Here is a 461373-nt window from a genome sequence, read left to right on the forward strand (position 1 = left end):
CTCTTCTTTCTCAACGGTCGGGTCGAGGTCGAACAGGTCGGTGTAAGCTGCTGCCACGTTTTCTGCCTGTGAAGCCAGAATGCCTGATAATCCTAAATGTCCTCCCGCCTTGGGCAGTGTGCTAATCAGCGGTGACAGCTCGCGCAGTGGGCCTGCAAGGATATTGGCGACCACGACGTCGGCAGAGAGGTCATTGGGCTGGTCTTTCGGCAGATAGAGCGCCAAACGCTCTGAGACGCCGTTACGCTGTGCGTTATCACGGCTGGCTTGAATGGCCTGAGGATCGATATCGATGCCAATCGCCTGTGCGGCACCCAGTTTCAATGCCGCGATCGCCAAAATACCAGACCCGCAGCCAAAATCGATAACCGTCTTGCCCGCCAAATCCAGACTGTCGAGCCATTGCAGGCACAGGGAGGTGGTGGGGTGCGTGCCGGTACCAAAGGCCAGACCGGGATCCAGCATCACGTTAACGACATTCGGATCGGGGATGTCACGCCAGCTCGGACATATCCACAGGCGTTTGCCAAACTGCATCGGGTGGAAGTTGTCCATCCACTCCTGTTCCCAGTCCTTATCTTCCAACTGCTCGATTTTATGGCGAAAACCTGCACCCAGTAGCGGTTCCTGCTCCAGTTGGGCAATCACGTCCGGCATCTCTGTTTCGGCGTCGTACAGCCCAATCACATCGGTATCGCCCCATAAACGGGTTTCACCCGGCAGCGGCTCAAATACTGGCGTATCGTGGGTGTCCTGAAAGGTGACGGACACCGCACCGCTCTCGATAAGCGCATCACCCAGTTGTTCAGCCTGCGCGCCCGTCGTATTGATTTTGAGTTGAATCCACGGCATAGCAGCCTCTGTTCCCGTTAATGTGAAAGTGTTGCGGCAGCGTTTGGCGTAGGGTTGCTGCCAAAACGGTTACCAATAAGAAATGCCAGCAGGCTGAACGAAAGGGCGGGGACAATCGGGTGAAAGCCCGCCAGATTCAGCTTAAAGGTGGCAAGTAGGGTATAGCATAAGGCACCAACCATCATGGCGCTGAGCGCGCCGGTCGCATTGGCGCGTTCCCAATAAAGTCCGAGCACCAGTGGCCACAGGAATACCGCTTCCAGGCCGCCAAACGCCAGCAGATTGAGCCAGATAATCATTTCAGGCGGTCGCCAGGAGGCCAGCAGCGTCAGTACGCCGAGCAGCAGCGTGGTGGCGCTGGAGAGCCATTTGATATGGCGTTCATTCTGTGCTTGGTGCGGTTTTACGCTCAGATACAGATCTTTGATAATGGTGGCAGACGCTTGCAGCAGGTGTGCATTGATGTTGGCCATAATGGCGGACATGGGCGCGGCGAGGAAGATGCCCGCTGCCAGCGGCGGCAGCACTTTCACCATCAGTTCCGGCAGCACCTGATCGGGAATGGTCAGGTTAGGCATAATAGCGCGTCCCAGCGCGCCGGCCAGATGCATACCCAGCATCAGCACGGTGATGACGATGGTGCCGATAATGATGCCGCGATGCAGCGCTTTGCTATCTTTGTAAGAGATGCAGCGTACGGCGGTGTTAGGCAGGCCGATGACGCCGAAGCACACCAATACCCAGAATGAGGCCATAAACGGGAAGGTGAGCGTCTGGCCGCTGCCGTGCGGGTCTACCAAGGCCGGATCGATCTGACGCAGCGTTTCTACCGCGCTGCCCAGTCCGCCAGCGGCAGAGATAATCGCCACCAGTAGCAATACTGTGCCGATCAGCATCACCACACCCTGCATCGCATCATTGAGCACGCTGGCGCGAAAACCGCCGAAGGTGGTGTAAAGCGCTATCGTGACGCCGAAAATCAGCAGGCCAACGTCGTAGGGCACGTTAGCGGCAGTTTCCAGCAGGCGAGCGCCCCCGATAAACTGCACTGCCATTGCCCCGATAAAGGCCACCAGCAGGCTCAGGCTGGCAAACCATACCAGCAGGCGACTGCCGTAACGTGCATACAGCATATCGTTCAGCGTAATGGCGTTGTAGCGTCGTGCCAGAATGGCGAATTTTTTCCCTAGAATGCCGAGAGAAAGCAGCATGGTTGGCACCTGGATCACCGCCAATAGTACCCAGCCCAGACCGTATTTATAGGCAGCACCTGGCCCACCGATAAACGAACTGGCGCTAACATAGGTGCCAATCAGCGTCATGGCGAGCACAAACCCACCCATTGAGCGGCTACCAAGGAAGTACTCGTTGAGGAAATTGCCCTCGCGGCGGTGCAGATAGGCGTAAATCGACAACCCAAACACCAGCATCAGGTAGACGACCAGCGGCAGAATCACATCATTGTGCATCGTCGTCTCCTAACGGAATATCGCGAAATACCAGGTGCGTCATCAGCCAGCACAGCATGATAAACACCAGCGGCAGCAGCAGGCAGGAGAACTCAAACCAGCGCGGCAGCCCGGTCAACCCGGCTGTGTTGTCAGGCACGTAGGCGGTGACTACCCAGCCTACGAGGTAAAATAGCGTCAAGAACAGTGCCCATCGCGCCTCTTTGTGCGCTTGGGGGAAACGTTTGTCCATGGTTTTTCCCTGTAAAGCGGTACCAACATGCAAAAAGGCCAGCATGGCTTGCCTTTATACGCTTGTACGATGCAGATTATTGCAGACCGAGCTTTTTCTCCAGATAGTGGATATTGGTTCCACCGTGCTGGAAGTTCTCGTCGTTCATAATCTTCAACTGCAACTCAATGTTGGTTTTAATACCATCAATGATCAGTTCCGCCAAAGCGTTTTTCATTCGGGAAATCGCGATATCGCGACTTTCACCGTAAGTGATCAACTTGCCGATCATGGAATCGTAGTACGGCGGCACGGTATAGCCTGCGTAAATGTGCGATTCCCAGCGTACGCCAAAACCGCCCGGTGCGTGGAAACGGGTGATCTTGCCCGGACTTGGCAGGAAGGTGTTGGGATCTTCGGCGTTGATACGGCATTCCACCGCATGACCGCGCACGTTGACCTCTTCCTGTTTGATCGACAACGGTTGACCAGCAGCGATGCGCAGCTGCTCTTTAATCAGATCGACGCCAGTGATCATCTCCGTTACCGGATGCTCAACCTGAATACGGGTGTTCATCTCGATAAAGTAGAACTCACCGTTTTCAAACAGGAATTCAAACGTACCGGCACCGCGATAGCCGATATCCACACAGGCTTTAGCGCAGCGATCGCCGATGTAGCGACGCAAATCTGCCGTGATGCCCGGTGCAGGCGCTTCCTCCACCACTTTCTGGTGACGACGCTGCATGGAGCAGTCGCGTTCCGCCAGATAGATAGCGTTGCCCTGACCGTCAGCCAATACCTGAATTTCCACGTGACGCGGGTTTTCCAGGTATTTTTCCATATACACCATGTCGTTATTGAAAGCGGCTTTCGCTTCCGCACGGGTCATGAGGATGGATTGTTCCAGATCTTTCTCGCTGCGCACCACGCGCATGCCGCGACCGCCGCCGCCGCCAGAGGCTTTGATAATCACCGGGTAGCCGATGCGTTTGCCAAAGGCGCGGTTCTTGTCCATGTCGTCGCACAGAGGGCCGTCAGAACCTGGTACGCACGGTACGCCCGCTTTCTTCATGGCAGAAATGGCAGAGACTTTGTCACCCATCAGGCGGATGGTGTCTGCGCGTGGGCCAATGAAGATAAAGCCAGAACGCTCGACCTGCTCGGCAAAATCCGCATTTTCGGACAAAAAGCCGTAGCCGGGGTGAATGGCCACGGCACCGGTGATTTCCGCGGCGGAAATGATCGCCGGGATATTCAGGTAGCTTTTGGTCGACGGAGCCGGGCCGATACACACGGTCTCATCGGCCAGCAGCACATGTTTCAGATCGCGGTCGGCGCTGGAGTGAACGGCAACGGTTTTGATGCCCAGTTCTTTACAGGCGCGCAAAATACGCAGCGCAATCTCTCCGCGGTTCGCGATAACGATTTTATCTAGCATGGTAAGCCTCGTTATTCGATGACAACCGGTTATTCAATGACAACCGGTTATTCAATGACAACCAAAGGCTCATCAAACTCAACCGGTTGGCCGTTTTCAACCAGCACGGCTTTCACCACGCCTGCTTTATCGGCTTCGATTTGGTTCATCATTTTCATGGCTTCAACGATGCACAAGGTATCGCCGACGTTAACATGTTGCCCCACTTCAACGAATGCCTTGGCATCCGGGCTTGGGGTACGGTAGAACGTACCAACCATGGGAGAGCGCACGGTGTGACCGCTAAGGGCCGCAGGCGCAGCGGCAACAGCTGCTTCCGGGGCCGGGGCCACGGCGGTTGCCAGCGCAGGGGCCGGTTGCTGCATCATGGGCGCATAGGCTTGCTGCATCATCGGGTAGCTCGGTGCAGCAGGGGCACGACTGATACGTACTGATTCTTCACCTTCTGAAATTTCCAGTTCGGCGATGCCGGATTCTTCAACCAGTTCGATCAGTTTCTTGATTTTACGAATATCCATGGATGTGGTTCCGTACTCATTTGTTGAAATGGGTTTATTTAGTTTGACGTGGACAGGCGTTTTACCGCCGTCTGTAACGCATAGCCATATCCATCCGCGCCCAGGCCGCAAATCACACCCACCGCCACATCGGACAAGTAAGAGTGATGACGGAACGGCTCGCGAGCGTGCACGTTGCTCAGATGGATCTCAATAAACGAAATTTCCACGGCCAGTAGCGCATCACGTAATGCAACGCTGGTGTGGGTAAATGCCGCCGGGTTAATTAAAATAAAATCCGTATTGCCGCGTGCCTGATGAATAGTATCAATCAGCACATGTTCAGCATTGGATTGGACATGGGAGAAGTGTACATTGAGCGCCTGCGCTTGATGTTCCAGACCGCTGACGATCTCTGCAAGCGTAGTGCTGCCGTACTTCTCTGGCTCACGGGTTCCCAGCAGATTCAGGTTGGGACCGTTCAAAAGCAAAATGTGAAATCTCTCTGCCATTGTGCCGCTATCTCCCGCGATACACCCAGTTTGTAGAAAAACGTGTCGCACAACATAGCGCGAAGCACATCGTTTGTCACCTTTTGGCAACGTAAATTGTTCACCGGGCGATAAGGTCGGGCATTATAACCATATCGTGGCAATTAGCAGCTAAATACTGGTCTTATCTCCGCAAATAGCTTTGACACCCCCGCCGCGTGAGGCATTGCGCTACAGTCGCTTTCCCGGCATTAACGCCACCATTGGCGAAACTTTTTGTAACGCAGCGCCAACAAGATCAGCGCACTTAGCCCGTAGATCATCGGTTGTGGCGATAAGATTTTTACCGACCACAAATAATGAATGGGCGCGAGCACCGCGATAACATAGATAAGGTTGTGTAAGCGCTGCCAGTTACTGCAAAGCGCACGTTGTGCCGCCTGAAATGAGGTTACCGCCAAGGCTAGCAGGAGCAGCCAACTGAGTGCGCCCAGCGTAAGATAAGGGCGGTTAATCAACTCCTGGCCCAACAAGGCGAGGTTGGCGAGCCCGAGCTCCAACAACGCATAGCTGGTCAGATGCAGCGTAGCCCAGGCAAGACACCACAGGCCGAGCATGCGGCGGCAGCGGATCAACAACGGCTGTTTGCCGTAGCGCGCCAGCGGTGTCACCATCAGCGTTGCCAGCAGCAGTTTTAGCGCCATTCGTCCGGTAAAATGCTGGATATCTTTAGCCGGATCGGCGCTCAACGCCCCTTGTTGAATGGCATAAAGCAGCCACAGCAGCGGTAACCCTGCGGCAGCATGCAAGACGATTTTCAGCCAGAACATCTGGCGGAGTGTCAGACGCATTTAGAAATTATCCCGCAGATTCAGGCCGCGATACAGGTGTGCTACCTTTTCGGCATAGCCATTAAACAGTAGTGTCGGTTGGCGCTGAACGTTAAGCAATCCTCCTGCGCCAATCACTCGTTCGCTGGCCTGCGACCAGCGCGGGTGGTCAACATCCGGGTTCACATTGGCATAAAAACCATATTCATCCGGTGCAGCCAGATTCCAGGTTGAGGGCGGTCTTTCGCGCGTAAAGTGGATTTTCACGATGGACTTGATGTTCTTGAACCCGTACTTCCACGGTGTCACCAGACGGATGGGGGCGCCGTTCTGTGGTGGCAAGGTTTTGCCGTAAACCCCCAGCTCCAGCAGAGTCAAAGGATGTAGCGCCTCTTCCATGGTTAAGCCTTCTACATAAGGATAGTCAAGCCCGCCACCGAGAAAGCGATCTTTCTGCCCTGGCATCTGTTCGGGCTCGTGCAGGGTTTGAAAGGCAACATAGCGCGCGGCGCTGGTCGGCTCTAAGAACTGAATCAGTTTCGCCAAGGGAAATCCCACCCAGGGAATCACCATTGACCATGCCTCGACACAGCGAAAGCGATAGATGCGCTCTTCCAGCGGAAAGCGCTTGATAATGTCATCGATATCCAGCGTGACGGGTCTGGCGATTTCCCCTTCTATTTGTATCTTCCAACCTTCCGTGCGCAACCCGCCAGCATTGGCAGCCGGGTCGGCTTTATCCAGTCCGAATTCATAGAAGTTGTTATAGCCGGTAACCTTGTCCTCGGGCGTCAGCGTGAGTGACGCTGGCGCATTGGATTCCGGTGTGAAGCTGAGCGGCGTGGGTGGCGGTGCTGTCGGTTTTTTTTTTGCCGCCGCCGGTGAGCCAGTCCAGCACATCCGCCTGTGCGCTAAGCGGCAGGCTCAGTGAGGCGGCGGCGATACCCAGCGCTTTCATCACGGCGCGGCGCTGGTGAAAAATCCCCTCAGGGGTAACGTCGGCGGCGCTCGGTTGGCGTTGACGATGAGAGTCAGACATGATGATGTCTCCATGGGTTACGACGACTGCGTACAGTAAGTATGGAAGATAGGACGGCACGAGCAAAAAAGAGTTCATTGCAGAGCGTTGCACCACTCGCCTGAAGGGGAAACTGTCGGTGGTTATCGGTTGCGCTCACGTCACGATCGCGATGTGATTGTGACCAGAGAGGAAAAGTCAGGGAAAATCCTTTAGTGTCTATATTTGTAACAGGTAGTATTAACAACAGTGGTGAATACGGTACGGGGGTGTGACCTCGTGCGGCGAGAGGATGCAGGGATGGGCGAATGACGAAATTTTCTTCATTGATGACGATGGTGCTGATAGTCGTCATATCCCTGCTGTTTATCATAGGGTTAGTCACCATTGTTGATGATAATCTACAGCAGGTTGATAACCAGCTTCATGCTATCGCGACCAGCATCGATCAGGCGCTGTTGGTACAACCTCCTGAACGGTTACGCTTTTGGCTGCCCTCAATGATGAAGGCGGCGGGGGTTGTGCTCCTGGAGATCCGAGACCTCGATCACAACCTGCAATTTTCGCTGCGACTGCCGGAACTGATGAGCGCAGAAGGCGATTATGTGCACCATGTGATGCAACTGCCGCTGATGCAAAACGCCGATTTTCGCGTCAACCTTACCTATCTTGATCCCTTTTTCGGTTCGCCGCGCTGGATTTTCTCCACTATCGCCATGGTGGTGGCGATGGCGTGCATGCCTGCGCTACTGGTGTTTGCCGTGCGGCGTTTTCGCCGCAAGGTGGCAGGGTACGAACAGTTGGAGACGCGCGCAAACCGCATTCTGCGCGGTGAACGCGAATCGGTGGTACGCGGTTCGGTGCACGAATGGCCCGATAGCGCTAGCGGTGCGTTCGATCAGTTGCTGTCGGACCTTGCCGACGCACGCGAGGAACGCAGCCGACTGGATACGCTGATCCGCGCATTCGCCGCCCAGGATGCGGAAACCGGATTTAGTAATCGCCTGTTTTTCGATAACCAACTCACCACGCAGTTGGAAGACGCGGAAAATGTCGGCACCCACGGCGTGGTAATGATGATTCGCCTGCCGGATTTCGATACCTTGCAGGAAACGCATCGCTATGCCAATGAACTGCGTGAGTACCGCAATACGCTGGTCAATATGCTATCGACCTTTGTAATGCGTTATCCCTCCGCGCTGCTGGCGCGCTATTTCAACAGTGATTTTGCCGTGTTGCTGCCACACCGTTCGCTGAAAGAAGCGGATATTATTGTGGCGCAGTTAGTCAAAGCACTGGATATTCTGCCGATCACGCCGCTTATCGATCGTGAGGATGTACTGCATATCGGCATCTGTGCCTATGCCAGCGGACAGAGTTCTGAGCAGGTGATGGAGAGTGTGGAGGATGCGACGCGCAATGCGGTATTGCGGGGAGGAAACGGCTGGTGCGTATTTGACCGGCAGGTGCCAGACAAGGGGCGCGGCAGTGTGAAATGGCGCACATTGCTGGAACAGACGCTGGCAAAAGGTGGCCCACATCTGTATCAAAAACCGGCGGTGACGCGCGATGGCGTGGTGCATCATCGGGAAATCATGCCGCGTATCACCGATGGCGATCAGGTTCTGCTGGCCGCCGAATATATGCCGCTGGTACAGCAATTGGGGCTGACGCCCAATTATGATCGGCTGCTGGTGACACAAATCATCGCGTTGTCTGCTTCCTGGCCGCAGGAGACGCTGGCGATGCCCGTCAATGTGGATTCGCTGTTGCAGCGTCCTTTCTGGCGTTGGTTACAAGAAGTGCTATTGTAATGCCCGAAACAGCAGCGTCAACGCATATTGTTTGAACTTGCTGAGTCAGATGTGTGTCAGTATATCGAGCGCTTGCGTCCTATTCTGAATACGCTGGTGGGATTGGGATGTCGGCTGGCGGTGACGCAAGCCGGGCTGACCTTGGTCAGCACGACCTATATTAGAACGTTGCAGATGGAAATCATCAAGTTGCATCCAGGTCTGGTGCGCCGTTTTGAACGCAGGACGGAAAATCAACTTTTTGTACAAAGCCTTATAGAAGCCTGCAAGGGAACCTCCGCCAACGTGTTTGCCGCAGGCGTCAGAACTCAGGAAGAGTGGAATACGCTATCGAGTCGCGGTGTTTATGGTGGCTAGGGCGATTTTTTCGCGGCGTCTATCCCTGTCAGCGATGAGTTGAAAAAATATTCACCTCGGCATCGTGTTTAGGGTGAATGTCGCAGGTAAATTGACGTAGAATGCGTGGTTTATAAATCGGTTAGTGTGCGCTTATTACATGGACTGGCCGATAAAATGTTAGATTTTGTGTCCTGTGTTGATGCCATCCGACTGCGTGAAAAAGCGGTAACTCGCTTTACCGCACAAAGAAATATCGCCCCGACGGTTTTTCAGGGGAACGTGATGTGTATGACACAGGGGAATTTTTCACCGATGCAGAGCGCTGTCGTGCCTTGTCGCTGCACCGTGTGGTTGGTAAAGTAGGCGGATTTCTTTTCGCCCCCAGCTTGCAGGATTATCCTTTCGTTATGTTTAAAAAATTTCGTGGCATGTTTTCCAACGACTTGTCCATCGACCTGGGTACCGCCAATACCCTGATTTATGTTAAAGGGCAGGGCATTGTACTGAATGAGCCGTCTGTGGTCGCTATACGTCAGGATCGTGCCGGTTCGCCTAAGAGCGTCGCTGCCGTAGGCCATGAAGCCAAACAGATGCTTGGTCGTACTCCGGGTAATATCGCAGCTATCCGCCCGATGAAAGACGGTGTTATCGCCGACTTTTTCGTGACCGAGAAAATGTTGCAGCACTTTATCAAACAAGTGCACAGCAACAGCTTTATGCGTCCGAGCCCACGCGTACTGGTGTGTGTGCCAGTCGGTGCTACTCAGGTTGAACGTCGTGCCATTCGCGAATCTGCGCAAGGGGCCGGGGCGCGCGAAGTGTTCCTGATTGAAGAACCGATGGCGGCGGCTATCGGTGCTGGATTGCCGGTTTCTGAAGCAACGGGCTCCATGGTGGTGGATATCGGTGGCGGTACCACAGAGGTGGCGGTTATCTCCCTGAACGGTGTGGTCTACTCTTCTTCCGTGCGTATTGGTGGTGACCGCTTCGATGAAGCTATCATCAATTATGTGCGCCGTAACTACGGCTCACTGATCGGTGAAGCAACGGCGGAACGCATCAAGCACGAAATTGGTTCTGCGTATCCGGGCGATGAAGTACGCGAAATCGAAGTGCGTGGTCGTAACCTGGCTGAGGGCGTACCGCGCGGCTTTACCCTTAACTCGAACGAGATTCTGGAAGCGTTGCAGGAGCCGTTGACCGGCATCGTGAGCGCGGTGATGGTTGCGCTGGAACAGTGCCCGCCAGAGCTGGCTTCCGATATTTCTGAACGCGGCATGGTGTTGACCGGTGGTGGCGCACTGCTGCGTAACCTGGATCGCCTGCTGATGGAAGAGACCGGCATCCCCGTCGTGGTTGCCGAAGATCCGCTGACCTGCGTGGCTCGCGGTGGCGGTAAAGCGCTGGAAATGATCGACATGCACGGCGGTGATCTGTTCAGCGAAGAGTAAGAGTGCCGAATAAAAGGAAGGGGAACCGTATGGGGAAACAGCGTTGTTTTTCATCCCGTAGGGTAGCCCCTTTTTTTTATTATGTGGCGAGTCGTTTTCTCGGGTATCGCCATTAGCGTAATTCCCTGCGCCCGACGCCCCTCTGCCCCTGCGTTTCTGCGGGCATGACGGCGGTGAATAACACGAATGTTAGCTTTCGTTTCGAGCGTGTCGGGCGTTCTTTATTCGCGTTGAGGAATACGCAACCTTTATGAAGCCGATTTTTAGCAGGGGACCTTCCCTGCAATTGCGACTTTTTCTTGCCGTCTTCACGGCGATGGCGATCATTATCGCCGATAGCCGCTTGGGGACGTTTCTCAAGATCCGTACCTATATGGATACGGCGGTCAGCCCGTTCTATTTTCTCGCCAACGGGCCGCGTGAAGTATTGGATAATGTCTCTGAATCGCTGGCGACCAAAAATCAGCTGGCGCTGGAAAACCGTGCGTTACGCCAGGAACTGCAACTGCGTAACAGCGATCTGCTGCTGCTCGGCCAACTGAAACAGGAAAACGCGCGTCTGCGCGAACTGTTGGGGTCACCGCTGCGTCAGGACGAGCAGAAAATGGTGACCCAGGTGATTTCCGCAGGCACAGACCCCTATAGAGATCAGGTGTTGATTGATAAAGGGGCAGCGCATGGGGTCTACGAAGGGCAACCGGTTATCAGTGATAAAGGGGTGGTCGGACAGGTTGTCGCGGTCGGTCAGTTGACCAGCCGTGTGTTGCTGATCTGCGATGTTTCCCATGCGTTGCCGATTCAGGTGCTGCGCAATGATATCCGCGTGATTGCTGCCGGTAATGGCTGCACTGACGATTTGCAACTGGAGCATTTGCCCAACAACACCGATATTCGCGTCGGTGATGTGCTGGTGACATCCGGACTGGGTGGTCGTTTCCCTGAAGGGTATCCGGTGGGCGTCGTCTCCGAAGTGAAGGTGGATACGCAACGCGCCTACACCGTTATCAAGGCGCATCCTACTGCCGGTCTGCAACGTTTACGCTATCTGCTGTTGCTGTGGGGCGTTGACGACGCGTCGGGCAAAGGGTTGCCGCCGCAAGAAGTGCATCGTGTCGCCAACGAACGCTTGATGCAGATGATGCCGCAGGTTCTGCCCTCTCCCAATGAAATGGGCCCGCCGGCACCGCCTGCTGCCGCAGCACCCGCCGCGCCGCCGCAGGGCAACGCACAACCGAAAAACCCCCCTGCGCGCAGTGCGTCTCAAGGTCAACAACCTCAACGTAATACGCCGCCTGCTGCTACGCCAGCACAGGGAGGACGCCAATGAACCGCTATCGCCGTCACGGCAACTGGATCATCTGGTTATCGTTCCTGATCGCCATGGTGCTGCAAATCATGCCGTGGCCGGATCAGTTCTATCATTTCCGGCCATCGTGGCTCTCGCTGTTTCTGATTTATTGGGTAATGGCGTTGCCGCATCGGGTTAACGTTGGTACCGGCTTTGTGCTGGGAATGGTGATGGATCTTATTTTAGGGTCCACGCTCGGCGTGCGTGCGCTAGCACTCAGCATTGTCGCCTATCTGGTGGCCTTCAAGTTTCAACTGTTCCGCAATATGGCGCTCTGGCAACAAGCCCTGATCGTTATGGTGCTTTCGCTGGTGATGGATCTGATTGTTTTCTGGGCAGAGTTCCTGGTAAGCAATGTGTCATTCAGGCCGGAAAATTTGTGGAACTGTGTGGTCGATGGCGTGTTGTGGCCCTGGCTATTCCTGTTGATGCGCAAAATTCGCCGTCAGTTCACAGTACAATAATCAATAAGGGCGTAGTCCTTAACCGGAGCGCCTACAGTAGAATACGTAGAGTGACTACGTAGCGAGGATATATGACTGCGCTCTATCTGGCCTCGGGTTCACCGCGCCGCCGCGAACTGCTTACGTTGCTGGATATCCCTTTTGAACTGTTGCGTGTTGATGTTATCGAGCAGCGGGCAACACATGAAACGGCAGAGGTCTATGTACACCGTCTAGCGCAGGATAAAGCGCAGGCGGGGGTTGCTGCCGCACCGCAAGATTTGCCAGTGTTGGGGGCCGATACCATCGTAGTGCTGGAAGGGCAGGTACTGGAAAAACCGCGCGACGAAGCCCATGCTGCGCACATCTTATCGATGCTTTCAGGGCGACAGCATCAGGTGATGACTGCGGTCACGTTGGCCGATCGTCGCACCCAGTGCAGCGCGCTGGTGGTGACCGACGTGACGTTTCGCGCGCTGACGCCGCAGGACATTACCCACTACGTTGCCAGCGGCGAGCCGATGGATAAAGCGGGAGCCTACGGCATTCAAGGTAAAGGCGGCTGTTTCGTCAAAGCGATCGCTGGCAGTTACCACGCGGTTGTCGGTTTGCCGCTGGTGGAAACCCATGAATTGTATAATCAGATTATAGCGTTACGAACGGCAGGAGCAGAAAATGACAGCTGAGTTACTGGTCAACGTGACGCCGTCGGAAACGCGCGTTGCCTACATTGACGGCGGAATACTGCAAGAGATCCATATTGAGCGCGAAGCGAAACGCGGCATCGTGGGCAATATCTATAAAGGCCGTGTCAGCCGGGTATTGCCGGGCATGCAGGCCGCGTTCGTGGATATCGGGTTGGATAAAGCGGCGTTTTTGCACGCGTCAGATATCATGCCCCACACTGAATGCGTGGCCGGGGAAGAACAGAAAAACTTCCACGTGCGCGATATTGCTGAACTGGTGCGCCAGGGGCAGGACTTGATGGTGCAGGTGGTGAAAGACACGCTCGGTACCAAAGGTGCCCGGCTGACCACCGATATTACGCTGCCATCGCGCTATCTGGTTTTCATGCCCTGCGCGGCCCACGTTGGGGTTTCACAGCGTATTGAAAGTGAAGTGGAACGTGAACGCCTGAAGAAAATCGTCAGTGAATATTGCGACGAGCAGGGCGGGTTTATTATCCGCACAGCGGCAGAGGGGATTGGGGAAGATGAACTTTCTTCAGACGCCGCGTTCCTCAAACGCCTGTGGACCAAAGTCAGCGAGCGAAAAAAACGTAACCAGGCCAAATGTAAGCTGTACGGTGAAGTGGCGCTGGTACAGCGTATCCTGCGTGATTTTGCCGGTGCGGCGTTGGATCGCATCCGCATCGACTCCCGTCTGACTTATGACGCGCTGCTGGAGTTCACCACGGACTATATTCCGGAAACCACCAATAAGCTGGAGCATTACGCCGGATGCCAGCCGATTTTCGATCTCTATGACGTGGAGAATGAAATTCAGCGTTCGCTGGACAGAAAGGTTGAGCTGAAATCCGGTGGTTATCTAATCATCGATCAAACCGAGGCGATGACGACGATAGACATCAATACCGGGGCCTTCGTCGGTCATCGCAATCTGGATGAGACCATCTTTAACACCAATATCGAAGCGACGCAGGCCATTGCCCGCCAACTGCGGCTGCGCAACCTGGGTGGTATTATCATTATCGATTTCATCGACATGAGTAATGAGGATCACCGTCGTCGGGTGCTGCACTCTCTGGAGCAGGCACTCGCCAAAGATCGGGTTAAAACCAGTATTAACGGCTTCTCTCAACTAGGATTAGTGGAGATGACGCGTAAGCGCACTCGTGAGAGCATTGAACATGTGCTGTGTCATCAGTGCCCGACTTGCCATGGTCGCGGCAGGGTGAAAAGCGTCGAGACAGTTTGCTATGAAATCATGCGTGAAATTGTGCGGGTGCACCATGCCTATGACACCGATCGCTTCCTGGTGTACGCATCGCCTGCGGTGGCTGAGGTATTGAAAAGCGAAGAGTCCCACGCCCTGGCAGAAGTGGAAATTTTTGTCGGTAAACAGGTCAAGGTGCAGATTGAGCCGTTGTACAGCCAGGAACAGTTTGATGTGGTGATGATGTAATCCCCATGTCGATGATAAACTGAACAGAATAACTTCCCCGCGTCGCCTGCGACGAAGATCAAGGAGAATAGTGTGAGGCAACTGCCCGGCCTATTGCTGATGACGGGTGCTACGATTGTTGTTGTCGTGGCGCTGATCGTCAGTGGTTTACGATTAGCGATGCCGCAGCTCGATCGTTTTCGGCCGCAAATCATGGCGTGGGTTACGTCGACGACGGGCGTATCGGTTGACGCGCAACGCCTTACTGGCAGTTGGGCTTCTTTTGGGCCGACGCTTTCGATCGATGGCCTGACGAGCGAGTCGCCTGCTGCGCGCTGGCGGGCAGAGCGCATCACGCTCGCGCTGGATGTGTGGCAGTCATTGCTGCATGCGCGCTGGCAGTTTCGCGATCTGACGTTCCACCGCATGCACTTGACGCTGGATGCCACATTGACCGGGCAGCGCGCCGACGGTAGCCTGATCGAAACCGATCGTCTCAGTACACTGTTCCTCCAGCAGTTCGATCACTTCGATCTGCGCGACAGCCGCCTCTCTTTCCTCACGCCTTCTGGCGATCGTGCGGAGCTCGCCATCCCACAATTGACCTGGTTGAACCGCAACAACCGACATCGTGCCGAAGGGCAAATCAGCCTGTCGAGTTTCAATGGGCAGCACGGCGTGGTGCAGGTACGCATGGATTTGCAGGCTATTCAGGGTCATCTGAATGACGGCACGGTGTACCTACAGGCTGACAATATTGATATGAAGCCCTGGATCAGCCGATGGCTAAAAAATAATACCGGGCTGGATAGCGCCAATTTCAATCTTGCAGCCTGGTTGCAGGTGCGCAGCGGAGCGCTGGTTGCCAACGATGTCTTTTTGGCCCAGGGCTCGGCAGCCTGGAAAGAAGGAGACAACATCCATCGTCTGAGCGTAGACGAACTGGCACTGCATGCCACGCGGGAAGGTGAAGGCTGGCAGGTTGCCGTGCCTGTCTTGAATCTGGCTACGGACGGCGTTGCTTGGCCGAAAGGGAGTCTGGCGGCGAGCTGGATACCCGCGTCGTCGGCAGAACAACAAGATATGCTGCGGGTGCGTGCCAGTGAACTGAGCCTGGCACGTTTGCGTGATTTGTTGCCGCTGCTGTCCACGGTGACGCCCGAGCTTAAAACGCGCTGGGAGGCGCTGCAACCGGAAGGGCTTCTGACACAACTGGCCCTTGATATTCCCTTAAAACAACCGGAAAAAAGTCGTTTTCAAGCGGCATGGCGCGATCTGCGCTGGAAAGCGTGGGAATGGTTGCCGGGCGGCGAAAAGCTGGCTGGCACGCTGAGTGGCAGCGTCGAACGCGGGCGCGTCACCTTTGCATTGCCGCAAAGTGTACTGCCCAGCGGTAATCAGTTCCGGGCACCGTTCGAGATTCAGCAGGCAAACGGTGCTATAGATTGGATCAATGCCGCCGACGGCTGGGAAGTGTGGAGTAAAGGGCTGAATGTACAGGCACGTGCGCTACAGGCTCAGGGCGATTTTCAATACCGTCATCCGGTGAATGGGCAGCCACGTCTGGATATCGATCTCAATTTTGCCAACAACGGCTTGTGGATGTCCGCGCCATCAACGCAGTTAGGGAATGTTGCCGGCAGAAATATTCTTGCCGCCATCCCTGATTACAGCAAAGAAAAGTTGCTGATCGATGGCGAACTTCAAGGGGAAGGGACCGATGTCGGACACTATTTTGAACAAACGCCGCTCAAGGACAGCGTGGGGAGTGCGTTAAAGCAATTGCAAATTGGCGGTAACGTCAATGGTACGCTTCACCTCGATATTCCCCTGGCACACGGCGCAGTGGAAGCCAGTGGAGATATTCAACTCAGTAACAATAGCCTGTATATCAAACCGCTGAATAGCACGCTGAAACAGCTCAAAGGGCGCTTCCATTATCGCAATGGCACCCTGAACAGCGATGATATTGCGGCTAACTGGTTAGGGCAGCCCGTCACGTTCAGTTTCAACACCGAAGAGCAGGAAAAAGCCTTTCTGGTAAAGGTGGGTCTGAATGGTGAATGGGCACCCGCGCTGTTCCCCGGTCTGCCAAAAACATTGCAAACCGCACTGTCGGGAACCGCCACCTGGCGTAGCGATGTAACGGTGCATCTGCCCTATAAAGGTGTTGAGACCTATGAGGTCAGCGTCGATGCCGACCTGAAAAATGTAAGCACTCGCTTACCTGAACCGCTCAATAAAGCACAGGGGACGACGGCGCCGCTCAAGATTGCCGCTAAAGGGGATCTCAAAGGGTTCACGCTTTCAGGCAGTCTGGGAAAAACGGCACAGTTTAACAGCCAGTGGTTATTGCGTGGCGATGTGCTGACGTTAGCGCGCGCAATCTGGCAGCAGGGGGAGCAAACGCCTCCCACGCTGCCGGAACAGTCTGAACTGGTGTTGGCTCTGCCCGCGCTGGATGCGGAGCGTTGGTTGGGATTACTGCCTGCCCTGCGTGGCGATACCGCCTTGCGCAAAGGGGCGCAAAGCAACCTCCATGTGCCGGAAAGCGTGACGCTGCGTACGCCCGCGCTGCAACTGCTCGGTCAGCAGTGGCATGACGTGGTACTCAATAGCCGCAATACGCCGCAGGGCAATGAAATTCACATTACCGGGCGTGAGATTGATGCTAACTTGACAGTTCCACAGAACGGCATGTGGCGCGCGGATATTCGCTATCTCTACTACAACCCGCAGTGGAAAGGGGATGAAGCAACCAACCCCGTGGCGCTGGCGGAGAAGAAATCACCGCTCAATGACCCCAGCATCCGCTTTGAAGACTGGCCCGCGTTGCAGCTTGCCTGCGGGGAATGCTGGATTGCCGGGCAGAACCTGGGCCGAATCACGGCGACGCTGCAACCAGAAAAAGATAAGCTGACGCTCAGTGAGGGGGTGATCGATACCGGCAAAGCCAAGCTGACTGCCAGCGGCAGTTGGCAGGAAAATGCCGAAGGCGTTCGCACCGTACTCAAAGGGCGTTTGACGGGCGGTACGCTGGAACAAAATGCCGACTGGTTTGGTATTGATACGCCGCTGCGCGCAGCAACCTTTGATGTTGACTATGATCTCTATTGGCACGGTTCGCCGTGGGCACCACATCTGGCGAGCCTGAGCGGTATTTTGCACACGCGTATTGGCAAGGGCGATATTGTCAATGCGGGTACTGGTCAAGCGGGACGCTTGCTGCGTCTGGTGAGCTTTGATGCGTTACTGCGCAAATTGCAGTTTGATTTTAGCGATACCTTTGGCAAGGGCTTCTATTTTGATTCCATCAGTAGCACGGCCTGGATTAAAGACGGCGTGTTGCATACCGACGATCTGCTGGTAGACGGATTTGAAGCCGATATCGCCATGAAGGGCAGTGTCGATCTGGCTAACCGCCAAATTGCCATGGAAGCGGTGATTGCTCCGGAAATATCAGCCACGGTGGGTGTGGCTACCGCCTTTGTGGTCAACCCGGTGATTGGTGCTGCCGTGTTTGCGGCCAGCAAGGTGCTGGCACCGCTCTGGAACAAAATCTCGCTGATTCGCTACCAGATTCATGGCAGCCTGGATCAGCCTACGATTAAGGAAGTCCTGCGCGAGCCGCAAAAAAATGCGGTGCAGGAGCGGTGTTAATACGCCAGCATAGTGATGGCCCCGTGCCGTTTATTCATTGGTTTCATGTGAACTAAAGTGGAAAAAATATGAGTCTTTCGTTTGTCAGTGAACAGTTACTCACTGCTAACAACTTGAGCCAGCAAGACCTGTTCTCGGTGTTAGAGGTATTGAATGAACGTCGCCTGGATTATGCCGATCTCTATTTTCAATCCAGTTACCATGAATCCTGGGTGTTGGAAGACCGCATCATTAAAGATGGCTCTTACAATATCGATCAAGGGGTCGGTATTCGCGCGGTAAGCGGGGAAAAAACCGGGTTTGCCTATGCAGACCAAATCACGCTCAATGCGCTGCACCAAAGCGCCCAGGCAGCGCGTAGCATCGTGCGCGAGCAGGGCACTGGCCGCGTTCGCACGCTGAGGGAAAACGCTCATCGTGCGCTGTATCCGCAGCTCAATCCGCTGGACAGCCTGAGCCGTGAAGAGAAACTGTCACTGCTGCAACGCGCAGACAGTGTGGCGCGCACGGCCGATGCCCGCGTGCAGGAAGTGAGCGTCAGCCTGACCGGTGTCTATGAACACGTGTTGGTGGCGGCAACCGACGGCACGCTGGCAGCTGATGTACGTCCGTTGGTGCGCCTGTCGATCAGCGTGCTGGTTGAGCAGGATGGTAAACGTGAACGCGGCGCCAGCGGCGGTGGCGCGCGCGTAGGTTACGACTACTTCTGGCAAGTGGTGGACGGAGAAGCGCGGGTGGAGGCCTGGGCGAAAGAAGCGGTGCGTATGGCGCTGGTCAACCTTTCCGCTGTTGCTGCGCCTGCGGGCACGATGCCGGTGGTACTGGGCGCGGGCTGGCCGGGTGTGCTGCTGCATGAAGCTGTCGGACACGGACTGGAAGGGGATTTTAACCGCCGTGGCACGTCGGTGTTCAGCGGGCAGATGGGCAATCTGGTTGCCTCTGAACTGTGTACTGTGGTGGATGATGGTACGCTGGAAGGACGCCGCGGTTCGCTGGCGATGGATGACGAAGGCGTGGCCGGGCAATACAACGTGCTGATTGAGAACGGTGTGCTGAAAGGTTACATTCAAGACAAGCTCAACGCGCGTTTGATGGGGGTGGCGCCGACCGGTAATGGTCGCCGCGAATCTTATGCCCATTTGCCGATGCCACGCATGACCAATACTTACATGTTGGCGGGTAAATCGACGCCGGAAGAGATTATTTCCAGCGTGGAATACGGTTTATATGCGCCTAACTTTGGCGGTGGCCAAGTGGATATCACCTCCGGCAAGTTCGTGTTCTCAACCTCCGAAGCCTATCTGATTGAAAATGGTAAAGTCACAACGCCGGTTAAAGGGGCAACCCTGATTGGCTCGGGTATCGAAGCCATGCAGCAGATATCCATGGTGGGTAACGATTTGGCATTGGATAAAGGCGTTGGCGTGTGTGGCAAAGAGGGCCAAAGCCTACCCGTTGGCGTTGAGCAGTCGACGCTGAAACTGGACAGCATGACGGTGGGCGGTACGGCGTAATTCTGCGCAATTGTCACCGCCATGTTATTGTAAAAACGCGTGGCGGTGGTTACTCAATTCCAGGGTGTGATAGGGTTGCTTCGACGGGTAATGACTCCAATTAGTAGAACATGTGTTTTTCGATGAAGGCTCCGATGACTTTTTCGTGGATCTCGACGGAGCGCGAGAAGCAAATCGTTTTACGCGCCAGTCGTTTAATTGTAGTGGTCAACTAATATTGGCCACCGCATTAGACTGTATGTAGAACAGTCGCTCAGATTCGTTTGGAGTTAAGCCCATATCGTTATACACATCTTTCTAACGCACTGTTTAATCAATGAGTTACGGGTTTATCTCAGAGTGGCATTTTGAACCTCAAAAAGCCAATGGGATGGCTTGAATGCCTTAATTCACGGGGTTCTGAGCATCCTGTTCAAAAAATGGCCAAAAGATGTGTATAACGATATGAGTTAAGCCGCCGTTATACCAGTGAGGCCGGATAGCGCTGTAATACCCCGTGATGTAGCGGATAATCGCGTCCTGGGCTTCGCTGAAGCTGTTGTAACCCTTTGTCGGCACCCATTCTGTCTTCAGGCTGCGGAAGAACCGCTCCATTGGCGCATTATCCCAGCAGTTACCCCGCCGACTCATACTCTGCTTTATCCGGCAGCGCCACAGGGCTTGCCGGTATTGACGGCTGGTATAGTGGCTGCCCTGGTCGCTGTGGAACATGACTCCTGTTGGTTGTCCCCGGAGTTCCCAGGCCATCTGCAACGCTTTAACTGTCAGCGCCGAGTCCGGCGACGTCGACATGGCCCAGCCCACCGGTTTGCGGGCGAACAGGTCTAGCACCACCGCAAGGTAAGCCCAGCATTTGCCCGTCCAGATGTAGGTCACATCGCCGCACCAGACCTGATCCGGCGCGGTAACCGCGAACTGGCGGTTGAGATAGTTCGGTATTTCAACGAGTTCATTGCCGCCGCGTTTGTATTTGTGAGCCGGTCGCTGGCAGCTGGCGATACCCAGCTCCTTCATCAGCTTGCCAGCCAGCCAGCGCCCCATTTTGACACCGGAGCTGCCGGTGACGATGGTCGCGATACTTCGAGCGCCGGCAGAGCCGCCGCTGGCGTTCCAGGCTTCCATGACGCGGCTACACTTAACCACGCGCTCACCGTCGGGTTCATTAGCGGAAGCCTGCCAGTGCCTGTAGCTGCTGCGATGTACCTCAAAAGTTTGGCACAACGCCGTGACCGGGTATCGCGCCCTCAGCCTGTCGACTACCGTGAACCGTTGAGTGAGTCCGACATTAAGAGCGCCGTAGCCTTTTTTAGGATTTCGTTCTCCATTTCAAGGCATTGGACTTTTTTCTTCATCTCACGCAGCTCGAGCTGTTCAGGGGTAAGAGGAAGTCCCGTTGGCGTTTTTCCCTGTCGTTCAAGGCGAAGCTTATTGACCCAGCGACTAATGGCAGAATGGCTGACATTAACCGCCTCTGCGGCCTTAACGTATGTGTAGCCGTGGTCGACAACCAGCTTTGCGGCTTCGAGCTTAAATTCCGCCGTAAAATGTTTACCCATGAGGTCACCTGTCGTGTTGATGAGGTGAGCATATCACCTCCGATCAGGTGGCCAGTATCAGTGTGCCACTACATCCAGATCACTTAAGGAAAAGCTTCTTCTCTGGCTGGCCTACCTTCCCCGTCATCTGTGATTGGCGCGTCCATTTTGCCGAAAAAGTTGTCTCTAGTTGCTCTAATGCTTGCACGGTTTTATCACGGGTTTTGAGTGACAAAATATATAACAGAATGTCATTTTCTGCCCATAAATTAACATTAAGATTATGTTTTTATTTATTATTTATTTTTAAATTTCTTTCTGTAAAAGCCACCAATGAAAAACTGGTAGATCGGGCCTGTCGAATCGTGATGGAAGCCACAGGGGCCGCACGTGACGAGGCGCAACGAGCGTTAGAAGAAACCGGCTATGCGGCCAAACCCGCTATACTGATGATCCTCAGCGGTATCAGTGCCGCAGAGGCCGAGCAGCGGTTGGAAAGACACCACGGTTATCTACGCGATGCGCTGTTACCCTGATATACCTGTAGGGTATAACGAGGTAATAGAGGCAGAGCGTGTCTTAACTCCTTACACAAAAGCAGTTAATACATTGGCAAGGGGAAAGCGGTTTGGGTGAACAATCACCGACACGTATCGTGTTTTTTGATTTGGACGGCACGCTACATCGTCAGGACATGTTTGGCTGTTTTTTGCGTTACTTGCTAAAACGCCTGCCGTTAAATTTACTGCTGGTCATTCCGGTGCTGCCGGTGGTCGGGCTGGTATTGCTGGCGCGTGGCAGGGCTGCGCGCTGGCCAATGAGCGCTCTGCTTTGGGCCATCACCTTTGGTCGCCGTGAGGCACATTTACAGGCGCTAGAGCAGGGGTTTGTTGCCCGCTTTCGTCGCTGGGTGACGCCATTTCCATTGGTGCAGCAGCGCTTGACCGAATATCTCGCCGCTTCGGATGCGCAAGTGTGGTTAGTAACCGGTTCGCCGCAGCGTCTGGTTGAGCAGGTTTACCATGATTCCACATTTCTGCCCGGCGTCAAACTGATGGGTAGCCAGATGGTTCGTGGTTATGGCGGCTGGGTGTTGCCGTTGCGCTGTCTGGGGCGGGAGAAGGTGGTGCAGATGGAAAAACAGCTTGGTGCGCCACTTCAATTGCACAGCGGGTATAGCGATAGCAAGCAAGATAATCCGCTGCTGTTTTTTTGCGAACACCGTTGGCGCGTGACGCGTGCAGGCACGTTGCAACAGTTGGAGTAACGGTGTCGGCGAGGCAATAAGCACTCTGCTTTTTCTTCACACCCTGTATAATGCGCGCGACCAAAAAAGCGCGATGAATACCCGGGAGACATCATGAATGACACCCTTGATGGCCATGACACGCCTGATGAATATTGGATGCGTCATGCCCTGACTCTGGCCCAACGGGCGCAGGAGGAGGGGGAGGTGCCCGTCGGTGCCGTTCTGGTTCTGGATAATCAGGTGATTGGTGAGGGCTGGAATCGCCCCATCGGCCATCATGATCCGACGGCGCACGCCGAAATTATGACGCTGCGTCAGGGGGGAAAAGTCTTGCAGAACTATCGCTTAATCAATGCGACGCTGTATGTGACGCTTGAGCCTTGCGTGATGTGCGCCGGGGCGATGGTACACAGCCGTATTGGTCGACTGGTGTATGGTGCCAACGATGAAAAAACCGGGGCAGCAGGATCATTGGTCGACATCCTGCGCCATCCTGGTATGAATCATCAGATAGCGATCACGTCTGGCGTGCTGGCTGCCGAATGCGCTCATACCCTCAGCGATTTTTTCCGTATACGTCGCGCGCAGCATAAAGCACGACGTGCTCAGGAAAAGGCTGACGGGGCAGCCTAATACCTTATTTGCCGAGTTTTTCTGGCGGTACGGCAGGGTAAGCGCTTGCTAACAGTTCCTGCTGCTGGATTTTATTGGCTTTCTCGGTCAGATATCCTTCCAGACTCAGCATATAGCGGCGGATATTTTCAACGTAGTTATAGGCTTCGTGGCCGCGTGCATAGCCGTAGGTGGTCTGGGTATAGTAGCGTTTCTGGCTGAGCATCGGCAGGCGAACCTTCACATCCGCCCAACTATCGGGATTACCCTTCTGTTTTTCCGTCAGTTTGCGCGCATCCAGCAGATGGGCATAGCCCATATTGTAGGAGGCCAGTGCAAACCAAATCTTCTCATCTTCGGGAATGCTTTCCGGCATTTTTTCCATCATGTGCGCCAGATAGCGCGCACCACCGCGAATGCTCTGTTCTGGATCGAGTCTGTCGGTCACATCCAGGCTTTCTGCGGTATTGCGCGTCAGCATCATCAACCCGCGTACGCCGGTTGGTGAGGTCGCCAATGGGTTCCAGTGTGATTCCTGATAAGAAATAGCCGCCAGCAATTTCCAGTCAATGTCGCTGGCATATTTGGCAAACAACGGTTGCAGATCGGGCAAGGTGTTATAGATGGCGCTCAGGAAGGTGCGGGTATCGACATAATCAAATTCACCCACATGGCCGAGGTATTTCTCTTCCAGGCGCGCCAGCGTGCCGTCTTCCACAGTTTGGCTGAAAAAGTCCAACAGGGCGGCGTACAGGCTGTCGTCCTGCGTACGGCGCATATACCAGGTGACCGGTTCTTCGTCGCTCAGATCGAACGCTACGGAAAGCTGCGGGTGAATGCGCTGCATCAAACCGATGGTGACGGAATCTGCCAGCGTGTAATCCAACGCGCCTTGCGCCACCTGTTTAAGCAAATCCTGCGTGCTCAGGTCTGAAGCGGCTTCCCAGCTTAAGGCTGGATATTTATTGTTTTTCAAATCGCGTAACGTGGCGATATGGGCTGAGCCTGATGTGACCGCTAACCGACCATTCAGTTTCTCCAGATTTTTAGGGCGCGTGGCACCCATGCGGTAAACCAGTTGCTGCGAGACGGAATAGTAGGTTGGCCCAGCGCGAAAGCGATCCAATCGTTCATGGTTGTAGATCAGCCCGGCGGTAAGCAGATCGGCATTATCGCTGTCCAGATCATCGAACAAGGTGTCAAGATTTGGGCGTGCCGATACCACCAGCTTCACGCCAAGGTAATCGGCGAATCGTTTAGCCAGTTCATAATCGAGCCCTGAGGGGGTTCCGTTACTGAGGGTATAGGTCAGCAGCGAATTGAGCGTGCTGATACGCAGCTCGCCCCGAGAAAGGATCTGATTGAGCTGTGTATCCTGGCCGCTGCGCCAGGGGATGTTGGGCCAGAGCGCCAACATCAGCAGTAACGCAATAACCCCGATGAAAAAATAATTTAATGTTAAACGCTTCAAATAGTTATCTCTCGGTGGCCGTGTGGCCTTTCTGTCTGTAACGGCAGTTTTTTTGTCTACACTCTCCCAGAGTGGGGGCATTTTGCTTAACAAACCGCCAGTGTGAAACAGTTATCCATCAGGTTAAAGTTTGACCATGACGAAAACAAGATGTGCAACAAACTCTGCGCAAACGGTTTCGTCGGGCGTCACAATTCTCTATAATGACGCGCGTTTCCCCCCCCCCCCCGCTTGGCTGCGCGACAAAGTAGCGCCCACTGACGTACTGAAACTCAGTACATCGAAGACGAGAGATTTTTTAGATGATGGAAATACTGCGTGGTTCACCTGCCCTATCGGCCTTCCGTGTAAATAAGTTGCTGACGCGTTGCAAAGAGCACTTTTTGCCAATTAGTGACATCTATGCGGAGTACGTTCACTTCGCTGCCGTGCGTGCACCACTGAACAGCGATGAGCAGGTCAAACTGACACGACTGTTAAAATATGGCCCCTCTCTCGCGGAGCATGAGCCAAGTGGGCGCTTACTGTTGGTCACACCGCGTCCCGGCACCATTTCTCCCTGGTCTTCCAAAGCTACCGATATTGCGCGCAACTGCGGCCTGGACAAGGTGATTCGTCTGGAGCGCGGATTAGCCTTCTATATTCATGCGCCGACGCTGAGCGATGAACAGTGGCTGGAACTGGGCGCGTTGCTGCATGACCGCATGATGGAAACGGTATTCACCGAGATGGCGCAGGCGGAACAGCTGTTTGCTCAGCATCAGCCAGCCCCGTTGAAACGGGTAGACGCTCTGCTGGAAGGGCGTAAGGCGTTGGAACAGGCTAACGTGCGTCTGGGACTGGCGCTGGCGGAAGATGAAATCGACTACCTGTTGGATGCCTTTACCCGTTTGGGCCGCAATCCGACCGACATTGAACTCTATATGTTTGCTCAGGCCAACTCTGAGCACTGCCGCCACAAAATTTTTAACGCCAACTGGGTGATTGACGGTGAAGCACAGCCCAAGTCGCTGTTCAAAATGATCAAGAACACCTTCGAGCACACGCCAGAACACGTGTTGTCTGCTTATAAAGATAACGCGGCGGTGATGGAAGGCTCCGAAGCGGGGCGTTTCTTTGCCGATCCGCAAGGGCACTATGCCTACCATCAGGAACCGACACACATTCTGATGAAAGTGGAAACCCATAACCATCCGACGGCCATTTCTCCCTGGCCGGGTGCGGCGACCGGTTCCGGTGGCGAAATTCGCGACGAAGGGGCGACGGGGCGCGGTGCCAAACCTAAAGCGGGTCTGGTCGGGTTCTCGGTCTCTAACCTGCGTATTCCTAACTTTGAACAGCCGTGGGAAGAAGATTTCGGTAAGCCGGATCGCATCGTCAGCGCGTTGGACATTATGATTGATGGCCCGCTGGGCGGCGCGGCCTTTAATAACGAGTTTGGTCGCCCTGCGCTGACCGGTTACTTCCGTACCTATGAGGAGCAGGTTGACAGCCATAACGGCAGCGAGTTGCGCGGTTATCACAAGCCGGTGATGCTGGCGGGCGGTATTGGTAACATCCGTGCCAATCACGTGAAAAAAGGCGAGATCACGGTAGGCGCCAAGCTGATTGTGTTGGGTGGCCCCTCCATGAATATCGGTCTGGGCGGCGGTGCAGCCTCCTCTATGGCCTCCGGCCAATCAGACGCCGATCTGGATTTCGCCTCCGTACAGCGCGATAACCCGGAAATGGAACGCCGTTGTCAGGAAGTGATCGACCGCTGCTGGCAACTGGGTGAAGAGAACCCGATCCTGTTTATCCACGACGTGGGGGCGGGCGGTCTGTCCAACGCCATGCCGGAGCTGGTAAGTGATGGCGGGCGCGGCGGACGCTTTGAACTGCGCGACATTCTCAACGATGAGCCAGGCATGAGCCCGCTGGAAGTGTGGTGTAACGAATCGCAAGAGCGCTATGTACTGGCGGTTGCACCGGAAAAACTGGCGCTGTTTGATGAACTGTGCCGCCGTGAGCGCGCCCCTTACGCCGTGATTGGTGAAGCGACGGAAGAGCAGCATTTAACCCTGAACGATCGCCACTTCAATAATCAGCCGATCGATCTGCCGCTCGACGTGCTGTTGGGCAAAACACCGAAAATGCTGCGCGACGTCAAACGCCTGGCTAGCGAGGGCACATTGCTGAACCGCGAAGGCATCTTCCTGGCCGAAGCGGTAGAGCGTGTGATGCACCTGCCGGTGGTGGCAGAGAAAACTTTCCTGATCACCATTGGTGATCGTTCCGTGACCGGTATGGTGGCACGCGATCAAATGGTCGGACCGTGGCAGATCCCGGTGGCAAACTGTGCCGTCACTACCGCAAGCCTCGACAGCTACCACGGTGAAGCAATGTCGATTGGCGAACGTGCACCTGTGGCGTTGCGTAACTTTGGTGCCTCCGCGCGTCTGGCGGTAGGGGAAGCATTAACCAACATTGCTGCGACCCAGATTGGCGCGTTAACGCGCGTGAAGCTCTCCGCAAATTGGATGTCGGCAGCAGGACACCCCGGTGAAGACGCCGGACTTTACGAAGCGGTAAAAGCCATCGGCGAAGAACTCTGCCCGGCATTGGGGTTGACCATTCCGGTGGGTAAAGACTCCATGTCGATGAAAACCCGCTGGCAAGATGGCGATCAAGAGCGCAGCGTCACCTCTCCGCTTTCACTGGTGATCACGGCATTTGCCCGCGTGGAAGATGTGCGTAAAACCGTCACGCCGCAGCTGCGCACCGATCGTGATAACGTGTTGCTGCTTATCGACCTGGGTGCCGGGCACCATACGCTTGGTGCGACAGCGTTAGCACAGGTCTACCGTCAGTTGGGCCGCCATACTGCGGATGTGCGTAATCCGCAACAGTTGGCTGGCTTCTTTAATGCTATCCAAACGCTGGTGGCGGATGATGCGCTGCTGGCCTATCACGACCGTTCTGATGGTGGCCTGTTGGTGACGCTGGCCGAAATGGCGTTTACCGGTCACTGCGGCATCGAGGTTGATATCGCGGCATTGGGTAACGATCCGCTGGCCTCGTTGTTTACTGAAGAACTGGGTGCTGTGATTCAAGTGTCCGCCGATCGTCTGGCGTACGTTGAGCAGGTGATGGCCGATCACGGTTTGGGTGATATTGTTCACCGTTTGGGACATACCGCTCAGGGCAACCGCTTTGTGATTACACATGGCAACGATGAGGTGTATCAGGAGAGCCGCACCACGCTACGCATCTGGTGGGCGGAAACCACCTGGCAGATGCAGCGCCTGCGTGACAACCCGCACTGTGCCGATCAGGAACATGCTGCTAAACAGGATGAGACCGATCCGGGCCTGAATGTCTCACTGACGTTCGATCCAGCACAGGATATTGCAGCGCCCTTTATCGCCAAAGGTGTGCGTCCTAAAGTGGCGGTGTTGCGTGAGCAGGGTGTTAACTCTCACGTTGAAATGGCGGCCGCGTTCCATCGCGCCGGTTTTGACGCCATCGATGTGCACATGAGTGATTTGCTGGCAGGTCGTCGCAACCTGCAAGACATCCAGGCGCTGGTCGCTTGCGGTGGCTTCTCTTACGGCGATGTGTTGGGTGCCGGTGAGGGCTGGGCGAAATCCATTCTGTTTAACCCGCGGGTGCGCGATGAGTTTGCCGCTTTCTTCCAACGTCCGCAAACGCTGGCACTAGGCGTGTGCAACGGTTGCCAGATGATGTCCAATCTGCGCGAACTGATCCCGGGTGCAGACCACTGGCCGCGCTTTGTGCGCAACCTGTCTGACCGCTTTGAAGCGCGCTTCAGCCTGGTTGAAGTCACCAAAAGCCCGTCATTGTTTATGAATGACATGGTGGGATCGCGTATGCCAATCGCTGTTTCTCACGGTGAAGGGCACGTTGAAGTGCGCGATGCTGCCCACTTGGCGGCGTTGGAGCATGAGCATCTGGTCGCACTGCGCTTCGTGAACAACTTTGGACAGGTAACCGAGAACTATCCGGCGAACCCGAACGGTTCTCCGAACGGTATCACGGCAGTCACCAGCGCCAGTGGTCGCGCTACAGTGATGATGCCGCACCCGGAACGCGTTTTCCGTACCGTGAGCAATTCCTGGCATCCGGAAACCTGGGGTGAAGACAGTCCGTGGATGCGCATGTTCCGCAACGCGCGTCGTCAGCTTGGCTAAGGGTTAGCTTGACATTGACTATAAAAGGGGCGAATAGCCCCTTTTTAATCTGATGACAACGCCACGTTACCTGCTAAGCATCCTCGGCGAAAGCTGGGATCTCTGTAAGAAGAAACGCGTCTCTTCTGCAAGAGGTTCCCGCCTTCTTAGGAATGACGGAGGGAGGAATGACGGCTTTAGGTAGGATGTCGCAATACAGCGACAATCCGCTCTATAGATGTCTCTTTTTGGAGACATCTAATTAATTGATTTTATTGAGTCGATACATCAAGTGATATAAATCGTCTTTTTTTGACGACAGGTTTAAGCAATTGGCGGCGTAGTATGACGTGAATAAAGGCACCTTACCGTCATTTAACCCACCTCGTTATACACAAGTCCGCAACGCCTTATATGCCAAGGGTTAGCGGGCTGAAATAGGCAGCCGGTGGGGTTGTAAATGAAGTGAAACCGACGTGTACTATCGCCATTTACGGCGCTGAAAAATGATACGGGATTCAGATGGCTGGGCACACCAAGAACTGGAAGGGGTAAATCTTGGTGACACGAGGCTCAATAAGCGTGCCAAAGGGCTTTTGATACGGCTGGCTGAGAATCCGCAAGCCAGCATTCCGCATGCGTGCCTCGGATGGTCTGAGACGCTGGGTGCTTACCGCTTCATGGAGAACCAAGCATTCGAATGGCGAGACATTCTGCAACCTCACTGGCAGCGTACGCAGGAAAGGATCCGAGAACACGAGGTTGTGCTGTGTATCCAAGACACTACCGAGCTTGACTTCAACGGGCAGCAAATCCAAGGCTTGGGTCCCTTGAACTACGAAGCCAGGCGTGGTCTGTACCTGCATCCGACCTACGCGGTCAGTCCGGATCGCGTGGGGTTGGGCGTACTGGATGCGTGGATGTGGGCAAGAGAGCCGAAGGATGCAGACGGAAAACGCGATGGGCTCAAGGAGAGTACGCGCTGGCTCGAGGGATACGAGCGAGTTGCTGAACTCGCCTCGGAGTTGCCAAACACACGTCTGGTGTACTTAGCCGATCGCGAAGCGGATATCAAGGCGTTGATGCAGCTCGCTGATGACCTTGGCACTCCGGCTGACTGGTTGATCCGCTCGACTCATAATCGCAGTCTGGACTGTAATGAGAAGCTGTAGTGGCACACTGATACTGGCCACCTGATCGGAGGTGATATGCTCACCTCATCAACACGACAGGTGACCTCATGGGTAAACATTTTACGGCGGAATTTAAGCTCGAAGCCGCAAAGCTGGTTGTCGACCACGGCTACACATACGTTAAGGCCGCAGAGGCGGTTAATGTCAGCCATTCTGCCATTAGTCGCTGGGTCAATAAGCTTCGCCTTGAACGACAGGGAAAAACGCCAACGGGACTTCCTCTTACCCCTGAACAGCTCGAGCTGCGTGAGATGAAGAAAAAAGTCCAATGCCTTGAAATGGAGAACGAAATCCTAAAAAAGGCTACGGCGCTCTTAATGTCGGACTCACTCAACGGTTCACGGTAGTCGACAGGCTGAGGGCGCGATACCCGGTCACGGCGTTGTGCCAAACTTTTGAGGTACATCGCAGCAGCTACAGGCACTGGCAGGCTTCCGCTAATGAACCCGACGGTGAGCGCGTGGTTAAGTGTAGTCGCGTCATGGAAGCCTGGAACGCCAGCGGCGGCTCTGCCGGCGCTCGAAGTATCGCGACCATCGTCACCGGCAGCTCTGGTGTCAAAATGGGGCGCTGGCTGGCTGGCAAGCTGATGAAGGAGCTGGGTATCGCCAGCTGCCAGCGACCGGCTCACAAATACAAACGCGGCGGCAATGAACACGTTGAAATACCGAACTATCTCAACCGCCAGTTCGCGGTTACCGCTCCGGATCAGGTCTGGTGCGGCGATGTGACCTACATCTGGACGGGCAAATGCTGGGCTTACCTTGCGGTGGTGCTAGACCTGTTCGCCCGCAAACCGGTGGGCTGGGCCATGTCGACGTCGCCGGACTCGGCGCTGACAGTTAAAGCGTTGCAGATGGCCTGGGAACTCCGGGGACAACTAACAGGAGTCATGTTCCACAGCGACCAGGGCAGCCACTATACCAGCCGTCAATACCGGCAAGCCCTGTGGCGCTGCCGGATAAAGCAGAGTATGAGTCGGCGGGGTAACTGCTGGGATAATGCGCCAATGGAGCGGTTCTTCCGCAGCCTGAAGACAGAATGGGTGCCGACAAAGGGTTACAACAGCTTCAGCGAAGCCCAGGACGCGATTATCCGCTACATCACGGGGTATTACAGCGCTATCCGGCCTCACTGGTATAACGGCGGCTTAACTCCAAACGAATCTGAGCGACTGTTCTACATACAGTCTAATGCGGTGGCCAATATTAGTTGACCACTACAGTTCCTAATACCGCTACACTTTTGCCTGTCCATGTTTTCCACTGGGAAACGGGCTGACGGTTTCCATGAAGCGGCGAACCTTGTTCAGTCACTGCCACATTGAACAGCATTGATGATTGCGGGTAATGGTTTCATGCAACGCCTGCCATAACCGCTCTACATGATTTACCCATGGTGAGTACACCGGCTGATAAATAACCCTGAATTTCGGGTTTTCTTCCAGCCAGCGCTGCGTCTCCCGGCTTTTGTGAATAATGTAGTTATCAACTATCAGCGTGAGCGTTTTTGCCCGTCTGTACGTTGCTCTCAGATGCTCTAACATACTGATAAACAAACACGAACTTTTACTGTTTCCTCCAACATCGCTGACTTTTCCCGTCCCGCTGTGTAATGCACCCGCCAGATAATATTTCTCGTTCTGGCCCGGCGTCACGATGCGTTTCTGCTTCCCGCGAACCTGCCAGTCCGCGCCAATTTTGGGATTCAGATGAATATCCACTTCGTCTTCGTAAAAGACGGGATGTTCCGCGCTGCATTGTTCCAGCGCCATCGCGATGGCCTCCATTTTTTCTTCCTTATGCGGGTCGCGGATACGCAGCGTAGGAGCTGCGCGTCGCCACACCAGACCGGCAGAAGGCCGCCAACGGCGCACCGTGGAAGCATGCAACTGGCAACCGGTTATCTCATTGATTTTTATCGCTAGCAGTTCCGTGCTCCAGCGCGAACGCTGATAGCCAAAATCATGAGGGGAACGCTTTACGAGCTGGATTAACAGTGCGCAGATCTGTTCAAACGGCCAGCGACGGCCACGACCGGGCCGCAGAGATTTGAGGCCTTCAATGCCGTACAGGGTGAGCCAGTTAATCCATCTGCCGATTGACGAACGGGCGCAGCAAAGCATTCTGGCGACATCGCTCACGCGCTCGCCCCGGTGCAACATCAGGATGGCGGTCAGCCTGCGGGCGTGATTCTTGTCACGCGTTTTATGGAGAGTTTTCTTCATCAGGCGTCGTTCGTTACGGGGTATCGGTGCTATGCTCGACATCGCTCAGTCCGGTTGATGATTTGGGATCTTTATCGATTGATCAGATCGCTCAACTCGGACTGAGTTCCCTTCAGGTGATCTACTATTCGGAACAGTTATTTAGATGAAACTGGCCAGCATTTAATGACCATCCCTGGTGTTGGACCGATAACAGCCAGCGTTTTGTCATCACAGTTAGGCGATGGCAAGCAATATGAAAACAGTCGTAATTTTGCCGCTTCCACCGGTCTTGTACCCCGCCAATACAGTACTGGAGGGAAGAATACTCTGCTGGGTATTAGCAAGCGTGGAGATAAAAACCTTCGCCGATTGCTTGTTCAATGTGCGCGGGTATTTATCCTAAGAATTGACCATCAATCAGGGAGATTAGCTGATTGGGTAAGGTCTCAGTTGGGCAGGAAACATTCTTGCGTTGTGTGCTGTGCATTAGCAAATAAATTAGCTCGAATAGCTTGGGCAATAACGACACGAAATACCGTGTTTGAACAGTAATGCTGGTCTAACAGTCAGCAATTTAACGAAGTTACCCATCTGGTTTTGCGAAGACTGATTATTGATGACATGAACGGCCTGACGACCTGATATAAAACCAAAAAATGAAAATGGCTCAATGAAGCCGATGGCCTTTTTAGGAATATCAGGTGCGAAACTCATCGTGGCGCGGGCATCCTTGGCCATAAAGACGCCGGATAGATTTAAGCAAGCCCACCATTAATCAAAGATCAGTGTTGCAAAAATGGGGGTGACCATAGATTTCATCTTTTCGATCATCAACTCCATGTTGCCATGCCGTCTGACTACCGAGCGGATAACCTCTTTCTCGAAGTCGTAGACTACAGAGTTAAATCTTGAGGTAACTTTCAACAGTCTGCGGCATTCTTCACCAAGAGCTGGCAAATCATTTACTGAGAAAGGTTCCGGTGATGGTCTACCGGTTACAGAACGCAGGCAGTGCCATACACCAGCGTTTCACCCCCTCTCGAACTTCATGCCATTGGTCATTAGCCAGACAAGGCGAGTCAGGTTGCTCATATCGTTAGGTGACAACGGTTCTACTGCTGAGTTTCTCTCGTAGCTACCAGCCTTACGGATCGTTGGCAGGACTTCATTTGTTACCCATTTACGGAAACGCCACGGTAAGGTTCCCTGCTTTACCGCATCCCGGCAGCGAAGAATAAGGGTGTATAGACCAGATTCTGATATTACTGATGGCTTTGTTGAATAAACAGATTTTATGCTACCAGCCCAGTAAAACGATTGTTTCCAGCAACGTAAAATCATGCAGTTAAGCATCATGAGAAAACGGAATGCCTGAGGTGATAAGCATTTTCTACCAAAATGGGCATAGTAAAACAGCACGATTCCCTATTATTCAACAAAGCCATTACTGATATGTCCTGCATTCCTCCCGGGGTCTGCATTGAATGCAGATCCTTTTCATCATCGTCTAACTTGCGAATAGACGTGTTATCTAGGCTGTGTCCCTTAATTACATAACCTTTGGTAAAACAGGCTGATGCAGCCCAGTTTCAACATTGCCAGATAATTCCTCGCCGTTTTGTCGTAACGTGTCGCAATGCGACGGTATTCTTTCAGACGGCCAAAGCACCGCTCAACAACGTTCCGATTGCGGTAGGCGTCACGATCGGGCTTTGAACGACCATCCACCGCCATTTTTTCAGTGGATTTTCGGGGGATGACAGTTTTTATACCTCTGTTTTTCAGCTCGTTACGTAATACATGCCCGGAGTACGCCTTGTCAGCGAGTACCGCATGACCACGGCGTTTCATACTGCCGTTCTGGCGTTGAACACCAATACCGTCCAAAAGACGTAGTGCAAACTGACTTTCATGAGCCTGACCGGGGCTCAACACGATGTTTAACGGAAGACCACTTCCGTCTGTAGCCATATGGATTTTGGTGCCAAAACCACCTCGAGAGCGACCCAGCCCATTATCTCCGGTGATATCGGGATGTTTTTTTGAGCACCGGCAGCACATTTCAGCGTCCTGATATTGCTACCATCCAGCGCAGTCGCTGACCAGTTCACGAGGCCATGGGCATCAAGTGATGAAAGTAACTTATTAAAAATAATGTTAATGACTCCCGATTTTGACCATCGGTTAAAGCGGTTATAAACGGTTTTCCATGGGCCGTATCGCTCAGGTAAATCACGCCATGGGGCACCAGAGCACAGCCCCCAGAACATGCCATTGATAATCATGCGATGCTCAGCCCATGGGCGTCCGGCCTGTGGTGTTGCTGGTTCAGCAGGGAGTAAGGGCTGGATGATAGCCCATGCTTCATCGGGAAGGTCGTAGCGAGCCATAGTTTAAAATGATTTAGAAACAAACAGTTAGTATAACTCATGGGATTAAGGGCATATCGTTATACACATCTTTTGGCCATTTTTTGAACAGGATGCTCAGAACCCCGTGAATTAAGGCATTCAAGCCATCCCATTGGCTTTTTGAGGTTCAAAATGCCACTCTGAGATAAACCCGTAACTCATTGATTAAACAGTGCGTTAGAAAGATGTGTATAACGATATGGGTTAAACTGGGCTGCATCCGCCTCTTTTACAAGAAGTTATGCAATTAAGGGACACAGCCTACTATTCGGAACAGTTATTTAAGCGCTGTATACTATTTACGATTCCCAAAATAAGCAATACACTCTGTTCCAATTTTAGAATGTGGATTTATATTAATATGACCATTTAGGTGTTTTTTTATTGCTTCACCTGGATTTTCCTGAAAATCACTTAATGCTTTTCTTAATGAATTTTCAAGGTTAGAGTTTTGACTCTTAAAGAGAGTACTATCTTTTACACTGTCAGTGTTTTGCCTCTTAAAGAGAGGACTATCTTTTAAACTAAGAGAAGTAAGTTGAGAGAATAACTTATGGTTTTTATTTAATTTTGAATTATACAAATTAAAATCATTTTTTCTTAGTTTTTGTATTGATTCGTTTTTAACTTTAAGTATAGCTATAGCGAAATTAATATCCTTATCTTTTTTTGTTAAGCTAGCCAACTTAACAGCTGATGAACAACTATTAAATACATGCGATTTTGTGTAATGATACGCTAATTGTAATGCTTTCATATCTGTCACTCCTATTTTTATACCAATAAACTTCGCTGTCTGAGCGCGTTGTTGTAGGTGGTTCAGTTGGTGATTTTAAACTTTTGCTTTGCCATGGAAACCCGATACTGAAACGACTATAGCGATCAGATCCGACAATCACCTGAAAGTTCGATTTATTCAACAAAGTCCCATTTTCACTCTCCTCAGTAGGGTCACCGCTCACTGCTGATGACCGTTATTAAACTATGCGTTTATTTGATATTCACATAAATAACGCTCATTCACCGTGTGTTAACGGGGGGCTTTGTTGAATAAATCAGAATTAGCCGACAGGATGGCTCCCTCTACTACACCTGTTATCCGATCCTGACGCTGTGTGGCATACCCAACAACGTCATACGGTTCAGCGCTTTGACCATCGCCATGGCTTCACCTACCTGAGCCCATATCGTTATACACATCTTTTGGCCATTTTTTGAACAGGATGCTCAGAACCCCGTGAATTAAGGCATTCAAGCCATCCCATTGGCTTTTTGAGGTTCAAAATGCCACTCTGAGATAAACCCGTAACTCATTGATTAAACAGTGCGTTAGAAAGATGTGTATAACGATATGACCTGAGCCCACCTCGTTATACACAAGTCCGCAACGCCTTATATGCCAAGGGTTAGCGGGCTGAAATAGGCAGCCGGTGGGGTTGTAAATGAAGTGAAACCGACGTGTACTATCGCCATTTACGGCGCTGAAAAATGACACGGGATTCAGATGGCTGGGCACACCAAGAACTGGAAGGGGTAAATCTTGGTGACACGAGGCTCAATAAGCGCGCCAAAGGGCTTTTGATACGGCTGGCTGAGAATCCGCAAGCCAGCATTCCGCATGCGTGCCTCGGATGGTCTGAGACGCTGGGTGCTTACCGCTTCATGGAGAACCAAGCATTCGAATGGCGAGACATTCTGCAACCTCACTGGCAGCGTACGCAGGAAAGGATCCGAGAACACGAGGTTGTGCTGTGTATCCAAGACACTACCGAGCTTGACTTCAACGGGCAGCAAATCCAAGGCTTGGGTCCCTTGAACTACGAAGCCAGGCGTGGTCTGTACCTGCATCCGACCTACGCGGTCAGTCCGGATCGCGTGGGGTTGGGCGTACTGGATGCGTGGATGTGGGCAAGAGAGCCGAAGGATGCAGACGGAAAACGCGATGGGATCAAGGAGAGTACGCGCTGGCTCGAGGGATACGAGCGAGTTGCTGAATTCGCCTCGGAGTTGCCAAACACACGTCTGGTGTACTTAGCCGATCGCGAAGCGGATATCAAGGCGTTGATGCAGCTCGCTGATGACCTTGGCACTCCGGCTGACTGGTTGATCCGCTCGACTCATAATCGCAGTCTGGACTGTAATGAGAAGCTTTGGCAGAAGGTTGGAAAGACCGTGCCGGTGGGAGAAATCCAATTCGTTATGGCGACTCGCGCGGGGCAGAAGGCGCGTACGGTGAAACAGGCGCTGCGCGTGAAGCGAGTGTCGCTGCGTTGCGGATTGGCAGTGACTTGTGTGATAGCCAAGGAAATTGAGCCGCCAGCAGGCGTGAAGCCGGTCGAGTGGCGGTTGCTGAGCAATCGCGTACCTGAAGGACGAGAAGATATCGTGGAGCTGATCGACTGGTATCGGGCTAGATGGGAAATCGAGATGTTCTTCAATGTGCTGAAGAACGGCTGCTGTGTCGAAGCGTTACAGTTATCGACCGTGGATCGCATTGAGCGGGCATTGGCGCTGTTCATGATCGTGGCATGGCGCATCGCCTATTTAATGCGTATGGGACGAACCTGTCCAGAGCTGGACGCAATGTTGTTCTTTGATTCCGACGAGACTCATGGCTGATGAACAAGCGTAGCCCCCTGTAACACCAGACAGTAGCTGTATCTCCAGATAAGAGATAGGCTTAGATATATGTCTAACAATCATGCTAATTTTGAAATGACCGGGATCCTGTTAGGGCAAGAAGTCCGTAAGCGTAAAACTCCGCAAGAGAAAATCGCCATCATTCAGCAGACAATGGAGCCGGGGATGAACGTCTCCCATGTAGCCCGCCTGCATGGCATCCAGCCCAGCCTTTTGTTTAAGTGGAAGAAGCAATACCAGGAAGGAAGCCTCACCGCCGTTGCGGCCGGAGAAAAAGTGGTTCCAGCTTCGGCGCTGGCGACTGCCCTCAAGCAGGTCCGGGAGCTACAGCGCCTTCTGGGTAAGAAGACGATGGAAGTTGAGATCCTCAAAGAAGCAGTGGAGTACCGCCAGTCGCGAAAATGGATAGCGCACGCGCCCTTGTTGCCAAAGGACGGGGAATAGCTCTGGTCAGCCGCGCCATGAGCGTGTCGCGTGCGCAGCTGTCACTGCGGGTTAACCGTTCTGCCGACTGGCTGGACAGGCGCAGCAACCGGCGTAATGACGAAGCTGATGCTGAGATATTATCGGACATCCTCCGTATCATCAGCGACATGCCCAGTTACGGTTACCGCCGAGTGTGGGGTATCCTGGGTAAGCAACGTCGTGCAGAGGGACTTCCACCGGTGAACGCCAAACGGCTTTACAGGATAATGAGCGAGCATAACCTGCTGTTGTTGAATGATAAAACTGAACGTCCGAAGCGGGAGCATAAAGGCAAAATCGCGGTAGCAGAGAGCGATATGCGCTGGTGCTCAGATGGCTTCGAGTTCGGTTGTGACAACGGCGAGAAGCTGCGGGTGACGTTCGCACTGGACTGCTGCGACCGGGAGGTCATAGACTGGGCAGCGAGCACCAGGGGTTATGACCGTTCAACCGTGCAGGATGTGATGCTGAGGTCGGTGGAAAAACGCTTCGGTAGCGCGCTGCCGGATAAACCAGTGCAATGGCTGACGGATAATGGTTCAGCGTACACAGCGCATGAAACGCGGAAGTTCGCCAGAGAACGGAATCTGGAGCCTTGCACAACAGCAGTGAGCAGTCCACAGAGTAACGGCATGGCAGAACGGTTCGTGAAGACGATGAAGGAAGATTACATCGCCTTCATGCCAAAACCCGATGTGCGAACAGCGCTGAAGAACCTTGCAGCGGCGTTCAATCATTACAATGAAAACCATCCGCACAGTGCGCTGGGATACAACTCCCCAAGGCTTTGTTGAATAAATAGAAAGTTTGGGTAATCATCGGATCAGATCACCATAGTTGTTTCAACATCAGGTCTCCATGGCAAAACAAAATTTTAAAATCACTAACTGGCCCTCCTATAACAAGGCCCTCAAGCAGCGCGGTTCTCTAACCGTATGGCTAGATGAATCAGCCATTGCTGCATGGACGGAAAAAACGACTACTGAACGGCGTGGACGACCGCTCCACTACTCAGATATGGCCATCACCACAGTCCTGATGATGAAACGCGTGTTTGGCCTTTCATTGAGGGCTTTACAGGGTTTTGTTGACTCGATTTTTAAACTGATTAAATTGTCGCTGCATTGTCCAGACTATTCGCTGCTCAGCAAGCGAGCAAAGACAGTGAACATCAGCATAAAAACGCCAACCCGTGGTGAAATCTCACATCTGGTCATTGATGGAACCGGCCTGAAGGTCTTTGGCGAAGGCGAATGGAAAGTCCGGCAGCATGGTGCCGACAGACGCAGGGTGTGGCGTAAGCTGCATCTGGCAGTAGACAGTGCGACGCATGAGATTATCTGTGCGGATTTGTCGCTCAGTGGTACGACTGATGCCCAGGCTCTACCGGCACTGATAAACCAGACCCACCGGAAAATCAGAGAGGCATCGGCTGACGGCGCTTACGATACAGGTTACTGCCATGATGCTCTGCTGAGGAAGAAAATAAGGCCGCTTATCCCGCCGCGAAGGGGGGCGCAATATTGGCCGGACCACTACCACGAGCGTAACCACGCTGTTGCAAATCAGCGCCTGAGCGGCAGCAACGATACCTGGAAAAAGAAAGTGGGCTATCACCGACGCTCAGTGGCTGAAACGGCCATGTTCCGGTTCAAAACGCTTCTGGGTGGTCATCTAAGTCTGCGTGACTACGATGCTCAGGTGGGTGAAGCCATGGCGATGGTCAAAGCGCTTAACCGGATCACGCTATTAGGAATGCCGAACAGTATTCGCATCACGTAACAATCGACCTGGGGGCACAGTCGTTACAAGTTCTGATTTATTCAACAAAGCCACTCCCCAAGAGAATATCGGCGCCAGCGGGCATCGTTAACTTAAGATAAAAAAACTGTCCGGAGATGGTGGGTCAAGATCAGGCCGCCCTAAGCTAAACGAAGTATTGCGCTTAGTTGCGCAACTGGGAGGCTTTCTTGCTCGAAAAGGCGACGGTGAACCAGGCGCAAAACTATCTGGAAAGGCTTGCAGAAAGTCATGACGGCCGCCGAAACGCTACGCGCGCTCAGGCACGAACAGAGATGTGTATAACGAGGTGAGTTTAACCATCGACAGATAATTCCTCGCCGTTTTGTCATAACGTGTGGCAATACGGCGGTATTCTTTTAATCGGCCAAAACATCTTTCCACTACATTGCGATGACGGTAAGCGTCACTGGCGAACCATGAGCGCCCGTCCGAAGCCATTTTTTCATTCGTTTTTCGGGGGATGACTGCCTTTATCCCCTTTCGTTTCAGCTCGTTGCGTAGTGCATGCCCTGAATAAGCTTTGTCAGCCAGCACCGCATAACCACGACGCTTCATGCTGCCATTCTGGCGCTGAACACCAATACTATCCAGAAGACGTAATGCGAACTGGCTTTCGTGAGCCTGTCCGGGGCTCAGCAGGATGTTTAACGGGAGACCACTTCCGTCTGTTGCCAGATGGATTTTGGTGCCAAAACCACCGCGAGAGCGACCCAGACCGTTATCTCCGGCGATATCGGGATGTTTTTTTGAGCACCGGCAGCACATTTCAGCGCCCGGATATTACTGCCATCCAGCGCCGTGGCAGACCAGTCAACGAGACCATGCGCATCAAGAGCAGAAAGTAACCTGTTGAAAATAATGTTAATCACACCCGATTTTGACCACCGATTAAAGCGGTTATATACGGTTTTCGGTAATGCCTTCAAATAGTTGGCTTTTGTGATATTCTGCCGCTATTTGAGGTTTCCACGTGGTTACTGTTTTTGTTCATTGCCCTCGCTGCCATTCAGATAAAGTTTATCGACATGGCCTTAGTCCAACTAAGCGCGAACGCTTCCGGTGTCAGTGCTGTCGCCGTGTATTCCAGCTTACCTACCGCTATGAAGCGCGAAAGCCGGGAGTCAAAGAGCAGATCGTTGATATGGCCTTCAACGGTGCCGGTGTTCGCGATACCGCCAGAACGTTGAAAATCGGCATCAATACGGTCATCCGGGCTTTAAAAAGCTCTCGCCCCGCAGGATAACGTCTTCTCCCGTTGCTCACGCCGACGTCGCCCTTATCTGTGAACTTGATGAGCAATGGAGCTTCGTTGGCAGTCAGGCGCTACAGCACTGGCTCTGATAGGCTTACAATACCAAAACGGGCGGTGTTCTGGCCTACACTTTTGGCCCCCGAACCGATGAGACCTGCCGTGAATTGCTGGCTCTGTTGACACCGTTCAACATCGGCATGATTACCAGTGACAACTGGGGCAGCTATGCAAGAGAGGTTCCGAAGCAGAAACATCTGACTGGCAAGATCTTCACGCAACGCATAGAGCGCAATAACCTGACGCTCCGTACCCGCATTAAACGACTGGCGCGTAAAACGATTTGCTTCTCGCGCTCCGTCGAGATCCACGAAAAAGTCATCGGAGCCTTCATCGAAAAACACATGTTCTACTAATTGGAGTCATTACCCAATATAAAAACAGGAGCACCCCATGAATTATGCATTCGCGGGTCATGCTGCCCTCATGGGGAGCTATCACCCGGAAGAAACCCACTTGGATAAATGGGTTCAATGGCTGAGAAACGGATACAGAAGGCTTATCGATATCCTCGAACAGCAAGGCAAACCTCTACGACCTGCATCAGTACTTTAACCAAGGCTGTTACAGCCTGAAATCATCTTCATCACTGCACACCCTGTCTGCAAACTTCACGGTACCGTTTCTGAGATCCACAAATCCCCCCCCTGCCACCATGACAAATGGCGCAGCGGAATGATTTTAGCAGAAGTCATTATGGCTACAGCATTTCTTGATGATGACGAAGATATGCGTAATAGTGATTAAAGCAATGTGAGGTAAAAATGAAAGATAATCAAAGCTGGATGAGTACTCGCCAAGTATGTGAATTTCTCGACATGTCGTCTCGAACATTGGAGCGGAGAAGGAAACGGTCTTTTAATCCCTTCCCCGAACCAGATATTACTTGCGCAGGATCACAAAACAAATGGTTGCGTCACCGGGTTCTGGCCATATCGTTATACACATCTTTCTAACGCACTGTTTAATCAATGAATTACGGGTTTATCTCAGAGTGGCATTTTGAACCTCAAAAAGCCAATGGGATGGCTTGAATGCCTTAATTCACGGGGTTCTGAGCATCCTGTTCAAAAAATGGCCAAAAGATGTGTATAACGATATGGGTTCTGGCCTGGCAACAAGCTGAAATGAAAGTAGATCACCCAAAACCATTGTCGGCAATCCATCACGCTAACCAGCTGAGCGCGGCTTGAGCTCAATCACGTCCGGCTCTGTGATACTCATCAGTCGCGCCCACCACTTCCCGTACGCTACCCTCATTTCTTCTAAATACGGCTTTGTTGAATAATAGGGAATCGTGCTGTTTTACTATGCCCATGTTGGTAGAAAATGCTTATCACCTCAGGCATTCCGTTTTCTCATGATGCTTAACTGCATGATTTTACGTTGCTGGAAACAATCGTTTTACTGGGCTGGTAGCATAAAATCTGTTTATTCAACAAAGCCTCTAAATACGTGTGCTTGTCATAAACGGCCCAAACTCCGGGTAACGAGTGTCCGAGCATTATTTCGGCAACATGCGGATCGGTGATATCGGAAAAGTTTGTTCTGGCTGTGCGCCGCAGATCATGAACGGAGAAATGAGGGACACTCTCATCGTAGGCTTTTATCATGAAGAGGCGGAGATGTAGTGGTCAACTAATATTGGCCACCGCATTAGACTGTATGTAGAACAGTCGCTCAGATTCGTTTGGAGTTAAGCCGCCGTTATACCAGTGAGGCCGGATAGCGCTGTAATACCCCGTGATGTAGCGGATAATCGCGTCCTGGGCTTCGCTGAAGCTGTTGTAACCCTTTGTCGGCACCCATTCTGTCTTCAGGCTGCGGAAGAACCGCTCCATTGGCGCATTATCCCAGCAGTTACCCCGCCGACTCATACTCTGCTTTATCCGGCAGCGCCACAGGGCTTGCCGGTATTGACGGCTGGTATAGTGGCTGCCCTGGTCGCTGTGGAACATGACTCCTGTTGGTTGTCCCCGGAGTTCCCAGGCCATCTGCAACGCTTTAACTGTCAGCGCCGAGTCCGGCGACGTCGACATGGCCCAGCCCACCGGTTTGCGGGCGAACAGGTCTAGCACCACCGCAAGGTAAGCCCAGCATTTGCCCGTCCAGATGTAGGTCACATCGCCGCACCAGACCTGATCCGGCGCGGTAACCGCGAACTGGCGGTTGAGATAGTTCGGTATTTCAACGTGTTCATTGCCGCCGCGTTTGTATTTGTGAGCCGGTCGCTGGCAGCTGGCGATACCCAGCTCCTTCATCAGCTTGCCAGCCAGCCAGCGCCCCATTTTGACACCGGAGCTGCCGGTGACGATGGTCGCGATACTTCGAGCGCCGGCAGAGCCGCCGCTGGCGTTCCAGGCTTCCATGACGCGACTACACTTAACCACGCGCTCACCGTCGGGTTCATTAGCGGAAGCCTGCCAGTGCCTGTAGCTGCTGCGATGTACCTCAAAAGTTTGGCACAACGCCGTGACCGGGTATCGCGCCCTCAGCCTGTCGACTACCGTGAACCGTTGAGTGAGTCCGACATTAAGAGCGCCGTAGCCTTTTTTAGGATTTCGTTCTCCATTTCAAGGCATTGGACTTTTTTCTTCATCTCACGCAGCTCGAGCTGTTCAGGGGTAAGAGGAAGTCCCGTTGGCGTTTTTCCCTGTCGTTCAAGGCGAAGCTTATTGACCCAGCGACTAATGGCAGAATGGCTGACATTAACCGCCTCTGCGGCCTTAACGTATGTGTAGCCGTGGTCGACAACCAGCTTTGCGGCTTCGAGCTTAAATTCCGCCGTAAAATGTTTACCCATGAGGTCACCTGTCGTGTTGATGAGGTGAGCATATCACCTCCGCTCAGGTGGCCAGTATCAGTGTGCCACTACAGTCTGAATGGGTTCGGGGGCAACTCGATAACAAACATTCAAATATTGTCGCCTGTGCTCTGGCAAACAAACTGGCGCGAATAGCCTGGTCAATCACAACTAATCACAATGAATATCAGGCCTGATGTTATGTAGAACTAAATCAACAGACTGATTATTAAGTAATTAAACAGTAGTTACCTATCTGGTTTTGCGAAGACTGATTATTGATGACATGAACGGCATATCGGCCTGCTGAAAAACCTGACGACAAAAATGGCTCAATGAAGCCGAGGGCCTTTTCAGGTTCACCAGGCGCGGAACTCATCGAGGCGCGGGCATCTCGCCCACAGAGACGCCGGATAGATTGAAGCAAGCCCACCATTAGTCAAAAATCAGTGTTGCAAAAATGGGGGTGACCATAGATTTGATTGTTGCCGTTATTTTGTACATTAAGTATCTCCGGGGCTGTTTATGCCGCTATACCGTTCATCATGACGCCTAAGAGCCGTGGAAACAGGCTGTCGTAGAAATGGGGCTGCGTCTGGCGCGGATTGGCTGGGTCAGTGAGATTTTTGCCAAACTGCAAGCCTTTCTCTGTTAGCGACAAGAATAGTTTCTCTTTGTCGGGATGCTTGCTGCTGGGGCGTGACTTGCGCTCAGCGAGTCCGAGCAATTGCAGGAGCTTGAGAAACCAGACTGTCAATGAACCGCGCTGCCTGAGAGCATCGTTGTAGACGGACCAGTTGGTGATTTTAAACGTTTGTTTTGCCATGGGAACCCGATGCTGAAACGACTGTAGTGATCAGATCCGCCAATCTCCTAAAAGTTTGATTTATTCAACAAAGCCGATTTAACATACTGATTTTACGTTAAGGGAATTCGTAGCCTTTATGGCTGCGCAGCATAATATCTATTTATTCAACAAAGCCCACGCGAGGGAGTAAATCACTGGGCTATCGCTCCCCAAATTAGGTATTTTTAACGCACTTACAGGCGGCATAATTTCCTACCGTTTTGTTGCATTTCAACTGGGAATGGGGCTTACGAAAGATTACAATCTGTAAGGTGCTTTTTTTATAGTCGAAATTAACCGCTACTTTATGCTGGCGAGCATAAATCATCCATAATTAATGAGGTTCTCTATGTTAGCGCCAGTAGCCAAAAAATGTTCCCCCATCATATTGACAAGACAGGAGCCAAAAACTCAACAAGCGGCACCGATAACATCACAAAGGCCCTCTCGGTTAAACGCCTTGAACGGGCTTGGAAATAGAGCACAACTCGCCAGCGTGCCGAGCGGCAGACCTGCCACAGTCGCGTCTCAAACTCCTGGTACAGGGCAACAGGCCAGCGCTGCAAAACCAGCCGATGCCCATTCGGATCGACAAAAAATCATCGCTACCATCGCACGTGAAGCTGAGCAGAATATCAATAAAAGTCATTTACGGAAACCGGACACAGAAAAACTATTGACCCGACAGGCCATCTCGGGAACGATTCTAGGTCGGCCGCCCACTCAGCATACGGCAACCGCATTGGCAGCCAACAACCAAGCCAAAACCCTTATCGATAACGCCGTAAAGGGGTTTGGGATTGTCGAAAAGGGCATGGCGGATCCCCACTATGCCAGCCAGGCTATCGACTCAGCCCTCTGCGCTATCTATAGCAACCATAAAGACACTTTCTTAAAGCGTCTGGAGCACAGCGCCAAACCTGTTCAGAACGAACTGCTCAGCACCCTTCCCGCTGACACGCAGCAAACCACTAGACAGGCGCTCTCTGGTGCCCACACTTCGCCGCAGCAACACGCCAATACGAAAGTCACAGGCGCATTGGACAGGTTGGAACAATTAAAAAACAAACCGTTAGTGAAAGCGTTTGGCATGCACCACATCGTCAATTTGCTGCAAAAAGGGATAGTCAATATTGCGGGTCGCAGCTTGCTTAAGCACAGTCTGCAAGACGCTGTTGCCACGGCCTATCAGAAAGGACGCAATGTCAGTTTGGCCACGGGATCGCTAAAAGCGCTTAACGACGTGACACAAGAAATTACACAGCATCAGCAGGGTTCCGCTGACGCACGCGCAAGCCATCTGCCGTATCCACACACGGCGCTGGAAATCGTTAGCCACGAAGCCGTACTGAATCATCTCTTAAAAACCAAAGGCCACGCACGCCATGATGGAAACGTTCTCTCAGCCGCTGCGCAAATTGCCTACCATAAAGGACTTTGTGATGGCATTCGCAATGCCTACCTGCATACCATAGGCAGCGCCGCACAGGACGCAGGCCTTTCCGGCAACACCCCACACCGTGATAAAGCCTTCACACCGACGGGAGCTGGCGCGAATCCCTATATCAGACCAACGTTAGACGCGGTAGCTCAGCACTACCCCGACGCGTTGATGAACCAGGAAATTAAAGACCAACTGTCAAAACATGCTCATCACCAGCTAATGGCAGAAATAGATACGTTATCAAAGCATTTAAAACCCAAGCTTGAGAGCTTACCATCCTCTGATAGTGATAACGATCCGACATTAAAAGCTAAACTACAAAATTTAATGAAATATTCTCCCGATGGTTTCAACGACAGCCTGACGAAGATTTCTAGGCGTTTTGAAGGGTTCGTCTCTTAATTGATTGACCCTGTAAACACATTCTGTGTAAATGCCTTTTCTCAGTAGTGACCGTCCAGGCGGTCACCGAACTCGATAATAAAGCGGCTCATTGGGCTTTGTTGAATAAATCAGAGTTAGCGGACAGGATGCTTCCAGCCGGTGCTGCCGTTATGTGTATTAGTCGCGACTTGCTCTGACACTGGACCTTGAAAGGTTGAGAGTTACCGGTTTTGATATGGGTGTCGAATCCTTATACAAAACACGAGGTAACTCTCATGCTTCATACTAACAATCCCATCATCAAACACAAAGCCGGCCTGCTCAATCTCGCCGAAGAACTCGGTAACGTATCAAAAGCCTGTAAAATCATGGGTGTGTCACGCGACACGTTTTATCGCTATCAGGAACTGGCGGCAGAAGGCGGCATTGACGCTCTGGTTAACCAAAACCGCCGGGTTCCCAACCTGAAAAACCGTGCTGATGAAGCCACTGAACGTGCTGTTATTGATTACGCCATTGAGTTCCCGGCTCATGGCCAGCACCGGACCAGTAATGAGCTGCGTAAAAAAGGCGTCTTCATTTCTGGCAGCGGTGTGCGCTCCATCTGGCAACGACACGATCTGGAAAACTTTCGTAAGCGCCTGAAGGCACTTGAGGAAAAAGTTGCCAGAGAAGGCATTGTACTTACTGATGCTCAAATCGCTGCACTGGAGAAGAAGGCGCACGACGACGAAGCCTGTGGTGAAATAGAGACTGCTCACCCGGGTTATCTGGGGTCGCAGGACACCTTCTACGTGGGTAATCTGAAAGGTGTTGGCCGTATCTACCAGCAGACGTTCGTGGATACGTACTCGAAAGTGGCGCACTGCAAGCTTTACACGAGTAAAGCACCGATCTCTGCCGCCGACCTGCTCAATGATCGCGTGCTGCCGTTCTACAAAGCTCAGGGGCTGCCAATGCTAAGAATACTGACGGACAGGGGGACGGAGTACTGCGGTAAAGTGGAACAACATGACTATCAGCTGTACTTGGCTATCAACGATATAGACCATACGAAAACGATGTCTCCGCAGACAAACGGTATCTGCGAGCGCTTCCATAAAACTATTTTGCAGGATTTTTATCAGGTTGCGTTCCGTAAGACGTTATACGAGGACCTAGAAAGTCTACAAAAGGATCTGGACAACTGGTTGTGGCATTACAATAATGAGCGAACTCATCAGGGTAAAATGTGCTGCGGGCGTACGCCAATGGCCACGTTACTTGATGGTAAACGAGTCTGGGCAGAAAAAAATCTGAACTAGATTTAATCTGACAGACACCTGTATAAATAACCGGTAACTGTCAGATCAGGTCTGAGCTAATACATACCGTCGCATTGCGACACGTTACGACAAAACGGCGAGGAATTATCTGGCAATGTTGAAACGGGGCTGCATCAGCCTGTTTTACCAGAGGTTATGTAATTAAGGGACACAGCCTAGACATTTAGCCAAGGTAGCCGCATGAGTACATGCATATCGTCAGGCGGCTACACAATAAGGTTCCGACTGACCCAAAGGGTATAGTGCACCATCACATTTTGAGAATGGCAGCAATGATGCTCACGGCAGCGGCGACCATTAGCCCAAGCCGGATGGTCATCTGCATGCCAAGTTTATCAAAACCGGCGACCCTGTACATAAATTTGTGTAATTGCCTGATTTTGATATGTTCAATCCAACATCAAAAACAGGTTAATTTATGGACGAAAAACAGTTGCAGGCTCTGGCTAACGAACTGGCCAAAAATCTCAAAACCCATGACGATCTCAGCCAATTCGATCGCCTGCTGAAGAAAATCAGCGTTGAGGCTGCTCTCAACGCCGAAATGTCCCACCATCTGGGCTACGATAAAAATCAGCCCAAACCGGGGCCAACTCCCGCAACGGCTATTCCACAAACACCGTGACCACCGGCGATGGCCCTCTGGAACTACGTACTCCGCGCGATCGTGATGGCTCCTTCGAACCACAACTGGTGAAGAAAAACCAGACCCGGATCACCGGGATGGATAACCAAATCCTGTCCCTGTACGCCAGAGGGATGACCACCCGCGAGATAGCGTCTGCGTTCAACGAGCTGTATGACGCGGATGTCTCACCGGCGCTGGTCTCGAAGGTCACCGACGCCGTGATGTAACAGGTTACTGAATGGCAAAATCGTCCACTGGATGCAGTCTATCCCATTGTTTACCTTGACTGTATCATCCTGAAGGTCCGGCAGGACAGTCGCGTCATCAATAAATCCGTGTTCCTGGCACTGGGTATCAACATCGAGGGCCAGAAAGAACTGCTGGGTATGTGGCTGGCCGAAAACGAGGGCGCGAAGTTCTGGCTCAATGTGCTGACAGAACTAAAAAACCGCGGCCTGAACGATATCCTCATCGCCTGTGTCGACGGTCTGAAAGGCTTCCCGGACGCCATCAACGCGGTGTATCCGGAAGCCCGCATCCAGCGGTGCATCGTGCACATGGTACGCAACAGCCTGAGGTTCGTCTCTTGGAAGGACTACAAAGCCGTCACACGCGACCTGAAAGCCATCTATCAGGCCGCTACGGAAGAAGCAAGCCAGCAGGGGCTGGAAGCATTCGCCAGCGCATGGGACAGCCGCTATCCACAGATAAGCCGGAGCTGGCAGACGAACTGGAGCAATCTGGCAACGTTCTTCGCTTACCCGGCAGATATCCGCAAAGTCATCGACACAACCAACGCCATCGAGTAGCTGAACAGTGTGATCCGGCATGCGATTAAAAAACGCAAGGTGTTCCCGACTGACGACGCAGTGAAAAAGGTGGTGTGGCTGGCAATCCAGTCGGCCTAACAGAAATGGACGATGCCACTGCGGGACTGGCGTATGGCAATGAGCTGTTTTATTATCGAGTTCGGTGACCGCCTGGACGGTCACTACTGAGAAAGGCATTTACACAGAATCATGTACAGGGTCTGGTGTAGTCCAACCAAGGGAAGAAACCTTGCTGGTATCCTTCATGGTGATATCCAGCGTGGCTGGTGTCACTTTTGCACCCAGACTGGTGATACTTATCGCCTGTCCAGCGGCGTTCGTGGCACTCAGTCCATCGGTGCTTAACGTGTAGCTCCCCACATTATCAGTGCGCTGTAAACCATTGTTGAGAGTACCACTGATGGTGTTCCAAAAACCGACGCCATAGTAGGTAGTCGTCGGTGTTGCACCGTAGACGGCATTTTGTGCAACGCCAACGACGCCTGAGACACCAAACAGTGCGGGGGTCGCAGAGCCGCTAGCGGGTGCCCAGATGCTACTGTCCAAACCGCTGTAGTTCGCTGCGTTTTTCATTTGAGCGGTTGTGAGCCCAACAACAGTGCTGTTGCTGCTGCCGGATCCTACTCCTGCCGAGGAGGACGTCTGAGTATTCCAATAGAGATTTTGCAGCGTGCCGAAGCCATTATATCCGATCACACCGCCATAGAAGGAGCGCTGCGTCAAGTAGTTAAAGACAGCGGCGGCATAACTATTGGTGACAGTACCATTTGCGTTATAGCCGGCCACCCCACCGATAAAAGATGCTGCGCCTCCCATGCCCGATGCAGTTATATTGCCAGCAGAGTAGCTCTGGTTAACTTTCGCCCCGAACGCGTTGTTTCCGACCAGCCCCCCGACATTCTGTGAGCCATTGCCGGCTGTTCCTGAGAGATTGATGGTGACATCGGCATAGCTTTGCAGAATATCTTTATTATTTTGTCCCACCAGTCCGCCCCAATAGGAACCGTTTGAACTGTTGGTCGCCGTGATGTTGGCTCCAGAATGGGTGTATTTCACTGTTCCGGTATTTTGCCCAACCAGCCCACCCATGTAAGTGGTTGCAGTGGGTGTGCGAGTCAGACTGCCGTCTACTGATACATAGGCGATCGTCCCGGAGTTATAGGCCGCTAACAAACCGGCATAGAAGGTGGAGGTGGATGAGCCCGCTAATTGCGCAGCGGTTAGTGCGATATTCCTGATGGTACCGGTGTTGTAGCCAAACAGCCCCACATAGGTGTTTGCACTGTTGATGTTCAAATTCGAGATAGTATTGCCAAGGCCGGTGAAGATACCGCTAAACGCCGCATCTTGTGATGTTCCGACCAGCGCATTGCTGTAAGTGGTGCCGTTGGCATTCACATTCTGCGCCAGCGCATAACGACCCGATAATCCGGTGGTGTCGATGGCATCCAATTGCGCCATCGAGTGTATCAATGTGTAATTCTCACCACCGATAGAGAGTGAGGAATTAGCGCCAGACAGGGTGATGGATTTTCCCGATAGCAACGTATAGTCTTTTCCACTACCGTAATTCAGTGCCAAACCTGCATTGGTTCCGGTGGCAACTGATGTAGCCCCCTGTAACACCAGACAGTAGCTGTATCTCCAGATAAGAGATAGGCTTAGATATATGTCTAACAATCATGCTAATTTTGAAATGACCGGGATCCTGTTAGGGCAAGAAGTCCGTAAGCGTAAAACTCCGCAAGAGAAAATCGCCATCATTCAGCAGACAATGGAGCCGGGGATGAACGTCTCCCATGTAGCTCGCCTGCATGGCATCCAGCCCAGCCTTTTGTTTAAGTGGAAGAAGCAATACCAGGAAGGAAGCCTCACCGCCGTTGCGGCCGGAGAAGAAGTGGTTCCAGCTTCGGCGCTGGCGACTGCCCTCAAGCAGGTCCGGGAGCTACAGCGCCTTCTGGGTAAGAAGACGATGGAAGTTGAGATCCTCAAAGAAGCAGTGGAGTACCGCCAGTCGCGAAAATGGATATCGCACGCGCCCTTGTTGCCAAAGGACGGGGAATAGCTCTGGTCAGCCGCGCCATGAGCGTGTCGCGTGCGCAGCTGTCACTGCGGGTTAACCGTTCTGCCGACTGGCTGGACAGGCGCAGCAACCGGCGTAATGACGAAGCTGATGCTGAGATATTATCGGACATCCTCCGTATCATCAGCGACATGCCCAGTTACGGTTACCGCCGAGTGTGGGGTATCCTGCGTAAGCAACGTCGTGCAGAGGGACTTCCACCGGTGAACGCCAAACGGCTTTACAGGATAATGAGCGAGCATAACCTGCTGTTGTTGCATGATAAAACTGAACGTCCGAAGCGGGAGCATAAAGGCAAAATCGCGGTAGCAGAGAGCGATATGCGCTGGTGCTCAGATGGCTTCGAGTTCGGTTGTGACAACGGCGAGAAGCTGCGGGTGACGTTCGCACTGGACTGCTGCGACCGGGAGGCCATAGACTGGGCAGCGAGCACCAGGGGTTATGACAGTTCAACCGTGCAGGATGTGATGCTGAGGTCGGTGGAAAAACGCTTCGGTAGCGCGCTGCCGGATAAACCAGTGCAATGGCTGACGGATAATGGTTCAGCGTACACAGCGCATGAAACGCGGAAGTTCGCCAGAGAACGGAATCTGGAGCCCTGCACAACAGCAGTGAGCAGTCCACAGAGTAACGGCATGGCAGAACGGTTCGTGAAGACGATGAAGGAAGATTACATCGCCTTCATGCCAAAACCCGATGTGCGAACAGCGCTGAAGAACCTTGCAGCGGCGTTCAATCATTACAATGAAAACCATCCGCACAGTGCGCTGGGATACAACTCCCCAAGAGAATATCGGCGTCAGCGGGCATCGTTAACTTAAGAGACAAAAGCTGTCCGGAGATGGTGGGTCAAGATCAGGTTCCGGTGGCAACAATATTGCCGTTAAGGGCAATGTTTCCTGCTGCTGCCAGCGTTAAGGTGGTATCGGCGGACCAGCCAATATTGCTGGCAACGGTAATATCGCCGTTTTGAGTTCCTGTTGAACCGGTAGAAACGGTCACATTTGCTGACGCCAGGGCATTTTGCAGCGTATTGACATTGATGACGCTATAATCGGTGCTGGCACTGAACCCAGTGCCGTTGTCGGCAGCTGAGGAGATAACCACATTGTGGGGATCGAGCAACAGGTTACCGTATTTGTATTAGCTCAGACCTGATCTGACAGTTACCGGTTATTTATACAGGTGTCTGTCAGATTAAATCTGGTTCAGATTTTTTTCTGCCCAGACTCGTTTACCATCAAGTAACGTGGCCATTGGCGTACGCCCGCAGCACATTTTACCCTGATGAGTTCGCTCATTATTGTAATGCCACAACCAGTTGTCCAGATCCTTTTGTAGACTTTCTAGGTCCTCGTATAACGTCTTACGGAACGCAACCTGATAAAAATCCTGCAAAATAGTTTTATGGAAGCGCTCGCAGATACCGTTTGTCTGCGGAGACATCGCTTTCGTTTTCGTATGGTCTATATCGTTGATAGCCAAGTACAGCTGATAGTCATGTTGTTCCACTTTACCGCAGTACTCCGTCCCCCTGCCCGTCAGTATTCTTAGCATTGGCAGCCCCTGAGCTTCGTAGAACGGCAGCACGCGATCATTGAGCAGGTCGGCGGCAGAGATCGGTGCTTTACTCGTGTAAAGCTTGCAGTGCGCCACTTTCGAGTACGTATCCACGAACGTCTGCTGGTAGATACGGCCAACACCTTTCAGATTACCCACGTAGAAGGTGTCCTGCGACCCCAGATAACCCCACCTCGTTATACACAAGTCCGCAACGCCTTATATGCCAAGGGTTAGCGGGCTGAAATAGGCAGCCAGTGGGGTTGTAAATGAAGTGAAACCGACGTGTACTATCGCCATTTACGGCGCTGAAAAATGACACGGGATTCAGATGGCTGGGCACACCAAGAACTGGAAGGGGTAAATCTTGGTGACACGAGGCTCAATAAGCGTGCCAAAGGGCTTTTGATACGGCTGGCTGAGAATCCGCAAGCCAGCATTCCGCATGCGTGCCTCGGATGGTCTGAGACGCTGGGTGCTTACCGCTTCATGGAGAACCAAGCATTCGAATGGCGAGACATTCTGCAACCTCACTGGCAGCGTACGCAGGAAAGGATCCGAGAACACGAGGTTGTGCTGTGTATCCAAGACACTACCGAGCTTGACTTCAACGGGCAGCAAATCCAAGGCTTGGGTCCTTTGAACTACGAAGCCAGGCGTGGTCTGTACCTGCATCCGACCTACGCGGTCAGTCCGGATCGCGTGGGGTTGGGCGTACTGGATGCGTGGATGTGGGCAAGAGAGCCGAAGGATGCAGACGGAAAACGCGATGGGCTCAAGGAGAGTACGCGCTGGCTCGAGGGATACGAGCGAGTTGCTGAACTCGCCTCGGAGTTGCCAAACACACGTCTGGTGTACTTAGCCGATCGCGAAGCGGATATCAAGGCGTTGATGCAGCTCGCTGATGACCTTGGCACTCCGGCTGACTGGTTGATCCGCTCGACTCATAATCGCAGTCTGGACTGTAATGAGAAGCTTTGGCAGAAGGTTGGAAAGACCGTGCCGGTGGGAGAAATCCAATTCGTTATGGCGGCTCGCGCGGGGCAGAAGGCGCGTACGGTGAAACAGGCGCTGCGCGTGAAGCGAGTGTCGCTGCGTTGCGGGTTGGCAGTGACTTGTGTGATAGCCAAGGAAATTGAGCCGCCAGCAGGCGTGAAGCCGGTCGAGTGGCGGTTGCTGAGCAATCGCGTACCTGAAGGACGAGAAGATATCGTGGAGCTGATCGACTGGTATCGGGCTAGATGGGAAATCGAGATGTTCTTCAATGTGCTGAAGAACGGCTGCTGTGTCGAAGCGTTACAGTTATCGACCGTGGATCGCATTGAGCGGGCATTGGCGCTGTTCATGATCGTGGCATGGCGCATCGCCTATTTAATGCGTATGGGACGAACCTGTCCAGAGCTGGACGCAATGTTGTTCTTTGATTCCGACGAGACTCATGGAGCTTACCTACTGATGAACAAGCGTATGCCCAAGGGCCGCCCTAAGCTAAACGAAGTATTGCGCTTAGTTGCGCAACTGGGAGGCTTTCTTGCTCGAAAAGGCGACGGTGAACCAGGCGCAAAAACTATCAGGAAAGGCTTGCAGAAAGTCATGACGGCCGCCGAAACGCTACGCGCGCTCAGGCACGAACAGAGATGTGTATAACGAGGTGAGATAACCCGGGTTAGCAGTCTCTATTTTACCACAGGCTTCGTCGTCGTGCGCCTTCTTCTCCAGTGCAGCGATTTGAGCATCAGTAAGTACTGTAGTGGCACACTGATACTGGCCACCTGATCGGAGGTGATATGCTCACCTCATCAACACGACAGGTGACCTCATGGGTAAACATTTTACGGCGGAATTTAAGCTCGAAGCCGCAAAGCTGGTTGTCGACCACGGCTACACATACGTTAAGGCCGCAGAGGCGGTTAATGTCAGCCATTCTGCCATTAGTCGCTGGGTCAATAAGCTTCGCCTTGAACGACAGGGAAAAACGCCAACGGGACTTCCTCTTACCCCTGAACAGCTCGAGCTGCGTGAGATGAAGAAAAAAGTCCAATGCCTTGAAATGGAGAACGAAATCCTAAAAAAGGCTACGGCGCTCTTAATGTTGGACTCACTCAACGGTTCACGGTAGTCGACAGGCTGAGGGCGCGATACCCGGTCACGGCGTTGTGCCAAACTTTTGAGGTACATCGCAGCAGCTACAGGCACTGGCAGGCTTCCGCTAATGAACCCGACGGTGAGCGCGTGGTTAAGTGTAGTCGCGTCATGGAAGCCTGGAACGCCAGCGGCGGCTCTGCCGGCGCTCGAAGTATCGCGACCATCGTCACCGGCAGCTCCGGTGTCAAAATGGGGCGCTGGCTGGCTGGCAAGCTGATGAAGGAGCTGGGTATCGCCAGCTGCCAGCGACCGGCTCACAAATACAAACGCGGCGGCAATGAACACGTTGAAATACCGAACTATCTCAACCGCCAGTTCGCGGTTACCGCGCCGGATCAGGTCTGGTGCGGCGATGTGACCTACATCTGGACGGGCAAATGCTGGGCTTACCTTGCGGTGGTGCTAGACCTGTTCGCCCGCAAACCGGTGGGCTGGGCCATGTCGACGTCGCCGGACTCGGCGCTGACAGTTAAAGCGTTGCAGATGGCCTGGGAACTCCGGGGACAACCAACAGGAGTCATGTTCCACAGCGACCAGGGCAGCCACTATACCAGCCGTCAATACCGGCAAGCCCTGTGGCGCTGCCGGATAAAGCAGAGTATGAGTCGGCGGGGTAACTGCTGGGATAATGCGCCAATGGAGCGGTTCTTCCGCAGCCTGAAGACAGAATGGGTGCCGACAAAGGGTTACAACAGCTTCAGCGAAGCCCAGGACGCGATTATCCGCTACATCACGGGGTATTACAGCGCTATCCGGCCTCACTGGTATAACGGCGGCTTAACTCCAAACGAATCTGAGCGACTGTTCTACATACAGTCTAATGCGGTGGCCAATATTAGTTGACCACTACAGGCTTCAAATTCGAACAATTCGCTGAAAAATTGACATAGGTAAATTTTCTGAGAGGTCATAATGCTGACTGGCATTTTTGCTACGCAATCCGTATAACTGTCCCCGATTAGTTAACTCACCCCTTGATGATGATTGAATTCCGATTATGAATGATGCATTGAGCCAGATTATCGCCAGCGAATTGCAGGCGCGAAAGGAGCAGGTTGACGCCGCTGTCCGCCTGCTGGACGAAGGGAACACCGTACCGTTCATCGCTCGTTACCGTAAGGAAGTGACTGGCGGGTTGGATGATACCCAACTGCGCCAGTTGGAAACCCGCCTCGGTTACTTGCGCGAACTGGAAGAACGGCGTCAGACCATTCTGAAATCGATCGAAGAGCAAGGAAAATTAACACCGCAGTTGGCTCTGGCGATTAACGGCACTCTGAGTAAGACTGAGCTGGAAGATCTCTATCTGCCATACAAGCCCAAACGCCGTACTCGTGGGCAAATTGCCATCGAAGCCGGGCTGGAACCGCTGGCAGACAGCCTGTGGCAAGACCCAAGCCAGGTACCTGAAGAGGCGGCGTTGGCCTATGTCGCCGAAGACAAAGGCGTTGCCGATGTCAAAGCCGCTCTGGACGGTGCGCGCTACATTCTGATGGAGCGTTTCGCAGAAGATGCCATCTTGCTGGCCAAGGTGCGTGACTATTTGTGGAAAAATGCCCATCTGGTCGCACGCGTTGTCGAAGGCAAAGAGGATGAAGGCGCGAAGTTTCGCGACTACTTTGCCCATCAAGAACCGATCGCCAGCGTGCCATCACACCGTGCACTGGCGATGTTTCGCGGCCGCAACGAAGGGGTACTGCAACTCGCCCTGAACGCCGACCCACAGTTTGACGAGCCGCCGCGCGAAAGCCAGGGTGAGCAGATCATCCTTTCACATCTGAATTTGCAGCTCAACAATGCTCCTGCCGATAGCTGGCGTCGTGCGGTGATCAACTGGACCTGGCGTATCAAGGTGCTGTTGCATCTGGAAACTGAGCTGATGGGCACCGTGCGTGAAAAGTCCGAAGAAGAAGCCATCAATGTGTTTGCACGCAACCTACACGACCTGCTGATGGCCGCGCCTGCCGGAATGCGCGCCACCATGGGGCTCGATCCGGGTCTCCGCACAGGTGTGAAAGTCGCGGTAGTAGATGCAACTGGCAAACTGGTTGCCACGGATACGATTTACCCACATACCGGACAGGCTGCCAAGGCGGCCCCTATCATCGCGGCACTGTGCGTTAAGCATCAGGTAGAACTCGTGGCGATCGGTAACGGTACCGCATCACGTGAAACCGAACGTTTCTTCCTCGATACACAAAAACAGTTCCCGGCAATCAATGCCCAGAAGGTGATTGTCAGTGAGGCAGGTGCTTCGGTGTATTCTGCATCAGAGCTGGCGGCGCTGGAATTCCCCGATCTGGATGTTTCCCTGCGCGGTGCGGTTTCTATTGCGCGTCGCTTGCAGGACCCTCTGGCAGAGCTGGTGAAGATCGATCCAAAATCCATCGGTGTCGGCCAATACCAGCACGATGTGAGCCAGGTGCAACTGGCGAAAAAGCTCGATGCGGTGGTGGAAGACTGCGTTAACGCCGTGGGCGTCGATCTGAATACCGCATCGGTGGCGCTGCTGACGCGTGTTGCTGGGCTTAGCAAAATGATGGCGCAGAATATTGTCAACTGGCGTGACGAAAACGGACGCTTTGACAACCGTCAACAGTTGCTCAAGGTCAGTCGCCTGGGGCCAAAAGCCTTCGAACAGTGTGCCGGATTCTTGCGTATCAATCACGGCGATAACCCGCTGGATGCCTCGACGGTTCACCCGGAAGCCTACCCGGTGGTCGAACGCATTCTGGAAGCCACTCGCCAGACACTGCGCGATTTGATGGGTGACACCGCCGCGCTGCGCAAACTCAAGGCGGTGGATTTCACTGACACTCGCTTCGGCTTACCCACGGTGACAGACATCGTGAAAGAGTTGGAAAAACCGGGGCGCGATCCACGACCGGAGTTTAAAACAGCTGCGTTCGCCGAAGGGGTGGAAACGCTCAACGATCTGCTGCCGGGTATGGTGCTCGAAGGGGCGGTCACCAACGTCACCAACTTTGGCACTTTCGTGGATATTGGCGTACATCAGGATGGCTTGGTGCACATTTCGTCGCTGTCCGATCGCTATGTCGACGATCCGCACAAGGTGGTGAAAGCCGGTGATATTGTGAAGGTCAAGGTGCTGGAAGTCGATCTGCAACGTAAACGTATCGCGCTGACCATGCGTCTCGATGAACAGCCGGGTGACACTCCGTCACGCCGTAGCGCCAGCGGAGCCCAACGCAACACCGGATCTCGCCCAGCTCATCATGCACCGCGTGCAAAACAGCCGCAGAGCGCAGCAGGCAATAGCGCCATGAGCGATGCACTGGCCGCCGCATTTAAAAAACGTTAGCTTTTTGTATACCCTAAATAATTCGAGCTACAGGAAGGCTGCAAGCGCTGGCCCGAAGGGTGAATCTGAGGGATGAGATTCATTCACTCCGATGAGCTTACTCAAGTAAGTGATTCGGGTGAATGAGTGTAGCCAACGCACATGTAACTTGAAGTATGACGGGTATAAGCAAGGGGAGCCATTGGCTCCCCTTGTAACATTTGCTCGGCTTCACTTATTTATACAGAACTGCCGTGCCGCGCAGTTGGTTATCACCGGTAGCAGAAACGATACGGAAAGAAGATGCACCTGCTGCCTGTGCTTTAGCGGCAACTTGCGATTCAAAACCGCTCAGCGTTTTAGCGCTACTCACGGAAACGGTACCCATCTGCTCTGCGGCGAAGGTGCCGAAAGAGAGAGAAGTCAGGGCCAATACTGCTGCAAAATTTTTGATGATTTTCATGATGCTAATCCTTATCTCTGTGGTTAGGTAGAAAGCGAAGTGCTTTCGATGAAGAGAAGAATAGCGCTATTGCTCGGTAATGAATAGCTAAGTGATTTGCTGTGATAAGTCAATTTTTTTTGAACAAAAATCATTACCGGTTTCGTTCTGTTATTCTGACGTCATGACCCTGTACATAAATTTGTGTAATTGCCTGATTTTGATATGTTCAATCCAACATCAAAAACAGGTTAATTTATGGACGAAAAACAGTTGCAGGCTCTGGCTAACGAACTGGCCAAAAATCTCAAAACCCCTGACGATCTCAGCCAATTCGATCGCCTGCTGAAGAAAATCAGCGTTGAGGCTGCTCTCAACGCCGAAATGTCCCACCATCTGGGCTACGATAAAAATCAGCCCAAACCGGGGGCCAACTCCCGCAACGGCTATTCCACAAACACCGTGACCACCGGCGATGGCCTTCTGGCACTATGTACTCCGCGCGATCGTGATGGCTCCTTCGAACCACAACTGGTGAAGAAAAACCAGACCCGGATCACCGGGATGGATAACCAAATCTTGTCCCTGTACGCCAGAGGGATGACCACCCGCAAGATAGCGTCTGCGTTCAAAGAGCTGTATGACGCGGATGTTTCACCGGCGCTGGTCTCGAAGGTCACCGACGCCGTCATGGAACAGGTTACTGAATGGCAAAATCGTCCACTGGATGCAGTCTATCCCGTTGTTTACCTTGACTGTATCATCCTGAAGGTCCGGCACGACAGTCGCGTCATCAATAAATCCGTGTTCCTGGCACTGGGTATCAACATCGAGGGCCAGAAAGAACTGCTGGGTATGTGGCTGGCCGAAAACGAGGGCGCGAAGTTCTGGCTCAATGTGCTGACAGAACTAAAAAACCGCGGCCTGAACGATATCCTCATCGCCTGTGTCGACGGTCTGAAAGGCTTCCCGGACGCCATCAACGTGGTGTATCCGGAAGCCCGCATCCAGCTGTGCATCGTGCACATGGTACGCAACAGCCTGAGGTTCGTCTCTTGGAAGGACTACAAAGCCGTCACACGCGACCTGAAAGCCATCTATCAGGCTGCTACGGAAGAAGCAGGCCAGCAGGCGCTGGAAGCATTCGCCAGCGCATGGGACAGCCGCTATCCACAGATAAGCCGGAGCTGGCAGACGAACTGGAGCAATCTGGCAACGTTCTTCGCTTACCCGGCAGATATCCGCAAAGTCATCGACACAACCAACGCCATCGAGTCGCTGAACAGTGTGATCAGGCATGCGATTAAAAAACGCAAGGTGTTCCCGACTGACGACGCAGTGAAAAAGGTGGTGTGGCTGGCAATCCAGTCGGCCTAACAGAAATGGACGATGCCACTGCGGGACTGGCGTATGGCAATGAGCCGTTTTATTATCGAGTTCGGTGACCGCCTGGACGGTCACTACTGAGAAAGGCATTTACACAGAATCATGTACAGGGTCGACGTCATCGGTTGATGGGGCCAGCTCCCCCACTACAGCACAAACCACGCTGGCACCCCGTGGTGATGATTAAAAACGGTATGTCAGGCCTGCTGTCACCATGTAATACTCATTGGCGATACCCGCCGCGTGGCCGCCAATATATCCCTGCTCCCCGGAAACCTGATCGATAATTTGCATCCCTCCCCGACTCTCATCATATTTATTCCAACTCAGCGCGGTAAATACCTTGGCACAGGATGTCAAATAATAACCAATGTCCACCAACACGGAATGGCTTTGTTGAATAATAGTGAGTCATGCTGTTTTGCCAAGCCACTTTTGGTAGAAAATGCTTGTCCCCTCAGGTGTACAGTTTTCTCATGAAGCCTAACTGCATGATTTTGCGTTGCGAGGATCCGTCGTTTCACTGGGCTGCCAGCATAAAATCTATTTATTCAACAAAGCCACACGGAATAATAACGCCCATAATTGCCTTCATCGCGAAAGGTTAATTGGCGAAAATAGTGCTCATCATTATCACGCGCTTTGACCCAAGGGCTATATTTTGCAAGTGCACTCAGCTCAAAATTCTGATAGCGCACCATCCCGGTCACCCCCAGGTACGGGACATCGAATTGTTGCCTGTAACCACCACGCTTACTGTCCCGTTCAAGTGCCCCCACCGTTTCACCATTATCGTACTGATAAAACCCACCTAAATAGCTGTTCCTAATACCGCTACACTTTTGCCTGTCCATGTTTTCCACTGGGAAACGGGCTGACGGTTTCCATGAAGCGGCGAACCTTGTTCAGTCACTGCCACATTGAACAGCATTGATGATTGCGGGTAATGGTTTCATGCAACGCCTGCCATAACCGCTCTACATGATTTACCCATGGTGAGTACACCGGCTGATAAATAACCCTGAATTTCGGGTTTTCTTCCAGCCAGCGCTGCGTCTCCCGGCTTTTGTGAATAATGTAGTTATCAACTATCAGCGTGAGCGTTTTTGCCCGTCTGTACGTTGCTCTCAGATGCTCTAACATACTGATAAAAAACACGAACTTTTACTGCTTCCTCCAACATCGCTGACTTTTCCCGTCCCGCTGTGTAATGCACCCGCCAGATAATATTTCTCGTTCTGGCCCGGCGTCACGATGCGTTTCTGCTTCCCGCGAACCTGCCAGTCCGCGCCAATTTTGGGATTCAGATGAATATCCACTTCGTCTTCGTAAAAGACGGGATGTTCCGCGCTGCATTGTTCCAGCGCCATCGCGATGGCCTCCATTTTTTCTTCCTTATGCGGGTCGCGGATACGCAGCGTAGGAGCTGCGCGTCGCCACACCAGACCGGCAGAAGGCCGCCAACGGCGCACCGTGGAAGCATGCAACTGGCAACCGGTTATCTCATTGATTTTTATCGCTAGCAGTTCCGTGCTCCAGCGCGAACGCTGATAGCCAAAATCATGAGGGGAACGCTTTACGAGCTGGATTAACAGTGCGCAGATCTGTTCAAACGGCCAGCGACGGCCACGACCGGGCCGCAGAGATTTGAGGCCTTCAATGCCGTACAGGGTGAGCCAGTTAATCCATCTGCCGATTGACAAACGGGCGCAGCAAAGCATTCTGGCGACATCGCTCACGCGCTCGCCCCGGTGCAACATCAGGATGGCGGTCAGCCTGCGGGCGTGATTCTTGTCACGCGTTTTATGGAGAGTTTTCTTCATCAGGCGTCGTTCGTTACGGGGTATCGGTGCTATGCTCGACATCGCTCAGTCCGGTTGATGATTTGGGATCTTTATCGATTGATCAGATCGCTCAACTCGGACTGAGTTCCCTTCAGGTGATCTACTATTCGGAACAGTTATTTAGTCTACTTCACGCAGGCGATGCTGGAGCGTCACGGCCTTGGGTTTGAGGGCATGCGTGTTGCAGTCTCCGGGTCCGGTAACGTGGCGCAGTATGCCATTGAAAAAGCGTTGTCTCTGGGCGCTCGTGTGATTACCGCTTCCGACTCCAACGGCACGGTCGTGGATGAGGCGGGCTTTACGCCGGAGAAACTGGCGCTGCTGGCGGATATCAAAAACCAACGTTATGGCCGTGTGGAAGATTACGCGCGCGAAGCCGGTCTTACGTACCTGCCAGGCCAAATGCCGTGGAACGTGCCCGTGGACATCGCACTACCGTGCGCCACGCAGAATGAGCTGGACCTGACCAGTGCCAAGACGCTGATTGCTAACGGCGTGAAAGCCGTGGCGGAAGGGGCCAATATGCCGACCACGATCGAAGCGACGGATGCCTTCCTGGAAGCCAACGTACTGTTTGCGCCGGGCAAAGCGGCAAACGCCGGTGGTGTCGCAACCTCTGGGCTGGAAAGCGGAGAAAGTGGATGCGCGTTTGCACCACATCATGCTGGATATCCACCATGCGTGCGTAGATTTCGGCGGCGAAGGTCAGTACACCAACTACGTGCGCGGCGCGAACATCGCGGGCTTTGTGAAAGTGGCAGATGCGATGCTGGCGCAAGGCGTAGTGTGACGATATCGCCTCGTGAGGCTATCCCCGTTTAGAGTTGAGCGGGGATTTTTCTGTCCATTCCGTGAAGGGTTTCGTGCGTGTGCGATGTGCGGTGCTATTATCCGCGCGGGTTAACGTGCACGAAACGTCAACGGTCTTGCAGAGCGCTGCTTCTTTTTTCCCGGCGTTCTCCGTCATAACGGAGAAAATAGCCTCAGCCCAAGTACTCAATAATCGATAGCCCACCGTTGTAATCCGTGCTGTAAATAATGCCCTGTGCATCTACAAACACATCACAGGACTGAATTACGCGTGGGCGGCCCGGACGGGTATCCATCATTTTCTCTGGCGCAGTAGGCACCAGTGCGCCGGTTTCCACGGGGCGATACGGGTTGCTGATATCGTAAGCGCGTACGCCTGCGTTCTGGTAGGTGGCAAAAATCAGCGTTGAACTGATAAAGCTGCCCGGCCGGTTCTCATGCAGGTTATGCGGTCCGAAGTGCGCGCCCTTGGCCACGTAATCCACTTCATCCGGCTGCGGAAAGGTGGAAATGCTGACCGGGTTGCTCGGTTCGCGAATATTGAACAGCCAGATCAGCTTCTCGCCATCGTCCTGATTGTCCAGTACCGCCTCATCCAGTACCACCAGAAGATCGCGATCCGGCAACGGCAGTGCGGTGTGGGTACCGCCGCTGAACGGTGGACTCCAGTTGCGGTGGCTGATGGCGATCGCTCACATCCAGCAGCGTCAGGCCACCGTCACGCCAACTGGCGTACGCGGTATCGCCGCTGATAATCGCGTGGTGCAGCGCATAGCGTTTTCCTTCCGGCCAGTTGGGCGTTTCCCCTGCCGCACTGTGCATGCCCGGCAACCTCAGGTTTACGCGGATCGGCAAGATCGATAGTCAGGAAGATATAATCACTAAAACCGTCCAACAGGGCAGATACGTAGGCCCAACGCCCGCCGACGTACCAAATACGGTGAATACCAATGCCGTTCAGCGGCAGAAAGCCGATTTCACGCGGCTTGTCCGGCGTTGAGATATCAAACACCCGCAGTCCGGCGCTCCAGCCTCTGTCTTGCACGTCACTCACCGTATCGGCAACGGAGCGCGTGTAATAGACCTTTTCATCGGCAAAGCGGGTGTCAGCAAACAGATCGCGTGCGTTAATCACCAGCAGCAGATCGTCATGTGCCTGCAAATGCACATTCCAGGTGCCAGGCGGGGCGGGCACGTAACCCGCCGCCTTGGGGTTTTTCGCATCTCGCACATCGACGATGGAGAACCCCTGCGACACCATGTGTCCGATATAGGCGTAGCCACGATGGATCATCACCTGCACGCCGTCTGGCCGACCCCCCTGATCGCTATGCCCGATCAACCGCATGTTGCGGCTGTAATCGGGATGCGGCAGTTCCTGCTTTGCCATACTGTGGTTCCTTATTTTTTCTGTTTGGCTTCCAGCGTAGCGAACCACGGCGCAATGAAATCATCGCTCTGGCCCCAGCCGGGAATAATGTTGCCGAGTGAAGAGACGTTAACCTGTCCCGGCTGGCTCACCAGCAGCGCCTGTGGAATGGTGGCGGCCTTGAAATCATAGGTTGCCGGGGTTGGCTCGCCTGCAATCTTGTTGGCAATCAGACGCACGTTAGTCGCACCGATGAGTTTCGGGTCAACCGCCACGCTCACTTTCCACGGGCTGTTGGCTTCGCGCATCAGTCGCACATCCTGATTGGAAATATCGATGCTGTAGAGTTTGATTTCGGTGCGGCCATTCTCTTTAAGCGCCTTGTAAGCGCCCTGGCTGAAGGCATCCCAGGTGCCCCAGATGGCGTCGATCTTACCTTTCGGGTATTTCGCCAGCACTGCACCCACTTTGTTGGCGGTGTAACCTTGTACATCGGAAGAGACCGCGCCAATGGATTCCAGCTCTTTAATGCCAGGATGGTCTTTCAGGATGTATTGGTAGGCCGCCTGACGGCGCTCCATCGGCGGGAACCCGGCTACCCACAGTTTGATGATATTGGCCTGACCGTTGAAATCTTTCACCAGTTGGCCGAAGGAGAGCTCGGTCAGCGACGCGTCATCCTGCTGAGTCACGGTCACGCCGTTAATGGTGCCATTGACGGCGGTATCGAAGGTGGGCACCGCAATGCCGCTGTCAACGATGCGCTGAACCAGCGCAGTCGAGTACGGATCGCGGCCCTGAGACAGGATAATCCCGTCATACTTCTGGCTGATGGCCTGATTGACGAAATCCTGAAAGCGGGCGTCATCGCCGTTGCTCAGGAAGGTATTGACGGTGAACCCCAGTTTCTTCCCTTGCTGGATGGCTCCCGCAATAAACTGGGTGGTGTTATCGTCAGAGCCAAGGTTACGGATGACGGCGATGCGAATCGGCCCGTCGTGTTTGGCGATCGCGTCCGGCACGGGGGCAGGGGTGGCCGCAAAGGTGGGGGCGATGGTCAGCAGGCTCAGCGCCAGCAGTGAAAACGTCAATTTCTTCATTATAGTTTCCTGTCTTTCGGGATTAACGGCGTTGAACGTAAGTGATTGCCAGAGCGGCGGCCAGCACCAGCCCTTTGATAATGTCCATGGCTTAATAGGGAACGGAAAGCATTACCAGCCCGTTCTGCAATACGCCGAGGATCACCGCGCCGACCAGCGTACCTAATGCGTTGGGTTTGCCCGAGCCAGCGAGTGAAAAACCGATCCAGGCCGCTGCCACGGCATCCATCAGGTAACCGCCACCCGCGTTGACCTGCGATGAGCCGATGCGAGATGCCAGCAAAATACCGTCCAATCCCGCCAGCAAGGAGGCGAGAATATAGGCCGCCACGCGGTAACGGGTGGTACGGATGCCGGAAAGCCGTGCGGCTTCGGCGTTGCCGCCGATGGCATACATGCGGCGGCCGTGTTTGGTCAATGACAGGCCCAATTGAGCCACCACTGTGACAGCCAGCATGATAATCACGATGGTCGGCACCTGACCGAGCAGTGAAAAGGCATCAGGGATAACGCCCTCTGCCATCTCCCCGCTGGGTAGCACCATATTTTGGGTGATGGAGCCACCATAGCTGTAGGTCATCGCGACGCCCTGAATCACGAACAGGCTGGCAAGTGTTGCTAACATGTCGGGAATTTTCAGTACCACGATGAGAAAAGCATTAAACAGGCCGACCAGTGTACACAGCAGCAGTGTCACCAGAATAGCTTCTGTGGTGCCAAAGCCGTGCCAGACAAACAGTGAAATTACCAGTGCGTTAGCCAGCGAGGCGGTTGACCCCACCGAGAGATCGAACCCTCCCACCGTGAGTGAGATGGAGACGCCGATGGCGATCACCGTGACGATGGCAATCGAGCGTAGAATATTGATGATGTTATACGGATCGAGAAAGTTGTCGGAGGCGATACCAAATAGCGCGATCAGCGCGACAACCGTCAGCAGCATTCCCCACTTGTAGAGAAAATCAAACAGCTGTTGGCGGCCCGAAACTGTCGCCTTAAGTGTATTAGTCGCGACTTGATCTGACACTGGACCTTGAAAGGTTGAGAGTTACCGGTTTTGATATGGGTGTCGAATCCTTATACAAAACACGAGGTAACTCTCATGCTTCATACTAACAATCCCATCATCAAACACAAAGCCGGCCTGCTCAATCTCGCCGAAGAACTCGGTAACGTATCAAAAGCCTGTAAAATCATGGGGGTGTCACGCGACACGTTTTATCGCTATCAGGAACTGGCGGCAGAAGGCGGCATTGACGCTCTGGTTAACCAAAACCGCCGGGTTCCCAACCTGAAAAACCGTGCTGATGAAGCCACTGAACGTGCGGTTGTTGATTACGCCATTGAGTTCCCGGCTCATGGCCAGCACCGGACCAGTAATGAGCTGCGTAAAAAAGGCGTCTTCATTTCTGGCAGCGGTGTGCGCTCCATCTGGCAACGACACGATCTGGAAAACTTTCGTAAGCGCCTGAAGGCACTTGAGGAAAAAGTTGCCAGAGAAGGCATCGTACTTACTGATGCTCAAATCGCTGCACTGGAGAAGAAGGCGCACGACGACGAAGCCTGTGGTGAAATAGAGACTGCTCACCCGGGTTATCTGGGGTCGCAGGACACCTTCTACGTGGGTAATCTGAAAGGTGTTGGCCGTATCTACCAGCAGACGTTCGTGGATACGTACTCGAAAGTGGCGCACTGCAAGCTTTACACGAGTAAAGCACCGATCTCTGCCGCCGACCTGCTCAATGATCGCGTGCTGCCGTTCTACGAAGCTCAGGGGCTGCCAATGCTAAGAATACTGACGGACAGGGGGACGGAGTACTGCGGTAAAGTGGAACAACATGACTATCAGCTGTACTTGGCTATCAACGATATAGACCATACGAAAACGAAAGCGATGTCTCCGCAGACAAACGGTATCTGCGAGCGCTTCCATAAAACTATTTTGCAGGATTTTTATCAGGTTGCGTTCCGTAAGACGTTATACGAGGACCTAGAAAGTCTACAAAAGGATCTGGACAACTGGTTGTGGCATTACAATAATGAGCGAACTCATCAGGGTAAAATGTGCTGCGGGCGTACGCCAATGGCCACGTTACTTGATGGTAAACGAGTCTGGGCAGAAAAAAATCTGAACCAGATTTAATCTGACAGACACCTGTATAAATAACCGGTAACTGTCAGATCAGGTCTGAGCTAATACACCTTAAGGGAAAGTGCTTTGCTCACGCAGGGGTTCCTCCGGTGGAGTAAATTAAAAGGGTTTCTTCGCTGGCTTTGCGGCCATCCAGTTCTGCCACAATGCGGCCATCCCACAGCACGCAAATGCGATCGCACAGCCCGACCAGCTCAGCGAATTCGCCGGAGGCGTAAATCACTCCTTTGCCTTCGCGAGCCAACTGATCGATCAAGAGAAAGAGATCGGTTTTGGCTTTGACATCAACGCCTTTGGTTGGCTCATCAAAGATCAGTACGTCTGCATCGTTGCGCAGCCATTTGCCAATCGCGACCTTCTGTTGATTGCCGCCTGACAGGCGACGCAGCGTCTGTGCTGGCCCGGTGGTTCGCACGCCGAGACGTGAAATAATCTCCTGTGCCCAGCGCCACGCGCGTCGATGATTGAAAAGGCTCCAGCGAGAAAAGCTGTCGTCGGCGCTGATGCTCAGGTTCATCGCCACCGGCTCGTCAATAAAAATGCCTTCTTTGCGGCGCTCTTCCGGCACCAAAGCAATGCCTGCGGCGACAGCATCCGCCGGTGTGGTCGGCTGCCAGGGCTTGCCGCGCAGTTCACCGGATCGCACGCGGCTGGCATTGGCTCCAAACAGCGCTTTGCACAATTCGGTTTTCCCTGCGCCTGCCAGCCCGGCAATGCCAAGAATTTCGCCTCCGCGCAACTGCAACGAGATATCGTGCAGCAGCGTATTGTCATGCAGACCTTCAATCGCCAACAGTGCTTTACCGGTTATCGCCGGGCGACGCGGCGGATAGATATCATTCAACGCATGGCCGAGCATCTTTTCGACGATCGCTTCGCCGCTTAACCCCGCCATTGGACTGCTTTCAATCAGGCGACCATCGCGCAATACCGTCATGCGATCGCAAATCGCTTTTAGCTCATGGATACGGTGCGAGATAAACACCACGCCGATACCGCTATGCTGCAAGCGGCGCACCACGCTGAACAGGCGCTCGATTTCGTGCTGATCGAGCGGTGCCGTGGGTTCATCAAGGATCAGGAAGCGACAGTGGTGGGAGAGGGCGCGCGCCAAGAGAATCTGCTGCTTTTCGGCCAGTGGGCATTGCTCGATGCGGCGACGCACGTCCAGCTCCACGCCCAACAGTGCTAGCGCGTTGCGCGCACTGTGGCGGATTTGTCGCCAGCGATAGCTATGACCTGGCTCCGCCAACTGATCGAGCATAATGTTTTCCGCCACGATCAGGCCTGGCACTAACGCGACGTCAACTTCCTGCTGTACCACATGGATGCCGAGCTGCTTGGCCTGACGCGGTGAGCGAATCTCAACAGGTTTTCCATCAATGACAATGGTCCCCTGATAGTGCTCATGCGCACCGGAAAGTACCGCCATCAGCGTTGATTTGCCTGCGCCATTGGCACCGGTCAGCGCGTGGATAGAGCCGCCATCCAGGGTGAAATCGACCTGCGTCAGCGCAGCAAAGCCGGAAAAGGCAATGGAAATCCCACGCATTTCCAGTTTATGTGGCGTTGGCCGATGTGTGTGTCATGGCGGTAATCCCAGGAAAAAAATCATCTGATCGACCAGATCTTTCACGGGGTGATAACGCCTGGCAATGAACGAAAACGCATAAGATAAAGCAAATTGTTATTAGCCGTCCAGATGTCCAGACATAACATGAATATAATTCATAAAACAGACGCTTACAGATCAACATGAAAAAAATGCATCATGATGTCCTCAATATTTATAGCCATCCAGAAGTCTGTTTATGATAAGGTAGTGATTATTCACCGATGACAGTCAACACACGACAGGATGTAGCATCATGACCAGCACGGCAATTCGCGTGGTAACCGGCCCCGCCAACTATTACTCCTACCCCGGCGCGTTGCAGGAGTTGGAGAACCTTTATGCTCCGGCGCAGCTGGAAAACGCGGTCTGGATTTATGGTGAACGGGCGATTGCGGCGGCTACCTCATTTTTGCCCGCGGCGTTCAACGTAGCTGGTGCGAAGCACATTGCTTTTGGCGGCCATTGCAGCGAAAGCGCGGTGGTGAAACTCTGTGCACAAGCGGGTGACGATCGTCAGGTGGTGATTGTTGTTGGCGGCGGTGCGCTGTTGGATACGGCTAAAGTGGTGGCGCGTCGCCTCGGTGTACCGCTGGTGGCTATCCCTACTATCGCCGCCACCTGCGCCGCCTGGACGCCGCTTTCCGTTTGGTATAACGATGAAGGCCAGGCGCTGCGTTTTGAGATTTTCAACGATGCCAACCATCTGGTGCTGGTGGCGCCAACTATCATTCTGCGCGCGCCGCAGGAATATTTGCTGGCAGGGATCGGCGATACGCTGGCGAAATGGTATGAGGCGGTGGTGTTGAGCCCACAACCGGAAAATCTGCCGCTGACGGTGCGTTTGGGGATTGAAGCGGCGCTCTCTATTCGTAATGTGCTGCTCAACAGCAGTTAACAGGCGTTGGCCGATCAACGGCGTGGCGAACTGACTCAGGCTTCCCTTGATGTGGTCGATGCGATTATCGCTGGTGGTGGTATGGTCGGCGACTTGGGCGAGCGCTACACCCGTGTAGCTGCGGCGCACGCGGTGCATAATGGGTTGACCACCTTACCGCAAACCGAGCGTTTCCTGCACGGCACCAAAGTGGCTTATGGCATTCTGGTGCAGATCGAACTGCTCGGACAGCGCGATGTGACCGAGCAGCTGATTACGGCGTTTGCGCGTTTCAACCTGCCCACCAGCCTGAAGGCGCTGGACGTGGATATCCAAAATCACGCTGATGTGGAGAAGGTCATTGCGCGCACGCTGGCACCATTCGAATCGATCCATGCGCTGCCTGTGCCGCTGAATGCAGAAAGCCTGCGTGGTGCCATCGAGCGGGTTGAGGCGTTATCGGCGTAAGTCCATCGAATGGCCTGTCAGTTATATTTCATCATAAGAAGCAGTTTACGCGCTCACGAGTGAGCGCTTAAATGTATGGGAGGCAAAAATGAATACGGCGAACTACAGCGGCAAGTAAAAATCAAAGCGGTAGCTTTTGGTGGTCAGCATCGATTGAGTGGCAATGCCCGCCAGCGGTGGGGCGTAGTCGGGACGCTTTACCACCACGCGTTTTTTCGCCAACGCTCGCGCGGGGGCCAGTAGGGCATCCGCATCGTCGTCCGCGCCCACCAGCGATTGAAACACCCGCATCTCTTTCTTTACCAGCGCACTTTTTTGCCGATGAGGAAACATGGGATCGAGATAGACCACATCCGGTGGCGGTGTAATATCGCTCAGGGCTGTGTGGCTTGAGGCGTGAATCAGCGTCAATCTTTCGCGCAGCCACGCGCCTATCTCGGCATCTTCATAACCACGTCGTAAACCATCGTCGAGCAGCGCGGCGACTACCGGGTTACGTTCCAGCATACGTACACGACAGCCTAACGATGCCAGTACAAAGGCATCACGGCCTAATCCGGCGGTGGCATCTACGACGTCCGGCAGATAATCCTTTTTGATACCGACCGCTTTAGCAACTGCTTCGCCGCGCCCGCCGCCAAAGCGACGGCGGTGGGCCATTGCACCAGAGACGAAATCGACATAAATAGCGCCGAGCTTCTCTTCATCCTGCTTGCGCAACTCCAGACGTTCTGGTGTCAGCACCAGCGCCAGCGTCGCGCTGGGATCGTCCTGCAATCCCCAACGTGTCGCTAATGCATCAAGGGCGCCTCTATCGGCACCCTTTTCTATCAGCAGGCTGATATTCACCCTTTAATACCATAATGGTGCAGCATGGCATCAAGTTGCGGCTCACGGCCACGGAAGCGCTTGAACAGATCCATCGGCGCTTCGGAACCGCCGCGCGACAGGATATTATCCAGGAAAGACTGGCCGGTGGTGCGGTTGAAAATGCCTTCTTCTTCAAAGCGCGAGTAGGCGTCCGCAGCCAGAACATCCGCCCAGAGGTAGCTGTAGTAGCCTGCGGCATAGCCACCTGCGAAGATGTGGCTGAAGGTGTGCGGGAAGCGATTCCAGCTTGGGCTTGGCACGACGGCGACCTTGGCTTTGACATCGGCCAGTGTCGACAGAATTTGTGCCCCTTTTGCCGGATCGTATTCCGCATGCAGACGGAAATCGAACAGGCCGAACTCAAGCTGGCGCAGGATAAACAACGCCGCCTGATAGTTTTTGGCCGCCAGCATCTTGTCCAGCATGGCTTGTGGCAGCGGTTCGCCGGTTTCGTAGTGACCGGAGATAAACGCCAACGCTTCCGGCTCCCAACACCAGTTTTCCATAAACTGGCTCGGGAGTTCGACGGCATCCCATGGCACACCGCTAATGCCAGCTACCCCTGCGGTATCGATCTGCGTCAGCATATGATGCAGGCCGTGACCAAATTCATGGAACAACGTGGTGACTTCATCGTGGGTGAACAGCGCGGGTTTACCGTTGACTGGACGGTTAAAATTACATACCAGATAGGCCACCGGTTTTTGCAGTTCACCGTTGCTTTTGCGCAGGCGTCCCGCACAGTCATCCATCCAGGCACCGCCACGCTTGTGTTCGCGCGCATAGAGATCGAGATAGAAACTGCCGCGCAGTTCGCCGTTTTCATCAAACAGGTCAAAGAAACGTACTTCGGGGTGCCATACGTCTACGTTGTGGCGCTCTTTGGCTGCGATGCCGTAAATGCGCTTCACCACTTCAAACAGCCCTTCAACCACGCGTTGTTCTGGGAAATAAGGGCGCAGTTGCTCATCACTGATGGTGTAGAGGTGTTGTTTTTGCAATTCGCTGTAGTAAGTGATGTTCCACGGTTGCAGTTCGCCAGTGTCATAATGCGCTTTGGCGAAGGCGCGCAGTTGTGCCAGTTCCGCTTCCCCTTGCGGGCGGGCACGCGTTGCCAGATCGTTGAGGAAATCCAGCACTTGTTGTGGGTTTTCTGCCATTTTGGTGGCAAGGGACTTATCAGCGAAGCTGTCAAAGCCTAACAGTTGCGCCAGTTCATGGCGCAGCGCCAGCTCCTCGGCCATCACGTCGCTGTTATCCCATTTGCCCGCATTCGGCCCCTGATCGGAGGCGCGGGTTGCGTAGGCACGATACATCTCTTCACGCAGCGCCTGATTGGCGCAGTAGGTCATGACAGGCAGATAGCTGGGGATATCCAGCGTCAGCAGCCAACCTTCCAGTCCTTTAGCCTCGGCTTGTGCGGCGGCGGCGGCCAGTGCGCTTTCCGGCATCCCTTCAAGCTGCGCAACGTCAGTGATGTGTTTATTCCAACCCATGGTGGCGTCGAGCACGTTGTTGCTGTACTGCGAGCCCAGTTCAGACAGACGCGCGGCAATTTCGCCATAGCGTTTCTGTTTTTCCGGCGGCAAACCGATACCGGACAGTTCGAAGTCACGCAGCGCATTATCCACCGCTTTTTTCTCCGCGACGCTCAATGTGGCGTAGTGGGATCCTTCTTTCAGGTCGCGATACGCCTGATACAACCCGGTGTGTTGTCCAACCCAGGTGCTGTATTCAGAGAGTAGCGGCAAGCATTGCTCATAGGCAGCACGCAGCTCAGGGCTATTTTTCACGGCATTGAGATGGCCGATCGGAGAGAACAGACGGCCCAGACGATCGTCGCTCTCTGCCAGCGGTTGACACAGATTTTCCCAGGTGAACGGTGCACCCTGCGCGACCACGCGCTCAACCGCACTGCGACAGTCTGCCAGCGCAGACTGAACGGCGGGGACGATGTCATCAACAGTGATGGCGGAAAAGGGGGGCAGGGTAAACGGGGTCAATAATGGATTCGTCATATCACGGTCCTATCGTTATGTGTCAGCCAGCGATAAGGGCAGTCGCGCGAGCGGCAGCGCTGGCAAAAAAAGCGAATTATTGATTAACATGAGGCCAGAAAGGGCAAAAATCAATGAACGGGGGAAAATTCCCTGAGCATGTGAAAACCGCGCGTATTGCACACGTCAGCATGGGGTACTGCGCAGATGTTTCACTGCGATGTAGCGTGCAGTGTGAAGAGAGCTGTATTGTGTTTAACGTGCCATATGATGTAGCCCCCTGTAACACCAGACAGTCGCTGTATCTCCAGATAAGAGATAGGCTTAGATCTATGTCTAACAATCATGCTAATTTTGAAATGACCGGGATCCTGTTAGGGCAAGAAGTCCGTAAGCGTAAAACTCCGCAAGAGAAAATCGCCATCATTCAGCAGACAATGGAGCCGGGGATGAACGTCTCCCATGTAGCCCGCCTGCATGGCATCCAGCCCAGCCTTTTGTTTAAGTGGAAGAAGCAATACCAGGAAGGAAGCCTCACCGCCGTTGCGGCCGGAGAAAAAGTGGTTCCAGCTTCGGCGCTGGCGACTGCCCTCAAGCAGGTCCGGGAGCTACAGCGCCTTCTGGGTAAGAAGACGATGGAAGTTGAGATCCTCAAAGAAGCAGTGGAGTACCGCCAGTCGCGAAAATGGATAGCGCACGCGCCCTTGTTGCCAAAGGACGGGGAATAGCTCTGGTCAGCCGCGCCATGAGCGTGTCGCGTGCGCAGCTGTCACTGCGGGTTAACCGTTCTGCCGACTGGCTGGACAGGCGCAGCAACCGGCGTAATGACGAAGCTGATGCTGAGATATTATCGAACATCCTCTGTATCATCAGCGACATGCCCAGTTACGGTTACCGCCGAGTGTGGGGTATCCTGGGTAAGCAACGTCGTGCAGAGGGACTTCCACCGGTGAACGCCAAACGGCTTTACAGGATAATGAGCGAGCATAACCTGCTGTTGTTGCATGATAAAACTGAACGTCCGAAGCGGGAGCATAAAGGCAAAATCGCGGTAGCAGAGAGCGATATGCGCTGGTGCTCAGATGGCTTCGAGTTCGGTTGTGACAACGGCGAGAAGCTGCGGGTGACGTTCGCACTGGACTGCTGCGACCGGGAGGCCATAGACTGGGCAGCGAGCACCAGGGGTTATGACAGTTCAACCGTGCAGGATGTGATGCTGAGGTCGGTGGAAAAACGCTTCGGTAGCGCGCTGCCGGATAAACCAGTGCAATGGCTGACGGATAATGGTTCAGCGTACACAGCGCATGAAACGCGGAAGTTCGCCAGAGAACTGAATCTGGAGCCCTGCACAACAGCAGTGAGCAGTCCACAGAGTAACGGCATGGCAGAACGGTTCGTGAAGACGATGAAGGAAGATTACATCGCCTTCATGCCAAAACCCGATGTGCGAACAGCGCTGAAGAACCTTGCAGCGGCGTTCAATCATTACAATGAAAACCATCCGCACAGTGCGCTGGGATACAACTCCCCAAGAGAATATCGGCGCCAGCGGGCATCGTTAACTTAAGAGACAAAAGCTGTCCGGAGATGGTGGGTCAAGATCAGTTTAACGTGCCATACGTCACCTCGTTATACACAAGTCCGCAACGCCTTATATGCCAAGGGTTAGCGGGCTGAAATAGGCAGCCGGTGGGGTTGTAAATGAAGTGAAACCGACGTGTACTATCGCCATTTACGGCGCTGAAAAATGACACGGGATTCAGATGGCAGGGCACACCAAGAACTGGAAGGGGTAAATCTTGGTGACACGAGGCTCAATAAGCGCGCCAAAGGGCTTTTGATACGGCTAGCTGAGAATCCGCAAGCCAGCATTCCGCATGCGTGCCTCGGATGGTCTGAGACGCTGGGTGCTTACCGCTTCATGGAGAACCAAGCATTCGAATGGCGAGACATTCTGCAACCTCACTGGCAGCGTACGCAGGAAAGGATCCGAGAACACGAGGTTGTGCTGTGTATCCAAGACACTACCGAGCTTGACTTCAACGGGCAGCAAATCCAAGGCTTGGGTCCCTTGAACTACGAAGCCAGGCGTGGTCTGTACCTGCATCCGATCTACGCGGTCAGTCCGGATCGCGTGGGGTTGGGCGTACTGGATGCGTGGATGTGGGCAAGAGAGCCGAAGGATGCAGACGGGAAACGCGATGGGATCAAGGAGAGTACGCGCTGGCTCGAGGGATACGAGCGAGTTGCTGAACTCGCCTCGGAGTTGCCAAACACACGTCTGGTGTACTTAGCCGATCGCGAAGCGGATATCAAGGCGTTGATGCAGCTCGCTGATGACCTTGGCACTCCGGCTGACTGGTTGATCCGCTCGACTCATAATCGCAGTCTGGACTGTAATGAGAAGCTTTGGCAGAAGGTTGGAAAGACCGTGCCGGTGGGAGAAATCCAATTCGTTATGGCGGCTCGCGCGGGGCAGAAGGCGCGTACGGTGAAACAGGCGCTGCGCGTGAAGCGAGTGTCGCTGCGTTGCGGGTTGGCAGTGACTTGTGTGATAGCCAAGGAAATTGAGCCGCCAGCAGGCGTGAAGCCGGTCGAGTGGCGGTTGCTGAGCAATCGCGTACCTGAAGGACGAGAAGATATCGTGGAGCTGATCGACTGGTATCGGGCTAGATGGGAAATCGAGATGTTCTTCAATGTGCTGAAGAACGGCTGCTGTATCGAAGCGTTACAGTTATCGACCGTGGATCGCATTGAGCGGGCATTGGCGCTGTTCATGATCGTGGCATGGCGCATCGCCTATTTAATGCGTATGGGACGAACCTGTCCAGAGCTGGACGCAATGTTGTTCTTTGATTCCGACGAGACTCATGGCGCTTACCTACTGATGAACAAGCGTATGCCCAAGGGCCGCCCTAAGCTAAACGAAGTATTGCGCTTAGTTGCGCAACTGGGAGGCTTTCTTGCTCGAAAAGGCGACGGTGAACCAGGCGCAAAAACTATCAGGAAAGGCTTGCAGAAAGTCATGACGGCCGCCGAAACGCTACGCGCGCTCAGGCACGAACAGAGATGTGTATAACGAGGTGGCCATACGTACTGCCTCATTTGTATTAGTCGTGTAGTGGTCAACTAATATTGGCCACCGCATTAGACTGTATGTAGAACAGTCGCTCAGATTCGTTTGGAGTTAAGCCGCCGTTATACCAGTGAGGCCGGATAGCGCTGTAATACCCCGTGATGTAGCGGATAATCGCGTCCTGGGCTTCGCTGAAGCTGTTGTAACCCTTTGTCGGCACCCATTCTGTCTTCAGGCTGCGGAAGAACCGCTCCATTGGCGCATTATCCCAGCAGTTACCCCGCCGACTCATACTCTGCTTTATCCGGCAGCGCCACAGGGCTTGCCGGTATTGACGGCTGGTATAGTGGCTGCCCTGGTCGCTGTGGAACATGACTCCTGTTGGTTGTCCCCGGAGTTCCCAGGCCATCTGCAACGCTTTAACTGTCAGCGCCGAGTCCGGCGACGTCGACATGGCCCAGCCCACCGGTTTGCGGGCGAACAGATCTAGCACCACCGCAAGGTAAGCCCAGCATTTGCCCGTCCAGATGTAGGTCACATCGCCGCACCAGACCTGATCCGGCGCGGTAACCGCGAACTGGCGGTTGAGATAGTTCGGTATTTCAACGTGTTCATTGCCGCCGCGTTTGTATTTGTGAGCCGGTCGCTGGCAGCTGGCGATACCCAGCTCCTTCATCAGCTTGCCAGCCAGCCAGCGCCCCATTTTGACACCGGAGCTGCCGGTGACGATGGTCGCGATACTTCGAGCGCCGGCAGAGCCGCCGCTGGCGTTCCAGGCTTCCATGACGCGGCTACACTTAACCACGCGCTCACCGTCGGGTTCATTAGCGGAAGCCTGCCAGTGCCTGTAGCTGCTGCGATGTACCTCAAAAGTTTGGCACAACGCCGTGACCGGGTATCGCGCCCTCAGCCTGTCGACTACCGTGAACCGTTGAGTGAGTCCGACATTAAGAGCGCCGTAGCCTTTTTTAGGATTTCGTTCTCCATTTCAAGGCATTGGACTTTTTTCTTCATCTCACGCAGCTCGAGCTGTTCAGGGGTAAGAGGAAGTCCCGTTGGCGTTTTTCCCTGTCGTTCAAGGCGAAGCTTATTGACCCAGCGACTAATGGCAGAATGGCTGACATTAACCGCCTCTGCGGCCTTAACGTATGTGTAGCCGTGGTCGACAACCAGCTTTGCGGCTTCGAGCTTAAATTCCGCCGTAAAATGTTTACCCATGAGGTCACCTGTCGTGTTGATGAGGTGAGCATATCACCTCCGCTCAGGTGGCCAGTATCAGTGTGCCACTACAATATTCGAGACCGTGGTGCTGAATTTCGCTCAAGGGTTGTGGCGTCTGGGCCTTAAGCCACCTCGTTATACACATCTCTGTTCGTGCCTGAGCGCGCGTAGCGTTTCGGCGGCCGTCATGACTTTCTGCAAGCCTTTCCTGATAGTTTTTGCGCCTGGTTCACCGTCGCCTTTTCGAGCAAGAAAGCCTCCCAGTTGCGCAACTAAGCGCAATACTTCGTTTAGCTTAGGGCGGCCCTTGGGCATACGCTTGTTCATCAGTAGGTAAGCGCCATGAGTCTCGTCGGAATCAAAGAACAACATTGCGTCCAGCTCTGGACAGGTTCGTCCCATACGCATTAAATAGGCGATGCGCCATGCCACGATCATGAACAGCGCCAATGCCCGCTCAATGCGATCCACGGTCGATAACTGTAACGCTTCGACACAGCAGCCGTTCTTCAGCACATTGAAGAACATCTCGATTTCCCATCTAGCCCGATACCAGTCGATCAGCTCCACGATATCTTCTCGTCCTTCAGGTACGCGATTGCTCAGCAACCGCCACTCGACCGGCTTCACGCCTGCTGGCGGCTCAATTTCCTTGGCTATCACACAAGTCACTGCCAACCTGCAACGCAGCGACACTCGCTTCACGCGCAGCGCCTGTTTCACCGTACGCGCCTTCTGCCCCGCGCGAGCCGCCATAACGAATTGGATTTCTCCCACCGGCACGGTCTTTCCAACCTTCTGCCAAAGCTTCTCATTACAGTCCAGACTGCGATTATGAGTCGAGCGGATCAACCAGTCAGCCGGAGTGCCAAGGTCATCAGCGAGCTGCATCAACGCCTTGATATCCGCTTCGCGATCGGCTAAGTACACCAGACGTGTGTTTGGCAACTCCGAGGCGAGTTCAGCAACTCGCTCGTATCCCTCGAGCCAGCGCGTACTCTCCTTGATCCCATCGCGTTTCCCGTCTGCATCCTTCGGCTCTCTTGCCCACATCCACGCATCCAGTACGCCCAACCCCACGCGATCCGGACTGACCGCGTAGATCGGATGCAGGTACAGACCACGCCTGGCTTCGTAGTTCAAGGGACCCAAGCCTTGGATTTGCTGCCCGTTGAAGTCAAGCTCGGTAGTGTCTTGGATACACAGCACAACCTCGTGTTCTCGGATCCTTTCCTGCGTACGCTGCCAGTGAGGTTGCAGAATGTCTCGCCATTCGAATGCTTGGTTCTCCATGAAGCGGTAAGCACCCAGCGTCTCAGACCATCCGAGGCACGCATGCGGAATGCTGGCTTGCGGATTCTCAGCCAGCCGTATCAAAAGCCCTTTGGCACGCTTATTGAGCCTCGTGTCACCAAGATTTACCCCTTCCAGTTCTTGGTGTGCCCAGCCATCTGAATCCCGTGTCATTTTTCAGCGCCGTAAATGGCGATAGTACACGTCGGTTTCACTTCATTTACAACCCCACCGGCTGCCTATTTCAGCCCGCTAACCCTTGGCATATAAGGCGTTGCGGACTTGTGTATAACGAGGTGGCCTTAAGCCCGTCCATAACGCCGTCGCCAAAGGGGTTTGCCATGATGTTCTCCACTCACTACCGTTATGTATTTAATAATATAATGATCGTTCAACCCTTTTCGGCAAGGGGGATTGCAAGAGGATTGCGTTATGGTTTTCCGGTGATATTTTCTGCGGCAGAACGTTTATACTGTGCGGGACATGATCTTGCCTTCGGGCGCCCCGCTTATTTCACCGGAACAAAAACCGTTATGTTGAGTTATCGCCACAGTTTCCATGCCGGCAACCATGCCGACGTACTGAAGCACACCGTTCAGAGCCTGATCATTACTGCGCTCAAAGAAAAAGAGAAACCGTTTCTGTATCTGGATACCCATGCAGGGGCCGGGCGTTATCAGCTCAGCGGTGAACATGCTGAGCGCACCGGGGAGTATCTGGAGGGTATTGCTAAACTGTGGCAGCGGGACGATATTCCCGAAGCGCTCACCCCTTACCTGAATGCGGTTAAAGCCTACAACAGTAACGGTACGCTACGTTTCTACCCCGGTTCGCCGCTGATTGCCCGCCAACTGCTGCGCGAGCAGGACAGTATTCACCTGACGGAATTGCACCCTAGCGACTTCCCGTTGCTGCGCGGTGAGTTTCAACGTGATGCGCGGGCGAAAGTGGTGCGTGAAGACGGCTATCAGCAGTTGAAATCTCAGTTGCCGCCCGCCTCTCGCCGTGGATTTATCCTGATAGATCCCCCCTATGAGTTGAAAACGGATTATCAGGCGGTGGTCAAAGGGATTCAGGAAGGTTACAAACGTTTTGCCACCGGCGTCTACGCGCTGTGGTATCCGGTAGTATTACGTCAGCAAATCAAGCGCATGCTCAAAGACTTGGAAGCCACCGGTATCCTTAATATTCTGCAAATTGAATTGGCGGTTCTGCCGGACAGCGATCGCTATGGCATGACGGCTTCAGGCATGATCGTGATTAACCCGCCGTGGAAACTGCAAGTGCAAATGCAGGCGCTGCTGCCGTGGCTGCACGGTGTTCTTGCGCCTAATGGCACTGGGCATACGTTGATTGAGCAGGTGGTGCCGGAATAACCTGAAAGGTTTTGCCGCAGACCGAGTTCAAGGGTTACACTGCGTTTTATTCTCTTCACTTAACCATGGATCTTCTCATGACAAAGCATTATGACTATCTCGCTATCGGTGGCGGCAGTGGCGGTATTGCGTCCATTAACCGTGCGGCAATGTATGGGCAAAAATGTGCGTTGATTGAAGCAAAGTATCTGGGCGGCACCTGCGTTAATGTCGGCTGCGTACCGAAAAAGGTCATGTGGCATGCGGCGCAGATTGCCGAAGCGATCCACCAGTATGGGCCGGACTATGGTTTTGATACCACCGTTAACGCCTTCAACTGGGATGTCCTGGTGAAGAACCGCAGTGCCTACATCGATCGCATTCATCATTCCTACAACAATGTGCTGGGCAAAAACAAGGTAGACGTTATCCACGGTTTTGCGCGTTTTGTCGATGCGCACACCGTTGAAGTGAATGGCGAAACCATTACTGCCGACCATATTGTTATCGCGACGGGCGGCCGGCCAACGCGTCCTTCGATTCCCGGGGCTGAGTACGGTATCGATTCCGACGGTTTTTTTGCGCTTGACGGCTTGCCAAAGCGCACGGCAATTGTCGGTGCGGGCTATATCGCCGTTGAAATTGCTGGCGTTGTGAACGCGCTCGGTTCCGAAACCCATCTGTTTGTGCGCAAGCACGCGCCGTTACGCAGCTTCGATCCGCTGATCTTCACTACGCTGGTGGAAGTGATGAAGGCAGAAGGGCCGATGCTGCATACCGAACCTACGCCTCAGGCGGTTGAGAAAAACGCTGATGGTAGTCTGACTCTGCATCTGACCAACGGTGAATCCTATACCGTGGATTGCCTGATTTGGGCGATTGGCCGTGAACCGGCAACCGATAACCTCAACCTAGAAGCGGCGGGCGTCATCAAAGACGAGCGCGGTTTTATCAAGGTAGATAAATACCAGAACACCAACGTGCCGGGTGTTTATGCGGTGGGTGACAACACAGGCGCTGTCAAACTGACGCCTGTGGCTGTTGCGGCGGGGCGTCGCCTCTCAGAACGGCTGTTTAACAACAAGCCGGAAGAGCATCTGGATTACACTAATATTCCGACCGTGGTGTTCAGCCATCCGCCGATTGGCACTGTCGGGTTGACCGAACCGCAAGCGCGGGAAAAATTCGGTGATGACCAGGTTAAGGTCTACACCTCTTCTTTCACCGCGATGTACACCGCAGTAACCCAGCACCGTCAACCGTGCCGCATGAAGCTGGTGTGTGTTGGGCCGGAAGAGAAAATCGTGGGCATACATGGTATCGGCTTTGGCATGGATGAAATGCTGCAAGGCTTTGCCGTAGCGGTGAAAATGGGCGCGACCAAACGCGACTTCGACAATACCGTGGCGATTCATCCGACCGCATCGGAAGAGTTTGTGACGATGCGCTAAGGTCGCTGCCTGACGACCTGTTCAATGCCTTAAAAGAAGCTCAATCCTGAGCTTCTTTTTTATTGGCGGCACTCTACGGTTTACTGATTCGACGTTTCAGCCCGATAAGCGAGCAGAAATACTGTGATGGCACGAGAAACCGCGTCTTCAATGCGTTTGGCGTCAGGCGCGGTGTCGACGCCCAATGCCGCGACAAGAAACAACTCCGCTTCAATCAGCCCTTTCAAATGCATCGCGCATACCCAACTGTCTGAGTGACGCAGAATGCCTTCGTCGCTTTTTTTACTCAGGTAATGGCTTAACCGCTTCCAGCCCTTTTGTGGCCCTTCGGCATAAAACAAGCGGCCAATATCGCTACGTTCTGATTCGCTAATCGCCATGCGCCAGATTGCCATCAGGCCACTGCTCAGCACTGAGGAGAGGTAATTGCGGCCAAATTGATTAAGCGTCGTTTCGATATCTTTCTTTGGGTCTACTGATTCGAACGCTTCCGCGATGTTGGTTTTGGCTGACGATGCCATGACAGCAGAGAAGATCTCTTCTTTGGAACTGAAATAGTTATAGAGCGTTGATTTGGAGCCCCCGACGCGACTGGCGATCTCCGACATCGACGTGTTGTTGAATCCCTGCTCTATAAATGCGCGCGTCGCGATATCCAGAATGGCTTGACGCTTGGTTTCACTTTTAACTCGCATACGCTTCTCTTCTCTTTCCGTCCAATGGGCAAGCTTCTCTTGACTATCGTTTTATGTCAAGCTAAAACAATATCGTACTGTACGGTATCAAATGGTGTGTCTTGAAAATCAATAAGTTAATAAATCGCAGCCTGTTACCTCCTGATTTGCGGTTTTCAATGCTTGCCGCAGTGCTCATCCTGGCGGGCTGTTCAACCGCTCCAGACAACACACTGAGCCACATAAAACGTGCCGATGAGTTGGCCTCTTCACAGTCGCTGACCACCGCAAAAGAGGGCCGCTGGCCAGACGCGCAGTGGTGGCTACGCTACCACGACAGACAGTTGGACAGCCTGATGGAAATGGCGCTGGCTTCTGAGCCAACCTTAAAAATAGCCGAGTCTCGATTAAAGAACGCGGCTGGGATCGCCGAGCAAATTGGCGCGATTCGTTCTGTGCAAGTTGGCGCGTCAGCGTCTGCGTCAAAGAGTAAGGTGAGCTATGCCTATCAGGCTTATATGCCACCGCACGGCTGGAATGACTACGGCTCTGCGACTGCTAATCTGAGTTTTAATCTCGATTTTTGGGGCAAAAATCGTGCTGAAGTCGCCGCTGCAACGTCAGATTATGCGGCGGCCGGTGCGGAAATGCAGTCGGCAAAATTACTGCTCCAAGCCGCTTTGGTGCAGTCCTATGCGGAGCTGGCACGTTTGTACCTCAACCGTGACACGACGCAGAATGCGTTGGAAATTCGTAGCAAAACCGTTGAGTTGATGACAGAGCGCAATCTCAATGGGCTAGAAACTGACGGCGTGCTCAAACAGGTGCAGGCGCTGAAAGCGAGCGCTGAGGCCGAATTGATTGCCTCCGATGAGGCCATTCAGCTACAGAAAAATGCCATTGCCGCACTGTTGGGCGACGGGCCTGACCGGGGACTTTCTATTCAGCGTCCGGCGATCCATTTGGATGAGTCCTTCAATTTGCCTGCTAACACTGGCATCAACATACTGGGCCACCGTCCGGACATCAGCGCCGCGCGTTGGCGCGTTGAAGCCGCGGCAAAACGCATTCACGTCGCTAAAGCCGCCTACTACCCCGATGTCAGCATTGCCGGTTTTATTGGTTATCAGTCGTTCGGCTTGAATAATCTGACGCGCTCGGGCAACGATGCCGGAAGCATTGGACCTGCGCTGTATCTGCCCATTTTCACCGGTGGCCGTTTATCCGGGCAATTAACCTCCGCCGAAGCCAATTACGAAGAGTCCGTAGCGACGTACAACAACACGCTGACGCTGGCATTGCACGATGTGGCCAATGTGGTTACCCGAGCTAATGCGCTGAAAGCGCGTCTGTCAAAAAGTGAAAATGCGTTTGAAAACGCCAAAGCGGCGTATCTCATTGCAGATAAACGCTATCGCGGTGGCCTGGCGACCTATCTCGATGTCCTGACAACAGAGGACGCCATGCTGGATACCCAGCGCGTATTAGTGAATTTGCAATCACAGGCGTTCTCACTCGATGTTTCATTAATCCACGCGCTAGGCGGAGGATTTGATGCTTCTTAATCCTCTCTCGACTTGCAGGAAGTTTTTCTATGTCACAGCGAAATAATGACTCTACCACGCCTGCGGCGGACACACATTTTCATGCATCGCGCGCGGCCTCATCGTGTAAAAAAGGGTTTATGGGATTGGCGGCTGCGGTGGTTATCGCCGCGGGCGGCTACGGCGTGTGGTATGCGGTGGTGGGTTCGCGCTATGTCACCATCGATAACGCCTACAGTGCGGCGGAGGTGGCGGAAGTGACGCTTTCGGTTACCGGCATTGTGCAGGCGGTGAATGTGGTGGATACGCAGTGGGTGAAGCAGGGAGACGTGCTGGTACAACTGGATGACACTGATGCTCGCTTGGCACTGGAGCAGGCCGAGGCGATGCTGGGGCAATCGCGGCGGCGTGTGAGCAGCTACATGGCGACCGACGAGGGATTGGCCGCGCAAGTCAAGGCGCGGGAAGCGGATGAAACGCAGGCGCAAGCGCGGCTGGCAGCCTCACAGGCTGACTTCACCAAAGCGCAGATGGATTTAACGCGGCGCGAGGCGCTGGCAAAGTCCGGTGCGGTATCCGGTGAGGAATTAACAAACGCACGTAATGCGATGGCCCAGGCTGAATCTAACCTCAATGTCGCCAAAGCGGCGGCGGCGCAGTCGGTGGCCAATCGCTTATCGACCATCGGTGCGAAAAAAGCCAATGCGGCGTTGACCATTGATGCCACGGTGGAAACCAACCCAGAGGCGATTCTGGCGAAAGCCAAGGTGGAACAGGCACAGGTGGATTTGGCCCGCACCATTATCAAAGCGCCGGTCGATGGGGTTATTGCCAGACGTCAGGTACAGATTGGTAAACGGGTACAGAACGGCGAGCGCTTGATGACGGTGGTGCTGTTGCACGACGTGCATATCGACGCCAACTTTAAAGAGGTTGAACTGCGTCACGTGAAAATTGGTCAACCTGTTGAAGTTACAGCTGATATTTATGGCGACAAGGTGGTGTATCACGGTGTGGTGAGCGGTGTCTCTGGCGGCACGGGCTCAGCGTTCTCCATGATCCCAGCGCAAAATGCAACGGGCAACTGGATCAAGGTGGTTCAACGTCTGCCGCTGCGTATTACGCTGGACAAGCAGGAACTGGCGAAACACCCGCTACAGGTTGGCTTGTCAATGATTGCTACCATCGATACGCATAACACCTTGGATCTGGCAGCATCGGGTCATGAAGGCCTGACAACGGCTCGTCAGGATTAAGGCGCATAACCATGAGCCACAACACTACGCAGAATACCTTTCAGCAGCCGTTGACCGTCGCTGCGCTTGTCATCGGGACCCTGTGTCTGGTGATGGCCAATTTTTTGGCCATTCTCGATACCACCATCGCCAACGTCTCTGTGTCGAATCTTGCCGGGAGTCTGGGGACGTCAACCAGTCAGGGAACTTACGTCATCACATCCTACGCGGTGGCGGAGGCTATTTCTGTTCCTCTGACTGGTTGGTTGGCTTCCCGTTTTGGTGCCCTGCGGGTTTTCGTGATTTGTCTGCTGATGTTCGGCGTATTTTCAACGCTGTGCGGGATGGCGACCAGTATGAATATGCTGGTGCTGTTTCGCGTCTTTCTGGGTTTTTCCGGCGGGCCGTTAATGCCGCTGTCTCAGACGTTGATGATGCGTATTTTCCCGAAAGATAAAAGCCACGTTGCCATCGGCATTTGGAGTATGACCACCCTGGTTGCCCCGATTATGGGACCGATTCTCGGTGGCGTTATCTGCGATCAGTTTAGCTGGCACTACATCTTTATCTGTAAGACGCCCTTTGCTATTGCGGCGGGTTTTATGTGCTGGAAGATGCTGCAACGTTATGAAACGCAGACGGCAAAATCGCGCATTGACGTTGTGGGACTGGTGTTGCTGGTGGTCTGGGTGTCCGCCTTGCAGATCATGCTCGATGAAGGTAAGGATCATGACTGGTTCGCTTCAACGCGCATTGTCATTCTGGCAATTATTGCGTTGATTGGCTTTATCTCCTTCCTGATTTGGGAACTGACCGAGCGCAATCCGGTGGTGGATCTCAGAGTGTTTCCGTCATCGCGGTTTTACGACCAGTATGGTGACGCTCTCACTGGCGTTTGGCGCGTTCTTTGGCATTACCGTGCTGACCCCCTTGTGGCTGCAAATCTACATGGGCTATACCGCGACCATAGCCGGTTACTCAACGGCAACGATGGGTGTACTGGCGGTATTTCTGGCACCGCTGATTGCCACGCTGGCGACGAAAATCGATCCGCGTCCTCTGGTGTTCACGGGGGTGCTGTGGCTCGGCCTGTGGACGCTGTTTCGCAGCGAGGCCGACATGAACATGACATTTTCCCAGATAAGTCTGCCCATGTTGTTCCAGGGCATCGGTATGCCACTGTTTTTTGTTCCCTTGACCGGAATTGCGCTTGGGTGCGTGCTTGAGCGAGATATGGATTCTGCCGCAGGGTTGATGAATTTTATTCGTACTTTGTCAGGGGCTTTCGCTCACCTCGTTATACACAAGTCTGCAACGCCTTATATGCCAAGGGTTAGCGGGCTGAAATAGGCAGCCGGTGGGGTTGTAAATGAAGTGAAACCGACGTGTACTATCGCCATTTACGGCGCTGAAAAATGACACGGGATTCAGATGGCTGGGCACACCAAGAACTGGAAGGGGTAAATCTTGGTAACACGAGGCTCAATAAGCGTGCCAAAGGGCTTTTGATACGGCTGGCTGAGAATCCGCAAGCCAGCATTCCGCATGCGTGCCTCGGATGGTCTGAGACGCTGGGTGCTTACCGCTTCATGGAGAACCAAGCATTCGAATGGCGAGACATTCTGCAACCTCACTGGCAGCGTACGCAGGAAAGGATCCGAGAACACGAGGTTGTGCTGTGTATCCAAGACACTACCGAGCTTGACTTCAACGGGCAGCAAATCCAAGGCTTGGGTCCCTTGAACTACGAAGCCAGGCGTGGTCTGTACCTGCATCCGACCTACGCGGTCAGTCCGGATCGCGTGGGGTTGGGCGTACTGGATGCGTGGATGTGGGCAAGAGAGCCGAAGGATGCAGACGGAAAACGCGATGGGATCAAGGAGAGTACGCGCTGGCTCGAGGGATACGAGCGAGTTGCTGAACTCGCCTCGGAGTTGCCAAACACACGTCTGGTGTACTTAGCCGATCGCGAAGCGGATATCAAGGCGTTGATGCAGCTCGCTGATGACCTTGGCACTCCGGCTGACTGGTTGATCCGCTCGACTCATAATCGCAGTCTGGACTGTAATGAGAAGCTTTGGCAGAAGGTTGGAAAGACCGTGCCGGTGGGAGAAATCCAATTCGTTATGGCGGCTCGCGCGGGGCAGAAGGCGCGTACGGTGAAACAGGCGCTGCGCGTGAAGCGAGTGTCGCTGCGTTGCAGGTTGGCAGTGACTTGTGTGATAGCCAAGGAAATTGAGCCGCCAGCAGGCGTGAAGCCGGTCGAGTGGCGGTTGCTGAGCAATCGCGTACCTGAAGGACGAGAAGATATCGTGGAGCTGATCGACTGGTATCGGGCTAGATGGGAAATCGAGATGTTCTTCAATGTGCTGAAGAACGGCTGCTGTGTCGAAGCGTTACAGTTATCGACCGTGGATCGCATTGAGCGGGCATTGGCGCTGTTCATGATCGTGGCATGGCGCATCGCCTATTTAATGCGTATGGGACGAACTTGTCCAGAGCTGGACGCAATGTTGTTCTTTGATTCCGACGAGACTCATGGCGCTTACCTACTGATGAACAAGCGTATGCCCAAGGGCCGCCCTAAGCTAAACGAAGTATTGCGCTTAGTTGCGCAACTCGGAGGCTTTCTTGCTCGAAAAGGCGACGGTGAACCAGGCGCAAAAACTATCTGGAAAGGCTTGCAGAAAGTCATGACGGCCGCCAAAACGCTACGCGCGCTCAGGCACGAACAGAGATGTGTATAACGAGGTGGCTTTCGCTACCTCCATGGTCAACACGTCCTGGGAGAACCAAACCCGCTATGTGCATGCGGAGCTGGCCGGTCTGACGGACAGGGAGGCGGTAGCCACCCATAATATGCTGAATGATGGCATGATCATGGACACTGTTCGCGGTTCGATAGAGTGGATGCTACAAGGGCAGAGCGTCATGGTTGCCACCAATCATATCTTTATGGTGATTGCTGCTATTTTTGCTGTCGCTGCACTGGTGATTTGGTTTGCGCCGAAACCGAATAGAGTGAGTATCTCGTCCGTACATTAATATGTATTAGTCGCGACTTGATCTGACACTGGACCTTGAAAGGTTGAGAGTTACCGGTTTTGATATGGGTGTCGAATCCTTATACAAAACACGAGGTAACTCTCATGCTTCATACTAACAATCCCATCATCAAACACAAAGCCGGCCTGCTCAATCTCGCCGAAGAACTCGGTAACGTATCAAAAGCCTGTAAAATCATGGGGGTGTCACGCGACACGTTTTATCGCTATCAGGAACTGGCGGCAGAAGGCGGCATTGACGCTCTGGTTAACCAAAACCGCCGGGTTCCCAACCTGAAAAACCGTGCTGATGAAGCCACTGAACGTGCGGTTGTTGATTACGCCATTGAGTTCCCGGCTCATGGCCAGCACCGGACCAGTAATGAGCTGCGTAAAAAAGGCGTCTTCATTTCTGGCAGCGGTGTGCGCTCCATCTGGCAACGACACGATCTGGAAAACTTTCGTAAGCGCCTGAAGGCACTTGAGGAAAAAGTTGCCAGAGAAGGCATCGTACTTACTGATGCTCAAATCGCTGCACTGGAGAAGAAGGCGCACGACGACGAAGCCTGTGGTGAAATAGAGACTGCTCACCCGGGTTATCTGGGGTCGCAGGACACCTTCTACGTGGGTAATCTGAAAGGTGTTGGCCGTATCTACCAGCAGACGTTCGTGGATACGTACTCGAAAGTGGCGCACTGCAAGCTTTACACGAGTAAAGCACCGATCTCTGCCGCCGACCTGCTCAATGATCGCGTGCTGCCGTTCTACGAAGCTCAGGGGCTGCCAATGCTAAGAATACTGACGGACAGGGGGACGGAATACTGCGGTAAAGTGGAACAACATGACTATCAGCTGTACTTGGCTATCAACGATATAGACCATACGAAAACGAAAGCGATGTCTCCGCAGACAAACGGTATCTGCGAGCGCTTCCATAAAACTATTTTGCAGGATTTTTATCAGGTTGCGTTCCGTAAGACGTTATACGAGGACCTAGAAAGTCTACAAAAGGATCTGGACAACTGGTTGTGGCATTACAATAATGAGCGAACTCATCAGGGTAAAATGTGCTGCGGGCGTACGCCAATGGCCACGTTACTTGATGGTAAACGAGTCTGGGCAGAAAAAAATCTGAACCAGATTTAATCTGACAGACAACTGTATAAATAACCGGTAACTGTCAGATCAGGTCTGAGCTAATACAAATTAAGGGACACAGCCTAGATATCCTTTATCGCATTTTCCTCTCAATAGCGCGATTATTGGTAGCATTAATCGCCATCACATGCCTTTTTTTCGCTCAAAGACGCTCTCGAACAGGCTGCTTTTTAATGCTATTTATTGCATTTTCCTCCTTCCCCCTATTGATATTCAACCCTCACCAGGCGTAGATTTAGCGCCGATTCCATCATAACGGGCATGCCCTGTTTATGACAGACGGAAAGCCCTCGCTCTGCGTCGGTTCGCAGGGGTAAATGCTTTCCAAAAAGACGCACAATCGGAATCGTTGCAGGCGTATGTTTGCTGGAGATGACAATCAGTGAAGTATTTTTTTATGGGTATCTCATTCATGCTGATGGTGTGGGCGGGTACTTTTATGCTGATGATTTAGTGACAGGTGATGTAGCCCCCTGTAACACCAGACAGTAGCTGTATCTCCAGATAAGAGATAGGCTTAGATATATGTCTAACAATCATGCTAATTTTGAAATGACCGGGATCCTGTTAAGGCAAGAAGTCCGTAAGCGTAAAACTCCGCAAGAGAAAATCGCCATCATTCAGCAGACAATGGAGTGTAGTGGCACACTGATACTGGCCACCTGAGCGGAGGTGATATGCTCACCTCATCAACACGACAGGTGACCTCATGGGTAAACATTTTACGGCGGAATTTAAGCTCGAAGCCGCAAAGCTGGTTGTCGACCACGGCTACACATACGTTAAGGCCGCAGAGGCGGTTAATGTCAGCCATTCTGCCATTAGTCGCTGGGTCAATAAGCTTCGCCTTGAACGACAGGGAAAAACGCCAACGGGACTTCCTCTTACCCCTGAACAGCTCGAGCTGCGTGAGATGAAGAAAAAAGTCCAATGCCTTGAAATGGAGAACGAAATCCTAAAAAAGGCTACGGCGCTCTTAATGTCGGACTCACTCAACGGTTCACGGTAGTCGACAGGCTGAGGGCGCGATACCCGGTCACGGCGTTGTGCCAAACTTTTGAGGTACATCGCAGCAGCTACAGGCACTGGCAGGCTTCCGCTAATGAACCCGACGGTGAGCGCGTGGTTAAGTGTAGCCGCGTCATGGAAGCCTGGAACGCCAGCGGCGGCTCTGCCGGCGCTCGAAGTATCGCGACCATCGTCACCGGCAGCTCTGGTGTCAAAATGGGGCGCTGGCTGGCTGGCAAGCTGATGAAGGAGCTGGGTATCGCCAGCTGCCAGCGACCGGCTCACAAATACAAACGCGGCGGCAATGAACACGTTGAAATACCGAACTATCTCAACCGCCAGTTCGCGGTTACCGCGCCGGATCAGGTCTGGTGCGGCGATGTGACCTACATCTGGACGGGCAAATGCTGGGCTTACCTTGCGGTGGTGCTAGATCTGTTCGCCCGCAAACCGGTGGGCTGGGCCATGTCGACGTCGCCGGACTCGGCGCTGACAGTTAAAGCGTTGCAGATGGCCTGGGAACTCCGGGGACAACCAACAGGAGTCATGTTCCACAGCGACCAGGGCAGCCACTATACCAGCCGTCAATACCGGCAAGCCCTGTGGCGCTGCCGGATAAAGCAGAGTATGAGTCGGCGGGGTAACTGCTGGGATAATGCGCCAATGGAGCGGTTCTTCCGCAGCCTGAAGACAGAATGGGTGCCGACAAAGGGTTACAACAGCTTCAGCGAAGCCCAGGACGCGATTATCCGCTACATCACGGGGTATTACAGCGCTATCCGGCCTCACTGGTATAACGGCGGCTTAACTCCAAACGAATCTGAGCGACTGTTCTACATACAGTCTAATGCGGTGGCCAATATTAGTTGACCACTACAGACAGGCAAAAGTGTAGCGGTATTAGGAACAGCTATTTAGATGAAACTGGCCAGCATTTAATGACCATCCCAGGTGTTGGACCGATAACAGCCAGCGTTTTGTCATCACAGTTAGGCGATGGCAAGCAATATGAAAACAGTCGTAATTTTGCCGCTTCCACCGGTCTTGTACCCCGCCAATACAGTACTGGAGGGAAGAATACTCTGCTGGGTATTAGCAAGCGTGGAGATAAAAACCTTCGCCGATTGCTTGTTCAATGTGCGCGGGTATTTATCCTAAGAATTGACCATCAATCAGGGAGATTAGCTGATTGGGTAAGGTCTCAGTTGGGCAGGAAACATTCTTGCGTTGTGTGCTGTGCATTAGCAAATAAATTAGCTCGAATAGCTTGGGCAATAACGACACGAAATACCGTGTTTGAACAGTAATGCTGGTCTAACAGTCAGCAATTTAACGAAGTTACCCATCTGGTTTTGCGAAGACTGATTATTGATGACATGAACGGCCTGACGGCCTGATATAAAACCAAAAAATGAAAATGGCTCAATGAAGCCGATGGCCTTTTTAGGAATATCAGGTGCGAAACTCATCGTGGCGCGGGCATCCTTGGCCATAAAGACGCCGGATAGATTTAAGCAAGCCCACCATTAATCAAAGATCAGTGTTGCAAAAATGGGGGTGACCATAGATTCATTGAGGGCTTTACAGGGTTTTGTTGACTCGATTTTTAAACTGATTAAATTGTCGCTGCATTGTCCAGACTATTCGCTGCTCAGCAAGCGAGCAAAGACAGTGAACATCAGCATAAAAACGCCAACCCGTGGTGAAATCTCACATCTGGTCATTGATGGAACCGGCCTGAAGGTCTTTGGCGAAGGCGAATGGAAAGTCCGGCAGCATGGTGCCGACAGACGCAGGGTGTGGCGTAAGCTGCATCTGGCAGTAGACAGTGCGACGCATGAGATTATCTGTGCGGATTTGTCGCTCAGTGGTACGACTGATGCCCAGGCTCTACCGGCACTGATAAACCAGACCCACCGGAAAATCAGAGAGGCATCGGCTGACGGCGCTTACGATACAGGTTACTGCCATGATGCTCTGCTGAGGAAGAAAATAAGGCCGCTTATCCCGCCGCGAAGGGGGGCGCAATATTGGCCGGACCACTACCACGAGCGTAACCACGCTGTTGCAAATCAGCGCCTGAGCGGCAGCAACGATACCTGGAAAAAGAAAGTGGGCTATCACCGACGCTCAGTGGCTGAAACGACCATGTTCCGGTTCAAAACGCTTCTGGGTGGTCATCTAAGTCTGCGTGACTACGATGCTCAGGTGGGTGAAGCCATGGCGATGGTCAAAGCGCTTAACCGGATCACGCTATTAGGAATGCCGAACAGTATTCGCATCACGTAACAATCGACCTGGGGCACAGTCGTTACAAGTTCTGATTTATTCAACAAAGCCGGCAGGATGCTGAACTGGCGATAAAAATATGCCGTCACGTTGTGGCCAAGCAGGAGAGTAGCCTGGAGGCGGTAATCACCAACACCAGTTGTGAACCTGCACAACGCCTTAAAATTTTACTTAAAAGCATGTTACTGGAAGGTGGAGTTGAGCCTAAAACAGGCTGGTATACTGTGCCGCTGACGTTGACCCATGAGGAATATGGCCAGATCATCAACGTGACTCGCGTCACCATTTCAGCTGTTTGATGATGTGTATGACTGGCTTAGTTATTTTTCTGAAAAATAACCTTTCATTACCGCGTAAAAAACACCGTGTTGCCTATACGGGCAGATAGTTGTAAGCCAGCCACACCGAATCTTCTCACCAATAATGCTCACTGGTAATATGCCCCGGGCGGCGACGCAGGTGCTTGGTCATCTCCCGTTGTTCTTTCAGGCATTGCTGGGTATCGCGCACCATTTGCGGGTTACCGCACAGCATCACATGGCTGGTTTGCGCATTGAGTGGCAACCCGACCGCCTTCTCCAACGCTCCGCTGCTGATAAGCGCCGGAACGCGTCCTGTCAGTGAGCCTACCTGTGTTTCCCGGCTGATGACCGTTTGTATCCGCAGTTTATCGCCGTAACGCTGCTGTAGCTGCTGCATCTTGGGTAAGTAGCTAAGGTCATTGGCAAAACGCGCCGCGTGCACTAATACGATGTGCTTGAAACGCTCCAGATCTTTCCCTTCCTCTAAAATCGACAGATAAGGGCCGATAGCGGTGCCGGTCGCAAGCATCCACAGCGTGTCACAGTCAGGGATTTCTTCCAGTACAAAGAAACCTGCCGCCTCTTTGGTGATTTCCAGTGGCATTCCGGGTTGCAGAGCATGCAAATGCGGGCTGAGCTTGCCGTCCGGCACCGTGACCAGATAAAACTCAAGAATGGGATTACTGGGGGCATTCACGTAGGAATAGGCGCGTTGAATGCGTTCGCCGCCAATTTCCAATCCCAGTTTGGTGTACTGGCCCGCAGTGAACGCGGCAATCGGCGCCTGAACCTGAATGCTGAAAAGGCTGTCCGTCCAATTTGTTACCTGAATAACGTTACCGGTTACCCACTCTGCCATAGTGCTGTGCTCCTGATGTTTTTCGGCCACTCAGGCCATCCCCTTACAAAACTGTGCGTCAGGGGAGAGGGCCTTTACGATACGCGATTTTTTAACAACAGTGAAACAATCAATACAATAGACGTTGTGCATTCATGCTATTACAGCAGGAAGTCATGCAACGCGGGATCTTTGCGATCGAGATAATGTGTTGAACGAATACGCCGGATGGTGCGTGATTTGCCGCGAATCAGCAGGGTTTCGGTGGTGGCGATGTTACCCTGACGGGCAATCCCTTCCAACAGGTCGCCTGTGGTGATGCCGGTAGCCGAGAAGATCACGTTGTCATTACGCGCCATATCGCTCAGAGTGAGTACACGTCCGGCTTCGATCCCCATTTCCGCACAACGTTCCAGCTCGCGCTCGCCCAAACGGCGGTTTTCCTCACTGTCCCCTTTAACCTGGTGACGAGCCAGCAGGTGACCTTGCATATCGCCATCCAGCGCACGGATCACCGCAGCGGAAATCACCCCTTCCGGCGCGCCGCCGATGCCATACATCACATCGACTTCGCTGTCAGGCATCCAGGTCAGAATTGAGGCCGCGACATCACCGTCGGGAATAGCAAACACTTTCACGCCCAGTTGTTGCATCTCGGCAATCACCCCATCGTGGCGAGGTTTCGCCAGTGTGATCACCGTAAGCTGCTGTAACGGTTTGCCAATTTTGATGGCGATGTTGCGCAGATTATCCGCTAGTGGCAGTGCCAGATTGATAGCAGCTTTGGCCTGAGGGCCGACGATCAGCTTTTCCATGTACATGTCGGGCGCGTGCAGAAAGGTATCTTTTTCACCGACGGCCAGTACGGCAAGCGCATTGGCTTGCCCCATCGCCGTCATTCGTGTGCCTTCAATGGGATCGACGGCGATATCCACCGCATCGCCCACGCCGGTGCCGACTTGCTCACCGATGTAAAGCATGGGGGCTTCGTCGATCTCGCCTTCACCGATCACGATCTGCCCGTTGATATCAACCTGAATGAGCATGATGCGCATGGCCTGCACCGCCGCACCATCGGCGGCATTTTTATCGCCACGGCCAAGCCATTTGTAGCATGCCCGCGCGGCAGCTTCTGTCACGCGGGAAAACTCAATCGCCAATTCACGTTTCATGGATACCTGTCTGTTGTGTAATAGGAAAAGAAGGAATGGAGCGCGATTTTACCACACTCGCTGCGGGCGGGAGCTGGATGATATCAAGGGAGTGGCGAATGCGTTAGGCGTAATAAGTAAGGGCCGTGCAGACAAAGCCTCTTTATGCTGCGTCATCCTCGGCGCAAGCCGGGGATCTCTGCCAGAAGAAACGTGTGTAATCTGCAAGAGATTCCCACCTGTGTGGGAATGACAGAGGTAGGTGGGAATGACTGTTTTAGGTAAATGGATCAGCCGCGTTGACGCCGCTCAGCAGAGCGGCGTCATGAGTATTAACGGTGTGAAGCGGCGAGTTGCGCTTTTTTTTCACTGCCCGGCGCTTTAACCGTAATGGTTAATACCACAGAGAGCAGCAAAGCAACGGCCATAAAGCTATAGGACATGCTTGGGTTGCCGGTAATGCCGTTGAGGTAGCCGACCAGCCAGGCCCCGAGGAATGCGCCCAGTGCACCAAAGCTGTTGATCAAACCAATCGATACCACAGAAACGTTTTTAGGCAACAGTTCAGGAATCAGCGCGAAGAACGGACCATAGGGGCCGTACATGCAGGCAGCCGCAACCACTAGCAGCGCATAAGACACCCAGAAGTGCTGCGCGCCAATGGCGTAAGAGGTGAAGAAGGCTAACGATGCGATCAACAGCAGGGGCCAGATAAAGAGCTTACGGTTTTGCATTTTGTCCGACAGCCAGGAGACCGTCAGCATCAGCACGATGGCAGCAAAGTAAGGCAGTGCCGAGAGCCAGCCGACGGAAACGATATCCAGAGAGGCCGCCGATTTGAGGATTGACGGCATCCACATCATAAAGCCGTAAACCCCGATGCTCCACAAAGCATGAACGGCACACAGAATAATCACATTGCGTGAACGCAAAGCTTCACCATAGTTGCGTACCGGCTTGATGTTCTTCTGCTCCGCATCCATCACCGCCTGGAAATCCGCCTTTTCCTGAGCACTCATCCAGGTGACTTCAGAGGGCTTATCACGTACCAGGAACCACCAGATAAATGCCCAGATAATCGCCGGCGCGCCTTCGATAATGAACATTTCACGCCAGCCGAACGCATTGATCAGGTAGCCGGAGACGATGGACATCCACAGCACGGTGACCGGATTGCCCAATACCAGAAAGGTGTTGGCGCGCGAACGTTCCTCTTTGGTGAACCAGGTGCTGATGTAAATCAGCATGGAGGGCATCACCGCCGCTTCTACCCATATCGTTATACACATCTTTCTAACGCACTGTTTAATCAATGAGTTACGGGTTTATCTCAGAGTGGCATTTTGAACCTCAAAAAGCCAATGGGATGGCTTGAATGCCTTAATTCACGGGGTTCTGAGCATCCTGTTCAAAAAATGGCCAAAAGATGTGTATAACGATATGGCTTCTACCACGCCGAGGATGAAACGGATCACCATCAGCATCGGGATATTATTGACCAACCCCGTGGTGGCGGCACACAACCCCCACAAGATCAGGCTGACAAAAATCAGTTTGCGCACGCTGCGTTTAACGGCGTAAATGGAGCCCGGAACCTGAAAGAAGAAATAGCCGAGAAAGAACAGCGCGCCAATCAGTGAAGACGTTCCCTTGCTGATGCCCAAATCCACCTCAATACCGGATGCGGCCGCGAAACCATAATTGGCGCGATCGAGATAGGCGAGGCTATAGGTAATAAAAATGATGGGCATTAAATACCACCAACGCTGAACAGCTAATTTTTTAGTAGTCATCATGGTTACCTGTTTATTTTGCATTGTTATCATCTGCATCTTATCGTGCAGCAGGATAATGTTGAAAAACATTCCTGGATGCCAAATTAAATGATAAGGCAGGCTTTGTTGAATAATAGGGAATCGTGCTGTTTTACTATGCCCATTTTGGTAGAAAATGCTTATCACCTCAGGCATTCCGTTTTCTCATGATGCTTAACTGCATGATTTTACGTTGCTGGAAACAATCGTTTTACTGGGCTGGTAGCATAAAATCTGTTTATTCAACAAAGCCCCCCACACGATCACTTATTGAGCCTTCTTTTCTGCGGGCTTTGAGTTTCTTATCGCTATCAATAGGACAAGCCGTTCTATTATTTATCGGGAAAGCATAATGAAAGATCTTTTTTCGTTAACAAATAAAAAAGTCCTTATTACGGGTTCAGCGCAGGGTATTGGTTTTCTGTTGGCGCAAGGTTTAGCCGAGCAAGGTGCTGATATTATTATCAACGATATTACTGACGATCGTGCCCAACATGCTGCCAGCCAATTACGTGATGCTGGGTTTGTGGCTGATGCCTGCGCCTTTGATGTGACCAACGGTCAGGCGGTTAATAACGCCATTGCTGATATTGAAGAAAATATTGGCGCAATTGACGTGCTAATAAATAATGCCGGCATCCAACGCCGTCACCCTTTCACTGAGTTTCCTGAAAATGAATGGGATGCGGTGATCGACGTCAATCAGAAATCCGTGTTTCTGGTTTTTCAGGCGGTATCTCGCTTTATGGTGAAACGGCAACGCGGCAAGATTATTAATATCTGCTCAATGCAGAGTGAGCTTGGGCGGGACACCATTACCCACCTCGTTATACACAAGTCCGCAACGCCTTATATGCCAAGGGTTAGCGGGCTGAAATAGGCAGCCGGTGGGGTTGTAAATGAAGTGAAACCGACGTGTACTATCGCCATTTACGGCGCTGAAAAATGACACGAGATTCAGATGGCTGGGCACACCAAGAACTGGAAGGGGTAAATCTTGGTGACACGAGGCTCAATAAGCGCGCCAAAGGGCTTTTGATACGGCTGGCTGAGAATCCGCAAGCCAGCATTCCGCATGCGTGCCTCGGATGGTCTGAGACGCTGGGTGCTTACCGCTTCATGGAGAACCAAGCATTCGAATGGCGAGACATTCTGCAACCTCACTGGCAGCGTACGCAGGAAAGGATCCGAGAACACGAGGTTGTGCTGTGTATCCAAGACACTACCGAGCTTGACTTCAACGGGCAGCAAATCCAAGGCTTGGGTCCCTTGAACTACGAAGCCAGGCGTGGTCTGTACCTGCATCCGACCTACGCGGTCAGTCCGGATCGCGTGGGGTTGGGCGTACTGGATGCGTGGATGTGGGCAAGAGAGCCGAAGGATGCAGACGGAAAACGCGATGGGCTCAAGGAGAGTACGCGCTGGCTCGAGGGATACGAGCGAGTTGCTGAACTCGCCTCGGAGTTGCCAAACACACGTCTGGTGTACTTAGCCGATCGCGAAGCGGATATCAAGGCGTTGATGCAGCTCGCTGATGACCTTGGCACTCCGGCTGACTGGTTGATCCGCTCGACTCATAATCGCAGTCTGGACTGTAATGAGAAGCTTTGGCAGAAGGTTGGAAAGACCGTGCCGGTGGGAGAAATCCAATTCGTTATGGCGGCTCGCGCGGGGCAGAAGGTGCGTACGGTGAAACAGGCGCTGCGCGTGAAGCGAGTGTCGCTGCGTTGCGGGTTGGCAGTGACTTGTGTGATAGCCAAGGAAATTGAGCCGCCAGCAGGCGTGAAGCCATATCGTTATACACATCGTTCTAACGCACTGTTTAATCAATGAGTTACGGGTTTATCTCAGAGTGGCATTTTGAACCTCAAAAAGCCAATGGGATGGCTTGAATGCCTTAATTCACGGGGTTCTGAGCATCCTGTTCAAAAAATGGCCAAAAGATGTGTATAACGATATGGCGTGAAGCCGGTCGAGTGGCGGTTGCTGAGCAATCGCGTACCTGAAGGACGAGAAGATATCGTGGAGCTGATCGACTGGTATCGGGCTAGATGGGAAATCGAGATGTTCTTCAATGTGCTGAAGAACGGCTGCTGTGTCGAAGCGTTACAGTTATCGACCGTGGATCGCATTGAGCGGGCATTGGCGCTGTTCATGATCGTGGCATGGCGCATCGCCTATTTAATGCGTATGGGACGAACCTGTCCAGAGCTGGACGCAATGTTGTTCTTTGATTCCGACGAGACTCATGGAGCTTACCTACTGATGAACAAGCGTATGCCCAAGGGCCGCCCTAAGCTAAACGAAGTATTGCGCTTAGTTGCGCAACTGGGAGGCTTTCTTGCTCGAAAAGGCGACGGTGAACCAGGCGCAAAAACTATCAGGAAAGGCTTGCAGAAAGTCATGACGGCCGCCGAAACGCTACGCGCGCTCAGGCACGAACAGAGATGTGTATAACGAGGTGACCATTACCCCCTATGCCGCCTCTAAAGGGGCGGTGAAAATGCTGACGCGTGGTATGTGCGTTGAACTTGCGCGTTATAACATTCAGGTCAATGGCATTGCGCCGGGTTATTTCAAAACCGACATGACCAAAGCGCTGGTCGAGGATGAAGCCTTTACCCAATGGCTGCGTAAACGTAAGCCCGCGGCGCGCTGGGGTAACCCGGAAGAGCTGATCGGCGCGGCGGTTTATCTCTCCTCACGGGCATCTGATTTTGTTAACGGACATCTGTTTTTTGTTGATGGCGGCATGCTGGTTGCCGTTTAAGCACGCGGTGTAACAAGGAGCCGTTATGGCAGGACAATGCGTGGTGATCATGGGCGTATCCAGCACGGGAAAATCGAGCGTGGGTGCGCAGTTGGCACAGCGGTTAGGGGCCAAGTTCATTGATGGTGACGATCTGCACCCGCGTCACAATATTCTCAAGATGTCACAAGGGCTGGCGCTGAATTATGATGACCGTGAACCTTGGCTTGAGCGGTTGAACGATGTGATCTTCAGCCTGCAACAAAAGAATGAGACAGGCGTTCTGGTCTGTTCATCGCTGAAAAAACGCTACCGCGATCGGCTGAGGAAGGAAAATCACGGTATTACCTTTCTCTGGCTGACGGGAGATTACGCGCTGGTGCTAGCGCGTATGCAGCAGCGTAAAGGCCATTTCATGCCGGAAAGTTTGCTGAAAAGTCAGTTTATGGCGTTGGAAACGCCACAGGCGGACGAACCGGATGTGGTGGCGATAGATATCGCTGTACCCGTCGACGGTGTGGTACAGCGCTGCATCAATGCGCTGACGCCTGAGCGATTACCCGTTGCCGGTTAATAAAAAAGGGCGCAGCTATCTCTGCGCCCTTGCGGTTTTCCCTACGGGAATTATTCGTGATCTTCCCACGCTTGAGCTCGTGCCACGGCTTTCTTCCAGCCGCTGTAACGATAGTTACGCTCCACGGTTTCAATGCTGGGGCGGAATTCACGTTCAATCGTTGCCTTGCTCTTCACTTCATCCAAATCATTCCAGAACCCGGTAGCCAGACCTGCCAGGAACGCAGCACCCAGTGCGCTAGATTCGCGCACTTCAGGGCGTTCTACGCGGGTGCCGAGGATATCTGACTGGAACTGCATCAGGAAGTTGTTGGCAACCGCACCGCCGTCAACGCGCAGTGATTGCAGACGTGTGCCTGAATCCGCCTGCATGGCATCCAGTACGTCACGCGTTTGATACGCAATGGATTCCAGCGTAGCGCGGATGATGTGGTTGGAGTTCACGCCGCGCGTCAGGCCGAAGATGGCACCACGGGCATACTGGTCCCAATACGGTGCGCCCAGCCCGGTAAAGGCAGGAACCACGTAGACGCCGTTGGAATCTTTCACCTTGGTGGCGAAGTATTCGGAGTCCATGGATTCACCGATCAGTTTCAGCTCATCACGCAGCCATTGAATAGAGGCTCCACCCATGAACACGGAACCTTCCAGCGCGTAGTTCACTTCGCCACGCGGGCCACAGGCGATGGTGGTCAGCAGGCCATGCTGGGATTTTACCGGCTCTTTACCGGTGTTCATCAGCAGGAAGCAACCAGTACCGTAGGTGTTTTTCGCCATACCCGGCTGAACGCAAAGTTGGCCGTAAAGCGCTGCTTGCTGGTCGCCTGCGATACAGGCGATAGGAATACGCGTGCCGCCTTTACCGCTGATGTTGGTTTGACCGTAGACTTCGGAAGAAGGACGCACTTGCGGCAGCATAACGCGTGGAATATCCAGCGCTTCCAGCATGCGGTCGTCCCAGTCCAGCGTCTTGATGTTGAACAGCATGGTACGCGAGGCGTTGGTGTAATCGGTGACGTGTACGCGGCCTTGTGTCATTTTCCAAATCAGCCAGGTATCAATCGTGCCGAACAGCAGTTCGCCACGTTTGGCGCGCTCGCGAGCCCCTTCCACGTTGTCCAGAATCCACTTCACCTTTGTGCCGGAGAAGTAAGGGTCAACCACCAGACCGGTGTTGGTACGGATATAATCTTCCAGGCCTTGTTTTTTCAGGGTTTCACAAATATCAGCGGTACGGCGGCACTGCCATACGATAGCGTTGTAAACCGGTTTGCCCGTCTCTTTTTCCCACACCACCGTGGTTTCACGCTGGTTGGTGATACCGATACCGGCGACTTCATCAGAGCTGATATCGGCTTTGGCCAGCACTTCAACCAGCGTGGCGCTTTGCGTTGCCCAGATTTCCATTGGGTCGTGTTCAACCCAGCCTGCTTTGGGGTAAATCTGGGTGAATTCGCGCTGGGAGATGGCGATGATGTTGGCATCATGATCGAGTATGACGGCGCGGGAGCTGGTAGTACCCTGATCCAGCGCGACAATGTATTTTTTTTCCGATGTCATAGGTTCTAATCCTGTTGTGTAGCGGGTAAAAAAGCGTATGCCGTGGGAGTCGCTTAGCGTGCTTCAGTGCGCTGCGTTTCTTTGTCTTCTACTTCGCAGACATCGCAAGGCAAATTACGGCCAATCAGGGCGCGGTAGCCGAAAGCGCCCAGGGATGCCCCAATGATTGGTCCGAAAATCGGCACGAGGAAATACGGAATATCACGCGCGCCGGTGAAGGCCACTTGTCCCCAGCCTGCCAGATAGGCAAACAGCTTAGGACCGAAGTCACGTGCGGGGTTTAACGCAAACCCAGTCAACGGACCCATGGAGGCACCAATTACTGCGATCAAGATACCGATTCAGCAGCGGCGCTAACGGACCGCGTGGCACGCCGTTGCCATCGTCGGTGAGCGCCAGAATCAAACACATCAGTACGGCGGTGATGACCATTTCCACCACAAAGGCCTGGAATACGGAAATCTGCGGGTGCGGATATGTCGAGAACGTGCCCGCCAGATTTAAACTTTCCACACTACCGCGCACGATGTTGTGAGTCTGTTCAAAATCTGCGAACAAATTGTGATAAAGACCGTATACCAACGCGGCGGCGCAGAAGGCACCTGCTACCTGCGCAATGATGTAAGGAATCACCTTGCGCGCGTCGAAGCAGGCAAACAGCCACAGGGCGATGGTAACTGCCGGGTTAAGGTCACCTCGTTATACACAAGTCCGCAACGCCTTATATGCCAAGGGTTAGCGGGCTGAAATAGGCAGCCGGTGGGGTTGTAAATGAAGTGAAACCGACGTGTACTATCGCCATTTACGGCGCTGAAAAATGACACGGGATTCAGATGGCTGGGCACACCAAGAACTGGAAGGGGTAAATCTTGGTGACACGAGGCTCAATAAGCGTGCCAAAGGGCTTTTGATACGGCTGGCTGAGAATCCGCAAGCCAGCATTCCGCATGCGTGCCTCGGATGGTCTGAGACGCTGGGTGCTTACCGCTTCATGGAGAACCAAGCATTCGAATGGCGAGACATTCTGCAACCTCACTGGCAGCGTACGCAGGAAAGGATCCGAGAACACGAGGTTGTGCTGTGTATCCAAGACACTACCGAGCTTGACTTCAACGGGCAGCAAATCCAAGGCTTGGGTCCTTTGAACTACGAAGCCAGGCGTGGTCTGTACCTGCATCCGACCTACGCGGTCAGTCCGGATCGCGTGGGGTTGGGCGTACTGGATGCGTGGATGTGGGCAAGAGAGCCGAAGGATGCAGACGGAAAACGCGATGGGCTCAAGGAGAGTACGCGCTGGCTCGAGGGATACGAGCGAGTTGCTGAACTCGCCTCGGAGTTGCCAAACACACGTCTGGTGTACTTAGCCGATCGCGAAGCGGATATCAAGGCGTTGATGCAGCTCGCTGATGACCTTGGCACTCCGGCTGACTGGTTGATCCGCTCGACTCATAATCGCAGTCTGGACTGTAATGAGAAGCTTTGGCAGAAGGTTGGAAAGACCGTGCCGGTGGGAGAAATCCAATTCGTTATGGCGGCTCGCGCGGGGCAGAAGGCGCGTACGGTGAAACAGGCGCTGCGCGTGAAGCGAGTGTCGCTGCGTTGCGGGTTGGCAGTGACTTGTGTGATAGCCAAGGAAATTGAGCCGCCAGCAGGCGTGAAGCCGGTCGAGTGGCGGTTGCTGAGCAATCGCGTACCTGAAGGACGAGAAGATATCGTGGAGCTGATCGACTGGTATCGGGCTAGATGGGAAATCGAGATGTTCTTCAATGTGCTGAAGAACGGCTGCTGTGTCGAAGCGTTACAGTTATCGACCGTGGATCGCATTGAGCGGGCATTGGCGCTGTTCATGATCGTGGCATGGCGCATCGCCTATTTAATGCGTATGGGACGAACCTGTCCAGAGCTGGACGCAATGTTGTTCTTTGATTCCGACGATACTCATGGAGCTTACCTACTGATGAACAAGCGTATGCCCAAGGGCCGCCCTAAGCTAAACGAAGTATTGCGCTTAGTTGCGCAACTGGGAGGCTTTCTTGCTCGAAAAGGCGACGGTGAACCAGGCGCAAAAACTATCAGGAAAGGCTTGCAGAAAGTCATGACGGCCGCCGAAACGCTACGCGCGCTCAGGCACGAACAGAGATGTGTATAACGATATGGGTTAAGGTGGGCACCGGAAATAGCAGCAGTCAGGTAGACCGCCATGGCGACGCCTAAACCCCAGACGGCGCTGATTTCCCATTGACCGAAGCTGGCACCGGCAAGTTTTAATGCTGCCACGCAACCCACTCCAAAGATGATTAGCAGACCGGTGCCGAGAAACTCGGCGATATATTGGCCTTTTAAGGTTGGCACTCTCGATTGACTCATAATGGTTTCCTGTTTACGGGGCTACAGAGTAATGTTCAGGCCGCTGACATAGAGCGACCCTGTATAAATGTGTGGACGATGTGAATTTATCGTTAATGTTCGAAAACGAGAAATATCGAAATCAAAATGTGTGTTGTTAGTCATAAAAATGAGCGTATTCGCCTATCAAAGCGCTGCTGTACGGTTACTTACGCCCGTTTCATGTTAATGACGGCGTTAACGTTGTTAACATGAGCGCGAGTGGGCAGAAGGGTAGCGTGCAAATTATTACGCAAGCAAGCACGTAATTTCAGTTTGCACTGATTGTTGCGCTTAAAAAAACGATCAAGACTCCCATCAGAGTGGATGGCTGCTAGACAGCGCCCTGACAGCCCCATACAATTTACCTATACACTGAACGAAAGAGACGTGCTGGTGGAGTGCCATCCTCAACGCAAGCGTGATAGCGAGCGTATGTGAAGCGGGATTGGCATGGGAAGGGGAGATAGTACGCCTCATTGGTGCCTTGCGATTAAAGGGGTTGAAGAATGTCATTTGAAGTGTTTGAGAAACTGGAAGCCAAAGTTCAGCAAGCGATTGATACCATTACATTATTGAAAATGGAAATCGAAGAGTTGAAGGAAAAGAACGGTCAGTTGAGCCAGGAAGTGCAGCAGGCCGCTGAGTCCCGTGAAACGCTGGTGCGTGAAAACGAACACTTGAAAGAAGAACAGGTTGTCTGGCAGGAACGCCTACGCGCGCTGTTGGGCAAGATGGAAGAAGTCTAAGCGAGAAATGCAAAAGTCAAAAAAGGGCACAGTGCGCCCTTTTTTATCAATATATTACTGCCGAACTATTCGATATCCAGTGGATCTTCCGACAGGATAATGCCGGTATTGTCGGCATACAGATGATCGCCGGAGAAAAAGGTCACACCGCCGAAATTGACACGAATATCGCTTTCGCCAACTCCTTCGCTGGCGGCACCCACCGGAATAGCGGCCATGGCCTGAATGCCGATATCCAACTCTTCCAGATCGTCCACCTGGCGCACCGCACCGTAAACCACGATGCCTTCCCAGGCGTTTTGTGTCGCCAGACGGGCCAGTTCAGCATCGATTAACGCACGACGCACAGAACCGCCGCCATCCACCAGAAGTACACGACCTACGCCGCTCTCTTCCAGCACATCGTAGAGGATGCCGTTATCCTCAAAGCATTTCACCGTGGTGATTTTGCCACCAAAGGAAGTGCGTCCTCCAAAGTTGGAAAACAGAGGTTCAACAACGTTCACCTCTTCGTGATAGATATCGCACAGCTCGGAAGTATCGTATTTCATCGGATTTACGTCAGTTTGCCGCCGGGATCCTGAGTATATCCCTTAAAGGCAAGTGTTGGCAAAATCATCAAATGTTAACTTGATGCGTATCAGTAAATATTCGCCGCTTAGCTGAGCGTCACACCCACAGCAAACAGCAAATTGGTCAACAGCGCGCCCTTGACGGTTTTTTCCAACATGGGGCGCATGCTGAACGGACTGATTTCACGGCGCACATAGGCTGCCTGCTTGAGCAGTAGCGGCAGGGTCAGGATAAACAGCCAGCCAGCGTGTGCAGATAAAACATGGCAAACAGGGCCAGGCACAGCGGCGCGGTCAGCAACAGCAGGGAATGGTAGCACCGGGCACGCTGCGCTCCGAGGCGAACGGCCAGCGTGTTTTTACCGCTGAGACGATCGTTGTCGATATCGCGTAAATTGTTGATGTTCAGCACCGCAGTAGCGAGCAGACCACAGGCGGTGGCGGGCAGCATAACGATGCTGTCAAAATGGCCGGTTTGCAGGTAATAGGAGCCTGCGACGCTGAGCCAGCCAAAGAAAATCATGACGGATATGTCCCCCAGTCCCATATAACCGTAGGGTTTGTTGCCCACGGTATAGGTAATGGCGGCGACCATCGCCAGCACCCCGAGGATCAGAAAGCCGATGATATCCGACGGTTTTTCGCACGCCATGATGACCAGCGACAGCCCGGACACGATGGTTAGCACCACGGTGACGATCAGCGCCATGCGCAACTGCGACAGCGAGATAACGCCAGTTTGGATGCCGCGCAAAGGCCCGATACGGGTTTCGGTATCACTGCCTTTTACCGCATCACCGTAATCGTTCGCCAGATTGGAGAGGATTTGCAGCAGTCCGGCGGTCAGTAGCGCCAGCAGAGCGATACCCGGTTTAAAACATATCGTTATACACATCTTTTGGCCATTTTTTGAACAGGATGCTCAGAACCCCGTGAATTAAGGCATTCAAGCCATCCCATTGGCTTTTTGAGGTTCAAAATGCCACTCTGAGATAAACCCGTAACTCATTGATTAAACAGTGCGTTAGAACGATGTGTATAACGATATGGGTTTAAAATTGTTGTGACAACTAGCGATGGCGGAGCCCGTCACAATAGACGCAAACGCCAATGGAAGCGTTTTCGGACGCAAGCTGTCCAGCCAAGCTTTGGTTTTGCTGCTTTGCGTTGATAAGATCATGATACGTTTCGTTTTTTCAATGCAATGTCTGTCGCATGCATGTGTTAATGAGAAGTCCAGTCCATGAGCGCTGGCCATAAACGCAAATGGGGTGCATCAGCCTCCCATCACTTGCCAAACAGAGCGTTTGCGCAACAGGACAATCCGAATTGTAGTGATTATAAGATAAAACGGCTCAGATCTTCATCTGCTACGAGCTCGTCAAGATGACTACGCACGTATTCTGCGTCCACGGTAACAGTTTGGCCGCTCATTTCGCTGGCATCGTAAGAGATTTCTTCGATCAAACGCTCCAAAACAGTGTGCAGACGACGTGCGCCGATGTTTTCGGTGCGCTCGTTGACCTGCCAGGCTGCTTCGGCAATCCGGCGAATGCCGTCCGTCGTGAAGACGATATCCACGCCTTCCGTCGCCAGCAACGCTTTGTACTGTTCCGTCAGTGATGCGCTTGGCTCCGTCAGGATGCGTTCGAAATCTTCCGTGGTCAGCGCTTGCAGCTCAACGCGGATAGGTAAACGCCCTTGCAGCTCGGGGATCAGATCCGACGGGCTGGAGACCTTGAACGCACCGGAGGCGATAAACAGGATGTGATCGGTTTTCACCATGCCGTGTTTGGTGGAGACCGTACAGCCTTCCACCAGCGGCAGCAGATCGCGCTGTACCCCTTCACGAGAGACCTCCGGGCCGGAGGTTTCCCCGAGTTTGCAGATTTTATCGATCTCATCGATAAACACGATACCGTGTTGCTCAACGGACTCGATAGCCTGCTGTTTCAGCTCTTCTGGGTTTACCAGTTTGGCGGCTTCTTCTTCAACCAGCAGCTTGAAGGCATCTTTGATTTTCATCTTGTGCGCTTTCTGCTTTTGACCCGCCAGATTCTGGAACATGGACTGCAACTGATTGGTCATCTCTTCCATGCCGGGAGGGGCCATGATTTCAACGCCCATCGGGGTAGCTGCCAGATTGATTTCAATTTCTTTGTCATCTAACTGTCCTTCACGCAATTTTTTGCGGAAGGCCTGACGCGCCGCAGATGGTTCTTGCGGCTCTTCCGGCTGACCCCAGTTATTTTTTGCCGGGGGAATCAGCGCATCCAGAATGCGTTCTTCGGCCATCTCTTCAGCGCGGAAGCGGTTTTTTTCCAGCGATTGCTGGCGCATCATTTTGATGGCCGCATCCGTCAGATCGCGAATGATGGAGTCCACTTCTTTACCAACATAGCCAACTTCAGTGAATTTAGTGGCTTCCACTTTGATAAACGGGGCGTTGGCCAGTTTGGCCAGACGACGGGCAATCTCAGTTTTACCGACGCCGGTCGGCCCGATCATCAGAATGTTCTTGGGGGTCACTTCATGGCGTAACGCGTCGGAAAGCTGCATACGGCGCCAGCGGTTACGCAATGCGATTGCCACCGCACGTTTGGCCTTGTGCTGACCGATGATGTAGCTGTCGAGCTCGCTAACGATTTCGCGCGGGGTCATTTCAGACATGATGTCATTCCTTACGCCTTGGAGGCTAATTCTTCAATCGTGTGGAACTGATTGGTGTAGATGCAGATATCGCCTGCGATACCCAGCGACTTTTCAACAATCTCGCGCGCGCTGAGCTCGGTGTTCTCCAGCAGCGCTCTGGCTGCGGCTTGCGCATACGGGCCGCCAGAACCGATAGCAATCAAATCGTTTTCCGGTTGAATTACATCGCCGTTACCGGTGATGATAAGCGACGCGTTTTCGTCTGCGACGGCCAGCAGTGCCTCCAGACGGCGTAGCATACGGTCGGTGCGCCAGTCTTTTGCCAATTCCACGGCGGCCTTGACCAGGTGGCCTTGATGCAGTTCCAGCTTGCGTTCAAACAGCTCGAACAGCGTAAAGGCGTCAGCGGTGCCGCCCGCAAAGCCCGCGATCACGTTGTCGTTGTACAGGCGACGTACTTTGCGCACGTTGCCCTTCATGACCGTGTTTCCTAATGTGGCTTGGCCGTCGCCGCCAATCACCACGTGGCCGTTGCGACGAACACTTACTATAGTTGTCACGCGTCGATCCCCCGCTAGATAAGGAAAAAGAACCCCACAGTGCTGTGGGGCATATTAATGTTGTAGATGGGGGAGCGCTTAGGAGTTTTCAACCCCCGGCAGCGAGAGGAATGCAGTTTGCTACGCCAGCGTCTTTCAGGCGCGATAACATTTTGTCGGCGGTGGCGCGATCTTTATACGGCCCTAAAGTGATGCGATTCCAGCCGCCACTGCTGGCGATACGGCTTTCGATACCGGCAAAAGCCAACTGTGCGCGCACTGATTCTGCCGGTTCCAGCGTTTTAAACGAACCACACTGTAACATCCAGCGCTGTGCTTTTTCTGGTTTGGGCGTTTCCGGCTGCTTCGCAGTTTCCACCTGTTTTGGCGTTTCCTGCTTAGGTGTAGCGTGCTGTGTCGCGGGAGCTGTGACGGGCGCACGTGTATTCACGGGCGGCTGCGTCACCGTCGGCGTGGTTGCTACCGGCGGTACCACCACGGCTTTAGGTGCTGTGATGGTGACCTGGGAGCGAGGCACCGGCGTTTGATCGTTGTAAGGCACTTCTGACAGCTGTGTCGGCGCACGGCGCATATCCGCCTGCATCTGTTCTAGCAGTTGGCGTTGTTCTTGCGTGAGTTGGACCGGTGATTTGATTTCTCCACCGGAATTGGGTGCCGTTGGCTCAGGAACACCCAACTGACGATTCTCCAGTTCTTTAATATAACGCCAGCGCTCTTCCGGCTTCGGTGGCAGACCATTGCCGTTGTTGGTGGCGCTGCGCGGTAGCACGGGCGACTCAGCAGGCTTGTTGTTGGCGATAAAATAGAGTCCGCCCGCAAAGGTCACCAGAACGGCAACAGACAGCATTATCATGAGCTTAGAGACGCCCGACGAAGAGCCACCTCTTCGACTGGTTGTCTTTTTTCGTTGTGCGCCTGAGCGCCCACGGCTGACGTAATCTCGTTGTGCCACTGTCGTTTCGCTACAAATGAAATGAAAGATTTAGGGAGCATGTTACTGAACCCTAAAAACTTTGACCAGCACCGGAATTCTTAAACCCGATAACGAGCGTAATTTGGTGTAGCCGTGCTGTCACGAATAACCAGTTTGCTGTTGAGTAACCGTGAACCGCTGGGCACCGGATGGCCCTGCAATTGTTCCAATAGCAGATGCATGGATTCACACCCCAATTCATAGCGGGGTTGGGCGACGGTAGTGAGCGCTGGGAAACAGTATTGTGCCTGTTCGATATCATCAAAACCCACCAGCGACAGGTCTTTGGGAACATCCAGCTTCATTTTTTTCGCTTGAGAGAGTACCCCCATCGCCATCATGTCGCTGTGGCAAAATATGGCGCTGGGCGGTGCCGGGTGCTTCATCAGCATCATCAGCCCGTTCACGCCGGTTTTATAACTGAAGCTGCCGCGATAGATATACTGATTATCCACTTGAATGCCGCTGCGGCGCAGCGCCTGAATATACCCTTGCAAGCGGTATTCGCTCAAATGCATGTTTTCGGGACCCGCGATACAGGCAATACGGCGATGTCCGAGCCGGTGCAGATAATAAACGGCATCAAAGGCGGCGGTGAGATTATCGATGTGCACCGTCGGCAATTCCAGATCGGGTGAGAACTCGTTGACCATCACCATCGGCGGCATGTTGCGCCGCTCCTCTTTGCTGGCATTAAACGGCAGATTGGCCCCGAGCAGCAACATGCCATCAATCTGCTTGGTGATAATCAAATCCACGAAGGACTTTTCTTTGTGATGCTGGTGAGCGCAATCGCCAATCAGTACCAGATAGCCTTGTTTTGCGGCGGTTTCTTCGATACCACGCAGGACATCGGTAAAAAAGGGATCGCAAATATCTGGCACAATCGCGAGCAGCGTGCGTGACTCGCTGCGTTTTACGTGACGGGCAAGAGCATGCGGCGCGTAACCCACGGTGAGCACGGCTTGTTCAACCCGCTTACGCGTTTGGCTCGAGACCTTCTCCGGGTTCATTAACGTTCGGGAGACCGTGGCCGTCGATACACCCGCGACCTCTGCCACGTCTTTCATCGTCGCCGGCGTGGTGTCATTTTTATAGTCCAACGCGGTTCTCCTTGCATCGTATGCGATTGGCGAACAGGACGGCGGCACGCTCGCCGCCCGATTTTTTTGCCCGAGAGGCTTATACCCATATCGTTATACACATCTTTTGGCCATTTTTTGAACAGGATGCTCAGAACCCCGTGAATTAAGGCATTCAAGCCATCCCATTGGCTTTTTGAGGTTCAAAATGCCACTCTGAGATAAACCCGTAACTCATTGATTAAACAGTGCGTTAGAAAGATGTGTATAACGATATGGCTTATACCGGGTTTGTTTATGCCCATAACCAGAACAGAATCCGTAACAGGAGCAGCAGAATTGGAAAGCATAAAGACAGAAAAAAACCAGAAAACAGAACAACGTGATGCCGTGAACATGAACGCGATATCTGGTCTGTGATTCAGTCAGAACAAAATGCCTGGCGTTGAAGCCGGGCATAAACGCAATAGATAAGCTCAAGGCGTTATCGCACGACCCGTGCGGCGATCCAGGCAGCGGTCACTATTGGCTTCCCAATAGGCATTAACGTTGCTGCTGGTATTACATTTCTCTTGCAAATCAATGAATTTTTCGAACTTGTCGAATTCTTTCTCTCTGCGGTTATTCACTTTGTTACGCAGTGAACGGGTGCTATCCCATTGCTCTTTGCTTTGACGCGCCGCTTCTTTGGAGAGCGCACTATCGCCTGATTCCACAATGATGTGGCGGGTATCTGCGAGAGCATTAGCCTGCCATGCACCGGCAAAAACGACCAGCGACAGGGGGAACAGTGCACGTCGCAGTAATTTGAGGGTTTGATGGTTCATGTTTCATCCTGACGAACTAAAGGGTGATGACCCGCGATGTTTCCACAAACGCGCTGATTACGCGGGTGTTAGCATCGCAACAAAACATTATAGCATTCTTGTCTGCAATAACTCTATAACACCACGCGCATCCTATTACATCGACAAGGGAAATAAGTTTTATGCGTCTCGATGTACGCTCAACCCCGCATAGGATGGGCTCACCGGCATCATCTCCAAAGTATTGATATTGAAGTGTGCAGGCAGCGTTGCCACCCAGAACACGGCTTCAGCAACGTCCTCTGCGGTTAACGGCTGAGTGTTGTCGTAGGTTTTGGAAACCTTGTCCTCATTGCCTTTGAATCTGACCGATGATAATTCGGTGCCGCCAACCAGCCCCGGCTCGATATTGGTAACACGTACCTGAGTGCCGAACAAATCAGCACGCAGGCCCAGGCTAAACTCATATCGTTATACACATCTTTCTAACGCACTGTTTAATCAATGAGTTACGGGTTTATCTCAGAGTGGCATTTTGAACCTCAAAAAGCCAATGGGATGGCTTGAATGCCTTAATTCACGGGGTTCTGAGCATCCTGTTCAAAAAATGGCCAAAAGATGTGTATAACGATATGACTCGAAGCCATCTGAGCACCAGCGCATATCGCTCTCTGCTACCGCGATTTTGCCTTTATGCTCCCGCTTCGGACGTTCAGTTTTATCATGCAACAACAGCAGGTTATGCTCGCTCATTATCCTGTAAAGCCGTTTGGCGTTCACCGGTGGAAGTCCCTCTGCACGACGTTGCTTACGCAGGATACCCCACACTCGGCGGTAACCGTAACTGGGCATGTCGCTGATGATACGGAGGATGTCCGATAATATCTCAGCATCAGCTTCGTCATTACGCCGGTTGCTGCGCCTGTCCAGCCAGTCGGCAGAACGGTTAACCCGCAGTGACAGCTGCGCACGCGACACGCTCATGGCGCGGCTGACCAGAGCTATTCCCCGTCCTTTGGCAACAAGGGCGCGTGCGCTATCCATTTTCGCGACTGGCGGTACTCCACTGCTTCTTTGAGGATCTCAACTTCCATCGTCTTCTTACCCAGAAGGCGCTGTAGCTCCCGGACCTGCTTGAGGGCACCTCGTTATACACAAGTCCGCAACGCCTTATATGCCAAGGGTTAGCGGGCTGAAATAGGCAGCCGGTGGGGTTGTAAATGAAGTGAAACCGACGTGTACTATCGCCATTTACGGCGCTGAAAAATGACACGGGATTCAGATGGCTGGGCACACCAAGAACTGGAAGGGGTAAATCTTGGTGACACGAGGCTCAATAAGCGTGCCAAAGGGCTTTTGATACGGCTGGCTGAGAATCCGCAAGCCAGCATTCCGCATGCGTGCCTCGGATGGTCTGAGACGCTGGGTGCTTACCGCTTCATGGAGAACTGTAGTGGTCAACTAATATTGGCCACCGCATTAGACTGTATGTAGAACAGTCGCTCAGATTCGTTTGGAGTTAAGCCCATATCGTTATACACATCTTTCTAACGCACTGTTTAATCAATGAATTACGGGTTTATCTCAGAGTGGCATTTTGAACCTCAAAAAGCCAATGGGATGGCTTGAATGCCTTAATTCACGGGGTTCTGAGCATCCTGTTCAAAAAATGGCCAAAAGATGTGTATAACGATATGAGTTAAGCCGCCGTTATACCAGTGAGGCCGGATAGCGCTGTAATACCCCGTGATGTAGCGGATAATCGCGTCCTGGGCTTCGCTGAAGCTGTTGTAACCCTTTGTCGGCACCCATTCTGTCTTCAGGCTGCGGAAGAACCGCTCCATTGGCGCATTATCCCAGCAGTTACCCCGCCGACTCATACTCTGCTTTATCCGGCAGCGCCACAGGGCTTGCCGGTATTGACGGCTGGTATAGTGGCTGCCCTGGTCGCTGTGGAACATGACTCCTGTTGGTTGTCCCCGGAGTTCCCAGGCCATCTGCAACGCTTTAACTGTCAGCGCCGAGTCCGGCGACGTCGAAATGGCCCAGCCCACCGGTTTGCGGGCGAACAGATCTAGCACCACCGCAAGGTAAGCCCAGCATTTGCCCGTCCAGATGTAGGTCACATCGCCGCACCAGACCTGATCCGGCGCGGTAACCGCGAACTGGCGGTTGAGATAGTTCGGTATTTCAACGAGTTCATTGCCGCCGCGTTTGTATTTGTGAGCCGGTCGCTGGCAGCTGGCGATACCCAGCTCCTTCATCAGCTTGCCAGCCAGCCAGCGCCCCATTTTGACACCGGAGCTGCCGGTGACGATGGTCGCGATACTTCGAGCGCCGGCAGAGCCGCCGCTGGCGTTCCAGGCTTCCATGACGCGGCTACACTTAACCACGCGCTCACCGTCGGGTTCATTAGCGGAAGCCTGCCAGTGCCTGTAGCTGCTGCGATGTACCTCAAAAGTTTGGCACAACGCCGTGACCGGGTATCGCGCCCTCAGCCTGTCGACTACCGTGAACCGTTGAGTGAGTCCGACATTAAGAGCGCCGTAGCCTTTTTTAGGATTTCGTTCTCCATTTCAAGGCATTGGACTTTTTTCTTCATCTCACGCAGCTCGAGCTGTTCAGGGGTAAGAGGAAGTCCCGTTGGCGTTTTTCCCTGTCGTTCAAGGCGAAGCTTATTGACCCAGCGACTAATGGCAGAATGGCTGACATTAACCGCCTCTGCGGCCTTAACGTATGTGTAGCCGTGGTCGACAACCAGCTTTGCGGCTTCGAGCTTAAATTCCGCCGTAAAATGTTTACCCATGAGGTCACCTGTCGTGTTGATGAGGTGAGCATATCACCTCCGCTCAGGTGGCCAGTATCAGTGTGCCACTACAAACCAAGCATTCGAATGGCGAGACATTCTGCAACCTCACTGGCAGCGTACGCAGGAAAGGATCCGAGAACACGAGGTTGTGCTGTGTATCCAAGACACTACCGAGCTTGACTTCAACGGGCAGCAAATCCAAGGCTTGGGTCCCTTGAACTACGAAGCCAGGCGTGGTCTGTACCTGCATCCGACCTACGCGGTCAGTCCGGATCGCGTGGGGTTGGGCGTACTGGATGCGTGGATGTGGGCAAGAGAGCCGAAGGATGCAGACGGAAAACGCGATGGGCTCAAGGAGAGTACGCGCTGGCTCGAGGGATACGAGCGAGTTGCTGAACTCGCCTCGGAGTTGCCAAACACACGTCTGGTGTACTTAGCCGATCGCGAAGCGGATATCAAGGCGTTGATGCAGCTCGCTGATGACCTTGGCACTCCGGCTGACTGGTTGATCCGCTCGACTCATAATCGCAGTCTGGACTGTAATGAGAAGCTTTGGCAGAAGGTTGGAAAGACCGTGCCGGTGGGAGAAATCCAATTCGTTATGGCGGCTCGCGCGGGGTAGAAGGCGCGTACGGTGAAACAGGCGCTGCGCGTGAAGCGAGTGTCGCTGCGTTGCGGGTTGGCAGTGACTTGTGTGATAGCCAAGGAAATTGAGCCGCCAGCAGGCGTGAAGCCGGTCGAGTGGCGGTTGCTGAGCAATCGCGTACCTGAAGGACGAGAAGATATCGTGGAGCTGATCGACTGGTATCGGGCTAGATGGGAAATCGAGATGTTCTTCAATGTGCTGAAGAACGGCTGCTGTGTCGAAGCGTTACAATTATCGACCGTGGATCGCATTGAGCGGGCATTGGCGCTGTTCATGATCGTGGCATGGCGCATCGCCTATTTAATGCGTATGGGACGAACCTGTCCAGAGCTGGACGCAATGTTGTTCTTTGATTCCGACGAGACTCATGGCGCTTACCTACTGATGAACAAGCGTATGCCCAAGGGCCGCCCTAAGCTAAACGAAGTATTGCGCTTAGTTGCGCAACTGGGAGGCTTTCTTGCTCGAAAAGGCGACGGTGAACCAGGCGCAAAAACTATCAGGAAAGGCTTGCAGAAAGTCATGACGGCCGCCGAAACGCTACGCGCGCTCAGGCATGAACAGAGATGTGTATAACGAGGTGGCTTATACCCATATCGTTATACACATCTTTTGGCCATTTTTTGAACAGGATGCTCAGAACCCCGTGAATTAAGGCATTCAAGCCATCCCATTGGCTTTTTGAGGTTCAAAATGCCACTCTGAGATAAACCCGTAACTCATTGATTAAACAGTGCGTTAGAAAGATGTGTATAACGATATGGCTTATACCACCCATTTTGCTAAGGATACTGTTTCTCTGCCTACGCTTAACAGATGGCGCGCAAGTTTTGCTGCTCAGATTGCATAAAAGATGTGACGGATGTCGTTTTTTCGGCACCGTTCGCATTTTTTCGTGGTGCGTTAACGACGGCGATCAGTTATCAGTGGGGTCGACATCCAACACCCATTTCACTTTTCGCGCTTCGGGCAGTAGCGGGATAAGCGGCAGTGAGGCTTTAACGACACGCTGAAGCGTGGCGCGGGAAGGGTGCTGCAACAGCAATTGCCAGCGAAAGCGCCCGGCGCGTTTGGGCTGCAATGCGGGAACCGGGCCGAGCAGCCAGAGCGCGTCATCCTTGAGCGGGCTGCTTTCCAACAGGTTGCGCAGTTGCTGGAGGAAAAGCGGCGCATGCTGATTATCGTGATCGCCGGCGCGGAACAGAATGTGGCTGGTGTAGGGGGGCAGAAACACGCTCTGGCGTTCTTTCAGCGTCTGACTGGCGAAGGCATCGTAGCCCTTTTGTAGCAGCAATTGCAGTAACGGATGGTCAGGGTGATGGGTTTGCAGCACCACTTCGCCGCTCTTTCCGGCGCGTCCGGCACGTCCGGAAACCTGCGTATAGAGCTGGGCAAAACGTTCTGTTGCACGAAAATCGGCAGAAAACAGCGAGCTATCGACATCCAGCAGCGCCACCAGCGTGACATCCGGGAAATGGTGTCCTTTTGCCAGCATCTGCGTTCCGATAAGAATGCGCGCATCTCCTTGACGCACCTGCGCCAGTTGCTGTTCCAGCATGCCTTTGCGGCTGGTGGTGTCGCGATCGATACGGGTAATTGGCACATCGGTGAACAGGGAGGTCAGCGATTCCTCTAACTGTTCGGTGCCCAAACCAACTGGCATCAGATGCGTTGAACCGCAGTGCGGACACTGCTGCGGCACCGGACGCTGGCTGTCACAATGGTGGCAACGGAGCTGACGCTGCTGCTGGTGATAGGTGTAATAGTGCTCGCAGCGCTGGCATTCCGCGATCCAACCGCATTCGTGGCACATCACCACCGGCGAAAAACCCCGGCGATTAAGAAACAGGATGACCTGATTGTTGTGTTCCAAATGGTGGCGAATGCGGGTAATCAGCGGCTGTGACAGGCCGCTGGTGAGCGGTAATCCTTTGACATCGAGGATATGCTGGCGCGCAGGTTGTGCATTGCCCGCACGCTTGTGTAGCGTGAGCTGACGGTATTTGCCGTTCTGCACGTTGTAGAGCGTTTCCAGCGCCGGCGTGGCGGAGCCGAGCACGATGGGAATATTTTCCTCTCTGGCGCGGAACACCGCCAAATCACGCGCGTGATAGCGCCATCCTTCGTGCTGTTTATATGAGCCGTCGTGCTCTTCATCGATGATGATCATTCCCAGGCGAGCAAACGGGGTAAACAGCGCAGAGCGGGTGCCGATAACAATCGCGGATTCTCCGCTGCGTGCGCGCAGCCAAACCGCCAGACGTTCGCTGTCGTTCAGACCCGAGTGCAGCACATCCACTGGCGCGATGAAGCGTGCGCGGAAACGGGCAATGGTCTGCGGCGTCAAGCCGATCTCGGGCACCAGCACCAGTGCCTGCTTGCTTTGTGATAACACGTTTTCCAGCGCGCTCAGGTACACCTCGGTTTTTCCGGAGCCAGTGATCCCGGCCAGTAGCCAGGCGGTAAAATGGCTGTCTTCGCTGCGAATAGCGCCCACTGCGGTCGCCTGCTCGGTATTGAGGCGCAGTCGTTCATCATGGGTGATGGGCTGATGACGCCAGTCTTGCACCTCCGCGTCGATGGCCTTGAGATCGCACAACCCTTTGGTGCGCAGTGCCTGCAATGCGGTCTCCGTTAGACCGGATTCATTCACCTGATGGCGGTACAGCGCACCTTGTATCAGGGCTGCCAGCGCCTGCTGCTGTTTGCGGGCTCGCGCCAGCGTGGCGAGCGGTGTGGCTTTACCTTGTTCGGTGGCGAACCATTGCCAGAGCGGAGCGCGATGGGCAGGTTTGCCCTGTCGCAGCAAAATCGGCAAAGCGTGGAACAGCACCTCACCTATAGGATAGTGATAGTAGCCCCCGGCCCAGAGAAGAATGCGCCACAGGCTGTCAGGGAAAAGAGGCTGCGCATCGAGCACGTCGTGAATGGATTTGAGCTGTTCTACCGGAAGTTCGCTGCGATCGCTGCACGCAACGACAATACCAATTGCCTTGCGGTTGCCAAAAGGCACGCTGACGCGCACGCCCGGCAATGGCGTCATGCCTGCGGGCAGCAGGTAATCGAATGTGCGTGCCAGCGGCACGGGCAATGCGACCTGAACGATGGACATGCTTTCTCCGGCTGATAACTCTGGCGCTCTGCTGTTTTCCCTGCACAGCGCAGCCCGACGGTACGATGTGTTACCGCTCCGCGGACGTCATGGGGGCTTGCGCCGCCAGTGTACAGGTTGCAGACTAAAATGTGTTACCTGATTGCATCGGCTGGCTAATTTCTGTATGATTCGCCGCCTTTATACGACTTTGCTATGCGTGGTGTAATGACCGGCGCGATGGCGAAGCGTATACTGATCGTAGAGAGTCAATGTACAGTACTGTGCTTACAGTGCTTAACTTCGTGTGGTGTCTGGCGAAACAGGGCTGGATAGCGACACGGCCTTAACAGAGGTTTGCCATGAAAAAAGGTATTCACCCGAATTATGTAGCGATTACTGCAACGTGTTCTTGCGGTAACGTTATCAAAACCCATTCTACCGTGGGTCACGATCTGAACCTGGACGTTTGTGGCGAATGCCACCCGTTCTATACCGGTAAACAACGTGTTGTTGACACCTGTGGTCGTGTTGAGCGCTTCAACAAGCGTTTCAGCGTGCCGGGCAGCAAAAAATAAGCGTCCGCGCATAAACAATAAAGGCACCCGAGGGTGCCTTTATTGTTTCTATCGCCAGAGCGGTATACCACCCGATCAACAGATCAATATTCCCTCGTATCCGGGTCAATCCCCATCTCACGCATGATTGCCTTGGCCACCTCAGGGATTTCATCGCTGCGCTCTTTACGCAAATCCTGGTCATCCGGTAGTGGCTGGCCGGTAAATGCGTGCAGAAACGCTTCGCACAATAATTCACTGTTGGTTGCATGGCGCAGGTTATTGACCTGACGTCGGGTGCGCTCATCAGTCAGGATTTTCAGCACTTTAAGCGGAATCGAGACCGTGATCTTTTTAACTTGCTCGCTCTTTTTACCGTGTTCAGCGTAAGGGCTGACATACTCGCCGTTCCACTCAGCCATGGGATACCTTAAAAATATAGTCGTCAGGAAGATAAAACCGTCATGATATGAGGGTAATTCTAACGGGATTTCCGTCAATGCTCAATCTATACGCAAAGAAGTTTAGAAGTCTAGATGTATTGACGTCCGTTGAGCTTGGGATTACTCTTGAGAGCCTATACCCATATCGTTATACACATCTTTTGGCCATTTTTTGAACAGGATGCTCAGAACCCCGTGAATTAAGGCATTCAAGCCATCCCATTGGCTTTTTGAGGTTCAAAATGCCACTCTGAGATAAACCCGTAACTCATTGATTAAACAGTGCGTTAGAAAGATGTGTATAACGATATGGCCTATACCCTGCCGCCAGTTAGGAAAATGACCATGACGCGTAAACAAGCAACGATCGCTGTTCGTAGCGGACTTAATGATGATGAACAATAAGGCTGTGTAGTTCCGCCGATTCATCTCTCCAGCACCTACAACTTCACCTGTTTCAACCAGCCCAGAGCCACCTCGTTATACACATCTCTGTTCGTGCCTGAGCGCGCGTAGCGTTTCGGCGGCCGTCATGACTTTCTGCAAGCCTTTCCTGATAGTTTTTGCGCCTGGTTCACCGTCGCCTTTTCGAGCAAGAAAGCCTCCGAGTTGCGCAACTAAGCGCAATACTTCGTTTAGCTTAGGGCGGCCCTTGGGCATACGCTTGTTCATCAGTAGGTAAGCGCCATGAGTATCGTCGGAATCAAAGAACAACATTGCGTCCAGCTCTGGACAGGTTCGTCCCATACGCATTAAATAGGCGATGCGCCATGCCACGATCATGAACAGCGCCAATGCCCGCTCAATGCGATCCACGGTCGATAACTGTAACGCTTCGACACAGCAGCCGTTCTTCAGCACATTGAAGAACATCTCGATTTCCCATCTAGCCCGATACCAGTCGATCAGCTCCACGATATCTTCTCGTCCTTCAGGTACGCGATTGCTCAGCAACCGCCACTCGACCGGCTTCACGCCTGCTGGCGGCTCAATTTCCTTGGCTATCACACAAGTCACTGCCAACCCGCAACGCAGCGACACTCGCTTCACGCGCAGCGCCTGTTTCACCGTACGCGCCTTCTGCCCCGCGCGAGCCGCCATAACGAATTGGATTTCTCCCACCGGCACGGTCTTTCCAACCTTCTGCCAAAGCTTCTCATTACAGTCCAGACTGCGATTATGAGTCGAGCGGATCAACCAGTCAGCCGGAGTGCCAAGGTCATCAGCGAGCTGCATCAACGCCTTGATATCCGCTTCGCGATCGGCTAAGTACACCAGACGTGTGTTTGGCAACTCCGAGGCGAGTTCAGCAACTCGCTCGTATCCCTCGAGCCAGCGCGTACTCTCCTTGAGCCCATCGCGTTTTCCGTCTGCATCCTTCGGCTCTCTTGCCCACATCCACGCATCCAGTACGCCCAACCCCACGCGATCCGGACTGACCGCGTAGGTCGGATGCAGGTACAGACCACGCCTGGCTTCGTAGTTCAAAGGACCCAAGCCTTGGATTTGCTGCCCGTTGAAGTCAAGCTCGGTAGTGTCTTGGATACACAGCACAACCTCGTGTTCTCGGATCCTTTCCTGCGTACGCTGCCAGTGAGGTTGCAGAATGTCTCGCCATTCGAATGCTTGGTTCTCCATGAAGCGGTAAGCACCCAGCGTCTCAGACCATCCGAGGCACGCATGCGGAATGCTGGCTTGCGGATTCTCAGCCAGCCGTATCAAAAGCCCTTTGGCACGCTTATTGAGCCTCGTGTCACCAAGATTTACCCCTTCCAGTTCTTGGTGTGCCCAGCCATCTGAATCCCGTGTCATTTTTCAGCGCCGTAAATGGCGATAGTACACGTCGGTTTCACTTCATTTACAACCCCACCGGCTGCCTATTTCAGCCCGCTAACCCTTGGCATATAAGGCGTTGCGGACTTGTGTATAACGAGGTGGCCCAGAGCCCATGATTACTCGCGTCGCGGTAACCCGACGCGTGATGTGGTGCAGCGTGCGTTGGCGGAATTGGAAGGCGGGGCTGGATCGGTAATGACATGCAGCGGCATGTCAGCCATTTTGCTGGTGTGCACTGTGTTTCTGCGCCCGGGTGATTTGTTGATTGCGCCTCATGATTGCTATGGCGGTAGCTACCGTTTGTTTGACAGCCTCAGTAAGCGCGGTGCATTTCGCGTAAAATTTGTCGATCAGGGGGATTCGACCGCGCTGGCAGCGGCACTGGAAGAGAAACCCAAACTGGTGCTGGTGGAAAGCCCCAGCAACCCGTTGCTGCGTGTGGTGGATATCGCCGCCATTTGTCAGGCAGCGCGTGATGCGGGTGCGGTCAGCGTGGTAGATAACACCTTCCTGAGCCCGGCGTTGCAACGTCCGTTGGCATTGGGGGCGGATTTGGTGGTTCACTCCTGCACCAAGTATCTCAATGGCCACTCCGATGTGGTGGCTGGCACGGTGATTGCCAAAGATCCGGCGGTGGTGACGGAACTGGCTTGGTGGGCGAACAATATTGGTGTGACGGGAGCGGCGTTTGACAGTTATCTGCTGCTGCGCGGATTGCGTACCCTTGGCCCGCGTATGGCCGCTGCGCAGAAAAATGCGCTGCAACTGATTGATTACCTGAAAACGCAGCCGCTGGTGAAAAAGTTTTATCACCCTTCGCTGCCGAACAATCCCGGTCATGAGATTGCACGTCGTCAGCAGTCCGGTTTCGGTGCCATGTTGAGCTTTGAACTGAACGGTGATGAAGACACCCTGCGCCGTTTCCTGGGGGAGTTGGAACTGTTTACACTGGCAGAATCGCTGGGCGGCGTGGAAAGCCTGATTTCTCATGCAGCCACCATGACCCATGCGGGCATGGCACCGGAAGCGCGTGCGGCAGCAGGTATCTCCGAAACTCTGCTGCGTATTTCGGTCGGCATTGAAGACGGTGACGATCTGGTTGCCGATCTGGATCGAGCATTCCGGGTGGCAACTGAGGGAACAGCATGATTGCGTTAGGCGTATCAGCGGCGGTTTCTGGCCGCCAACTGCATAAATTTGGCGGCAGCAGTCTGGCAGATGTGAAGTGTTATCAACGTGTCGCAGGGATTATGGCCGAGTATAGCCGCCCCGGCGATTTGATGGTGGTGTCAGCCGCTGGCGGCACAACCAACCAACTAATTAGCTGGCTGAAACTGAGCCAGAGCGATCGTCTGTCTGCCCATCAGGTGCAGCAGGCGCTGCGTCGTTACCAAAGCGATTTGATTGCCGGTTTGCTGCCTGCGGATGCCGCAGAGCGGTTGACAACTCTTTTTATCCGCGATCTGGAGCGTCTGGCGGCGCTGCTGGATGGTGGCGTGACCGATGCGGTTTATGCCGAAGTGGTGGGGCACGGTGAAATTTGGTCTGCGCGCCTGATGGCGGCGGTACTGAACTTGAGCAATATCGATGCCAACTGGCTGGACGCCCGCGACTTTTTACGCGCTGAACGGGCTGCACAGCCGCAGGTCGACGAAGGTCGCTCCTGGCCGCTGCTGCAACAGTTGTTGACGCAGCATGCGGGGCAAAGGCTGGTGGTGACCGGTTTTATCAGCCGCAACGAGGCCGGTGAAACAGTCTTGCTGGGGCGCAACGGCAGTGACTATTCGGCGACGCAAATTGGTGCGCTGGCGGGCGTGGAGCGTGTGACCATTTGGAGCGATGTGGCCGGTGTTTACAGTGCCGATCCCCGTAAGGTGAAAGATGCCTGTTTGCTGCCTCTGCTGCGCCTTGATGAGGCCAGCGAACTGGCGCGTCTGGCGGCGCCGGTGCTGCATGCACGCACCTTGCAGCCAGTGTCAGCAAGCGATATCGATCTGCAACTACGTTGCAGTTACAACCCGGAACAAGGCTCTACGCGCATTGAACGCGTGTTAGCATCGGGCACGGGGGCGAAAATTGTCACCAGCCACGATGACGTTTGCCTGATCGACGTGCAGATTCCTACACAGCATGATTTTGCACGCGTGCACAAAGAGATCGAACAATACGTTAGCCGTGCGCAAGTGCGCCCTCTGGCGATTGGCGTGCACGCCAATCGCAATCTGGTGCAGTTGTGTTAGACCTCGGAAGTGGTGGACAGCGCCTGGCATGCATTGGAACAGGCCGGATTGCCCGTGACGTTCACGCTGCGTGAAGGATTAGCGCTGGTGGCCATGGTTGGGGTCGGCGAGTGCCGTAACCCGCTGCACAGCCACCGTTTTTATCAGCAGTTAAAAGATCAGCCCATCGAGTTTGTTTGGCAGTCCGACGATGGCATTAGCCTGGTAGCGGTACTGCGCGTGGGCCCGACGGAGCATTTGATCCGTGGTTTGCATCAGTCGTTATTCCGTGCAGAAAAACGGATCGGGTTGGTTCTGTTCGGCAAGGGCAATATTGGCTCCCGCTGGCTGGAGCTGTTTGCGCGCGAGCAGGCGCTGATTTCGGCGCGTACCGGTTTTGAGTTTGTGCTGGCCGGCGTAGTGGACAGCACGCGTAGCCTGCTGAACTATGACGGGCTGGAAGCCAGTCGCGTGCTGGCCTTCTTTGATGATGAAGCGCAGGAGCGTGACGGTGAAGATCTCTTCCTGTGGATGCGTGCTCATCCCTACGATGACCTGGTGGTGTTGGATGTGACCGCCAGTGAATCGGTATCAGATCTCTATCTCGATTTCGCCAGCTACGGTTTTCACGTGATCAGCGCCAACAAGATTGCGGGGGCATCCAGTGGCGATCGTTATCGCCAGATCCGCGATGCCTTTGCCAAAACCGGACGTCACTGGCTGTATAACTCTACGGTGGGTGCAGGGCTGCCGGTGAACTATGCGGTGCACGATCTGCGCGATAGCGGTGACAGCATTTTAGCCATCAGCGGCATCTTCTCCGGCACTTTGTCGTGGCTGTTCCTGCAATTTGATGGCAGCGTACCGTTCACCGAACTGGTGGATCAGGCCTGGCAACAGGGGCTGACGGAGCCGGACCCGCGCGTCGATCTTTCCGGGCAGGACGTAATGCGCAAACTGGTGATTTTAGCGCGCGAAGCGGGTTATGACATCGAACCCAACCAGGTGCGGGTGGAATCACTGGTGCCTGCGGGCAGTGAAGCGGGGTCGATCGATCAGTTTTTTGAAAATGGCGATTCGCTCAACGAGCAGATGGTACCGCTTCTGGAAGCGGCGCAGGAAATGGGGTTGGTGCTGCGTCACGTAGCGCGTTTCGATGTCAGCGGCAAAGCGCGTGTGGGCGTGGAAGCGGTGCGACCGGATCATCCGCTGGCTTCCCTGCTGCCGTGTGACAACGTATTCGCGATCGAAATCCGATGGTATCGCGACAACCCGCTGGTGATTCGCGGGCCGGGTGCCGGGCGCGATGTAACGGCCGGGGCGATTCAGTCGGATCTCAATCGATTGGCGCAATTGCTGTAATAAACGCCTCTGAAACAGGGCGGCCTTTGGCCGCTCAGATTGATGACAAAACCATTTTGCCCCTCATCATCCTCGGCGAAAGTCGGGGATCTCTGTGAGAAGAAACGCGTTTCACCTGCAAGAGATTCCTGTCTGCGCGGAAATGACCGTTTTAGATATGTTTATTAGCTACCTCAGTGGCCCTCTCCGCTGAGGTTCTTTACTTGTCACTGAAATGTCATGGCGTTAACACGTCGTTGACATCATTACCCCGGACAATCGGCTGCATCGAAAGGTTTGTTTGGGTGAACAGGTGTGCAAAATAGAAGATCTTCTTCCGCTGCGCTAACGCCGCATATTACGGTCGATCACCTGCATGCCGGGTACGGCGCTACGCCTGTTTTAAATGATATTCACCTGGAGATTGCTCAAGGGGAATTTGTCGCGCTGCTCGGTGCCTCTGGTTGCGGCAAAACCACCTTGTTACGCACTATCGCAGGATTTGCGGCACCGGATGCCGGTGCGGTTCTGGTCAACGGCCAGGATATTACCCACTATCCGCCGGAAAAACGCGGCATGGCACTGGTGTTCCAAAGCTACGCACTGTGGCCGTATATGACGGTGGCGCAACACATTGCCTAAGGACTCAAATTACGACGTATGCCGAGAGCGGAGATTGCCCGCCGTGTGACCCAGCTTGAAAACATGCTGGGACTGACCGGATTGGGGTCGCGTAAACCGGCACAGCTCTCCGGCGGCCAGCGTCAGCGCGTCGCTCTGGGGCAAGCATTGGCGATACAGCCAGACATCTTGCTGCTTGATGAGCCCCTCTCCAATCTGGATACCCGCATTCGCTTGCAACTGCGCGACGAGATTCGCGCTTTGCAGCAGCGTTTGGGCCTTACGGCCATTCACGTGACCCACGATCGTGAAGAAGCCATGGTGATGGCGGATCGTATCGTCATCCTGCACCAAGGACGTGTGATGCAGGCGGGCAGCCCGCAACAGGTTTACCACCACCCGGCCAGCGCCTTTGTCGCGGCGTTTATGGGGGCTGAAAACCAACTGATGCTGGAAGCCTACTATGACGGCGATCGGTTGACGCTGCGTGGCGATGAGCAGGGTGCGGCGCTGGTGCCACGGCATGCGGCGTTGCAACCCGGCACGGTGGAGGCGCGCTTTCGTGCCGAAGTCGCACAGCTCTACGATGCGACACAGGCGCCGCCTGCGGCTCCCGGCATGCTGGTGCGTCAGGGCACCGTGTTGGCACAAAGCTATCCGGGTGGTCATTGGCAGCATACGGTTGTCAGCGGGATATGGCGGATGCAGGTGCATGCCTCTGCGCCTTATGACGTTGGTCAGCGCGTAGAGGTGCAGATCCCGGCTGAGGCGCTATTCCTGTTTCCTGCATCTGACATGCCAGCCCCATTCGCTTCAACATCACTGGCTTGTGCTTCTCACGATTAGCTTCCTGGCCTGACTACCCAATCTTGTACTGGAGACCACTGACATGAAACGCATTTTTGCTGTAACGCTCATGATGAGCGCTTCACTTTCTGCTGCGCAGGCGCAAGGGCTGACCGTGTTGACGGCTGGCGATCAAAACATGGTCGATTATGTGAACGACTATCTGGGGCCGCTGTTTGAGCAACAGCATCCTGGCGTCAAAGTCAGAGCCGTCGGCACCGGACCTGGCGATGCTGGCTCGCAGAAGATCTTTGAGCGCTTTAACGCGCAGCAAGCCGCCGGCAGCAAAGTCTGGGATACCGACGTAGCCGTGGTGCATGAAAAATTTGTCGGCCCGATGGTGAAGGAAGGCCAACTGCTGCAATACCGTGATGCGATTGCGAGTGGCAAGTTAGTCACTATGGCGGCGGCAGATAAAGCGTTAGGCAGTGATGTCAAAGGCTATGTGATGCCGATGTTCAGCAGCCAAACCGCACTGGCCTATAACCATATCGTTATACACATCTTTCTAACGCACTTTTTAATCAATGAGTTACGGGTTTATCTCAGAGTGGCATTTTGAACCTCAAAAAGCCAATGGGATGGCTTGAATGCCTTAATTCACGGGGTTCTGAGCATCCTGTTCAAAAAATGGCCAAAAGATGTGTATAACGATATGGCCTATAACCCACCTCGTTATACACATCTCTGTTCGTGCCTGAGCGCGCGTAGCGTTTCGGCGGCCGTCATGACTTTCTGCAAGCCTTTCCAGATAGTTTTTGCGCCTAGTTCACCGTCGCCTTTTCGAGCAAGAAAGCCTCCCAGTTGCGCAACTAAGCGCAATACTTCGTTTAGCTTAGGGCGGCCCTTGGGCATACGCTTGTTCATCAGTAGGTAAGCTCCATGAGTCTCGTCGGAATCAAAGAACAACATTGCGTCCAGCTCTGGACAGGTTCGTCCCATACGCATTAAATAGGCGATGCGCCATGCCACGATCATGAACAGCGCCAATGCCCGCTCAATGCGATCCACGGTCGATAACTGTAACGCTTCGACACAGCAGCCGTTCTTCAGCACATTGAAGAACATCTCGATTTCCCATCTAGCCCGATACCAGTCGATCAGCTCCACGATATCTTCTCGTCCTTCAGGTACGCGATTGCTCAGCAACCGCCACTCGACCGGCTTCACGCCTGCTGGCGGCTCAATTTCCTTGGCTATCACACAAGTCACTGCCAATCCGCAACGCAGCGACACTCGCTTCACGCGCAGCGCCTGTTTCACCGTACGCGCCTTCTGCCCCGCGCGAGCCGCCATAACGAATTGGATTTCTCCCACCGGCACGGTCTTTCCAACCTTCTGCCAAAGCTTCTCATTACAGTCCAGACTGCGATTATGAGTCGAGCGGATCAACCAGTCAGCCGGAGTGCCAAGGTCATCAGCGAGCTGCATCAACGCCTTGATATCCGCTTCGCGATCGGCTAAGTACACCAGACGTGTGTTTGGCAACTCCGAGGCGAATTCAGCAACTCGCTCGTATCCCTCGAGCCAGCGCGTACTCTCCTTGATCCCATCGCGTTTTCCGTCTGCATCCTTCGGCTCTCTTGCCCACATCCACGCATCCAGTACGCCCAACCCCACGCGATCCGGACTGACCGCGTAGGTCGGATGCAGGTACAGACCACGCCTGGCTTCGTAGTTCAAGGGACCCAAGCCTTGGATTTGCTGCCCGTTGAAGTCAAGCTCGGTAGTGTCTTGGATACACAGCACAACCTCGTGTTCTCGGATCCTTTCCTGCGTACGCTGCCAGTGAGGTTGCAGAATGTCTCGCCATTCGAATGCTTGGTTCTCCATGAAGCGGTAAGCACCCAGCGTCTCAGACCATCCGAGGCACGCATGCGGAATGCTGGCTTGCGGATTCTCAGCCAGCCGTATCAAAAGCCCTTTGGCACGCTTATTGAGCCTCGTGTCACCAAGATTTACCCCTTCCAGTTCTTGGTGTGCCCAGCCATCTGAATCCCGTGTCATTTTTCAGCGCCGTAAATGGCGATAGTACACGTCGGTTTCACTTCATTTACAACCCCACCGGCTGCCTATTTCAGCCCGCTAACCCTTGGCATATAAGGCGTTGCGGACTTGTGTATAACGAGGTGGCCTATAACCCGACGCTGGTGTCGAACCCACCGAAAAGCTATGACGAACTGCAACAGTGGGCGGCAGCCCACCCAAAACAGTTCGGCTATAACGGCATTAAAGGGGGCGCGTCGGGCGTCAGCTTTGTGATGGGATGGGTTTACGCTTACGGCGGCGATGCCAGCAAGCTGATGAACGGCCCCTTTGAAGAAGCGGAAGCACAGAAATGGCAACCGGCTTTTGATCGCCTGAAAGCCTTCAATAAAAACGTCACCCTGACGCCGGGCAATGCGAGCACGCTGGATATGCTGAGTCGGGGTGAGATTGCCATCGGCCCAGTGTGGGTAGACATGTTTTACTCGTGGAAAGCGAACGGCCAGTTGCCGGATAACTTTAAACTTCTGCTGCCTGCACCGGGCATGCCTGGCCAGCCGATGCACTACGTGATCCCGGCACAAGCCCCCAATCGTGAACTGGTCCAGCAGTTTGTTGAACTGGCGACCAGCCCGAAAGTACAGGCGCAGGGCATTGTTGAACGCTTCAACTGGTATCCGGGTATCGATGCCAAATACGTTCAATCGGAACTGAAGCCGGAAGTCTGGCAGCGTCTCTTTACCGATATTTCACCGCAGGATCTGGCGACCAAAGGAAAAACTTTCCCCATCGCACCGTATAACGCCGCGATCCTCAATGCTTATGAGCGCGCGATGGCGCAGTAATCGCCCGCATTATTGACCTGATTTATTGATAGCATCCTTCCCGGCCTGTCTAGCCGGGAAGGGGAGAACTGCATGTTACCACTCCCTTCTTTTTCTTCTCGTCTAGCTGGTATTGCGCTGGTACTGCCTGCGCTACTGGTGGTGGCGCTGTGCTTTATCGCTCCGCTCGGACTGTCCGTTGGCGGAGCCTTTGTTAGCGAGCAGGGCATCGGTGGGGCCAATTTTGTTACCGCGTTGACGCTCTACACCCCGGATATTTTGTTTACGTTGCTGATAGTTGGCGTGTCTACGTTACTGATTGGCCTGTTTTCCGTGTTGATCGGTGGTTACCTGACGCTGGGTGAAAATCCGCGTTGGGTCGCACTGCTGCGCTGGGTTTATCGCTGGCCGCTGTTTATTCCGTTTATTGTCACCGGACAGATTTTACGCACCTTTCTGGCCAAAAACGGCTGGCTAAACGGGGCATTGGATATGGTGGGTATCGTCTATATCGCCAGCGCCAGCAACTGGCTTGACTGGCGCGGTATCGTGTTTGCCTTTGTCTGGAAACAGACGCCGTTTGTGGCGCCGCTGGTTTCTGGCGCAATGGCATCACTGGACCGCGGGACGATGGAGTCAGCGCGCAATCTTGGCGCGGGTCGGCTGCGTATTCTGTTCGAAATTGTGGTGCCGCAGGTGTGGCACACGTTGCTGACCGGCTTGATTCTGTCTTTCGTGACCATGATGTCGGTGCTGTCGGTGCCGCTGATGATCAATGCGCAATCCCCAACGCTGCTGAGCGCCAATATTGCCTTTCGTATCAACGCCTATGGTGATTACGGCGTGGCGAATGCGCTGGGTGCCATCTCGCTGCTGATAACGGCGGTATTTGCGATTATCTATCTGCGTATCAGCATTAGGGAGAAAGCATGAAGCGCATATTGGGATGGATTGCTCCGGCGCTTATGATGGGCGTTATGATTTTTCTCATCTTTGGTCCGTTAGCTAACTTGCTGCTGTGGGCAGTGGCGGAAAAAATGGTTTTATCCGCACCTGTTGCCCACTGAATGGGGTTTTGCTTTTTGGCGGCGCGTATTCTCGGCGCGCAGCGTTGCCTGGGAAGCACTGGGCAATAGTGTGCTGGTGGCGATATGCACGGTGCTGGCCTCGCTGGCGCTGGCTATTCCCGTCGGGTATGCACTGGCGCGACTGGCGTTGCCTGCGCGCGGCGTTATTCTGCTGATTTTTCTGATTCCACAAGCGTTTCCCTATCTGACGGTATACGTGAATATCGCTCGCCTGTTTTATCAGTGGGGGCTGAACGGCACGCTGTTTGGCGTGGTGTTAGTGCATATGGTGCATGGGTTAGTGTTCGCGGTGTGGATTGCTTCAGCGGCGTTTGCCGCTATCAGCCGTGAGATGGAACAGGCCGCCCGTTCGATTGGGGCTGGGCCGTGGCGCACGTTTATCGATATCTCCCTGCCGCAAGCACTTCCGGGGCTGATGGCGGCGGCCATATTTGTCTTTCTGGAATCGTTGGATGAATTCACGGGCAGCTACTTTGTCGGCGCGCCGGATGTGCAGATGATGCCGTTGATGCTGTACAGCGCCGGGGCGGGCGGCAATTATCAGATTGCGTCGATAACCGCACTGGTATTACTGGTGCCTTCCATTGTTTTCATGCTGATGGTGGAACGTTTCCTGAAAGCAGACGTGTTGGCGAGGATCGGTAAATGAGCATCAACAAACAGCGTTATGTCAGCGCGCAGGATGTGGCGCGCCGGGCGGGGGTATCGCGCTCGGTGGTGTCGCGCAGCTTCACACCGGGTGCAAGCGTTTCGGCAGAGACTTACGCCAAAGTGATGGCGGCAGCGCAGGAACTGGGCTATCAGGTCAACGATCTGGCGCGCGGTCTGCTGGCGAACAGCAGCCGTTTAGTGGGATTGGTGGTTACACAGCCGGAAGTGGGTTTTCGTGCCAATCTGGTCGCGGCACTTTCTCAGGCACTTATTCAGCGCGGTTCGATTCCGGTGCTGATCAACACTGGACACACACGCGGCGCGATGGCCGCAGCTCGTTCTATTCTGTTCGGCCATCGTGCTGAAGCGACTATCTTTTTGTCTGGCTCCCCGCCGCAGGAATTTGTTGAACTGGCGCAGTTGAACGGCCAGCCGTTGATCGTCATTGGACGCAATGACGATGCCTGCGACAGCGTGCATATCGACAATGACACAGCGGCACGCACGGCGGCGCGCTTGTTCGCCGCTGACGGCAGAAAACAGTTGGCACTGATGGGCTCCGCATCAGCCACGCCGAACATTGTTGAGCGTGAGCAGGCGTTTTGCGATGAAGCGCGCACGCTGGGATTGGATGTGAGCACGGTACGTGGCGTCGAATCAGACTATGCGGGGGGGCTTGGTGCCTGTCAGTCGCTGTTTGCACAATCGCCGGTGGATTGGCCGGATGCCGTATTTTGTATCAACGATTTAATGGCGTTTGGCGTGATTGATTGTGCGCGTCAGCGAGGATTGTCTGTCCCTAACGATCTGGCGGTTATCGGTTTCGATGATATTCCTGCCGCTGGCTGGAATGCCTATTCGCTGACCACCTTCCGTCAGAATCCGATGGTGATGGCCGCACAGGCGCTACAGCTGCTGGAACGTCGACAAGCACAGCCGCAGGCACCAACCAGCAAAGCCGAGGTCAGCGCGCCGCTGGTACGCCGCCAATCGGCCTGAATATCTTGAACATGCCACGCATTGTGATGCACAGAGGGAAACCATGAAAATCATTCAGCTCTCCGACCTTCATTTAACGACGCCAGGTAGTGTGTTGCACGGACGCGATCCGCTGCAACACTTTCAGGCAGCAATCGCGGATATTAATACGCATCAGCGTGATGCTGCGCTGGTGGTTATTTCCGGCGATCTTTCCGATGATGGCAGCGCGGCATCTTACGCCGCCCTCGCTGATACGCTGGCGGAATTGCAGGTTCCTTGGCGCGTGACGTTAGGAAACCATGATGACAGGGCGGCCTTCTTGCGCGCGTTTCCCGCGTTAGCCGATGAGCATGGTTTTATCCAAAATGTCACGAACCTCGGCGATCATTGTGTGATCCTGCTGGATTCACTGCAAAGTGGTGATGTCGCGGGAAACCTGTGCAGTATGCGCTTACAGTGGCTGGAAGGGCAGCTACGCCGAGCTCAGGACAAAGCGGTATTGTTGTTTTTGCATCATCCGCCGATGCCCATCGGCTTGCCGTCGCTGGATGAGGTGCGGTTAGCGCCGGACGCCGCCGACGCGTTGCATCAATGCTGTCTGCGTTATGGCAACGTTCGGCATATTGCCGCAGGCCATGTGCACCGTCCTGCCAGCGGTAACTGGCGCGGCTTCACCTTTACTACGGTGCGTGGCACCAACCATCAGTCTGCACTGCGTTTTGTCCCCGGTTTTGACATCAGCCAGGAAACGCCGCAGTACGCTATTTTCTGGGTAACGACGCAGGGGCATACCGTACATTTCAACGACGTTCCCGTCCTGTAAGGTGGGACGAGACAGCATGATGAAAAAAATTCATTTACCTTGAGCAATCATCAACAGTTTTTAAACGAAATTCGTTAACTCTTGGTTGAGATTCCGTTATTTTCTATATGGAAGTCTAAACGTATAGACGTTCGATAAATAATGACGGTAACGTGACGACAAGGGTGGCAAGGGTATGAGTTTTTTTCACGCAAACCAGCGGGAAGCGCTGAATCAAATCCTGGCGGAGATCCAGGGGCAAATCAATGTTTCCTTTGAATTTTTCCCGCCGAAAACAAGCGAAATAGAAGATACGCTGTGGAACTCAATTGACCGCTAGAGCAACCTGAAACCCAAGTTTGTTTCTGTTACTTATGGCGCAAACTCTGGCGAACGTGACCGTACTCACAGCATTATCAAGACGATCAAAGAGCGTACCGGACTGGAAGCTGCGCCGCATCTGACTTGTATTGATGCTTCCCGCGAGCAACTGCGTGAGATCGCACAGGATTACTGGCAGAGCGGTATCCGTCATATTGTGGTCCTGCGTGGGGATTTACCGTCGGAAGGGGGTAAACCAGACATGTATGCCGCTGATTTGGTGAGCCTACTCAAAAGCGTCGGTGATTTTGATATCTCGGTCGCGGCTTATCCGGAAGTTCATCCGGAAGCCAAAAGCGCGCAGGCCGATCTGATTAACCTGAAGAAAAAGATTGATGCGGGTGCGAATCGCGCCATCACGCAGTTCTTTTTCGATGTGGAAAGCTATTTACGTTTTCGCGATCGCTGCGTCGCAACGGGCATTGATGTAGAGATTGTGCCGGGCATTCTGCCGGTCTCCAACTTCAAACAACTGCAACGCTTTGCCACCATGACGAACGTGCGCGTGCCGAACTGGATGACGGCAATGTTCGATGGACTGGATAACGATGCTGACACCCGCAAAATGGTGGGCGCGGCCATCGCCATGGACATGGTGAAAATCCTCAGCCGTGAGGGTGTGAAAGATTTCCACTTCTATACGCTCAACCGTGCGGAGTTGAGTTATGCGATTTGCCATACACTGGGTGTAAGACCTGCTGCCAACTGATCAAAAGCTAGGCTGTGTCCCTTAATCCCATGAGTTATACTAACTGTTTGTTTCTACATCATTTTGAACTATGGCTCGCTACGACCTTCCCGATGAAGCATGGGCTATCATCCAGCCCTTACTCCCTGCTGAACCAGCAACACCACAGGCCGGACGCCCATGGGCTGAGCATCGCATGATTATCAATGGCATGTTCTGGGGGCTGTGCTCTGGTGCCCCATGGCGTGATTTACTTGAGCGATACGGCCCATGGAAAACCGTTTATAACCGCTTTAACCGATGGTCAAAATCGGGAGTCATTAACATTATTTTTAATAAGTTACTTTCATCACTTGATGCCCATGGCCTCGTGGACTGGTCAGCGACTGCGCTGGATGGTAGCAATATCAGGGCGCTGAAATGTGCTGCCGGTGCTCAAAAAAACATCCCTATATCACCGGAGATAATGGTCTGGGTCGCTCTCGAGGTGGTTTTGGCACCAAAATCCATATGGCTACAGACGGAAGTGGTCTTCCGTTAAACTGTAGTGGTCAACTAATATTGGCCACCGCATTAGACTGTATGTAGAACAGTCGCTCAGATTCGTTTGGAGTTAAGCCGCCGTTATACCAGTGAGGCCGGATAGCGCTGTAATACCCCGTGATGTAGCGGATAATCGCGTCCTGGGCTTCGCTGAAGCTGTTGTAACCCTTTGTCGGCACCCATTCTGTCTTCAGGCTGCGGAAGAACCGCTCCATTGGCGCATTATCCCAGCAGTTACCCCGCCGACTCATACTCTGCTTTATCCGGCAGCGCCACAGGGCTTGCCGGTATTGACGGCTGGTATAGTGGCTGCCCTGGTCGCTGTGGAACATGACTCCTGTTGGTTGTCCCCGGAGTTCCCAGGCCATCTGCAACGCTTTAACTGTCAGCGCCGAGTCCGGCGACGTCGACATGGCCCAGCCCACCGGTTTGCGGGCGAACAGGTCTAGCACCACCGCAAGGTAAGCGCAGCATTTGCCCGTCCAGATGTAGGTCACATCGCCGCACCAGACCTGATCCGGCGCGGTAACCGCGAACTGGCGGTTGAGATAGTTCGGTATTTCAACGTGTTCATTGCCGCCGCGTTTGTATTTGTGAGCCGGTCGCTGGCAGCTGGCGATACCCAGCTCCTTCATCAGCTTGCCAGCCAGCCAGCGCCCCATTTTGACACCGGAGCTGCCGGTGACGATGGTCGCGATACTTCGAGCGCCGGCAGAGCCGCCGCTGGCGTTCCAGGCTTCCATGACGCGGCGACACTTAACCACGCGCTCACCGTCGGGTTCATTAGCGGAAGCCTGCCAGTGCCTGTAGCTGCTGCGATGTACCTCAAAAGTTTGGCACAACGCCGTGACCGGGTATCGCGCCCTCAGCCTGTCGACTACCGTGAACCGTTGAGTGAGTCCGACATTAAGAGCGCCGTAGCCTTTTTTAGGATTTCGTTCTCCATTTCAAGGCATTGGACTTTTTTCTTCATCTCACGCAGCTCGAGCTGTTCAGGGGTAAGAGGAAGTCCCGTTGGCGTTTTTCCCTGTCGTTCAAGGCGAAGCTTATTGACCCAGCGACTAATGGCAGAATGGCTGACATTAACCGCCTCTGCGGCCTTAACGTATGTGTAGCCGTGGTCGACAACCAGCTTTGCGGCTTCGAGCTTAAATTCCGCCGTAAAATGTTTACCCATGAGGTCACCTGTCGTGTTGATGAGGTGAGCATATCACCTCCGCTCAGGTGGCCAGTATCAGTGTGCCACTACAGTTTCCTTCAGGTGATCTACTATTCGGAACAGTTATTTAGAGAGAGTGCCTGCCCAAGTTCTCTTTCGAGCTCTGCTATCTGCCCAACCAAATATTGGTAATGATCGTGTAATCGAAGCAGCAACTGTGCCAGATAAGGTGGCAAGTCATTATCAGCCAGAACAGCTGAAAGCCTTTTGATTACCGCAATACCTTTCGGCATGCTGATACCAAACTCCAGTAAAAAAGCATGCATTTGGTTAGTCGTTTTAACGTTGTCTCTGACCAACGACTCCCTGACGCGATGCAAGGCTCGCATAGCCTGCTGAGCCTCAGTTCTTGGCTGCACAAACCGCATGGAAGGGCGTGATCCGGCTTCGCATATTGCTTCGGCATCAACGAAATCGTTCTTGTTGCTCTTGACAAAAGGGCGGACAAACTGCGGAGAGATCAACTTTACTTCATGCCCCAGCTCACTGATCCGACGAGCCATAAAATGGGCACCGGCGCAGGCTTCCATTGCAACGGTAGTAGGTGTACACGTAGCCAGAAACTCGATGAGTTTGGTGCGGGTAAACTTTTTCCGCAGTAATGCCTTGCCTGATTTATCCTGACAATGAATGTGAAAAGAATGTTTGCCGAGATCGATACCAATAAGCGTGACGTTTTGCATGATGGCCTTCTCCATAAAGAAACACCCTGTCAGCGTACCGCTCACAGGGTGGGGGTGACCATCTCATTAGGCCAAACACGCGTTTCATCATCAGGACTGTGGTGATGGCCATATCTGAGTAGTGGAGCGGTCGTCCACGCCGTTCAGTAGTCGTATTTTCCGTCCATGCAGCAATGGCTGATTCATCTAGCCATACGGTTAGAGACATATCGTTATACACATCTTTTGGCCATTTTTTGAACAGGATGCTCAGAACCCCGTGAATTAAGGCATTCAAGCCATCCCATTGGCTTTTTGAGGTTCAAAATGCCACTCTGAGATAAACCCGTAACTCATTGATTAAACAGTGCGTTAGAACGATGTGTATAACGATATGGGTTAGAGAACCGCGCTGCTTGAGGGCCTTGTTATAGGAGGGCCAGTTAGTGATTTTAAAATTTTGTTTTGCCATGGAGACCTGATGTTGAAACAACTATGGTGATCTGATCCGATGATTACCCAAACTTTCTATTTATTCAACAAAGCCCGTGGTTACTGTTTTTGTTCATTGCCCTCGCTGCCATTCAGATAAAGTTTATCGACATGGCCTTAGTCCAACTAAGCGCGAACGCTTCCGGTGTCACTGCTGTCGCCGTGTATTCCAGCTTACCTACCGCTATGAAGCGCGAAAGCCGGGAGTCAAAGAGCAGATCGTTGATATGGCCTTCAACGGTGCCGGTGTTCGCGATACCGCCAGAACGTTGAAAATCGGCATCAATACGGTCATCCGGGCTTTAAAAAGCTCTCGCCCCGCAGGATAACGTCTTCTCCCGTTGCTCACGCCGACGTCGCCCTTATCTGTGAACTTGATGAGCAATGGAGCTTCGTTGGCAGTAAGGCACTACAGCACTGGCTCTGGTACGCTTACAATACCAAAACGGGCGGTGTTCTGGCCTACACTTTTGGCCCCCGAACCGATGAGACCTGCCGTGAATTGCTGGCTCTGTTGACACCGTTCAACATCGGCATGATTACCAGTGACAACTGGGGCAGCTATGCAAGAGAGGTTCCGAAGCAGAAACATCTGACTGGCAAGATCTTCACGCAACGCATAGAGCGCAATAACCTGACGCTCCGTACCCGCATTAAACGACTGGCGCGTAAAACGATTTGCTTCTCGCGCTCCGTCGAGATCCACGAAAAAGTCATCGGAGCCTTCATCGAAAAACATATGTTCTACTAATTGGAGTCATTACCGCTTTTTCTTGGTTAGCGTAGATTAATCTTTAATTTGCGGATTTATTTTCTGTACCGAGATTACCTTCTCGGTCGGCTCTGCATTCAGTGCCACACAACACACCATCTGCGTTTTCAGTCAACAATAAACAGCTTGGCGCCTTTGGGGGATGTAGAGCGATGTGCTTCTGCCTGGTCTGCGACTTGATAGCTAACGCCGGGCGTTAAGGTAAAGGTTCTGCCGTCATCTAGTTCGGTGAGCAACTCGCCTTCAAGGCAAAGAAGAACATGACTTTTTTACACCAGTGATCCGCAATGTATCCCGCAGAGTACTCCACCATTCTTACGCGAATATCGCCGAAATGCTGTGTACGCCATAGTGCATGGCCGACGTCGCCGCTGTGCGTTGTCGGTTCAATCAGTGACCAATCGGTGATAACAAACGGAATATTTGCCATGTGCATTTTGAGGTTACCTTATTATGATTTGCGTGCAGGACCCTCATTGTTAGCAGATATCGTTACTCCGCTTCAAGTGAAGTCATCATTACCTTTTGTCTCGCATGCATATCACTGTATGAGGGGATGATGGGGTGCGTCCCGTTGATCGTCATCTGGGGCGGCAACCACCCGGTTTCTCCCTTGGTTTTTGGCCGCGTAAAGGGCGGTATCGGCATGGTGAATCAGTCCGCTGACAATCATATGCAGCGGCCTGTCTTCCGGGCTGGTCTGATCGCTGTTCAACGTTGCAACGCCGATGCTGATGGTGAGGTAACCCGTTGCGCTGGCGCTGTGCGGTAATCGCAGTGCATGTATGTTTTCCCGCAGGCGTTCGGCAACGGTTACCGCTCCCGCCTTGTCGGTATGCGGTAAAATCACCAGAAACTCTTCGCCGCCGTAGCGGCTAACGTTATCGTCGCTGCGCAACCGCGAAGAAAGCAGCGTTTTTGCTACCGTGCGCAGGCAGTCATCGCCTGCCTGATGGCCAAACGTATCGTTGTAGTGTTTAAAAAAGTCGATATCAGCGAGACACACCGAGAGTGGGATGCGTTTCTGTAGGGTACGGGTTATTTCTTCAATCAGGCATTCGTCCATCTTACGGCGGTTAAACAGCCCGGTAAGGTGGTCGTGTTGCGCATATTGTTGCAGCACTTTATTGGCGTCGGCGAGCTTTTGCTCTGTCTGACTGCGCCGGGTGATATCAACCCAGGTGACGGAGAGCCCCACCACGTTCTCACTGGCATCCCGCACTGGCACTGGCTGGGTGTAATAGCAGCGATCGAGCCAGGTAACTTCACGGCTAGGGATATCCCACCCTTTGTCGGCCAGCGTGAAATCGGTTTCAAATTGGGACCAACAATCGGGCATTATGGTGGATACATGGAGTTCTGACGCAGGCTCGTCGCTGTGATTCAGCAAACGCATCATGGCCTTGTTGGACATCACAAGGCGACCCGCGCGATCGATCATGCAGAGTGCAACGGGCGTGGTGTCATAGATGGTTTCCAACTGCAAAACCCTTTCACCGAGCGTTGATATATTGCGATCAACGCCGCGATAACCGCGCAACTCACCGTCGGGACCAAACAAAGGAATGCCGCTAGTTTCCAGAACCACAATTCGGCCATCAGCCCGTTGATTGCGATTCACCAAGCCTGAGAAAGGTCTTTTGGCCGCAACAATTTCACCGAACGTTTGCCCAACCCGTTCTGCTTCACCCGGCGGCATAAAATCAAACGGTGTTTTGCCTATCACTTCTTGCGGGGTAAATCCCAGTAGTTCGGTGACCACCTAAGAGGCCCAGGTATAACGACCCTGTGCGTCGACTTCCCATACCCAATCAGAGTTGTGATGGAGCAATTCAAACAGATGGTTTACATCGACCTCGTCGAAGTGTAGTGGCACACTGATACTGGCCACCTGAGCGGAGGTGATATGCTCACCTCATCAACACGACAGGTGACCTCATGGGTAAACATTTTACGGCGGAATTTAAGCTCGAAGCCGCAAAGCTGGTTGTCGACCACGGCTACACATACGTTAAGGCCGCAGAGGCGGTTAATGTCAGCCATTCTGCCATTAGTCGCTGGGTCAATAAGCTTCGCCTTGAACGACAGGGAAAAACGCCAACGGGACTTCCTCTTACCCCTGAACAGCTCGAGCTGCGTGAGATGAAGAAAAAAGTCCAATGCCTTGAAATGGAGAACGAAATCCTAAAAAAGGCTACGGCGCTCTTAATGTCGGACTCACTCAACGGTTCACGGTAGTCGACAGGCTGAGGGCGCGATACCCGGTCACGGCGTTGTGCCAAACTTTTGAGGTACATCGCAGCAGCTACAGGCACTGGCAGGCTTCCGCTAATGAACCCGACGGTGAGCGCGTGGTTAAGTGTAGCCGCGTCATGGAAGCCTGGAACGCCAGCGGCGGCTCTGCCGGCGCTCGAAGTATCGCGACCATCGTCACCGGCAGCTCCGGTGTCAAAATGGGGCGCTGGCTGGCTGGCAAGCTGATGAAGGAGCTGGGTATCGCCAGCTGCCAGCGACCGGCTCACAAATACAAACGCGGCGGCAATGAACACGTTGAAATACCGAACTATCTCAACCGCCAGTTCGCGGTTACCGCGCCGGATCAGGTCTGGTGCGGCGATGTGACCTACATCTGGACGGGCAAATGCTGGGCTTACCTTGCGGTGGTGCTAGATCTGTTCGCCCGCAAACCGGTGGGCTGGGCCATGTCGACGTCGCCGGACTCGGCGCTGACAGTTAAAGCGTTGCAGATGGCCTGGGAACTCCGGGGACAACCAACAGGAGTCATGTTCCACAGCGACCAGGGCAGCCACTATACCAGCCGTCAATACCGGCAAGCCCTGTGGCGCAGCCGGATAAAGCAGAGTATGAGTCGGCGGGGTAACTGCTGGGATAATGCGCCAATGGAGCGGTTCTTCCGCAGCCTGAAGACAGAATGGGTGCCGACAAAGGGTTACAACAGCTTCAGCGAAGCCCAGGACGCGATTATCCGCTACATCACGGGGTATTACAGCGCTATCCGGCCTCACTGGTATAACGGCGGCTTAGCTCCAAACGAATCTGAGCGACTGTTCTACATACAGTCTAATGCGGTGGCCAATATTAGTTGACCACTACAAAGCCCAATGGTTTTTCTTCATCATTTTTCATTATTATCGGTACGTCCAAAATGTATGCAGGCAATTGGCGCAATAGAATAAGAATACACGTTACACAGAGGAGAAAGTATCTGGTATTGATGAAATGGATTTAGAAATATTACAGAGACAACCTTGCCTACAGGTCAATGGACTGTTTTGAGGGAGTGCGGGTTCGCTCATTGGCAATATTGATAATGATCCCCTTGCTGCGTTACGTTAAACGTCATGCGACGCTCCTCACTATCGGAGCAGGATACATCATTGTGATCTTGACCCACCATCTCCGGACAGCTTTTGTATCTTAAGTTAACGATGCCCGCTGGCGCCGATATTCTCTTGGGGAGTTGTATCCCAGCGCACTGTGCGGATGGTTTTCATTGTAATGATTGAACGCCGCTGCAAGATTCTTCAGCGCTGTTCGCACATCGGGTTTTGGCATGAAGGCGATGTAATCTTCCTTCATCGTCTTCACGAACCGTTCTGCCATGCCGTTACTCTGTGGACGGCTCACTGCTGTTGTGCAGGGCTCCAGATTCCGTTCTCTGGCGAACTTCCGCGTTTCATGCGCTGTGTACGCTGAACCATTATCCGTCAGCCATTGCACTGGTTTATCCGGCAGCGCGCTACCGAAGCGTTTTTCCACCGACCTCAGCATCACATCCTGCACGGTTGAACTGTCATAACCCCTGGTGCTCGCTGCCCAGTCTATGGCCTCCCGGTCGCAGCAGTCCAGTGCGAACGTCACCCGCAGCTTCTCGCCGTTGTCACAACCGAACTCGAAGCCATCTGAGCACCAGCGCATATCGCTCTCTGCTACCGCGATTTTGCCTTTATGCTCCCGCTTCGGACGTTCAGTTTTATCATGCAACAACAGCAGGTTATGCTCGCTCATTATCCTGTAAAGCCGTTTGGCGTTCACCGGTGGAAGTCCCTCTGCACGACGTTGCTTACGCAGGATACCCCACACTCGGCGGTAACCGTAACTGGGCATGTCGCTGATGATACGGAGGATGTCCGATAATATCTCAGCATCAGCTTCGTCATTACGCCGGTTGCTGCGCCTGTCCAGCCAGTCGGCAGAACGGTTAACCCGCAGTGACAGCTGCGCACGCGACACGCTCATGGCGCGGCTGACCAGAGCTATTCCCCGTCCTTTGGCAACAAGGGCGCGTGCGCTATCCATTTTCGCGACTGGCGGTACTCCACTGCTTCTTTGAGGATCTCAACTTCCATCGTCTTCTTACCCAGAAGGCGCTGTAGCTCCCGGACCTGCTTGAGGGCAGTCGCCAGCGCCGAAGCTGGAACCACTTCTTCTCCGGCCGCAACGGCGGTGAGGCTTCCTTCCTGGTATTGCTTCTTCCACTTAAACAAAAGGCTGGGCTGGATGCCATGCAGGCGGGCTACATGGGAGACGTTCATCCCCGGCTCCATTGTCTGCTGAATGATGGCGATTTTCTCTTGCGGAGTTTTACGCTTACGGACTTCTTGCCCTAACAGGATCCCGGTCATTTCAGAATTATCATGATTGTTAGACATAGATCTAAGCCTATCTCTTATCTGGAGATACAGCTACTGTCTGGTGTTACAGGGGGCTACATCAGAGCATTGGGATGCGCTTGGGCTTTGTTGAATAATAGGGAATCGTGCTGTTTTACTATGCGCATTTTGGTAGAAAATGCTTATCACCTCAGGCATTCCGTTTTCTCATGATGCTTAACTGCATGATTTTACGTTGCTGGAAACAATCGTTTTACTGGGCTGGTAGCATAAAATCTGTTTATTCAACAAAGCCATGCGCTTGATGAATTTGAAGGTGAGGAGTATGCCAGGGTGCCGGTAGACGTCACGACAAAAGAGGGAGAGATCGTCACCTCTTTCATCTACATGGTGGTACCCGAAGCTCGCTAATACGGCGGCGTGAGTACTGCCTTTCCACGTATGATGGTGAGCCTGCTATAAAAAAAGCGCCTTTTACGTGCACCGTGTCCACTGTCGTTATCTGTAATCCTGTAAATGTTGATTCGGATTATGTTCATTTAACTTTAGGCTGTGTCCCTTAATTACATAACCTCTGGTAAAACAGGCGGATGCAGCCCAGTTTCAACATTGCCAGATAATTCCTCGCCGTTTTGTCGTAACGTGTCGCAATGCGACGGTATTCTTTCAGACGGCCAAAGCACCGCTCAACAACGTTCCGATTGCGGTAGGCGTCACGATCGAGCTTTGAACGACCATCCACCGCCATTTTTTCAGTGGATTTTCGGGGGATGACAGTTTTTATACCTCTGTTTTTCAGCTCGTTACGTAATACATGCCCGGAGTACGCCTTGTCAGCGAGTACCGCATGACCACGGCGTTTCATACTGCCGTTCTGGCGTTGAACACCAATACCGTCCAAAAGACGTAGTGCAAACTGACTTTCATGAGCCTGACCGGGGCTCAACACGATGTTTAACGGAAGACCACTTCCGTCTGTAGCCATATGGATTTTGGTGCCAAAACCAGCTCGAGAGCGACCCAGCCCATTATCTCCGGTGATATCGGGATGTTTTTTTGAGCACCGGCAGCACATTTCAGCGCCCTGATATTGCTACCATCCAGCGCAGTCGCTGACCAGTCCACGAGGCCATAGGCATCAAGTGATGAAAGTAAATTATTGAAAATAATGTTAATGACTCCCGATTTTGACCATCGGTTAAAGCGGTTATAAACGGTTTTCCATGGGCCGTATCGCTCAGGTAAATCACGCCATGGGGCACCAGAGCACAGCCCCCAGAACATGCCATTGATAATCATGCGATGCTCAGCCCATGGGCGTCCGGCCTGTGGTGTTGCTGGTTCAGCAGGGAGTAAGGGCTGGATGATAGCCCATGCTTCATCGGGAAGGTCGTAGCGAACCATAGTTCAAAATGATGTAGAAACAAATAGTTAGTATAACTCATGGGATTAAGAGACACAGCCTAATTCTCTTTATGAAATAAAATATAAAAAAAGCGGTAATGCCTTCAAATAGTTGGCTTTTGTGATATTCTGCCGCTATTTGAGGTTTCCACGTGGTTACTGTTTTTGTTCATTGCCCTCGCTGCCATTCAGATAAAGTTTATCGACATGGCCTTAGTCCAACTAAGCGCGAACGCTTCCGGTGTCAGTGCTGTCGCCGTGTATTCCAGCTTACCTACCGCTATGAAGCGCGAAAGCCGGGAGTCAAAGAGCAGATCGTTGATATGGCCTTCAACGGTGCCGGCGTTCGCGATACCGCCAGAACGTTGAAAATCGGCATCAATACGGTCATCCGGGCTTTAAAAAGCTCTCGCCCCGCAGGATAACGTCTTCTCCCGTTGCTCACGCCGACGTCGCCCTTATCTGTGAACTTGATGAGCAATGGAGCTTCGTTGGCAGTCAGGCGCTACAGCACTGGCTCTGGTACGCTTACAATACCAAAACGGGCGGTGTTCTGGCCTACACTGATGTAGCCCCCTGTAACACCAGACAGTAGCTGTATCTCCAGATAAGAGATAGGCTTAGATCTATGTCTAACAATCATGATAATTCTGAAATGACCGGGATCCTGTTAGGGCAAGAAGTCCGTAAGCGTAAAACTCCGCAAGAGAAAATCGCCATCATTCAGCAGAGAATGGAGCCGGGGATGAACGTCTCCCATGTAGCCCGCCTGCATGGCATCCAGCCCAGCCTTTTGTTTAAGTGGAAGAAGCAATACCAGGAAGGAAGCCTCACCGCCGTTGCGGCCGGAGAAGAAGTGGTTCCAGCTTCGGCGCTGGCGACTGCCCTCAAGCAGGTCCGGGAGCTACAGCGCCTTCTGGGTAAGAAGACGATGGAAGTTGAGATCCTCAAAGAAGCAGTGGAGTACCGCCAGTCGCGAAAATGGATAGCGCACGCGCCCTTGTTGCCAAAGGACGGGGAATAGCTCTGGTCAGCCGCGCCATGAGCGTGTCGCGTGCGCAGCTGTCACTGCGGGTTAACCGTTCTGCCGACTGGCTGGACAGGCGCAGCAACCGGCGTAATGACGAAGCTGATGCTGAGATATTATCGGACATCCTCCGTATCATCAGCGACATGCCCAGTTACGGTTACCGCCGAGTGTGGGGTATCCTGCGTAAGCAACGTCGTGCAGAGGGACTTCCACCGGTGAACGCCAAACGGCTTTACAGGATAATGAGCGAGCATAACCTGCTGTTGTTGCATGATAAAACTGAACGTCCGAAGCGGGAGCATAAAGGCAAAATCGCGGTAGCAGAGAGCGATATGCGCTGGTGCTCAGATGGCTTCGAGTTCGGTTGTGACAACGGCGAGAAGCTGCGGGTGACGTTCGCACTGGACTGCTGCGACCGGGAGGCCATAGACTGGGCAGCGAGCACCAGGGGTTATGACAGTTCAACCGTGCAGGATGTGATGCTGAGGTCGGTGGAAAAACGCTTCGGTAGCGCGCTGCCGGATAAACCAGTGCAATGGCTGACGGATAATGGTTCAGCGTACACAGCGCATGAAACGCGGAAGTTCGCCAGAGAACGGAATCTGGAGCCCTGCACAACAGCAGTGAGCCGTCCACAGAGTAACGGCATGGCAGAACGGTTCGTGAAGACGATGAAGGAAGATTACATCGCCTTCATGCCAAAACCCGATGTGCGAACAGCGCTGAAGAATCTTGCAGCGGCGTTCAATCATTACAATGAAAACCATCCGCACAGTGCGCTGGGATACAACTCACCTCGTTATACACAAGTCCGCAACGCCTTATATGCCAAGGGTTAGCGGGCTGAAATAGGCAGCCGGTGGGGTTGTAAATGAAGTGAAACCGACGTGTACTATCGCCATTTACGGCGCTGAAAAATGACACGGGATTCAGATGGCTGGGCACACCAAGAACTGGAAGGGGTAAATCTTGGTGACACGAGGCTCAATAAGCGCGCCAAAGGGCTTTTGATACGGCGGGCTGAGAATCCGCAAGCCAGCATTCCGCATGCGTGCCTCGGATGGTCTGAGACGTTGGGTGCTTACCGCTTCATGGAGAACCAAGCATTCGAATGGCGAGACATTCTGCAACCTCACTGGCAGCGTACGCAGGAAAGGATCCGAGAACACGAGGTTGTGCTGTGTATCCAAGACACTACCGAGCTTGACTTCAACGGGCAGCAAATCCAAGGCTTGGGTCCCTTGAACTACGAAGCCAGGCGTGGTCTGTACCTGCATCCGACCTACGCGGTCAGTTCGGATCGCGTGGGGTTGGGCGTACTGGATGCGTGGATGTGGGCAAGAGAGCCGAAGGATGCAGACGGAAAACGCGATGGGATCAAGGAGAGTACGCGCTGGCTCGAGGGATACGAGCGAGTTGCTGAACTCGCCTCGGAGTTGCCAAACACACGTCTGGTGTACTTAGCCGATCGCGAAGCGGATATCAAGGCATTGATGCAGCTCGCTGATGACCTTGGCACTCCGGCTGACTGGTTGATCCGCTCGACTCATAATCGCAGTCTGGACTGTAATGAGAAGCTTTGGCAGAAGGTTGGAAAGACCGTGCCGGTGGGAGAAATCCAATTCGTTATGGCGGCTCGCGCGGGGCAGAAGGCGCGTACGGTGAAACAGGCGCTGCGCGTGAAGCGAGTGTCGCTGCGTTGCGGGTTGGCAGTGACTTGTGTGATAGCCAAGGAAATTGAGCCGCCAGCAGGCGTGAAGCCGGTCGAGTGGCGGTTGCTGAGCAATCGCGTACCTGAAGGACGAGAAGATATCGTGGAGCTGATCGACTGGTATCGGGCTAGATGGGAAATCGAGATGTTCTTCAATGTGCTGAAGAACGGCTGCTGTGTCGAAGCGTTACAGTTATCGACCGTGGATCGCATTGAGCGGGCATTGGCGCTGTTCATGATCGTGGCATAGCGCATCGCCTATTTAATGCGTATGGGACGAACCTGTCCAGAGCTGGACGCAATGTTGTTCTTTGATTCCGACGAGACTCATGGCGCTTACCTACTGATGAACAAGCGTATGCCCAAGGGCCGCCCTAAGCTAAACGAAGTATTGCGCTTAGTTGCGCAACTCGGAGGCTTTCTTGCTCGAAAAGGCGACGGTGAACCAGGCGCAAAAACTATCAGGAAAGGCTTGCAGAAAGTCAGACGGCCGCCGAAACGCTACGCGCGCTCAGGCACGAACAGAGATGTGTATAACGAGGTGGATACAACTCCCCAAGAGAATATCGGCGCCAGCGGGCATCGTTAACTTAAGATACAAAAGCTGTCCGGAGATGGTGGGTCAAGATCAGTGTTCTGGCCTACACTTTTGGCCCCCGAACCGATGAGACCTGCCGTGAATTGCTGGCTCTGTTGACACCGTTCAACATCGGCATGATTACCAGTGACAACTGGGGCAGCTATGCAAGAGAGGTTCCGAAGCAGAAACATCTGACTGGCAAGATCTTCACGCAACGCATAGAGCGCAATAACCTGACGCTCCGTACCCGCATTAAACGACTGGCGCGTAAAACGATTTGCTTCTCGCGCTCCGTCGAGATCCACGAAAAAGTCATCGGAGCCTTCATCGAAAAACACATGTTCTACTAATTGGAGTCATTACCAAAAAAGCTATTCCCTCTTATAATTTGATGGTGGTGCCGGAAGCAGGAAGGCCAGCCATTATTATCTCATCAGGAATGCCATTGGCGAGACTTTATACTGCATCGAACGTTTGGATGCAAAAGAGCTAATCAATGGAAGATATGGGGCAATACCGTCAGCTTAATGTTGGCGAGGAATATCAGTTCTCTCAGTATGCTTTATTACTGGCACAGAACAGCGGGCAAGAATGTTACCTTCGCTTTCGCGACAAAGCAAATACGGCGGAATGCACAATCCCTGCTAACCAGCGACGTTTGCTTGCTATCGCACCGGCCACAGTTACCGTTGAGCACGGTGAATTAGATTGCTTATTTCTTGATTTTACGTTGCTGGCAAAATTGCAAGTTTTTATCGATAAATCAATGAGTAAGGAAAGTATTCACTGTCCACGATCGCTGCTGGCAAGCATGCCAACGACACTTGGCAACGAGCCTGAGCAAAAGGAGCTGGAATATTGGCTGCTGCATCAGACGTTGTTGGGAGCGGAGGGCATGGCGTGTTTTTCCAATGTATTGAGACAATCTGAATGGTATGCCCTGGTTGAGTTTCTTTTTGATTCTTATCGAAGTAATTCCACCCAGCGTTTGCAGACGCTCTGTGCTCGTTATGGGCTCTCGGTTTCTCATTTTCGACGCTTATCGCGGCGCGCATTGGGCAATACGGCAAAATCTGCGCTACGTGATTGGCGTCTGGGGCAGGCACTGTTTGAATTGATTAATGGCGATAATAATTTAACGACTATCGCAATGAATCATGGATATGCATCACTTTCTCATTTTTCCAATGAGGTGAAAGAAGTGATTGGTGTTTCGCCAAGGAATTTGAAGAAATTATTGCAAGCGAGTTAAAGTAAGATGAGTACAGATTTTTCGACAAAAATACGGGCATCAATAGCCATATTACTGTTTGTACTAATGCCAATACAGGCATTTGCAGAAACAGTAAATGAGAATAATCAATCTTCTCGCCAGGGAAGCGGATATATGGCCCGGCAGGAGAGTGTGAATGGCATTTTTGATGCTATCTCTGCTGCCATGAGAAAACCCGTGATTTTAAGTAAGCTGGCGGCACGTAAGAAAGTCACCGGTGAGTTTGATCTGAGCCGTCCGCAGGATGTGTTGGTATCGGTATCCGAGCAGCTTGGACTGATTTGGTACAGTGATGGCCAGGCAATTTATGTCTATGACGCAACGGAAATGCGTAATGCAGTTATCGTTTTGCGTAATACTTCATTCAGCACGGTTGAAAGCTTTTTGAAGAACTCCGGTTTGCACGATCCTCGCTTTCCTCTGCGTTCGGATAATCGCAATTCCACTTTTTATGTGTCTGGCCCGCCAATCTATGTCGATCTGGTCACGAGTACGGCGAAATATCTCGATCAAAAAAATGATACCTTCGACGGGCGAGAGAGCATTGCCGTGATTCAGCTACACAACACTTTTGTTGAAGACCGTTCCTTTAAATACCGCGATGAAAAAATCGTCATTCCAGGCATTTCGACGGTGATAAATAAAATTATCAGTACCGGACCGACGGCAGGGAGAAGCATGCAGGTGGTGCCGAGTAAACGGGTCAAAACTGAACTGGATACCGTCGATCTGCCGCAGGATTTGCTTGACAGCTATGCGCATGAAGATGCGATGGCTGCAGCGAATATTGCTCGCAACGCCAGTGAAGTGAGTGTTATTGCCGAGCCCGGAACTAATAGCCTTCTGGTGCGAGGAAACCCTGAGCAGGTTGAATATATTCGTAATCTGGCGAAAACCTTGGATGTCGCCAAGCGGCATATTGAACTTTCCGTTTGGATTGTGGATTTACAAAAAGAAGCTTTCGACAATCTTGGCGTTCAGTGGAGTGGCAATCTGAATGTTGGAGGCAATCTGGGTATTTCGCTTAACGGAGGCACGAGCACGATTGATGGCGCCAGCTTTATGGTTACGGCATTGGCATTGAGTGAGAAGAAAAAAGCCAACATTGTTTCCCGCCCCATGCTGCTGACCCAGGAAAATATTCCGGCTATTTTTGACAACAGTAGAACCTTCTATGCCAGCCTGGTGGGTGAACGCACCGCCCAGTTAGAAAACGTCACCTACGGTACCTTGGTCAGTGTACTTCCTCGTTTTACCGAGAACGGGGAAATTGAAATGATGCTGAACGTTGAAGATGGTAGCCAGTTTGATACAACAAAAACCAATGATTCCACGTTACCTGAAGTTGGCAGAACCAATATCAGCACCATCGCCCGCGTGCCGAAAGGAAAAAGCTTGTTGATTGGCGGGTATACCCATGATGAAAGAAGCACGGTGGAAGGGAAAATACCGCTGTTAGGTGACATTCCCCTGCTTGGCAAACTGTTCCAATATTCTCGCGACCGAGAATCAAGCATGGTGCGGGTATTCCTGATTCAGCCAAGAGAGATTGATGCACCGTTATCACCGGATGCACACACGATGATTAACGATATACGCAAAGATCTGGGTAACGATCAATTGCAAAACTGGATGACCAATTATTTGGACAGCCAAAAATGGCGATAAGCATTGGGTCTGGTAGTTCTTCTCTCCAGCTTCAGATGGCTCGACGAGAGAAGCAGAACGCAGAAAAAAAAGTTTCTGCTGAACAGAGTAATGTTCCATCTGGCGATGAAATGCAGGATATGGAAGATCTTTCTCCTGCAGCCAGAGCGCAGAAGTTGTATAACGCTGCGGATGATATGTCTGAGGTTGCGGGACGTTTTCGCCAGCGCAGGGAATATGAAAAGAAATCAAGCGCAATGGAAGAAAGCAGCTTTGAGCGCGTGTTAGATGATGATGCTCAGCCGAAGGTGGGCAAGCTGCTTCAAGCCCTGAATGGGAAAGAAGGGGCGGCTATTATGCGTTTTTTACAACAGGCGCGCGCATTGTTTCCAGATGAGAGCGATCTGGTGATGGTTTTACGCGAGTTGTTGTATCGACGAAATCTGGATGAGATACGCCGGAAACGTCTCAAAGCGCTGCTGTCCCAGGTTGAAAAAGAAGCGGACCCCAAGCGCTTAAAAGCCGGAATTAATGTTGCGCTAAAGGCTCGGTTATTAGGCTCGACGCTCAAGATGACTCCCACATTACTGCGCGAGAGCTATCGAAGCTTTTTAGCCAATGATGATACGGATCTGATGCAGTACCAAACGTGGATATCGACCTATGGCGTTGAAAATCGCGGAATCCTGACCACGTTTATGGAAGATGCGCTGTTGGCGGATATTGACGCGGCTGATCCCAGCTGTAGTCATTCGGAGTTTTTCTTTCTTCAGGAAAGAATAAAGCAAATTAAGCGTATCCGATCGAGTGATATTTTGTTTGTGCAGGGGTTACTCAAGAACCCTCTTATTCGCGATGTTGATGAAAAAGAAGAGACCTGGCTGCTATTGCTCTTCGGCATGATCGAACACACTGATGATGTGGATATGTTGCTTTCGCAAACGGTAGGTCATCATTTACGTTTTGCAGAACATAAAAATCGAGCGGTAGTTTTACAAATGATCTACTACTATTGCAAAAAATTACCTCATGAAGTTTTTTTTTCAGAGGAAGAAAGAATAAAATTATTGATGTGTTTTGAAGAAAAACTCAATACAGCGTTATACCACGAGCGAATTGAACAGCGGAAAACCGCACAGTGATTTCTATACATAAGTTGAATAAAATAGGTTGATAGGATGATTGACTTTTTAAATCGGGTAAGGAACCATCCGGAACTCTTTATTCTTATATTGATTGTTGTGATCATTTCTATGTTGGTTATTCCTCTGCCAACCTATTTGGTCGATTTCTTTATTGGGTTAAACATTGTTTTGTCCATTCTGGTTTTTTTAGCATCGTTTTATATTGATAAAATACTGAGCTTTTCAACATTTCCCTCTGTGTTGCTGATTACAACGCTGTTTCGATTAGCGCTATCCGTGAGTACCAGTCGCCTGATCTTAAACGATGCAGATGCGGGTGAAATCATTTCCACGTTCGGTGAATTCGTTATTGGGGAAAACCTGGTCGTTGGGTTTGTGATTTTTGCAATAGTCACCATTGTGCAATTTATGGTGATAACCAAAGGTGCCGAACGTGTCGCTGAAGTAGCAGCACGTTTCTCTCTGGATGGCATGCCAGGAAAGCAAATGAGTATTGATGCGGATTTGCGCGCGGGCTCCATTGACGCTGAAGATGCCATGTCACGGCGCAGTGTGGTCGAGCGTGAAAGCCAACTCTATGGCTCGTTTGATGGTGCGATGAAGTTTATCAAGGGCGATGCGATTGCCGGAATCATCGTTATCTTCATCAACTTCATTGGTGGCATTAGCGTCGGGGTATCCATTCATGGCATGGATATGTCAACCGCGCTCTCTACCTATACGATGTTGACGATAGGTGATGGTCTGGTTGCTCAAATCCCGGCGCTGTTGATCGCCATTGGCGCGGGTTTCATTGTGACGCGTGTCAATGGTGATGGCGACAACATGGGTCGCACCATTGTTGATCAACTGTTCACCAACCCCTCAGTACTGGTGATTGCGGCGATTATTGCCTTGGGCATCGGCAGCCTGCCAGGATTCCCCTTTTCTGTATTTATGATTTTGGCATTGCTGCTCGCCGGACTTTACGGTTATCAACGTTGGAAAAACAAGAAGGCACAGACCGCTCTCGAGGGGGCAACGTCACATCAACCTTATGAAGGGGATGTGTTGGCCGAAGCGGAAAGCTCACTGGGTATCATTAACAATCTGAATAATGTTTCAGCAGAAACGGTGCCTTTGATTCTTGTCGTTAACAAAAGCGATGAACAGATGCTGGGAAAGGCGAATATTACTGAACGCTTTCGCAGCCAATTCTTTATTGACTATGGGATAAACCTGCCGGAAATAACGGTGAGAGCGTCCGAGCACATAGAACCTGAAACAGTCTCTGTGTTAATCAATGAAATTAGCGCAGAGCGTTTTCAAATAAAATTCAATGAATACCGCGTTGTTAACGGTTCTGACGAGCTGCTACACCTTGGAATACCGGTGTCTACCATTGATAACATGCAATGGATTGCCGAAGAACAGCGAGAATCTGTTGCTGCATTAGGGTATCAGCTGCGTAGTGGTATTGATGAAATGTATTACACCTTGGCCGCCGTGTTGATTCGTCATGTTAATGAGTATTTCGGCGTTCAGGAAACAAAGCATATTCTCGATAAAATGGAAGAGAAATACCCTGACCTGATGAAAGAAGTTATGCGCCATGCCACTATTCAGCGAATTTCTGAAGTATTACAGCGCCTTTTGAGTGAACGTATTTCAGTGCGTAATATGCGGTTAATTATGGAAGCCCTTGCCCAATGGGCACCGCGTGAAAAAGAGGTTATTTCTTTAGTGGAACATGTTCGTGGTGCACTCTCACGTTATATTTGCCATAAATTTTCTGTGGGAAATTCGCTTCGCGTGATTATGTTATCCGCAGAGTTTGAAGACCATATTCGGCAGAGTATTAGAAATACCTCAACGGGTGTGTTCCTTCATATTGAACCTTCTGTGGCAGATGAGTTGATTGATCGGTTTGCACTGGCCATGGAGAGTGTCGCGATGTCTTGTAAAGATTTAGTTGTGCTCTCCTCGGTGGATATACGCCGTTTCTTAAAGCGTTTTCTCGAGTCACGCTTTAAAGATCTTGAAGTTATATCGTTCGGTGAAATAACCGATACGGTATCAATCAATGTGGTGAAAACCATTTAATTAAGGAAGAACTGAAATGTATATTGATATTGTAAAATTGGTTCGTGATGCGCTACTGCACAGTGGGGTGGATGAATCCATTCTGAGTGATTTTGATGGTCATTCAACCATTGCGCTCGATTTTGAAAATTATCCCAGCTTGTTAATTAGCAATGTTGATGGGCAGATATGGATCTGGTCACAGCTCAGTGAAAATACACCCGGGTTATTGCAGCATAAATCAGCCCAAATCCAGGAAAAAATTATGGAAGGGTGCCATTTTGCGATGACTGGGCAATTACAGATTGCCATTAACAATGACACCATCGAATTAAAAGGGTTGGTACATCCTGACTATCTGACTGATGGTGCTCGCTTTGCAGATGCAATGGACGAATTTTTCCAATTGCAAGAAGCTTTTTTGGGAGTGATTCGCTAATGGCGAACCGACAGCTCTTACGTCAACAAGCACATCCTTCGCGCCTGTCTGGCTCCATCATTGAAGCACGATTGCCCGGTGTGACTGTCGGGGAAGTCTGCGAAGTTCGCCAAGGCTGGAGCCAGCCAGAGATCCTGGCCCGCGCTCAGGTATTGGGGTTTCATGGCGATACGACACTGCTGAGTTTGATAGGTAATGCGCAAGGTTTGTCGCGAGAGGCGGTAATTTGTCCTACAGGGACAGGGCTGTCGGTAGTAATAAGTCACGACCTGCTGGGTTGTGTGCTGAACCCGTTTGGTGAAGTTGTGGAGCGATTAGCAGGAGAGGAGCGAGGGTTTGCCTGGCAGCGCCGCACCATAGATGCGCCGCCACCACTGTACCAGGGCCGAGTGGGTATCCGGCAGCCGTTTTTGACCGGAATCCGAGCCATTGATGGGCTGATTACTTGCGGCGTGGGTCAGCGCATGGGTATTTTTGCATCGGCAGGGTGTGGGAAAACGACCTTGATGCACATGCTTATCGAGCAATCACAGGCTGATGTTTTTGTGATTGCGCTTGTCGGTGAGCGTGGGCGTGAAGTGACGGAATTCATTGAAGCATTGCGTCAGTCCGATCGTCAGAGTCAGTGTATTTTGGTTTACGCGACTTCAGATTATTCATCGTTGAATCGGTGCAATGCGGCGCAGGTTGCAACCACCGTTGCTGAATATTTTCGTGATGCAGGCATGAATGTCGTGCTCTTCCTGGATTCGATTACGCGTTATGCCAGGGCGCTACGCGATGTGGCGTTGGCAACGGGGGAGTCACCGGCGCGGCGCGGTTATCCTGCCTCGGTATTTGATGCCTTGCCCAAGCTATTGGAACGCCCAGGCGTCACTCAAACGGGAAGTATCACGGCCTATTACACCATTCTTTTGGAAAGTGATGATGAGCCGGATCCCATCGCGGAAGAGATTCGCTCAATTCTCGATGGTCATATCTACCTGAGTCGTAAATTGGCGGCCAAGAATCACTATCCGGCGATTGATGTGCTGAACAGTGTTAGTCGCGTTGCTAACCAGGTTTGTGACAGTGAACATCTTCACTACGCGGGCGAACTACGTCGCGTTTTAGCAAAAATTGATGAGCTGCAACTCTTTGTCGATCTGGGGGAGTATCAACCGGGCGAGAATGAAGAGAACGACCGTGCGATGAATAAACGCGATCGTTTGTTTGCCTGGTTAAAGCAACGTGTCGATGAACACGCCGATTTCAATACGATAACCGATGAGATGAAACGTCATGCTTCGTGAAATGAAAACGTTGGTTGGGCATGTTGCCTTAAAAATTCAGCGTAATGATGTTCTGCTCAATAGAAAAAAAAGTGAGCACAACACATTAATTACCCAGATAGACAGCTTCGAAAAAGAGATTTCAGCTATTGAGATGCTCAGCCGAAGTTTGTATCCCGGAGGCGAAACCAATAAAGCGAAAATCTTCGCGATACAACGGCGACAAGGTGCACTCAAGAAGAAATTGGCGGACATCAAAGTTCAAAAATCTCAAAAAATTCTCGAACAGGAAAAGTGTGAACAAGAGCGTCTGGCGATATTCGAAAAAAGGAAGCTGCTCGATAGAAAGATAAAGAAATATGAATCGCTCCAACACCAAGTTCGAAAAAATAAGCGTATCAGAGATGCCAAAATTGAAGATAACGAGATAGAGGAAAGAATATCATGGCGACGTTAAATGGAGTGAAAGCCATTTTTTCTGGCAGTAATCCCAGCATGGGAGAGAATGCGACGCAAAGTTTAAAACACATGGTTTTAAATGCCATAAAGCAAAAAGTAAAACAGGTGAAGAAAGGACACGAGGAAGGTGCCTTACCCCCTGTAGCGCTTTCTCACGCCTCGCTATCCGCAGCACTACCGGAACTGCATGCCAGCCTGGGCAAATGGAGAGAACGCGGGCGAGGAAAAGTTACGCTGTCCACGCAGTCAGAAACGCGCACCGAGGTGGGCAAGACCGTAAATATCAGCGCGACTGAGGTAGCGTTTGGTAAGGGGGTACCAAGGAGTAAAACAGACCAACTAATTGATTTATACGTATTTTCTGCCAGTGTGGGGGAAAAAGTGGCGATAGTCGGTGGGTTGCATGGTCAGTCTGCTGCCATTGCACTTCAGGAGCGTCGTGATACACCACTTTCCCACGCGATAGTCAGTCAGGTAGCAGATATGGCTGTTTTGCCCTCTACGAGCATGCCTTCAGAAATGCCTGCCCCCAAGGCTGAAAGTGAGCACTCACCATCTTCCATTCCACTGCCTAGTGATGTGCAACACCGCTCGTTCTCGGGGGAGACGTCGGCACGTGGTGCGGATAACGCGTTCGCAGGGGCGGGCCGGCAGCCACTTCCCTCTGAGGCAATACTCAGAAACATCGGTAATGCCGCCTTAAATGAAACGGCGTCTGAGAAGCAATTGCTGTACCGCTTTTCGGATTGGGGAGATGGCCATCAGGTCAATGTGCTGATAGGCGCGCACGCCAAGGCACCACATGTGTTGCAGGTTTCTGATCCGTTGGTTCATCAGCGCTTAGCGGATTATGAGGGGCAGGGTCAAGGCGATCCGGAATGGGTGTTTTCTGAGGAAGATGAGCAGCCAAAGAAAGAGCACAACACATTTGCCAATGAGGAAAATGCGTGATTGGTCAACACCTACGCGGCTATTCAAAGCGCGAACTCTCCGAGCGCCGCAGAGTGAAAACCTGGCAACACCAAGGCTTTGACGTATGCCAGCGCTTGGTGCCAGGCAATCACCTGCTGCATTTTATTGCAGATACGGGATGGGAGGGCATTATCGATCTGGAGAGCTGGTTTTGCCACCGAGTGCCTCAAAGCGCTGCATTGTCGAGTGCATCGTGGTCGCCAGCTCAGTTGGAGACCCTGTTCATCAATTGTGTACGGCCTATTGATGGGTTGCCGCAAGACCTCGCATATCAACGTTTGGAAAGCAAAGGTCGGGTGGAAACATCATCTGTTCCACCACAGACTTACGCCTGCATGACATCGCAAGGGCGCGTATGGCTGCATACCTTTCCTTCCCACCCCACGTTGGACGAGGGCATCCGCCATTTGAAGGCAGACGATCTGCCTTTATCCATCCAGTTTCAAATTGGCTACAGCCATATCTCTACGGCTTTGCTCAAACGCGTTCAGCGTGGTGATGTGATACTGGTAAATCATGAAGAATGTACGGTTGCCTCATCAAACCATGTTTTGGGGCGCTTTATCAAAATTGAGGAGGGATTTATGTTTGATGAAACGGACGTTACGGCAATGTCAGAAAGTGAAAATGAATTATCTGCGTCAGAGCATATCAATGAGGTTGCTGTTACTCCAGTACGATCGCGTGACGAGATTAAAGTAAAACTCAATGTAGTATTGCAACAAAGCACTCTCACTGTTGCGGAATTGGAATCCTTTTATCAAGGTCAGGTTATTCCATGTCATCCTGATGCAGAACAGAATATATCCATTATTGCTAATGGTGTGCCGGTTGCCAAGGGTGAGTTGGTGTGGATTGAGGATCGTTTAGGTATTGAAATAAAAGATATTTATCAAGAGGCTGGTGATGTCTCAAGGCAATGATATTTCTCTGATTGCGATACTGGCATTTTCGACGCTTCTTCCTTTTTTAATCGCATGTGGAACCTGTTATATAAAGTTTTCCATTGTTTTTGTGATGGTACGCAATGCATTGGGACTTCAGCAAGTTCCTTCAAATATGACATTGAATGGCGTAGCGTTGATTTTATCTTTTTTTGTCATGTTGCCCGTGGTGAAAAATGGCTATGAGCAATTTCAGCAAGCCAATGTCGATACAAGGGACAGTCAATCGGTATTACATTTTGTTGAGAATGGACTGGATAGTTATCGGGATTATCTTGAGAGGTATTCTGATGCTGAATTGGCTCAGTTTTTTGAGCGGGCTCACCTTCAACGTGGAGATAATTCCGATAGTGAAGTGCAGGAAGAAGAGCGTACTTCTATCTTGGCATTATTACCCGCTTATGCCTTAAGCGAGATAAAGAGTGCGTTCAAGATAGGTTTCTATCTTTACCTGCCATTCGTTGTTATCGATTTGCTGGTATCCAGTATTTTGCTGGCGCTCGGTATGATGATGATGAGTCCCGTAACCATTTCAGTACCCATTAAATTGGTTCTCTTTGTTGTGTTAGACGGATGGACGCTATTGTCCAAAGGGTTGGTAACACAATACCTGGAACTGGCGTTATAGCCGTGGAGAGTCATCATGGATGAAATAGCGTTCGCAGGCAATAAAGCGCTTTACCTGATTTTGACAATGTCGGCATTACCTATTGTCGTAGCCACAATAGTGGGACTGTTGGTGGGTTTATTCCAAACAGTAACTCAACTTCAAGAACAGACATTGCCTTTTGGCGTCAAATTATTAAGCGTAGCGTTGTGTCTGTTTCTTATTTCCGGGTGGTATGGCGATATTATGCTTAATTATGCTCGTGAAGTAATAAGAATAGCACTTGAGTGATAAGCAATATGTTTACTGGAATTTTTTTCGACCTTCACACCTGGCTTTATGAAATGGCTATGGTATCTGCTCGCTTGATGCCTGCGTTTATATTGTTGCCCTTTTTCAACAATAATACGTTGACTGGCGCTATCAGGTTACCCGTTGCCTTGCTTACGGGCAGTGTGTTGTGGCCGCATACGGGAGAAGCGATAGCTGGGTACGATAACATCTGGTTTTTAATTTTAATTGGTAAGGAGTTAGCTGTTGGTCTGATCATCGCTGGTTTTCTGTGTTTACCGTGTTGGGTTATGCACGCGATGGGGAGTTTTATCGATAATCAGCGTGGTGCAACCCTGAGTAGTAGCATTGACCCACTTTCAGGCGTGGATACTTCAGAACTGGCTAACTTTTTCAACCTCTTTGCTGCCGTTATTGTGCTGCAAAGCGGTGGGCTACTGTTAATGCTGGAGGTTTTCGAGAAAAGTTATCAATTATGGCAACCTTATCAATTGGATATACCGGCCTATAGTACCGTTCTCGGGTTCCTTACGTTGGTGGTAAAGAATGGCGTTATTCTTGCGAGCCCTTTGATTATTATTTTTTTGTTGTCTGAACTTTTTTTAGGATTGCTGGCACGGTTTGCCCCGCAGTTGAATGCCTTTTCGCTGGCATTGACGGTTAAGAGCCTTATTGGATTCTTGTTGTTACTGCTCTATTTCACTCCCATATTGCCCGACCGCATTATGGATTTGCGCCTTTATCCCGTCGATCTACTTGGCTGGTGATGTCGTGGTTATCACGTCAGCGTGAACCTGAAGTATAAAGGGAATTTATGTCTGGAAGTAAAACGGAAAAACCGACTGACAAAAAGAAAAAAGACGCGGCGAAAAAAGGTCAGTCGTTTAAGAGTAAGGATTTGGTCATTGCTTGTCTGATATTGCTAGGCGTGCAGTACCTGATTAATTTTTCCGGCGTCTTTGAGTTGATGTCCATGTGGCGACTTGTCATCGAAAATGGTTTTACTCACGATGCGCTTGGTTATGCTGAAGCGATGTTTTGGACAGGGCTAAAGTTATTTTTGCCTTTCCTATTGCTTTGTATTGCTGCCTCGGTGTTTCCAACGTTATTGCAAACCGGTTTTTTGCTTGCCAGTAAAGCGCTGAAACTGAATTTTAATGCCTTAAACCCTGTTAACGGTTTTAAGAAATTATTTAGTTTGCGTACAATAAAAGATGTCGTGAAAACCTTACTTTTCCTGACGAGTTTTATCGTCGCCGCTATGGTATTTTGGAATAAACACAAACATATGGTTTTTTCTCAGCTCAATGCTGAGCCCGTACAAATATTTCTGGTATGGGGGAAACTCTTTGGCGCATTAATCTATCTATGTTTATCCTGCGCGCTATTGGTGTTTGTATTGGATGCGCTTGCCGAGTACTTCCTTCATATAAGAGATCTCAAAATGGACAAGCAGGAGGTTAAACGAGAATTCAAAGAGCAGGACGGTGATCCAGAGATAAAATCTAAGCGTAAAGAACTGCATGCTGAGCTATTGTCTGAGCAAATAAAAAATGACATTGAAAAATCAGCAGTAATTATTGCTAACCCAACGCATATTGCGGTTGGGATCTATCTCAATATGGAGGTGGTGGGTATTCCATTTATCTCTGTACTCGAGAGAAATCAGAGAGCACTTGCCGTCAGAGCTTATGCTGAGAAGGTGGGTGTTCCTGTTGTTGAAGATATTAAGTTGGCACGACGAATATTTAAAACCCATCAGCTATACTCTTTTGTCAGCATTGAGGAGTTGGATAATGTCATCGGTATCCTTGTGTGGTTGCAACAAGTTGAAAGTGATTGGAAAAATGAGAATGCCTCTCCCCCGTGAGCACACGGTGAATGAGCGTTCTTTATGTGAATATCAAATAAACGCATGGTTTAATAACGGTCATCAGCAGTAAGCGGTGACCCTACTGAGGAGAGTGAAAATGGAACAAAACACTGGTGTTATCACCGAGCAGGAAGCAACGTTATTAATGACCGCAACATTGGAACATGGGGCGACATTAAAAGAGATTCATGGCATTACTGATGACATGATGGAAAATGTCTATGCGTATGCTTATCAGGCATACAAAAATGGCCAGTTAGATGAAGCGGAAAATTTGTTCCATTTTCTTTGCCTCTATGATCTTAAAAATCCAGACTACTTTATTGGTTTGGGTGCTGTTAACCAGGTAAAGAAAAATTACAGCAAGGCGTGTGATTTTTATTCACTGGCGTATGTAATGGCTGAGAATGATTTCAACCCTGTCTTTTATTCTGGACAGTGCCAACTGCTTATGGGGAATGTTGTTAAGGCATTACAGTGCTTTGATATTATTTGCTCACGGTGTGAGGATTCATCTTTAGTTGCTAAAGCTAAAGCGTATATGAGTACTATTCGTCAAAATATGGGAGAGAGTGAAGCGTTAAATAACGCTAAGCTCTATGAGGAAACCGTTTAATTTCATAGGTCTTAAATAAATGGATGTCTCCAAAACAGGTAAAGTGATAAATCTTGCGAATTTGCCATCCAATACTGGAAAAGTAAGCGAAGCAATTTCAACAAAGACGCATATTTCTCAGGTAAAGGGAAAAGCTATTGATCAATTGGCCCAACAACGTGCCAGGGAAATGATTGCTGACGATGTCTCGGCACAAACGGCATCTTTAACCTCGGAGAACGTCGAGTCACCCGCAATTCGCCAATCGACACCGTTAACCAGCAAAGCGCAAATGTTGTTTTTAATGGCGCAGTGTCAGGAGATCACTAATGGGATGGACGCAACGCAACGTGCCAATGCCCTGGCCATATTTTTGACCCAGTCAGAAGCGCGCATGGATAAAGCTCGTGAGCTGTCAGCTCATCTGGATGCGTTGCACCAATCCTATGATGGCCTCGAGGCTGAGTTTAACGAGGCGCAAAAGGGCGTTGACGGTGCAACAGATGATGTGGCTCAAGCGCAACGTAAGCTTGATGAGGCACAGAGCTCGCTGGATGAATTGTTAGAAAAATTAGGTGTTACAGATCCTGATGATCCATCACTGGCAGATGACCCTGACGTAACGCAAGCGAAAAAGGAGATTGCTGATGCGAAAAAAGCGCTAGGCCATGCTCAATCAACGTTGTCCGATGCGCGCGCGATTGCGGAGCAAAAGCTTGCTGCTATGCAGATCGTCCTGAATGACATTAATGCCAGTACGGCAGAAATGAATACAAAGTACAACGATGTGGACTTGACATCAAAAGGTGGTGTCGTATCCAGCAACGCAGTGGTGCAATCAGAGAAAGCGCTGACTAAAACGGCTGTCATGATCATGCTGATCACCGAATTTATTATGCAAGTGGAAGAGGCGTCAGCTGAAAAACTAAAAAACGATCTTGAACTGAACCGCATTCAAACCAAAGCGCGTCAGGCTGAAATGCAGCGTAAATCTGATGAATACGAAGAACAGGTTCGTAAAGCGGAAGAGGCGCAAAAAATGGCCAGCTGCATTGGTAAAGTTTTAGGCGGCCTGGCGATTGCATTAGGGGCAATTACTACCGTATTTGGTGGTGCTGGTGTGGCGTTAATGGCTGTCGGTATCGCCTTGATGGTCGCTGACCCCATTGTTGCGGCTATTACCGGTAAATCATTAACGGATATGGTGATGAATCCCCTTATGGAGCATGTTTTTATGCCCCTCATGAATATTCTGGGCGATATTGTCACGCAGATTTTTGATAAAACACCACTCGGATTACTGCTAAATGCCATCGATAAAGCGACGGGTGCCAACATGATGGATACCATCCATATGGTGGTCACTGCCGCAGTGACTATTGCTGCCATTGTTGCTATTTCTTTAGTGGCTAAAACAGCAGCCAAATTCATGATAGAAAAAATGTCTCAGGCAATGACCTCTGCCATTATGCAGTCAATCAAGCAGGCGATAACGAAGGCCATTAATAAAATTATGCCACAACTTGTTAATAAATCTATGAGACAAGGGAGTGCGGCATTAAGTCGAAGCATGCAATCTGTAACAAAACAGGTTGGGAAAATCACAAAAGAAATTAATAAAAAGCTGGATAAGATTTCAGATAAAGTAAATGCCAATGTCATGAAGGTATTGAGATTAAACGATCCAGAAGATGCGAAGCGCTTAGGTAACATTGCATTGAAACGATTGGAAATGTTGCAAAATGGTGTTCACACGGCGATGCCTGTTGTTCAAAGTGGAATGAGTATTAATATTTCAAATATCAGGCTCCAGGCGACAAAAGCTATTGCCGATTTTAATTTGGCCGCAATGGATGTCAGCATTTTGCGCGATCTTATTAGTAAAATTCTTGCTAATCATGAAGAAGATTCCAAGGTATCTCAATCGGTAAATATGACTTTATCTGACATGTTAAATAGTAAAGCCAAGACTGGGAAGAGTGTTTTAAGAAATATCAGAGCCTAATAGGAGGCGTTATGGCAGTATCTATTGCAAGCACCAATAATACCGTATTCCAACAGCGAGCGACTGCTCTTCCTGAAAAGATGCATCGTAAAGGTATGGATAATACCGGTTTCATCGAGAAATCAAATTCCAAACCTTTGGATACCGCTGACTTGAATCGAAATAGAACGATATTAGTACAGCATGCATCCAGTCACCTTGTTGGTATTGATATTCGAATTCCTGATATCACCAAGCCGGTTTCTGACACGGATGCGAATTTGTTAAGCAAACAAATTTCTTTGTATTCTCAAAGTAGCGCTTTGATGCCCGCACAGAATGAAAAAGTGCCTGTAGTTCCGGAGAAAGAGATAGCTAGCCGGTCAGAGAAAATCATGTCTACGACAAGCTTTCTCGGTGGTTATAACAGCATTCGTTTTGCTCCGTTAATTGAGTTGGCGAAAACTGCGTTATTGAGCAAGCATGCTGAAAATGGCATGAAAACCAAGATGCTGGAAACCAGCCAGAAAAGCCTTGAAAGCTCTGTCGAGCACAGTATGCAGGCTGCTCGGGAGCAGCTTAAAAAGGATCTTACCAGTAGCATTGTGACAATTGGTATGTCGCTGGCTGGTGGAATCAAGTCCCACAAAGGGCATAGTCAGGCTATTAAAGGGTATAAGGTTCAGGGGGCCAAAATTACTCAGCATAAAAATCTGGGTAACGATCTCAATGCTCAAGCAACGCTTTCACGCGGGAAGGATATGAACGATCCTATGTGGGCGCAAGATATGACTCGCTTGAAGCAATCTCCTGGTAGTGAACACGTGAAGGCGCAGAGCGAGGAGTTTCAACTCCAAACCACCCTGAGCGCCTCACAGCAACAAATTGGTGTTGGGCAAGCGATACAGGGTGGAGCCTTAGCAATGGGAACCATTTCTTCCTCTCAGATGATATTGAGTCAGGCTGAGCAGAATGGCCTAGAGCAATTGCGGCAATTTGATAAAGATGTCTTTATGCAGGAGAGCCAACGAAATCATGAAAGAGCCCAGGATGCTGAAAAGCTCAAGGCTGCATTGTTGGCTACGCTCGAAAATATTGCGAAAGACATCAGCGATACTGCCAGTGTTGTTGCCAATAACACCAAAATGTAATTGCTAAACATTGATAATGATATAAAACCGCCTGTTGATACAGGCGGTTTCTTCAGAGGAAAACATGGAAATATTATCCACAACAAGGCCATCATTTTGGGTTGATAGCTATTCACAGGATCAATCTGCTAATAATTTATTTTTGCAGGAACCGATCGCTGATGATATGAATATATTACCCCGCAGTGATGGTACGCATCGCATTCTTCTCGGTCCCTTCTCATTTATCATGGCTGATGGTGGAAAGCTGGAAGATTTTTTAAAAAATTTAAATATTAGTGGCTTTCTTGATGAAATGAAGACTATCCAGGCACGGAGAGAGCTTCTCGGTCATGATGTTAAAAAAAGAATGCGTGTTCTCGATGATCTGTTTTTACAGAATCCTGAATTGAAAAATAAGGCCTTGTCGTCTGATACAAAAGAGCTGGTCTATTCGACGCTGGCAAAACAGGGGAGTTCTTCCTATGCAGATCTAATTTCCAGTTTCTCGCATTCTGACGCGTTTAGTACCTTATCAAGTAAAGAGATTTGTGACCTAATATCTAGTGCAATTGGGGAAATGTCTGAAAGCTATTTGGATGTTTTTCAAAAGGCCGTTGAGAAAAATGCTCAGTTTTATAAAGATTTTTCTGATTTTATGTCCACGCTGCAACAATTTATTTCCGCTAATGGTGATAAAACCATTTTGGATGGCAAAGGATTCAAAAAAAGTCTTCAAGAGTTGATGGATAAATATCCTGTTCCAGGTTTGTCAACGACATTGTTTCCAGTTCAAACGGGGTCTACGGTTCAAGGGGCTAGCCGTGAGGAGTGTGAAGCTTGGGCAAAAGAGTTCGGGCTCAGTGCGAATGACTGTATTTATCAGCTACCCTATGGCACTTACATTGTTCATATTGATATTAGTCCATTGGTTAATATCAATAACTCATTGAAAAATAAAGATATGTCGTTCAACGCAGCACAGTGGTCTGCATGGCAGACTGGCGTTGATATGCAAAAAGATTACATCCAAAACAGCATGCAAACATTAACCCAGAAATTTGCAAATGCACATTCAACGTTTGATAATTTAGTCAAAGTATTGAGTAGCACAATTGCAAGCCTTTTGGAGTGCGATAAGCAATTCTTTGTTTAGGAGGTAGTATGATGAATAATAAAGTTATACAGACACACACAGTGCGTAATTCTTATCCTGCTGTTAGAGGAATAAAGAGAAATGTTAAATTTAAATCACTAAAAAACGTGCGACAATCCAATAAAACATACCGAACTTCTGGCGGGAAGTTCAAAGGCAAAATAGACTTGATAAAGCAAATGGCTCAAGATCCCGCTCTGTGTATTAAGAAAGATTTGATGAGTGTTAGGAACAACTCGAATCGCAATGAAGTGTTAAATGAGAATGTGGAGGCTCAGAAGTCTTGTCCTGAAGATGCGGTAGGAATCAATAAGTTCCTTGACTCACTTCCTAACAGCATCAATTTTTCAAAAAAAATGGAACAGGATGCGATTGAGTTTTGGAAAAGCAAAAAAGATATCAAAGGATTTGGTAATTTTTTATCGGTACTATCTGCTTCTGGTAGTAATAATCAATCTGTACAAAAAGTTAAACAAGCACTGGTTATGATTCAAAAGTTGCATGACTCATGTGCCGATAACGATATTTATAATATTGATGCTATAAAGAAGGATGTTAAATTTCTTGTCGATAATGTAAATGAGTATAAGTTGGGTTTTGATTCACCAATTACGGGTTCTTCGAGAAAAGGCTTTAAAGCACTCGAGTCATTTGATCAATTTATGGATAGAATTTCCGATGCGGCAATATCAAAAGGCTTAGATTATAATAAAGAAATTCATATCATGGTTATGAATGAAATTAAGTCTTTGCCGGATAGCCATTTGCGTGATGTGTTACATAAGGAGTGGGAGAATGGCCCTTTCCGTGAATCAATCCGAGTTTTTGAAAAGATGGAAAATGTTATTAATTCAACGAGTGGGTTCCTGCGTGCGGGTGCTTTTTTTTCTCATCAGCCAATCAAGTTAGATCTCTTTAAGGACTACTTGAAGCGGGAAGGGGGGCCAAAAAACAATGATGAAACGAATGAAGTTCCTGTAAAAAAAGAGGCTGATGCTGGCAAGGAAAATCAGGGGGTAACTTACATTTATAATGATTATAGCACCAATGTAAATGATTTTAGTAAAGTTATTATAGGCGATAGGGTTAATTTTAAATATAACGGTGATTTTATAATTAAAATTAATGCTGATAAATCGAAACCACAAAAAGAAACTGCATTTTCATCTACAGTGAAAACCCGGTCTCAACATTTTGACGATATCCCTGAGACAACAGCGGGTACGTCAGATATTACGGTTAATAGTAACAAGCCTCCCAATGAAACGCTGACCCCACCTGTAACAGTGGGAGGGCGTGCAGGGGATGATGATATCGATGGACCGGCGTTACCCAGAGATGCATCTTCATCGCCAGACATCAATGCCGAACTGAATGTGCGCACGTCAGTCCAACAGGTACAGCCTCAGATAGTGGGTAATCCTGGTTCTTCGATGTCCGCACACCAGACTTCTTATATTGGCCCCTTTACCACGGGTAGAACGGGCGCTGCGCAATTTCAGAAGTATAAGCAGTCCTCTGATAGCGGGCGGTTTGATAAAAAAAATGAGTCTCTGAGTACGCCTTCTAACGATGCTGGTACGGGGATTAAAAGTGATGGTGTTCGTTCACGTGATGAGAATGTCAGTAATCCTAACCCTCACGTTCAGGCAGGAGAAAATCCTGTTAGCGATAGGGTCGCGAATCAAGCGCTTCATGCAGCGTCATTCATTCGGCAACAACAGCAGTTGAACGGTGCTGCTGGTATCAGCAAACAAAAGTCTGATACCTATATGGGACCGCACAGAACGGGTAGGACCGGCGCAGCAGATTTCAAAAAATATGCATCGGATTCAAATGCATCTACAGTAAGCCATGCGCTAAACAGGCCAGGCAGTACCGGGGGTGATGCTGAACCTTTGGCTACAGCGGTCTCAAGCAGCACCATTGAAAGGCGCGTTGTAAACAAAACGGATGCAGCTACCCCGGTTACCAGTGGCGTTGAGCACGCTGCGGGTGTGTCTCAACACAAAGTACGCGTTGAACCTGAAACCTCGAAGGTTGAAATCACAGATGATGTGTTACTGGCGGATTCTGCGTCCGACATCAGCGCTGCCAGAGGGCCCTCTTTGGCCAATCGTTACCAGGTAGCGTCTTCTGGAGAGAAAAATACGGTTACTGCTGCGGGCAACACTGGCTACAAAGGTCCTTTTTGGACGGGAAGGCAAGGTGCTACGGCAAAGCAATCTTATATAAACACTGACAGGTTTGCTAAAAAGTAAACCGTTAACATACTTTTAGGGGCCTTGTTGAATAATAGGGAATCGTGCTGTTTTACTATGCCCATTTTGGTAGAAAATGCTTATCACCTCAGGCATTCCGTTTTCTCATGATGCTTAACTGCATGATTTCACGTTGCTGGAAACAATCGTTTTACTGGGCTGGTAGCATAAAATCTGTTTATTCAACAAAGCCACTTTTAGGATGAGAGGCAGTCTTCCTGTCTGGTGAAAGCGACCTGACGTCATCTTGATCGCCTCGTCCTGTGAGATTGAAAAAGGAATTGTAATGAATCAAAACGTTGAGGAACGCATAAATCATGTGGTTTCTTCTATTATAAATTGTTCCTCTGCGGATATATTACCGGAGAAACATCTATACTATGATCTATTGGCTGATTCACTCATGATGATGGATCTGATGTTAGTGCTCGAACAGGAGTTTGCTCTTAACATTAAAGATAATGCGCTGGACGATGTTAACTATGTTAAGGACCTCTATCGCCTGATTCATGAACGATGCCATTAATTGTATTAGCTCAGACCTGATCTGACAGTTACCGGTTATTTATACAGGTGTCTGTCAGATTAAATCTGGTTCAGATTTTTTTCTGCCCAGACTCGTTTACCATCAAGTAACGTGGCCATTGGCGTACGCCCGCAGCACATTTTACCCTGATGAGTTCGCTCATTATTGTAATGCCACAACCAGTTGTCCAGATCCTTTTGTAGACTTTCTAGGTCCTCGTATAACGTCTTACGGAACGCAACCTGATAAAAATCCTGCAAAATAGTTTTATGGAAGCGCTCGCAGATACCGTTTGTCTGCGGAGACATCGCTTTCGTTTTCGTATGGTCTATATCGTTGATAGCCAAGTACAGCTGATAGTCATGTTGTTCCACTTTACCGCAGTACTCCGTCCCCCTGTCCGTCAGTATTCTTAGCATTGGCAGCCCCTGAGCTTCGTAGAACGGCAGCACGCGATCATTGAGCAGGTAGGCGGCAGAGATCGGTGCTTTACTCGTGTAAAGCTTGCAGTGCGCCACTTTCGAGTACGTATCCACGAACGTCTGCTGGTAGATACGGCCAACACCTTTCAGATTACCCACGTAGAAGGTGTCCTGTAGTGGCACACTGATACTGGCCACCTGATCGGAGGTGATATGCTCACCTCATCAACACGACAGGTGACCTCATGGGTAAACATTTTACGGCGGAATTTAAGCTCGAAGCCGCAAAGCTGGTTGTCGACCACGGCTACACATACGTTAAGGCCGCAGAGGCGGTTAATGTCAGCCATTCTGCCATTAGTCGCTGGGTCAATAAGCTTCGCCTTGAACGACAGGGAAAAACGCCAACGGGACTTCCTCTTACCCCTGAACAGCTCGAGCTGCGTGAGATGAAGAAAAAAGTCCAATGCCTTGAAATGGAGAACGAAATCCTAAAAAAGGCTACGGCGCTCTTAATGTCGGACTCACTCAACGGTTCACGGTAGTCGACAGGCTGAGGGCGCGATACCCGGTCACGGCGTTGTGCCAAACTTTTGAGGTACATCGCAGCAGCTACAGGCACTGGCAGGCTTCCGCTAATGAACCCGACGGTGAGCGCGTGGTTAAGTGTAGTCGCGTCATGGAAGCCTGGAACGCCAGCGGCGGCTCTGCCGGCGCTCGAAGTATCGCGACCATCGTCACCGGCAGCTCTGGTGTCAAAATGGGGCGCTGGCTGGCTGGCAAGCTGATGAAGGAGCTGGGTATCGCCAGCTGCCAGCGACCGGCTCACAAATACAAACGCGGCGGCAATGAACACGTTGAAATACCGAACTATCTCAACCGCCAGTTCGCGGTTACCGCGCCGGATCAGGTCTGGTGCGGCGATGTGACCTACATCTGGACGGGCAAATGCTGGGCTTACCTTGCGGTGGTGCTAGACCTGTTCGCCCGCAAACCGGTGGGCTGGGCCATGTCGACGTCGCCGGACTCGGCGCTGACAGTTAAAGCGTTGCAGATGGCCTGGGAACTCCGGGGACAACCAACAGGAGTCATGTTCCACAGCGACCAGGGCAGCCACTATACCAGCCGTCAATACCGGCAAGCCCTGTGGCGCTGCCGGATAAAGCAGAGTATGAGTCGGCGGGGTAACTGCTGGGATAATGCGCCAATGGAGCGGTTCTTCCGCAGCCTGAAGACAGAATGGGTGCCGACAAAGGGTTACAACAGCTTCAGCGAAGCCCAGGACGCGATTATCCGCTACATCACGGGGTATTACAGCGCTATCCGGCCTCACTGGTATAACGGCGGCTTAACTCCAAACGAATCTGAGCGACTGTTCTACATACAGTCTAATGCGGTGGCCAATATTAGTTGACCACTACACCATGAGCCGGGAACTCAATGGCGTAATCAACAACCGCACGTTCAGTGGCTTCATCAGCACGGTTTTTCAGGTTGGGAACCCGGCGGTTTTGGTTAACCAGAGCGTCAATGCCGCCTTCTGCCGCCAGTTCCTGATAGCTATAAAACGTGTCGCGTGACACCCCCATGATTTTACAGGCTTTTGATACGTTACCGAGTTCTTCGGCGAGATTGAGCAGGCCGGCTTTGTGTTTGATGATGGGATTGTTAGTATGAAGCATGAGAGTTACCTCGTGTTTTGTATAAGGATTCGACACCCATATCAAAACCGGTAACTCTCAACCTTTCAAGGTCCAGTGTCAGATCAAGTCGCGACTAATACACATTAATATAAATGTGGGTCGGGTTTTTACTCGGCCCATGACCCTGTACATAAATTTGTGTAATTGCCTGATTTTGATATGTTCAATCCAACATCAAAAACAGGTTAATTTATGGACGAAAAACAGTTGCAGGCTCTGGCTAACGAACTGGCCAAAAATCTCAAAACCCCTGACGATCTCAGCCAATTCGATCGCCTGCTGAAGAAAATCAGCGTTGAGGCTGCTCTCAACGCCGAAATGTCCCACCATCTGGGCTACGATAAAAATCAGCCCAAACCGGGGGCCAACTCCCGCAACGGCTATTCCACAAACACCGTGACCACCGGGGATGGCCCTCTGGAACTACGTACTCCGCGCGATCGTGATGGCTCCTTCGAACCACAACTGGTGAAGAAAAACCAGACCCGGATCACCGGGATGGATAACCAAATCCTGTCCCTGTACGCCAGAGGGATGACCACCCGCGAGATAGCGTCTGCGTTCAAAGAGCTGTATGACGCGGATGTCTCACCGGCGCTGGTCTCGAAGGTCACCGACGCCGTGATGGAACAGGTTACTGAATGGCAAAATCGTCCACTGGATGCAGTCTATCCCATTGTTTACCTTGACTATATCATCCTGAAGGTCCGGCAGGACAGTCGCGTCATCAATAAATCCGTGTTCCTGGCACTGGGTATCAACATCGAGGGCCAGAAAGAACTGCTGGGTATGTGGCTGGCCGAAAACGAGGGCGCGAAGTTCTGGCTCAATGTGCTGACAGAACTAAAAAACCGCGGCCTGAACGATATCCTCATCGCCTGTGTCGACGGTCTGAAAGGCTTCCCGGACGCCATCAACGCGGTGTATCCGAAAGCCCGCATCCAGCTGTGCATCGTGCACATGGTACGCAACAGCCTGAGGTTCGTCTCTTGGAAGGACTACAAAGCCGTCACACGCGACCTGAAAGCCATCTATCAGGCCGCTACGGAAGAAGCAGGCCAGCAGGCGCTGGAAGCATTCGCCAGCGCATGGGACAGCCGCTATCCACAGATAAGCCGGAGCTGGCAGACGAACTGGAGCAATCTGGCAACGTTCTTCGCTTACCCGGCTGATATCCGCAAAGTCATCTACACAACCAACGCCATCGAGTCGCTGAATAGTGTGATCCGGCATGCGATTAAAAAATGCAAGGTGTTCCCGACTGACGACGCAGTGAAAAAGGTGGTGTGGCTGGCAATCCAGTCGGCCTCACAGAAATGGACGATGCCACTGCGGGACTGGCGTATGGCAATGAGCCGTTTTATTATCGAGTTCGGTGACCGCCTGGACGGTCACTACTGAGAAAGGCATTTACACAGAATCATGTACAGGGTCTACTCGGCGTCATATTAATCTATGCGTTGTGGGGCCTGCTAGGCTGTGTCCCTTAATCCCATGAGTTATAATAACTTTTTTTCTACATCATTTTGAACTATGGCTCGCTACGACCTTCCCGATGAAGCATGGGCTATCATCCAGCCCTTACTCCCTGCTGAACCAGCAACACCACAGGCCGGACGCCCATGGGCTGAGCATCGCATGATTATCAATGGCATGTTCTGGGGGCTGTGCTCTGGTGCCCCATGGCGTGATTTACCTGAGCGATACGGCCCATGGAAAACCGTTTATAACCGCTTTAACCGATGGTCAAAATCGGGAGTCATTAACATTATTTTCAATAAGTTACTTTCATCACTTGATACCCATGGCCTCCTGGACTGGTCAGCGACTGCGCTGGATGGTAGCAATATCAGGGCGCTGAAATGTGCTGCCGGTGCTCAAAAAAACATCCCGATATCACCGGAGATAATGGGCTGGGTCGCTCTCGAGGTGGTTTTGGCACCAAAATCCATATGGCTACAGACGGAAGTGGTCTTCCGTTAAACATCGTGTTGAGCCCCGGTCAGGCTCATGAAAGTCAGTTTGCACTACGTCTTTTGGACGGTATTGGTGTTCAACGCCAGAACGGCAGTATGAAACGCCGTGGTCATGCGGTACTCGCTGACAAGGCGTACTCCGGGCATGTATTACGTAACGAGCTGAAAAACAGAGGTATAAAAACTGTCATCCCCCGAAAATCCACTGAAAAAATGGCGGTGGATGGTCGTTCAAAGCTCGAGCGTGACGCCTACCGCAATCGGAACGTTGTTGAGCGGTGCTTTGGCCGTCTGAAAGAATATCGTCGCATTGCGACACGTTACGACAAAACGGCGAGGAATTATCTGGCAATGTTGAAACTGGGCTGCATCCGCCTGTTTTACCAGAGGTTATGTAATTAAGGGACACAGCCTAATGTTTGCTTATAAAGCTTCGTCTAGGATGTGTTTATTGTCACTCGGGTTTTTATCGGGGATTGGGTTTCTATCTTATCAACTACGGCAAGTATCGAATTTTTTGTCCTAATGCAAAACGGACAACCTGGGTTGTCCGTTGACTAAGTGTTTATCACGTGTTGGTTGCGTGACCAATCAGGATTCACTCACCACCACTTTGCCGATACCTGGATTACTGAAGCTCACGATATGATCCAGACGCAACTCTCGTAGTGCGCCATTTTCTTCCACCACCAGATATTCCACTTGCTTGCGCGAGATAATGTCCTTGGCCTTGCCTGTAAGGGTTTCACCGCTGCGCAACTCTAGCGTCAGCGTCAGATGTTGCTGGCACGTAGCCTCAAGGCTATCGTAATCATCACAATTGATGGGTTGATATTCGTTACTCATTGACATAATCGCTCACCAATAAGTTAGCTGCGGCGAAGGCCGCCTGTTCCCTGAGGGTGGACGGCAAGTCGCCATTGGCTGCGATCCCATCCAGAGTTTGCAAAACACAACCTAATGCATCGGGTATGTAGCCCAGATTGCCGCTGGCGATCTCCGCGTATAAACGACGAACCAATTCAGAATGTTGCTGCACAATATCCTCCCTTGGAAGCCCACCGCCGTAGGCTTTTGTGCCTGTTGTCGCCGCGATGGCCTCGTTTTTTGCTGATAAGGGGAGATAATCCCACGAAAATAAGTATTCGTTATCAAAAGGACTATAGCATAGGCATCAGCAGGATATCAGCATTCCGGTGTTAAGCAATGCTTCAGTTAGCGCACAATTTTAACCTTTTTACACAATATACTTGAAGCTGTGACCGGTCTGTTTTCTGAATTGTTATCGGTATGCTGTGCGTCTCACCGGTTCACAAGGTACACTGGTTGCAGACGGAGAAGAGGTATCGAATGGCATTAAAAGCAACGATTTATAAAGCAGCAGTGAACATTGCGGATTTGGATCGCTCTTTTTTTTACGATGCCAATTTGACCTTGGCACAGCACCCCTCAGAAACTGAACAGCGTATGATGCTGCGACTGCTGGCGTGGATCTGTCATGCGGATGAAAATTTACGCTTCACCAAGGGGTTATGTGCCGATGACGAACCGGAAATCTGGTTGCGTGATGACATACTGGCGCTGAAGCTGTGGATTGAATTGGGGTTGCCAGATGAGCGTCGGCTCAAAAAAGCCTGCAACCAGTCTCCTAACGTTGTGCTCTATGTCTATGGTGAGCGAGCGGCCCATGTCTGGTGGCAATCGATGGAGCAAAAGTTGCGGCCGTATCGCAATCTTGCCGTCCGTTTTTTAGACGATCGCCAATTGCAAGCGTTGGCTGCTGCAATGGCACAGCGCACGATGACGTTACAGGCAACCCTTCAGGATCGTTCGGTGTGGTTGTCTGATGATAAGAATAATCTGGAAATTACCTTTGCCGAGTGGCAACCGGCCCAATAATCGTCATGATCCTGGGTGACAGGAGAAGGTAGGGAGGAAAATAGCGTGAAAAAAATGGCGCTTGGCTTACTACTGGTTTTTTTTGGCAGCAGGGTTGATGGGATGTCATACGCCCAAACCAGTGCGTGAGGAAGCATTGCAGCCCATGGCGCAGAGTTATCGTGGTGTATTACCTTGTGCAGATTGTGCCGGTATCGATACGTTATTATTCCTGGCTGAAAATGGCACGTTTATACTGCAACATCATTATCAAACCGATCGCCCCGGCAATCGCGTGTTTGCCACCTATGGCAGATGGGCGCGCACGGCGGATAAGCTCGTGCTCACCGATGTGCAAGGCGAAAAAAGTTACTTCAGAGCGCTGGATAATGGTCTGGAAATGCTCGATCGGGACGGTGCGCCGATTGTATCGTCCAACACCTATCGTCTGACGGCGACCAAAGCGCTGTTGCCTACTACCCCGATGGCAATGCGTGGTTTGTACCGCTATATGGCCGATGCGGCGGTGTTTGCTGATTGTTTTACCGGTGTCACCTACCCGGTGGTAAATAATATCGTGATGGAAAAACGCTATTTACAGGTGCGTAAATCATCGGGAGACGCGGTGCTGCTTACCTTCAGCGCGCATTTTGCCGTTGTGCCTTCGATGGAAGAGGGGAGGGAGGTAAAAAGCCTGGTCCCGAGCAGTGCGCCATTTCAGATGAAAGCGCAAGACCACTGTAACGAGTAACAATACCAAAGCGATCGGATAAAAAAAGGCCTTCCTGAGAAAGGCCGCTTGCCATGAAAAGTTACACCATCGCTTTCAGTTTATACAGCCATTCCAGCGCCTGACGCGGCGCTAACGTATCGGGATCCAGCGCTTCCAGTGCTTGGACCGCCGGAGCGGTCTCTTCGCTGGTTAACAACGCCAGTTGCGGACCATCCACATGGCTGGCAGAGGCGTGATTGGAAAGTGATTCAAGCTCTTTAAGCTTTTGCCGCGCACGTTTAATCACCTCTTTGGGCACACCCGCCAGCGCTGCAACGGCGAGGCCGTAGCTCTTGCTGGCGGCACCCTCCTGAACACTGTGCATAAACGCAATGGTGTCACCGTGCTCCAGAGCATCCAGATGTACATTCGCAACGCCTTCCATTTTTTCTGGCAAATGGGTTAATTCAAAGTAATGGGTTGCAAACAATGTCATGGCCTTGATGCGCTGCGCCAGATTTTCAGCACAGGCCCAGGCCAGGGATAAACCATCATAGGTCGATGTGCCTCGCCCAATTTCATCCATCAATATCAGGCTGTTGGCGGTGGCATTGTGCAGAATGTTGGCCGTCTCCGTCATCTCCATCATGAACGTAGAACGCCCTGAGGCGAGATCGTCTGCGGCACCAATACGTGTGAATATGCGATCAACTGGCCCAATAGTGGCCTTATCAGCAGGTACAAAGCTGCCAATATGGGCCATCAGCACGATCAGCGCGGCCTGACGCATATAGGTACTCTTACCGCCCATGTTCGGGCCGGTAACGATCAGCATACGACGCTGCGGTGTGAGCGACAGCGGGTTGGCAATAAACGGCTCGCTCAACACTTGCTCCACCACCGGATGGCGTCCTCCTTCAATTTTTAACCCTGGCAGTTCACTCAGCGTCGGGCATACATAATTCAGCGTATCTGCTCGTTCTGCCAGGTTGGTGAGAACATCAATTTCTGCCAACGCGGCAGCACTTTGTTGCAATGCTTCAAGGTGCGGCAACAGTTGGTCAAACAAGTCGTCGTATAGGGCTTTTTCCAGCGCCAGCGCCTTGCCTTTGGACGTGAGCACTTTATCTTCGTACTCTTTCAATTCAGGAATAATGTAGCGTTCGGCATTCTTCAGCGTTTGGCGGCGTACATAGTGAATCGGCACCAAATGGCTCTGTGCGCGGCTCACCTGGATGTAATAACCGTGCACGCCGTTAAATCCGACTTTGAGGGTATCAAGTCCCAGTTTTTCGCGCTCACGTATCTCCAAACGATCGAGGTAATCGCTGGCACCGTCAGCCAGCGCACGCCATTCATCCAGTTCGGCGTTATAGCCGCTGGCGATCACACCACCATCGCGCACCAGCACCGGTGGCGCTTCCACCACGGCGCGTTCCAACAGTGCGCACAGTTCGTCAAACTGATGAACATGCTGAGAAAGCTGTTGGACATAGTCTTCGGTGCTTTCTGCCAGCAGAGCATGGATGGCCGGATACTGGTGAAATGCATGGCGCATCCGTGCCAGATCGCGCGGTCTGGCGGTACGCAGCGCCAGACGAGCCAAAATACGCTCCAGGTCGCCAATCTGCCGCAATGGCGGCTGGAGTGCTTCCGCCAGTGGCTGCAACGCGCGAATGGTGCTCTGGCGTTGCGCTAGCGCTTGTCTGTCACGCGTGGGCATATGCAACCAGCGCTTAAGCATACGGCTGCCCATCGGAGTGACGGTGCAGTCCAGAATGGCTGCAAGCGTATTTTCGACGCCGCCTGCCAAATTCTGTGTCAGCTCCAGATTACGACGCGTGGCGGCATCCATAATGATGCCGTCTTGCTGGCGTTCCATGGTGATGCTGCGGATATGTGGCAGTGAGGTTCGCTGGGTATCTTTGGCATACTGTAGCAAGCAGCCGGCGGCACGCAGCGCCAGTTTCGCCTGCTCAACCCCCAACCCTATCAGGTCGCGTGTGCCAAACTGCATATTGAGCTGCTGCCGCGCGGTTTCCAACTCAAATTCCCACAGCGGACGGCGGCGCAACCCATGGCGATGTTCGATCAAATGAGCGGCACCAAACGATTCCGGATAAAGCAACTCAGCAGGATTGGTGCGTTGCAGCTCTGCCGCCATGGTCTCTTCATCGGCCGGCTCCATAACGCGAAAACGCCCGGAGCTGATATCCAATGTAGCATAGCCAAAGCCACGCCCGTCCTGCCAAATGGCTGCTAAAAGATTGTCCTGTTTTTCCTGCAACAGTGCTTCGTCGCTGATCGTCCCTGGGGTGACGATACGTACCACTTTGCGTTCTACGGGGCCTTTGCTGGTCGCTGGATCGCCAATTTGTTCGCAGATGGCGACGGATTCGCCTTGCTGCACCAGTTTTGCCAGGTAGTTTTCAACTGCGTGCTGCGGAACGCCTGCCATGGGGATGGGTTCACCGGCCGAAGCACCGCGTTTGGTAAGTGAAATATCCAATAGCTGTGACGCACGTTTGGCATCATCGTAAAACAACTCATAAAAGTCGCCCATGCGGTAAAACAGCAGGATGTCGGGATGCTGAGCCTTTAGCCTGAAATACTGCTGCATCATGGGCGTATGGTCGGTGAAATCCTTCTCGATGGGTTCATTCATCTCTGTCTTACTCATTTTTAGCTATTGGGGATTCAATGGACAAGTCACTTGATCTTGACCCACCATCTCCGGACAGCTTTTGTATCTTAAGTTAACGATGCCCGCTGGCGCCGATATTCTCTTGGGGAGTTGTATCCCAGCGCACTGTGCGGATGGTTTTCATTGTAATGATTGAACGCCGCTGCAAGGTTCTTCAGCGCTGTTCGCACATCGGGTTTTGGCATGAAGGCGATGTAATCTTCCTTCATCGTCTTCACGAACCGTTCTGCCATGCCGTTACTCTGTGGACGGCTCACTGCTGTTGTGCAGGGCTCCAGATTCCGTTCTCTGGCGAACTTCCGCGTTTCATGCGCTGTGTACGCTGAACCATTATCCGTCAGCCATTGCACTGGTTTATCCGGCAGCGCGCTACCGAAGCGTTTTTCCACCGACCTCAGCATCACATGCTGCACGGTTGAACTGTCATAACCCCTGGTGCTCGCTGCCCAGTCTATGGCCTCCCGGTCGCAGCAGTCCAGTGCGAACGTCACCCGCAGCTTCTCGCCGTTGTCACAACCGAACTCGAAGCCATCTGAGCACCAGCGCATATCGCTCTCTGCTACCGCGATTTTGCCTTTATGCTCCCGCTTCGGACGTTCAGTTTTATCATGCAACAACAGCAGGTTATGCTCGCTCATTATCCTGTAAAGCCGTTTGGCGTTCACCGGTGGAAGTCCCTCTGCACGACGTTGCTTACGCAGGATACCCCACACTCGGCGGTAACCGTAACTGGGCATGTCGCTGATGATACGGAGGATGTCCGATAATATCTCAGCATCAGTTTCGTCATTACGCCGGTTGCTGCGCCTGTCCAGCCAGTCGGCAGAACGGTTAACCCGCAGTGACAGCTGCGCACGCGACACGCTCATGGCGCGGCTGACCAGAGCTATTCCCCGTCCTTTGGCAACAAGGGCGCGTGCGCTATCCATTTTCGCGACTGGCGGTACTCCACTGCTTCTTTGAGGATCTCAACTTCCATCGTCTTCTTACCCAGAAGGCGCTGTAGCTCCCGGACCTGCTTGAGGGCAGTCGCCAGCGCCGAAGCTGGAACCACTTCTTCTCCGGCCGCAACGGCGGTGAGGCTTCCTTCCTGGTATTGCTTCTTCCACTTAAACAAAAGGCTGGGCTGGATGCCATGCAGGCGGGCTACATGGGAGACGTTCATCCCCGGCTCCATTGTCTGCTGAATGATGGCGATTTTCTCTTGCGGAGTTTTACGCTTACGGACTTCTTGCCCTAACAGGATCCCGGTCATTTCAAAATTAGCATGATTGTTAGACATATATCTAAGCCTATCTCTTATCTGGAGATACAGCTACTGTCTGGTGTTACAGGGGGCTACATCACAATGGACAAGTCACTTATGCTGCAAGCATTTGCTTAAACCAAAATAGCCTGCCTGCAACATTTCTACACCAGGGTACGGTATATCTTACCACTTCCCCCGCAGGGATTCACCCACAGAGGGGCTTTGTTGAATAAATAGAAAGTTTGGGTAATCATCGGATCAGATCACCATAGTTGTTTCAACATCAGGTCTCCATGGCAAAACAAAATTTTAAAATCACTAACTGGCCCTCCTATAACAAGGCCCTCAAGCAGCGCGGTTCTCTAACCGTATGGCTAGATGAATCAGCCATTGCTGCATGGACGGAAAAAACGACTACTGAACGGCGTGGACGACCGCTCCACTACTCAGATATGGCCATCACCACAGTCCTGATGATGAAACGCGTGTTTGGCCTAATGAGATGGTCACCCCCACCCTGTGAGCGGTACGCTGACAGGGTGTTTCTTTATGGAGAAGGCCATCATGCAAAACGTCACGCTTATTGGTATCGATCTCGGCAAACATTCTTTTCACATTCATTGTCAGGATAAATCAGGCAAGGCATTACTGCGGAAAAAGTTTACCCGCACCAAACTCATCGAGTTTCTGGCTACGTGTACACCTACTACCGTTGTAATGGAAGCCTGCGCCGGTGCCCATTTTATGGCTCGTCGGATCAGTGAGCTGGGGCATGAAGTAAAGTTGATCTCTCCGCAGTTTGTCCACCCTTTTGTCAAGAGCAACAAGAACGATTTCGTTGATGCCGAAGCAATATGCGAAGCCGGATCACGCCCTTCCATGCGGTTTGTGCAGCCAAGAACTGAGGCTCAACAGGCTATGCGAGCCTTGCATCGGGTCAGGGAGTCGTTGGTCAGAGACAACGTTAAAACGACTAACCAAATGCATGCTTTTTTACTGGAGTTTGGTATCAGCATGCCGAAAGGTATTGCCGTAATCAAAAGGCTTTCAGCTGTTCTGGCTGATAATGACTTGCCACCTTATCTGGCACAGTTGCTGCTTCGATTACACGATCATTACCAATATTTGGTTGGGCAGATAGCAGAGCTCGAAAGAGAACTTGGGCAGGCACTCTCTCTAGATGAAACTGGCCAGCATTTAATGACCATCCCTGGTGTTGGACCGATAACAGCCAGCGTTTTGTCATCACAGTTAGGCGATGGCAAGCAATATGAAAACAGTCGTAATTTTGCCGCTTCCACCGGTCTTGTACCCCGCCAATACAGTACTGGAGGGAAGAATACTCTGCTGGGTATTAGCAAGCGTGGAGATAAAAACCTTCGCCGATTGCTTGTTCAATGTGCGCGGGTATTTATCCTAAGAATTGACCATCAATCAGGGAGATTAGCTGATTGGGTAAGGTCTCAGTTGGGCAGGAAACATTCTTGCGTTGTGTGCTGTGCATTAGCAAATAAATTAGCTCGAATAGCTTGGGCAATAACGACACGAAATACCGTGTTTGAACAGTAATGCTGGTCTAACAGTCAGCAATTTAACGAAGTTACCCATCTGGTTTTGCGAAGACTGATTATTGATGACATGAACGGCCTGACGGCCTGATATAAAACCAAAAAATGAAAATGGCTCAATGAAGCCGATGGCCTTTTTAGGAATATCAGGTGCGAAACTCATCGTGGCGCGGGCATCCTTGGCCATAAAGACGCCGGATAGATTTAAGCAAGCCCACCATTAATCAAAGATCAGTGTTGCAAAAATGGGGGTGACCATAGATTCATTGAGGGCTTTACAGGGTTTTGTTGACTCGATTTTTAAACTGATTAAATTGTCGCTGCATTGTCCAGACTATTCGCTGCTCAGCAAGCGAGCAAAGACAGTGAACATCAGCATAAAAACGCCAACCCGTGGTGAAATCTCACATCTGGTCATTGATGGAACCGGCCTGAAGGTCTTTGGCGAAGGCGAATGGAAAGTCCGGCAGCATGGTGCCGACAGACGCAGGGTGTGGCGTAAGCTGCATCTGGCAGTAGACAGTGCGACGCATGAGATTATCTGTGCGGATTTGTCGCTCAGTGGTACGACGGATGCCCAGGCTCTACCGGCACTGATAAACCAGACCTACCGGAAAATCAGAGAGGCATCGGCTGACGGCGCTTACGATACAGGTTACTGCCATGATGCTCTGCTGAGGAAGAAAATAAGGCCGCTTATCCCGCCGCGAAGGGGGGCGCAATATTGGCCGGACCACTACCACGAGCGTAACCACGCTGCTGCAAATCAGCGCCTGAGCGGCAGCAACGATACCTGGAAAAAGAAAGTGGGCTATCACCGACGCTCAGTGGCTGAAACGGCCATGTTCCGGTTCAAAACGCTTCTGGGTGGTCATCTAAGTCTGCGTGACTACGATGCTCAGGTGGGTGAAGCCATGGCGATGGTCAAAGCGCTTAACCGGATCACGCTATTAGGAATGCCGAACAGTATTCGCATCACGTAACAATCGACCTGGGGCACAGTCGTTACAAGTTCTGATTTATTCAACAAAGCCCCACAGAGGTTCACTATCCGGAACGTTATCAAAGCAGTAGTGGAAAATGTATCTGATTCTGATACCAGCCTCTTCATGCGCGAAGCGTATCGTAAATTTAGATGGATGATTTGCAAACGATAGGCATGGATACCGATCGGTATGATGATAATGCGACGAATACCCAGGATGACTACGATGCCATTTTTTCCTTTGCGTCAGGTAAAAATTGTTGGATTTGCTACTGGGCTTTGTTGAATAAACAGATTTTATGCTACCAGCCCAGTAAAATGATTGTTTCCAGCAACGTAAAATCATGCAGTTAAGCATCATGAGAAAACGGAATGCATGAGGTGATAAGCATTTTCTACCAAAATGGGCATAGTAAAACAGCACGATTCCCTATTATTCAACAAAGCCTTGCTACTGCTAAAGTATTGTCAATTTGTTCCGTTATTAAATGTGTTGATGACATTTTCGTAGTGTCTATTTTGGTGCAACTCTGTAAATTAATATGGAAAATTCTTAGTTAATGGTGGAGTTTTCTTATTTTAAATCATTCCTTGAAATTTGGTTTGTTTTAGATCATTGATTTGTAAATTTTTATATATATCTATTTTTGTGCGTGTGTTTTGTTCTTAGGAAAATTAATCTTTTGTCGGTTGATGTAAAAGATAAAAAACTATTGATATATTTTTATGTTTGCATAAAATGCCTATTAATTGTTATGCGTTGGCGAAATTATAGAGAGGTAGCAAGTAGGATAATTCGGAAAAATGAACGATGAAAGTAAATACTACAAAAATATTTAATGGACTGAGTTGTGTAAGTTGTCAGTTTCGGTGTGAATTATTACCTTTTGTATTAGCTCAGACCTGATCTGACAGTTACCGGTTATTTATACAGGTGTCTGTCAGATTAAATCTGGTTCAGATTTTTTTCTGCCCAGATTCGTTTACCATCAAGTAACGTGGCCATTGGCGTACGCCCGCAGCACATTTTACCCTGATGAGTTCGCTCATTATTGTAATGCCACAACCAGTTGTCCAGATCCTTTTGTAGACTTTCTAGGTCCTCGTATAACGTCTTACGGAACGCAACCTGATAAAAATCCTGCAAAATAGTTTTATGGAAGCGCTCGCAGATACCGTTTGTCTGCGGAGACATCGCTTTCGTTTTCGTATGGTCTATATCGTTGATAGCCAAGTACAGCTGATAGTCATGTTGTTCCACTTTACCGCAGTACTCCGTCCCCCTGTCCGTCAGTATTCTTAGCATTGGCAGCCCCTGAGCTTCGTAGAACGGCAGCACGCGATCATTGAGCAGGTCGGCGGCAGAGATCGGTGCTTTACTCGTGTAAAGCTTGCAGTGCGCCACTTTCGAGTACGTATCCACGAACGTCTGCTGGTAGATACGGCCAACACCTTTCAGATTACCCACGTAGAAGGTGTCCTGCGACCCCAGATAACCCGGGTGAGCAGTCTCTATTTCACCACAGGCTTCGTCGTCGTGCGCCTTCTTCTCCAGTGCAGCGATTTGAGCATCAGTAAGTACGATGCCTTCTCTGGCAACTTTTTCCTCAAGTGCCTTCAGGCGCTTACGAAAGTTTTCCAGATCGTGTCGTTGCCAGATGGAGCGCACACCGCTGCCAGAAATGAAGACGCCTTTTTTACGCAGCTCATTACTGGTCCGGTGCTGGCCATGAGCCGGGAACTCAATGGCGTAATCAACAACCGCACGTTCAGTGGCTTCATCAGCACGGTTTTTCAGGTTGGGAACCCGGCGGTTTTGGTTAACCAGAGCGTCAATGCCGCCTTCTGCCGCCAGTTCCTGATAGCGATAAAACGTGTCGCGTGACACCCCCATGATTTTACAGGCTTTTGATACGTTACCGAGTTCTTCGGCGAGATTGAGCAGGCCGACTTTGTGTTTGATGATGGGATTGTTAGTATGAAGCATGAGAGTTACCTCGTGTTTTGTATAAGGATTCGACACCCATATCAAAACCGGTAACTCTCAACCTTTCAAGGTCCAGTGTCAGATCAAGTCGCGACTAATACACATAACGGCAGCCCCGGCGGGAAGCATCCTGTCCGCCAACTCTGATTTATTCAACAAAGCCGTGGCCAGTATCAGTGTGCCACTACACACTAGGCTGTGTCCCTTAATTACATAACCTCTGGTAAAACAGGCGGATGCAGCCCAGTTTCAACATTGCCAGATAATTCCTCGCCATTTTGTCGTAACGTGTCGCAATGCGACGGTATTCTTTCAGACGGCCAAAGCACCGCTCAACAACGTTCCGATTGCGGTAGGCGTCACGATCGAGCTTTGAACGACCATCCACCGCCATTTTTTCAGTGGATTTTCGGGAGATGACAGTTTTTATACCTCTGTTTTTCAGCTTGTTACGTAATACATGCCCGGAGTACGCCTTGTCAGCGAGTACTGCATGACCACGGCGTTTCATACTGCCGTTCTGGCGTTGAACACCAATACCGTCCAAAAGACGTAGTGCAAACTGACTTTCATGAGCCTGACCGGGGCTCAACACGATGTTTAACGGAAGACCACTTCCGTCTGTAGCCATATGGATTTTGGTGCCAAAACCACCTCGAGAGCGACCCAGCCCATTATCTCCGGTGATATCGGGATGTTTTTTTGAGCACCGGCAGCACATTTCAGCGCCCTGATATTGCTACCATCCAGCGCAGTCGCTGACCAGTCCACGAGGCCATGGGCATCAAGTAATGAAAGTAACTTATTGAAAATAATGTTAATGACTCCCGATTTTGACCATCGGTTAAAGCGGTTATAAACGGTTTTCCATGGGCCGTATCGCTCAGGTAAATCACGCCATGGGGCACCAGAGCACAGCACCCAGAACATGCCATTGATAATCATGCGATGCTCAGCCCATGGGCGTCCGGCCTGTGGTGTTGCTGGTTCAGCAGGGAGTAAGGGCTGGATGATAGCCCATGCTTCATCGGGAAGGTCGTAGCGAGCCATAGTTAAAAATTATTTAGAAACAAACGGTTAGTATAACTCATGGGATTAAGGGACACAGCCTAAGATTATTCATGATATATATTAATTTACACATGCTTAATTTTTAGGTAGTGTTACCGCTATGGATTTTTTAGATTTGGATTTTTGGGGTTAACCTATGTATATCAGACTTTCGAAGTCTATTTTGGTTTGTGCAATAGCTTTTTTCGCATCGTTAGTTGCGTTTGGAAATATCACTGATTATTCAACTAATCTTGAGTTTGTACGTCATGTGTTTATGATGGATACCATTTACCCAGACTCATCTATTCACTATCGTGCAATAAATTCCCCCCGTGTTCATCAACTCGGATATATCTTTATTATTTTTATTGAAACGTTCACGGCAGTTTTATGCTGGATTGGTGGGGTTAAACTTTTTCTATCTATAAAAGCTGATAGTAGAGTGTTTAATTATTCAAAAAAGACTGCGGTTTTAGGACTTACTCTTGGTTTCCTTTTGTGGCAAGTCGGTTTTATGTCGATCGGTGGAGAATGGTTCGGCATGTGGATGTCGAGCCAGTGGAATGGTGTACCAGATGCCTTTCATTTCTTCGTCACCATCATATTGGTACTGATTTATCTGATACAACCAGATACTTGAAGTTAATAATCTCTCCAAGGAAAAGACTGTTTTAATCGTCTGAAATACAAAAATATCAACCACCCCATAAATATCAACCCCCTGATATAAATATATCAGGGGTCCGAAGTTCAATGAAACTGAAAATCACGTCACGCAATATTGGACTGCACAATACAGATGCAGCTAAATATATCATGATTTTTTCATTCCTCTTGACTGGGTTAGTTTTATGAAAATAAGTCTAACGGGATTTTCTAAATTTATATTGGGCTTTGTTGAATAAATCAAAGTTAGCCGACAGGCTGGTTCCCGATGGAACACCTGTTATGCAATACGGACGCTGGCCGGCATACCTGATCTTGACCCACCATCTCCGGACAGCTTTTGTATCTTAAGTTAACGATGCCCGCTGGCGCCGATATTCTCTTGGGGAGTTGTATCCCAGCGCACTGTGCGGATGGTTTTCATTGTAATGATTGAACGCCGCTGCAAGGTTCTTCAGCGCTGTTCGCACATCGGGTTTTGGCATGAAGGCGATGTAATCTTCCTTCATCGTCTTCACGAACCGTTCTGCCATGCCGTTACTCTGTGGACGGCTCACTGCTGTTGTGCAGGGCTCCAGATTCCGTTCTCTGGCGAACTTCCGCGTTTCATGCGCTGTGTACGCTGAACCATTATCCGTCAGCCATTGCACTGGTTTATCCGGCAGCGCGCTACCGAAGCGTTTTTCCACCGACCTCAGCATCACATCCTGCACGGTTGAACTGTCATAACCTGTATTAGTCGCGACTTGATCTGACACTGGACCTTGAAAGGTTGAGAGTTACCGGTTTTGATATGGGTGTCGAATCCTTATACAAAACACGAGGTAACTCTCATGCTTCATACTAACAATCCCATCATCAAACACAAAGTCGGCCTGCTCAATCTCGCCGAAGAACTCGGTAACGTATCAAAAGCCTGTAAAATCATGGGGGTGTCACGCGACACGTTTTATCGCTATCAGGAACTGGCGGCAGAAGGCGGCATTGACGCTCTGGTTAACCAAAACCGCCGGGTTCCCAACCTGAAAAACCGTGCTGATGAAGCCACTGAACGTGCGGTTGTTGATTACGCCATTGAGTTCCCGGCTCATGGCCAGCACCGGACCAGTAATGAGCTGCGTAAAAAAGGCGTCTTCATTTCTGGCAGCGGTGTGCGCTCCATCTGGCAACGACACGATCTGGAAAACTTTCGTAAGCGCCTGAAGGCACTTGAGGAAAAAGTTGCCAGAGAAGGCATCGTACTTACTGATGCTCAAATCGCTGCACTGGAGAAGAAGGCGCACGACGACGAAGCCTGTGGTGAAATAGCGACTGCTCACCCGGGTTATCTGGGGTCGCAGGACACCTTCTACGTGGGTAATCTGAAAGGTGTTGGCCGTATCTACCAGCAGACGTTCGTGGATACGTACTCGAAAGTGGCGCACTGCAAGCTTTACACGAGTAAAGCACCGATCTCTGCCGCCGACCTGCTCAATGATCGCGTGCTGCCGTTCTACGAAGCTCAGGGGCTGCCAATGCTAAGAATACTGACGGACAGGGGGACGGAGTACTGCGGTAAAGTGGAACAACATGACTATCAGCTGTACTTGGCTATCAACGATATAGACCATACGAAAACGAAAGCGATGTCTCCGCAGACAAACGGTATCTGCGAGCGCTTCCATAAAACTATTTTGCAGGATTTTTATCAGGTTGCGTTCCGTAAGACGTTATACGAGGACCTAGAAAGTCTACAAAAGGATCTGGACAACTGGTTGTGGCATTACAATAATGAGCGAACTCATCAGGGTAAAATGTGCTGCGGGCGTACGCCAATGGCCACGTTACTTGATGGTAAACGAGTCTGGGCAGAAAAAAATCTGAACCAGATTTAATCTGACAGACACCTGTATAAATAACCGGTAACTGTCAGATCAGGTCTGAGCTAATACACATAACCCCTGGTGCTCGCTGCCCAGTCTATGGCCACCTCGTTATACACATCTCTGTTCGTGCCTGAGCGCGCGTAGCGTTTCGGCGGCCGTCATGACTTTCTGCAAGCCTTTCCAGATAGTTTTTGCGCCTGGTTCACCGTCGCCTTTTCGAGCAAGAAAGCCTCCGAGTTGCGCAACTAAGCGCAATACTTCGTTTAGCTTAGGGCGACCCTTGGGCATACGCTTGTTCATCAGTAGGTAAGCTCCATGAGTCTCGTCGGAATCAAAGAACAACATTGCGTCCAGCTCTGGACAGGTTCGTCCCATACGCATTAAATAGGCGATGCGCCATGCCACGATCATGAACAGCGCCAATGCCCGCTCAATGCGATCCACGGTCGATAACTGTAACGCTTCGACACAGCAGCCGTTCTTCAGCACTTTGAAGAACATCTCGATTTCCCATCTAGCCCGATACCAGTCGATCAGCTCCACGATATCTTCTCGTCCTTCAGGTACGCGATTGCTCAGCAACCGCCACTCGACCGGCTTCACGCCTGCTGGCGGCTCAATTTCCTTGGCTATCACACAAGTCACTGCCAATCCGCAACGCAGCGACACTCGCTTCACGCGCAGCGCCTGTTTCACCGTACGCGCCTTCTGCCCCGCGCGAGCCGCCATAACGAATTGGATTTCTCCCACCGGCACGGTCTTTCCAACCTTCTGCCAAAGCTTCTCATTACAGTCCAGACTGCGATTATGAGTCGAGCGGATCAACCAGTCAGCCGGAGTGCCAAGGTCATCAGCGAGCTGCATCAACGCCTTGATATCCGCTTCGCGATCGGCTAAGTACACCAGACGTGTGTTTGGCAACTCCGAGGCGAGTTCAGCAACTCGCTCGTATCCCTCGAGCCAGCGCGTACTCTCCTTGAGCCCATCGCGTTTTCCGTCTGCATCCTTCGGCTCTCTTGCCCACATCCACGCATCCAGTACGCCCAACCCCACGCGATCCGGACTGACCGCGTAGGTCGGATGCAGGTACAGACCACGCCTGGCTTCGTAGTTCAAGGGACTCAAGCCTTGGATTTGCTGCCCGTTGAAGTCAAGCTTGGTAGTGTCTTGGATACACAGCACAACCTCGTGTTCTCGGATCCTTTCCTGCGTACGCTGCCAGTGAGGTTGCAGAATGTCTCGCCATTCGAATGCTTGGTTCTCCATGAAGCGGTAAGCACCCAGCGTCTCAGACCATCCGAGGCACGCATGCGGAATGCTGGCTTGCGGATTCTCAGCCAGCCGTATCAAAAGCCCTTTGGCGCGCTTATTGAGCCTCGTGTCACCAAGATTTACCCCTTCCAGTTCTTGGTGTGCCCAGCCATCTGAATCCCGTGTCATTTTTCAGCGCCGTAAATGGCGATAGTACACGTCGGTTTCACTTCATTTACAACCCCACCGGCTGCCTATTTCAGCCCGCTAACCCTTGGCATATAAGGCGTTGCGGACTTGTGTATAACGAGGTGGGCTAAAACCCGCATCAACAAAGGTGCTTTTATCCATGACGGCAGTGTAGCCAGAATCGGGCAGTTACCTGGCAAAAAAAAGTGGGAATGCCTGCTTGCTCGCAACAAAACGGACCTGGCAGCGCGGCGTTACAACGCAGATTGAAGAAAGATAGGAGAAAACAACCTGTAAAAAAGGCCGCCGAAGCAGCCTTGATAGCAGAAGCACAGAATCGCCGATTAAATCGCCACCGGTGCCTTGATGGCATGATGCGGATCGTAGCCTTCTATTTCGAAATCGTCGAACTGATAGTCAAACAGCGAGGCAGGACGGCGTTTAATTATCAATTTTGGCAGCGCTTTTGGCTCACGACTCAGTTGCAAATGCGTCTGTTCCATATGGTTGTTGTACAGATGGGTGTCACCACCGGTCCAGACAAAGTCGCCGACTTCAAGGTCGCACTGCTGCGCCATCATATGCACCAGCAGTGCATAACTGGCAATATTGAACGGCAGACCGAGGAACACATCACACGAGCGCTGGTAAAGCTGGCAGGAAAGTTTGCCATCCGCCACGTAGAACTGGAAAAACGCGTGACACGGTGCTAACGCCATTTGATCTAACTCACCCACGTTCCAGGCAGAAACAATGATACGGCGTGAATTTGGATCCTGCTTTAACTGCTGCAGCACGGTTTGCAGTTGGTCAATCTGGCTACCATCCGCCGCGCCCCAAGCGCGCCACTGCTTACCGTATACCGGCCCAAGATCGCCATTCTCATCGGCCCATTCATCCCAAATGCTAACTTTATTGTCGTGCAGATAGCCAACGTTGGTGTCACCGTTGAGGAACCACAACAGTTCGTGAATGATTGAGCGCAGATGGCACCGCTTGGTGGTCACCAGCGGAAAACCGTCTTGCAGATTGAAACGCATCTGGTGGCCGAAAATCGATAAGGTTCCGGTGCCGGTTCTGTCTCCCTTCGGCGTTCCCTCATCAAGCACTTTCTGCATCAATTCCAGATACTGTTTCATTTCACCCTCACTACGCGATTAAAAAATTCACCGTGCAGCCTCCCGCTGATGTCAGCAAGGACGCAGCTCACGGCAAGTTATTGCTGTTTTTACGCCTTACGACGATAGGCCCAGACCATCATCAGGATACCGGCAAACACCATCGGCAGCGACAGAATCTGCCCCATGCTGATGAAATTACCGAACAGTCCAAGCTGAGCGTCCGGCTGACGGAAAAATTCGGTGACAATGCGGAACACACCGTAGCCAATCAAAAACAAGCCGGAAACGCTGCCCATTGGGCGCGGTTTACGGATAAACAGATTTAACAGAATAAACAGCGCAATACCTTCCAGCGCCATCTGATAAAGCTGGGAGGGATGGCGCGGCAACATGCCATATTGATTGAAAATCGCCTGCCATTGCGGGTTGGTTACCGCCAGCATCAAATCTTCGCTGCGCGCTCCGGGGAACAGCATCGCCCACGGCGTATCGGTAGTGACACGGCCCCACAGTTCGCCGTTGATAAAGTTACCCAAGCGCCCGGCACCCAGCCCGAAAGGAATCAGCGGAGCGATAAAATCGGCAACCTGAAAGAAGTGGCGCTTGGTACGACGGGCAAACCACAGCATGACGCAAATCACCCCAACCAGACCGCCGTGGAACGACATACCGCCATCCCACACTTTGAACAGGTAAAGCGGGTTACTGATGAACGAGGGGAAAGCATAGAACAGGACATATCCCAGACGACCACCCACGAACACCCCGAGGAACCCGAGGTAGAGCAGGTTTTCCACTTCTTCTTTCGTCCAGCCGCTGCCCGGTTTATTCGCCCGGCGCACAGCCAGCCACATGGCAAACACAAAGCCCACCAGGTACATCAGCCCATACCAATGGAGCGAAACGGGTCCAAGGGAGAAAATCACCGGATCAAATTGAGGAAACGCCAAGTAACTCGTTGTCATCGATCACCACATGCTTGTTTGTTTTATCTCACGACGTTGTTTATCCCACGTTACGGGAAGTCGTAAAAGGGGAAACCTTGTTTGCCAGCGCCCTCTCAGCATTAACGCCTTGCGCACTGGCGGCGGTTGCGCATGATAGCACAGAGCAGCCGCTACGCAGCGTGCAAGCTCAGGAAAAGTTATGTAAACAGGATGTTACCGTTGACACACTTTGTCAGTGCCCACCGCGGGCCAGCGCCCCCAAACCACGCTCTTCGAGGAAAAGTGCAATCCATTGGCGCACTTCGCTGGCGCTACGCGCCGCCAAAAGACGTTGGGTCAGCGCTTGCACCTCAGTCAGCACCAATTGACGCAGTAGGTATTTTACCCGCGCGACGCTACGACCGTTCATACTGAATGTGCGATAGCCCAATCCGGTCAATACCAGCGATCCCATGGCCTAACCGGCCATTTCACCACAGACAGAGACTTCAAGATCAATACGTTGGCATTCGCGAGCGATACCTGCCAGCGCCTGCAACATGAACGGATGCAGGCTGTCATAGAGTGATGCCACATGCGGGTTATTGCGATCTACGGCCAGCAAATATTGGGTCAGATCGTTAGTGCCTACCGAGACAAAATCGATACGAGAGGCCAGGTGCGGCAGCAAAAACAGCATAGATGGGACTTCGATCATCACGCCGATGCGCGGTTCCGGCAAGGCATGCCCCACCAGTTCCCGTACCTCAGCGGCAGCCTGCGCGATAAGCCGGCACGCTTCGTCCACCTCGTCCAAGCTACTGATCATCGGCAATAAAATGCGCAGGTTGCCGGTTTCAGCATTGGCGCGCAACATCGCCCGCACCTGGATCAAGAAGATCTCCGGTTGATCGAGCGTGACGCGAATACCACGCCACCCCAAACAGGGGTTCTCTTCACTAGATCGGCAAATAGGGAAGCTGTTTGTCTGCACCGATATCCAACGAGCGCAACACCACCGGGCGTGAGGGGTAAAGCTGCAACATGCCCTGGTACTGCGCCATCTGTTCATCTTCAGACGGAAAGCCGCTCTGTAGCATAAAAGGCACTTCGGTGCGGTATAGCCCAACGCCGTCAACCAGATTGATAAAACGCTGCTCATGTTCAGCGCTGAGCCCGGCGTTGAGCATCACCTGCATGCGCTCACCGCTTTTCAGCACCGCAGGCCGCTGCATATCGTCTTCGGCCAGACGCGTCAGCGCATTATCTTCACTCAACAGGCGCTGATATTCTTGTAACAGCATCGGTTCGGGATCCACCAGCAGTTCGCCCCGATAGCCATCGAGTATCAGGGTACGCTGGTGCAATAACTCCGGCTGAATATCCGCGCCCATCAGGGTGGGGATCCCCATCGCCCGCACCATAATCGCCGCATGAGAGTTGGCGGCCCCATCGTGCACGACCATACCGACCAGTCGGGCTTGCGGCACATCCGCCAGCAGCGTTGCCGTCAGTTCATCGGCCACCAGAATAAAATGTGGCGGCCAGCGATCGCTACTCGTCACACTGTCGTCAAGGTGGAACAATAGACGCTGACCCAACGCGCGGAAATCCCCAGCGCGTTCACGCAAATAGGCATCCTGAAGCACGGCAAACTGCGCGGCAAAACGCTCGATCACTAGGCTGTGTCCCTTAATCCCATGAGTTATACTAACTGTTTGTTTCTACATCATTTTGAACTATGGCTCGCTACGACCTTCCCGATGAAGCATGGGCTATCATCCAGCCCTTACTCCCTGCTGAACCAGCAACACCACAGGCCGGACGCCCATGGGCTGAGCATCGCATGATTATCAATGGCATGTTCTGGGTGCTGTGCCTGGTGCCCCATGGCGTGATTTACCTGAGCGATACGGCCCATGGAAAACCGTTTATAACCGCTTTAACCGATGGTCAAAATCGGGATTCATTAACATTATTTTCAATAAGTTACTTTCATCATTTGATGCCCATGGCCTCGTGGACTGGTCAGCGACTGCGCTGGATGGTAGCAATATCAGGGCGCTGAAATGTGCTGCCGGTGCTCAAAAAAACATCCCGATATCACCGGAGATAATGGGCTGGGTCGCTCTCGAGGTGGTTTTGGCACCAAAATCCATATGGCTACAGACGGAAGTGGTCTTCCGTTAAACATCGTGTTGAGCCCCGGTCAGGCTCATGAAAGTCAGTTTGCACTACGTCTTTTGGACGGTATTGGTGTTCAACACCAGAACGGCAGTATGAAACGCCGTGGTCATGCGGTACTCGCTGACAAGGCGTACTCCGGGCATGTATTACGTAACGAGCGGAAAAACAGAGGTATAAAAACTGTCATCCCCCGAAAATCCACTGAAAAAATGGCGGTGGATGGTCGTTCAAAGCTCGATCGTGACGCCTACCGCAATCGGAACGTTGTTGAGCGGTGCTTTGGCCGTCTGAAAGAATACCGTCGCATTGCGACACGTTACGACAAAACGGCGAGGAATTATCTGGCAATGTTGAAACTGGGCTGCATCCGCCTGTTTTACCAGAGGTTATGTAATTAAGGGACACAGTCTAGAAACGGTGGCTAAGCCGGTTCTTAACGTCGTGGACAGTACCGAGCAAAAGCTTGGTGAATTGGCTAAAAATATCACCGAGAAAAGCACATGAGAACAATCCCGCTTGAGCCTGAAAAGTCTCAGTCAATATCTATCAGCCTTGGCGGACAGCAGTGCCGCATCAGGCTGGTTCAGCGTGTTTCTTTCCTATACATGGACATCGAGGTTAACGGCGTTCCTATTCTTCAGGGAGTTCCATGCCTGTTTGGTAACAAGATGGTGCGCTACCGTCACCTGGGTTTCCGTGGGGATATGGTTTTCATTGATAACTCAGGTGAAAGCAATCCTCAGTGGGATGGATTGGGCAGGAGGTATTCTGATGTAGCCCCCTGTAACACCAGACAGTAGCTGTATCTCCAGATAAGAGATAGGCTTAGATATATGTCTAACAATCATGCTAATTTTGAAATGACCGGGATCCTGTTAGGGCAAGAAGTCCGTAAACGTAAAACTCCGCAAGAGAAAATCGCCATCATTCAGCAGACAATGAAGCCGGGGACGAATGTCTCCCATGTAGCCCGCCTGCATGGCATCCAGCCCAGCCTTTTGTTTAAGTGGAAGAAGCAATACCAGGAAGGAAGCCTCACCGCCGTTGCGGCCGGAGAAGAAGTGGTTCCAGCTTCGGCGCTGGCGACTGCCCTCAAGCAGGTCCGGGAGCTACAGCGCCTTCTGGGTAAGAAGACGATGGAAGTTGAGATCCTCAAAGAAGCAGTGGAGTACCGCCAGTCGCGAAAATGGATAGCGCACGCGCCCTTGTTGCCAAAGGACGGGGAATAGCTCTGGTCAGCCGCGCCATGAGCGTGTCGCGTGCGCAGCTGTCACTGCGGGTTAACCGTTCTGCCGACTGGCTGGACAGGCGCAGCAACCGGCGTAATGACGAAGCTGATGCTGAGATATTATCGGACATCCTCCGTATCATCAGCGACATGCCCAGTTACGGTTACCGCCGAGTGTGGGGTATCCTGCGTAAGCAACGTCGTGCAGAGGGACTTCCACCGGTGAACGCCAAACGGCTTTACAGGATAATGAGCGAGCATAACCTGCTGTTGTTGCATGATAAAACTGAACGTCCGAAGCGGGAGCATAAAGGCAAAATCGCGGTAGCAGAGAGCGATATGCGCTGGTGCTCAGATGGCTTCGAGTTCGGTTGTGACAACGGCGAGAAGCTGCGGGTGACGTTCGCACTGGACTGCTGCGACCGGGAGGCCATAGACTGGGCAGCGAGCACCAGGGGTTATGACAGTTCAACCGTGCAGGATGTGATGCTGAGGTCGGTGGAAAAACGCTTCGGTAGCGCGCTGCCGGATAAACCAGTGCAATGGCTGACGGATAATGGTTCAGCGTACACAGCGCATGAAACGCGGAAGTTCGCCAGAGAACTGAATCTGGAGCCCTGCACAACAGCAGTGAGCCGTCCACAGAGTAACGGCATGGCAGAACGATTCGTGAAGACGATGAAGGAAGATTACATCGCCTTCATGCCAAAACCCGATGTGCGAACAGCGCTGAAGAACCTTGCAGCGGCGTTCAATCATTACAATGAAAACCATCCGCACAGTGCGCTGGGATACAACTCCCCAAGAGAATATCGGCGCCAGCGGGCATCCTTAACTTAAGATACAAAAGCTGTCCGGAGATGGTGGGTCAAGATCACAGAAAGCACGAGTAGTAAGCCCATCGTGCGGCTTTGCCGTGCATCTTGAAGTTTATTGAGTATATATTGTTCATAACCGCCAATCAGCTAAAAGTTCTATTTATTCAACAAGGCCTCAATAAAGCCTGGAGACAATGGAGAGTGTAGATATCAGGTATTTATCCTATTTTATTAGCAACTAATTAATCTATTATATCTATAAATAATTTAGTTAAGAGGTTGGATGATAAATGTCTATTTGTTTCGGTTCGGGAATGCTTAAAGCGGAAATAAGTTCTCATCATATAAATGAGATGATAAATTCTAATTATCAAGGAGAAAGCCTATTTACTGAGTTATGGGAAAAAATAAAAGATTTATTTTTCTCCACAGGAAGATATGAGGCTATAGATAATATAAGAAAGCTTTGCAGTCCAGAGAAAATACTTACTCTGGATGAAGCTGAAGGTATATTCTTTAAATTAAAAGAATTAGCATCTCCTACATATAAGGATAGATTTTGTAACTCACACCTTTATGGTAGTAAAGATAATTGTATGCATATACAGGACGGTGATGGAAACTCCATTATTGTGATTGCAGAAAAAGGAAACCAATTTTTTTATAGCGTCTTAGATAAAGTCTTCATTTGTAATAAAAATAATATTTAATTGTATTAGTCGCGACTTGATCTGACACTGGACCTTGAAAGGTTGAGAGTTACCGGTTTTGATATGGGTGTCGAATCCTTATACAAAACACGAGGTAACTCTCATGCTTCATACTAACAATCCCATCATCAAACACAAAGCCGGCCTGCTCAATCTCGCCGAAGAACTCGGTAACGTATCAAAAGCCTGTAAAATCATGGGGGTGTCACGCGACACGTTTTATCGCTATCAGGAACTGGCGGCAGAAGACGGCATTGACGCTCTGGTTAACCAAAACCGCCGGGTTCCCAACCTGAAAAACCGTGCTGATGAAGCCACTGAACGTGCGGTTGTTGATTACGCCATTGAGTTCCCGGCTCATGGCCAGCACCGGACCAGTAATGAGCTGCGTAAAAAAGGCGTCTTCATTTCTGGCAGCGGTGTGCGCTCCATCTGGCAACGACACGATCTGGAAAACTTTCGTAAGCGCCTGAAGGCACTTGAGGAAAAAGTTGCCAGAGAAGGCATCGTACTTACTGATGCTCAAATCGCTGCACTGGAGAAGAAGGCGCACGACGACGAAGCCTGTGGGCTTTGTTGAATAATAGGGAATCGTGCTGTTTTACTATGCCCATTTTGGTAGAAAATGCTTATCACCTCAGGCATTCCGTTTTCTCATGATGCTTAACTGCATGATTTTACGTTGCTGGAAACAATCGTTTTACTGGGCTGGTAGCATAAAATCTGTTTATTCAACAAAGCCAGCCTGTGGTGAAATAGAGACTGCTCACCCGGGTTATCTGGGGTCGCAGGACACCTTCTACGTGGGTAATCTGAAAGGTGTTGGCCGTATCTACCAGCAGACGTTCGTGGATACGTACTCGAAAGTGGCGCACTGCAAGCTTTACACGAGTAAAGCACCGATCTCTGCCGCCGACCTGCTCAATGATCGCGTGCTGCCGTTCTACGAAGCTCAGGGGCTGCCAATGCTAAGAATACTGACGGACAGGGGGGGGACGGAATACTGCGGTAAAGTGGAACAACATGACTATCAGCTGTACTTGGCTATCAACGATATAGACCATACGAAAACGAAAGCGATGTCTCCGCAGACAAACGGTATCTGCGAGCGCTTCCATAAAACTATTTTGCAGGATTTTTATCAGGTTGCGTTCCGTAAGACGTTATACGAGGACCTAGAAAGTCTACAAAAGGATCTGGACAACTGGTTGTGGCATTACAATAATGAGCGAACTCATCAGGGTAAAATGTGCTGCGGGCGTACGCCAATGGCCACGTTACTTGATGGTAAACGAGTCTGGGCAGAAAAAAATCTGAACCAGATTTAATCTGACAGACACCTGTATAAATAACCGGTAACTGTCAGATCAGGTCTGAGCTAATACAACTATAGCAACATCCAAGAAGCTCGAATTACAGGTGTAGAAGCAACGGCATCCTTCGAAACGGGTCCTCTGGCTCATAAAGTGTCATTTGATTACCTCGACCCACGTAATACCCAAACAAATAAAGTGCTATTACGTCGCGCTAAACAACAGGTCAAATATCAGTTGGATTGGGCCGTTGCTGATCTTGACTGGTCATTGAGTTACCAGTATCTCGGTCAGCGTTACGATACGGACTACAAGACTTACCAAACTGTGAAAATGGGCGGCGTAAGTCTCTGGGACCTCGCTGTATCATATCCTGTCACCTCTCATCTCACAGTTCGTGGTAGAATCGCCAACCTGTTTGATAAAGAGTACGAGACAGCATATGGCTATCAAACGGCAGGAAGAGAGTTCTATCTCAACGGAAGCTACACCTTCTAACCTGCCCGCCCGCCCCACGGTGTTGGTGTTTGACTCCGGCGTGGGGGGGTTATCTGTGTATAACGAGATTCGGCAGTTGCTGCCGGATCTTCATTATATCTATGCCTTCGATAACGAAGCGTTCCCCTACGGCGAGAAACCGCAAGACTTTATCGTTGAGCGTGTGGTTCAAATCGTTTCTGCGGTACAACAGCGCCACCAACTGGCTGCCGTGGTTATTGCCTGTAACACCGCAAGCACCATTTCACTGCCCGCGCTGCGCGAGCGTTTTACCTTCCCCGTGGTCGGCGTTGTGCCTGCCGTGAAGCCTGCTGCAAAGCTGACACGCAATGGCATCGTCGGCGTTCTGGCAACGCGTGCCACGGTACAGCGCTCTTATACACATGAACTGATTGCCCGTTTTGCCACGGATTGCCAGATATTGCTGCTGGGGTCGGCGGAGTTAGTGGAACTGGCGGAAGCTAAGTTGCAAGGGGATAACGTATCGTTATTGGAGTTGCAGCAAATTTTGCACCCTTGGCTGAAATTGCCTGAGCCTCCGGATACCGTAGTGCTTGGCTGTACGCACTTCCCGCTTTTGGCTGAAGAGTTGCAGTTGGTGTTGCCAAACGGCACGCGACTGGTGGATTCCGGGGCGGCAATCGCCAGAAGAACCGCATGGCATCTTGCTAACCTGGAACAACCACCGGCGCTGAGCACGGAAATGAATCTGGCTTATTGCATGACGATTACGCCTAAAGTAGCGACCCTGTGGCCCGTTTTGCAGCGCTTCGGCTTTGAATCGTTGGAAAAACTACCGCTTTAGTGGCTTTTTGGCGGAATAGTAGGCACTCGGAAATAAAATTGAAATTAGCCCTTGTCAGGGCGCGAGAAGTGTCTATACTGCGCCTCCACTGACACGGCAACAGCGACACGCGGTTGCGGTAACAGTCGGAAAGTTAAACGCGAAATTGAAAAATTAACGTTGACTTTTCAGCGGTGCAGCGTAATATACGCCTCCCGCGCCACGGTAGATGTGGCAACGCTCTTTAACAATTAATCAGACAATCTGTGTGGGCACTCACAGGACTTTATCGTAAAGCCTCAGGGCTTAAAAAATAAAAGTCTTGAAGAGTGAACAACAGTTAATTCATTACGAACTAACAGTAATAATTCTTTGAGCATCGCTTCTCGAGTAGAAGCAAATCAAACTTTAAATTGAAGAGTTTGATCATGGCTCAGATTGAACGCTGGCGGCAGGCCTAACACATGCAAGTCGAGCGGTAGCACAAGGGAGCTTGCTCCCCGGGTGACGAGCGGCGGACGGGTGAGTAGTGTCTGGGAAACTGCCTGATGGAGGGGGATAACTACTGGAAACGGTAGCTAATACCGCATAACGTCGCAAGACCAAAGTGGGGGACCTTCGGGCCTCACGCCATCAGATGTGCCCAGATGGGATTAGCTAGTAGGTGGGGTAACGGCTCACCTAGGCGACGATCCCTAGCTGGTCTGAGAGGATGACCAGCCACACTGGAACTGAGACACGGTCCAGACTCCTACGGGAGGCAGCAGTGGGGAATATTGCACAATGGGCGCAAGCCTGATGCAGCCATGCCGCGTGTGTGAAGAAGGCCTTCGGGTTGTAAAGCACTTTCAGCGAGGAGGAAGGCAGTAAGGTTAATAACCTTGCTGATTGACGTTACTCGCAGAAGAAGCACCGGCTAACTCCGTGCCAGCAGCCGCGGTAATACGGAGGGTGCAAGCGTTAATCGGAATGACTGGGCGTAAAGCGCACGCAGGCGGTTTGTTAAGTTGGATGTGAAATCCCCGGGCTTAACCTGGGAACTGCATTCAAAACTGGCAAGCTAGAGTCTCGTAGAGGGGGGTAGAATTCCAGGTGTAGCGGTGAAATGCGTAGAGATCTGGAGGAATACCGGTGGCGAAGGCGGCCCCCTGGACGAAGACTGACGCTCAGGTGCGAAAGCGTGGGGAGCAAACAGGATTAGATACCCTGGTAGTCCACGCTGTAAACGATGTCGATTTGGAGGTTGTGCCCTTGAGGCGTGGCTTCCGGAGCTAACGCGTTAAATCGACCGCCTGGGGAGTACGGCCGCAAGGTTAAAACTCAAATGAATTGACGGGGGCCCGCACAAGCGGTGGAGCATGTGGTTTAATTCGATGCAACGCGAAGAACCTTACCTACTCTTGACATCCAGAGAATTTAGCAGAGATGCTTTAGTGCCTTCGGGAACTCTGAGACAGGTGCTGCATGGCTGTCGTCAGCTCGTGTTGTGAAATGTTGGGTTAAGTCCCGCAACGAGCGCAACCCTTATGCTTTGTTGCCAGCGATTCGGTCGGGAACTCAAAGGAGACTGCCAGTGATAAACTGGAGGAAGGTGGGGATGACGTCAAGTCATCATGGCCCTTACGAGTAGGGCTACACACGTGCTACAATGGCGTATACAAAGAGAAGCGACCTCGCGAGAGCAAGCGGACCTCATAAAGTACGTCGTAGTCCGGATTGGAGTCTGCAACTCGACTCCATGAAGTCGGAATCGCTAGTAATCGTAGATCAGAATGCTACGGTGAATACGTTCCCGGGCCTTGTACACACCGCCCGTCACACCATGGGAGTGGGTTGCAAAAGAAGTAGGTAGCTTAACCTTCGGGAGGGCGCTTACCACTTTGTGATTCATGACTGGGGTGAAGTCGTAACAAGGTAACCGTAGGGGAACCTGCGGTTGGATCACCTCCTTACCTAATGATACTGATTCTGTGAAGTGTTCACACAGATTGTCTGATGAAAATGCTGAGCAAAAGCACCTGTTGATGAATGAGTCTCTGACTCATGCTGATACGAACCTATTAGAGCAGTTGAGTTAATCGGGTTTTCGTGTCCCCATCGTCTAGAGGCCCAGGACACTGCCCTTTCACGGCTGTAACAGGGGTTCGAATCCCCTTGGGGACGCCATACCGATAATGAGTGAAAGACATTATCACCGGTTCTGTGGAACCGACAATAACGTAAAGATGACTTACGAGTCGTGTTTACGATATTTGCTCTTTAACAATCTGGAACAAGCTGAAAATTGAAACGAGCAATATTGGCTCACTACCAATATTGTGATTCTCTCAAGCTTTCACACCCGAGACATTTTCGGGTTGTGAGGTTAAGTGAATAAGCGTACACGGTGGATGCCTAGGCAGTCAGAGGCGATGAAGGGCGTGCTAATCTGCGAAAAGCGTCGGCAAGCTGATATGAAGCGTTACAACCGACGATACCCGAATGGGGAAACCCAGTGCAATTCGTTGCACTATCATGTCATGAATACATAGTGGCATGAGGCGAACCGGGGGAACTGAAACATCTCAGTACCCCGAGGAAAAGAAATCAACCGAGATTCCCCCAGTAGCGGCGAGCGAACGGGGAAGAGCCCAGAGTCTGAATCAGCTTGTGTGTCAGTGGAAGCGTCTGGAAAGTCGCACAGTAAAGGGTGATAGTCCCGTACACGAAGACGCACAGGTTGTGAGCTCGATGAGTAGGGCGGGACACGTGTTATCCTGTCTGAATATGGGGGGACCATCCTCCAAGGCTAAATACTCCTGACTGACCGATAGTGAACCAGTACCGTGAGGGAAAGGCGAAAAGAACCCCGGCGAGGGGAGTGAAATAGAACCTGAAACCGTGTACGTACAAGCAGTGGGAGCATCCTTCGGGGTGTGACTGCGTACCTTTTGTATAATGGGTCAGCGACTTATATTCTGTAGCAAGGTTAACCGCATAGGGGAGCCGCAGGGAAACCGAGTCTTAACTGGGCGTTAAGTTGCAGGGTATAGACCCGAAACCCGGTGATCTAGCCATGGGCAGGTTGAAGGTTGGGTAACACTAACTGGAGGACCGAACCGACTAATGTTGAAAAATTAGCGGATGACTTGTGGCTGGGGGTGAAAGGCCAATCAAACCGGGAGATAGCTGGTTCTCCCCGAAAGCTATTTAGGTAGCGCCTCGTGAATCCATCTTCGGGGGTAGAGCACTGTTTCGGCTAGGGGGTCATCCCGACTTACCAACCCGATGCAAACTACGAATACCGAAGAATGTTATCACGGGAGACACACGGCGGGTGCTAACGTTCGTCGTGAAGAGGGAAACAACCCAGACCGCCAGCTAAGGTCCCAAAGTCATGGTTAAGTGGGAAACGATGTGGGAAGGCATAGACAGCCAGGATGTTGGCTTAGAAGCAGCCATCATTTAAAGAAAGCGTAATAGCTCACTGGTCGAGTCGGCCTGCGCGGAAGATGTAACGGGGCTAAACCATGCACCGAAGCTGCGGCAGCGACGCTTAGGCGTTGTTGGGTAGGGGAGCGTTCTGTAAGCCGTTGAAGGTGAACTGTGAGGTTTGCTGGAGGTATCAGAAGTGCGAATGCTGACATAAGTAACGATAAAGCGGGTGAAAAGCCCGCTCGCCGGAAGACCAAGGGTTCCTGTCCAACGTTAATCGGGGCAGGGTGAGTCGACCCCTAAGGCGAGGCCGAAAGGCGTAGTCGATGGGAAACAGGTTAATATTCCTGTACTTGGTGTTACTGCGAAGGGGGGACGGAGAAGGCTATGTCATCCGGGCGACGGTTGTCCCGGTTTAAGCGTGTAGGTGGGTGACTTTGGTAAATCCGGGTCACTGTTAACACTGAGGCGTGATGACGAGGTACTACGGTACTGAAGTGACAGATGCCCAGCTTCCAGGAAAAGCCTCTAAGCATCAGGTAACATTGAATCGTACCCCAAACCGACACAGGTGGTCAGGTAGAGAATACCAAGGCGCTTGAGAGAACTCGGGTGAAGGAACTAGGCAAAATGGTGCCGTAACTTCGGGAGAAGGCACGCTGTGCGAGGTGTAGGGATTTGCTCCTGAAGCTTTGCGCAGTCGCAGATACCAGCTGGCTGCAACTGTTTAATAAAAACACAGCACTGTGCAAACACGAAAGTGGACGTATACGGTGTGACGCCTGCCCGGTGCTGGAAGGTTAATTGATGGGGTTATCCGTAAGGAGAAGCTCTTGCTCGAAGCCCCAGTAAACGGCGGCCGTAACTATAACGGTCCTAAGGTAGCGAAATTCCTTGTCGGGTAAGTTCCGACCTGCACGAATGGCGTAATGATGGCCAGGCTGTCTCCACCCGAGACTCAGTGAAATTGAACTCGCTGTGAAGATGCAGTGTACCCGCGGCAAGACGGAAAGACCCCGTGAACCTTTACTATAGCTTGACACTGAACCTTGAGCCTTGATGTGTAGGATAGGTGGGAGGCTTTGAAGTGTGGACGCTAGTCTGCATGGAGCCAACCTTGAAATACCACCCTTTAATGTTTGATGTTCTAACCTGGGCCCATAATCTGGGCTGGGGACAGTGTCTGGTGGGTAGTTTGACTGGGGCGGTCTCCTCCCAAAGAGTAACGGAGGAGCACGAAGGTTAGCTAATCCTGGTCGGACATCAGGAGGTTAGTGCAAAGGCATAAGCTAGCTTGACTGCGAGAGTGACGGCTCGAGCAGGTACGAAAGTAGGTCTTAGTGATCCGGTGGTTCTGAATGGAAGGGCCATCGCTCAACGGATAAAAGGTACTCCGGGGATAACAGGCTGATACCGCCCAAGAGTTCATATCGACGGCGGTGTTTGGCACCTCGATGTCGGCTCATCACATCCTGGGGCTGAAGTAGGTCCCAAGGGTATGGCTGTTCGCCATTTAAAGTGGTACGCGAGCTGGGTTTAGAACGTCGTGAGACAGTTCGGTCCCTATCTGCCGTGGGCGTTGGAGAATTGAGGGGGGTTGCTCCTAGTACGAGAGGACCGGAGTGAACGGACCACTGGTGTTCGGGTTGTCATGCCAATGGCATTGCCCGGTAGCTACGTGCGGAAGAGATAAGTGCTGAAAGCATCTAAGCACGAAACTTGCCCCGAGATGAGTTCTCCCTTGTCCCTAGAGGACGCTGAAAGGCCGTTGAAGACGACGACGTAGATAGGTTGGGTGTGTAAGTGCAGCGATGCATTGAGCTAACCAGTACTAATGACCTGTGAGGCTTAACCTTACAACGCCGAAGATGTTTTGGTGTTTATTGAGAGAGAAAATCGTGTGGAACGATTTTGAACAGCGCGGAGCGCTGGCCCCGAAGGGGTGAGTATCAGGATGATACGAACAATCACGTGCTCGTTAAATTCAGCTTGTTGACAGATTGGCATTCATGGCTGAGAGGCGGTGGATGTGAAACAGAATATGCCTGGCGGCGATAGCGCGGTGGTCCCACCTGACCCCATGCCGAACTCAGAAGTGAAACGCCGTAGCGCCGATGGTAGTGTGGGGCTTCCCCATGTGAGAGTAGGGAACTGCCAGGCTTTTAATCATATCGTTATACACATCTTTTGGCCATTTTTTGAACAGGATGCTCAGAACCCCGTGAATTAAGGCATTCAAGCCATCCCATTGGCTTTTTGAGGTTCAAAATGCCACTCTGAGATAAACCCGTAACTCATTGATTAAACAGTGCGTTAGAAAGATGTGTATAACGATATGGCTTTTAATATAGCGAAGGGGCTGTCCGGAAGGACAGCCCTTTTTGCTGTGTGTGGTTTTTAGCGTAACCGTAACGCGCAAATAATCCCATACCGTTTATATGTATTAGCTCAGACCTGATCTGACAGTTACCGGTTATTTATACAGGTGTCTGTCAGATTAAATCTGGTTCAGATTTTTTTCTGCCCAGACTCGTTTACCATCAAGTAACGTGGCCATTGGCGTACGCCCGCAGCACATTTTACCCTGATGAGTTCGCTCATTATTGTAATGCCACAACCAGTTGTCCAGATCCTTTTGTAGACTTTCTAGGTCCTCGTATAACGTCTTACGGAACGCAACCTGATAAAAATCCTGCAAAATAGTTTTATGGAAGCGCTCGCAGATACCGTTTGTCTGCGGAGACATCGCTTTCGTTTTCGTATGGTCTATATCGTTGATAGCCAAGTACAGCTGATAGTCATGTTGTTCCACTTTACCGCAGTACTCCGTCCCCCCTGTCCGTCAGTATTCTTAGCATTGGCAGCCCCTGAGCTTCGTAGAACGGCAGCACGCGATCATTGAGCAGGTCGGCGGCAGAGATCGGTGCTTTACTCGTGTAAAGCTTGCAGTGCGCCACTTTCGAGTACGTATCCACGAACGTCTGCTGGTAGATACGGCCAACACCTTTCAGATTACCCACGTAGAAGGTGTCCTGCGACCCCAGATAACCCGGGTGAGCAGTCTCTATTTCACCACAGGCTTCGTCGTCGTGCGCCTTCTTCTCCAGTGCAGCGATTTGAGCATCAGTAAGTACGATGCCTTCTCTGGCAACTTTTTCCTCAAGTGCCTTCAGGCGCTTACGAAAGTTTTCCAGATCGTGTCGTTGCCAGATGGAGCGCACACCGCTGCCAGAAATGAAGACGCCTTTTTTACGCAGCTGATTACTGGTCCGGTGCTGGCCATGAGCCGGGAACTCAATGGCGTAATCAACAACCGCACGTTCAGTGGCTTCATCAGCACGGTTTTTCAGGTTGGGAACCCGGCGGTTTTGGTTAACCAGAGCGTCAATGCCGCCTTCTGCCGCCAGTTCCTGATAGCGATAAAACGTGTCGCGTGACACCCCCATGATTTTACAGGCTTTTGATACGTTACCGAGTTCTTCGGCGAGATTGAGCAGGCCGGCTTTGTGTTTGATGATGGGATTGTTAGTATGAAGCATGAGAGTTACCTCGTGTTTTGTATAAGGATTCGACACCCATATCAAAACCGGTAACTCTCAACCTTTCAAGGTCCAGTGTCAGATCAAGTCGCGACTAATACAGTTTATATGCATTAATTTGCCCCTCCTCCTGTGGTTAAACGCCTGAAAATGGCTGAATGAATTAGCTGTAATTATGTACAAACCTATCGTAATACCAGGTTGTGAGCTTGTTCATCCCGCTTCGTCACTATTTCGACTAAAACAGATAAGCCCTGATAAAAAATGTCAGGTGCATGTCGTGTCTCTGTACAACCTGCACGCATTGACGTGGGGTTAAAACCTGCAAACAAGCCAAAAAGCTGTCGGCTGCTCATAAAGGGGTAAATAGATTATGTACAGGCGTTTACTGGTCGCAATGGCTGTCGCTACAGCATTATGTGGCGCAACACAGGCTTCGGCGCTCACCGTGGGATTTTCTCAAATCGGTTCCGAGTCGGGATGGCGCTCTGCTGAAACCAAAGTCTCTAAACAGGAAGCAGAAAAACGGGGTATCACCTTAAAAATCGCGGATGCGCAACAAAAACAAGAAAACCAGATCAAAGCAGTAAGATCGTTTATTGCACAAGGCGTTGATGCCATTTTTATCGCGCCCGTGGTTGCAACGGGTTGGACGCCAGTACTTCAGGAAGCCAAGGAAGCAAAAATACCGGTATTCCTGCTGGACCGTATGATCGATGTTAACGATCCCTCTTTGTATACCGCTGCGGTTGCTTCTGACAGCGTCTACGAAGGTAAGGTGGCTGCCGAATGGCTGCTGAAGGATGTGGCCGGTCAGCCCTGTAACGTTGTTGAGCTGCAAGGCACGGTGGGATCGAGCGTTGCAATAAACCGCAAAAAAGGGTTTGTTGATGGCATCGCTGCTTCTCCGAATGTGAAGATCATCCGCTCTCAATCAGGTGATTTTACCCGTAGCAAGGGTAAAGAGGTGATGGAAAGCTTCATCAAAGCGGAGCAGAACGGCAAGAATATCTGCGCGGTTTATGCTCATAACGATGATATGGCGATCGGTGCCATTCAGGCCATTAAAGAGGCCGGATTAAAACCTGGCTCGCAAATTAAAGTGGTTTCTATCGATGGGGTTCCCGATATTTTTAAAGCAATGATCGACGGTGAAGCCAATGCCACCGTAGAGCTGACGCCAAATATGGCTGGCGCGGCATTTGATGCGTTAATTGCCTTGAAAAAAGAAGGGAAGCAGCCGCAGAAATTTATTCAGACTGAATCAAGATTATTATTGCCGGATACGGCGCAAGCGGAATACCAATCCAAAAAAGACCTCGGTTATTAAGCCTGATAACGATGGCGTGCAATGCGCCATCGTTACCTGATGTTTTAGGCGTAATCAATAAGGTTGTGTTTTGACCAACACCCAAACGCAAGTGGCATAGGTGAGTCTGATGGACACTGAATTGCTGTTGGACATCCATGGAATGAGCGTCGAATTTCCTGGCATTAAAGCGTTGGATAGCGTCGATTTCACGCTACGCAAAGGGGAAATTGTTGCCTTGCTGGGTGAAAACGGTGCGGGAAAATCGACGCTGATAAAAGCATTGACCGGGGTTTATCGGCGTTCAGCAGGAGCGATTTTTCTCGAAGGTAACGCTATCGATCCGTTAAACACTGCACACGCGCAATCCTTGGGCTGTAGTGGTCAACTAATATTGGCCACCGCATTAGACTGTATGTAGAACAGTCGCTCAGATTCGTTTGGAGTTAAGCCGCCGTTATACCAGTGAGGCCGGATAGCGCTGTAATACCCCGTGATGTAGCGGATAATCGCGTCCTGGGCTTCGCTGAAGCTGTTGTAACCCTTTGTCGGCACCCATTCTGTCTTCAGGCTGCGGAAGAACCGCTCCATTGGCGCATTATCCCAGCAGTTACCCCGCCGACTCATACTCTGCTTTATCCGGCAGCGCCACAGGGCTTGCCGGTATTGACGGCTGGTATAGTGGCTGCCCTGGTCGCTGTGGAACATGGCTCCTGTTGGTTGTCCCCGGAGTTCCCAGGCCATCTGCAACGCTTTAACTGTCAGCGCCGAGTCCGGCGACGTCGACATGGCCCAGCCCACCGGTTTGCGGGCGAACAGATCTAGCACCACCGCAAGGTAAGCCCAGCATTTGCCCGTCCAGATGTAGGTCACATCGCCGCACCAGACCTGATCCGGCGCGGTAACCGCGAACTGGCGGTTGAGATAGTTCGGTATTTCAACGTGTTCATTGCCGCCGCGTTTGTATTTGTGAGCCGGTCGCTGGCAGCTGGCGATACCCAGCTCCTTCATCAGCTTGCCAGCCAGCCAGCGCCCCATTTTGACACCGGAGCTGCCGGTGACGATGGTCGCGATACTTCGAGCGCCGGCAGAGCCGCCGCTGGCGTTCCAGGCTTCCATGACGCGGCTACACTTAACCACGCGCTCACCGTCGGGTTCATTAGCGGAAGCCTGCCAGTGCCTGTAGCTGCTGCGATGTACCTCAAAAGTTTGGCACAACGCCGTGACCGGGTATCGCGCCCTCAGCCTGTCGACTACCGTGAACCGTTGAGTGAGTCCGACATTAAGAGCGCCGTAGCCTTTTTTAGGATTTCGTTCTCCATTTCAAGGCATTGGACTTTTTTCTTCATCTCACGCAGCTCGAGCTGTTCAGGGGTAAGAGGAAGTCCCGTTGGCGTTTTTCCCTGTCGTTCAAGGCGAAGCTTATTGACCCAGCGACTAATGGCAGAATGGCTGACATTAACCGCCTCTGCGGCCTTAACGTATGTGTAGCCGTGGTCGACAACCAGCTTTGCGGCTTCGAGCTTAAATTCCGCCGTAAAATGTTTACCCATGAGGTCACCTGTCGTGTTGATGAGGTGAGCATATCACCTCCGCTCAGGTGGCCAGTATCAGTGTGCCACTACACGCATCGGTACCGTTTACCAAGAGGTCAATCTTTTATCCAATCTGTCGGTGGCGGCGAATTTTTTTTGGGCCGGGAACCCTTGCGCTTCGGCATGATTGATCAGAAAGAAATGGCGCGGCTTGCCAGAGAAATTGTTGCCTACTACGGGCTACGGATAGATGTTACCGATCCTTTAGACAATTACTCGATCGCCATTCAGCAGATTATTGCTATCGCTCGTGCGGTCGATCTTTCCGCCAAAGTGCTGATCCTTGATGAACCCACTGCCAGCCTGGATGCGAATGAGGTCGATATGCTGTTCGGCATTCTGTCCCATTTGCGTGAACACGGTGTGGGCATGATTTTTGTCACCCATTTTCTCGATCAGGTTTATCGCCTTAGCGATCGCATCACCGTGTTGCGTAACGGCAAACTGGTGGGCAGTGAAATGACGGCGGCCTTGCCGCGTATCGATCTGGTACAGATGATGCTGGGCCACAGTTTTGATGAATCGCTATTAAAGCGCTCCGCTCATGCAACTGAAACTGAAACTGGCGATCCTTTGGGGCTTTGTTGAATAATAGTGAGTCATGCTGTTTTGCCAAGCCACTTTTGGTAGAAAATGCTTGTCCCCTCAGGTGTACAGTTTTCTCATGAAGCCTAACTGCATGATTTTGCGTTGCGAGGATCCGTCGTTTCACTGGGCTGCCAGCATAAAATCTATTTATTCAACAAAGCCATCCTTTGGTCGAGTTTCGTGGCTATGGTCGTCGTAATATGGTTGATCCCTTTGATTTGTCCGTTGCGCCAGGCGAAATCGTCGGGCTGGCGGGATTATTGGGATCGGGTCGCACAGAAACCGCTCAGCTCGTCTTTGGCATTAAAACGCCGGATAGCGGTGAAGCCAGAGTTGATGGTCAGCCCGTCTCCATTCGGAGCCCACGCAAGGCGGGCAAGCTGGGTTTTGGTTATTGCCCTGAAGATCGCAAAACCGAGGGCATCGTCGGTTCAGCGACCGTTCGAGAAAACATTATTCTGGCGTTGCAGGCCCAGCGCGGGTGGTTGCGTCCGCTGGCGTTAAAAGAGCAAACCCGCATTGCAGAAATGTTCATTGAGAGATTGGGGATACGCACGCCGAGCCCTGAACAGGAAATTCAGTATCTCTCTGGCGGCAACCAGCAAAAGGTGTTGCTCTCACGCTGGCTGGCGACAGAACCGCGTTTTCTCATTCTTGATGAGCCGACGCGCGGCATTGATGTTGGGGCCCATGCCGAAATCATTCGTTTGATCGAAAAACTGTGTGAGCGCGGTATGGCGCTGCTGGTTATCTCCTCTGAGCTGGAGGAGCTGACCGGTTATGCCGACCGTATCATTGTGTTGCGCGACAGAAAGCAGGTGGCACATCTGGCGCATCAGGAGATTTCCGTTGCTGCCGTGATGCAAGCCATTGCATTACAACCAGGAGGTGCGCATGACGGACAGCCATGTTAAACCCGTGCGTCGGATGCGCTTCGGCGTTAGTAAAGGGCTACCACAGATTGCGGCGTTTGTGGTCATCCTGCTAATCGATAGCCTGGTAGCACCCAATTTCTTTTCGCTGCATGTGCAAGATGGGCGTTTGTTCGGCAGCCTGATCGATATACTTAATCGAGGCGCACCGGTCGCATTGCTGGCATTGGGCATGACGCTGGTGATCGCTACCGGCGGTATTGATCTTTCGGTGGGGGCGGTGATGGCTATCCGCCGGTGCCACGGCAGCGAGCCTGGCGGCGCAAGGCTATGCATTGCCGGTGATTTTACTGGCGGCAGTGCTCACCGGCGCAGTGTGCGGGCTGTGGAATGGTTTTCTGGTCGCCGTGTTACAGATCCAGCCGATTGTGGCGACCTTGATGCTGATGGTGGCTGGTCGTGGTGTCGCACAGCTGATTACCGAAGGGCAGATTATCACCTTCGCCCACCCTGCGCTGGCACATCTGGGCAGCGGCTCGCTGTTCTACCTGCCGATGCCGGTGATTATCGCTTGTGCCATGCTGCTTCTGCTCTGGTTACTGACGCGCAAAACCGCGTTGGGCCTATTTATCGAAGCGGTGGGTATCAACGTGCGTTCGGCCAGAAACGCGGGCATCAGCACGCGCCTGATCCTGATTTCCGTCTATGTCATCTGCGGTGTTTGCGCTGCGGTGGCGGGTGTGATTATTACGGCCGACATCCGCGGTGCGGACGCAAACAATGCCGGTTTGTGGCTTGAACTGGATGCCATTCTGGCGGTGGTGATCGGCGGCGGATCGTTACTGGGCGGGCGGTTTAATCTGCTGCTTGCACTGGTTGGGGCGTTGATTATTCAAAGTATGAATACCGGTATTCTGTTAGCAGGATACCGTCCTGAACTCAATCTGGTGCTCAAGGCGTTGGTGGTGTTGGCTGCGAGCGGCGTGGAGCTGGATGCGATTGCGGCAGTGGTGATTGGCGGTACGCTCCTGACCGGGGTACTGGGCACCTTCTTTGGGGTGCTGATTCAAGGTCTGATTCAAACCTATATCACCTTTGATGGCACGCTCAGCTCCTGGTGGACCAAGATAGTTATTGGCATCCTGCTGTTTGCCTTTATCGTCTTGCAGAAAGGGCTGAGTGCATTTTGGGTCGCCAAACGCGCCTGACGGCGCTACTCGGCTCACAACATATCGGCAATAGGGGTTTTAAGCAGTTGACGGATTAACGCCTGCTGGTCGCTGTTTTGCAGCCAAACGGCATACAGCGGGCGGATCACCGGTGGCGTATTTTGCTGTATGTAAAGCAATGGGTACGTTTTTTCCCAATGGCGCGGCAGAAAGGCACAACCGCCGGTGGTCAGCAGCAGCTGGCGCGTCAAGTGTGCTGAGGTGGTGGTCAGGATAGGAAGCTGTTCGTTACTCAATAACCGCCCTTCATGTTGATGAAAATCCGCGCCCCATTCCAGTTTGATAAAAGGTCGTTCGGTCTGCTCCTCATCCTGTGTGGCGAACAACGCCAGAGAGAAGTTTCCTAACAAATGGCTGGTTAACTCTTCCATTTTGGGCTGCTCGGTGGTGATCTGCAGGTCCAAACGCCGCTCGTGTAACTGCTGCACCAGAGAGTGACGTTGTGCAATGCGCGCTTCAAGCTGAAGCAGCGGGCGCTGCTGATATAACGTTTGTAGCCAGGGTGTCAGGTAGGTTTCCCACAGCGATGCCGTCGCACCAATCGACAGCAACTGGTGCTGCTGCGAACGCGCGACCTCTTTTTTAGCCAGTTGCCAGGTGCCCATCAGACTCTCTGCGTAGGGCAACAACCGCTCGCCCGCCGGTGTCAGGCGAATATTATTGCGATGGCGAGTGAACAAATTTGCACCAAGTTGATTTTCTAATTGGCGAATACGAAAGCTGACCGCTGATTGGGTCAGATAGAGCGATTCTGCGGCGCGCCCAAAATGCCGGGTTCTGCTGACTTCCAGGAAGGTTTTCAGTAATTCGGTATCCACGCCTATCTCCAAAAAAATTTTTCGTGATGATTTAAATGTTTTGTTTTACAGAATGTCAAGCCTATCTAATACTCCGCGCCATAAACAGCACGACAATAAAAGAATTAGGAGCGTGTAAGATGGCGGAAAGCTTCTCTACAAGGAATCGTTTTTTTGATAATAAATCCTATCCACGCGGCTTCTCTCGTCACGGTGACTTCACCATCAAAGAAGCCCAGATGCTGGAGCGTTATGGCTATGTGCTGAATGAGCTTGACCTGGGTAAACGCCAACCGGTGACCGAGGAAGAGATTCAATTCGTTGCTATGTGCCGCGGTGAACGCGATGCATCCACCGACATGGAAAAAACCTGGGCCAAATATGTTGCACGTATTCGTCGCCTGAAGCGTTTCCACACGCTGTCCGGCGGTAAGCCGCAGATGGATGCGGTGGAAGAATACACGGATAGCGACGATTAAGTTTTTCACTCGCGGGGCCATTGGCCCCGTTTTTTATGTCAGTGCTTTACCCTAAATCGTGGTGTAAGCGGCTCAGTAACCTGTCCATGCAGCGATAACTGATTGCCTCCGCCAAATGGTCGCGCTGGATATCGGGCTGCTGCGCCAGATCGGCGATGGTTCTTGCTACCTTCAAAATGCGGTGCCAGGCACGCACAGACAGCTCCAGTTTGGTCATTAACGCCTCCAGCCAGATGGCATCCTCTTCGTGCAAGCGGCAGTGAATATCCATTTCTGGCGGTGTCAGGCGCGCATTGATTTTCCCCGCTCGTGCAAGTTGCCTCTTTCGTGCCGTCAATACGCGTGCTCGAACGTCGGCGCTGCGCTCTCCCTGTCGCCCCTGTTTGTGCAGGGTTCCGGGAGGCAGTAGCGGAACTTCAATCGACAAATCGAATCGGTCGAGAAATGGCCCGGAGAGTTTTCCCAGATAGCGCAGGATCTGCTGTACCGGCAAGCGGTTATGGATGCCTTGATAGTGCCCAGATGGGCTGGGGTTCATGGCGGCGACGAGTTGCACGCGGGCGGGGTAATTCACTTTAGCCCGCGTGCGGGAAATCACGATTTCGCCGGCCTCTAACGGTTCTCGCAGGGCATCCAGTACACGCCGCTCGAACTCGGGTAACTCATCGAGGAACAGGATGCCATTGTGCGCCAATGAGATCTCTCCCGGTTTTGGCAGTCCGCCACCACCTACCAATGCCGTCATGGATGCGCTGTGGTGCGGTGCTCGAAAGGGGCGGGTATGCCACAAGCCCAGCGTCATATCCGTAGCGCTCACCAGGCTGTTAATGGCGGCCACCTCCAGTGCCTCTTCATTGCTCAACGGGGGCAATAGCCACCTCGTTATACACATCTCTGTTCGTGCCTGAGCGCGCGTAGCGTTTCGGCGGCCGTCATGACTTTCTGCAAGCCTTTCCAGATAGTTTTTGCGCCTGGTTCACCGTCGCCTTTTCGAGCAAGAAAGCCTCCGAGTTGCGCAACTAAGCGCAATACTTCGTTTAGCTTAGGGCGGCCCTTGGGCATACGCTTGTTCATCAGTAGGTAAGCTCCATGAGTCTCGTCGGAATCAAAGAACAACATTGCGTCTAGCTCTGGACAGGTTCGTCCCATACGCATTAAATAGGCGATGCGCCATGCCACGATCATGAACAGCGCCAATGCCCGCTCAATGCGATCCACGGTCGATAACTGTAACGCTTCGACACAGCAGCCGTTCTTCAGCACATTGAAGAACATCTCGATTTCCCATCTAGCCCGATACCAGTCGATCAGCTCCACGATATCTTCTCGTCCTTCAGGTACGCGATTGCTCAGCAACCGCCACTCGACCGGCTTCACGCCTGCTGGCGGCTCAATTTCCTTGGCTATCACACAAGTCACTGCCAACCCGCAACGCAGCGACACTCGCTTCACGCGCAGCGCCTGTTTCACCGTACGCGCCTTCTGCCCCGCGCGAGCCGCCATAACGAATTGGATTTCTCCCACCGGCACGGTCTTTCCAACCTTCTGCCAAAGCTTCTCATTACAGTCCAGACTGCGATTATGAGTCGAGCGGATCAACCAGTCAGCCGGAGTGCCAAGGTCATCAGCGAGCTGCATCAACGCCTTGATATCCGCTTCGCGATCGGCTAAGTACACCAGACGTGTGTTTGGCAACTCCGAGGCGAGTTCAGCAACTCGCTCGTATCCCTCGAGCCAGCGCGTACTCTCCTTGATCCCATCGCGTTTTCCGTCTGCATCCTTCGGCTCTCTTGCCCACATCCACGCATCCAGTACGCCCAACTCCACGCGATCCGGACTGACCGCGTAGGTCGGATGCAGATACAGACCACGCCTGGCTTCGTAGTTCAAGGGACCCAAGCCTTGGATTTGCTGCCCGTTGAAGTCAAGCTCGGTAGTGTCTTGGATACACAGCACAACCTCGTGTTCTCGGATCCTTTCCTGCGTACGCTGCCAGTGAGGTTGCAGAATGTCTCGCCATTCGAATGCTTGGTTCTCCATGAAGCGGTAAGCACCCAGCGTCTCAGACCATCCGAGGCACGCATGCGGAATGCTGGCTTGCGGATTCTCAGCCAGCCGTATCAAAAGCCCTTTGGCACGCTTATTGAGCCTCGTGTCACCAAGATTTACCCCTTCCAGTTCTTGGTGTGCCCAGCCATCTGAATCCCGTGTCATTTTTCAGCGCCGTAAATGGCGATAGTACACGTCGGTTTCACTTCATTTACAACCCCACTGGCTGCCTATTTCAGCCCGCTAACCCTTGGCATATAAGGCGTTGCGGACTTGTGTATAACGAGGTGGGCAATAGCCCGGCAAGACGGCTAGCCAGCATGGTTTTTCCAGTACCGGGCGGTCCCATCAGCAGCAGGTTGTGGCGTCCGGCGGCAGTGACTTCGAGCGCCCGTTTTCCCTGCTCTTGCCCAATGATGTCCGCCAGGTCCGGGACGTTGTTGAGGTCGGGTGCATGAACTTCAACCCCCTGGCTGCTGGCTAACGGCTCACCGCTGTGCAAAAAGGCGCACACCGCATTCAGGTGTTCTGCCAGCAATACTTCACCGTGCCCGATAAGCGCCATTTCCTGCTGATGAGCCAGTGGCAAAATAAGCTGCCGGCCTGCCTTGCCAGCCGCGATGGCTGCCGGGATCGCGCCGGTAACCGCACGCAGCGCCCCGGATAATCCCAATTCACCCAGAAACTCATACTGCGCTAACGTCTTGCCACAAATCTGATCTGAGGCTGCCAGAATCGATAATGCGATGGGCAGATCGTAGCGCCCGCCCTCCTTGGGCAAGTCCGCTGGGGCGAGATTGACGGTAATCCGCTTGGCGGGAAAGGTGAACCCCGCATTGAGCAGTGCGCTGCGCACCCGATCCCGTGCTTCCTTAACCCTGGTTTCCGGCAGGCCAACCAGCGTCAATGCGGGCAAGCCATTGCTGATATGGGCTTCGATCGTCACGCAAGGGGCCTGAATGCCAATCATTGCGCGCGAATAGGTAACTGCCAGCGACATAACGTTCCCTCCTGTCAATCCCGGCAGCGTGCGCCATCCTGAGCCTAAGCGGCAGTATAAAAGCAACGTTATCAGCAACGGTTCGCACAAAGGTGATTGGCATACAGTGCGTTTCCTCTGGAATGGGCGCTGACTTGCAGCTTTGCGCGAATCTACGTCGTCGTCGGAGAAAGCTCGAAGAAAAAGCATAATATGAATAATTGTTTATATCTATATGATTAATTTGCATTTAACGCAGATTTTTTCATCGGCTTTTGTCGCGCGGTAGAAAAAAATATTGTCAGTGGCGCTAAGTCTGTGGTAAATCTGTAGGTATTCGTTCGACTGTGATGACAGAACAAACCATTTATGAAAGCGTTCTCCCTCGTGATTAGCCTAGTCATTATTAGCGTGGTGGTGATTATTAACCCACCGTGCGGGGCGTCGCTGAGACGAAGAATGGCTTAAAAATCAAGCCGTAATTCAAAAAACCCCCGCACCGTAAGGTCGGGGGTTTTTTGTTGGGCGGTAAAAACTACAGAAGGGAGTGGAGTATGTCTTACAGCATAAAATCCTGTTTCTCCCCCGCAGCGTCGGGGAAATAAACTATGAATGGGGCTCAATGGGTGGTGCAAGCGTTGCGGGCGCAAGGTGTCGATACCGTGTTTGGTTATCCGGGCGGCGCGATCATGCCGGTTTACGATGCACTCTACGACGGCGGCGTTGAGCACCTTTTGTGCCGTCATGAACAAGGCGCTGCCATGGCGGCGCTCGGTTATGCCCGCGCGACCGGCAAGGTAGGCGTGTGTATCGCCACCTCAGGCCCCGGTGCCACTAACCTGATCACCGGGTTGGCGGATGCGCTGCTGGATTCTGTGCCGGTCGTGGCGATTACTGGTCAGGTGGCTTCACCGCTGATCGGTACTGATGCCTTTCAGGAAATCGACGTGCTGGGCCTGTCGCTGGCCTGCACCAAACACAGCTTCCTGGTGGATTCGCTGGAGTCGCTGCCGGAGATTATGGCAGAAGCCTTCGCCATCGCCAGCAGCGGTCGTCCCGGCCCGGTGCTGGTGGATATCCCTAAAGACATTCAGTTGGCCACCAGTGAGATAGCCCCGCAGTTTACGCCAGTCGATGATAGCCAGCCGAATTTCCCCGAGCAGGCCATCGAACAAGCGCGTGCCATGCTGGCGGCGGCGAAAAAACCGATGTTATACGCTGGCGGCGGTGTGGGCATGGCGCAGGCGTTGCCTGCTCTGCGTGCGTTCATTGCTGAGACGGGCATTCCCTCCGTTGTTACGCTGAAAGGATTGGGTGCCGTTGATGCCGAGCATCCGCACTACCTCGGTATGTTGGGCATGCACGGCACCAAAGCCGCCAACCTGTCGGTGCAGGCGTGTGATTTGCTGATTGCCGTCGGTGCGCGTTTTGACGATCGCGTGACGGGTAAACTGAATGCGTTTGCGCCTCATGCAGCGGTTATCCATCTGGATATCGATCCGGCAGAGCTGAGTAAATTGCGTCAGGCCAACGTGGCGCTGCCGGGGGATTTGAACACGCTGTTGCCTGCATTGGCCCAGCCGCTGGCGATTGACGCTTGGCGTCAAGAGGTGGCGGCGCTGAAAGCCGAATACCCGTGGCGTTACGATCATCCGGGTGAAGCCATCTATGCGCCCGCGCTGTTAAAAAACCTGTCTGAACGCAAACCGGCGGAAACTGTGATCACCACCGATGTCGGCCAGCACCAGATGTGGGCTGCACAGCACATGCGTTTTTCCCGTCCGGAAAATTTCATCACCTCCAGCGGTTTAGGCACCATGGGATTTGGTTTGCCCGCGGCGGTCGGCGCGCAGGTAGCCCGCCCTGAAGATACCGTGGTGTGTATTTCCGGTGACGGCTCTTTCATGATGAACGTGCAGGAGCTTGGCACCATCAAACGAAAACAGTTGCCGATAAAAATCGTGCTGCTGGATAACCAACGGTTAGGCATGGTTCGACAGTGGCAGCAGTTGTTCTTCAATGAACGTTATAGCGAAACCAACCTCTCCGATAACCCCGATTTTCTGACCCTGGCAAGCGCATTTGGTATTCCAGGGCAACGCATAACCCGAAAAGATCAGATCGATGCCGCGCTGGATGCCCTGTTGAGCAGTGATGGGCCGTATTTGCTGCATGTCTCTATCGATGAACTGGAAAACGTCTGGCCGCTGGTTCCACCGGGTGCCGGGAATGAAACCATGCTGGAACGTACCGAATAATGGCAGGAGAACAGAGAATGACGCACCATCAACTTTCCATACAGGCTCGCTTTCGTCCCGAAATGCTGGAGCGCGTGTTGCGCGTGGTACGCCACCGCGGTTTCCGGGTGTGTGCCATGAACATGATGACGGCCGCCAACCCGGACCACATCAATATCGAATTGACCGTTGCCAGCCAACGGCCGGTGGATTTATTGTCAACACAGTTAAGCAAGCTGCTTGATATCGCTTGTGTTGAAATACAACCCCACACATCACAACAAATACGTGCCTGAAGGCATTAGAAAGGATAAAGAGAATGACAAGCAAAGCTGATTATATTTGGTTCAATGGTGAGATGGTGCCGTGGGCGGAAGCTAAAGTACACGTGATGTCCCATACGCTGCATTATGGTACGTCCGTGTTTGAAGGGGTGCGCTGTTACGATTCCCATAAAGGCCCAGTGGTATTCCGTCACCGTGAACACATGCGCCGCCTGCACGACTCCGCTAAAATTTATCGTATGCCGGTGCAGTACAGCGTGGATGACCTAATGGAGGCCTGCCGCGCAACGCTACGTAAAAATGCTCTGAAAAGCGCCTACATTCGTCCGCTGGTGTTCGTCGGCGACGTTGGCATGGTCGTGAATCCGCCGGAAGGTTACGTCACGGATGTCATCATTGCGGCATTTCCCTGGGGCGCGTATCTGGGCGAAGACGCACTGGATCAGGGGATTGATGCCATGGTGTCCTCTTGGAACCGTGTGGCAGCCAACACCATTCCTACGGCCGCAAAAGCGGGCGGTAACTACCTTTCCTCCCTGCTGGTGGGCAGCGAAGCGCGTCGCCACGGTTATCAGGAAGGGATTGCGCTGGACGTCAATGGTTATGTATCTGAAGGTGCAGGTGAAAACCTGTTTGAAGTGAAAGATTGCGTGTTGTTCACCCCGCCGTTCACCTCATCAGCGCTGCCGGGTATCACACGTGACGCCATTATCAAACTGGCGCAGAGCCTGTGGCTGGAAGTACGTGAGCAGGTGCTGTCGCGTGAGTCGCTCTATCTGGCGGATGAAGTCTTTATGTCCGGTACTGCCGCGGAAATCACCCCGGTGCGCAGCGTGGACGGTATTCAGGTTGGCATTGGTCGTTGTGGCCCAGTCACCAAACAATTGCAAAAAGCGTTCTTCGGCCTGTTTACCGGCGAAACCGAAGATAAATGGGGCTGGTTAGATCAGGTTAACCCGTAATCGTAACAAGAAAGATTAGGCTGTGTCCCGCAATTCATTTTCACTGATTGGAAATGAGGAAAATATATCAAACATGTTCGTTTTTTGGCTAATTCCGTGTGCTTTTACTGTCAGAAACTGTCTAATTTGTACGATTTTTCACCTGTCAGGTAATTAAGGGACACAGCCTAATACACCCTTCACGAACCCAAGAGGCCAGTCGCCGCTGAACGGGAGCATGAAAGGGGATGAAACACACACTGGAGTAACAGAGTATGCCTAAGTACCGTTCAGCCACAACCACGCATGGCCGTAACATGGCAGGTGCGCGCGCCCTGTGGCGTGCCACCGGAATGACCGATGCCGATTTCGGCAAGCCGATCATCGCCGTGGTCAACTCGTTCACACAATTTGTTCCGGGCCACGTGCACTTGCGTGATCTGGGCAAACTGGTGGCGGAGCAAATCGAAGCCGCTGGCGGCGTGGCCAAAGAGTTCAACACCATTGCGGTGGACGATGGTATCGCGATGGGGCACGGTGGCATGCTCTACTCCCTGCCATCACGTGAGCTGATTGCCGATTCGGTCGAATACATGGTCAATGCCCACTGCGCCGATGCGATGGTGTGCATTTCCAACTGCGACAAAATCACCCCCGGAATGCTGATGGCCTCGCTGCGCCTGAACATCCCGGTGATCTTTGTTTCTGGCGGTCCGATGGAAGCTGGGAAAACCAAGCTTTCTAACCAATTGATCAAACTGGACTTGGTGGATGCCATGATCCAGGGGGCTAACCCGAACGTCAGCGATGCGGATAGCGATCAGATCGAACGTTCCGCTTGCCCGACCTGCGGTTCTTGTTCCGGTATGTTTACCGCTAACTCGATGAACTGCCTGACGGAAGCACTGGGCCTGTCACAGCCGGGCAATGGCTCGCTGCTGGCGACCCACGCCGATCGTAAACAACTGTTTTTGAACGCGAGCTCGCGTATCGTTGAACTGACCAAACGCTACTACGAGCAGGATGATGCCAGCGCGCTGCCGCGTAATATCGCGACCAAGGCTGCGTTTGAAAACGCCATGACGCTGGATATCGCCATGGGCGGTTCCACCAACACCGTTCTGCACTTGCTGGCCTCCGCGCAGGAAGCAGAAGTGGATTTCACCATGGACGACATCGATCGTCTGTCACGCCGTGTGCCGCAACTGTGTAAAGTGGCTCCGAGCACGCAGAAATACTACATGGAAGACGTACACCGTGCGGGTGGGGTGATCGGTATTCTGGGCGAACTGGATCGTGCCGGATTGCTGAACCGCGATGTGCGCAACGTGCTGGGCAAAAGCCTGACGGAAACGTTGAACGCTTACGACGTCATGCTGACCGATGATGACGCGGTGAAAAGCATGTACTCCGCAGGGCCTGCGGGCATTCGTACTACACAGGCGTTCTCACAGGATTGCCGCTGGGAGTCGCTGGATACCGATCGTGAACAGGGCTGTATCCGTGCGCGTGAGCACGCCTACAGTCAGGATGGCGGTCTGGCGGTGCTGTACGGCAACATCGCGGAAAAAGGCTGTATCGTAAAAACCGCCGGTGTGGATGAAGGTAGCCTGGTGTTCCGTGGCCCGGCCAAAGTGTACGAATCTCAGGATGACGCCGTGGAAGCCATTCTGGGTGGTAAGGTGGTCGCGGGTGATGTTGTGGTTATCCGTTACGAAGGGCCGAAAGGCGGGCCGGGCATGCAAGAGATGCTCTACCCGACCAGCTTCCTGAAATCCATGGGATTGGGTAAAGCCTGCGCGTTGATCACTGACGGTCGTTTCTCCGGCGGCACCTCTGGGCTTTCCATCGGTCATGCTTCGCCTGAAGCGGCCAGTGGCGGCACTATCGGGCTGGTGGAGGAGGGTGACATCATTGCCATTGATATTCCTAACCGTACCATTGAACTGGTGGTGGCGGAAGATGAACTGGCACGCCGTCACGAGGCGGAGCTGGCACGCGGCGATGCGGCCTTTACGCCGAAAAACCGTCAGCGTCAGGTGTCCTTTGCCTTGCGTGCTTATGCCAGTCTGGCAACCAGCGCGGACCAAGGCGCGGTACGCGATAAGAGCAAGCTGGGAGGCTAAGTTCAATGGCGGTATCACCCCCTCTCTCCGACGCTCCGTGCGGCGCGGAGTATTTGCGTGCGGTGTTGCGCGCGCCGGTCTATGAAGTGGCGCAGGTGACGCCGCTTCAGCCGATGGATAAACTCTCGGCGCTTCTTGGCAACACCATTGTGGTGAAGCGCGAGGACCGTCAGCCGGTGCACAGTTTCAAACTGCGTGGTGCCTATGCCATGTTGGCAACCCTGACCGAAGCGCAGAAAGCGCACAGTGTGGTAACGGCCTCCGCCGGTAACCACGCACAGGGTGTTGCGCTTTCGGCCAGCAAGCTCGGCATCAAGGCGCTGATCGTCATGCCGGTTGCTACCGCGGATATCAAAGTGGATGCGGTGCGCGGTTTTGGTGGTGAAGTGTTGTTGCACGGTGCCAATTTCGATGAAGCCAAGGCCAGAGCGATTGCGCTGTCGCAAGAGCAGCATATGACCTTCATTCCGCCGTTCGATCACCCGGCCGTAATTGCCGGGCAGGGAACGCTGTGTAGTGGTCAACTAATATTGGCCACCGCATTAGACTGTATGTAGAACAGTCGCTCAGATTCGTTTGGAGTTAAGCCGCCGTTATACCAGTGAGGCCGGATAGCGCTGTAATACCCCGTGATGTAGCGGATAATCGCGTCCTGGGCTTCGCTGAAGCTGTTGTAACCCTTTGTCGGCACCCATTCTGTCTTCAGGCTGCGGAAGAACCGCTCCATTGGCGCATTATCCCAGCAGTTACCCCGCCGACTCATACTCTGCTTTATCCGGCAGCGCCACAGGGCTTGCCGGTATTGACGGCTGGTATAGTGGCTGCCCTGGTCGCTGTGGAACATGACTCCTGTTGGTTGTCCCCGGAGTTCCCAGGCCATCTGCAACGCTTTAACTGTCAGCGCCGAGTCCGGCGACGTCGACATGGCCCAGCCCACCGGTTTGCGGGCGAACAGATCTAGCACCACCGCAAGGTAAGCCCAGCATTTGCCCGTCCAGATGTAGGTCACATCGCCGCACCAGACCTGATCCGGCGCGGTAACCGCGAACTGGCGGTTGAGATAGTTCGGTATTTCAACGTGTTCATTGCCGCCGCGTTTGTATTTGTGAGCCGGTCGCTGGCAGCTGGCGATACCCAGCTCCTTCATCAGCTTGCCAGCCAGCCAGCGCCCCATTTTGACACCGGAGCTGCCGGTGACGATGGTCGCGATACTTCGAGCGCCGGCAGAGCCGCCGCTGGCGTTCCAGGCTTCCATGACGCGGCTACACTTAACCACGCGCTCACCGTCGGGTTCATTAGCGGAAGCCTGCCAGTGCCTGTAGCTGCTGCGATGTACCTCAAAAGTTTGGCACAACGCCGTGACCGGGTATCGCGCCCTCAGCCTGTCGACTACCGTGAACCGTTGAGTGAGTCCGACATTAAGAGCGCCGTAGCCTTTTTTAGGATTTCGTTCTCCATTTCAAGGCATTGGACTTTTTTCTTCATCTCACGCAGCTCGAACTGTTCAGGGGTAAGAGGAAGTCCCGTTGGCGTTTTTCCCTGTCGTTCAAGGCGAAGCTTATTGACCCAGCGACTAATGGCAGAATGGCTGACATTAACCGCCTCTGCGGCCTTAACGTATGTGTAGCCGTGGTCGACAACCAGCTTTGCGGCTTCGAGCTTAAATTCCGCCGTAAAATGTTTACCCATGAGGTCACCTGTCGTGTTGATGAGGTGAGCATATCACCTCCGCTCAGGTGGCCAGTATCAGTGTGCCACTACACTGGCTATGGAACTGTTGCAGCAGGATGCGCATCTCGATCGCGTGTTTGTACCCGTCGGTGGCGGTGGTCTGGCAGCCGGCGTGGCGGTGTTGATCAAACAACTGATGCCGCAGATTAAAGTGATCGGCGTTGAGGCGGAAGATTCCGCATGCCTGCGTGCGGCATTGGATGCCGGACACCCGGTGGATTTGCCGCGCGTTGGACTGTTCGCCGAAGGCGTGGCGGTCAAACGCATCGGCGATGAAACCTTCCGCCTGTGCCGGGAATATCTGGATGATGTCATCACCGTGGACAGCGATGCGATTTGTGCCGCATTGAAGGATATCTTTGAAGATGTGCGGGCGATAGCAGAGCCGTCTGGTGCGCTGGCACTGGCGGGGATGAAGAAGTATATCCAGCAGCATGGCATTCAGGGTGAACGGCTGGCGCATATTCTGTCGGGAGCCAACGTCAACTTCCACGGCCTGCGCTACGTTTCCGAACGCTGTGAACTGGGTGAACAGCGTGAGGCATTGCTGGCAGTAACCATCCCTGAGCGCAAGGGCAGCTTTTTGACCTTTTGCCAACTGCTGGGGGGGCGCTCGGTGACCGAGTTCAACTCACCTCGTTATACACAAGTCCGCAACGCCTTATATACTCGATTAACTTGAAGTTGCATTTTTCAGCGTCTGGAAGTTGTCATTAATCCTGCGCGACAAGCCCCCCGCCAGTCCCGGTAATATATTGCGGAAGAAGTGGTGTATTTCCTGCCGAAACGCCTTTGGTGAAGCGAAGTAGCGGTTGTTTCTCACCTTTTCATTCATCACTTTCCACAGTCTTTCTATCGGGTTCAGATTCGGGCTGTAAGGCGGCAGATAGTGGAGGTCGATATTCATCACATATGCCCACTTTTTCACCAGCTCCGCCCGGTGGTAACCCGCTCCGTCGAGTATGATATGCACCTTCTGTCTTATCGGGTAAGTTTCCCGGATGGCGATAAAAAAGCGGGCGATATTGAGACTGTTGATGCTGTCGTACTCCCGAACCACCGTGCTGCCGATGTCGTTCAGGTTCAGGGCTCCCATGATGTTCAGACGGGTACGACTACCGGTGGTTTCCACTGGCTGAGATTTTTTTCCCGCAGGCATCCAGCCATATGCCAGTTTTGTTCCCTGTGTCGGGTGGACGCCATCGATGAACAGGATGGGTTCATCGTCACCGGCTTTTTGTTTCAGCTCGTTGTAGGTTTCCACAAACGCCTGCTGCGCTTCTGCACTGAATTTATGTGGGATACCGACAGGCTTTCGATAACTGAAGCCGTTGCGGTGCAGCCATTTAGTCATTCCCGGAACGGTGTAGCGGATACCCCACCAATCAACAACCTGTTCAATGATAGCCTGTGTAGTGGGAAGAAGGTTGTTCGTCAGAGATGTGGTGAGTTCAGCGGTTTGCTCTTCGCTGAGATGACTATCAGAGCCGCCATTCTCAGGCGCAAGTTTCTCACCCTTTAGCCAATCATTTAGATGACGGCGTACCGTGGTTTCGTGAATAAGTTGCGATTGTGCAATCATTCCTGGCGTCCAGCCATCGGCAGACAATAGGACACACCGTATCCGATCGCGCACATGATGGTCACGACTTGTTTGGTGAAGATTCCTTAACTTTTTTTTCTGCTCTTCAGTGGGATGAATGTTCATAACCATGAAATGGGTATTGTTCATGGAAAATCAAGCATCTTCAATGATTACGAGTATATGCCAAGGGTTAGCGGGCTGAAATAGGCAGCCGGTGGGGTTGTAAATGAAGTGAAACCGACGTGTACTATCGCCATTTACGGCGCTGAAAAATGACACGGGATTCAGATGGCTGGGCACACCAAGAACTGGAAGGGGTAAATCTTGGTGACACGAGGCTCAATAAGCGTGCCAAAGGGCTTTTGATACGGCTGGCTGAGAATCCGCAAGCCAGCATTCCGCATGCGTGCCTCGGATGGTCTGAGACGCTGGGTGCTTACCGCTTCATGGAGAACCAAGCATTCGAATGGCGAGACATTCTGCAACCTCACTGGCAGCGTACGCAGGAAAGGATCCGAGAACACGAGGTTGTGCTGTGTATCCAAGACACTACCGAGCTTGACTTCAACGGGCAGCAAATCCAAGGCTTGGGTCCCTTGAACTACGAAGCCAGGCGTGGTCTGTACCTGCATCCGACCTACGCGGTCAGTCCGGATCGCGTGGGGTTGGGCGTACTGGATGCGTGGATGTGGGCAAGAGAGCCGAAGGATGCAGACGGAAAACGCGATGGGCTCAAGGAGAGTACGCGCTGGCTCGAGGGATACGAGCGAGTTGCTGAACTCGCCTCGGAGTTGCCAAACACACGTCTGGTGTACTTAGCCGATCGCGAAGCGGATATCAAGGCGTTGATGCAGCTCGCTGATGACCTTGGCACTCCGGCTGACTGGTTGATCCGCTCGACTCATAATCGCAGTCTGGACTGTAATGAGAAGCTTTGGCAGAAGGTTGGAAAGACCGTGCCGGTGGGAGAAATCCAATTCGTTATGGCGGCTCGCGCGGGGCAGAAGGCGCGTACGGTGAAACAGGCGCTGCGCGTGAAGCGAGTGTCGCTGCGTTGCGGGTTGGCAGTGACTTGTGTGATAGCCAAGGAAATTGAGCCGCCAGCAGGCGTGAAGCCGGTCGAGTGGCGGTTGCTGAGCAATCGCGTACCTGAAGGACGAGAAGATATCGTGGAGCTGATCGACTGGTATCGGGCTAGATGGGAAATCGAGATGTTCTTCAATGTGCTGAAGAACGGCTGCTGTGTCGAAGCGTTACAGTTATCGACCGTGGATCGCATTGAGCGGGCATTGGCGCTGTTCATGATCGTGGCATGGCGCATCGCCTATTTAATGCGTATGGGACGAACCTGTCCAGAGCTGGACGCAATGTTGTTCTTTGATTCCGACGAGACTCATGGAGCTTACTTACTGATGAACAAGCGTATGCCCAAGGGCCGCCCTAAGCTAAACGAAGTATTGCGCTTAGTTGCGCAACTGGGAGGCTTTCTTGCTCGAAAAGGCGACGGTGAACCAGGCGCAAAAACTATCAGGAAAGGCTTGCAGAAAGTCATGACGGCCGCCGAAACGCTACGCGCGCTCAGGCACGAACAGAGATGTGTATAACGAGGTGAGATAACCTGTATTAGTCGCGACTTGATCTGACACTGGACCTTGAAAGGTTGAGAGTTACCGGTTTTGATATGGGTGTCGAATCCTTATACAAAACACGAGGTAACTCTCAACCTTTCAAGGTCCAGTGTCAGATCAAGTCGCGACTAATACACATTAGGTAAGGAGGTGATCCAACCGCAGGTTCCCCTACGGTTACCTTGTTACGACTTCACCCCAGTCATGAATCACAAAGTGGTAAGCGCCCTCCCGAAGGTTAAGCTACCTACTTCTTTTGCAACCCACTCCCATGGTGTGACGGGCGGTGTGTACAAGGCCCGGGAACGTATTCACCGTAGCATTCTGATCTACGATTACTAGCGATTCCGACTTCATGGAGTCGAGTTGCAGACTCCAATCCGGACTACGACGTACTTTATGAGGTCCGCTTGCTCTCGCGAGGTCGCTTCTCTTTGTATACGCCATTGTAGCACGTGTGTAGCCCTACTCGTAAGGGCCATGATGACTTGACGTCATCCCCACCTTCCTCCAGTTTATCACTGGCAGTCTCCTTTGAGTTCCCGACCGAATCGCTGGCAACAAAGCATAAGGGTTGCGCTCGTTGCGGGACTTAACCCAACATTTCACAACACGAGCTGACGACAGCCATGCAGCACCTGTCTCAGAGTTCCCGAAGGCACTAAAGCATCTCTGCTAAATTCTCTGGATGTCAAGAGTAGGTAAGGTTCTTCGCGTTGCATCGAATTAAACCACATGCTCCACCGCTTGTGCGGGCCCCCGTCAATTCATTTGAGTTTTAACCTTGCGGCCGTACTCCCCAGGCGGTCGATTTAACGCGTTAGCTCCGGAAGCCACGCCTCAAGGGCACAACCTCCAAATCGACATCGTTTACAGCGTGGACTACCAGGGTATCTAATCCTGTTTGCTCCCCACGCTTTCGCACCTGAGCGTCAGTCTTCGTCCAGGGGGCCGCCTTCGCCACCGGTATTCCTCCAGATCTCTACGCATTTCACCGCTACACCTGGAATTCTACCCCCCTCTACGAGACTCTAGCTTGCCAGTTTTGAATGCAGTTCCCAGGTTAAGCCCGGGGATTTCACATCCAACTTAACAAACCGCCTGCGTGCGCTTTACGCCCAGTCATTCCGATTAACGCTTGCACCCTCCGTATTACCGCGGCTGCTGGCACGGAGTTAGCCGGTGCTTCTTCTGCGAGTAACGTCAATCAGCAAGGTTATTAACCTTACTGCCTTCCTCCTCGCTGAAAGTGCTTTACAACCCGAAGGCCTTCTTCACACACGCGGCATGGCTGCATCAGGCTTGCGCCCATTGTGCAATATTCCCCACTGCTGCCTCCCGTAGGAGTCTGGACCGTGTCTCAGTTCCAGTGTGGCTGGTCATCCTCTCAGACCAGCTAGGGATCGTCGCCTAGGTGAGCCGTTACCCCACCTACTAGCTAATCCCATCTGGGCACATCTGATGGCGTGAGGCCCGAAGGTCCCCCACTTTGGTCTTGCGACGTTATGCGGTATTAGCTACCGTTTCCAGTAGTTATCCCCCTCCATCAGGCAGTTTCCCAGACACTACTCACCCGTCCGCCGCTCGTCACCCGGGGAGCAAGCTCCCTTGTAGTGGCACACTGATACTGGCCACCTGAGCGGAGGTGATATGCTCACCTCATCAACACGACAGGTGACCTCATGGGTAAACATTTTACGGTGGAATTTAAGCTCGAAGCCGCAAAGCTGGTTGTCGACCACGGCTACACATACGTTAAGGCCGCAGAGGCGGTTAATGTCAGCCATTCTGCCATTAGTCGCTGGGTCAATAAGCTTCGCCTTGAACGACAGGGAAAAACGCCAACGGGACTTCCTCTTACCCCTGAACAGCTCGAGCTGCGTGAGATGAAGAAAAAAGTCCAATGCCTTGAAATGGAGAACGAAATCCTAAAAAAGGCTACGGCGCTCTTAATGTCGGACTCACTCAACGGTTCACGGTAGTCGACAGGCTGAGGGCGCGATACCCGGTCACGGCGTTGTGCCAAACTTTTGAGGTACATCGCAGCAGCTACAGGCACTGGCAGGCTTCCGCTAATGAACCCGACGGTGAGCGCGTGGTTAAGTGTAGCCGCGTCATGGAAGCCTGGAACGCCAGCGGCGGCTCTGCCGGCGCTCGAAGTATCGCGACCATCGTCACCGGCAGCTCCGGTGTCAAAATGGGGCGCTGGCTGGCTGGCAAGCTGATGAAGGAGCTGGGTATCGCCAGCTGCCAGCGACCGGCTCACAAATACAAACGCGGCGGCAATGAACACGTTGAAATACCGAACTATCTCAACCGCCAGTTCGCGGTTACCGCGCCGGATCAGGTCTGGTGCGGCGATGTGACCTACATCTGGACGGGCAAATGCTGGGCTTACCTTGCGGTGGTGCTAGACCTGTTCGCCCGCAAACCGGTGGGCTGGGCCATGTCGACGTCGCCGGACTCGGCGCTGACAGTTAAAGCGTTGCAGATGGCCTGGGAACTCCGGGGACAACCAACAGGAGTCATGTTCCACAGCGACCAGGGCAGCCACTATACCAGCCGTCAATACCGGCAAGCCCTGTGGCGCTGCCGGATAAAGCAGAGTATGAGTCGGCGGGGTAACTGCTGGGATAATGCGCCAATGGAGCGGTTCTTCCGCAGCCTGAAGACAGAATGGGTGCCGACAAAGGGTTACAACAGCTTCAGCGAAGCCCAGGACGCGATTATCCGCTACATCACGGGGTATTACAGCGCTATCCGGCCTCACTGGTATAACGGCGGCTTAACTCCAAACGAATCTGAGCGACTGTTCTACATACAGTCTAATGCGGTGGCCAATATTAGTTGACCACTACACCTTGTGCTACCGCTCGACTTGCATGTGTTAGGCCTGCCGCCAGCGTTCAATCTGAGCCATGATCAAACTCTTCAATTTAAAGTTTGATTTGCTTCTACTCGAGAAGCGATGCTCAAAGAATTATTACTGTTAGTTCGTAATGAATTAACTGTTGTTCACTCTTCAAGACTTTTATTTTTTAAGCCCTGAGGCTTTACGATAAAGTCCTGTGAGTGCCCACACAGATTGTCTGATTAATTGTTAAAGAGCGTTGCGAAGCGGCTTGCAGCATGCTGTCGCGAGGTGGCGTATACTACGCTTTCCTCTTTAAGAGTCAACGATTAAACCGTTTTTCTCTCGCTGACCTCGCCTTGAATCGCTTCGAGTCGTGTCAACGGAGGCGCATTATAGGGATCCCAATAATTTACACAACCCCTTTTTTCATCTTTTTTTCCGTTTGTTCAAATTCCGCCCGATAAGCCCGGTTTTACTCATTTACGCTGTTCGATAACGCGCGGCAAATCGGCCAGACTATCAATCACAATATCAGCCAGCGCTTCGCCTTGCTCGGTAATCGGCTTGCCGGTACGCACCAGCACTTTTGTCCCGACACCCGCCGCAATGGCAGCTTGCATGTCTTCTTCTTTATCACCGACCATATAAGAAGCGGCCATATCAATATTGAGGAAGCTCTGCGCTGAGAGAAACATGCCCGTCTTGGGTTTACGGCAGTCACACTCCTGGCGGTATTCCCCTTGCCCCTGTTCTGTGTGGTGGGGACAGAAATAGATGCCGTCCAAATCGACTCCGCGATCGGCCAGCGACCAATCCATCCACTCGGTCAGGTGCATGAAATCGTCTTCACTGAACATGCCGCGCGCAATACCGGATTGGTTAGTCACCAGCACCAGCGCAAATCCTTTCTTCTTTAGTTCACTCATCGCGTCGATAACGCCATCAATAAACTCAAACTGATCGATCTCATGAACGTAACCATGATCGACATTAATCGTGCCGTCGCGATCGAGAAAAACGGCTGGAATCGGTTGTGCCACTGCTATGTGCTCCTGATGGCGTTATTTGCGCGTGAGTATCGCATGTTTTTGTACTTTGCGAGAATGAGTCATAACGACAAAGTAAATTGACTTAGACGTCTAGACGCCCTAACATCCGTACAATATTCTGCATACGGCAGACGTTGATCTATCCCGCGATAGGCACTTACGATAAATCAAGATGATTAAACTTTCTAACATTACAAAAATTTTCCAGCAGAAAGGCCGGACCATCAAAGCACTGGACAATGTCAGTCTGTACGTCCCTGCAGGGCAGATCTATGGGGTTATCGGCGCATCCGGCGCAGGTAAAAGTACGTTGATCCGCTGTGTAAATCTGCTGGAGCGCCCGACACACGGTGAGGTATTGGTTGGTGACCAGGATTTGATGGCGCTGTCCGAAGCGGAGTTAACCAAGGCACGCCGCCAGATTGGCATGATCTTCCAGCACTTTAATCTTTTGGCGTCTCGTACCGTGTTTGGTAACGTGGCTCTGCCTCTTGAGCTGGACACCACGCCAAAAAACGAAATTACCTGCCGCGTCAACGAACTGCTCGAACTGGTGGGGCTATCGGACAAGCACGATGCTTACCCGGCAAATCTGTCCGGCGGGCAAAAGCAGCGCGTTGCGATTGCTCGCGCGCTGGCCAGCAATCCTAAGGTACTGCTGTGTGACGAGGCCACCAGTGCGCTCGATCCGGCCACTACGCGTTCCATTCTCGAATTGCTCAAAGACATTAATCGCCGTTTAGGGATAACCATCCTGTTGATCACCCATGAAATGGATGTGGTAAAACGCATCTGCGATCAAGTAGCCGTGATCAGTGGCGGTCAATTAATTGAGCAGGACACGGTCAGCGAAGTGTTCTCTCACCCTAAAACGCCTCTGGCACAAACCTTTATTCAGTCTACGCTACATCTGGATATCCCCGAGGATTACCAATCCCGGCTCATCGCCGCACCGCACAACGACCAGAACACCCCGCTGCTACGGCTGGAATTTACCGGTCAATCCGTCGATGCGCCGTTACTTTCAACGATCGCGCGCCGCTTTAACATCAATAACAATATCATCAATGCGCAGATGGATTACGCAGGTGGCGTCAAATTCGGCATCATGTTGGCCGAGATGCACGGCGAAGAACAGGACACGGTGGCCGCCATCGCGTTTTTACAGGAACACCATGTGAAAGTTGAGGTGCTGGGCTATGTCTGAAGCAATGATGTGGTTGATGGCGAAAGGCGTTTGGGAAACTGTTGTGATGACGTTTGTTTCCGGCTTCTTTGGCTTTGTGCTGGGATTGCCGGTTGGCGTGATGCTTTATATTACCCGTCCGCGTCAGATCGTTGCCAACCCGCCGCTGTATCGCACACTGTCAGCGTTGGTGAATATTTTTCGTTCTATTCCGTTCATTATTTTGCTGGTGTGGATGATTCCGTTCACACGCGCCATCGTCGGCACCTCTATCGGGTTGAAGGCAGCCATTGTGCCATTGACCGTAGGCGCAGCGCCGTTTATCGCGCGTATGGTAGAAAACGCCCTGTTGGAAATCTCCAGCGGATTGATCGAGGCCGCGCGCGCTATGGGAGCCACGCCGTTACAAATTATTCGTAAGATTCTGCTGCCAGAAGCACTTCCCGGTCTGATCAATGCCGCCACCATCACACTTATCACCCTGGTAGGCTATTCTGCAATGGGGGGTGCAGTCGGTGCCGGTGGGTTAGGTCAAATTGGTTATCAGTATGGATACATTGGTTATAACGCCACAGTCATGAATACGGTATTAATATTACTGGTTGTTCTGGTCTACTTGATCCAATTCGTAGGCGATCGCACGGTACGGGCAGTGACTCATAAATAAGTTTTACTACACGTCGGACTATGCCGCTGTCGGCAAGCCGCAAAACGTTAAATATGCAGAGGTTAAGGAAATGACAATCAAATTTAAAACCGTCGCCGCACTGGGTACGCTACTGGGTGCACTGGCGCTGGCAGGCTGCGGGCAAGAAGAAAAAGACCCGAACCACATCAAAGTCGGTGTTATTGTGGGTGCTGAGCAACAAGTTGCTGAAGTTGCACAGAAAGTGGCTAAAGACAAATATGGCCTGACCGTGGAACTGGTATCCTTTAACGATTATGTGCTGCCGAACGAAGCGCTGAGCAAAGGGGATATCGACCTGAATGCCTTCCAGCACAAACCTTATCTGGACCAACAGATCAAAGACCGTGGCTACAAACTGGTTGCTGTCGGCAATAGCTTTGTCTACCCGATCGCTGGCTACTCTAAAAAAATTAAATCATTAGACGAGCTGCAAAACGGGGCGCAAATTGCACTGCCTAACGATCCTACCAACCTGGGTCGCTCTCTGCTGCTGCTGCAAAAACAGGGTCTGGTCAAACTGAAAGATAACGTTGGCCTGCTGCCGACCGTGCTGGACGTGGTTGAAAACCCGAAAAACCTGAAACTGGTCGAATTGGTATCACCGCAACTGCCACGCTCTCTGGATGACGATCAAATCGCACTGGCTATCATCAACACCACCTATGCAAGCCAGATTAACCTGACGCCGACCAAAGACGGTCTGTTCGTGGAAGAGAAAGACTCTCCGTACGTAAACCTGATTGTGTCACGTGAAGACAACAAAGACGCGGCCAATGTGAAGAAATTCGTTCAGGCTTACCAGTCAGACGAAGTTTATGAAGCGGCCAACAAGATTTTCAACGGCGGCGCGGTGAAAGGCTGGTAATATCACTGTAGTGGCACACTGATACTGGCCACCTGAGCGGAGGTGATATGCTCACCTCATCAACACGACAGGTGACCTCATGGGTAAACATTTTACGGCGGAATTTAAGCTCGAAGCCGCAAAGCTGGTTGTCGACCACGGCTACACATACGTTAAGGCCGCAGAGGCGGTTAATGTCAGCCATTCTGCCATTAGTCGCTGGGTCAATAAGCTTCGCCTTGAACGACAGGGAAAAACGCCAACGGGACTTCCTCTTACCCCTGAACAGCTCGAGCTGCGTGAGATGAAGAAAAAAGTCCAATGCCTTGAAATGGAGAACGAAATCTTAAAAAAGGCTACGGCGCTCTTAATGTCGGACTCACTCAACGGTTCACGGTAGTCGACAGGCTGAGGGCGCGATACCCGGTCACGGCGTTGTGCCAAACTTTTGAGGTACATCGCAGCAGCTACAGGCACTGGCAGGCTTCCGCTAATGAACCCGACGGTGAGCGCGTGGTTAAGTGTAGCCGCGTCATGGAAGCCTGGAACGCCAGCGGCGGCTCTGCCGGCGCTCGAAGTATCGCGACCATCGTCACCGGCAGCTCCGGTGTCAAAATGGGGCGCTGGCTGGCTGGCAAGCTGATGAAGGAGCTGGGTATCGCCAGCTGCCAGCGACCGGCTCACAAATACAAACGCGGCGGCAATGAACACGTTGAAATACCGAACTATCTCAACCGCCAGTTCGCGGTTACCGCGCCGGATCAGGTCTGGTGCGGCGATGTGACCTACATCTGGACGGGCAAATGCTGGGCTTACCTTGCGGTGGTGCTAGATCTGTTCGCCCGCAAACCGGTGGGCTGGGCCATGTCGACGTCGCCGGACTCGGCGCTGACAGTTAAAGCGTTGCAGATGGCCTGGGAACTCCGGGGACAACCAACAGGAGTCATGTTCCACAGCGACCAGGGCAGCCACTATACCAGCCGTCAATACCGGCAAGCCCTGTGGCGCTGCCGGATAAAGCAGAGTATGAGTCGGCGGGGTAACTGCTGGGATAATGCGCCAATGGAGCGGTTCTTCCGCAGCCTGAAGACAGAATGGGTGCCGACAAAGGGTTACAACAGCTTCAGCGAAGCCCAGGACGCGATTATCCGCTACATCACGGGGTATTACAGCGCTATCCGGCCTCACTGGTATAACGGCGGCTTAACTCCAAACGAATCTGAGCGACTGTTCTACATACAGTCTAATGCGGTGGCCAATATTAGTTGACCACTACACACCCGATACGCGAGTGACAATTATTTCAAGACGGGCCTCGGTGCCCGTCTTGTTATTTGTGTCGTAGCTTGCTTCAATAAGCGCACTTCAAAAGAAGAATAGTAGAGAGGAAATGCTATGCGTGCTATACCGCTCGTGTTTTTAGCGCTGTCATTAACAGGATGTTCCCTGCTGCAACCCAAAACGGCACCCACACCGCAACCAGTTATCGAACCTGCTGTCGAAGCTCCGACCAAAGCGAAACCGGCTCCGCGTCCGACAACCGCCGTGTTGTATAACAATGCGGAAGAGTTGGTGGGTAAACCGTTCCGCGATATGGGCGAAGTATCTGGCTCTGTATGCCAGGCTAGCGTGCAAGATACGCCCGCGACGGTTGCAAATGCCCGCCGCCGTCTGCAAACGCGTGCAACAGCGATGCGCGCCAATGCGGTTCTGGTGCACAACTGTCAGGTCGTTAGTGGCGTTGCAGGCTGCTATCGGCAGGCCATTTGTGAAGGCACTGCACTGAAAATTTCTTCTCAATAAAGCCGGGCAATGACCACTTATCATTTCGATCAGATTGGCGTTATCCGTTCGCCTTATAAAGAAAAATTCGCCGTGCCACGGCAACCCGGTCTGATTGAAGATGGCGACGGAGAACTGCATCTTCTGCCGCCCTACCACCAGCCAGAAGCGGTGCGTGGGCTGGACGCGTTCAGCCATATTTGGGTGTTATTTGTTTTTCACCACACCATGGAACAGGGCTGGCGACCAACGGTGCGCCCTCCCCGTTTGGGCGGCAATGCGCGTATGGGGGTTTTCGCCACACGTTCCACGTTTCGTCCGAATCCCATCGGTATGTCTTTGGTCCGACTGAAAGGGATAAAGACCACACGCGACAGCGTTATCTTACAGTTGGATAGCCTCGATCTGGTCGATGGTACACCAGTGGTTGATATCAAACCCTATTTGCCCTTTGCGGAGAGCGTGCCTGATGCCATCGGCGGTTTCGCGCAACAGGCACCCGACACCGCGATGCCCGTGTATTTTTCTGCACTGGCAGAGCAACAACTGGCGCAACATCAATCCACTTACCCACACCTGCGCCGTTTTATCACCCAGGTGTTGAATCAGGATCCACGCCCGGCGTACCGCAAGGGGGAAGTCTCGCGTGATTACGCCGCCCTGTTGCTGGAATTCAACGTGCGCTGGCGCGTAACGGACATGCGGACGGAAGTGCTCAGCCTTGAGCCAGGACCGCGCTAAGCGAAAATTGAATCGTTATCCATGACCTGCGCGCCATAAAATTCACGCCGCACACTTTTGACGAAGGAAAGTCACTGTTACACTAAGCCACTTTATCGTGTTTAAGGGCCTACATGGCTCTTTGCATCTCGTTTTGGGGCACATCGGTGCCCATTACTTTGCGTTCTGACGGAACTAAAACACCATGCGTACTAGCCAATATCTGCTCTCCACCCTGAAGGAGACACCTGCCGACGCGGAAGTCATCAGCCATCAGTTGATGCTGCGCGCTGGGATGATCCGCAAGCTGGCCTCCGGGTTATACACCTGGTTGCCGACCGGCTACCGAGTTCTGAAGAAAGTCGAAAACATCGTGCGTGAAGAGATGAACAACGCCGGTGCTATCGAGATTTCCATGCCCGTGGTACAACCCGCCGATCTGTGGCAGGAGAGTGGTCGCAGGGAACAGTACGGCCCGGAATTGCTGCGCTTTGTCGATCGCGGTGACCGCCCGTTTGTTCTCGGTCCAACGCATGAAGAAGTGATTACCGATCTGGTGCGCAACGAGCTCAGCTCTTATAAGCAGTTGCCGCTGAATCTGTTCCAGATCCAGACCAAATTCCGCGATGAAGTGCGCCCGCGTTTCGGCGTAATGCGTTCTCGCGAATTCATCATGAAAGATGCCTACTCGTTCCATACCTCGCAGGAATCATTGCAGGTCACCTATGACGCGATGTACGACGCCTATAGCCGTGCATTTAGCCGCATGGGGTTGAACTTCCGCGCGGTTCAGGCGGATACCGGCTCCATCGGTGGCAGCGCATCACACGAATTCCAGGTGCTGGCACAGAGCGGCGAAGACGACATCGTTTTCTCTACTGACTCCGAGTACGCCGCCAATATCGAATTTGCTGAAGCCGTTGCCCCCACGCTGGGACGTGCAGAAGCGAAAGAAGAGATGCGTCTGGTTGATACCCCCAACGCCAAAACCATCGCCGAGTTGGTTGAGCAGTTTAATCTGCCGATCGAAAAAACGGTCAAAACGCTGCTGGTGAAAGCGACACAAGAGAGCGGACACAAGCTGATTGCCCTACTGGTGCGCGGCGATCATGAGCTGAATGAAGTTAAAGCGGAGAAACTGGAGCAGGTCGCCAGCCCGCTGACCTTCGCAAACGAGGCTGAGATTCGCGACATCGTTGGTGCAGGCCCAGGCTCACTAGGTCCGGTTAATATGCCAATACCGGTGATTATCGATCGCACCGTCGCGGCAATGAGCGATTTCGGCGCGGGCGCAAACCAGGACGGCAAACACTTCTTTGGCATTAACTGGGAACGTGACGTTGCACTGCCGCAAGTGGCAGATATCCGCAACGTGGTTGAAGGCGATGCCAGCCCAGACGGAAAAGGCACCCTGTTAATCAAACGTGGCATCGAAGTGGGTCACATCTTCCAACTGGGCACCAAATACTCTCAGGCGCTGCAAGCCAGCGTGCAAGGTGAAGATGGTCGTAACCAGATCCTGACCATGGGTTGTTACGGTATCGGGGTGACGCGCGTAGTGGCTGCCGCCATCGAACAGAACCACGACGATCGTGGCATTATCTGGCATGACGCCATCGCCCCCTTCCAGGTGGCGATCCTGCCGATGAACATGCACAAATCGTTCCGCGTGAAAGAACTGGCTGAAGACATTTATCAGCAACTGCGCGCCAAAGGTATCGATGTGCTGCTCGACGATCGCAAAGAGCGTCCGGGTGTGATGTTTGCGGATATGGAATTAATCGGCGTGCCGCACACTATCGTCATTGGCGATCGCAATCTGGATAACGACGAGATCGAATATAAATATCGTCGCGACGGAGAGAAAAAGATGATCAAGGTCGGCGAGATCGTTGATTTTTTATCCGCCAATACCGTTCGTTAATACGCAGCAATAAAGCATAAAAAAGAGGTGGGGTTTTCCCCACCTCTTTTATTTGACTGATAGTCGACTCAACGTGCAAATACGGCATTCAGTTCTGCTTCGTTATTCACGGAACAGCTCTTCAATATCCAGCCCCTGTACTTGCAAAATTTCACGCAAACGGCGCAGCCCTTCCACCTGAATTTGGCGCACGCGTTCACGGGTCAAGCCAATTTCACGACCAACGTCTTCAAGCGTTGCCGCTTCATACCCCAGCAGCCCAAAACGACGAGCCAGTACTTCACGCTGTTTAGCGTTCAGTTCGAACAACCATTTAACGATATTCTGTTTCATATCGTTGTCTTGCGTGGTGTCTTCTGGTCCGTTGTTTTTTTCATCCGCCAGAATATCCAGCAGCGCTTTATCAGAGTCCCCGCCCAATGGCGTATCGACCGATGTGATACGCTCATTCAAGCGCAACATGCGATTTACGTCATCAACAGGTTTGTCGAGCTGCTCGGCGATCTCTTCCGCACTGGGCTCGTGATCCAGATTATGTGAAAGCTCACGCGCGGTACGCAGATAAACGTTCAATTCTTTAACGATATGGATAGGCAGACGAATCGTACGGGTTTGGTTCATGATAGCCCGTTCAATCGTTTGGCGAATCCACCATGTGGCATAGGTTGAAAAGCGGAAACCCCTTTCGGGATCGAACTTCTCAACCGCACGGATCAAACCAAGATTACCTTCTTCGATGAGATCCAACAGCGCCAGACCGCGATTGTTGTAGCGACGGGCAATTTTCACCACCAGCCGCAGGTTGCTTTCAATCATACGGCGTCGCGATGAAACATCACCGCGCAGCGCTCTACGGGCAAAAAAGACTTCTTCTTCAGCGGTCAGAAGCAGAGAGTAACCGATCTCCCCTAAATAGAGTTGGGTAGCATCCAGCACACGCTGGGCTGCACTTTGGGATAACAACTCATCGTCGGATGCCTCATTATCCCCCGCTTCTTCCTCCGCTAGCGCCTTTTCGTCAAAAACATCAAGTCCATTTTCCTCGAACTCGGCATCATCATGTAACTCGTTAACTTTCAGCGTGCTTTGGCTCATAAGTGGCTCCTACCCGTGATCCCTTGGCAGAATACCGAAATACTCTGCCCGATTTATCGCTGCGGAAGGTAACGCAGCGGGTTTACGGATTTCCCCTTGTAACGAATTTCAAAATGCAAGCGTACTGAACTGGTTCCGGTGCTACCCATGGTAGCGATCTGTTGACCCGCGTTGACCTCTTGTTGTTCCCGGACCAGCATAGTGTCATTATGGGCATAGGCGCTCAGGTAATCATCGTCGTGTTTGATGATGATCAGATTACCGTACCCGCGTAAAGCGTTGCCCGCATAAACAACACGCCCTGAAGCGGTCGCCATGATCGGTTGCCCACTAGTGCCAGCGATATCAATCCCTTTGTTTCCCCCCTCCGACGCGGAGAAACTATCTATGACTTTCCCCTCAGTAGGCCAACGCCAGCTGCCGACAGCAGGAGCACTGCTTTCAACAACCGCGGGGACAGTCACAGGAGCCGTCACGGCAGCTCCAGTGGAAGGCAACATCTTACCTACATTCTGTTTACCCAAATTTCCACAATACGCATTAGTTGACTGAGAATCAACCTGAGTTGTTTGAATTTGCGTCATTGATGGCGGCTGAGGCACACCGCCACGCGTGGCATCGGAAGGTGCCAGCATACCGCCGCCGCTACCCGTACCGCCTGCCAGCATGCGTCCGCCGCCGGCCGATCCGCTGCTTACCGGCGCGGAAGAACCGTCACTCACCTGAAGCACCTGCCCGACGTTCAGGCTATAAGGCTCAGGGACATTGTTACGCTGAGCCAACTCGCGATAATCACTGCCAGTAATCCAGGCGATGTAGAACAACGTATCGCCCCGTTTTACCGTATAGGTGCTGCCGCCATAGCTACCTTTAGGAATGGCGTTATAGCTACGGTTGTATACAATGCGACCATCGCGCGTGGTGATCGGCGCATCACCGGAAGATGATATATTAGAAGGCGCAGTCGCGAGCATTCCACCGCGGCTGCTGCTATTGCCCTGACCGCCTACGCTGCTGATTGGGGCGGGTTTGCTGTCGTTATTGGAACATCCCGCCAACCCCAGAATAATTGCCGTGCACGCCGCCATCTGACGCAGTGTTCTCGTTTGGCTTCCCATGCGCCTTGCTCCCCTATAACCGTAATACTCAATCAATACCTTAATGAGACTACTCGGGACCCGCCCTGTCATCACCGCATTGGCACCCGCTCAATGCTAACAATATCAACATGTTCTCACTATGACAGGGTTGTATTGAAATAAGTTCTATTGAAATAAATCGTAAATGACTGATACCCATAAACGTGCTTGCAAAGGTATCAGGCTAGTTCGCCTTTGACCAGTGGAACAAATTTAACCGTTTCAATGGTATTAACCACAAATTCTCCACCGTGGCGTTGTATGCGCTGCAACGTTTGCGACTGTTCTCCCACCGGGAGCACCATAATGCCCCCTTCATCCAATTGCGCTATCAGCGCATTCGGAATTTCAGGTGCCGCCGCCGTCACAATAATGGCATCAAACGGGCCGCGTGACGGCCAGCCTTGCCAACCATCGCCGTGTCGGGTGGAAACATTGTGCAGGTCCAGTTGCTTCAAACGCCGTTTAGCCTGCCATTGCAACCCTTTGATACGCTCAACGGAAAAAACCTGCTTTACCAAATGCGCCAAAACCGCCGTTTGGTAGCCGGAACCGGTGCCAATTTCGAGTACGCGAGACGCGGGCGTCAATTGCAACAGGTCGGTCATGCGGGCAACCATATAAGGCTGAGAGATGGTTTGACCGGAGCCTATCGGCAACGCGGTATTTTCATAAGCCTTATGCTCAAAGGCTTCGTCGACAAAACGCTCACGCGGCACAGCCTCGATAGCCTTAAGCAATCGCTCGTCATGAATGCCCTGCTGACGCAACAGTGTCAGCATCGTTTGCATGCGCTTGTTCACCCTATCCCGTCAGCCTCAGTCGTGATTAACGTCTTCATGCCTTTACTCAATAATGACAATGCCTTGCCGTGAGTTAGCACCCTTATTGCGTAGGTACTATATATAGGTACTGCATAGGTACTATATCGTTACTAGACCAGACACAGCATCTCAATCAGCGATATCCATCTGTTCAAGCGGCGTGATGAGCTCACGCACAACGCTGGTGGCAAAACTGCCTGCCGGTAGCCAGAAATCCAGCGTGACCGACGAATCATCAAGCCAGGACCAGCACATCTGTTGCGGATAGAGCAGCGCGGCACGGCGCGCAACCTCCACCCGTTCACGACGCAGCAATCCAAGCAGCGTCTCGTGCCCCACCAGGCAGCGTTGTTCAAACGCCAACGCGTCACCCTGAGTGCCAGGATCGCCGTCACCGGGCAGCGGTGCTGTCACGCACAGCTCACGGTTATCAACGCGCGTTTGCAGTGCTGCTAACTCGTCCTCATTTGCGACAAACCAACTGCCGCGCCCGGCCAGTTGCAGCGCATCACCCCCCAGCACTTGCGTTGCCAACCTCTGACTCAAACGTTGGCTTACGATGAGATTGAACAGCGCGCTACGGCTGGCCGACAGATAAAAGCTGCGTTTACTGCGCTCGCTAACGCGAATCTCGTCTCTGGCCCAACGTGCCGCCTGAATCAGGTTGTTGCCGCCGCGACCAAAACGCTGACTGCCAAAATAGTTCGGCACGCCCTGTTCGGCAATCGCCGCTAGCCGTGCTTCGACGGCAGCACAGTCGCTGATATTGCGCAGCGTCAGCGTGAACTGATTGCCGCGCAACTCACCGATACGCAGTTTGCGCAGATGACGGGCACTGTTAAGGATTTCACACCCTTCAAGCGCAAAAGCGGAGAAATCGGGTAACACTTTGCCCGGCAAATGCAGGCAAAACCACTGCTCCGTCACCGCATGCCGGTCTTTCAAGCCTGCATAACTCACAGCACGCGCGGGAATACGGGCAAATTTCGCCAACGCTTCAGCCACAAACGAAGTGTTGCAACCACGTTTACGTACCTGAACCAGCAGATGTTCACCATCGCTGTCCGGTGCAAAACCCAGATCTTCCACCACACGGAAATCATCGGCGCTTGCTTTGAGCGTTCCTGTCGCCTGCGGTTCACCATGCAGCCAGAACAGACTTTCCATGTTGAGCGTAGCGGGTTCTCGCTGCATTACCATGCGACCACTTCACTCCGTTCATCTTTCACCAACAGCGCAACCGCCTCGCAGGCGATCCCTTCTCCACGTCCGGTAAACCCGAGCTGTTCAGTGGTGGTGGCTTTTACGTTGACGTCATCCATATGGCAGTGAAGATCTTCTGCCAGATTCACCCGCATTTGCGGAATGTGCGGGGCCATTTTCGGCGCTTGCGCAATGATAGTGACATCCAGATTGCGCAGTCGATAGCCTTTTTCTTGTATCCGCTGCCACGCCTGGCGCAGCAGTTCGCGGCTGTCCGCGCCTTTGTAGGCGGGATCGGTGTCGGGAAACAGTTTACCGATATCACCTAGCGCCGCCGCGCCGAGCAGTGCATCGGTTACCACATGCAGCAACACATCCCCATCAGAATGCGCCAACAATCCCTGAGGATAAGGAATACGAACCCCGCCGATCACCAATGGGCCTTCGCCGCCCAGTTTGTGGACATCAAAACCGTGACCAATACGCATGGGGTTATTCTCCTTGATTAGCGAATGGTTATGAAACATGAAACCGGTGAAGGGTACATCACACGCTTGGCGGTGCCAATCGAGCCAGGTAGAACTCGGCCAGCGCCAAATCCTCAGGACGTGTCACTTTAATATTATCAGCACGCCCTGCAACAATCTGTGGATGATAGCCGCAATACTCGAGTGCCGACGCCTCATCGGTCACAACAGCCCCTTGTTGTAACGCGCGCTCCAGGCAATCTTGTAATAATAACCGTGGAAACAGTTGCGGCGTCAAGGCGTGCCATAAATTGCGGCGATCAACCGTGTGCTCAATCGCCTCACCCTGGCTACGCTTCATGGTATCACGCACAGGTGCAGCAAGAATGCCGCCCACGTCGCAGTGCCGAATAAGCTGTAACAAGCGCTCCAGATCCTGAAGGTGCAAACACGGACGTGCGGCGTCATGCACCAACACCCAGGGCGCATCACTGACCGCGCGCAAGCCGGCCAGCACCGAATCAGCCCGCTGTTTGCCGCCGAACACCACGCTGACGCGCGGGTCCTGTGCCAGCGGCAAGGCGGCAAAGCGCCAGTCGTCGGGACTGATAACCACCACGGCACGCTGAATGTGCGGATGCTGAAACAGCGCAGCCAGCGTATGTTCAAGCAGCGTTTTTCCATGGAGGGTGAGATATTGTTTTGGACAGTCGCACTCCATTCTGCTGCCGTTTCCGGCGGCAGGCAGAACGGCGACAACCTCAGGTAAGGAGTCAGACATGGGTTAACGTGACGTCATAGGGTTAGAAGACGACAGAGAGCTGGATGGGCCAGAATTTGCAGATGAAGACGCCGTCGCCGCACGACGACCAGCTTGATCCGGCACCAGACGATAGAAGCTCTCACCCGGTTTGATCATGCCCAGCTCATTGCGCGCACGCTCTTCAATGGCTTCTTGTCCACCGTTGAGATCGTCGATTTCCGCAAACAGCTGTTCGTTCCGGGCTTTGAGCTTGCCGTTGTTGCCCTGTTGGACAGCCACGTCATCTTTAACCCGAACATAGTCATGAATGCCATTTTTACCCAGCCACAGCGAATATTGCAGCCAACCGAGCAAAATCAATAATAACAGCGTTAGCTTTCCCATCCCGCCCCCTGAAAAACCGCCTAATCATCCCATAACTTTGCCTTCGACTCCATATTATCAGGGTGGATTAGCACACAGAGGCACTTTCAACGCCGTAAAGATCCCAATAATCAGGATAGCTATTCATTTGTATTTTAGTGGAAATACGGCGTAAGGCGCCAATAATGGCAGAGAGTCTACGGGATTTTTACCTGCGAATAAGTTGAACCTTTAGGTCGACCTGTGTATTTTTATGAAAATAAAATGCATAAAACAGATGATTCATCTGCCACACTTTGATCCAGGAGATAACATGTTCAAACCCTTTTTGTTCGCTGGCACGCTGTTCGCGGCGGCATTTTCCACATCTATCGCTGCGGCAGAACAAACCTATGTGGTGGGTGCAGGCGGAACCTATCGTCCTTTTGAATTTGAAAACGCGCAGAAGGAGTTGGAAGGATTTGATATCGACATCATTAAAGCGATCGCCAAGGCGGAAAATTTCTCCATCAAACTGGTCAACACGCCGTGGGAAGGGATCTTCGCTACGCTGAATTCCGGCGATCGCGATATCATTATTTCCGGGATCACCATTACCGACAAACGTAAACCGATGGTCGATTTCTCTTCTCCGTACTTTCCGGCAGAACAGTCAATCGTGACGCCAAAGGACTCCAGCATTGGCACAATTGCTGATTTGAAAGACAATAAAGTCGGTGTGGTGAACTCCAGCACCGGTGACGTGGTGGTTTCTTACGTGCTGGGAAAAAACAACACGGCAATCAAGCGTTTCGACAACACGCCGCTGATGTTGCAAGAGCTTTATGAAGACGGTATCGGTGCCGCCGTCGGTGATGTCGGTGTGATCAAATTCTATATAAAAACCCACCCTGAGAAGCAGTTTAAACTGGTGTCCGATGCCAAATTTCAGCGTCAATACTTTGGCATCGCCGTTGCTAAAGGCAACGACGCACTGCTGGGTAAGATCAACGCTGGCCTGAAAAAGATTGTTGCCGATGGCACCTATGCGCAAATCTATCAGAAATGGTTTGATAATGACGTTCCTGCCCTGCCTGCTCAGTAAACCGCAGTTTGCACGCTGACTCGGCGTGTCTTGCATTCAAGGCCTCTGTCACGACGCGAATCAATGACGCGTAAGTGACAGAGGCGCTTTATCACCTCGCCTATGACACCAAAAAGGACCGCACGCGATGGGATTTCGTTGGGAGATCATTCAGGAATATGCCCCGTTGTTTATGGAAGGGGCCTGGATGACAATAAAATGTACGCTTATCTGCGTTATTTTGGGGACCTGCTGGGGGCTGACGCTCGGATTAGGCCGCCTGGCGCAAGCGCCGCACGGCCCCTGGAAGTGGATATTACACTATGGCGTACAGTGGCCTGTGCGTATTTATGTCAGTGCGTTGCGCGGTACGCCACTTTTCGTTCAGATTATGGTGGTGCATTTTGCACTGATTCCATTACTCATTAACCCGCGAGACGGTTTATTCGTCAGCGGCGGCCTGATGTCTGCGGATTTCGCACGCATGCTACGTGCCGACTACGGTGCCTTCCTATCGTGTATCGTGGCAATCACCCTGAATGCCGGTGCCTATGTGTCCGAAATTTTCCGCGCTGGCATTCAATCTATTGACCGCGGACAGATGGAAGCATCGCGTTCATTGGGCATGAGCTACGGCCGCACCATGCGCAAAGTCATTCTTCCTCAGGCATTTCGTCGCATGCTGCCGCCGCTCGGCAACAATGCTATCGCCATCGTCAAAGATTCATCACTCGCTTCTGCGATTGGGCTGGCCGATCTCGCCTACGCGGCACGTACGGTGTCAGGTGCCTATGCCACCTATTGGGAACCCTATTTGACCATTTCTCTGGTTTATTGGGTCATCACTTTCCTGCTCTCGGTTCTGGTGCGGCAGATGGAAATAAGGTTAAGCAAAAGTGATTCACGTTAATAAGTTGCAAAAACATTTTGGTGATACCCATGTCCTGCGCGGTATCAGTTGCACTATCGCACCACAGGAAGTGATCTGCATGATCGGCCCTTCCGGTTCGGGAAAAAGCACGTTCCTGCGCTGTTTGAATGCGCTGGAAACGCCGACCGGTGGTGAAATCACCGTCAACGGATTTGCGTTGCACAATCCCAAAACCGATCTCAACCGGTTACGTGAAAGCGTAGGTATGGTATTTCAGCGCTTCAATCTGTTTCCGCACATGACGGTGTTGGAAAACATGATCATGGCCCCTATGGACGTGAAAAAGCTTTCACGCACCCAGGCTGTTGAACGCGCCCGTCACCTGTTAGAAAAAGTTGGCCTGCTCGATAAAGTGGATGCCTGGCCCAATAGCCTTTCTGGCGGACAACAACAGCGCGTCGCCATTGCCCGCGCATTGGCCATGGAACCGGCCATTATGCTGTTTGATGAGCCCACCTCGGCGCTTGATCCGGAGCTGGTAGGCGAGGTGCTGTCGGTCATGAAAACGCTGGCAACAGAGGGAATGACTATGGTGATCGTGACTCATGAAATGGCATTTGCCCGTGAAGTCGCAGACCGTATCATCTTTATCGATCAGGGAATTATTCAAGAAGAGGGAGAGCCGGAAGCGCTATTTACGGCACCGACCAATCCGCGAACTCAAGCTTTTCTCAGTAAAGTCCTTTAACACCACAGTGGCGTGCGCGATGCGCGCGCCGCTTCTCACCATCCGGTGATCAGCGAAAACACCAGCCAGAAAAGGCAGACAATAACCGCACCGCTGGACAGTACCATCAGCGTCATATTGCCTTTGAAAATTACACTGAAAAAAACGCCAATCAGCACCGACGCAGGCATCAGTACCAGAAAAAACGGCCAGGTGTAGAGCATAAAGAATAACGTGGTATTGGTGCCATAAACCAAAATTGGCACCACAAAGGCCAGCCAGTAGAAAGAAAAACCAGCGATGGCTCCCATAAACGGGTAGGTACGTTCATCTTCACGCCCCCTTGGCCGCTTACTTACCGATAATTGCGTTACGTTCTGCATAGTCTACCCTGTAACACTCCGCCCCACCGCGAAAGGCGGTGACACCTGACAGAGCCAATCAGACTTTGATAATAGCTCGACTGTGCAGTAGATCTAATAACTGATCGGCCAAATTTGTTACCAATTGTTCGCCTTCCAGGCGTAGCTCAGGCGCGTGTGGCGGCTCATAGACGACATCGATACCGGTAAAATTGGTCAGCGCGCCCGCTCGTGCTTTCTTATACAATCCTTTAGGATCACGCGCTTCGCATACGGCCAACGGTGTATCGACAAACACTTCGATAAACTTTCCTTCCGGCAGCGATTCACGCACCATCTGGCGCTCCGCGCGATGGGGGGAAATAAACGCCGTCAGCACCACCAGCCCGGCATCCACCATCAGGCTGGCCACTTCGCCTACACGCCGAATGTTTTCGCGCCGATCGGCATCAGAAAAGCCCAAATCGCGGCACAGCCCGTGGCGCACATTGTCGCCATCAAGCAAATAGGTGCTAACACCGAGTTGATGTAAACGCTGCTCCAGTTGCCCTGCCAGCGTGGACTTTCCTGACCCTGACAGGCCTGTGAACCAGATAACCGCCCCTTGATGGCGGTGCAATCGCTCCCGATCGCGGCGTGCCACCGGGTGATCGTGCCAGACAATGTTGTCATCACGATTGCCATCAACAGCGTGATGCTTCTCTTCCGGAGGCAACGCCATGCTACTTTCCTCCCAGCAGATCGCGCACCCCCCAATGCGGGAAGTGACGGCGCACCAGCGCATTCAACTCCAGCTCAAACGCACTATAGGCAGACGGTTCCTGCGTCACCTGAGCAATCGCCTCGCGTACCAGGCCGGCACCGACGGTTACGTTGCTCAGTCTGTCGATAAAAATCATACCGCCCGTGGTGGCGTTTTGCTGATAGGGCTCCAGCAGCAGCGGCTCATCAAAGGTCAAATCCACCAGACCGATACCGTTCAACGGCAAACTTTCAGTAACACGCTGCGTCAGTGAATTGATCTCAACCTGATACTGAATATTGTCTACCCGCGCGCGGGTTTTCTTGCCCGCCACCTTGATGTCATAGCTATGCCGCGGCACCAACGGTTGCTCCGCCATCCACACCACATCGACCTGCGCATGCTGCACCGCACGCAGCTCATCTGCCTCCGGCACCAACAGATCGCCACGGCTGATATCCACTTCATCGGCCAGCACCAGCGTGATCGCTTCCCCCGCATGGGCCTGTTGCAGATCGCCATCAAAGGTCACGACGCGTGCCACGGAAGAGGTTACGCCAGATGGCAACACCCTCACGCGCTGTCCGACCTGCACCACGCCGGAGGCTAGTGTTCCGGCATAACCGCGAAAATCCAGGTTGGGCCGATTCACATACTGCACCGGGAAACGCATCGGCTGCGTATCGCTATCACGCGTAACGTCGACCGTTTCCAGCACGTCCAGCAGCGTAGGGCCGCTGTACCATGGCATTGTGGTGCTTGGCGTCGCCACATTATCCCCATCCAACGCGGAGATAGGCACAAAGGTCACCTGTAACGTTGATGGTAGCTGCTGGGCAAAATCGAGGTAATCCTGCTTGAACTGCTCAAATATCGTTTGCTGATAGCACACCAGATCCATTTTATTCACCGCCACGACTAGATGGCGAATACCCAGCAACGTGGCAATAAAGCTATGACGACGGGTTTGATCCAGTACGCCTTTGCGCGCATCGATCAACAGGATCGCCAGATCGCAGGTCGAGGTCCCGGTCGCCATGTTACGGGTGTACTGCTCATGACCGGGGGTATCGGCGATAATGAATTTGCGTCTTTCCGTGGAGAAATAGCGGTAGGCGACATCAATGGTAATGCCCTGCTCACGCTCGGCCTGCAAACCGTCCACCAGCAACGCCAGATCCAGCTTCTCACCCTGCGTGCCTAACCGCTTGCTGTCATTGCGTAACGTGGAAAGCTGATCTTCATAGATCTGACGCGTGTCGTGCAGCAAGCGGCCAATCAAGGTACTTTTGCCGTCATCGACGCTGCCGCAGGTCAGAAAGCGCAGTAAACTTTTGTGCTGCTGCGCGTGCAAATAGGCTTCGACTCCACCCTGATCGGCAATCTGTTGTGCAATGCTTTGGTTCATTTGACGATTCCTTAGAAATACCCTTGACGCTTTTTCAGTTCCATCGAGCCGGCCTGATCCCGGTCAATGACGCGCCCTTGCCGTTCGCTGCTGGTCGAGATCAGCATCTCTTCAATAATTTCCGGCAGCGTCTGCGCGTGTGACTCCACCGCGCCGGTCAACGGCCAGCAGCCGAGGGTACGGAAGCGCACCATACGCTGTTCGATAACCTCGCCCGGTTGCAGATCGATACGATCGTCATCCACCATCAGCAACATGCCGTCACGTTCCAGCACCGGACGCGGAGCGGCCAGATAGAGCGGCACAATGTCGATATTTTCCAGGTAGATGTATTGCCAGATATCCAGCTCCGTCCAGTTGGAGAGCGGGAACACGCGAATACTTTCCCCTTTGTTAATCTGGCCGTTGTAGTTATGCCACAGCTCTGGGCGCTGATTTTTCGGGTCCCAGCGATGAAAACGGTCGCGGAAGGAGTAGATACGCTCTTTGGCGCGGGATTTCTCCTCATCGCGCCGAGCACCACCGAATGCAGCATCAAAGCCGTATTTATCCAGCGCTTGCTTCAACCCTTCAGTTTTCATGATATCGGTATGTTTGGCGCTGCCGTGTACAAAGGGATTGATGCCCAACGCTTCGCCCTGCGGGTTACGGTGCACCAGCAGTTCGCAGCCGTAAGCTTTGGCCGTGCGATCGCGGAAGGTGTACATCTCGCGAAACTTCCATCCGGTATCCACATGCAGCAGCGGAAACGGCAACGTGCCGGGATAGAACGCCTTGCGCGCCAGATGCAGCATCACGGAAGAATCTTTGCCGATGGAGTACATCATCACCGGATTGCTGAATTCTGCCGCCACTTCGCGAATGATATGTATGCTTTCCGCTTCAAGCTGTCGCAGGTGCGTCAGTCGTTTCTCGTCCATAACCCTTCCTCAAGCCAAATTCACGAACGCAGAACGTCCGGTTTTCCCGGTCTCCTGCGCCTGTAGACCAAACCAGGCGAGTTGATGGTGCAGTGCAACCACCTCGCCAATCACCAATAATGCCGGCGTCGGAACCTGATGTGCCAAGGTCTCCAACTGCGCCAGCATGCCGATGTTCACGGACTGATCCGCTCGCGTACCACGGCTAATCACCGCCACCGGCGTATCCGGCGCACGCCCATGGGCGATCAGTTGCTGGCTGATTTCCGCCGCTTTCACCGTACCCATGTAGATAGCGAGCGTCTGGCGCCCACGCGCCAGCGTGGACCAATCGAGCACTTCTCCGTCGGGACGGCAGTGCCCGGTAATAAACAGCACGCTTTGCGCGTAATCGCGGTGGGTAAGCGGGATACCGGCATAGGCAGTAACGCCCGCAGCCGCCGTGATCCCCGGTACGATTTGGAAGGGAACCCCGGCCTTTGCCAGGTATTGCACTTCCTCACCGCCGCGCCCAAAGATGAACGGATCGCCGCCTTTCAGGCGCACCACACGTTTACCGCTTGATGCCAGCGTAAACAGCAGACGGTTGATCTCCCCCTGCGGCAATGAGTGCGCGGAGGCGCGCTTGCCGACGCAGATTTTTTCCGCATCGCGGCGCACCAGCTCCAGCACTTCCGGGCTCACCAGATGGTCATAGAGCACCACATCCGCCAATTGGATCAGTTGTAAACCACGCAGGGTCAACAAACCGGCGTCTCCCGGCCCGGCCCCCACCAGTGCCACATCCCCCTGCACCTGCTGAGGTTGATCTAACTGCTGGCGCAGGGTTTCTTCTGCAACCTTCTGTTGCCCGGAGGCGATCTGGTCAGCAAAAGGGCTATTAAACAGCCGCTCCCAAAACTGACGACGCGCACGCATCGAATGAAACCGCTCTTTGACCCGATCGCGCCATTCCCCCGAAACTCGGGCCATATCGCCCAAACTGGCAGGGAGCAACGCCTCGAGTTTCTCGCGCAATAAGCGCGCCAACACCGGCGCTTGTCCCCCCGACGAAATCGCCACCACTAACGGCGAGCGATCGACAATAGACGGAAAAATAAACGAGCATTTGGGCTGATCGTCCACCACGTTAACCAAGCGATAGCGCTGCTGTGCCGCTTTAGACACCGCTGCGTTCAACACCACATCATCGGTAGCGGCGATCACAAGAAAGACCTTATCCACCTGTTCTGGGGAGAATTCCTGCGCCAGCCAGTGCAACTGACCGGCGTTGTGCTTTGCCAATAGCGGCTCTGCCAGGGATTTGGCCACCACATGCACGTCGGCACCCGCACGCAACAGCAAATCAATCTTGCGCGTTGCTACCTCACCACCGCCGACCACCAACACTACACGCTGCTTCACTTCAGCGAACAAAGGGAGATAGTTCACAATCGCCTTAACAAAGTTAAAAATTGGATAAGTAGACTATACGGTGCTGTAGGAAGGGTTATGAAATGCCGAATTGGAATGATAAGTTCCGTAATGGAATAAAAGCGGGGCAGGAAGTGCAACGTAATGCTTATCGATTGATTTTTGTTGGATTATAAAAACATCTTTAGGCTCATGCAGCGTGAATATCACCACTGTGAGAAAAGATTTCAGGTTGAGGAATTATGAGCTAAGCCCAGTCAGGTCGGCCATCTCTGACCGACCTGGGGGGTTGACCCTGTACATAAATTTGTGTAATTGCCTGATTTTGATATGTTCAATCCAACATCAAAAACAGGTTAATTTATGGACGAAAAACAGTTGCAGGCTCTGGCTAACGAACTGGCCAAAAATCTCAAAACCCCTGACGCTCTCAGCCAATTCGATCGCCTGCTGAAGAAAATCAGCGTTGAGGCTGCTCTCAACGCCGAAATGTCCCACCATCTGGGCTACGATAAAAATCAGCCCAAACCGGGGGCCAACTCCCGCAACGGCTATTCCACAAACACCGTGACCAGCGGCGATGGCCCTCTGGAACTACGTACTCCGCGCGATCGTGATGGCTCCTTCGAACCACAACAGGTGAAGAAAAACCAGACCCGGATCACCGGGATGGATAACCAAATCCTGTCCCTGTACGCCAGAGGGATGACCACCCGCGAGATAGCGTCTGCGTTCAACGAGCTGTATGACGCGGATGTCTCACCGGCGCTGGTCTCGAAGGTCACCGACGCCGTGATGGAACAGGTTACTGAATGGCAAAATCGTCCACTGGATGCAGTCTATCCCATTGTTTACCTTGACTGTATCATCCTGAAGGTCCGGCAGGACAGTCGCGTCATCAATAAATCCGTGTTCCTGGCACTGGGTATCAACATCGAGGGCCAGAAAGAACTGCTGGGTATGTGGCTGGCCGAAAACGAGGGCGCGAAGTTCTGGCTCAATGTGCTGACAGAACTAAAAAACCGCGGCCTGAACGATATCCTCATCGCCTGTGTCGACGGTCTGAAAGGCTTCCCGGACGCCATCAACGCGGTGTATCCGGAAGCCCGCATCCAGCTGTGCATCGTGCACATGGTACGCAACAGCCTGAGGTTCGTCTCTTGGAAGGACTACAAAGCCGTCACACGCGACCTGAAAGCCATCTATCAGGCCGCTACGGAAGAAGCAGGCCAGCAGGGGCTGGAAGCATTCGCCAGCGCATGGGACAGCCGCTATCCACAGATAAGCCGGAGCTGGCAGACGAACTGGAGCAATCTGGCAACGTTCTTCGCTTACCCGGCAGATATCCGCAAAGTCATCGACACAACCAACGCCATCGAGTCGCTGAACAGTGTGATCCGGCATGCGATTAAAAAACGCAAGGTGTTCCCGACTGACGACGCAGTGAAAAAGGTGGTGTGGCTGGCAATCCAGTCGGCCTCACAGAAATGGACGATGCCACTGCGGGACTGGCGTATGGCAATGAGCCGTTTTATTATCGAGTTCGGTGACCGCCTGGACGGTCACTACTGAGAAAGGCATTTACACAGAATCATGTACAGGGTCCTGCGTGCCAGGCAAAGGGCGCTTGCTCTTCCATGTAGTTACACTGTGCCAATTCCAGTTGCACCGCATGTTGCTGTTGCGCAGGTTGCCCGTAGGCGCGGGTGATGTAGCCGCCCTTGAAACGCCCGTTAATCACCCAACTGTATTGATCCTGTGCTTCACAGCATGCACGTATTGTCGCTTCTACCTCGCGAGAACAGCTTTCGCCACCGTTGGTACCGATGTTCAAATCGGGCAGCTTGCCGTCAAACAGGCGCGGAATGTGTGACGCAATGGAGTGGGCATTGAACAGCATGGCATAGCCGTAACGCGCTTTGAGGCGATCGAGTTTTCGCTGGATTTGCTGGTGATAGGGCTGCCAGATATGTTGCAGGTAGCCGTTACGATGCTCAGGCGTTGGGGCTTTACCCGCGACAAAAGTAGGCGTGCCATCAAACAAGGTGCTGGGAAACAGCCCGGTGGTGGCGCTTGCGTAGAGCGGCGTATCGTCAGCGGGACGGTTGAGATCGACCACCATGCGCGAATAGTGGCCCACCAATATGCTGGCTCCCATCTCGCGTACAAAATCATACAGCTGTTGAATATGCCAATCGGTATCCGGCTGAGGGCGCGCTGCGTCACTCAGTCCGTCTTCGACTTCGGGCGTAAGCCGGGTTCCCGCGTGGGAAATACTGACCAATAACGGCAGCGTGCCGCTTTGAAAATCAAACGGTTCCATGACGAACACTCCCTCGATAAACGGTGGTACAGGGTAACTGCCCACCCAGCCAATAGGTTAATTCTGCCGGACGCGCTACCGGCCAGTGTACTAAATCGGCCACTTTGCCAACCTCCAGCGATCCGTGGCTCGTTTGTAGCCCCAGCGCGCGGCGTGGTAGGTGACACCGGCCAATGCTTCTTCCGGCGTGAGTCGAAACAGAGTGCACGCCATATTGAGCATCAGACGCAGAGAGAGGGCCGGTGAGGTGCCGGGATTGCCATCGCTGGCGATGGCCATGGGCACGCCGTACTGGCGCAGCAATTCTACCGGCGGTCTCTGCGTTTCGCGCAGCAGGTAAAAAGCACCCGGTAACAGCACGGCGACCGTGCCGCTGGCCGCCATGGCCCGAACGTCCTCTTCCGTCAGGTATTCCAGATGATCGGCAGAGAGCGCATGGTAGCGTGCCGCCAAGGAACTGCAGCCTAGTGCGGAGAGCTGCTCTGCGTGCAATTTTACTGGCAGTCCGAGCTGCCTGGCGGTGTTAAACAGTGTTTCAACTTGCGCAGGGGAAAACGCCAGGTGTTCGCAGAAGGCATCAACGGCATTGGCCAACTGCTCTCGTGCGACCTGCGGCAGCAACTGGTCGCAGAGTGTGGTAATCCATGCGTCCGCGCGCCCTGCGTATTCCGGTGGAACGGCATGAGCTGCCAGACAGGTAGCAACCACCTGCGCGGGCACCTGTGCGGCCAGTTGGCGTATGGCGCGGAGCATTTTCACTTCGCTGTCGATATCCAGACCATAGCCGGATTTGATCTCGACGGTAGTGACGCCTTCGGCTAACAGCAAGGCTAATCGTTGTCGTGCGCTTTCGACCAACTGCTGTTCCGTTGCGGCACGCGTGGCGCGCACGGTGGAGAGAATCCCTCCACCGTTGGCGGCGATGTCGGCATAACTTACGCCATTGAGACGCTGTTCGAATTCGTCACTGCGATCGCCACCGAACATCAGGTGAGTGTGGCAATCAATAAAACCGGGCGTAATGATACCGCCGTCGAAGTGGGTAGTTGTATCGGCGTCATAGTCTGGTAGCTGCGCTTGCGGCCCAGCCCGGGCGATCCTGCCCTCTGCTAAGGCAAGCGCGCCATCATGAATGATCTGGTAGCGCACATCACGCAGGGTGACGAGATCTGCGCCAAGCCACAGGCTGTCGCAGGATAATCGTTGAGTCATGATGTCACTCTTCTTATATATACAACCAAAGACAAGCTAACCTACCCGCACTGGAACGACAAGGGCCGCAGGATAGCTTTTTCTTATTGTGACCATAATAATTCACTATAGCCGTTGGCCGGTAAACTGGTATATGTATAGGTATATACAACTGGCAAGGCACTCAAACCATAACCGTCAACCATGCCGAGCTTCTTCGCTCCGCGCGCCCTGTTGCCGAAGGGATGGGCGCGCAATGTCCGCATTGCCGTTTCCGCCGAAGGCGTGATTACTGGCGTCGAGCAAAACGCCACGTCAGAAGAAACGCAGTCATTGCCGGGTATTGTGCTGCCCGCGATGGCGAACCTGCATTCACATGCTTTTCAGCGCGCGATGGCTGGGCTGGCAGAAGTGGCGGGCGATCCGCAAGACAGCTTCTGGACCTGGCGCGATCTGATGTATCGGCTGGTAGGCCACCTGACGCCGGAACAGGTCAGAGCTATCGCCAGCCGACTCTATATCGAGATGTTGAAAGGGGGCTATACCCCACCTAGTTATACACATCTCTGTTCGTGCCTGAGCGCGCGTAGCGTTTCGGCGGCCGTCATGACTTTCTGCAAGCCTTTCCTGATAGTTTTTGCGCCTGGTTCACCGTCGCCTTTTCGAGCAAGAAAGCCTCCGAGTTGCGCAACTAAGCGCAATACTTCGTTTAGCTTAGGGCGGCCCTTGGGCATACGCTTGTTCATCAGTAGGTAAGCGCCATGAGTCTCGTCGGAATCAAAGAACAACATTGCGTCCAGCTCTGGACAGGTTCGTCCCATACGCATTAAATAGGCGATGCGCCATGCCACGATCATGAACAGCGCCAATGCCCGCTCAATGCGATCCACGGTCGATAACTGTAACGCTTCGACACAGCAGCCGTTCTTCAGCACATTGAAGAACATCTCGATTTCCCATCTAGCCCGATACCAGTCGATCAACTCCACGATATCTTCTCGTCCTTCAGGTACGCGATTGCTCAGCAACCGCCACTCGACCGGCTTCACGCCTGCTGGCGGCTCAATTTCCTTGGCTATCACACAAGTCACTGCCAACCCGCAACGCAGCGACACTCGCTTCACGCGCAGCGCCTGTTTCACCGTACGCGCCTTCTGCCCCGCGCGAGCCGCCATAACGAATTGGATTTCTCCCACCGGCACGGTCTTTCCAACCTTCTGCCAAAGCTTCTCATTACAGTCCAGACTGCGATTATGAGTCGAGCGGATCAACCAGTCAGCCGGAGTGCCAAGGTCATCAGCGAGCTGCATCAACGCCTTGATATCCGCTTCGCGATCGGCTAAGTACACCAGACGTGTGTTTGGCAACTCCGAGGCGAGTTCAGCAACTCGCTCGTATCCCTCGAGCCAGCGCGTACTCTCCTTGAGCCCATCGCGTTTTCCGTCTGCATCCTTCGGCTCTCTTGCCCACATCCACGCATCCAGTACGCCCAACCCCACGCGATCCGGACTGACCGCGTAGGTCGGATGCAGGTACAGACCACGCCTGGCTTCGTAGTTCAAGGGACTCAAGCCTTGGATTTGCTGCCCGTTGAAGTCAAGCTTGGTAGTGTCTTGGATACACAGCACAACCTCGTGTTCTCGGATCCTTTCCTGCGTACGCTGCCAGTGAGGTTGCAGAATGTCTCGCCATTCGAATGCTTGGTTCTCCATGAAGCGGTAAGCACCCAGCGTCTCAGACCATCCGAGGCACGCATGCGTAATGCTGGCTTGCGGATTCTCAGCCAGCCGTATCAAAAGCCCTTTGGCGCGCTTATTGAGCCTCGTGTCACCAAGATTTACCCCTTCCAGTTCTTGGTGTGCCCAGCCATCTGAATCCCGTGTCATTTTTCAGCGCCGTAAATGGCGATAGTACACGTCGGTTTCACTTCATTTACAACCCCACCGGCTGCCTATTTCAGCCCGCTAACCCTTGGCATATAAGGCGTTGCGGACTTGTGTATAACGAGGTGGGCTATACCCAGGTTGCTGAGTTTCACTACCTGCATCACGATCCGGCCGGGAAGCCTTACGCGCAGGATGACATGCTGCTGCAACTGATGACAGCGGCAGAGCTCGTGGGCATCGGACAAACCCTGCTTCCGGTGCTCTACAGCTACGCCGGTTTTGGTGCCCAGCCTGCGCTGCCAGGGCAACGGCGTTTCATCCAGCATACCGAGCACTATCTAGCCCAGCAGCAGCGGCTGGCAACGTTGTTACGGGATAAGCCGCTGCTTTCAGGTGGGATTTGTTTTCACTCGCTGCGAGCTGTCAGCGAAGGCCAAATCAACGACGTGCTCGCAGCCATGCCGACAACGTTGCCGATACACCTTCACATTGCCGAGCAGGTAAAAGAGGAGGAAGACTGCGTGGCTTGGAGCGGCGAACGTCCGGTGAACTGGCTATACGATCGCTTCGCTGTGGATGGCCGCTGGACGTTGATTCATGCCACACATCTGGATGAACGCGAGCTTCAGCGTGTAGCAGCCAGCGGAGCCATTGCGGGCTTGTGTCCGACCACGGAAGCCAACCTTGGCGATGGCATCTTTGCGCTGGACCAGTATGTCGCACTGGGCGGCCGCTGGGGCATCGGTTCGGACAGCCATGTCTTATTGAACCTGCTGGAAGAGCTGTGATCTTGACCCACCATCTCCGGACAGTTTTTGTATCTTAAGTTAACGATGCCCGCTGGCGCCGATATTCTCTTGGGGAGTTGTATCCCAGCGCACTGTGCGGATGGTTTTCATTGTAATGATTGAACGCCGCTGCAAGGTTCTTCAGCGCTGTTCGCACATCGGGTTTTGGCATGAAGGCGATGTAATCTTCCTTCATCGTCTTCACGAACCGTTCTGCCATGCCGTTACTCTGTGGACGGCTCACTGCTGTTGTGCAGGGCTCCAGATTCAGTTCTCTGGCGAACTTCCGCGTTTCATGCGCTGTGTACGCTGAACCATTATCCGTCAGCCATTGCACTGGTTTATCCGGCAGCGCGCTACCGAAGCGTTTTTCCACCGACCTCAGCATCACATCCTGCACGGTTGAACTGTCATAACCCCTGGTGCTCGCTGCCCAGTCTATGGCCTCCCGGTCGCAGCAGTCCAGTGCGAACGTCACCCGCAGCTTCTCGCCGTTGTCACAACCGAACTCGAAGCCATCTGAGCACCAGCGCATATCGCTCTCTGCTACCGCGATTTTGCCTTTATGCTCCCGCTTCGGACGTTCAGTTTTATCATGCAACAACAGCAGGTTATGCTCGCTCATTATCCTGTAAAGCCGTTTGGCGTTCACCGGTGGAAGTCCCTCTGCACGACGTTGCTTACCCAGGATACCCCACACTCGGCGGTAACCGTAACTGGGCATGTCGCTGATGATACGGAGGATGTCCGATAATATCTCAGCATCAGCTTCGTCATTACGCCGGTTGCTGCGCCTGTCCAGCCAGTCGGCAGAACGGTTAACCCGCAGTGACAGCTGCGCACGCGACACGCTCATGGCGCGGCTGACCAGAGCTATTCCCCGTCCTTTGGCAACAAGGGCGCGTGCGCTATCCATTTTCGCGACTGGCGGTACTCCACTGCTTCTTTGAGGATCTCAACTTCCATCGTCTTCTTACCCAGAAGGCGCTGTAGCTCCCGGACCTGCTTGAGGGCAGTCGCCAGCGCCGAAGCTGGAACCACTTCTTCTGCGGCCGCAACGGCGGTGAGGCTTCCTTCCTGGTATTGCTTCTTCCACTTAAACAAAAGGCTGGGCTGGATGCCATGCAGGCGGGCTACATGGGAGACGTTCATCCCCGGCTCCATTGTCTGCTGAATGATGGCGATTTTCTCTTGCGGAGTTTTACGCTTACGGACTTCTTGCCCTAACAGGATCCCGGTCATTTCAAAATTAGCATGATTGTTAGACATATATCTAAGCCTATCTCTTATCTGGAGATACAGCTACTGTCTGGTGTTACAGGGGGCTACATCACTGCTGGAAGAGCTGCGCTGGTTGGAATATGCGCAACGCTTACGTGACAGACGGCGCAACCGCGTAGTAACGCCTGAGAAACCTGCTGTCGGTGATGTGCTTTATCGGCAGGCGCTGGCGGGCGGAGCGGCGGCCTGTGGGGTGACCATCGGCGCGCTGGCTCCGGGTTATCGCGCCGATTGGCTGGTGCTGGAGGACAATGCCTGGTTACACGGTCTGCCGGACCGCGCGCTGCTCAATCGCTGGCTGTTTGCCGGTGAGCGCCAGCAAATTCACGATGTGTGGGTTGCTGGGAAACAGGTGATTCATCAGGGGCGTCATGCGTTGGATGATGAATCTGACCGCCAGTTCGCCACGGTCATGGATGCGTTGGGGAGTCTCTGATGCCATTTTTTGATGTGAATACCTTACCGGTCAGCCGTTGGCGCAACGGTGGCGGAGAAACACGGGAAATCATCAGCGTTCCTGCGGTGGAGGGGGAAGGGTTTGCCTGGCGAGCCAGCATTGCCACCATTGCGCAGGCCGGTGACTTTTCTGCCTTTCCGGGCGTTGATCGCATTATTACCTTGTTGGAAGGCTCAGGTGTTTCTCTGGTTTTTCCGGCGTTTTCGCACCGTTTGCGGCGCGGCGAGCCGCTGTTTTTTGCCGGTGAAACGCCACTTTCCGCCACGCCGATCGTGACCCATGACGGGGATGCTGCCAACCGAGATTTTAATATCATGACACGGCACGACAGCCATTATGCCACCGTGATAGCTGTGCGTGACTCGATGCAACTGGGCGCGCAGGAAGCGGGCGTGCTCTATGTTATGGACGGCTGCTGGCGCATTGGTGAGGAAATCTGTCAGGCGGGACAAGGCGTGTGGTGGGCAAGCCAACAACCTCAACGCGACCTCACGCCACTGACCAAGGATGCCTGGCTGCTCTACACCGCAGTATTTCGCCGCGAGAGCAAGTGCTGACAGCCATCAGCCGTGGGTCTTGAAACGGCCGAACAGGCGATAGCGTGAACCGGGATAGATCAGGCGAGCGACGGTAACAATACGCGCGTTGTGCCAGGTGCGACGGCGGATCATCAGACACGGCTCCAGTGGATCAAGTGCCAACACCTGACGCTGGTGATCGTCTGGAATCAGGGCTTCCACGATATGTTCGCCGGCGGTAAGTGGGGCCACCTGACTGAGATAGGTGTAAGGGGTGCGATGGGTGAAATCCTGTTGCAGATAGTCCGGTGCTTCCACGGGATTGACGTAACGATCTTCCAGTTGGACCGGAAGATCGTTTTCATAATGGACGATCTGCGAGTGGAACAGCGTTTGCCCCGGTGAGATATCAAACTGTTCTGCCAGTTCTCCTTCCGCCTTCAGACTTTGCAGCGCTAACACGCGGCTGCTGTGGCGATGTCCACATTCGGCAATCTCTTCGGCGATATTGCGCACTTCCAGCATGGCCGCGTAGGCCTTGATCTCCGCGACAAACGTACCAACCCCTTGCATACGCAGCAAAAAACCTTCACTGGTCAGCTCGCGCAGCGCGCGGTTAATCGTCATACGGCTAACGCCGAGCTCGTTGACCAACTCGCTCTCTGACGGGATACGCTGGTGAGGCAGCCAGGCACCCGTGCGAATCTGGCTGATAATCGCCTGCTTGACCCGTTGATAAATGGGGGCGGGTATATCGCTCATGGCGCCTGCAAGTTGCGATGCGCGCTGCTGTGTCACCACGGTGTTCTCCTTGACCCTACGCTTTTGTGCAGTGTAGCGAATTTTATGCGCGTATGTATAGACAATAGAGAAAAAACGGTGCCGTGCTGCTGACAGCCGATTGTTCAGGGCAGGCAGCGTGTTTTTACGCGCTACCTCGTTAATCACGAGTCATCATGGTGCGCCAAACAGGAGCAATGCACTATTCTGGAACCTGTTTTCCTGCATGGTACTTTCACACTATTCCCGCCAATAAAGGATTAAACGCCGATTCTGTGATATTGGCACACTGCTTGCTTTTTTTGTCTATACAAGATTAGACAATAACGTTGGCGCAGTTTGCCGCATGGGTAATGACTTCTCTCACAGGAGCGGAACGAATGAACAAAGCACGAGGTAACATGGGCTGGAAAGCGACCCTGATGGCGCTTTGCATGGTATCGGCAGGCGTGGCGCAGGCGGCAGATACGCCGGTAGCGATCGGTATTTCTGGCTGGACCGGCTTTGCGCCGCTGACGCTGGCCGATAAAGCGGGCATCTTCAAGAAGCACGGGCTGGACGTGTCGATCAAAATGATCCCGCAAAAAGATCGCCATCTGGCCGTGGCCTCCGGTGCGATTCAATGTGCCACCACCACGGTGGAAACCTATGTCGCTTGGAACGCCAACGGTGTGCCGATTAAACAGATTGTACAGTTGGATAAATCCTACGGTGCTGACGGTTTGGCGGTACGTGGTCCGATCAATGATATCAAGTCATTGAAAGGAAAAACCATTGGTGTCGATGCACCGGGCACTTCACCCTACTTTGCGCTGGCGTGGATCCTGGATAAAAACGGCATGACGCTTAAAGATGTGAAGACGGCAACGCTCTCGCCACAGGCCGCTGAGCAGGCCCTGCTTGCCGGTCAAAACGATGCCGCCATGACCTATGAGCCCTATCTCTCCACGGTGCGTGACAAGCCTGAAAGCGGCAAGATCATTGCCACCACGCTCGATTACCCGATGGTAATGGACACGCTTGGCTGTACGCCGGATTTCCTCGCGAAAAATCCGCAGGCCGCCAAGGCATTGGTGGAAAGCTATTTCGATGCGCTGGAGATGATCAAGGCTGAGCCGGACAAATCCTATGAGATCATGGGGGCTGCGGTGAAATCAAGCGGCGCGGATTTTGCTAAATCAGCCAGCTATCTGCGTTGGCAGGACAGAGAACAGAACCGCAAATTCTTCAGCGGTGAGATCGAAACCTTTAGCAACGAAGCGGCCAAACTGCTGCTGGAAATGGGCGTGATTCGCAAGATCCCGGATATCAGCACCCTGTATGACGCCAGCTACGTGAAATAAGGATATTGGCATGATGAGTGATTCTCGCGCGACTGACAATCTGCCTTTGCTGCCTGCGGCGTTACCTGACGCTGCACCGCGCTGGCACAATCCGTTGATGGTGCCGCTACGGCCTGTTGCCGTGCGGTTGCGCGTGGCACTTGGGGTGACCTTTTTTGTCCTGTTTTTTGCCCTTTGGGGAATGGTGACGTTCAGCGGTTCGGTATCACCGACTTTTTTGGCCGATCCGCTGACCATGCTGCGTGAAGGGGCGATCCTCTTTACCCAGTATAACTTCTCTGAGGATATCGCCATGACGGTGATGCGCGTGCTGGCAGGGTTCCTGCTAGTCGCGATCATCGGTGTTCCCCTAGGCATTCTGATGGGCGCGTACAAACTGTGCGAGGCGTTTTTCGAACCCTTTGTGTCGTTTTGTCGCTATTTACCGGCATCCGCGTTTATTCCGCTACTGATCCTATGGGCGGGCATCGGTGAGATGCAGAAGATTCTGGTGATCTTTACTGGCTCCTTCTTCCAAATTGTGTTGATGGTGGCGGTAGCGGTAGGGGCTGCGCGTCGCGATCTGGTGGAGGCGGCCTACACGTTGGGATGCAGCAACGGTAGCGTGGTACGTCGCGTGCTGATCCCCGGTGCGGCACCAGAAATCGCCGAACTGCTGCGACTGGTGCTCGGGTGGGCGTGGACTTACGTGATTGTTGCTGAGCTTATTGGCTCGTCGAGCGGTATCGGTCACATGATTGTGGACAGTCAGGCACTGCTGAACACCGGACAGATCATCTTCGGCATTATCGTCATCGGAGTGATTGGCCTGCTGTCAGATTTTCTGTTTAAGGCGATGAACCGACGCCTGTTTTCCTGGAGCTTATTGTAATGTCCCACAGCAAATTAGCGGTACGCCAGGTCGAGCGCATCTTTACCGGCCCGCGCGGTGAACAGACTCAGGCGCTGTTGCCCGTCGATTATCAGGTACAGGAAAACGACTTCATCACCATTCTCGGGCCGTCCGGTTGTGGCAAATCCACCTTGTTGCGCATCATCGCCGGGTTGGATTCGCCCACCAGCGGCGAAGTGTGGCTCGATGGCGCGCTGGTGGAAGGACCGGGCGCGGATCGCGGTATGGTGTTTCAAAGCTATACGCTGTTTCCCTGGCTGACGGTGGCGCAGAACATCTGCTTTGGTTTGCAGGAGCGCGGCATCAGCAAGGCGCAGCAGCAGGAGCGTTGTGACTACTACATTCATCAGGTAGGCCTGAAAGGTTTTGAGCATCACTATCCGCGTCAGCTTTCTGGTTGAATGCAGCAACGCACCGCGATTGCGCGCGCATTGGCGAACGATCCCAAAGTGCTGTTAATGGATGAACCTTTTGGCGCGCTGGATAACCAGACGCGCGTCATGAGGCAGGAACTTTTACTTTCGGTGTGGGAAGCGTCACGAAAGACGGTGATGTTTGTCACGCACGATATTGATGAAGCTATCTTTATGGGTAACCGAGTAGCGATTTTTAGTGCTCGCCCGGGACGCATCAAAACCGAAGTGGCGGTTGCCTTTGAAGGGCATGTGATTACACCCTGAAAACTTCGCCGGAATTTATGGCGCTCAAGGCCAGGGTGACCGAAGAGATTCGCGCCGAAACGCTCCAGGCGTTGGCGCATTAATTTGCTGTGAAGAAACTTCCGTCATTCCCGCGTAGGCGGGAATCTCTTGCAGGTTACACGCGTTTCTTCTGGCAGAGATCCCCGGCTTTCGCCGAGGATGATGAAGAGTAAAGTGAGTTTATAAGCAACTTCAAAACGCCTATGGCGTTTTTACTTCAGCTCAACTTGTATATATAGGAATAGGTTGTGACGACAACACCCCCGTCGATTTGCCTCACTCCAGGTGCAGTCGATCTGGAGACGCTTCGGGCGATTTATCACGGTGGCGTCACGTTGACGCTCGCCGAAGAGGCCTGGGCTGACGTGGATGCCGCGTGCCAGCAGGTGGCTGATATCGTGCGGCAGAATCGGGTGGTCTACGGCATCAATACCGGGTTTGGCAAGCTGGTAAGTACCTCCATTCCTTCCGATCGTCTGGCGGAGTTACAACGTAATCTGGTGCTGTCGCACAGTGTTGGCTTAGGTGAACTGCTGCCCGATAACGTGCTGCGCTTGGTGATGGCGACCAAAGTGGTGAGCCTGGCGCGAGGCCATTCCGGCGTACGCCGTCAGGTGATTGAAACCTTGCTGGCGCTGTTCAACGCGGGCGTTATGCCGTGCGTGCCGGAAAAAGGATCGGTAGGGGCGTCGGGTGATTTGGCTCCATTAGCTCATATGTCGCTGATGCTGCTGGGGGAAGGGCAGGTCAAAATCAATGGCGCACTGCTGCCAGCACGAGAAGGGCTGGCGCTGGCTGGCGTTGAGCCACTGGTGTTGGGACCGAAAGAGGGGTTGGCGCTGCTTAACGGGACACAGGTTTCCACCTCGCTTGCCCTGCGCGGTCTGTTTGGCGCAGAGCAGGTGCTTGGGGCGGGACTGGTCGCTGGTGCGCTTTCGCTGGAGGCCATTCGTGGTTCGGCCAAACCGTTCGATGCGCGCATCCACAAAGCGCGCGGCCAGCAAGGTCAGATTGCGGTGGCGGCGGCGATGGATGCGCTGCTCAAAGGCAGCGGCATCATGGATTCGCATATTCATTGTGCTCGGGTACAGGATCCCTATTCCATCCGCTGTATTCCGCAAGTGATGGGAGCCTGTCTGGATAACCTGACGCATGCGGCTCGCATTCTGCAAATTGAAGCCAACGCGGCGTCTGACAACCCGCTGGTATTTACCGACAACGGTGATGTGATTTCTGGCGGTAACTTCCATGCTGAACTGGTGGCATTCGCCGCTGACATTATTGCCCTTGCTGTCGCGGAAATTGGCGCGATATCTGAACTCCGGTTGGCGCTGCTGCTCGATACTGGCCTGTCGGCACTGCCGCCTTTCCTGGTAGCGGATGGCGGCGTGAACTCGGGCTTTATGATAGCCCAAGTGACCGCCACCGCCTTGGCATCGGAAAACAAATCGCTGGCGCATCCCGGCAGCGTTGACAGCCTGCCTACCTCTGCTAATCAGGAAGACCACGTCTCCATGGCCACTTACGCGGCCCGTCGTTTAGGCGCAATGTGTGACAACACCGCTGCCGTGGTGGGTATCGAGGCGATGGCGGCTGCACAGGGTATCGAATTCCACCGCCCGTTACGCAGTTCCACTTTGCTGGAACAGGAGTTAATGCGCATTCGTCAGGCGGTGCCTTTCCTCGACAAAGATCGCTATCTGGCACCGGATATTGCCGCCATGTGTCGCTGGGCAAGCCAGGCCGAATGGCCGGAACAGGTGGCTACGTTGCTGCCCACTTATGCTCAATAACCCGACAGGCTACGGACATTAACCGAATATCAAAGGAACAGCATTATGAACTCATCTGTGGAACAGGCGGGTGCGCGTGAAGTGAGAGCGCCCCACGGCAGTGAACTGCATTGTGAAAACTGGCTGATCGAAGCGGCGTACCGCATGATTCAGAATAACCTGGATCCGGACGTCGCTGAACGGCCCGAAGATCTGGTGGTGTACGGTGGGATTGGCAAGGCGGCACGCAACTGGGCCTAATGATATGGTCACCCCCACTCTGTGAGCGGTACGCTGGCAGGGTGTTTTTCTTTCAGGAGAGGCCATCATGCAAAACGTTACTCTTATTGGTATCGATCTCGGTAAACATTCTTTTCATATTCATTGCCAGGATAAGTCAGGTAAAGCGCTTCTGCGTAAGAAGTTTACGCGCACAAAGCTAATGCAGTTTTTGGCGACGTGCCCGCCCTCGGTTGTTGTTATGGAAGCTTGTGCCGGTGCACACTTTATGGCGCGGCGTATCAATGATAGCGGCCATGAAGCAAAACTTATCTCTCCGCAATTTGTGCGCCCGTTTGTCAAGGGCAATAAAAATGATTTTGTTGATGCAGAGGCGATATGTGAAGCCGCATCCCGGCCGTCAATGCGTTTTGTTCAGCCGAAAACGGAGGTTCAGCAGGCGATGCGAGCACTGCATTGTAGTGGCACACTGATACTGGCCACCTGAGCGGAGGTGATATGCTCACCTCATCAACACGACAGGTGACCTCATGGGTAAACATTTTACGGCGGAATTTAAGCTCGAAGCCGCAAAGCTGGTTGTCGACCACGGCTACACATACGTTAAGGCCGCAGAGGCGGTTAATGTCAGCCATTCTGCCATTAGTCGCTGGGTCAATAAGCTTCGCCTTGAACGACAGGGAAAAACGCCAACGGGACTTCCTCTTACCCCTGAACAGCTCGAGCTGCGTGAGATGAAGAAAAAAGTCCAATGCCTTGAAATGGAGAACGAAATCCTAAAAAAGGCTACGGCGCTCTTAATGTCGGACTCACTCAACGGTTCACGGTAGTCGACAGGCTGAGGGCGCGATACCCGGTCACGGCGTTGTGCCAAACTTTTGAGGTACATCGCAGCAGCTACAGGCACTGGCAGGCTTCCGCTAATGAACCCGACGGTGAGCGCGTGGTTAAGTGTAGCCGCGTCATGGAAGCCTGGAACGCCAGCGGCGGCTCTGCCGGCGCTCGAAGTATCGCGACCATCGTCACCGGCAGCTCCGGTGTCAAAATGGGGCGCTGGCTGGCTGGCAAGCTGATGAAGGAGCTGGGTATCGCCAGCTGCCAGCGACCGGCTCACAAATACAAACGCGGCGGCAATGAACACGTTGAAATACCGAACTATCTCAACCGCCAGTTCGCGGTTACCGCGCCGGATCAGGTCTGGTGCGGCGATGTGACCTACATCTGGACGGGCAAATGCTGGGCTTACCTTGCGGTGGTGCTAGAGCTGTTCGCCCGCAAACCGGTGGGCTGGGCCATGTCGACGTCGCCGGACTCGGCGCTGACAGTTAAAGCGTTGCAGATGGCCTGGGAACTCCGGGGACAACCAACAGGAGTCATGTTCCACAGCGACCAGGGCAGCCACTATACCAGCCGTCAATACCGGCAAGCCCTGTGGCGCTGCCGGATAAAGCAGAGTATGAGTCGGCGGGGTAACTGCTGGGATAATGCGCCAATGGAGCGGTTCTTCCGCAGCCTGAAGACAGAATGGGTGCCGACAAAGGGTTACAACAGCTTCAGCGAAGCCCAGGACGCGATTATCCGCTACATCACGGGGTATTACAGCGCTATCCGGCCTCACTGGTATAACGGCGGCTTAACTCCAAACGAATCTGAGCGACTGTTCTACATACAGTCTAATGCGGTGGCCAATATTAGTTGACCACTACAGGATAAGCCTGCCAATCGGCGAGGCGGTAATAAAGCGACTGTCTCTGGTGCTGGCTGAGCACGAAATCCCCGAATACCTGAGCCGTCTGCTGATGAAGTTACATGCCCACTATCTTTACCTTGTCGAGCAAATAACAGCGCTGGAATCAGAATTAAATCAGTCAATCAAAGCTGATGATACTGCACAGCGAATTATGACAATTCCAGGCGTCGGTCCTATTACTGCCAGCTTACTTTCATCACAGTTCGGCGATGGAAAACAATTTTCATGTAGCAGGGATTTTGCGGCTTCCACAGGGCTTGTACCGCGACAATACAGCACAGGAGGCAAACCGACTCTGCTGGGGATAAGCAAACGAGGTGATAAAAATTTACGCAAACTTCTGGTTCAATGTGCCCGCTCGTTCATGATGCGACTTGAATATCAGCAGGGCAGGCTTGCTGAATGGGTTCGGGGGCAACTCGATAACAAACATTCAAATATTGTCGCCTGTGCTCTGGCAAACAAACTGGCGCGAATAGCCTGGTCAATCACAACTAATCACAATGAATATCAGGCCTGATGTTATGTAGAACTAAATCAACAGACTGATTATTAAGTAATTAAACAGCAGTTACCTATCTGGTTTTGCGAAGACTGATTATTGATGACATGAACGGCATATCGGCCTGCTGAAAAACCTGACGACAAAAATGGCTCAATGAAGCCGAGGGCCTTTTCAGGTTCACCAGGCGCGGAACTCATCGAGGCGCGGGCATCTCGCCCACAGAGACGCCGGATAGATTGAAGCAAGCCCACCATTAGTCAAAAATCAGTGTTGCAAAAATGGGGGTGACCATAGATGTTTTGACGCGATACTTGCCTCTCTGCGCGCCCTGAAAGGGGATGAAACGCTGTTGGTGCAGTTCGGTAAACCGGTGGGGGTTTTTCGTACCCATGAAAATGCGCCGCGCGTGCTGATCGCCAACTCGAATCTGGTGCCGCACTGTGCCAACTGGGATCACTTCAATAAGCTGGATCGCGATGGGCTGATGATGTACGGCCAGATGACGGCGGGTTCATGGATCTACATTGGTGCACAGGGCATTGTGCAGGGAAACTATGAAACCTTTGCTGAAGCTGGACAGCAGCACTACAACGGCTATTTGCGCGGGCGTTGGATCCTGACGGCGGGCTTGGGCGGTATGGGCGGCGCGCAGCCGTTGGCGGGCGTTCTTGCCGGCGCCAGCGTGTTGGCGATCGAGTGCCAGGAATCGCGTATTGATTTTCGCTTGCGCACACGTTATCTCGATTACAAGGCCACCGATCTGGATGAGGCGTTGGCAATGATCGATGAAGCGTGCAAAGCGGGACGCGCCATTTCTGTGGGCCTGTTGGGTAACGCAGCGGATGTGGTGCCAGAACTGGTGAAACGCGCCAAGGCCGGAGGCATGCGCCCAGATATCGTGACCGATCAAACCTCGGCACACGATCCGATTAACGGTTATCTGCCGCAAGGGTGGGACGTGACACACTCGGCAGAGATGCGCACTCGCGATCCGAAAGCGGTAGAAAAGGCGGCCAAAGCCTCGATGGCGGTGCATGTGCAGGCGATGCTCGAATTCCATCATATGGGTATCCCGACGGTGGATTACGGTAACAATATTCGCCAGATGGCACTGGAAGAGGGCGTAGCTAACGCGTTCGATTTCCCCGGCTTTGTACCTGCCTATATTCGTCCATTGTTCTGTCAGGGCAAAGGCCCGTTCCGCTGGGTGGCGTTGTCCGGCGACCCGGAGGATATCGCGCGTACCGATGCCAAGCTCAAAGCGCTGTTCCCTGAGAACACGTCGTTACTCCGCTGGCTGGATATGGCGCAAGAGCGCATCGCGTTCCAGGGATTACCGGCGCGCATTTGCTGGTTGGGATTGGGCGAGCGCCATCTGGCAGGGCTGGCTTTCAATGAGATGGTACGCAATGGTGAACTGAAAGCGCCGATTGTGATTGGTCGCGATCATCTGGACTGCGGATCGGTTGCCTCACCGAATCGGGAAACCGAAGCGATGCGCGATGGCTCGGATGTGGTATCCGACTGGCCGCTGCTCAATGCGTTGTTAAACACAGCGGGTGGCGCAACCTGGGTCAGCCTGCATCACGGCGGCGGTGTGGGTATGGGCCTCTCACAGCATGCGGGCACGGTGATCGTGTGTGATGGCAGCGAACAGGCCGATGAACGTCTGGCGCGCGTACTGTGGAACGATCCGGCTACGGGCGTAATGCGCCATGCGGATGCCGGGTATGAGAGTGCTATCGCGTGCGCCGCACAGCATGGGTTGAATTTGCCGATGGTGAAGGGTTAACCGAACGCGCCGCTGAGGTCATCATGAAAGAAACGATTGAACGACTGGCGCGGCGCGAAGCCCGCCAACTGGGACGCTATAACTCTGGGTTATCTGATGATGCGGTGCGCCAGCGTTTTGTTGTGACGGATATTGCCCGCCTCACCAGCAATGAAAATCCACTGGGCATGAGTCCGTTGGCCGACGCGGCGCTGCGAACTGAGGTGACGCGTACGGCCTGTTATCCCGACCCGGCGAGTCTCCAATTGCGCGCGGTGATTGCCGCGCGCACTGGGATGACACCGGAGCTGGTGGTGATGGGAAACGGCTCGGAAAATCTGCTGGAAATGCTGTGTCTGGCTTTTCTCAATCCGGGCGATCGGGTTGTCACGCTGGTGCCCTCTTTTGGGTTGCATCACCTGTATCCCAAAATGTTAGGGGCAGAGGTGACGCTGGTGCCGGTGAATGCGTAGATGGAGTATGACCTGGATGCCTGGGCGCAGGCGCTGGCAAAACCGGCCAAAATGGTGGTGTTCAGTAACCCTTCCAACCCCGTGGGTTGCATGTTGGGGCGTGAGGGATTCGAACGCCTGATTGCCATGACGCCGCCGGACTGCGTGTTGGTGATCGACGAAGCTTATTATGAGTACTGCGCCGCTCACCCCGATTATCCCGATAGCCTCTCCGTATTACGTCAGCAGGCGCGACCGTGGATTGTGTTGCGCACCTTTTCCAAGGCATACGGTCTGGCTGGGTTGCGTGTGGGGTATGGTTTAGCGTGTCATGCCAAGATGGTGGAATTGCTCGATCGCGTACGTACACCGTTCAATATCAACCGTATGGCGCAGGCTGCGGCACAGGCGGCGCTGTTGGATGTGGCGCACGTGGCTCGCAGTGTCACCCATGTTTCGCAGCAACGGGCCTGGCTCAGAGATCAACTACACGCTTTGGGATGGTTTGTGGCTCCGTCGCAGGCCAATTTCCTGTTTGTGAATGTTGTGCAGGATAGCGCTGCGTTGGCTGAGCGTTTATTGCATTTTGGGGTGATTGTGAAGCCCTGGCTGGAAGCCGGATACACCCAATGGCTGCGGATCTCTGTGGGGTCTGAGGCTGCCAACCAACAGTGTATTGCGGCGTTGCGCCAGTGTGCGCAGTAGCCCCACTTCGGCCAATTGACTGAATACTTACGGAGAATACATGCAACAGGTCTATTTTCCCGCGCGCGTGGTGCGCGGCGCAGGCGTGATTAACCGGTTGGGCACCATCGCTTCAGCGTTGGGTAAGCGTGTTTTGGTTTTGGGGGGTAAGCATGCGCTGGAGGTGGCATCAGCCCTGATTGATGCACAACTGACAGGAGCCGGTGTGATCAAATGTGCCGACATCTGGTACGGCGGTGAGTGCAGCGAAACACAGATTTTACGTCTGGCACAAGACGTACGCACCCACGCTGCCGATGTGATTATCGCTGTGGGCGGTGGGAAGGCATTGGATACAGGCAAAGCCGTAGGATTGGAAACCTCCCGTCCGGTTATCACCCTGCCGACCATCGCGGCAACCTGTGCCGCGGTGACGCCGCTGACGATTCGCTATCATGACGATGGCCATTTTCGCGATCTGTATCATCTGCCAGTCGCTCCGGCTGCGGTGATTATTGATTCCGATATTTTGGCTAAAGCACCGCTGCGCTGGCTGGCGGCGGGGCTGGGCGATACGCTGGCAAAATGGTATGAACTGCGAGCTATTAGCGGTAATAAGGATGTCACCGGTTTTGGTGCGTCCTCCATGGCAAACAGCCAGCTCTGCTATCAACAAATTGCCCGGTTTGGTGCCGCCGCCTGTGAAGCAGTCCGGCAACGGCAGGCAACACCGGCGCTGGATCAGGTGCTTGATGCTATCTTCTTGTTTGCCGGGTTGACCTCGTTGATGAGCAATGGTGCCCATGCGGCGGCAGCCCATGCGCTCTACGAGGGCTTTACCGTATGCGATAAGATGCGCGCTTACGGGCATGGCCTGCTGGTGGGGTTTGGTAATCTCTGTTTACTGGCGCAGGAAGGGCGTAGCGATGAGGAATTGCTTGAAGCCATTGCGTTGGCGAAGGATTGTGCCATCCCGACATCACTGGCAGCGATTGCACCAACCCTGACTTCTGAGGAACAGGCGGCCATATTGAATGCGGCCGTGACGGCACCGGATATGGGCAATATGCCCAATGTCGTTACCCGCGAGACGCTAAGCGAGGCTATTCATCGAGTAGAACGTCTGGCTATCAGCGCCTGTTAACAGGCGCTATAAAGTGTGGCCTGGTATAAAAAACTCAATCAGTTAGCCCTAAGCGCCTCGAGCAATTAAGCAACTCTGTCACTTTATGTACATTGAGCTTTTTCATAATGTTCAGTCGATGGGTTTCGACCGTTTTAACGCTGATGCACAGTTGTTCGCCGATAAGGCGGTTGGTGTAGCTGTTGGCAATAAGTCTCAGTATTTGCCGTTCACGCGGTGTCAGCAACTCCGGACTGTCCCCTTCCGTGTTCAGGGCGGAGTTGATGGCATCTAGGTTGAGAGTCGGGTCGATATACCTTTTTCGGACGGCCATGGTCTGTATTGCAGCCAGTAATGTCTTTTGGCTACTGTTTTTTAATACGTACCCCATGGCGCCTGCTGACAGGGTGCGTATTGCCATAAACTCCTCGTTATGTGCGGTGTAAGCGAGGATCGCCATTTTAGGCCAGCGCGAACAGAGCTGTGGGATAAGATCCAGCCCATTGATACCCGGCAATCCCAGATCGAGGATCACAATATCTGGTTCGTGCAGGCGGCAGGCGTTATAGACCTCAAGGCCATTTTCAGTTTGCGCAATGATACGAAAGCGCGGATAGGGCACCAGCAAATTGATAATGCCGTTTATGATCAACTCATGATCGTCCACCAGCAAAATTTTATGATCGTTCATATTCCATTCCTCTCAACAAAACGTTGTCCTTTACGGTGAGCATTTCAAACGTAAAGCGACATCCAGCGTAAGACGCAGCTCTGCAATTTCCGCGTTGGATAATGGCAGTCCGCGTTTAACACGGTTCTCCATATCGATCACATCGCACAGCAATGGACCGAGACCAGCCTGCCCGATGCATCCTTTTAGCTTATGCAACAGCGTGATAGTTTTTTTCTGATCGCTTGAATTTTGTTCAATGTTTGACAGCAATTCGCGAAGCGCACGACGGATTTTTCGTCGCATCGTGGGGTGAGTGATGTCGATGATGGCCTTGTCTGTCAGGTTATCTTGCTCTTGCAGATCGATTTCTCGCTGAAGTTGATATTCGACAGCGATGCTGATGCCATCGGCCAAATGCGCCAGCGTGACGGGCTTGGTCAGGTAATGGTACATGCCGGCTTGCTTGCAACGGACAATTTCTTCCGATGCAGTGTTGGCCGACAAGGCCATAATGGCGCATTCAGGATCCTGATTACTGCTGTCCTTACGCCACTGTCGGGTGCAGGTCAGTCCATCCATCTCCGGCATACAGACATCCATCAACACCAGATCAAAACGTTGTTGTCGCCCACACGCCAGCGCTTCCCGGCCGTTACAGGCGGTAGTGACGTTTTGCCCGAGCAGCGTCAGCATGGCACCAATGATGTCTTGGTTTATAGTCGCATCATCAACGAGCAGGATATGTAATCGCCAGGGTTGAACCGGGATCACCGCCTTATCGGTGTCGGTGATGCCTGACGTTATCTGAGCGGCCAGCGTATAGAGTTTGCCCGGCAGAAAGCCAAGTTCATCGGCACACAGGGCATTGTCATGCGTTGCGGCATCGCATGTCAGTCCCCATTCGCTCAGTTGCCGGTGCAGTGCCAATGGCGCGGTGATATTGCCGCTTAATGGCGTGGGCGCGACGTGTTTACCGAGTGGCATCATAAAAGAGATGCAGGTGCCGAGCCCTACCGAACTGTTGAGATCCAGCCAGCCCCCCATCATTCGAGCCAGATTCGAGGCAATCGTCAGCCCAAGCCCAGTCCCCTGAATGTTTCCCTGGCTCTGAAAGAAAGGGGTGAATACCGCATCACGGTCGGCAGAGGCAATGCCTTTGCCGCTGTCACAGACGGCAAATATCAGCGTGTTGTCGTTGCGCGTGACGCTGAGCGTTATCCCTCCGTTATCCGTAAATTTCACCGCATTCCCCAACAGATTCACCAGAATTTGCCGCACGCGAGTCGCATCCATATCGATAAGCAAGGGCACATCACCGCTGACGATGGTGCGCAGCATCAATCCTTTGCTTTTTCCAGGCCCCTGAATGGTGTACATCGCGCGATCGATCAGCGGGAGCAGCGCTGTCTGCTCGACGTGCAGCGAAATTTGCCCTGACTCTATACGCGAGAAATCCAGCAGGTTGCTGATGATATCCAGCAATGAGAGAGTACAAAGCCGGGCCGTTTCCGCCAGATGACTTTGCTTGGCGCATAGCGGGGTGAGTTGGAGCAATTCCAGCGCACCCAGTGAGCCGCTGAGCGGCGTGCGCAGTTCATGGCTGATGGTGGTCAGATGGCTGCTTTTACGTTTGTTAGCCTGTTCCGCCTGCTGCTTGGCGATAATCAACTCGCGCGTGCGTTCAACCACGGTATTTTCCAGGTTGTCATGCTGCACGCGCAGATCGTTCAACAGCCGGTTGTAAGCCTGAGCAATGCTGCCGAGTTCATCGTGACGGTTTTCCGGCAAACGCAGCGACAGTGGTGCCCGTTTCGTTTTATTGATGATATCGACAAAGTCCTGCAACGGGCGGGCCAGATGACGGTGGAGCAGCCCCAACAACATCAGTGCAATGAGGACTAACGTCGCTAATGCGAAAGGCAGTTGGCTGATGACGATAGACAGCGCTAGGTGGATGATATCCCGCGTTGGATACAGGATAACTTGTTGCCAGCCGGGTCCTTTCAACTGGGTGCGCAGTACCAGATAGCCGGGAATTTCCTGCCAGCCATCATGCAGCGTGACATCGTTGAACCGCGCCTGTAGTGCTTTACTTTGCTTCTCGTCGAGCAGGGAAAAAGGCAGTATATGATTTTGCTTATCCAGCCAGAGGCTGATATCACTGCCGGAGAACAACTGGCCGTAAGAGAGCACATCGCTTAATTTGACCGAAAGCCCGGCGAGCATACTTTGTGAACTGGTGGCCGCAACGGAGATGCTCCAGCCTACGCCCTCTGTGTACTTGGGTTCGCCCCAGTGCATATTGTGGTTGGCGGGGCTGCCAAGCAATTCCGTTAACTCGGTGCGTCGACGTGAAAAATAGTCGACGGGGTGCTCGCGAGGGGGCAGTAGCGAGATGCCATAGCGGCTATCCAACACAAAACTGTCGAGATAATAGGTTTGCCCGGCAGTACCGTAAACCTGGATAAAGCTGCGATCCTTCTCTTGAACCGTTTTGGGGATACATGCGCTGGTATCAATGGGCAGGTAACAGCTTTCACTTTTGTCGACCACGGCCTTGTCTGCGGCTTCGCTGTGGTACAGGTGGTAGCGGTGTGCCAATATCTGCGCATCCCGTTCTGCACCTTCAAAACGGTGATTGGTTAACGTTGCCCGCAGAGTAGAAAAGTGCGTTATATTTTCAATTAAATAATGTTTTTCCTGGTTAAGCGAGGCGTAGGTTGCAGCAAAAACAGAAACCAGCCAGATAATAAATAAGCACAGTGATATAAATAATGTCGGTTTACTCACCAATGAGCGTTTTCTTTTCATTGTCATACCCGAGAATGGTGTCTAAATGAAATTGCCCCTGTGGGCGAATGAATTTACGTCTGTCGGTTTTCTCTAACACGGTAATTTTCACTAAAACTATAGGCTTTAGCGCCGCAATTGTTTTAATTTGTAAATATATATAACCTCTCCATAAGTAAAAATCAGGTATAAGGTTGATGTCTAAGATTCTCATTGCATTTGAGAATAAGATTATCCCATGGAGGTTCTAGATGCTTGATTTACTAAAAAGTATCCCTTTGATTGAGGGTATATCCAAGCCTAATAGTAAAGGAGAAATCGCGATGAAAATAGCGGCTCTCTCTGCGAAAGGCTATTCATGCAATCTCTACTGGATTCTGGCAATACATCTTGTTGACTCTTGTGATTTTTCATTGGAAACATTGTGTTATGTTTCATGTTTGTTGGGGGGGCATCATGACATTCACGATTTTTCCTGCTACATCTCCGATGAGAAAAGTTGGCTGTGTTGTGTCTATGATAAGAAAATCTCTGCTGAAGTGATGGCAAAAGAAATAGAGATCCATGTGGCGCTAACACGTTATTTTCGATACCTCATTTTGAGTAAACAACACCCATGCCAGGTAAAAGAATATGAAGCTATATAAAATCGCCCATTTGGTTTTGTTTTTTTTCTGTTCGGTTTCTTATGCTGAAAACTTACCGTGGGAGGGCAATGATTTTTCATTGCGGGCACAAAATATGTCGCTTTCCTCTTTGTTGAAGCATCTCGCGGAAAACTATTATACATCAACGAATATTGATTCGGCGATTGTACAAAATTTCAGCGGGGTTATATTGCCAGGACCACCGGTGGATATTCTATGTAAGCTGATGAGCCAATATAATCTGGTTTCTTATTACGATGGCAATACGTTGTTTATTTACCCCGCACAGCGTCTGTCACGCCGTCTTGTAACACTTAATGTGCTATCCGCCACGCGTTTTGCAGCAAATTTACGCAGACTGAATGTTCCTGAGGGTAGAAGTTGTGTCATTTATCCCGCGTTGAATGAGCATGCGCTGGAAATCAGCGGTGTACCTGCGTGCCTGGAACGCGTTACGCAACTGGCAACCACCCTTGATGCCGATATTAGCAAACGTCAGGATGATGCCGTGAGCGTTGTGGTATATCCCTTGAAATATGCCACGGCGCTGGATGATCAGTATCGATACCGCGATCAGACCGTTGTGGTACCCGGAATTGTCAGCGTGCTGCGTGACATGACCCGCGGCGGTGCGCCCACGCCAGCTAGCAATACGCCTGCGACTCAGGGACTACCGATGTTTTCTGCGGACCCGCGTCAGAATGCGGTCATCGTGCGCGATCGCAGCGCCAACATGGCGGGGTATCGCCAACTGATCACCCAGTTGGATCAACGTCCTGAAATGATCGAAATATCTGTGACCATCATTGATGTGGATGCCGGGGATATCAGCCAGTTAGGCATTGACTGGAGTGCGGCGACATCGATCGGTGGCGGAATGCTCAGCTTCAATAATAACGGGGGGAGCCTCGACAGCGGATTCTCCAGTGTGATCAAAGACACGCCGAACTTTATGGTGCGCCTTAGCGCGCTGGAAAAGAACTCACGTGCCTATGTGTTATCGCAACCTTCGGTGGTGACGCTCAACAATATTCAAGCCGTGTTGGACAAGAATGTCACGTTCTACACCAAGCTTGAGGGCGACAGAATGGTCAAACTGGAGTCCGTGACGACCGGATCGCTACTACGCGTTACGCCTCGACTGTTAGAGCAGAATGGCAAGCAAAATATCATGTTGAACCTGAACATTCAGGATGGGCAACAAAGTGAACCCATCAGTCAGGATGAGCCTTTGCCCGGTGTTCAAAATGCAGAAATTGCTTCGCAAGCCATGTTGCAGGCGGGGCAGAGCCTGTTATTGGGCGGGTTCAAACAGGATAAGCAGATACAGTCGGAAAAGAAAGTCCCTTTGTTAGGCAACATCCCTGTGCTTGGCCACCTCTTTAGCACCAAAACCAACCAAATGCATAGCGTTATTCGCTTGTTCCTGATCAAGGCATCCGTTGCCAATAGACAACAGTGAAAAGCGTATGGAAAACACGTGGAAGATTCGCCTGTTAGGCGGCGTATTGCATGGACGGGAAGTGTGGCTATCGGAAGGTCGTCTCTCCATTGGTGAACGGGAATGCGATCTGTGCATCCCTTTGCAGGTCGCAAGCCGCATTGAGCTGGCGGTCGTTGACGGGCAACTCTATGCCAATGCGGAAAAGGTGTCGGTGCGGGTAAATGGTCGCCGCCATGTACAGCATCACCCATTACCCTCCCAGGGCGTATTGGAGGCGGCCGGGTTAGCGATGGCATTTGGGCCGCAGCAAGCAGACCTTGCTGGTTATTGTCTGCCAGTTCGCCGGTTTTCAAGCGGCTGGTTGTTGGTGCCTGGCATGCTTATGCTGATCTTCGCTCTCATATTTTTCTCTATGGAATGGAGCCCGTCGCCATCGACGGAAGCACCAGTAGACGTGAGCGCGTTGTTGCAGCAAACCGGGTTGACGCAGCTCGTGGCGCAATGGCAGCAGGATGGTGTACTGCGTGTGTCTGGGGATTGCGAATCGAGCGATACGTTGACGCCCTTGTGGCTTGCGCTGCAATCCCACGACATTCGCTACCAGGATGACGTTATTTGCGCCGATCAACTGGTCCGAAACGTGAAAGATGTGCTGATTCAGGCGGGCTACACCCAGGCCCAGGTTGTCAGCCGAGGGAAGGGCAACGTTGCGATCGATGCGGATATTCGTATGGGAGAACAGTGGGCGGCGGTTCAACCGCTGTTGGCCAACATTCCGGGATTACGGCATTGGCAGATAGAAAACCCCTACGACGAAATCGGTAACGCGCTGATTAGCGCGCTGCTACAGCAAGGATTAGCGGGCAAGGTGAATCTGACGGATACGGGGCCGCGTTTCATTTTGAGCGGCGTGTTGAACGCGCAGGATAAGCAGACCTTGACGCAACTGATGCAGGATATGCGATCGCGCTATCCAACTGTGGCGCTGAGCTATCAGGATGTTCCCCTATCCAATGAGTTTTCCAGACAACTGCCAGCCCCTGTCACTGGCATTGTTCATAGCCGGCGTGGCGAGTATCTGGTGTTGGGTAATGGCGATACCTTATCCATCGGCAGTCGACTGGCTGAGGGCAGCGAGGTTGTGGCTATCAGCGATAGCGCGGTGACGTTCAGACAAGGGCGCACGCTGATCACGCTTCCATTCAATTTTTAAGGGGAAATACGATGACGACGCTGACGGCATTGGAAGATCGCATACAGAGTTCGGCTGACGATGCCCAAAAGGCATTGATGGTGCTGAGTGCGGCCCGTCATCGATTAACCTGTGCCATGGATAAACCCATTACGCCAGAGGAATATCAGCACTTTGCCTTATTGCTGGAAGCGGTAATACAGAGCGAAGATATCATCAAGATCATTTACTTTCGTTATCACAATAATCACAATATAGCGCTAGGGGCTGAGTTAAGTCAGTAGAGAATAATCATCTTCATACCAACGGCTGACATATTAGTGAACGATGAGAGGTGTATCATGTCAGGTAATATTGCGAATCAATTTAAAAAGTTCGAAGTAGAGTATGAACGTCTATTAAAGTGTTTTTCGGAATTTGAAAAAATAAAAGGAAAACTGACTTCTGCGGGGCGAGCCGTTTCGCAAAATGATGTGAAAGCGGAAAAGCCGCTGAGTATCCATCACATGAACATTATTGCGGAAAATGCCAAAAAAGATTTGAAAGCATTAAGTATCTCCTTGAAAAAAATCGAAACGCATATTAAGCACAGCGTTAATAAATAGTGAGCATATCTACACTGTTTTACATCCAGGAGGTTTATGATGCCAAGCATACCAGTTCATTCATTACCAAGCATTAATCCAAGTGTACTTGAAGATAAGGAAACACGTCTCGGAAATACACCCCAGGGAAAATCGCGTTATTATGGGCCATCCGATAATCTCTTCGCTTATGCCTATGAAATAATGCTGTTGTTGCAGGATGTACAGTCATCGCGCGCCTATGTCCAATTCAATGATATTCAAAATGCATCCAATCGAGCCAGAGATACTCAGGAAAAGGCAAACCAGATGGATGAGGTCGTTGCGCAAGCGTCAAAAGGTGATGGCAATACCAAAGAAGCGGTGCCAGCTGACGTTATTGAGTATATGAAGACGCACGGTATTCAGGTAGATGGCAAATTGATAGACGACTACATCAAACAGCACGCGGGGGCTGACGGTAAATTGGACAAAGGCAGCCTCCAAGCCATTAAAGCCGCATTGGATAACAGCGCGAATCGCGACAGCGATCTCTCCTCTCAAGCGCAACTGACGATTCAAAAAGCAATACAGATGCTTAACGCGGCCATTTCGCAGGCGACTAACCTGGTCAGCAAATGGGGCGAAATTCTGCAAATGATCACCCAAAAGACCTATTCATGACGCAAGACGAGAGTCTGGCCATGCTGCAATTTTTGCGTCGCGGTGGCGCTGTGCGCATGTTGCTGAAAAAAGACGTAAGCGGCGAATTGGATACCCTTTTTCGCTACGCCAGACAGTTATCCAGCGCGGGGGATCATCGCGCGGCGGCCAACCTGTTACGCATATTGACCGCTTACGATGATTGGTCTTTTGACTACTGGTATCAACTTGGGGCGACGTGCCATGCTGCACACGCCTGGTCAGATGCGCTTTATGCCTATGGTCGGGCAGCGAAAATTAACGTATCGGCCGCGCAGGTCCCTTGTGCTGCGGGGGAGTGTTTTCTGGCCTGTGGTGAGAAAGCATTGGCACGCAAAGCCTTTAAGGCTGCCTTGCTGATTTGCGGTGAAAACCGGTTATTACAGGCGATACGCCGCCAGGCGGAGCAAGGACTATCTCGAACAGGAGAGTCTGATGGATAGTGTACAAGCCAGGACGGGAGTGGATTGCCCGCTGCCCTATGATGATGGAGAGGAGATGCCTGTCTCTTCTCCAACCAAGCAAACAACGCACCCAATACGTTCTGTTGTTGGTCTGCATTATCGGCAACACCAGGCAGCAAAGAACGTGGAAACGGAAAGCCAGCAAGGGGGCGTAGCGCAGTCGGTGAACGCGCAGCAGGCTGAGGCCGCCTGGCAACGGCTGCTGGAAGCCGGATATACCGGTTCCGCCTCGGCCTCGCTGCAAGACATAGTGAAAATGGACCCACTGCTGTTATCGATGCTGGTGACGCAGCAAGTGATGCGTGCTTCCAGCAGCAATGCAATGGCACTCTGTGAACAGTTGAACCGAGCCACTGAGCTGCAAACTTTCCTACGCAATAAGCAGGTTGAAAAATATCAGGAGCAGATCAACAAGTCGATTGAACAGGCGGATCAGGTACGTAAATCTGCGCTGTGTAGTGCCGTATTTGATTGGATAAACAGTGCCATTGAGATAGGGATAGGCGTATTTAAACTGGTTGAAGCCGTCGCAACGGCAGATCCACTTGCCTTTGCCGCTGGGATTGCTTACTGCTCTGCAGGGGTTGCCGGAATCGTAAAAGGCGGCGCTGAGTTTGCTTTGGGACTGGGGGCGAATAAAGCGGACTGTGAAGCCGTTATTCACGCGGCAGGCTTGGTACAGAACACCTGTGAATATGTCGCGATGGGGCTGGATATTTTGCAGATCGGTCGTGGTATTTATGTGGCTCGCGGTTTGATCTCTGCGGCCGAAAAAGAAATGGGCAGCGGCGCGGGTAAAACATTGGTTGAGGCAGTGAGTCAACAGAGCGGTGAGGTGGGGCAGCAGATTAAACAGATTGCTGAAAATACGACTAAACGTTTTGTCAGTGAACTTGAAGCCACGCTTGAGGGGAACGTCAACCAGTATTTGGCACGCACGATGGGGCGTAGCGCCACCTTTCAGGAAATCGAGAAACTTGTAGCAGAAAAGCTGGAAAGCGCCCTTACAGATGTGGCGAAAGACGTTTTGGAAAAAGGCGTTGCCACCGCAGAAAAAGCGTTGCGTAGACGTTTTATGATCTCGCTAGGCAAAGGGCTAGCCTCCAGCATCATTAAAGATGTCACCGTTACCTGGTTAACCACGGTGCGCTTAGCGATAAGTGGTGGACAAAAAATAACATCGGGTATTGCTCAATGGAAAGCGGCAGATTTGCGTAAGGAAATTGAAGAATTAATCGTTATGCAACGTATTAACGACATCGAAGATAGTTGGACGCAGGAACGTAAAAAAAATCAGGAAAAACAGCTTGGCGATTATTTGCAGCAAAGTAGCACCGCCGTAAACAACGCGACATTAATAATGGAAGATTACGGTGCGGTATTGGCAAAAATTGCCTGTAGCCGTGCTTGAGGATATGTTATGAGCCAAAATATTCTTATGGATCAAAATACGCTGTCTATAGACCTATTCCCCGTCAACGTGACTCCAGACCACCTCTCTTCTGTCTTATCACAAAAGACGAACGCCGCAGTAGCAACCAAGGAAAAGGCCACTAGCGATGCAGAATTGAATGACTTTTTCGCGATGTTTGATCAACTGTGGGTAACACTATTAAACCTTGCCCGGCGTTTGCGTGACGTGATGCGCATGTATAACGAAAAGAAGCAGATATTAGGGTGGGGGCTTGAAATGAATGCGCTTTCAACCAGTTTAAACGCGATTGAGCATAGCTTTAGTGCGGCAAGGGATAACGCATTAGGCAACTGTTTAAGCGGCCTTATGCAGTGCACGGGCGCGCTGACCGGCGGAATAATGGGGGAAATCAGCGGCGCAGGTGCCCGAGAACTCGCCACGATGGGGGTCAACGGTTCGGGATCGATAGCCAATGGGCTCTGTTCCTTTTCCGCGGCATCGGAAAACCGTGAAGCAGAAATAGAGCGGGCATTGGCGGATTTTCAAAGTAAAAACGCGCAATCCTACATCCGAAATCTCGACGACATTGTGCAAAAGGCTATCGACGTCATACAACAGATGATGGAAATGGGCCGCAAAATGGTTGAGGTATTTAGTCAGACCCTTCATTCCCTTGCGAAGTAATGATGGAACGACTGGAAGCCCTTTTTTGCAGGCAGTTGCAAACGGTTGGGTTAGCGCCGCAGCCCCTGTTTTTGTCGGGGTGCGGATTGCGTCTCGGCCAGCACATCACGCTGCTTCCCTACCGCCTTGTTTTTCGTGTTCAGAATAATGCGTTGCTTATCTGTAATTTAACCCGGTTACCGGACTGCGCCTCACAACCCGCGTCATTACTGCGACTATGGCGGCTGTTGCAAGAGGCGTTACTTTCGGTTTCTGCGTTGAGGCATATCCGCATGTTAGTCATAACCGATGTATTGCCCCGACGTTTAGCGCTCCAGCGCCAAAAACTGGTACGGCGGCTGTGTCAACAAGGCGCGGTAACGTGCCTGCTCGACGGTGAGCGTTGGTTAGAAATAGACATAGAGCGGATATTTCGTGGAAAAGCCCGCAGTTAGGTTAAACACCGGATAGGCGGGCTGACCGGTTAAAACGATAGTGGATGTCAGCAAACATATTGCCCGGTAACAGGCTGTCTCACGCAATAAGGCCGCAGACTATGGAGATCAACGATGGATGTTCAACAGCTCATTGATACGCTGTCCCGCATGTCAAACCAGGCCGGGCAAGCCGTCAAAGACAAAATGAATGGCGCAGATTTAACGAATCCAGACGCCATGCTCAAGGTGCAGTTTGCCGTGCAGCAGTATTCCACTTTTATCAATTACGAAAGCGCGATGATCAGTACCATCAAAAATCTGCTGAGCGGGATTATCTCGAAGATATGAGTGTGCTGACGTCTGCTGAACGGCAACTGCTGCTTGAAACTGCTTTTGCGGGGGTGAATCACGGCTTGTTGCGTCAGGTGCGAGCGATTGTGCCGGTGGTGCCGAGCTTGGTCAGCGATAGTGACGCTTGTGCGGTGTGTATGGCCGTCCTGCTGATGGGGCTGGATGCGCCTGAAGAGGCCAAGCGTGCCTTGGAACACGTGAATACGCCGGACGCTAACGTGGTCAAGCAGTGCTTTTCATTATGAGTTTTTCACCGTGATTATGGGGGACACCATGGACACACCCATGACTATTTTTCAGAAGATATCGCCAGATGGCCGTTATGACAGCGTCGATGCGATGGATGCATCGGACAGTCAGGCGGCGCAGACCTTTAAGAACATGTTGTATGCCGGAACGGCATCCGGTGCGGCAGAAACCTTATCACCGGAGCAGATGTTGCAGCGGCAGGCGAAGATCTTGACGTTGAGCGTCGGTGTCGATCTTGGCGCAAAGATCGCCGGTTCTGCGGCACAAACGGTCAACAAACTGGCCAATATGACATGAACGCCTTCCGCTGTCTGGGCATGGCAATACTGGCTTTCATGCTGGCGGGGTGTCGTGTTGAGCTCTACAACGGTTTGTCTCAGAGTGATGCCAACCAGATGTTGGCGATTCTGATGAACAACAACATTGATGCGGATAAGCAGCCTTCGCCGGACGGCGGGGTAACGCTGCGCGTCGAGAAGTCTCGGTTTATTGATGCCGTTGAAGTGCTGCGCATGGATGGCTTTCCTCGCAAACGCTACACCACGGTAGAAACCATGTTTCCGCCTAACCAACTGGTGGTTTCTCCACGGGAAGAGCAGCAGAAGATTCTGTATCTCACCGAACAGCACATTGAAGAGATGCTCAGCCAAATGGATGGGGTTGTGCATGCTTCTGTCGCGATAGCATCCCATCCCCCCAGTGATGATGTTGGCACCCGTTCCGGTGATAGCACCTCGGTAGCGGTGTACCTTAAATTTTCCCCACGAGTGAACCTGGAAGCGTTTCGCGTACAAATCAAGAGTCTGATTGAAAAAGCGATACCCGGTGTCCAGTACGATCAAATCAGCATTTTGATGCAGCCTGCCGGCTATCGAGCTCGAGTGGCTCCGCCGCCGAAATCCGTTGAACAGAGAGCGCTCCTGAAATGGCTATCCCGTTATCGACAATATGTGGTGTTAACGCTGATTTTACTGGCATCGGCCCTGTTGATACTGACAGTGTGGCGCGTGTTTCAGCGAACGAGTCCAGTAGACCGGATGCGTTGACCTTGCTGTTGCACCGCGCGGTCTGGCAGCCCGCCCGTTATGCGCACCCTGACTGGCTTGCATCGTTAGGGTTTCATCGGTACGAACGGTGGCGTTATGGCGAATCCCCGGTTTTAGACAACGTGCTGAACCGCGCATTACGGGCACAGCGTGGCCCGATTTGTCTGCCGGGGCGGCTTGATGAACGTCAGCGCCGTTTGGCCGTGCTGGGACCGAATATCTCGAAATATGCGCTGGCGCTTGGTCTGCTGACGCTGGCGTGCAGTGATTACTTTCTGCTGCCTGATTATCGTCACGTGCTTCGCCATTGGCTGGATAACGATCTGATCTGGCACCTGTTTGGCATGTGTGACAACAAACACCCCGCCTTTTATTCACCGGAACAGGTGATCGATACGGCGAATCGCATCGGTATCGCCATGCTTTATCGTGCTGCAACGCGTGAACCCGTGCTTAAGGCGCTTTTGATACAGTTGCCGCCGCTGAAGCAAGCGTTGTATCCCGTGATACCTTGGGCCACCATGAATTTACTGGAACGTATGCTATGCCGCTGTGCCGACTCCCGTTGATTGAGCTTGATGGGCAACTTCCCGATTTCCCCGTGATTCCCGCTGAAAGGCTAAACACTCAGTTGGCTTATACCCACACCCTGCTTGATGCACATCAAGAGGCCGCTGTTATTGTGAAAGTGGCGAGCCGTAAGGCAGAGCAAATGATACGTCAGGCGCGTAAAGCGCAGCGCCAGATACAGAGCGAGGCTTATGCCGAGTTCTCTCGCCGTCAGCAGGAGATTCTCACCCGCTGCGAGGAGCGGTGGTTGGAGCGCCACGTGGTGTCACTGTGTGAGGCTGCGTCGGTGGAACAGTGCGTGGTGCAGGCGGTCACGTCGCGTATCCGCCTTGCTATGGGGAACGTATTGAGCGCTTGGTTTTCCCAACAGCCCGTTGATGACCTGCTGTGTGCGCGTTTGTCGCAGCAGGTGGAGCAACTGGCTGCTATGGGGGGGGCCACCTTGCAGATTCATCCCGAGAGAGAGGCCAGAATGCGCGATGCCTTCGGGGAGCGGCTAGCCATCGTCTGTGATCCTCAGTTGGCTATGGATGAAGCCGTTCTGACATCATCACAGCTTAGCGTCTCTTTTTCGCTCAGTCGGCATTTTCAGCAGGTGCTGGCGTGGATAGATACCGAGGATGATCTCGGTATCCAGGAACAGGAGGCCAGGCTTGATGATGAAGATACCTGAGGATCACAATCCCGTCAGTCCGGTGCTATCACCGCACTATGAATCGCACCGGGTGCTGCCGGTGCGCAATGTCGAATTCAGCATGCCGCCGATGGACATGGCGTTACTGGAACTGAAGGAAGCGGCAGGCGAATCGCTGGATTCAACGCTGGAAGAGATGAGTCTGGTACTTTCTGGCCGAATGCGCGATGAAAAGCGGCTGGCATCGTCAGAAAGGCAGGTACGCAGACAGCAAGAGTTAATTGCACTGATACAACGCCTACGTGACCAGGACGGTGGCTTTTCGACGTTTCTCGCCGCGTCGTCTGAGGAGAATAGTGAGGCGCTGGAAGGGCTACGGCGTATTTTTACGATCGCTCAACACCTGGCATCAACGGCGTTGGATGAAAAACGGAAAAAGGCGCTGAATGCGCAGTTGGCCCAGCTTCTCGAAGAAAATGCGTATGAAACCACACTCTTTGGCCTGATGGAGCTCGGTACTGTCAGCAAGGCGGTACTGGCACCCATTGGCCGCTTATTCCAGCGCGCGATGGATGAACAGGACATATCGTTATCGGAATGGTTTAAACGCATCGTTGACTGGTCCGATCGTCAGCGTCGGCTCCGCGTTGTGTTACACATGGCAGCGTTTGAACTCTCGCTCTCTATCGGTGGTGCTCAGCAGACCAGGTTGGCGACCGTACTGGTCCGCCTGCGTCGCCTGTTGCTATTTTTGGGGCTGGAGCAGGAGTGTAAAGAGCAGGAAAAACGTTATTCTCTGCCTTCCGATTCACTTTTGACCTTGTTGATTGATATTACACAGGAAAGTTGGCTGTTTGAGGATTGGCTTATCACGCGAATCTCTTCGTTGACCCCCAGCGCGACGGTATTCAAGCACATCATACGCTATCTGGATGTGCAATTCAGAGTTATGCCGGATGCGTGTTTTAGCGATGAAGATCAGCGTGAAAGTATTCTTACCGTGCTGCAAAAAATGAAGGGTAATCAGGTGTTGTCTTGATTTCTCCTCCTTGTCTTCTCTGGGATTCTGTTACCGGACATGAGAGGAAGGACATCATGACATTAGATCTGTTCATCGAAAGAAACATCCAGCGCTTTATACAGTTGGCTGAGCTGGCGGAGCAACCCCCCTCTGCCGAAATGCAATGGGTCGATCGGGGATTTCAAACCTTCCTCACCTTCCGTCAGGGACGCATGCATATCAGCCAATGTCTGCTGGACCCTTGGCGGGACAATGCGTTACTGCTTGTTGCATTGCAACACGCCCATCCCGCCTGGTTTGCAGGCATTCCTCAACGTGTCTTTACGTTACGTCAAGGCATGGTGATCAGTTGTGCCCCGATGGCAGACAGCGTGGCTGAACAGTGGCTATGGCTGCACCATCGCCAGCGAACCTTTCTGGAAAAATTATGCAAACCAACGTGATGAGAAAAGATAACGTTCAGCGCTGGTTGCAAATGTGCGCCGGTAGGCAAGATATTATTCTCGCCGTGGTGATGCTCATGGCGATTGTCATGATCACCCTGCCGTTGCCTACGTTTGTGGTGGATATTTTGATCGCCATTAATCTGGCCTTTTCCATCATCCTGCTATTGTTTGCCATTTACATCAACGATCCGCTGGATCTGTCGGTGTTCCCCTCACTGTTACTGATCACCACGCTTTATCGGTTGTCGCTGACCATTAGCACCTCGCGTCTGGTGCTGTTGCAGCACAATGCCGGCGATATCATCGATGCGTTTGGCCGTTTTATGGTGGGGGGAAACCTGACGGTGGGACTGGTGATTTTCGCCATCATCACCATCGTGCAGTTTATCGTTATCACTAAGGGGACGGAGCGTGTAGCTGAGGTGAGCGCTCGGTTTTCTCTTGATGGCATGCCGGGCAAGCAGATGAGTATTGATGGCGATCTGCGTGCTGGGGTGATCGATGCCGATCAGGCGCGGCAACTGCGTCTGCATGTGCAGCACGAAAGCCGTTTTCTTGGCGCGATGGACGGAGCCATGAAGTTTGTGAAAGGGGATGCTATCGCCGGTATTATTGTTGTGCTGGTGAATATCCTGGGCGGCATTACCATTGCCGTGGTGCAATACGGCATGTCGCTTGGGGATGCGGTGCAAACCTACAGCGTGCTCTCTATCGGTGACGGCCTGTGCGGCCAGATCCCCTCGCTGCTGATTTCGCTCAGTGCCGGTATTATCGTCACTCGCGTGCCGGGTGAGAAACGGCAAAATCTGGGGCGTGAGCTGAGCACGCAATTGGGGAAACAGCCTCAGGCGCTGATCCTCGCAGCGGTGGTGATGTTGTTGTTTGCCGTCATTCCCGGCTTCCCGTTTATCTACTTCTTTATCATGGCGGTACTTACCGCATTACCTTGTGCACTGCTTTGGTATCGCGCACGACATCCGCAGTCTGTATCCGCGCCGCAGGGCAGCGTTGATGACGATCAGATGGTGCCGGGCGCGCAGCCTCTGACTTTGCGACTTGCACCGCGCCTGCATTCAGAGTCTCTTTCGTTGGAGATCGATGCTCTGCGCAAAACCCTGTTTGAAACCCTTGGTGTACCTCTGCCGGATGTCTCCATTATCGTTGATGCCTCTATGACAGATAACAGCATGGCGGTGCTTGTCTATCAGGAGTCGGTGTTCTCTTTGACGCTCCCTGTGGCGGCCTCCTGCATGGTTTTCACCACTGCGGAGGCGGCAGATGTCACGACAGAGACGCAGGTGTTGCCGCAGGGAATGGGGCGGATCGCTTGGCTGTCTGCCGCTGAGGGGCAACGTGCACAACAGGCGGGGCAAACGGTGTTTACCGGTGACCAGTGCCTTATTGGGCTGTTGCATAAGGTGTTGGTCAACCACATGGCGGAGTTTATCGGGGTGCAAGAAGCGCGCTACCTTATGGATGCCATGGAGAAACGCTATGCCGAGTTGGTGAAAGAACTTCAGCGACAGATGCCCATCAACAAAATTGCCGAGGTACTCCAACGATTGGTTTCAGAACGGGTCTCTATCCGCGATTTGCGTCTGATTTTTGGCACGCTAATTGAGTGGGCTCCGCGGGAAAAAGATGTCCAGATGCTGACGGAGTATGTTCGCATCGCTTTGCGACGCCATATTTTGCATCGTCTTATGGTAGAAGGGACGCCGCTACGCGTGCTGCGCATCGGGGAGGAGATGGAGAATGTGATTCGCGAATCCATTCGTCAGACCGCAATGGGCACCTACACCGCATTAAGCAGCGAACAACGTGCGCAGATATTGCAGTTGATTGCTGAGGCACAAGCGGTACACGGCGAGTTTGTAATTGTTAGCTCAGTGGATACACGTCGTTTCTTGCGTAAGGTCATAGAGCAACAACACGCCGACATTGCGGTGTTGTCGTGGCAGGAAATCGGGGAGCACTGCCTTATCCAGGTGGTGCAGAGTATTGACCTGAACCCCGAGTACGCATCCGATGATGAAGATTGATTTTTCCTCTTTGGTGGAGGCGGTGGGCCGCCGGCTGACATTGTCCGGCGAACCGCCTGATGGTATCGACATGACGGGACGGGTGCTGCATATCAGCGCCTCTTTGTTGAAAGTGCGGTTGCCCGGCGTGTTTATGGGCGAGCTTTGCCAAATTTTACCCGGCGGTACCTTGGCTGAGGTGGTTGCGGTGGACGGCGAAGATGCGCTGTTATCTCCCTTTGCCAGCACTGTAGGTCTGTTTTGCGGGCAAAAGGTGCGGCCGCTAAAACGATGCCAGCAGGTTCCAGTCGGCGACGCGTTGCTGGGCCGCGTGGTTGATGGCCTTGGGCAGATGCTGGATGGCAATGAGGCGTGGCACGGGCCGTGGCGCAATTTTGACGCACCGCCTCCGGCGGCACTGGCCCGTGGGATGATCGATCGCCCGGTGTTAACCGGGGTGCGGGCGATAGACAGTTTACTCACCTGCGGTGAAGGGCAGCGTATCGGGATTTTCGCGGCCGCGGGCGTGGGGAAAAGCACATTGCTTTCCATGCTGTGCCACGGCGCGGACTGCGAGGTGATTGTTCTGGCCCTCATCGGAGAGCGTGGCCGCGAAGTGCGGGAATTTTTAGAGCATTCGCTAAATGCTCAGACGCGACGTCGCTGCGTCGTTGTTGTCGCCACGTCAGACAGACCGCCGCTCGAGCGCATGCGCGCGCTGTATGTGGCGACCACCATTGCAGAGTCGTTTCGCGATCGGGGCCAGCGCGTACTGTTAATGGCTGATTCACTGACGCGCTACGCCCGCGCCGCGCGGGAAATCGCCATAGAGGCAGGCGAGCGTGCGGTTGCGGGTAGCTATCCCCCCAGCGTGTTTGCCGCGCTGCCGCGCTTGCTGGAGCGGGCCGGTAAAGGACGCTGTGGCAGCATTACTGCGTTCTACACCGTGCTGGTGGAGGGGGACGATATGAATGAGCCGTTGGCCGATGAGGTGCGCTCGCTGCTCGATGGACACATCGTGCTGTCGCGACAGTTGGCCGAGGCGGCGCATTTCCCGGCGATTGATGTGCTCGCCAGCGTAAGCCGCATCATGCCTAACGTTACCAGTCAGATGCACATGACGCTTGCCAATGAGGTACGCCGTTTGCTCAGCGTTTATCGCGATGTAGAGCTACTGGTACGAGTGGGGGAGTATCAACAAGGTGAGGATCCGATCGCCGATCTGGCGGTAGAAAAGTACGCGGCGATCAATGCATTTTTACAACAGCAGGAGAATGAACCATGTCATCGCGATCTGTTATTGCAACGGCTAAGTGCGCTGGTAACACCGTGATGCTGCGGGCGTTATTGGCCATCAAGCAACGTCGGGAAATCGCCTTGCGCCGACAGTTGGTACTGCAACGCTCTCAGCTCCAGCAACTGGAACAGGACATGTGCACCTGCGCGACCCATCGCACATTGCTGGCCGAAAAACGAAACGCCTGGCTGGCCTGGTCTGGTACGCGAATCAGCGATGAACTACTGGCGCATAAACAGACACTGATGACATTGCGCGATGAGGATCAGCAATTGATGGCTAACTTGATGGCGCTGTCTGATGATCAGCGCGCCGTATTGGCGCAGCAAGACGCGGTAAGGCAAGCGCTGAATGTTGTCATGAAAAAGAAGGAAAAACTGCACAGTGTGCTCAACGATGCAGGCTGTAGACGATGAGCCGCTATTCATGAGCGGGACACGCGTTGAAGGGAGTCTGTGGCACACGTTGCCGGAGCCGGAAGCGACCGACGCTGAAACCGCGATAGACGCTCGGAAGTTTATGCAACTGATAGCTCAAAAGGCAACGCATTGCACCTCTTCTCCGCTTTCTCCTTATGCGTATCGCCGACAGCGTTATCGCATGGTGAATTGCAATGGTGAAGTGATTCTGTGTGAGGTCAGCGAGCGGGACGGTGAACTTCACCTCTGTATCCAGGTGTCTCAGCGCGAGCTGTTCGACACCTTGAGCCTTATTTCATCCTGGCTCTGCGCGCGTTTGCGCGAGGCAGGACATGCCGTTGTTCTGGAGGTTGAATATGTTAAGGACGACCCAGGATGCGTGGAACCTGGCGCAGCATCTTCCTCCTGAGGGCGTAACCGCAGGCGAATTGCATATCGGTTTACAAACGTGGACGCGCGCTCAATCCGGGGTAGTTATAACACTTTCCTTCGATGACGGCACATCGGTGAGCCACGTTTGGCTGGAGGACACCGGGTGGCGGGCACTGTGCGAGCAGATGCTTGGCACGTCAGAGGTGGCAACGGTAAATGCGTTATTGCTTGAGGAGATCGCAGCGTGGGCGCTATCGCCATTGCTGGCACATTGCCAGGCCAGCATAGTGCGGGAGAATGCGGCACCGTGCCCTTGTAGCGCTCTGTCCGAGCAATGGGGCGTTGTTTTTACCTGGCAGGTGGAACAGGTTGTTTTTCAGGCCGTGCTGTTTGGCAATAATGACGCTGGGTTTAAGCATCTGCATGCGTTGATCGTGCCCGATTGTGTCCCCACTGGTCCATTACCACCGCTGCGGTGTGCGCTGTATGCCGGAGAGTGTGAGCTCCCGCTGTCTGTTTTACGGGGGCTGACGCGGGGGGAAGGGATCGCAATACACCCATATGGTGATTTACGTGCGGGGCATTTCGCCTTGTCGCCATTGCTGAAGCAGGCGGCGTATGTCCAGATAAACGGAGATAACACGATGCACTGTCGAGCGTTAGGCGCTGAGCTTGAAAATAGCGCTAGTGAAATACCGGATGAACCCGCTAGCGCCGAGTCCATGTCAGTGGATCTTGCAGCGCTGCCGCAAAAATTGTTGGTTGAGGTCGGGCAGGTCACGCTGACACTGGAATCGCTGCGAACGCTACAAGTAGGCGATACGGTGGCGGTGAACGCCGAGTTCTCTCCAGAAGTAACATTGAAGTTGAATGGCCGTGCCATTGGCAAAGGTGCTCTGATTGGCTGCGGCGACCGCTTTTTGGTGCAAATCCGGCAATGGTATCTCACTGCACAAGATTGAGCGGCGGTGGGTGCAAGATGGGGTGAATGCCCGGTAGGTGCGTCTGATTTAGCCGAGGTATAAGGGGATGTCAACCCTATAGCGTGGAACTCACATGTCACTACCTGACTCTCCCTGGCAGTTAATTGCGCTGCTGTTTGTGCTTTCGCTGCTGCCGCTGATTATCGTAATGGGAACCTCATTTCTCAAACTGGCGGTGGTCTTCTCCATCTTGCGCAATGCCCTGGGGATCCAGCAAGTGCCGCCAAATATGGCGCTGTATGGCCTTGCGCTGGTGCTGTCGCTGTTTATCATGGCCCCAACGCTGCTGGCGGTAAAGGCGCAGTGGCATCCGGTCGCCGTTGAGGGCGAACCTGCCTGGATGAGCGGTTGGCACAGTCAGGCGTTGACGCCCTATCGTCACTTTCTGATAAAAAACACTGAAGATAAGCAGGTGCATTATTTTCAGAACCTGGTTGCGAAAACCTGGCCGGAAGAGGCGCGTCGCATGGTGAAGGACGACTCCTTACTCATTTTGCTGCCCGCGTTCACGGTCAGCCAATTGACCCAGGCGTTTCGTATCGGCTTATTGATATACCTGCCGTTTCTTGCCATTGACTTGCTGGTGTCCAATATCCTGCTGGCGATGGGGATGATGATGGTCTCTCCCATGACTATCGCCTTACCGTTCAAACTGTTGATTTTTCTCTTGGCCGGCGGTTGGGACCTGATCCTTGCTCAGTTAGTACAGAGTTTCGTATGAATGAAGCCACTCTGACGCACCTGATGACCCAACTGTTGTGGATCGTCTTGCTGACCTCATTGCCGATCATTGTTGTCGCGTGTGTGGTCGGCGTACTGGTTAGCTTGTTACAAGCGTTGACGCAGATACAGGATCAGACCCTGCAATTTATGATCAAGCTGCTGGCCGTGGCGCTGATGCTGATGGCGACCTATCACTGGCTTGGCGGCATTCTGCTGGGATATACACGCCAGGTGCTATTGCAAATAAGTGCGCATGCATGAATCTGGTGCTTAACGAAGAGATCGCGCATCTGGCTTTTCTTATGATGCGCCCGCTGGGGATGACCCTGCTGTTTCCGCTGTTGCAGGCAGGGAACTTAGGGTCGCCGTTAGTGAGAAACGCGGTGTTAATGGCGATTGCATTGCCGATGTTGGCAGTGGTGCCAATGCCCCAGAACATTGGCGAGGGGTGGACATGGTTGAGCTATATTCCCGGTGAATTGCTTATCGGACTGGTATTGGGGTTCTGCGGCGCAATTCCTTTTTGGGCCGTGGATATGGCGGGATTTATTATCGATTCACTGCGCGGTGCAACCATGAGTGCGGTATTCAACCCTGCGATGTCTGTCCAGTCGTCACTTTTTGGTTTGTTGTTCAGCCAGTTTCTGTGTGCGCTGTTTTTTATTAGCGGCGGTATTAATTTGCACCTGAGCGTGCTGTATGACTCTTACCATTACCTACCGCCTGGTAAGACGCTGGCGTTTAATCAGCCGCTGTTGGATTTTATCAAGGTGGAGTGGCAGGCGCTCTATCACCTGTGTTTAAGCTTCTCCTTGCCTGCAGTGTTAGTGATGGTGTTGACAGATATGGCGCTGGGGTTGTTGAATCGTTCGGCGCAACAGTTGAACGTGTTCTTTCTGGCTATGCCCATCAAAAGCCTGTTGGTTTTGTTGCTGCTGATCGTATCGCTGCCCTATGCGTTGCACCACTATCTGATGGAGAGTGAATGCCTCTACCAACATGTTGGCGAGTGGTTGGCTCAACATGAGTGAGAAAACGGAGCAACCCACCCGCAAAAGGCGGCAGGATGGTGAAAAAGAGGGGCAGGTGATCAAAAGCGTTGAGCTGACCTCCGGCGCACAACTGCTCGCTTTATTTCTTTTTTTTCATTTTTTTTCCGATGTACTGGTACAAAACATCACCTTGCTCATCCAGGAATCTCTGCGCGTTATTAATGCCCCTTTCTCCTATGCGCTGGGCACGATTGTGCGCGCGCTGGTGAAGGAGTGCGGGCTGGTGCTACTTTATCTGGGAGCAATGGTAAGCGTTGCCACCGTTTTCAGCGTGCTGATTCAAATCGGTTTTGTGGTTGCCAGTAAGGCCGTAGGTTTCAAGGGGAGCAAACTTAACCCGGTGAACAACCTTAAACAGATTGTTTCCTGGCGCAGCGTGGTTGAACTGCTCAAATCCTGTTTGAAAGTGGTGCTGCTGTGCGTGATTTTTCTCTTGTTGTTCTATGCCTACGCGTCGACGTTTCGCGCGTTGCCTTACTGCGATCCTCACTGTGCGTTACCCACTTTTTCCTCCATCATGCGTTTTATGTGGCTTGGCATTCTGGGATTTTATCTGGTACTGGCAGTGGCGGATTATAGCTATCAACGTTTTCATACGTTGAAGCAGCAGCGCATGAGCAAGGAGGACATCAAACAGGAAAACAAGAACCGGGAAGGGGATCCACATATTAAACAGCGCCGTCTTGCCCTACAGCGCGAAGTGCAGAGCGGCAGTCTGGCACAAAACGTCAGGCAATCGGCGGTGATTGTGCGCAATCCGACGCATTTGGTGGTTTGCCTGGGATACGATCCCGAGACGATGCCAGTGCCGCGCGTGTTGGAGAAAGGCAGGGATGCCATGGCGCAACACATTGTCGAGTTGGCGCAACGTGAGGGCATTCCGATGGTAGAAAACATCCCTCTGGCGCGAACGCTGTTTTATGATGTGAAATGCGGCGAGCGTATCCCTGATGCGCTTTTCGAACCGGTTGCCGCGCTGCTGCGCATTGTCTTGCAGATCGATTACGCGCCTCGCAAGGAGGTCGGTGGCGAGGAGGCCAACTGACAGGCAAAAAAAAGACCGGGCCAAGGTACGGTGCCGGTCAAAGCGCAAAGAGAACCATAATGGAGTTGTACTCTTTGCAAAATCGATACGTATCGCGCGTTTACTGATTGTCAGCGTGCGTATTAAATCCCTGATGTAGGCCACAATTGGTCAAGAGGACCCTGTACATAAATTTGTGTAATTGCCTGATTTTGATATGTTCAATCCAACATCAAAAACAGGTTAATTTATGGACGAAAAACAGTTGCAGGCTCTGGCTAACGAACTGGCCAAAAATCTCAAAACCCCTGACGCTCTCAGCCAATTCGATCGCCTGCTGAAGAAAATCAGCGTTGAGGCTGCTCTCAACGCCGAAATGTCCCACCATCTGGGCTACGATAAAAATCAGCCCAAACCGGGGGCCAACTCCCGCAACGGCTATTCCACAAACACCGTGACCACCGGCGATGGCCCTCTGGAACTACGTACTCCGCGCGATCGTGATGGCTCCTTCGAACCACAACTGGTGAAGAAAAACCAGACCCGGATCACCGGGATGGATAACCAAATCCTGTCCCTGTACGCCAGAGGGATGACCACCCGCGAGATAGCGTCTGCGTTCAAAGAGCTGTATGACGCGGATGTCTCACCGGCGCTGGTCTCGAAGGTCACCGACGCCGTGATGGAACAGGTTACTGAATGGCAAAATCGTCCACTGGATGCAGTCTATCCCATTGTTTACCTTGACTGTATCATCCTGAAGGTCCGGCAGGACAGTCGCGTCATCAATAAATCCGTGTTCCTGGCACTGGGTATCAACATCGAGGGCCAGAAAGAACTGCTGGGTATGTGGCTGGCCGAAAACGAGGGCGCGAAGTTCTGGCTCAATGTGCTGACAGAACTAAAAAACCGCGGCCTGAACGATATCCTCATCGCCTGTGTCGACGGTCTGAAAGGCTTCCCGGACGCCATCAACGCGGTGTATCCGGAAGCCCGCATCCAGCGGTGCATCGTGCACATGGTACGCAACAGCCTGAGGTTCGTCTCTTGGAAGGACTACAAAGCCGTCACACGCGACCTGAAAGCCATCTATCAGGTCGCTACGGAAGAAGCAGGCCAGCAGGGGCTGGAAGCATTCGCCAGCGCATGGGACAGCCGCTATCCACAGATAAGCCGGAGCTGGCAGACGAACTGGAGCAATCTGGCAACGTTCTTCGCTTACCCGGCAGATATCCGCAAAGTCATCGACACAACCAACGCCATCGAGTCGCTGAACAGTGTGATCCGGCATGCGATTAAAAAACGCAAGGTGTTCCTGACTGACGACGCAGTGAAAAAGGTGGTGTGGCTGGCAATCCAGTCGGCCTAACAGAAATGGACGATGCCACTGCGGGACTGGCGTATGGCAATGAGCCGTTTTATTATAGAGTTCGGTGACCGCCTGGACGGTCACTACTGAGAAAGGCATTTACACAGAATCATGTACAGGGTCGGATATGGCGTTCTGAGCCTTCCCACCATGATCGGGGAAGACCCTTATTTTCAGCTTTGGTTTTATCGCCATGAGCCGTTATGTGGTAAACGCTGGCGCTTTCTACGCCTATATCGCACAAGGGTTGGGCACCCACAGTTGCATCGCCGGGCTCGGTATCGCACTGTTAGCCTACACCGCCATTCAGCTTGCCGTCACCGCCATGTTTGGCTTCTTCTTCGCGCAGTTCGTGCAGATGCACACCGGTATAGCAGCACCCTGGTGGCTGTTCTCGCTGCTGATGCAAGCGGCAGTCGTCGCGCTTGGCATTGCCAAAGTGGAACTGGGCGGCAAAGTGCTTGGCGTATTGATGCTGATGGAAGTCGGCATTGTGTTGCTGGTTGACGCCGCCATTGTTACCCAGCCTATTGCCTTTTATATCAGCGCGTTTACCCCTTCCACCGTGTTTCATGGCGATGTGGGCATTGCGATGATCTTCGCCATTTGCTCTTTCGTCGGCTTTGAAGCGACTGCGATCTACTCGGAAGAGTGTCGGCAACCGGCCAAGGTAATCCCACGAGCCACACTGCTCGCCGTGGTGCTGATCACCAGCTTTTTCGCCCTCTCAGGCTGGGGATTTGTGCAATATGCGGGGGCTGCTCACGTTGCCGAGCTCGCCGCCAAAGATCCCGGGATGTTTGTGTTTACCGTCACCGAACAGGTGCTTGGCCCATGGGCTATACAGGTGATGTCAGTCTTGCTGATCACCAGTCTATTTGCCGCTACACAGGCGTTCCATAACACGCTGTCCCGCTACCTGTTCGCCATTAGCCGTGACGGTTTGCTGTGGTCGAAAATGGCAAAAACCCACCGCACGCACCAGACGCCCTATATCGCCAGCCTGGTGCAAGGCGCGTTTATGCTGTGCGCCACCGCGCTGTTCGCCCTGGCGCAGTTAGACCCGATGGCGAACGTTTTCTCTTAGGCTTCCGCCTTGGGCAGCATGTCGATTCTGGTGCTGCAATTCAGCGTCTCGCTCGCCGTTCTCGCCTACTTTCAGCGTAATCCTTCGCTGCCGGTGTCACGCTGGAGCCGCCTTATCGCTCCGGCCTTCTCCGCCCTCGGCATGCTGGCAACGCTGGCGTTGGTGGTCAATAACCTCTATGTACTGAGCAGTTCCTCCTCCCCCGTGGTGTCATCGCTGCCGTATCTGGTGCTGATAGTCGCGTTTGCCGGTTTTATTAGCGCGCACTTCCTGCGGCGACTCAGCCCGGAGCGCTACTCACGTATCGGCCAGATGGTAGAAACCCTGTAATTCCCAAGTGATACGTCCGTTGTGGCTTAGGCGACAACGGCTCACCGTTATCTGATTTCATGGAGTATGCATATGACAACATCCTATAACCCACCTCGTTATACACATCTCTGTTCGTGCCTGAGCGCGCGTAGCGTTTCGGCGGCCGTCATGACTTTCTGCAAGCCTTTCCTGATAGTTTTTGCGCCTGGTTCACCGTCGCCTTTTCGAGCAAGAAAGCCTCCCAGTTGCGCAACTAAGCGCAATACTTCGTTTAGCTTAGGGCGGCCCTTGGGCATACGCTTGTTCATCAGTAGGTAAGCGCCATGAGTCTCGTCGGAATCAAAGAACAACATTGCGTCCAGCTCTGGACAGGTTCGTCCCATACGCATTAAATAGGCGATGCGCCATGCCACGATCATGAACAGCGCCAATGCCCGCTCAATGCGATCCACGGTCGATAACTGTAACGCTTCGACACAGCAGCCGTTCTTCAGCACATTGAAGAACATCTCGATTTCCCATCTAGCCCGATACCAGTCGATCAGCTCCACGATATCTTCTCGTCCTTCAGGTACGCGATTGCTCAGCAACCGCCACTCGACCGGCTTCACGCCTGCTGGCGGCTCAATTTCCTTGGCTATCACACAAGTCACTGCCAACCCGCAACGCAGCGACACTCGCTTCACGCGCAGCGCCTGTTTCACCGTACGCGCCTTCTGCCCCGCGCGAGCCGCCATAACGAATTGGATTTCTCCCACCGGCACGGTCTTTCCAACCTTCTGCCAAAGCTTCTCATTACAGTCCAGACTGCGATTATGAGTCGAGCGGATCAACCAGTCAGCCGGAGTGCCAAGGTCATCAGCGAGCTGCATCAACGCCTTGATATCCGCTTCGCGATCGGCTAAGTACACCAGACGTGTGTTTGGCAACTCCGAGGCGAGTTCAGCAACTCGCTCGTATCCCTCGAGCCAGCGCGTACTCTCCTTGAGCCCATCGCGTTTTCCGTCTGCATCCTTCGGCTCTCTTGCCCACATTCACGCATCCAGTACGCCCAACCCCACGCGATCCGGACTGACCGCGTAGGTCGGATGCAGGTACAGACCACGCCTGGCTTCGTAGTTCAAGGGACCCAAGCCTTGGATTTGCTGCCCGTTGAAGTCAAGCTCGGTAGTGTCTTGGATACACAGCACAACCTCGTGTTCTCGGATCCTTTCCTGCGTACGCTGCCAGTGAGGTTGCAGAATGTCTCGCCATTCGAATGCTTGGTTCTCCATGAAGCGGTAAGCACCCAGCGTCTCAGACCATCCGAGGCACGTATGCGGAATGCTGGCTTGCGGATTCTCAGCCAGCCGAATCAAAAGCCCTTTGGCGCGCTTATTGAGCCTCGTGTCACCAAGATTTACCCCTTCCAGTTCTTGGTGTGCCCAGCCATCTGAATCCCGTGTCATTTTTCAGCGCCGTAAATGGCGATAGTACACGTCGGTTTCACTTCATTTACGACCACACCGGCTGCCTATTTCAGCCCATATCGTTATACACATCGTTCTAACGCACTGTTTAATCAATGAGTTACGGGTTTATCTCAGAGTGGCATTTTGAACCTCAAAAAGCCAATGGGATGGCTTGAATGCCTTAATTCACGGGGTTCTGAGCATCCTGTTCAAAAAATGGCCAAAAGATGTGTATAACGATATGATTTCAGCCCGCTAACCCTTGGCATATAAGGCGTTGCGGACTTGTGTATAACGAGGTGGGTTAGAGCACCGCGCTGCTTGAGGGCCTTGTTATAGGAGGGCCAGTTAGTGATTTTAAAATTTTGTTTTGCCATGGAGACCTGATGTTGAAACAACTATGGTGATCTGATCCGATGATTACCCAAACTTTCTATTTATTCAACAAAGCCACAATAGCAATGAATTGCTCGTATTTTAACCCGCCATCTGCGGCGGTAATAATTATAACTATATGTTTTTATGATGGTTTTAATTAAAAGTAAGATGCCATAGTCATGTTGTTAATAACAGTGTTGACACCACTGAAAAAGCATGTAAATTGTATTTTAACAGCAAAAGAAATTAGCTTGCTGTTTATTTGAGAAGTGTTTTTACGCTCTTTAATAATGATTCGATAAAGGCCACGAAGTGTATTTTTTATGAGTTTTCCAAACTGAGAGTGGGTAATATTCTCGTTTGGTAATGCATTCAGGCCATGTAGTCAGTATCTACAATCGCAGGCCGTGAACGAAAGCGCGATGATGTAACGCCATGTTTTATTTATATTTAGTTGCGAGTGTGTTTGGTTGGTTCTCGATGTTGAATATCGCAACGGCAGTAAGGCTACGCATCAACTATTTTATATCGCGATGGGGGATGTACTTATTTAGCCTGCCATGGCTTCATAGGTTGATGGGGCAGGCAGAACGTTCAACCGGTAACTATATGGGAGGGATTTGTTATCTTTTCAGTACCCAATATTATCGTCGTAACGTGTACATCAAGGCTGTACAAATAGCAGTACTAAGTATCTAAGTGATGTAGCCCCCTGTAACACCAGACAGTAGCTGTATCTCCAGATAAGAGATAGGCTTAGATATATGTCTAACAATCATGCTAATTTTGAAATGACCGGGATCCTGTTAGGGCAAGAAGTCCGTAAGCGTAAAACTCCGCAAGAGAAAATCGCCATCATTCAGCAGACAATGGAGCCGGGGATGAACGTCTCCCATGTAGCCCGCCTGCATGGCATCCAGCCCAGCCTTTTGTTTAAGTGGAAGAAGCAATACCAGGAAGGAAGCCTCACCGCCGTTGCGGCCGGAGAAAAAGTGGTTCCAGCTTCGGCGCTGGCGACTGCCCTCAAGCAGGTCCGGGAGCTACAGCGCCTTCTGGGTAAGAAGACGATGGAAGTTGAGATCCTCAAAGAAGCAGTGGAGTACCGCCAGTCGCGAAAATGGATAGCGCACGCGCCCTTGTTGCCAAAGGACGGGGAATAGCTCTGGTCAGCCGCGCCATGAGCGTGTCGCGTGCGCAGCTGTCACTGCGGGTTAACCGTTCTGCCGACTGGCTGGACAGGCGCAGCAACCGGCGTAATGACGAAGCTGATGCTGAGATATTATCGGACATCCTCCGTATCATCAGCGACATGCCCAGTTACGGTTACCGCCGAGTGTGGGGTATCCTGGGTAAGCAACGTCGTGCAGAGGGACTTCCACCGGTGAACACCAAACGGCTTTACAGGATAATGAGCGAGCATAACCTGCTGTTGTTGCATGATAAAACTGAACGTCCGAAGCGGGAGCATAAAGGCAAAATCGCGGTAGCAGAGAGCTATATGCGCTGGTGCTCAGATGGCTTCGAGTTCGGTTGTGACAACGGCGAGAAGCTGCGGGTGACGTTCGCACTGGACTGCTGCGACCGGGAGGTCATAGACTGGGCAGCGAGCACCAGGGGTTATGACAGATCAACCGTGCAGGATGTGATGCTGAGGTCGGTGGAAAAACGCTTCGGTAGCGCGCTGCCGGATAAACCAGTGCAATGGCTGACGGATAATGGTTCAGCGTACACAGCGCATGAAACGCGGAAGTTCGCCAGAGAACGGAATCTGGAGCCCTGCACAACAGCAGTGAGCCGTCCACAGAGTAACGGCATGGCAGAACGGTTCGTGAAGACGATGAAGTAAGATTACATCGCCTTCATGCCAAAACCCGATGTGCGAACAGCGCTGAAGAACCTTGCAGCGGCGTTCAATCATTACAATGAAAACCATCCGCACAGTGCGCTGGGATACAACTCCCCAAGAGAATATCGGCGCCAGCGGGCATCGTTAACTTAAGATACAAAAGCTGTCCGGAGATGGTGGGTCAAGATCAGGCGTTCAGTTTTCTGACTACTTTTGACCGTAGGTAAATTATGAAAAAAATAATCACTTTCGCGTTGCCATTCTTTCTTACTGGTTGTGTAACTTTTCAACAAATGGATGATGGTTTAAACCGTCTTGTGGGAAAGAACAAAGAGGTGGCATTTGATGTTTTAGGCTATCCAAACCAAGAGCAAAAATTCGATGATGTAAAGGTTTATTCTTGGATATCATCTAGCACTGGTTTTGCTGTGTACTCAACCCCACAAACGACATATGGAACAGTGGGAAATACCTCATTCTATGGCACCACAACACAAACGAGCGCGATCCCTGTTGAATACAACTGCAAAATACAAGTCGCCACTGATATAAATGGGATAATTAAAAAATATAATTACGAGGGAAATATGGGCGGTTGTGAAACCTACATACAAAGGTTGAACAACTATTTCAAATAGGACCCTGTACATAAATTTGTGTAATTGCCTGATTTTGATATGTTCAATCCAACATCAAAAACAGGTTAATTTATGGACGAAAAACAGTTGCAGGCTCTGGCTAACGAACTGGCCAAAAATCTCAAAACCCCTGACGCTCTCAGCCAATTCGATCGCCTGCTGAAGAAAATCAGCGTTGAGGCTGCTCTCAACGCCGAAATGTCCCACCATCTGGGCTACGATAAAAATCAGCCCAAACCGGGGACCAACTCCCGCAACGGCTATTCCACAAACACCGTGACCACCGGCGATGGCCCTCTGGCACTACGTACTCCGCGCGATCGTGATGGCTCCTTCGAACCACAACTGGTGAAGAAAAACCAGACCCGGATCACCGGGATGGATAACCAAATCCTGTCCCTGTACGCCAGAGGGATGACCACCCGCGAGATAGCGTCTGCGTTCAAAGAGCTGTATGACGCGGATGTCTCACCGGCGCTGCTCTCGAAGGTCACCGACGCCGTGATGGAACAGGTTACTGAATGGCAAAATCGTCCACTGGATGCAGTCTATCCCATTGTTTACCTTGACTGTATCATCCTGAAGGTCCGGCAGGACAGTCGCGTCATCAATAAATCCGTGTTCCTGGCACTGGGTATCAACATCGAGGGCCAGAAAGAACTGCTGGGTATGTGGCTGGCCGAAAACGAGGGCGCGAAGTTCTGGCTCAATGTGCTGACAGAACTAAAAAACCGCGGCCTGAACGATATCCTCATCGCCTGTGTCGACGGTCTGAAAGGCTTCCCGGACGCCATCAACGCGGTGTATCCGGAAGCCCGCATCCAGCAGTGCATCGTGCACATGGTACGCAACAGCCTGAGGTTCGTCTCTTGGAAGGACTACAAAGCCGTCACACGCGACCTGAAAGCCATCTATCAGGCCGCTACGGAAAAAGCAGGCCAGCAGGTGCTGGAAGCATTCGCCAGCGCATGGGACAGCCGCTATCCACAGATAAGCCGGAGCTGGCAGACGAACTGGAGCAATCTGGCAACGTTCTTCGCTTACCCGGCAGATATCCGCAAAGTCATCGACACAACCAACGCCATCGAGTCGCTGAACAGTGTGATCCGGCATGCGATTAAAAAACGCAAGGTGTTCCCGACTGACGACGCAGTGAAAACGGTGGTGTGGCTGGCAATCCAGTCGGCCTAACAGAAATGGACGATGCCACTGCGGGACTGGCGTATGGCAATGAGCCGTTTTATTATCGAGTTCGGTGACCGCCTGGACGGTCACTACTGAGAAAGGCATTTACACAGAATCATGTACAGGGTCTGCTCTGGTGCCCCATGGCGTGATTTACCTGAGCGATACGGCCCATGGAAAACCGTTTATAACCGCTTTAACCGATGGTCAAAATCGGGAGTAATTAACATTATTTTCAATAAGTTACTTTCATCACTTGATGCCCATAGCCTCCTAGACTGGTCAGCGACTGCGCTGGATGGTAGCAATATCAGGGCGCTGAAATGTGCTGCCGGTGCTCAAAAAAACATCCCGATATCACCGGAGATAATGGTCTGGGTCGCTCTCGAGGTGGTTTTGGCACCAAAATCCATATGGCTACAGACGGAAGTGGTCTTCCGTTAAACATCGTGTTGAGCCCCGGTCAGGCTCATGAAAGTCAGTTTGCACTACGTCTTTTGGACGGTATTGGTGTTCAACGCCAGAACGGCAGTATGAAACGCCGTGGTCATGCGGTACTCGCTGACAAGGCGTACTCCGGGCATGTATTACGTAACGAGCTGAAAAACAGAGGTATAAAAACTGTCATCCCCCGAAAATCCACTGAAAAAATGGCGGTGGATGGTCGTTCAAAGCTCGATCGTGACGCCTACCGCAATCGGAACGTTGTTGAGCGTTGCTTTGGCCATCTGAAAGAATACCGTCGCATTGCGACACGTTACGACAAAACAGCGAGGAATTATCTGGCAATGTTGAAACTGGGCTGCATCCGCCTGTTTTACCAGAGGTTATGTAATTAAGGGACACAGCCTAGCCTCTATTGCCCGCACAACCAAAGCGGTTGTTATCTCTGTAAGCAATATACCGAATCAATATCTTACTTACGGTGCGGATAATAAACCGTTGAAAGAGGATGATAATGTTGCACGCAGTTGGTCATTATTCATGGATAATCCGTCGCTAAGAACGCGGGCTTCCGTGCATATTCCTATGGCGACGGCGGTGTCACAGGCGATTAGAGTGGCGAAGCAAGAATTAAAAGCACAGGGTATTACTCGGTTTATTGTGACAGGGGCTTTGTTGAACAAACAGATTTTATGCTACCAGCCCAGTAAAACGATTGTTTCCAGCAACGTAAAATCATGCAGTTAAGCATCATGAGAAAACGGAATGCCTGAGGTGATAAGCATTTTCTACCAAAATGGGCATAGTAAAACAGCACGATTCCCTATTATTCAACAAAGCCTGTGACAGGCGCATCCAAACGGGGTTGGACATCCTGGTTGACCTTTATTACTGATCCTGATGTTGATGCTGTAGTGCCGTTTGTTATCGACTTGCTGGATACGCGCACTGCGCTAACGCACATGTATCGCTCTTACGGTGGCAATTGGCCCATCGCTTTTTATCCCTACTACCAGCAGGGCGTAGACAAAACCATCAATACCCCGGAATTTCAGGCGTTGATGAAAATTGAAGATCCAATGCAATATTTAGCCACGGGCCAGTCTGCACAATTCAATAAAGCAAAATATATCGTCAATGCCAGCGGTGATGATTTTTATACCCCTGATAACGCACGCTTTTATTATGACGCGCTGCCGGGAGAGAAATCTCTGCGTGTGGTTCCCAATACTGTAGTGGTCAACTAATATTGGCCACCGCATTAGACTGTATGTAGAACAGTCGCTCAGATTCGTTTGGAGTTAAGCCGCCGTTATACCAGTGAGGCCGGATAGCGCTGTAATACCCCGTGATGTAGCGGATAATCGCGTCCTGGGCTTCGCTGAAGCTGTTGTAACCCTTTGTCGGCACCCATTCTGTCTTCAGGCTGCGGAAGAACCGCTCCATTGGCGCATTATCCCAGCAGTTACCCCGCCGACTCATACTCTGCTTTATCCGGCAGCGCCACAGGGCTTGCCGGTATTGACGGCTGGTATAGTGGCTGCCCTGGTCGCTGTGGAACATGACTCCTGTTGGTTGTCCCCGGAGTTCCCAGGCCATCTGCAACGCTTTAACTGTCAGCGCCGAGTCCGGCGACGTCGACATGGCCCAGCCCACCGGTTTGCGGGCGAACAGGTCTAGCACCACCGCAAGGTAAGCCCAGCATTTGCCCGTCCAGATGTAGGTCACATCGCCGCACCAGACCTGATCCGGCGCGGTAACCGCGAACTGGCGGTTGAGATAGTTCGGTATTTCAACGTGTTCATTGCCGCCGCGTTTGTATTTGTGAGCCGGTCGCTGGCAGCTGGCGATACCCAGCTCCTTCATCAGCTTGCCAGCCAGCCAGCGCCCCATTTTGACACCAGAGCTGCCGGTGACGATGGTCGCGATACTTCGAGCGCCGGCAGAGCCGCCGCTGGCGTTCCAGGCTTCCATGACGCGACTACACTTAACCACGCGCTCACCGTCGGGTTCATTAGCGGAAGCCTGCCAGTGCCTGTAGCTGCTGCGATGTACCTCAAAAGTTTGGCACAACGCCGTGACCGGGTATCGCGCCCTCAGCCTGTCGACTACCGTGAACCGTTGAGTGAGTCCGACATTAAGAGCGCCGTAGCCTTTTTTAGTATTTCGTTCTCCATTTCAAGGCATTGGACTTTTTTCTTCATCTCACGCAGCTCGAGCTGTTCAGGGGTAAGAGGAAGTCCCGTTGGCGTTTTTCCCTGTCGTTCAAGGCGAAGCTTATTGACCCAGCGACTAATGGCAGAATGGCTGACATTAACCGCCTCTGCGGCCTTAACGTATGTGTAGCCGTGGTCGACAACCAGCTTTGCGGCTTCGAGCTTAAATTCCGCCGTAAAATGTTTACCCATGAGGTCACCTGTCGTGTTGATGAGGTGAGCATATCACCTCCGATCAGGTGGCCAGTATCAGTGTGCCACTACACAGATAGCCGTTGCCATGGCACCGATGGTATCAGTATCGCCACCCAGATTGGCGCACAGAATGGCACAGCGGTTTGGCTCGGTGTGCGCCAGCTCCACCATCGCAATGGCGGCGGGGACGGACTGGATGATCTCCGTTCCGGTGCCAATTAGTTGATAAATTTGTTCTAACGCGGTGTCGTCGTCCGGTGCATTTTGCACGGTTTCCAATGCCAATTGCAGACGCGCGGACAAGGCTGGGCTGTAAGTGGTTACGCGTTTTTCCTGCGCGGTTTGTGCCACTGCGGGTAATGTCGCCCGAATATCCGACCAGCTTTTTTCCGCAATACCCTGAGATATCGCCCAGGCAATAACGGTAGCGCCAGCCACCGCAATATCTGATTTGTGAGTAGGGCTAGACGCGAGCGCCACGGCATCAATGAAATCGGATAATGGCATGGGCGGCAGCAGACAGCCTAGTGGAGAAACGCGCATCGCCGCACCATTGGTGATGCCGTTATTTTCCAGCGTGCTGATATCGGCACCCTGTTTTAGGGCAAAAAGCGCCGCTTTAGAACTGGGGCCGAGAATATTTTTCTCAAAGGCACCAAACTGTTGCGCCCAAGTAAGGATGTGGTTACCGATGACTTCAGGCACAACGTCACCCTCGCATTCAATCAGCGCATCGGCAAGTGCCAGCGCCATAGAAGTGTCATCGGTGTATTGAGCTGCCGTGAAATAGCAGGCGGCGATATTATCCGCAGGACCCGGCAGAAAGCGATCGATCCACCCAAAATGCGCTTTGATGCGTGCTCGCGGCCACAGCTCCGATGGCATTCCCATAGCATCCCCTAGCATTTGCCCATATAACGCCCCGGCGATATGACTCTCTAATTTTGATGGCATAAGCTGTACTCTGATTGTTGTTATAAGTAACGCGGGTGGTGCATTGGTGGCATTAATCTAATACCAATATAATACCATTGGCCGTGTCTTTGAACAAAAATCCTACGTAACAGGATGCCATTCGTGTGTTCGAGTCGTGTGGTGTTGTTAACGCAATACGCTAGGATAGGTGCAGAATTGTTGCAGCATGAAATCCGACGAACAGACAATGTCATATTAAATATCAATCAGCTATAATGTTGATGTCGGGGTTAAACCACCTCGTTATACACAAGTCCGCAACGCCTTATATGCCAAGGGTTAGCGGGCTGAAATAGGCAGCCGGTGGGGTTGTAAATGAAGTGAAACCGACGTGTACTATCGCCATTTACGGCGCTGAAAAATGACACGGGATTCAGATGGCTGGGCACACCAAGAACTGGAAGGGGTAAATCTTGGTGACACGAGGCTCAATAAGCGCGCCAAAGGGCTTTTGATACGGCTGGCTGAGAATCCGCAAGCCAGGCATTCCGCATGCGTGCCTCGGATGGTCTGAGACGCTGGGTGCTTACCGCTTCATGGAGAACCAAGCATTCGAATGGCGAGACATTCTGCAACCTCACTGGCAGCGTACGCAGGAAAGGATCCGAGAACACGAGGTTGTGCTGTGTATCCAAGACACTACCGAGCTTGACTTCAACGGGCAGCAAATCCAAGGCTTGGGTCCCTTGAACTACGAAGCCAGGCGTGGTCTGTACCTGCATCCGACCTACGCGGTCAGTCCGGATCGCGTGGGGTTGGGCGTACTGGATGCGTGGATGTGGGCAAGAGAGCCGAAGGATGCAGACGGAAAACGCGATGGGATCAAGGAGAGTACGCGCTGGCTCGAGGGATACGAGCGAGTTGCTGAACTCGCCTCGGAGTTGCCAAACACACGTCTGGTGTACTTAGCCGATCGCGAAGCGGATATCAAGGCGTTGATGCAGCTCGCTGATGACCTTGGCACTCCGGCTGACTGGTTGATCCGCTCGACTCATAATCGCAGTCTGGACTGTAATGAGAAGCTTTGGCAGAAGGTTGGAAAGACCGTGCCGGTGGGAGAAATCCAATTCGTTATGGCGGCTCGCGCGGGGCAGAAGGCGCGTACGGTGAAACAGGCGCTGCGCGTGAAGCGAGTGTCGCTGCGTTGCGGGTTGGCAGTGACTTGTGTGATAGCCAAGGAAATTGAGCCGCCAGCAGGCGTGAAGCCGGTCGAGTGGCGGTTGCTGAGCAATCGCGTACCTGAAGGACGAGAAGATATCGTGGAGCTGATCGACTGGTATCGGGCTAGATGGGAAATCGAGATGTTCTTCAATGTGCTGAAGAACGGCTGCTGTGTCGAAGCGTTACAGTTATCGACCGTGGATCGCATTGAGCGGGCATTGGCGCTGTTCATGATCGTGGCATGGCGCATCGCCTATTTAATGCGTATGGGACGAACCTGTCCAGAGCTGGACGCAATGTTGTTCTTTGATTCCGACGAGACTCATGGCGCTTACCTACTGATGAACAAGCGTATGCCCAAGGGCCGCCCTAAGCTAAACGAAGTATTGCGCTTAGTTGCGCAACTGGGAGGCTTTCTTGCTCGAAAAGGCGACGGTGAACCAGGCGCAAAAACTATCAGGAAAGGCTTGCAGAAAGTCATGACGGCCGCCGAAACGCTACGCGCGCTCAGGCACGAACAGAGATGTGTATAACGAGGTGACCTTTGGTACGGGCAATAAAGAGATTGAGCAAATAAAGCAGCAGGTAGAGGCATTTTTAAATTGTATTAGTCGCGACTTGATCTGACACTGGACCTTGAAAGGTTGAGAGTTACCGGTTTTGATATGGGTGTCGAATCCTTATACAAAACACGAGGTAACTCTCATGCTTCATACTAACAATCCCATCATCAAACACAAAGTCGGCCTGCTCAATCTCGCCGAAGAACTCGGTAACGTATCAAAAGCCTGTAAAATCATGGGGGTGTCACGCGACACGTTTTATCGCTATCAGGAACTGGCGGCAGAAGGCGGCATTGACGCTCTGGTTAACCAAAACCGCCGGGTTCCCAACCTGAAAAACCGTGCTGATGAAGCCACTGAACGTGCGGTTGTTGATTACGCCATTGAGTTCCCGGCTCATGGCCAGCACCGGACCAGTAATGAGCTGCGTAAAAAAGGCGTCTTCATTTCTGGCAGCGGTGTGCGCTCCATCTGGCAACGACACGATCTGGAAAACTTTCGTAAGCGCCTGAAGGCACTTGAGGAAAAAGTTGCCAGAGAAGGCATCGTACTTACTGATGCTCAAATCGCTGCACTGGAGAAGAAGGCGCACGACGACGAAGCCTGTGGTGAAATAGAGACTGCTCGCCCGGGTTATCTGGGGTCGCAGGACACCTTCTACGTGGGTAATCTGAAAGGTGTTGGCCGTATCTACCAGCAGACGTTCGTGGATACGTACTCGAAAGTGGCGCACTGCAAGCTTTACACGAGTAAAGCACCGATCTCTGCCGCCGACCTGCTCAATGATCGCGTGCTGCCGTTCTACGAAGCTCAGGGGCTGCCAATGCTAAGAATACTGACGGACAGGGGGACGGAGTACTGCGGTAAAGTGGAACAACATGACTATCAGCTGTACTTGGCTATCAACGATATAGACCATACGAAAACGAAAGCGATGTCTCCGCAGACAAACGGTATCTGCGAGCGCTTCCATAAAACTATTTTGCAGGATTTTTATCAGGTTGCGTTCCGTAAGACGTTATACGAGGACCTAGAAAGTCTACAAAAGGATCTGGACAACTGGTTGTGGCATTACAATAATGAGCGAACTCATCAGGGTAAAATGTGCTGCGGGCGTACGCCAATGGCCACGTTACTTGATGGTAAACGAGTCTGGGCAGAAAAAAATCTGAACCAGATTTAATCTGACAGACACCTGTATAAATAACCGGTAACTGTCAGATCAGGTCTGAGCTAATACAGATTATCTGTGCGGATTTGTCGCTCAGTGGTACGACTGATGCCCAGGCTCTACCGGCACTGATAAACCAGACCCACCGGAAAATCAGAGAGGCATCGGCTGACGGCGCTTACGATACAGGTTACTGCCATGATGCTCTGCTGAGGAAGAAAATAAGGCCGCTTATCCCGCCGCGAAGGGGGGCGCAATATTGGCCGGACCACTACCACGAGCGTAACCACGCTGTTGCAAATCAGCGCCTGAGCGGCAGCAAGGATACCTGGAAAAATAAAGTGGGCTATCACCGACGCTCAGTGGCTGAAACGGCCATGTTCCGGTTCAAAACGCTTCTGGGTGGTCATCTAAGTCTGCGTGACTACGATGCTCAGGTGGGTGAAGCCATGGCGATGGTCAAAGCGCTTAACCGGATCACGCTATTAGGAATGCCGAACAGTATTCGCATCACGTAACAATCGACCTGGGGCACAGTCGTTACAAGTTCTGATTTATTCAACAAAGCCGTGTCAGTGCTGTCGCCGTGTATTCCAGCTTACCTACCGCTATGAAGCGCGAAAGCCGGGAGTCAAAGAGCAGATCGTTGATATGGCCTTCAACGGTGCCGGTGTTCGCGATACCGCCAGAACGTTGAAAATAGGCATCAATACGGTCATCCGGGCTTTAAAAAGCTCTCGCCCCGCAGGATAACGTCTTCTCCCGTTGCTCACGCCGACGTCGCCCTTATCTGTGAACTTGATGAGCAATGGAGCTTCGTTGGCAGTCAGGCGCTACAGCACTGGCTCTGGTACGCTTACAATACCAAAACGGGCGGTGTTCTGGCCTACACTTTTGGCCCCCGAACCGATGAGACCTGCCGTGAATTGCTGGCTCTGTTGACACCGTTCAACATCGGCATGATTACCAGTGACAACTGGGGCAGCTATGCAAGAGAGGTTCCGAAGCAGAAACATCTGACTGGCAAGATCTTCACGCAACGCATAGAGCGCAATAACCTGACGCTCCGTACCCGCATTATACTCGATTAACTTGAAGTTGCATTTTTCAGCGTCTGGAAGTTGTCATTAATCCTGCGCGACAAGCCCCCCGCCAGTCCCGGTAATATATTGCGGAAGAAGTGGTGTATTTCCTGCCGAAACGCCTTTGGTGAAGCGAAGTAGCGGTTGTTTCTCACCTTTTCATTCATCACTTTCCACAGTCTTTCTATCGGGTTCAGATTCGGGCTGTAAGGCGGCAGATAGTGGAGGTCGATATTCATCACATATGCCCACTTTTTCACCAGCTCCGCCCGGTGGTAACCCGCTCCGTCGAGTATGATATGCACCTTCTGTCTTATCGGGTAAGTTTCCCGGATGGCGATAAAAAAGCGGGCGATATTGAGACTGTTGATGCTGTCGTACTCCCGAACCACCGTGCTGCCGATGTCGTTCAGGTTCAGGGCTCCCATGATGTTCAGACGGGTACGACTACCGGTGGTTTCCACTGGCTGAGATTTTTTTCCCGCAGGCATCCAGCCATATGCCAGTTTTGTTCCCTGTGTCGGGTGGACGCCATCGATGAACAGGATGGGTTCATCGTCACCGGCTTTTTGTTTCAGCTCGTTGTAGGTTTCCACAAACGCCTGCTGCGCTTCTGCACTGAATTTATGTGGGATACCGACAGGCTTTCGATAACTGAAGCCGTTGCGGTGCAGCCATTTAGTCATTCCCGGAACGGTGTAGCGGATACCCCACCAATCAACAACCTGTTCAATGATAGCCTGTGTAGTGGGAAGAAGGTTGTTCGTCAGAGATGTGGTGAGTTCAGCGGTTTGCTCTTCGCTGAGATGACTATCAGAGCCGCCATTCTCAGGCGCAAGTTTCTCACCCTTTAGCCAATCATTTAGATGACGGCGTACCGTGGTTTCGTGAATAAGTTGCGATTGTGCAATCATTCCTGGCGTCCAGCCATCGGCAGACAATAGGACACACCGTATCCGATCGCGCACATGATGGTCACGACTTGTTTGGTGAAGATTCCTTAACTTTTTTTTCTGCTCTTCAGTGGGATGAATGTTCATAACCATGAAATGGGTATTGTTCATGGAAAATCAAGCATCTTCAATGATTACGAGTATAAACGACTGGCGCGTAAAACGATTTGCTTCTCGCGCTCCGTCGAGATCCACGAAAAAGTCATCGGAGCCTTCATCGAAAAACACATGTTCTACTAATTGGAGTCATTACCAAAAAAGAGACCCATGATGGGGTGTCTCTGGCCGAACGGCATTGATAAGTGACATCATCCAATCTATTGATGCGTATCATGCAAAGTACAGCACTTACATCAAGCGTGCAGAAAAGACGGCCGATCACCTAACCAACTTCAAGATGAAATCAATGGCCTATGACGTGGCGATTAACAATGTTAATCGTCAAATCGAGAGAGTAAAATTGATGGGTGATAGCTGATTTTTATCGGCAAAAGTGAGGAGGGTGGTGATGTTGTGTATAGGTTTTTGTTGCTGAAAATATCACCATTCGGAAAAAGAAGAATGTTAACAATAAGTATCATCAGCTCCAATGTCATGGTCTTCCTTTGATTTTTAATTTAAATAAAATGAATTTTTATTCATTTTATTGCAGGTTGAACGGTTCAGCATCGACTGGTTTTCGTTTCATAAAAGTTAAAACATTTATAGGATTGAAGCCGCTACTTGCTATTAAATATAGGGTTTTGACCTAATCGGATCGTGCAATTGTTAAAATCTGGTGGAGAAGATGATTTAGCGCAACGTTCGTATGGACAGAAGGTGAATACTTTGTTACTTTAGCGTCACGTTTTTGAAATTGGTATTACCAATTGACTCCGCGCACTTCGCAGAGAAACACTTACCATGGCCTATAGCAAGATCCGTCAGCCCAAACTGTCAGATGTGATTGAACAACAGCTGGAGTTTTTGATCCTCGAAGGAACCTTGCGCCCTGGCGAGAAACTCCCCCCGGAGCGCGAACTGGCGAAACAGTTTGATGTCTCCCGTCCTTCTTTGCGAGAAGCCATCCAACGTCTGGAGGCAAAAGGCCTGCTGCTACGTCGTCAGGGTGGGGGAACGTTTGTCCAGAACAACCTGTGGCAAAGCGTGAGTGATCCGTTGTCGGAACTGCTGAGCACCCATCCTGAATCTCAATTTGATCTGCTGGAAACCCGTCATGCGCTGGAAGGCATTGCTGCCTACTATGCGGCGTTGCGTGGTACGGAAGAAGATTTCCAGCGCATCCGTGAGTGCCATACCCAGATTGAGCAGGCGCGTGCTTCGGGCGATCTGGTCGCGGAGTCAGAAGCCGTTATGCATTATCAAGTGGCTGTCACAGAAGCAACGCACAATGTGGTTTTTCTACATTTGCTACGCTGTATGGGACCGTTACTGGAACAGAACGTGCGGCAGAATTTTGAATTGTTGTACCTGAGCCGAGAAGTTCTGGCCCAGGTAAGCAGTCATCGCGCCGGGATTTTTGAGGCGATAGTCGCTCGCGAACCTGAAAAGGCACGCGAAGCGTCGCATCGTCATCTGGCGTTTATTGAGGAAGTACTGCTGGATCTTAACCGGGAACATAGCCGAAGAGAGCGTTCGCTACGTCGGCTCCAGCAACGCAAGGATTGAGCGCTCTGATTGGGGCGTTTAACGCGTAAATGACGAGATTGGACCTGTCTTACTGTGCTTTGACAACTGTCGATGATACGGCAGCCGTCGGTGATATGACGACAATGACAGAGTACAGCAAGACAGGCTCCAGAAAATTAACTGATTAGAAACAGATAAGGAATACACCATGTCAGAACGTTTTAATAATGACGTGGATCCGATCGAAACTCGCGACTGGCTACAGGCGATCGAATCGGTTATCCGTGAAGAGGGTGTTGAACGTGCGCAGTACCTGATCGATCAGGTATTGTCAGAAGCGCGCAAGGGTGGCGTAAACGTAGGGGCAGGCAGTGCCGTTAGCAACTACGTAAACACCATTGCTGTGGAAGACGAACCCGCCTATCCGGGTAACCTGGACCTTGAGCGCCGCATTCGTTCCGCTATTTGTTGGAACGCCATCATGACCGTGCTGCGCGCATCCAAGAAAGATCTGGAACTGGGTGGCCATATGGCGTCCTTCCAGTCTTCCGCGACCTTCTACGAAGTGTGTTTTAACCATTTCTTCCGTGCACGCAGTGCACAGGATGGCGGCGATCTGGTGTATTTCCAGGGCCATATCTCTCCGGGCATCTATGCACGTGCCTTCCTGGAAGGGCGTTTGACCGAAGATCAGATGAACAACTTCCGTCAGGAAGTACACGGCCAGGGGCTTTCCTCTTATCCGCACCCGAAATTGATGCCGACTTTCTGGCAGTTCCCGACCGTTTCCATGGGTCTGGGTCCAATTGGTGCTATTTATCAGGCTAAATTCCTGAAATACCTGCAAAACCGTGGTCTGAAAGACACGTCCAAACAAACCATTTACGCCTTCCTGGGCGACGGTGAAATGGATGAGCCGGAATCCAAGGGGGCTATCACCATCGCGACCCGCGATAAACTGGACAACCTGCTCTTCGTTATCAACTGTAACCTGCAACGTCTGGACGGACCGGTTACTGGTAATGGCAAAATTATCAACGAACTGGAAGGCATCTTCGGTGGTGCTGGCTGGCAAGTGATCAAAGTCATGTGGGGCGAGCGTTGGGACGAACTGCTGCGTAAAGACACCAGCGGTAAACTGGTCCAACTGATGAACGAAACCGTTGACGGTGACTATCAGACGTTCAAATCCAAAAACGGTGCCTACGTGCGTGAGCACTTTTTCGGCAAATACCCGGAAACGGCTGCGCTGGTTGCCGACTGGAGCGACGATCAGATTTGGGCTCTCAACCGCGGTGGTCACGATCCGAAGAAAGTCTTTGCTGCACTGAAAAAAGCGCAAGACACCAAAGGCAAACCGACCGTTATTCTGGCGCACACCATCAAAGGTTATGGTATGGGTGATGCGGTAGAAGGCAAAAACATCGCTCACCAGGTCAAGAAAGTTAACATGGACGGCGTGCGTTACTTCCGCGACCGCTTCAATGTGCCGGTGGCCGATGCTGACATCGAAAAGCTGCCGTTCATCACTTTCGACAAAGATTCTGATGAATACAAATACCTGCATGAGCGCCGTCAGGCTCTGGGTGGTTACCTGCCGTCTCGTCAGCCGAACTTCGACGAGAAACTGGAACTGCCGACGCTGGAAGACTTCAGCTCTCTGCTGGAAGAGCAAACCAAAGAAATCTCCACCACCATCGCCTTTGTGCGTGCCCTGAACGTGATGCTGAAGAACAAGTCGATCAAAGATCGTCTGGTTCCGATCATCGCTGACGAAGCGCGTACCTTCGGTATGGAAGGTCTGTTCCGCCAGATCGGTATCTACAGCCCGAACGGCCAGCAGTACACCCCGCAGGACCGTGAGCAGGTGGCTTACTACAAAGAAGACCTGAAAGGTCAGATCTTGCAGGAAGGCATCAACGAACTGGGTGCAGGCTCATCCTGGCTGGCGGCGGCAACGTCTTACAGCACCAACAACCTGCCGATGATCCCGTTCTACATCTACTACTCTATGTTCGGGTTCCAACGCATTGGCGACCTGTGCTGGGCAGCGGGTGACCAACAGGCACGCGGCTTCCTGGTCGGCGGTACTTCTGGCCGCACCACGCTGAACGGCGAAGGTTTGCAGCACGAAGATGGTCACAGCCACATTCAGTCGCTGACCATCCCGAACTGTATTTCCTACGATCCGTCCTTCGCTTACGAAGTGGCTGTGATCATGCAGGACGGTCTGGAGCGTATGTACGGTGAAGCGCAGGAAAACGTCTACTATTACATCACCACGCTGAACGAAAACTACCACATGCCATCCATGCCGCAAGGCGCGGAAGAAGGTATCCGTAAGGGTATCTACAAACTGGAAACGGTAGCGGGCGCGAAAGGCAAGGTTCAGTTGCTGGGCTCGGGTTCTATCCTGCGTCACGTTCGTGAAGCGGCACAGATTCTGGCCAACGACTACGGCATCGGTTCCGATGTTTACAGCGTAACTTCCTTCACGGAACTGGCGCGCGATGGTCAAGACTGCGAACGCTGGAACATGCTGCACCCGACCGACGCACCGCGCGTACCGTACATCGCTCAGGTGATGAACGATGCACCGGCTGTTGCGTCCACTGACTACATGAAACTGTTCGCCGAGCAGGTACGTACTTACGTTCCGGCCAGCGATTACCGCGTACTGGGTACTGATGGCTTCGGTCGTTCTGACAGCCGTGAAAACCTTCGTCACCACTTCGAAGTGGACGCTTCCTACGTAGTAGTTGCCGCACTGGGCGAATTGGCTAAACGCGGTGAAGTTGAAGCTTCTGTGGTGGCTGAAGCCATCAAGAAATTCAACATCGATCCTGAAAAAGTTAACCCGCGCTTAGCATAAGAGGGAAAGAGTAATGGCTATCGAAATCAACGTACCGGATATCGGTGCAGATGAAGTTGAAGTCACCGAGGTGATGGTGAAGGTGGGCGACAAAGTAGAAGCTGAACAGTCGCTGATTACCGTGGAAGGCGACAAAGCCTCCATGGAAGTGCCTTCTCCTCAGGCTGGCGTGGTGAAAGAGATCAAAGTGGCTGTCGGCGATAAAGTGGCGACGGGCAAACTGATCATGGTCTTCGACGCTGAGGGTGCGGCAACTGCGGCACCGGCTCCGGCGGAAACCAAAGCCGCTGCCCCTGCCCCCGCGGCAGCCGCCAGCGCGACGAAAGAAGTGGCCGTGCCGGATATCGGCGGTGATGAAGTTGAAGTTACTGAAATCATGGTGAAAGTGGGTGACCGCGTGAGCGCTCAGCAGTCGCTGATCACGGTGGAAGGTGACAAGGCTTCCATGGAAGTGCCAGCACCGTTCGCGGGCGTGGTGAAAGAGATCAAAATCAACACCGGCGACAAAGTGAAAACCGGCTCGCTGATCATGGTGTTTGAAGTGGAAGGCGCTGCGCCTGCTGCTCCGGCCGCCAAACAAGAAGCCGCTCCGGCAGCGCAACCGGCGAAAGCCGCTGCACCTGCACCGGCTGCTGCCAAGGCAGACGCCAAAGGTGAGTTCGCTGAAAACGATGCTTATGTTCACGCAACGCCGGTTATCCGCCGTCTGGCGCGTGAGTTTGGCGTAAACCTGGCGAAAGTGAAGGGCAGTGGCCGTAAATGTCGTATCCTGCGCGAAGACATCCAGGCTTACGTAAAAGACGCGGTTAAACGCGCTGAATCTGCACCTGCTGCGGGCGCTGCGACTGGTGGTTCTCTGCCAGGTCTGCTGCCGTGGCCGAAAGTGGACTTCAGCAAGTTCGGTGAAGTGGAAGAAGTTGAACTGGGTCGCATCCAGAAGATCTCTGGTGCCAACCTGAGCCGTAACTGGGTGGTTATCCCGCACGTTACGCACTTTGACAAAACCGATATCACCGATCTGGAAGCGTTCCGTAAACAGCAGAACGTAGAAGCGGAAAAACGCAAACTTGACGTGAAGATCACCCCAGTGGTGTTCATCATGAAAGCCGTTGCGACTGCGCTTGAGCAGATGCCGCGTTTCAACAGCTCGCTGTCTGAAGATGCTCAACGTCTGACGCTTAAAAAATACATCAACATCGGTGTTGCCGTTGATACGCCGAATGGTTTGGTGGTTCCGGTGTTTAAAGACGTGAACAAGAAAGGCATCATCGAGCTGTCTCGCGAGCTGATGGCTATCTCCAAGAAAGCCCGTGATGGCAAGCTGACTGCGGGCGAAATGCAGGGTGGCTGCTTCACCATCTCCAGTATTGGTGGCCTCGGTACCACGCACTTCGCGCCGATTGTCAACGCGCCGGAAGTGGCTATCCTGGGTGTGTCCAAATCTGCGATGGAACCGGTCTGGAATGGAAAAGAGTTTACGCCGCGTCTGATGATGCCGATCTCTCTGTCCTTCGACCACCGAGTCATTGACGGTGCTGATGGTGCTCGCTTTATCACCATCATCAACAACACCTTGTCTGACATCCGCCGCCTGGTTATGTAATCGAAAAAGCCGGCCTTACGGTTGGCTTTTTTCTGATAAGCTGTTATTTGCTACAGCTGTCAGTGATTAAGGACAAATCGTTAGTCGCTTGTTGTTTCAAAATTGTTAACGATTTTGTAAACTACAGCGGCAAAAGACACGTCCCGGTGGAAGAGGGCGTTAAGACTCAATAATAATGACGTCACAGACCCGCCGGAAATCAATTAAGAGGTCATGATGAGTACAGAAATTAAAGCTCAGGTAGTGGTACTGGGTGCTGGCCCTGCTGGTTACTCTGCGGCGTTCCGCTGCGCGGACCTGGGGCTGGAAACCGTACTGGTAGAGCGCTACTCCACGCTGGGTGGTGTGTGTCTGAACGTGGGCTGTATCCCTTCTAAAGCGTTGCTGCACGTAGCAAAAGTTATCGAAGAAGCGAAAGCGCTGGCGGAGCACGGTATCGTGTTTGGCGAACCGCAAACCGACATCGACAAGATCCGTCTGTGGAAAGAGAAAGTTATCACCCAGTTGACGGGCGGTCTGGCCGGTATGGCGAAAGGCCGTAAAGTGAAAGTGGTCAACGGTCTGGGTAAATTTACCGGTGCGAATACGCTGGAAGTTGACGGTGCCGAAGGCAAAACCGTGATCAACTTTGATAACGCAATCATTGCCGCAGGTTCTCGTCCGATTCAGCTGCCGTTTATTCCTCATGATGACCCGCGCGTCTGGGATTCCACCGATGCGCTGGAACTGAAAAACGTTCCAGGACGTCTGTTGGTCATGGGCGGCGGTATTATCGGTCTGGAAATGGGCACCGTGTACCATGCGCTGGGCTCTCAGATCGATGTGGTTGAAATGTTCGATCAGGTGATCCCGGCTGCGGATAAAGACATTGTTAAAGTCTTCACCAAGCGCATCAGCAAGAAATTCAACCTGATGCTGGAAACCAAAGTCACGGCGGTAGGAGCCAAAGAAGACGGTATCTACGTCTCGATGGAAGGCAAGAAAGCCCCTGCTGAACCGCAGCGTTATGACGCGGTGCTGGTGGCTATCGGCCGTGTGCCGAACGGTAAAAACCTCGATGCCGGTAAAGCGGGCGTTGAAGTTGATGAGCGTGGCTTTATCCACGTTGACAAACAATTGCGTACCAACGTGCCGCACATTTACGCTATCGGCGATATCGTCGGTCAGCCGATGCTCGCGCACAAAGGCGTGCATGAAGGTCACTTGGCCGCTGAAGTTATCGCGGGCAAAAAACATTACTTCGATCCGAAAGTGATCCCGTCCATTGCCTACACCGAACCGGAAGTTGCATGGGTTGGTCTGACAGAGAAAGAAGCGAAAGAGAAAGGTATCAGCTTCGAAACGGCTACCTTCCCGTGGGCGGCGTCTGGCCGTGCCATCGCTTCTGACTGCGCGGACGGCATGACCAAACTGATTTTCGACAAAGAAACGCACCGTGTTATTGGTGGCGCGATTGTCGGTACCAACGGCGGCGAACTGCTGGGTGAAATCGGTCTGGCGATCGAAATGGGCTGTGATGCGGAAGACATCGCGCTGACCATTCACGCCCACCCGACGCTGCACGAATCTGTTGGCCTGGCGGCTGAAGTGTTCGAAGGCAGCATCACCGATCTGCCGAACCCGAAAGCGAAGAAAAAATAAGTTTTCAGGTTTGCAGGCATGAAAATCCGGCGCTCAGACGCCGGATTTTTTTTATCGATCTTTATCATCTCGCCCCTAACCACGTAATCGATTGTTATAAAAGCTCCTATTCTCTCCAGACATCTATTTTTAGCAAAATGCTTGCTAATTTTTTCTCTAAAACTATACATAAAGCATATCGCTATAGTTTCGGTGGTCGTTTTCTTTAATAACTCAGCCTCCTTTGTATTCACTGTCTTATTAGCGCGATGCTAAAGCGGCGGTGATGGAGATAATTGACTGATAAGTATGAAGGAAGTTTTTCAATGAAAAATAAAAATAGAATAATGCCACACGCTGATTTACCGCCAGCAGCACAACATTTCGATGTGACAACGTTTGATGACTACGCAGAGCTTTATGAGAATTTGTTCTTATTGCCTTATCGCCATCAGCTTGAACTTCCTACATTGGAGAAATTACTGGGCAATCTCACCGGATTAACCGTTCTGGATTTTGGTTGTGGGCCCGGTATTATTACTCGCTGGCTTCATGAAAAAGGTGCCGCAAAGGTTTTTGGTTATGATATATCAGAGGGGATGTTACGTTTTGCAAAAAAGAAAGAAGAGGAAACCGGTAAAGGAATAACGTATCTTTCAGCAATAGATGAAAGCCACTATGAGAAATTTGGTAATGCCTTCAAATAGTTGGCTTTTGTGATATTCTGCCGCTATTTGAGGTTTCCACGTGGTTACTGTTTTTGTTCATTGCCCTCGCTGCCATTCAGATAAAGTTTATCGACATGGCCTTAGTCCAACTAAGCGCGAATGTAGTGGCACACTGATACTGGCCACCTGATCGGAGGTGATATGCTCACCTCATCAACACGACAGGTGACCTCATGGGTAAACATTTTACGGCGGAATTTAAGCTCGAAGCCGCAAAGCTGGTTGTCGACCACGGCTACACATACGTTAAGGCCGCAGAGGCGGTTAATGTCAGCCATTCTGCCATTAGTCGCTGGGTCAATAAGCTTCGCCTTGAACGACAGGGAAAAACGCCAACGGGACTTCCTCTTACCCCTGAACAGCTCGAGCTGCGTGAGATGAAGAAAAAAGTCCAATGCCTTGAAATGGAGAACGAAATCCTAAAAAAGGCTACGGCGCTCTTAATGTCGGACTCACTCAACGGTTCACGGTAGTCGACAGGCTGAGGGCGCGATACCCGGTCACGGCGTTGTGCCAAACTTTTGAGGTACATCGCAGCAGCTACAGGCACTGGCAGGCTTCCGCTAATGAACCCGACGGTGAGCGCGTGGTTAAGTGTAGCCGCGTCATGGAAGCCTGGAACGCCAGCGGCGGCTCTGCCGGCGCTCGAAGTATCGCGACCATCGTCACCGGCAGCTCCGGTGTCAAAATGGGGCGCTGGCTGGCTGGCAAGCTGATGAAGGAGCTGGGTATCGCCAGCTGCCAGCGACCGGCTCACAAATACAAACGCGGCGGCAATGAACACGTTGAAATACCGAACTATCTCAACCGCCAGTTCGCGGTTACCGCGCCGGATCAGGTCTGGTGCGGCGATGTGACCTACATCTGGACGGGCAAATGCTGGGCTTACCTTGCGGTGGTGCTAGATCTGTTCGCCCGCAAACCGGTGGGCTGGGCCATGTCGACGTCGCCGGACTCGGCGCTGACAGTTAAAGCGTTGCAGATGGCCTGGGAACTCCGGGGACAACCAACAGGAGTCATGTTCCACAGCGACCAGGGCAGCCACTATACCAGCCGTCAATACCGGCAAGCCCTGTGGCGCTGCCGGATAAAGCAGAGTATGAGTCGGCGGGGTAACTGCTGGGATAATGCGCCAATGGAGCGGTTCTTCCGCAGCCTGAAGACAGAATGGGTGCCGACAAAGGGTTACAACAGCTTCAGCGAAGCCCAGGACGCGATTATCCGCTACATCACGGGGTATTACAGCGCTATCCGGCCTCACTGGTATAACGGCGGCTTAACTCCAAACGAATCTGAGCGACTGTTCTACATACAGTCTAATGCGGTGGCCAATATTAGTTGACCACTACAATTTACTTCCTCATCTAACTTTGAAAACATACTTGAAAATACTGAGGCATGGAGATAATTGAATGGTTCATCAATACGTTTATCCCACGGAAGAAGAGCGCCGCAAGTTGCTTAATTCCGTCAACGAACCCTACGAACGTTTTATTCGTGAAGATTAAAGGCATAAGCTTACCGCAATAGGAAAAATCAGTGCGTGGAAATGGGAACAGGAAGGACGTTTTCCCAAACGAATTAAACTCGGAGCAACCTCGAATGCGTGGCGCTTGAGCGAAGTATTGCATTGGATGCAAGATCCGCCTGTCAGGGATTTAAGCAAAAACAAGCAACCTACCGCCAATTAAAAATAAGGTTTAGCCATGTTAACGGTAATTTCCGGTAATAACCGGGACGGGTATCCCTACGCCTTAAATAAAGTGAGCGATATATTCCAGTGCAGCATTCCTACGATTGAAACGGAGGGATTAGCACACCTCGTTATACACAAGTCCGCAACGCCTTATATGCCAAGGGTTAGCGGGCTGAAATCATATCGTTATACACATCTTTTGGCCATTTTTTGAACAGGATGCTCAGAACCCCGTGAATTAAGGCATTCAAGCCATCCCATTGGCTTTTTGAGGTTCAAAATGCCACTCTGAGATAAACCCGTAACTCATTGATTAAACAGTGCGTTAGAAAGATGTGTATAACGATATGGGCTGAAATAGGCAGCCGGTGGGGTTGTAAATGAAGTGAAACCGACGTGTACTATCGCCATTTACGGCGCTGAAAAATGACACGGGATTCAGATGGCTGGGCACACCAAGAACTGGAAGGGGTAAATCTTGGTGACACGAGGCTCAATAAGCGCGCCAAAGGGCTTTTGATACGGCTGGCTGAGAATCCGCAAGCCAGCATTCCGCATGCGTGCCTCGGATGGTCTGAGACCCTGGGTGCTTACCGCTTCATGGAGAACCAAGCATTCGAATGGCGAGACATTCTGCAACCTCACTGGCAGCGTACGCAGGAAAGGATCCGAGAACACGAGGTTGTGCTGTGTATCCAAGACACTACCGAGCTTGACTTCAACGGGCAGCAAATCCAAGGCTTGGGTCCCTTGAACTACGAAGCCAGGCGTGGTCTGTACCTGCATTCGACCTACGCGGTCAGTCCGGATCGCGTGGGGTTGGGCGTACTGGATGCGTGGATGTGGGCAAGAGAGCCGAAGGATGCAGACGGAAAACGCGATGGGCTCAAGGAGAGTACGCGCTGGCTCGAGGGATACGAGCGAGTTGCTGAACTCGCCTCGGAGTTGCCAAACACACGTCTGGTGTACTTAGCCGATCGCGAAGCAGATATCAAGGCGTTGATGCAGCTCGCTGATGACCTTGGCACTCCGGCTGACTGGTTGATCCGCTCGACTCATAATCGCAGTCTGGACTGTAATGAGAAGCTTTGGCAGAAGGTTGGAAAGACCGTGCCGGTGGGAGAAATCCAATTCGTTATGGCGGCTCGCGCGGGGCAGAAGGCGCGTACGGTGAAACAGGCGCTGCGCGTGAAGCGAGTGTCGCTGCGTTGCGGGTTGGCAGTGACTTGTGTGATAGCCAAGGAAATTGAGCCGCCAGCAGGCGTGAAGCCGGTCGAGTGGCGGTTGCTGAGCAATCGCGTACCTGAAGGACGAGAAGATATCGTGGAGCTGATCGACTGGTATCGGGCTAGATGGGAAATCGAGATGTTCTTCAATGTGCTGAAGAACGGCTGCTGTGTCGAAGCGTTACAGTTATCGACCGTGGATCGCATTGAGCGGGCATTGGCGCTGTTCATGATCGTGGCATGGCGCATCGCCTATTTAATGCGTATGGGACGAACCTGTCCAGAGCTGGACGCAATGTTGTTCTTTGATTCCGACGAGACTCATGGCGCTTACCTACTGATGTATTAGCTCAGACCTGATCTGACAGTTACCGGTTATTTATACAGGTGTCTGTCAGATTAAATCTGGTTCAGATTTTTTTCTGCCCAGACTCGTTTACCATCAAGTAACGTGGCCATTGGCGTACGCCCGCAGCACATTTTACCCTGATGAGTTCGCTCATTATTGTAATGCCACAACCAGTTGTCCAGATCCTTTTGTAGACTTTCTAGGTCCTCGTATAACGTCTTACGGAACGCAACCTGATAAAAATCCTGCAAAATAGTTTTATGGAAGCGCTCGCAGATACCGTTTGTCTGCGGAGACATCGCTTTCGTTTTCGTATGGTCTATATCGTTGATAGCCAAGTACAGCTGATAGTCATGTTGTTCCACTTTACCGCAGTACTCCGTCCCCCTGTCCGTCAGTATTCTTAGCATTGGCAGCCCCTGAGCTTCGTAGAACGGCAGCACGCGATCATTGAGCAGGTCGGCGGCAGAGATCGGTGCTTTACTCGTGTAAAGCTTGCAGTGCGCCACTTTCGAGTACGTATCCACGAACGTCTGCTGGTAGATACGGCCAACACCTTTCAGATTACCCACGTAGAAGGTGTCCTGCGACCCCAGATAACCCGGGTGAGCAGTCTCTATTTCACCACAGGATTCGTCGTCGTGCGCCTTCTTCTCCAGTGCATCGATTTGAGCATCAGTAAGTACGATGCCTTCTCTGGCAACTTTTTCCTCAAGTGCCTTCAGGCGCTTACGAAAGTTTTCCAGATCGTGTCGTTGCCAGATGGAGCGCACACCGCTGCCAGAAATGAAGACGCCTTTTTTACGCAGCTCATTACTGGTCCGGTGCTGGCCATGAGCCGGGAACTCAATGGCGTAATCAACAACCGCACGTTCAGTGGCTTCATCAGCACGGTTTTTCAGGTTGGGAACCCGGCGGTTTTGGTTAACCAGAGCGTCAATGCCGCCTTCTGCCGCCAGTTCCTGATAGCGATAAAACGTGTCGCGTGACACCCCCATGATTTTACAGGCTTTTGATACGTTACCGAGTTCTTCGGCGAGATTGAGCAGGCCGACTTTGTGTTTGATGATGGGATTGTTAGTATGAAGCATGAGAGTTACCTCGTGTTTTGTATAAGGATTCGACACCCATATCAAAACCGGTAACTCTCAACCTTTCAAGGTCCAGTGTCAGATCAAGTCGCGACTAATACAGATTAGCAGACTTGGGATATGCCAGCCAGAAAGAAGCCTTCTCCTTGGCTGGCCTACTAAGCTTAATATTTAGCTCAGTCAAAGTGGCGAGCTCGGATAGTGCCGAGGTCACTGTATCGATGACCTCTGAGAAATCAAAGACTTCCGGTAAATGTGATTCTGGCACCCATTTGAGTTCCCCAGAATCGGGGAGCGCAAAATATCGCCAGCACCGTAGCTCCATGTGGGGGGGGCACTGTGACCTCTCGCAATGCAATCAATGGGTTAGCTTCCGCTCATATGGTGGGGGGGGTGTGCAGACAACCTATTGAATATCAAGCCTGAATCGGCATTTGTGCAGTCACCAGATACTGCTCAAACTTTGTGCGTTACCATAGGTAACTCGCAAAATCAGCAGGGGTTGGGGTCTTTAAGACCCCGACATGTTCAAAAGAACGATTTTCGTACTTTAGAAGATGTGCTGGCAACGGTAGAGAAGAAGGGCAGCATTCGCAGTGCCACCCTTTGGTATGGCGAGGCGCTGGGTCAGGTCTTCGGCAACTTCTTTTTCTCTGATTTGAGTTTGCGTCCACAAGCATCAATCACCCATGACGAAAAATTAGCGCTGGGATTCTCTATTTTTTCCCGCTCCACACTGGCATCAATTTCATCGATCAGTTCATGGGGAAAACGGATGTTCTTCTTTGCTGATTTGTTATTGGTATTGCCACTGGACACACTTTTACCTCAATGCAGCGAGTTTTATGTGCACCCACAATACAGCAAAAAATGTGGCAATGTAAGTATTGACATATGCGCACAGAAAGATCTAATCTGTGCGCACAGTATCAAGTCAGGATACTATAATGTGCAACGCCTCAGAGTGCTTGGAACCACTACTGAGGCGTCTAACCAAACCGTTAATAGGAGTAACAGTTACGGCTGAGCATCAGCATACCCAAACTCGCCCTAAATTTCTAGAAACATATTGGATCGTCCCGTGCTATTCGACCACGCCTTATGGCAAAGTGTCGTTCACACGCCAAGACCGCCGCACCTTCATCGCCTTGTTCAAAGACAGCCGCCTGATATGGGCTGGTCGTCAACCCGTGCAAGGTATGGTCAAAATCACCCCACTTTCAGCCATAACGAACATCGTTACCGTTCAGGGGGGGGCTCATGTCTAACTTCGTTGCCATTCAGAACACCGCCATGCCTGTCGTCGAGTACCAAGGTAAACGCGTCGTCACCTTTGCCATGATTATTGACAAAGTGCATGGTCGCCCTAAAAGGACGGCAAAGCGGGCATTCAATGTTCATCGGTCACATTTTGTTTGTGATGAAGATTACGTGCTCATTCCTGCATCCCTAAAAAACGTTTTACGTTCTTTTGGGATTTCGGTGCCTAACCGTGGGCTGACTACACTCACCGAGTCCGGGTATTTGATGCTAGTGAAATCATTTCGCGATGATCTTTCATGGGACGTACAGAAGCAACTGGTCAATATCTACTTCCGCCGCAACACCTTAGGCGAACTCCGCCACGTCGAGATACCCAGCCTTGAAGAGTTACGCGAGATGCCAGCGGAGAAAGCACAGCACATCGTTGCCAAGGCCGAGAAAGAATCTTCCTTCGGTCACGGTAAGCCCGGTAGTGCCGCCATGACATTACGCCGCAAGGAATTAAAGCAGATACGCCCGGCAATCAGGACATTAATTGACCTGCATCAGATTTCTATCTGTGATTTGGGCGACTTTGCGAAGGGGGTGGCCTATGCGTAACACACCTATTCCTCTCGATACCGCAGCATTCCGTGCAAGTGCAGCCTGTTCACTGTATGAAGTCATTATTGACAAGGCTAATGATGAGAAAGTATCTCCGGTTCTCCTTGACTTACTCATTATAGCGTGTGACCTCAACTGTGAAGTTAGCCGCACGTTGGCTGCCGTGATGGAGGACGCCGCATGAGCCGCTATCACGTCGAGAATACCCCGGACGGCATCAACATCTCGCAACACACCGCTGAGCGCCTGTACGAGCATGTAGACCTCATACCCTACGCCGATGCCATGACGCGCCTTGATGCAGGGGAGTGGGATGACGACCTCGATTTGGCACTCGCCATCATTATCAAATGGTGTAAATCCGACAGCCCCTATAGCCACCATGACGCCCTACTGCTGTGGCGTTGGCTGATTGCTTACGCCTTCGACTATGAGCAACGTGAGGCAAACGGCACCGTTACCGTTGAGTGGAATCCGGGCGAGTACCGGGAATGTGCGGTTTATCAGGGCGAATATGGCGCGATGAACCTTTATCTGTCCACTGAACGCTTCGCGATGGCTAACAACATTGAGGGGGCGCTGATTAAGAAATACGGCCCTGAACAGGGAACCATGAACGCCATCCGGTTCTATGCAGCAATGCGTGATGAAAACGGCGGCCTCTCCGAGATGGGGCGCAAGGTGCTATCCGAGTTGCACGATAGCTTTATCAAAGAACTGAACGAATCCGGGATGCCGGAAGCGCCAACCACACACTGAGGGGGAAATATGGCACTGATAACAAAAAACTTCCGCCTTAATGCGCTGGCTAACCAGTATGCAGCGGCAGTGTATGAAGCGATGAAATTTGAAACGGATGGTGATTACTTCGTTGTCGATGTAGCAGGACAGCGGTTTGTCGTAGAGATTATCGGCGGCGTATCCGGGGTGCGTGACCTGATAGACGCTTACGGGTTGAGCGCCTTGAAACTTAATTATCTGTATTAGTCGCGACTTGATCTGACACTGGACCTTGAAAGGTTGAGAGTTACCGGTTTTGATATGGGTGTCGAATCCTTATACAAAACACGAGGTAACTCTCATGCTTCATACTAACAATCCCATCATCAAACACAAAGCCGGCCTGCTCAATCTCGCCGAAGAACTCGGTAACGTATCAAAAGCCTGTAAAATCATGGGGGTGTCACGCGACACGTTTTATCGCTATCAGGAACTGGCGGCAGAAGGCGGCATTGACGCACTGGTTAACCAAAACCGCCGGGTTCCCAACCTGAAAAACCGTGCTGATGAAGCCACTGAACGTGCGGTTGTTGATTACGCCATTGAGTTCCCGGCTCATGGCCAGCACCGGACCAGTAATGAGCTGCGTAAAAAAGGCGTCTTCATTTCTGGCAGCGGTGTGCGCTCCATCTGGCAACGACACGATCTGGAAAACTTTCGTAAGCGCCTGAAGGCACTTGAGGAAAAAGTTGCCAGAGAAGGCATCGTACTTACTGATGCTCAAATCGCTGCACTGGAGAAGAAGGCGCACGACGACGAAGCCTGTGGTGAAATAGAGACTGTTCACCCGGGTTATCTGGGGTCGCAGGACACCTTCTACGTGGGTAATCTGAAAGGTGTTGGCCGTATCTACCAGCAGACGTTCGTGGATACGTACTCGAAAGTGGCGCACTGCAAGCTTTACACGAGTAAAGCACCGATCTCTGCCGCCGACCTGCTCAATGATCGCGTGCTGCCGTTCTACGAAGCTCAGGGGCTGCCAATGCTAAGAATACTGACGGACAGGGGGACGGAGTACTGCGGTAAAGTGGAACAATATGACTATCAGCTGTACTTGTAGTGGTCAACTAATATTGGCCACCGCATTAGACTGTATGTAGAACAGTCGCTCAGATTCGTTTGGAGTTAAGCCGCCGTTATACCAGTGAGGCCGGATAGCGCTGTAATACCCCGTGATGTAGCGGATAATCGCGTCCTGGGCTTCGCTGAAGCTGTTGTAACCCTTTGTCGGCACCCATTCTGTCTTCAGGCTGCGGAAGAACCGCTCCATTGGCGCATTATCCCAGCAGTTACCCCGCCGACTCATACTCTGCTTTATCCGGCAGCGCCACAGGGCTTGCCGGTATTGACGGCTGGTATAGTGGCTGCCCTGGTCGCTGTGGAACATGACTCCTGTTGGTTGTCCCCGGAGTTCCCAGGCCATCTGCAACGCTTTAACTGTCAGCGCCGAGTCCGGCGACGTCGACATGGCCCAGCCCACCGGTTTGCGGGCGAACAGGTCTAGCACCACCGCAAGGTAAGCCCAGAATTTGCCCGTCCAGATGTAGGTCACATCGCCGCACCAGACCTGATCCGGCGCGGTAACCGCGAACTGGCGGTTGAGATAGTTCGGTATTTCAACGTGTTCATTGCCGCCGCGTTTGTATTTGTGAGCCGGTCGCTGGCAGCTGGCGATACCCAGCTCCTTCATCAGCTTGCCAGCCAGCCAGCGCCCCATTTTGACACCAGAGCTGCCGGTGACGATGGTCGCGATACTTCGAGCGCCGGCAGAGCCGCCGCTGGCGTTCCAGGCTTCCATGACGCGACTACACTTAACCACGCGCTCACCGTCGGGTTCATTAGCGGAAGCCTGCCAGTGCCTGTAGCTGCTGCGATGTACCTCAAAAGTTTGGCACAACGCCGTGACCGGGTATCGCGCCCTCAGCCTGTCGACTACCGTGAACCGTTGAGTGAGTCCGACATTAAGAGCGCCGTAGCCTTTTTTAGGATTTCGTTCTCCATTTCAAGGCATTGGACTTTTTTCTTCATCTCACGCAGCTCGAGCTGTTCAGGGGTAAGAGGAAGTCCCGTTGGCGTTTTTCCCTGTCGTTCAAGGCGAAGCTTATTGACCCAGCGACTAATGGCAGAATGGCTGACATTAACCGCCTCTGCGGCCTTAACGTATGTGTAGCCGTGGTCGACAACCAGCTTTGCGGCTTCGAGCTTAAATTCCGCCGTAAAATGTTTACCCATGAGGTCACCTGTCGTGTTGATGAGGTGAGCATATCACCTCCGATCAGGTGGCCAGTATCAGTGTGCCACTACAATGTGCTGCGGGCGTACGCCAATGGCCACGTTACTTGATGGTAAACGAGTCTGGGCAGAAAAAAAATCTGAACCAGATTTAATCTGACAGACACCTGTATAAATAACCGGTAACTGTCAGATCAGGTCTGAGCTAATACATATAAAGATAGATGCGGCTATCCGGCGTTTAAAAAATTACAACCGTTATTACCATCAACTTATCCATCTGTATTACTTAAAACGCTATTCAGTAAGCACCATTGCTAACTGTCTCGGTATCTCACGGACAACGCTCATCAAGCGGCTACAGGCTGCTGAGGGCTTTGTCGAGGGTTGCCTTGCGATGGCTGATATCACCCTTGAGATGGATAAACTCACCTCGTTATACACATCTCTGTTCGTGCCTGAGCGCGCGTAGCGTTTCGGCGGCCGTCATGACTTTCTGCAAGCCTTTCCAGATAGTTTTTGCGCCTGGTTCACCGTCGCCTTTTCGAGCAAGAAAGCCTCCGAGTTGCGCAACTAAGCGCAATACTTCGTTTAGCTTAGGGCGGCCCTTGGGCATACGCTTGTTCATCAGTAGGTAAGCTCCATGAGTCTCGTCGGAATCAAAGAACAACATTGCGTCCAGCTCTGGACAGGTTCGTCCCATACGCATTAAATAGGCGATGCGCCATGCCACGATCATGAACAGCGCCAATGCCCGCTCAATGCGATCCACGGTCGATAACTGTAACGCTTCGACACAGCAGCCGTTCTTCAGCACATTGAAGAACATCTCGATTTCCCATCTAGCCCGATACCAGTCGATCAGCTCCACGATATCTTCTCGTCCTTAAGGTACGCGATTGCTCAGCAACCGCCACTCGACCGGCTTCACGCCATATCGTTATACACATCTTTCTAACGCACTGTTTAATCAATGAGTTACGGGTTTATCTCAGAGTGGCATTTTGAACCTCAAAAAGCCAATGGGATGGCTTGAATGCCTTAATTCACGGGGTTCTGAGCATCCTGTTCAAAAAATGGCCAAAAGATGTGTATAACGATATGGCTTCACGCCTGCTGGCGGCTCAATTTCCTTGGCTATCACACAAGTCACTGCCAACCCGCAACGCAGCGACACTCGCTTCACGCGCAGCGCCTGTTTCACCGTACGCACCTTCTGCCCCGCGCGAGCCGCCATAACGAATTGGATTTCTCCCACCGGCACGGTCTTTCCAACCTTCTGCCAAAGCTTCTCATTACAGTCCAGACTGCGATTATGAGTCGAGCGGATCAACCAGTCAGCCGGAGTGCCAAGGTCATCAGCGAGCTGCATCAACGCCTTGATATCCGCTTCGCGATCGGCTAAGTACACCAGACGTGTGTTTGGCAACTCCGAGGCGAGTTCAGCAACTCGCTCGTATCCCTCGAGCCAGCGCGTACTCTCCTTGATCCCATCGCGTTTTCCGTCTGCATCCTTCGGCTCTCTTGCCCACATCCACGCATCCAGTACGCCCAACCCCACGCGATCCGGACTGACCGCGTAGGTCGGATGCAGGTACAGACCACGCCTGGCTTCGTAGTTCAAGGGACCCAAGCCTTGGATTTGCTGCCCGTTGAAGTCAAGCTCGGTAGTGTCTTGGATACACAGCACAACCTCGTGTTCTCGGCTCCTTTCCTGCGTACGCTGCCAGTGAGGTTGCAGAATGTCTCGCCATTCGAATGCTTGGTTCTCCATGAAGCGGTAAGCACCCAGCGTCTCAGGCCATCCGAGGCACGCATGCGGAATGCTGGCTTGCGGATTCTCAGCCAGCCGTATCAAAAGCCCTTTGGCGCGCTTATTGAGCCTCGTGTCACCAAGATTTACCCCTTCCAGTTCTTGGTGTGCCCAGCCATCTGAATTTCGTGTCATTTTTCAGCGCCGTAAATGGCGATAGTACACGTCGGTTTCACTTCATTTACAACCCCACCGGCTGCCTATTTCAGCCCGCTAACCCTTGGCATATAAGGCGTTGCGGACTTGTGTATAACGAAGTGAGTTTAGGTGCATCAGGCGTGTGGCGGATTTCCGGTTTGGTCAGCCACAGCACCAGCGGTGGAACAATCATCAGGGAGATCAGGCACGGCACCACGGCGGCCAGAAACCAACTGCCCCAGGTGATGTGCACGCCGGCATTGGCAGCCAGTTTTACTGCCAGCAGGTTGCCAGTGTAGGCGGTCATAAACAGCGCGGCGGTAATATCGTTGACGTTGCCGATGCAGACTACCAGAAACGTCGCTATCTTACTGCGCGAGGCATCTTCCGGCTTAAAGTCGAAACTGCGCGCCAGTGAGTCAGCAATGGGGTAGATCACACCGCCGCAGCGTGCCGTATTGCTTGGCATGGCGTGTGACAACACCAGATCGGCGAAGGCCAAGCCGTAGGCCAGTCCCAGCGTCCTCTTTCCCAAGAGACGGATCATCTGTAATGCGATGCGTCGGCCTAAATAGCTGTTCCTAATACCGCTACACTTTTGCCTGTCCATGTTTTCCACTGGGAAACGGGCTGACGGTTTCCATGAAGCGGCGAACCTTGTTCAGTCACTGCCACATTGAACAGCATTGATGATTGCGGGTAATGGTTTCATGCAACGCCTGCCATAACCGCTCTACATGATTTACCCATGGTGAGTACAGCGGCTGATAAATAACCCTGAATTTCGGGTTTTCTTCCAGCCAGCGCTGCGTCTCCCGGCTTTTGTGAATAATGTAGTTATCAACTATCAGCGTGAGCGTTTTTGCCCGTCTGTACGTTGCTCTCAGATGCTCTAACATACTGATAAACAAACACGAAATTTTACTGCTTCCTCCAACATCGCTGACTTTTCCCGTCCCGCTGTGTAATGCACCCGACAGATAATATTTCTCGTTCTGGCCCGGTGTCACGATGTGTTTCTGCTTCCCGCGAACCTGCCAGTCCGCGCCAATTTTGGGATTCAGATGAATATCCACTTCGTCTTCGTAAAAGACGGGATGTTCCGCGCTGCATTGTTCCAGCGCCATCGCGATGGCCTCCATTTTTTCTTCCTTATGCGGGTCGCGGATACGCAGCGTAGGAGCTGCGCGTCGCCACACCAGACCGGCAGAAGGCCGCCAACGGCGCACCGTGGAAGCATGCAACTGGCAACCGGTTATCTCATTGATTTTTATCGCTAGCAGTTCCGTGCTCCAGCGCGAACGCTGATAGCCAAAATCATGAGGGGAACGCTTTACGAGCTGGATTAACAGTGCGCAGATCTGTTCAAACGGCCAGCGACGGCCACGACCGGGCCGCAGAGATTTGAGGCCTTCAATGCCGTACAGGGTGAGCCAGTTAATCCATCTGCCGATTGACGAACGGGCGCAGCAAAGCATTCTGGCGACATCGCTCACGCGCTCGCCCCGGTGCAACATCAGGATGGCGGTCAGCCTGCGGGCGTGATTCTTGTCACGCGTTTTATGGAGAGTTTTCTTCATCAGGCGTCGTTCGTTACGGGGTATCGGTGCTATGCTCGACATCGCTCAGTCCGGTTGATGATTTGGGAGCTTTATCGATTGCTCAGATCGCTCAACTCGGACTGAGTTCCCTTCAGGTGATCTACTATTCGGAACAGTTATTTAGTCCGGTTTTGATAAAGCCGCGTGCGATCATAAATGCCACGACGATCAGCCAAATCAGGGAGCTGTTCAGATCGCTTAACGCGGTTTGAATAGCGCCGCTGGCGCTGGTATCGCCTGCGGCGGCCGTCAGCGCAAACAGCGTCATGCTGATGATGCCGATGGCACCAATGGGAAGCACGTTAGCCACGATAGATATGATGGTGGCGACAAAAATCACTGCGGAATGCCAGGCGGGAGCGCTGAGGTCGGTTGGTGGGGACTGGTGCCAGAAAAAGGCGGCGATAAGTAGAATAATCGCCAAAGCAAGCCAATTCAGGCCATATGACGTTTTGGTCTTCATCCGTTTTCCTTACAACTTGATAGGTGTCTGAAGGAGGAGCTGCAATCAGTGTAATCCCTAAGGGTTATAGGGTTATCAGCGATCATAGTCGCACTGCTATAAAACGCGGGATGAAAATGACACGCTTATTGATTTGAATCGGTTTTTATAAATATTGTTAGTTAAATAATTATGTGAAGCGCGTCACATTTTAAGTGTGACAAAATATGACAAAGGCAGATGCCGTGCGGGGAGAGTAAAAAAAGCGCGAAATACCTGAATAGGGTCTCGTTAACCAGTGTGCAAATGATTTTTTCTATTTATTTAACATACCCACCAACGCGCTTTCGCGCGCAGGTGGGTAGACTGGTTATCGCTTCTCTTTTTCCAACGATTTTCCTGACCAGTAGCCTGCCAGCAGGTAGCCGGACAGGTTGTGCCACACCGAGAACAGCGCGCCGGGCAGAGCGGCGAGCGGAGAGAAGTACATCTTGCCCAGCGTTGCGGCAAGGCCGGAGTTCTGCATGCCGACTTCGATAGCCAATGTGCGGCAGGTGGACTCGTCAAAGCCGAACAGTCGGCCGCCCCAATAGCCACCCAGTAGGCCGATACCGTTGTGCAGGATGACGGCAATAATCACCATAAAACCGACGGATGCGATATGGCTCTGGCTGCCTGCGACCACGGCGCTGATAATTGCCAGAATAAACACCATCGAAAGCATTGGCTGATAGGGCTCAATGCGTTTTACCACACCGCTGAACAGGTGGTGGACAATCAAACCTGCGCCGATCGGGATCACCACGATCTTCAGGATGCTGAGCAACATGCCCATCACGTCCACGCTGATGGCGGCATCAACATACAGTCGGGTCAGCAGCGGCGTAGCAAACACGCCAACCAGTGTCGAGATGGACGAAATGGTGACTGACAGGGCGACATCGCCTTTAGACAGGTAGATCATCACGTTTGACGCCGTGCCGCTGGCAACGCTGCCCACCAGCACCATGCCTGCCGAGAGGTCAGGCGGCATGTTAAACGCGCGCGCCAACACCCAGGCGGCGAGTGGCATCACCAGATAATGCAGGAATATCCCGGCGGCAACCGGGGCCGGGCGCGTGAGCACCCGCTTATGCAAGGTCACGCCCATGGCGAACATGATGAGCATCAACAGCGTGCTGATATGAGGGCTGATGCCGGTAAAGGTGTCTGGTGAAGCATAGGCGGCAACAGAGAGCAAAACGGCCCATAACGGAAACAGCCGAGTCAACATGGCGAGCATAAAATATCTATCCTTATCACTATGAGGGTCCAGATAAAAAAACCGACCCAGGGGCCGGTTTTTTTTAGGTGCAATGGCAGGGCGTTATTCAAACAAGCTGTGGTGTAGCGTCTGCACCACACGCTCTGCGTCGTTGCCTGGCACCAGGAAACACAGGTTATGGCTGCTGGCACCGTAGCAAATCAGGCGAATGTTAAACGGCTCCAGCACACCAAACACCTCTTTGCCGACGCCGCACGCCTGAGAAAGCTGATTGCCGATCAGCGCGACCAGCGACAGGTTCTCTTCCACCTCGACGCGACACAGGGAAGAGAGCTCGGTCAGCATGGCGCTGGAGAGCAGGCCGTCACCCGCAGAAGTGGAGCCAGTGGTGTCCAACGTCAGAGCAACGTTCACTTCCGAAGTGGTTATCAGATCCACCGAAATATTGTGGCGCGCCAGGATGCTGAACACTTCTGCCAGAAAGCCGCGTGCGTGCAGCATATTCAGGCTATGCAAGGTGAGCAGCGTTTGTTTACGGCGCAATGCCAGCGCGCGGAATAGCGGCGGGTTTTCTGTCTTGTTGCACACCAGCGTGCCGCCAGCAGAGGGATCCTTGCTGGAGCCAACGAACACCGGAATATCGCTGCGTACGGCAGGCAACAGGGTAGCGGGGTGCAACACCTTGGCACCAAATGTCGCCATTTCCGCCGCTTCTTCAAAGGTGATCTGGTCGATACGGTGCGCCGTGGGCACCACGCGAGGATCGGTGGTGTAGATCCCGGGGACATCGGTCCAGATATCGATGCGGTCGACGTTCAACGCTTCACCCAGCAGAGCGGCGGTATAATCGCTGCCGCCGCGGCCCAGCGTCGTGGTGCGGCCTTTGGCTTCACTGCCGATAAACCCTTGAGTAATGTTCAGGCTTTCTGCCAGACGTGGCTGCAACTGGCTGCGCGTCAATGCACCCAGTGTGTCGCAATCCGGCTCTGCGCGGCCAAAGCGATCGTTGGTACGCATGATTTTGCGCACATCGAACCACTCGGCGCTGATGTGGCGTTCGCGCAGGATCTCAACGAACAGCAGCGTTGACATCAATTCGCCGTGGCTGACCAACTCATCGGTCAGGGCGTTAGAGGTGGCGAGTGCAGTGGCTTCAGACAGACGCGCCACGTTTTCCAGCATGCGATCGATCTCTTCACGGATCACCTGCGGATGGCTCAGACGATCGATGATGGCATATTGGATATGACGAATTTTTTCCAAATGGACATCGCGCTGTTCTTGCGCCACGCCTTCCGCTAAGGCAACCAGCAGGTTAGTGATGCCGGCAGAGGCGGAAAGCACGACAACGCGCACCGCAGGATCGGCTAGCACAATATCCGCACTGCGGTTCATCGCGTCGAAATCAGCCACGCTGGTGCCGCCAAATTTAGCGATTCTCAGAGAAGTAGTTGTAGACATAAATAAAAAACACCTCGTGTCAGGGGCGCTGTGGCGATAGTTGTCGCACATCAGCTGTCCATAAAATCAGCCTTGGCACAAGGAAAGAGCGGTAAGCAGGGAGCAGGCGTAGATAAGTAAGCGTCACTACGGTACACCCAGAAGCGCTCCACCTTGCTGAACGTGCAGTTTGCATTGATAGTCTGCACGTTGCTGGTGACAACCCAGAGGATTCAGCCCCTGTAGTCGATGATGGCATTCCCGTATTGCCCATCATCTCGGCACCGCTCCCCCTGGTTTATCGTCACTGGATTTACGGATCCTCGGATAAATTACCTGGGCGGCGCTCCTCTTCTGGCTTATGCAACCGCCTTCGGCGTGGATGCATAAGTTCACGCTTACAAATAACGGGTTATCTTGCGGCTGTCAACCACTAACCGCAGGGAAATGCGTAATAGCAAGAAAAGGGATCGCAACTGGTGGTATAAGGGATACAATCGATTCAGCCTTAGCGATTTTATTATCGGAGACAAGAGTGTTGTTATGAAAAATATCAATCCCAGCCAAACTGCCGCATGGCGCACTCTGCAACAGCATTTTTCCACGATGGAACAGGTGCAAATCAGCGAACTGTTTGCTCAGGATCCGGATCGTTTCTTACGCTTTTCCGCCACGTTTGATGACCTGATGCTGGTGGACTACTCCAAGAACCGTATTACCCAGGAAACGCTGGATAAGTTGCTCAGTCTGGCGCGCGAAACGCAGTTGAGCGAGGCCATTGCCTCGATGTTCTCTGGTGAGAAAATTAACCGCACCGAAGATCGCGCGGTACTGCACGTTGCGCTGCGTAACCGTAGCAATACGCCCATTGTGGTGGATGGCAAAGATGTGATGCCAGAGGTCAATGCGGTATTGCAGAAGATGAAAGGCTTTAGCGAGCGTATCATCAGCGGTAGCTGGAAAGGCTATACCGGCAAGGCGATTACCGATGTGGTGAATATCGGCATCGGTGGTTCGGATCTCGGCCCCTTCATGGTGACGGAAGCGCTGCGGCCGTTTAAGAACCACCTTAACATGCACTTCGTGTCCAACGTTGATGGCACACACATCGCGGAAACCCTGAAAACGCTGAACCCGGAAACCACGCTGGTGCTGGTTGCCTCAAAAACCTTCACCACGCAGGAAACCATGACCAACGCCCATTCGGCGCGCGACTGGTTCCTGAAAACCGCGCAGGATGAGCAGCATGTTGCCAAGCATTTCGCCGCGCTCTCCACCAATGCCAGCGCGGTCAGCGCATTCGGTATTGATACCGCCAATATGTTTGAATTTTGGGATTGGGTCGGCGGTCGCTACTCTCTGTGGTCTGCCATCGGCTTGTCGATTATCCTCTCTATCGGTTTTGACAACTTTGAGCAATTGCTGAGCGGCGCGCACGCCATGGATCAGCATTTTGCCACCACGCCTATCGAGAAAAACCTGCCAGTGACGTTGGCGCTGATCGGGATCTGGTACAACAATTTCTTTGGCGCGGAAACTGAAGCGATCCTGCCTTACGATCAGTACATGCACCGTTTTGCTGCCTACTTCCAGCAGGGCAACATGGAGTCCAACGGTAAGTATGTCGACCGCGACGGTAATCCAGTGACCTACCAAACCGGGCCGATTATCTGGGGAGAGCCGGGCACTAACGGGCAGCATGCGTTTTATCAGTTGATTCACCAAGGGACAAAACTGGTGCCGTGTGATTTTATCGCACCGGCGGTGAGCCACAATCCGTTGGGCGATCACCACGGTAAGCTGCTCTCTAACTTCTTTGCCCAGACCGAAGCGCTGGCATTTGGTAAATCCCGTGAGGTGGTGGAAGCCGAGTTTGCCGCGCAGGGAAAAACGGCGCAGCAGGTTGAGCATGTTGCGCCGTTCAAAGTGTTTGAAGGCAATCGTCCAACCAACTCCATCCTGTTGCGCGAAATAACGCCTTACAGCCTGGGTGCGCTTATCGCGCTGTATGAACACAAGATCTTCACCCAGGGTGCGATTCTGAACATCTATACTTTCGATCAGTGGGGTGTTGAGTTGGGCAAACAACTGGCCAACCGCATTTTGCCGGAATTGGAAAATGACCAGCCGGTGAGCAGCCACGACAGTTCGACCAACGGTTTGATTAACCGCTTTAAAAACTGGCGCGCCTGATTCGTGGACGCCGATAGGGGGATATCCCCCCTTTTGTCATCAACATGGAGGGACGTATGCAGAAACGTGCTTTATTGGGCATCGCCGTGGCGGTTTTACTGGCAGGATGCAGCACCAGCAAGGAATTGAGTTCAGCCGGGCAGTCGGTCAAGTTTACTGATAAGCAACCCGGCAGCGAATGCCGTCTGGTGGGGCAGGTGACAGGCTCGCAGTCCACTTGGTTAACGGGTCATGATGAGGGTAACGCTCAGCGCGGCGCGGCCAACGATCTGCGTAACAAGGCGGCGGCGCTCGGCGGTAACGACATCTATGGCGCCACCAGTTCCAGCGAAAGCTTCTGGTCGAGCTTTGCACCGCTTGATAGCAAGCTGGTCGGGCAGGTTTATCACTGCCCCTAAACGACAGGCCTTCACAGGCGGATGCTCGCTGAGCCGCCGTCTGTGAAGAATTTCTGTTAGTTGGGCTTCAGCAACTGCAAATCCAGCAGCGTTTTGCTGGCTTCCCCGCCAATCTCGCGCGTCAAACGCGGTACCAGATAGCCGGAGACCTGCGACAGCAGTTTTTTCATGATGTCGCGTGCTTCTTCATCGCTCACCAGAAAATGCGCTGCGCCTTGTACTTTGTCCAGCACGTGCAGGTAGTAAGGCAGTACGCCTGCGTTAAACAGCGCGTTGCTCAGCGCCGCAAGCGTCGAGGCGTTATCATTCACGCCGCGCAGCAATACGCTTTGATTCAGCAGCGTAACGCCAGCCTGACGCAAACGTGCCATACTTTCACTCAGTTCGCTGTCTATTTCGTTGGCATGGTTGATGTGTGTCACCAGCAGCACGCGAAGGCGCGTTTGCGATAAGCGTTGACACAACGCCTCGGTAATTCGCTCCGGGATCACCACCGGCAACCGGCTGTGAATACGTAGGCGTTTCACGTGTGGGATGGTTTCCAGTTCGGTGATAAGCCAGTCCAGCTCATGGTCTTTCGCCATCAGCGGATCGCCCCCGGAGAAAATAATTTCATCCAGTTCAGGATGCTGGCGAATATAGTCCAGCGCCTGACGCCAGTTGCTCTTGTTGCCCTGATTGTCCTGATAGGGAAAGTGGCGACGGAAGCAATAGCGGCAGTTGACCGCGCAGCCGCCTTTGACCAGCAACAAGGCGCGGTTGTGGTATTTATGGAGTAATCCAGGCACCACGCTGTGCTGTTCATCAAGCGGATCGACGCTGAACCCGGGGGTTACCTCGAATTCGTCCTGCGCAGTCAGTACTTGCAGCAATAGCGGATCGAGAGGATCCCCTTTGCGCATCCGCGCGGCAAAGGACCAAGGTACGCGAAAGGGAAATAGCGCGCGCGCTTGTGCCCCTTTACGTAGTTCAGGGTGGTCATCCAGCGCCAAAAAGTGCAAAAGTTGGAGAGGGTCGGTAATGACATCCGCAAGTTGATGTAACCAATCTTCTCTGGGATGGGGTTTTAGGGTTACAATGTGTGCCATTTTTTGGCTGAGTACCAGTATCAAATAGTAGAGGGCCTTTATGGCGACTTATTTTAGCAACGATTTTCGTTCCGGTCTTAAAATCATGTTTGAAGGCGAGCCTTACGCTGTCGAATCCAGTGAATTCGTTAAGCCAGGTAAAGGGCAGGCTTTCGCGCGCGTGAAAATGCGCCGTTTGCTGACCGGCAAACTGATTGAAAAAACCTTCAAATCCACCGACAGCGCCGAAGGTGCTGATGTGGTCGATATGAACCTGACCTACCTGTATAACGACGGTGAGTTCTGGCATTTCATGAACAATGAAACGTTTGAACAACTGGCCGCTGATTCCAAAGCTGTTGGCGATAACGCCAAATGGCTGCTGGATCAGGCTGAATGTATCGTGACGTTGTGGAACGGCCAACCGATTTCGGTAACGCCGCCAAACTTCGTAGAACTGGAGATCGTGGATACCGATCCGGGTCTGAAGGGCGATACAGCAGGGACTGGCGGTAAGCCGGCAACGTTGACCACAGGTGCCGTGGTAAAAGTGCCGTTGTTTGTTCAGATTGGCGAAGTGATCAAAGTGGATACGCGTTCTGGCGAATACGTTTCCCGCGTGAAATAAGCACTTCCCTGCCAAAAACACCGTCGGCTTTGCTGGCGGTTTTTTTTGTCCCACATCTGGTTAAAGCCAACGTTTGCTACCCATTCAGCCCCGAACGCTGCTTCATGACAGAGCCTGTACCTTCAGATATCAAGGCGTAAGCTTACGAACCGGGAAACACCCGCTCGCACAGAAAATCTACCAGTACGCGTACCTTCGGCGACGGATGTTTGCTCGCGGGCCACAGCACGTGAAAAACGCCTGTGCGCTCCACATAATCGACCAGAATGGGCTGTAATCGGCCATCGGCCAGCAGATCGCGAATAGAGAAGTCCGGCAGATAGGCGATACCCAACCCTTGCAGTGCGAAGCACACGCGCGTCTCTATGTTGTTGCAGATCATCGCCGTAGGCAGTTGCAACAGTGGCTCTCCGGGAGCGAGTCGCAACGCCCAAGGCTCCAGCTTACCGCTGTGGGGAAAGCGATAGTGCAGGCAGCGGTGTCGCAGCAGGTCGGCAGGCACCTGCGGTGTGCCCTGTCGCGCCAGATAGTCGGGAGACGCGACCAGCAACGAGCGAAAGGCCCCAAGCCGACGAGCGGTGAGACGCGAATCGTGTGGCTCACCGGTGCGCACCACTGCATCAAAGCCTTCTTCGATCACATTGACGATCTGATCGGTGAAATCGAGATCCAGCTCGATCTCTGGATACGTATGCATAAATTCACTGAGTACCGGCAGTACCAGCGAGCTGACCAGCTGAAGGCTCACTCGCAGGCGCCCCCGCGGCGTGCCGTTGGCCTGTAGATCCAACTCTGCGGCTTCGATCTCGGCCAGAATGCGCCGACAGTGCTCCAGAAACAGGGTGCCCTCAGCCGTCAGGGTAATGTTACGCGTGCTGCGATGGAACAGGCGTACGCCCAGTTTTTCTTCCAGACGTGCCACGCTCTTGCCGACGGCCGAGGCTGACACCCCCAGCAACCGCCCCGCTGCCACAAAGCTGCGTGTTTCTGCCACCTGCACGAACACCACAAAGCCGTTAAGGCTGTCCATATCGCCCTCCCATTGCGGACAGTTTATTCCGCATCGCAAGGAACTGTATCCATCTTTTTCTTGAGTCACAAGTTCTCTATCGTCAAGGCATGCCCAATCTAGCAACCGATGAAATCAAGGACTTTAACGTGACGACTTCTCTCCCCCCTGCGCTCAGGTGTTCCCTCTGCGCATCTCTCCACCCGTATTCAGAATGTTATCCAGCAGGCGTTGGAGACGCACCGTCTGGTGGGTAGCGTTGTCTTGGTGGCGCACCATGGTGCGTTGATTTACCAGCAGGCGGCCGGATGGGCCGATCGTGAACACGCACAGCCGATGGCGTTGGACACGATCTTTCGGCTGGCGTCGGTGAGTAAACCCATAGTGTCGACGGCGGCGTTGGTGCTGGTGGCTTAGGGAATATTCGGTCTGGATGACGACATCTCTCGCTGGCTGCCTGAATTTCAGCCTCGGTTGCCCGATGGATCAGCCACTCCGATCACGGTGCGCCAGTTGCTCAGCCATACCGCTGGACTGGGCTACCGCTTCTTCGAGGCGGATGCAAATGGCCCCCTACGCGCAGGCTGGGATATCGGATGGTATGGATGCATCCGGCATCACGCTGGATGAGAATTTACGTCGTCTCGCCAGCGTGCCACTGCTGTATGTGCCGGGTACTGACTGGGGGGTACTCGCTGGCGACGGATGTGCTGGGGGCCTTGATTGCGCGTGTTCAGGGCTCGTCACTGGACAAGGCGGTACGTGAACTTGTGACCGACCCGCTGGGTATGGTGGATACCGGCTTCGTCGTTGACGATCCGTTACGTGTGGCGACGGCCTATGTGAATGACACAACGCAACCACATCAGTTGGCTGAAGGCGAAACCGTTTCTGCCTTTGAGGGGGCGGTCGGTATTACGTATAGCCCGGCGCGAATCTTCGATGTTGAAGCCTTCCCTTCAGGCGGCGCAGGCATGGCGGGCACTGCCAGAGACCTCCTTTACCTGCTCGAAACCCTGCGTCAGGGCGGCGGTACGCTATTGCCCGATGCTCTGATTGAGGAGATGGGCCGCGACCAGACCCATGGTTTGGAACTGCCTAATGCGCCAGGGTTCGGTTTTGGCCTGGGATTTTCTGTGCTACGCGATCCCCGGTTTGTGGATTCGCCAGAATCGCTGGGAACCTGGCGTTGGGGCTGTGCTTACGGCCATGCCTGGTTTGTGGATCGTGCACGAGGTCTGAGCGTCGTGGCGTTTACCAATACTCTGTACGAAGGCATGTCGGGCCGCTTCGTTACCGATCTGAGAGATGCGGTGTACGAGGCGCTGGGGGAAGTACAATGACATGCCGTAAACAGGAGCGCTTGCCGTTGGCCTCACTGTTGGCGTTAGCGACGGCAGCTTTCATCACCATCCTGACCGAAGCCCTGCCTGCGGGACTGTTACCGCAAATGGCGCAAGGTCTTGCGGTGTCCGAAGCCTGGGTGGGCCAAACCGTCACCTTCTATGCCATTGGCTCACTGGTTGCGGCGATCCCTTTGATGGCGGCCACGCAAGGCATGCGCCGGCGTCCACTACTGTTATTGGCCCTGGCGGGTTTCGCGATTGCCAATACCGTTACGACATTTTCCGGCAGCTATCTCCTGACGATGGTGGCTCGCTTTCTGGCGGGAGTGTCAGCCGGGCTATTGTGGGCATTGCTGGCCGGTTATGCTGCACGCATGGTACCGGACCACCAGAAGGGACGCGCTATTGCCATCGCCATGGTCGGCACGCCCCTGGCGCTGTCGCTCGGCGTGCCAGCAGGAACGTTTTTAGGCCATTTGGTGGGCTGGCAGATGTGTTTTGGCCTCATGAGCGCATTGGCGTTACTGCTTATGCTGTAGGTGCGCGTTCAGGTTCCCGACTTTGCCGGGCAGCCTGCGGGCAAGCGATTGTCGTTAGGCGCCGTATTTATCATCGCCGGGGTGCGTCCGGTGCTGTTCGTGGTATTGGCGTTTGTGCTGGCGCACAACATCCTTTACACCTACATTGCCCCGTTCTTGGCGGCGGCGGGCATGGTCGAACGCACGGACGTGATACTGCTGGTGTTTGGCGTCGCCTCGTTGCTGGGGATCGGGATCATCGGCGTACTGATTGACCGGCATTTGCGTGCGTTGACGCTGACCAGTACGCTATTGTTCGGTCTGTCTGCGCTGGCGCTTGGTGTTGCGGGTGATATGCCTGTCGTGGTGTATACGGCAGTTGCGGTGTGGGGGCTGGCATTCGGCGGTGCGGCAACGCTGTTTCAAACCGCCATCGCCAAAACCGCCGGAGAGGCGGCCGATGTGGCTCAATCGATGCTGGTGACGGCCTGGAATCTGGCGATTGCTGGTGGCGGTATCCTTGGCGGGCTGTTGCTGGACAGCCTGTGCGTTGCGGCGTTCTCTCCGGCGCTTTTGGTGCTGCTAACGGCAACGCTGATCGTGGTTTGGGTTGCTCGGCAGCAGGGGTTCCGCGCGATGCCGTATTGAAACGTCAGTCGTGCCGGCCCCCTCAGCCACTGTCAAACCCCTTCGCGCTCTGTGCTACAGGCAGGCACTTTCTTGCGGCGTAACCACTGCGCAGGTTTCAGTTCGCTGACCAGCACCCCGATAACCATCAGCGCGGCACCCACAATCGCTAAGCCGGGCAAACGGTCACCGGCAAGACGACCGACAATGCCCGCCCACACCGGTTCGCTGGCGTAGATGACGGTGGCACGCGTAGGGGACACTGCCTTTTGCGCCCAGTTCATGGTCAGTTGAATCACAATGCTGGCGGCACCAAGGCCGATGCAGCCCAGCAACCAGGCCCAGGAGAAGGCGGGCAACGACTCACCGGTTACTGGCATTAACAGCAGGGATAGCAGTCCCGTCGTCAGCAACTGTACAGTAGTCACCCGGCGCACATCGACTTTCCCGGCGAAATGGCCGATAAGAATGATTTCGACCGCAATCGCCAGCGCACTGAGCAGCGTGACCCATTCGCCCTGACTCATACTGAGATGGCCCGCATCGGGTCCTGCCAACAGCATCAGGCCGACAAACGCGAAAACAATCCCCACCAGACTCATGACGCCGGGGCATCGCCGTAGCACCAGCCATTGCAGCAGCGGCACCAGAGGGACATACAGCGCGGTAATAAACGCCGATTGGCTGCTGGTGATGGTTTGCAGGCCATAGGTTTGTAAACCGTAGCCCAGCAGGATACTTGCTCCGATGGCAAAACCCGCATAGCACTCCTGAAGTGTCAGTCCCGCCAATGCGCGCCGAAAAACCAGAAGGCTGATGATACCGGCCGTGGTAAAGCGCAGCCCAACAAAAAACAGCGGACCACTGTGCTGCATGGCCAGATGAACCACTAAAAAGGTGGTTCCCCACCCTAAATAACTGTTCCGAATAGTAGATCACCTGAAGGGAACTCAGTCCGAGTTGAGCGATCTGATCAATCGATAAAGATCCCAAATCATCAACCGGACTGAGCGATGTCGAGCATAGCACCGATACCCCGTAACGAACGACGCCTGATGAAGAAAACTCTCCATAAAACGCGTGACAAGAATCACGCCCGCAGGCTGACCGCCATCCTGATGTTGCACCGGGACGAGCGCGTGAGCGATGTCGCCAGAATGCTTTGCTGCGCCCGTTCGTCAATCGGCAGATGGATTAACTGGCTCACCCTGTACGGCATTGAAGGCCTCAAATCTCTGCGGCCCGGTCGTGGCCGTCGCTGGCCGTTTGAACAGATCTGCGCACTGTTAATCCAGCTCGTAAAGCGTTCCCCTCATGATTTTGGCTATCAGCGTTCGCGCTGGAGCGCGGAACTGCTAGCGATAAAAATCAATGAGATAACCGGTTGCCAGTTGCATGCTTCCACGGTGCGCCGTTGGCTGCCTTCTGCCGGTCTGGTGTGGCGACGCGCAGCTCCTACGCTGCGTATCCGCGACCCGCATAAGGAAGAAAAAATGGAGGCCATCGCGATGGCGCTGGAACAATGCAGCGCGGAACATCCCGTCTTTTACGAAGACGAAGTGGATATTCATCTGAATTCCAAAATTGGCGCGGACTGGCAGGTTCGCGGGAAGCAGAAACGCATCGTGACGCCGGGCCAGAACGAGAAATATTATCTGGCGGGTGCATTACACCGCGGGACGGGAAAAGTCAGCGATGTTGGAGGAAACAGTAAAATTTCGTGTTTTTTATCAGTATTTTAGATCATCTGAGAGCAACGTACAGACGGGCAAAAACGCTCACGCTGATAGTTGATAACTACATTATTCACAAAAGCCGGGAGACGCAGCGCTGGCTGGAAGAAAACCCGAAATTCAGGGTTATTTATCAGCCGGTGTACTCACCATGGGTAAATCATGTAGAGCGGTTATGGCAGGCGTTGCATGAAACCATTACCCGCAATCATCAATGCTGTTCAATGTGGCAGTGACTGAACAAGGTTTGCCGCTTCATGGAAACCGTCAGCCCGTTTCCCAGTGGAAAACATGGACAGGCAAAAGTGTAGCGGTATTAGGAACAGCTATTTAGGCTGTGTCCCTTAATCCCATGAATTATACTAACTGTTTGTTTCTACATCATTTTTAACTATGGCTCGCTACGACCTTCCCGATGAAGCATGGGCTATCATCCAGCCCTTACTCCCTGCTGAACCAGCAACACCACAGGCCGGACGCCCATGGGCTGAGCATCGCATGATTATCAATGGCATGTTCTGGGGGCTGTGCTCTGGTGCCCCATGGCGTGATTTACCTGAGCGATACGGCCCATGGAAAACCGTTTATAACCGCTTTAACCGATGGTCAAAATCGGGAGTCATTAACATTATTTTCAATAAGTTACTTTCATCACTTGATGCCCATGGCCTCGTGGACTGGTCAGCGACTGCGCAGGATGGTAGCAATATCAGGGCGCTGAAATGTGCTGCCGGTGCTCAAAAAAACATCCCGATATCACCGGAGATAATGGGCTGGGTCGCTCTCGAGGTGGTTTTGGCACCAAAATCCATATGGCTACAGACGGAAGTGGTCTTCCGTTAAACATCGTGTTGAGCCCCGGTCAGGCTCATGAAAGTCAGTTTGCACTACGTCTTTTGGACGGTATTGGTGTTCAACGCCAGAACGGCAGTATGAAACGCCGTGGTCATGCGGTACTCGCTGACAAGGCGTACTCCGGGCATGTATTACGTAACGAGCTGAAAAACAGAGGTATAAAAACTGTCATCCCCCGAAAATCCACTGAAAAAATGGCGGTGGATGGTCGTTCAAAGCTCGATCGTGACGCCTACCGCAATCGGAACGTTGTTGAGCGGTGCTTTGGCCGTCTGAAAGAATACCGTCGCATTGCGACACGTTACGACAAAACGGCGAGGAATTATCTGGCAATGTTGAAACTGGGCTACATCCGCCTGTTTTACCAGAGGTTATGTAATTAAGGGACACAGCCTAGTGGTCTTTCTAAAAAACTTTGCAAGGAGTCAATGTCATTATAGCCCAATATGAAAAAACGGTCGTCGGTATAAAAATCATATTGCATTATTTTTATATTGTTGGTTATTATTTTTTTGTTAAAAGCAAGAGCCTCTATCGTTCGTAACGTTAAACCATCTTGTCCTGGGTGGTTTATTTCTATAACAACGTCAGACTCAATAACTTTCTGTATGTTTTCTTTATAATCAAGAGATTGGTTTTTGTAAAAAAATGGGTAACCCATTGATTTGTTATATTTATCAAAAAGATAAAAATCAAGTTTGTAATTTAAACGTTTAAAATAAGGGTAATGACTCCAATTAGTAGAACATGTGTTTTTCGTAGTGGCACACTGATACTGGCCACCTGAGCGGAGGTGATATGCTCACCTCATCAACACGACAGGTGACCTCATGGGTAAACATTTGACGGCGGAATTTAAGCTCGAAGCCGCAAAGCTGGTTGTCGACCACGGCTACACATACGTTAAGGCCGCAGAGGCGGTTAATGTCAGCCATTCTGCCATTAGTCGCTGGGTCAATAAGCTTCGCCTTGAACGACAGGGAAAAACGCCAACGGGACTTCCTCTTACCCCTGAACAGCTCGAGCTGCGTGAGATGAAGAAAAAAGTCCAATGCCTTGAAATGGAGAACGAAATCCTAAAAAAGGCTACGGCGCTCTTAATGTCGGACTCACTCAACGGTTCACGGTAGTCGACAGGCTGAGGGCGCGATACCCGGTCACGGCGTTGTGCCAAACTTTTGAGGTACATCGCAGCAGCTACAGGCACTGGCAGGCTTCCGCTAATGAACCCGACGGTGAGCGCGTGGTTAAGTGTAGTCGCGTCATGGAAGCCTGGAACGCCAGCGGCGGCTCTGCCGGCGCTCGAAGTATCGCGACCATCGTCACCGGCAGCTCTGGTGTCAAAATGGGGCGCTGGCTGGCTGGCAAGCTGATGAAGGAGCTGGGTATCGCCAGCTGCCAGCGACCGGCTCACAAATACAAACGCGGCGGCAATGAACACGTTGAAATACCGAACTATCTCAACCGCCAGTTCGCGGTTACCGCGCCGGATCAGGTCTGGTGCGGCGATGTGACCTACATCTGGACGGGCAAATTCTGGGCTTACCTTGCGGTGGTGCTAGACCTGTTCGCCCGCAAACCGGTGGGCTGGGCCATGTCGACGTCGCCGGACTCGGCGCTGACAGTTAAAGCGTTGCAGATGGCCTGGGAACTCCGGGGACAACCAACAGGAGTCATGTTCCACAGCGACCAGGGCAGCCACTATACCAGCCGTCAATACCGGCAAGCCCTGTGGCGCTGCCGGATAAAGCAGAGTATGAGTCGGCGGGGTAACTGCTGGGATAATGCGCCAATGGAGCGGTTCTTCCGCAGCCTGAAGACAGAATGGGTGCCGACAAAGGGTTACAACAGCTTCAGCGAAGCCCAGGACGCGATTATCCGCTACATCACGGGGTATTACAGCGCTATCCGGCCTCACTGGTATAACGGCGGCTTAACTCCAAACGAATCTGAGCGACTGTTCTACATACAGTCTAATGCGGTGGCCAATATTAGTTGACCACTACACACCGCCCGTTTTGGTATTGTAAGCGTACCAGAGCCAGTGCTGTAGCGCCTGACTGCCAACGAAGCTCCATTGCTCATCAAGTTCACAGATAAGGGCGACGTCGGCGTGAGCAACGGGAGAAGACGTTATCCTGCGGGGCGAGAGCTTTTTAAAGCCCGGATGACCGTATTGATGCCGATTTTCAACGTTCTGGCGGTATCGCGAACACCGGCACCGTTGAAGGCCATATCAACGATCTGCTCTTTGACTCCCGGCTTTCGCGCTTCATAGCGGTAGGTAAGCTGGAATACACGGCGACAGCAGTGACACCGGAAGCGTTCGCGCTTAGTTGGACTAAGGCCATGTCGATAAACTTTATCTGAATGGCAGCGAGGGCAATGAACAAAAGCAGTAACCACGTGGAAACCTCAAATAGCGGCAGAATATCACAAAAGCCAACTATTTGAAGGCATTACTTTTTAAGTATGGTGTCAATATCTTGGGATGTAAATGGAAGGAACTGCTTTAAGTATATGAAGTTATATTTTTTACAGTCGGATGGGTCGAAACTATATACTTTATCAAAATGTGAGTCTATTTCTTTAATAATATCTCCATCAGGTGGAAGCCATCTTTTGTTTTCTTTCATTCCTCTTTCTAAATGAATTATAGTATCTCGAATCACTAAGACTTTTTTACATGGGAGTGTTTTTATTATATCAAGAAAACCTAAAAAACTATATCCATTGCAAATTATTAAATCATCTTCTTTTATTTTTTTTAGTTTTAAAAAAACATGTATCTTAACGAATAACCAATTATTAATATTGGCTTTTTTAAGTCTAATATTATTTCTTGTAAAATGCTTCATGACATTTTTTATTTCTGTGACGCCATGCGGCCCTAAATTTTTTATCATGAGCTTTTCATAATTGGCATTCCATTCTAAAAAATATACATTCATGAAACAATTCTATTATTTTGTTATGATATATTTTAATCTTGCTAAAATCCCGTTTAATAAGTGATATTTCCGGAACTCATGCTTTGATTTTTTCTTCCATTGTAAAGATGTTCGGGGTTTAAGTAACGGTACATCATGCCATTCTGAGGCTAGATATGCTTTTTGAAAGAAAATTGTTGAAGGATACTGTCCCCATTCATTCCAAGGCTTAGTTGTACCAACATAATGAATTAAGATAGATTCATTATTTATGATTTTTTTATATTTCTGATGAGTCCTGTCGTATAACTCGCTTTTTATACTATAGATGCTATTGTATTTTCTGGGTAAGAGAAATGTTTTGCCGAGCAAAAGCATATTTAATGCATCTTGATCCGGATATTTTAGTTCTGAATGTTCAAAGATAAATTTAATAACGTTAGAGGTTAAGTTTTGTTGATGCCATTGTTTTAAATCCACAAACATTACACCAGAATTAAAATAGACATCTTCTATTTCTGGACAATCGAGTCTTTCAATTGCTTTCTTATCCATCCCCTCAATATCAGTTACAACCGCACAAATAGCATTATCAAAAGATAAATGTATTAATTCATCAAGGGGGTCTTTACATACAATATCGGCATCAAGATATAATAATCGATCTGTATATGATCCCAAGTAATCGAATGCGATTAATCTGTAATAAGCAGAATAAGGCCAATTTTTTGTGGGTAAGTCTTTTAATGGTGTGTTTTCAATGTAATATATGAATACATCTACATTAAATCTACCTGACATTTTCTTGAAACGATGAAGATCATCATCGCTTATGGAGTCAATGAAAAAGTGTAAGGTGATAGGAATTTCACTATTTATAATTGTCGATGTAGCCGAAATTGCAGCACCGAATAAAAAATTCTTATCGACACCGTATGCAATATGCAACATCTTCTCTTTGTTGGTTTCCTGCGCACCAAGAAATTCAATCTTATTCTTGATCACACTGCTATCAAAATACATAATTTTCTATGCTCTGAATTAGATGATTTTTTTTAAGAAATAAAGTAAGTAGTTTTTTAAACCTGAAAATATTTTTTTATTATGAAATTCATGTTTGGCACAATAACGCAGCTGATTAGCTGAATGAGCTTTAAGCAATTCAGCGTCTTTCCATGGGGAGTTATTTTTTGCGTTTGTAAAATAGCATGATGAGTCATAATAAATGGCCCACTCATGCCACGGCTTTGTTGGGCCTATATAATGAATGAATACCGTGTTATTGGTGATGGGGGTGAGCATTTTTTTATTTTCATTTAGCTCATAATTAATACTAAACTGGGTGTTGTATTTTTTATCCAAAAAAATAACTTTATTCACAAACAATATGTTTAATATATCTTGATCTAAAAATGATATCTTTTCTTTTATTTCATCTTTGGAAAGAAGATTCATTGCTTGCCGACTGATATCTTCTTTCGCCCATAAAGGAATATTTATTAAAAGGAATCCTGCATTAAAATAACCATTACTTATATCCTCATCCCCTAACGCATGTGCCCGCTTGGTCCACCAGGATTTCTCTCCTTCACTGACCACGGCAGCGAGATGAACGCTCAAGTCTAGATTTATTAACTCATCCAGTTTCCCATTACAAATAATATCAGCATCAAGATAAAGTACTTTAGATGATAACCCATTGAAAAAATCAGCAATGATAAAACGAAAATAGGTTGCATAAGACCAGTTTTTAGTGCTTGGTAATTTTTTTAACTCATCACAGTTGATAAGATAAACGATGATTTGGGTATTGTATTGATGGCTAAGTTCAGTAAATTCTGAGATGTTTTTTTCATCAAAATAATCGGTAAAAATATGAAATACTATTTCTCTTTCTTTATTATTTAATAATATGGAAGATATGGATATTCCGCAGCCAAACATAAAGTTTTTGTCTATTCCATAAGCAATATTAAATGCACTGGCAGGTAATGTATTAATATTGTCATTTAGTGTTATTTTCTCTTTTATAACATGTTTGATATTAAAATACACAATATCACCATTATTTTAATGTTTTTTGATTGTTATGATTGGAAATAGATTCCATGAATGTAGAGTAATAGTTTTCATCATAAAATCCACTGATGGATTTTTTAATTTCTTCTACATTGTGATTGATTTCTTTTTTTTGTACTTGAGATAATATCTTAATAAAACCTTTGATATTACTCGGAGCATAAAGTTGCCCATTCACACCGTTCTTGATGATATCACCTGGTCCAGATGGGCAATCGCTGCTAACGCAATAAATCCCATAAGACATGGCTTCAAGCAACGTCATGGGAAGCCCTTCAAAAGCAGAACTCATAACAAAAGCTGAGACTTGCTTGATCTCTGTCTGAACATATTCCCACGGCTTTTCTTGCCATCCGTGCCAATGCAAATGATCTGCAATGTCCAGTTGATGCGCGTAGGCCTGGCATATTTCTGCATCTGAACCGTCACCGATAAAATGGCATTCCCATTCACCGTGCAAACCTGAGAAAGCATCTAACATGTCTTTAAGACGCTTTTGACCCTCAAACTTAAGACGCCCGACATAGATAAAGACGGTTTTATCGGTTGGGCGCGGAATCACGACACTTTGTGGCGTGACTGGGTTAAAAATCACAGAGATGCGTTCGGGAGAAACGCCACGCTTTATTAATTGCTGCTCGATACCGGAGCTGATGGCCAAGTGATGATCCGCGACCAGTGCCTGTTCGGCATGTTTTTTGTGGTCGAGAGAGTAGTGCAGCCACGAAATCAGCGGCAGCATTTTCTTACTGTAACGGATCGCTTGTGCCGCAACGCGACAGGATGGCGCATCAAAAGCAATAACCGTATCGGGTTGGTTCTGTTTAATGAAGCGCGCCAGCGCACACGCGTGGCTCATTCTACGCAGAAAGGAGATCTTGATGCCGGAACGATGGCAAATAAAGTGCTTTCCTTCCAGCCAGGCTTTATCCATGCGGTTATCACGGCAGAGGAAATATAAGGTATAGGTGTTTTTAGTGTCTTGATCACATTCCAGGAAGCTAGTGACCTTTTTTATTACTGTTTCAATCCCGCCGAAACCGGAGGTGGCCTCACCGACGAAAAGTATATTCATAATGATAATCAGGACTCGGGTTAAAGTCACCTCGTTATACACATCTCTGTTCGTGCCTGAGCGCGCGTAGCGTTTCGGCGGCCGTCATGACTTTCTGCAAGCCTTTCCAGATAGTTTTTGCGCCTGGTTCACCGTCGCCTTTTCGAGCAAGAAAGCCTCCGAGTTGCGCAACTAAGCGCAATACTTCGTTTAGCTTAGGGCGGCCCTTGGGCATACGCTTGTTCATCAGTAGGTAAGCGCCATGAGTCTCGTCGGAATCAAAGAACAACATTGCGTCCAGCTCTGGACAGGTTCGTCCCATACGCATTAAATAGGCGATGCGCCATGCCACGATCATGAACAGCGCCAATGCCCGCTCAATGCGATCCACGGTCGATAACTGTAACGCTTCGACACAGCAGCCGTTCTTCAGCACATTGAAGAACATCTCGATTTCCCATCTAGCCCGATACCAATCGATCAGCTCCACGATATCTTCTCGTCCTTCAGGTACGCGATTGCTCAGCAACCGCCACTCGACCGGCTTCACGCCTGCTGGCGGCTCAATTTCCTTGGCTATCACACAAGTCACTGCCAACCCGCAACGCAGCGACACTCGCTTCACGCGCAGCGCCTGTTTCACCGTACGCGCCTTCTGCCCCGCGCGAGCCGCCATAACGAATTGGATTTCTCCCACCGGCACGGTCTTTCCAACCTTCTGCCAAAGCTTCTCATTACAGTCCAGACTGCGATTATGAGTCGAGCGGATCAACCAGTCAGCCGGAGTGCCAAGGTCATCAGCGAGCTGCATCAACGCCTTGATATCCGCTTCGCGATCGGCTAAGTACACCAGACGTGTGTTTGGCAACTCCGAGGCGAGTTCAGCAACTCGCTCGTATCCCTCGAGCCAGCGCGTACTCTCCTTGAGCCCATCGCGTTTTCCGTCTGCATCCTTCGGCTCTCTTGCCCACATCCACGCATCCAGTACGCCCAACCCCACGCGATCCGGACTGACCGCGTAGGTCGGATGCAGGTACAGACCACGCCTGGCTTCGTAGTTCAAGGGACTCAAGCCTTGGATTTGCTGCCCGTTGAAGTCAAGCTTGGTAGTGTCTTGGATACACAGCACAACCTCGTGTTCTCGGATCCTTTCCTGCGTACGCTGCCAGTGAGGTTGCAGAATGTCTCGCCATTCGAATGCTTGGTTCTCCATGAAGCGGTAAGCACCCAGCGTCTCAGACCATCCGAGGCACGCATGCGGAATGCTGGCTTGCGGATTCTCAGCCAGCCGTATCAAAAGCCCTTTGGCGCGCTTATTGAGCCTCGTGTCACCAAGATTTACCCCTTCCAGTTCTTGGTGTGCCCAGCCATCTGAATCCCGTGTCATTTTTCAGCGCCGTAAATGGCGATAGTACACGTCGGTTTCACTTCATTTACAACCCCACCGGCTGCCTATTTCAGCCCGCTAACCCTTGGCATATAAGGCGTTGCGGACTTGTGTATAACGAGGTGGGTTAAAGTGCCTTACGCTCTGTTCTTTCTCGAATTTTTTCTGCTTTGGTAAACGCTTCATGAAATAGCGCTTGTTCCTGACGCAACGTAGTACGCAAGGGTTGATGATCAAAATAGATCTTCAGGAAAAACAAGAGATCGTGTTTGCTCAGCCCAATATCGAGTGAGGAAAAATAGAGACCGATAAGATCTTTATTACGCCATCTCAGCGGAACACGTTCGCGGAGTTGTGCCCTATGCAGATCGATGACCGAAAGTGTAAATTGCGTATCGAGGGGCTGATAAGGCTGACGCAGCAAGAAATGGCAAATATAGCAATCACGGTGATTGACGCCACCGGCATGCATCTTTCTCACCATTTCTGCCACACGGCGAATCAGTCGCCGTTTTTCGGCAAACATTGGCGGATTCTTCGGCCAGTTGGCGCAATAATCTTCCAGGCTGATGGCCGGGCTTAAATCCTCTGTAATGATAAAAGATTCGCGCTGTAGCGGGTTTACTCCCCGCTGGCCAAATGCGGCGCCCGTCATGGTGTCTACACCGAGATCGCGCAAACGGTGAATCGCGTTCCATTCACGATCGGCGCCCAATACGGGCAGTCGTAATGAAAGCAGGTTTTTGAGTGCCTCTTTTAATGCCGTACCGCGATGTGTTTTGATAAACCAGGAGCGTCCGGCCAAAGTAAAACGTAATGTTTTGCGGCTCTCTAGTGCGCGAAAGACATCGCCATCCAGTTTTTTGACTTCTTCAAACGGGTCGCGTTTCTGCCAGAGTGAAGCGAATGGCTCTTTTAACGTAATGACACTTTTCATTTAGTGACGATCCTGGCCCGCAATCAGCTGCGCGGCTTTTTCCGGTAAGCTGTAAAGATCTTCCGTATCGGCATAATGCCGGGCATTCTCCGACCAGCGATGCAACGTTTCCGTTTGTCCTAATGCCCTGTGCAGCGCAGCGTTCAGCGCTTCCTGACTGAAGGGGGAGGCGATGATCTGGCCTGCTTGTGCCTTATCAATATGGAACGCGTAGCCACATACCTCTGTCACGATAACCGGTAGCCCGGCAGTAATCGCTTCAAGGAGCACTATGCCTGCGGCTTCCTGATGTGCAGGGTGGAGTAACAGATCTGCGGCGGCCATAAAATCAGGAACATCGCTACGCCCAGCGAAAAAGCGCACCTGTTTATCAATCCCTAACTGACCTGCCAGCGCCTGATAACGGTCGGGTTTATCTTGGCCGACAACCAGGAAAACGACCGTTTCCCGTAGTGCTTCCGGCAGGCTGGCAACAACGCGCAGGCTGCGCTCGACGCCCTTACGCTTGAAATCTGAGCCGACTTGCAGCAGTACCAAGGCGTTTTCGGGGATGTTTTGCGCATGACGAAAGGTCTGGCGAACGCCGGGAGTCTGCTGGTCATATTTTCTGTCCAGCGCAATGCCCGGTGGAAGAATCAGAAAACGCTCATCCTGCGTACCATAATGTTTTTTAAAATCTGCAATCTGGCGTTGAGTCAGCATCAGCATTTTGGTGTTTACGCTTGGGCTGAATACCGCTTTTTCAAAAGCGGCGTAGTGCTTGTAGCGCGGTGTTAAGCGATAGAAAAATCCTTTCTCCTGCTCAACCTTTTCTGCGTAGCACACATCAGCGGCGTAATAAAAATCCAGTCCTGGCATTTTATTGAATCCCACCACGCGATCGACAGGGTGCAATTGCAGATGGTGTTGAATCCACTCACTGTAGCGTTGATGCCGCGTGTTATTGCTGATACCCACCGTGGGCACCAAAATAATCTCAAGATTCTCAGGCTCTTCTCCCTGCCAGGACAACACATACACTCGCACACGGTGACCGTGCTTGACGCAGGCCTGAGCAATACTGAGGAAATCGCGCTGCAAGCCGCCAAACGGGAAATATTTATACAAGCAGAAGGCAATATTCATGCCGAATTCCTTATCTTTCTGCGGTATTTAGCGAAGCACCCGTAGGGTCGGTCAGCAACTTTGCTGCGGCGTGAATTACGTCTTGAGCAGGGATACATGACAGGTATTTTTTATTCCTATCGAGATGCTCTCTCTCAGGCATGGCGGTGTAGTCTCCCGCCCACAGGACAATATGGTTATCTGACCAAGGTCTCCATTTGCCGTGATCCGTCGGCCCAAACAGGCAAACCGTTGGCGTTGCGAGCGCTGCTGCCATGTGCATTGGTGCAGAGTCGACGCCGATATAGAGTACGGCGTTGTCGATCAATGCTGCCAGTTCAAGAAAATGCGTTTTACCGGCAAGCGACAGATTAGGTTTGTGTTCGCACAGGGTGCTGATCTCATTCACCACCGCCAAGTCGTCGGCACCGGGACCACAGGTAAGGACGACTTCTAACCCTTGCTGTTTCAGATGATCAATAACCTGCGCAAATTTATCGTTATCCCAGCATTTAAAATACTGTCTGGCGGTCGGCTGGATGACCACATAAGGCGTTGCCGCTAATTTAGGCGCGAGGGCAAAAACGCGGTCAGCATCTTCCGGGCCATAGTACAGCGACAGCGGGCGTGTCCTGTCTTCCTCTGGCACACCCAGAGGGGCAAGCAAAGAGAAGTTCTGCTCAACGATATGTTGCCCCGTTGGTTCCAGACAACGTGTGAAACAGGCGCGCCATAGCGACTGTCTGGCGCCGCCGCGTTGAATGGAGAGGCTATAAGGGCAGTTCAACGATTTAATCAGCAGCGCTATTGGCCACTGGTCGGCCAGATTCACAATCAGGTCATAGCGATTTCGTTTGAGTGTGTTGCGCATGGTGAGAAAATCACTGACTTTTTCCATTGCGCCAGCGGTTTTTCTTTTTAAACCGTATAACCGGTGGATATCGGGATGCTTGGAAAGGATAGGGATGGTGTCCTCGTAGAGCAGCACATCAATAGCAGCTTCTGGGTAACGCGCTTTTAGCGTGCTGATAAGCGGCGTCGTCGTCAGCATATCCCCATGAAAACGCAGCTTTACAATCAAGATCCGGTTATAGGTAAGGGTTTTGAGGCTCACTCGCTTTCCTTCAGTTAAGGCCATATCGTTATACACATCTTTTGGCCATTTTTTGAACAGGATGCTCAGAACCCCGTGAATTAAGGCATTCAAGCCATCCCATTGGCTTTTTGAGGTTCAAAATGCCACTCTGAGATAAACCCGTAACTCATTGATTAAACAGTGCGTTAGAAAGATGTGTATAACGATATGAGTTAAGGCATATAAACCAGAAAATGACCACGCTACCGCCCCTGGCTTTTCAGCTACCAGTGGGCTGCGCGCTATTATGCGAATTGTTATCAGGCGTAACGTAAATAAATACACAGGCTCTACTATTTTATACCGCTATGGTACTAAAAGCTGTATGCCTCTCACAGTGACAATTACGCTAAATAACTGTTCCGAATCGTAGATCACCTGAAGGGAACTCAGTCCGAGTTGAGCGATCTGATCAATCGATAAAGATCCCAAATCATCAACCGGACTGAGCGATGTCGAGCATAGCACCGATACCCCGTAACGAACGACGCCTGATGAAGAAAACTCTCCATAAAACGCGTGACAAGAATCACGCCCGCAGGCTGACCGCCATCCTGATGTTGCACCGGGGCGAGCGCGTGAGCGATGTCGCCAGAATGCTTTGCTGCGCCCGTTCGTCAATCGGCAGATGGATTAACTGGCTCACCCTGTACGGCATTGAAGGCCTCAAATCTCTGCGGCCCGGTCGTGGCCGTCGCTGGCCGTTTGAACAGATCTGCGCACTGTTAATCCAGCTCGTAAAGCGTTCCCCTCATGATTTTGGCTATCAGCGTTCGCGCTGGAGCACGGAACTGCTAGCGATAAAAATCAATGAGATAACCGGTTGCCAGTTGCATGCTTCCACGGTGCGCCGTTGGCGGCCTTCTGCCGGTCTGGTGTGGCGACGCGCAGCTCCTACGCTGCGTATCCGCGACCCGCATAAGGAAGAAAAAATGAAGGCCATCGCGATGGCGCTGGAACAATGCAGCGCGGAACATCCCGTCTTTTACGAAGACGAAGTGGATATTCATCTGAATCCCAAAATTGGCGCGGACTGGCAGGTTCGCGGGAAGCAGAAACGCATCGTGACGCCGGGCCAGAACGAGAAATATTATCTGGCGGGTGCATTACACAGCGGGACGGGAAAAGTCAGCGATGTTGGAGGAAACAGTAAAAGTTCGTGTTTGTTTATCAGTATGTTAGAGCATCTGAGAGCAACGTACAGACGGGCAAAAACGCTCACGCTGATAGTTGATAACTACATTATTCACAAAAGCCGGGAGACGCAGCGCTGGCTGGAAGAAAACCCGAAATTCAGGGTTATTTATCAGCCGGTGTACTCACCATGGGTAAATCATGTAGAGCGGTTATGGCAGGCGTTGCATGAAACCATTACCCGCAATCATCAATGCTGTTCAATGTGGCAGTTACTGAACAAGGTTCGCCGCTTCATGGAAACCGTCAACCCGTTTCCCAGTGGAAAACATGGACAGGCAAAAGTGTAGCGGTATTAGGAACAGCTATTTAGGTTGAGGGGGCGTCTGTGCTAGGGGGGCGGGTCCATTTTCCCGTCAGCGTCATGCCAAGGCAGAACGTGACCAGCCACGCCATCAACGGTAATGACTCCAATTAGTAGAACATGTGTTTTTCGATGAAGGCTCCGATGACTTTTTCGTGGATCTCGACGGAGCGCGAGAAGCAAATCGTTTTACGCGCCAGTCGTTTAATGCGGGTATGGAGCGTCAGGTTATTGCGCTCTATGCGTTGCGTGAAGATCTTGCCAGTCAGATGTTTCTGCTTCCGAACCTCTCTTGCATAGCTGCCCCAGTTGTCACTGGTAATCATGCCGATGTTGAACGGTGTCAACAGAGCCAGCAATTCACGGCAGGTCTCATCGGTTCGGGGGCCAAAAGTGTAGGCCAGAACATCGCCCGTTTTGGTATTGTAAGCGTACCAGAGCCAGTGCTGTAGCGCCTGACTGCCAACGAAGCTCCATTGCTCATCAAGTTCACAGATAAGGGCGACGTCGGCGTGAGCAACGGGAGAAGACGTTATCCTGCGGGGCGAGAGCTTTTTAAAGCCCGGATGACCGTATTGATGCCGATTTTCAACGTTCTGGCGGTATCGCGAACACCGGCACCGTTGAAGGCCATATCAACTATCTGCTCTTTGACTCCCGACTTTCGCGCTTCATAGCGGTAGGTAAGCTGGAATACACGGCGACAGCAGTGACACCGGAAGCGTTCGCGCTTAGTTGGACTCATATCGTTATACACATCTTTCTAACGCACTGTTTAATCAATGAGTTACGGGTTTATCTCAGAGTGGCATTTTGAACCTCAAAAAGCCAATGGGATGGCTTGAATGCCTTAATTCACGGGGTTCTGAGCATCCTGTTCAAAAAATGGCCAAAAGATGTGTATAACGATATGAGTTGGACTAAGGCCATGTCGATAAACTTTATCTGAATCGCAGCGAGGGCAATGAACAAAAACAGTAACCACGTGGAAACCTCAAATAGCGGCAGAATATCACAAAAGCCAACTATTTGAAGGCATTACCCCATCAACATATCCCGCGCAAAGAGAATGACATCACTCAAGCCAAACATAAGTAAGGCAAATAACAGCGCAATGGAAAAGTGGCTGCGCAACGGCTTTGTTGAATAATAGGGAATCGTGCTGTTTTACTATGCCGATTTTGGTAGAAAATGCTTATCACCTCAGGCATTCCGTTTTCTCATGATGCTTAACTGCATGATTTTACGTTGCTGGAAACAATCGTTTTACTGGGCTGGTAGCATAAAATCTGTTTATTCAACAAAGCCCTGCGCAACACAAAAATCGAAAAATAAGAGAGCGCGACATAAAACAAAATAATCAGTAGCGCACCGGGCCAGCCTTTCAGTGAAAAAGCTTCAATGACATCGTTATGAAGATGCACGTTCAGGTAACCCAGCGCCCCCTTCATGGCTGGTGTCTTCTGTGCGACGGCGGTGATATGTGCCGCGCGCTGTTCGGCGGATTGTCCGAAAGGCGCAACAAGCCCTGCGTCCATGCCGGATTGAACCATGGCAAACCGTGCGCCTACGGATGTTTGACTGTTGTTCTGGTTGTAGCTGCGCACGTCATTGATCAAATCACTGGTGCGTTTATGGATAGTGTCGTGGAACAGCGCAATGCAGAGCGTTAACGTTATGATGGAGCCCAGCAGCCCCTTAAGTAATTTACGTTTATTATGACGCACTTCTGATAACAGAATCATCGCACCAATCAGGGGATAAACAAAAATGGCCGCCCGTGTCTGTGTCAGGATGATGGTACTGGTTACCAGCAAGAAATGGAGTAAATAGAGGTAATATTTGTAGCGCACATTGAGCGTGAGTAATGCCTGCGCACTCAATGCTCCGATAAACGTCATAAAATAGGCCGCACTGGTTGCCGGGCCAAAGATCAGGCTTACACGGTGCATATCGTGAAAAACTGACTGAAATAGCGCATAAGCCAGCGTCATGATGCAGACTGCGAGGGCGCCAATTTGCAGGATGGGCTGGTTTTTATGTGGCAGGTGGCATGCGGCTAACAGAATAAATGCGCCGAGAATCGCCGCATGTCCGGCAGTGCGATAGCTGGAATAGAAATCGGTAAAAAGTGTGTCGGGGTGATAGTAAAGTGAAAACCAGACAAGGTTGAGACAACCCGTCAGCAACAGAAGGGTGGGCAATATTAACAGGCGTTTGGCGACGAGAACCTGTTTCACATGCGTAACCACATACAGAGCGGCAGACACGCCGGTCAAATAGAACAGCCATCCGGCGATGATGGTACTGTATTAGCTCAGACATGATCTGACAGTTACCGGTTATTTATACAGGTGTCTGTCAGATTAAATCTGGTTCAGATTTTTTTCTGCCCAGACTCGTTTACCATCAAGTAACGTGGCCATTGGCGTACGCCCGCAGCACATTTTACCCTGATGAGTTCGCTCATTATTGTAATGCCACAACCAGTTGTCCAGATCCTTTTGTAGACTTTCTAGGTCCTCGTATAACGTCTTACGGAACGCAACCTGATAAAAATCCTGCAAAATAGTTTTATGGAAGCGCTCGCAGATACCGTTTGTCTGCGGAGACATCGCTTTCGTTTTCGTATGGTCTATATCGTTGATAGCCAAGTACAGCTGATAGTCATGTTGTTCCACTTTACCGCAGTACTCCGTCCCCCTGTCCGTCAGTATTCTTAGCATTGGCAGCCCCTGAGCTTCGTAGAACGGCAGCACGCGATCATTGAGCAGGTCGGCGGCAGAGATCGGTGCTTTACTCGTGTAAAGCTTGCAGTGCGCCACTTTCGAGTACGTATCCACGAACGTCTGCTGGTAGATACGGCCAACACCTTTCAGATTACCGACGTAGTAAGTACGATGCCTTCTCTGGCAACTTTTTCCTCAAGTGCCTTCAGGCGCTTACGAAAGTTTTCCAGATCGTGTCGTTGCCAGATGGAGCGCACACCGCTGCCAGAAATGAAGACGCCTTTTTTACGCAGCTCATTACTGGTCCGGTGCTGGCCATGAGCCGGGAACTCAATGGCGTAATCAACAACCGCACGTTCAGTGGCTTCATCAGCACGGTTTTTCAGGTTGGGAACCCGGCGGTTTTGGTTAACCAGAGCGTCAATGCCGCCTTCTGCCGCCAGTTCCTGATAGCGATAAAACGTGTCGCGTGACACCCCCATGATTTTACAGGCTTTTGATACGTTACCGAGTTCTTCGGCGAGATTGAGCAGGCCGACTTTGTGTTTGATGATGGGATTGTTAGTATGAAGCATGAGAGTTACCTCGTGTTTTGTATAAGGATTCGACACCCATATCAAAACCGGTAACTCTCAACCTTTCAAGGTCCAGTGTCAGATCAAGTCGCGACTAATACACATGAGTGTAGCCCCGGCGCAAGTCTTTACGGAAGCGCGCTTTGCACCGATGTGTGCAGGGAAGTCGCGTCGAGAGGCTGTAAGTCTACCAACTCTGACAGCTTTTGCCGGACCGCATCGGCAGAGATAGCGCTCATGTGATGATTTTCAGATTGTTCTACCACCTGATTGAGCCCATATCCACCAATAAGCCCAGGATCGGTAGGGCCATAGAGTGTGATATTCGGGCGATCCAATGCCGCCGTCAGGTGACTCAGGCCGGTATCGACGGAAACAACCGCTTGTGCCCCCGCCAGTACGGCGGCCACCTGCTGCAAACTCAGGTGCGGTAACACGTCGACGTGTGGAAAGTCGGCTGCAAGGCGCTGCGCTCGCTGATGTTCATGCTCTGTGCCCCAAGGGAGTTTGATGCGCAATCCTGACGGTTGCAGGCTGGCGATCAGTGCGAGCCAGTGAGATTCGGGCCAATGTTTTTCATCACGGGTGGTGGCGTGTAGGAATACCAGATAGCGCCCGGCATCTTCCGACGGTGCTGCCAGAAAATGCTGGGCAATACCGTTGTCCCCCCGCTCACTGGGCTTACGATAGCTCAGGCTGGCCGCGAAAAGCTCGCGAATGCGCTCGACGGCGTGCTGCTGCCGTGCAATACGGTGCCGGTAGTTATAGAAAATGCTGGCCAGCGGCTCACGCGCGCTGCTGCTGTCTAAACCGTGTTTTTTCCCGCGCGCGAGACGCGTGACCAACAGCGCACTTTTCAGCAACCCTTGGGCGTCAATTACCGCATCGTACTGGTGCTCTCGCAGCTGTTGCTTAAATTGCACGCGTTCACGCCGTGTTTCTGCGCTGAACCAGCTTTTACGCCAGCGGCGGATGGCAACGGGGATTACGCGATTAACGGCGGAATGCCAGGTGGGGATTTGGGCAAACCCTTCTTCCACCACCCAGTCAAATCGTAAATTGGGGATGACGCGCATGGCATCCGTCAAAGCAGGCAGCGTGTGCAAGACATCGCCCATGGAAGAGGTTTTAACGATCAGCACCCGCATTAGCGATGTTCCTTTGTCTGGATGTAAGGCGTCAAGGCTTCCAACACGCGCTCAGGCTGAATATCAATCAGGCTTTGGTGATATCCCTGCTCGCCATCGCCTTTGCGCACGCGATGATAGCCAGTAATCAAGCGGATAACGTTGGCCTGATGTGACAGCGGCGGTGTGAAATCCGGACTGCTGGGGCCATAGAGTGCCACCAGAGGACGGTTTAACGCGGCTGCCACGTGCATTAATCCGGAGTCATTGCTGACCACGGCGTGACAGGCGGCAATCAGCACCACGGCTTGATCCAGTGACGTTTTGCCTGCCAGATTGGCGCAAAAGGCACGCAGAGATTCGGGTAACGTATCGCGTATCGCTTCTCCCGCCTCGTTATCCTTGGCTGAGCCGAACAGTACAACGTGATGGCCGCGTTCGCTCAGCGTTTGTGCCAGACTGGCATAGTGATAGTGTGGCCAGCGCTTGGCGGGGCCAAATTCAGCGCCGGGGCAGAAACCAATAAGTGAACGCTCACTAACTAAATCAAAGGTGGGGAGCACGGCGTCGATTTCTGCCTGTGCGACCTGTAGCTGCGGCCATAACAGCGGCTGTGGAAGATCTTCAGCTCTGTGAATCTGGTCGCGCGGATAGGCCAGGGCGACATAGCGCTGCACCATCAGGGGAAACGCGGCTTTGTCCAATACACGCACATCGTTAAGCAAGCCATAACGTATCTCTCCGCGCCAACCGGTGCGCTCTGGCACCTTGGCAAAGAAGGGCACCAGCGCGGATTTAAACGAGTTTGGTAGCACATAGGCGCGATCGTAACCTTGCTCGCGCAACGACACCCCTAAACGCCGACGTTCACCCAACGCCAGCGCCCCGTGCCCGAGCGGCATCGCCAGCGCCTGACGCACTTCCCGCATGCGGTCCAACAGCGGGCGGCACCAAGCCGGCGCCATGACATCAATATGTGCATCCGGGTACTGTGCTTTGAGCGAACGATACAGACTGTGGGACATCATCATGTCACCCACCCACGATGGGCCAATCACCAGGATTTTCATAGCGTTTATCTTTTATGTTCTGTTGCTTGGCGGCCAGAAAAATGCCATAGAAGGATGCAATCCTGTGCCTGCTGCTTACCGGGAACGTGCGGCCATACATACGTGCGGCCGCACATTGTTGTGGCGTTTACGCGGAGCGGTTCAGCCAGGTCAGGTAGTCGCTGACACCTTCAGCCACCGTTTTGAAGGGCTTGTCGTAGCCTGCCGCGCGCAGTTTGGTCAAATCGGCTTGCGTGAAGGCCTGGTAACGGCCTTTCAGTTTTTCAGGGAAAGGAATGTATTCCACCTGGCCTTTCTGGTGGAAATCCAACACGGCATCGGCCACGGCCTGGAATGACTCGGCACGACCCGTTCCGCAGTTGAAAATACCGGAAACGCCGTGCTGCCAGAACCACAGGTTAACCGCAGCCACATCACCAACGTAAATGAAATCGCGTTGGAAATTTTCGCTGCCGGAGAACAGTTTTGGATTTTCGCCCTGATTGATCTGGTTATTCAGATGAAACGCGACGCTCGCCATGCTGCCTTTGTGCCCTTCGCGCGGGCCGTAGACGTTGAAGTAGCGGAAGCCGCAAATCTGGGAATCTGCCTGCGGCAGAATATCGCGCACGTATTGGTCGAACAGGAATTTGGAATAGCCGTAAACGTTCAGCGGCTGTTCGTATTGACGTTCTTCAATAAAGTCGCTGGTGCGCCCGCCGTACGTGGCTGCGGAAGAAGCGTACAGGAACGGGATGCTACGTTCCAGACAGTAGTGCAGCACCTCTTTCGAGTACTGATAGTTATTGTCCATCATGTACTTGCCGTCCCACTCCGTGGTGGAAGAGCATGCACCTTCATGGAAGACGGCATCGATATCGCCCAGATCGTCGCCTGCAACGATACTGGCGATGAAGTTTTCCTTGTCCATGTAATCGGTAATGTCCAGATCGACCAGATTGACAAATTTGGTGCCGTCTTTCAGGTTATCCACCACCAAAATGTCTCGATAACCGATGTCATTCAATGAGTTAACAATATTGCTGCCGATAAAGCCGGCTCCGCCTGTGACGATGATCATGGGAGTAACCCTTGTAAATCTCGTGGGTGAAGCACCACGCTCCACACTATTTATGACTGCTATCATAACATTTCGTTGCACTACAGACAGTACACCATTTTGTGCTGCCGCAAGGTTTTACCGAGGCGGTGTTGCGGCATGTCGTGACCCGCATGGCATTTTTCAGATTCTGTGGCGTTATCTGTCACCGTAATAAACAGGATTGATTAAGCTGTGTACGGGCTTACACAAAGGAGTGACACCATGCCTGCATCGTTTTATCAGCGTCTGTCCGCGCAACTAATGGCAGCGCGAACTAAAGAAGAAAGGATTATCACCACGGCGCAACATGCGGATATCGAGGTCGCCGACAGCGGCCCTTTGCTGAATTTCTGCGCCAACAACTATCTGGGGCTGGCAGACAACTCAACCCTGATTGCAGCAGCGAAAGCGGGGTTGGACAGCCACGGTTTTGGCATGGCGTCTGTGCGTTTTATTTGCGGCACGCAAGACATCCATAAAACGCTGGAGAATAAGCTGGCGGATTTCCTCGGCATGGAAGATGCCATCCTTTACTCCTCCTGTTTCGACGCTAACAGCGGCCTGTTCGAAACCCTGCTGGGTGACGACGATGCCATCATCTCCGATGCGCTGAATCACGCCTCGATCATTGATGGCGTCCGGTTGTGTAAAGCGCGTCGCTATCGCTATGACAATAACGACATGCAGCAACTGGAAGCACAGTTGCAAAAGGCAAAAGCGGAAGGCGCTCGCACGCTGATGGTGGCGACCGACGGCGTCTTTTCAATGGATGGCGTGATCGCCAACCTGAAAGGCATTTGCGATGTGGCAGAGCGTTATGGTGCGCTGGTGATGGTGGATGACTCGCACGCGGTGGGGTTTGTCGGCAAGTAAGGGCGGGGTTCCCATGAATACTGCGATGTAATGGGACGCGTCGATATTCTGACCGGTACGTTGGGCAAAGCGCTGGGCGGTGCGTCTGGTGGCTATGTTGCTGCGCGTAAACCGGTGATTGATTGGCTACGCCAACGCTCCCGGCCTTACCTGTTTTCCAATTCGCTGGCCCCCGCGATTGTCACGGCTTCCATTGCCGTGTTGGATTTGCTGGCACAGGGGGATGCACTGCGTGAACAGTTGTGGAAAAACGCCGCGCTGTTCCGTCAGCGCATGACGACTGCTGGATTTACGCTGGCGGGTGCCGATCACGCCATTATCCCGGTGATGCTGAGCGATGCGCGGCTGGCGCAAGATTTTGCGTTGGCCATGCAGCGTGAGGGAGTATACGTCACCGGCTTCTTCTATCCCGTAGTACCGCAAGGGCAAGCGCGCATTCGCACGCAGATGTCGGCCGCGCACACCACGGAGCAGATAGAACGTGCCGTAGCCCACCTCGTTATACACATCTCTGTTCGTGCCTGAGCGCGCGTAGCGTTTCGGCGGCCGTCATGACTTTCTGCAAGCCTTTCCAGATAGTTTTTGCGCCTGGTTCACCGTCGCCTTTTCGAGCAAGAAAGCCTCCGAGTTGCGCAACTAAGCGCAATACTTCGTTTAGCTTAGGGCGGCCCTTGGGCATACGCTTGTTCATCAGTAGGTAAGCGCCATGAGTCTCGTCGGAATCAAAGAACAACATTGCGTCCAGCTCTGGACAGGTTCGTCCCATACGCATTAAATAGGCGATGCGCCATGCCACGATCATGAACAGCGCCAATGCCCGCTCAATGCGATCCACGGTCGATAACTGTAACGCTTCGACACAGCAGCCGTTCTTCAGCACATTGAAGAACATCTCGATTTCCCATCTAGCCCGATACCAGTCGATCAGCTCCACGATATCTTCTCGTCCTTCAGGTACGCGATTGCTCAGCAACCGCCACTCGACCGGCTTCACGCCTGCTGGCGGCTCAATTTCCTTGGCTATCACACAAGTCACTGCCAACCCGCAACGCAGCGACACTCGCTTCACGCGCAGCGCCTGTTTCACCGTACGCGCCTTCTGCCCCGCGCGAGCCGCCATAACGAATTGGATTTCTCCCACCGGCACGGTCTTTCCAACCTTCTGCCAAAGCTTCTCATTACAGTCCAGACTGCGATTATGAGTCGAGCGGATCAACCAGTCAGCCGGAGTGCCAAGGTCATCAGCGAGCTGCATCAACGCCTTGATATCCGCTTCGCGATCGGCTAAGTACACCAGACGTGTGTTTGGCAACTCCGAGGCGAGTTCAGCAACTCGCTCGTATCCCTCGAGCCAGCGCGTACTCTCCTTGATCCCATCGCGTTTTCCGTCTGCATCCTTCGGCTCTCTTGCCCACATCCACGCATCCAGTACGCCCAACCCCACGCGATCCGGACTGACCGCGTAGGTCGGATGCAGATACAGACCACGCCTGGCTTCGTAGTTCAAGGGACCCAAGCCTTGGATTTGCTGCCCGTTGAAGTCAAGCTCGGTAGTGTCTTGGATACACAGCACAACCTCGTGTTCTCGGATCCTTTCCTGCGTACGCTGCCAGTGAGGTTGCAGAATGTCTCGCCATTCGAATGCTTGGTTCTCCATGAAGCGGTAAGCACCCAGCGTCTCAGACCATCCGAGGCACGCATGCGGAATGCTGGCTTGCGGATTCTCAGCCAGCCGTATCAAAAGCCCTTTGGCACGCTTATTGAGCCTCGTGTCACCAAGATTTACCCCTTCCAGTTCTTGGTGTGCCCAGCCATCTGAATCCCGTGTCATTTTTCAGCGCCGTAAATGGCGATAGTACACGTCGGTTTCACTTCATTTACAACCCCACTGGCTGCCTATTTCAGCCCGCTAACCCTTGGCATATAAGGCGTTGCGGACTTGTGTATAACGAGGTGGCCGTAGCCGCCTTTATTCGGGTTGGAAAACGCCTTGGTGTTGTCAGCTAACGGAGGGAAACGCATGAAAGCACTCGCCAAACTGAAGTCGGAGCCCGGTATCTGGATGATGGATGCGCCGTTGCCGGAGGTGGGCCACAACGACATCATGATCAAGATCCGTAAAACGGCGATTTGCGGTACTGATGTGCATATTTACAACTGGGATAGCTGGTCGCAAAGGACCATTCCCGTTCCAATGATCGTGGGGCACGAATATGTGGGTGAAATCGTTGCCATTGGTCAGGAAGTCAGTGGCTTTCTGATCGGCGATCGCGTGGCGGGAGAAGGGCATATCACCTGCGGTTTTTGCCGTAATTGCCGCGCGGGGAGGCGTCATCTTTGCCGTAACACCATCGGCGTTGGCGTGAATCGTCCCGGTGCCTTTGCTGAATATCTGGTGATCCCGGCATTTAATGCGTTTCCTATTCCCGATGGTATCTCTGATGAGCTGGCCGCTATTTTCGACCCTTTTGGCGATGCCGTGCACACCGCTCTGTCGTTCGATATGGTCGGTGAGGATGTGCTGATTTCTGGCGCGGGTCCGATAGGCATTATGGCAGCAGCGGTGTGCCGCCATGTTGGGGCGCGCCATGCGGTGATCACCGACGTTAATGAATATCGACTGGAGCTTGCGCGCAAAATGGGCGTTACGCGAGCGGTGAACGTGGCGCAAGAGACGCTGGCGGATGTCATGTTGTCGTTGGGGATGCGTGAAGGGTTTGATGTGGGTCTGGAAATGTCCGGCGCGCCAGCTGCGATGCACGCGTTGTTGCATGCCATGAACCACGGTGGGCGGGTGGCGCTGCTTGGCATTCCGCCGGAACCGATGATGGTTGATTGGAACGAAGTGATTTTCAAAGGACTGACGATCAAAGGAATCTACGGCCGGGAGATGTTCGAAACCTGGTACAAAATGGCGTCATTAATCCAATCAGGCCTCGATTTAACGCCGATTATCACTCATCACTTCCCAATAGACGACTTTCAGCAGGGTTTTGATGTGATGCGCTCTGGGCAATCCGGCAAAGTGATTTTGCACTGGGATTAACGGCATCGTAGCGCGCCCCGAGGCCAGGACGCGCTACGCATTTATTTATCCCCGGATGTGACCCAGGTACGCCAGCGCTGCTCAATAAAATGAACGGGCGCACTGTCACGTAAGCTTTCCCCGATCAGTTTAAAGAAGACGTCGTTACCCACCGGCGGTAGTGGCTGTTTAATAGTACACAGCTGCGGTTTGCGGAACGGTTTACTTGCTGGTTGCACAGGGCTAGGTTCATAGGGCAGCGTCTGGTAGTGAACCGGCTCATTCAACAACTGGCTGGGGCGCACCAGAACGATATCGGTATCCAGCGTGGGCAACAGCTGTTGCAGCACTTTGATAGTCGCGGGGTGCGGGTGACCGATGGCAATGGCCGAACCGGTACGGCGTGCCAGTTGCACCGCACGATTGAACTGGGTGCGGATATCCGCCTCATTCTGAGTATCGTCTAAAAAGACCTTACGCTTGATCACCTTGACGTGCGTGCCCGCCGCAGCCGGAATGGATTGGCTGCTGCCGATAGTCATGCTGTCGAGAAAGTAGAGCTGACAAGCGTTGAGGGCCTGCATCACCTTTTGCATACCTGGCAAGCTGGAGGTCATGGCGCTGCCCATATGGTTATTTAACCCGACCGCGTAAGGGACGTTATTTACCGCCTGACGGATAATGCGTTCGATCTCTTCACTGCTCATCTCCGGGCGTAGTGTATCTTTCTCGAGAGGCTGTTTTCCCATCGGAACCATCGGTAGGTGGATCAATATCTCGCGCCCTTGCTGGTGGGCCTTTACTGCCATGTCACGGGCATAGGGCGCGTTGGGCAACACCGCAATGGAGATGGCGGTTGGCATCGCCAGTATCTGATTTTCGTTGTGGGGCCGATAGCCGAAATCATCAATCACAATTGACAGCTTTCCCGCCATCGCCCATGAACAAAATGCCAATAACAAGGTGAAGAGAAGCGGACGGCGTACTTTTCGTAACATCGGTATCAGCAAAATGTTTTCCCTGTTATTTCCCTAACCAAGGTTGTGGGTTGACCGCCTGACCTTGACGGCGAATTTCAAAGTAGAGCGCAGGCTGGCTTTGGCCACCGCTGGTGCCCACTAATGCGATCGGTTGTCCGGCTTTCACCTGTGCGCCGACCGACACCAGTGCGCTCTGGTTATAGCCATACAGGCTCATGTCTCCCTTGCTGTGCTGCAACACCACAACAAGTCCATACCCTTGCAGCCAATCCGCCATCAGCACGGTGCCATCGGCGATGGCCTTGACATCGGTACCCTCTGGTGCCGCGATCACCAATCCCTTCCAGCGCAATTCGCCCTGCAAGGGTTCACCAAAACGGTGTTCAACACGCCCCCTCACTGGCCAGATAGCCTGACCGGCCGGTTGGCCCAACCCGCCGGTGCGCGCCATAAGTGAACGCTCACTTTCCGATGGTTGGTAACGGCTGCCGCTGCGTTTGGCTTGTTCTTCACGTTCACGCACCTTGGCTGCCTCGCGCGCTTCGCGTTCGGCTCGCGCTTTGGCTTCGCGTTCAGCGCGGGCAATCTGGTCGCGCAGGCGTGCTTCATTCTGTCGTAATTCTGTCAGTTGCTGCTGATCTTTTTCCAGCGAACTTTCCAGCGTGGATAGGGTTTGTTTACGTTCACCCCGCGCTTGCTCCAACGCCTTTTGCTGTGTTTGCTGCTCGGCAAGCAACGTTTTTTGCGTTGCTTGCTTCTGCTCTACCTGCCGTTTCTGTGCGGCGAGCTCGGTGCGGGTGTGTTGCAACTCAGCGATGTTTTGCTGGCGCGCTTCATTCAGGTAACCAAAGTAGGCCAAAATACGCTCGCTGCGCTGGCTCTCTTCGCCGCTGAGGATCAGTTGCAAGCCGTTGTGTTGACCCTGACGAAAGGCGGCGTCTAATTGGCGTGCCAGCAGCGCTTCCTGCTGCTTTCTTTGGCTTTCGAGTTTGGTGATGGAGGTTGCCAACGCTTTAAGCTCTTCGCTAAGTGTGGCAAGCGTTCCCGTGGTGTCACGCAGTTGGCGACTGGCCCGGGCGATGGATTGTTCTTGCTGCTGTAACTGGCTGAGCAGCGCGCTGCGTTGCTGTTTCTGCTCTTGAACGCGTTTTTCCTTCTCCGCGATATCCTGTTGCAGCGTCTTGAGCTGTTGCTGATTATCGGCACCGAGCCCGAGCGTTGGCCACGCAAAAACCCCAACGCAAACCGCGCTGATACATATCGCGAGCAGCGCATGCAGCGGCGATTTGCCTGTGCTTGAACCCTGAGCAGGCACACTGCATGGTACTCGGGGCGAGACCACTGACGCTTTCTTATTCATAAGATGGGATTATTTCACGATGGGCAGCCCCTGACCAGTCATCCTACCGCGCTTTTCTCTCTCCGGTAATGAAAGAACATGTCGCAGAGGTGCGCATCTTGGGTAAGGTTTACACAGGATGAACTGCATCAAGCATAGATAAAAAGGGTGCAATACGCATAAAATGGCACAACCGTTAGCGGCGGTCGCTACGATTTTTCTGATTCATGCCACAGATAGAGTTACAGTTTAGCGGCTTACTGGTTGTTACAGGCTGTAATTGCTGTACCGCATAGGTATACTCAGAAACCTTGATTTTTGTTGATTAACTGATTCGGGAGCTGTTACCCCCCATGCAAGAGATTATGTCGTTCGTAAGCAGGCATCCGATTATGAGTATCGCCTGGGTTGCACTGTTGGTTGCCGTTATTGTCATGACCGTGAAAAGTAAGCTTTCCAAGGTGAAAGAAATCGCGCGTGGCGAAGCCATTCAACTTATCAATAAAGAAGAAGCGGTTATCGTTGATTTGCGCAACCGTGATGATTTCCGTCGTGGCCACATTGCCAACGCCATCAACCTGCTGCCTAACGACATTAAGAATGGCAGTCTGGGCGAGTTGGAGAAACACAAAGCGCGACCTGTGATTGTCGTTTGCGTAAACGGTATCAGCTCGCGTGAATCCGCTGACAACTTGCTGAAAGCCGGTTTTGAACGCGTGTCTGTTCTGAAAGACGGCTTGTCCGGCTGGAGCGGTGAGAATCTTCCGCTGGTGCAGGGTAAATAAGCGCGATGGCGCAAGCCGAATGTCTTTAAAACATGCCGTAAAGGTATGGTAGGTTGTAACTAGGCGCAGGTTCCCTGCGCGCATTGTTCGATTTTAAATGCACACATTGGCGTCCGCTGCCACACGGTGAATGCGGCGCATTAAAAACGTTAACATTAAAGGTATTAGCCAACATGTCCGAACAAAACTCCGCCGAAATGACTTTTCAGATTCAACGTATTTACACCAAGGATGTCTCTTTTGAAGCGCCGAATGCTCCTCAGGTGTTTCAACAGGATTGGCAACCGGAAGTTAAACTGGATCTGGATACGGCGTCCAGCCAACTTGCGGAAGACGTGTATGAAGTTGTGCTGCGCGTAACGGTAACCTCGACGCTGGGCGAAAATACTGCGTTCTTGTGTGAAGTTCAGCAAGCGGGTATTTTCACCGTTGGCGGTCTGGAAGGCACGCAACTGGCACATTGCCTGGGCGCTTACTGCCCGAACATTCTGTTCCCGTATGCGCGTGCATGTGTGACCAGCATGGTGACACGCGGTACATTCCCGCAGTTGAATCTGGCGCCGGTGAACTTCGATGCGCTGTTCATGAACTATCTGCAACAGCAAACGGAAGGGCAGTCCGCAGAAGGTGAAAACGGCGCACCGCGCCTGGATGCCTGATGAGCACAGCTAATGCTTCCATGACAGTGATCGGTGCCGGTTCATACGGCACCGCCCTGGCGATTACACTGGCCCGCAATGTTCACTCCGTGGTGCTGTGGGGACACGATCCTGCGCACATACAGACATTGCAGGCCGCCCGGTGTAACCAGGCGTTCCTGCCGGATGTGCCTTTCCCCGATACGCTGCACCTCGAGTCTGATTTAGTGCAGGCGCTGGCGGCGAGTCGCGATATTTTGGTGGTGGTGCCGAGCCATGTGTTTGGTGACGTGCTGTGTCAGCTAAAACCGCTGCTGCGTGCCGATGCACGCTTGGTGTGGGCGACAAAAGGGTTGGAGGCAGAAACCGGGCGCTTGTTGCAAGATGTGGCGCGGGAAGCATTAGGCGAAGAGATTCCTCTGGCGGTGATTTCTGGTCCGACGTTCGCGAAAGAACTCGCGGCGGGATTACCCACCGCTATCGCGCTGGCCGCTACAGACAAAACGTTTTCTGACGATCTGCAAACGCTGCTGCACTGTGATAAGAGTTTTCGCGTCTACAGTAACCCCGATCTTATCGGCGTTCAGCTTGGCGGCGCGGTAAAAAATGTGATTGCTATTGGCGCTGGCATGTCCGATGGCATTGGCTTTGGTGCCAATGCGCGCACGGCGCTCATCACGCGTGGGCTGGCGGAAATGACGCGGCTTGGCGTGGCGCTTGGGGCCGATCCCGCCACGTTTATGGGGATGGCGGGGCTGGGCGATCTGGTGCTGACCTGTACCGATAACCAATCTCGTAACCGCCGCTTTGGCATGATGCTGGGCCAGGGGCTGGATGCACAAAGCGCTCAGGATCAGATTGGTCAGGTGGTGGAAGGTTATCGCAATACCAAAGAGGTGCTGGCGTTGGCGCAGCGTCATGGGGTAGAAATGCCCATCAGTGAACAACTGTGGCAGGTTTTATACTGTGGCAAGACCGCGCGCGAAGCGGCGCTTACCCTGCTTGGTAGAACGCGCAAAGACGAAAGCGAGCGCGAATAATACAACGTTATCCTTGAGGCCAACGGTGACGCTGGTCTTCTGGCGCTTTTTGGCCTTTATATCGTATGCTGGCGGCTACGCGAGTCTTTGGCAAGCTTGCCGGGCGATAACAATAAATGCAACGTGTCAGCGCATCGCAATGAACGGTGCGGCAGGGGAGTGAAGGCAATGTCGACTGATGAATTGGAATTGGTGTGGGCAAATATCAAAGCAGAAGGCCGGTCGCTGGCTGATTGCGAGCCGATGTTGGCCAGCTTTTTTCATACCACATTGCTGAAACATGAAAACCTGGGCAGCGCATTGAGTTATATGCTGGCGAACAAGTTGGCAAATTCCATCATGCCGGCGATCGCCATTCACGAAGTAGTGGAAGAGGCCTACCGTGCCGATCCGCAAATTATTCTGTCAGCCGCGTGCGACATTCGCGCGGTGTGTCAGCGTGACCCGGCGGTGGATAAATACTCCACGTCGCTGCTTTACCTGAAAGGATTTCATGCGCTTCAGGCCTACCGTATTGGTCATTGGCTCTGGTATCAGGGGCGTAAAGCGCTGGCTATTTATTTTCAGAACCAGATTTCGGTGTCGTTTGGCGTCGATATTCACCCGGCTGCGACCATTGGTTGTGGGATCATGCTCGATCATGCCACCGGGATTGTGATTGGTGAGACGGCGGTGGTGGAAAATGACGTGTCTATCCTGCAATCTGTCACCTTGGGCGGGACCGGGAAAACCAGCGGCGATCGCCATCCCAAGATCCGTGAAGGGGTTATGATTGGCGCGGGTGCCAAAATTCTCGGTAATATTGAAGTTGGGCGCGGCGCAAAAATTGGCGCAGGTTCCGTGGTGTTGCAGCCAGTTCCGGCGCATACCACGGCGGCGGGCGTCCCGGCGCGCATTGTGGGGCGTCCGGAAAGCGACAAACCCGCAATGGACATGGATCAATACTTCAATGGGATCAATCGGGGATTTGAATACGGCGATGGGATTTGAGTTCTTCTTATCGTAAGCTGTTTTTCAAATGATTTCCCCTACTTATATAGCATACTATCCGAATATTCAGCTGATCTAAGATATTTTCTTATAAGAAATATCTCAAATATTGCCGCTTCACCGACAATTCCACGCAATATAGCGTGTGAATCTGTCATAATACCGGTTTGGACATGCTTTTACTCGTGGCCTGTTTCCCTAAACCAGACTTTCCCTGTCATCTGACGGTTCAGGTCTCGCAACAACATTGATGGTTTACGAGAAGCAAAGATGTATCTGATGCGTGTGATATTTACCCTTTTCCCTTTTCTGTTCTCGCTTCCTTCCCTCGCTGCCCCAACGGATTCCGCCGTGGAAATGTCGAAGGAGTCTGTGCAGAGCAATGGGCAGGGCAGTTGGTGGCAAAAAGCCAAATTTAATCTGTCAGAAACCTGGTCGAATTCGTCAAGTCAGGATCTCTATATCCCGGCTATCACCTGGCATAACCGCTGGACTTACGACAAAGAGAAAACCGACAAGTACAATGAACGTCCTTGGGGCGCAGGCTATGGCGTGTCACGTCTGGATGCCGACGGCGATTGGCACGGTCTGTACCTGATGGCTTTCAAGGATTCCTTCAACAAATGGGAGCCCATCGGCGGTTATGGCTTTGAAAAACGCTGGACGCCTACCACGAATCCGGATTTCCAATTGGGTGAGGGTTTCACCGCTGGCGTTACTATGCGGGACAACTGGCACTATATCCCGATTCCGGTGCTATTGCCGCTGGTCTCGGTGAACTATCAGCGCCTCTCTTTTCAGGCGACCTACATTCCTGGCACCTACAACAACGGCAACGTCTTTTTTGCCTGGCTGCGCTGGCAAATCTAATCGTTGGTATATAAACCAAATGTAAACCGCATTGACCGAGGATTATGCAGCCAATGCGGTACAATGGCCCCTTATCGTTTTTACTAGAGTGTCAGCGTGTTATTACTGGTCATTACCACCATTCTGTGGGCATTTTCATTCAGCCTGATTGGCGAATATCTGGCGGGGCAGGTCGATAGCTGGTTCTCTGCCATGTTTCGTTTAGTGCTGGCCGCTGTGGTTTTTCTGCTGTTCCTGCGTTGGCGTGGTTATTCAGCTAAAGTATTGGGATTGTATCTGCTGATCGGTGTGATCCAACTGGGCGTGATGTACCTGCTGCTGTTCCGTAGTTATCTCTATCTTGATGTTCCGACGTTGCTGCTGTTTTCAGTAATGACGCCGCTGTACGTCACGTTGATTTACGATGTAATCAGCGGGCGGCGCTTGCGCTGGGACTATGCCTTTAGCGCGTTGCTGGCAGTATTGGGGGCCGTAGTCATCCATTATCATGGCGTCAGTGCGCATTTTTGGCATGGTTTTCTGCTGATTCAGGCTGCCAATATTTGCTTCGCCGCAGGGCAAGTAGGCTATAAACGCCTGATGGAGCTGCACCCGATGCCGCAGCGCAGTGCGTTTTCCTGGTTTTATCTGAGGGCGGGGTTGGTGACGCTGGTAGCGTGGGGACTGTTTGGCAACTTCACCAAACTACCCATCGCCCCGATACAGTGGGGCGTGTTGGTTTTCTTGGGGGCGAGTGTCTCCGGCCTGGGCTATTTCATGTGGAACTACGGTGCCACCAAGGTGGATGCGGGCACGCTAAGTATCATGAACAACTTTCACGTCCCTGCCGGGCTACTGGTTAACTTCCTCTTCTGGCAGAAGACGCCCGACTGGGGGCGTTTCGCGCTGGGGTCTCTGATTATCCTTGCGGCTTTGTGGGTACACCAGCGCTGGGTCGTGCAGCATCCCGCACGAACGGCAGATGCGAACACGCGTGCTGGCGGGCAGAACGAATAAAGGCTTCAAGTACCGGCTGGCGCTGCTCTCCATCGCGTACCGCAGCGTACAGTCGGCTCCACAATCCCTCACCCAGCGTTTTGGTCACCACCAAACCCTGACGCTCAAAACTTTCCACTACCCAGTGTGGCAGCGCGGCAATACCCATGCGTGCCGCCACCATCTGAATTAGCAATAGGGTGTTATCCACGCTCTTTAACGTTGGACTGATGCCTGCCGGTTGCAGGAAATGACGCCAGATGTCCAAGCGCTGGCGCTGAACCGGATAGATCATCAGGATCTCATCGGCGAGATCCTCCGGTGAAATCGTCTCTTTGCTCGCTAATGCATGGTCTGGTGCCAGCACCAGTCTCACTTCAAAATCAAACATCGGTGAATAGTGCAACCCACTGCGCGGCAAAATGTCCGATGTCATCACCAGATCCAATTCCCCCTGTTGCAGTGCCGGTTGGGGATCAAAGGTGACACCGGATTTGAAGTCCATGTTCACCTGCGACCACTGGCTGTGGAAATGCTCGAGAGCGGGCGTCAGCCACTGAATACAGCTATGGCACTCAATCGCCAGACGCAGCGTGGTCTGATGCGGTTCGTTGCATGCCTGCAACGCCTGTTGAATCTGGGGCAACACCTGATCGGCCAATTGCAGCAGGATTTCCCCCTGAGGAGTAAAGCGCAGCGGTTGGCTCTTACGTACAAACAGCCGAAAACCCAGACGCTGCTCCAGCTCACTGAACTGGTGGGAAAGCGCCGATTGCGCCTGGTGAAGCTGCGCGGCAGCGGCTGCCAGCGAGCCTGTGCCGCGCAGTGCTTGCAGTGTCCGTAAGTGTTTCAGTTCGATCATGAGAGTCCTTCACAATGACAGTGAATAATTTGCGCTTGTGCATTATACAGTACCTGTTGATTATGGATGTTTAAACATCCAGACGGCTAAATGAGGGTTAACGATGGCAATTTTAAATCACACACTGGGTTTTCCGCGCGTCGGACTGCGCCGTGAACTGAAAAAAGCGCAAGAAGGCTATTGGGCAGGCAACCTTACTCAGGCTGAACTGCTGGAAGTGGGCAAATCGCTGCGGGCACGTCACTGGCAACATCAGAAAGACGCTGGCGTTGACTTGCTGCCGGTGGGTGATTTTGCCTGGTATGATCATGTACTGACCACCAGCCTGCTGCTGGGTAACGTGCCTGCGCGCCACCAAAATGCCGATGGCAAGGTTGATATCGACACGCTATTCCGCATTGGCCGTGGTCGTGCGCCGACGGGCGAACCTGCCGCCGCCGCAGAGATGACCAAATGGTTTAACACCAACTACCACTACATGGTGCCCGAGTTCACTCAGGGACAGCGTTTTGCCTTGACGCAACTGCTTGACAAAGTGGACGAAGCGTTGGCACTGGGTCACAAAGTCAAACCTGTGCTGCTGGGGCCGGTGACCTACCTGTGGTCATATCGTTATACACATCTTTTGGCCATTTTTTGAACAGGATGCTCAGAACCCCGTGAATTAAGGCATTCAAGCCATCCCATTGGCTTTTTGAGGTTCAAAATGCCACTCTGAGATAAACCCGTAACTCATTGATTAAACAGTGCGTTAGAAAGATGTGTATAACGATATGACCTGTGGTTGGGCAAAGTGAAGGGTGACGCATTCGATCGTCTCTCCCTGCTGAAAGACATTCTGCCGGTGTATCAACAGGTGCTGGCAGAGCTGGCTAAACGTGGTATCGAGTGGGTGCAGATTGATGAGCCAGCACTGGTGTTGGAACTGCCTCAAGAGTGGCTGGATGCCTTTAAACCGGCTTACGATGTGTTGCAGGGCTCGGTCAAACTGCTGTTGACCACCTATTTTGACAGCATCGGCCATAATCTGGATACCCTCCGTGCGCTGCCGGTACAAGGTCTGCATGTGGATCTGGTGCACGGTAAGGATGATGCCGCTGCGCTGCTGGCGCAACTGCCGGCTGATTGGCTGGTATCGCTGGGTGTGATTAACGGTCGTAACGTGTGGCGTGCGGATCTCAGCACCTGGTTTGAACGCCTGCAACCGCTGGTCGGGCAGCGTCAACTGTGGATCGGTTCTTCCTGCTCTCTGCTGCACAGCCCGATCGATCTGAGCGTGGAAACGCGTTTGGATGACGAAGTTAAAAGCTGGTTCGCCTTCGCATTGCAGAAGTGTGCTGAACTGTCGCGGCTGACGGCGGCACTGAACAGTGGCGAGGGTGCTGTTCTGGTGGAATACAGCGCACCGATTTGTGCGCGCAGCACCTCAACGCGTGTTAACAATGCGGCAGTGACTCAGCGTCTGGCGGCGATTACCGCGCAGGATAGCCAGCGTCAACACGCCTATCCGGTACGTGCCGAGGCACAGCGCGCACGTTTTAATCTGCCCGACTGGCCGACTACCACCATTGGTTCCTTCCCGCAAACCACAGAAATTCGTGGCCTGCGTCTGGACTTTAAGCAAGGCCGCCTTGATGGCAACAACTACCGTACCGGCATCGCCGAACACATCAAACAGGCGATTGTCGAGCAGGAGCGTCTGGGTCTGGACGTATTGGTGCACGGTGAAGCAGAACGTAACGACATGGTCGAGTATTTTGGTGAACACCTGGATGGCTTTATCTTCACCCAGAACGGGTGGGTGCAGAGCTACGGTTCACGCTGCGTGAAACCGCCGGTGATCATTGGTGATATCAGCCGCCCGGAACCGATCACGGTCGAGTGGGCCAAGTATGCCCAATCCCTGACCGACAAGCCGGTAAAAGGTATGTTTACCGGGCCGGTGACCATCCTGTGCTGGTCGTTCCCGCGCGAAGATGTCAGCCGTGAAACCATCGCCAAGCAGATCGCGCTGGCACTGCGTGATGAAGTGGCGGATTTGGAAAGTGCAGGTATCGGTATTATCCAGATTGATGAACCGGCACTGCGTGAAGAGCTGCCGCTGCACCGTTCTGACTGGCAGGCTTATCTGGCATGGGGCGTGGAAGCATTCCGTCTGAATGCGGCCGTGGTACGGGATGACACCCAGATTCACACCCATATGTGTTACTGCGAGTTTAATGACATCATGGACTCCATTGCGGCACTGGATGCGGATGTGATCACCATTGAAACCTCGCGTTCCGACATGGAGCTGTTGGAGTCGTTCGAATAGTTCGAGTACCCGAATGAAATTGGGCCGGGCGTGTACGATATCCACTCACCGAACGTACCGAGCGTGCAATGGATTGAAGCGCTGTTGCGTAAAGCGGCGCAGCGTATTCCCGCCGAGCGCCTGTGGGTCAACCCGGACTGCGGCCTGAAAACGCGCGGCTGGCCGGAAACGCGTCAATCACTGGCTAACATGGTCGAAGCGGCACAGCGCTTACGCGCAACCGAAGTTTAACCTCACAAGGTTGGTATCAAACGCAGGGCGTTTCTCCCTGCGTTTTTTTTTGCTTATTTCACACCATACTGCGCAAACCACGCCAGCATACGCTGCCAGCCATCCTGAGCGGACGCTTGATGATAGCTGGTGCGATAATCTGCATGGAAAGCGTGTCCTGCCTCGGGATACACCACAATCTCCGCCGTGGCGTTGGCGGCGCGTAGCGCCTGTCGCATCAGCTCGACCTGATCGAGCGGGATACTGCCATCTTCTGCGCCGTACAAACCGAGCACGGGCGCACTGAGATCGGCGGCGATATCCACCGGGTGTTTCGGCGTAGTCAGGGTTTTGTTACCGGAAAATTTACCGTACCAGGCAACGGCGGCTTTCAACTGCGGATTGTGCGCCGCATACAGCAAACTGATTCGCCCACCCCAACAGAAGCCGGTAATCCCAATTTTGTTAGCATCGCCGCCTTGCCGCACGGCCCAGTTGGCCGTGCGATCGAGATCCAACAGCACCTGTGCATCCGGCACCTTACTGACCAGTTCGCTCAGCAACGTCGGAATATCATCATACTGATGTGGATCGCCCTGACGGAAATACAGTTCTGGCGCGATGGCAAGATAACCCTGTTTCGCCAGCCGACGACAAACATCCTGAATATGCTGATGCACGCCAAAAATTTCCTGCACCACCAGAATGATGGGATAAGGCCCATCACCTGATGCCGGTTTGGCGAGGTAAGCGGGAAGCTGCTCACCTTGGGACGGAATGGTGGTCTCACCCGCGATAATCCCTTGTGATGTAGCCCCCTGTAACACCAGACAGTAGCTGTATCTCCAGATAAGAGATAGGCTTAGATATATGTCTAACAATCATGCTAATTTTGAAATGACCGGGATCCTGTTAGGGCAAGAAGTCCGTAAGCGTAAAACTCCGCAAGAGAAAATCGCCATCATTCAGCAGACAATGGAGCCGGGGATGAACGTCTCCCATGTAGCCCGCCTGCATGGCATCCAGCCCAGCCTTTTGTTTAAGTGGAAGAAGCAATACCAGGAAGGAAGCCTCACCGCCGTTGCGGCCGCAGAAGAAGTGGTTCCAGCTTCGGCGCTGGCGACTGCCCTCAAGCAGGTCCGGGAGCTACAGCGCCTTCTGGGTAAGAAGACGATGGAAGTTGAGATCCTCAAAGAAGCAGTGGAGTACCGCCAGTCGCGAAAATGGATAGCGCACGCGCCCTTGTTGCCAAAGGACGGGGAATAGCTCTGGTCAGCCGCGCCATGAGCGTGTCGCGTGCGCAGCTGTCACTGCGGGTTAACCGTTCTGCCGACTGGCTGGACAGGCGCAGCAACCGGCGTAATGACGAAGCTGATGCTGAGATATTATCGGACATCCTCCGTATCATCAGCGACATGCCCAGTTACGGTTACCGCCGAGTGTGGGGTATCCTGCGTAAGCAACGTCGTGCAGAGGGACTTCCACCGGTGAACGCCAAACGGCTTTACAGGATAATGAGCGAGCATAACCTGCTGTTGTTGCATGATAAAACTGAACGTCCGAAGCGGGAGCATAAAGGCAAAATCGCGGTAGCAGAGAGCGATATGCGCTGGTGCTCAGATGGCTTCGAGTTCGGTTGTGACAACGGCGAGAAGCTGCGGGTGACGTTCGCACTGGACTGCTGCGACCGGGAGGCCATAGACTGGGCAGCGAGCACCAGGGGTTATGACAGTTCAACCGTGCAGGATGTGATGCTGAGGTCGGTGGAAAAACGCTTCGGTAGCGCGCTGCCGGATAAACCAGTGCAATGGCTGACGGATAATGGTTCAGCGTACACAGCGCATGAAACGCGGAAGTTCGCCAGAGAACTGAATCTGGAGCCCTGCACAACAGCAGTGAGCCGTCCACAGAGTAACGGCATGGCAGAACGGTTCGTGAAGACGATGAAGGAAGATTACATCGCCTTCATGCCAAAACCCGATGTGCGAACAGCGCTGAAGAACCTTGCAGCGGCGTTCAATCATTACAATGAAAACCATCCGCACAGTGCGCTGGGATACAACTCCCCAAGAGAATATCGGCGCCAGCGGGCATCGTTAACTTAAGAGACAAAAGCTGTCCGGAGATGGTGGGTCAAGATCACGCGATAATCCCTTGGCTGTTGGTGAGGATAGTTGACTCGGCATGGGGCGTAACGGCAAGGGTCATCGCCCGATCGTTTTGTCGGAGTTCCAGCGGTTCGGCCACTTTCATGGTGGTTGTTCTCCTCTTGAGCATAAAAGGGATTATTGGTGTGACAGCGCGCAATTTATAAGTGTATACCACTGTATTGGTTTCTTTTGGTAGTGAGATATATCACTGCTGTTAGGGTACTGATGCGCTAGGATAATAAACGGTACTATCTTGCCCATGATGAGGAGACGAGTATGTCTGAATCTGATGTGTTCCACCTGGGGTTAACCAAACAGGGGCTGCAAGGGGCGACGTTAGCCATTGTGCCCGGCGATCCGGCGCGGGTTGAAAAAATCGCGCGCGAGATGGATAACCCTGTGTTTCTGGCCGCGCACCGTGAATTTACCACTTGGCGTGCTACGCTTGCAGGGCAACCGGTGGTTATCTGCTCTACGGGTATTGGCGGCCCCTCGACTTCCATTGCGGTGGAAGAACTGGCGCAATTAGGCGTCAGAACCTTTCTGCGCGTGGGCACCACAGGGGCGATCCAACCTGATATGAATGTGGGTGCTGTGCTCTGGTGCCCCATGGCGTGATTTACCTGAGCGATACGGCCCATGGAAAACCGTTTATAACCGCTTTAACCGATGGTCAAAATCGGGAGTCATTAACCTTATTTTCAATAAGTTACTTTCATCACTTGATGCCCATGGCCTCGTGGACTGGTCAGCGACTGCGCAGGATGGTAGCAATATCAGGGCGCTGAAATGTGCTGCCGGTGCTCAAAAAAACATCCCGATATCACCGGAGATAATGGGCAGGGTCGCTCTCGAGGTGGTTTTGGCACCAAAATCCATATGGCTACAGACGGAAGTGGTCTTCCGTTAAACATCGTGTTGAGCCCCGGTCAGGCTCATAAAAGTCAGTTTGCACTACGTCTTTTGGACGGTATTGGTGTTCAACGCCAGAACGGCAGTATGAAACGCCGTGGTCATGCGGTACTCGCTGACAAGGCGTACTCCGGGCATGTATTACGTAACGAGCTGAAAAACAGAGGTATAAAAACTGTTATCCCCCGAAAATCCACTGAAAAAATGGCGGTGGATGGTCGTTCAAAGCTCGATCGTGACGCCTACCGCAATCGGAACGTTGTTGAGCGGTGCTTTGGCCGTCTGAAAGAATACCGTCGCATTGCGACACGTTACGACAAAACGGCGAGGAATTATCTGGCAATGTTGAAACTGGGCTGCATCCGCCTGTTTTACCAGAGGTTATGTAATTAAGGGACACAGCCTAGCCTGCACTTTGCACCGCTGGAGTATCCGGCTGTGGCCGATTTTGCGTGCACTGCCGCGCTTGTTGATGCTGCGAAGGCCTCCGGTTTCCCGCTGCACATTGGCGTAAACGCCTCTTCGGATACGTTTTATCCCACCTCGTTATACACAAGTCCGCAACGCCTTATATGCCAAGGGTTAGCGGGCTGAAATAGGCAGCCGGTGGGGTTGTAAATGAAGTGAAACCGACGTGTACTATCGCCATTTACGGCGCTGAAAAATGACACGGGATTCAGATGGCTGGGCACACCAAGAACTGGAAGGGGTAAATCTTGGTGACACGAGGCTCAATAAGCGCGCCAAAGGGCTTTTGATACGGCTGGCTGAGAATCCGCAAGCCAGCATTCCGCATGCGTGCCTCGGATGGCCTGAGACGCTGGGTGCTTACCGCTTCATGGAGAACCAAGCATTCGAATGGCGAGACATTCTGCAACCTCACTGGCAGCGTACGCAGGAAAGGAGCCGAGAACACGAGGTTGTGCTGTGTATCCAAGACACTACCGAGCTTGACTTCAACGGGCAGCAAATCCAAGGCTTGGGTCCCTTGAACTACGAAGCCAGGCGTGGTCTGTACCTGCATCCGACCTACGCGGTCAGTCCGGATCGCGTGGGGTTGGGCGTACTGGATGCGTGGATGTGGGCAAGAGAGCCGAAGGATGCAGACGGAAAACGCGATGGGATCAAGGAGAGTACGCGCTGGCTCGAGGGATACGAGCGAGTTGCTGAACTCGCCTCGGAGTTGCCAAACACACGTCTGGTGTACTTAGCCGATCGCGAAGCGGATATCAAGGCGTTGATGCAGCTCGCTGATGACCTTGGCACTCCGGCTGACTGGTTGATCCGCTCGACTCATAATCGCAGTCTGGACTGTAATGAGAAGCTTTGGCAGAAGGTTGGAAAGACCGTGCCGGTGGGAGAAATCCAATTCGTTATGGCGGCTCGCGCGGGGCAGAAGGCGCGTACGGTGAAACAGGCGCTGCGCGTGAAGCGAGTGTCGCTGCGTTGCGGGTTGGCAGTGACTTGTGTGATAGCCAAGGAAATTGAGCCGCCAGCAGGCGTGAAGCCGGTCGAGTGGCGGTTGCTGAGCAATCGCGTACCTGAAGGACGAGAAGATATCGTGGAGCTGATCGACTGGTATCGGGCTAGATGGGAAATCGAGATGTTCTTCAATGTGCTGAAGAACGGCTGCTGTGTCGAAGCGTTACAGTTATCGACCGTGGATCGCATTGAGCGGGCATTGGCGCTGTTCATGATCGTGGCATGGCGCATCGCCTATTTAATGCGTATGGGACGAACCTGTCCAGAGCTGGACGCAATGTTGTTCTTTGATTCCGACGAGACTCATGGCGCTTACCTACTGATGAACAAGCGTATGCCCAAGGGCCGCCCTAAGCTAAACGAAGTATTGCGCTTAGTTGCGCAACTCGGAGGCTTTCTTGCTCGAAAAGGCGACGGTGAACCAGGCGCAAAAACTATCAGGAAAGGCTTGCAGAAAGTCATGACGGCCGCCGAAACGCTACACGCGCTCAGGCACGAACAGAGATGTGTATAACGAGGTGGTTTTATCCGGGGCAAGAGCGCTACGATACCTACTCTGGGCGCGTCGTGCGACGTTTTCAAGGCTCAATGCAAGAGTGGCAAAGCATGGGCGTGTTGAATTATGTGTATTAGCTCAGACCTGATCTGACAGTTACCGGTTATTTATACAGGTGTCTGTCAGATTAAATCTGGTTCAGATTTTTTTCTGCCCAGACTCGTTTACCATCAAGTAACGTGGCCATTGGCGTACGCCCGCAGCACATTTTACCCTGATGAGTTCGCTCATTATTGTAATGCCACAACCAGTTGTCCAGATCCTTTTGTAGACTTTCTAGGTCCTCGTATAACGTCTTACGGAACGCAACCTGATAAAAATCCTGCAAAATAGTTTTATGGAAGCGCTCGCAGATACCGTTTGTCTGCGGAGACATCGCTTTCGTTTTCGTATGGTCTATATCGTTGATAGCCAAGTACAGCTGATAGTCATGTTGTTCCACTTTACCGCAGTACTCCGTCCCCCTGTCCGTCAGTATTCTTAGCATTGGCAGCCCCTGAGCTTCGTAGAACGGCAGCACGCGATCATTGAGCAGGTCGGCGGCAGAGATCGGTGCTTTACTCGTGTAAAGCTTGCAGTGCGCCACTTTCGAGTACGTATCCACGAACGTCTGCTGGTAGATACGGCCAACACCTTTCAGATTACCCACGTAGAAGGTGTCCTGCGACCCCAGATAACCCGGGTGAGCAGTCTCTATTTCACCACAGGCTTCGTCGTCGTGCGCCTTCTTCTCCAGTGCAGCGATTTGAGCATCAGTAAGTACGATGCCTTCTCTGGCAACTTTTTCCTCAAGTGCCTTCAGGCGTTTACGAAAGTTTTCCAGATCGTGTCGTTGCCAGATGGAGCGCACACCGCTGCCAGAAATGAAGACGCCTTTTTTACGCAGCTGATTACTGGTCCGGTGCTGGCCATGAGCCGGGAACTCAATGGCGTAATCAACAACCGCACGTTCAGTGGCTTCATCAGCACGGTTTTTCAGGTTGGGAACCCGGCGGTTTTGGTTAACCAGAGCGTCAATGCCGCCTTCTGCCGCCAGTTCCTGATAGCGATAAAACGTGTCGCGTGACACCCCCATGATTTTACAGGCTTTTGATACGTTACCGAGTTCTTCGGCGAGATTGAGCAGGCCGGCTTTGTGTTTGATGATGGGATTGTTAGTATGAAGCATGAGAGTTACCTCGTGTTTTGTATAAGGATTCGACACCCATATCAAAACCGGTAACTCTCAACCTTTCAAGGTCCAGTGTCAGATCAAGTCGCGACTAATACAAATTATGAAATGGAGTCGGCCACGCTGCTCACCATGTGTTCCAGTCAGGGGTTGCGGGCGGGCATGGTCGCAGGCGTCATCGTCAACCGCACCCAGCAGGAAACACCGGATGTTGCGACGATGAAACTGGCGGAAACCGCTGCCGTTACGGTGGTGCTGGATGCTGCACGCCGGTTATTGAGTGCCTGAGTTTTCCGCCACGTATTGCAAGGAGTTGTATGACAACATCAGCACCACGCCATCCCTCTTTGGTTGCGTTAGAGGGCGGCATCAATTTCCGTGATTTAGGTGGATTGTATACCGCAGATGGGCAACGTATTCGCCCGCGCAAACTGTTCCGTGCAGGCTCGTTGGATCAGCTGAGTGCCGCTGACTGTGAGCACCTGGCCGGTGTTCCCGTGTCGCACGTGGTTGACTATCGTGACCCGGATGAAGTGACGACCAAGCCTGATATTCTATGGGAAGGAGCACATTATCACACGTGCCCCGCCAACCCGATTCGCCACGAGGTCACGGCCAGTCTGGAGTCGTTGGGTTCAGATCAGCTCTCTGCGTTTGACTCACAGGTCTTTATGCTGGAACTCTATCGGCGTTTGCCTTTCAACAATCCCGCCTATCGTCAACTGGTTGCCCTGTTGCAGAGACCAGAAGAAGGGGCACTGGTGCAGCACTGTGCTGTCGGCAAAGATCGTACCGGCATCGGCTCCGCTCTGGTGTTGTTTGCGCTCGGGGTGGATGAAAAGACGGTGATGGAAGATTATCTGGTTACGGACATCACCCTTGCGCCTTTTCGCGAGCAACTGCTGACATCGCTGGCCGATACGCTGAATGAGAAAGCGCTGTCGCAATTCTCCTTTGTGCTCTCGGTTCAGGAAGCCTTTCTGGCGACCGCACTGCGAACTATCAAAGAACGCTATGGTTCTATAAACCGTTGGCTGGCGACGGACTATGGGCTGGATGATGACGCGCGCTACCAATTGCAGCGTAAGTATCTGGCTGACTAAGTAAAGCAAGGCGATATCCCGCCTCAATGTGAGGCGGGAACAGAGCGGTGTTGCGGTTAGCCCGTGTTGCGCATACCGGCTGCCACGCCGGCAATGGTCACCATCAGCGCCAGTTCCACCTCTGGGCTGGGGTTTTCCTGCTCACGCGAACGGTGTAACAGCTCGGCTTGCAGCACGTTTAACGGGTCGGTATAGACGTTACGCAGCGCAATAGACTCAGCAATCCACGGCAAATCGGCCAGCAGATGGTCATCGTTGGAAATCCGCAGCACCACGTTGATATCTGCCGCCAACTGGTCGCGCAACTCTTTGCCCAACGGCCACAGTTTTTCGTCGACCAGACGCTGATCGTAGTATTCCGCCAGCCACAGGTCCGCCTTGGCGAACACCATTTCCAGCATCCCGATACGCGTGGAGAAGAACGGCCAGTCGCGGCACATGGTTTCCAGCGCTTTCTGCTGACCATTTTCCACGATTTTTTGCAACGCCGCGCCCGCGCCCAACCAGGCTGGCAGCATCAGGCGGTTTTGCGTCCAGGCAAAAATCCACGGAATGGCGCGCAGGCTTTCTACACCACCGTTAGGACGGCGCTTGCCCGGACGTGAGCCGAGCGGCAGTTTACCCAGTTCCAGTTCCGGCGTTGCGGCGCGGAAGTAAGGCACAAAGTCGTGATTTTCACGCACATAACCGCGATACATATCGCAAGACACGCGAGAAAGCTCATCCATGATGTCGTGCCATTCAGGTTTCGGCTCTGGCGGCGGCAGCAGATTGGCCTCAAGGATAGCACCGGTATAGAGCGACAAACTGCTGATGGTCACTTCCGGTAAACCCAATTTGAAGCGGATCATTTCTCCCTGTTCGGTGACGCGCAGGCCGCCTTTCAGGCTGCCCGGCGGTTGTGACAGCAGGGCGGCGTGAGCCGGTGCGCCACCGCGACCGATAGAGCCGCCGCGTCCGTGGAAAAGCGTAAGCGCAATGCCTTCTTTCTCGCAGGTTTTGATCAGTGCTTCCTGCGCGCGGTATTGCGCCCAGGAAGCCGCCATCACGCCCGCATCTTTGGCGGAGTCGGAATAGCCGATCATCACCATCTGCTTGCCCTGGATAAAGCCGCGATACCAGTCGATACCCAGCAGTTGCTTCATCACATCGTCGGCGTTGTTCAGGTCATCCAGCGTTTCAAACAGCGGAGCGACTGGCAAGGCGAAGGGACAACCCGCTTCTTTTAACAGCAGGTGCACGGCCAGCACGTCGGATGGTGTGCGCGCCATGGAGATCACGTAAGCGGCGATAGAGCCCTGCGGCGCTTCGGCGATCACCTGGCAGGTATCCAGCACTTCTTTGGTTTCTGCGCTCGGTTCCCACTGACGGGGCAACAACGGACGTTTGGAACTTAATTCTCGAATCAGGAACGCCTGCTTGTCGGATTCAGACCAGCTTTCGTAGTCGCCCAGCCCAAGGTTGCGGGTGATTTCCGCCAGTGCTTCCGTATGACGCGTGCTTTCCTGACGCGCATCGATACGAACCAACGGCACGCCGAAACAGCGCACGCGGCGCAGGGTATCGAGCAGTTGGCCGTCGGCGATAATGCCCATGCCACAGGCATGCAGCGATTGGTAACACGCGTGCAGCGGTTCCCACAGCTGTTCGTTGTGTTCCAGCAGATCGTGCGGACGCAGCGTGCGCTCGCCCTTCAGGCTGCCCTCAAGGTAAGTCAGGGTCGCGTTAAGCTGCGCACGCAGGGATTTCATAATAACGCGATAGGGTTCCTGGACTTCTTCCCCTTCTGCGATACCGGCGCGCTCACGCAGCTCCGGTGTGCATTCCGACATGGAAATCTCGGACACCAGTACCTGAATATCACGCAAAAACAGGTCTGCGGCTTTCCAACGGCTTAGCAGCAAGACGTGACGGGTAATTTTGGCGGTCACGTTTGGGTTGCCGTCGCGGTCGCCACCCATCCAGGAGGTAAAGCGCACGGGGACAGAATCCACCGGCAGGCGGAATCCAAAGGATTTTTCCAACTGCTCATCCAGCTCGCGCAGGAAGGCTGGCACCCCTTCCCACAGGCTGTTTTCCACCACGGCAAAGCCCCATTTGGCTTCATCTACGGGGGTTGGGCGGATCTTACGGATCTCATCCGTATGCCACGACTGGGCGATCAACTGACGCAGACGGCGCATGATCTGGTTGCGCTCATAGTCTGCCAGATCGTTGTGATCTAGCTGTTTCAGGCAGGTATTTACCTCAACCAGCTTATGAATCAGCGTGCGACGGGTAATTTCTGTCGGGTGCGCGGTCAGCACCAGTTCAATGGAGAGCGTCTCCACCGCGTCACGAATATCCCGTTCGCTTAAGTGTGCCTGCGCTTTCAGACGATCGAACGCCTGAGATAAAATTTCCGGGTTGCTGGCCGCTTCGCCGTGTGGCGAAATTGAGTGATATTGCTCTGCGGTGTTGGTCAGATTAAGGAATTGGCTGAAGGCGCGCGCGACTGGGAGCAACTCCTCATTGGAGAGATTTTGCAGCGTGTTCAACAGCTCCTGACGGTGCTTTTCATTGCCTGCACGGGACGATTTTGACAGCTTACGGATCGTCTCGACCTTATCAAGAATACTCTCTCCTAATGCATCCTTGATGGTGTCACCAAGAAGTTTACCCAGCATGCTCACATTACTTCGCATCGCGGAATATTGTTCGTTCATATTTACCCTGACCCATCTCTATTTTTTGTAAGTTTGTTTCATAGAAAGACGCAAAACGCTACCTTCATCTAGCCACGCCCTGCGGGATTCGTCAATTGACGATTGGTTGTTTTATCACCCTGCCAGTTTTACCCCACCTCGTTATACACAAGTCCGCAACGCCTTATATGCCAAGGGTTAGCGGGCTGAAATAGGCAGCCGGTGGGGTTGTAAATGAAGTGAAACCGACGTGTACTATCGCCATTTACGGCGCTGAAAAATGACACGGGATTCAGATGGCTGGGCACACCAAGAACTGGAAGGGGTAAATCTTGGTGACACGAGGCTCAATAAGCGTGCCAAAGGGCTTTTGATACGGCTGACTGAAAATCCGCAAGCCAGCATTCCGCATGCGTGCCTCGGATGGTCTGAGACGCTGGGTGCTTACCGCTTCATGGAGAACCAAGCATTCGAATGGCGAGACATTCTGCAACCTCACTGGCAGCGTACGCAGGAAAGGATCCGAGAACACGAGTGTAGTGGCACACTGATACTGGCCACCTGAGCGGAGGTGATATGCTCACCTCATCAACACGACAGGTGACCTCATGGGTAAACATTTTACGGCGGAATTTAAGCTCGAAGCCGCAAAGCTGGTTGTCGACCACGGCTACACATACGTTAAGGCCGCAGAGGCGGTTAATGTCAGCCATTCTGCCATTAGTCGCTGGGTCAATAAGCTTCGCCTTGAACGACAGGGAAAAACGCCAACGGGACTTCCTCTTACCCCTGAACAGCTCGAGCTGCGTGAGATGAAGAAAAAAGTCCAATGCCTTGAAATGGAGAACGAAATCCTAAAAAAGGCTACGGCGCTCTTAATGTCGGACTCACTCAACGGTTCACGGTAGTCGACAGGCTGAGGGCGCGATACCCGGTCACGGCGTTGTGCCAAACTTTTGAGGTACATCGCAGCAGCTACAGGCACTGGCAGGCTTCCGCTAATGAACCCGACGGTGAGCGCGTGGTTAAGTGTAGTCGCGTCATGGAAGCCTGGAACGCCAGCGGCGGCTCTGCCGGCGCTCGAAGTATCGCGACCATCGTCACCGGCAGCTCCGGTGTCAAAATGGGGCGCTGGCTGGCTGGCAAGCTGATGAAGGAGCTGGGTATCGCCAGCTGCCAGCGACCGGCTCACAAATACAAACGCGGCGGCAATGAACACGTTGAAATACCGAACTATCTCAACCGCCAGTTCGCGGTTACCGCGCCGGATCAGGTCTGGTGCGGCGATGTGACCTACATCTGGACGGGCAAATGCTGGGCTTACCTTGCGGTGGTGCTAGACCTGTTCGCCCGCAAACCGGTGGGCTGGGCCATGTCGACGTCGCCGGACTCGGCGCTGACAGTTAAAGCGTTGCAGATGGCCTGGGAACTCCGGGGACAACCAACAGGAGTCATGTTCCACAGCGACCAGGGCAGCCACTATACCAGCCGTCAATACCGGCAAGCCCTGTGGCGCTGCCGGATAAAGCAGAGTATGAGTCGGCGGGGTAACTGCTGGGATAATGCGCCAATGGAGCGGTTCTTCCGCAGCCTGAAGACAGAATGGGTGCCGACAAAGGGTTACAACAGCTTCAGCGAAGCCCAGGACGCGATTATCCGCTACATCACGGGGTATTACAGCGCTATCCGGCCTCACTGGTATAACGGCGGCTTAACTCCAAACGAATCTGAGCGACTGTTCTACATACAGTCTAATGCGGTGGCCAATATTAGTTGACCACTACAGGGATACGAGCGAGTTGCTGAACTCGCCTCGGAGTTGCCAAACACACGTCTGGTGTACTTAGCCGATCGCGAAGCGGATATCAAGGCGTTGATGCAGCTCGCTGATGACCTTGGCACTCCGGCTGACTGGTTGATCCGCTCGACTCATAATCGCAGTCTGGACTGTAATGAGAAGCTTTGGCAGAAGGTTGGAAAGACCGTGCCGGTGGGAGAAATCCAATTCGTTATGGCGGCTCGCGCGGGGCAGAAGGCGCGTACGGTGAAACAGGCGCTGCGCGTGAAGCGAGTGTCGCTGCGTTGCGGGTTGGCAGTGACTTGTGTGATAGCCAAGGAAATTGAGCCGCCAGCAGGCGTGAAGCCGGTCGAGTGGCGGTTGCTGAGCAATCGCGTACCTGAAGGACGAGAAGATATCGTGGAGCTGATCGACTGGTATCGGGCTAGATGGGAAATCGAGATGTTCTTCAATGTGCTGAAGAACGGCTGCTGTGTCGAAGCGTTACAGTTATCGACCGTGGATCGCATTGAGCGGGCATTGGCGCTGTTCATGATCGTGGCATGGCGCATCGCCTATTTAATGCGTATGGGACGAACCTGTCCAGAGCTAGACGCAATGTTGTTCTTTGATTCCGACGAGACTCATGGCGCTTACCTACTGATGAACAAGCGTATGCCCAAGGGCCGCCCTAAGCTAAACGAAGTATTGCGCTTAGTTGCGCAACTCGGAGGCTTTCTTGCTCGAAAAGGCGACGGTGAACCAGGCGCAAAAACTATCTGGAAAGGCTTGCAGAAAGTCATGACGGCCGCCGAAACGCTACGCGCGCTCAGGCACGAACAGAGATGTGTATAACGAGGTGCTTCTACGTGGGTAATCTGAAAGGTGTTGGCCGTATCTACCAGCAGACGTTCGTGGATACGTACTCGAAAGTGGCGCACTGCAAGCTTTACACGAGTAAAGCACCGATCTCTGCCGCCGACCTGCTCAATGATCGCGTGCTGCCGTTCTACGAAGCTCAGGGGCTGCCAATGCTAAGAATACTGACGGACAGGGGGACGGAGTACTGCGGTAAAGTGGAACAACATGACTATCAGCTGTACTTGGCTATCAACGATATAGACCATACGAAAACGAAAGCGATGTCTCCGCAGACAAACGGTATCTGCGAGCGCTTCCATAAAACTATTTTGCAGGATTTTTATCAGGTTGCGTTCCGTAAGACGTTATACGAGGACCTAGAAAGTCTACAAAAGGATCTGGACAACTGGTTGTGGCATTACAATAATGAGCGAACTCATCAGGGTAAAATGTGCTGCGGGCGTACGCCAATGGCCACGTTACTTGATGGTAAACGAGTCTGGGCAGAAAAAAATCTGAACCAGATTTAATCTGACAGACACCTGTATAAATAACCGGTAACTGTCAGATCAGGTCTGAGCTAATACAAATAATTGCCTCTGGATAAATAAATGCTTTTCATATTCGTTCGTGGCCGTTTATTTTCGTTTACTTTAAATCAGAGCATCAGTGATTATATTTATTTCTGCATTCGACAGGTGTAAAATATTTCCTGTTCAGACATAACTAAATCCTTGCAATACTTTTTGTGGTAGCGGCGGTTATCCTTCACACAGTAACCGCTGCGCTTTTTTATGGTGTTGCAGGTTTATTCCCAAACAGACAGAGATGCCATGAAAAAATTAATTGAATTGCGTCAGCAAAAAACGGCGATTGCTGAACAGATGCGAACCCTATTAACGCAATCTGAACAGGAAAAACGCAGCCTGAATGACGAAGAAGCGAAACAGTTTGATGAATTACGTTCACAGGCTGATGCGCTGCATACCGATATTTCCCGCTATGAAGCCATTGTCGAGGAAACACGCTCCAAGACTGATATCACTCCCCCGGCAAGCCAGCCGCTTACCAACGCAGAATTACGCCACTATGTGATGACCGGTGATACTCGTTCATTATCAACCAGTACGCCAGCCGATGGCGGCTACACGGTTATCCCCGAACTCGACAAACAGATTATGCGCCGTCTGACGGATAACTCTGAGATGCGGCAGATTTGTACCGTGAAGCGGGTTCACAGCAACGAATATAAAAAACTGGTGTCGCTGGGTGGGGCTACTGTCACGCACGGCGTAGAGGGCACTGCACATGCAGAAACGAATACCTCAAAGTTAGCCGAGGTCAGCATCAAGCTCTTCCCGATATATGCCTATCCAAAAACCACGCAGGAAATTCTTGATTTTAGCGACGTCGATATTCTCTCCTGGCTGACCGAGGAAATCGCCGACACCTTTACCGAGACCGAAGAAACAGATTTGGTTACGGGGGATGGCGACAAAAAAGCTAAAGGCTTTCTGGCCTATACCCGTGAAGCCAAAAATGATAAAGACAGAGAGTTTGGCAAGCTGGAAAAACTCGTTACTGCTGGCACAGCACCCACAGCAGATGAACTGATTGACCTGATATTCAAGCTGAAGAAGCAATACCGCAAAAATGCCGTATGGGTAATGAACTCCAATACCGCCGCAAGTTTACAGAAGCTCAAGAATACTAACGGGGATTATATCTGGCGCGACCGGATGCAGGCAGGCGACCCGGATATGTTGCTGGGCCACCCGGTACATTACCTCGAATACATGCCGGATGCCGCAGCAGGCAAGCCCGTATTGGCGGTAGGCGACTTCAAGCGCGGTTATACCATCGTTGACCACGAGACCGGCACCCGTAACCGCCCGGATAATATTACTGCACCGGGTTTCTTCAAGCTGCATAGTAGTAAATATCTGGGCGGCGGGCTGGTTGACTCCAACGCTATCAAAGTGCTGGAAATCAAAGCGGCAGCGAGCGGCGGAGCGGGTGGTTAAGGGTGACTCACTCAATGAATACCCATGATATCGAAATCCGCACAGCCACCCTTACCCGGAAAGACCAGACGCTGACCGGGTATGCGGTGAAGTGGAATAGCCGTTCACATGTGCTGTTCGATGAATTTGTTGAACAGTTCGCCCCCTATGCCTTCCGTGACCATCTGGCGGCAGGTCAGGATGTGTTGGCGCTCTGGGAGCATGACCCCAAGAGCTTATTGGGTAGAACGGCTTCCGGCACACTGGCATTGCATGAAGATGAAACAGGGCTGCACTTCGCCCTGAATCCCCCGGATACGCAGTTAGGCCCATATCGTTATACACATCTTTCTAACGCACTGTTTAATCAATGAGTTACGGGTTTATCTCAGAGTGGCATTTTGAACCTCAAAAAGCCAATGGGATGGCTTGAATGCCTTAATTCACGGGGTTCTGAGCATCCTGTTCAAAAAATGGCCAAAAGATGTGTATAACGATATGGTTTTACCCCCCTGTTGTTGTACCTGCTTTCGTGTGGGATTGGCAATTGGTGAAATTTAATTACATCTGTGCGCAGATTAGGGGCGTTTATTACGCCCCTCCTTTCACGTTTACCGGCAGAAATGTTGCACCATCAGGGTGATCAACTTATGCGTTGGGGCGATAAATGCGGTGTCGATATATTCATCCGGCTGGTGGGCTTGTTCGATCGAACCGGGGCCGAGCACCAGCGTCGGGCACAGCGTCTGGATAAACGGCGCTTCGGTGCAGTAGTTCACCACATCCGTGGGCACGCCCAGCAATTTCTCAATCACGCCTACCAAGGCGTGATTCACTGGGCATTCATAGCCGGGGATCGGCGGATGCAGCTCGCTGACGCTCACGCGTCCCGGCCAACGCTCGCTCACTGGCGCCAGCGCTTCCGTCACCAGACCGTTTAAATCGTTCAGCGTTAATCCTGGAAGTGGGCGGATATCCATATGCAGTTCACAGCAGGCACAGATGCGGTTGGCCGCATCGCCACCGTGAATATGGCCGAAATTCATGGTTGGATAGGGGATATGGAACGCCGCGTTGTGATAACGGGTTTGCAGCGTATTGCGCAACACCATCAAGTGGGAGATGGCATCGTGCATCAGTTCGATAGCGTTTACGCCGCGCGAAGGATCGCTTGAATGGCCGGATTGCCCCTGAATCCGCACTGCGTTTGACATATGGCCTTTGTGGGCGCGAATCGGTTTCAACGATGTTGGTTCGCCAATGATGGCGCAGTCCGGGCGTATCTGCGTAGATTCAGAGAAATATTTGGCGCCTGCCATGGTGGTCTCTTCATCGGCGGTGGCCAGCACGTAAATTGGTTTGGTCAGCGTTGCCGGATCGATGTCGCGCAGCGCATCCAGAATAAAGGCGAAGAAGCCTTTCATATCCGCAGTGCCCAGCCCGTAAAGCTTGTTATCGTGTTCTGTCAGGGTAAAGGGATCGCGCGTCCAGCGGCCATCATCAAACGGCACCGTATCGGTATGCCCGGCCAGCAGCAAGCCACCCTGGCCTTGGCCGATGCGCGCCAGCAGATTGAATTTATGCCGCGTACCGGGCACTGGCTGTACCTCAACGTGAAAGCCCAAATCGGCAAACCATCCGGCGAGCAGATTGATTAATGCTTCATTGCTCTGATCGAGCGCCTGATCGGTAGCGCTGATGGAAGGCGTCGCGATCAACGCCCGATACAGCTCAATAAATGGGGGTAAATTCATCTTCACTGTTGACAGCCTTATGTTAGGATAGTATCAATATTCATGCATTTATTTTGAATAAAAATACAATAACGCGTAGCGAAAGGAAACTGTTTCTAACCCTTGGATGAGACATTACATGATAGTCTACACTTGCACCGGTCGAATACCGTTATCAGGTTTGGCGTTTTGTAGATACCCTGTTTTAACGACATTGTTTTTAACGATGCACTGTTTACATTATTTTAGTGGAAGGTATGCAGATCCCATGCTGAATACGTTGATTGTTGGCGCAAGCGGTTATACTGGCGCTGAACTTGCACTCTATCTGAATCGTCACCCTCAGATGAACCTTACCGCACTTGCGGTATCCGCGCAGAGCGTTGATGCGGGCAAACGCATTTCTGATCTGCACCCTCAACTGAAAGGCATCATCGATTTGCCGGTACAGGCGCTGACGGATGCCGCCGAAGCCGCCAAAGGCATCGATGTGGTGTTTCTGGCGACCGACCATAAAGTGAGTCACGATCTTGCGCCGGTGTTTCTGGCCGCAGGCTGCGTGGTGTTCGATCTCTCCGGTGCGTTTCGCGTGCAGGATGCTGAATTTTATCGCCGCTACTACGGTTTCGAGCATCAACACGCTGACTGGCTGGCGCAGGCGGTGTATGGCCTGGCCGAGTTTCAGGCGGAGCGCGTCAAGCAAGCGCAGCTGATTGCCGTCCCCGGTTGTTACCCGACGGCGTCACAGCTGGCACTGAAACCGCTGGTGGATGCGCAACTGCTCAACACCGACCAGTGGCCGGTTATCAATGCGGTCAGCGGTGTGAGCGGAGCCGGACGTAAAGCGTCGCTCACCAGCAGCTTCTGCGAGGTGAGCTTGCAACCTTATGGCGTGTTCAATCACCGCCATCAACCCGAAATTGCGACCCACCTGGGCATTCCGGTTATCTTCACGCCGCATCTGGGGAATTTCGCGCGCGGGATTCTGGCGACCATTACCTGTCGCCTGAAGCCTGGGGTCAGCGCGCAGGATGTGGCGGAAGCTTACCACAATGCCTATCACGACAAACCGCTGGTGCGCCTCTACGATAAATGGGTTCCGGCGCTAAAATCGGTTGTTGGCTTGCCGTTTTGTGATATCGGTTTCTCCGCACAGGATGAGCACCTGATCGTGGTCGCTACGGAAGACAACCTGCTTAAAGGCGCGGCGGCGCAAGCTGTACAGTGCCTGAATATTCGTTTTGGTTTCCCTGAAACCCAATCTTTGCTCTGACATAATCCTGAGGCACGAAAGCGATGAATCCGTTAATTATCAAACTGGGCGGTGTGTTACTGGACAGCGAAGAAGCGCTGGAGCGTCTGTTTACGGCGCTGGTTGCCTATCGTGAGCAATACCAGCGCCCGCTGGTCATTGTGCACGGCGGCGGCTGCCTGGTGGATGACCTGATGAAAAAACTGGCGCTACCCGTAGTGAAGAAAAATGGGCTGCGCGTGACACCAGCGGATCAGATCGACATCATCACCGGTGCGCTGGCGGGTTCGGCCAATAAAACGCTGCTGGCTTGGGCGAAGAAACACGCCATCAACGCGGTGGGTTTGTGTCTGGCGGATGGCGGCATGACCACGGTAACGCAGTTGGATGAATCCTTGGGTTACGTGGGTAAAGCACAGGCGGGTTCTGCCGATCTGCCCAATGCGCTGCTGAGCGCCGGGTATCTGCCAATCGTCAGTTCTATCGGTATTACCGAACAAGGCGATTTGATGAACGTTAACGCCGATCAGGCCGCAACCGCGCTCGCGGAGACGCTGGGTGCCGATTTAATCCTGTTGTCGGACGTGAGCGGTATCCTCGATGGTAAGGGGCAACGTATTGCGGAAATGACCGCGCAGAAAGCAGAGCAGTTGATTGCGCAGGGGATTATTACCGATGGCATGATCGTTAAAGTCAACGCGGCGCTGGATGCGGCTCGCGCGCTGGGTCGCCCGGTAGATATCGCCAGTTGGCGTCATGCCGATCAACTGCCCGCGCTGTTTAACGGCACGCCGATTGGCACGCGGATTCTGGCGTAAATCTGTTAATCTGTAAGACATTTCCGTTGGCTGAAAGGCAACGGAAGCGAGCATGCGGGTCCGCCCGCATGGTTACAAGACATTGAAGCACATTTTGGGAGTATCGGTTATGGCGTTGTGGGGCGGTCGTTTCAGTCAGGCGGCAGATCAGCGGTTCAAACAATTTAATGACTCGCTGCGGTTTGATTACCGTCTGGCGGAGCAAGATATCGTCGGCTCCATCGGCTGGTCAAAAGCGCTGGTGACGGTCAATGTTCTCAGCGAACAGGAACAGCAGCAGTTAGAGCAGGCTCTGAATGCGCTGCTGGCCGAGGTGCAAGCTGATCCGGAACAGATTCTGCAAAGCGACGCCGAGGACATTCATAGCTGGGTAGAGCAGAAACTGATCGACAAAGTGGGCGATTTGGGTAAAAAACTCCACACTGGCCGCAGCCGTAACGATCAGGTCGCCACCGATCTTAAACTTTGGTGTAAAGCGCAAATCAGCGAACTGCAACTGGCCGTGCGCCAACTGCGTTCCGCGTTGGTGGCTACCGCTGAGGCGAATCAGGATGCGGTGATGCCAGGTTACACCCATTTGCAGCGCGCTCAACCGGTGACCTTTGCCCATTGGTGTCTGGCTTACCATGAAATGCTGGCACGCGATGAAAGCCGCCTGGAAGATACGTTAAAACGCCTTGATGTCAGCCCATTGGGCTGCGGCGCGTTGGCAGGGACGGCCTATCCTATCGATCGTGAGCAACTGGCAGGCTGGCTGGGTTTTGCGTCTGCCACGCGTAACAGTCTGGACACGGTGTCAGACCGCGATCACGTGCTGGAACTGCTCTCTAATGCCTCGATCGGCATGGTGCACCTGTCACGCTTTGCCGAAGATCTGATCTTCTTCAACAGCGGTGAATCCGGGTTTGTTGAACTGTCCGATCGTGTGACCTCCGGTTCATCCCTGATGCCGCAAAAGAAAAACCCGGATGCGCTGGAGCTGATCCGCGGTAAATCGGGTCGAGTGCAAGGCGCGCTGACCGGCATGATGATGACGCTCAAAGGCTTGCCGCTGGCGTACAACAAGGACATGCAGGAAGACAAAGAAGGGCTGTTCGACGCGCTCGATACTTGGCATGACTGTCTGATGATGGCGGCACTGGTGTTTGAAGGCATTCAGGTCCGTCGTCCACGCTGCCAGGAAGCGGCGCAGCAGGGTTACGCCAATGCGACCGAACTGGCAGACTATCTGGTGGCAAAAGGCGTTCCGTTCCGCGAAGCGCACCACATTGTCGGTGAAGCCGTGGTGGAAGCAATTCGGCAGGGTAAGCCTCTGGAAGCATTGCCGCTGGCGGATTTGCAGAAATTCAGTGCCACCATTGGCGATGACGTGTATCCCATCCTGTCGCTGCAATCCTGTCTGGAAAAACGCGCGGCCAAAGGCGGTGTGTCACCACAGCAGGTAGCACAGGCGATTGCCGACGCCAAAGGGCGTCTGTAACGCTGATAGCGCTCTGTCACCTGTATCAGAGCCGGATTTCCGGCCCTTTTTTATTCAGCCAATAACCATAAGTCATAACGCAAGACGCCTCGCATTTTAACCATTTCACCGCCGACAACGATGCCGCTTTACGTTGGCCTGCGCTATTCTTTCTGGACATACATACAGTATCACTTTACCTTGACGGACAGTGGCGATAACGAAAGGAATGCGACGTGGATATCACCCTCTTTTACGGTGTAGGCGGCGGGGCGGTCGGAGTGCTGGTGGGATGGCTGGTTGCCAGCCTGCGTTACCAGCAACGCCGCGCCCGACAAGAAACGGAACAACGTATACAAGAACAAGCGTTACAGCAGGCACAAAGCGCGGTACGTGAGCTTCAGCTTGCGCGTGATAAGGACGAACAGCGCCTGCGTCAGGATGATATGGAACTGCGTTTGATGCACGGTAAACTCACCGCCCATCAGGAAAAGCTGCTGGTCATGGCCCGGTTGCAAGAGGAGTGCAACCAGCTCAACCAGGAATTGCGCGCGCTGCGCGAAGCAAACGGTGCGCAGGAAGCGGAACTGCGTGAAGTCACCATCCGTCTGGAAGAGACGCGCCTCGCTGCTGAGGAAAAACAGCGCTTGTTAATCAACAGTGAGCAACACCTGACTACACAGTTTGAAAATCTGGCTAACCGGATTTTTGAGCACAGCGGTCGCCGGGTGGATGAACAAAATCAACAGAGCCTTGATAAACTGCTGACGCCGCTGCGGGAACAACTGGACGGTTTTCGTCGTCAGGTCCAGGAGGGTTTCGGCAGTGAAGCGCGTGAGCGCCACACGCTGGCGCATGAAATTCGCCAGTTGCAGCAACTCAACGTGCAAATGGCGCGAGAAGCGGTCAACCTGACGAAAGCCCTGAAAGGCGATAATAAAACCCAGGGGAACTGGGGCGAAGTGGTGCTGGGACGCGTGCTTGAGGCTTCGGGCCTGCGTGAAGGCCATGAATACCAAACGCAGGTCAGTATCCAGACGAGCGCAAACGGACGCATGCAGCCGGATGTGATCGTTCGTCTCCCACAGGGCAAAGATGTGGTGATTGATGCCAAGATGTCGCTGGTGGCCTATGAGCGCTACTTTAACAGCGAGGACGAAGGGGAACGCGCCAGCGCACTCAACGAGCATATCGCCTCCGTGCGCGGGCATATCCGCCTGCTGAGCAATAAGGACTATCAGCAATTGCCGGGGCTGCGCTCGTTGGACTATGTGCTGATGTTTATCCCCGTCGAGCCTGCTTTTCTGGTTGCTATCGACCGCCATCCTGAATTGATCAGCGAAGCCCTGCAACACAACATCATGCTGGTAAGCCCTACCACGCTGCTCGTCGCGTTACGTACCATCACCAATCTGTGGCGTTATGAACAGCAAAGCCGCAATGCGCAGCAGATCGCCGATCGTGCCTCTCGGCTGTACGATAAACTGCGCCTCTTTGTGGAAGACATGGCGGCATTGGGGCAAAGTCTGGATAAATCACAGGTTAGCTATCGGCAGGCTATGAACAAACTGGCTTCCGGGCGCGGTAATCTGATAGCCCTGGTAGAAGGTTTCCGTTCCCTTGGTGTTGAGGTTAAGCGTACCATAAACCCCAACGTGGCAGAGCAAGCGGTGCTCTCTGCTGAGGCTAACGACGAGACCGGGCGGCTGTCTCAGCCGTCTGAAGCAATGCAAACTGACATCCCGACCAGCGGAGAACAACCTGCCAGTGCAGACGTGGGAATATCGAACCAGCTGTGATGCGTTGCGTATGTTCACGTTTTACAACTTTATTCAGTGCATCAGAGCGATGGGTTTTTAAGCCTGGTCTGTTACACTCTCCCCATTAAGGGGTAGTTTCAAAATTCGATGTTCCTCTTCGATTGTTGATGCGAAACGCACACAGACACGCCAAGCTCGTGTTGCGCATAACGCTCGACAGCGCAATGTGAGCTGTGAGTCTAGCCGAGAGTGCGCAAAGGGGATTGACCACAATTCTGATTTGGAAAAGTAGGGCGAAGAACATGACGAACGATCCGGAGAAAACCACGCATTTTGGTTTTCGTACTGTCGATAAAAACGATAAAGAGGCCATGGTAGCGGGCGTATTTCACTCCGTAGCGGGAAAATATGACCTGATGAACGATTTGATGTCCTTCGGGATTCATCATGCCTGGAAACTATTTACCATTGAGTGCAGCGGCGTCCGGCGCGACCAGCGCGTGCTGGATCTGGCGGGCGGAACGGGGGATTTGACGGCTAAATTCTCACGTCTGGTCGGCGAAGCGGGGGAAGTGGTGCTGGCCGATATCAATGCTTCCATGCTGAAAGTGGGACGCGAAAAGCTCCGCAATCTGGGGATTATTGATAACGTCAGCTATGTGCAGGCCAATGCGGAGGCGCTGCCCTTCCCGGATGACTACTTTGACTGCATCACCATTTCTTTCGGTTTACGCAACGTGACGGATAAAGACAAAGCGCTGCGCTCCATGTTCCGCGTCCTGAAGCCCGGCGGCCGTTTGCTGGTGCTGGAGTTTTCCAAACCTATGTTGAAACCGCTCAGCAAAGTCTACGATTTCTACTCATTCCATGTTTTGCCGCGTATTGGCGATATGGTGACCAAAGATGCGGGCAGCTACCGTTATTTGGCAGAATCGATACGTATGCATTCGGATCAGGAAACGCTGAAGGGCATGATGGTGGATGCGGGCTTTGACAGTGTAAACTACTTCAACCTCACGGGAGGCATTGTCGCGTTACACCGTGGGTTCAAATTTTAAGTTGTTTTATAGTGGGAAACGCTGATGCTGATAACGTCTGTGCTGACTGCCGCGCTGGAAACGGCGTTAAATAGCCTGCTTTTTCGCGAACGTAGCTTGAAAGCGGCGCGCCAGCGACTACAGGGAAAAACGCTCAAAATTGTGTTAGCAGAGCTGCCAATGCCGCTGGTATTGGTCTTTGGTGAGCACCGCGTTGATGTGGTAAGCCAGTGGGCTGATACGGCGGATTGTCAGTTAGAAACCCGGATACCCGCATTGCTCACATTGCGCGATCGCCAGCAGCTTTCATCGCTGATGCGTCGTGGTGAACTGGTCATTGAAGGGGATATGCAGGTTGTCCAACACCTTGTCAATCTATTGGATTTGGCAGAGTGCGACCCTGCAGAGTGGCTTGCGCCTTACACGGGCGACGTTGTTGCGCAAGGCATTGGTCAGACATTACAAGGCGCGTTTCGCGGTGCGGCCCGTTTGTTCGATCGCCAGCGGCGTTATTTGGCAGAAATCGTAACGGAAGAGTGGCGGCTTGCGCCTGGGCGTTTAGAAGCGGCCTGGTGGTATGATGAAGTGGCCGCGTTAAGCGATGACGTCGATACGCTGGCGGCACGACTGGCGAAGTTGGAGTCTGCCGCATGACGCCAAGTGAATTGCTACGCCTTTACCACATTATTCGCGTCATGTTGAGCTATGGGCTCGATGAACTGATCCCGCATTTGCGCATCACCTTACCGTTGCGTATCTGGCGCAAATTCCTGTTCTGGATGCCAAACCGCCATAAGGACAAACCGCTTGGTGAACGTTTGCGTTTGGCGTTGCAGGAATTGGGCCCAGTGTGGATCAAGTTCGGTCAGATGATGTCTACTCGACGCGATCTTTTTCCACCGGAGATTGCCGATCAGCTCGCTATCCTTCAGGATCGCGTCGATCCTTTTGACGGAAAACTGGCTCGTGAGCAGATCGAACTTTCGATGGGGGGCATTCCACTCGAAAGTTGGTTTGATGATTTTGAAATAGTGCCACTGGCCTCTGCGTCTATCGCACAGGTACATACTGCGCGGCTCAAAACAAACGGCCAGGAAGTGGTTATCAAGGTCATTCGTCCTGATATCCTCCCTGTCATCAAGGCTGATATGCGGCTGATGAACCGTTTGGCGGGCTGGTTGCCGATGCTGTTACCGGATGGACGACGCTTGCGCCCGCGAGAAGTAGTGCATGAGTACGAAAAAACCCTGCTTGACGAATTAAACCTGCTGCGTGAAGCGGCAAATGCCATTCAATTGCGCCGTAACTTTGATGGCAGCCCGATGCTGTATATTCCGGAAATCTATTCGGATTATTGCAGTGAAAACATGCTAGTCATGGAGCGTATCTACGGTATTCCGGTCTCAGACGTTGAGGCGCTGAAAGCCAACGGCACCAATATGCCGCTGCTGGCGGAGCGCGGCGTGCAGGTGTTCTTTACTCAGTTGTTCCGCGACAGCTTCTTCCACGCCGATATGCATCCGGGAAATATTTTTATCAGCTATGAACACCCTGAAAACCCGCAATATATCGGTATTGATTGTGGCATCGTTGGGTCATTGAACAAAGAAGATAAGCGCTATCTGGCAGAAAACTTCATTGCCTTTTTCAATCGCGATTATCGTCGCGTTGCTGAACTGCATGTGGATTCCGGCTGGGTGCCTGCCGATACTAATGTTGAAGAGTTTGAATTTGCGATTCGCACCGTGTGCGAACCCATTTTTGAAAAGCCGTTGGCAGAGATCTCCTTTGGGCATGTGTTATTAAACTTGTTCAATACGGCGCGCCGCTTCAACATGGAAGTGCAGCCACAGTTGGTCTTGTTGCAAAAGACGTTGCTCTACGTTGAAGGTGTAGGTCGCCAGCTTTACCCGCAGTTGGATTTATGGAAAACAGCCAAGCCTTTTCTGGAGTCGTGGCTGAAAGATCAGATGGGGGTTGCTGCACTGATTCGCGGATTGAAAGAAAAGGCCCCCTTCTGGGCGGAAAAACTGCCGGAAATTCCCGAGTTGATTTACGATGGTTTGCGGCAGCATCGGCTGCTGCGGCACAGTGTTACACAACTGACAGATGAACTGCGCATGCAGCGAGTGCGTCAAAGTCAGTCGCATTATTTACTTGGCGTTGGCGCGACGTTGCTGCTGGCTGGGTTACTCATGTTGGTGGGGCGTCAGGATCTCCCGAAAGTGATTTCGGCGGGGTTAATGGCCGCTGGTGTTGTGAGCTGGGTCATTGGTTGGCGTCGTACACGTTGAAGCAGATCATGACAGGCGCTATTAATAGCCGTATATAATAGTTGCGGCTTTGACCTTATATGCCTTTCCGCCGCAGGAAAAAAGCGTTGCAGGAAACGCAAACCGAGCGCATCCTCTGGGCATGCATTCTCTAGGTAAGAATAACGCGCGGTGACTCGTTTTTGGACAAAATGCACACACGAAAGTTTGCGGTGTGAAAGATTATAGATAACTCCCCTTTGTAGAAAAGAGGTAATTGCTATGGGTGGTATTTGGAACTTGTTGATCATTGCGGTGATCGTGGTGCTGCTGTTTGGTACTAACAAGCTGAGAACGCTAGGCTCCGATTTGGGTGCATCGATTAAAGGCTTTAAAAAAGCCATCAGCGATGACCAACCTTCGTCCGCTGACAGCGCATCTGCAAACCAGAATGAAAAAACACAGCAGGATGCCGATTTCGCGACGAAGTCCATCACGGAACAACAGGCTGACGTAAAATCAGAAGAAACGAAGAGCCAGCACAAAGAGCAGGTATAATCGGTGTTTGATATCGGATTTGGTGAGCTGATGCTCGTAATGGTGATCGGCCTGGTAGTACTCGGGCCTGAACGCCTGCCCGTTGCGGTTAAAACGATTGCTGGTTGGGTCAGAACGCTGCGCTCGCTGGCGTCTACGGTGCAAAATGAGCTGACCCAAGAGTTGAAGTTCCAAGAGTTGCAGGACAGTTTGAAGAAGGTGGAGCAGGCTAGCCTTAAAAACCTTTCTCCAGAGTTGAAAGCCTCTATGGACGAACTCAAAGAAGCGGCGGATGCGACGCGACGCGGTTATGCGAAACCCGGTGACAGCGCCACTGCGCAGTTGGGTGAGGTGCCGCATAAGCCGTTGGCGGATGCTGAGGCAGCACATGATGGTGTTATCAACGCCGAGCAGGCGTCGTCGCCAGCAGCGTTACCGTCTTTAGACCAACCCGCCGCTGCGCCATCCTCATCCCTTATCGATGTGGCACCGCCTGCGGCAGTCAATAGCTCACCAGAAGCGCCTTCTGCAACGGCTGTGCCTAACAATACGCCAGCTGTCGCTGCCGTGGCACCGACCGATGATGTACCCAATAAGCGCGCAGCGCCTGCCCCGGCTGTCGCGCCTTCCCAACACTCTGCTGATGAACGCTAGTCTATGGCCGTTGAAGATACACAACCGTTAATCAGTCACCTGATTGAGCTTCGCAAGCGCCTGTTAAACAGCATTATTTGTGTGCTGAGCGTATTTGTCGTGCTGGTTTTTTTTGCTAACGACATCTATCAGATTGTCTCGGCACCGCTTATTGAACAACTGCCTGCCGGGGCTAGTATGATTGCCACCGACGTGGCCTCCCCGTTCTTTACGCCGATTAAACTCACGATGATCGTGTCGGTGTTTGTCGCTGCACCGTTGGTGTTGTATCAAGTCTGGGCATTTATCGCGCCGGCGCTGTACAAACATGAACGTCGCCTGATGATGCCGTTGCTGTTCTCCAGCAGCCTGCTGTTCTATGCGGGTATGGCATTTGCCTACTTTGTCGTGTTCCCACTGGCGTTTGGCTTTTTTGCCAAGACAGCGCCGCAGGGTGTGCAAATCGCCACTGATATCAATAACTACCTCGATTTCGTGATGGCGCTGTTTATGGCGTTTGGCGTCTCTTTCCAGGTACCTATTGCTATTGTACTGCTGTGCTGGAGCGGTGTGACCAACACTGAAGATTTGAAGAAGAAGCGGCCTTATGTGCTGGTTGGCGCTTTCGTTGTCGGTATGCTGCTGACGCCGCCGGACGTGTTCTCACAGACGTTGTTAGCTATTCCGATGTACCTGTTGTTTGAAGTCGGCCTGTTCTGCTCACGTTTTTACGTGGGGAAAGGACGCCGTCAGTATGAGGCGGAAGAGCGCGAGGCAGAAGAAAGCAACGAAGGTCCATCGTCCTGAATCCTGTTGTTATCCCCGCTTAGGCGGGGATTTCCTCCAATCTGCATCTGCTTCCCTTCGGGACACGCTCGCCGGAGCGGGAGTGTCATTACCCTTCAGGAATGTCCATGTTTGATATCGGCGTCAATCTGACCAATAGCCAATTTGCTCACGATCGTGCTCTGGTCATTGAGCGTGCTCAGGCGTTTGCGGTGAGCGGAATGCTCATCACTGGGACCAACCTGCATGAAAGTGAGCAGGCGCTGGCACTGGCACTGGCACTGGCACAGGAATACCCAGACTATTGCTGGTCGACGGCAGTGGCGGAACGGATTTCGCAGTTGGCGCAACAGCCTGCTGTTGTAGCGCTGGGCGAGTGTGGACTGGACTTTAATCGCAATTTCTCAACGCCTGATGAGCAGGAACACGCTTTTTCCGCGCAGTTAGCATTGGCCGCAGAGCTGGTGTTACCCGTATTCTTGCATTGCCGTGACGCTCATGAGCGTTTTATCGCGCTACTCTCTCCCTGGTTGGATAAGCTGCCGGGAGCGGTGCTGCACTGTTTCACGGGGACTGAACAGGAGTTGGATGAGTGCTTGCGTCTTGGGCTTTCGATTGGCATCACCGGTTGGGTGTGCGATGAGCGACGCGGAATTGCACTTCGCCATCTGCTAAAACAGATTCCCATCGACCGCCTGTTATTGGAAACAGACGCGCCCTATTTGTTACCCTGGGATTTATCACCAAAACCTGCATCCCGGCGTAATGAACCCTGCTTTTTGCCGCATATCGTTCAGCAGGTTGCTGCCTGGCGCGATGAAGATGCCAGTATGTTGGGGCAAAAAGTAGATGAAAACGCACGCCGGATTTTCCGGCTGCCATGATTCTGGAGAATAATTATGAGCAATGTTTTTCCTGGCGCTTTTCCCGGCCGTCGCCTGCGCCGTTTACGCCGTCATGATTTTAGCCGTCGCCTTGTTGCTGAAAATCAGTTGACGGTCAATGACCTGATTTATCCTGTTTTTGTGATGGAAGGCAAAAATCAGCGTCAGGAAGTGCCTTCGATGCCGGGCGTATACCGCATGACGCTGGATCTACTGGTGAAAGAGGCGGAAGAACTCGCCAAGCTGGGTATCCCGGTGCTCTCACTGTTTCCGGTGATCGATACCGACAAGAAGTCGCTGAACGCCGAAGAAGCCTATAACCCCGAAGGGCTGGTGCCGCGTGTGATCCGCACGCTCAAAGATGCAGTGCCGGAGCTGGGGTTGCTGACAGACGTTGCCCTGGATCCTTATACCACACATGGGCAAGACGGCATTATTGATGAAGATGGTTATGTGATCAATGACATCACCAAATCCGTTCTGGTGCGTCAGGCGCTGTGTCATGCACAAGCGGGTGCAGAAATCATTGCACCAAGCGACATGATGGATGGGCGCATAGGTGCCATACGCGCCGAGCTGGAAGCGCAGCATCTGGTGAACACCCAGATCATGGCTTACTCGGCAAAATATGCGTCTTGCTACTATGGGCCTTTCCGCGATGCGGTAGGTTCGGCAAGCAATCTGAAGGGGGGTAACAAAAAAACCTATCAGATGGACCCGGCCAACGGGGATGAAGCCTTACAGGAAGTTGCCCAGGATTTGCAGGAAGGCGCGGACATGGTGATGGTGAAACCCGGTATGCCCTATCTTGATGTGCTGCATCGTGTTAAAGAAACGTTTGGCGTGCCGACCTTTGCCTATCAGGTCTCCGGTGAATATGCCATGCACATGGCGGCCATTCGCAACGGCTGGCTTCAGGAGCAGCCGCTGGTGATGGAGTCACTGCTGTGCTTCAAACGCGCAGGGGCAGACGGCGTGCTGACCTATTTTGCCAAGCAGGTCGCACAATGGTTGGGTGACGAACAGCTTTCCCGCTAATCGTCCTATCCACTCAGACCAATTCGTTCGCCGCCCGTGAGTGTTCTCACCGGCGGCGTTTATTTTGTCGGTTACGCCTGACTACAGCTTTTTGAACTGGCGATTATCGAGGCTTTGCGGCACCTGCTTGTTGAAAAAATTGAGCAGCAGCATGGAGCGTGCTTCACCGTCAGGTTCACTGTAAATCGCCTGTAGCCCGGTAAACACCCCTTCGGTGATCAGCACGGTGTCCCCGGGATACGGTGTTTGTGGATCGTGAATCATCTGTACCGGGTGTTGCGTCAGTTCGGTAATGACGGTCACGGGGATGACGGCAGGCAGCGCGCCGAAACGGATAAAGTGGCTGACGCCCCGTGTTGCGGCAATCGTGGTGGTATGGATGCGTTCGGGATCGAATTCAATAAACAGGTAGTTGGGAAACAGTGGCTCGCTGACTTCCGCGCGTTTTCCCCGCACGATCTTTTCAATTTTGATCATCGGGCTCAGGCAGTTAACGACCTGGCGTTCAAGATGTTCCTTGGCGCGCAGCAGCTGCCCACGTTTGCAATACAATAAATACCAGGCTTCCATAATGTGTTGTGTCGATGATCTGTCAGTCGATGAGCATTGCAGAGAAGCATAACAAAACCCTGTGCGGATAAATAGCGGCATGAAGAAGCGACAGAATTGGCAAGAAACCTTATAATGTCGTTTTCACAGACTGCATTGACAATCAGCATGAAATATCGTGATTTACGTGAATTTCTCGCGCTTCTTGAACAGAAGGGGGAACTGAAACGCATTCGCCACCCTGTCAGCCCCCACTTGGAAATGACGGAGATTGCCGACAGAACGCTGCGTGCGGGCGGTCCGGCGTTGCTGTTTGAAAATCCCACCGGTTATACCATGCCCGTGCTGTGCAACCTGTTTGGCACCCCGGAGCGGGTGGCAATGGGCATGGGACAGGATAGCGTGACGGCGCTGCGTGATGTCGGCAAGCTGCTGGCCTTTTTGAAAGAGCCTGAGCCGCCAAAAGGATTCCGAGACTTGATGGAAAACATGCCCAAATTCCGTCAGGTGCTCAATATGCCCACCAAACGGCTGTCATCGGCTCCTTGTCAGGAGCAGGTCTGGTCTGGGGAATACGTCGATCTGACCCGTATTCCTGTTATGCAGTGCTGGCCGGAAGATGCTGCTCCCTTGATCACCTGGGGCTTAACGGTTACTCGCGGGCCGCACAAGGCGCGTCAGAATATCGGTATTTATCGCCAGCAGGTGCTTGGTAAAAACAAGCTGATCATGCGGTGGTTATCTCATCGCGGCGGCGCGTTGGATTTCCAGGAGTGTTGTCAGGAAAATCCCGGTCAACGCTTCCCGGTTTCTGTCGCGCTCGGTGCCGATCCGGCGACTATCCTTGGTGCAGTAACCCCGGTGCCAGATACGCTTTCCGAATACGCCTTTGCCGGGCTACTGCGCGGTTATAAAACCGAAGTGGTGAAATGTCTCTCCAATGATTTGGAAGTGCCCGCCAGCGCGGAAATTGTGCTGGAAGGGTACATTGAACCGGGAGAAATGGCGGCGGAAGGGCCGTATGGCGATCACACCGGCTATTACAATGAGGTGGATAACTTCCCGGTGTTTACCGTTACGCATGTGACGCAGCGTCAGGACGCCATTTACCACTCCACCTATACCGGACGCCCACCCGATGAACCTGCCGTATTAGGGGTGGCGCTGAATGAAGTGTTCGTGCCGATTTTGCAAAAGCAATTCCCGGAAATTGTCGATTTTTACCTGCCGCCGGAAGGGTGTTCCTATCGTCTGGCAGTCGTCACCATGAAAAAACAGTACGCCGGTCATGCCAAACGGGTGATGATGGGCGTATGGTCTTTCCTGCGGCAGTTTATGTATACCAAGTTTGTCATTGTCTGCGATGACGACATCAATGCACGTGACTGGAAAGACGTTATCTGGGCGATTACCACCCGTATGGACCCGGCACGAGATACGGTATTGATGGAAAATACGCCAATAGACTATCTGGATTTCGCATCGCCGGTGTCGGGGCTGGGTTCCAAAATGGGACTGGATGCCACCAATAAGTGGCCCGGTGAAACTCAGCGCGAGTGGGGGCATCCCATCAAGAAGGATCCTGATGTGTGTGCCCGTATTGATGCCATATGGGATGAGCTTGCCATTTTTAACGACAGCCCGCCGCGTGCTTGATGTATGGTGTGCCGCTGTTACTCGTTTTGCTTTTATCACCCTTAGAGGGAATGCATGACAACATTGAGCTGTAAAGTGACATCCGTAGAGGCGATAACGGATACGGTTTATCGGGTACGTTTGTTGCCGGAAGCCCCTTTCTCTTTCCGTGCCGGTCAGTATTTGATGGTGGTAATGGATGAGCGTGATAAACGCCCGTTCTCAATGGCATCAACGCCGATGGAACAGCAGTTTATCGAGCTGCACGTGGGTGCCTCAGAGCTGAACTTGTATGCGATGGCGGTGATGGATCGTATTCTGAAAGAGCGCGCGCTAACGGTGGATATCCCCCACGGTGAGGCCTGGTTGCGCGAAGAGAGCGATCGTCCGCTGATCCTGATTGCCGGCGGCACGGGGTTCTCTTATGCACGTTCTATCCTGCTGACGGTGCTGGCACATCAACCCGAGCGCGAGATAGCGATCTACTGGGGGGGGCGGGAGATCAAGCATCTGTATGATTTGACCGAGCTACAGGCTCTGGTGAGCCAACACGCGAACTTGCAGGTTATCCCTGTGGTTGAGCAGCCGGAACAGGAGTGGCTCGGCAGAACGGGTACGGTGCTCAGCGCGGTATTGCAGGATTACGGTACACTGTCAGGTCATGATATCTACATTGCAGGGCGCTTTGAAATGGCAAAAATTGCCCGCGAGCGCTTCTGTAACGAGCGTGGTGCGTTGATTGATCACCTCTACAGCGACGCCTTCTCCTTCATTTGAGTGCCTTAAAAAACGTGCTGTTTCCGATGGAGTTCATCAACGGATAGAAACAGCACGTGTGCTAAAGGTGCACCAAAGCATCTTACGTTGTGACCAGGCAGAGCCCATATCGTTATACACATCTTTTGGCCATTTTTTGAACAGGATGCTCAGAACCCCGTGAATTAAGGCATTCAAGCCATCCCATTGGCTTTTTGAGGTTCAAAATGCCACTCTGAGATAAACCCGTAACTCATTGATTAAACAGTGCGTTAGAACGATGTGTATAACGATATGGGCAGAGCCGCAACGGGATGCGCTACCGATTACTTGAATTCGCAGGTTTGCACCGTCCAGCGCCGCGCCTGCTCGCTGATGGTGAAGCCCAATCCCGGACGGTCAGAGACCCACATCCGCCCATCACGCAGTTCCAGCTGTTCGTTAAACAGCGGGATGAAAATTACGGCATTTAGATTCAGATAGTTACAAGCAATCGATCGAAATTACTCGAAATTCGATCGAAATTATTCAATCTCAGCCCACTCCGACCCTCTTACATCACGGTACTTATCGGTCATCTCGGATGACTTATGTCCTAGCAGTTTTTGCGCGTAATCCCTCCCTTTCTCATCAGTGTATAGACGCGCTGCAAGGCTCCTGATTTCGTGAAATGAAGGCGCTTTTCCTTGCCACGTTAGTCCTGATAATCGACGTGCTTTCAAAAATGCTCTGGAAATCGTGTCCTGAGAAAATTGCTGGTGTTTAGCGTCTGCGACGACATGCGCTACGCCGTTGTTTAATTCACTGAACTGGTTCAGTACATCGGCAAGGCATAAATTGAGGCATGTAGTGGTCAACTAATATTGGCCACCGCATTAGACTGTATGTAGAACAGTCGCTCAGATTCGTTTGGAGTTAAGCCGCCGTTATACCAGTGAGGCCGGATAGCGCTGTAATACCCCGTGATGTAGCGGATAATCGCGTCCTGGGCTTCGCTGAAGCTGTTGTAACCCTTTGTCGGCACCCATTCTGTCTTCAGGCTGCGGAAGAACCGCTCCATTGGCGCATTATCCCAGCAGTTACCCCGCCGACTCATACTCTGCTTTATCCGGCAGCGCCACAGGGCTTGCCGGTATTGACGGCTGGTATAGTGGCTGCCCTGGTCGCTGTGGAACATGACTCCTGTTGGTTGTCCCCGGAGTTCCCAGGCCATCTGCAACGCTTTAACTGTCAGCGCCGAGTCCGGCGACGTCGACATGGCCCAGCCCACCGGTTTGCGGGCGAACAGCTCTGGCACCACCGCAAGGTAAGCCCAGCATTTGCCCGTCCAGATGTAGGTCACATCGCCGCACCAGACCTGATCCGGCGCGGTAACCGCGAACTGGCGGTTGAGATAGTTCGGTATTTCAACGAGTTCATTGCCGCCGCGTTTGTATTTGTGAGCCGGTCGCTGGCAGCTGGCGATACCCAGCTCCTTCATCAGCTTGCCAGCCAGCCAGCGCCCCATTTTGACACCGGAGCTGCCGGTGACGATGGTCGCGATACTTCGAGCGCCGGCAGAGCCGCCGCTGGCGTTCCAGGCTTCCATGACGCGGCTACACTTAACCACGCGCTCACCGTCGGGTTCATTAGCGGAAGCCTGCCAGTGCCTGTAGCTGCTGCGATGTACCTCAAAAGTTTGGCACAACGCCGTGACCGGGTATCGCGCCCTCAGCCTGTCGACTACCGTGAACCGTTGAGTGAGTCCGACATTAAGAGCGCCGTAGCCTTTTTTAGGATTTCGTTCTCCATTTCAAGGCATTGGACTTTTTTCTTCATCTCACGCAGCTCGAGCTGTTCAGGGGTAAGAGGAAGTCCCGTTGGCGTTTTTCCCTGTCGTTCAAGGCGAAGCTTATTGACCCAGCGACTAATGGCAGAATGGCTGACATTAACCGCCTCTGCGGCCTTAACGTATGTGTAGCCGTGGTCGACAACCAGCTTTGCGGCTTCGAGCTTAAATTCCGCCGTAAAATGTTTACCCATGAGGTCACCTGTCGTGTTGATGAGGTGAGCATATCACCTCCGCTCAGGTGGCCAGTATCAGTGTGCCACTACAATCTTAACGCGGTAACGAGTGTGATGCACTCATAAGATTTTATTCTTGTCAGCAATATTGGCAATCAGAGCGCGTTGTGTTAACAAGTCTCCTTGCTTTATTTATGGTTATATACGTCATTATTTCGAATTATTTGCGTGTCTTAATTTTATCAGTCAGAGTCTTCGTATGGTCAGCGAAACACCACAGCAGCGGGAAATCACCCGGCTGTGTATCCAATGCGCACTGATGCTGTTGCAGCACGGTGCGGAGAGCACGGTAGTTGAGCAACTTTCTTCGCGCCTCGGGCTGGCGCTCGGGGTGGATAGCGTAGAAAGCTCCATTTCTGCCAACGCCATCGTCCTTACCACCATCATGAATGGACACTGCCTGGCCTCGACGGGCAAGAATGTCGATCGCTGCATCAATATGCATGTGGTGACCGAAGTGCAGCATGTCGTGATCATGGCCGAGCACAAACTGCTGGATGTGGCTGGCGTTGAAAAGCGCCTGACGGGCATCAAGCCGCTGCGCTATCCGCGCTGGCTGGTGGTGACCATTGTAGCGCTTTCGTGCGGCTGCTTCAGTAAGCTCAATGGCGGCGGTTGGGATGCCTTTGTGGTCACCATGCTTGCCAGCGGTGTAGCAATGTATGTGCGTCAGGTATTGACCTCGCGTCATCTCAATCCCCTGATCAACTTCTGTATTACCGCCTTTGTCGCCACGTCGGTATCCGGGCTGTTGCTGCGCGTTCCTACATTTCATCAAACCTCGACGGTAGCAATGGCGGCCAGCGTGCTGCTGCTGGTGCCTGGTTTTCCGTTGATTAACGCGGTAGCGGATATGTTTAAAGGGCATGTGAATACCGGGCTGGCGCGTTGGGCGGTTGCCAGCCTGCTGACGCTGGCAACCTGTATTGGCGTCGTAGCTGCAATGGCTATATGGGGGTTACGCACATGGGCTTAACGCTGCTGTGGGGGCTCTTGCAGGATATCTTGCTGGCGGCAGTGCCTGCGCTTGGCTTTGCTATGGTGTTCAATGTACCGGTCAAGGCGTTGCCTTATTGTGCACTGTTGGGGGGCGCGGGGCACGGCGTGCGTTTTCTGTGCGTACAGATGGGCATGCCCATCGAATGGGGATCGTTTTTAGCGGCTATATTGATCGGTGTGATCGGCATTCGCTGGTCGCGCTGGCTGTTGGCGCACCCTAAAGTGTTTACCGTTGCGGCGGTGATTCCGATGTTCCCGGGTATTTCAGCGTATACGGCGATGATCTCGCTGGTGGAGCTTTCCCATCAGGGATACAGCGAAGCGTTGATGCGCGTGCTGACCACGCATTTCCTCAAGGCCTCTTTTATTGTCGGTGCGCTATCGATAGGGTTGTCTCTGCCGGGGATTTGGTTGTATCGCAAACGTCCCGGCGTGTAGCGGCATTAAGATTTTGCTTATTTTGCCCATCAGAAAATCGCCGTATCGACGTACCCATCACCTTTCCGTATAGTGTCTGCAATTTTTGAGCTATAGGGCTTTACCATGGTGATTAGTTTGATTGCAGCACTGGCGGTGGATCGTGTTATCGGCATGGAAAACGCCATGCCGTGGCATTTGCCGGCAGATCTGGCGTGGTTTAAGCGCCAGACGTTAAATAAGCCCATTATTATGGGGCGTAACACGTTTCGCTCTATCTGCCAGCCATTGCCGGGGAGAACAAATATTGTTGTCAGCAGTCGCGCTGGTGACGATGAGCGTGTGACCTGGGTGTCGACCTTAGAGGCGGCGCTGGAGGCCGCTTCAGGGGCTGAAGAGGTGATGGTCATCGGTGGCGGCAGTATTTATCAGCAGATGCTGCCCCAGGCTTCACGTCTTTATCTGACGCACATTGACGCCGAAGTGGAGGGGGATACCCATTTCCCAGAGTACGAACCGGATGCGTGGTCATCGGTGTTCAGCGAGTTTCATGATGCGGATGAAAAGAATTCGCACAGCTATTGCTTTGAGATTCTCGAACGGCGTTAACAGGATAGACGTACGCGCGGCGCGATCAGGCCGCGCGTGTTTTACTTATTCTGCGCCGACAGCTGCCATGCCTTGTGCCAATGATGGCTGAGTAAAGACCCGCTTATCCTCCCAGCGTAACATCGTCAGTTCGCCTCCCCAGCAGCACCCCGTATCCAACGCATAAATGTTATCTGGCGTCCCTTTTCCTTCAAGAGAGGCCCAGTGGCCGAATGCGATGGCATAGCCTGGCGTTTCTGCATTCCCTTCTACGACAGGACTGGGCAAGTAAAACCACGGCTTGAGCAGCGAAGGCGCCTGTGAAGGAGCCTCTTTGCATATCATGTCTAGCTGTCCGCCGGAGAAGCAGTAACGCATGCGGGTAAATACGTTGGTGCTAAAGCGCAGACGCGGTAAACCACTCAGCTCAGGGCTCCAGTGATTGGGCATATCACCGTACATCGCGTCCAAAAACAGCGGATAGCTGTCACTGCTGAGTATGGCTTCCACTTCACGAGCGCACAGTTGCGCGGTCTCCAGATCCCACTGCGGCGTTACACCGGCATGGGCCATCACCAGTTTAAGGTCGTTGTCGACCAGCATCACCGGTTGGCGGCGCAGCCAGTTGATCAGGGTATCGACATCCCGTGCGTTCAGCAGATCGTTGAGACGATCTTTCGGCTTGTTTCTGCTGATACCCGCATAAACCGCCAACAAATGCAGATCGTGGTTGCCCAGCACCATCTGTGCGGCAGGGCCTAACGAACGCACATACCGCAACACCTCCAATGAGGCCGGGCCGCGTGCCACCAAATCGCCGGTAAACCACAGCCTGTCGTGCGCCGGATTGAAAGAAACCTGCGCCAACAGCGCCATTAACTCGTCAAAGCAGCCGTGCACATCGCCAATTAAGTAGGTAGACATCATCAATGTATCAGTGAAGGGATCGCTAAACGAAAAACAGAAATAGGAACCTGAAAGGCATCTCCCTGATGATCGAGCATGTGGTAATGGCCTTCCATCGTGCCCAGCGGCGTTTCCAGTACCGTACCGCTGGTGTACTGAAATTCACTGCCAGGTTCGATCACCGGTTGTTCCCCGATCACGCCTTCGCCCTGAACTTCCGTTTGACGCCCGTTGGCGTTGGTGATCATCCAGTAGCGCCCAATAAGTTGGACAGGATTACGCCCAAGATTGCGGATTGTGATGGTGTAAGCAAAGACAAAGCGGCTCTCATCGGGCTCGGACTGCGCTTCAACATAAAAACTCTGAACCTGAACACAAACACGGGGCGTATTAATCATCGCGACACTTCCAGTTATTCCTGCGTTGGCGGATGCTCAGACAGCCAGTTGGCCAGCCGGGAGTATTGCTCTACAGAGACATTTTCCGCACGGGCAGCGGGATCAATCTCTAACGCGATAAGCTGCTCGACGCTGAACACATTACCCAGGCTGTTGCGCAATGTTTTGCGGCGCTGGTTAAATGCGGCTGTAGTGATATGGCTCAGCACGCGGACATCAGCAACAGGATAAGGCTGTACGGCATGAGGAACAAGACGTACGACAGCAGAATCCACTTTGGGTGGTGGCGTAAAAGCGGTAGGTGGCACTTCAAGCACCGGGATCACCTGGCAGTAGTATTGTGCCATCACGCTTAACCGGCCATAGGCTTTGCTGTTCGGGCCAGCAACAAGGCGGTTCACCACTTCTTTTTGCAACATAAAGTGCATATCGCGAATAGCGTGAGTATAGCTAAACAGATGGAACATCAACGGCGTTGATATGTTGTAGGGTAAGTTGCCAAAAACGCGTAAGGGCTGGCCAATCTGTTGCGACAGCTCGGAGAAATTCACCGTCATGGCATCTTGCTGAATAACGGTAAGCTTATCTTTGAGTTGCGGATGTACCGTTAATCGAGCCGCGAGATCGCGGTCCAGTTCGACAACCGTAAACCGGGTAAGGTGCTCGGCAACGGGCAGCGTTAATGCGCCGAGGCCGGGACCAATCTCCACCATAGCGTGATCGGCCTGGGGATGAATGGCGGAGACAATACTCTCGATCACGAACTGATCGTTTAAAAAATTCTGCCCGAAACGCTTACGGGCAAAGTGGCCTTGATGGACGCGATTATTCATTACGGTGTTTCGTTATGGTGTTGAGTCATGTTGATGGCAAGCTGCAATGCCGTTATAAAGCTGCCCGGTTCTGCGTCACCCGTTCCCGCGAGGGAGAGCGCGGTGCCGTGATCGACAGAGGTTCGGATAAAGGGTAAGCCTAGCGTAATGTTCACCGCTCGGCCAAATCCCTGGTATTTCAATACCGGCAGCCCTTGATCGTGATACATCGCCAGTACGGCGTCTGCTTCTTTGAGGTATTTGGGTTGGAATAACGTATCTGCGGGCAACGGGCCCACCAGATTTATCCCCTGCGCGCGCAGTTCATCCAGCGCAGGAATGATGATATCCAACTCCTCACGCCCCATATGGCCGCCTTCGCCCGCATGGGGATTCAGTCCACACACGTAAATGCACGGCCGGGCCAGCCCAAACTTCTGCTGGAGATCGCGCTGCAAAATCGCAATCACCTCATGCAGACAGTCGCGGGTAATGGCACGAGAAACGTCGGCCAGCGGCAGGTGCGTGGTTGCCAGCGCGACGCGCAGTTCCTCGGTCGCCAGCATCATGGCCACTTTTTCGCAGCAGCTGCGATCGGCGAAAAACTCGGAGTGTCCGCTAAAAGGCACGCCGGCATCGTTGATGATGCCTTTATGCACGGGGCCGGTCACGAGCGCGGCAAATTCTCCACTCAGGCAACCATCACAGGCGCGCGCCAGTGTGTTGACTACGTACAGGCCGTTATCGACGTTAAGTTCGCCGGGGGAAACCTCTGCGGATAATGCAACCGGTAATATCGTCAGCGAATCTGCACGTTGCGCGCTTGCAGGAGCACCGGGTTGGTAGTCTCGCAGCGTTAGCGGCAGACCCAGCAGCGTTGCTCGGCTGCGAAGCAACGCCGGGTCGGCACACACCACCATTTCTACCGGCCAGTCACGCTGGGCCAGTTGAATGATGAGGTCGGGACCAATCCCGGCGGGTTCGCCGGGAGTGATGACGATACGAGACGTAGTTATGGTCATTGTGCTGAGCTGCTGTCGCTGCCGTTGACGATCTTCACATAAGCGGCTGCACGTTGTTCCTGCATCCAGGTTTGCGCCTCTTCAGAGAATTTACGGTTAAACAGCATGCGGTAAGCACGATCTTTCTGCGCTGCGTCGGTTTTGTCGACCTGACGCGTGTCTAACAGTTGAATCAAGTGCCAGCCGAAGGAGGAGTGGACTGGGGCGCTGATTTCCCCTTTGCGCAGTTTCATCAGCGCATCGCGGAATGACGGATCGTACATATCCGGCGCAGCCCATCCCAGATCGCCGCCCTGATTGGCTGAGCCGGGATCTTGCGAAAGCTGTTTTGCCTGAGCCGCAAAATCAGTCGTTCCCTGTTTGATCTGCTGCGCTACTTCCTCCAGTTTTGCCTGTGCCTGACTGTCGTTCATCACTACAGACGGTTTCAACAGGATGTGGCGTGCATGCACTTCGGTAACGGAAACGGATTTATCGCCGCCACGAATATCGTTAACGCGCAAAATATGGAAACCCACGCCGGAACGAATCGGGCCGACTACCTGGCCTTTTTGGGCTTGCGTCAGGCGTTCAGCGAACAGGGATGGGATCTCCTGAAGTTTGCCCCAGCCCATTTCGCCGCCTTTCAGCGCCTGTGAATCCGCCGAGTGTGCGATCGCCAGCTTGGCGAAGTCGGCTCCACCTTTCAGCTGTTTTACCAATGAGTTAGCCAGGTTTTCTGCATCTTCCACCTGCTGCTGAGACGGGTTTTCTCCCAGAGGGATCAGAATGTGGCTCAGGTTCAGTTCAGCGTCTTCACCGGTCTGGTTAGCGATCTGTTTCGCCAGCGCGTCAACTTCCTGCGGCAGGACGGTGATGCGGCGACGCACTTCGTTATTACGGACTTCGGCAATGGTCATCTCTTTGCGAATCTGGTTGCGATAGGCGCTGTAGGTCAGATTCTCATAAGCCAACTGACTTTTTAGCTGGTCGAGCGTCATGCGGTTTTGTGCCGCAATGTTGTTGATGGCCTGATCCAACTGCGCATCACTAATTTGGATATTCATTTTTTTTGCCATTTGCAAAATGATGTTATCCATAATCAGACGATCGAGGATCTGGTGGCGCAACGTACTCTCATCCGGTAACTGTTGTCCCGCTTGCTGCGCATTCATCTTCACGGACTGTAAAAGCGTGCTGACATCACTTTCAAGCACGACGCTGTTGTCCACGACGGCGGCGACTTTATCAACAACCTGTGGCGCAGCAAAAGCTGCATTGGCGCTGAGGGCCAGCCCGAGGATAAGCGTTTTCCAGTTCTTCATACCTTTCCCGTTAGTTTCACCCGCAAGGCGGATTAAAAGTTGATGTGTTACCTTCATTCCACGCGCGCATGACCGCATCAGAATGCGCGCTGATAAGGCAGAATACCTGAGCGCAGCATTTTTTGCGCACCCAGCGTTTCATTGCTGCTTAAACCCCGCAGCTCGATGTTGATCGAGAACTTGTTGTCATACTCACTGGACTGCCGATTGGTATTCCAGTCGGTAATTTTCCGCTCGTAGCCCATATTGACGGCCCAGCAGCAGGTGTTGTATTGAAAGCCGATACGCTGGTTGGCGGTTTGATTCGCTTTGGTGTCGTAGTAATACGCACCAACCGCGGACCAACGGTCGGCAATCGGCCAGGCTGCGGTAAGCCCCACTTGCGAAATACCCTGCTGATAAGCCCGGCTTGCCAACAGATTCTGTACGGAGTTTTGAATATATTCCCTGCTGGCGTAGCGGTAGTTCAACTGCACCAGTTTCTCGCTATCCTGGCGATATTCCAGCACCGCGTTGCCCTGCGAAATGCTCTCAAGGCGCGTATCATATTGCAAACCGCCGCGCATGCCCCACAGATCGTTAATCTTCCAATAGCTGTCGCCGGCCCATACCAGACTGCCGTTATCGTCGTTTTTATCCATTACCGTGGTGCTATCCCCGGTTCTGGGGCGATCGAAGTAATAGATTTGACCGACGGAAGCATTAAAACTTTCCACCAGATTTTGATCATAAACGCGGGTAGTCAAACCGGTTGCAACCTGATTGGCCGACGCGATGCGATCCAGCCCGCTGTAACTGCGGTCGCGAAACAGGCCGGTGTAGTTGTTTTGCAGCAGCGTAGAGTCATAGGTGTAAATGCTGCTTTGCTCGCGGTAAGGCACATACAGGTACTGTGCGCGCGGTTCCAGCGTTTGGGTAAAGGCGTTGGACCAATCCATTTCGCGTTCAAACACCACTTTGCCGTCAACTTTGTACTGCGGCAAAACGCGATTGACCGAATCCTTCAGCACATCGCGCTTGATGTTGCTGATTTGCGCATTGGGATCGGCAAGGAAGCGTTCCAGATTGGTTTGTTGATAATGGGTTGCCATCAGCTTCGCTTCGGTGTTCAGGCTACCCCACCGGTTGGTCAATGGCAGACTGACCGTTGGTTCAGCATGAAAACGCGTTGCTTCGGGGCGGTTGTTGTTCATGTTGGTAAATTTTACCGCCTGCCCATAAAGATGCATATCGAACGGGCCGATATCGTCTCGGTAGTAGTTGAGGTCGAGTTGGGGCTCGGCGTGGTAAACATCATTATTGGTGTTAGCCGCCAGCAATTGGAACTGTTTATTGGATAACGTAGCGTCCCAATCCTGGTTAGCATAGCCGACGCTGAATTTTTGGTTCACGTAGCCGCTGGTCGTGGAGCCGTAAGAAGAATCGAAGTCTTTGAAATAGCTGATATCGCTGACCTTGGTGTAATCGCTGTTAAAGCGCCACACCTGATCCATGATACCGTCGTGCTGCCAGTGAAGAAGCCAGCGCGTATCTTTGTCGTCTTCATTGTCACGACGATAGGCTCTGTCATTCGGCAGCCAGTCCAACTGCACCGTACCGGTGCCTGGCGCGGCAAGATAACGGAATTCGTTTTGCAACTGTACGCCGCGCTTGGTCAGGACGTGCGGCGTAATGGTTGCATCCATGTTGGGTGCGATATTCCAGTAGTAGGGCGTGATCAGTTCAAAGCCGCCGCTGCCGCTGTAGCGGGCGTTGGGAATCAAAAAGCCGGAGCGACGTTTGTCACCCACGGGCAGTTGCAGGTAAGGGCTATAGAAGACCGGGACGTCGCCAATTTTGACGCGCGCATTCCAAATTTCAGCAACTTGCTCATCCCTGTCATGGATCACTTCCGAACCGACGACACTCCAGCTATCATCTCCCGGCAGGCAAGTAGTGAAGGAACCGTTTTCCAGAATGGTGTAGCGATTGTCACCGCGCATTTGCATTTTATCGGCATCGCCACGGCCCTGACGGTCAACCATTTGGTAATCGCCCTGAAACACGTCGGTATCTCGCGTATTCAGGTTAGACCAGGCTTTGGGGCCTTTCAGGATGACCAGGTTGTCATCATAATTGACATTGCCAGTGGCGGTGATGGTGCGCACCGGGGCGCCAGCGGCGTCAGTACCGCTCTGGCGCAGTTCCACCTGATCGGCCTGCAAGCGACTGTTGCCTTGCTCAACGTTGACGTTACCCAGGAAACGGGCGTTATCCGGATAGTTGGCTTCACTTTTGTCCGCCTGAATATGTACCGGGAGCGTATTGGTCTCGCCAGTGACCAGCGGCCGTGTAAACGTAGGAACGCCAAGCCGGCACTGAGCGGCAAGATCGGCCAACGCGTGTTGGCTGTAGAGCGCTGACCCAATCAAGGTGGCCAGCAGAGTTGGAAAACATTTTTTCATACGCGGTATCAGTGTTCCGTCATCAAGGGCATCATGCCGGCAAACGGTCAGAGACTATATCACAGGCTTACGTTGCGCCAGTGTAAATTCCCCACTGTTTCTCTGCTCTGCCGTTAGGTGCAACGCTAAATAACGGGTATGATAAAGCAATTTTTGGCCGACGGCATGAGGATTTGAGGAAGTATATGCGCTATTGGGGCAAGTTGCTGGGCTTGATACTGGGTATTATGTCCGGCGGCGGCGTGTGGGGTGTGATTACGGGCGTGCTGATGGGCCATATGGTTGATAGAGCCAGGGCTGCGCGTCGCCGTGATTATTTTTCCGCACAGTCTACCCGACAGTCGCTATTTTTTCTCACCACGTTTCAGGCCATGGGGCACCTGACCAAATCCAAAGGGCGCGTCACTGAAGCGGATATTCAGGCTGCCACCTTGATGATGGACCGGCTGGAGCTGTTCGGTGAGGCGCGTCTGGCAGCGCAGCAGGCCTTTCGTGAAGGGAAATCAAATGCGTTCCCGGTACGCACCAAATTGCGTAAGCTGCGCGATGCCTGCCTAGGCCGCTTCGATATGATCAGAATGTTTCTCGATATCCAGCTTCAGGTCGCGTTTAACGACGGCGCGCTGCATCCGAACGAACGGCGGTTATTGTACGTGTTTGCGGATGAGTTGGGCGTGACGCGTGAACAGTTCGAATTTTTCATGCGCAATATGGAAGGGCAGCAGCGCCAGTCTCAGCAACAGGGTCAATCGAAGCAACACCAATCAAGGCAGAATGGCAAATCATACCAGCGTCGCAATCAATCTTATGGTGGGCAGTCGTATGGCGGCCAATCGCAGGGCGGGCAGCGTCAGCAGCCGCCTTATACGCGGGGGCCAACGCTTGAGAGTGCCTGCCGCACGCTGGGCGTGCGCACCAGCGATGATGCGACGACGGTAAAACGCGCTTATCGTAAACTCATGAACGAGCACCATCCTGATAAACTGGCGGGTAAGGGGCTCTCTCCGCGCATGATGGACATGGCAAAACGCAAGGCGCAAGACATTCAGGCCGCCTATGAGTTTTTGAAAAGCAGTCACGCCGCCAAGTAACCCCTCTCCAGTTTTCCCGCGTTTTTCTTGACGATGACCTTAACAATCAGAAATCAGGCTCACAACGAAAGTGCATCGGCGTACCAAACGCGGGGTGCGTGATAGCCAGTTCCTGTGCGTGCAGCAGCAGACGCGGTGCCAAGGCTTTGGCTTCAGGGTGGGCGTAAAAACCATCACCGAGAATCGGATGCCCGAGTGCGAGCAGGTGTACGCGCAATTGGTGTGAGCGCCCGGTAATTGGCATCAGCTTCACGCGTGTGGTGCCATCGGTCTCGCGCGTCAGTACCTGATACTGGGTTTGCGCCGGTTTTCCCTGTTCAAAACAGACCTTCTGTTTTGGGCGATTAGGCCAGTCGCAAATCAGTGGCAGATCGATCAATCCTTCATCGTGCTCCAACCACCCCCATACCCGTGCGATATAGGATTTTTTGGGCTCTCGTTCGCGAAATTGGCGTTTCAATTCTCTCTCGGCCGCTTTGGTCAACGCGACGGCAATCACACCGCTGGTGGCCATATCGAGGCGATGTACGGATTCTGCGTGAGGGAAATCCCGCTGAATGCGGCTCATCGTGCTGTCATGATGCTCAGGTGCTCTGCCGGGAACGGAGAGTAAGCCGCTGGGCTTGTTGACCACAATAATATGTTGATCCTGGTACAACACTTGCAGCCAGGGATCTATGGGCGGGTTATAGGGTTCCATGATGGCTCCTGCGGCGGCAACGGAGAGGCCGTTGCCGCCGGCATTATTGACTACTGGTGAGAGACCACCACCAAACGAATGGCATCCAGCCGCCAGTTAGCCTGATGCAGATTGAGCAGCACCTGTTCCCGCTGTGTTTCCAGCGCCAGCAGTTCATCGTCACAGATGTTCGGGTTAACCGCCTTCAGGGCTTCCAACCGTTCCCGTTCGCGGCGCAGTTGCAGATCGGCCTGCTGTTGCGCATAGATAATCAACTGCTGCGCCTGAGCAGCCACCAAGGGTTCGGCCTGCTGCAACATACTGTGAACGTCGGCTTGTACCGCATTCACTAATTTGCTGGAGGTATGGCGGTTTACCGCGTTGAGCTGGCGGTTAAAGCTTTCAAACTCTACCTGCGGAGCCAGATTTTTACCGGTGCGATCCATCAGTAAACGTAACGGTGTCGGCGGCAGGAAGCGGGTCAACTGCAACTGCTTAGGTGCCTGTGCTTCCACCACGTAGACCAACTCAGCCAGTAGCGTCCCCACAGGCAGCGCTTTGTTTTTCAGCAGTGACACGGCACAGCTACCGGTATCTCCGGACAAAATCAGATCCATGCCGTTGCGGATCAGCGGATGTTCCCAACTGACAAACTGTGCATCTTCCCGCGACAGCGCCTGCTCACGTTCGAAGGTGATGGTGCAGCCATCCTGCGGCAAGCCGGGAAAATCCGGCACCAGCATATGATCGGAAGGCGTGAGAATAATCAGATTATCGCTGCGATCTTCCTGATTCACGCCGACAATATCGAACAGATTCAGAGCGAAAGTGACCAAGTTGACGTCGTTGTCCTGTTCTTCGATGGATTGAGCTAGCATCTGCGCGGCTTCACCGCCGTTGGAGTGCATTTCCAGCAGGCGATCGCGGCCGAGTTCGAGCTGCGCTTTCAGTGCATCGTGCTGTTGACGGCAGGTACGAATAAATTCATCCAGCCCGTCACTCTCTGTTGGAACGCTCAGGCGCTCAATCAGCGTGCTGTAATGGGCATCATAAATGGTACGGCCCGTTGGGCAGGTATGTTCGAAGGCATCGAGCCCTTCGTGATACCACCGTACCAGAAGCCATATCGTTATACACATCTTTCTAACGCACTGTTTAATCAATGAGTTACGGGTTTATCTCAGAGTGGCATTTTGAACCTCAAAAAGCCAATGGGATGGCTTGAATGCCTTAATTCACGGGGTTCTGAGCATCCTGTTCAAAAAATGGCCAAAAGATGTGTATAACGATATGACCAGAAGCGCCTGTGCGGTGTTTTCCATGTAGGGCACCAGCACCTGAATTTCTTGCGTTTGGCCGATGCGATCCAGACGTCCGATACGCTGCTCCAGCAGATCCGGATTAAACGGCAGATCGAACATGATCAGGTGGCTGGCGAATTGGAAGTTACGCCCTTCGGAACCGATCTCCGAGCAGATCAGTACCTGCGCACCATCTTCTTCCGAAGCAAAATAGGCTGCCGCGCGATCGCGCTCAAGGATAGACAACCCTTCATGGAATACGGCAGCGCGAATTGCTTCACGCGTGCGTAATACCTGCTCAAGCTGCAAAGCAGTAGCGGCTTTGGCGCAAATCACCAATATCTTTTTGTCGCGATTGGCGGTCAGGTAACCGAGCAGCCACTCAACGCGCGGATCAAAGTTCCACCAGGTAGCATCGTCCTCTTCCAGCATTTGGTAAATCTGCTCCGGGTACAGCATGTCGCGCGCGCGTGCTTCCGGCGTTTTACTGCCGCTCATGATGCCGGAGACTTTAATTGCCGTCTGGTATTGCGCGGGCAGCGGTAACTTGATCTGGTGTAGCACACGCTGAGGGAAGCCTTTGACACCTTGGCGCGTATTGCGGAACAGCACGCGGCTGGTGCCGTGTCTGTCCATGAGCATGGCAATCAGTTCCTGCCGTGCGGTTTGGCGATCGGCGGTGTCGCTATTGACAGCCTTGAGTAGCGGTTCGCAGTCTTGCTCGCTCAGCAATTCGGTGAGCAGGTTCATCTCATCTTTGCTGAGGTTTTCATCGGCAAGCAGGAGCGCAACGGCATCCGCCACCGGACGATACTGCTGCTGTTCTTTAACGAATTCACGGTAGTCGTGGAAACGATTTGGATCTAACAGTCGCAAGCGAGCAAAGTGGCTCTCCTGGCCGAGTTGCTCAGGGGTTGCAGTCAGCAGCAGCACGGCAGGAATGCGTTGCGCCAACTGCTCAATCGCCTGATATTCAGGGCTAGGGGCGGCTTCGCTCCAGGCGAGATGGTGTGCTTCATCGACCACCAGTAAATCCCAGTGGGCCGCGAGCAGTTGTTCAAAGCGCGCCGCATTTTTCTGAACAAAACCCAGGGAGCAGATGATTAACTGCTCGGTCTCAAACGGGTTACTGCTGTCGAGTCGGGCCTCGGCATAGCGATCATCATCAAACAGGGAGAACAGCAGGTTAAAGCGGCGCAGCATCTCCACCAGCCACTGATGTTGCAGGGTTTCCGGCACCACAATCAGCACGCGTTCAGCGCGCCCGGCCAGTAGTTGCTGGTGGATAAACATCCCGGCTTCAATGGTCTTGCCCAGACCCACTTCATCGGCCAGCAGTACGCGCGGCGGGTGGCGTTGACCCACTTCGCGCGCAATGTGCAACTGGTGGGGGATCAGGCTGGCGCGCATGCCGCGCAGGCCACCCCAGGGCTGCAATGCTTGAGCCTGTTGGTGCAAACGCGTGCGATAGCGCAGAGCAAAGCGATCCATACGATCGATCTGTCCGGCAAACAGGCGGTCTTGCGGCTTATTAAAGGTCAACTTGCTGTCCAGCATCACTTCGCGCAGCTCTGCCGGTGTACCGTCATCAAGGCGTTCACCGATATAAACGATCAGCCCGTTTTCGTCGCGGTTTTCAGTGACGCTGAGCTGCCAGCCTTCGTGGCTAGTGACGGTATCGCCAGAATTAAACATGACACGGGTGATCGGAGCATCGCTTCTCGAATAGAGGCGATTTTCTCCGCTTGCGGGAAAAAGCAGTGTGACCATGCGTACATCCAGAGCAACAACCGTGCCCAGTCCCAGCTCGCTTTCCGTATCGCTGATCCAGCGTTGACCAAGTGTAAAAAGCATAAATTCGTAGCTCGATATTTGTCATTGTCGGGCATGTCGGACAGAGTAAAGCCTGTCGTTAATCCCTTTGGAGATGAATGATTAGTGGTGGTAATGCATACCCGTTTTCAGTCAGGCATTAAAAGAGGGGTATGGTAATGGAAGGCGCGGCATTCGTCATCCATTCAACGCTTAACATAATCCCATCTGGCCGGTAATCAGGCTGGAAAAATCATCCTGTAAAAACGGCAGAATAGCATCAGCCACCGGTTGCAGTTGGCGCTCGACGTAGTGAGTATAGTCCAGCGTAGAATGCCGGGTTTCCAAAGGCTCTGGGCCGTTGAGCGTAATCACATAGCTGATCCAACCGCTATTCTGGTATTGAAGCGGGCGACCTATCTGGCGGTTGTAGTCGTCAGCAAGTCGGGCGGCACGCACGTGCGGTGGTACGTTTTTCTGGTAATCACTCAGGGGACGACGCAGCCGTTTACGGTAGACAAGCAGATCGTCAAACTCGCCGTTCAGGGTTTTTTCGACATATTCTCGCAGCCAGGCTTGATACGGCTGCTGGCGGAAGATACGCGCATAAAGCTGCTGTTGAAACTGCTGCGCCAGCGGCGTCCAATCGGTGCGTACCGTTTCCAGCCCTTTGTAAACGATTTTTTCCCCGTCAGGCGTCTGCGCCATTCCCGCATAGCGCTTCTTGCTGCCCTGTTCCGCACCGCGAATGGTGGGCATCAAAAAGCGGCAGTAGTGGGTTTCAAATTGCAATTCGAGCGCGCTGGTGAGCCCTAACGTTTGTTGCAGGTGGTTTTGCCACCAGTGATTGACCAACTGGGCCCGATTACGGCCTATCTCGATGGCTTCATCATTATCATGCGCGCGTTTCAGCCAGACGAAGGTGGAGTCGGTATCACCGTAGATCACCTGATAGCCCTGCGACTCAATCAAGGCGCGGGTTTGCTGCATAATCTCGTGACCGCGTAGGGTGATTGAGGAGGCCAGCCGCGGATCGAAGAAATGGCAGCCGCTGGCACCCAACTCGCCATAGAAAGCGTTCATGATGATTTTCAGCGCCTGCGACAGCGATTTATTCCCGGCGCGCTTGGCGGCATCGCGTCCCTGCCAAATCTGCTCGACAATGGCGCGCAGGCAATGCTGCTGGCGCGAGAAGCGGGCACCACGAAAGCCGGGCACTGACGCGTCGTCATCCGGCTGTTGCATGCCGCAAATCAACCCCACCGGGTCGATAAGAAAGGTACGGATGATCGAGGGGTACAGGCTTTTATAATCGAGCACCAACACCGAATCGTACAGCCCAGGAGATGAATCCATGACAAAGCCGCCGGGGCTAGTCTCCACGGCAACTTCGCCCAGATTAGGAGCTACGTAGCCAAGACGATGCATGCTCGGCAGATACAGGTGGCTGAATGCGGCGACCGACCAGCCGCTGCGATCCGCCGCCAATCCGGTGACGGTGGCGCGTTCCAGCAGGAATGGCATCAGCTCGGTTTTTTCAAAAATTCGCGTGACCAGCTCACAGTCCTGAAGGTTATAGCGGGCGAGGGCGGGTTTATCGTGTGCAAAGCGCTGCTCGATTTCATCCATGCGCTGGTAGGGATTATCCGACAGTTTGCCTTCCCCCAGCAGCGTCTGGGACACGTATTCCAGACTAAAAGAGGGAAAATTCCAGGTAGCGGATTTCAAGGCTTCAATGCCGTCTACAATCAGCCGCCCTGGCGTACTGTAGAAGAAATGCCCCTGTTTGAAACCGTGCTCGCGCCACTCCAGTTCCTGATTACCCCGGCCCAAGCGCAGCGGGATTCGATAACGCTCGGCATGTTTTTGCAGTACGCGCAGGTCAAACTGCACCAGATTCCAACCGATAATGACATCGGGATCGTGCTCTGCAAACCAGGCGTTGAGTTTCTCCAACAATTGTGGGCGACTGTTGACATATTCCAGCGCAAATTCAGGGGCAGACGGCACATCATCGGGCTCAGGGCCCAGCATATACACCTGACGCTGCCCACCCCCTTCCAGCCCGATGCAGTAAAGCTCACCGTGCCGGCTGGTTTCAATATCCAGCGACACCAGCTTTAATCTGGGACGATAGTCAGGGCTGGGCTTCATCTGAGCGTGAACCACCGCATTCGGCCCGGCAGGCTGACCGCTGAACCACACCGGCGCGGTGATAAAGCGTTCCATCAGATAACGATCGGGGGGGCGGATGTCCGCTTCATAAACGGTAATGCCCGCTTCCTGTAATCGCTTTTCCAGTGCCAGCAGTTGGCGGTAATGAGAACAATAGAGGCCCAGCAGCGGCTGGTGGTGGAAATCTTGTAACATCAAAGGGCGCAACGAGGGGGACGCTGCTTACGGGTCACTGAGGTATCGGTATTCAGCAGCACTTCAGTGCGCGCCTGCTGCTGCGCGGGAATGAAGGCCACCGCCTGTTGAGGTGGTAATGAAACCAGCACCGGACCACCGTCGGTGGCGAGCCAGAGATCAATCTGAAGGCCAGCGGGGGTGTCATGCCAGTGGCGGGTAAGAATAAACCCCTGAGACGCCTGCACCACGCGTGAATACCTCAGCCAAAAGAGAAGTATTAAGTATGGTTATATATGGGTCTTCCCCGATCATGGTGGGAAGGCTCAGAACGCCATATCCAGCTTCCCGTAGTGGAACATCACTCCCAGCTTAAAGCGCTCCCGGTTTCGGTATCCCCTGGCTTTTATCCTCAGCAGCCTGATCTTGCTGTTCAGTGCCTCCGCATTTCCGTTTGAGACTCTGTGTCGCATGGCATTCAGGATCCCGTACAGCCTTTTTCCTATCGTTTTCGCCGCGTTTTTCATCATGGGAACGTCACTGTTGGCCGCCAGCGCCAGCCATCTCTGCCTGTCATTCCGTCTTTCCTCGCTCCATGGCCTGTTCCAGATATCCTTTGCCAGCTCTTTCAGCGCCCAGCACTGTGACGCCGGCTTTCAACAGGAAGGTGCGGATGTTCATTCTGGCGGGTTTTATCCACCACTTCGCCCAGTTGCTTTGCTACATGGAAGCGGTCGAAGGCGATTTTCTCAACCGCACTGGGTAAGTGGATACGTGCTGCTCTTATATATCCTGCATTCATGTCCATTGAGAGCGTTTTGATAGCCAGCAACTGCCCGTCAGTGAGCGTGCGAAGATAGCCGGCGAGACTCTCTGTGCCGCGATCATCCGTTAAGGCCAGCGCCCGTCCATCGCGATCGGAGATCACCGTTATGTAACGATGCCTTTTTTAAAGGCGACCTCATCCACATTCATATGACGGGAGGATAATGGCTTTTTTATCCGGGCAAGACCTCGCTTAACGGCCCGGATCATAATGCCGTCAACCGCATTCCAGCTGAGCTTAAGTTGTTTCCTGACAGCATCAACGGTGCTGATTTTCAGCCATGAGAGCACGAACGATTCGAACAGCAGCGTATACCGGCTGCCAGGCCCTGCCCACGGAACAGGCAACGTTTGGCAGCCATGCTCCGGACACATAATGCGAGGAACATCTGCTTCAACCAGCGTGGTGAACTGGCAGGTATCGAGGTGCCGCCATTTACGATGACGGTGATCGTGAACAGAACAGGATTTACCGCAGGTCGGACAGGCTAACCGGGTGTTTTCAGCGATTCCCACAGTGACAGTAACAGAACCGGCATTTTCATCGAGAGAAAGGGACCTTACCTGCCACGGAACGGACAGGTTGAGAATATGAGCGTAGAGAGACTTTTCGTCCATGGCGGTGACCTCTGGCGATTAAATGCACCATTATCATGCCTTCAGCCACCACAACAAGAGAAGACCCATTTTTGTACAGTAATTGGAGGGCGTATGCGTAAAATTATTCATGTCGATATGGATTGCTTCTATGCAGCCATTGAAATGCGTGACAATCCGCGCCTGCGCGATATTCCTCTGGCGATTGGCGGCAGTGCAGATCGACGTGGCGTGATCAGCACCGCCAACTATCCCGCCCGCCGCTATGGCGTATACAGCGCCATGGCGACGGCGACCGCGTTGCGCTTGTGCCCTCAGCTTAAGCTTCTGCCGGGTCGTATGGAGGTGTACAAGGCCACCTCGCGCCTGATTCGCGATATCTTTTCCCGCTACACTACGCTGATCGAACCCCTTTCGCTGGATGAAGCCTATCTGGATGTGACAGACAGCCCGTTGTGTAACGGTTCTGCGACGCTGATTGCTCAGGATATTCGCCAGACAATCGCCAATGAATTACAGCTCACGGCATCTGCGGGCGTGGCTCCCATCAAGTTTCTTGCCAAGGTAGCATCGGAACAGAATAAGCCTAACGGCCAGTTTGTGATTACTCCTAACAACATGGACGCCTTTCTGCTAGCGCTGCCGCTGGAAAAAATCCCCGGCGTGGTGATCTTGACCCACCATCTCCGGACAGCTTTTGTCTCTTAAGTTGACGATGCCCGCTGGCGCCGATATTCTCTTGGGGAGTTGTATCCCAGCGCACTGTGCGGATGGTTTTCATTGTAATGATTGAACGCCGCTGCAAGGTTCTTCAGCGCTGTTCGCACATCGGGTTTTGGCATGAAGGCGATGTAATCTTCCTTCATCGTCTTCACGAACCGTTCTGCCATGCCGTTACTCTGTGGACGGCTCACTGCTGTTGTGCAGGGCTCCAGATTCCGTTCTCTGGCGAACTTCCGCGTTTCATGCGCTGTGTACGCTGAACCATTATCCGTCAGCCATTGCACTGGTTTATCCGGCAGCGCGCTACCGAAGCGTTTTTCCACCGACCTCAGCATCACATCCTGCACGGTTGAACTGTCATAACCCCTGGTGCTCGCTGCCCAGTCTATGGCCTCCCGGTCGCAGCAGTCCAGTGCGAATGTCACCCGCAGCTTCTCGCCGTTGTCACAACCGAACTCGAAGCCATCTGAGCACCAGCGCATATCGCTCTCTGCTACCGCGATTTTGCCTTTATGCTCCCGCTTCGGACGTTCAGTTTTATCATGCAACAACAGCAGGTTATGCTCGCTCATTATCCTGTAAAGCCGTTTGGCGTTCACCGGTGGAAGTGTAGTGGTCAACTAATATTGGCCACCGCATTAGACTGTATGTAGAACAGTCGCTCAGATTCGTTTGGAGTTAAGCCGCCGTTATACCAGTGAGGCCGGATAGCGCTGTAATACCCCGTGATGTAGCGGATAATCGCGTCCTGGGCTTCGCTGAAGCTGTTGTAACCCTTTGTCGGCACCCATTCTGTCTTCAGGCTGCGGAAGAACCGCTCCATTGGCGCATTATCCCAGCAGTTACCCCGCCGACTCATACTCTGCTTTATCCGGCAGCGCCACAGGGCTTGCCGGTATTGACGGCTGGTATAGTGGCTGCCCTGGTCGCTGTGGAACATGACTCCTGTTGGTTGTCCCCGGAGTTCCCAGGCCATCTGCAACGCTTTAACTGTCAGCGCCGAGTCCGGCGAGGTCGACATGGCCCAGCCCACCGGTTTGCGGGCGAACAGGTCTAGCACCACCGCAAGGTAAGCCCAGCATTTGCCCGTCCAGATGTAGGTCACATCGCCGCACCAGACCTGATCCGGCGCGGTAACCGCGAACTGGCGGTTGAGATAGTTCGGTATTTCAACGTGTTCATTGCCGCCGCGTTTGTATTTGTGAGCCGGTCGCTGGCAGCTGGCGATACCCAGCTCCTTCATCAGCTTGCCAGCCAGCCAGCGCCCCATTTTGACACCAGAGCTGCCGGTGACGATGGTCGCGATACTTCGAGCGCCGGCAGAGCCGCCGCTGGCGTTCCAGGCTTCCATGACGCGACTACACTTAACCACGCGCTCACCGTCGGGTTCATTAGCGGAAGCCTGCCAGTGCCTGTAGCTGCTGCGATGTACCTCAAAAGTTTGGCACAACGCCGTGACCGGGTATCGCGCCCTCAGCCTGTCGACTACCGTGAACCGTTGAGTGAGTCCGACATTAAGAGCGCCGTAGCCTTTTTTAGGATTTCGTTCTCCATTTCAAGGCATTGGACTTTTTTCTTCATCTCACGCAGCTCGAGCTGTTCAGGGGTAAGAGGAAGTCCCGTTGGCGTTTTTCCCTGTCGTTCAAGGCGAAGCTTATTGACCCAGCGACTAATGGCAGAATGGCTGACATTAACCGCCTCTGCGGCCTTAACGTATGTGTAGCCGTGGTCGACAACCAGCTTTGCGGCTTCGAGCTTAAATTCCGCCGTAAAATGTTTACCCATGAGGTCACCTGTCGTGTTGATGAGGTGAGCATATCACCTCCGATCAGGTGGCCAGTATCAGTGTGCCACTACAAACAGTGCCGGTGGATACCTGACGCGCTATCAGGCGCTTTTCAGATAGTTCAGTACGATATCGTGGTGATCGCTGGTTTTGAAATCATCAAACACGTGCGCCACTTTACCGTCTTCATCAATCAAAAAGCTGATACGGTGAATGCCGTCGTAGGTTTTTCCCATAAATGTCTTTTCGCCCCACACGCCGAAGGCTTGTGAGATCTGATGATCTTCGTCGGACAACAACGTAAAGTTCAGCAGCTCTTTTTCCGCAAAACGAGACAGTTTTTCCGGTTTGTCGGTGCTAATACCCAGCACTTCCACGCCATGTTTCTTCAGATCGTCCATGTTGTCGCGCAAACCGCAGGCTTGCACGGTACATCCCGGCGTCATCGCTTTAGGGTAAAAATAGACCAACACTTTTTGTCCCTGGAAGTCGGTTAAATTTACTTGTTCGCCATCCTGGTCGGGCAAGCTAAATTTCGGTGCGGTATCACCGGCTTTCAGTGTGTTCATCACTACTCTCCATCTTTCTCTTCATGCTGTGGATAGTTCACGACGCTAATACTGCCTTGTGCGTGCAGTTCTGTACATAGCTGATGAAAGGCTGGCTCAATAATTGCGCCATTAAGCGTTTCAGGGCTGTGTGCGGTGATTTGAATATATAACGTTGACGGATGTCCGCTGGTGGCGGACTGCGTTTTTGAAACCAGCCCCGCAATGTTCATGTGATGGGCGTCAAACAGGGCGGTAAAGCGTTCAATGATATGCGGTGAATCAGCCAGTTCAACCTTGACCCATACCGTCGAGGGCATCGGCGGGCGAGCCTGAGACTCTGTGCGCTTCATCACGATCAACAATTCCATTTCCGCCCCTTTGAGCGGCAGCGTGGATTCGATAAGCGTGATGGCATTCCAACTTCCCGACAGCAGCATGATGAACGTGAACTCTTTGCCCAGCATCGCAAGACGACTATCTTCAATATTACAGCCACAATTACAGCCACAGCTACTGACGTGACGTGTGATGGCGTTCACAATCCCGGGACGATCGACGCCGAGGGCGGTGATAACCAGAAAATGTTCTTGTTGGCTCGGCAAAATCTTGCTTCCTCTGCATCGGGTTGAGAGTAACATGGTAAACACAAAAAATTGTCTGGGGCAATTTTGAGTTTGTTCTGCGTGCGTTTTCCCGCGCCGCCGTCAGTCGCGGCATGTAGAAAGAAAAAAACCGCATGTCAGACGCCGACAACGCGGTTGCGCGCTTGCTTTTGCAGTGAAGTCAAAAGTACCATGAAGAACTTGTTTTTGGAGGGGATGGCGAATGTTTACGGGAAGTATTGTTGCACTGGTTACGCCGATGGACGACAACGGAGCCGTCGATCGTGCAAGCTTGAAAAAACTTGTTGATTATCATGTTGCTAGCGGAACCGCGGCGATAGTGTCTGTCGGAACCACCGGAGAGTCCGCCACCTTGAGCCATGATGAACATGGCGATGTGGTGGTGATGACGCTGGAACTGGCAGACGGACGTATCCCGGTGATAGCCGGAACGGGTGCCAATGCGACGTCGGAAGCCATCTCTCTCACCAAGCGTTTTCACGGTACCGGCGTGTTGGGCTGCCTGACGGTAACCCCTTACTACAACCGCCCGACGCAGGAAGGGTTGTTCCAGCATTTTAAAGCGATTGCCGAGCACACCGATTTACCGCAGATTTTGTATAACGTACCGTCGCGTACCGGTTGTGACATCCTACCGGAAACCATCGCCCGTCTTTCCGAAGTAAAAAATATTGTTGCGGTTAAAGAAGCTACCGGGAACTTAAGCCGTGTGAGTCAGATCCAAGAGTTGGTTGATGATAAATTCATTCTGCTGAGCGGTGATGACGCCAGCAGCCTGGATTTTATGCAACTCGGTGGTCGAGGCGTGATTTCCGTGACGGCGAACATTGCAGCGCGGGAAATGGCACAGCTGTGCGCACTGGCGGCACAAGGTGATTTCGCTGCGGCGCGCCGTTTAAATCAACGCCTGATGCCACTGCATCAGAAATTATTTGTTGAACCTAATCCGATCCCGGTGAAATGGGCATGCAAGGCATTAGGATTGATGGCGACTGATACGCTTCGCTTGCCGATGACGCCACTGACTGACGCCGGTCGTGCAGTGATGGAGCGCGCATTGAAGCAAGCTGGTTTGCAGTAACCCTTAGGGAGATTTGATGACTTCTTCAGTGCAAAAGTCCATGGTGGCAAAAGTGGTTGGTTTGTCGCTGGTTATGCTGTTAGCAGCATGTTCTAGCGATCAGCGTCACAAACGTCAGGTCAGCGGCGATGAGTCCTATTTGAAAGCGCCACAACCGAGGACGTTAGTGGCACCGGCGGGAATGATCCTTCCGGTGCAGAATGGGGATTACGAGATCCCGGCAGCCTCATCAACCGGTGAGCTGGGTAAAGCGTTAGATATTCGTCCTCCTATCCAGCCATTGGCATTGTTAAGCGGATCGCGCACGCAAATTTCCGGTGATACAGCCACCTTGCTGATCGAAAACAGCGCGCAGGCGAACCGTCTGTGGCCGCAGGTGGTGCAAATCATTCAGGACAAGGGCTATGTGATTGCCAGCCGTCAGGATGCTTCGCAGACGCTGACCACCGATTGGATCTTCTGGCCGCGTGACGATGAAAGTGTGCCGTACCGCGCACGTTATCAGATCTCCGTTCAACCTCAAGGGTATCAGGTCGCGGTTGTCGTGAAACTGCTCGGCCTCGAAGTGCAGAATACGCCGGTAGCAGAGGTGCTTCAGGTGCAACGTTATACCAGTCTGATGGCCAATACTCTGTCAGACGCGTTGGAGAAACAGGCAGCCGCACGTGAGAATGCGCAGGCCAATCGCGCAGTCGGTACGCTGGATGTGCTGAGCGGTGCCGATGACAGAGGTCTGCCGTTGCTGGTAGTGCTTGGTCCTTATTCAGTGGTCTGGGATCGTCTTCCTGCCGCGCTGGAAAAAGTCGGCATGAAGGTGAACGATCGCAGCCGTCCGCAAGGCTCCATTGCTGTGACCTACAAAGCACCGGGCAGCAGCGCCTGGGAACGTCTGGGGGCGAAAGACCCTGAATTGACCAACGGTGATTACAAATTGCAGGTTGGCGATCTGGGTAACCGCAGTACGTTGCAGTTTATCGACTCGAAAGGGCATACGCTCAGCCAGTCGAAAAACGACGCGCTCGTTGCCGTCTTCCAGGCGGCACTCAGCCACTAACAGCAAGGGCCGGTCACATCCGGCCCTTCTTTATTTGGCCCGGCGAATGCCGGTATTTTTATTGTTAATCAAGTATTAAATCATCGGGCCCGTTGTCGGTGGCCCACAACTGTGTGGAGTAATAAAAGATGCAAAAGCTAGCTGAGTTGTATCGCGGAAAAGCGAAAACGGTCTACACCACTGAAGATCCCGATCTGTTGGTGCTGGAGTTTCGCAATGATACGTCAGCCGGTGATGGCGCGCGCATTGAACAGTTTGATCGTAAAGGTATGGTGAACAACAAGTTCAACCATTTCATCATGAGCAAACTGGAAGAAGCGGGCATCCCGACGCAAATGGTCAAGTTGCTGTCCGACAACGAAGTGCTGGTGAAAAAGCTGGAGATGGTGCCGGTAGAGTGCGTGGTGCGTAACCGTGCTGCCGGTTCTCTGGTGAAACGCCTGGGTGTGGAAGAGGGCATTACCCTGAATCCGCCACTGTTTGACCTGTTCCTGAAAAATGACGCCTTGCACGATCCGATGGTGAATGAGTCTTACTGCAAAACCTTTGGTTGGGTGAATGAAACCCACCTGGCGCGCATGAAAGAACTGAGCTACAAAGCCAACGACGTGCTGAGCAAGCTGTTTGATGACGCGGGCTTGATTCTGGTGGATTTCAAACTGGAATTCGGATTGTTCAAAGGTGAAGTGGTGCTGGGTGATGAGTTCTCCCCAGACGGCAGCCGCCTGTGGGACAAGCAAACCCTGAACAAGATGGACAAAGACCGTTTCCGTCAAAGTCTGGGTGGCTTGATTGAAGCCTATGAAGAAGTTGCACACCGTCTTGGCGTAAAATTGGACTAAACGCGCAATCGTTTTCGTGTTGAAGCATTGCGCGCGTGCCGTTGCCTGCCATTCTCTGCACTAAGCGGAGAATGGCAGTTTACCCGTACCAATGTGGGTATTGGGCTAATTAGCGGTGTCAAAACAGTGCTATCATCTGAGTCTTGAATGAAACCGATATCTTGACTTCAGCATGGCAGGAAACCCCTTCCTCATGACTTCTTTTGATCCCACGCTTCTGATCCTGCTCGGCCTTGCAGGACTCGGTATTATCAGCCACAACATGACGGTCACCTGGGCGATGTTGGCGCTGCTGGCGGTACGCTTGACGCCGCTGAACGGTTATTTCCCGCTGGTGGAAAAATATGGATTGAGCATCGGGATACTGATTTTGACTATTGGCGTGATGGCCCCGATCGCCAGTGGGAAAATCAGTGCCCACAACTTCTTTCAGGCGTTCCTTAACTGGAAATCGCTGGTAGCGATTGCGGTGGGCGTTGCGGTTTCCTGGCTCGGTGGTCGCGGCGTTTCTCTGATGAGCAATCAACCTTCCGTGGTGTCGGGATTGCTGATTGGCACTGTGGCCGGCGTCGCGTTGTTCCGCGGCGTGCCAGTCGGTCCGCTGATTGCGGCAGGTCTGCTCTCGTTGTTGATTGGCAAATCCTGAGAACGGTATTGGCATGTCTGAGCTCATCACCCCAAACCTGCTCAGTGCTGACGCGAACGGCGATCCTGCGCTGCTGCGGCATGTTGGCGTACGCCGCCTGCTGGTGTTCAGCGGCGAGGCGCATTGGGTGCAAAGGCAGGCGGAAGCGCTGTGCCGACAGACGCCGGGGGATTGGCTTTGGCTGGGGGGCATGCAACCTGACAGCATACCCTTTAGCAAAGCGCGGATGCTGCTGGGGCAAGAGTATCAGCATGCCGTCTTTGATGCTCGCAGTGGGCTGGATGTAGAAGCGCTGGCGATCGTGGCTGGCACGTTGCGTGCGGGCAGTTGGCTACTGCTACTGGTTCCGCCTTGGCACGCGTGGGCACAACAGCCCGATGCTGATAGTTTGCGCTGGAGCGGGCACCCGCAGGCGATAGCTACGCCGAATTTCATTACGCATTTTCAGCAGCAACTGCTGGCGGACGATGAGGTCACGCTGTGGCGGCAGGGAGAGGAGGGAGCCATAAAGCCGCTGACGCCTCGTGCGCCGTGGCAACCTGCCAACGGTGACCCAACGCCACAGCAGCAGGCATTGCTGACCCGTCTACGGGATGCGGCACCGGGCGTTTATGTGATTACCGCCGCGCGCGGGCGCGGTAAATCGACGCTGGCGGGAATGCTGGCCGCGCAGTGTACGGGTGTCTGTTGGGTGACATCACCTTCCCGTGAAACTGCCGCTCAGTTGCTACATTGCGGTGGGGCTGAATTGCCGTTTTGGTCTCCAGACGCTCTGCTTGCACATTGCCAATCGTCATCAGTACCGCCGCTCGACTGGCTGTTGATTGATGAGGCGGCGGCGATCCCTGCGTCAGTGTTGCAGGCGCTGGTAAGCCATTTCCCTCGCGTGTTGATGCTCACTACGGTGCAGGGGTATGAAGGGACGGGACGTGGCTTTCTGCTGAAATTTTGTGCCTCGCTGCCGCGGTGCGACATGCTGACGTTGGATCAACCGCTGCGTTGGGTCGCAGACGATCCGCTGGAGCGTTTTTTGGACGAGGCTCTGCTTTTTCGTGACACGTTTACTGATGTCAATGCCCTGAATCCGGTGACTGCGAGATTACCTGCTGTTGTCACTAAACGTTTGGCGTCGGCGTGGTTGAGTGAAGCGGCGGGTTTGCATCGGTATTATGCCTTATTGTGCAGCGCGCATTACCGCACCTCGCCGCTTGATTTGCGGCGCTTGCTGGATGCGCCCAGCATGCATCTTTACGGAGCTCAGCGAGGCGAAGCACTGTGTGGCGTAGCTTGGTGGGTTGATGAGGGCGACCTGTCGCCAGCGTTAGCGCATGAGGTGTGGGCGGGCCGCCGTCGCCCGCGCGGCAATCTGGTGGCACAATAGCTGGCGGCACACGGTGATGAGTGGCAAGCCCCTTGTTTACGCTCGCGGCGTATCAGCCGTATCGCGGTTGTCGCAGAGCAGCGGCGCAGCGGTATTGGTCATGCACTGATTGCTGCACAACGGGACACCGCAAGCGATGATGGTATTGATTTTCTGTCGGTCAGCTTTGGCTATCAGCCGGAACTGTGGGCATTCTGGCAGGCATGCGGGTTTAGGCTGGTGCGCATTGGCAGCCATCGCGAGGCGAGCAGTGGCTGCTATAGCGCGATGGCTATTTTGCCTATCAGTGAGGAAGGACGACAATTGGCGACGCGTGCCGAATGGCGTCTTGCTCAGGAGTGGCCTGCCTTGCGCCGTATTATTCCTCTGGCGCTGCCGTTGCAACTGCCGATGACAGAGCTTTCTATACTCGAAGATGCCTAATGGCGCAGCCTGGCCGGATTTGCTTTTGCGCAGCGCGGCATGGAGCCCACCTTTGCCGCGTTGACACGTCTGCTGGGGCGCTCGGGATTGCCGCTGCCCGCATTGCGCATGCTCAATGCTTATCCGCACGATCCAGAGCGTGGTGTGACGGTGTTTTCATTAAGCGGTAAAAAAGCGCTGTTACAACGCTGGCGTGATGAGACGGCTCAGGCACTTGCCGAGCTTGATGCCGCAGTCTGTGCTCGTTGGCAATGCTGGACGCAACCGGATGGTTTCCGGCTGAATAAATAAGTGCCTGGTGTAATGGACCGGTTTGCCGGCATACGTAGTAATCGACATGGAAAAGAGCGACATATTATGGTGATGGGAATTTTTTGCGGTTCAAGTGCGGGAAGTGACACCGCCTTTATTGATGCAGCGCGGATGACGGGAAAAAACCTGGCGCAGGCCGTTATCGCCATTGTTTATGGCGGTGGTCGTGTCGGGTTGATGGGCGCGGTTGCGGATGCGGCTCTGGCGCAGGGCGGCGAGGTGATCGGTGTCATGCCGCGCCTGTTGGCCGATCAAGAGCTTTCTCATCCGGGCCTGACCACACTGCATGTGGTGGAAAACATGCATGAGCATAAAGCCAAAATGGAGCAGATTGCCGATGGTTTTATCGCGATGCCGGGTGGCCCGGGGACGCTGGAAGAAATTTTCGAGCAGTGGACCTGGGCGCAATTGGGGATTCATGACAAACCCTGCGCGTTTCCAATGTTAACGGTTATTTTGACTCGCTGAAAACCATGAATGAAACGATGGTCAGACAGGGGTTTATGAAGCAACCCTATGCCGATATGCTCACATTTTCTGACAGCATTGAGGATATTCTCCGCGTTTTCGCTGCCTATACGCCGCCGCCGCATAAGTGGACTCCTGCGTTTCTTCAGGTAGGGTGATATGGTGATGGAGACGTCCTGTGTGATTCGCATCGCCGCTGCCGTGATCACCGATGCAACAGGTGCCTGTTTGCTGGTTCGCAAACAGGGCACCACCGCGTTTATGCAGCCCGGGGGAAAAATGGAACCCGGAGAAACGCCAGAACAGGCGCTGGTGCGCGAACTGAAAGAAGAGCTGTCGATTCAGATTGCGATAGCGGATCTGACGTATCTTGGTCATTTTTCCGATCAAGCGGTCAATGAGCCTGGGTATGTTGTTGAAGCCGACGTGTACCGTGTGCAGGGTGTGAATAGCGTCGTAACCCCGGCGGCTGAAATTGCCTGGGTTAACCCAAAAACGCCGACGACGCTGCCTCTGGCCCCGTTGACTCAGCAACAATTATTGCCCCTCGCCGCCGCATTTTGACACTGTTGTGACAGGCTGGCCGCCGCGTCAGCCTGGTATTTCTCTTTTTCGTTCCTGCCTATGGGGTGAAGTAAGTGAGGGCGGGTCATTGGAAATAATTGAATGACTTGTTCAATAAATCCCGATAGCACGTGATAACCGCAGAGGTATCATTAAAGAATACCATGACAAAACGGGACATATCATTAGCGATGCAATTACAGTACAACAACCGGAGCAGGCGCAGCGTTTGGTCTTGCTGTTTCACGGTGTTGGCGACAGCGCCAACGGCATGGCGGCACTGGGGCGTTATTTCGCCGATGCTTTGACAGATGCCAGTGTTGTCAGTCTCAATGGGCCTGAAAGCACCGAATGGGGCGCAGGGCGTCAGTGGTTCTCCGTGCAAGGAGTGACCGAAGAGAACCGTCAGGCGCGCGTTGATGCGGCGATGCCGGGGTTTCTGTCAACGGTGCGCTATTGGCAGGCGAAGGTTGGGGTCGATGCTGCACATACTGTGCTGGTTGGGTTTTCGCAGGGGACCATCATGTCTCTGGAAGCGCTCAAGGCAGACCCGGCGATTGCCGGTACGGTTATCGCCTTTAGCGGCCGCTTTGCCTCGTTGCCAGAATCTGCATTGACGCCCGCGGTAGTGCATTTTATCCACGGAGAGCAGGACAGCGTGATTTTGCCTGCGCACGCACAGGCTGCCGCTCAGCGCCTGCATACGTTGGGTAGTGCGCATTCACTTGATTTGATTGCAGGTGTCGGCCACTCGATTGACGGTCTGATGCTGCAACAGGCACTGGGTTATCTGGCATAACCGGATCCTGTTGCTTGTAAGGCGGTTCTACCCATGAATCGCCTTTGTTTTTCTTTGCCCTTGCTCGCTATTTTCGCCCGCACTGAATGAGATATCGCGCCAAAATCATGTCGAGTAGTTTCCCTGTCCATATAAAAAGTGAATTTTTCCATATTTAAATAACGTTGAATGGCCGACGATGTTATTGCACTACTTATGTGTTGCATTGCATCGGTAGTGCACTACACACACCATAATGTCTGACGTTTTTCCCGCTATACTCATATGTATTCGTGTCGCTGGCTTATTTAAAGTCGGTTCTTCATGCCGCTGTGTTGGTGGTGCGACACGAATCATTGAGGGTATATACATGTCACGTCATTTTAGGAAATAAGGGTGTTATATGTTTAAACGTATAAAAGTTGTGACCATTCTTATTATTGTTCTCTTAACTCTGGGTATTTCACAATTTCTCACCGGTGCGCTTTCCATGCGTGCGCTGGTCAATGACCGAGAAGGGTTTCAGGCTTCACAGCGTACGAATCAGAGCGTGGCGGCGTTTACCTGTAGTGGTCAACTAATATTGGCCACCGCATTAGACTGTATGTAGAACAGTCGCTCAGATTCGTTTGGAGTTAAGCCGCCGTTATACCAGTGAGGCCGGATAGCGCTGTAATACCCCGTGATGTAGCGGATAATCGCGTCCTGGGCTTCGCTGAAGCTGTTGTAACCCTTTGTCGGCACCCATTCTGTCTTCAGGCTGCGGAAGAACCGCTCCATTGGCGCATTATCCCAGCAGTTACCCCGCCGACTCATACTCTGCTTTATCCGGCAGCGCCACAGGGCTTGCCGGTATTGACGGCTGGTATAGTGGCTGCCCTGGTCGCTGTGGAACATGACTCCTGTTGGTTGTCCCCGGAGTTCCCAGGCCATCTGCAACGCTTTAACTGTCAGCGCCGAGTCCGGCGACGTCGACATGGCCCAGCCCACCGGTTTGCGGGCGAACAGGTCTAGCACCACCGCAAGGTAAGCCCAGCATTTGCCCGTCCAGATGTAGGTCACATCGCCGCACCAGACCTGATCCGGCGCGGTAACCGCGAACTGGCGGTTGAGATAGTTCGGTATTTCAACGTGTTCATTGCCGCCGCGTTTGTATTTGTGAGCCGGTCGCTGGCAGCTGGCGATACCCAGCTCCTTCATCAGCTTGCCAGCCAGCCAGCGCCCCATTTTGACACCAGAGCTGCCGGTGACGATGGTCGCGATACTTCGAGCGCCGGCAGAGCCACCGCTGGCGTTCCAGGCTTCCATGACGCGACTACACTTAACCACGCGCTCACCGTCGGGTTCATTAGCGGAAGCCTGCCAGTGCCTGTAGCTGCTGCGATGTACCTCAAAAGTTTGGCACAACGCCGTGACCGGGTATCGCGCCCTCAGCCTGTCGACTACCGTGAACCGTTGAGTGAGTCCGACATTAAGAGCGCCGTAGCCTTTTTTAGGATTTCGTTCTCCATTTCAAGGCATTGGACTTTTTTCTTCATCTCACGCAGCTCGAGCTGTTCAGGGGTAAGAGGAAGTCCCGTTGGCGTTTTTCCCTGTCGTTCAAGGCGAAGCTTATTGACCCAGCGACTAATGGCAGAATGGCTGACATTAACCGCCTCTGCGGCCTTAACGTATGTGTAGCCGTGGTCGACAACCAGCTTTGCGGCTTCGAGCTTAAATTCCGCCGTAAAATGTTTACCCATGAGGTCACCTGTCGTGTTGATGAGGTGAGCATATCACCTCCGATCAGGTGGCCAGTATCAGTGTGCCACTACAACCGATGCCTGGATTATGATGAACCAAACGCGTATTGCCGTCGGCACCATGATTCAAAATATGATGATGGGAAATGCGGATAAAGACGCGATGCAATCGCTGCTGCAAATGGCGAAGGAGCGCATTGCCAGTTCCGAAAGCCGCTATAAGGCCTATCAGGCTATTCCTCCTTCGCCGGGGATGGATCCGGCGCTAATCAAAAAGCTGGAGGAAAGCTATGTCGTTTATCAGAAACTGCTGAACGATATTGTCAATTAACTGGCCGGTGGGCTGGCCGGGGCGGCAATGAAACTGCATGAAGGAGCGGCACCGCTCAACGTGGCGATGCAAGAAAACTATCTGGCATGGCGAGAAGCAAAAACGCAGGTAGCCGATAATGGACTGCACGATAACCGCCGTGCTTTCCAGGAGATGTTGTGGCTATTAGGGGCCATTTCGCTGATGGTGGTATTGGTGATTGTGCTCAGCTGGGTTGGATTACAGCGTATTCTGTTGCAACCGCTGCATGCGCTGATGCGCCATATCAATGCGATTGCCAAAGGCGATCTGACGCAGTCGATTGACGTTCAAGGACGAAATGAGATGAGCCAGCTTGCCACCGGTTTGCATCATATGCAGCGCTCATTGATTGATACGGTAAGCGCGGTGCGTGACAGTGCACAGTCTATTTACACCGGTGTCAGCTAGATTTCGGCAGGCAGCAACGATCTTTCATCGCGTACCGAGCAGCAGGCCGCGTCGCTGGGCGAAATGGCTGCCAGCATGGAACAGTTGACCGCCACCGTAAAACAGAACTCACACAGTGCTCGGCAGGCGGCGCAGGTAGCAAAAGAGGCATCAGAGACGGCAGACAAAGGCGGTGTAAAAGTCAGCCATGTGGTTATCACGATGAACCAGATTTCCGACAGTTCGCAAAAAATCGCGGATATCACCAACGTGATCGATGGTATTGCTTTTCAGACCAATATTCTGGCGCTGAATGCCTCCGTGGAGGCGGCGCGAGCAGGCGATCAAGGCCGTGGCTTTGCCGTGGTGGCAGGCGAAGTGCGCACGCTGGCACAGCGCAGCGCTCAGGCGGCGAAAGGGATCAAAACCCTGATTGACGATTCGGTCAATCGCGTCAGCACCGGGGCGATTCAAGTGCGGGAAGCGGGAGACACCATGCAGGAAATTGTCACGGCGGTGAGTCGCGTGACCGATATTATGGGTGATATTGCGTCGGCATCCGATGAGCAAAGCCGTGGTATCGATCAAGTTGGACAGGCGGTGAGCGAAATGGATCGGGTGACGCAGCAAAATGCGGCGCTGGTAGAGGAATCCGCCTCTGCGGCAGTCTCGCTGGAGGAGCAGGCGGGCTTTTTACAAGGTGCTGTGTCGGCGTTCAACATTGGCAATAACAAAAGCGTGCCGCCTGCTGCGACTCAGCCGTTTACACGCAGTACGCAAGGGTTATTGCCCGCGGTAAAAAACGCCTCCGGGCGTGGGTCAGAACACAACTGGGAGGCGTTTTAGATCGCTTAACATGTATTAGTCGCGACTTGATCTGACACTGGACCTTGAAAGGTTGAGAGTTACCGGTTTTGATATGGGTGTCGAATCCTTATACAAAACACGAGGTAACTCTCATGCTTCATACTAACAATCCCATCATCAAGCACAAAGCTGGCCTGCTCAATCTCGCCGAAGAACTCGGTAACGTATCAAAAGCCTGTAAAATCATGGGGGTGTCACGCGACACGTTTTATCGCTATCAGGAACTGGCGGCAGAAGGCGGCATTGACGCTCTGGTTAACCAAAACCGCCGGGTTCCCAACCTGAAAAACCGTGCTGATGAAGCCACTGAACGTGCGGTTGTTGATTACGCCATTGAGTTCCCGGCTCATGGCCAGCACCGGACCAGTAATGAGCTGCGTAAAAAAGGCGTCTTCATTTCTGGCAGCGGTGTGCGCTCCATCTGGCAACGACACGATCTGGAAAACTTTCGTAAGCGCCTGAAGGCACTTGAGGAAAAAGTTGCCAGAGAAGGCATCGTACTTACTGATGCTCAAATCGCTGCACTGGAGAAGAAGGCGCACGACGACGAAGCCTGTGGTGAAATAGCGACTGCTCACCCGGGTTATCTGGGGTCGCAGGACACCTTCTACGTGGGTAATCTGAAAGGTGTTGGCCGTATCTACCAGCAGACGTTCGTGGATACGTACTCGAAAGTGGCGCACTCAAGCTTTACACGAGTAAAGCACCGATCTCTGCCGCCGACCTGCTCAATGATCGCGTGCTGCCGTTCTACGAAGCTCAGGGGCTGCCAATGCTAAGAATACTGACGGACAGGGGGACGGAGTACTGCGGTAAAGTGGAACAACATGACTATCAGCTGTACTTGGCTATCAACGATATAGACCATACGAAAACGAAAGCGATGTCTCCGCAGACAAACGGTATCTGCGAGCGCTTCCATAAAACTATTTTGCAGGATTTTTATCAGGTTGCGTTCCGTAAGACGTTATACGAGGACCTAGAAAGTCTACAAAAGGATCTGGACAACTGGTTGTGGCATTACAATAATGAGCGAACTCATCAGGGTAAAATGTGCTGCGGGCGTACGCCAATGGCCACGTTACTTGATGGTAAACGAGTCTGGGCAGAAAAAAATCTGAACCAGATTTAATCTGACAGACACCTGTATAAATAACCGGTAACTGTCAGATCAGGTCTGAGCTAATACACTTAACACTGGACCGTGCAGCGTGCTGTGGCCCGGTTACAGGCACTCAACGATCAGTGTGATGCCCTGGCCAGCGCCGATGCACAGCGTTGCCAGCCCCAGTGTTTTATCGTAGCTGCGCAGCGCGTGGATCAGGGTAACCAGAATACGTGCACCGCTGGCCCCGATCGGGTGGCCCAGAGCAATCGCGCCGCCGTTGACGTTAACTTTTTCCGGGTCCAGACCCAAATCGCGCTGTACGGCGAGGAATTGCGCTGCAAATGCCTCGTTGGCTTCGATCAGATCGATATCCTGTATGGTCAGTCCCGCCTTGAGCAAGGCTTTTTGGGTCGCAGGAATCGGACCCAATCCCATCACTTCGTTCGGAACACCGGCTGAAGCCCAACTGCGAATGCGTGCCAGCGGCGTGATACCCTGCTGACGAGCTTCGGATTCTCGCATCAGCACCAGCGTTGCTGCCGCATCGTTGATTCCCGAGGCATTGCCCGCAATGACGGTGCCGTCCGGCAGGAAAGCTGGGCGCAGTTTACCCAGTGAATCCAGCGTGGTATCGGCACGCACGAACTCATCCTGATTGAAGATACGTGTCTCTTTTTTCACGCGCAGTGCAATCGGGGTGATCTCAGCCTCAAAGCGACCGCTGGCCTGTGCGGCGGCTGCTTTTTGCTGCGACGCGAAAGCGACAGCATCCTGATCTTCCCGCGTAAAGCCATACTGCTTGGCGATGTTCTCGGCGGTGATCCCCATATGGTAATCATTGAAGGCGCACCACAGACCGTCTTTGATCATGGAATCGATTAATTTGCCATCGCCCATGCGGTAGCCCTGACGCGCTTTCTCCAGCAGGTAAGGAGCGGCACTCATGTTTTCCATACCGCCCGCGATACAGACCTGATTGTCGCCCGCAACGATGGATTGTGCACCGAGCTCCACTGCCTTCAGGCCGGAGCCGCACACTTTGCTGACAGTAAAGGCAGGCGTTTCAATGCCGAGCCCGGCAGCCTGACCTGCCTGATGCGCCGGGTTTTGGCCCAAACCGGCGCTCAACACATTGCCCAGCATCACTTCATCAATCTTCAGGCCTTGCGGCAGGGATGACATGCTATCTTTAATCGTGGCGCTTGCCAGTTCGACGGCGGAAGTCGTGGCCAGACTGCCCGCGAATTTACCGATCGCGGTACGTTTGGCACTTACAATCACAACGGAATCTTGTGTGTTCATCAGAGTATCCTTAGTGGACTTTTAACGGTTGCAGGTCGTCGGAGACAATGAAGTTGGCTTCTGTCTTCTGGCGCAGTTCGTCGAGGGTGATATCCGGGCTGATTTCGCGCAGTACCATCTGCTGATCGATAAATTCAAATACCGCCAGTTCGGTGACCACCATGCTGACTTTGTTGGCAGTGGTTAGCGGGTAGGTACATTCATGCAGCAGTTTAGGGGCACCGTTTTTGACGCAGTGTTCCAGCGCAATGATCACCTTTTTAGCACCGACCACCAGATCCATGGCACCGCCCATGCCGGGCACCATTTTGCCGGGCACCACCCAGTTGGCGAGGTTGGCATTTTCATCCACCTGCAAACCGCCGAGTACGCACACGTCAACGTGGCCGCCGCGGATCAGAGCGAACGAGAAGGCGCTGTCAAACATCGCAGCGCCGCGTACCATGCCGCAGGGTTGTCCACCTGCGTTAACCAGATTGGTATCGATTTCAGTAATGGCACGGCTTTGTTGAATAAACAGATTTTATGCTACCAGCCCAGTAAAACGATTGTTTCCAGCAACGTAAAATCATGCAGTTAAGCATCATGAGAAAACGGAATGCCTGAGGTGATAAGCATTTTCTACCAAAATGGGCATAGTAAAACAGCACGATTCCCTATTATTCAACAAAGCCTAATGGCACCTAAACCGAGAAAGCCGTTTTCCGATTGGAAGGTCACTTCAATGGCTTCGGGTACGTAGTTGGCTACCTGAGTTGGCAGACCAATCCCTAAATTCACAACGTCGCCGTCGTTTAACTCGAGCGCGACGCGGCGAGCAATAATTGATTTCGCGTCCATTATTTTTCTCCAACATAAAGGTGATCGACCAGTGCAGCAGGCGTCACAATGCATTCCGGCGCTAATTGGCCGACAGGAATAACCTGCTCGCATTGCGCCACAACGTTATCTGCGGCAAGTGCTATCAGAGGATTAAAATTACGGGCGGTAAGGTGATAAATCAGATTTCCACGGGTGTCGGCGATGCTTGCGGCTTTGTTGAATAAATAGAAAGTTTGGGTAATCATCGGATCAGATCACCATAGTTGTTTCAACATCAGGTCTCCATGGCAAAACAAAATTTTAAAATCACTAACTGTCCCTCCTATAACAAGGCCCTCAAGCAGCGCGGTTCTCTAACCGTATGGCTAAATAGCTGTTCCTAATACCGCTACACTTTTGCCTGTCCATGTTTTCCACTGGGAAACGGGCTGACGGTTTCCATGAAGCGGCGAACCTTGTTCAGTAACTGCCACATTGAACAGCATTGATGATTGCGGGTAATGGTTTCATCCAACGCCTGCCATAACCGCTCTACATGATTTACCCATGGTGAGTACACCGGCTGATAAATAACCCTGAATTTCGGGTTTTCTTCCATCCAGCGCTGCGTCTCCCGGCTTTTGTGAATAATGTAGTTATCAACTATCAGCGTGAGCGTTTTTGCCCGTCTGTACGTTGCTCTCAGATGCTCTAACATACTGATAAAAAACACGAACTTTTACTGTTTCCTCCAACATCGCTGACTTTTCCCGTCCCGCTGTGTAATGCACCCGCCAGATAATATTTCTCGTTCTGGCCCGGCGTCACGATGCGTTTCTGCTTCCCGCGAACCTGCCAGTCCGCGCCAATTTTGGGATTCAGATGAATATCCACTTCGTCTTCGTAAAAGACGGGATGTTCCGCGCTGCATTGTTCCAGCGCCATCGCGATGGCCTCCATTTTTTCTTCCTTATGCGGGTCGCGGATACGCAGCGTAGGAGCTGCGCGTCGCCACACCAGACCGGCAGAAGGCCGCCAACGGCGCACCGTGGAAGCATGCAACTGGCAACCGGTTATCTCATTGATTTTTATCGCTAGCAGTTCCGTGCTCCAGCGCGAACGCTGATAGCCAAAATCATGAGGGGAACGCTTTACGAGCTGGATTAACAGTGCGCAGATCTGTTCAAACGGCCAGCGACGGCCACGACCGGGCCGCAGAGATTTGAGGCCTTCAATGCCGTACAGGGTGAGCCAGTTAATCCATCTGCCGATTGACGAACGGGCGCAGCAAAGCATTCTGGCGACATCGCTCACCCCGGTGCAACATCAGGATGGCGGTCAGCCTGCGGGCGTGATTCTTGTCACGCGTTTTATGGAGAGTTTTCTTCATCAGGCGTCGTTCGTTACGGGGTATCGGTGCTATGCTCGACATCGCTCAGTCCGGTTGATGATTTGGGAGCTTTATCGATTGATCAGATCGCTCAACTCGGACTGAGTTCCCTTCAGGTGATCTACTATTCGGAACAGTTATTTAGGCTGTGTCCCTTAATTACCTGACAGGTGAAAAATCGTACAAATTAGACAGTTTCTGACAGTAAAAGCACACGGAATTAGCCAAAAAACGAACATGTTTGATATATTTTCCTCATTTCCAATCAGTGAAAATGAATTGCGGGACACAGCCTAACAGTCAGCAATTTAACGAAGTTACCCATCTGGTTTTGCGAAGACTGATTATTGATGACATGAACGGCCTGACGGCCTGATATAAAAACAAAAAATGAAAATGGCTCAATGAAGCCGATGGCCTTTTTAGGAATATCAGGTGCGAAACTCATCGTGGCGCGGGCATCCTTGGCCATAAAGACGCCGGATAGATTTAAGCAAGCCCACCATTAATCAAAGATCAGTGTTGCAAAAATGGGGGTGACCATAGATTCATTGAGGGCTTTACAGGGTTTTGTTGACTCGATTTTTAAACTGATTAAATTGTCGCTGCATTGTCCAGACTATTCGCTGCTCAGCAAGCGAGCAAAGACAGTGAACATCAGCATAAAAACGCCAACCCGTGGTGAAATCTCACATCTGGTCATTGATGGAACCGGCCTGAAGGTCTTTGGCGAAGGCGAATGGAAAGTCCGGCAGCATGGTGCCGACAGACGCAGGGTGTGGCGTAAGCTGCATCTGGCAGTAGACAGTGCGACGCATGAGATTATCTGTGCGGATTTGTCGCTCAGTGGTACGACTGATGCCCAGGCTCTACCGGCACTGATAAACCAGACCCACCGGAAAATCAGAGAGGCATCGGCTGACGGCGCTTACGATACAGGTTACTGCCATGATGCTCTGCTGAGGAAGAAAATAAGGCCGCTTATCCCGCCGCGAAGGGGGGCGCAATATTGGCCGGACCACTACCACGAGCGTAACCACGCTGTTGCAAATCAGCGCCTGAGCGGCAGCAACGATACCTGGAAAAAGAAAGTGGGCTATCACCGACGCTCAGTGGCTGAAACGGCCATGTTCCGGTTCAAAACGCTTCTGGGTGGTCATCTAAGTCTGCGTGACTACGATGCTCAGGTGGGTGAAGCCATGGCGATGGTCAAAGCGCTTAACCGGATCACGCTATTAGGAATGCTGAACAGTATTCGCATCACGTAACAATCGACCTGGGGCACAGTCGTTACAAGTTCTGATTTATTCAACAAAGTCAGTCTCAAACGGAAATGCGGAGGCACTGAACAGCAAGATCAGGCTGCTGAGGATAAAAGCCAGGGGATACCGAAACCGGGAGCTCTTTAAGCTGGGAATGATGTTCCACTACGGTGTATTAGCTCAGACCTGATCTGACAGTTACCGGTTATTTATACAGGTGTCTGTCAGATTAAATCTGGTTCAGATTTTTTTCTGCCCAGACTCGTTTACCATCAAGTAACGTGGCCATTGGCGTACGCCCGCAGCACATTTTACCCTGATGAGTTCGCTCATTATTGTAATGCCACAACCAGTTGTCCAGATCCTTTTGTAGACTTTCTAGGTCCTCGTATAACGTCTTACGGAACGCAACCTGATAAAAATCCTGCAAAATAGTTTTATGGAAGCGCTCGCAGATACCGTTTGTCTGCGGAGACATCGCTTTCGTTTTCGTATGGTCTATATCGTTGATAGCCAAGTACAGCTGATAGTCATGTTGTTCCACTTTACCGCAGTACTCCGTCCCCCTGTCCGTCAGTATTCTTAGCATTGGCAGCCCCTGAGCTTCGTAGAACGGCAGCACGCGATCATTGAGCAGGTCGGCGGCAGAGATCGGTGCTTTACTCGTGTAAAGCTTGCAGTGCGCCACTTTCGAGTACGTATCCACGAACGTCTGCTGGTAGATACGGCCAACACCTTTCAGATTACCCACGTAGAAGGTGTCCTGCGACCCCAGATAACCCGGGTGAGCAGTCGCTATTTCACCACAGGCTTCGTCGTCGTGCGCCTTCTTCTCCAGTGCAGCGATTTGAGCATCAGTAAGTACGATGCCTTCTCTGGCAACTTTTTCCTCAAGTGCCTTCAGGCGCTTACGAAAGTTTTCCAGATCGTGTCGTTGCCAGATGGAGCGCACACCGCTGCCAGAAATGAAGACGCCTTTTTTACGCAGCTCATTACTGGTCCGGTGCTGGCCATGAGCCGGGAACTCAATGGCGTAATCAACAACCGCACGTTCAGTGGCTTCATCAGCACGGTTTTTCAGGTTGGGAACCCGGCGGTTTTGGTTAACCAGAGCGTCAATGCCGCCTTCTGCCGCCAGTTCCTGATAGCGATAAAACGTGTCACGTGACACCCCCATGATTTTACAGGCTTTTGATACGTTACCGAGTTCTTCGGCGAGATTGAGCAGGCCAGCTTTGTGTTTGATGATGGGATTGTTAGTATGAAGCATGAGAGTTACCTCGTGTTTTGTATAAGGATTCGACACCCATATCAAAACCGGTAACTCTCAACCTTTCAAGGTCCAGTGTCAGATCAAGTCGCGACTAATACATATTATGCGGTAGTCAATCTCACCTCGTTATACACATCTCTGTTCGTGCCTGAGCGCGCGTAGCGTTTCGGCGGCCGTCATGACTTTCTGCAAGCCTTTCCAGATAGTTTTTGCGCCTGGTTCACCGTCGCCTTTTCGAGCAAGAAAGCCTCCGGGTTGCGCAACTAAGCGCAATACTTCGTTTAGCTTAGGGCGGCCCTTGGGCATACGCTTGTTCATCAGTAGGTAAGCTCCATGAGTCTCGTCGGAATCAAAGAACAACATTGCGTCCAGCTCTGGACAGGTTCGTCCCATACGCATTAAATAGGCGATGCGCCATGCCACGATCATGAACAGCGCCAATGCCCGCTCAATGCGATCCACGGTCGATAACTGTAACGCTTCGACACAGCAGCCGTTCTTCAGCACATTGAAGAACATCTCGATTTCCCATCTAGCCCGATACCAGTCGATCAGCTCCACGATATCTTCTCGTCCTTCAGGTACGCGATTGCTCAGCAACCGCCACTCGACCGGCTTCACGCCATATCGTTATACACATCTTTTGGCCATTTTTTGAACAGGATGCTCAGAACCCCGTGAATTAAGGCATTCAAGCCATCCCATTGGCTTTTTGAGGTTCAAAATGCCACTCTGAGATAAACCCGTAACTCATTGATTAAACAGTGCGTTAGAAAGATGTGTATAACGATATGGCTTCACGCCTGCTGGCGGCTCAATTTCCTTGGCTATCACACAAGTCACTGCCAACCCGCAACGCAGCGACACTCGCTTCACGCGCAGGGCCTGTTTCACCGTACGCGCCTTCTGCCCCGCGCGAGCCGCCATAACGAATTGGATTTCTCCCACCGGCACGGTCTTTCCAACCTTCTGCCAAAGCTTCTCATTACAGTCCAGACTGCGATTATGAGTCGAGCGGATCAACCAGTCAGCCGGAGTGCCAAGGTCATCAGCGAGCTGCATCAACGCCTTGATATCCGCTTCGCGATCGGCTAAGTACACCAGACGTGTGTTTGGCAACTCCGAGGCGAGTTCAGCAACTCGCTCGTATCCCTCGAGCCAGCGCGTATTCTCCTTGATCCCATCGCGTTTTCCGTCTGCATCCTTCGGCTCTCTTGCCCACATCCACGCATCCAGTACGCCCAACCCCACGCGATCCGGACTGACCGCGTAGGTCGGATGCAGGTACAGACCACGCCTGGCTTCGTAGTTCAAGGGACCCAAGCCTTGGATTTGCTGCCCGTTGAAGTCAAGCTCGGTAGTGCCTTGGATACACAGCACAACCTCGTGTTCTCGGATCCTTTCCTGCGTACGCTGCCAGTGAGGTTGCAGAATGTCTCGCCATTCGAATGCTTGGTTCTCCATGAAGCGGTAAGCACCCAGCGTCTCAGACCATCCGAGGCACGCATGCGGAATGCTGGCTTGCGGATTCTCAGCCAGCCGTATCAAAAGCCCTTTGGCGCGCTTATTGAGCCTCGTGTCACCAAGATTTACCCCTTCCAGTTCTTGGTGTGCCCAGCCATCTGAATCCCGTGTCATTTTTCAGCGCCGTAAATGGCGATAGTACACGTCGGTTTCACTTCATTTACAACCCCACCGGCTGCCTATTTCAGCCCGCTAACCCTTGGCATATAAGGCGTTGCGGACTTGTGTATAACGAGGTGACTGTAAGCCCCCAGCCCCGCTTGCGCATACACCACGCGATCGCCGACCTGAAAACCGCTTACACCAGCGCCGACTTTCGCCACCACACCCGCCGCCTCGGTGCCCAGCCCAGATGGGAAGGCCTGTACCGGATAAAGCCCACTGCGCACGTAGGTATCGATAAAGTTGATCCCGACAGCACGGTTTTCAATTTGTATTTCACCTGCAGCCGGTTCACGCGGGGTAAAATCAACGTACTCCAGCACCTCAGGGCCACCGTGGGCGCTGAATTGAATGCGTTTCGCCATGTTTTCTCCTGATGCAGTCCGGTGCGATAAACACACGGGCGCGTTTTTATCACGTCAGTTTCGTATACAATGCCTCCTTATGGAATGACAAATCAACTAATAAAGAACGTAATCCCATGGCAGAAAAGCGCACCGCATCCCCATCGAAACAGCCCCGCGACCGACAGGTAGAAGGGTTAAAGCTTCCGCCCCACTCACTGGAAGCGGAACAGTCGGTTCTGGGCGGCTTGATGCTCGACAACGAGCGCTGGGATAACGTCGCAGAACGCGTCGTCGCCAACGATTTCTACAACCGTGCCCACCGTCTGATTTTCAGCGAAATGCAGCGGCTGTTGGAATTGAACAAACCCATCGATCTCATCACCCTGTCCGAGTCGCTGGAGCAAAAAGACGAACTGGACACGGTCGGTGGTTTTGCTTATCTGGCAGAACTGGCGAAGAACACCCCCAGCGCCGCTAATATCAGTGCCTACGCCGATATAGTGCGAGAACGGGCGGTGGTGCGTGAGATGATCGCCGTTGCCCATGAAATCGCCGATGCGGGTTACGATCCACAAGGTCGCAGCAGTGAAGATCTGCTGGATTTGGCGGAATCGCGCGTGTTTCAGATTGCTGAAAACCGCGCCAGCAAGGATGAAGGCCCAAAAAGTATCGTTCGCATTCTGGAAGATACCGTCTCACGCATCGAGCAGTTGTATCAACGTCCGCACGACGGGGTAACCGGCGTTTCCAGCGGCTATCAGGATCTGGATAAAAAAACCGCCGGACTGCAAAAATCGGATTTGATCATCGTCGCGGCGCGCCCCTCAATGGGGAAAACCACGTTCGCCATGAACTTGTGCGAAAACGCCGCCATGATGCAAGAAAAGCCAGTGCTGATCTTCAGTCTGGAAATGCCCGGCGAACAGATCATGATGCGTATGCTGGCCTCGCTGTCACGTGTGGATCAAACCCGTATCCGTACCGGGCAGTTGGATGATGAGGACTGGGCGCGCATCTCCAGTACCATGGGCATTCTGCTTGAGAAGAAGAACATGTATATCGATGACTCTTCCGGCCTGACGCCCACGGAAGTACGTTCCCGTGCACGCCGAGTTTTCCGCGAGCATGATGGCCTCAGCCTGATCATGATCGACTACCTGCAACTGATGCGGGTGCCCGCCCTTTCGGATAACCGAACCCTTGAAATCGCCGAAATTTCCCGTTCTCTCAAAGCATTGGCAAAAGAATTGCAAGTGCCTGTGGTCGCACTCTCTCAGCTTAACCGTAGTCTGGAGCAACGAGCGGATAAACGCCCGGTCAACTCCGACCTGCGTGAATCTGGCTCTATCGAACAGGATGCTGACCTGATTATGTTTATCTATCGTGATGAGGTTTATCATGAAAACAGCGATTTGAAAGGCATCGCTGAGATTATCTTAGGGAAACAGCGTAACGGCCCTATCGGTACCGTTCGGTTGACCTTCAACGGGCAGTGGTCGCGTTTTGATAATTACGCCGGTCCACAATACGATGATGAATAAATAGCGCACCTGAGCGGGCAGCGCTAAGGACAGTAGAAATGAAAACGGCAACCGCTGTCATCAGTCGCCGCGCATTGCGTCACAATATGCAGCGAGTGCGCCAGTTAGCGCCTAACAGTCGGCTGGTCGCCGTCGTCAAGGCCAATGCATACGGCCACGGCGCAGTGGAATGCGCCACCACCCTTCAGGATGCCGACTGCTTCGGCGTCGCCCGACTCTCGGAGGCGTTGGCACTGCGCCAAGCGGGCATCACCAAACCCATCCTGCTGCTGGAAGGGTTTTTCTCTGCCGACGATCTTCCCTTACTGGCGCAGCATCAATTGGAAACTGCGGTGCACAGCGTCGAACAGTTGGAAGCATTGGAGCAGGCTGATTTACCGCATCCCCTTACCGTGTGGATGAAGCTGGATACTGGCATGCACCGTTTGGGTGTCCGTCCTGATAAGGCAGAAGCGTTTTATCAACGGCTGACTCAGTGCCGCAATGTGGTGCAACCGGTGAATATCATGAGCCATTTTTGCCGCGCCGATGAGCCTGAGTTCAATACCACGCTGAAACAGATCGCCTGCTTTGATGCTTTCACTAAGGGAAAACCGGGCGCGCAATCTATCGCAGCTTCTGGCGGTATTCTGCTGTGGCCACAGGCGCATCGCAATCAGGTACGACCGGGGATTATTCTCTACGGTGTATCACCACTGGCCACCGAAACTGCCGCACATTTTGGACTGCAACCGGCCATGACGCTTACCTCACACCTGATCGCGGTGCGCGAGCACAAAGCGGGTGAAGCCGAGGGATACGGCTGTATCTGGACCAGCGAGCGCGATACCCTGCTCGGCGTGGTCGCGATGGGGTATGGCGATGGCTATACGCGCTCAGCACCGTTTGGTACACCAGTACTGGTCAATGGCCGTGAGGTGCCGTTGGTGGGACGCGTATCGATGGATATGTTGACGGTCGATCTGGGACCCGATGCACAGGAGCAGGTGGGCGATGAAGTGATATTGTGGGGAGATGCGCTGCCCGTCGAGCGGATCGCCGCACACACCAAGATCAGCGCTTACGAATTGATTACCCGTGTAACGCAGCGCCTGGCGCTGGAGTACCTCGACGATTAATGCTTAAGAAAGGCGTACCGAAAGGGTAATGACTCCAATTAGTAGAACATGTGTTTTTCGATGAAGGCTCCGATGACTTTTTCGTGGATCTCGACGGAGCGCGAGAAACAAATCGTTTTACGCGCCAGTCGTTTAATGCGGGTACGGAGCGTCAGGTTATTGCGCTCTATGCGTTGCGTGAAGATCTTGCCAGTCAGATGTTTCTGCTTCGGAACCTCTCTTGCATAGCTGCCCCAGTTGTCACTGGTAATCATGCCGATGTTGAACGGTGTCAACAGAGCCAGCAATTCACGGCAGGTCTCATCGGTTCGGGGGCCAAAAGTGTAGGCCAGAACACCGCCCGTTTTGGTATTGTAAGCGTACCAGAGCCAGTGCTGTAGCGCCTGACTGCCAACGAAGCTCCATTGCTCATCAAGTTCACAGATAAGGGCGACGTCGGCGTGAGCAACGGGAGAAGACGTTATCCTGCGGGACGAGAGCTTTTTAAAGCCTGGATGACCGTATTGATGCCGATTTTCAACGTTCTGGCGGTATCGCGAACACCGGCACCGTTGAAGGCCATATCAACGATCTGCTCTTTGACTCCCGGCTTTCGCGCTTCATAGCGGTAGGTAAGCTGGAATACACGGCGACAGCACTGACACCGGAAGCGTTCGCGCTTAGTTGGACTAAGGCCATGTCGATAAACTTTATCTGAATGGCAGCGAGGGCAATGAACAAAAACAGTAACCACGTGGAAACCTCAAATAGCGGCAGAATATCACAAAAGCCAACTATTTGAAGGCATTACCACCGAAAGGTACGCCTGAAATTGATGACAAATCCACGTTCCCCTCTCGTCATCCACGGCGAAATGACGGAGGTGGGTAGGAATGACTGTTTTGAGCAGGTTTATCAGCGTACCTTTTTCATCAATTACACGTCAATGACCACGATATCTGCCGGCGCGCGGTTACGGTTCTTCACCCGATAAGCCACAGCCATTGCCACCAGCCACACAGGAATCAGCCATACCGAGATCTGGATGCCGGGCGTAATCGCCATGATCACCAGAATACCCGCCAGAAACAGCAGGCAAATCACGTTGGTCACCGGATAGCCCCAACTTTTGAAACGCGTTTCCTTTGCGGCCACTTGCATCGCATGGCGGAACTTGAGGTGTGTAATGCAAATCATCGCCCAGTTGATCACTAACGCGGACACCACCAGCGCCATAAGCAGCTCAAACGCTTTGCCCGGCATCAGGTAGTTCAACACCACGCACAGCCCGGTTGCCAGCGCTGATACGCCCAACGCGTTCAGCGGAATACCGCGTTTGTTGATGCTCAACAGTGCGCGAGGTGCGTTGCCCTGTTTAGCCAGGCCAAACAGCATACGGCTGTTGCAATAGACGCAGCTGTTGTACACCGAGAGTGCCGCGGACAGCACCACCAGATTCAGCACGGTTGCCACCACGTTGCTATCCAGCGCGTGGAAAATCAGCACAAACGGGCTGCCGCCTTCCACCACTTTCTGCCAGGGGTACAGCGACAGCAGCACCGCCAACGCGCCCACATAAAACAGCAGAATGCGATAAATAACCTGATTGGTGGCGCGCGGAATACTTTTTTCTGGCCGATCGGCCTCAGCGGCAGTGATTCCGACCAATTCAAGACCGCCAAAGGAGAACATGATGACCGCCATCGCCATCACCATGCCACCAAAACCATTGGGGAAAAAACCACCGTGTTGCCACAGGTTAGCCACGCTGGCCTCCGGCCCGCCACTTCCGCTTATCAGTAGATAGCAGCCAAACACAATCATGCCGATAATCGCCGCCACTTTAATGATGGCAAACCAGAATTCCATTTCGCCGTAAACCTTCACGTTAGTGAGGTTGATGGCGTTAATCAGCAGGAAGAAAAAGGCCGCCGAAACCCAAGTCGGCACATCGGGAAACCAGTATTGAATGTAAATCCCGACCGCAGAAAGCTCTGCCATGCTGACCAATACATAGAGCACCCAGTAGTTCCAACCAGACATAAAACCGGCAAAGCTGCCCCAATATTTATTGGCGAAATGGCTAAATGAACCGGCTACGGGCTCCTCCACCACCATTTCCCCTAACTGACGCATGATGAAAAAAGCAATAATCCCGGCAATCGCATAGCCCAGCAATACCGATGGCCCGGCCATTTTGATGGTTTGCGCAATCCCTAAAAACAGCCCGGTGCCAACCGCGCCCCCTAGTGCAATCAACTGGATATGGCGGTTTTTTAACCCTCTTTTAAGCTGATCCGTTGTCTGCGAAGTATCCATGACATTCCCCGAACAAGATGTTGTGTTGGCAATCTCATAGCAACAATCAGGCCAGCCTCAGCAAGGCCACGGCGAATTCCGGTCATAACTGAAACTAATATCATGAATATAATCATTATTTTTATTATCACTTAACATGATATTGCATGGAGGCAAAAACAGATTGATGCATAAACAGGCACCTTTATGCACACAACGCCCTTAATTGCATCACCATACGCACGATGTTGCGCCAGCGCGGTGCACGCCCTTTTATTGTGCAACTCCCTGTAGGACCGGGATATAAAAAGAAGCGGCACGCGGTGATAAAAAGCTGTTAGTCTGTTTTATCTCCCGATACATCATGCGGATAAAGCGCCATGTACCAGATAGACGATTATGATTTGAAAATGCTGACCTTACTGCAAACCAACGGCCGCTTGACCAATCAGGAGTTAAGCGAACTGATCGGGTTATCCGCATCGCAGTGTTCGCGCCGTCGCATTGCGCTTGAGCAGACTGGGCAGATCCTGGGCTACCACGCCCGCCTGGCACCCAATGCCATTGCTCTGGAATGTCTCGGTTTGATCGAAAGTGCGCCTGATCAACCATACCGCCGACTACGTAGAGCGCTTTCACCAGATGTTAGGAGAGGTAGATGCGATCATTGATGCCTACAAAACCACCGGCGATGCCGACTATTTACTGAAAGTTGCGGTAGCCGATCTGCAAGGACTGAGCGATTTAATCAGTCGCATCTTGTCGCAGAATAAAAGCGTTTCCCACCTGAAGACCTCAGTTGTGCTGAATCGGCTGAAAGAAAATGGACTTATGCTACCTAACTGAAGGCTTGCACCCTATTAGTGCAAGATGCTTCTTTTTAGTGCACACTCACCGTCACATCACGCACAAAACCATTAAATAATGCGTGAATCACGCAAAAAATTAAGTTTGATGCACCGTTCATGCGGATAGTAATTACTGTATTTCAATAACTTATGCTTATTATTCGTGTTAATGCGCCAACCTCTCCACTTTCAGCGCCATTTCTGGTGCACTTTTTGCTTTGCTTGCGTCACATTTTGATTTTTTTCTGCCATTGAGCACACTGTAGTGGCACACTGATACTGGCCACCTGATCGGAGGTGATATGCTCACCTCATCAACACGACAGGTGACCTCATGGGTAAACATTTTACGGCGGAATTTAAGCTCGAAGCCGCAAAGCTGGTTGTCGACCACGGCTACACATACGTTAAGGCCGCAGAGGCGGTTAATGTCAGCCATTCTGCCATTAGTCGCTGGGTCAATAAGCTTCGCCTTGAACGACAGGGAAAAACGCCAACGGGACTTCCTCTTACCCCTGAACAGCTCGAGCTGCGTGAGATGAAGAAAAAAGTCCAATGCCTTGAAATGGAGAACGAAATCCTAAAAAAGGCTACGGCGCTCTTAATGTCGGACTCACTCAACGGTTCACGGTAGTCGACAGGCTGAGGGCGCGATACCCGGTCACGGCGTTGTGCCAAACTTTTGAGGTACATCGCAGCAGCTACAGGCACTGGCAGGCTTCCGCTAATGAACCCGACGGTGAGCGCGTGGTTAAGTGTAGCCGCGTCATGGAAGCCTGGAACGCCAGCGGCGGCTCTGCCGGCGCTCGAAGTATCGCGACCATCGTCACCGGCAGCTCCGGTGTCAAAATGGGGCGCTGGCTGGCAAGCTGATGAAGGAGCTGGGTATCGCCAGCTGCCAGCGACCGGCTCACAAATACAAACGCGGCGGCAATGAACACGTTGAAATACCGAACTATCTCAACCGCCAGTTCGCGGTTACCGCGCCGGATCAGGTCTGGTGCGGCGATGTGACCTACATCTGGACGGGCAAATGCTGGGCTTACCTTGCGGTGGTGCTAGATCTGTTCGCCCGCAAACCGGTGGGCTGGGCCATGTCGACGTCGCCGGACTCGGCGCTGACAGTTAAAGCGTTGCAGATGGCCTGGGAACTCCGGGGACAACCAACAGGAGTCATGTTCCACAGCGACCAGGGCAGCCACTATACCAGCCGTCAATACCGGCAAGCCCTGTGGCGCTGCCGGATAAAGCAGAGTATGAGTCGGCGGGGTAACTGCTGGGATAATGCGCCAATGGAGCGGTTCTTCCGCAGCCTGAAGACAGAATGGGTGCCGACAAAGGGTTACAACAGCTTCAGCGAAGCCCAGGACGCGATTATCCGCTACATCACGGGGTATTACAGCGCTATCCGGCCTCACTGGTATAACGGCGGCTTAACTCCAAACGAATCTGAGCGACTGTTCTACATACAGTCTAATGCGGTGGCCAATATTAGTTGACCACTACACATTCCTACTGCACTACATCACGCATATTTCATTTGGCACCATTTTCTTTCTGATCAATCTGCCGTTTTATTATCTGGCCGTTCGCCGCATGGGCTGGCATTTCACCATCAAGACCTTCTGTGCCGTCGGGTTGGTTTCCCTACTGTCAGACGTGCATCCGCTGTTTATTCACTTCGATAGACTTCAGCCTTTCTATGCCACGCTGTTTGGCAACATCATCATTGGGCTAAATAACTGTTCCGAATAGTAGATCACCTGAAGGGAACTCAGTCCGGTTGATGATTTGGGATCTTTATCGATTGATCAGATCGCTCAACTCGGACTGAGTTCCCTTCAGGTGATCTACTATTCGGAACAGTTATTTAGATGAATCAGCCATTGCTGCATGGACGGAAAAAACGACTACTGAACGGCGTGGACGACCGCTCCACTACTCAGATATGGCCATCACCACAGTCCTGATGATGAAACGCGTGTTTGGCCTAATGAGATGGTCACCCCCACCCTGTGAGCGGTACGCTGACAGGGTGTTTCTTTATGGAGAAGGCCATCATGCAAAACGTCACGCTTATTGGTATCGATCTCGGCAAACATTCTTTTCACATTCATTGTCAGGATAAATCAGGCAAGGCATTACTGCGGAAAAAGTTTACCCGCACCAAACTCATCGAGTTTCTGGCTACGTGTACACCTACTACCGTTGTAATGGAAGCCTGCGCCGGTGCCCATTTTATGGCTCGTCGGATCAGTGAGCTGGGGCATGAAGTAAAGTTGATCTCTCCGCAGTTTGTTCGCCCTTTTGTCAAGAGCAACAAGAACGATTTCGTTGATGCCGAAGCAATATGCGAAGCCGGATCACGCCCTTCCATGCGGTTTGTGCAGCCAAGAACTGAGGCTCAGCAGGCTATGCGAGCCTTGCATCGGGTCAGGGAGTCGTTGGTCAGAGACAACGTTAAAACCACTAACCAAATGCATGCTTTTTTACTGGAGTTTGGTATCAGCATGCCGAAAGGTATTGCGGTAATCAAAAGGCTTTCAGCTGTTCTGGCTGATAATGACTTGCCACCTTATCTGGCACAGTTGCTGCTTCGATTACACGATCATTACCAATATTTGGTTGGGCAGATAGCAGAGCTCGAAAGAGAACTTGGGCAGGCACTCTCTCTAGATGAAACTGGCCAGCATTTAATGACCATCCCTGGTGTTGGACCGATAACAGCCAGCGTTTTGTCATCACAGTTAGGCGATGGCAAGCAATATGAAAACAGTCGTAATTTTGCCGCTTCCACCGGTCTTGTACCCCGCCAATACAGTACTGGAGGGAAGAATACTCTGCTGGGTATTAGCAAGCGTGGAGATAAAAACCTTCGCCGATTGCTTGTTCAATGTGCGCGGGTATTTATCCTAAGAATTGACCATCAATCAGGGAGATTAGCTGATTGGGTAAGGTCTCAATTGGGCAGGAAACATTCTTGCGTTGTGTGCTGTGCATTAGCAAATAAATTAGCTCGAATAGCTTGGGCAATAACGACACGAAATACCGTGTTTGAACAGTAATGCTGGTCTAACAGTCAGCAATTTAACGAAGTTACCCATTTGGTTTTGCGAAGACTGATTATTGATGACATGAACGGCCTGACGGCCTAATATAAAACCAAAAAATGAAAATGGCTCAATGAAGCCGATGGCCTTTTTAGGAATATCAGGTGCGAAACTCATCGTGGCGCGGGTATCCTTGGCCATAAAGACGCCGGATAGATTTAAGCAAGCCCACCATTAATCAAAGATCAGTGTTGCAAAAATGGGGGTGACC

Annotated in this window: 331 protein-coding genes, 1 tRNA gene, 4 rRNA genes, 136 pseudogenes and 1 riboswitch (2 of these 473 running past the window's edge); of the genes and pseudogenes, 290 read left to right on the top strand and 182 right to left on the bottom strand. The window is 52.6% G+C overall.

Annotated elements, in window-relative coordinates; all coding sequences use genetic code 11:
- The 8 genes and pseudogenes from prmA to msrP all read right to left on the bottom strand — a co-directional run.
- Nucleotides 1-852, bottom strand: partial view of a 50S ribosomal protein L11 methyltransferase gene (gene prmA, locus ACWWJF_RS04080; protein ID WP_455868744.1) — the 5' portion only. 30 nt of this gene lie to the left of the window's left edge; the window shows 852 of its 882 coding nt (coding positions 1-852); the start codon lies at nucleotides 850-852; its stop codon lies beyond the left edge, outside the window.
- 17 nt (nucleotides 853-869) lie between these two features.
- On the bottom strand, nucleotides 870-2321 hold the full coding sequence (panF, locus tag ACWWJF_RS04085) for a sodium/pantothenate symporter (RefSeq protein WP_455868745.1): 1452 nt from the start codon (nucleotides 2319-2321) through the stop codon (nucleotides 870-872).
- The gene (locus tag ACWWJF_RS04090) at nucleotides 2311-2553 is read right to left on the bottom strand and encodes a YhdT family protein (RefSeq protein ID WP_455870919.1); all 243 of its coding nucleotides are present in this window, start codon (nucleotides 2551-2553) and stop codon (nucleotides 2311-2313) included. Before ACWWJF_RS04090 ends, panF begins: the two co-directional genes overlap by 11 nt.
- Before the next feature lie 76 nt (nucleotides 2554-2629).
- Nucleotides 2630-3973 (bottom strand): acetyl-CoA carboxylase biotin carboxylase subunit, encoded by a 1344-nt coding sequence (gene accC / locus ACWWJF_RS04095; RefSeq protein ID WP_455868746.1) that lies wholly within the window; start codon nucleotides 3971-3973, stop codon nucleotides 2630-2632.
- 47 nt (nucleotides 3974-4020) lie between these two features.
- Entirely contained in the window at nucleotides 4021-4491 is a 471-nt protein-coding gene (gene accB / locus ACWWJF_RS04100) for an acetyl-CoA carboxylase biotin carboxyl carrier protein (protein ID WP_455868747.1), read from the bottom strand.
- Nucleotides 4492-4529: 38 nt separating this feature from the next.
- Nucleotides 4530-4982, bottom strand: a complete 453-nt coding sequence (gene aroQ / locus ACWWJF_RS04105; RefSeq protein WP_455868748.1) for a type II 3-dehydroquinate dehydratase — start codon at nucleotides 4980-4982, stop codon at nucleotides 4530-4532.
- A gap of 230 nt (nucleotides 4983-5212) precedes the next feature.
- Entirely contained in the window at nucleotides 5213-5812 is a 600-nt protein-coding gene (gene msrQ, locus ACWWJF_RS04110) for a protein-methionine-sulfoxide reductase heme-binding subunit MsrQ (protein WP_455868749.1), read from the bottom strand.
- A pseudogene (gene msrP / locus ACWWJF_RS04115) lies at nucleotides 5813-6830 on the bottom strand (protein-methionine-sulfoxide reductase catalytic subunit MsrP).
- 287 nt (nucleotides 6831-7117) lie between these two features.
- Here msrP and csrD point away from each other — a divergent pair.
- The 8 genes and pseudogenes from csrD to tldD all read left to right on the top strand — a co-directional run bounded on the left by csrD (nucleotide 7118) and on the right by tldD (nucleotide 19502).
- Nucleotides 7118-9052: pseudogene (gene csrD / locus ACWWJF_RS04120) on the top strand (RNase E specificity factor CsrD).
- Nucleotides 9053-9369: 317 nt separating this feature from the next.
- Nucleotides 9370-10413 carry a rod shape-determining protein MreB gene (mreB, locus tag ACWWJF_RS04125; RefSeq protein WP_004385136.1) on the top strand — a complete coding sequence of 348 codons (1044 nt, stop codon included), beginning with the start codon at nucleotides 9370-9372 and terminating at the stop codon, nucleotides 10411-10413.
- A 250-nt stretch (nucleotides 10414-10663) separates the two neighbouring features.
- On the top strand, nucleotides 10664-11740 hold the full coding sequence (mreC, locus tag ACWWJF_RS04130) for a rod shape-determining protein MreC (RefSeq protein WP_455868750.1): 1077 nt from the start codon (nucleotides 10664-10666) through the stop codon (nucleotides 11738-11740).
- On the top strand, nucleotides 11737-12225 hold the full coding sequence (mreD, locus tag ACWWJF_RS04135; protein ID WP_196908447.1) for a rod shape-determining protein MreD: 489 nt from the start codon (nucleotides 11737-11739) through the stop codon (nucleotides 12223-12225). Before mreC ends, mreD begins: the two co-directional genes overlap by 4 nt.
- A gap of 71 nt (nucleotides 12226-12296) precedes the next feature.
- Nucleotides 12297-12890 (top strand): Maf family protein, encoded by a 594-nt coding sequence (locus ACWWJF_RS04140; protein ID WP_455868751.1) that lies wholly within the window; start codon nucleotides 12297-12299, stop codon nucleotides 12888-12890.
- Nucleotides 12880-14349 (top strand): ribonuclease G, encoded by a 1470-nt coding sequence (gene rng, locus ACWWJF_RS04145; protein WP_455868752.1) that lies wholly within the window; start codon nucleotides 12880-12882, stop codon nucleotides 14347-14349. The genes ACWWJF_RS04140 and rng overlap by 11 nt, the downstream gene beginning before the upstream one ends.
- A gap of 72 nt (nucleotides 14350-14421) precedes the next feature.
- Complete coding sequence (locus tag ACWWJF_RS04150) at nucleotides 14422-17988, top strand: YhdP family protein (RefSeq protein ID WP_455868753.1); 3567 nt, start codon at nucleotides 14422-14424, stop codon at nucleotides 17986-17988.
- A gap of 68 nt (nucleotides 17989-18056) precedes the next feature.
- The gene (tldD, locus tag ACWWJF_RS04155) at nucleotides 18057-19502 is read left to right on the top strand and encodes a metalloprotease TldD (RefSeq protein WP_455868754.1); all 1446 of its coding nucleotides are present in this window, start codon (nucleotides 18057-18059) and stop codon (nucleotides 19500-19502) included.
- A gap of 100 nt (nucleotides 19503-19602) precedes the next feature.
- Here the strand turns inward: tldD and ACWWJF_RS04160 are convergent.
- A pseudogene (locus ACWWJF_RS04160) lies at nucleotides 19603-19713 on the bottom strand (IS1 family transposase); the annotation flags it as partial.
- Between the two features lie 173 nt (nucleotides 19714-19886).
- Nucleotides 19887-21058 (bottom strand): IS3 family transposase gene (locus tag ACWWJF_RS04165; RefSeq protein WP_455868755.1). Its coding sequence is split into 2 segments (ribosomal slippage): nucleotides 19887-20812 and nucleotides 20812-21058, totalling 1173 coding nucleotides; the frame shifts between segments, so codons are not numbered across the junction.
- Between the two features lie 293 nt (nucleotides 21059-21351).
- Between ACWWJF_RS04165 and murQ the strand changes: the two are divergent.
- From murQ to tadA, 3 genes and pseudogenes are all read left to right on the top strand, one after another.
- A pseudogene (murQ, locus tag ACWWJF_RS04170) lies at nucleotides 21352-21573 on the top strand (N-acetylmuramic acid 6-phosphate etherase); the annotation flags it as partial.
- Nucleotides 21574-21665: 92 nt separating this feature from the next.
- A complete protein-coding gene (gene yfhb / locus ACWWJF_RS04175; RefSeq protein WP_455868756.1) occupies nucleotides 21666-22304 on the top strand; it encodes a phosphatidylglycerophosphatase C in 639 nt (212 codons plus the stop codon).
- A 93-nt stretch (nucleotides 22305-22397) separates the two neighbouring features.
- Nucleotides 22398-22919 carry a tRNA adenosine(34) deaminase TadA gene (tadA, locus tag ACWWJF_RS04180; protein WP_455868757.1) on the top strand — a complete coding sequence of 174 codons (522 nt, stop codon included), beginning with the start codon at nucleotides 22398-22400 and terminating at the stop codon, nucleotides 22917-22919.
- A gap of 4 nt (nucleotides 22920-22923) precedes the next feature.
- Here the strand turns inward: tadA and mltF are convergent, their stop codons facing one another.
- Nucleotides 22924-24450: a membrane-bound lytic murein transglycosylase MltF gene (gene mltF / locus ACWWJF_RS04185; RefSeq protein ID WP_455870920.1), complete on the bottom strand. Its 1527-nt coding sequence runs from the start codon at nucleotides 24448-24450 to the stop codon at nucleotides 22924-22926.
- 224 nt (nucleotides 24451-24674) lie between these two features.
- Between mltF and purL the strand changes: the two genes are divergently transcribed.
- The 3 genes and pseudogenes from purL (at nucleotide 24675) to ACWWJF_RS04200 (ending at nucleotide 30947) form a co-directional block, all read left to right on the top strand.
- A complete protein-coding gene (gene purL / locus ACWWJF_RS04190) occupies nucleotides 24675-28559 on the top strand; it encodes a phosphoribosylformylglycinamidine synthase (RefSeq protein WP_455870921.1) in 3885 nt (1294 codons plus the stop codon).
- A gap of 485 nt (nucleotides 28560-29044) precedes the next feature.
- Nucleotides 29045-29707, top strand: a pseudogene (locus ACWWJF_RS04195) (IS4/Tn5 family transposase DNA-binding protein); the annotation flags it as partial.
- Nucleotides 29708-29778: 71 nt separating this feature from the next.
- Nucleotides 29779-30947 (top strand): IS3 family transposase gene (locus ACWWJF_RS04200; protein ID WP_455868758.1). Its coding sequence is split into 2 segments (ribosomal slippage): nucleotides 29779-30034 and nucleotides 30034-30947, totalling 1170 coding nucleotides; the frame shifts between segments, so codons are not numbered across the junction.
- A 21-nt stretch (nucleotides 30948-30968) separates the two neighbouring features.
- Here ACWWJF_RS04200 and ACWWJF_RS04205 read toward each other — a convergent pair.
- Nucleotides 30969-32000: pseudogene (locus tag ACWWJF_RS04205) on the bottom strand (IS630 family transposase).
- 102 nt (nucleotides 32001-32102) lie between these two features.
- Here ACWWJF_RS04205 and ACWWJF_RS04210 point away from each other — a divergent pair.
- Nucleotides 32103-32492, top strand: a pseudogene (locus ACWWJF_RS04210) (transposase); the annotation flags it as partial.
- Here ACWWJF_RS04210 and ACWWJF_RS04215 read toward each other — a convergent pair.
- The 4 genes and pseudogenes from ACWWJF_RS04215 to ACWWJF_RS04230 all read right to left on the bottom strand — a co-directional run bounded on the left by ACWWJF_RS04215 (nucleotide 32439) and on the right by ACWWJF_RS04230 (nucleotide 35108).
- Entirely contained in the window at nucleotides 32439-32678 is a 240-nt protein-coding gene (locus tag ACWWJF_RS04215; RefSeq protein ID WP_455868475.1) for a hypothetical protein, read from the bottom strand. The pseudogene ACWWJF_RS04210 and the gene ACWWJF_RS04215 overlap by 54 nt on opposite strands.
- A gap of 381 nt (nucleotides 32679-33059) precedes the next feature.
- Nucleotides 33060-33296 (bottom strand): annotated as a pseudogene (locus ACWWJF_RS04220) (BRO-N domain-containing protein); the annotation flags it as partial.
- Nucleotides 33297-33485: 189 nt separating this feature from the next.
- Nucleotides 33486-34330, bottom strand: a protein-coding gene (locus ACWWJF_RS04225; RefSeq protein ID WP_455868759.1) for an IS5 family transposase whose coding sequence is annotated in 2 segments (ribosomal slippage) — nucleotides 33486-33985 and nucleotides 33985-34330 — 846 coding nt in all. Because the reading frame shifts where the segments join, the coding sequence is not laid out codon by codon here.
- Between the two features lie 316 nt (nucleotides 34331-34646).
- Nucleotides 34647-35108: a hypothetical protein gene (locus ACWWJF_RS04230; RefSeq protein WP_455868760.1), complete on the bottom strand. Its 462-nt coding sequence runs from the start codon at nucleotides 35106-35108 to the stop codon at nucleotides 34647-34649.
- 731 nt (nucleotides 35109-35839) lie between these two features.
- Here ACWWJF_RS04230 and ACWWJF_RS04235 point away from each other — a divergent pair.
- From ACWWJF_RS04235 to ACWWJF_RS04250, 4 genes and pseudogenes are all read left to right on the top strand, one after another.
- Nucleotides 35840-36967, top strand: a pseudogene (locus tag ACWWJF_RS04235) (IS4 family transposase); the annotation flags it as partial.
- 99 nt (nucleotides 36968-37066) lie between these two features.
- Nucleotides 37067-38250, top strand: a protein-coding gene (locus ACWWJF_RS04240) for an IS3 family transposase (protein WP_455870922.1) whose coding sequence is annotated in 2 segments (ribosomal slippage) — nucleotides 37067-37388 and nucleotides 37388-38250 — 1185 coding nt in all. Because the reading frame shifts where the segments join, the coding sequence is not laid out codon by codon here.
- Nucleotides 38251-38314: 64 nt separating this feature from the next.
- Nucleotides 38315-39238, top strand: coding sequence for an IS5 family transposase (locus ACWWJF_RS04245; protein WP_455868634.1), 924 nt, complete (start codon nucleotides 38315-38317; stop codon nucleotides 39236-39238).
- A 139-nt stretch (nucleotides 39239-39377) separates the two neighbouring features.
- Nucleotides 39378-39541: pseudogene (locus ACWWJF_RS04250) on the top strand (IS4 family transposase); the annotation flags it as partial.
- Here the strand turns inward: ACWWJF_RS04250 and ACWWJF_RS04255 are convergent.
- Nucleotides 39506-40170: pseudogene (locus tag ACWWJF_RS04255) on the bottom strand (IS5 family transposase); the annotation flags it as partial. The pseudogenes ACWWJF_RS04250 and ACWWJF_RS04255 sit on opposite strands and share 36 nt — an antisense overlap.
- A 59-nt stretch (nucleotides 40171-40229) precedes the next feature.
- Here ACWWJF_RS04255 and ACWWJF_RS04260 point away from each other — a divergent pair.
- The 3 genes and pseudogenes from ACWWJF_RS04260 to xis all read left to right on the top strand — a co-directional run bounded on the left by ACWWJF_RS04260 (nucleotide 40230) and on the right by xis (nucleotide 41524).
- Nucleotides 40230-40924: pseudogene (locus ACWWJF_RS04260) on the top strand (IS1 family transposase).
- Between the two features lie 37 nt (nucleotides 40925-40961).
- Nucleotides 40962-41123: a protease FtsH-inhibitory lysogeny factor CIII gene (locus tag ACWWJF_RS04265; protein WP_455868761.1), complete on the top strand. Its 162-nt coding sequence runs from the start codon at nucleotides 40962-40964 to the stop codon at nucleotides 41121-41123.
- A gap of 209 nt (nucleotides 41124-41332) precedes the next feature.
- Nucleotides 41333-41524, top strand: coding sequence for an excisionase Xis (gene xis / locus ACWWJF_RS04270; RefSeq protein WP_455868762.1), 192 nt, complete (start codon nucleotides 41333-41335; stop codon nucleotides 41522-41524).
- Nucleotides 41525-41935: 411 nt separating this feature from the next.
- On the opposite strand, the pseudogene ACWWJF_RS04275 reads toward xis, so the two are convergent.
- Both ACWWJF_RS04275 and ACWWJF_RS04280 read right to left on the bottom strand, forming a co-directional pair.
- Nucleotides 41936-42184 (bottom strand): annotated as a pseudogene (locus tag ACWWJF_RS04275) (hypothetical protein); the annotation flags it as partial.
- 18 nt (nucleotides 42185-42202) lie between these two features.
- A protein-coding gene (locus ACWWJF_RS04280; RefSeq protein ID WP_455868400.1) for an IS3 family transposase occupies nucleotides 42203-43371 on the bottom strand; the annotation gives its coding sequence in 2 pieces (ribosomal slippage) (nucleotides 42203-43116 and nucleotides 43116-43371; 1170 coding nt in all).
- Between the two features lie 74 nt (nucleotides 43372-43445).
- Here ACWWJF_RS04280 and ACWWJF_RS04285 point away from each other — a divergent pair.
- Nucleotides 43446-43568 (top strand): annotated as a pseudogene (locus tag ACWWJF_RS04285) (IS110 family transposase); the annotation flags it as partial.
- Between the two features lie 326 nt (nucleotides 43569-43894).
- Here ACWWJF_RS04285 and ACWWJF_RS04290 read toward each other — a convergent pair.
- Nucleotides 43895-44197, bottom strand: a complete 303-nt coding sequence (locus tag ACWWJF_RS04290; RefSeq protein ID WP_455871271.1) for a hypothetical protein — start codon at nucleotides 44195-44197, stop codon at nucleotides 43895-43897.
- A 481-nt stretch (nucleotides 44198-44678) separates the two neighbouring features.
- Between ACWWJF_RS04290 and ACWWJF_RS04295 the strand changes: the two genes are divergently transcribed.
- From ACWWJF_RS04295 to ACWWJF_RS04310, 4 genes and pseudogenes are all read left to right on the top strand, one after another.
- Nucleotides 44679-46064, top strand: coding sequence for a hypothetical protein (locus ACWWJF_RS04295; protein WP_455868763.1), 1386 nt, complete (start codon nucleotides 44679-44681; stop codon nucleotides 46062-46064).
- Between the two features lie 257 nt (nucleotides 46065-46321).
- Complete coding sequence (locus ACWWJF_RS04300) at nucleotides 46322-47350, top strand: IS481 family transposase (protein WP_455868764.1); 1029 nt, start codon at nucleotides 46322-46324, stop codon at nucleotides 47348-47350.
- Nucleotides 47351-47414: 64 nt separating this feature from the next.
- Nucleotides 47415-47516, top strand: a pseudogene (locus ACWWJF_RS04305) (IS5/IS1182 family transposase); the annotation flags it as partial.
- 273 nt (nucleotides 47517-47789) lie between these two features.
- Nucleotides 47790-48997 (top strand): annotated as a pseudogene (locus ACWWJF_RS04310) (IS256 family transposase).
- Nucleotides 48998-49006: 9 nt separating this feature from the next.
- On the opposite strand, the gene ACWWJF_RS04315 reads toward ACWWJF_RS04310, so the two are convergent.
- Entirely contained in the window at nucleotides 49007-50410 is a 1404-nt protein-coding gene (locus ACWWJF_RS04315) for a hypothetical protein (protein ID WP_455868765.1), read from the bottom strand.
- A gap of 115 nt (nucleotides 50411-50525) precedes the next feature.
- On the opposite strand from ACWWJF_RS04315, the gene ACWWJF_RS04320 reads away from it, so the two are divergent.
- A protein-coding gene (locus tag ACWWJF_RS04320) for an IS3 family transposase (protein WP_455870923.1) occupies nucleotides 50526-51733 on the top strand; the annotation gives its coding sequence in 2 pieces (ribosomal slippage) (nucleotides 50526-50847 and nucleotides 50847-51733; 1209 coding nt in all).
- A gap of 34 nt (nucleotides 51734-51767) precedes the next feature.
- On the opposite strand, the gene ACWWJF_RS04325 is transcribed toward ACWWJF_RS04320, so the two are convergent.
- Entirely contained in the window at nucleotides 51768-52037 is a 270-nt protein-coding gene (locus tag ACWWJF_RS04325; RefSeq protein WP_455868766.1) for a hypothetical protein, read from the bottom strand.
- A 72-nt stretch (nucleotides 52038-52109) separates the two neighbouring features.
- Nucleotides 52110-52661: pseudogene (locus tag ACWWJF_RS04330) on the bottom strand (integrase core domain-containing protein); the annotation flags it as partial.
- Nucleotides 52662-52787: 126 nt separating this feature from the next.
- On the opposite strand from ACWWJF_RS04330, the gene ACWWJF_RS04335 reads away from it, so the two are divergent.
- The 3 genes from ACWWJF_RS04335 (at nucleotide 52788) to ACWWJF_RS04345 (ending at nucleotide 57939) form a co-directional block, all read left to right on the top strand.
- Complete coding sequence (locus ACWWJF_RS04335; protein WP_455868420.1) at nucleotides 52788-54119, top strand: IS4 family transposase; 1332 nt, start codon at nucleotides 52788-52790, stop codon at nucleotides 54117-54119.
- A 172-nt stretch (nucleotides 54120-54291) separates the two neighbouring features.
- Nucleotides 54292-55460, top strand: a protein-coding gene (locus tag ACWWJF_RS04340) for an IS3 family transposase (protein ID WP_455868400.1) whose coding sequence is annotated in 2 segments (ribosomal slippage) — nucleotides 54292-54547 and nucleotides 54547-55460 — 1170 coding nt in all. Because the reading frame shifts where the segments join, the coding sequence is not laid out codon by codon here.
- Nucleotides 55461-55614: 154 nt separating this feature from the next.
- Nucleotides 55615-57939 carry a Tex family protein gene (locus ACWWJF_RS04345; protein WP_455868767.1) on the top strand — a complete coding sequence of 775 codons (2325 nt, stop codon included), beginning with the start codon at nucleotides 55615-55617 and terminating at the stop codon, nucleotides 57937-57939.
- Nucleotides 57940-58153: 214 nt separating this feature from the next.
- On the opposite strand, the gene ACWWJF_RS04350 is transcribed toward ACWWJF_RS04345, so the two are convergent.
- Complete coding sequence (locus tag ACWWJF_RS04350) at nucleotides 58154-58381, bottom strand: YdgH/BhsA/McbA-like domain containing protein (protein ID WP_455868768.1); 228 nt, start codon at nucleotides 58379-58381, stop codon at nucleotides 58154-58156.
- 237 nt (nucleotides 58382-58618) lie between these two features.
- Between ACWWJF_RS04350 and ACWWJF_RS04355 the strand changes: the two are divergent.
- Nucleotides 58619-59827: pseudogene (locus ACWWJF_RS04355) on the top strand (IS256 family transposase).
- Between the two features lie 102 nt (nucleotides 59828-59929).
- Here ACWWJF_RS04355 and ACWWJF_RS04360 read toward each other — a convergent pair.
- The 3 genes and pseudogenes from ACWWJF_RS04360 to ACWWJF_RS04370 all read right to left on the bottom strand — a co-directional run bounded on the left by ACWWJF_RS04360 (nucleotide 59930) and on the right by ACWWJF_RS04370 (nucleotide 61611).
- The gene (locus ACWWJF_RS04360; protein ID WP_455868769.1) at nucleotides 59930-60130 is read right to left on the bottom strand and encodes an omptin family outer membrane protease; all 201 of its coding nucleotides are present in this window, start codon (nucleotides 60128-60130) and stop codon (nucleotides 59930-59932) included.
- A gap of 167 nt (nucleotides 60131-60297) precedes the next feature.
- Complete coding sequence (locus ACWWJF_RS04365) at nucleotides 60298-60600, bottom strand: omptin family outer membrane protease (RefSeq protein WP_455870924.1); 303 nt, start codon at nucleotides 60598-60600, stop codon at nucleotides 60298-60300.
- Nucleotides 60581-61611, bottom strand: a pseudogene (locus ACWWJF_RS04370) (IS630 family transposase). The gene ACWWJF_RS04365 and the pseudogene ACWWJF_RS04370 overlap by 20 nt, the downstream one beginning before the upstream one ends.
- A 99-nt stretch (nucleotides 61612-61710) precedes the next feature.
- On the opposite strand from ACWWJF_RS04370, the pseudogene ACWWJF_RS04375 reads away from it, so the two are divergent.
- Nucleotides 61711-62380, top strand: a pseudogene (locus ACWWJF_RS04375) (NADP-specific glutamate dehydrogenase); the annotation flags it as partial.
- A gap of 193 nt (nucleotides 62381-62573) precedes the next feature.
- Here ACWWJF_RS04375 and ACWWJF_RS04380 read toward each other — a convergent pair.
- From ACWWJF_RS04380 to ACWWJF_RS04390, 3 genes and pseudogenes are all read right to left on the bottom strand, one after another.
- Nucleotides 62574-63790: pseudogene (locus ACWWJF_RS04380) on the bottom strand (LVIVD repeat-containing protein).
- A gap of 11 nt (nucleotides 63791-63801) precedes the next feature.
- Entirely contained in the window at nucleotides 63802-64869 is a 1068-nt protein-coding gene (locus tag ACWWJF_RS04385) for a sugar ABC transporter substrate-binding protein (protein WP_455868770.1), read from the bottom strand.
- 22 nt (nucleotides 64870-64891) lie between these two features.
- Nucleotides 64892-65896, bottom strand: a pseudogene (locus ACWWJF_RS04390) (ABC transporter permease).
- 75 nt (nucleotides 65897-65971) lie between these two features.
- On the opposite strand from ACWWJF_RS04390, the gene ACWWJF_RS04395 reads away from it, so the two are divergent.
- The gene (locus ACWWJF_RS04395; protein ID WP_455868660.1) at nucleotides 65972-67012 is read left to right on the top strand and encodes an IS481 family transposase; all 1041 of its coding nucleotides are present in this window, start codon (nucleotides 65972-65974) and stop codon (nucleotides 67010-67012) included.
- Nucleotides 67013-67091: 79 nt separating this feature from the next.
- On the opposite strand, the gene ACWWJF_RS04400 is transcribed toward ACWWJF_RS04395, so the two are convergent.
- Entirely contained in the window at nucleotides 67092-68573 is a 1482-nt protein-coding gene (locus tag ACWWJF_RS04400; RefSeq protein ID WP_455868771.1) for a sugar ABC transporter ATP-binding protein, read from the bottom strand.
- A 316-nt stretch (nucleotides 68574-68889) separates the two neighbouring features.
- Here ACWWJF_RS04400 and ACWWJF_RS04405 point away from each other — a divergent pair.
- Nucleotides 68890-69978: pseudogene (locus ACWWJF_RS04405) on the top strand (oxidoreductase).
- A gap of 102 nt (nucleotides 69979-70080) precedes the next feature.
- Here the strand turns inward: ACWWJF_RS04405 and rsmJ are convergent.
- Together rsmJ and prlC are read right to left on the bottom strand one after the other, a co-directional pair.
- Nucleotides 70081-70827 (bottom strand): 16S rRNA (guanine(1516)-N(2))-methyltransferase RsmJ, encoded by a 747-nt coding sequence (rsmJ, locus tag ACWWJF_RS04410; RefSeq protein ID WP_455868772.1) that lies wholly within the window; start codon nucleotides 70825-70827, stop codon nucleotides 70081-70083.
- Nucleotides 70824-72866, bottom strand: coding sequence for an oligopeptidase A (prlC, locus tag ACWWJF_RS04415; RefSeq protein ID WP_455868773.1), 2043 nt, complete (start codon nucleotides 72864-72866; stop codon nucleotides 70824-70826). The genes rsmJ and prlC overlap by 4 nt, the downstream gene beginning before the upstream one ends.
- Nucleotides 72867-73204: 338 nt before the next feature.
- Here prlC and ACWWJF_RS04420 point away from each other — a divergent pair.
- Nucleotides 73205-74412 (top strand): IS3 family transposase gene (locus tag ACWWJF_RS04420; RefSeq protein WP_455870925.1). Its coding sequence is split into 2 segments (ribosomal slippage): nucleotides 73205-73526 and nucleotides 73526-74412, totalling 1209 coding nucleotides; the frame shifts between segments, so codons are not numbered across the junction.
- Nucleotides 74413-74592: 180 nt separating this feature from the next.
- Nucleotides 74593-75924 carry an IS4 family transposase gene (locus ACWWJF_RS04425; protein ID WP_455868774.1) on the top strand — a complete coding sequence of 444 codons (1332 nt, stop codon included), beginning with the start codon at nucleotides 74593-74595 and terminating at the stop codon, nucleotides 75922-75924.
- A 46-nt stretch (nucleotides 75925-75970) separates the two neighbouring features.
- On the opposite strand, the gene ACWWJF_RS04430 is transcribed toward ACWWJF_RS04425, so the two are convergent.
- Together ACWWJF_RS04430 and ACWWJF_RS04435 are read right to left on the bottom strand one after the other, a co-directional pair.
- A protein-coding gene (locus ACWWJF_RS04430) for an IS3 family transposase (RefSeq protein WP_455868400.1) occupies nucleotides 75971-77139 on the bottom strand; the annotation gives its coding sequence in 2 pieces (ribosomal slippage) (nucleotides 75971-76884 and nucleotides 76884-77139; 1170 coding nt in all).
- Between the two features lie 138 nt (nucleotides 77140-77277).
- Entirely contained in the window at nucleotides 77278-78609 is a 1332-nt protein-coding gene (locus ACWWJF_RS04435; RefSeq protein ID WP_455868775.1) for an IS4 family transposase, read from the bottom strand.
- Nucleotides 78610-78968: 359 nt separating this feature from the next.
- Here ACWWJF_RS04435 and ACWWJF_RS04440 point away from each other — a divergent pair, with 359 nt between their 5' ends.
- Both ACWWJF_RS04440 and gorA read left to right on the top strand, forming a co-directional pair.
- Entirely contained in the window at nucleotides 78969-79811 is an 843-nt protein-coding gene (locus ACWWJF_RS04440) for a 23S rRNA (adenine(2030)-N(6))-methyltransferase RlmJ (protein WP_455870926.1), read from the top strand.
- A 77-nt stretch (nucleotides 79812-79888) separates the two neighbouring features.
- Complete coding sequence (gorA, locus tag ACWWJF_RS04445; protein WP_455868776.1) at nucleotides 79889-81241, top strand: glutathione-disulfide reductase; 1353 nt, start codon at nucleotides 79889-79891, stop codon at nucleotides 81239-81241.
- Nucleotides 81242-81321: 80 nt separating this feature from the next.
- Here gorA and ACWWJF_RS04450 read toward each other — a convergent pair whose 3' ends face one another.
- Nucleotides 81322-81936 carry a TetR/AcrR family transcriptional regulator gene (locus tag ACWWJF_RS04450; RefSeq protein ID WP_455868777.1) on the bottom strand — a complete coding sequence of 205 codons (615 nt, stop codon included), beginning with the start codon at nucleotides 81934-81936 and terminating at the stop codon, nucleotides 81322-81324.
- 101 nt (nucleotides 81937-82037) lie between these two features.
- Here ACWWJF_RS04450 and ACWWJF_RS04455 point away from each other — a divergent pair, with 101 nt between their 5' ends.
- The 11 genes and pseudogenes from ACWWJF_RS04455 to ACWWJF_RS04505 form a co-directional block, all read left to right on the top strand.
- A complete protein-coding gene (locus ACWWJF_RS04455) occupies nucleotides 82038-83480 on the top strand; it encodes an efflux transporter outer membrane subunit (RefSeq protein ID WP_455868778.1) in 1443 nt (480 codons plus the stop codon).
- Nucleotides 83481-83509: 29 nt separating this feature from the next.
- A complete protein-coding gene (locus ACWWJF_RS04460; protein ID WP_455868779.1) occupies nucleotides 83510-84715 on the top strand; it encodes an HlyD family secretion protein in 1206 nt (401 codons plus the stop codon).
- 11 nt (nucleotides 84716-84726) lie between these two features.
- A pseudogene (locus ACWWJF_RS04465) lies at nucleotides 84727-85545 on the top strand (DHA2 family efflux MFS transporter permease subunit); the annotation flags it as partial.
- A gap of 22 nt (nucleotides 85546-85567) precedes the next feature.
- On the top strand, nucleotides 85568-86044 hold the full coding sequence (locus ACWWJF_RS04470) for a hypothetical protein (RefSeq protein ID WP_455870927.1): 477 nt from the start codon (nucleotides 85568-85570) through the stop codon (nucleotides 86042-86044).
- Nucleotides 86045-86109: 65 nt separating this feature from the next.
- Nucleotides 86110-87441, top strand: coding sequence for an IS4 family transposase (locus tag ACWWJF_RS04475; RefSeq protein ID WP_455868780.1), 1332 nt, complete (start codon nucleotides 86110-86112; stop codon nucleotides 87439-87441).
- Nucleotides 87434-87739 carry a hypothetical protein gene (locus ACWWJF_RS04480; RefSeq protein ID WP_455868781.1) on the top strand — a complete coding sequence of 102 codons (306 nt, stop codon included), beginning with the start codon at nucleotides 87434-87436 and terminating at the stop codon, nucleotides 87737-87739. Before ACWWJF_RS04475 ends, ACWWJF_RS04480 begins: the two co-directional genes overlap by 8 nt.
- Before the next feature lie 104 nt (nucleotides 87740-87843).
- Complete coding sequence (locus tag ACWWJF_RS04485; protein ID WP_455868660.1) at nucleotides 87844-88884, top strand: IS481 family transposase; 1041 nt, start codon at nucleotides 87844-87846, stop codon at nucleotides 88882-88884.
- Nucleotides 88885-89278: 394 nt separating this feature from the next.
- Entirely contained in the window at nucleotides 89279-89350 is a 72-nt protein-coding gene (gene ypdK, locus ACWWJF_RS04490) for a membrane protein YpdK (protein ID WP_195314225.1), read from the top strand.
- Nucleotides 89351-89448: 98 nt separating this feature from the next.
- Nucleotides 89449-89532, top strand: a pseudogene (locus tag ACWWJF_RS04495) (tpnC protein); the annotation flags it as partial.
- A 73-nt stretch (nucleotides 89533-89605) separates the two neighbouring features.
- A protein-coding gene (locus ACWWJF_RS04500) for an IS3 family transposase (protein WP_455868400.1) occupies nucleotides 89606-90774 on the top strand; the annotation gives its coding sequence in 2 pieces (ribosomal slippage) (nucleotides 89606-89861 and nucleotides 89861-90774; 1170 coding nt in all).
- A 47-nt stretch (nucleotides 90775-90821) separates the two neighbouring features.
- Nucleotides 90822-91211 (top strand): annotated as a pseudogene (locus tag ACWWJF_RS04505) (transposase); the annotation flags it as partial.
- Here ACWWJF_RS04505 and ACWWJF_RS04510 read toward each other — a convergent pair.
- Nucleotides 91158-91397 carry a hypothetical protein gene (locus ACWWJF_RS04510; RefSeq protein WP_455868475.1) on the bottom strand — a complete coding sequence of 80 codons (240 nt, stop codon included), beginning with the start codon at nucleotides 91395-91397 and terminating at the stop codon, nucleotides 91158-91160. The pseudogene ACWWJF_RS04505 and the gene ACWWJF_RS04510 sit on opposite strands and share 54 nt — an antisense overlap.
- Before the next feature lie 79 nt (nucleotides 91398-91476).
- Between ACWWJF_RS04510 and ACWWJF_RS04515 the strand changes: the two are divergent.
- Nucleotides 91477-92193, top strand: a pseudogene (locus tag ACWWJF_RS04515) (IS5 family transposase); the annotation flags it as partial.
- A 92-nt stretch (nucleotides 92194-92285) separates the two neighbouring features.
- Nucleotides 92286-92492: a hypothetical protein gene (locus ACWWJF_RS04520; protein ID WP_455868782.1), complete on the top strand. Its 207-nt coding sequence runs from the start codon at nucleotides 92286-92288 to the stop codon at nucleotides 92490-92492.
- Between the two features lie 115 nt (nucleotides 92493-92607).
- Here the strand turns inward: ACWWJF_RS04520 and fpr are convergent, their stop codons facing one another.
- From fpr to ACWWJF_RS04540, 4 genes and pseudogenes are all read right to left on the bottom strand, one after another.
- Nucleotides 92608-93354, bottom strand: a complete 747-nt coding sequence (fpr, locus tag ACWWJF_RS04525; RefSeq protein WP_455870928.1) for a ferredoxin--NADP(+) reductase — start codon at nucleotides 93352-93354, stop codon at nucleotides 92608-92610.
- Nucleotides 93355-93494: 140 nt separating this feature from the next.
- Nucleotides 93495-94505: a class II fructose-bisphosphatase gene (gene glpX, locus ACWWJF_RS04530; RefSeq protein ID WP_455868783.1), complete on the bottom strand. Its 1011-nt coding sequence runs from the start codon at nucleotides 94503-94505 to the stop codon at nucleotides 93495-93497.
- A gap of 311 nt (nucleotides 94506-94816) precedes the next feature.
- Nucleotides 94817-95755 (bottom strand): annotated as a pseudogene (locus ACWWJF_RS04535) (MFS transporter); the annotation flags it as partial.
- A gap of 171 nt (nucleotides 95756-95926) precedes the next feature.
- A pseudogene (locus ACWWJF_RS04540) lies at nucleotides 95927-96280 on the bottom strand (MFS transporter); the annotation flags it as partial.
- Between the two features lie 370 nt (nucleotides 96281-96650).
- Between ACWWJF_RS04540 and ACWWJF_RS04545 the strand changes: the two are divergent.
- The 5 genes and pseudogenes from ACWWJF_RS04545 to ACWWJF_RS04565 all read left to right on the top strand — a co-directional run.
- Nucleotides 96651-97160 (top strand): annotated as a pseudogene (locus tag ACWWJF_RS04545) (SDR family NAD(P)-dependent oxidoreductase); the annotation flags it as partial.
- Nucleotides 97161-97243: 83 nt separating this feature from the next.
- A pseudogene (locus ACWWJF_RS04550) lies at nucleotides 97244-98077 on the top strand (IS4 family transposase); the annotation flags it as partial.
- A gap of 180 nt (nucleotides 98078-98257) precedes the next feature.
- Nucleotides 98258-98755, top strand: a pseudogene (locus ACWWJF_RS04555) (IS4 family transposase); the annotation flags it as partial.
- Between the two features lie 7 nt (nucleotides 98756-98762).
- A pseudogene (locus ACWWJF_RS04560) lies at nucleotides 98763-99068 on the top strand (SDR family oxidoreductase); the annotation flags it as partial.
- A gap of 25 nt (nucleotides 99069-99093) precedes the next feature.
- Entirely contained in the window at nucleotides 99094-99621 is a 528-nt protein-coding gene (locus ACWWJF_RS04565; RefSeq protein WP_455868784.1) for a gluconokinase, read from the top strand.
- A 50-nt stretch (nucleotides 99622-99671) separates the two neighbouring features.
- On the opposite strand, the gene glpK is transcribed toward ACWWJF_RS04565, so the two are convergent.
- Entirely contained in the window at nucleotides 99672-101180 is a 1509-nt protein-coding gene (gene glpK, locus ACWWJF_RS04570) for a glycerol kinase GlpK (protein WP_455868785.1), read from the bottom strand.
- Between the two features lie 53 nt (nucleotides 101181-101233).
- Nucleotides 101234-101870: pseudogene (locus ACWWJF_RS04575) on the bottom strand (MIP/aquaporin family protein); the annotation flags it as partial.
- A gap of 127 nt (nucleotides 101871-101997) precedes the next feature.
- Here ACWWJF_RS04575 and ACWWJF_RS04580 point away from each other — a divergent pair.
- On the top strand, nucleotides 101998-103329 hold the full coding sequence (locus ACWWJF_RS04580; protein WP_455868786.1) for an IS4 family transposase: 1332 nt from the start codon (nucleotides 101998-102000) through the stop codon (nucleotides 103327-103329).
- Nucleotides 103330-103334: 5 nt separating this feature from the next.
- On the opposite strand, the pseudogene ACWWJF_RS04585 reads toward ACWWJF_RS04580, so the two are convergent.
- Nucleotides 103335-103547, bottom strand: a pseudogene (locus tag ACWWJF_RS04585) (aquaporin); the annotation flags it as partial.
- Nucleotides 103548-104074: 527 nt separating this feature from the next.
- Between ACWWJF_RS04585 and zapB the strand changes: the two are divergent.
- Entirely contained in the window at nucleotides 104075-104314 is a 240-nt protein-coding gene (zapB, locus tag ACWWJF_RS04590) for a septal ring assembly protein ZapB (RefSeq protein ID WP_455868787.1), read from the top strand.
- Between the two features lie 65 nt (nucleotides 104315-104379).
- Here zapB and rraA read toward each other — a convergent pair whose 3' ends face one another.
- The 9 genes and pseudogenes from rraA to ACWWJF_RS04635 all read right to left on the bottom strand — a co-directional run.
- Nucleotides 104380-104865, bottom strand: a complete 486-nt coding sequence (rraA, locus tag ACWWJF_RS04595; RefSeq protein WP_291970419.1) for a ribonuclease E activity regulator RraA — start codon at nucleotides 104863-104865, stop codon at nucleotides 104380-104382.
- A gap of 107 nt (nucleotides 104866-104972) precedes the next feature.
- Nucleotides 104973-105763 (bottom strand): annotated as a pseudogene (locus tag ACWWJF_RS04600) (1,4-dihydroxy-2-naphthoate polyprenyltransferase); the annotation flags it as partial.
- 461 nt (nucleotides 105764-106224) lie between these two features.
- Nucleotides 106225-107556 carry an HslU--HslV peptidase ATPase subunit gene (hslU, locus tag ACWWJF_RS04605; RefSeq protein WP_455868788.1) on the bottom strand — a complete coding sequence of 444 codons (1332 nt, stop codon included), beginning with the start codon at nucleotides 107554-107556 and terminating at the stop codon, nucleotides 106225-106227.
- Nucleotides 107557-107567: 11 nt separating this feature from the next.
- The gene (gene hslV, locus ACWWJF_RS04610) at nucleotides 107568-108098 is read right to left on the bottom strand and encodes an ATP-dependent protease subunit HslV (protein WP_195313083.1); all 531 of its coding nucleotides are present in this window, start codon (nucleotides 108096-108098) and stop codon (nucleotides 107568-107570) included.
- 88 nt (nucleotides 108099-108186) lie between these two features.
- Nucleotides 108187-109050 carry a cell division protein FtsN gene (gene ftsN / locus ACWWJF_RS04615; RefSeq protein WP_455868789.1) on the bottom strand — a complete coding sequence of 288 codons (864 nt, stop codon included), beginning with the start codon at nucleotides 109048-109050 and terminating at the stop codon, nucleotides 108187-108189.
- A gap of 80 nt (nucleotides 109051-109130) precedes the next feature.
- Entirely contained in the window at nucleotides 109131-110141 is a 1011-nt protein-coding gene (gene cytR, locus ACWWJF_RS04620) for a DNA-binding transcriptional regulator CytR (protein WP_455870929.1), read from the bottom strand.
- Nucleotides 110142-110629: 488 nt separating this feature from the next.
- Nucleotides 110630-110980, bottom strand: a complete 351-nt coding sequence (locus ACWWJF_RS04625; RefSeq protein WP_455868790.1) for a DUF1283 family protein — start codon at nucleotides 110978-110980, stop codon at nucleotides 110630-110632.
- Nucleotides 110981-111139: 159 nt separating this feature from the next.
- A pseudogene (locus tag ACWWJF_RS04630) lies at nucleotides 111140-111424 on the bottom strand (NADP-dependent 3-hydroxy acid dehydrogenase); the annotation flags it as partial.
- Nucleotides 111425-111595: 171 nt separating this feature from the next.
- A pseudogene (locus ACWWJF_RS04635) lies at nucleotides 111596-112101 on the bottom strand (IS3 family transposase); the annotation flags it as partial.
- A 124-nt stretch (nucleotides 112102-112225) separates the two neighbouring features.
- Between ACWWJF_RS04635 and ACWWJF_RS04640 the strand changes: the two are divergent.
- Nucleotides 112226-112453 carry an IS4/Tn5 family transposase DNA-binding protein gene (locus tag ACWWJF_RS04640; RefSeq protein ID WP_455868791.1) on the top strand — a complete coding sequence of 76 codons (228 nt, stop codon included), beginning with the start codon at nucleotides 112226-112228 and terminating at the stop codon, nucleotides 112451-112453.
- Between the two features lie 140 nt (nucleotides 112454-112593).
- Here ACWWJF_RS04640 and ACWWJF_RS04645 read toward each other — a convergent pair.
- Nucleotides 112594-113765, bottom strand: a protein-coding gene (locus ACWWJF_RS04645) for an IS3 family transposase (RefSeq protein WP_455868792.1) whose coding sequence is annotated in 2 segments (ribosomal slippage) — nucleotides 112594-113519 and nucleotides 113519-113765 — 1173 coding nt in all. Because the reading frame shifts where the segments join, the coding sequence is not laid out codon by codon here.
- Between the two features lie 73 nt (nucleotides 113766-113838).
- Here ACWWJF_RS04645 and ACWWJF_RS04650 point away from each other — a divergent pair.
- A pseudogene (locus tag ACWWJF_RS04650) lies at nucleotides 113839-114990 on the top strand (IS4 family transposase); the annotation flags it as partial.
- Nucleotides 114991-115330: 340 nt separating this feature from the next.
- Here the strand turns inward: ACWWJF_RS04650 and priA are convergent.
- On the bottom strand, nucleotides 115331-117526 hold the full coding sequence (gene priA, locus ACWWJF_RS04655) for a primosomal protein N' (protein WP_455868793.1): 2196 nt from the start codon (nucleotides 117524-117526) through the stop codon (nucleotides 115331-115333).
- A gap of 341 nt (nucleotides 117527-117867) precedes the next feature.
- Between priA and rpmE the strand changes: the two genes are divergently transcribed.
- On the top strand, nucleotides 117868-118083 hold the full coding sequence (gene rpmE / locus ACWWJF_RS04660) for a 50S ribosomal protein L31 (RefSeq protein WP_455868794.1): 216 nt from the start codon (nucleotides 117868-117870) through the stop codon (nucleotides 118081-118083).
- Nucleotides 118084-118166: 83 nt separating this feature from the next.
- On the opposite strand, the gene metJ is transcribed toward rpmE, so the two are convergent.
- Nucleotides 118167-118484 (bottom strand): met regulon transcriptional regulator MetJ, encoded by a 318-nt coding sequence (gene metJ, locus ACWWJF_RS04665; protein WP_455868795.1) that lies wholly within the window; start codon nucleotides 118482-118484, stop codon nucleotides 118167-118169.
- Between the two features lie 366 nt (nucleotides 118485-118850).
- Here metJ and ACWWJF_RS04670 point away from each other — a divergent pair.
- Nucleotides 118851-118979: pseudogene (locus ACWWJF_RS04670) on the top strand (O-succinylhomoserine (thiol)-lyase); the annotation flags it as partial.
- A gap of 6 nt (nucleotides 118980-118985) precedes the next feature.
- On the opposite strand, the gene ACWWJF_RS04675 reads toward ACWWJF_RS04670, so the two are convergent.
- On the bottom strand, nucleotides 118986-120317 hold the full coding sequence (locus ACWWJF_RS04675; RefSeq protein WP_455868786.1) for an IS4 family transposase: 1332 nt from the start codon (nucleotides 120315-120317) through the stop codon (nucleotides 118986-118988).
- 126 nt (nucleotides 120318-120443) lie between these two features.
- Between ACWWJF_RS04675 and metB the strand changes: the two are divergent.
- From metB to ACWWJF_RS04695, 4 genes and pseudogenes are all read left to right on the top strand, one after another.
- A pseudogene (metB, locus tag ACWWJF_RS04680) lies at nucleotides 120444-121490 on the top strand (cystathionine gamma-synthase); the annotation flags it as partial.
- Nucleotides 121487-123922, top strand: a pseudogene (locus ACWWJF_RS04685) (bifunctional aspartate kinase/homoserine dehydrogenase II). The pseudogenes metB and ACWWJF_RS04685, both read left to right, overlap by 4 nt.
- A gap of 294 nt (nucleotides 123923-124216) precedes the next feature.
- Nucleotides 124217-125368 (top strand): annotated as a pseudogene (locus ACWWJF_RS04690) (ABC transporter ATP-binding protein).
- Nucleotides 125369-125411: 43 nt separating this feature from the next.
- Nucleotides 125412-125930, top strand: coding sequence for an extracellular solute-binding protein (locus ACWWJF_RS04695; RefSeq protein WP_455868796.1), 519 nt, complete (start codon nucleotides 125412-125414; stop codon nucleotides 125928-125930).
- 113 nt (nucleotides 125931-126043) lie between these two features.
- Here the strand turns inward: ACWWJF_RS04695 and ACWWJF_RS04700 are convergent, their stop codons facing one another.
- The gene (locus tag ACWWJF_RS04700; protein ID WP_455868797.1) at nucleotides 126044-127375 is read right to left on the bottom strand and encodes an IS4 family transposase; all 1332 of its coding nucleotides are present in this window, start codon (nucleotides 127373-127375) and stop codon (nucleotides 126044-126046) included.
- A 122-nt stretch (nucleotides 127376-127497) separates the two neighbouring features.
- On the opposite strand from ACWWJF_RS04700, the pseudogene ACWWJF_RS04705 reads away from it, so the two are divergent.
- The 7 genes and pseudogenes from ACWWJF_RS04705 to ACWWJF_RS04735 form a co-directional block, all read left to right on the top strand.
- Nucleotides 127498-128199 (top strand): annotated as a pseudogene (locus ACWWJF_RS04705) (extracellular solute-binding protein); the annotation flags it as partial.
- A gap of 72 nt (nucleotides 128200-128271) precedes the next feature.
- Entirely contained in the window at nucleotides 128272-129111 is an 840-nt protein-coding gene (locus ACWWJF_RS04710) for an ABC transporter permease (protein ID WP_455868798.1), read from the top strand.
- Nucleotides 129108-129915: pseudogene (locus tag ACWWJF_RS04715) on the top strand (ABC transporter permease). The gene ACWWJF_RS04710 and the pseudogene ACWWJF_RS04715 overlap by 4 nt, the downstream one beginning before the upstream one ends.
- Entirely contained in the window at nucleotides 129912-130916 is a 1005-nt protein-coding gene (locus tag ACWWJF_RS04720; RefSeq protein WP_455868799.1) for a LacI family DNA-binding transcriptional regulator, read from the top strand. Before ACWWJF_RS04715 ends, ACWWJF_RS04720 begins: the two are co-directional and overlap by 4 nt.
- Nucleotides 130917-130959: 43 nt before the next feature.
- Nucleotides 130960-131721 (top strand): phosphodiesterase, encoded by a 762-nt coding sequence (locus tag ACWWJF_RS04725; RefSeq protein WP_455868800.1) that lies wholly within the window; start codon nucleotides 130960-130962, stop codon nucleotides 131719-131721.
- A gap of 175 nt (nucleotides 131722-131896) precedes the next feature.
- Nucleotides 131897-132790, top strand: a pseudogene (gene metF / locus ACWWJF_RS04730) (methylenetetrahydrofolate reductase).
- Between the two features lie 70 nt (nucleotides 132791-132860).
- Nucleotides 132861-133312 (top strand): annotated as a pseudogene (locus ACWWJF_RS04735) (IS5 family transposase); the annotation flags it as partial.
- 8 nt (nucleotides 133313-133320) lie between these two features.
- Here ACWWJF_RS04735 and ACWWJF_RS04740 read toward each other — a convergent pair.
- From ACWWJF_RS04740 to ACWWJF_RS04750, 3 genes and pseudogenes are all read right to left on the bottom strand, one after another.
- Nucleotides 133321-134489, bottom strand: a protein-coding gene (locus tag ACWWJF_RS04740; RefSeq protein WP_455868801.1) for an IS3 family transposase whose coding sequence is annotated in 2 segments (ribosomal slippage) — nucleotides 133321-134234 and nucleotides 134234-134489 — 1170 coding nt in all. Because the reading frame shifts where the segments join, the coding sequence is not laid out codon by codon here.
- A 116-nt stretch (nucleotides 134490-134605) separates the two neighbouring features.
- A pseudogene (locus tag ACWWJF_RS04745) lies at nucleotides 134606-135214 on the bottom strand (IS110 family RNA-guided transposase); the annotation flags it as partial.
- Nucleotides 135215-135281: 67 nt separating this feature from the next.
- A pseudogene (locus tag ACWWJF_RS04750) lies at nucleotides 135282-135419 on the bottom strand (transposase); the annotation flags it as partial.
- A 322-nt stretch (nucleotides 135420-135741) separates the two neighbouring features.
- Between ACWWJF_RS04750 and ACWWJF_RS04755 the strand changes: the two are divergent.
- A protein-coding gene (locus ACWWJF_RS04755; protein ID WP_455868802.1) for an IS1 family transposase occupies nucleotides 135742-136436 on the top strand; the annotation gives its coding sequence in 2 pieces (ribosomal slippage) (nucleotides 135742-135985 and nucleotides 135985-136436; 696 coding nt in all).
- A 143-nt stretch (nucleotides 136437-136579) separates the two neighbouring features.
- On the opposite strand, the pseudogene ACWWJF_RS04760 reads toward ACWWJF_RS04755, so the two are convergent.
- Together ACWWJF_RS04760 and ACWWJF_RS04765 are read right to left on the bottom strand one after the other, a co-directional pair.
- Nucleotides 136580-136893 (bottom strand): annotated as a pseudogene (locus ACWWJF_RS04760) (DHCW motif cupin fold protein); the annotation flags it as partial.
- A 105-nt stretch (nucleotides 136894-136998) separates the two neighbouring features.
- Entirely contained in the window at nucleotides 136999-138219 is a 1221-nt protein-coding gene (locus ACWWJF_RS04765) for a sensor domain-containing diguanylate cyclase (protein WP_455868803.1), read from the bottom strand.
- Nucleotides 138220-138395: 176 nt separating this feature from the next.
- On the opposite strand from ACWWJF_RS04765, the gene ACWWJF_RS04770 reads away from it, so the two are divergent.
- A protein-coding gene (locus ACWWJF_RS04770; RefSeq protein WP_455868804.1) for an IS3 family transposase occupies nucleotides 138396-139564 on the top strand; the annotation gives its coding sequence in 2 pieces (ribosomal slippage) (nucleotides 138396-138651 and nucleotides 138651-139564; 1170 coding nt in all).
- A 331-nt stretch (nucleotides 139565-139895) separates the two neighbouring features.
- Here the strand turns inward: ACWWJF_RS04770 and ACWWJF_RS04775 are convergent.
- Together ACWWJF_RS04775 and ACWWJF_RS04780 are read right to left on the bottom strand one after the other, a co-directional pair.
- Nucleotides 139896-141103 (bottom strand): IS3 family transposase gene (locus tag ACWWJF_RS04775; protein WP_455870930.1). Its coding sequence is split into 2 segments (ribosomal slippage): nucleotides 139896-140782 and nucleotides 140782-141103, totalling 1209 coding nucleotides; the frame shifts between segments, so codons are not numbered across the junction.
- Nucleotides 141104-141650: 547 nt separating this feature from the next.
- A protein-coding gene (locus ACWWJF_RS04780; RefSeq protein ID WP_455868805.1) for an IS5 family transposase occupies nucleotides 141651-142495 on the bottom strand; the annotation gives its coding sequence in 2 pieces (ribosomal slippage) (nucleotides 141651-142150 and nucleotides 142150-142495; 846 coding nt in all).
- Nucleotides 142496-142647: 152 nt separating this feature from the next.
- Between ACWWJF_RS04780 and ACWWJF_RS04785 the strand changes: the two are divergent.
- From ACWWJF_RS04785 to ACWWJF_RS04895, 23 genes and pseudogenes are all read left to right on the top strand, one after another.
- A pseudogene (locus ACWWJF_RS04785) lies at nucleotides 142648-143060 on the top strand (IS1 family transposase); the annotation flags it as partial.
- A gap of 90 nt (nucleotides 143061-143150) precedes the next feature.
- Nucleotides 143151-144364, top strand: a protein-coding gene (locus ACWWJF_RS04790; RefSeq protein ID WP_455870931.1) for an IS3 family transposase whose coding sequence is annotated in 2 segments (ribosomal slippage) — nucleotides 143151-143478 and nucleotides 143478-144364 — 1215 coding nt in all. Because the reading frame shifts where the segments join, the coding sequence is not laid out codon by codon here.
- A 78-nt stretch (nucleotides 144365-144442) separates the two neighbouring features.
- Nucleotides 144443-145773 (top strand): annotated as a pseudogene (locus tag ACWWJF_RS04795) (IS4 family transposase).
- A 96-nt stretch (nucleotides 145774-145869) separates the two neighbouring features.
- Nucleotides 145870-146166 (top strand): annotated as a pseudogene (locus ACWWJF_RS04800) (IS1 family transposase); the annotation flags it as partial.
- A 146-nt stretch (nucleotides 146167-146312) separates the two neighbouring features.
- On the top strand, nucleotides 146313-147068 hold the full coding sequence (locus ACWWJF_RS04805; protein ID WP_455868806.1) for a helix-turn-helix domain-containing protein: 756 nt from the start codon (nucleotides 146313-146315) through the stop codon (nucleotides 147066-147068).
- Between the two features lie 6 nt (nucleotides 147069-147074).
- Nucleotides 147075-148757, top strand: a complete 1683-nt coding sequence (sctC, locus tag ACWWJF_RS04810) for a type III secretion system outer membrane ring subunit SctC (protein WP_455868807.1) — start codon at nucleotides 147075-147077, stop codon at nucleotides 148755-148757.
- Entirely contained in the window at nucleotides 148748-149878 is a 1131-nt protein-coding gene (gene sctW / locus ACWWJF_RS04815) for a type III secretion system gatekeeper subunit SctW (RefSeq protein ID WP_455868808.1), read from the top strand. The genes sctC and sctW overlap by 10 nt, the downstream gene beginning before the upstream one ends.
- A gap of 36 nt (nucleotides 149879-149914) precedes the next feature.
- Nucleotides 149915-151963 (top strand): EscV/YscV/HrcV family type III secretion system export apparatus protein, encoded by a 2049-nt coding sequence (locus ACWWJF_RS04820; RefSeq protein ID WP_455868809.1) that lies wholly within the window; start codon nucleotides 149915-149917, stop codon nucleotides 151961-151963.
- A gap of 16 nt (nucleotides 151964-151979) precedes the next feature.
- Entirely contained in the window at nucleotides 151980-152381 is a 402-nt protein-coding gene (locus ACWWJF_RS04825; protein ID WP_455868810.1) for an InvB/SpaK family type III secretion system chaperone, read from the top strand.
- The gene (sctN, locus tag ACWWJF_RS04830) at nucleotides 152381-153673 is read left to right on the top strand and encodes a type III secretion system ATPase SctN (protein WP_455868811.1); all 1293 of its coding nucleotides are present in this window, start codon (nucleotides 152381-152383) and stop codon (nucleotides 153671-153673) included. The genes ACWWJF_RS04825 and sctN overlap by 1 nt, the downstream gene beginning before the upstream one ends.
- Nucleotides 153663-154109 carry a hypothetical protein gene (locus ACWWJF_RS04835; RefSeq protein WP_455868812.1) on the top strand — a complete coding sequence of 149 codons (447 nt, stop codon included), beginning with the start codon at nucleotides 153663-153665 and terminating at the stop codon, nucleotides 154107-154109. The genes sctN and ACWWJF_RS04835 overlap by 11 nt, the downstream gene beginning before the upstream one ends.
- A 5-nt stretch (nucleotides 154110-154114) precedes the next feature.
- Complete coding sequence (locus tag ACWWJF_RS04840) at nucleotides 154115-155062, top strand: SpaN/EivJ family type III secretion system needle length determinant (RefSeq protein WP_455868813.1); 948 nt, start codon at nucleotides 154115-154117, stop codon at nucleotides 155060-155062.
- Nucleotides 155063-155115: 53 nt separating this feature from the next.
- Entirely contained in the window at nucleotides 155116-156006 is an 891-nt protein-coding gene (locus tag ACWWJF_RS04845; RefSeq protein ID WP_455868814.1) for a FliM/FliN family flagellar motor switch protein, read from the top strand.
- Nucleotides 155990-156655 (top strand): EscR/YscR/HrcR family type III secretion system export apparatus protein, encoded by a 666-nt coding sequence (locus tag ACWWJF_RS04850; RefSeq protein ID WP_455868815.1) that lies wholly within the window; start codon nucleotides 155990-155992, stop codon nucleotides 156653-156655. The genes ACWWJF_RS04845 and ACWWJF_RS04850 overlap by 17 nt, the downstream gene beginning before the upstream one ends.
- Nucleotides 156656-156670: 15 nt before the next feature.
- Complete coding sequence (locus ACWWJF_RS04855; RefSeq protein ID WP_455868816.1) at nucleotides 156671-156925, top strand: EscS/YscS/HrcS family type III secretion system export apparatus protein; 255 nt, start codon at nucleotides 156671-156673, stop codon at nucleotides 156923-156925.
- Nucleotides 156926-156933: 8 nt separating this feature from the next.
- Nucleotides 156934-157692 (top strand): type III secretion system export apparatus subunit SctT, encoded by a 759-nt coding sequence (gene sctT, locus ACWWJF_RS04860; RefSeq protein WP_455870932.1) that lies wholly within the window; start codon nucleotides 156934-156936, stop codon nucleotides 157690-157692.
- Nucleotides 157693-157739: 47 nt separating this feature from the next.
- Complete coding sequence (locus tag ACWWJF_RS04865; RefSeq protein WP_455868817.1) at nucleotides 157740-158795, top strand: EscU/YscU/HrcU family type III secretion system export apparatus switch protein; 1056 nt, start codon at nucleotides 157740-157742, stop codon at nucleotides 158793-158795.
- Between the two features lie 100 nt (nucleotides 158796-158895).
- Nucleotides 158896-159414 (top strand): type III secretion system translocator chaperone SicA, encoded by a 519-nt coding sequence (gene sicA, locus ACWWJF_RS04870; RefSeq protein WP_455868818.1) that lies wholly within the window; start codon nucleotides 158896-158898, stop codon nucleotides 159412-159414.
- 43 nt (nucleotides 159415-159457) lie between these two features.
- The gene (sctE, locus tag ACWWJF_RS04875; RefSeq protein WP_455868819.1) at nucleotides 159458-161398 is read left to right on the top strand and encodes a type III secretion system translocon subunit SctE; all 1941 of its coding nucleotides are present in this window, start codon (nucleotides 159458-159460) and stop codon (nucleotides 161396-161398) included.
- Between the two features lie 11 nt (nucleotides 161399-161409).
- Nucleotides 161410-162528, top strand: a complete 1119-nt coding sequence (locus tag ACWWJF_RS04880) for a hypothetical protein (protein ID WP_455868820.1) — start codon at nucleotides 161410-161412, stop codon at nucleotides 162526-162528.
- A 64-nt stretch (nucleotides 162529-162592) separates the two neighbouring features.
- Nucleotides 162593-163663 (top strand): IpaD/SipD/SspD family type III secretion system needle tip protein, encoded by a 1071-nt coding sequence (locus tag ACWWJF_RS04885; RefSeq protein ID WP_455868821.1) that lies wholly within the window; start codon nucleotides 162593-162595, stop codon nucleotides 163661-163663.
- A gap of 11 nt (nucleotides 163664-163674) precedes the next feature.
- The gene (locus ACWWJF_RS04890) at nucleotides 163675-165924 is read left to right on the top strand and encodes a hypothetical protein (protein WP_455868822.1); all 2250 of its coding nucleotides are present in this window, start codon (nucleotides 163675-163677) and stop codon (nucleotides 165922-165924) included.
- 286 nt (nucleotides 165925-166210) lie between these two features.
- Nucleotides 166211-166450, top strand: a complete 240-nt coding sequence (locus ACWWJF_RS04895) for a phosphopantetheine-binding protein (RefSeq protein WP_455868823.1) — start codon at nucleotides 166211-166213, stop codon at nucleotides 166448-166450.
- A 59-nt stretch (nucleotides 166451-166509) separates the two neighbouring features.
- Here ACWWJF_RS04895 and ACWWJF_RS04900 read toward each other — a convergent pair.
- A pseudogene (locus ACWWJF_RS04900) lies at nucleotides 166510-167046 on the bottom strand (integrase core domain-containing protein); the annotation flags it as partial.
- A 71-nt stretch (nucleotides 167047-167117) separates the two neighbouring features.
- On the opposite strand from ACWWJF_RS04900, the gene ACWWJF_RS04905 reads away from it, so the two are divergent.
- Nucleotides 167118-168286, top strand: a protein-coding gene (locus ACWWJF_RS04905) for an IS3 family transposase (protein WP_455868400.1) whose coding sequence is annotated in 2 segments (ribosomal slippage) — nucleotides 167118-167373 and nucleotides 167373-168286 — 1170 coding nt in all. Because the reading frame shifts where the segments join, the coding sequence is not laid out codon by codon here.
- Between the two features lie 7 nt (nucleotides 168287-168293).
- Here the strand turns inward: ACWWJF_RS04905 and ACWWJF_RS04910 are convergent.
- A pseudogene (locus ACWWJF_RS04910) lies at nucleotides 168294-168554 on the bottom strand (helix-turn-helix domain-containing protein); the annotation flags it as partial.
- Between the two features lie 213 nt (nucleotides 168555-168767).
- On the opposite strand from ACWWJF_RS04910, the gene ACWWJF_RS04915 reads away from it, so the two are divergent.
- Nucleotides 168768-169976 (top strand): IS256 family transposase, encoded by a 1209-nt coding sequence (locus tag ACWWJF_RS04915; RefSeq protein WP_455868824.1) that lies wholly within the window; start codon nucleotides 168768-168770, stop codon nucleotides 169974-169976.
- Between the two features lie 132 nt (nucleotides 169977-170108).
- Nucleotides 170109-170953, top strand: a protein-coding gene (locus ACWWJF_RS04920; protein ID WP_455868825.1) for an IS5 family transposase whose coding sequence is annotated in 2 segments (ribosomal slippage) — nucleotides 170109-170454 and nucleotides 170454-170953 — 846 coding nt in all. Because the reading frame shifts where the segments join, the coding sequence is not laid out codon by codon here.
- Between the two features lie 189 nt (nucleotides 170954-171142).
- Here the strand turns inward: ACWWJF_RS04920 and rof are convergent.
- Both rof and ACWWJF_RS04930 read right to left on the bottom strand, forming a co-directional pair.
- Entirely contained in the window at nucleotides 171143-171403 is a 261-nt protein-coding gene (gene rof, locus ACWWJF_RS04925; protein ID WP_455868826.1) for a Rho-binding antiterminator, read from the bottom strand.
- Nucleotides 171390-171590: a YaeP family protein gene (locus ACWWJF_RS04930; protein WP_455868827.1), complete on the bottom strand. Its 201-nt coding sequence runs from the start codon at nucleotides 171588-171590 to the stop codon at nucleotides 171390-171392. Before ACWWJF_RS04930 ends, rof begins: the two co-directional genes overlap by 14 nt.
- A gap of 311 nt (nucleotides 171591-171901) precedes the next feature.
- Between ACWWJF_RS04930 and ACWWJF_RS04935 the strand changes: the two genes are divergently transcribed.
- Both ACWWJF_RS04935 and nlpE read left to right on the top strand, forming a co-directional pair.
- Nucleotides 171902-172450: a YaeQ family protein gene (locus ACWWJF_RS04935; protein WP_455868828.1), complete on the top strand. Its 549-nt coding sequence runs from the start codon at nucleotides 171902-171904 to the stop codon at nucleotides 172448-172450.
- A 97-nt stretch (nucleotides 172451-172547) separates the two neighbouring features.
- The gene (nlpE, locus tag ACWWJF_RS04940; RefSeq protein ID WP_455870933.1) at nucleotides 172548-173180 is read left to right on the top strand and encodes an envelope stress response activation lipoprotein NlpE; all 633 of its coding nucleotides are present in this window, start codon (nucleotides 172548-172550) and stop codon (nucleotides 173178-173180) included.
- Between the two features lie 61 nt (nucleotides 173181-173241).
- Here nlpE and mutS read toward each other — a convergent pair whose 3' ends face one another.
- Together mutS and ACWWJF_RS04950 are read right to left on the bottom strand one after the other, a co-directional pair.
- A complete protein-coding gene (gene mutS, locus ACWWJF_RS04945) occupies nucleotides 173242-175806 on the bottom strand; it encodes a DNA mismatch repair protein MutS (RefSeq protein WP_455868829.1) in 2565 nt (854 codons plus the stop codon).
- An 86-nt stretch (nucleotides 175807-175892) separates the two neighbouring features.
- Nucleotides 175893-177100, bottom strand: a protein-coding gene (locus ACWWJF_RS04950) for an IS3 family transposase (protein ID WP_455870934.1) whose coding sequence is annotated in 2 segments (ribosomal slippage) — nucleotides 175893-176779 and nucleotides 176779-177100 — 1209 coding nt in all. Because the reading frame shifts where the segments join, the coding sequence is not laid out codon by codon here.
- Between the two features lie 287 nt (nucleotides 177101-177387).
- Between ACWWJF_RS04950 and ACWWJF_RS04955 the strand changes: the two are divergent.
- Nucleotides 177388-177591, top strand: a pseudogene (locus ACWWJF_RS04955) (transposase); the annotation flags it as partial.
- Nucleotides 177592-177658: 67 nt separating this feature from the next.
- A complete protein-coding gene (locus ACWWJF_RS04960; protein ID WP_455870935.1) occupies nucleotides 177659-178663 on the top strand; it encodes an IS110 family RNA-guided transposase in 1005 nt (334 codons plus the stop codon).
- On the opposite strand, the gene ACWWJF_RS04965 is transcribed toward ACWWJF_RS04960, so the two are convergent.
- Nucleotides 178610-178849: a hypothetical protein gene (locus ACWWJF_RS04965; protein ID WP_455868475.1), complete on the bottom strand. Its 240-nt coding sequence runs from the start codon at nucleotides 178847-178849 to the stop codon at nucleotides 178610-178612. The two genes, ACWWJF_RS04960 and ACWWJF_RS04965, sit on opposite strands and share 54 nt — an antisense overlap.
- Before the next feature lie 79 nt (nucleotides 178850-178928).
- On the opposite strand from ACWWJF_RS04965, the pseudogene ACWWJF_RS04970 reads away from it, so the two are divergent.
- Nucleotides 178929-179645: pseudogene (locus ACWWJF_RS04970) on the top strand (IS5 family transposase); the annotation flags it as partial.
- A 948-nt stretch (nucleotides 179646-180593) separates the two neighbouring features.
- Here ACWWJF_RS04970 and ACWWJF_RS04975 read toward each other — a convergent pair.
- Nucleotides 180594-181634, bottom strand: coding sequence for an IS481 family transposase (locus tag ACWWJF_RS04975; RefSeq protein ID WP_455868830.1), 1041 nt, complete (start codon nucleotides 181632-181634; stop codon nucleotides 180594-180596).
- Between the two features lie 205 nt (nucleotides 181635-181839).
- A protein-coding gene (locus ACWWJF_RS04980) for an IS5 family transposase (protein ID WP_455868831.1) occupies nucleotides 181840-182684 on the bottom strand; the annotation gives its coding sequence in 2 pieces (ribosomal slippage) (nucleotides 181840-182339 and nucleotides 182339-182684; 846 coding nt in all).
- Nucleotides 182685-182841: 157 nt separating this feature from the next.
- Between ACWWJF_RS04980 and ACWWJF_RS04985 the strand changes: the two genes are divergently transcribed.
- Nucleotides 182842-183327 (top strand): DUF2165 family protein, encoded by a 486-nt coding sequence (locus tag ACWWJF_RS04985; protein ID WP_455868832.1) that lies wholly within the window; start codon nucleotides 182842-182844, stop codon nucleotides 183325-183327.
- Nucleotides 183328-183700: 373 nt separating this feature from the next.
- Here ACWWJF_RS04985 and ACWWJF_RS04990 read toward each other — a convergent pair.
- Nucleotides 183701-184090, bottom strand: a pseudogene (locus ACWWJF_RS04990) (integrase core domain-containing protein); the annotation flags it as partial.
- A 96-nt stretch (nucleotides 184091-184186) separates the two neighbouring features.
- On the opposite strand from ACWWJF_RS04990, the gene ACWWJF_RS04995 reads away from it, so the two are divergent.
- Nucleotides 184187-185227, top strand: coding sequence for an IS481 family transposase (locus ACWWJF_RS04995; protein WP_455868833.1), 1041 nt, complete (start codon nucleotides 184187-184189; stop codon nucleotides 185225-185227).
- A gap of 99 nt (nucleotides 185228-185326) precedes the next feature.
- Here the strand turns inward: ACWWJF_RS04995 and ACWWJF_RS05000 are convergent, their stop codons facing one another.
- From ACWWJF_RS05000 to ptsP, 4 genes and pseudogenes are all read right to left on the bottom strand, one after another.
- Nucleotides 185327-186658 carry an IS4 family transposase gene (locus ACWWJF_RS05000; RefSeq protein WP_455868834.1) on the bottom strand — a complete coding sequence of 444 codons (1332 nt, stop codon included), beginning with the start codon at nucleotides 186656-186658 and terminating at the stop codon, nucleotides 185327-185329.
- Nucleotides 186659-187002: 344 nt separating this feature from the next.
- Nucleotides 187003-187797 (bottom strand): thymidylate synthase, encoded by a 795-nt coding sequence (thyA, locus tag ACWWJF_RS05005; RefSeq protein ID WP_455868835.1) that lies wholly within the window; start codon nucleotides 187795-187797, stop codon nucleotides 187003-187005.
- Between the two features lie 89 nt (nucleotides 187798-187886).
- On the bottom strand, nucleotides 187887-188744 hold the full coding sequence (lgt, locus tag ACWWJF_RS05010) for a prolipoprotein diacylglyceryl transferase (RefSeq protein ID WP_455868836.1): 858 nt from the start codon (nucleotides 188742-188744) through the stop codon (nucleotides 187887-187889).
- Between the two features lie 214 nt (nucleotides 188745-188958).
- Nucleotides 188959-190384, bottom strand: a pseudogene (ptsP, locus tag ACWWJF_RS05015) (phosphoenolpyruvate--protein phosphotransferase); the annotation flags it as partial.
- Nucleotides 190385-190446: 62 nt separating this feature from the next.
- On the opposite strand from ptsP, the pseudogene ACWWJF_RS05020 reads away from it, so the two are divergent.
- The 11 genes and pseudogenes from ACWWJF_RS05020 to rrf all read left to right on the top strand — a co-directional run bounded on the left by ACWWJF_RS05020 (nucleotide 190447) and on the right by rrf (nucleotide 201817).
- Nucleotides 190447-191290 (top strand): annotated as a pseudogene (locus ACWWJF_RS05020) (IS5 family transposase).
- Between the two features lie 102 nt (nucleotides 191291-191392).
- Entirely contained in the window at nucleotides 191393-191692 is a 300-nt protein-coding gene (locus ACWWJF_RS05025; protein ID WP_455868837.1) for a phage baseplate plug family protein, read from the top strand.
- 60 nt (nucleotides 191693-191752) lie between these two features.
- A protein-coding gene (locus ACWWJF_RS05030; RefSeq protein WP_455870936.1) for an IS3 family transposase occupies nucleotides 191753-192960 on the top strand; the annotation gives its coding sequence in 2 pieces (ribosomal slippage) (nucleotides 191753-192074 and nucleotides 192074-192960; 1209 coding nt in all).
- 268 nt (nucleotides 192961-193228) lie between these two features.
- Nucleotides 193229-193648, top strand: a complete 420-nt coding sequence (locus tag ACWWJF_RS05035; protein WP_455868838.1) for a hypothetical protein — start codon at nucleotides 193229-193231, stop codon at nucleotides 193646-193648.
- A 103-nt stretch (nucleotides 193649-193751) separates the two neighbouring features.
- Nucleotides 193752-194976: pseudogene (locus tag ACWWJF_RS05040) on the top strand (IS481 family transposase).
- 60 nt (nucleotides 194977-195036) lie between these two features.
- Nucleotides 195037-195459 (top strand): annotated as a pseudogene (locus ACWWJF_RS05045) (TonB-dependent receptor domain-containing protein); the annotation flags it as partial.
- The gene (gene murI, locus ACWWJF_RS05050; protein WP_455868839.1) at nucleotides 195404-196264 is read left to right on the top strand and encodes a glutamate racemase; all 861 of its coding nucleotides are present in this window, start codon (nucleotides 195404-195406) and stop codon (nucleotides 196262-196264) included. The pseudogene ACWWJF_RS05045 and the gene murI, both read left to right, overlap by 56 nt.
- Nucleotides 196265-196653: 389 nt before the next feature.
- A 16S ribosomal RNA gene (locus ACWWJF_RS05055) occupies nucleotides 196654-198195 on the top strand.
- 138 nt (nucleotides 198196-198333) lie between these two features.
- Nucleotides 198334-198409, top strand: a tRNA-Glu gene (locus ACWWJF_RS05060).
- 197 nt (nucleotides 198410-198606) lie between these two features.
- Nucleotides 198607-201513, top strand: a 23S ribosomal RNA gene (locus ACWWJF_RS05065).
- Between the two features lie 188 nt (nucleotides 201514-201701).
- Nucleotides 201702-201817: ribosomal RNA gene (gene rrf, locus ACWWJF_RS05070) — 5S ribosomal RNA — on the top strand.
- A gap of 337 nt (nucleotides 201818-202154) precedes the next feature.
- Here rrf and ACWWJF_RS05075 read toward each other — a convergent pair.
- A pseudogene (locus tag ACWWJF_RS05075) lies at nucleotides 202155-203196 on the bottom strand (IS481 family transposase).
- Nucleotides 203197-203569: 373 nt separating this feature from the next.
- Here ACWWJF_RS05075 and ytfQ point away from each other — a divergent pair.
- Together ytfQ and ACWWJF_RS05085 are read left to right on the top strand one after the other, a co-directional pair.
- Nucleotides 203570-204526 carry a galactofuranose ABC transporter, galactofuranose-binding protein YtfQ gene (ytfQ, locus tag ACWWJF_RS05080; protein ID WP_455868840.1) on the top strand — a complete coding sequence of 319 codons (957 nt, stop codon included), beginning with the start codon at nucleotides 203570-203572 and terminating at the stop codon, nucleotides 204524-204526.
- Nucleotides 204527-204635: 109 nt separating this feature from the next.
- A pseudogene (locus ACWWJF_RS05085) lies at nucleotides 204636-204881 on the top strand (ATP-binding cassette domain-containing protein); the annotation flags it as partial.
- 8 nt (nucleotides 204882-204889) lie between these two features.
- Here the strand turns inward: ACWWJF_RS05085 and ACWWJF_RS05090 are convergent.
- Nucleotides 204890-206058 (bottom strand): IS3 family transposase gene (locus ACWWJF_RS05090; RefSeq protein ID WP_455868841.1). Its coding sequence is split into 2 segments (ribosomal slippage): nucleotides 204890-205803 and nucleotides 205803-206058, totalling 1170 coding nucleotides; the frame shifts between segments, so codons are not numbered across the junction.
- A gap of 76 nt (nucleotides 206059-206134) precedes the next feature.
- Here ACWWJF_RS05090 and ACWWJF_RS05095 point away from each other — a divergent pair.
- The 3 pseudogenes from ACWWJF_RS05095 to ytfT all read left to right on the top strand — a co-directional run.
- Nucleotides 206135-206646, top strand: a pseudogene (locus ACWWJF_RS05095) (ATP-binding cassette domain-containing protein); the annotation flags it as partial.
- Nucleotides 206647-206849: 203 nt separating this feature from the next.
- Nucleotides 206850-207602, top strand: a pseudogene (locus tag ACWWJF_RS05100) (ATP-binding cassette domain-containing protein); the annotation flags it as partial.
- A gap of 13 nt (nucleotides 207603-207615) precedes the next feature.
- A pseudogene (ytfT, locus tag ACWWJF_RS05105) lies at nucleotides 207616-208564 on the top strand (galactofuranose ABC transporter, ATP-binding protein YtfT); the annotation flags it as partial.
- Nucleotides 208565-208782: 218 nt separating this feature from the next.
- On the opposite strand, the gene hdfR reads toward ytfT, so the two are convergent.
- Nucleotides 208783-209607 carry an HTH-type transcriptional regulator HdfR gene (hdfR, locus tag ACWWJF_RS05110; protein WP_455870937.1) on the bottom strand — a complete coding sequence of 275 codons (825 nt, stop codon included), beginning with the start codon at nucleotides 209605-209607 and terminating at the stop codon, nucleotides 208783-208785.
- Nucleotides 209608-209726: 119 nt separating this feature from the next.
- On the opposite strand from hdfR, the gene ACWWJF_RS05115 reads away from it, so the two are divergent.
- Complete coding sequence (locus ACWWJF_RS05115) at nucleotides 209727-210065, top strand: DUF413 domain-containing protein (RefSeq protein ID WP_455868842.1); 339 nt, start codon at nucleotides 209727-209729, stop codon at nucleotides 210063-210065.
- A 46-nt stretch (nucleotides 210066-210111) separates the two neighbouring features.
- On the opposite strand, the pseudogene ACWWJF_RS05120 reads toward ACWWJF_RS05115, so the two are convergent.
- The 3 genes and pseudogenes from ACWWJF_RS05120 to ACWWJF_RS05130 all read right to left on the bottom strand — a co-directional run.
- A pseudogene (locus ACWWJF_RS05120) lies at nucleotides 210112-210939 on the bottom strand (YifB family Mg chelatase-like AAA ATPase); the annotation flags it as partial.
- 8 nt (nucleotides 210940-210947) lie between these two features.
- Nucleotides 210948-212279 carry an IS4 family transposase gene (locus tag ACWWJF_RS05125; protein ID WP_455868843.1) on the bottom strand — a complete coding sequence of 444 codons (1332 nt, stop codon included), beginning with the start codon at nucleotides 212277-212279 and terminating at the stop codon, nucleotides 210948-210950.
- Between the two features lie 124 nt (nucleotides 212280-212403).
- Nucleotides 212404-213114 (bottom strand): annotated as a pseudogene (locus ACWWJF_RS05130) (magnesium chelatase domain-containing protein); the annotation flags it as partial.
- Nucleotides 213115-213462: 348 nt separating this feature from the next.
- On the opposite strand from ACWWJF_RS05130, the gene ACWWJF_RS05135 reads away from it, so the two are divergent.
- The 6 genes and pseudogenes from ACWWJF_RS05135 to ACWWJF_RS05160 form a co-directional block, all read left to right on the top strand.
- Nucleotides 213463-213561: an IlvGEDA operon leader peptide gene (locus tag ACWWJF_RS05135; protein ID WP_195314403.1), complete on the top strand. Its 99-nt coding sequence runs from the start codon at nucleotides 213463-213465 to the stop codon at nucleotides 213559-213561.
- 140 nt (nucleotides 213562-213701) lie between these two features.
- Complete coding sequence (ilvG, locus tag ACWWJF_RS05140; RefSeq protein ID WP_455868844.1) at nucleotides 213702-215351, top strand: acetolactate synthase 2 catalytic subunit; 1650 nt, start codon at nucleotides 213702-213704, stop codon at nucleotides 215349-215351.
- A gap of 17 nt (nucleotides 215352-215368) precedes the next feature.
- Nucleotides 215369-215626 carry an acetolactate synthase 2 small subunit gene (ilvM, locus tag ACWWJF_RS05145; RefSeq protein WP_195314405.1) on the top strand — a complete coding sequence of 86 codons (258 nt, stop codon included), beginning with the start codon at nucleotides 215369-215371 and terminating at the stop codon, nucleotides 215624-215626.
- Nucleotides 215627-215649: 23 nt separating this feature from the next.
- Complete coding sequence (locus ACWWJF_RS05150) at nucleotides 215650-216576, top strand: branched-chain amino acid transaminase (protein WP_455868845.1); 927 nt, start codon at nucleotides 215650-215652, stop codon at nucleotides 216574-216576.
- A gap of 254 nt (nucleotides 216577-216830) precedes the next feature.
- Entirely contained in the window at nucleotides 216831-218681 is a 1851-nt protein-coding gene (gene ilvD, locus ACWWJF_RS05155; protein ID WP_455868846.1) for a dihydroxy-acid dehydratase, read from the top strand.
- Between the two features lie 5 nt (nucleotides 218682-218686).
- Nucleotides 218687-219193 (top strand): annotated as a pseudogene (locus ACWWJF_RS05160) (pyridoxal-phosphate dependent enzyme); the annotation flags it as partial.
- An 8-nt stretch (nucleotides 219194-219201) separates the two neighbouring features.
- Here the strand turns inward: ACWWJF_RS05160 and ACWWJF_RS05165 are convergent.
- Nucleotides 219202-220370, bottom strand: a protein-coding gene (locus ACWWJF_RS05165; protein WP_455868847.1) for an IS3 family transposase whose coding sequence is annotated in 2 segments (ribosomal slippage) — nucleotides 219202-220115 and nucleotides 220115-220370 — 1170 coding nt in all. Because the reading frame shifts where the segments join, the coding sequence is not laid out codon by codon here.
- A gap of 70 nt (nucleotides 220371-220440) precedes the next feature.
- On the opposite strand from ACWWJF_RS05165, the pseudogene ACWWJF_RS05170 reads away from it, so the two are divergent.
- Nucleotides 220441-221073: pseudogene (locus ACWWJF_RS05170) on the top strand (pyridoxal-phosphate dependent enzyme); the annotation flags it as partial.
- Between the two features lie 12 nt (nucleotides 221074-221085).
- Here the strand turns inward: ACWWJF_RS05170 and ACWWJF_RS05175 are convergent.
- Nucleotides 221086-222120, bottom strand: a complete 1035-nt coding sequence (locus ACWWJF_RS05175) for an IS630 family transposase (protein WP_455870938.1) — start codon at nucleotides 222118-222120, stop codon at nucleotides 221086-221088.
- 149 nt (nucleotides 222121-222269) lie between these two features.
- Between ACWWJF_RS05175 and ACWWJF_RS05180 the strand changes: the two genes are divergently transcribed.
- Nucleotides 222270-223601: an IS4 family transposase gene (locus tag ACWWJF_RS05180; RefSeq protein ID WP_455868420.1), complete on the top strand. Its 1332-nt coding sequence runs from the start codon at nucleotides 222270-222272 to the stop codon at nucleotides 223599-223601.
- Between the two features lie 167 nt (nucleotides 223602-223768).
- Here the strand turns inward: ACWWJF_RS05180 and ACWWJF_RS05185 are convergent.
- Nucleotides 223769-225293: ribosomal RNA gene (locus ACWWJF_RS05185) — 16S ribosomal RNA — on the bottom strand.
- Between the two features lie 14 nt (nucleotides 225294-225307).
- On the opposite strand from ACWWJF_RS05185, the gene ACWWJF_RS05190 reads away from it, so the two are divergent.
- Nucleotides 225308-226476 (top strand): IS3 family transposase gene (locus tag ACWWJF_RS05190; protein WP_455868848.1). Its coding sequence is split into 2 segments (ribosomal slippage): nucleotides 225308-225563 and nucleotides 225563-226476, totalling 1170 coding nucleotides; the frame shifts between segments, so codons are not numbered across the junction.
- A 479-nt stretch (nucleotides 226477-226955) separates the two neighbouring features.
- On the opposite strand, the gene gmhB is transcribed toward ACWWJF_RS05190, so the two are convergent.
- Nucleotides 226956-227519 carry a D-glycero-beta-D-manno-heptose 1,7-bisphosphate 7-phosphatase gene (gene gmhB, locus ACWWJF_RS05195; protein WP_455868849.1) on the bottom strand — a complete coding sequence of 188 codons (564 nt, stop codon included), beginning with the start codon at nucleotides 227517-227519 and terminating at the stop codon, nucleotides 226956-226958.
- A gap of 181 nt (nucleotides 227520-227700) precedes the next feature.
- Here gmhB and metN point away from each other — a divergent pair, with 181 nt between their 5' ends.
- The 7 genes from metN to proS all read left to right on the top strand — a co-directional run bounded on the left by metN (nucleotide 227701) and on the right by proS (nucleotide 234672).
- A complete protein-coding gene (metN, locus tag ACWWJF_RS05200) occupies nucleotides 227701-228735 on the top strand; it encodes a methionine ABC transporter ATP-binding protein MetN (protein ID WP_455868850.1) in 1035 nt (344 codons plus the stop codon).
- Complete coding sequence (locus ACWWJF_RS05205; protein ID WP_455868851.1) at nucleotides 228728-229381, top strand: methionine ABC transporter permease MetI; 654 nt, start codon at nucleotides 228728-228730, stop codon at nucleotides 229379-229381. The genes metN and ACWWJF_RS05205 overlap by 8 nt, the downstream gene beginning before the upstream one ends.
- A 70-nt stretch (nucleotides 229382-229451) precedes the next feature.
- Nucleotides 229452-230267: a MetQ/NlpA family lipoprotein gene (locus ACWWJF_RS05210; RefSeq protein ID WP_455868852.1), complete on the top strand. Its 816-nt coding sequence runs from the start codon at nucleotides 229452-229454 to the stop codon at nucleotides 230265-230267.
- Between the two features lie 79 nt (nucleotides 230268-230346).
- Nucleotides 230347-231515, top strand: a protein-coding gene (locus ACWWJF_RS05215) for an IS3 family transposase (protein ID WP_455868400.1) whose coding sequence is annotated in 2 segments (ribosomal slippage) — nucleotides 230347-230602 and nucleotides 230602-231515 — 1170 coding nt in all. Because the reading frame shifts where the segments join, the coding sequence is not laid out codon by codon here.
- 126 nt (nucleotides 231516-231641) lie between these two features.
- The gene (gene rcsF / locus ACWWJF_RS05220) at nucleotides 231642-232049 is read left to right on the top strand and encodes an Rcs stress response system protein RcsF (RefSeq protein ID WP_455868853.1); all 408 of its coding nucleotides are present in this window, start codon (nucleotides 231642-231644) and stop codon (nucleotides 232047-232049) included.
- Between the two features lie 9 nt (nucleotides 232050-232058).
- Complete coding sequence (gene tsaA, locus ACWWJF_RS05225; RefSeq protein ID WP_455868854.1) at nucleotides 232059-232769, top strand: tRNA (N6-threonylcarbamoyladenosine(37)-N6)-methyltransferase TrmO; 711 nt, start codon at nucleotides 232059-232061, stop codon at nucleotides 232767-232769.
- 184 nt (nucleotides 232770-232953) lie between these two features.
- Nucleotides 232954-234672: a proline--tRNA ligase gene (gene proS / locus ACWWJF_RS05230; RefSeq protein ID WP_455868855.1), complete on the top strand. Its 1719-nt coding sequence runs from the start codon at nucleotides 232954-232956 to the stop codon at nucleotides 234670-234672.
- A 102-nt stretch (nucleotides 234673-234774) separates the two neighbouring features.
- Here proS and rpoS read toward each other — a convergent pair whose 3' ends face one another.
- The 7 genes from rpoS to ftsB form a co-directional block, all read right to left on the bottom strand.
- Entirely contained in the window at nucleotides 234775-235767 is a 993-nt protein-coding gene (gene rpoS, locus ACWWJF_RS05235) for an RNA polymerase sigma factor RpoS (protein ID WP_455868856.1), read from the bottom strand.
- Nucleotides 235768-235820: 53 nt separating this feature from the next.
- Nucleotides 235821-236885, bottom strand: coding sequence for a murein hydrolase activator NlpD (nlpD, locus tag ACWWJF_RS05240; protein WP_455868857.1), 1065 nt, complete (start codon nucleotides 236883-236885; stop codon nucleotides 235821-235823).
- 200 nt (nucleotides 236886-237085) lie between these two features.
- Nucleotides 237086-237697, bottom strand: coding sequence for a protein-L-isoaspartate(D-aspartate) O-methyltransferase (locus ACWWJF_RS05245; protein ID WP_264626104.1), 612 nt, complete (start codon nucleotides 237695-237697; stop codon nucleotides 237086-237088).
- Between the two features lie 162 nt (nucleotides 237698-237859).
- Nucleotides 237860-238897, bottom strand: coding sequence for a tRNA pseudouridine(13) synthase TruD (truD, locus tag ACWWJF_RS05250; RefSeq protein ID WP_455868858.1), 1038 nt, complete (start codon nucleotides 238895-238897; stop codon nucleotides 237860-237862).
- Nucleotides 238898-238923: 26 nt separating this feature from the next.
- On the bottom strand, nucleotides 238924-239421 hold the full coding sequence (ispF, locus tag ACWWJF_RS05255; protein WP_455870939.1) for a 2-C-methyl-D-erythritol 2,4-cyclodiphosphate synthase: 498 nt from the start codon (nucleotides 239419-239421) through the stop codon (nucleotides 238924-238926).
- 58 nt (nucleotides 239422-239479) lie between these two features.
- Nucleotides 239480-240181 carry a 2-C-methyl-D-erythritol 4-phosphate cytidylyltransferase gene (ispD, locus tag ACWWJF_RS05260; RefSeq protein WP_455868859.1) on the bottom strand — a complete coding sequence of 234 codons (702 nt, stop codon included), beginning with the start codon at nucleotides 240179-240181 and terminating at the stop codon, nucleotides 239480-239482.
- A 3-nt stretch (nucleotides 240182-240184) separates the two neighbouring features.
- Nucleotides 240185-240547 (bottom strand): cell division protein FtsB, encoded by a 363-nt coding sequence (ftsB, locus tag ACWWJF_RS05265; RefSeq protein WP_455868860.1) that lies wholly within the window; start codon nucleotides 240545-240547, stop codon nucleotides 240185-240187.
- Between the two features lie 292 nt (nucleotides 240548-240839).
- Here ftsB and ACWWJF_RS05270 point away from each other — a divergent pair, with 292 nt between their 5' ends.
- The 3 genes from ACWWJF_RS05270 to ACWWJF_RS05280 all read left to right on the top strand — a co-directional run bounded on the left by ACWWJF_RS05270 (nucleotide 240840) and on the right by ACWWJF_RS05280 (nucleotide 243208).
- Nucleotides 240840-241610: a basic amino acid ABC transporter substrate-binding protein gene (locus ACWWJF_RS05270; protein WP_455870940.1), complete on the top strand. Its 771-nt coding sequence runs from the start codon at nucleotides 240840-240842 to the stop codon at nucleotides 241608-241610.
- A gap of 127 nt (nucleotides 241611-241737) precedes the next feature.
- Complete coding sequence (locus ACWWJF_RS05275) at nucleotides 241738-242499, top strand: amino acid ABC transporter permease (protein WP_264626099.1); 762 nt, start codon at nucleotides 241738-241740, stop codon at nucleotides 242497-242499.
- A complete protein-coding gene (locus ACWWJF_RS05280; RefSeq protein ID WP_455868861.1) occupies nucleotides 242486-243208 on the top strand; it encodes an amino acid ABC transporter ATP-binding protein in 723 nt (240 codons plus the stop codon). Before ACWWJF_RS05275 ends, ACWWJF_RS05280 begins: the two co-directional genes overlap by 14 nt.
- Before the next feature lie 35 nt (nucleotides 243209-243243).
- On the opposite strand, the gene ACWWJF_RS05285 is transcribed toward ACWWJF_RS05280, so the two are convergent.
- The 5 genes from ACWWJF_RS05285 to cysG are packed head-to-tail and all read right to left on the bottom strand — an operon-like array spanning nucleotide 243244 to nucleotide 248050.
- Nucleotides 243244-243570 (bottom strand): DUF3561 family protein, encoded by a 327-nt coding sequence (locus ACWWJF_RS05285; protein WP_455868862.1) that lies wholly within the window; start codon nucleotides 243568-243570, stop codon nucleotides 243244-243246.
- Nucleotides 243571-243628: 58 nt separating this feature from the next.
- Nucleotides 243629-244333 (bottom strand): adenylyl-sulfate kinase, encoded by a 705-nt coding sequence (gene cysC, locus ACWWJF_RS05290; RefSeq protein ID WP_455868863.1) that lies wholly within the window; start codon nucleotides 244331-244333, stop codon nucleotides 243629-243631.
- Complete coding sequence (cysN, locus tag ACWWJF_RS05295; protein ID WP_455868864.1) at nucleotides 244272-245699, bottom strand: sulfate adenylyltransferase subunit CysN; 1428 nt, start codon at nucleotides 245697-245699, stop codon at nucleotides 244272-244274. The genes cysC and cysN overlap by 62 nt, the downstream gene beginning before the upstream one ends.
- Before the next feature lie 11 nt (nucleotides 245700-245710).
- Complete coding sequence (gene cysD / locus ACWWJF_RS05300) at nucleotides 245711-246619, bottom strand: sulfate adenylyltransferase subunit CysD (protein ID WP_455868865.1); 909 nt, start codon at nucleotides 246617-246619, stop codon at nucleotides 245711-245713.
- Between the two features lie 9 nt (nucleotides 246620-246628).
- Nucleotides 246629-248050 (bottom strand): siroheme synthase CysG, encoded by a 1422-nt coding sequence (gene cysG, locus ACWWJF_RS05305; RefSeq protein WP_455868866.1) that lies wholly within the window; start codon nucleotides 248048-248050, stop codon nucleotides 246629-246631.
- Between the two features lie 345 nt (nucleotides 248051-248395).
- On the opposite strand from cysG, the gene ACWWJF_RS05310 reads away from it, so the two are divergent.
- Nucleotides 248396-249604, top strand: coding sequence for an IS256 family transposase (locus tag ACWWJF_RS05310; RefSeq protein WP_455868867.1), 1209 nt, complete (start codon nucleotides 248396-248398; stop codon nucleotides 249602-249604).
- A 19-nt stretch (nucleotides 249605-249623) separates the two neighbouring features.
- Here ACWWJF_RS05310 and hutG read toward each other — a convergent pair whose 3' ends face one another.
- Nucleotides 249624-250355, bottom strand: a complete 732-nt coding sequence (hutG, locus tag ACWWJF_RS05315) for an N-formylglutamate deformylase (RefSeq protein WP_455868868.1) — start codon at nucleotides 250353-250355, stop codon at nucleotides 249624-249626.
- A pseudogene (hutI, locus tag ACWWJF_RS05320) lies at nucleotides 250342-251567 on the bottom strand (imidazolonepropionase). Before hutI ends, hutG begins: the two are co-directional and overlap by 14 nt.
- A 183-nt stretch (nucleotides 251568-251750) precedes the next feature.
- On the opposite strand from hutI, the pseudogene ACWWJF_RS05325 reads away from it, so the two are divergent.
- Nucleotides 251751-252110: pseudogene (locus ACWWJF_RS05325) on the top strand (formimidoylglutamate deiminase); the annotation flags it as partial.
- On the opposite strand, the gene ACWWJF_RS05330 reads toward ACWWJF_RS05325, so the two are convergent.
- Entirely contained in the window at nucleotides 252101-253432 is a 1332-nt protein-coding gene (locus ACWWJF_RS05330; protein WP_455868869.1) for an IS4 family transposase, read from the bottom strand. The pseudogene ACWWJF_RS05325 and the gene ACWWJF_RS05330 sit on opposite strands and share 10 nt — an antisense overlap.
- Before the next feature lie 65 nt (nucleotides 253433-253497).
- Here ACWWJF_RS05330 and ACWWJF_RS05335 point away from each other — a divergent pair.
- Nucleotides 253498-254217, top strand: a pseudogene (locus ACWWJF_RS05335) (amidohydrolase family protein); the annotation flags it as partial.
- A gap of 37 nt (nucleotides 254218-254254) precedes the next feature.
- Here the strand turns inward: ACWWJF_RS05335 and ACWWJF_RS05340 are convergent.
- Nucleotides 254255-255462 (bottom strand): IS3 family transposase gene (locus ACWWJF_RS05340; protein WP_455870941.1). Its coding sequence is split into 2 segments (ribosomal slippage): nucleotides 254255-255141 and nucleotides 255141-255462, totalling 1209 coding nucleotides; the frame shifts between segments, so codons are not numbered across the junction.
- A gap of 88 nt (nucleotides 255463-255550) precedes the next feature.
- Here ACWWJF_RS05340 and ACWWJF_RS05345 point away from each other — a divergent pair.
- Nucleotides 255551-255937: pseudogene (locus ACWWJF_RS05345) on the top strand (formimidoylglutamate deiminase); the annotation flags it as partial.
- The gene (locus tag ACWWJF_RS05350; protein ID WP_455868870.1) at nucleotides 255937-256515 is read left to right on the top strand and encodes a HutD/Ves family protein; all 579 of its coding nucleotides are present in this window, start codon (nucleotides 255937-255939) and stop codon (nucleotides 256513-256515) included. The pseudogene ACWWJF_RS05345 and the gene ACWWJF_RS05350, both read left to right, overlap by 1 nt.
- 6 nt (nucleotides 256516-256521) lie before the next feature.
- On the opposite strand, the gene hutC is transcribed toward ACWWJF_RS05350, so the two are convergent.
- Nucleotides 256522-257238 (bottom strand): histidine utilization repressor, encoded by a 717-nt coding sequence (gene hutC / locus ACWWJF_RS05355; RefSeq protein ID WP_455870942.1) that lies wholly within the window; start codon nucleotides 257236-257238, stop codon nucleotides 256522-256524.
- A gap of 419 nt (nucleotides 257239-257657) precedes the next feature.
- On the opposite strand from hutC, the gene ACWWJF_RS05360 reads away from it, so the two are divergent.
- The 11 genes and pseudogenes from ACWWJF_RS05360 to ACWWJF_RS05410 all read left to right on the top strand — a co-directional run bounded on the left by ACWWJF_RS05360 (nucleotide 257658) and on the right by ACWWJF_RS05410 (nucleotide 268510).
- On the top strand, nucleotides 257658-258599 hold the full coding sequence (locus tag ACWWJF_RS05360) for an ABC transporter substrate-binding protein (protein ID WP_455870943.1): 942 nt from the start codon (nucleotides 257658-257660) through the stop codon (nucleotides 258597-258599).
- 97 nt (nucleotides 258600-258696) lie between these two features.
- Entirely contained in the window at nucleotides 258697-259470 is a 774-nt protein-coding gene (locus tag ACWWJF_RS05365) for an ABC transporter permease (protein WP_455870944.1), read from the top strand.
- A pseudogene (locus tag ACWWJF_RS05370) lies at nucleotides 259470-260254 on the top strand (ABC transporter ATP-binding protein). Before ACWWJF_RS05365 ends, ACWWJF_RS05370 begins: the two are co-directional and overlap by 1 nt.
- 186 nt (nucleotides 260255-260440) lie before the next feature.
- Nucleotides 260441-261985, top strand: a complete 1545-nt coding sequence (hutH, locus tag ACWWJF_RS05375; protein ID WP_455868871.1) for a histidine ammonia-lyase — start codon at nucleotides 260441-260443, stop codon at nucleotides 261983-261985.
- 45 nt (nucleotides 261986-262030) lie between these two features.
- Nucleotides 262031-262219 (top strand): annotated as a pseudogene (locus ACWWJF_RS05380) (urocanate hydratase); the annotation flags it as partial.
- A gap of 73 nt (nucleotides 262220-262292) precedes the next feature.
- A pseudogene (locus tag ACWWJF_RS05385) lies at nucleotides 262293-262661 on the top strand (IS110 family transposase); the annotation flags it as partial.
- Between the two features lie 73 nt (nucleotides 262662-262734).
- Nucleotides 262735-263903, top strand: a protein-coding gene (locus tag ACWWJF_RS05390; RefSeq protein ID WP_455868872.1) for an IS3 family transposase whose coding sequence is annotated in 2 segments (ribosomal slippage) — nucleotides 262735-262990 and nucleotides 262990-263903 — 1170 coding nt in all. Because the reading frame shifts where the segments join, the coding sequence is not laid out codon by codon here.
- Nucleotides 263904-263907: 4 nt separating this feature from the next.
- A pseudogene (locus tag ACWWJF_RS05395) lies at nucleotides 263908-264474 on the top strand (IS110 family RNA-guided transposase); the annotation flags it as partial.
- Between the two features lie 280 nt (nucleotides 264475-264754).
- Nucleotides 264755-266251 (top strand): annotated as a pseudogene (gene hutU, locus ACWWJF_RS05400) (urocanate hydratase); the annotation flags it as partial.
- 23 nt (nucleotides 266252-266274) lie between these two features.
- Nucleotides 266275-267387, top strand: a pseudogene (gene hisC / locus ACWWJF_RS05405) (histidinol-phosphate transaminase).
- Between the two features lie 40 nt (nucleotides 267388-267427).
- On the top strand, nucleotides 267428-268510 hold the full coding sequence (locus tag ACWWJF_RS05410) for an iron-containing alcohol dehydrogenase family protein (protein ID WP_455868873.1): 1083 nt from the start codon (nucleotides 267428-267430) through the stop codon (nucleotides 268508-268510).
- A gap of 34 nt (nucleotides 268511-268544) precedes the next feature.
- Here ACWWJF_RS05410 and ACWWJF_RS05415 read toward each other — a convergent pair whose 3' ends face one another.
- Both ACWWJF_RS05415 and ACWWJF_RS05420 read right to left on the bottom strand, forming a co-directional pair.
- A complete protein-coding gene (locus tag ACWWJF_RS05415; protein WP_455868874.1) occupies nucleotides 268545-269180 on the bottom strand; it encodes a two component system response regulator in 636 nt (211 codons plus the stop codon).
- A 30-nt stretch (nucleotides 269181-269210) separates the two neighbouring features.
- Nucleotides 269211-271973: a two component system sensor kinase gene (locus ACWWJF_RS05420; RefSeq protein WP_455868875.1), complete on the bottom strand. Its 2763-nt coding sequence runs from the start codon at nucleotides 271971-271973 to the stop codon at nucleotides 269211-269213.
- Between the two features lie 230 nt (nucleotides 271974-272203).
- Here ACWWJF_RS05420 and ACWWJF_RS05425 point away from each other — a divergent pair, with 230 nt between their 5' ends.
- The 30 genes and pseudogenes from ACWWJF_RS05425 (at nucleotide 272204) to ACWWJF_RS05570 (ending at nucleotide 294472) form a co-directional block, all read left to right on the top strand.
- Nucleotides 272204-272599 carry a pathogenicity island protein gene (locus tag ACWWJF_RS05425; RefSeq protein WP_455868876.1) on the top strand — a complete coding sequence of 132 codons (396 nt, stop codon included), beginning with the start codon at nucleotides 272204-272206 and terminating at the stop codon, nucleotides 272597-272599.
- Nucleotides 272586-274061, top strand: coding sequence for an EscC/YscC/HrcC family type III secretion system outer membrane ring protein (locus ACWWJF_RS05430; RefSeq protein WP_455868877.1), 1476 nt, complete (start codon nucleotides 272586-272588; stop codon nucleotides 274059-274061). Before ACWWJF_RS05425 ends, ACWWJF_RS05430 begins: the two co-directional genes overlap by 14 nt.
- Before the next feature lie 7 nt (nucleotides 274062-274068).
- Nucleotides 274069-275256: a type III secretion system inner membrane ring subunit SctD gene (gene sctD / locus ACWWJF_RS05435; RefSeq protein WP_455868878.1), complete on the top strand. Its 1188-nt coding sequence runs from the start codon at nucleotides 274069-274071 to the stop codon at nucleotides 275254-275256.
- Nucleotides 275257-275285: 29 nt separating this feature from the next.
- Nucleotides 275286-275519: an EscE/YscE/SsaE family type III secretion system needle protein co-chaperone gene (locus ACWWJF_RS05440; protein ID WP_455868879.1), complete on the top strand. Its 234-nt coding sequence runs from the start codon at nucleotides 275286-275288 to the stop codon at nucleotides 275517-275519.
- Nucleotides 275520-275576: 57 nt separating this feature from the next.
- Nucleotides 275577-275840, top strand: coding sequence for a hypothetical protein (locus ACWWJF_RS05445; RefSeq protein WP_455868880.1), 264 nt, complete (start codon nucleotides 275577-275579; stop codon nucleotides 275838-275840).
- A 36-nt stretch (nucleotides 275841-275876) separates the two neighbouring features.
- Nucleotides 275877-276482, top strand: coding sequence for a type III secretion system translocon protein SseB (gene sseB / locus ACWWJF_RS05450; protein ID WP_455868881.1), 606 nt, complete (start codon nucleotides 275877-275879; stop codon nucleotides 276480-276482).
- Complete coding sequence (gene sscA, locus ACWWJF_RS05455; RefSeq protein WP_455868882.1) at nucleotides 276479-276943, top strand: CesD/SycD/LcrH family type III secretion system chaperone SscA; 465 nt, start codon at nucleotides 276479-276481, stop codon at nucleotides 276941-276943. The genes sseB and sscA overlap by 4 nt, the downstream gene beginning before the upstream one ends.
- On the top strand, nucleotides 276936-278375 hold the full coding sequence (sctE, locus tag ACWWJF_RS05460) for a type III secretion system translocon subunit SctE (protein ID WP_455868883.1): 1440 nt from the start codon (nucleotides 276936-276938) through the stop codon (nucleotides 278373-278375). The genes sscA and sctE (ACWWJF_RS05460) overlap by 8 nt, the downstream gene beginning before the upstream one ends.
- Before the next feature lie 9 nt (nucleotides 278376-278384).
- Entirely contained in the window at nucleotides 278385-279062 is a 678-nt protein-coding gene (sseD, locus tag ACWWJF_RS05465) for a type III secretion system translocon protein SseD (protein WP_455868884.1), read from the top strand.
- Between the two features lie 2 nt (nucleotides 279063-279064).
- The gene (gene sseE / locus ACWWJF_RS05470; protein WP_455868885.1) at nucleotides 279065-279496 is read left to right on the top strand and encodes a type III secretion system effector protein SseE; all 432 of its coding nucleotides are present in this window, start codon (nucleotides 279065-279067) and stop codon (nucleotides 279494-279496) included.
- A 114-nt stretch (nucleotides 279497-279610) separates the two neighbouring features.
- On the top strand, nucleotides 279611-279826 hold the full coding sequence (gene sctF / locus ACWWJF_RS05475; protein WP_455868886.1) for a type III secretion system needle filament subunit SctF: 216 nt from the start codon (nucleotides 279611-279613) through the stop codon (nucleotides 279824-279826).
- Nucleotides 279823-280074, top strand: a complete 252-nt coding sequence (locus tag ACWWJF_RS05480; RefSeq protein WP_430360421.1) for an EscG/YscG/SsaH family type III secretion system needle protein co-chaperone — start codon at nucleotides 279823-279825, stop codon at nucleotides 280072-280074. Before sctF ends, ACWWJF_RS05480 begins: the two co-directional genes overlap by 4 nt.
- Before the next feature lie 40 nt (nucleotides 280075-280114).
- The gene (gene sctI / locus ACWWJF_RS05485; RefSeq protein WP_455868887.1) at nucleotides 280115-280375 is read left to right on the top strand and encodes a type III secretion system inner rod subunit SctI; all 261 of its coding nucleotides are present in this window, start codon (nucleotides 280115-280117) and stop codon (nucleotides 280373-280375) included.
- On the top strand, nucleotides 280372-281124 hold the full coding sequence (ssaJ, locus tag ACWWJF_RS05490) for an EscJ/YscJ/HrcJ family type III secretion inner membrane ring protein SsaJ (RefSeq protein WP_455868888.1): 753 nt from the start codon (nucleotides 280372-280374) through the stop codon (nucleotides 281122-281124). The genes sctI and ssaJ overlap by 4 nt, the downstream gene beginning before the upstream one ends.
- Nucleotides 281121-281693: a type III secretion system domain-containing protein gene (locus ACWWJF_RS05495; RefSeq protein ID WP_455868889.1), complete on the top strand. Its 573-nt coding sequence runs from the start codon at nucleotides 281121-281123 to the stop codon at nucleotides 281691-281693. The genes ssaJ and ACWWJF_RS05495 overlap by 4 nt, the downstream gene beginning before the upstream one ends.
- Nucleotides 281690-282367 carry a type III secretion system stator protein SctL gene (locus tag ACWWJF_RS05500; protein ID WP_455868890.1) on the top strand — a complete coding sequence of 226 codons (678 nt, stop codon included), beginning with the start codon at nucleotides 281690-281692 and terminating at the stop codon, nucleotides 282365-282367. The genes ACWWJF_RS05495 and ACWWJF_RS05500 overlap by 4 nt, the downstream gene beginning before the upstream one ends.
- Nucleotides 282351-283367 carry a SepL/TyeA/HrpJ family type III secretion system gatekeeper gene (locus ACWWJF_RS05505; RefSeq protein WP_455868891.1) on the top strand — a complete coding sequence of 339 codons (1017 nt, stop codon included), beginning with the start codon at nucleotides 282351-282353 and terminating at the stop codon, nucleotides 283365-283367. Before ACWWJF_RS05500 ends, ACWWJF_RS05505 begins: the two co-directional genes overlap by 17 nt.
- A gap of 56 nt (nucleotides 283368-283423) precedes the next feature.
- A complete protein-coding gene (locus ACWWJF_RS05510) occupies nucleotides 283424-283792 on the top strand; it encodes a type III secretion system protein SsaM (RefSeq protein WP_455868892.1) in 369 nt (122 codons plus the stop codon).
- Nucleotides 283792-285837, top strand: a complete 2046-nt coding sequence (locus ACWWJF_RS05515; RefSeq protein ID WP_455870945.1) for an EscV/YscV/HrcV family type III secretion system export apparatus protein — start codon at nucleotides 283792-283794, stop codon at nucleotides 285835-285837. The genes ACWWJF_RS05510 and ACWWJF_RS05515 overlap by 1 nt, the downstream gene beginning before the upstream one ends.
- A gap of 10 nt (nucleotides 285838-285847) precedes the next feature.
- Nucleotides 285848-287149: a FliI/YscN family ATPase gene (locus ACWWJF_RS05520; protein WP_455870946.1), complete on the top strand. Its 1302-nt coding sequence runs from the start codon at nucleotides 285848-285850 to the stop codon at nucleotides 287147-287149.
- Nucleotides 287149-287529: a hypothetical protein gene (locus ACWWJF_RS05525; RefSeq protein ID WP_455868893.1), complete on the top strand. Its 381-nt coding sequence runs from the start codon at nucleotides 287149-287151 to the stop codon at nucleotides 287527-287529. The genes ACWWJF_RS05520 and ACWWJF_RS05525 overlap by 1 nt, the downstream gene beginning before the upstream one ends.
- 10 nt (nucleotides 287530-287539) lie before the next feature.
- Nucleotides 287540-287941, top strand: coding sequence for a hypothetical protein (locus ACWWJF_RS05530; RefSeq protein ID WP_455868894.1), 402 nt, complete (start codon nucleotides 287540-287542; stop codon nucleotides 287939-287941).
- On the top strand, nucleotides 287889-288866 hold the full coding sequence (locus tag ACWWJF_RS05535; RefSeq protein WP_455870947.1) for a YscQ/HrcQ family type III secretion apparatus protein: 978 nt from the start codon (nucleotides 287889-287891) through the stop codon (nucleotides 288864-288866). The genes ACWWJF_RS05530 and ACWWJF_RS05535 overlap by 53 nt, the downstream gene beginning before the upstream one ends.
- 94 nt (nucleotides 288867-288960) lie before the next feature.
- Nucleotides 288961-289608, top strand: coding sequence for a type III secretion system export apparatus subunit SctR (gene sctR, locus ACWWJF_RS05540; protein WP_455868895.1), 648 nt, complete (start codon nucleotides 288961-288963; stop codon nucleotides 289606-289608).
- The gene (locus tag ACWWJF_RS05545) at nucleotides 289605-289871 is read left to right on the top strand and encodes an EscS/YscS/HrcS family type III secretion system export apparatus protein (RefSeq protein WP_222158458.1); all 267 of its coding nucleotides are present in this window, start codon (nucleotides 289605-289607) and stop codon (nucleotides 289869-289871) included. The genes sctR and ACWWJF_RS05545 overlap by 4 nt, the downstream gene beginning before the upstream one ends.
- Complete coding sequence (locus ACWWJF_RS05550) at nucleotides 289868-290641, top strand: EscT/YscT/HrcT family type III secretion system export apparatus protein (RefSeq protein ID WP_455868896.1); 774 nt, start codon at nucleotides 289868-289870, stop codon at nucleotides 290639-290641. Before ACWWJF_RS05545 ends, ACWWJF_RS05550 begins: the two co-directional genes overlap by 4 nt.
- A complete protein-coding gene (locus ACWWJF_RS05555) occupies nucleotides 290592-291707 on the top strand; it encodes an EscU/YscU/HrcU family type III secretion system export apparatus switch protein (protein WP_455868897.1) in 1116 nt (371 codons plus the stop codon). Before ACWWJF_RS05550 ends, ACWWJF_RS05555 begins: the two co-directional genes overlap by 50 nt.
- Nucleotides 291708-291936: 229 nt before the next feature.
- Nucleotides 291937-293145: pseudogene (locus ACWWJF_RS05560) on the top strand (IS256 family transposase).
- 103 nt (nucleotides 293146-293248) lie between these two features.
- Nucleotides 293249-294142 carry an APC family permease gene (locus ACWWJF_RS05565; protein WP_455868898.1) on the top strand — a complete coding sequence of 298 codons (894 nt, stop codon included), beginning with the start codon at nucleotides 293249-293251 and terminating at the stop codon, nucleotides 294140-294142.
- An 18-nt stretch (nucleotides 294143-294160) separates the two neighbouring features.
- Nucleotides 294161-294472 carry a hypothetical protein gene (locus tag ACWWJF_RS05570; protein WP_455868899.1) on the top strand — a complete coding sequence of 104 codons (312 nt, stop codon included), beginning with the start codon at nucleotides 294161-294163 and terminating at the stop codon, nucleotides 294470-294472.
- A 98-nt stretch (nucleotides 294473-294570) separates the two neighbouring features.
- Here the strand turns inward: ACWWJF_RS05570 and ACWWJF_RS05575 are convergent.
- Nucleotides 294571-295902 (bottom strand): annotated as a pseudogene (locus tag ACWWJF_RS05575) (IS4 family transposase).
- 1172 nt (nucleotides 295903-297074) lie between these two features.
- Here ACWWJF_RS05575 and ACWWJF_RS05580 point away from each other — a divergent pair.
- The 6 genes and pseudogenes from ACWWJF_RS05580 to ACWWJF_RS05605 all read left to right on the top strand — a co-directional run.
- Nucleotides 297075-298282, top strand: a pseudogene (locus ACWWJF_RS05580) (IS3 family transposase).
- Between the two features lie 140 nt (nucleotides 298283-298422).
- Nucleotides 298423-298767: a hypothetical protein gene (locus ACWWJF_RS05585; protein WP_455868900.1), complete on the top strand. Its 345-nt coding sequence runs from the start codon at nucleotides 298423-298425 to the stop codon at nucleotides 298765-298767.
- Between the two features lie 72 nt (nucleotides 298768-298839).
- Nucleotides 298840-300048, top strand: a pseudogene (locus tag ACWWJF_RS05590) (IS256 family transposase).
- A 30-nt stretch (nucleotides 300049-300078) separates the two neighbouring features.
- Nucleotides 300079-300791: pseudogene (locus ACWWJF_RS05595) on the top strand (IS5 family transposase); the annotation flags it as partial.
- A 19-nt stretch (nucleotides 300792-300810) separates the two neighbouring features.
- Nucleotides 300811-301143: a PhoPQ-activated protein PqaA family protein gene (locus ACWWJF_RS05600; protein WP_455870948.1), complete on the top strand. Its 333-nt coding sequence runs from the start codon at nucleotides 300811-300813 to the stop codon at nucleotides 301141-301143.
- Nucleotides 301144-301238: 95 nt separating this feature from the next.
- A pseudogene (locus ACWWJF_RS05605) lies at nucleotides 301239-301625 on the top strand (PhoPQ-activated protein PqaA family protein); the annotation flags it as partial.
- Nucleotides 301626-301635: 10 nt separating this feature from the next.
- Here the strand turns inward: ACWWJF_RS05605 and ACWWJF_RS05610 are convergent.
- Nucleotides 301636-302804 (bottom strand): IS3 family transposase gene (locus tag ACWWJF_RS05610; protein WP_455868400.1). Its coding sequence is split into 2 segments (ribosomal slippage): nucleotides 301636-302549 and nucleotides 302549-302804, totalling 1170 coding nucleotides; the frame shifts between segments, so codons are not numbered across the junction.
- A 60-nt stretch (nucleotides 302805-302864) separates the two neighbouring features.
- A pseudogene (locus ACWWJF_RS05615) lies at nucleotides 302865-303761 on the bottom strand (ADP-ribosylglycohydrolase family protein); the annotation flags it as partial.
- Nucleotides 303762-304143: 382 nt separating this feature from the next.
- On the opposite strand from ACWWJF_RS05615, the pseudogene ACWWJF_RS05620 reads away from it, so the two are divergent.
- The 4 genes and pseudogenes from ACWWJF_RS05620 to ACWWJF_RS05635 form a co-directional block, all read left to right on the top strand.
- Nucleotides 304144-305476, top strand: a pseudogene (locus ACWWJF_RS05620) (IS4 family transposase).
- A 172-nt stretch (nucleotides 305477-305648) separates the two neighbouring features.
- Nucleotides 305649-306689 carry an IS481 family transposase gene (locus ACWWJF_RS05625; RefSeq protein ID WP_455868901.1) on the top strand — a complete coding sequence of 347 codons (1041 nt, stop codon included), beginning with the start codon at nucleotides 305649-305651 and terminating at the stop codon, nucleotides 306687-306689.
- Nucleotides 306690-306745: 56 nt separating this feature from the next.
- Nucleotides 306746-307195 (top strand): annotated as a pseudogene (locus tag ACWWJF_RS05630) (IS5 family transposase); the annotation flags it as partial.
- 31 nt (nucleotides 307196-307226) lie between these two features.
- A pseudogene (locus ACWWJF_RS05635) lies at nucleotides 307227-307756 on the top strand (IS1 family transposase); the annotation flags it as partial.
- 8 nt (nucleotides 307757-307764) lie between these two features.
- Here the strand turns inward: ACWWJF_RS05635 and ACWWJF_RS05640 are convergent.
- Nucleotides 307765-308799, bottom strand: a complete 1035-nt coding sequence (locus ACWWJF_RS05640) for an IS630 family transposase (protein WP_455870938.1) — start codon at nucleotides 308797-308799, stop codon at nucleotides 307765-307767.
- Between the two features lie 57 nt (nucleotides 308800-308856).
- Between ACWWJF_RS05640 and ACWWJF_RS05645 the strand changes: the two are divergent.
- From ACWWJF_RS05645 to ACWWJF_RS05690, 10 genes and pseudogenes are all read left to right on the top strand, one after another.
- Nucleotides 308857-308952: pseudogene (locus ACWWJF_RS05645) on the top strand (IS1 family transposase); the annotation flags it as partial.
- A gap of 663 nt (nucleotides 308953-309615) precedes the next feature.
- Complete coding sequence (gene pdhR / locus ACWWJF_RS05650) at nucleotides 309616-310380, top strand: pyruvate dehydrogenase complex transcriptional repressor PdhR (protein WP_455868902.1); 765 nt, start codon at nucleotides 309616-309618, stop codon at nucleotides 310378-310380.
- A 169-nt stretch (nucleotides 310381-310549) separates the two neighbouring features.
- Nucleotides 310550-313213, top strand: coding sequence for a pyruvate dehydrogenase (acetyl-transferring), homodimeric type (gene aceE, locus ACWWJF_RS05655; RefSeq protein ID WP_455868903.1), 2664 nt, complete (start codon nucleotides 310550-310552; stop codon nucleotides 313211-313213).
- Between the two features lie 13 nt (nucleotides 313214-313226).
- The gene (aceF, locus tag ACWWJF_RS05660) at nucleotides 313227-314816 is read left to right on the top strand and encodes a pyruvate dehydrogenase complex dihydrolipoyllysine-residue acetyltransferase (protein ID WP_455868904.1); all 1590 of its coding nucleotides are present in this window, start codon (nucleotides 313227-313229) and stop codon (nucleotides 314814-314816) included.
- A 216-nt stretch (nucleotides 314817-315032) separates the two neighbouring features.
- Complete coding sequence (gene lpdA / locus ACWWJF_RS05665; protein ID WP_455868905.1) at nucleotides 315033-316457, top strand: dihydrolipoyl dehydrogenase; 1425 nt, start codon at nucleotides 315033-315035, stop codon at nucleotides 316455-316457.
- Between the two features lie 275 nt (nucleotides 316458-316732).
- Nucleotides 316733-317143, top strand: a complete 411-nt coding sequence (locus ACWWJF_RS05670; RefSeq protein WP_455868906.1) for a class I SAM-dependent methyltransferase — start codon at nucleotides 316733-316735, stop codon at nucleotides 317141-317143.
- 40 nt (nucleotides 317144-317183) lie between these two features.
- Nucleotides 317184-317294 (top strand): IS1 family transposase, encoded by a 111-nt coding sequence (locus tag ACWWJF_RS05675; protein ID WP_455868907.1) that lies wholly within the window; start codon nucleotides 317184-317186, stop codon nucleotides 317292-317294.
- Between the two features lie 43 nt (nucleotides 317295-317337).
- Nucleotides 317338-318506, top strand: a protein-coding gene (locus ACWWJF_RS05680) for an IS3 family transposase (protein ID WP_455868400.1) whose coding sequence is annotated in 2 segments (ribosomal slippage) — nucleotides 317338-317593 and nucleotides 317593-318506 — 1170 coding nt in all. Because the reading frame shifts where the segments join, the coding sequence is not laid out codon by codon here.
- A 184-nt stretch (nucleotides 318507-318690) separates the two neighbouring features.
- Entirely contained in the window at nucleotides 318691-318855 is a 165-nt protein-coding gene (locus ACWWJF_RS05685) for a helix-turn-helix transcriptional regulator (protein ID WP_455870949.1), read from the top strand.
- Between the two features lie 431 nt (nucleotides 318856-319286).
- Nucleotides 319287-320426: pseudogene (locus ACWWJF_RS05690) on the top strand (IS4 family transposase); the annotation flags it as partial.
- Between the two features lie 59 nt (nucleotides 320427-320485).
- Here the strand turns inward: ACWWJF_RS05690 and ACWWJF_RS05695 are convergent.
- Nucleotides 320486-321526 (bottom strand): IS481 family transposase, encoded by a 1041-nt coding sequence (locus ACWWJF_RS05695; protein WP_455868908.1) that lies wholly within the window; start codon nucleotides 321524-321526, stop codon nucleotides 320486-320488.
- A 409-nt stretch (nucleotides 321527-321935) separates the two neighbouring features.
- Between ACWWJF_RS05695 and ACWWJF_RS05700 the strand changes: the two genes are divergently transcribed.
- The 5 genes and pseudogenes from ACWWJF_RS05700 to ACWWJF_RS05720 form a co-directional block, all read left to right on the top strand.
- The gene (locus tag ACWWJF_RS05700; RefSeq protein ID WP_455868909.1) at nucleotides 321936-322553 is read left to right on the top strand and encodes a hypothetical protein; all 618 of its coding nucleotides are present in this window, start codon (nucleotides 321936-321938) and stop codon (nucleotides 322551-322553) included.
- 233 nt (nucleotides 322554-322786) lie between these two features.
- Nucleotides 322787-323389 carry an ORF6N domain-containing protein gene (locus tag ACWWJF_RS05705; RefSeq protein WP_455868910.1) on the top strand — a complete coding sequence of 201 codons (603 nt, stop codon included), beginning with the start codon at nucleotides 322787-322789 and terminating at the stop codon, nucleotides 323387-323389.
- A gap of 183 nt (nucleotides 323390-323572) precedes the next feature.
- Nucleotides 323573-324151, top strand: a complete 579-nt coding sequence (locus ACWWJF_RS05710; protein WP_455868911.1) for a hypothetical protein — start codon at nucleotides 323573-323575, stop codon at nucleotides 324149-324151.
- Between the two features lie 9 nt (nucleotides 324152-324160).
- Entirely contained in the window at nucleotides 324161-324379 is a 219-nt protein-coding gene (locus tag ACWWJF_RS05715; protein WP_455868912.1) for a hypothetical protein, read from the top strand.
- Between the two features lie 94 nt (nucleotides 324380-324473).
- Nucleotides 324474-325229 (top strand): annotated as a pseudogene (locus tag ACWWJF_RS05720) (helix-turn-helix domain-containing protein); the annotation flags it as partial.
- A 6-nt stretch (nucleotides 325230-325235) separates the two neighbouring features.
- On the opposite strand, the gene ACWWJF_RS05725 reads toward ACWWJF_RS05720, so the two are convergent.
- A protein-coding gene (locus tag ACWWJF_RS05725) for an IS3 family transposase (RefSeq protein WP_455868913.1) occupies nucleotides 325236-326404 on the bottom strand; the annotation gives its coding sequence in 2 pieces (ribosomal slippage) (nucleotides 325236-326149 and nucleotides 326149-326404; 1170 coding nt in all).
- Nucleotides 326405-326636: 232 nt separating this feature from the next.
- Here ACWWJF_RS05725 and ACWWJF_RS05730 point away from each other — a divergent pair.
- Entirely contained in the window at nucleotides 326637-326876 is a 240-nt protein-coding gene (locus ACWWJF_RS05730; protein WP_455870950.1) for an antiterminator Q family protein, read from the top strand.
- Here the strand turns inward: ACWWJF_RS05730 and ACWWJF_RS05735 are convergent.
- The 7 genes and pseudogenes from ACWWJF_RS05735 to lysC all read right to left on the bottom strand — a co-directional run.
- Nucleotides 326841-327338, bottom strand: a pseudogene (locus ACWWJF_RS05735) (IS4 family transposase); the annotation flags it as partial. The gene ACWWJF_RS05730 and the pseudogene ACWWJF_RS05735 overlap by 36 nt on opposite strands.
- A 135-nt stretch (nucleotides 327339-327473) precedes the next feature.
- Nucleotides 327474-328352 (bottom strand): IS4 family transposase, encoded by an 879-nt coding sequence (locus tag ACWWJF_RS05740; protein ID WP_455868914.1) that lies wholly within the window; start codon nucleotides 328350-328352, stop codon nucleotides 327474-327476.
- Between the two features lie 124 nt (nucleotides 328353-328476).
- A pseudogene (locus ACWWJF_RS05745) lies at nucleotides 328477-328965 on the bottom strand (anion permease); the annotation flags it as partial.
- Nucleotides 328946-329977 (bottom strand): annotated as a pseudogene (locus ACWWJF_RS05750) (IS630 family transposase). The pseudogenes ACWWJF_RS05750 and ACWWJF_RS05745, both read right to left, overlap by 20 nt.
- Before the next feature lie 100 nt (nucleotides 329978-330077).
- Nucleotides 330078-330419: pseudogene (locus ACWWJF_RS05755) on the bottom strand (anion permease); the annotation flags it as partial.
- A gap of 349 nt (nucleotides 330420-330768) precedes the next feature.
- Nucleotides 330769-331680 carry a ketopantoate/pantoate/pantothenate transporter PanS gene (panS, locus tag ACWWJF_RS05760; RefSeq protein WP_455868915.1) on the bottom strand — a complete coding sequence of 304 codons (912 nt, stop codon included), beginning with the start codon at nucleotides 331678-331680 and terminating at the stop codon, nucleotides 330769-330771.
- 84 nt (nucleotides 331681-331764) lie between these two features.
- Nucleotides 331765-333123, bottom strand: a complete 1359-nt coding sequence (gene lysC, locus ACWWJF_RS05765; RefSeq protein ID WP_455868916.1) for a lysine-sensitive aspartokinase 3 — start codon at nucleotides 333121-333123, stop codon at nucleotides 331765-331767.
- A gap of 133 nt (nucleotides 333124-333256) precedes the next feature.
- A riboswitch (Lysine riboswitch) is annotated at nucleotides 333257-333464 on the bottom strand.
- A 181-nt stretch (nucleotides 333465-333645) separates the two neighbouring features.
- On the opposite strand from lysC, the gene pgi reads away from it, so the two are divergent.
- Together pgi and ACWWJF_RS05775 are read left to right on the top strand one after the other, a co-directional pair.
- Entirely contained in the window at nucleotides 333646-335295 is a 1650-nt protein-coding gene (pgi, locus tag ACWWJF_RS05770; RefSeq protein WP_455870951.1) for a glucose-6-phosphate isomerase, read from the top strand.
- A gap of 56 nt (nucleotides 335296-335351) precedes the next feature.
- Nucleotides 335352-335693, top strand: a complete 342-nt coding sequence (locus ACWWJF_RS05775; protein ID WP_455868917.1) for a DUF4156 domain-containing protein — start codon at nucleotides 335352-335354, stop codon at nucleotides 335691-335693.
- A 56-nt stretch (nucleotides 335694-335749) separates the two neighbouring features.
- Here the strand turns inward: ACWWJF_RS05775 and epmB are convergent, their stop codons facing one another.
- Complete coding sequence (gene epmB, locus ACWWJF_RS05780) at nucleotides 335750-336781, bottom strand: EF-P beta-lysylation protein EpmB (RefSeq protein ID WP_455868918.1); 1032 nt, start codon at nucleotides 336779-336781, stop codon at nucleotides 335750-335752.
- A 40-nt stretch (nucleotides 336782-336821) separates the two neighbouring features.
- Between epmB and efp the strand changes: the two genes are divergently transcribed.
- Nucleotides 336822-337388: an elongation factor P gene (gene efp, locus ACWWJF_RS05785; RefSeq protein WP_455868919.1), complete on the top strand. Its 567-nt coding sequence runs from the start codon at nucleotides 336822-336824 to the stop codon at nucleotides 337386-337388.
- Nucleotides 337389-337530: 142 nt separating this feature from the next.
- Here efp and ACWWJF_RS05790 read toward each other — a convergent pair whose 3' ends face one another.
- Complete coding sequence (locus ACWWJF_RS05790; RefSeq protein ID WP_455868920.1) at nucleotides 337531-338418, bottom strand: LysR family transcriptional regulator; 888 nt, start codon at nucleotides 338416-338418, stop codon at nucleotides 337531-337533.
- Between the two features lie 147 nt (nucleotides 338419-338565).
- On the opposite strand from ACWWJF_RS05790, the pseudogene ACWWJF_RS05795 reads away from it, so the two are divergent.
- A pseudogene (locus tag ACWWJF_RS05795) lies at nucleotides 338566-339740 on the top strand (serine hydrolase domain-containing protein).
- Nucleotides 339737-340909, top strand: a pseudogene (locus tag ACWWJF_RS05800) (MFS transporter). Before ACWWJF_RS05795 ends, ACWWJF_RS05800 begins: the two co-directional pseudogenes overlap by 4 nt.
- A 32-nt stretch (nucleotides 340910-340941) precedes the next feature.
- On the opposite strand, the gene ACWWJF_RS05805 reads toward ACWWJF_RS05800, so the two are convergent.
- A complete protein-coding gene (locus ACWWJF_RS05805) occupies nucleotides 340942-341817 on the bottom strand; it encodes a DMT family transporter (RefSeq protein ID WP_455870952.1) in 876 nt (291 codons plus the stop codon).
- Between the two features lie 84 nt (nucleotides 341818-341901).
- On the opposite strand from ACWWJF_RS05805, the pseudogene ACWWJF_RS05810 reads away from it, so the two are divergent.
- Both ACWWJF_RS05810 and ACWWJF_RS05815 read left to right on the top strand, forming a co-directional pair.
- A pseudogene (locus tag ACWWJF_RS05810) lies at nucleotides 341902-342932 on the top strand (IS630 family transposase).
- A gap of 82 nt (nucleotides 342933-343014) precedes the next feature.
- A protein-coding gene (locus ACWWJF_RS05815; protein ID WP_455868921.1) for an IS5 family transposase occupies nucleotides 343015-343859 on the top strand; the annotation gives its coding sequence in 2 pieces (ribosomal slippage) (nucleotides 343015-343360 and nucleotides 343360-343859; 846 coding nt in all).
- On the opposite strand, the gene ACWWJF_RS05820 is transcribed toward ACWWJF_RS05815, so the two are convergent.
- Entirely contained in the window at nucleotides 343856-344137 is a 282-nt protein-coding gene (locus ACWWJF_RS05820; RefSeq protein ID WP_455868922.1) for a hypothetical protein, read from the bottom strand. The genes ACWWJF_RS05815 and ACWWJF_RS05820 overlap by 4 nt on opposite strands.
- Nucleotides 344138-344306: 169 nt before the next feature.
- Between ACWWJF_RS05820 and ACWWJF_RS05825 the strand changes: the two genes are divergently transcribed.
- Nucleotides 344307-345475 (top strand): IS3 family transposase gene (locus tag ACWWJF_RS05825; RefSeq protein ID WP_455868923.1). Its coding sequence is split into 2 segments (ribosomal slippage): nucleotides 344307-344562 and nucleotides 344562-345475, totalling 1170 coding nucleotides; the frame shifts between segments, so codons are not numbered across the junction.
- Nucleotides 345476-345481: 6 nt separating this feature from the next.
- On the opposite strand, the pseudogene ACWWJF_RS05830 reads toward ACWWJF_RS05825, so the two are convergent.
- The 9 genes and pseudogenes from ACWWJF_RS05830 to rfaQ all read right to left on the bottom strand — a co-directional run.
- Nucleotides 345482-345882 (bottom strand): annotated as a pseudogene (locus ACWWJF_RS05830) (IS1 family transposase); the annotation flags it as partial.
- 53 nt (nucleotides 345883-345935) lie between these two features.
- Nucleotides 345936-346427, bottom strand: a complete 492-nt coding sequence (locus ACWWJF_RS05835) for a hypothetical protein (RefSeq protein WP_455868924.1) — start codon at nucleotides 346425-346427, stop codon at nucleotides 345936-345938.
- Nucleotides 346428-346439: 12 nt separating this feature from the next.
- Nucleotides 346440-347357 carry a glycosyltransferase gene (locus tag ACWWJF_RS05840; protein ID WP_455868925.1) on the bottom strand — a complete coding sequence of 306 codons (918 nt, stop codon included), beginning with the start codon at nucleotides 347355-347357 and terminating at the stop codon, nucleotides 346440-346442.
- 90 nt (nucleotides 347358-347447) lie between these two features.
- Entirely contained in the window at nucleotides 347448-348461 is a 1014-nt protein-coding gene (waaO, locus tag ACWWJF_RS05845; RefSeq protein WP_455868926.1) for a lipopolysaccharide 3-alpha-galactosyltransferase, read from the bottom strand.
- Nucleotides 348462-348471: 10 nt separating this feature from the next.
- Nucleotides 348472-349560, bottom strand: coding sequence for a lipopolysaccharide 1,6-galactosyltransferase (waaB, locus tag ACWWJF_RS05850; protein WP_455868927.1), 1089 nt, complete (start codon nucleotides 349558-349560; stop codon nucleotides 348472-348474).
- 34 nt (nucleotides 349561-349594) lie between these two features.
- Nucleotides 349595-350926, bottom strand: coding sequence for an IS4 family transposase (locus ACWWJF_RS05855; RefSeq protein ID WP_455868928.1), 1332 nt, complete (start codon nucleotides 350924-350926; stop codon nucleotides 349595-349597).
- A 127-nt stretch (nucleotides 350927-351053) separates the two neighbouring features.
- Nucleotides 351054-351863, bottom strand: a complete 810-nt coding sequence (gene rfaP, locus ACWWJF_RS05860; RefSeq protein ID WP_455868929.1) for a lipopolysaccharide core heptose(I) kinase RfaP — start codon at nucleotides 351861-351863, stop codon at nucleotides 351054-351056.
- The gene (locus ACWWJF_RS05865) at nucleotides 351864-352988 is read right to left on the bottom strand and encodes a glycosyltransferase family 4 protein (protein WP_455868930.1); all 1125 of its coding nucleotides are present in this window, start codon (nucleotides 352986-352988) and stop codon (nucleotides 351864-351866) included.
- A gap of 10 nt (nucleotides 352989-352998) precedes the next feature.
- Nucleotides 352999-354081, bottom strand: a complete 1083-nt coding sequence (gene rfaQ / locus ACWWJF_RS05870) for a lipopolysaccharide core heptosyltransferase RfaQ (protein WP_455870953.1) — start codon at nucleotides 354079-354081, stop codon at nucleotides 352999-353001.
- A gap of 473 nt (nucleotides 354082-354554) precedes the next feature.
- Here rfaQ and ACWWJF_RS05875 point away from each other — a divergent pair, with 473 nt between their 5' ends.
- Entirely contained in the window at nucleotides 354555-355586 is a 1032-nt protein-coding gene (locus tag ACWWJF_RS05875; protein WP_455868703.1) for an IS630 family transposase, read from the top strand.
- 124 nt (nucleotides 355587-355710) lie between these two features.
- Here ACWWJF_RS05875 and ACWWJF_RS05880 read toward each other — a convergent pair.
- The 7 genes and pseudogenes from ACWWJF_RS05880 to rfaD form a co-directional block, all read right to left on the bottom strand.
- Nucleotides 355711-356342, bottom strand: a pseudogene (locus tag ACWWJF_RS05880) (IS1 family transposase); the annotation flags it as partial.
- Nucleotides 356343-356450: 108 nt separating this feature from the next.
- Nucleotides 356451-356585, bottom strand: a complete 135-nt coding sequence (locus ACWWJF_RS05885) for an IS1 family transposase (RefSeq protein ID WP_455868931.1) — start codon at nucleotides 356583-356585, stop codon at nucleotides 356451-356453.
- A gap of 244 nt (nucleotides 356586-356829) precedes the next feature.
- A complete protein-coding gene (locus ACWWJF_RS05890; RefSeq protein ID WP_455868932.1) occupies nucleotides 356830-357870 on the bottom strand; it encodes an O-antigen ligase family protein in 1041 nt (346 codons plus the stop codon).
- A gap of 96 nt (nucleotides 357871-357966) precedes the next feature.
- Nucleotides 357967-358904, bottom strand: a pseudogene (locus ACWWJF_RS05895) (IS481 family transposase).
- Nucleotides 358905-359032: 128 nt separating this feature from the next.
- Nucleotides 359033-360052 carry a lipopolysaccharide heptosyltransferase RfaC gene (gene rfaC, locus ACWWJF_RS05900; protein ID WP_455868933.1) on the bottom strand — a complete coding sequence of 340 codons (1020 nt, stop codon included), beginning with the start codon at nucleotides 360050-360052 and terminating at the stop codon, nucleotides 359033-359035.
- Nucleotides 360052-361101 carry an ADP-heptose--LPS heptosyltransferase RfaF gene (gene rfaF / locus ACWWJF_RS05905; protein ID WP_455868934.1) on the bottom strand — a complete coding sequence of 350 codons (1050 nt, stop codon included), beginning with the start codon at nucleotides 361099-361101 and terminating at the stop codon, nucleotides 360052-360054. Before rfaF ends, rfaC begins: the two co-directional genes overlap by 1 nt.
- Nucleotides 361102-361228: 127 nt before the next feature.
- Nucleotides 361229-362161, bottom strand: a complete 933-nt coding sequence (rfaD, locus tag ACWWJF_RS05910; protein WP_455868935.1) for an ADP-glyceromanno-heptose 6-epimerase — start codon at nucleotides 362159-362161, stop codon at nucleotides 361229-361231.
- Nucleotides 362162-362404: 243 nt separating this feature from the next.
- On the opposite strand from rfaD, the pseudogene ACWWJF_RS05915 reads away from it, so the two are divergent.
- Nucleotides 362405-363580: pseudogene (locus tag ACWWJF_RS05915) on the top strand (glycine C-acetyltransferase).
- Here the strand turns inward: ACWWJF_RS05915 and ACWWJF_RS05920 are convergent.
- Nucleotides 363555-364886 carry an IS4 family transposase gene (locus ACWWJF_RS05920; protein WP_455868936.1) on the bottom strand — a complete coding sequence of 444 codons (1332 nt, stop codon included), beginning with the start codon at nucleotides 364884-364886 and terminating at the stop codon, nucleotides 363555-363557. The pseudogene ACWWJF_RS05915 and the gene ACWWJF_RS05920 overlap by 26 nt on opposite strands.
- A gap of 189 nt (nucleotides 364887-365075) precedes the next feature.
- Between ACWWJF_RS05920 and tdh the strand changes: the two genes are divergently transcribed.
- The gene (tdh, locus tag ACWWJF_RS05925; RefSeq protein ID WP_455868937.1) at nucleotides 365076-366101 is read left to right on the top strand and encodes an L-threonine 3-dehydrogenase; all 1026 of its coding nucleotides are present in this window, start codon (nucleotides 365076-365078) and stop codon (nucleotides 366099-366101) included.
- A 41-nt stretch (nucleotides 366102-366142) separates the two neighbouring features.
- On the opposite strand, the gene ACWWJF_RS05930 is transcribed toward tdh, so the two are convergent.
- Together ACWWJF_RS05930 and envC are read right to left on the bottom strand one after the other, a co-directional pair.
- A complete protein-coding gene (locus ACWWJF_RS05930) occupies nucleotides 366143-367078 on the bottom strand; it encodes a divergent polysaccharide deacetylase family protein (RefSeq protein WP_455868938.1) in 936 nt (311 codons plus the stop codon).
- A 25-nt stretch (nucleotides 367079-367103) separates the two neighbouring features.
- Entirely contained in the window at nucleotides 367104-368420 is a 1317-nt protein-coding gene (gene envC / locus ACWWJF_RS05935; protein WP_455868939.1) for a murein hydrolase activator EnvC, read from the bottom strand.
- A 332-nt stretch (nucleotides 368421-368752) separates the two neighbouring features.
- Here envC and ACWWJF_RS05940 point away from each other — a divergent pair, with 332 nt between their 5' ends.
- From ACWWJF_RS05940 to ACWWJF_RS05965, 6 genes are all read left to right on the top strand, one after another.
- On the top strand, nucleotides 368753-369184 hold the full coding sequence (locus ACWWJF_RS05940; protein ID WP_455868940.1) for a rhodanese-like domain-containing protein: 432 nt from the start codon (nucleotides 368753-368755) through the stop codon (nucleotides 369182-369184).
- Nucleotides 369185-369357: 173 nt separating this feature from the next.
- Nucleotides 369358-369843: a protein-export chaperone SecB gene (gene secB / locus ACWWJF_RS05945; protein ID WP_455868941.1), complete on the top strand. Its 486-nt coding sequence runs from the start codon at nucleotides 369358-369360 to the stop codon at nucleotides 369841-369843.
- Nucleotides 369843-370862, top strand: a complete 1020-nt coding sequence (gene gpsA / locus ACWWJF_RS05950; protein WP_455868942.1) for an NAD(P)H-dependent glycerol-3-phosphate dehydrogenase — start codon at nucleotides 369843-369845, stop codon at nucleotides 370860-370862. The genes secB and gpsA overlap by 1 nt, the downstream gene beginning before the upstream one ends.
- A gap of 168 nt (nucleotides 370863-371030) precedes the next feature.
- Nucleotides 371031-371852, top strand: a complete 822-nt coding sequence (gene cysE / locus ACWWJF_RS05955) for a serine O-acetyltransferase (protein WP_455868943.1) — start codon at nucleotides 371031-371033, stop codon at nucleotides 371850-371852.
- A 279-nt stretch (nucleotides 371853-372131) separates the two neighbouring features.
- The gene (gene pagP / locus ACWWJF_RS05960; RefSeq protein ID WP_455868944.1) at nucleotides 372132-372722 is read left to right on the top strand and encodes a lipid IV(A) palmitoyltransferase PagP; all 591 of its coding nucleotides are present in this window, start codon (nucleotides 372132-372134) and stop codon (nucleotides 372720-372722) included.
- A 96-nt stretch (nucleotides 372723-372818) separates the two neighbouring features.
- Entirely contained in the window at nucleotides 372819-373718 is a 900-nt protein-coding gene (locus ACWWJF_RS05965; RefSeq protein WP_455868945.1) for a carboxylate/amino acid/amine transporter, read from the top strand.
- Here the strand turns inward: ACWWJF_RS05965 and metR are convergent.
- Nucleotides 373621-374559, bottom strand: a complete 939-nt coding sequence (gene metR, locus ACWWJF_RS05970) for an HTH-type transcriptional regulator MetR (RefSeq protein ID WP_455868946.1) — start codon at nucleotides 374557-374559, stop codon at nucleotides 373621-373623. The genes ACWWJF_RS05965 and metR overlap by 98 nt on opposite strands.
- A 103-nt stretch (nucleotides 374560-374662) precedes the next feature.
- Between metR and ACWWJF_RS05975 the strand changes: the two are divergent.
- Both ACWWJF_RS05975 and metE read left to right on the top strand, forming a co-directional pair.
- Nucleotides 374663-375157, top strand: a pseudogene (locus ACWWJF_RS05975) (5-methyltetrahydropteroyltriglutamate--homocysteine S-methyltransferase); the annotation flags it as partial.
- Nucleotides 375158-375337: 180 nt separating this feature from the next.
- A pseudogene (gene metE / locus ACWWJF_RS05980) lies at nucleotides 375338-377104 on the top strand (5-methyltetrahydropteroyltriglutamate--homocysteine S-methyltransferase); the annotation flags it as partial.
- 53 nt (nucleotides 377105-377157) lie between these two features.
- Here the strand turns inward: metE and ACWWJF_RS05985 are convergent.
- Nucleotides 377158-377883 (bottom strand): annotated as a pseudogene (locus ACWWJF_RS05985) (dienelactone hydrolase family protein); the annotation flags it as partial.
- Between the two features lie 97 nt (nucleotides 377884-377980).
- Here ACWWJF_RS05985 and ACWWJF_RS05990 point away from each other — a divergent pair.
- The 6 genes and pseudogenes from ACWWJF_RS05990 to ACWWJF_RS06015 form a co-directional block, all read left to right on the top strand.
- Nucleotides 377981-379188, top strand: a protein-coding gene (locus ACWWJF_RS05990) for an IS3 family transposase (RefSeq protein ID WP_455870954.1) whose coding sequence is annotated in 2 segments (ribosomal slippage) — nucleotides 377981-378302 and nucleotides 378302-379188 — 1209 coding nt in all. Because the reading frame shifts where the segments join, the coding sequence is not laid out codon by codon here.
- A 321-nt stretch (nucleotides 379189-379509) separates the two neighbouring features.
- Nucleotides 379510-379833 (top strand): annotated as a pseudogene (locus tag ACWWJF_RS05995) (phosphorylase family protein); the annotation flags it as partial.
- Nucleotides 379820-380538, top strand: a pseudogene (locus tag ACWWJF_RS06000) (IS5 family transposase); the annotation flags it as partial. The pseudogenes ACWWJF_RS05995 and ACWWJF_RS06000, both read left to right, overlap by 14 nt.
- Before the next feature lie 12 nt (nucleotides 380539-380550).
- Nucleotides 380551-380685, top strand: a pseudogene (locus ACWWJF_RS06005) (uridine phosphorylase); the annotation flags it as partial.
- 124 nt (nucleotides 380686-380809) lie between these two features.
- On the top strand, nucleotides 380810-382141 hold the full coding sequence (locus tag ACWWJF_RS06010) for an IS4 family transposase (RefSeq protein ID WP_455868947.1): 1332 nt from the start codon (nucleotides 380810-380812) through the stop codon (nucleotides 382139-382141).
- A gap of 8 nt (nucleotides 382142-382149) precedes the next feature.
- Nucleotides 382150-382251 (top strand): annotated as a pseudogene (locus ACWWJF_RS06015) (uridine phosphorylase); the annotation flags it as partial.
- Nucleotides 382252-382310: 59 nt separating this feature from the next.
- On the opposite strand, the gene ACWWJF_RS06020 reads toward ACWWJF_RS06015, so the two are convergent.
- Nucleotides 382311-383351 carry an IS481 family transposase gene (locus tag ACWWJF_RS06020; protein ID WP_455868673.1) on the bottom strand — a complete coding sequence of 347 codons (1041 nt, stop codon included), beginning with the start codon at nucleotides 383349-383351 and terminating at the stop codon, nucleotides 382311-382313.
- A gap of 99 nt (nucleotides 383352-383450) precedes the next feature.
- Here ACWWJF_RS06020 and ACWWJF_RS06025 point away from each other — a divergent pair.
- Nucleotides 383451-383642: pseudogene (locus tag ACWWJF_RS06025) on the top strand (uridine phosphorylase); the annotation flags it as partial.
- A 29-nt stretch (nucleotides 383643-383671) separates the two neighbouring features.
- A complete protein-coding gene (locus ACWWJF_RS06030) occupies nucleotides 383672-384457 on the top strand; it encodes a tyrosine-protein phosphatase (RefSeq protein WP_455868948.1) in 786 nt (261 codons plus the stop codon).
- A 56-nt stretch (nucleotides 384458-384513) separates the two neighbouring features.
- On the opposite strand, the gene ppc is transcribed toward ACWWJF_RS06030, so the two are convergent.
- Nucleotides 384514-387162 carry a phosphoenolpyruvate carboxylase gene (gene ppc / locus ACWWJF_RS06035; RefSeq protein WP_455868949.1) on the bottom strand — a complete coding sequence of 883 codons (2649 nt, stop codon included), beginning with the start codon at nucleotides 387160-387162 and terminating at the stop codon, nucleotides 384514-384516.
- Between the two features lie 259 nt (nucleotides 387163-387421).
- Here ppc and ACWWJF_RS06040 point away from each other — a divergent pair, with 259 nt between their 5' ends.
- From ACWWJF_RS06040 to ACWWJF_RS06065, 6 genes and pseudogenes are all read left to right on the top strand, one after another.
- A complete protein-coding gene (locus tag ACWWJF_RS06040) occupies nucleotides 387422-387706 on the top strand; it encodes an IS4/Tn5 family transposase DNA-binding protein (protein WP_455868950.1) in 285 nt (94 codons plus the stop codon).
- 43 nt (nucleotides 387707-387749) lie between these two features.
- A protein-coding gene (locus ACWWJF_RS06045; protein WP_455868400.1) for an IS3 family transposase occupies nucleotides 387750-388918 on the top strand; the annotation gives its coding sequence in 2 pieces (ribosomal slippage) (nucleotides 387750-388005 and nucleotides 388005-388918; 1170 coding nt in all).
- A gap of 6 nt (nucleotides 388919-388924) precedes the next feature.
- Nucleotides 388925-389773 (top strand): annotated as a pseudogene (locus tag ACWWJF_RS06050) (IS4 family transposase); the annotation flags it as partial.
- A gap of 8 nt (nucleotides 389774-389781) precedes the next feature.
- Nucleotides 389782-390309, top strand: a pseudogene (locus ACWWJF_RS06055) (integrase core domain-containing protein); the annotation flags it as partial.
- 303 nt (nucleotides 390310-390612) lie between these two features.
- A complete protein-coding gene (locus tag ACWWJF_RS06060; RefSeq protein WP_455868951.1) occupies nucleotides 390613-391803 on the top strand; it encodes a phage major capsid protein in 1191 nt (396 codons plus the stop codon).
- A 14-nt stretch (nucleotides 391804-391817) separates the two neighbouring features.
- Entirely contained in the window at nucleotides 391818-392156 is a 339-nt protein-coding gene (locus ACWWJF_RS06065) for an HK97 family phage prohead protease (RefSeq protein WP_455868952.1), read from the top strand.
- A gap of 237 nt (nucleotides 392157-392393) precedes the next feature.
- On the opposite strand, the gene argE is transcribed toward ACWWJF_RS06065, so the two are convergent.
- The gene (gene argE, locus ACWWJF_RS06070; RefSeq protein ID WP_455868953.1) at nucleotides 392394-393542 is read right to left on the bottom strand and encodes an acetylornithine deacetylase; all 1149 of its coding nucleotides are present in this window, start codon (nucleotides 393540-393542) and stop codon (nucleotides 392394-392396) included.
- 241 nt (nucleotides 393543-393783) lie between these two features.
- Between argE and argC the strand changes: the two genes are divergently transcribed.
- The 12 genes from argC to hemB all read left to right on the top strand — a co-directional run bounded on the left by argC (nucleotide 393784) and on the right by hemB (nucleotide 405971).
- The gene (gene argC / locus ACWWJF_RS06075; protein WP_455870955.1) at nucleotides 393784-394788 is read left to right on the top strand and encodes an N-acetyl-gamma-glutamyl-phosphate reductase; all 1005 of its coding nucleotides are present in this window, start codon (nucleotides 393784-393786) and stop codon (nucleotides 394786-394788) included.
- 23 nt (nucleotides 394789-394811) lie between these two features.
- On the top strand, nucleotides 394812-395585 hold the full coding sequence (gene argB, locus ACWWJF_RS06080) for an acetylglutamate kinase (RefSeq protein ID WP_222159753.1): 774 nt from the start codon (nucleotides 394812-394814) through the stop codon (nucleotides 395583-395585).
- 109 nt (nucleotides 395586-395694) lie between these two features.
- Nucleotides 395695-397065 (top strand): argininosuccinate lyase, encoded by a 1371-nt coding sequence (argH, locus tag ACWWJF_RS06085; RefSeq protein ID WP_455870956.1) that lies wholly within the window; start codon nucleotides 395695-395697, stop codon nucleotides 397063-397065.
- 215 nt (nucleotides 397066-397280) lie between these two features.
- Nucleotides 397281-398843, top strand: a complete 1563-nt coding sequence (gene rmuC, locus ACWWJF_RS06090; protein WP_455868954.1) for a DNA recombination protein RmuC — start codon at nucleotides 397281-397283, stop codon at nucleotides 398841-398843.
- A gap of 263 nt (nucleotides 398844-399106) precedes the next feature.
- Nucleotides 399107-399862 (top strand): bifunctional demethylmenaquinone methyltransferase/2-methoxy-6-polyprenyl-1,4-benzoquinol methylase UbiE, encoded by a 756-nt coding sequence (gene ubiE / locus ACWWJF_RS06095; RefSeq protein WP_455868955.1) that lies wholly within the window; start codon nucleotides 399107-399109, stop codon nucleotides 399860-399862.
- Nucleotides 399863-399886: 24 nt separating this feature from the next.
- Nucleotides 399887-400495: a ubiquinone biosynthesis protein UbiJ gene (gene ubiJ, locus ACWWJF_RS06100; RefSeq protein WP_455868956.1), complete on the top strand. Its 609-nt coding sequence runs from the start codon at nucleotides 399887-399889 to the stop codon at nucleotides 400493-400495.
- Complete coding sequence (gene ubiB, locus ACWWJF_RS06105; protein ID WP_455868957.1) at nucleotides 400492-402135, top strand: ubiquinone biosynthesis regulatory protein kinase UbiB; 1644 nt, start codon at nucleotides 400492-400494, stop codon at nucleotides 402133-402135. Before ubiJ ends, ubiB begins: the two co-directional genes overlap by 4 nt.
- Nucleotides 402136-402375: 240 nt before the next feature.
- A complete protein-coding gene (tatA, locus tag ACWWJF_RS06110; protein ID WP_455868958.1) occupies nucleotides 402376-402651 on the top strand; it encodes a twin-arginine translocase TatA/TatE family subunit in 276 nt (91 codons plus the stop codon).
- 3 nt (nucleotides 402652-402654) lie between these two features.
- Nucleotides 402655-403284, top strand: coding sequence for a Sec-independent protein translocase protein TatB (gene tatB / locus ACWWJF_RS06115; RefSeq protein WP_455868959.1), 630 nt, complete (start codon nucleotides 402655-402657; stop codon nucleotides 403282-403284).
- Nucleotides 403285-403287: 3 nt separating this feature from the next.
- Entirely contained in the window at nucleotides 403288-404070 is a 783-nt protein-coding gene (tatC, locus tag ACWWJF_RS06120) for a Sec-independent protein translocase subunit TatC (protein ID WP_455868960.1), read from the top strand.
- A gap of 107 nt (nucleotides 404071-404177) precedes the next feature.
- Complete coding sequence (gene tatD, locus ACWWJF_RS06125) at nucleotides 404178-404933, top strand: 3'-5' ssDNA/RNA exonuclease TatD (RefSeq protein WP_455868961.1); 756 nt, start codon at nucleotides 404178-404180, stop codon at nucleotides 404931-404933.
- A 15-nt stretch (nucleotides 404934-404948) separates the two neighbouring features.
- Nucleotides 404949-405971 (top strand): porphobilinogen synthase, encoded by a 1023-nt coding sequence (gene hemB, locus ACWWJF_RS06130; protein WP_455868962.1) that lies wholly within the window; start codon nucleotides 404949-404951, stop codon nucleotides 405969-405971.
- An 81-nt stretch (nucleotides 405972-406052) separates the two neighbouring features.
- On the opposite strand, the gene rfaH is transcribed toward hemB, so the two are convergent.
- Nucleotides 406053-406541 (bottom strand): transcription/translation regulatory transformer protein RfaH, encoded by a 489-nt coding sequence (gene rfaH, locus ACWWJF_RS06135; RefSeq protein ID WP_455868963.1) that lies wholly within the window; start codon nucleotides 406539-406541, stop codon nucleotides 406053-406055.
- A 147-nt stretch (nucleotides 406542-406688) separates the two neighbouring features.
- Here rfaH and ubiD point away from each other — a divergent pair, with 147 nt between their 5' ends.
- Nucleotides 406689-408176, top strand: a complete 1488-nt coding sequence (gene ubiD, locus ACWWJF_RS06140) for a 4-hydroxy-3-polyprenylbenzoate decarboxylase (RefSeq protein ID WP_455870957.1) — start codon at nucleotides 406689-406691, stop codon at nucleotides 408174-408176.
- Between the two features lie 54 nt (nucleotides 408177-408230).
- The gene (gene fre / locus ACWWJF_RS06145; RefSeq protein WP_455868964.1) at nucleotides 408231-408932 is read left to right on the top strand and encodes an NAD(P)H-flavin reductase; all 702 of its coding nucleotides are present in this window, start codon (nucleotides 408231-408233) and stop codon (nucleotides 408930-408932) included.
- A gap of 305 nt (nucleotides 408933-409237) precedes the next feature.
- Here the strand turns inward: fre and ACWWJF_RS06150 are convergent.
- The 3 genes and pseudogenes from ACWWJF_RS06150 to ACWWJF_RS06160 all read right to left on the bottom strand — a co-directional run.
- A pseudogene (locus ACWWJF_RS06150) lies at nucleotides 409238-409363 on the bottom strand (L-talarate/galactarate dehydratase); the annotation flags it as partial.
- Nucleotides 409364-409435: 72 nt separating this feature from the next.
- Nucleotides 409436-409768 carry a tyrosine-type recombinase/integrase gene (locus tag ACWWJF_RS06155; protein WP_455868965.1) on the bottom strand — a complete coding sequence of 111 codons (333 nt, stop codon included), beginning with the start codon at nucleotides 409766-409768 and terminating at the stop codon, nucleotides 409436-409438.
- A protein-coding gene (locus ACWWJF_RS06160) for an IS3 family transposase (RefSeq protein ID WP_455868966.1) occupies nucleotides 409765-410933 on the bottom strand; the annotation gives its coding sequence in 2 pieces (ribosomal slippage) (nucleotides 409765-410678 and nucleotides 410678-410933; 1170 coding nt in all). The genes ACWWJF_RS06155 and ACWWJF_RS06160 overlap by 4 nt, the downstream gene beginning before the upstream one ends.
- A 241-nt stretch (nucleotides 410934-411174) precedes the next feature.
- On the opposite strand from ACWWJF_RS06160, the gene ACWWJF_RS06165 reads away from it, so the two are divergent.
- From ACWWJF_RS06165 to folA, 3 genes are all read left to right on the top strand, one after another.
- On the top strand, nucleotides 411175-411951 hold the full coding sequence (locus ACWWJF_RS06165; RefSeq protein ID WP_455868967.1) for a threonine/serine exporter family protein: 777 nt from the start codon (nucleotides 411175-411177) through the stop codon (nucleotides 411949-411951).
- Nucleotides 411942-412412, top strand: a complete 471-nt coding sequence (locus ACWWJF_RS06170; protein WP_455868968.1) for a threonine/serine exporter — start codon at nucleotides 411942-411944, stop codon at nucleotides 412410-412412. The genes ACWWJF_RS06165 and ACWWJF_RS06170 overlap by 10 nt, the downstream gene beginning before the upstream one ends.
- Nucleotides 412413-412517: 105 nt before the next feature.
- Nucleotides 412518-413000 (top strand): type 3 dihydrofolate reductase, encoded by a 483-nt coding sequence (gene folA, locus ACWWJF_RS06175; protein WP_455868969.1) that lies wholly within the window; start codon nucleotides 412518-412520, stop codon nucleotides 412998-413000.
- Nucleotides 413001-413045: 45 nt separating this feature from the next.
- Here the strand turns inward: folA and apaH are convergent, their stop codons facing one another.
- The 6 genes from apaH to lptD form a co-directional block, all read right to left on the bottom strand.
- Complete coding sequence (apaH, locus tag ACWWJF_RS06180; protein WP_455868970.1) at nucleotides 413046-413903, bottom strand: bis(5'-nucleosyl)-tetraphosphatase (symmetrical) ApaH; 858 nt, start codon at nucleotides 413901-413903, stop codon at nucleotides 413046-413048.
- 2 nt (nucleotides 413904-413905) lie between these two features.
- Nucleotides 413906-414283, bottom strand: a complete 378-nt coding sequence (gene apaG, locus ACWWJF_RS06185; protein ID WP_455868971.1) for a Co2+/Mg2+ efflux protein ApaG — start codon at nucleotides 414281-414283, stop codon at nucleotides 413906-413908.
- A 14-nt stretch (nucleotides 414284-414297) separates the two neighbouring features.
- Nucleotides 414298-415116: a 16S rRNA (adenine(1518)-N(6)/adenine(1519)-N(6))-dimethyltransferase RsmA gene (gene rsmA / locus ACWWJF_RS06190; protein WP_455868972.1), complete on the bottom strand. Its 819-nt coding sequence runs from the start codon at nucleotides 415114-415116 to the stop codon at nucleotides 414298-414300.
- Complete coding sequence (gene pdxA / locus ACWWJF_RS06195; RefSeq protein ID WP_455868973.1) at nucleotides 415116-416117, bottom strand: 4-hydroxythreonine-4-phosphate dehydrogenase PdxA; 1002 nt, start codon at nucleotides 416115-416117, stop codon at nucleotides 415116-415118. Before pdxA ends, rsmA begins: the two co-directional genes overlap by 1 nt.
- Entirely contained in the window at nucleotides 416114-417421 is a 1308-nt protein-coding gene (surA, locus tag ACWWJF_RS06200; RefSeq protein WP_455868974.1) for a peptidylprolyl isomerase SurA, read from the bottom strand. The genes pdxA and surA overlap by 4 nt, the downstream gene beginning before the upstream one ends.
- Before the next feature lie 77 nt (nucleotides 417422-417498).
- A complete protein-coding gene (gene lptD / locus ACWWJF_RS06205) occupies nucleotides 417499-419865 on the bottom strand; it encodes an LPS assembly protein LptD (protein WP_455868975.1) in 2367 nt (788 codons plus the stop codon).
- 185 nt (nucleotides 419866-420050) lie between these two features.
- Here lptD and djlA point away from each other — a divergent pair, with 185 nt between their 5' ends.
- Nucleotides 420051-420956, top strand: coding sequence for a co-chaperone DjlA (gene djlA, locus ACWWJF_RS06210; protein WP_455868976.1), 906 nt, complete (start codon nucleotides 420051-420053; stop codon nucleotides 420954-420956).
- Nucleotides 420957-421002: 46 nt separating this feature from the next.
- Here the strand turns inward: djlA and rluA are convergent, their stop codons facing one another.
- The 5 genes and pseudogenes from rluA to ACWWJF_RS06235 all read right to left on the bottom strand — a co-directional run bounded on the left by rluA (nucleotide 421003) and on the right by ACWWJF_RS06235 (nucleotide 428540).
- A complete protein-coding gene (gene rluA, locus ACWWJF_RS06215) occupies nucleotides 421003-421656 on the bottom strand; it encodes a bifunctional tRNA pseudouridine(32) synthase/23S rRNA pseudouridine(746) synthase RluA (RefSeq protein WP_455868977.1) in 654 nt (217 codons plus the stop codon).
- Between the two features lie 50 nt (nucleotides 421657-421706).
- Nucleotides 421707-422756: pseudogene (locus ACWWJF_RS06220) on the bottom strand (RNA polymerase-associated protein RapA); the annotation flags it as partial.
- Nucleotides 422757-422936: 180 nt separating this feature from the next.
- Nucleotides 422937-424790, bottom strand: a pseudogene (rapA, locus tag ACWWJF_RS06225) (RNA polymerase-associated protein RapA); the annotation flags it as partial.
- A 171-nt stretch (nucleotides 424791-424961) separates the two neighbouring features.
- Nucleotides 424962-427348, bottom strand: a pseudogene (locus ACWWJF_RS06230) (DNA polymerase II).
- A 75-nt stretch (nucleotides 427349-427423) separates the two neighbouring features.
- Nucleotides 427424-428540: pseudogene (locus tag ACWWJF_RS06235) on the bottom strand (ISL3 family transposase).
- A gap of 93 nt (nucleotides 428541-428633) precedes the next feature.
- Here ACWWJF_RS06235 and dinB point away from each other — a divergent pair.
- A pseudogene (gene dinB, locus ACWWJF_RS06240) lies at nucleotides 428634-429185 on the top strand (DNA polymerase IV); the annotation flags it as partial.
- Between the two features lie 38 nt (nucleotides 429186-429223).
- On the opposite strand, the pseudogene ACWWJF_RS06245 reads toward dinB, so the two are convergent.
- From ACWWJF_RS06245 to ACWWJF_RS06260, 4 genes and pseudogenes are all read right to left on the bottom strand, one after another.
- Nucleotides 429224-429850: pseudogene (locus tag ACWWJF_RS06245) on the bottom strand (IS3 family transposase); the annotation flags it as partial.
- 8 nt (nucleotides 429851-429858) lie between these two features.
- A protein-coding gene (locus ACWWJF_RS06250; RefSeq protein WP_455868400.1) for an IS3 family transposase occupies nucleotides 429859-431027 on the bottom strand; the annotation gives its coding sequence in 2 pieces (ribosomal slippage) (nucleotides 429859-430772 and nucleotides 430772-431027; 1170 coding nt in all).
- A gap of 102 nt (nucleotides 431028-431129) precedes the next feature.
- Nucleotides 431130-431597: a thioredoxin-dependent thiol peroxidase gene (gene bcp, locus ACWWJF_RS06255; protein WP_455870958.1), complete on the bottom strand. Its 468-nt coding sequence runs from the start codon at nucleotides 431595-431597 to the stop codon at nucleotides 431130-431132.
- Between the two features lie 2 nt (nucleotides 431598-431599).
- Nucleotides 431600-432217 (bottom strand): glycine cleavage system transcriptional repressor, encoded by a 618-nt coding sequence (locus ACWWJF_RS06260; RefSeq protein ID WP_455868978.1) that lies wholly within the window; start codon nucleotides 432215-432217, stop codon nucleotides 431600-431602.
- Nucleotides 432218-432404: 187 nt separating this feature from the next.
- Here ACWWJF_RS06260 and dapA point away from each other — a divergent pair, with 187 nt between their 5' ends.
- From dapA to ACWWJF_RS06305, 9 genes and pseudogenes are all read left to right on the top strand, one after another.
- Entirely contained in the window at nucleotides 432405-433283 is an 879-nt protein-coding gene (gene dapA / locus ACWWJF_RS06265; protein ID WP_455868979.1) for a 4-hydroxy-tetrahydrodipicolinate synthase, read from the top strand.
- Nucleotides 433284-433299: 16 nt separating this feature from the next.
- Complete coding sequence (gene bamC, locus ACWWJF_RS06270) at nucleotides 433300-434337, top strand: outer membrane protein assembly factor BamC (protein ID WP_455870959.1); 1038 nt, start codon at nucleotides 433300-433302, stop codon at nucleotides 434335-434337.
- 128 nt (nucleotides 434338-434465) lie between these two features.
- A complete protein-coding gene (gene purC / locus ACWWJF_RS06275; RefSeq protein ID WP_438815240.1) occupies nucleotides 434466-435179 on the top strand; it encodes a phosphoribosylaminoimidazolesuccinocarboxamide synthase in 714 nt (237 codons plus the stop codon).
- Nucleotides 435180-435372: 193 nt separating this feature from the next.
- The gene (locus tag ACWWJF_RS06280; protein ID WP_455870960.1) at nucleotides 435373-435825 is read left to right on the top strand and encodes a DUF441 domain-containing protein; all 453 of its coding nucleotides are present in this window, start codon (nucleotides 435373-435375) and stop codon (nucleotides 435823-435825) included.
- A 13-nt stretch (nucleotides 435826-435838) separates the two neighbouring features.
- A pseudogene (locus ACWWJF_RS06285) lies at nucleotides 435839-437920 on the top strand (tRNA(Met) cytidine acetyltransferase TmcA).
- Nucleotides 437921-437983: 63 nt separating this feature from the next.
- Nucleotides 437984-438567 (top strand): annotated as a pseudogene (locus ACWWJF_RS06290) (LOG family protein).
- A gap of 7 nt (nucleotides 438568-438574) precedes the next feature.
- The gene (locus tag ACWWJF_RS06295) at nucleotides 438575-438973 is read left to right on the top strand and encodes an NUDIX hydrolase (RefSeq protein WP_455870961.1); all 399 of its coding nucleotides are present in this window, start codon (nucleotides 438575-438577) and stop codon (nucleotides 438971-438973) included.
- A gap of 181 nt (nucleotides 438974-439154) precedes the next feature.
- Nucleotides 439155-439772: an esterase gene (ypfH, locus tag ACWWJF_RS06300; protein WP_455870962.1), complete on the top strand. Its 618-nt coding sequence runs from the start codon at nucleotides 439155-439157 to the stop codon at nucleotides 439770-439772.
- Between the two features lie 382 nt (nucleotides 439773-440154).
- On the top strand, nucleotides 440155-440361 hold the full coding sequence (locus tag ACWWJF_RS06305; RefSeq protein WP_455868980.1) for a Tar ligand binding domain-containing protein: 207 nt from the start codon (nucleotides 440155-440157) through the stop codon (nucleotides 440359-440361).
- On the opposite strand, the gene ACWWJF_RS06310 is transcribed toward ACWWJF_RS06305, so the two are convergent.
- Nucleotides 440325-441493, bottom strand: a protein-coding gene (locus ACWWJF_RS06310) for an IS3 family transposase (RefSeq protein ID WP_455868400.1) whose coding sequence is annotated in 2 segments (ribosomal slippage) — nucleotides 440325-441238 and nucleotides 441238-441493 — 1170 coding nt in all. Because the reading frame shifts where the segments join, the coding sequence is not laid out codon by codon here. The two genes, ACWWJF_RS06305 and ACWWJF_RS06310, sit on opposite strands and share 37 nt — an antisense overlap.
- A 64-nt stretch (nucleotides 441494-441557) precedes the next feature.
- On the opposite strand from ACWWJF_RS06310, the pseudogene ACWWJF_RS06315 reads away from it, so the two are divergent.
- Both ACWWJF_RS06315 and ACWWJF_RS06320 read left to right on the top strand, forming a co-directional pair.
- Nucleotides 441558-443078: pseudogene (locus ACWWJF_RS06315) on the top strand (methyl-accepting chemotaxis protein); the annotation flags it as partial.
- A gap of 113 nt (nucleotides 443079-443191) precedes the next feature.
- Nucleotides 443192-444231, top strand: a pseudogene (locus ACWWJF_RS06320) (IS481 family transposase).
- Between the two features lie 93 nt (nucleotides 444232-444324).
- Here the strand turns inward: ACWWJF_RS06320 and ACWWJF_RS06325 are convergent.
- The 6 genes and pseudogenes from ACWWJF_RS06325 to ACWWJF_RS06350 all read right to left on the bottom strand — a co-directional run bounded on the left by ACWWJF_RS06325 (nucleotide 444325) and on the right by ACWWJF_RS06350 (nucleotide 448172).
- Nucleotides 444325-445509, bottom strand: a complete 1185-nt coding sequence (locus ACWWJF_RS06325) for an acetyl-CoA C-acetyltransferase (protein WP_455868981.1) — start codon at nucleotides 445507-445509, stop codon at nucleotides 444325-444327.
- A 10-nt stretch (nucleotides 445510-445519) separates the two neighbouring features.
- Nucleotides 445520-445987: pseudogene (locus ACWWJF_RS06330) on the bottom strand (CoA-transferase); the annotation flags it as partial.
- A gap of 185 nt (nucleotides 445988-446172) precedes the next feature.
- Complete coding sequence (locus ACWWJF_RS06335; protein ID WP_455868982.1) at nucleotides 446173-446349, bottom strand: CoA-transferase; 177 nt, start codon at nucleotides 446347-446349, stop codon at nucleotides 446173-446175.
- Complete coding sequence (locus tag ACWWJF_RS06340; RefSeq protein ID WP_455868983.1) at nucleotides 446349-446576, bottom strand: CoA-transferase; 228 nt, start codon at nucleotides 446574-446576, stop codon at nucleotides 446349-446351. The genes ACWWJF_RS06335 and ACWWJF_RS06340 overlap by 1 nt, the downstream gene beginning before the upstream one ends.
- A 143-nt stretch (nucleotides 446577-446719) precedes the next feature.
- Nucleotides 446720-447742, bottom strand: a pseudogene (locus tag ACWWJF_RS06345) (IS630 family transposase).
- Nucleotides 447743-447965: 223 nt separating this feature from the next.
- Complete coding sequence (locus ACWWJF_RS06350) at nucleotides 447966-448172, bottom strand: hypothetical protein (RefSeq protein WP_455868984.1); 207 nt, start codon at nucleotides 448170-448172, stop codon at nucleotides 447966-447968.
- A 76-nt stretch (nucleotides 448173-448248) separates the two neighbouring features.
- Here ACWWJF_RS06350 and ACWWJF_RS06355 point away from each other — a divergent pair.
- A pseudogene (locus ACWWJF_RS06355) lies at nucleotides 448249-448968 on the top strand (IS5 family transposase); the annotation flags it as partial.
- Nucleotides 448969-448999: 31 nt separating this feature from the next.
- Nucleotides 449000-449152, top strand: a complete 153-nt coding sequence (locus ACWWJF_RS06360; protein ID WP_455870963.1) for a transposase — start codon at nucleotides 449000-449002, stop codon at nucleotides 449150-449152.
- 39 nt (nucleotides 449153-449191) lie between these two features.
- On the opposite strand, the gene ACWWJF_RS06365 is transcribed toward ACWWJF_RS06360, so the two are convergent.
- From ACWWJF_RS06365 to ACWWJF_RS06380, 4 genes and pseudogenes are all read right to left on the bottom strand, one after another.
- A complete protein-coding gene (locus tag ACWWJF_RS06365; protein WP_455868985.1) occupies nucleotides 449192-450232 on the bottom strand; it encodes an IS481 family transposase in 1041 nt (346 codons plus the stop codon).
- A 129-nt stretch (nucleotides 450233-450361) separates the two neighbouring features.
- Nucleotides 450362-450859: pseudogene (locus ACWWJF_RS06370) on the bottom strand (IS4 family transposase); the annotation flags it as partial.
- Nucleotides 450860-450985: 126 nt separating this feature from the next.
- Nucleotides 450986-451873 (bottom strand): IS4 family transposase, encoded by an 888-nt coding sequence (locus ACWWJF_RS06375; protein WP_455868986.1) that lies wholly within the window; start codon nucleotides 451871-451873, stop codon nucleotides 450986-450988.
- A 119-nt stretch (nucleotides 451874-451992) separates the two neighbouring features.
- Nucleotides 451993-452286: pseudogene (locus ACWWJF_RS06380) on the bottom strand (alcohol dehydrogenase catalytic domain-containing protein); the annotation flags it as partial.
- Between the two features lie 116 nt (nucleotides 452287-452402).
- Between ACWWJF_RS06380 and dnaB the strand changes: the two are divergent.
- Both dnaB and alr read left to right on the top strand, forming a co-directional pair.
- Nucleotides 452403-453809 carry a replicative DNA helicase gene (gene dnaB / locus ACWWJF_RS06385; protein WP_455868987.1) on the top strand — a complete coding sequence of 469 codons (1407 nt, stop codon included), beginning with the start codon at nucleotides 452403-452405 and terminating at the stop codon, nucleotides 453807-453809.
- A gap of 38 nt (nucleotides 453810-453847) precedes the next feature.
- Nucleotides 453848-454927 (top strand): alanine racemase, encoded by a 1080-nt coding sequence (gene alr / locus ACWWJF_RS06390; RefSeq protein ID WP_455868988.1) that lies wholly within the window; start codon nucleotides 453848-453850, stop codon nucleotides 454925-454927.
- Between the two features lie 38 nt (nucleotides 454928-454965).
- On the opposite strand, the gene ACWWJF_RS06395 is transcribed toward alr, so the two are convergent.
- Together ACWWJF_RS06395 and ACWWJF_RS06400 are read right to left on the bottom strand one after the other, a co-directional pair.
- A protein-coding gene (locus ACWWJF_RS06395) for an IS1 family transposase (RefSeq protein ID WP_455868989.1) occupies nucleotides 454966-455660 on the bottom strand; the annotation gives its coding sequence in 2 pieces (ribosomal slippage) (nucleotides 454966-455417 and nucleotides 455417-455660; 696 coding nt in all).
- Between the two features lie 182 nt (nucleotides 455661-455842).
- Entirely contained in the window at nucleotides 455843-457225 is a 1383-nt protein-coding gene (locus ACWWJF_RS06400) for an amino acid permease (RefSeq protein WP_455868990.1), read from the bottom strand.
- Between the two features lie 359 nt (nucleotides 457226-457584).
- Here ACWWJF_RS06400 and ACWWJF_RS06405 point away from each other — a divergent pair.
- The 5 genes and pseudogenes from ACWWJF_RS06405 to ACWWJF_RS06425 all read left to right on the top strand — a co-directional run bounded on the left by ACWWJF_RS06405 (nucleotide 457585) and on the right by ACWWJF_RS06425 (nucleotide 461117).
- Nucleotides 457585-458050: pseudogene (locus ACWWJF_RS06405) on the top strand (Lrp/AsnC family transcriptional regulator).
- A 336-nt stretch (nucleotides 458051-458386) separates the two neighbouring features.
- Nucleotides 458387-459551, top strand: a pseudogene (locus ACWWJF_RS06410) (IS3 family transposase).
- Between the two features lie 10 nt (nucleotides 459552-459561).
- A pseudogene (locus ACWWJF_RS06415) lies at nucleotides 459562-459789 on the top strand (YitT family protein); the annotation flags it as partial.
- Between the two features lie 130 nt (nucleotides 459790-459919).
- Nucleotides 459920-460045: pseudogene (locus tag ACWWJF_RS06420) on the top strand (transposase); the annotation flags it as partial.
- 67 nt (nucleotides 460046-460112) lie between these two features.
- Entirely contained in the window at nucleotides 460113-461117 is a 1005-nt protein-coding gene (locus ACWWJF_RS06425) for an IS110 family RNA-guided transposase (RefSeq protein ID WP_455870964.1), read from the top strand.
- Here the strand turns inward: ACWWJF_RS06425 and ACWWJF_RS06430 are convergent.
- A complete protein-coding gene (locus ACWWJF_RS06430; protein ID WP_455868991.1) occupies nucleotides 461064-461303 on the bottom strand; it encodes a hypothetical protein in 240 nt (79 codons plus the stop codon). The two genes, ACWWJF_RS06425 and ACWWJF_RS06430, sit on opposite strands and share 54 nt — an antisense overlap.
- A 58-nt stretch (nucleotides 461304-461361) precedes the next feature.
- Between ACWWJF_RS06430 and ACWWJF_RS06435 the strand changes: the two are divergent.
- Nucleotides 461362-461373 (top strand): annotated as a pseudogene (locus ACWWJF_RS06435) (IS5 family transposase) (it continues 908 nt past the right edge of the window).

The sequence above is a fragment of the Symbiopectobacterium sp. Eva_TO genome (genome assembly GCF_053848865.1).

Coding starts and splice junctions, on each gene's coding strand:
- panF (WP_455868745.1), bottom strand. CDS start 2,321: ATGCACAATGATGTGATTCTGCCGCTGGTCGTCTACCTGATGCTGGTG.
- ACWWJF_RS04090 (WP_455870919.1), bottom strand. CDS start 2,553: ATGGACAAACGTTTCCCCCAAGCGCACAAAGAGGCGCGATGGGCACTG.
- accC (WP_455868746.1), bottom strand. CDS start 3,973: ATGCTAGATAAAATCGTTATCGCGAACCGCGGAGAGATTGCGCTGCGT.
- accB (WP_455868747.1), bottom strand. CDS start 4,491: ATGGATATTCGTAAAATCAAGAAACTGATCGAACTGGTTGAAGAATCC.
- aroQ (WP_455868748.1), bottom strand. CDS start 4,982: ATGGCAGAGAGATTTCACATTTTGCTTTTGAACGGTCCCAACCTGAAT.
- msrQ (WP_455868749.1), bottom strand. CDS start 5,812: ATGCGTCTGACACTCCGCCAGATGTTCTGGCTGAAAATCGTCTTGCAT.
- mreB (WP_004385136.1), top strand. CDS start 9,370: ATGTTTAAAAAATTTCGTGGCATGTTTTCCAACGACTTGTCCATCGAC.
- mreC (WP_455868750.1), top strand. CDS start 10,664: ATGAAGCCGATTTTTAGCAGGGGACCTTCCCTGCAATTGCGACTTTTT.
- mreD (WP_196908447.1), top strand. CDS start 11,737: ATGAACCGCTATCGCCGTCACGGCAACTGGATCATCTGGTTATCGTTC.
- ACWWJF_RS04140 (WP_455868751.1), top strand. CDS start 12,297: ATGACTGCGCTCTATCTGGCCTCGGGTTCACCGCGCCGCCGCGAACTG.
- rng (WP_455868752.1), top strand. CDS start 12,880: ATGACAGCTGAGTTACTGGTCAACGTGACGCCGTCGGAAACGCGCGTT.
- tldD (WP_455868754.1), top strand. CDS start 18,057: ATGAGTCTTTCGTTTGTCAGTGAACAGTTACTCACTGCTAACAACTTG.
- tadA (WP_455868757.1), top strand. CDS start 22,398: ATGAATGACACCCTTGATGGCCATGACACGCCTGATGAATATTGGATG.
- mltF (WP_455870920.1), bottom strand. CDS start 24,450: ATGCCCCCACTCTGGGAGAGTGTAGACAAAAAAACTGCCGTTACAGAC.
- purL (WP_455870921.1), top strand. CDS start 24,675: ATGGAAATACTGCGTGGTTCACCTGCCCTATCGGCCTTCCGTGTAAAT.
- ACWWJF_RS04215 (WP_455868475.1), bottom strand. CDS start 32,678: ATGGCCAAGGATGCCCGCGCCACGATGAGTTTCGCACCTGATATTCCT.
- ACWWJF_RS04230 (WP_455868760.1), bottom strand. CDS start 35,108: ATGAAAGCATTACAATTAGCGTATCATTACACAAAATCGCATGTATTT.
- ACWWJF_RS04245 (WP_455868634.1), top strand. CDS start 38,315: ATGGCAAAACAAAATTTTAAAATCACTAACTGGCCCTCCTATAACAAG.
- ACWWJF_RS04265 (WP_455868761.1), top strand. CDS start 40,962: ATGAATTATGCATTCGCGGGTCATGCTGCCCTCATGGGGAGCTATCAC.
- xis (WP_455868762.1), top strand. CDS start 41,333: ATGAAAGATAATCAAAGCTGGATGAGTACTCGCCAAGTATGTGAATTT.
- ACWWJF_RS04290 (WP_455871271.1), bottom strand. CDS start 44,197: ATGGCAAAACAAACGTTTAAAATCACCAACTGGTCCGTCTACAACGAT.
- ACWWJF_RS04300 (WP_455868764.1), top strand. CDS start 46,322: ATGCTTCATACTAACAATCCCATCATCAAACACAAAGCCGGCCTGCTC.
- ACWWJF_RS04335 (WP_455868420.1), top strand. CDS start 52,788: ATGACACGGGATTCAGATGGCTGGGCACACCAAGAACTGGAAGGGGTA.
- ACWWJF_RS04345 (WP_455868767.1), top strand. CDS start 55,615: ATGAATGATGCATTGAGCCAGATTATCGCCAGCGAATTGCAGGCGCGA.
- ACWWJF_RS04350 (WP_455868768.1), bottom strand. CDS start 58,381: ATGAAAATCATCAAAAATTTTGCAGCAGTATTGGCCCTGACTTCTCTC.
- ACWWJF_RS04365 (WP_455870924.1), bottom strand. CDS start 60,600: ATGGACAGGCAAAAGTGTAGCGGTATTAGGAACAGCTATTTAGGTGGG.
- ACWWJF_RS04385 (WP_455868770.1), bottom strand. CDS start 64,869: ATGAAGAAATTGACGTTTTCACTGCTGGCGCTGAGCCTGCTGACCATC.
- ACWWJF_RS04395 (WP_455868660.1), top strand. CDS start 65,972: ATGCTTCATACTAACAATCCCATCATCAAACACAAAGCCGGCCTGCTC.
- ACWWJF_RS04400 (WP_455868771.1), bottom strand. CDS start 68,573: ATGCGTGGGATTTCCATTGCCTTTTCCGGCTTTGCTGCGCTGACGCAG.
- prlC (WP_455868773.1), bottom strand. CDS start 72,866: ATGACGAATCCATTATTGACCCCGTTTACCCTGCCCCCCTTTTCCGCC.
- ACWWJF_RS04425 (WP_455868774.1), top strand. CDS start 74,593: ATGACACGGGATTCAGATGGCAGGGCACACCAAGAACTGGAAGGGGTA.
- ACWWJF_RS04435 (WP_455868775.1), bottom strand. CDS start 78,609: ATGACACGGGATTCAGATGGCTGGGCACACCAAGAACTGGAAGGGGTA.
- ACWWJF_RS04440 (WP_455870926.1), top strand. CDS start 78,969: ATGTTGAGTTATCGCCACAGTTTCCATGCCGGCAACCATGCCGACGTA.
- gorA (WP_455868776.1), top strand. CDS start 79,889: ATGACAAAGCATTATGACTATCTCGCTATCGGTGGCGGCAGTGGCGGT.
- ACWWJF_RS04450 (WP_455868777.1), bottom strand. CDS start 81,936: ATGCGAGTTAAAAGTGAAACCAAGCGTCAAGCCATTCTGGATATCGCG.
- ACWWJF_RS04460 (WP_455868779.1), top strand. CDS start 83,510: ATGTCACAGCGAAATAATGACTCTACCACGCCTGCGGCGGACACACAT.
- ACWWJF_RS04470 (WP_455870927.1), top strand. CDS start 85,568: ATGGTGACGCTCTCACTGGCGTTTGGCGCGTTCTTTGGCATTACCGTG.
- ACWWJF_RS04475 (WP_455868780.1), top strand. CDS start 86,110: ATGACACGGGATTCAGATGGCTGGGCACACCAAGAACTGGAAGGGGTA.
- ACWWJF_RS04485 (WP_455868660.1), top strand. CDS start 87,844: ATGCTTCATACTAACAATCCCATCATCAAACACAAAGCCGGCCTGCTC.
- ACWWJF_RS04510 (WP_455868475.1), bottom strand. CDS start 91,397: ATGGCCAAGGATGCCCGCGCCACGATGAGTTTCGCACCTGATATTCCT.
- fpr (WP_455870928.1), bottom strand. CDS start 93,354: ATGGCAGAGTGGGTAACCGGTAACGTTATTCAGGTAACAAATTGGACG.
- glpX (WP_455868783.1), bottom strand. CDS start 94,505: ATGAAACGTGAATTGGCGATTGAGTTTTCCCGCGTGACAGAAGCTGCC.
- ACWWJF_RS04565 (WP_455868784.1), top strand. CDS start 99,094: ATGGCAGGACAATGCGTGGTGATCATGGGCGTATCCAGCACGGGAAAA.
- glpK (WP_455868785.1), bottom strand. CDS start 101,180: ATGACATCGGAAAAAAAATACATTGTCGCGCTGGATCAGGGTACTACC.
- ACWWJF_RS04580 (WP_455868786.1), top strand. CDS start 101,998: ATGACACGGGATTCAGATGGCTGGGCACACCAAGAACTGGAAGGGGTA.
- zapB (WP_455868787.1), top strand. CDS start 104,075: ATGTCATTTGAAGTGTTTGAGAAACTGGAAGCCAAAGTTCAGCAAGCG.
- rraA (WP_291970419.1), bottom strand. CDS start 104,865: ATGAAATACGATACTTCCGAGCTGTGCGATATCTATCACGAAGAGGTG.
- hslU (WP_455868788.1), bottom strand. CDS start 107,556: ATGTCTGAAATGACCCCGCGCGAAATCGTTAGCGAGCTCGACAGCTAC.
- cytR (WP_455870929.1), bottom strand. CDS start 110,141: ATGAAAGACGTGGCAGAGGTCGCGGGTGTATCGACGGCCACGGTCTCC.
- ACWWJF_RS04625 (WP_455868790.1), bottom strand. CDS start 110,980: ATGAACCATCAAACCCTCAAATTACTGCGACGTGCACTGTTCCCCCTG.
- ACWWJF_RS04640 (WP_455868791.1), top strand. CDS start 112,226: ATGACACGGGATTCAGATGGCTGGGCACACCAAGAACTGGAAGGGGTA.
- priA (WP_455868793.1), bottom strand. CDS start 117,526: ATGTCCATCGTTCAGGTCGCATTGCCCGTGCCGCTGGCACGCACATTC.
- rpmE (WP_455868794.1), top strand. CDS start 117,868: ATGAAAAAAGGTATTCACCCGAATTATGTAGCGATTACTGCAACGTGT.
- metJ (WP_455868795.1), bottom strand. CDS start 118,484: ATGGCTGAGTGGAACGGCGAGTATGTCAGCCCTTACGCTGAACACGGT.
- ACWWJF_RS04675 (WP_455868786.1), bottom strand. CDS start 120,317: ATGACACGGGATTCAGATGGCTGGGCACACCAAGAACTGGAAGGGGTA.
- ACWWJF_RS04695 (WP_455868796.1), top strand. CDS start 125,412: ATGAAACGCATTTTTGCTGTAACGCTCATGATGAGCGCTTCACTTTCT.
- ACWWJF_RS04700 (WP_455868797.1), bottom strand. CDS start 127,375: ATGACACGGGATTCAGATGGCTGGGCACACCAAGAACTGGAAGGGGTA.
- ACWWJF_RS04710 (WP_455868798.1), top strand. CDS start 128,272: ATGTTACCACTCCCTTCTTTTTCTTCTCGTCTAGCTGGTATTGCGCTG.
- ACWWJF_RS04720 (WP_455868799.1), top strand. CDS start 129,912: ATGAGCATCAACAAACAGCGTTATGTCAGCGCGCAGGATGTGGCGCGC.
- ACWWJF_RS04725 (WP_455868800.1), top strand. CDS start 130,960: ATGAAAATCATTCAGCTCTCCGACCTTCATTTAACGACGCCAGGTAGT.
- ACWWJF_RS04805 (WP_455868806.1), top strand. CDS start 146,313: ATGGAAGATATGGGGCAATACCGTCAGCTTAATGTTGGCGAGGAATAT.
- sctC (WP_455868807.1), top strand. CDS start 147,075: ATGAGTACAGATTTTTCGACAAAAATACGGGCATCAATAGCCATATTA.
- sctW (WP_455868808.1), top strand. CDS start 148,748: ATGGCGATAAGCATTGGGTCTGGTAGTTCTTCTCTCCAGCTTCAGATG.
- ACWWJF_RS04820 (WP_455868809.1), top strand. CDS start 149,915: ATGATTGACTTTTTAAATCGGGTAAGGAACCATCCGGAACTCTTTATT.
- ACWWJF_RS04825 (WP_455868810.1), top strand. CDS start 151,980: ATGTATATTGATATTGTAAAATTGGTTCGTGATGCGCTACTGCACAGT.
- sctN (WP_455868811.1), top strand. CDS start 152,381: ATGGCGAACCGACAGCTCTTACGTCAACAAGCACATCCTTCGCGCCTG.
- ACWWJF_RS04835 (WP_455868812.1), top strand. CDS start 153,663: ATGCTTCGTGAAATGAAAACGTTGGTTGGGCATGTTGCCTTAAAAATT.
- ACWWJF_RS04850 (WP_455868815.1), top strand. CDS start 155,990: ATGTCTCAAGGCAATGATATTTCTCTGATTGCGATACTGGCATTTTCG.
- ACWWJF_RS04855 (WP_455868816.1), top strand. CDS start 156,671: ATGGATGAAATAGCGTTCGCAGGCAATAAAGCGCTTTACCTGATTTTG.
- sctT (WP_455870932.1), top strand. CDS start 156,934: ATGTTTACTGGAATTTTTTTCGACCTTCACACCTGGCTTTATGAAATG.
- ACWWJF_RS04865 (WP_455868817.1), top strand. CDS start 157,740: ATGTCTGGAAGTAAAACGGAAAAACCGACTGACAAAAAGAAAAAAGAC.
- sicA (WP_455868818.1), top strand. CDS start 158,896: ATGGAACAAAACACTGGTGTTATCACCGAGCAGGAAGCAACGTTATTA.
- ACWWJF_RS04880 (WP_455868820.1), top strand. CDS start 161,410: ATGGCAGTATCTATTGCAAGCACCAATAATACCGTATTCCAACAGCGA.
- ACWWJF_RS04885 (WP_455868821.1), top strand. CDS start 162,593: ATGGAAATATTATCCACAACAAGGCCATCATTTTGGGTTGATAGCTAT.
- ACWWJF_RS04890 (WP_455868822.1), top strand. CDS start 163,675: ATGAATAATAAAGTTATACAGACACACACAGTGCGTAATTCTTATCCT.
- ACWWJF_RS04895 (WP_455868823.1), top strand. CDS start 166,211: ATGAATCAAAACGTTGAGGAACGCATAAATCATGTGGTTTCTTCTATT.
- ACWWJF_RS04915 (WP_455868824.1), top strand. CDS start 168,768: ATGGACGAAAAACAGTTGCAGGCTCTGGCTAACGAACTGGCCAAAAAT.
- rof (WP_455868826.1), bottom strand. CDS start 171,403: ATGTCAATGAGTAACGAATATCAACCCATCAATTGTGATGATTACGAT.
- ACWWJF_RS04935 (WP_455868828.1), top strand. CDS start 171,902: ATGGCATTAAAAGCAACGATTTATAAAGCAGCAGTGAACATTGCGGAT.
- nlpE (WP_455870933.1), top strand. CDS start 172,548: ATGGGATGTCATACGCCCAAACCAGTGCGTGAGGAAGCATTGCAGCCC.
- mutS (WP_455868829.1), bottom strand. CDS start 175,806: ATGAATGAACCCATCGAGAAGGATTTCACCGACCATACGCCCATGATG.
- ACWWJF_RS04960 (WP_455870935.1), top strand. CDS start 177,659: ATGCAAAACGTCACGCTTATTGGTATCGATCTCGGCAAACATTCTTTT.
- ACWWJF_RS04965 (WP_455868475.1), bottom strand. CDS start 178,849: ATGGCCAAGGATGCCCGCGCCACGATGAGTTTCGCACCTGATATTCCT.
- ACWWJF_RS04975 (WP_455868830.1), bottom strand. CDS start 181,634: ATGCTTCATACTAACAATCCCATCATCAAACACAAAGTCGGCCTGCTC.
- ACWWJF_RS04985 (WP_455868832.1), top strand. CDS start 182,842: ATGTATATCAGACTTTCGAAGTCTATTTTGGTTTGTGCAATAGCTTTT.
- ACWWJF_RS04995 (WP_455868833.1), top strand. CDS start 184,187: ATGCTTCATACTAACAATCCCATCATCAAACACAAAGTCGGCCTGCTC.
- ACWWJF_RS05000 (WP_455868834.1), bottom strand. CDS start 186,658: ATGACACGGGATTCAGATGGCTGGGCACACCAAGAACTGGAAGGGGTA.
- thyA (WP_455868835.1), bottom strand. CDS start 187,797: ATGAAACAGTATCTGGAATTGATGCAGAAAGTGCTTGATGAGGGAACG.
- lgt (WP_455868836.1), bottom strand. CDS start 188,744: ATGACAACGAGTTACTTGGCGTTTCCTCAATTTGATCCGGTGATTTTC.
- ACWWJF_RS05025 (WP_455868837.1), top strand. CDS start 191,393: ATGAGAACAATCCCGCTTGAGCCTGAAAAGTCTCAGTCAATATCTATC.
- ACWWJF_RS05035 (WP_455868838.1), top strand. CDS start 193,229: ATGTCTATTTGTTTCGGTTCGGGAATGCTTAAAGCGGAAATAAGTTCT.
- murI (WP_455868839.1), top strand. CDS start 195,404: ATGGCTATCAAACGGCAGGAAGAGAGTTCTATCTCAACGGAAGCTACA.
- ytfQ (WP_455868840.1), top strand. CDS start 203,570: ATGTACAGGCGTTTACTGGTCGCAATGGCTGTCGCTACAGCATTATGT.
- ACWWJF_RS05115 (WP_455868842.1), top strand. CDS start 209,727: ATGGCGGAAAGCTTCTCTACAAGGAATCGTTTTTTTGATAATAAATCC.
- ACWWJF_RS05125 (WP_455868843.1), bottom strand. CDS start 212,279: ATGACACGGGATTCAGATGGCTGGGCACACCAAGAACTGGAAGGGGTA.
- ACWWJF_RS05135 (WP_195314403.1), top strand. CDS start 213,463: ATGAAAGCGTTCTCCCTCGTGATTAGCCTAGTCATTATTAGCGTGGTG.
- ilvG (WP_455868844.1), top strand. CDS start 213,702: ATGAATGGGGCTCAATGGGTGGTGCAAGCGTTGCGGGCGCAAGGTGTC.
- ilvM (WP_195314405.1), top strand. CDS start 215,369: ATGACGCACCATCAACTTTCCATACAGGCTCGCTTTCGTCCCGAAATG.
- ACWWJF_RS05150 (WP_455868845.1), top strand. CDS start 215,650: ATGACAAGCAAAGCTGATTATATTTGGTTCAATGGTGAGATGGTGCCG.
- ilvD (WP_455868846.1), top strand. CDS start 216,831: ATGCCTAAGTACCGTTCAGCCACAACCACGCATGGCCGTAACATGGCA.
- ACWWJF_RS05175 (WP_455870938.1), bottom strand. CDS start 222,120: ATGAACATTCATCCCACTGAAGAGCAGAAAAAAAAGTTAAGGAATCTT.
- ACWWJF_RS05180 (WP_455868420.1), top strand. CDS start 222,270: ATGACACGGGATTCAGATGGCTGGGCACACCAAGAACTGGAAGGGGTA.
- metN (WP_455868850.1), top strand. CDS start 227,701: ATGATTAAACTTTCTAACATTACAAAAATTTTCCAGCAGAAAGGCCGG.
- ACWWJF_RS05205 (WP_455868851.1), top strand. CDS start 228,728: ATGTCTGAAGCAATGATGTGGTTGATGGCGAAAGGCGTTTGGGAAACT.
- ACWWJF_RS05210 (WP_455868852.1), top strand. CDS start 229,452: ATGACAATCAAATTTAAAACCGTCGCCGCACTGGGTACGCTACTGGGT.
- rcsF (WP_455868853.1), top strand. CDS start 231,642: ATGCGTGCTATACCGCTCGTGTTTTTAGCGCTGTCATTAACAGGATGT.
- tsaA (WP_455868854.1), top strand. CDS start 232,059: ATGACCACTTATCATTTCGATCAGATTGGCGTTATCCGTTCGCCTTAT.
- proS (WP_455868855.1), top strand. CDS start 232,954: ATGCGTACTAGCCAATATCTGCTCTCCACCCTGAAGGAGACACCTGCC.
- rpoS (WP_455868856.1), bottom strand. CDS start 235,767: ATGAGCCAAAGCACGCTGAAAGTTAACGAGTTACATGATGATGCCGAG.
- nlpD (WP_455868857.1), bottom strand. CDS start 236,885: ATGGGAAGCCAAACGAGAACACTGCGTCAGATGGCGGCGTGCACGGCA.
- ACWWJF_RS05245 (WP_264626104.1), bottom strand. CDS start 237,697: ATGCAAACGATGCTGACACTGTTGCGTCAGCAGGGCATTCATGACGAG.
- truD (WP_455868858.1), bottom strand. CDS start 238,897: ATGGAAAGTCTGTTCTGGCTGCATGGTGAACCGCAGGCGACAGGAACG.
- ispF (WP_455870939.1), bottom strand. CDS start 239,421: ATGCGTATTGGTCACGGTTTTGATGTCCACAAACTGGGCGGCGAAGGC.
- ispD (WP_455868859.1), bottom strand. CDS start 240,181: ATGTCTGACTCCTTACCTGAGGTTGTCGCCGTTCTGCCTGCCGCCGGA.
- ftsB (WP_455868860.1), bottom strand. CDS start 240,547: ATGGGAAAGCTAACGCTGTTATTATTGATTTTGCTCGGTTGGCTGCAA.
- ACWWJF_RS05270 (WP_455870940.1), top strand. CDS start 240,840: ATGTTCAAACCCTTTTTGTTCGCTGGCACGCTGTTCGCGGCGGCATTT.
- ACWWJF_RS05275 (WP_264626099.1), top strand. CDS start 241,738: ATGGGATTTCGTTGGGAGATCATTCAGGAATATGCCCCGTTGTTTATG.
- ACWWJF_RS05285 (WP_455868862.1), bottom strand. CDS start 243,570: ATGCAGAACGTAACGCAATTATCGGTAAGTAAGCGGCCAAGGGGGCGT.
- cysC (WP_455868863.1), bottom strand. CDS start 244,333: ATGCGCTGGTGCGCCGTCACTTCCCGCATTGGGGGGTGCGCGATCTGC.
- cysN (WP_455868864.1), bottom strand. CDS start 245,699: ATGAACCAAAGCATTGCACAACAGATTGCCGATCAGGGTGGAGTCGAA.
- cysD (WP_455868865.1), bottom strand. CDS start 246,619: ATGGACGAGAAACGACTGACGCACCTGCGACAGCTTGAAGCGGAAAGC.
- ACWWJF_RS05310 (WP_455868867.1), top strand. CDS start 248,396: ATGGACGAAAAACAGTTGCAGGCTCTGGCTAACGAACTGGCCAAAAAT.
- hutG (WP_455868868.1), bottom strand. CDS start 250,355: ATGGAACCGTTTGATTTTCAAAGCGGCACGCTGCCGTTATTGGTCAGT.
- ACWWJF_RS05330 (WP_455868869.1), bottom strand. CDS start 253,432: ATGACACGGGATTCAGATGGCTGGGCACACCAAGAACTGGAAGGGGTA.
- ACWWJF_RS05350 (WP_455868870.1), top strand. CDS start 255,937: ATGCCATTTTTTGATGTGAATACCTTACCGGTCAGCCGTTGGCGCAAC.
- hutC (WP_455870942.1), bottom strand. CDS start 257,238: ATGAGCGATATACCCGCCCCCATTTATCAACGGGTCAAGCAGGCGATT.
- ACWWJF_RS05360 (WP_455870943.1), top strand. CDS start 257,658: ATGGGCTGGAAAGCGACCCTGATGGCGCTTTGCATGGTATCGGCAGGC.
- ACWWJF_RS05365 (WP_455870944.1), top strand. CDS start 258,697: ATGGTGCCGCTACGGCCTGTTGCCGTGCGGTTGCGCGTGGCACTTGGG.
- ACWWJF_RS05410 (WP_455868873.1), top strand. CDS start 267,428: ATGCAACAGGTCTATTTTCCCGCGCGCGTGGTGCGCGGCGCAGGCGTG.
- ACWWJF_RS05415 (WP_455868874.1), bottom strand. CDS start 269,180: ATGAACGATCATAAAATTTTGCTGGTGGACGATCATGAGTTGATCATA.
- ACWWJF_RS05420 (WP_455868875.1), bottom strand. CDS start 271,973: ATGAAAAGAAAACGCTCATTGGTGAGTAAACCGACATTATTTATATCA.
- ACWWJF_RS05425 (WP_455868876.1), top strand. CDS start 272,204: ATGCTTGATTTACTAAAAAGTATCCCTTTGATTGAGGGTATATCCAAG.
- ACWWJF_RS05430 (WP_455868877.1), top strand. CDS start 272,586: ATGAAGCTATATAAAATCGCCCATTTGGTTTTGTTTTTTTTCTGTTCG.
- sctD (WP_455868878.1), top strand. CDS start 274,069: ATGGAAAACACGTGGAAGATTCGCCTGTTAGGCGGCGTATTGCATGGA.
- ACWWJF_RS05445 (WP_455868880.1), top strand. CDS start 275,577: ATGTCAGGTAATATTGCGAATCAATTTAAAAAGTTCGAAGTAGAGTAT.
- sseB (WP_455868881.1), top strand. CDS start 275,877: ATGATGCCAAGCATACCAGTTCATTCATTACCAAGCATTAATCCAAGT.
- sscA (WP_455868882.1), top strand. CDS start 276,479: ATGACGCAAGACGAGAGTCTGGCCATGCTGCAATTTTTGCGTCGCGGT.
- sctE (WP_455868883.1), top strand. CDS start 276,936: ATGGATAGTGTACAAGCCAGGACGGGAGTGGATTGCCCGCTGCCCTAT.
- sseD (WP_455868884.1), top strand. CDS start 278,385: ATGAGCCAAAATATTCTTATGGATCAAAATACGCTGTCTATAGACCTA.
- sseE (WP_455868885.1), top strand. CDS start 279,065: ATGGAACGACTGGAAGCCCTTTTTTGCAGGCAGTTGCAAACGGTTGGG.
- sctF (WP_455868886.1), top strand. CDS start 279,611: ATGGATGTTCAACAGCTCATTGATACGCTGTCCCGCATGTCAAACCAG.
- ACWWJF_RS05480 (WP_430360421.1), top strand. CDS start 279,823: ATGAGTGTGCTGACGTCTGCTGAACGGCAACTGCTGCTTGAAACTGCT.
- sctI (WP_455868887.1), top strand. CDS start 280,115: ATGACTATTTTTCAGAAGATATCGCCAGATGGCCGTTATGACAGCGTC.
- ssaJ (WP_455868888.1), top strand. CDS start 280,372: ATGAACGCCTTCCGCTGTCTGGGCATGGCAATACTGGCTTTCATGCTG.
- ACWWJF_RS05505 (WP_455868891.1), top strand. CDS start 282,351: ATGATGAAGATACCTGAGGATCACAATCCCGTCAGTCCGGTGCTATCA.
- ACWWJF_RS05510 (WP_455868892.1), top strand. CDS start 283,424: ATGACATTAGATCTGTTCATCGAAAGAAACATCCAGCGCTTTATACAG.
- ACWWJF_RS05515 (WP_455870945.1), top strand. CDS start 283,792: ATGAGAAAAGATAACGTTCAGCGCTGGTTGCAAATGTGCGCCGGTAGG.
- ACWWJF_RS05525 (WP_455868893.1), top strand. CDS start 287,149: ATGCTGCGGGCGTTATTGGCCATCAAGCAACGTCGGGAAATCGCCTTG.
- ACWWJF_RS05530 (WP_455868894.1), top strand. CDS start 287,540: ATGAGCGGGACACGCGTTGAAGGGAGTCTGTGGCACACGTTGCCGGAG.
- ACWWJF_RS05535 (WP_455870947.1), top strand. CDS start 287,889: ATGTTAAGGACGACCCAGGATGCGTGGAACCTGGCGCAGCATCTTCCT.
- sctR (WP_455868895.1), top strand. CDS start 288,961: ATGTCACTACCTGACTCTCCCTGGCAGTTAATTGCGCTGCTGTTTGTG.
- ACWWJF_RS05545 (WP_222158458.1), top strand. CDS start 289,605: ATGAATGAAGCCACTCTGACGCACCTGATGACCCAACTGTTGTGGATC.
- ACWWJF_RS05550 (WP_455868896.1), top strand. CDS start 289,868: ATGAATCTGGTGCTTAACGAAGAGATCGCGCATCTGGCTTTTCTTATG.
- ACWWJF_RS05565 (WP_455868898.1), top strand. CDS start 293,249: ATGAGCCGTTATGTGGTAAACGCTGGCGCTTTCTACGCCTATATCGCA.
- ACWWJF_RS05570 (WP_455868899.1), top strand. CDS start 294,161: ATGTCGATTCTGGTGCTGCAATTCAGCGTCTCGCTCGCCGTTCTCGCC.
- ACWWJF_RS05585 (WP_455868900.1), top strand. CDS start 298,423: ATGGATGATGGTTTAAACCGTCTTGTGGGAAAGAACAAAGAGGTGGCA.
- ACWWJF_RS05625 (WP_455868901.1), top strand. CDS start 305,649: ATGCTTCATACTAACAATCCCATCATCAAACACAAAGTCGGCCTGCTC.
- ACWWJF_RS05640 (WP_455870938.1), bottom strand. CDS start 308,799: ATGAACATTCATCCCACTGAAGAGCAGAAAAAAAAGTTAAGGAATCTT.
- pdhR (WP_455868902.1), top strand. CDS start 309,616: ATGGCCTATAGCAAGATCCGTCAGCCCAAACTGTCAGATGTGATTGAA.
- aceE (WP_455868903.1), top strand. CDS start 310,550: ATGTCAGAACGTTTTAATAATGACGTGGATCCGATCGAAACTCGCGAC.
- aceF (WP_455868904.1), top strand. CDS start 313,227: ATGGCTATCGAAATCAACGTACCGGATATCGGTGCAGATGAAGTTGAA.
- lpdA (WP_455868905.1), top strand. CDS start 315,033: ATGAGTACAGAAATTAAAGCTCAGGTAGTGGTACTGGGTGCTGGCCCT.
- ACWWJF_RS05695 (WP_455868908.1), bottom strand. CDS start 321,526: ATGCTTCATACTAACAATCCCATCATCAAACACAAAGTCGGCCTGCTC.
- ACWWJF_RS05705 (WP_455868910.1), top strand. CDS start 322,787: ATGTCTAACTTCGTTGCCATTCAGAACACCGCCATGCCTGTCGTCGAG.
- ACWWJF_RS05710 (WP_455868911.1), top strand. CDS start 323,573: ATGAGCCGCTATCACGTCGAGAATACCCCGGACGGCATCAACATCTCG.
- ACWWJF_RS05715 (WP_455868912.1), top strand. CDS start 324,161: ATGGCACTGATAACAAAAAACTTCCGCCTTAATGCGCTGGCTAACCAG.
- ACWWJF_RS05740 (WP_455868914.1), bottom strand. CDS start 328,352: ATGACACGAAATTCAGATGGCTGGGCACACCAAGAACTGGAAGGGGTA.
- panS (WP_455868915.1), bottom strand. CDS start 331,680: ATGCTCGCCATGTTGACTCGGCTGTTTCCGTTATGGGCCGTTTTGCTC.
- lysC (WP_455868916.1), bottom strand. CDS start 333,123: ATGTCTACAACTACTTCTCTGAGAATCGCTAAATTTGGCGGCACCAGC.
- pgi (WP_455870951.1), top strand. CDS start 333,646: ATGAAAAATATCAATCCCAGCCAAACTGCCGCATGGCGCACTCTGCAA.
- ACWWJF_RS05775 (WP_455868917.1), top strand. CDS start 335,352: ATGCAGAAACGTGCTTTATTGGGCATCGCCGTGGCGGTTTTACTGGCA.
- epmB (WP_455868918.1), bottom strand. CDS start 336,781: ATGGCACACATTGTAACCCTAAAACCCCATCCCAGAGAAGATTGGTTA.
- efp (WP_455868919.1), top strand. CDS start 336,822: ATGGCGACTTATTTTAGCAACGATTTTCGTTCCGGTCTTAAAATCATG.
- ACWWJF_RS05790 (WP_455868920.1), bottom strand. CDS start 338,418: ATGGACAGCCTTAACGGCTTTGTGGTGTTCGTGCAGGTGGCAGAAACA.
- ACWWJF_RS05820 (WP_455868922.1), bottom strand. CDS start 344,137: ATGGGTTACCCATTTTTTTACAAAAACCAATCTCTTGATTATAAAGAA.
- ACWWJF_RS05835 (WP_455868924.1), bottom strand. CDS start 346,427: ATGAATGTATATTTTTTAGAATGGAATGCCAATTATGAAAAGCTCATG.
- ACWWJF_RS05840 (WP_455868925.1), bottom strand. CDS start 347,357: ATGTTGCATATTGCATACGGTGTCGATAAGAATTTTTTATTCGGTGCT.
- waaB (WP_455868927.1), bottom strand. CDS start 349,560: ATGAATATACTTTTCGTCGGTGAGGCCACCTCCGGTTTCGGCGGGATT.
- ACWWJF_RS05855 (WP_455868928.1), bottom strand. CDS start 350,926: ATGACACGGGATTCAGATGGCTGGGCACACCAAGAACTGGAAGGGGTA.
- rfaP (WP_455868929.1), bottom strand. CDS start 351,863: ATGAAAAGTGTCATTACGTTAAAAGAGCCATTCGCTTCACTCTGGCAG.
- ACWWJF_RS05865 (WP_455868930.1), bottom strand. CDS start 352,988: ATGAATATTGCCTTCTGCTTGTATAAATATTTCCCGTTTGGCGGCTTG.
- ACWWJF_RS05875 (WP_455868703.1), top strand. CDS start 354,555: ATGTCGAGCATAGCACCGATACCCCGTAACGAACGACGCCTGATGAAG.
- rfaC (WP_455868933.1), bottom strand. CDS start 360,052: ATGCGGGTGCTGATCGTTAAAACCTCTTCCATGGGCGATGTCTTGCAC.
- rfaF (WP_455868934.1), bottom strand. CDS start 361,101: ATGAAAATCCTGGTGATTGGCCCATCGTGGGTGGGTGACATGATGATG.
- rfaD (WP_455868935.1), bottom strand. CDS start 362,161: ATGATCATCGTCACAGGCGGAGCCGGCTTTATCGGCAGCAATATTGTT.
- ACWWJF_RS05920 (WP_455868936.1), bottom strand. CDS start 364,886: ATGACACGGGATTCAGATGGCTGGGCACACCAAGAACTGGAAGGGGTA.
- tdh (WP_455868937.1), top strand. CDS start 365,076: ATGAAAGCACTCGCCAAACTGAAGTCGGAGCCCGGTATCTGGATGATG.
- ACWWJF_RS05930 (WP_455868938.1), bottom strand. CDS start 367,078: ATGTTACGAAAAGTACGCCGTCCGCTTCTCTTCACCTTGTTATTGGCA.
- envC (WP_455868939.1), bottom strand. CDS start 368,420: ATGAATAAGAAAGCGTCAGTGGTCTCGCCCCGAGTACCATGCAGTGTG.
- ACWWJF_RS05940 (WP_455868940.1), top strand. CDS start 368,753: ATGCAAGAGATTATGTCGTTCGTAAGCAGGCATCCGATTATGAGTATC.
- secB (WP_455868941.1), top strand. CDS start 369,358: ATGTCCGAACAAAACTCCGCCGAAATGACTTTTCAGATTCAACGTATT.
- gpsA (WP_455868942.1), top strand. CDS start 369,843: ATGAGCACAGCTAATGCTTCCATGACAGTGATCGGTGCCGGTTCATAC.
- cysE (WP_455868943.1), top strand. CDS start 371,031: ATGTCGACTGATGAATTGGAATTGGTGTGGGCAAATATCAAAGCAGAA.
- pagP (WP_455868944.1), top strand. CDS start 372,132: ATGCGTGTGATATTTACCCTTTTCCCTTTTCTGTTCTCGCTTCCTTCC.
- metR (WP_455868946.1), bottom strand. CDS start 374,559: ATGATCGAACTGAAACACTTACGGACACTGCAAGCACTGCGCGGCACA.
- ACWWJF_RS06010 (WP_455868947.1), top strand. CDS start 380,810: ATGACACGGGATTCAGATGGCTGGGCACACCAAGAACTGGAAGGGGTA.
- ACWWJF_RS06020 (WP_455868673.1), bottom strand. CDS start 383,351: ATGCTTCATACTAACAATCCCATCATCAAACACAAAGCCGGCCTGCTC.
- ACWWJF_RS06030 (WP_455868948.1), top strand. CDS start 383,672: ATGACAACATCAGCACCACGCCATCCCTCTTTGGTTGCGTTAGAGGGC.
- ppc (WP_455868949.1), bottom strand. CDS start 387,162: ATGAACGAACAATATTCCGCGATGCGAAGTAATGTGAGCATGCTGGGT.
- ACWWJF_RS06040 (WP_455868950.1), top strand. CDS start 387,422: ATGACACGGGATTCAGATGGCTGGGCACACCAAGAACTGGAAGGGGTA.
- ACWWJF_RS06060 (WP_455868951.1), top strand. CDS start 390,613: ATGAAAAAATTAATTGAATTGCGTCAGCAAAAAACGGCGATTGCTGAA.
- ACWWJF_RS06065 (WP_455868952.1), top strand. CDS start 391,818: ATGAATACCCATGATATCGAAATCCGCACAGCCACCCTTACCCGGAAA.
- argC (WP_455870955.1), top strand. CDS start 393,784: ATGCTGAATACGTTGATTGTTGGCGCAAGCGGTTATACTGGCGCTGAA.
- argB (WP_222159753.1), top strand. CDS start 394,812: ATGAATCCGTTAATTATCAAACTGGGCGGTGTGTTACTGGACAGCGAA.
- argH (WP_455870956.1), top strand. CDS start 395,695: ATGGCGTTGTGGGGCGGTCGTTTCAGTCAGGCGGCAGATCAGCGGTTC.
- ubiE (WP_455868955.1), top strand. CDS start 399,107: ATGACGAACGATCCGGAGAAAACCACGCATTTTGGTTTTCGTACTGTC.
- ubiJ (WP_455868956.1), top strand. CDS start 399,887: ATGCTGATAACGTCTGTGCTGACTGCCGCGCTGGAAACGGCGTTAAAT.
- ubiB (WP_455868957.1), top strand. CDS start 400,492: ATGACGCCAAGTGAATTGCTACGCCTTTACCACATTATTCGCGTCATG.
- tatA (WP_455868958.1), top strand. CDS start 402,376: ATGGGTGGTATTTGGAACTTGTTGATCATTGCGGTGATCGTGGTGCTG.
- tatC (WP_455868960.1), top strand. CDS start 403,288: ATGGCCGTTGAAGATACACAACCGTTAATCAGTCACCTGATTGAGCTT.
- tatD (WP_455868961.1), top strand. CDS start 404,178: ATGTTTGATATCGGCGTCAATCTGACCAATAGCCAATTTGCTCACGAT.
- hemB (WP_455868962.1), top strand. CDS start 404,949: ATGAGCAATGTTTTTCCTGGCGCTTTTCCCGGCCGTCGCCTGCGCCGT.
- rfaH (WP_455868963.1), bottom strand. CDS start 406,541: ATGGAAGCCTGGTATTTATTGTATTGCAAACGTGGGCAGCTGCTGCGC.
- ubiD (WP_455870957.1), top strand. CDS start 406,689: ATGAAATATCGTGATTTACGTGAATTTCTCGCGCTTCTTGAACAGAAG.
- fre (WP_455868964.1), top strand. CDS start 408,231: ATGACAACATTGAGCTGTAAAGTGACATCCGTAGAGGCGATAACGGAT.
- ACWWJF_RS06165 (WP_455868967.1), top strand. CDS start 411,175: ATGGTCAGCGAAACACCACAGCAGCGGGAAATCACCCGGCTGTGTATC.
- ACWWJF_RS06170 (WP_455868968.1), top strand. CDS start 411,942: ATGGGCTTAACGCTGCTGTGGGGGCTCTTGCAGGATATCTTGCTGGCG.
- folA (WP_455868969.1), top strand. CDS start 412,518: ATGGTGATTAGTTTGATTGCAGCACTGGCGGTGGATCGTGTTATCGGC.
- apaH (WP_455868970.1), bottom strand. CDS start 413,903: ATGTCTACCTACTTAATTGGCGATGTGCACGGCTGCTTTGACGAGTTA.
- apaG (WP_455868971.1), bottom strand. CDS start 414,283: ATGATTAATACGCCCCGTGTTTGTGTTCAGGTTCAGAGTTTTTATGTT.
- rsmA (WP_455868972.1), bottom strand. CDS start 415,116: ATGAATAATCGCGTCCATCAAGGCCACTTTGCCCGTAAGCGTTTCGGG.
- pdxA (WP_455868973.1), bottom strand. CDS start 416,117: ATGACCATAACTACGTCTCGTATCGTCATCACTCCCGGCGAACCCGCC.
- surA (WP_455868974.1), bottom strand. CDS start 417,421: ATGAAGAACTGGAAAACGCTTATCCTCGGGCTGGCCCTCAGCGCCAAT.
- lptD (WP_455868975.1), bottom strand. CDS start 419,865: ATGAAAAAATGTTTTCCAACTCTGCTGGCCACCTTGATTGGGTCAGCG.
- djlA (WP_455868976.1), top strand. CDS start 420,051: ATGCGCTATTGGGGCAAGTTGCTGGGCTTGATACTGGGTATTATGTCC.
- rluA (WP_455868977.1), bottom strand. CDS start 421,656: ATGGAACCCTATAACCCGCCCATAGATCCCTGGCTGCAAGTGTTGTAC.
- bcp (WP_455870958.1), bottom strand. CDS start 431,597: ATGAACACACTGAAAGCCGGTGATACCGCACCGAAATTTAGCTTGCCC.
- ACWWJF_RS06260 (WP_455868978.1), bottom strand. CDS start 432,217: ATGTTACTCTCAACCCGATGCAGAGGAAGCAAGATTTTGCCGAGCCAA.
- dapA (WP_455868979.1), top strand. CDS start 432,405: ATGTTTACGGGAAGTATTGTTGCACTGGTTACGCCGATGGACGACAAC.
- bamC (WP_455870959.1), top strand. CDS start 433,300: ATGACTTCTTCAGTGCAAAAGTCCATGGTGGCAAAAGTGGTTGGTTTG.
- purC (WP_438815240.1), top strand. CDS start 434,466: ATGCAAAAGCTAGCTGAGTTGTATCGCGGAAAAGCGAAAACGGTCTAC.
- ACWWJF_RS06280 (WP_455870960.1), top strand. CDS start 435,373: ATGACTTCTTTTGATCCCACGCTTCTGATCCTGCTCGGCCTTGCAGGA.
- ACWWJF_RS06295 (WP_455870961.1), top strand. CDS start 438,575: ATGGAGACGTCCTGTGTGATTCGCATCGCCGCTGCCGTGATCACCGAT.
- ACWWJF_RS06305 (WP_455868980.1), top strand. CDS start 440,155: ATGTTTAAACGTATAAAAGTTGTGACCATTCTTATTATTGTTCTCTTA.
- ACWWJF_RS06325 (WP_455868981.1), bottom strand. CDS start 445,509: ATGAACACACAAGATTCCGTTGTGATTGTAAGTGCCAAACGTACCGCG.
- ACWWJF_RS06335 (WP_455868982.1), bottom strand. CDS start 446,349: ATGGACGCGAAATCAATTATTGCTCGCCGCGTCGCGCTCGAGTTAAAC.
- ACWWJF_RS06340 (WP_455868983.1), bottom strand. CDS start 446,576: ATGATTACCCAAACTTTCTATTTATTCAACAAAGCCGCAAGCATCGCC.
- ACWWJF_RS06350 (WP_455868984.1), bottom strand. CDS start 448,172: ATGGCCAAGGATGCCCGCGCCACGATGAGTTTCGCACCTGATATTCCT.
- ACWWJF_RS06365 (WP_455868985.1), bottom strand. CDS start 450,232: ATGCTTCATACTAACAATCCCATCATCAAACACAAAGCTGGCCTGCTC.
- ACWWJF_RS06375 (WP_455868986.1), bottom strand. CDS start 451,873: ATGACACGGGATTCAGATGGCTGGGCACACCAAGAACTGGAAGGGGTA.
- dnaB (WP_455868987.1), top strand. CDS start 452,403: ATGGCAGAAAAGCGCACCGCATCCCCATCGAAACAGCCCCGCGACCGA.
- alr (WP_455868988.1), top strand. CDS start 453,848: ATGAAAACGGCAACCGCTGTCATCAGTCGCCGCGCATTGCGTCACAAT.
- ACWWJF_RS06400 (WP_455868990.1), bottom strand. CDS start 457,225: ATGGATACTTCGCAGACAACGGATCAGCTTAAAAGAGGGTTAAAAAAC.
- ACWWJF_RS06425 (WP_455870964.1), top strand. CDS start 460,113: ATGCAAAACGTCACGCTTATTGGTATCGATCTCGGCAAACATTCTTTT.
- ACWWJF_RS06430 (WP_455868991.1), bottom strand. CDS start 461,303: ATGGCCAAGGATACCCGCGCCACGATGAGTTTCGCACCTGATATTCCT.